We start from the raw sequence: 361964 nt of genomic DNA on the forward strand, positions 1-361964 counted from the left end.
TGGTCGTCGACGGGTGCGCTCGCGCAGCCGAGGTCGGGCTGGGTGTCGCTGAAGGACTTCACCCATGCCCCGTACAACGGCCAGCATCTGGTCTACGCGACGACACACGACACGGGAACGACGTGGGGCTCGATGAACTTCGGCCTCTTCTCGGACTGGTCCCAGATGGGCTCGGCCAGCCAGAACGCGATGTCTTCCGCCACCGTCGCACCGTCGCTGTTCTACTTCGCGCCGCGCAACATCTGGGTGCTCGCCTACCAGTGGGGCGGGACCGCCTTCTCCTACCGGACGTCGAGCAACCCCACCAACGCGAACGGATGGTCTGCGCAGCAGACACTCTTCACCGGCAGCATCTCCAACTCCAGCACCGGCCCGATCGACCAGGCGCTCATCGGCGACAGCACCAACATGTACCTCTTCTTCGCCGGGGACAACGGCCGGATCTACCGGGCCAGCATGCCCATCGGAAACTTCCCGGGCAGCTTCGGCGCCAACTACACCACCATCATGACCGACTCGACGAACAACCTCTTCGAAGGCGTCCAGGTCTACAAACTCCAGGGCGAAAACCGGTACCTGATGCTCGTCGAGGCGATCGGCGCACAGGGTCGCTACTTCCGCTCGTTCACCGCCACCAGCCTGGGCGGCACCTGGACCCCACAGGCCGCGACCGAGAGCAACCCCTTCGCCGGCAAGGCCAACAGCGGCGCCACCTGGACCAACGACATCAGCCACGGCGAACTGATCCGCAGCAACGCGGACCAGACCATGACCGTCGACGCCTGCAATCTCCAGTTGCTCTACCAGGGGCGCTCCCCCAACTCCGGCGGCGACTACGGCCTCCTGCCGTACCGGCCGGGTCTGCTGACCCTGCAGCGCTGACGGCACGGCGCAGCACCGGAACGGGCGGGCTCGGCGCAGACCGAGCCCGCCCGGGCCGCCTGTCCAGGCAGTACCCGCCCGCTGTTCACCACCACCCACCATGGAGGTACCGACAGTGCGACAGCACACAACTGATCCCACACCCACCGGGGGCATCGGGGCCGGCCCCGGCTCCCCCGGCCAGGGGCGACTGCTGGTCAGCCTCGCCGCGGCCGCACTCGCGCTCACGCTCGGACTGTTCACCGTGGCATTCCTGACGACCGGCTCGGCGTCGGCCGCCGACAACCCGTACCAGCGGGGCCCGGACCCGACCCGGACCAGCGTCGCAGCCGTGAACGGACCCTTCGCCACCGCCTCGGTCAGCGTCCCCGGCGGGTACGGCTTCGCCGGCGGCATGATCTACTACCCGACCGACACCAGTCAGGGCACCTTCGGCGGAATCGCCATCTCGCCCGGCTACACCGCGCTGTTCTCCGTCGAACTCGCCTGGATGGGGCCGTGGCTGGCGTCCCACGGATTCGTGGTGATCGGCATCGAGACCAACAGTCGAAACGACTTCGACGAGGCCCGGGGCACCCAGCTGCTCGCCGCGCTGGACTACCTCACCCAGCAGAGTCCGGTACGCACCCGGGTCGACCCGAACCGGCTGGCGGTGTCCGGTCACTCCATGGGCGGCGGCGGCGCGCTGAACGCGGCCATCCGGCGCCCGTCGCTGAAGGCCACGGTCGGGATCGCGCCGTTCCTGCCCTCGTCGAACCTGGCCAACGACCGGGTGCCCACGATGTTGTTCTCGGGACAGGCGGACACGGTGGTATCCCCGTCCTCGGTGGTCAGCCAGTACAACAGCCTCCCGGCCACGACGGAGAGCGTCTACCTGGAGGTCGCCGGTGCAGATCACGGGTTCATGGTCGGTCGGCCCAACACCGTGATGATCCGGACCATGCTGCCGTTCGTGAAGATGTTCGTCGACAACGACAGCCGGTACAGCCAGTTCCTCTGCCCGCTGCTGGACTCCAGCGGCGTGGTCACCTACCGCAGCACCTGCCCGCTGCTGCCCCCGGCGCCGACCACCCCGCCGCCGAACCCGTCCAACACCCCGACGGCACCGCCGACCACGCCTCCGGCCACCCCCACCGCTTCGCCGACCGTTCCCGGTTCCGCCAACGAGATCGTCGGCGCACAGTCGGGCCGGTGCGTCGACGTGCCCAACGCCGCACGTACCAACGGCACCCGGGTACAGCTCTACGGCTGCAACAGGCAGTCCAACCAGGCATGGACGTACACCTCGAACAGACAACTACGGGTGTACGGCGACATGTGTCTGGATGCGGCGGGTTCCGGCAACGGCGCGGCGGTCCAGATCTACAGCTGCCACAGTCAGACCAACCAGCAGTGGAACGTCAACTCCAACGGCACCATCAGCGGCGTCCAGTCCGGGCGATGCCTGGACGCCTGGAGCACGGCCGACGGGGCGCAGGTCCAGCTGTACGACTGTCACGGACAGGCCAACCAGCGGTTCAATCTGGTGCCGCTGGCACGATGAGCATGACCGACTCGATCGAGAACCTGTTCGAGGGCGTCCGGGTGAACAGGCCACGGGGCGAGATCCCACACCCCTGAGACAGGCCGGAGTGGGAACGAGCCGGGCTCGGCGTCACGCCGGGCCCGGCTCGTTGCGGTGCTGCTCTGCTCGGGTACGTCGGAACGGCGCTGGTCGGCGCCGCCCGCGCGGATCGTCAGGGGGTGGTGATGTCGAACCGGCGTACGGTGACGGAGCCGCCGAGCGCCTGGGTGGCGTGGTTGAAGATGCCGAATCGGTAACCCATGAAGAACTGCCAGGCGTTGTTGAGGGTGAATGCCGGGCCCAGGCTGGTGAACGTGCTGCCGTCGGTGCTGTACGAGAAGCGGGCCTGGCGGCCGCTGCCCGGCCGGATGTCGGCGTTGACGCGCAGCCAGATCCGGCCGCCGGAAACGGCGGCGGAGGCGCGTTCGGTGCCGGTACCGGTGGTGTTCCAGTTGCTGTCCATGGTGAGGCCGTCGGTCATCACGACCCGGGTGGCGCCGTTGTCGCGTTTGACGCCGATCCAGGCGGACTGGTCCCGGAGCATGGCCAGGCCGGTCCGGTCGCCGTCGCGCATGGTGGAGTAGTCCAGCTCGACGGTGGCGGTCGAGGACGGTCCCTGGATGCGGTGGGTCAGGGTGTTGCGGGCGCTGTACAGGTCGTTCGTGACGGTGGCGGTCTGTAGCCGCAGGCCGTTGTTTACCGACCAGCGGCTGTTGTCCGGGACGTGGTTCCACTCGTACTGGGGGCCGAGGGTGGTGCCGGCGAACGTGTCGGAACCGGTGAGCGGCTTGACCGGCCGGAGCGGCAGCGGGTTGGGGTAGTTGACGCCCCAGCCGCCGTTGACGGTCTGGATGCTCGGCCAGCCGTCGGCGCTCCAGGTGATCGGGGCGAGCGCGGGGACCCGGCCACCGGGGTACGCGTCGACGAAGCTCATGTAGTACCAGGCGCCGTTCTGGGTCTGCACCAGGCCGCCCTGGTGCGGTACGCCGCCGCCGGAGATCGGGCCGGGCATGTTGAGCAGCACCTGGCGCATCTCGTACGGGCCCCACGGGTTGTTCGCCTTGAGCACGTACTGGCCGTTGGCCGGGCGGGTGAGCCAGATGTAGTAGCTGCCGTTGCGCTTGTAGAAGCGGGCGCCTTCCAGGGTGCCGACGCTGGACGGGGTCTGGAACACCTGCTGCGCGCGGACCTGGGACATGCCGTCGGCGGAGAGCTGCGCGACGCTGATGGTGCTGTTGCCGTACGCCACGTACATGGTGTCGTTGTCGTCGACGAGCAGGCCGGCGTCGTAGTAGCAGTTGTTGATCCGGGACCGTTTCGTCCAGGGGCCCTCCGCCGCGGCGGCGGTGTAGACGTAGGTCCGGTTGAACTCGGTGCAGCCGATCCAGTAGAAGGTGTTGTTGCTGCGCCGGTGCCCGAGGGTGGACGCCCAGATCCCCTTCACGTACGCCCGCCCGCCGCTCATGCTGTAGGCGTTGTTCTCGAACTCGGCCAGGCTCGGCACGGAGTGCCCGACGAACTCCCAGTTCACCAGGTCGTAGGAGCGCAGCACCGGCGCACCCGGGGAGTAGTGCATGGTCGACGCCGTCATGTAGTAGGCGTCGTTCACCCGGATGACCTCGACGTCGGCGAAGTCCTGCCACACCACCGGGTTCGTGTAGTTGCCGCTGGCCGGCGGTGTGGTCGGCGGTGGCGTGGTCGGGTTGCCGCCGCCGTCGACCCGGACGAGCTGCCACTGCTGGTTGGCGCCGTTCCAGTCGTCGTACTGCACGATGTTGCCCCCGTCGGCCGTCGAGGCGTCCTGCACCTCCACCACCCTGTTGCTGTTCCGGTTGATCAACCGGACGTGGCCGCCGTCGGAGTCGGCCAGCCGGAACTGCTGGTTGGTCCCGTTGCCGTCGGCCCACTGCACGATGTTCGCGCCGTTCGCGGTCGAGAGGTTGTAGACATCCAGCACCTTGCCGGAGTGCCGCGACTTCACCCGGTAGTAGCCGCCACCGGAGTCGACGAACTGCCACTGCTGCTGGTTACCGTTGTTCCGGGTCCACTGCGTGATCCGCGCACCGTCGTTCGTGGCCAGGTTGTACACGTCCAACGCCTTGCCGCTGTTCCGGTTGACCAGGACGTACCACGCGTTCGTGTCGACAGTCGCCGCGGCGGCCGGCGTCGAGACCACCGCCACCGCGCCACCGCCCACCAGTACCACCGCCGCGACCGCGGCCGCCAATCGCGGCAACCGTCTCCGCCGTACTGGCGAGGGCGCCGACGACCCACCGGAGAGTTCCATTAGTTCTACCTCCAACTGGCGATACTCGGGGCAACCGCTCAACTTCTGGAGATGGTGGACGCCGTGAGCGGAGTTGTCCTCGCTACCTGACCTGGACTGCCACCCGGCGTGCGCATGCCCTGGCGCACGCTCCGGGCCAGATACGACGAGCGGCCCGCCCGGTGAGCCGCCCTCGCGTCAGTCCTTGTTCATCGACTGTGAGCGATAACATTCGAGCCGTCAAGCTGAACGCCAAGGCAAAATCGATACAGCCTCAAGGCTTGCCGCAACGTTGACCCCGGTGTATGTTACCGCTCACATCGATAGCTCGCCATGACATCGCTGTCCTCCGCCCGTCCACGCCAGAGGCGACGACCTCGCACGAGCGGTCCAGGAGCCACGGCCGGCTCGCCGGCCGCCGGACACGCTGCGCGCGGCGCAACCCGGGAGCGCCACGAATCCCCGCTCCGCCCGAGAGCCGCCGCCTGCCGCGACAGGCTCGGGCACGAGGACAGTCTCCACCGCTGTCGCCAGTCCGGCTGCCGCCAGTCCGGTCCGCGGCCCGCCTCGACCGTCCAGGGGCCACCTCTCCACCCGGCCCACCACTTCCCGTGAGATGGAGAACCACCGTGTCGTTCCCACCCGTGAGCCGGCGCCGGCTGTTGCAGGCCGCCGGTGCCGCCACCGTCGCCACCGCCGTCGGCCCCGGAATCGCCGAGGTAGCCGCGGCGGCCGCCGTTCCACCGGCCCGCCCGGACATCGGCGTCTCCGCCTACCCGTTCGAGCTGGGCCAGGTACGGCTGACCAGCAGCCGGTGGCTGGACAACCAGAACCGGACGCTGAACTACCTGCGGTTCGTCGACGTCGAGCGGCTGCTCTACAACTTCCGGGCCAACCACCGGCTCGGTACCAACGGCGCCGCCTCGAACGGCGGGTGGGACGCGCCGTCATTCCCGTTCCGCACCCACATGCAGGGGCACTTCCTGACCGCCTGGGCACAGGCCTGGGCGGTGCTCGGCGACACCACCTGCCGGGACAAGGCCAACCGGATGGTGGCGGAACTCGCCAGATGCCAGGCGAACAACTCCGCCGCCGGATTCAACCCCGGCTACCTCTGCGGCTTCCCCGAGTCCGACTTCACCGCCCTGGAGGCGCGCACGCTGAGCAACGGCAACGTGCCGTACTACGTCATCCACAAAACCATGGCCGGACTGCTCGACGTCTGGCGCCAGATCGGCAACAACCAGGCCCGGGACGTACTGCTGGCGCTGGCCGGCTGGGTCGACTGGCGTACCGGCCGGCTGACCGCGAGCCAGATGCAGAACATGCTCGGCACCGAGTTCGGCGGCATGAACGCGGTGCTCGCCGACATCTACCAGCAGACCGGCGACGCCCGCTGGCTGGCCACGGCACAACGCTTCGACCACGCCGCCGTGTTCAACCCGCTGGCGGCGGGCTCCGACCAGCTCAACGGATTGCACGCCAACACCCAGGTGCCGAAGTGGATCGGCGCCGCCCGGGAGTACAAGGCGACCGGCACCACCCGGTACCGGGACATCGCCAGCAACGCCTGGAACATCACGGTCGGCGCGCACACCTACGCGATCGGCGGCAACAGCCAGGCCGAGCACTTCCGCCCGCCGAACGCCATCGCCGGCTACCTCCGGCAGGACACCTGCGAGCACTGCAACACCTACAACATGCTCAAGCTGACCCGCGAGCTGTGGCTGCTGGACCCGAACCGGGCGGCGTACTTCGACTTCTACGAGCGCGCCCTGCTCAACCACATCATCGGAGCGCAGAACCCGGCCGACAGCCACGGCCACATCACGTACTTCACCCCGCTGAACCCGGGCGGCCGGCGCGGCGTGGGTCCGGCGTGGGGCGGCGGCACCTGGAGCACCGACTACAACTCGTTCTGGTGCTGCCAGGGCACCGGCATCGAGGTCAACACCGCGCTGATGGACTCCGTCTACTTCCACAACGGCAGCACCCTCACGGTGAACCTGTTCCTGCCGTCGGTGCTCACCTGGAGCCAGCGCGGCATCACCGTCACCCAGACCACCAACTTCCCGGTCGGCGACACCAGCACGCTCACCCTCTCCGGCAGCATGAGCGGCTCGTGGAGCATCCGGGTGCGCATCCCCGCCTGGACCAGCGGCGCGACGATCAGCGTCAACGGCACCGCGCAGGACGTCGCCACCACCCCCGGCAGCTACGCCACGATCACCCGCACCTGGTCCGCCGGGGACACCGTCACCGTCCGGCTGCCGATGCGGGTCGTCACGCAGCCCGCCAACGACAACCCGAACGTCGCCGCGGTCAGCTACGGCCCGGTCGTACTCTCCGGGAACTACGGCAACACCGCCCTGAACGCCCTGCCGGCACTCACCGTCTCGTCGGTCAACCGCACCGGCAGCAACTCGCTGGCCTTCACCGCCACCGCGAACGGCAGCACGGTCAACCTGGGCCCCTTCTACGACGCGCACGGGCACAACTACACCGTCTACTGGAGCACCAACGGCGGCGGCGACCCGGGCGCCGTCAGCTACCGGCTACGCAACGCCGCCACCAACCTCGTCCTCGGCATCCGGGACATGTCCACCGCCGACGGCGGACTCGCCGTGCAGTGGGACGACAGCGGCACCGCCGACCACAACTGGGTCGTGGTCACCGAGGGCAGTGCGGTCAAGCTGCGCAACGTACACAGCGGCAAGGTGCTCGGCGTGGAGAACATGTCCACCGCCGACAACGCCCGGGTGCTCCAGTGGTCCGACAACGGCACCGCCGACCACCTGTGGACGCTGCTGGACCAGGGTGACGGGACATACAAGATCCGCAACGTGCACACCGGCAAGCTGCTCGGCATCCTCGACGGCTCCACCGCCCGGGGCGCACAGGTTGTGCAGGACCCGGACAACGGCAGCGCAGACAACCGCTGGCGGCTGGTCCGCAACTGAGGGACCCGTTTTCTCGTCGACCCGACGACCCGCAATGATTGGAGAGGCAATGCGTACCCGTACCAGATGGCTGGCCGCGCTGAGCGTGGCGCTGGTCGCGGCCGGAGTGACCGTGGTCGACGCGGTCTCCTCGCCCCGACCGGCGCAGGCGTTGAACAACGGAGTGGGCCGTACCCCGCCGATGGGCTGGAACAGCTGGAACACCTTCGGCTGCAACATCAACGAGACACTGATCCGGCAGATGGCCGACGCCATCGTCAACTCCGGCATGCGGGACCTGGGCTACAAGTACGTCGTCGTCGACGACTGCTGGATGAACTCGACCCGGGACGCCCAGGGCAACCTCCAGGCCAACCCGAGCCGCTTCCCCAGCGGCATGAAGGCGCTCGGCGACTACCTGCACTCCCGTGGCCTGCTCTTCGGCATCTACCAGGCCCCGCTGGACCGCACCTGTGCGCAGTACTTCGGCTCCTACCCCGGTGCCACCGGCGCGCAGGGCCACGAGGCGCAGGACGCCCGGCAGTTCGCGGCCTGGGGCGTCGACTACCTCAAGTACGACTGGTGCTCGCCCACCGGCACCATCAACGAACAGGTGTCACGGTTCGCCCTGATGCGGGACGCACTGGCCGCCACCGGCCGGCCCATCCTCTACAGCATCAACTCGAACAGCATCCACGAGAAGACCGGCCCGATGCGCAACTGGGGCGACGTGGCCAACATCTGGCGTACCACCGAGGACATCACCAACGCCTGGAACACCGGCCAGACCAACGGCTACCCGATGGGCATCCAGAACATCGTCAACGTCAACGTGCCGCTGGCCCACTACGCCAGCCCCGGCTCCTTCAACGACCCGGACATGATGGAGGTCGGCCGGGGCGGCATGACCGACACCGAGATGCGCAGCCACTTCGCCCTCTGGGCGGTCATGGCATCGCCGCTGATCGCCGGCAACGACATCCGCAACATGGACGCGGCCACCCAGACCATCCTGAAGAACCAGAACCTGATCGCCATCAACCAGGACTCGCTGGGCCTGCAGGCGACCCAGGTGTCCAACGACGGCACCCGGCGGGTACTGGCCAAGCGGCTCGCCGACGGGGACGTCGCGGTGGCCCTGTTCAACCAGGGCTCCTCGACGACCACGGTCAGCACCACGGCGGCGGCGATCGGCAAGTCCGGCACCTCCTTCACCCTGCGCGACGCCTGGACCAACGCCACCTCCACGAGCACCGGCTCGATCAGCGCCTCGGTGCCCGCACACGGCACCGTCGTCTACCGGGTCAGCGGCGGCGGCACCAGCACGCCGCCACCCACCACCACCTTCCGGCTGCGCAGCGAATCCAGCGGCCGCTGCCTCGACCTCGACAACAACAACACCGCCAACGGCACCGGCATGCTGATCTGGGACTGCCACACCGACCCCAACCAGCAGTTCACCCAGTCCGGCCAGTCCCTCCAGGTGCTCGGCAAGTGCCTGGAGATCCCGACGAACGCCACCAACGGCACCCGGGCGCAGATCTGGGACTGCAACGGCGGCACCAACCAGCAGTGGACCTTCAACGCCAACGGCACCATCGGCAACGTACGGTTCCCCTCGCTCTGTCTGGACGTCAACGACAGCGGCACGGCGAACGGCACCGCCGTGATCGTCTGGACCTGCCACACCAGCGCCAACCAACGCTGGACCCGGGGGTAGCCCTCGGTCCCGGACAAGCCTCGAACGGGCGAGCCGGTGCGGGACCCCGCACCGGCTCGTGCCCGCGAACCAGGTCCGCGACGTCGGGCAGGCCGCCGAGTGGGTCCGGGCGCCGGCCCGCTCCGCACGGCTGTGGATATCGAGGAGCCGAGCAGCGCCCACGTGCCGCCCGCAGCGCCGGGCTACGCTACGCAGATGCGCCCTGAGTCCGTGGAACGGCCCCGGTTCCCCGCCGGCAGCTACCGGGCCGAGACGGCTTCCGCGCGGGCGATCGGCGCGACCGGCGCTTACTCCGTGCGGGACGGATCGGCCGCCCTCGCCGGACGCTGAGGAACCCGCCCGTCATGTCCCGCGCCGACGACGTGGTGAACGGCATCAAGCGGATGATCCTGCAGGGGGTGCTCCGGCCCGGCGACCGGCTCCCCGTCGAGAAGGACCTCGCCGAGTCGCTGGGTGTCTCGCGCGGCTCCCTGCGCGAGGGGGTGTCGGCGCTGTCGATCCTCGGCATCCTCAACACCCGACAGGGCGACGGGACGTACGTCACGAACCTCGACACCAGCCGGCTGCTGGCGCCGATGGGTTTCGTCGTCGACCTCCAGGGCCAGGGCGACGCACGGCACATCCACACCGTCCGGCGCCTGCTCGAATGCGAGGCGGCCCGGCTGGCCGCCACCAGGATCACCGACGAGGCACTGGCCCAGGCCAAGGAGCTGCTCGACGAGGCGGCCCGCTCCGTCGGCCAGGCGCCACAGGACCACGAGCGGATCATCGAGATCGACATCGCCTTCCACCGCATCGTCGCGGCGCACAGCGACAATCCGGTACTCGCCGGCCTGATCGAGTCGTTCGCCGGGCGTACCGTCCGGGGGCGGCTCTGGCGCAGCCTGCACGAGGAGGGTGCGGACCGGCGTACCCACGAGGAGCACGTGGCGATCTGGACCGCGCTCGCCGCACGCGATCCCGAACGGGCCAGAATCCGGATGGCCAACCACCTGGTCGGGGTCGAGGACTCGCTGCACGGGCTGCCCGACGACGCCGACCCGGTCCCGGAGTTCCCGGCCGGCTGAAGCGGCACCGGTGGCCGAGCCATCCCTGGGGCGCGTCCGGGCGGGCCGGAGCCCGGACGCACACCCGGGTCCGGTCAGGTCGTCGTGCAGGTGAGCTGGGACGGCGGGTTGTTGGCACCGCTCAGGTTGGCGATGAAACCGAAGGTGGTGGAGGCGCCAGCGGCGAGCGAACCGTTGTAGGAGGCGTTCGTCACCGTCACGCTCGCGCCGCTCTGCGTGTAGGAGCCGCTCCACATCTGGTTGACGACCTGCCCGTTCGGGAACGTCCAGGAGACGGTCCAGCCGCGGATCGGCGACGACCCGGCAGTCACCGTCACCTCGGCCTGGAAGCCCCCCGACCACGAACCCGTCACCGCGTAGGCCGCCCGCACCCCGGACGTCGGTGGTGAGGTGGTCGGACCGACCGTCGGGGAGACGGAGGCGGTCGGGGTCACCGACGCCGTCGCGGTCGGCGACGCGGTCGCGCCGGGGCGGGCCGCCCGGTAGATGTGCCCGGCCCGGACGGCGAACTGGACGACGTCGGTCTCGGGCCGGGTGGTGGCCGGCGTACTGCCGTCTGTGCTGTCGACCAGCGCGAAGCCCCCGGTGAACAGCCGGGCGCGCAGCCGGACGGTGCCGTCGCGGTCGGCCCGGACCAGGAACTCGTCGGCCTGACCGCCGCTCCACCGCAGGCCGACGGTGTAGCCGCCCCGGCCGCGCAGTCCCGCCACCTGCCCGGCCGGCCAGGCGCTCGGCAGCGCGGGCAGCAGGTGGAGTTCGCCGTTGTGGCTGTGCAGCAGCATCTCCGCGATTCCGGAGGTGGCGCCGAAGTTCCCGTCGATCTGGAACGGCGGGTGCAGGTCGAACATGTTCGGCGCGAGCCGGTCGGTCCGGATCAGGTCGCGGATGAGCTTGTGCGCGCGGGCGCCGTCCTCCAGCCTGGCCCAGAAGTTGATTTTCCAGGCGAGCGACCAGCCCGTTCCGTCGTCACCGCGCAGCTCCAGCGTGCGGCGGGCCGCCTCGTACAGCTGCGGGGTACCACGCCGGGTGATCTGGTTGCTCGGGTGCAGGCCGTAAAGGTGCGAGACGTGCCGGTGGTTCCGCTCGGTCTCCACCCAGTCGGCGAGCCACTCCTGGATGTTGCCGCGCGAGCCGACCCGCATCGGCGGCAGCCGGTCCCGGGCCGTCCGGACCTGGCCGCGGAACGCGGCGTCCAGGCCGAGCACCTCGCTGGCCCGGGCGACGCCGTCGAAGAGGTCGCGCAGGATCTGGTTGTCCATGGTCGGGCCGGCGCAGACGCTGGCGCCGGAGTGGTGGGCCAGTTCCGGGGAGTTCGACGGGTTGGTGACGAGGTATCCGAGCGACGGATGGCTGACCAGGGTCTCCAGGAAGAACTGCGCGGCGCCCTTCATCGCCGGGTAGTTGGCGCGGAGGAACTCGAGGTCGCCGGTGAACAGGTAGTGGTCCCAGACGAGGGTGGCGAGCCAGGCGCCGCCGGTCTGCCACATACCCCAGAAGGCGCCGTCGACGACCGAGGAGCCCCGCCACGCGTCGGTGTTGTGGTGCGCGACCCACCCGCCGGCACCGTACTGTGCCTGGGCCGTACGGGCGCCGGTGACGGCCAGGTCCCTGACCATGTCGAAGACCGGCAGGAAGCACTCGGCGAGGTTGGTGGTGTCGGCCGGCCAGTAGTTCATCGGCAGGTTCGCGTTGATGGTGTACTTCGAGTCCCAGGGTGGGGCCAGCTGGTCGTTCCAGATGCCCTGGAGGTTGGCCGGCTGGCTGCCGGGACGCGACGAGGAGATCAGCAGGTAGCGGCCGAACTGGAAGAGCAACGCGGAGAGCTGCGGATCGTCGACGCTGCCGTGCTGGGCGATCCGCACGTCGGTCGGCTGGTCGGCCGCGGAGGTGCGTCCCAGGTCGATCGACACGCGGTGGAACAGCGCCTGGTAGTCGGTCACGTGCCGGCTGCGCAGCTGGTCGTAGCCGACGTTCCGGGCGGCGTTCAGCCGGGTCCGCGCGATGCCCTGGTAGTCGCCGCTGACGGTCCGGAAGTTGACGTAGCTGGAGCCGATCGAGACCAGCAGCGTGACACTGGTCGCGCCGGAGACCCGCAGCGTGCCGCCGGAGCTGCCGACCGTGCCGCCGGTGGCGACCGCACTGGCCATGGCCAGGAACCTGACCGACCCGTTGATGCCCTCCATGTTGCCGGAGATGCCGTCCAGCGCGATCGTCGAGGAGTCCGGGCTGGAAGCCGTCGTCCGTTGCGGACTGTCGAAGGTGGCGCTGAACGTGATCGAGTTCGCCCGGTCGGCGGTCAGCCGGACCACGATGACCTGGTCGGGCGCGCTCGCGAACACCTCGCGCTGGTGGCGCACGCCGTTCGACACGTACGTCACCGAGGTGACGGCGGTGGTGAGGTCGAGCCGCCGGAGGTACTGCGAGGCCGTACCCGAGGCGAAGGCGAGCCGCAGGTTGCCGACCGGCTGGTACGCCAGTTGCCCGGCCGGCCTGCCGAGCATCGCCTGGTCGACCAGGGTCTGCGCCTGGCTCCACTGGTCGGCGAAGACGAGCCGCCGGATCTCGGCAAGTGCCCCCGCGCCCCGGGTGTTGGCGGAGTCGTACGGGCCGCCGGCCCAGATGGTGTCCTCGTTGAGTTGCAGCCGTTCCGTGTCGACGTTGCCGAACACCATGGCACCGAGCCGGCCGTTGCCGACCGGCAGCGCGCGCAGCCAGTCCGTGCCGGCCGGCTCGTCGTACCAGAGGGCCAGGTCGTCGGCGGCCAGCACCTCGGGCGGTGCCGTGGACCCGGCTCGGGCGGTCGCCGTCCACCCCGCCGGGAGCAACGTGGCTCCGACCCCGGCCGCGCCGGCCGCGAGCAGTCTTCTTCGGGTCAGTTCTGACATCGTGCGTTCTCCGATCGCGGGGTGAATCTGGCGACCGTGCGAGATGCGCCGATCATCGATGCACGTCGTTGTTAACGTAGGACGATGATCTGATGAATGTCAATGGGAAGCCACGACCTTCCCCCTGCCTGACGCGTGGATTTCGCGGTACCGGTCATCGACCCAGCCAGATTGATCCGATGAATACGTCGTACCGCTCCGGTCGTCGACCGCGGACCGACGAATACCCGGGCGGCCGACGGCCGACCACCACCGCCACCTGCCGAAGGCCTGACCGGTCCGCCCGGCCGGCCGGCACGGATCGTCCGCGCCGACCGGGCGGTCGCCTCACCCGGTCACGGTGCCGCCGCAGGTGTGCGCGGCGGCTCAGCCCTTGACGGACCCCTGGAGCAGCGCCTTGATGAACTGGCGCTGGAAGATCAGGAACACCACGAGGGTCGGGGTGAGGATGAGCAGCGACCCGGCACAGAGCAGCACCAGGTCGGTGCCCCACTGCCCCTGGAAGGCACCGAGGGCGCCGGCCATGGTGCGTTTGGTGGCGTCGTCGACGAGCACGATGGCGAGCAGGAACTGGTTCCAGGTCCAGAGGAACAGCAGGATCGTCAACGAGGCGATCGCCGGCCGCGCCAGTGGCACCTGGATGCGCCAGAACAGCTGCCAGGTGGAGCTGCCGTCCATCCGGGCCGCCTCGGAGAGCTCGGTCGGCACGTTGGCGAAGTGCGCCCGCATCCAGAAGACCGCGAACGGCATGTAGAGCCCGATCAGCGGCAGCACGATGGCCCAGCGGGTGTTGAGCAGCCCGAGGTCGCGCATCTGGTAGTAGATCGGGGTGACCACCGCCTCGAAGGGCAGGGTCAGGCCGAGCAGTAGCAGGCCGAACGCCCACTTTCCGCCCGGTACCCGCAGATGGCCGAGCCCGAAGCCGGCCATGGTGGCGATGACCACGGAGACCGGTACCACGCCGACCACGATCAGCAGGCTGGACCGGAGCAGGGCGGCCATGTTCGCCACGGTGAAGGCGTCGACGAAGTTCCCCCACTGCGGATCGGACGGCCAGGCCAGCCCGCTGGGCACCGTGCCCCGAGGCTGCAACGCCGCCGACAGCATGCTCACGAAGGGCAGCAGGGTGACCAGGACCAGCGCGACGAGGAAGACGCGGCCGGTCAGCCATTCGCGTCGGCTCAGGTTCATCCCTTCTCCTCCCTGGTCAGCCGCTGGATCGGCAGTACGCAGGCCAGCACCAGCAGCATGAGCACGACGGCCAGCGCCGAGGCGAGCCCCACCTGGCGCTGCGAGAAGGCGAGCCGGTAGATCTCCAGGCCCGGCACGGTGGTCTGTAGGCCGGGGCCGCCGCTGGTGGAGATGTAGACGATGTCGAAGCTGGCCAGGGCCGCGATCACGGTCACGGTGAGGCACACCCCGATCTCCTGGCGCAGGCCGGGCAGGGTGACGGCGAAGAACTCGCGTACCGGTCCGGCGCCGTCGATCCGGGCCGCCTCGTAGAGCGCGGGGTCGATCTTGCTCATGCCGGTGACCAGCAGGATCGTGCAGAGGCCGAGCATGACCCAGGCGCCGATCACCCCGACCGAGGGCAGCGCCGTGTCGAAGTCCCCGAGCCAGGCACGGGCCAGCCCGCCCAGGCCGACCGCCCGGAGCGCCTGGTTGACCAGCCCGTTGGAGGAGAGCAGCCAACTCCACGCGATGCCGGCCGCCACCAGCGGGATCACCTGCGGCAGGAACAGGATGGTGCGTACGGTGTTCCCGAACGGTCCCGAGGTGATCCGGCGGACGAGACTGGCCACCAGCAGACCCAGCCCGACCGGGATGAAACTGAAGAAGACGATCAGGACGAACGCGTTTGAGATGATCTTCAACAGGTCGCTGTCGGTGAAGACCGTGAGGTAGTTGTCCAGCCCCGCCCACCGGGCCACGCCGATGCCGTTCCAGTGGTAGAGCGAGTACTGCACGGTCAGCGCGAGCGGGCGGAGCACGAAGACGGCGTACATGAGCAGCGCCGGCAGCACGTACAGCCAGCCGCTCCACCGGGCCGTACGGCCCCACCGGCGTCGGTGGGGCCGTACGGGGGACGGGCGGTCCGGCGGGCGGGTCCCCGGCTGCCCGCTCGGAGCGCTGCCGAGGGCAGACGTCATCGGGACAGTTCCTTCTCGTACTCCGCCTGGACCGCCTTCACGTACCCCTCGGGAGTCTGCTGGCCGGCGACCAGCTTCTGCATCTCCGGGGTGATCGCCGCCGCGAAGATGCCGCCGGTGGCGTTCGCGGTGAAGTCCACCGCCCCGTTCTCCGCGCCGAGCTGCTGGGAGGCGGCCAGGGTCTGCGCCAGGACGCCCCCCGGCGGGGCGGCCGGCAGGGCCAGATCGGACGGGCCGCCGGGGTGGGAGCCGCCGACGGTGACCGAGATCTCCCGGGCCCTGGGGTTGGTGTGCGCCCAGTTCAGGAAGAACGCGGCGGCGTCCGGGTGCTTGGCCTTCGCGCCGACCCCGAAGGTGTTGGGCGCGGACATCGCCACGTGGTTGCCGCCGCCGGACTCGGTGGGAAAGAGGAAGAAGCCGACCTTGCCGCTCATCGTCTTGTCGAGGTTGCCCGACTCCCAGTCGCCGTTGAACATGAACAGGCCGTTGCCCTTCTGGAACTCGCCCATCATCGCGGTGTAGTCCAGGGCGTTCGCGTCCTTCGGGAAGTACCCGGCCTGCGCCCACCGCTGGATCACCTGGGTGGCCTTCAGCGCCGCCGGCGTGTCGAAGGTGGCGCCGGGCTTCTGGAAGATCCAGTCGGCGATCTGGGCCGGGTCGCCGTACTGGTTCTGCAGGGCCTGGTGCGGGAAGTTGATTCCGGCGGTGTTCTTGTTGAACTGCATGATCGGCTGCACGCCGGCGGTCTTGGCCCTGGCCAGCAACCCCTCGAACTCGGCGACGGTCTTCGGCGGCTCGGTCATCCCGACCCGCTCGGCCAGCGTCTTGTTGTAGAAGACCCCGGTGACGCTGTAGCCGAGTCCCATCCCGAACAGCGAGCCGGTGCCGCGCGGCCCGCCTCCTTCGGCGACCCGCAGCTGCACGAGCTGGGAGGCCGGGAACGTGTCCCAGCCGTAGGCGGTGAAGTACGGGTCGAGGTTCTTCAGCAGCCCGTCCTTGACCAGGTCGACCATGGTGGGCAGCCGGATGATGTCCGGCGCGTTGTCCGAGGCGAGCACCCGCGGAGCGTTCTCCACGATCACCGTGAACTGGTCCTCCCGGACGTTGAACCTCACGTTCGGGTGCTGCTTGGTGAACTCGTCGGCGAGTGCCTTCGCCAGCGGGAAGCCGGTCTCCGCGTACATCTCCAGGGTGATCTGCTCGGTGCCCAGGGCGGTGCTGACCGGCGCGGCGGTGCCGCCCTGCGATGCCGGGTCGGCACCCGGCGCGCTACAGGCGGCGGTGACGGCGATGGCGGACAGCAGCGAGGCGCAGGCCATCAGCCTGCGCCGTGGGTATCTCTTCGACAATCCGTACACTCCTACGGCTCCTTGACTCCTCCGCACACCTCACCGGTCGACGGTCGCCGTACCCGGCCCGGACGGATCCACCGCGACAGCCACCGGCGTCGCCTGGATCGCGTCGCGGGCCGGTTGCCGACCCGGGCGCGCGGTAACCGACCATGGCCTCTTCCCGGCCGGGCGTGGACGCGCCCGGTGGAAACAAAAACGTCCCGCTAAACTGATTTAGCAGAGCATGCGCGCGGCGCACTGAGCTGTCAAGGACGGGCTTGGCAACGGCTCGGAAACGGCCGGTTCACCCCAGCGGGGTGCACCGGGGCCCACCCGGGCCACACCCGTCGGCCGGAAGCCCCGGGCCGAACCCGAGCCCGAGCCCTAGACCGGGCCGGGTCCCCGCCAAGGCCGGGCGGCGCCCCGCCAAGACCGGGCCGGGGACCCCACAGGCCGCGACCGAGAGCAACCCCTTCGCCGGCAAGGCCAACAGCGGCGCCACCTGGACCAACGACATCAGCCACGGCGAACTGATCCGCAGCAACGCGGACCAGACCATGACCGTCGACGCCTGCAATCTCCAGTTGCTCTACCAGGGGCGCTCCCCCAACTCCGGCGGCGACTACGGCCTCCTGCCGTACCGGCCGGGTCTGCTGACCCTGCAGCGCTGACGGCACGGCGCAGCACCGGAACGGGCGGGCTCGGCGCAGACCGAGCCCGCCCGGGCCGCCTGTCCAGGCAGTACCCGCCCGCTGTTCACCACCACCCACCATGGAGGTACCGACAGTGCGACAGCACACAACTGATCCCACACCCACCGGGGGCATCGGGGCCGGCCCCGGCTCCCCCGGCCAGGGGCGACTGCTGGTCAGCCTCGCCGCGGCCGCACTCGCGCTCACGCTCGGACTGTTCACCGTGGCATTCCTGACGACCGGCTCGGCGTCGGCCGCCGACAACCCGTACCAGCGGGGCCCGGACCCGACCCGGACCAGCGTCGCAGCCGTGAACGGACCCTTCGCCACCGCCTCGGTCAGCGTCCCCGGCGGGTACGGCTTCGCCGGCGGCATGATCTACTACCCGACCGACACCAGTCAGGGCACCTTCGGCGGAATCGCCATCTCGCCCGGCTACACCGCGCTGTTCTCCGTCGAACTCGCCTGGATGGGGCCGTGGCTGGCGTCCCACGGATTCGTGGTGATCGGCATCGAGACCAACAGTCGAAACGACTTCGACGAGGCCCGGGGCACCCAGCTGCTCGCCGCGCTGGACTACCTCACCCAGCAGAGTCCGGTACGCACCCGGGTCGACCCGAACCGGCTGGCGGTGTCCGGTCACTCCATGGGCGGCGGCGGCGCGCTGAACGCGGCCATCCGGCGCCCGTCGCTGAAGGCCACGGTCGGGATCGCGCCGTTCCTGCCCTCGTCGAACCTGGCCAACGACCGGGTGCCCACGATGTTGTTCTCGGGACAGGCGGACACGGTGGTATCCCCGTCCTCGGTGGTCAGCCAGTACAACAGCCTCCCGGCCACGACGGAGAGCGTCTACCTGGAGGTCGCCGGTGCAGATCACGGGTTCATGGTCGGTCGGCCCAACACCGTGATGATCCGGACCATGCTGCCGTTCGTGAAGATGTTCGTCGACAACGACAGCCGGTACAGCCAGTTCCTCTGCCCGCTGCTGGACTCCAGCGGCGTGGTCACCTACCGCAGCACCTGCCCGCTGCTGCCCCCGGCGCCGACCACCCCGCCGCCGAACCCGTCCAACACCCCGACGGCACCGCCGACCACGCCTCCGGCCACCCCCACCGCTTCGCCGACCGTTCCCGGTTCCGCCAACGAGATCGTCGGCGCACAGTCGGGCCGGTGCGTCGACGTGCCCAACGCCGCACGTACCAACGGCACCCGGGTACAGCTCTACGGCTGCAACAGGCAGTCCAACCAGGCATGGACGTACACCTCGAACAGACAACTACGGGTGTACGGCGACATGTGTCTGGATGCGGCGGGTTCCGGCAACGGCGCGGCGGTCCAGATCTACAGCTGCCACAGTCAGACCAACCAGCAGTGGAACGTCAACTCCAACGGCACCATCAGCGGCGTCCAGTCCGGGCGATGCCTGGACGCCTGGAGCACGGCCGACGGGGCGCAGGTCCAGCTGTACGACTGTCACGGACAGGCCAACCAGCGGTTCAATCTGGTGCCGCTGGCACGATGAGCATGACCGACTCGATCGAGAACCTGTTCGAGGGCGTCCGGGTGAACAGGCCACGGGGCGAGATCCCACACCCCTGAGACAGGCCGGAGTGGGAACGAGCCGGGCTCGGCGTCACGCCGGGCCCGGCTCGTTGCGGTGCTGCTCTGCTCGGGTACGTCGGAACGGCGCTGGTCGGCGCCGCCCGCGCGGATCGTCAGGGGGTGGTGATGTCGAACCGGCGTACGGTGACGGAGCCGCCGAGCGCCTGGGTGGCGTGGTTGAAGATGCCGAATCGGTAACCCATGAAGAACTGCCAGGCGTTGTTGAGGGTGAATGCCGGGCCCAGGCTGGTGAACGTGCTGCCGTCGGTGCTGTACGAGAAGCGGGCCTGGCGGCCGCTGCCCGGCCGGATGTCGGCGTTGACGCGCAGCCAGATCCGGCCGCCGGAAACGGCGGCGGAGGCGCGTTCGGTGCCGGTACCGGTGGTGTTCCAGTTGCTGTCCATGGTGAGGCCGTCGGTCATCACGACCCGGGTGGCGCCGTTGTCGCGTTTGACGCCGATCCAGGCGGACTGGTCCCGGAGCATGGCCAGGCCGGTCCGGTCGCCGTCGCGCATGGTGGAGTAGTCCAGCTCGACGGTGGCGGTCGAGGACGGTCCCTGGATGCGGTGGGTCAGGGTGTTGCGGGCGCTGTACAGGTCGTTCGTGACGGTGGCGGTCTGTAGCCGCAGGCCGTTGTTTACCGACCAGCGGCTGTTGTCCGGGACGTGGTTCCACTCGTACTGGGGGCCGAGGGTGGTGCCGGCGAACGTGTCGGAACCGGTGAGCGGCTTGACCGGCCGGAGCGGCAGCGGGTTGGGGTAGTTGACGCCCCAGCCGCCGTTGACGGTCTGGATGCTCGGCCAGCCGTCGGCGCTCCAGGTGATCGGGGCGAGCGCGGGGACCCGGCCACCGGGGTACGCGTCGACGAAGCTCATGTAGTACCAGGCGCCGTTCTGGGTCTGCACCAGGCCGCCCTGGTGCGGTACGCCGCCGCCGGAGATCGGGCCGGGCATGTTGAGCAGCACCTGGCGCATCTCGTACGGGCCCCACGGGTTGTTCGCCTTGAGCACGTACTGGCCGTTGGCCGGGCGGGTGAGCCAGATGTAGTAGCTGCCGTTGCGCTTGTAGAAGCGGGCGCCTTCCAGGGTGCCGACGCTGGACGGGGTCTGGAACACCTGCTGCGCGCGGACCTGGGACATGCCGTCGGCGGAGAGCTGCGCGACGCTGATGGTGCTGTTGCCGTACGCCACGTACATGGTGTCGTTGTCGTCGACGAGCAGGCCGGCGTCGTAGTAGCAGTTGTTGATCCGGGACCGTTTCGTCCAGGGGCCCTCCGCCGCGGCGGCGGTGTAGACGTAGGTCCGGTTGAACTCGGTGCAGCCGATCCAGTAGAAGGTGTTGTTGCTGCGCCGGTGCCCGAGGGTGGACGCCCAGATCCCCTTCACGTACGCCCGCCCGCCGCTCATGCTGTAGGCGTTGTTCTCGAACTCGGCCAGGCTCGGCACGGAGTGCCCGACGAACTCCCAGTTCACCAGGTCGTAGGAGCGCAGCACCGGCGCACCCGGGGAGTAGTGCATGGTCGACGCCGTCATGTAGTAGGCGTCGTTCACCCGGATGACCTCGACGTCGGCGAAGTCCTGCCACACCACCGGGTTCGTGTAGTTGCCGCTGGCCGGCGGTGTGGTCGGCGGTGGCGTGGTCGGGTTGCCGCCGCCGTCGACCCGGACGAGCTGCCACTGCTGGTTGGCGCCGTTCCAGTCGTCGTACTGCACGATGTTGCCCCCGTCGGCCGTCGAGGCGTCCTGCACCTCCACCACCCTGTTGCTGTTCCGGTTGATCAACCGGACGTGGCCGCCGTCGGAGTCGGCCAGCCGGAACTGCTGGTTGGTCCCGTTGCCGTCGGCCCACTGCACGATGTTCGCGCCGTTCGCGGTCGAGAGGTTGTAGACATCCAGCACCTTGCCGGAGTGCCGCGACTTCACCCGGTAGTAGCCGCCACCGGAGTCGACGAACTGCCACTGCTGCTGGTTACCGTTGTTCCGGGTCCACTGCGTGATCCGCGCACCGTCGTTCGTGGCCAGGTTGTACACGTCCAACGCCTTGCCGCTGTTCCGGTTGACCAGGACGTACCACGCGTTCGTGTCGACAGTCGCCGCGGCGGCCGGCGTCGAGACCACCGCCACCGCGCCACCGCCCACCAGTACCACCGCCGCGACCGCGGCCGCCAATCGCGGCAACCGTCTCCGCCGTACTGGCGAGGGCGCCGACGACCCACCGGAGAGTTCCATTAGTTCTACCTCCAACTGGCGATACTCGGGGCAACCGCTCAACTTCTGGAGATGGTGGACGCCGTGAGCGGAGTTGTCCTCGCTACCTGACCTGGACTGCCACCCGGCGTGCGCATGCCCTGGCGCACGCTCCGGGCCAGATACGACGAGCGGCCCGCCCGGTGAGCCGCCCTCGCGTCAGTCCTTGTTCATCGACTGTGAGCGATAACATTCGAGCCGTCAAGCTGAACGCCAAGGCAAAATCGATACAGCCTCAAGGCTTGCCGCAACGTTGACCCCGGTGTATGTTACCGCTCACATCGATAGCTCGCCATGACATCGCTGTCCTCCGCCCGTCCACGCCAGAGGCGACGACCTCGCACGAGCGGTCCAGGAGCCACGGCCGGCTCGCCGGCCGCCGGACACGCTGCGCGCGGCGCAACCCGGGAGCGCCACGAATCCCCGCTCCGCCCGAGAGCCGCCGCCTGCCGCGACAGGCTCGGGCACGAGGACAGTCTCCACCGCTGTCGCCAGTCCGGCTGCCGCCAGTCCGGTCCGCGGCCCGCCTCGACCGTCCAGGGGCCACCTCTCCACCCGGCCCACCACTTCCCGTGAGATGGAGAACCACCGTGTCGTTCCCACCCGTGAGCCGGCGCCGGCTGTTGCAGGCCGCCGGTGCCGCCACCGTCGCCACCGCCGTCGGCCCCGGAATCGCCGAGGTAGCCGCGGCGGCCGCCGTTCCACCGGCCCGCCCGGACATCGGCGTCTCCGCCTACCCGTTCGAGCTGGGCCAGGTACGGCTGACCAGCAGCCGGTGGCTGGACAACCAGAACCGGACGCTGAACTACCTGCGGTTCGTCGACGTCGAGCGGCTGCTCTACAACTTCCGGGCCAACCACCGGCTCGGTACCAACGGCGCCGCCTCGAACGGCGGGTGGGACGCGCCGTCATTCCCGTTCCGCACCCACATGCAGGGGCACTTCCTGACCGCCTGGGCACAGGCCTGGGCGGTGCTCGGCGACACCACCTGCCGGGACAAGGCCAACCGGATGGTGGCGGAACTCGCCAGATGCCAGGCGAACAACTCCGCCGCCGGATTCAACCCCGGCTACCTCTGCGGCTTCCCCGAGTCCGACTTCACCGCCCTGGAGGCGCGCACGCTGAGCAACGGCAACGTGCCGTACTACGTCATCCACAAAACCATGGCCGGACTGCTCGACGTCTGGCGCCAGATCGGCAACAACCAGGCCCGGGACGTACTGCTGGCGCTGGCCGGCTGGGTCGACTGGCGTACCGGCCGGCTGACCGCGAGCCAGATGCAGAACATGCTCGGCACCGAGTTCGGCGGCATGAACGCGGTGCTCGCCGACATCTACCAGCAGACCGGCGACGCCCGCTGGCTGGCCACGGCACAACGCTTCGACCACGCCGCCGTGTTCAACCCGCTGGCGGCGGGCTCCGACCAGCTCAACGGATTGCACGCCAACACCCAGGTGCCGAAGTGGATCGGCGCCGCCCGGGAGTACAAGGCGACCGGCACCACCCGGTACCGGGACATCGCCAGCAACGCCTGGAACATCACGGTCGGCGCGCACACCTACGCGATCGGCGGCAACAGCCAGGCCGAGCACTTCCGCCCGCCGAACGCCATCGCCGGCTACCTCCGGCAGGACACCTGCGAGCACTGCAACACCTACAACATGCTCAAGCTGACCCGCGAGCTGTGGCTGCTGGACCCGAACCGGGCGGCGTACTTCGACTTCTACGAGCGCGCCCTGCTCAACCACATCATCGGAGCGCAGAACCCGGCCGACAGCCACGGCCACATCACGTACTTCACCCCGCTGAACCCGGGCGGCCGGCGCGGCGTGGGTCCGGCGTGGGGCGGCGGCACCTGGAGCACCGACTACAACTCGTTCTGGTGCTGCCAGGGCACCGGCATCGAGGTCAACACCGCGCTGATGGACTCCGTCTACTTCCACAACGGCAGCACCCTCACGGTGAACCTGTTCCTGCCGTCGGTGCTCACCTGGAGCCAGCGCGGCATCACCGTCACCCAGACCACCAACTTCCCGGTCGGCGACACCAGCACGCTCACCCTCTCCGGCAGCATGAGCGGCTCGTGGAGCATCCGGGTGCGCATCCCCGCCTGGACCAGCGGCGCGACGATCAGCGTCAACGGCACCGCGCAGGACGTCGCCACCACCCCCGGCAGCTACGCCACGATCACCCGCACCTGGTCCGCCGGGGACACCGTCACCGTCCGGCTGCCGATGCGGGTCGTCACGCAGCCCGCCAACGACAACCCGAACGTCGCCGCGGTCAGCTACGGCCCGGTCGTACTCTCCGGGAACTACGGCAACACCGCCCTGAACGCCCTGCCGGCACTCACCGTCTCGTCGGTCAACCGCACCGGCAGCAACTCGCTGGCCTTCACCGCCACCGCGAACGGCAGCACGGTCAACCTGGGCCCCTTCTACGACGCGCACGGGCACAACTACACCGTCTACTGGAGCACCAACGGCGGCGGCGACCCGGGCGCCGTCAGCTACCGGCTACGCAACGCCGCCACCAACCTCGTCCTCGGCATCCGGGACATGTCCACCGCCGACGGCGGACTCGCCGTGCAGTGGGACGACAGCGGCACCGCCGACCACAACTGGGTCGTGGTCACCGAGGGCAGTGCGGTCAAGCTGCGCAACGTACACAGCGGCAAGGTGCTCGGCGTGGAGAACATGTCCACCGCCGACAACGCCCGGGTGCTCCAGTGGTCCGACAACGGCACCGCCGACCACCTGTGGACGCTGCTGGACCAGGGTGACGGGACATACAAGATCCGCAACGTGCACACCGGCAAGCTGCTCGGCATCCTCGACGGCTCCACCGCCCGGGGCGCACAGGTTGTGCAGGACCCGGACAACGGCAGCGCAGACAACCGCTGGCGGCTGGTCCGCAACTGAGGGACCCGTTTTCTCGTCGACCCGACGACCCGCAATGATTGGAGAGGCAATGCGTACCCGTACCAGATGGCTGGCCGCGCTGAGCGTGGCGCTGGTCGCGGCCGGAGTGACCGTGGTCGACGCGGTCTCCTCGCCCCGACCGGCGCAGGCGTTGAACAACGGAGTGGGCCGTACCCCGCCGATGGGCTGGAACAGCTGGAACACCTTCGGCTGCAACATCAACGAGACACTGATCCGGCAGATGGCCGACGCCATCGTCAACTCCGGCATGCGGGACCTGGGCTACAAGTACGTCGTCGTCGACGACTGCTGGATGAACTCGACCCGGGACGCCCAGGGCAACCTCCAGGCCAACCCGAGCCGCTTCCCCAGCGGCATGAAGGCGCTCGGCGACTACCTGCACTCCCGTGGCCTGCTCTTCGGCATCTACCAGGCCCCGCTGGACCGCACCTGTGCGCAGTACTTCGGCTCCTACCCCGGTGCCACCGGCGCGCAGGGCCACGAGGCGCAGGACGCCCGGCAGTTCGCGGCCTGGGGCGTCGACTACCTCAAGTACGACTGGTGCTCGCCCACCGGCACCATCAACGAACAGGTGTCACGGTTCGCCCTGATGCGGGACGCACTGGCCGCCACCGGCCGGCCCATCCTCTACAGCATCAACTCGAACAGCATCCACGAGAAGACCGGCCCGATGCGCAACTGGGGCGACGTGGCCAACATCTGGCGTACCACCGAGGACATCACCAACGCCTGGAACACCGGCCAGACCAACGGCTACCCGATGGGCATCCAGAACATCGTCAACGTCAACGTGCCGCTGGCCCACTACGCCAGCCCCGGCTCCTTCAACGACCCGGACATGATGGAGGTCGGCCGGGGCGGCATGACCGACACCGAGATGCGCAGCCACTTCGCCCTCTGGGCGGTCATGGCATCGCCGCTGATCGCCGGCAACGACATCCGCAACATGGACGCGGCCACCCAGACCATCCTGAAGAACCAGAACCTGATCGCCATCAACCAGGACTCGCTGGGCCTGCAGGCGACCCAGGTGTCCAACGACGGCACCCGGCGGGTACTGGCCAAGCGGCTCGCCGACGGGGACGTCGCGGTGGCCCTGTTCAACCAGGGCTCCTCGACGACCACGGTCAGCACCACGGCGGCGGCGATCGGCAAGTCCGGCACCTCCTTCACCCTGCGCGACGCCTGGACCAACGCCACCTCCACGAGCACCGGCTCGATCAGCGCCTCGGTGCCCGCACACGGCACCGTCGTCTACCGGGTCAGCGGCGGCGGCACCAGCACGCCGCCACCCACCACCACCTTCCGGCTGCGCAGCGAATCCAGCGGCCGCTGCCTCGACCTCGACAACAACAACACCGCCAACGGCACCGGCATGCTGATCTGGGACTGCCACACCGACCCCAACCAGCAGTTCACCCAGTCCGGCCAGTCCCTCCAGGTGCTCGGCAAGTGCCTGGAGATCCCGACGAACGCCACCAACGGCACCCGGGCGCAGATCTGGGACTGCAACGGCGGCACCAACCAGCAGTGGACCTTCAACGCCAACGGCACCATCGGCAACGTACGGTTCCCCTCGCTCTGTCTGGACGTCAACGACAGCGGCACGGCGAACGGCACCGCCGTGATCGTCTGGACCTGCCACACCAGCGCCAACCAACGCTGGACCCGGGGGTAGCCCTCGGTCCCGGACAAGCCTCGAACGGGCGAGCCGGTGCGGGACCCCGCACCGGCTCGTGCCCGCGAACCAGGTCCGCGACGTCGGGCAGGCCGCCGAGTGGGTCCGGGCGCCGGCCCGCTCCGCACGGCTGTGGATATCGAGGAGCCGAGCAGCGCCCACGTGCCGCCCGCAGCGCCGGGCTACGCTACGCAGATGCGCCCTGAGTCCGTGGAACGGCCCCGGTTCCCCGCCGGCAGCTACCGGGCCGAGACGGCTTCCGCGCGGGCGATCGGCGCGACCGGCGCTTACTCCGTGCGGGACGGATCGGCCGCCCTCGCCGGACGCTGAGGAACCCGCCCGTCATGTCCCGCGCCGACGACGTGGTGAACGGCATCAAGCGGATGATCCTGCAGGGGGTGCTCCGGCCCGGCGACCGGCTCCCCGTCGAGAAGGACCTCGCCGAGTCGCTGGGTGTCTCGCGCGGCTCCCTGCGCGAGGGGGTGTCGGCGCTGTCGATCCTCGGCATCCTCAACACCCGACAGGGCGACGGGACGTACGTCACGAACCTCGACACCAGCCGGCTGCTGGCGCCGATGGGTTTCGTCGTCGACCTCCAGGGCCAGGGCGACGCACGGCACATCCACACCGTCCGGCGCCTGCTCGAATGCGAGGCGGCCCGGCTGGCCGCCACCAGGATCACCGACGAGGCACTGGCCCAGGCCAAGGAGCTGCTCGACGAGGCGGCCCGCTCCGTCGGCCAGGCGCCACAGGACCACGAGCGGATCATCGAGATCGACATCGCCTTCCACCGCATCGTCGCGGCGCACAGCGACAATCCGGTACTCGCCGGCCTGATCGAGTCGTTCGCCGGGCGTACCGTCCGGGGGCGGCTCTGGCGCAGCCTGCACGAGGAGGGTGCGGACCGGCGTACCCACGAGGAGCACGTGGCGATCTGGACCGCGCTCGCCGCACGCGATCCCGAACGGGCCAGAATCCGGATGGCCAACCACCTGGTCGGGGTCGAGGACTCGCTGCACGGGCTGCCCGACGACGCCGACCCGGTCCCGGAGTTCCCGGCCGGCTGAAGCGGCACCGGTGGCCGAGCCATCCCTGGGGCGCGTCCGGGCGGGCCGGAGCCCGGACGCACACCCGGGTCCGGTCAGGTCGTCGTGCAGGTGAGCTGGGACGGCGGGTTGTTGGCACCGCTCAGGTTGGCGATGAAACCGAAGGTGGTGGAGGCGCCAGCGGCGAGCGAACCGTTGTAGGAGGCGTTCGTCACCGTCACGCTCGCGCCGCTCTGCGTGTAGGAGCCGCTCCACATCTGGTTGACGACCTGCCCGTTCGGGAACGTCCAGGAGACGGTCCAGCCGCGGATCGGCGACGACCCGGCAGTCACCGTCACCTCGGCCTGGAAGCCCCCCGACCACGAACCCGTCACCGCGTAGGCCGCCCGCACCCCGGACGTCGGTGGTGAGGTGGTCGGACCGACCGTCGGGGAGACGGAGGCGGTCGGGGTCACCGACGCCGTCGCGGTCGGCGACGCGGTCGCGCCGGGGCGGGCCGCCCGGTAGATGTGCCCGGCCCGGACGGCGAACTGGACGACGTCGGTCTCGGGCCGGGTGGTGGCCGGCGTACTGCCGTCTGTGCTGTCGACCAGCGCGAAGCCCCCGGTGAACAGCCGGGCGCGCAGCCGGACGGTGCCGTCGCGGTCGGCCCGGACCAGGAACTCGTCGGCCTGACCGCCGCTCCACCGCAGGCCGACGGTGTAGCCGCCCCGGCCGCGCAGTCCCGCCACCTGCCCGGCCGGCCAGGCGCTCGGCAGCGCGGGCAGCAGGTGGAGTTCGCCGTTGTGGCTGTGCAGCAGCATCTCCGCGATTCCGGAGGTGGCGCCGAAGTTCCCGTCGATCTGGAACGGCGGGTGCAGGTCGAACATGTTCGGCGCGAGCCGGTCGGTCCGGATCAGGTCGCGGATGAGCTTGTGCGCGCGGGCGCCGTCCTCCAGCCTGGCCCAGAAGTTGATTTTCCAGGCGAGCGACCAGCCCGTTCCGTCGTCACCGCGCAGCTCCAGCGTGCGGCGGGCCGCCTCGTACAGCTGCGGGGTACCACGCCGGGTGATCTGGTTGCTCGGGTGCAGGCCGTAAAGGTGCGAGACGTGCCGGTGGTTCCGCTCGGTCTCCACCCAGTCGGCGAGCCACTCCTGGATGTTGCCGCGCGAGCCGACCCGCATCGGCGGCAGCCGGTCCCGGGCCGTCCGGACCTGGCCGCGGAACGCGGCGTCCAGGCCGAGCACCTCGCTGGCCCGGGCGACGCCGTCGAAGAGGTCGCGCAGGATCTGGTTGTCCATGGTCGGGCCGGCGCAGACGCTGGCGCCGGAGTGGTGGGCCAGTTCCGGGGAGTTCGACGGGTTGGTGACGAGGTATCCGAGCGACGGATGGCTGACCAGGGTCTCCAGGAAGAACTGCGCGGCGCCCTTCATCGCCGGGTAGTTGGCGCGGAGGAACTCGAGGTCGCCGGTGAACAGGTAGTGGTCCCAGACGAGGGTGGCGAGCCAGGCGCCGCCGGTCTGCCACATACCCCAGAAGGCGCCGTCGACGACCGAGGAGCCCCGCCACGCGTCGGTGTTGTGGTGCGCGACCCACCCGCCGGCACCGTACTGTGCCTGGGCCGTACGGGCGCCGGTGACGGCCAGGTCCCTGACCATGTCGAAGACCGGCAGGAAGCACTCGGCGAGGTTGGTGGTGTCGGCCGGCCAGTAGTTCATCGGCAGGTTCGCGTTGATGGTGTACTTCGAGTCCCAGGGTGGGGCCAGCTGGTCGTTCCAGATGCCCTGGAGGTTGGCCGGCTGGCTGCCGGGACGCGACGAGGAGATCAGCAGGTAGCGGCCGAACTGGAAGAGCAACGCGGAGAGCTGCGGATCGTCGACGCTGCCGTGCTGGGCGATCCGCACGTCGGTCGGCTGGTCGGCCGCGGAGGTGCGTCCCAGGTCGATCGACACGCGGTGGAACAGCGCCTGGTAGTCGGTCACGTGCCGGCTGCGCAGCTGGTCGTAGCCGACGTTCCGGGCGGCGTTCAGCCGGGTCCGCGCGATGCCCTGGTAGTCGCCGCTGACGGTCCGGAAGTTGACGTAGCTGGAGCCGATCGAGACCAGCAGCGTGACACTGGTCGCGCCGGAGACCCGCAGCGTGCCGCCGGAGCTGCCGACCGTGCCGCCGGTGGCGACCGCACTGGCCATGGCCAGGAACCTGACCGACCCGTTGATGCCCTCCATGTTGCCGGAGATGCCGTCCAGCGCGATCGTCGAGGAGTCCGGGCTGGAAGCCGTCGTCCGTTGCGGACTGTCGAAGGTGGCGCTGAACGTGATCGAGTTCGCCCGGTCGGCGGTCAGCCGGACCACGATGACCTGGTCGGGCGCGCTCGCGAACACCTCGCGCTGGTGGCGCACGCCGTTCGACACGTACGTCACCGAGGTGACGGCGGTGGTGAGGTCGAGCCGCCGGAGGTACTGCGAGGCCGTACCCGAGGCGAAGGCGAGCCGCAGGTTGCCGACCGGCTGGTACGCCAGTTGCCCGGCCGGCCTGCCGAGCATCGCCTGGTCGACCAGGGTCTGCGCCTGGCTCCACTGGTCGGCGAAGACGAGCCGCCGGATCTCGGCAAGTGCCCCCGCGCCCCGGGTGTTGGCGGAGTCGTACGGGCCGCCGGCCCAGATGGTGTCCTCGTTGAGTTGCAGCCGTTCCGTGTCGACGTTGCCGAACACCATGGCACCGAGCCGGCCGTTGCCGACCGGCAGCGCGCGCAGCCAGTCCGTGCCGGCCGGCTCGTCGTACCAGAGGGCCAGGTCGTCGGCGGCCAGCACCTCGGGCGGTGCCGTGGACCCGGCTCGGGCGGTCGCCGTCCACCCCGCCGGGAGCAACGTGGCTCCGACCCCGGCCGCGCCGGCCGCGAGCAGTCTTCTTCGGGTCAGTTCTGACATCGTGCGTTCTCCGATCGCGGGGTGAATCTGGCGACCGTGCGAGATGCGCCGATCATCGATGCACGTCGTTGTTAACGTAGGACGATGATCTGATGAATGTCAATGGGAAGCCACGACCTTCCCCCTGCCTGACGCGTGGATTTCGCGGTACCGGTCATCGACCCAGCCAGATTGATCCGATGAATACGTCGTACCGCTCCGGTCGTCGACCGCGGACCGACGAATACCCGGGCGGCCGACGGCCGACCACCACCGCCACCTGCCGAAGGCCTGACCGGTCCGCCCGGCCGGCCGGCACGGATCGTCCGCGCCGACCGGGCGGTCGCCTCACCCGGTCACGGTGCCGCCGCAGGTGTGCGCGGCGGCTCAGCCCTTGACGGACCCCTGGAGCAGCGCCTTGATGAACTGGCGCTGGAAGATCAGGAACACCACGAGGGTCGGGGTGAGGATGAGCAGCGACCCGGCACAGAGCAGCACCAGGTCGGTGCCCCACTGCCCCTGGAAGGCACCGAGGGCGCCGGCCATGGTGCGTTTGGTGGCGTCGTCGACGAGCACGATGGCGAGCAGGAACTGGTTCCAGGTCCAGAGGAACAGCAGGATCGTCAACGAGGCGATCGCCGGCCGCGCCAGTGGCACCTGGATGCGCCAGAACAGCTGCCAGGTGGAGCTGCCGTCCATCCGGGCCGCCTCGGAGAGCTCGGTCGGCACGTTGGCGAAGTGCGCCCGCATCCAGAAGACCGCGAACGGCATGTAGAGCCCGATCAGCGGCAGCACGATGGCCCAGCGGGTGTTGAGCAGCCCGAGGTCGCGCATCTGGTAGTAGATCGGGGTGACCACCGCCTCGAAGGGCAGGGTCAGGCCGAGCAGTAGCAGGCCGAACGCCCACTTTCCGCCCGGTACCCGCAGATGGCCGAGCCCGAAGCCGGCCATGGTGGCGATGACCACGGAGACCGGTACCACGCCGACCACGATCAGCAGGCTGGACCGGAGCAGGGCGGCCATGTTCGCCACGGTGAAGGCGTCGACGAAGTTCCCCCACTGCGGATCGGACGGCCAGGCCAGCCCGCTGGGCACCGTGCCCCGAGGCTGCAACGCCGCCGACAGCATGCTCACGAAGGGCAGCAGGGTGACCAGGACCAGCGCGACGAGGAAGACGCGGCCGGTCAGCCATTCGCGTCGGCTCAGGTTCATCCCTTCTCCTCCCTGGTCAGCCGCTGGATCGGCAGTACGCAGGCCAGCACCAGCAGCATGAGCACGACGGCCAGCGCCGAGGCGAGCCCCACCTGGCGCTGCGAGAAGGCGAGCCGGTAGATCTCCAGGCCCGGCACGGTGGTCTGTAGGCCGGGGCCGCCGCTGGTGGAGATGTAGACGATGTCGAAGCTGGCCAGGGCCGCGATCACGGTCACGGTGAGGCACACCCCGATCTCCTGGCGCAGGCCGGGCAGGGTGACGGCGAAGAACTCGCGTACCGGTCCGGCGCCGTCGATCCGGGCCGCCTCGTAGAGCGCGGGGTCGATCTTGCTCATGCCGGTGACCAGCAGGATCGTGCAGAGGCCGAGCATGACCCAGGCGCCGATCACCCCGACCGAGGGCAGCGCCGTGTCGAAGTCCCCGAGCCAGGCACGGGCCAGCCCGCCCAGGCCGACCGCCCGGAGCGCCTGGTTGACCAGCCCGTTGGAGGAGAGCAGCCAACTCCACGCGATGCCGGCCGCCACCAGCGGGATCACCTGCGGCAGGAACAGGATGGTGCGTACGGTGTTCCCGAACGGTCCCGAGGTGATCCGGCGGACGAGACTGGCCACCAGCAGACCCAGCCCGACCGGGATGAAACTGAAGAAGACGATCAGGACGAACGCGTTTGAGATGATCTTCAACAGGTCGCTGTCGGTGAAGACCGTGAGGTAGTTGTCCAGCCCCGCCCACCGGGCCACGCCGATGCCGTTCCAGTGGTAGAGCGAGTACTGCACGGTCAGCGCGAGCGGGCGGAGCACGAAGACGGCGTACATGAGCAGCGCCGGCAGCACGTACAGCCAGCCGCTCCACCGGGCCGTACGGCCCCACCGGCGTCGGTGGGGCCGTACGGGGGACGGGCGGTCCGGCGGGCGGGTCCCCGGCTGCCCGCTCGGAGCGCTGCCGAGGGCAGACGTCATCGGGACAGTTCCTTCTCGTACTCCGCCTGGACCGCCTTCACGTACCCCTCGGGAGTCTGCTGGCCGGCGACCAGCTTCTGCATCTCCGGGGTGATCGCCGCCGCGAAGATGCCGCCGGTGGCGTTCGCGGTGAAGTCCACCGCCCCGTTCTCCGCGCCGAGCTGCTGGGAGGCGGCCAGGGTCTGCGCCAGGACGCCCCCCGGCGGGGCGGCCGGCAGGGCCAGATCGGACGGGCCGCCGGGGTGGGAGCCGCCGACGGTGACCGAGATCTCCCGGGCCCTGGGGTTGGTGTGCGCCCAGTTCAGGAAGAACGCGGCGGCGTCCGGGTGCTTGGCCTTCGCGCCGACCCCGAAGGTGTTGGGCGCGGACATCGCCACGTGGTTGCCGCCGCCGGACTCGGTGGGAAAGAGGAAGAAGCCGACCTTGCCGCTCATCGTCTTGTCGAGGTTGCCCGACTCCCAGTCGCCGTTGAACATGAACAGGCCGTTGCCCTTCTGGAACTCGCCCATCATCGCGGTGTAGTCCAGGGCGTTCGCGTCCTTCGGGAAGTACCCGGCCTGCGCCCACCGCTGGATCACCTGGGTGGCCTTCAGCGCCGCCGGCGTGTCGAAGGTGGCGCCGGGCTTCTGGAAGATCCAGTCGGCGATCTGGGCCGGGTCGCCGTACTGGTTCTGCAGGGCCTGGTGCGGGAAGTTGATTCCGGCGGTGTTCTTGTTGAACTGCATGATCGGCTGCACGCCGGCGGTCTTGGCCCTGGCCAGCAACCCCTCGAACTCGGCGACGGTCTTCGGCGGCTCGGTCATCCCGACCCGCTCGGCCAGCGTCTTGTTGTAGAAGACCCCGGTGACGCTGTAGCCGAGTCCCATCCCGAACAGCGAGCCGGTGCCGCGCGGCCCGCCTCCTTCGGCGACCCGCAGCTGCACGAGCTGGGAGGCCGGGAACGTGTCCCAGCCGTAGGCGGTGAAGTACGGGTCGAGGTTCTTCAGCAGCCCGTCCTTGACCAGGTCGACCATGGTGGGCAGCCGGATGATGTCCGGCGCGTTGTCCGAGGCGAGCACCCGCGGAGCGTTCTCCACGATCACCGTGAACTGGTCCTCCCGGACGTTGAACCTCACGTTCGGGTGCTGCTTGGTGAACTCGTCGGCGAGTGCCTTCGCCAGCGGGAAGCCGGTCTCCGCGTACATCTCCAGGGTGATCTGCTCGGTGCCCAGGGCGGTGCTGACCGGCGCGGCGGTGCCGCCCTGCGATGCCGGGTCGGCACCCGGCGCGCTACAGGCGGCGGTGACGGCGATGGCGGACAGCAGCGAGGCGCAGGCCATCAGCCTGCGCCGTGGGTATCTCTTCGACAATCCGTACACTCCTACGGCTCCTTGACTCCTCCGCACACCTCACCGGTCGACGGTCGCCGTACCCGGCCCGGACGGATCCACCGCGACAGCCACCGGCGTCGCCTGGATCGCGTCGCGGGCCGGTTGCCGACCCGGGCGCGCGGTAACCGACCATGGCCTCTTCCCGGCCGGGCGTGGACGCGCCCGGTGGAAACAAAAACGTCCCGCTAAACTGATTTAGCAGAGCATGCGCGCGGCGCACTGAGCTGTCAAGGACGGGCTTGGCAACGGCTCGGAAACGGCCGGTTCACCCCAGCGGGGTGCACCGGGGCCCACCCGGGCCACACCCGTCGGCCGGAAGCCCCGGGCCGAACCCGAGCCCGAGCCCTAGACCGGGCCGGGTCCCCGCCAAGGCCGGGCGGCGCCCCGCCAAGACCGGGCCGGGCCCCGTCAGGGCCGGGGCCGGACCGGAACCGGGCGGCACCGGTTCTGGACAGCGTCCGGCGACCCAGCATGATTGGCGGGGCGGTGTCGGACCACCCGCCGGCGATTGGAGGACTCATGGGGCGCGACAGAGCAACTCTGGCCGACGTCGCGCGCCGCGCCGGGCTGTCCAAGACCGCCGCGTCGATGGTGCTCAACGGGCGCGAGGGCACCCGGCTCTCGGCCGAGGCGCACCAGCGCGTCTTCGCGGCCGCCGAGGAGCTCGGTTACCGACCCAACGTCGCCGCGCGCAGCCTGCGTACCCGCAAGACCGCCACCATCGCGTTCGTCTCCGACATCGTCGCCACCACCCGCTTCGCCGGCGGCCTCATCCGGGGCGCGCTGGACGCGGCCCGCGAGCGTGACCACGTACTGCTCATCACCGAGACGCAGGGCGACGCGACGTTCGAGCGGTACGCCATCGAGGCGATGCTCGACCGCCAGGTCGACGGCGTCGTCTACGCGGCGATGGCGACCCGGCGGCTGACCGTGCCGCCCGCCATCCTGAACGGTCCGGTGGTGCTGCTCAACGCCACCAGCTCGGAGAACCTGCCCTGCGTGCTGCCCGACGACGAACGGGCCGGCCGGACCGTCGCCACCGCCCTGCTCCAGCGCGGCCACCGCGAGCGGATCGCGCTGATCGGCCGCAACCGGCTCAAGGAACGCGACCCGGAGGTCTCCCTCGCCGCGCAGGCGCGGCTGCGCGGGATCCGGGAGACCCTGTCGGACGCCGGCACCACCCTGCTGGCCGAGACGTTCTGCGCCGACTGGCTGCCCGAACACGGCTACGCGGCCATGCGCCGCCTGCTGGGCCGGCCGGATCGCCCGACCGCGGTCATCTGCATGAACGACCGGTTGGCCTTCGGCGCCTACCAGGCACTCGGCGAGGCCGGGCTGGCCGTACCCACCGACATCTCCGTGGTCTCCTTCGACGACGATCCCATCGCCGCCTGGCTGCGCCCCGGCCTGTCCACCGCCGCACTGCCGCACGAACAGATGGGCCGGCACGCGGTGGAGATCCTGCTCGACGGCCGTAGCAGTGGACCGTCCCTGGTGCCGATGGCGTTGCGCCGGCGCAGATCCATCGCCGCACCCGCGTCGTAACCGGCGCCGCTCAGGGCGGTAGGTCGCCGGTTCAGACCGCGGGACGTACGCCGGAGGGCCCCGGCCGCCGTCCGGCGGGCGACCGCGGCGGGTCCTGCTAAACCGATTTATCTGGTAGCTTCCTCGCCATGCTACGTCTGCCGGACCACTGGGTGTGGGACAGCTGGTACGCGCGGGACGACGACGGGCTGTGGCACGCGTTCTTTCTGCGCGCCTCCCGCGCCCTGCTCAACCCGCACCGCCGCCACCTGCGCGCCGCCATCGGGCACGCCGTCTCCACCGACCTACGTTCGTGGAAGCTGGTCGCCGACGCACTGGCGCCGGCCGACTCACCGGGCTGGGACGACCTGGCCACCTGGACCGGCAGCACGGTACGCGGCCCGGACGGCCGGTGGTACATGTTCTACACCGGGGTCGGCCGCGCCGAGAACGGGCTGGTCCAACGCGTCGGCCTGGCCGTCTCCGAGGACCTGGTCAGCTGGCACCGGTACGGCACCGGCCCGCTGGTGGAGGCCGACCCCACCTGGTACGAACTCCTCAGCCCGGACCTGTGGTACGAACAGGCCTGGCGCGATCCCTGGGTCTTCCCCGACCCGACTGGCGCCGGCTGGCACATGCTCGTCACCGCCCGGGCCAACCACGGTGCGGCGAACGAGCGCGGAGTAATCGGGCACGCGACCTCCGACGACCTGCTCGACTGGACGGTCCGACCGCCGTTGTCCGCCCCCGCCGGGTTCGGGCACCTCGAAGTCCCCCAGGTCGCGGTCGTCGACGGCCAGCCCCTCCTGTTGTTCTGCACCAACGTCGCGGCGACCGAGGAGCGGGCCGAGCACCGGATCTGGACCGCCACCGGTCCCACCGTGAACGGCCCCTGGGACATCGCCTCGGCACGGCCGTTTCCGCACCCGCACCTGTACGCGCCCCGCCTCGTCCCCACCGCCGCCGGATGGTCCATGATCGGGTTCCTGGACCACGTCGACGGCGAATTCGTCGGCGAACTCTCCGACCCGCTCCCCGTCCGCTACCACCCCGGCACCGGCCTGGTCACCGGCGAACTGAGCCCGACCCGCCTGGCTCCGCTGCGGTAACGCGGGCGGCCCACACCGCCGACAGGCTCGGCACCCACAGGTGCGGCGGCAGTGCCGGGTCACGGCGAGGTGCCGACGCGCCGACAGTCCACAATGGATGGACGAGCAGACGCAGTTGATCTACGTTTCCCTTGCTCAGTTGAGGGAGTCAGCTGGCGTCGGTGTCGGCCGGGGCGTGGCCGAGCAAGACGGAGAGTTGGATATTGGCGGCACTCAATGTACTGTGGGAACGCTCCCAGGTTGTGCCCTCCACCCCCACTTGCTCGAGGAGCTGAAACATGTCGCGACGACGTTGTCGCCCGGCCACCGCGCTAGCCGGGCTGCTCGTTCTGGCCCTGTCTACGTTCCTGCTGCCACCGGCGTCGGTGGCCGGCACCGCCGCGGCCGGCAGATCCCCCACCAGGGCGGTGCCGCTCACTGAGCTGACCGTGGTATCCGAACAGGTGGCCTCCGGTCTGCAGCGTCCGATCGCGCTCACCGGGCTCCCGGACGGCCGGATGCTGATCGCGGAGAAGAACGGCACGGTCCGCGCCTACCACCCCGACACCGGCCTGGCGGCCGAGCCGGTGCTCGACCTGACCGCCCGGATCGACACGTCGGACAACGAGCGCGGCCTCCTCGGCATCACGCCTGCGCCGAACTTCGCGCGGACCGGGATCCTCTACGTGGCCTACACGAGCCTGCCGGCCGGCGCGCTGACCCTGGCCCGGGTGCCCATCGGCGCTCCCGGGCGGTTGCAGGTGCTGCTCACCCAGGAGCACGCCGAGTACGGCAACCACAACGGTGGGCAGGTAGCGTTCGGCCGCGACGGCTATCTCTACTGGTCCCTCGGCGACGGCGGCCACGCGAACGACCCGTTCAAGGCCGGTCAGGACCTCGGCACCCTGCTCGGCAAGATCGTGCGGATCGACGTCAACCGCGCCTGTGGGGCGAAGCCCTACTGCGTGCCCTCCGACAACCCGTTCGTCCGCACCCGCGGCGCGCGGCCAGAGATCTGGCTCTACGGGCTGCGCAACCCGTGGCGGTTCTCCGTCGACCCGGTCGACGGCTCGCTCTGGATCGGCGACGTCGGCCAGGGCCTGGTCGAGGAGATCAACCACATCCGCCCATGGCAGGGTGGGGCGAACCTCGGCTGGTCCTGCAAGGAGGGCACCCCGGTGTTCGACCCGGAGCAATGCCGGTCGGACGTGCGGTACACCGACCCGGTCTTCGAGTACGAACATTTCATGACGGAGAGCTGCTCGGTGACCGGCGGCGTGGTGTACCGAGGGTCCGCCACCCCGGAGGCCTGGGGGACCTACATCGCGAGCGACTACTGCTCGACCCTCGCGTTCGCGGTACGCCCCAAAACCACGGGTGGCTACGAGTCCGCCATCATCGGCAACTTCCCCATCCAGCCGACCGCCATCGACGCCGACGTGCACGGCGAGCTGTACGTGCTCAGTGACCTCCCGGGCTGGCTGAGCCGGGTACGGTTCGAGCGGGTCGAGCCAGCCACCGGCGGCGGGGTGGCGAACCGCTGAACCCGGAGCAACCCCCTCGCATCCGCGATACTCCCGGGGACGGCCGCTTCCGGGCGGCCGTCCCCGGCCCACTCCGGTAGAAGCCCGGGCAACCTTCGCCGCAGCGCAGAGGTGCCCCGATCGCCACCCGGTCGGCCAGGTGGACGGACGGCCCCTGCCCGTCGTTCAACGAGCGCCCCGATCGGGTCGCGTCCCGAACAAGCCTGTACTCACGCCACGTCAACGAGGTCGGTCCGGCCTGCCTCGGATCAGTGCTTAGCGGGTGGCGTGTTGGCCGTGGTCGCTGACCTGGGCGTCGAACCAGTGGTGCAGGGCGCCGCGAAGCGCGGTGTCGCTGGTGGTGTAGGTGACGCGTCCCCCGTCGTTGGTGGTCTGGTAGTCGATGGTGATCCGCCCGCCGTGTGCCCGGAGCGCCGCCAGGCCGGGCATCTGGGTGCCGTGGATGCGGGCGGGGTCGGTGAAGTCGCCGCGGCGGAAGCGGTCCACTTCCGAGGTCAGATGTTGCCGGATGAGGGCGATCTGGGTGGTGTCCTGCGGGTCGTCGGCGACGACGGTCTGCACGCCGCCGGTGTCGGTCTTGCTGAACCGGTGGGTGGTGCGGTCCAGGTCGAATGGCATGACCGATGCGCCACGATCGGCAACCTCGGCCTGCCGGCTGGAGGTCGCCGGTGTCGGCGTCGCTGTCGATGAGTCGTCGGCGCAGCCGCTGCCCAACGCGGCGGCAGCCACCAGGAGCAGGGCCCGCCAGGCCCGGGGGTGGTCAGGACCGTTCAACGGTGGCCTCCGCGAGGGTCTGCAGCGCACGCACCACGGCGGCGCGTTGGTCATCGGGTACGCGATCGAGCAGGGCGGTGAGCCGGTCCCGGCGCGCGTCCGCCTGCCGAGCCGCAGCGGTGGCACCGGCATCGGTGAGCACCAGCAGGACGCCGCGGCCATCGCCGTCGGCCGCCTGCCGGTGCACCCAACCACGGCTGACCAGGTTGGCGACCAGGCGGCTGACGGTGCTCTTCTCCAGCCGCAACCGGCGGGCCAGCTCCACCTGACGGATCCGCCCCTCCCGGGCGATCTCCACCATGGCGTGTGCCTCCGAGACTGGCAGCGGCTGCCCGCATGGAGTGCGGTCGGGCTGATGGAGGCCGAAGTTGCGGACGAACCGCATCAGGGCCTCTTGCGCGGCGTCGACCTCCCCACTCGGCATTGTTTGACCGTACAACCAGATGGTTCGACGATGCAACCAACCGTACGGGTGGGGTCAGGGTCGGGCCACCGGCCTCCGGACCGCGCAGACGGCCAGGGCCATCTCGGCGACAAAGCGTGGCGCGTCGGTCGAATCGAGCCGGCCGGCCGCGACGTCACCTGCCGCGCCGTGCAGGATGTGGTGCAGGACGCTGGCCAGCAGGTCGGCGGCGATGTCGGACCGGAAGACGCCTTCGGCCTGGCCGCGGCGGATCAGGTCATGGACCCGCTGCTCCGGTTTCGCGTGCAGCTTCTGCACACGCCCGGCAGGCAGGGCCGTCTGCGCCGCCTCCAGGACCGAGGCGGCCTGGGCGATCAACAGCCAGCCCGACTCCATCAGCGCCCTCAGCCCGTCACGGGGATCGCCGGTGCGGTCGACGGCCTCCAGCACCTCGTCTCCGTCGGCCAGGAGCCGGACCAGCGCCGCCTCAACCAGGGCCTCCCGGGAAGGGAAGTGCGCGTACAGGGTCACCCTGCCGACCCCCGCCTCCTGCGCGATGTCGTTCATGCTCGCCCCGGCGTTCCGCCCGAGGCAGGTGACGGCCGCCCGCACGATCTTCTCAGCGTTCTGCCGCGCGTCTGCCCGGCGGGCCGACCTAGCTGCGGAGTGAGGCATAACTCCCCTAAGTCAAACAGCATGTGTACGGGTTACAGTAGCCGACGCAAGTTGAACATGCCCTGTACGACTTAGCTGCGGAGGCGATCATCGTGTCCGAGTCCATGACCGCACCTACCTCGACACCCAGTTCGACCCCCGATCCGCGACGGTGGCGAATCCTCGGGTTGGTCGGCGTCGCGCAACTCATGCTCATCCTCGACGTCACCGTCGTGGCGATCGCCCTGCCACACCTGGGCGCAGACCTCGACCTGCCGCGAGAAACCCTCACCTGGGTGGTCAGCGGCTACACCCTCGCCTTCGGCGGACTGCTGCTGCTCGGCGGACGCGCCGCCGACGTGTTCGGCGCCCGCCGCCTGGTCCTGGCCGGTCTGCTGCTCTTCGCGGCGGCATCGCTGACCGCCGGACTGGCCACCACCGGACCGATGCTCCTCACCGGCCGGGTAGCCCAGGGCATGGCCGCCGCCATGCTTTCACCGGCCGCCCTGTCGCTGATCGTCACCATCTTCGACGCCGACGAACGCAACCGAGCGCTCGGCATCTGGTCCGCCCTGGGTGGCAGCGGTGCCGCACTCGGCGTCCTGCTCGGCGGACTGCTCACCGCCGGACCGGGCTGGGCATGGGTCTTCTACATCAACGTCCCGGTCGGCATCGTCCTGCTACTGACGCTCCGCTCCCAGTTGCCGGCGCAGCCGGCACCCGCCACCAGAGCCGCCCTCGACGTCCCCGGCGCCGTCCTGGTGACCGCCGCGACCGCGACCCTGATCTACGCGCTGATCAGGGCCGGAGACCACGGCTGGGTCACCTGGGCCACCGCAGCGCTGCTGCTGGTATCGGCGCTGCTCTACGCCGCCTTCGTGGCCCGTCAACGCCTGTCCGCAAGCCCGCTGATGAACGTTCGGCTGCTGACCCGCAGGCCCGTGGCGACCGGCACCCTGCTGATCCTCGTCGCCACCGCACTCATGATCATGATGTTCTTCCTCGGCACGTTCGCCCTCCAGGAGCATCACGGCTACGGCGCGCTGACCACCGGCCTGCTCTTCCTGCCCGTCGCGGTGTCCACCATGCTCGGCGCCAACGCGGCCGGGCGGACCATCGGTCGCACCGGCCCCCGCACCCTGGCCGTGGCCGGACTGGCAATCGCCGCCGCCGGCATGGCCATCCCGGTGGTCTGGGACGGGGCCGCGCCCATGGTGGCCGGCATGACCGTCGCCGCCGCCGGCACCGGGTCGCTGTTCGTGGTCGCGTCCGCCACCGCACTGGGACAGGTGGCGGCGCATGAAGCCGGCCTGGTCTCCGGCATCGTCAGCACCTTCCACGAGTTCGGCGCCTCACTCGGCGCAGCCGTCGTATCCAGCATCGCCGCCGCCAGTATCGCCGGCACCGGCACCCATGGCTTCTCGCGCGGATTCACCGCCGGCGCGATCGTGGCCATCGTGGCGGCCGTCGCCGCACTCGCCATTACACCGAGCTCCCGCTCCCGGTAAGCGGCCCGCCGAGCGGCCCACCGGCGACGGCCCGTCGAGTGCCGCTGGAACTGACCAGCGTCGGCGCGGCTGCGGCGGGGGTTCATGCCGCGACACCGGCGGCGGCGCCCTAACCCGTCTCGCGATCACCGATGAACCAACCCCCGCGCGCGGCGATGCTCGCCCGCCGTCGTACACCACGCCGATGCTGAGCCGGCACGGAGGAATCCTGGCCCGGACGGTCCGAGCTGCCGCTAGGAGACAAGGCATGACAAGGGAAGACGGCCCCTACCTGATCCGGCCGGGCAGAGCCCGCGACGCGATCGAGCTCGCTCGGCTGCACGCGGCGGTCCAGCTTCAGGCGGTGACCGGCGGGCAACCGCACCCCGGCATCGCCGCCTGGGTCGAAGACCTGCTGGACGGCGGTCATCCCTCGGTCGTACCCGACGACTTCCTGGTCGCGGAGGACCAGGCCACCGGCCGCCCGGTGGCCAGCCTCGTCGGGCTGCGGCAGGACTGGAGCCTGGCCGGGGTCAGACTGCCGGTCGCCCAGATCGAACTGGTCGGCACGGCACCCGAGCACCGCGGGAACCGACTCACCGAACGGCTGTTCGCCGCGCTGCACCAGCGGTACGCGGCCGACGGCGTGCCCGTCCAGATGATCGAGGGAATCCCGTACTTCTACCGGCGGCTCGGCTACGACTATGCCCTGGCCAACGACGGCGCTCCAGGGGTGCCCGCCGCCGCGCTGCCGATCAGCGAAGAGGACCGGTCGGACGCCTCCTCCGGCGGCCTGACGGTGCGCCCGGCCACCGTCGCCGACGCGGACGACCTCGCCGGCATCGACCGGCGGCTGGCCGACGGGGATGCCCTCGGGAACGCCCTGGTCTGCCCGAGGAACGCCGCGGTGTGGCGGTACGAGATCGCCGGGCGCCGTCCGGCGGACCTCGCCCGACGCGTGGTCGCCGTCCTGATGCACGGCGCCGACGTGCCGGGCTACCTGGTGCACGGTGCCCGGCTCTCCGCCGCCGGCGAGCTGATGGTGTTCGCGGCGGCCTGCGGGCGACCGGCCGACTGGTCGCGGGCGGCCGCCGCCATGCACGCATATCTGGGCCACGTCGGCCGGCAGTACGAGGCAGCGGCGGGGCTGCCGTTCGCCGCGGTCCGCCCCGTCCTCGACCCGGACCACCCGCTGGCCCGGCTCGGCCCGCCCGGCGTTCCGAGGCGGCCCCGAGGCTGGTACGTCCGCACCGGCGACCCGGTCGACCTGATCGCCCGGCTACAGCCGCTGCTGCGGGCTCGCTGGCGCGCAGCAGACCTGCGATGGCCCGAGCCAGCGCTGACCATCGACATGTACGGCCGCGCCGCCCAGCTCAGGTTCACCGACGGTGAACTGACGGCAGTGACAGCCATACGCGGCGCCGTCAGCCCGACCACCGATCCCGGAACCCACGCCGCCATCCCGCCGGGCGCTCTGCTCCAGCTGGCCCTCGGCCACCGCACCCTGCCCGAAGTGCTGGACACCTGGCCCGACTGCCTCCTCCGCGACCGCCGCACCGAACACTTCCTGAGCACGGCGTTTCCTCGGTTGCCGGTCCGGGTCTGGCCCCGCAACTGACCAGCGGAGCTGGGCGTACCGTTCGGGAAGATCCAGGATGTGCTCGGACACAGGTCCACCAACCATCACGAGGCTGATCCAGGTGGAAGTGACCCGGCCTCGGCCGGCGACGGGTGCCACTGGACAGACGGGTCACCGCTCAGTGTCGGTGTGGCGGCAGGACCAGCAGCGTGATGGAGTTCGCCGGGTACGTGGCGCTGACGCCGCCGCGGGTGACCGGAAGATCCGCACCCCGCACGATCGAGGTGAGATCGGCTGGGCTGTAGCTGAAACGCTGCGCCCTGCCCGTACCGTTGAATCCGGCGACCGACAACCGCGAGGTGAGATCGTCGCCCGTCTTGTTGATCACCATGACGGTCAGCGCCCTGTCGGACGAACGTTGCGCTCCGTAGACGGCGAGCTGCCCCTGGTCGCTGCTGACCGCCGAGACGCTCACGTCGCCGAACCGGCGCCCGGCCCCGTCGTAGTTCCGGTACATCCGGAACGCGTACGCGCCGGGGTCTGTCGGTGTGGGCTCGCCCCAGATGGTGGCCAGGTCCAGACCCTCGCGCCCGAAGATGCCGAGGACGTCGGCCTGCGCCAGCGCGCCGTTGATGTCGTCCAGCGCGCCCCAGTTGTACTCGGTGATGGCGGTCTTGGTGCCCGGGTAGTACTCCGCGATCCACGCCTTCATCGTGCGGATGAACTGCAGCGGTGGCGCGTTCACCCCGCCGGGACCGATCCACGACTCCTCGACGTACGTCGGGTCCCACAGCGAGCGCGTGGAGCGTAGCCGCAGCGCGTTGGTCTCCGGGTCCTTACCACCGCTGATCTGTGGGTAGTAGTGCTGGTCGAAGTAGTCGAGGAAACGCGTGCCGCCGTGGGCGTCGCTGAAGTCCTTCATGTTCTTCAGGTACCACTGGGACAGGTTGAGCCCGCCGTGCGCGGCCGCGTCCGCACCCGGGGCGCACCCGTCCAACCCGGACGCGACCCATTCGCAGTAGCCCCAGCCCGACGGGCCGAGCACCGCCGCGCTCGGGTCGGCGGCCTTGACGGCCGCGGCGGTCGCCGTGCCCTTGCCGCCCAGTTCGTCGTAGGTCACGAGTTCGGGGTGCACGTCACGGTGCGTCGAGCTCCACAGCACCGGCTCGTTGTCGAGCTCGTAGATCGACACGCCGCCCCGCGCCGCCGGGCCGAACTGGCTCACCAGGTGCGACACCATCTCACCCGCGAACGCCGGATCCGCCGGGACCGAGGTGTCCGTGGGATCCGCCCCGGTGAGGTTCTCGTTGTTCAGCCGGCCGTTTCCGCAGTTGGCGTCCCACGGGTCGAACGAATCCTGATCGGGGAAGCGGGTCGCCGGGAAACCGCAGGCGAACGGGTGCGACTGGGGCGAGTCCTTCGCCACCCACCCGATCAACGGCACGGTGACCACCTGCTTGATCCTGCGGTCCCGGTTGCGCTGGACGAACGCCTCCACCGTGTTGTCCGGCCCGGCCACGATGTTCTCGAAGTACCAGTCGCTGCCGGTGTTGTAGGTGTGGTTCTTGAAGTTGTAGCGACTGCTCGCGTTGCCGCCCCAGCGCGCCACCGGCATGCCGAGTTCGGCGAGGAGACCGGGATCACCGCCGTTCATGCCATAGACGTCCGGACTGATCCGGTGCCGGGCGGCGGAGACGTCCACGGAGAGGGTGAGCCCGGCATCGGCCGCCGCCGGGCCGGCCGCGACCTGGGCGGTCAGCAGCCCCGCCACCAGAGCTGCGATCGCGCCCACGGCCGTGGCCGAGCGGGCCTCGCGCCGTCCATGAGTACCCATCAAGAGCTCCCGCCGCCACTCGACCCGACAGACACCGAACCGATTCGAATCATCTCTGTCTATCTCTTCGCCGTCAACGGGCGCCGGCTGGAGCGCCGTGAGAGCACCTCCGGCCGGGGGCGCATCCACCGACCCGGGGGTCCCGGCCGAGCATGGGCGGCAGTGACGAGACTTGACGGACGTCTTACGTCATATGACTATGTCCATCTATATAGATGTCGGCTCGCGTCCAGCCCGGGAAGGGTTGACTTCCGGAAGAGGGGACCAACCTGTGGTACGTCGCAAACTCTCGGCCCACCAGATAGGAGCGGTCCTGGCTGCCATGGTCATGGTCGCCGCCGGGGCGTACGTCATCACGACCGTGACGCCGGCGACCGCGGCGACCACCGCCGGCTGCGGCAAGGCCCCGGGACTGAGCAGTGGCACCCACACCATCTCCAGCGGCGGCAAGAGCCGCAGCTTCATCCTTCGGCTCCCCGACAGCTACGACAACACCTATCCGCACCGGCTGGCCTTCGGATTCCACTGGTGGGGCGGCACCGCCAACGACGTCGCCTCCGGCGGAACCGACGGCTACGCCTGGGCCTACTACGGCATGCTGTCGCAGTCGAACAACACCACGGTCTTCGTCGCCCCACAGGGCATCAGCAACGGCTGGGCCAATTCCAACGGTGAGGACGTCACCTTCACCGACGAAATGATCCGGGTGATCGAGAACGCGCTCTGCGTCGACACGACACAACGCTTCTCGGTCGGGTTCAGCTACGGCGGCGCGATGAGCTACTCGCTGGCGTGTTCCCGCCCGACCGTGTTCCGTGCGGTCGCGGCCATCGCCGCCCCCGGAGAGATCAGCGGCTGCAGCGGCGGTACCCAGCCCGTGGCGTACCTGGGGATTCACGGAATCAACGACAACATCCAGAGCGGCCGGTCGCTACGCGACAGGTGGATCCGTAACAACGGTTGCGCCGCGCAGAACGCCCCCGAGCCCGCACCGGGGAGCCTGACCCACATCATCACCACCTACTCGTGCCGGGCCGGCTACCCGGTGGTATGGGCCCCGTTCGACGGCGGCCACCAGCAGGGTCCGGTGGATGGATGTGCCGGCTGTGAGAGCGGGGCGCGAAGCTGGGTCAAGCACGAGGTGTGGCGGTTCTTCACCCAGTTCGGGTCCACCCCGCCGCCCACCGGCACACCGCCGCCATCCAGCACTCCGCCGCCCGGCCAGCAGAATGTGATGATCGCCGGTAGTCAGTCGAACCGTTGCATCGACGTGCCCAACTCCAGCACCGGCAACGGAACCCGGGTGCAGCTGTGGGACTGTAACGGTGGCACCAACCAGCGCTGGACCCACACCGCCAACCGCACACTGACCGTCTACGGCAACAAGTGCCTGGACGCCAGCGGATCGGGCAGCAGCAACGGCACAGCCGTGATCATCTGGGACTGCCACGGCGGCGCGAACCAGCAGTGGAACCTGAACAGCAACGGAACCATCACGACCGCCCAATCCGGACTCTGCCTCGACGCAGTCGGTAACGGAACGGCCAACGGGACGCAACTTCACCTGTGGACCTGCCACGGCGGCGCCAACCAGCAGTGGAGCACCCGCGGCTGACCGCGGGCCGGCACAGCGCCTCGCATCGCCTCTCGTTGGCGACGAGTGAAAGGAACCGTACGTGAAGTCAGCCTCTTCCGCCCCTCGGAGGTCGTTGCCGGCAGTCGCGGTGCTCGTCGCCGCCATGCTGCCAGCCGTGTTCGCAGATCAGCCGCCGGCTTCGGCCGCCGCCCAGGAGACCTACTACGTCGCTCCGGACGGCAACGACGCCAACCCGGGAACAGTCCAGGCACCATTCAGAACCGTGCAGCGTGCGCGGGACGTCGTCCGGACGGTGAACGCGAGTATGTCCGGCGACATCCAGGTGTACCTGCGCGGCGGACGCTATCCGGTGAGCAGCACGATCGAGTTCGGGCCCGGTGACTCCGGCACGAACGGCTACCGGGTCGTATACGCCGGCTACCCCGGCGAGACGCCGATCCTCGACGGTGGTGTCCAGGTGACCGGATGGACCCAGCACAGCGGCAACATCTGGAAGGCTCCGCTCGACCGGGCCAACAAACTGCGGACGCTCTACGTCAACGACAAGCGGGCGTTCATGGCCTCGAAGACCATCAACTCGGCGGGCTGCCACGGGACGTACAACATCACGGCCGGGCAGGCCGCATGGGCCTGGGAGTCGGGGTCGCAGTGCGACGGCGCCCGGTACAACTCGGCCGACTTCCCGGCCATCGCCCGCAACCAGGACGACATCGAGATCGAGACGGCGACGACCTGGACCACGGCGATCGTGGGGGTCCGTCAGGTGACCACCGACGGCGGGAGCCGGATCGCGCTGTTCCAGCAGCCGGGCGCGGCTATCGCCCAGGGCGCGTTCAACGGCAACGCCCAGGTCGGCGGGAGCCACAAGGTCATGAACGCCTACGAGTTCCTGGACGCGCCGGGCGAGTTCTTCTTCGACAGGAGCAGCCGGACCTTGTACTACTACAGGGCCAGTTCCGAGAACATGTCGACCGCGACGGTCTTCGCGCCGAACAACGTGACCACGCTGCTGCGGGTCGCCGGCACGTCGACGAGCGACCACGTCCGCGATATCACGTTCTCCGGCCTCACGGTCCAGCACTCCGACTGGAACCTGTTCGACGTGGCCGGCTCGGTGTTCAAGCAGGCGCAGCAGGGCAATCTGGGAGCGCAGGCGTACGCGAAGGGGAACTTCCACGTCTACTACTACCGCAACGTCGACGTCACTCCGGGCATGATCCAGATCCAGAACGCCGACGGCATCCTCCTGCGACGCAACCGGATCCAGCACACCGGTGCCGACGGGATCAGCCTGGTCAACGACGTGCAGAACTCGCAGCTGATCGGCAACCACACCAACGACATCGCCGGGTCGGCCATCTCCGTGGGCCATCCGCAGCACGTCTACATCGGCGACCACACGTCGACCAACCGCGAGAAATACCCCCCGCACGTCGAAGGAGTACCGAAGAACATCGACATCGAGAACAACTACCTCTACGACAGCGCCGTCCTGTTCCACGGGCACAGCCCGATCACGGCGTACTTCGTCGACACCGTCGCGATCCAGCGCAACCGGATCGAGAGGGCCCCGTGGTCGGGCATCACGCTCGGCTGGGGATGGTGGAACTTCGACGGGTCATCGGGCTCGATCGCACCCAACCGGCCGACCACGACGGCGAGAAACAACACCATCAGCCACAACCACATCATCGACACGGTGCAGCGGCTCAGCGACACCGCCCCCATCTACACCCTGGGCAGCCAGCCGGGGACGACGATCACCAACAACTATCTGCAGGGCGTTCCCGCCGGCCACAAGTACGGCCTCCACCCGGACGAGGGTTCGGCGTTCATGACCTTCCGCGACAACGTGCTGAGCGTGGACAAGAACGTCACGTGGCTCATCAACTCCGATGACTTCGGACGCAAGCACGACCTGAGCATCACGCAGATCTACGGCCCGATCAACAAGGTCTCGAACAAGAGCCTGCCAAACAGTACGATCCACGACATCCTCGTCTCCTCCGACTATGTCTGGCCGGCGCCGGCGTACAGCATCGCCGTCAACTCCGGCCTGGAGGACGCGTTCCGGGACATCATCCCGGCGGGCAACCTCTCCCTGCCGAATTACGTCCTGCCGGCCGGCACGTTCGTCACCGGCACGACCTCGTCGATCCCGATCCGCAGCACCGGCGACGCGACCCGGACGGTCTGGCTGGCCCCCTCCGGTACGACCAGCTTCACCGCCGGCCCGACAATGACCCGGGCGGCGGGCAACGCCACCTCCATAGCCGTGCCGACCGCGCAGGGTGAGTACCGGATCCACGTACTCGACGCGCAGGGCAACCGGTCGGCCGAGTCGAGTTCGATCGTCCGGCAGCAGGGCACCGGCGGCGGTCCGCAGGGCGGACGGCTCGTGGGCGGACAGTCGGGCCGCTGCGTCGACGTGCCGAACTCCTCCACCACCAACGGCACCCAGGTCCAGCTCTGGGACTGCTCCGGCGGCACGAACCAGCAGTGGACCTACACCGCCAGCAAGCAACTGACCGGGTACGGAACCAAGTGCCTGGACGCGAACAACGCCGGCACGACCAACGGCACCACGGTCATCATCTGGGACTGCCACGGCGGACTGAACCAGCAGTGGAACCTCAACGCCAACGGCACCGTCACGAACGCCCAGTCCGGGCTCTGCCTCGACGCCAACGGCGGCGCCACCGCCAACGGCACAAAGATCATCCTCTGGTCGTGCAACGGTGGCACGAACCAGCAGTGGAGCCTGGGCAACTGACCAACCAGCCGGGGAGCCGGACGGGGCCAGGGCCCGGCCCGGCTCCCCGGGCAACTACCGCTGGTAACAAGCACGCGGTACCGAACTGGCCACCGCCATGACCGACGGCCACCGGGCCGAGTCACCCAGCGCCCAGACGAACCGCCACCGGCGTACGCGAAAAAGGCCCCGGCCGGCACAGTAGTGCCAGGTCAGGGCCTTGATCGTTGGTGCGCCGCCAGGGACTCGAACCCCGAACCCGCGGATTAAGAGTCCCGATGATGCCGTGCTCATCGGTCCCGCACGACGCTGACAGTCCCACGGCCCCTACCAGTCCATTGCCTGTGGGCCGCCGTGTGCCACTGGATGCCCGTCGTCCACGGCGCGCGAGCACCCGGTGAGCACCCGCATACCCGCGTCCCGGACGACCATAAGCCAGCTGAGCGGAACCGGCGCCTGGCCGGCCATGCGACTCGAAGCGGTGGGCGTAGAGGTCCTTGTGCGTCGCTCGTGTCCGTCGTACGGTGCAAGAGGCGGGACGCCGGTCTATCCGTCTCCCCTTGCTTGCCGCTTCCTCTCGCGGAGCCCACATCGCGGCGTGAACGCCGAGGGCTACAGACCGCCTGCGGCTCTACCCATCTGGTTTCTGAGGGCCCTTGCCTACCTGGGGTAGGCCGCCGATCTCGCGCGTTCCCTGCTAGTCGGACCCCCACGCTGCCGTACCCGTGGTCAGCGTCGTTCCCACCGTGAGAGGAGTACCACCATGATCGTTCGATCCGATGGCGTATCGCAGGATCCCGTCGGCGCGTTGCTGGCTGAGGCGTTTCCGTACCGGCATGTTCTGCGCGCCGACATCGCGGCTGATCTCCGCCGCTGTCCAGTTCTGCTGATCGACCCGCCGAACAAGTCGTTCTTCGGCCACGTTGTGGAACTCGCGATTGGTCTGGCCTTGTGCGATCAGGGCCCGTATTCTCGCCTGCTCCACTGCCTCGACCGCGACCTTGCGGCCCGTTTACTCAACATGGCCGGCTACCGGCCCACCAACAACGCCACCACGGCACACGACGTCTGGCACCGTAGCGGCTCAGCGCTGCAGCCAGCGCGCATCTTCACCGTGGCCAGTCGGCTCGCTCACGTCCGTAACTTGCTCAACGACCTCGACCGTCACTGCTCGAACTCCGTAGATGTCGCGCAGCATCTCCTTGGGCAATACCCGCGTCTCCTCAGCGGTCATGTCGAGGAGACGTATCACACGAGGCGAGTGTTCCGTACCGTCTGGGCCAGCTACTCCAGTGGCTTCCACAGCGCTTTCCGCTCCTACGGACCGGCGTCCACGCAGCTGTCCCTGCTCGACGGACGCCGCCACGCCGACTTCCTCCTTGGTACCACCGTGCTGGAAGTGAAGAGCGGTCGACTCGACGATGACCGCTACCTTGACGAGCTGATCCATCAGATCCTGACGTACGCGCTGCTTGCCCATCACGATGGTCACCGCGTCACTCATGTCGCCGTCTACGCGGTTCGATATCAGCGGCTGCTGCGATATCGCATCGATGAGCTGGCCAATCAGCTCGCCGGCACGCCCATCGATCTGGCTGCAACCGGCGCCGCCCTGGCCGCCGCCATAAGGGACCGGCCACGTCGAAGGCCAGCCGCCTGAACGCGAGAAGCGAACCGGGTGCACCGCGATCGGCCGCTCGACCCAGTGGACGAACATGTATCGGTGTGCTGCAGAACGTCGCGCCGTGGACGACGCCGCCGAACCGCACCCAGCCCTGGCTCAGCGCATCGGATCCCGGATACAGCTGAACGTCAGCTAACGACCGTCGGTCGAGCCATGTCTTACCGAGCTATCGACACCTAGAGTGGTGCGGTGCTGACCCTGGGCGTCGACCTTGCAGCGGCGGACAAGCGTACGGCGATCGCCGCAGTCGAATGGCTGCCGGACCGCGCCATAGTGCGGGACCTGGTCCTCGACGTCAGCGACGCCCGCATCGTCGAGGCCAGCGAGCACGCTGACAAAATCGGACTGGACTGCCCCCTCGGCTGGCCGGAGCCTTTCGTCGCGCTCGTGCAGGCCCACCGCCTCGGTCACGTCGCCGTCGCTGATGGCGATGGCGCCCAGTGGCGACGTGGCCTTGCGTACCGGCTGACGGACGAGGTGGTCCGCGAGGAGACTGGCATCATCCCGCTTAGTGTGTCCGCGGACCGCATCGCGCATGCCGCCTTCCGCTGCGCCGGGTTGTTGGCGATGCTCGCCACCGCCGGACACGACGTGGACCGTGGCGGCGGCGGGAAAGTCGTGGAGGTATATCCGGCGGCGGCACTGTACCGCTGGGGATTGGCACATCGCGGTTACAAGGGCCGGGGCCAGCAGGTGCAGCACGCCGACCTGGTGACCGCGCTCCGCGATGACGCGCCCTGGCTGGAGCTGGGAGCGTTCGAGGGGCTGTGTCGGCGCAGCCACGACGCGTTCGACTCGGTGATCGCGGCCTTGAACGCGCGCGCCGCAGCGATCGGCATGGCTGTCCAGCCGAGCGACGAGCAGCGGCCGATCGCACGAGTCGAGGGCTGGATCGCGCTGCCGACCGGTTCGCTCAGCAATCTCATCCATGGCACGGACGAATGAGCGGAGGGTGTTGATGGCCTCGGGATTGAGCTGGCTGGACAGTTCCCGCGACGACCAGAACCGGATGCGTGAGCTGCTCAAGCTGTTCAGCGACGCGGAGAGCCGGGACGAGTTGGGCGTCGGCCAGGTCCGCGACGCGTTCAGCGACCTGTTGTTTCCCGGGACCTCGGTGCTGCAGACCCGGGCAAGGTACCTGCTGATCGTGCCGTGGTGCTATCAGGAGGCGCAGCGGCGTGGACTGCGCGGTGAGCGCCTCGCCGCGCAGGTTGACGGCAACGAGCGGAAGGTGATCGCTGCGCTGCTACGCGGGGACGACACCGCAGGTGTGATCGGCCGGCGGGCAGGCGTCGGTGTGCGAACCCTGCCATCGGCCATCTACGCGGCGGCGCTGCTGCGGTACGGCATCCGCACGGGTGACGACGACATCCCGGGCCGACGGGTGGCGTCCGGATCGTCCGAGGCCGATGAGCTGGCCGACCAGTCGAGCGGTGCCTGGCAGCCGACGCTGCCGGTAGCACCGGCGAACTTCCCGAATGAGGTCGACGGCGGACTGACGCTGTATCCGCAGGAGGCCCGCTGGCTGCGGGAGAGGCTTCTTGCCGCGGCGCCGGACACGCTGTTGGCGTACCTGCTCCAACCCGAGCATCGGCCGGTTACCGACGGCCAAGTGCCGTGGGAGCCGGCGGCGCTCGCCGCGCCGGAGCCGGTCGGTTCGCTGGTCTGGGACGCGCAGCGGTTCTCGCTGGCGATGCATGGCGCAGCGTTGCTGTACAACCGGCTCGTGGCCGAGCGGTACGAGCAAGCCGGTCTGACCGAGCACGAGAATCCGACGGACGTGTACCGCGACGCCCTGCGGGAGTGGAGTGATCGAGTGTCGGCCTTGCCCGGCCTCAAGGGCTGGGAGCGGTCGAGGATGTGGAGCCGGTTGATCCAGCAGAACCCGCGAATCGCCACGAACGCAGCGGCGCACCGGTTCATCGAGCAGTGGCTCGACGCGGTGACCAGCGGAGCCGCCGCTGATGCGGCCACCGACCCAGGCCTGCGGGCTTTCGTGGCCGAGCGGGAACGGTCGGTGAAGAAGGGCCAGTCGCGGCTGGTCAACGACAAGCTGCTCCGCACGTGGAGTGGCGCGTCGGGCAGCCGGCAACTGGTGTTCCGGTGGCCGCAGGTACGCCGGGTCCTCGCCGACATCCACGACGGCTGCGCCGCCGACCTGCCGGAGGCTGCCGGTGCTCGCGCCTGACTCCCGCGCCCTGCTGCTTGACGCGCTGCGCCCACCAGCGGGCGCTCGGCTGTCACGAGCCGTGGCGTTGACGTTCACCCTGGACTTGGAGAGTCTGCTGGTCGCCCCGTTGGCGTTCGCCGCCCAGGGCCTGCGGGAATCTACGGACCCGATCACGGTAATGGAGGGCGTGCGGCACTGCGCCGACCGCATCGACGTGTTCTGCCAAGCGGGGCAGATCACCGTGCCCCCGACGCAGTCCGCGCTGCTGGCGTTCGTCGAGCCCATGGTGCACCAGGTACGCCGGCCCAAACCCGGGCACCTGTTCCACCCGAAGGTGTGGGCGCTGCGCTTCCACGACGAGACGACCGGCGAGACGTCCCTGCGGCTGCTGGTGCTCAGCCGGAACCTGACCAAGGATCGCAGCTGGGACGTGTGCCTGCGCATGGACGGTGTTATCGGCCCACGGCCGAAGGCGGACAACCGGCCGCTGTCTGAACTCCTGCGGCATGCGGTGCGGCTGGCGGTCGCGCCACTACCGCCGGATCGGCAGGCGGCGGTCGAGGCACTGGCCGAGGACCTGCGCCGGGCCCAGTGGGAACTCCCCGACAGAGCCCGGGAGATGTCCTTCCACGCGCTGGGCGTGCCCGGCGCGCGCCCGCCGCGTTTCGAGGGCACGCGTCACCTCATCATCTCGCCGTTCTGCACACCGGGCGGCCTGGACCGGTGCGCGCCAGGCGGGCAGCTGACCCTGGTGAGCCGGCAGGAGACCCTGGACTGCCTGCCGGAGGAGACAGTAGCCGGGTCGGAGGCGTTCGTGGTCAATGCTCTGGCGGGTCTGCCCGCCGAGGGGGCGCCGTCGGGCCAGGAGGTGCTGCACGGGCTGCACGCGAAGGTGTACGTGGTGGAGAAGGGCCACCAGGCACGGGTCCTGCTCGGCTCCGCGAACGCCACCGACGCGGCGTTCGGCGGGAACGTCGAACTGTTGGTGGAGCTGGTCGGCAGCCGCGCCCAGTGGGGCATCAACACCGTCCTCGGTCCGGAAGCAGGTCTCCGCGGGATCCTTGAACCCTACGACCGCCACGATGCCACCGAGTCGGAGCCGGAAGCGACCGCGCTACTGGACCTGATCCGCGACATCGCGGCCATCCCACTGTCGGCCACCGTCACCAGCGATGCCGACAGCTACGGCATCCGGCTCACCTCCCAGGAGGGCCTGCCCGATCTGCCGGGTGCGCGGATCACCGCGCAGATGCACACCCGGCGCGGTGAGGCGGTGCCGCTGGTGGCGGGGCAGCCGGTGGCTGCCGTGTTCACCGGACTTGCGCTGGCCGACCTCACCCCGTTCATCGTCATCACGGCCGAGGACACCACCGGCCGAGAGCAGACCGTCGTCCTGGCCACCCTGATCGGCGACCCCGCACATCGGCTCGATCACGTCCTCGCCCAGCAGATCGACACCCCGGAGAAGTTCCTGCGGTTTCTGCTGCTGATCCTCGGCCTCGGCACCGAGGCTGCCGCCGCCGTAGGGGGCGGAACCGGCGGATCGGGTGCCTGGCGCGCTGGCGGGACCGGGATCCTCGAGCTGCTGCTCAACACTCTCGCCGACCGGCCGGACCAGCTCGACGAGCTAGCCCGGTTGGTGACCCGCATCGAAGCCACCGGCGACAGCAGCCGGCTGCTGCCTGCGGGCTTTCCCGAGCTGTGGCGGGTCATCACGGCGGCCCGCGAGACGATGACAGAGGCGGTGCGCGCGTGAACAGGTACGACGCCGGGCCGGTCATGGCCGGTTTGAAAGACTTCCAACGCGCCACCGTCGCGCATGTCATCGACCGGTACTTCGGCACCGATCCGACCCGCCGGTTCCTAGTCGCCGACGAGACCGGCCTCGGCAAGAGCGTCGTCGCCCGGGGCGTCATCGCTCAGACCCTGCAGCGATTGCAGGACGACGACAGCGTGGACCGGGTCGACGTCGTCTACGTCTGCTCCAACCAAGACGTCGCCCGGCAGAACATCGCCCGGCTGCGGGTCACCTCCGACGAAACCGTCACGCTGTCCAGCCGACTCACCCTGCTCGCCAAGCACGCCACTCAGCTCAACGCCGCACCCACCACCGCGGGCAAGCCGATCAACCTGGTCGCGTTCACCCCGGGCACCTCGTTCGACCAGGGGTGGCGCACCGGTACGGCCGAGGAGCGAGCACTGCTGTTCCTGATCCTCGAGCAGGCGAGCTCGTGGAACGGTTGGCGGACCCGAGCAGCGCAGCGGGCCTTACAGGCGACCATCGGCAAGCCCGAACGGTTCAAGTGGCACTGCAACCGGCTACGGGAACAGCTCAAAGGGAAAGTCGACCACACCATCACCCGCAGCTTCCTGCGCCGCGCCCGTCGACAAGGCCTGCTTGACGAGTTCGACGCGCTGCTCGACGACATCGGCCGCCGCTCCGCCCTACCCGACGCACTACGAGAGACGGCCCGCACACTCACCGGCGCTCTCCGAACCACGCTCGCGACCGCCGGCGTCGAGGTTCTCGAACCCGACCTGATCATCCTCGACGAGTTCCAACGGTTCCGGGAGCTGCTCAACCCCAACGGCGGCGAGGGCGCCGACCTCGCCCGACACCTGTTCGGCTACCGGGCCGCCCGGGTGCTGCTGCTGTCGGCCACCCCGTACAAGCCGTTCACCTTCGCCGAGGAGGCCACCGCCGGCGAGGACCACTACCGCGACTTCCAGCAGGTGCTGCGCTTCCTCAGCGACGACGAGTCCTGGCACGCCGACGTGACGAAGGCGTTCGAGGAGTACCGGAACGCGCTGGTGCGCGGCGAGCCCTGCGGTGACCTGCGCGACTGGCTGCGCGGTCTGCTGCTGCGGGTCATGTGTCGTACGGAACGGCCCGCGCTGGTGCAGGACGGCATGCTGCGGGAGCACCTCACCGTGGCGGACAACCTCGACGCGCGTGATGTCCGCAGCTACGTGGCGATGCGCAAGATCGCCGGTGTCGTCGGCGCTCCGATGACGGTCGAGTACTGGAAGTCCGCCCCGTACTTCCTCAACTTCCTCGACGGCTACCAGCTCGGCGACAAGGTCCGCGCCGCGCTCGACGGCCAGCCGCACCCCGAAGTGTCCGCGCTGCTGGCCTCCACCCAGCTGCTCGAGGCCGAGGCGATCAACCGACGCGAACCGGTCGATCTCGGCAACGCCCGGCTCCGGCAGCTCGCCGCCGACACCGTCGACCAGGGCTGGTGGCGACTGCTGTGGCTGCCCCCATCCATGCCCTACCACGCGCTCGGCGCGCCGTTCACCACCGCAGCGCGGGACGGCATCACCAAGCGGCTGCTGTTCTCGTCCTGGAACGCCACACCCACCGCCGTGGCAGGGCTACTCAGCTACGAAGCCGAACGCCGGCTCGGCGCCACCGGGGAAGGGCACCGGCATCTCGACTACCGACTGGAACACGGCCGACCGGCGGCGATGAGCGTCCTGGCGCTGTTCTGGCCCCATCCCGCCCTGGCCGATCTTTGCGACCCGCTGGCCCTAGCCCGGCAACGGCCGGACGAGACCGCACCGCTCGACGTGTTCGAACGCGAGGTGCGGGAACGGCTGCTTGCTCGCGCTTCGGGCGATGCGGAGGCCACCGAAGCGAGCCCGGCCGAGCCGTGGGAACTGATCTTCCGGTGGCCCGGCGCCGACCCCGGCCCGGACGACGCCGCTGCCGCCCTGGGCACCTCCGCCGAAGAGGACGGAACCGCCACCGGCCTGGACCGGCACGTGGAGCGAGCCCGCCAGCTGGCCAGCGATGCCCGCTACCCGGCAACAGACCATCTCGACGGTCTGCTCGGCATCGCGGAGATCGGCCTGCACGGACCGGGCAACATCGCCTGGCGGGCACTGTCCCGGCTGATCCACCCCGGCGATGCGGTCACACCCGCAGGGCACTGGCGCGCTGCGGCGGTCCTGGCGAACGGGCTGCGGTCCCTTTTCAACCGGCCTGAATCCGCGCAGCTGCTCGACAGCCTGTCGATGGGCCCGGTCTACTGGCGAGCGGTGCTGCGGTACTGCGCCGCCGGCGGCCTGCAAGCCGTCCTCGACGAGCACCTGCACACCCTGCGCAGCGGTGCCGCCGACACCCGCCTCGACGACGAGGAACTCTGCCGGCTCGCCGACGAGGCGCGGCAGGCGATCGCCAGCCGACCGTCGACGTACGAAGCCTTCAACCCACACCACCCCGACGAGCGGATCAAACTGCCCGGCCGGTTCGCGCTGCGCTACGGCGGCCGCGGCGAAGAACAATCCCAGGTCAACCGTAAGGAGGCCGTCCGTCGGGCCTTCAATAGCCCGTTCTGGCCGTTCGTTGTCGCCACCACCAGCGCCGGCCAGGAAGGCATCGACTTCCACCAGTGGTGCTCGGCCGTCGTGCACTGGAACACCCCCGCCAACCCCGTCGACTTCGAGCAGCGTGAGGGCCGGGTGCACCGGTTCGGCGGGCACGCCGTACGCCGCAATGTCGCCGCCGCACACCGCGCTGAGGCCTTGCGCTCCCCCGAGCCGGACGTGTGGAAGGCCCTGTACGACGCGGCACGAACGGTCTCTGGAGAGCTTGGCGACTTCGCGCCGTACTGGGTGTTCCCCGGGCCGGCGAAGATCGAGCGGCACGTCCTGCCGTACCCGCTCAGCCGCGATCAGGCGAAGCTCGACCGGCTCAAGTCGGACCTAGTGATGTACCGGCTAGCGTTCGGCCAGCCTAGGCAGGAAGACCTACTAAACCTGCTGAGACGTGGGAAAGCCGGCGCAGCGGGCGTACCCGACATCCTGGATCTGCGACCACTGACTGAGGGGAGAGGCCAGTGATGGAGCAGCGAGCCTGGCAGGTCATCCTCGCGCAGCCCGGAAGTTGACAAACACAAGCTCGACTTCAGCCGAGCAGAGCTAATTCACAGAGCCCAGCGGCTGGCCTGACGCGCTGTCCACAGTCGCTCGACCAGGTCATTCAGGAAGTGGCGAGGTGGCGCGACGGCTACACCCCGAGCGGCCGGGGAGAGCGACTGCTCACCTGAGCCAGTCTGTGCTGAGGATGTCGGTCGCGCGGCAGCGGTCTGACGGCCGAAGCAAGCTTCAGGTAGGACCCGACGATGGCGGCGACCTTGGCCGTCGACTGGGTTTCCTAGTGAGCCTGTGACCCGGGAAGGCCGATGTGCTTCAACGTCATGCGTGGATACTTCAGCTGAATGGTGGTCCAGCGCTGACCGTGTGGTGCTCGTACGGATGCGTGCAGTCGGGCAGACTTCGTCCGAAGTAGAACCTGGGTGGACAGATCGCGGAAAGGCGCAGAATACAACATGACTGGTCTTTCCACCCAGATCGGTCGTTACGCAGTCAAGCGTCGCCTCGGTCAGGGCGGCATGGGTGAGGTTTTCCTCGCCTACTCACCGGCTGGGTCACCGGTCGCGGTGAAGCTGATCCGCAGCGACCGCCTCGATCCGAACACCCGGGCCCGGTTCGAACGCGAGGCGGCGATCGCGCGGACAGTGATTGGTACGAACCGGATCGCCCGCTTCTTGGACGCTGATCCCTACGCCGACCGGCCCTGGCTGGCTATGGAGTACGTCCCCGGCTACACCCTGCTGGAGTACGTGGACGAACACGGTGTCCTGCCGGTGCCACTGGTGGCGAGTCTTGCCGCGCTGCTTGCCGAGGGCTTGGATGCAGTACACGCTGCCGGGCTACTGCATCGTGACCTGAAGCCGCAGAACGTCATCCTCGGCGGCGAAGGCCCAATGATCATCGACTTCGGGTTGGCTGCGTTTGTGGACGCGCCAGCGTCGCAGGACTCCGTGTCGCAGAGCGGGATGATCATAGGGTCGGTCCGGTGTATGCCGCCCGAACAGGCGGACGGCAATCCCCGGGTCAGCCCGGCGGCCGACGTGTACGCGCTGGGCACGGTGCTGCTCTACGCCGCTGCACGTCACTATCCGTATGACGGACGGACCTGGCGGAACATCGTCGACCGAGTCACCCATCCCGACGTCGAGCCGGATCTCAGCGGTGTTCCGTCTCGGCTGCTGCCGCTGCTGCGGTCGATGCTTGCTCACGAGCCTGGTGCGCGTCCGGCGGTTTCTGCGGTGGCCGAGGAGTGCGCGACGCTGCTCCGCCAGCTGGACATCAGTCCCGCCGATGCGCGGTTGGCGCTCATCAGCCGGACCGCTGGGGTGTATCCGTCGCTCCGTGCCGAGCAGGTGCCGCTGGCGGAAATCGAGGCGCGTCTCGCGAAGCTGAGCGCCGAGTCCGCCATGGAGGAGCCCGGACCGCTGGATGCGCCACCGCCCGTAGTCGAGCCCGAGGCCGACGCCGAACCGGAGACCGAGGCCGTGACGCAGGAGACCCCGGGGCCGCCGGCACCCGCAGTCCGGCCGCCACGCAGACCGGGGCGACGGCCCGCGTCCAGCCGGGTAGCCGAGCAGCTACGGGCGGCGTACGCTGCTCAGCCCGCGCTGTAGACAGACGTACCACACAAGACAGACGTACTGGCGGAGCCAGGCGTACAGCAGGGTGGCAGAACGAGACGAGGGGCGGAGCGCGGGTGAGCGTCGAGGCCGAGGCCACGGTTGACGAGGAGCGCGTGCCGGCGGGTTACCCACCGGGTTCCCAGGTTCTAGTACGAGACGAGCAGTGGCTGGTACGCAAGTGCGCCTACACCGCCCGAGACTCGTGGATGATCGAGGTCACGGGCGTCTCGTCGTTCGTACGCGGCGTGGAGGCCGTCTTCTACGACCGTCTCGACGACATCCGGATACTCGATCCGCGCGACACCAAGCTGATCGCGGATGACTCGCCGAACCACCGGCGGGGACGACTGTTCCTGGAGGCGGTGTTCCGCAAGACCGCCCTGCCGCAGACCGAGCGCGGGCTGGCGCTGGCGGGCGGCTTCTTGATGAACCGGCAGACGCACCAGCTACGGCCGGCCGAGCTGGCGCTGTCGATGAAGAATCCGCAGCCGCGGATTCTGATCGCGGATGTGGTGGGGCTGGGCAAGACGCTGGAGATCGGCATTCTGCTGGCCGAGTTGATCCGGCGCGGACGTGGTGAGCGGATCCTGGTGGTCACTCCACAGCACGTCCTAGAGCAGTTCCAGCGGGAGCTGTGGACCCGGTTTGCCATCCCGCTGGTCCGGCTGGACTCGACCGGCATCCAGCGGCTGCAACGGGAGATCCCGGCCGGGCGTAACCCCTTCGCCTACTTCAAGCGGGCGATCATCTCGGTCGACACGTTGAAGAGCGACGTCTACGCCCATCACCTGGAGCGGACCGACTGGGATGCCGTGGTTATCGACGAGTCGCACAACCTGCTGAATCGCGGTACGCAGAACAACCAGCTCGCACGGCTGCTCGCGGCCAGAACCGACGCGCTGGTGCTCGCCTCGGCCACCCCGCACAACGGTAAGCCGGAGTCGTTCGCCGAACTCATCCGCATGCTGGACGAGGCGGCGATCGCCAACCCGGCCAAGTACGACGTCGCCGATCTGGAGCATCTCTACATTCGGCGGACGAAGACCTCGCCGGAGGTGCGGGACAGTCTCACCGGCGCCTGGGCGGAGCGTGGCCCCTCGCTGTCGATTTCCGCGCCCGCCCGCGACACCGAGACCGCAGTCTTCGCCGAGCTGATCGAGCGGTGGATCCCCGCTGATGGCGGCCCGTCGGTCAGCACGTCACCCCTCGTGCCTTACCAGTTGTTGAAGTCGTTCCTCTCCTCGCACCTGGCGCTGCTGGCCACCATCGAGACCCGGCTGAAGACCCTCGGCGCCTCGCCCACCGAGGAGTCCGGCAGGCATTCCACCAACCGTTCCACGGACCGACGCGCCACCGACGAGGCCCGGCGCACCGAACATGCCGCGCTGATCACCCTCCGGAAACTCGTAGCGGCGATCGCAGACCAGGACTCGGCGAAGCTCGCCGCGCTGGTGGACTACCTCAGGAAGCTCGGGGTCGGCCCCGGCTCGGAGACCCGGGTCGTGATCTTCTCGGAGCGGATCCCGACGCTGACCTGGCTAGCCAAGACCGTGCCCGCCGCCCTTGGCTTCGCTCGCGGCGCGACGGTGGATGAGCGGAAGCCGTGGCTGGCCTTCGTCGGCGCCGCGCAAGTGATGCATCGCGAGGCCACCTCCGACGAGGAGCAGCAGCGGATCGTGGAGCGGTTCGGCCTTCGCGACGATCCGGTACGGCTGCTGTTCACCGGCGACATCGCCTCCGAGGGCGTCAACCTCCACCAGCAGTGCCACCATCTCATCCACTACGACCTGCCGTGGTCGCTGATCCGCATCGAGCAGCGCAACGGCCGGATCGACCGGTACGGGCAGCGGCACTCCCCGCAGATCCGCGCCCTCGTACTCACCTGTGACCTGCCCTGGCGTACCGACCCGGAAACCGGGCGGGCTCGTACCCTAGACGACCGTCTGGTCGGCGAGAGGCTGCTGGCGCGGGAGGAGCAGGCACACAAGATCGACGGATCGGCGGAGGCGCTAACCGGCCTGTTCCGAGCACGGGAAGAAGAGGATCGCCTGATCAAGGACCTGGCTGCGGGTCGGACCGTCGAGCAGTCGATCGCCACGTCGCGGCAGAGCAACACCGCGTTCCTCGCCCAGCTCGTCAGCCAGGTCGGTGCCGTTCCCGAGCGATCCGAGGTACGGCAAGCGGAGGTCCTGACGCTCTTCACCTCGACGGGTGAGTACTTCGAGGAGGGTCTGCGACAGATCTGCCGGCCCAATCCCGAGGACCAACTCTCGCTCTACCGCGACGACAACGGGACCATCGCCTTCGAGCCGCCACCGGACCTGCTCCACCGGCTACGGTCGTTGCCCCAGTCGTACCTGAAAGAGCAGCGGATCCTGCCGGGGCCGGATCACCCCGGACGGCTGCGGATCACCTTTTCCAAGCAGCTCGCCGACGCGCGGCTGACGGCAGCGCGGGAAAGCTCCGACTCGCAGTGGCCGACCGTCTCCTACGTGACCGATGTGCACCCGGTGCTGGACTGGCTGACCGACAAGGTGCTCGTGGAGATCGGCCGTCACGAGGCGCCGGTGCTCGCTGCCGACGTACCCGAGCCGGTGTTTCTCGTGCAGGGCATCGCATCGAACAAGCTGGGCCGGCCCACCATCGTGGAGTGGATGGCGGTCACCGGGCTGCCCTACCACCCGGCCACGACTACGCTGACCCCGGAGCTACTCGGCCGCTACGGTCTCGGGCCCCGGATGCCGGCCCGCGCCGTTCCGCGCGACCTGGAAGGGCTGAAAAGGCTGGTGCCGGCCACCATCGACGAGGCACGCCGGTACTTCAGCACGGTCGACGGCGCCTACCGCAGCGACATCGAACAGACGCTGGAGCCGTACCGGAGACGGGTCAACCGTTGGCACCAGGAAGCCCTGTTCGCCGGTCCGTCAGCCGGTCGACGGCAGGTCGACTCGACCGCCGAGCGGCTGCGGCAGTTGGTGGCATCGCTCGAGTCCGTGGGCTCGCCGATGATGCGACTGCTGGCCGTTCTGGAACCGTTCACCGAGCGCACGGGGGCACGAGGGCAATGAGCGCGGTCTACGACTCGTTCACCAACCGCGGTGAGTACTTTTCGGCGCACTACGTTGCCGAGGACCTAAGCACCGACCTCAAGAAGGGCATCTTCGCCAGCTGGGCGACCCGGGAGACGGACAAGAACGATCCCCGCAAAACCCCGCGCGAGATGGTTCGGTCCCTGCGCGGCGTCTACCTCGGCGAGGACGGACGCCGGATCTTCGCCGCAGCGGCGGAGTCCGACGGCGACGGGCCGACCCGGCTGGCCACCTACGACAATCCGGAATGGTGCAAGCGGCTCACCGACTGGCACCAGGAGGTCCTTCGGGCACTCGGCTACCAGGCGGCACCGGCCGAGATCACCGTGCACCGCGCCGGCCGCGAGCACACGCTGACGGTCGCCTTCCACGGTGACGGCATCCTCGCCCTTGATTGCGGCTGGACCGCCGCCAACGACGCCGCCCTCGACCCCGCCGGCGCCGGTCGATTGGTACACCCGCTGCGGATCAGCGGCTCCGAACGGTACGAAACCGGCAGCGCTTTGGCCTTGTGGCTGTTCCAGAGCGAGATCGGCGGGCCGGGCGGCTCCCACCCACGCTTCATCCTGCTGCTGCACGGCGGCGTGATCATCCTCGCCGACCGGCATGCCTGGGCCGAGGGCCGCTACCTCGTCGCCAACCTCGACGCCGCCCTGGAACGCTACGACCGGTCCCAGACCGGCGAGCTGGCCACCATCGCCGCCCTGTTCAGCTACGACATGCTGCGCCCCGGTGACAACGACCGGGCACCGAAACTCGATGAGCTACTGAAGAAGTCCAGCGCCAACGCCGTCGGCGTCGACAAGGACCTGCGTCACGGGCTGCAACGTTCCGTCGAGATCATCGCCAACGAGGTGCTGCACCGGATGGCGGAGCACCGCAACAACGTCCGCCCCGCCGATATCGAGAGCCCGCAGATCCCGTTCGCCCGCGAACTCACCCGAGAATGCCTGCGCTACCTCTACCGCATCCTCTTCCTGCTGTACGCGGAGGCCCGCCCCGAGCTGGGCATTCTGCCCGCCGACGACGGCAGCTACGAGAGCGGTTACTCGATGGCCCGGCTGCGCGAGCTGGTCGCACGGGACGAAACGCTGGTCGAGGAGGAGGCGAAGAACGGCTTCCATCTCTACTTCTCACTCGACCTGCTGTTCAACAAGGTCAACTATGGGCACCGGATCTACGGCACGGAACCCGACGATGACCAGCCCGGCGATGACGAACAGACCCGCAAGGAGAAGGCGGCCCGGCGCAGCGAAGACCACGGCCTGCGGTTCGAGGCCCTGCGCAGCGAACTCTTCGACCCCAAGGCCATCCGCCTGATCGGCACCGGGGTCCTCGACCCACACGCCGACGACGACAACCCGCGCTGGCTCGATCTGCGGTTGCGCAACGTCGCCCTGCATGAGGTGCTGCGCCTGCTCACCATGAAGAAGGGCAAGCGCGGCCAGCGCGGCGGATTCGTCTCCTACCGCAACCTCGGGATCAACCAGCTCGGTGCCGTGTACGAGGGCCTGATGTCGTACACCGGCATCATCGCCGACGGGGAACTGTGCGAGGTCGCCCGTGGCGGTGACCCCGAGCAGGGATCGTGGCTCATCCCGGCCCACCGCCAGCAGGAGTACCCCGACGACACCTTGGTGCGCCACGGCGAGGAGGACGCCCGGCACGGCCTGCGCGGCGTCAAGAAATACCTCAAAGGCTCCTTCGTCTACCGGCTTGCCGGGCGAGACCGTGAGACCTCCGCCTCCTACTACACCCCTGAGTCGCTGACCAAGGTCACGGTCGAGCTGGCCCTCAAGGAGCGCCTCGACCAGGAGCGCGACGCCGACGGCAACGTGATCGAGACCCGGGCGGCTGAGCTGCTCTCGTACAAGATCTGCGAACCGGCGCTCGGATCCGGCGCGTTCCTCAACGAGGCGATCAACCAGGTTGCCGAGGAGTACCTGCGCCGCCGTCAGGACGAGCGGAAACACTCGATCCCGTCTGGGGACGTGCTGACTGAGAAGCAGCGGGTCAAGGCGTACATCGCCCTACACAACGCGTACGGCGTCGACCTCAACGCCACCGGCGTCGAGCTGGCCGAGGTGTCGCTGTGGCTCAACACCATGCACCCCGGCATGCGCGCCCCGTGGTTCGGCCTGCACCTGCGCCGTGGAAACTCGCTCATCGGCGCCCACCGCGCCGTGTTCTCCGCCGACGACATCTGCTCGCCAGCGAAGGAGTGGCTGAAGGCCAAGGGCGCGCTCGCCCCGACGCCACTGCCGATGCGAGGCGAGGACGGCCGACCGCAGCGGCTTCCGACGGACGCCGTGCACCAGTTCCTGCTGCCCGCACCCGGGTGGGGAGCGGTGGCCAGCTCCACCGAGGCGAGGCAGCTCACCACGGTGCAGACGACGAAGCTGGCGGCCTGGAAGCGTGGCATCCTCCACCGGCCTGCGCGCAACACCGGGTACCTGAACGCGGACGGAACGCCCAAGCTGCACCCGCGCACCAGGCAACCGAAGCCGGAGCAAGCTTCCCAGTTCACCCGGCTGCGCGACGCCGCCCGGCGCGCTGAGTTCCTCTGGTCGATGGTCGTCAAGCGGATGGAGATCTCGGAACGGGAGATCGCCCGCCGGATCCCGGTCTGGGGAGCCGACCCGAGCGACCCTGAGTTCAGCTTCCTCAGCTCGCCACAGCACGCTGCGCCAAAGGAAAATGTGCTGCAGGACCTCTTCGAAGCCGTCGACACGCCGTACTGGCGGCTCAAGATGGTGATGGACACCTGGTGCGCCCTCTGGTTCTGGCCCGCCGACCAGGTCGGCTTGCTCGACGGCACCGACGACGAGTACGGTGCGCCGGATCCCGCTGCCCGGGCCAGTCTCGCGGATCTGGTCGGCGTGGTGACCCCGGGCGATGCGCCCGAGATACCGGCGCCCAGTGATGGCCCAGGCGGAGACGCGAACCAGGCGTCCAACGCGCCGGTGATCCCGTCGCAGAGACGGCTGAGCTTCCAGCAGTCTTTCTTCCCCGTTGACGGAGAGCAGACGACCCTCGACGAACTCGGCTGGGGTACGGTTGACCCGCAGCCGCCCGCACCAAAGCCCCGAGCGGAGGCGGCGAAGAAGCCCGCGAAGCCCCAGGTTGTGCCGCGGCGCCGGGTCATCCCGCTCAAAAACCTCGACGACTGGATCGACTTCCTCGAAGCGATGCTTGGTACTGCCGCGATCCCGCAGGACACCCTGCTCAATGCGTACGACACCCTCGACGAGCTGAAGAAGTTCGAGGAGTCGCTGCCGGCCTTCATGGGCATGGACAGCAGCCCGCCGGAGATCCGCTTTCCGTGGCTGCGGGTGGTCCGGGACATCGCCGATCGACAGGGCTTCCTGCACTGGGAGCTGGAGTTCGCGCTGATCTTCGCCGAGCAGGGCGGCTTCGACCTGCAGGTCGGCAACCCGCCGTGGGTCCGGCCCCGCTGGGACGCCGACGCCGTGCTGGCCGAACACGAGCCGTGGTTCAAGCTGGCCGACCGGCCGTCCGAGACCGAGAAGGAACGACGCCGCCGGGACCTCCTCGCAAAGCCATCAGTGAAGGGTTACGTACTCGGCGAGCTGACCAACAACTCCGCGACGGCCGCCCTGCTGGGTTCGCCACAGGTCTACCCACTGCTGGCCGGCACTCAGCCGGATCTCTACCGGGCCTTCATGTGCCAGGTGTGGGCGCACGCGTCCGCACGAGGAGCCGTCGGGTTGCTGCACCCCGACACTCACTTCGCCGGCGAGAAGGAGGGACCGCTACGGGAGGCCGCCTATCGGCGGCTCCGCGTCCACGGTGACTTCGTCAACTCCGGCCAGCGGTTCTTCCCAGAGCCGGTGGGCCACGCCACCCATTTCGGCGTCCATATTTACGGTCGCGCTCAGGAGATCCGCTTCAATCACCTGTCATGGCTGGTATCAGCGAACGCGCTGCGACTGTCTCGCGACCACGACGGCTCCGGGGAGGTTCCGGGCATCCGATACCAGAACCGCGAGTTCGACGAACGCCCGCACCGGACCCGCGTCGTCACCGTCGACGAGGATGTCCTGGCCGTCTGGCGACGGCTCCTCGACGAGGAGGAGCGGCCACTGGCGCAGGCGCGCCTGCTGTTCCCGGTCAGCACTGCAGAGGCCGCCGCGATCGAGGCGCTCGCCAACTACCCACTCCGGCTCGGCTCTCTCAACCCACAGATTTCCCGTGGTCTTGATGAGGCTGGGGGGAAGAAGGCAAACCTGATCGACTTTAACCGGGTCGATCCCGAGACCGGACGTGAGCATCAACCGGCAAGGTGGGACGAGAACATCCTCAAGGGCATCCAACTGGGCGCCGCCACGCCGGTGTTCAAGCGGCACGATGCGAACAGCAATGACCCCTACGGCATCGACCTGGTCAGTCTGCCGCCCGACTTCATTCCGGATACCGAATACGTGACGAGCCACGGACGTGAAGCCGCGTACCAGCAGGCACATGATCGATGGATCGACCACGTCGAGCTGGCCCGGCTCCGAGCAGATTCCAGGGCCGTCGCCGACGCGCGGGCTCTGATCGCAGAAATTGAGGGCATACCCGAGTCGGACGTCAACCCAGAGAAAACCGACGCGGTACTGGTGGAGCAGTCCCGTCGACCATATATCCAGTTCTATCGACTGGCGTGGCGGAAGATGATCTCCCCTAACAGCGAGCGCAGTCTGTATAACGCGATCATTCCTCCGGGGCCATCTCATATCGACGGCCTGCGTAGCGCCTGGGTGACGGACAACCGCACAACCGCCCTACTTACGGGAATGTGGTCGTCCATTCCCATCGACTACCTGTTGCGGGCCACAGGCACGACGAATCTCGACGTGGGCCGTGCGGGGGCCCTCCCGGCTCCGACGGCAAGTCATCCGCTCGCCTCGGCTCTGATGATCCGAACTTTGCGGCTGAACTGCCTTACCTCGGCGTACGCCGATCTCTGGGCCGAACTGTACGACCCGCGCTGGCGTGAGATCGAGGCGTGGGCGTGTGAGTGGCCGGGGCTGCCACCACTGGCCGATGTCGGGCCGGAGTGGACTCCTGAGACACCGTTGCGGACCGAACGGTCTCGGCGCTCAGCGCTTGTGGAGATCGACGCGCTAGTGGCGGTCTGGCTGGGCATGAGCGTCGACGCGCTGATCGCCGCCTACCGTGGCCGCTTCCCCGTACTGCAGAAGTACGAGGCGGTGACCTGGTTCGACGCGGACGGCTGGAAGCTCGCCGGCAACGCCCGGACGATCGGCCAGCGGCAGACCAAGGAAACCTGGGCGCAGTTCGAGGCGTACCTGAAGGACGAGTGCAAGCCGAAGACGGTGCCGCCGCCGGAGGGCTACACTCCCCCGTTCCACGAGGCCAAACGGGAAGACGAGATGCGGGCAGCGCACGCCGTGTTCCAAGCTCGACTAGAGGCGGCGATTGCCCGTAATGAATGGGATCCGGTGACGCGGAAGGCGGCGACCGCGTGAGGCCGACCTTGGAGGCACGCGGGCTCAAGGAGAGCCTGCTCCAATACCTCTCGACCACCTACGCGCTGGCTGACGAGGGTGCCCGGGAGGCGCTGCACCGGTTCCTCGGTGACGAGACGTCGGGTATGTTCCGCGGACCGTTCCTGCGGATCCGGACTCCGTTTACCCTGGCAGACTCCGGCTGGAAACGGCACCTGGAGTGGCGGCGAGAGGGCTGGACCCCCTACGCGCATCAGGCGCGGGCGTTCGCCCGCCTTACCTCTGTCAACGGGCACAGGCCGCAACCGACGCTGGTCACCACTGGCACCGGTTCGGGCAAGACCGAGTCGTTCCTGTACCCAGTGCTGGACCACTGCCGCCGGGAGCGGAGGGCTGGTCAGCCCGGCGTAAAAGCGGTCTTCCTGTATCCCATGAACGCGCTCGCCAGCGATCAGGCGCAGCGGATCAACGAGCTGTTGCTCGGGCACCGCAACGACCTCGGTGATGTGACGGCCGGCCTCTATATCGGCGACCGGGCCGCCATCCAGTACGAGCGGGTCTACACGCGGCGCTCTGACATGCAACTGACCCCGCCGGACATCCTGATCACCAACTACAAGATGCTGGACCTGCTGCTCCAGCGGATCGACGACGCACCGCTGTGGCAGGACACGGACATCCGTTATGTAGTGGTCGACGAGTTCCACTCCTACGACGGAGCGCAGGGCACGGACGTCGCGATGCTGCTGCGCCGGCTCGCCTCGGTGGTCGGCGCCAGTAAGGAGGGCCGTCCCCTCGGCAACATCTGCCCGGTGGCAACCTCGGCAACGCTAGCCGCCACCACCGACGAGGGCGGCACGGCGAACCTGCTGAAGGTGGCGACCGCGGTGTTCGGCACCGAGTTCACCGCTGAGACGATCGTGGGCGAGGACCGGCTCTCCGTCGACGAGTTCATCCCGCTCGACACGATCGAGCCGTGGCCGACACCGACACCGGATGAGTTGCTGGCACTGCCCGATCCGACCACCGGAGACGAGGCGATGCTGCTGCTGGCGCAGGCAGTCACCGAGGTCGAGGATCTTGATCCCTTTGAGCTTGGCAGGCGGCTGAAGCAGCACCTGTTCACCAAGGCGATTCTGGTCGCGCTCAGTGGGGAGGTGAAGACCGGCGCCGAGGTGCTCCGGCTGATGTGGCGGGCGGGCGCACAGAGCTGGTCAGCGGCGATCACGCGGCAACCGGAGAAGGCTGCGGAGGCGCTCGCCCGGTTCGTGGCGCTGCTGTCGTATGCGCGCGACCCCGACTCCAGGCCCGGTGAGACACGACCACTGGTACACGTCGAGGTGCACCAGTGGGCCAGGGCGGTTACCCGGCTGCTGCGGGGTGTGCTGCCGTGGCCGAAAGCGGAGTTCCGCTGGGACATCGCCGGCACCCGGGACACGAGCGTCGGTGCGGTGACGGTGCCGGTAACCACGGCCACGGCTGGTCAGATGGCGAATCTGTTCCTTCCAGCGGTCTACTGCCGGGATTGTGGCCGCTCTGGTTGGGCCGTTTTCTCGCCGGAGAGCGACGACTGGGACGTGCAGTTCGACAGTTACAAGATCCGCCGGGCGTCGGCGGGTCAGGACAAGGTGCGGGTCCGCTATCTGATCGCCGCGACCGACAAGGAGGCGGCCGAGGGCGCCGGCCGGAACACGCTCCCCGGAGTCGGACGCCGCCTCGGCAATGGCTCATCGGCGGCGCAAGGCCCTGGCGGCACGCTGATGGTGCTGGACGCCGTGCGGCAGCGGCTACGGCTGCCGGACCCGGCGAGCGACTACGGACCGGAGGGCCAGCCGGCGCTGACCGCGCGAGACTCGGCGTTCATCCTGGTGAACGTCGGATCGACGGCGAACACTGCGGCAGCGGAGGACTGGTGCCCGGCGTGCGGCGAGCGTAACGCCATCCGGTTCCTGGGCACCGGTGCGGCGGCGCTGGCCGCAGCGGCGATCACCCAGCTGTTCAGGGCGGGCGAGCTGGATAAGGAGCTGTACGAGGACAAGACGCTGATGTTCAACGCCTCGGTCCAGGATGCGGCGCATCGGGCCGGGTTCGTCGCGAACCGGTCGTACACGTTCTCGCTGCGGGCGCTACTCGCCGCGCACCTGCGGCAGGAGTCCGGGACGGCGCTCAACGACCTGATCGCCGACGTGGTGGCAGCAACCACCGATCCGGAGACCTTGGCGGCGGTGGTGCCCCCGGATCTGCATGGGCTGCGTGGGGTGGACCGGGTGTTGTCCGGCCGGGGGCGCGGCGGGGATCTGGCGACCTGGAAGCTCATCGGGCAGCGGCTGGCTTTCGAGACGCTGATGGAGTTCGGGTTCCGTTCCCGTAACGGGCGGACGCTGGAGCTGACCCGCACCGCGGCGGCCCACGTGCGCATTCCAGATCCGGCTGCGGCGGTGGCGCTGATCCGGGACATCCACCTGGACCTAGGCCGTGACGACCTGCCGATCATGGAGGCCGACGAGGTCGCGTACCTGGGATTTCTGCGGGTCTTCCTCGAGCGGTTGCGCAGCCGTGGCGCGGTCGCCCACAAGTGGCTGAGCGAGTACATCGGCGAGTCCGGGACGAGCCGGTATTTCATCTGGGGGCAGCGCCAGCTGGGGATGCGGGCGTTTCCGAACCGCGTCGCAGCACCGAAGTTCCTGCTGCAGCGTCCGAAGATCGGCAGTGACTTCGACGTCGCCGCCGGTCGCCTCTCCTGGCACGAGCGGTGGGCGGGCCGCCGGCTGCGGTTGCCACGAGAGGTTGCCCCGGAGTTCTGGAGCCGGCTGCTGCCCGAGCTGACGACGATCGGTCTGCTGTCGGTCCGTACCCCGAACGACACCTCCGCCCGCGTCTACGGGCTCCAGCCAGGAAACATCGAGGCGCTGCTGCTGGACGACGGGCAGGTGCGGGAGGCGTTCGTGCGCTGCCCGGTCTGCTTCTGGGAGCAAACGGTGCACCCGTCGCTGCTGGAGCAGTGGCATGGTCAGCCGTGCCCGGCGTACCGATGCCAGAGCGGCCGGCTGGTAACCGGTAATCGGCCGGACGAGCTAGGCCGGCACCAGCGGGATCGTGACTACACGCAGGACTACTACCGGCGGCTTTACCGGCGGGCGGGCACGTATCAGGTGGTGACGGCCGAGCACACCGGGATGCTTACTCGGCCGCAGCGGGAGCGGGTGGAGCAGGCGTTCAAGCGGGGTCGGAAGCCCGACGAGCACGGCGTGGTGGAGTTCAAGAACCCGAACGTGCTGTCTTGTACGCCGACGCTGGAGATGGGCATCGACATTGGCGACCTGTCGGCGGTGGTGCTCGCCGCGCTGCCGCGCCGACCGGCCAGCTACGCGCAGCAGACCGGGCGCGCCGGTCGGCGCACCGGCAATGCCTTCCTGCTGACCATTCCCGATCGGTCGCGGCGTGACCTCTACTTCCTGGACCGGCCCACGGAGCTCATCGCCGGAACGATCGTGCCGCCGGGCTGCTACCTGTCCGCGGTGGAGATCCTGCGTCGGCAGTACCTCGCACACCTGCTCGACCTCGCGGCCGCCGGCCGGCTGCGGCGATCCGACGGGGTGGTGCTGCGGCCCCTGCCGGACCGGGCGCCCGCGCTCTTCGGCCCGTCCGGCTACCTGGTCGACTTGATCGAGGCGGTGATGGCGCAGGGAACCGAGCTGGTCGAGGGATTCCTCAAGCTGTTCCCCCGCGAGGACGGCTCCGATGTACTGCCGCGCGGGATGAGCGACGACGCGCGAGCCGATCTGGTGGCGTACGCGACGCACGGCCTGCGGGCCGCGCTGGAGGAAGCCGACCGGGAGTGGCGGCGCCGGTACGAGGCACTACGGACACGGATCCGCACGATCAGCGAGGCACACGACGAGCTGCACGACTCCGACCCGGAGCAGGCGGAGCAGAAGGCCGAACTGGACGCTGAACGGCGCGGACTCGGCAAACAGCTCAGAGACCTGGGCGACACCCCGGCGCAGAACGCGCTCTGTGACCTCGGTCTGCTGCCGAACTACGCGCTGGTGGACAGCGTCACCACACTCGCCGCCACGCTGTACGGCCCGGATGGGGTCGACCAGCGAACAGGCAAAACCCGATACACGTCGACCCTTTTGCCGTACGAGCGGCCACGCCGTTACGCGCTGTCGGAGTTGGCGCCCGGGAACACGTTCTACGTCAACGGCTACCGGCACGAGATCACCGGCCTGGAAATCACGACGGCGGGACGACCCAACTGGCACAAATGGCGGGTATGCCCAGACTGTGGCTACGTCCGCACCGAGGACGCGGAACACGACCGGAGACCATGCCCACGCTGCGACAGCAGCCACATCGCCGATGACGGCTGCCTGTTCCAGGTCGTCGAACCAACAATCGTGACCTCCCGCGACCGCAGGGAGGACGCCAGAATCCGCGACGACAAGGACGAGCGCGACCGCCGCTTCTACACGATCGTCGACGCCGTCGACTTCCCGGACGACCAGATCGCCCCGGGCTCCTCATGGCGACACACGACGCAGACCTTCGGCATCGACTACTGTCGACGCGCCCTGATCCGGCGGATCAACGTCGGGCCCGCCCGCTTCGACGCGCCGCCCCGCGACGACTTCGCCGGGCACACCGTACGGATCAACGCCTTCCACGTATGCACCGGCTGCGGGGCCGCCAGCGCCGACGGACGCTCGGTGTTCGACCACGACACGGACGCGCTGACGTCGTCTCAGGCTCGTAACCTCGCGCTGAAGCATCACCGGCCGTGGTGCCCGATGCGGCGGGGCAAGTCCGACGACGCACGCGAAGAACAAGTGCTGCTCGCGCACCAACTGCAGACCGAGGCGCTGCGCATCTTGCTGCCAGCGGCAACCGCCGACGTCGATACCCGGGTGCACTCGTTTCGGGCAGCGCTTCGCATGGGCGTGGATCTGCACTTCGGCGGCGACCCGCAGCACCTGGACACCACCGTCGCTTCCATGCCCGACCTAAAAAGCGGCGAGCGCCGCTGGTTCCTCGTACTCTTCGACAGCCTCCCCGGTGGCACCGGCTACCTGGACCGGCTCACCAAGGCGGACGACTTCCGTGACGTGCTCGCCAAGGCGTACGACGTACTCCGCGAGTGCGCGTGCAAGGACGAACAACGCCGGGCATGCCATCGCTGCCTGCACCGCTACACGCCGGAGCAGCTCCAGGACGTCGTCTCCCGCGCCACCGCGCTCCGCATGATCGAGTCGCTGCTCTTTCAGGACGAGGGGTGGAAAACCGAGCCGGTCACCAGCACCCGGCAGGTCGGCCTGGACCGGCAGGTGGAATCCGACCTTGAGGCCCGATTCCTCGCCGCCCTGCGCGACTGGGTAGCGATCACCGACGACGTCTCGCTGGACGAGGACGGCCACGCCAGCGGTCACCTACGCTTCGCCAGCGGCTCCGACGTCGTCCACTGGAGGATAACCGCCCAGCAGCCGTTGCGCCGGACCAGAACCGATTTCACGTTCACTCGCGTGGACGGGCCGCACCAGACCGTCACCGTCTTTCTGGAGGGCTTCCGCTTCCACGCCAGCCGAGAACACAACCGCATCGCGGCGAACGCCCGCCAGCGCACACAGCTACGCGCCGACGGGCACCTGGTCTTCCAGGTCACCTGGGCCGACATCGATCACTTCGAGCAGCGATCGACCGCAGCCCAGCCGGTGTGGCCGCCCTACTCCGGCAACGCCCAGGACTTGGCCAAAGACGCTTATGAGCAGTACGGCGGACAGCGTGCGCAGTTGGCCGGCACGGTCTTCACCAACCCCATCAATACCCTGATCGGCTACCTCCGCGAACCGGACAACAACCGCTGGGCCCGCCGCACCGAAGCGATGGTCACTGGACTGCTCGCGACACCCGGTAGCGTTCCAGTAGCGGTGACGAACGGCAGACACGATCTTGTCCACGCGCTTCGGACGGAAATCAGCGGCCTCACCTCCGACCGGCCGCCTCAGCCACCCGCCTCGCCCAGCCCGCACGAGTCGATGCGCATTTTCCGCTCCCACGACCTCACCGGGCTACCGATCGTCATCACGCTCGACGCCACCAACTCGGACCGCCCACGCTGGTCGGCGCTCGCCGTCCTCGACGACCGTGACGCTGTCCTCGACACCGACGCCCATCACGCGCGTTGGCGTGCCTGGTTGTACTGGACGAACCTCACCCAGTTCCTCTCCTTCGCCGGCGGCGACGGGGTCCAGCTCGCCTACAGCACGGCGGCCGAATTCGACGTCAACGTGCTCGCTGTCTGCGGTGGCCTCGGCGAGCTGGACACCCTGAGCGGGGCGGCCACGACGACGCCGATCCGGCCGGACAAATCCACCGACAGCGCTCCGGCCCACCCGGGCAGCGGCCGACGCGACCCGACCTGGGATGAGGACATTTTGGAGATCCTGGAGGATGAGCCCGAGCAGGGTGGCGACCTTGGAGTCCTCGCCCGACGGCTGGCCGAACTGGGCAAGCGTGCGCCCGTGTTCGGCTACGAACTAGGCTCCGGTCGCTGGCAGGCCGACTTCGCGTGGGCCGAGTCGAGCATCAAGGTGGCCATCGTCCAACCCGCCAATGACGATGACGCGCAGCGCCGGGACGAGGCGTACGCCGCAAACGGCTGGACGCTGCGGACTGCGGTCGAATGGCTGGAGCGGTTCGACGAACTCGTGGCGCTCCTACCCGACGTGAAAGACTCCGGGGCATGACCGCCCGACTCAGCCTGCACCACAAGGCCGAGGAAGAGCTCTACAAGCTCGACCGAACGGTCAAGGGCCAGTTCTACGACTTCTGTCACCGCTTCCGGAAAAATCCAGATCTGCCCGGCCTCGACCTGAAGAAGCTCAAGGGCGACTCACGTATCCACCGCGCCAAGATCAGCCAGTCCTACCGGGCGCTGCTCCTCCCAATCGAGACGGACCAGCAGGGCATCCAACACTGGCTGATCATCGCGGTACGGCATCGTAAGGACGTCTACGACGAACTCCAAGTGGCCGTCAACCGAGTCACCGGCGAGCTGGAGTTCGTCGACCTCGCCGTCGTCGGCGACAACTCGCTCCGGCGGGCCGGCATCACCCTCACCCCTGCCGAGCCCGCCACCACCACACCGAAACCGCCGGCCCCACTCGTCGAAGAGCCGGCCGAGGAGCCGGAGCGGCCGGCTCTGCTCGCCGCGTACAGCGCCCACCAGCTCCGCGAACTCGGCGTCGCCGAGCAGCTCATCGATCTGGCGTTGACCGTCACCACCGACGCGGAGCTGGACCAGCTGCTCACCGGCGCGCCGCTGCTGTCCAAGGACGTGCTCTATGGGCTCGCCGCCGGTATGAGCATCGATTCTGTCCTCGAGGAGGTCACCCGGCCGGTCCAGCTGGGGACGGAACCGGACCCTACCGACATCGTGGCCGCCTTCGGCCGTACCCCGGTCTCGTCTATCGACGACGACGTCCAAGCTGCCCTCGACGAGGGCAGCTTCCGCAGCTGGAAGCTCTACCTTCACCCGGCCCAGGACAAGGTCGCCTACCGTGACTACACGGGGCCAGCCCGTGCTTCCGGTGGGCCCGGCACCGGAAAGACTGTCGTCGCCCTGCACCGGGTCAAGTACCTCGCCGAGCATCTCACCGGCGACGACGAACGGATCCTACTCACCACGTTTACCGCCAACCTCGCCGCCGACCTCCGGCTTCGGCTCACGTCGCTGATCGACGACCCGGAACTACACGGACGGGTCGACGTAGTGCACATCGACCAGCTAGCCGCACGGGTCATCGGCGAAAACACCGCGCAGCAGAACCGCCGGAAGCGCATCAGCGACCATGCCGCACTGGCGGAGCTGCGGCAGCTGCTTACCGAACTCGACGAGCAGCGCTGGGACGCCGAATTTCTCCTCGATGAGTGGGAGCAGGTCATCCTCGGCCAGGCGGTCCCCACCCGCAGCGCCTACTTCCAGACCCGGCGGGCCGGTCGTGGCCGGGCACTCACCCGCCCGGAACGCAGCCAGGTCTGGAAGCTGGTCGAACAGTTCACCGCCCGGCTCGACAAGCTCGGCGTCGAAACCTGGGGACAGGCCGCAGAACGAGCCGCCCGATTCGAGATGGATCGGGCGGTAGCAGTCGACGCTCGACGAGCCTCGGCCGATCCGGGCGGCGACAGCTCCGGCTCCCGCCCCGCCACCTACCGGTACCGGCACATCGTCGTTGACGAGGCCCAAGACCTACGCGCCGCCCACTGGAAGATGCTCCGCGCCATGGTCGCGCCCCAACGCAATGACCTCTTCATCGCCGGCGACACGCATCAGCGGATCTACGACCATCAGGTCTCTCTCGGTGCCCTCGGCATCAACATCCGCGGCCGGTCCACCCGGCTCACGCTCAGCTACCGAACAACCCGCCAAATCCTGCTGCACGCACTACGCATCGCCGAAGGCGACAAAACTGTCTACGACGACCTCGATGACGGCACCGACCATCTCACCGGCTACCGCTCCGTCCTGCATGGGCCCGCACCCATCCTCACGGCATACCGGAACTGGGACGAGGAGCTCGTCGGCCTAGGCACGCTGTTGAAGCACTGGATGGACGAACTTTCCACCGACCGGCACGGCGCCCTCCAAGACCCGGCTGGTCACATCGCCGTCGCCGTCGCCGACCATGGGCAACTCACCCAGGTCATGAACCACCTCACCATTCACAGCGGGCTGACCTGCGCCGAACTGACCAAGGATGGCCCCAGCGGCGATGGGGAAATCCACGTCGGGACGATGCACAGGTTCAAAGGACTTGAATACCAGCGCCTGGCAATCATCGGGTTGCGCCGGGGTGTCCTTCCACGTGCACACATCGAGCGTTACCGCCACAACGATCCCCATAGGTACGAGCACGAACAGCGAAAGGCGCGATCTCTGCTCTTCGTCGCCTCCACGCGCGCCCGGGACGTATTGGCCATCAGCTGGCATGGCTCCCCAAGCCCGCTTCTGGACGCTGCGGGCAGTTGAGTGGCGTGCGGCCTCCAGGCGAGTGGAGACTGCCTAGATTTCGACAACTCCCGACGAGTGCGAAAGATCCATTTTCGAGAGCCGGATGTACCGGAAAGCCAGGATTGACGGCCATCGTGCGGCGGCCTACTGCCGCGTCATGCATCCTTGAAACGGATGATGTATATCAGATCTTGGGTTGATCGTGAATGCGAACCGAAGTTGCACCCTCTGGTTAAGCCACCGGCTTTACTCACCGACCGCCGCATCTTGCTCGGACTGGCTGCGGTGATCGGTGCCATTGAGAGCGAAGTATCGCACGGCGGCGAACTCGGCCTCGATCCAGTTCAACCAGGACGCGTACGTGGGCAGGTGGACGAGGTCGACCTGGTTAGCAGCGCACCAGGCCCGCACCTCAGGATGCTCGTGCGGGGAGAAGTTGTCCAGGATCAAAGATGGAGCTTTTCGTCGGGCCAGCGGCGCAGGGTCTTCAGGAAGCTCAGAACCTCCCGCCAGCGTTTCCGGTCGAGGATGCGGCAATGCAGACGGCCGGTGGCCATGTCCAGTGCGGCGATCACGTGTCGGACTTCCTGGTCACGGAGGTAGGTCGCCCGCAGCCGGTCGTGCCGGCCGACAGGTCGCCCGGCACGACCGGAGCGGGTTGGAGGTTCAGCGGCCCGAACTCGTCGACGCAGACCACCTGCCCACCGGCCCGCCAATGGGCAGGCGGTCGTACAGGTCGAACAACCGGCGCTCGTTCGCCGTGAAGCCGGGGTCGGTGCTGGCTCTCCAGGTCTTGGCCTGCCCTCAGGACACACCGTGCACGTGCAGGATCCGACGGACGGTCTCGACGCTGGTCGCCTTGGGCCATGGCGGTGTCGACCAAGTGATCGCGCAGCTTTGCCAGGTACCAGCAGGGCAACGGCTGGCCGACGAACGGGGGGTTACACCGGGTGATGGCCAGATCCGACGATGAGCGATGGGTAGGGTGATGCGGCGCTGGTGCAGCAGGCGCCGGTACTTGTCATGGTCATGCCGCGATCGCTTCGCGGATGGCGGGGCCGGCGCAGTCGTGGCTGGCCCGACACTGCTGACCGTGGATGAACAGCTCGCGGATCACGCCGGCTTCGTCGCACCACGGCGTCGTGGGACGACGGCGGCGGTGGCTTCGGCTGCGGCGTGGGACAGCTCGGGTAGGACGTCGCCGTAGAACTTGGCGGTGAAGTGAGGGCTGGAGTGGCGGAGACGGTTGGAGATGACCTTCATCTGGACGCCGGCGGCGAGGCCCATGGTGGCGGCGCCGTGTCGGAGGTCGTGGAGCCGGATGGGCGGTAGCCCAGCCTGGGTGGCCAGGTGGTGGAAGTGGTCGGTGACGTTGGCGGGGTGGAGCCGGCCAGCGGTCGGGTTGGTGAACACCAGGCCGGTCTTGAGCCAGGCAGCACCGGCAGCGAGGCGTTCGCGGTGTTGCCTGGTGCGATGGGCGCGCAGCACCGCCACGGTGTCGGTGTCGAGAGCGACCGCGGCTTCGCTGTCGGTGGTCTTGGGGGTGTCGATGGCGGTGGCCCAGCCGTGTTGAACGAGTTGCCAGCGGACGGTGAGGGTGGCCGCGTCGAGGTCGAGGTCGTCCCAGTGCAGGCCGCAGGCTTCGCCCCGGCGTAGGCCGGTGAAGGTGATGAGGTGGTAGAGGCCGTAGAGCCGGTCGCCTGCGTCGTGCGTGTGGTCGAGGAATCGTCCGGTCTGTTCGGGGGTCCAGATCATGACCGGGCTGGGGATCTTGCCGGTGTCGCGCCAGGTCTTGACGCGCTGGTCGGTCCAGATGGTCGGCTTGGGTGGCCGAGCCGGGGGTAGTTCGACCAAGAGGGCGGCATTGGTGTCGATGAGCCGGTGGCGGCGCATCGCGTCGTTGAGGGCCTTACGCAGCGTGGCGTGGATGCGGTGCCGCGTCGCCGGGCCGACGATGCGCTGGCCCTTGACCTGGTCGCGCTTGGCTTGGTTTCGGCTGGCTCGGAGGGTGTCGATGGTGGTGTTGCGTTCTTCGATGGCGTCGTACATGGCGTCGATGTGGCCGGGCCGGAGCCGGTCGATGCGCAGGTGGCCGAGATATGGGATCAGGTACAGCCGGACATGGCCCTCGTACGACCGCAGGGTGCCCTTTTTGATGTTCTTACGCCCGGCGAGCCAGTCGGTCAGGTACTCCCCCACGTTCGGCAGTTCGGTCGGGGTGATGTCCAGGTGCAGCGCCCGGCGGATCTGATTCGGCGTGGGTATGGGTGCGCCGGTCTTCGCCGCGGTTTCGATGAGGTCGCCGGTCTTGACGGTGGCGTGTGGGTCGGTGGGGTCGGGGACGGCGAGCGCGGCGCGGATGCGGTCCAGAACCGCGTCGGCATCTGACTGAGTCGGGTACGGGCCGTGCCGCAGCGGCCGGCGGCTCCCGTCGGCGCGGGCGGGAATTTCGATCTGCCAGTGCCATTGGCCGTGGCCGCGGGACCAGCCACCGCCGGGCCGGCGGAGCTGGGGGCAGGAGCGCCCCAGTCGCCGGCCCGAAGTGGTGTCGCGGCAGCCGCAGCGTTTGAAGGTTGATCCCTTCACTCATCGTCTCCTGGGTGCTCGACGCGGTGCCGCCAGCGGTGATGGACGTAGTCCGCTGGCGGCCTGGTCGTTGCATCCACGCTCGCCTCGCCGATGGGATCAAGTCGCCGGTCTTCGGCGGTCGAGGCGGGGCTTTCGAGCATCAACAGCCGAAGCAGGCCGGCGACCGGGACGATGATGCGGGTGCCGGCCCGGATCAGTGGCGTGGGGAAGGTGTCGGTGGCGGCGAGCCGGTACGCCTGGGATCGACTGATCCCGAGTACCGAGGCGGCGGTGGCGAGGGTGGTAGTCACGCCCAGGGCACGAAGGCGTTCCGCGGTCCACACCTCGGCGCCAGTAGACGCGGGTCCGGCGGGGTGGATGGTGGGAGTGGTGTTTGCCGTGGCGCGGTAGGGCTGCTCAGTTGGGTTCACGTGGGTGCTCATGATCGAGATGCTCCTGATCGTCTTGGGATGTCTCGGCTTCGCCAAATCGATGGCTGTCGTCCGTCTCGGGTAGGTCGGTGGTGCCGGTCGCGCCGTCGAGTGGGCTGGTGCCCGCCGACCGCTGATCGGGTTTCAGCAGCATCGCGGCCGGTGAAGTCCGGCTGCGCTTGGACTCAGTCGCTGGTGGGGACGACTCGGCTTTGAGGGTCTTGAGGAGATCGGATACCCGGGTGTTGGAGACGGTGTGCCCGGCGGACCGGAGAGCATCGGCGAGCGCTGCGCGGGTGAGCGGCTGCCTGTCCGCGTCGAGCCGGTCCCGGACGAGTCGTGCTGCGGGCAGCAGTTCGTCCGCCTCCGGTGAGTGATGCGTGGACCACTCGCGATGCGTTGTGTTGCGGTGGCGGGTCCGTCCATCTCGTCGATGGCTGGCGCCGGACGGGCGGACGGTCCGAGCTATGGAGGGCTCCCCAACCGGTCCGGCGGGCCGGGCTGTGTCGATCGGTCCGGCGGACGACTCGACGTCTGCGGTTCGGTCCGGCTGGTGTGTCGCGGACGGGCTTGCGTTGGTCCGGGTCGCCGTGCCGGCGTAGCCGAGGGCGACCTTGACCATGACGAGGAAGCCGAGCGCCGGTACAGCTGCGGCGATCCAGCCAATCGGCGAGGGCTCAGCCTCGACGACCTGCGCCGCGAGCGACAATGCGACCGCACAGCCCAGTACGACCGCCGGGAACCTGGTCGAGACACGGGCGCGTTTGCGGCGGCGCAGCTCGAGTCCGGCTGCGATGGACATCAGTTCCAGGACGATCGCGTCCGCCCAGGCGAGCCATCCTGGTTGACCGTGTGCTGCGGCAACGTTGTGGACGTGCGTGAAGCTCGCCGCACCGGCGGCCCCGCCGATCGCGAGCATGATCAAAATCTGGACGGCTCCCTCAGCCCGGTCCGTCCGCCGGGGACCGTCCGCATCGTTCTGCGGCGTACTCGTGGCGAAGCACCTCCTCCGTCCGGACCGCAGCCGCGTTGGCACCGGCGGCTGCCGAGATGGTCCGCATCGGGACGAAGATCATGTCCGCACCTCTCAATCGGGTGATCACAGGGACGATCGCGCATAGACGCGAGTACCGCCCAGGCGAAGGCGCGGGACGATACCTCGGGAAGGGTGGTGTCGGAAGAGATCCGGATCTGTCACGGGACTGTCCGCGCTGGCAAGTCTCGCCGTGACAGGCGGGTGACAGATCCCCGCTCTTGCTGTCAGCGGAGCCGGCGAGGTATAGGCCGCCTCCTGGTGATCGGGCGGCGCTGCTCATGCCGCCTCCGACGATTCGTGTCGCAGGTCGACGACGTACGCGGCGAGGTCAACCAGCCGGTACCGCTGGCCGTCGCCGTACGCGATGGCCCAGACGGCGTCAGCCGGAGAGAGCCCCGCCGAGGCGGCGTGATCGCGGGCGCCGGTGGCGAGCGGCAGCGGCGGTGGCTCTTCGGCGAGCAGGCGCCGCAGGTTGCGTTCCCGGGCTGCGGAGTGCAGCCAGAACAGCACCGGCCATGCCCGCCTAATCGTGGCGAACAGTTCCTGGTACCCGGCCAGCTTGCCGAGCAGGACCGACAGCTGCTCGCCGCCCGAGTCGTACTCTACGAACACCGGCACCTCGGCTCCGTCCTCGGCCCACAGGCCGTATCCGTCCGGCCGTATTCGGGGTTGGTAGGCGCGCACCAGCCCTGGATCGTCCGGACTTGTGAAGGCTCCGGCTCGACCGCACGCCGACTCCGGCAACCATCGGCGCAGCTCCGCTCCGGGGTGGGTACGGGCGTAGCCGGCCAGGTCGGTGAAGAAGCCGTTGATTCCGAGCCGGTGCGCCAGGGTGCGGCTCGAGGTCCAGCGCCGCCGCTCGGCACGGGCGTGATCGCGCCGTGGTGGCCGCTCGTCGCGGGCTGCGGCGACGACCTCGGCGCCGAGCTGGTCGATGGCATAGTGGTACGGGTACGAGCCGCCGTCGGCGCGTTGGGGCCGGAACCGGGCCACGAGCCGTAGCCGGTGCAGCGTGCGCAGCCGTCGTTGGCAGAAGTCCAACGACGGGAACAGGGCGTGGGCGATCTGGAACGAGGTCAGCACCCCGTGGTCGTACAACCAGTTCAGGAGCACTTGGTCGCGGTTGGTCAGCTGGGACTGAACGCGAAGGACGGGGTCATCCACCGGATCTCACCTCCTCGTCGATCCTCATGAAGCGGGTCCCGGGGAGAGACCCGAGACCATGCAGGGTCTCTCGCAGGACAAGTAGCAGGTGCTGACAGACGCCATGACCTGCGGTGTGACCGCTGGTCGGGGGTCAGTTCGGGGGTCCGGCTGAAGACTGACCCCAACCCGGACGTCAACACGGACGCCCAAACCGAGGTCAAGCCGGAATCTGTCACCGCCAACGGCCGGAGGCCGAAACGGCGAAATGAAGAAGTGGGAGAACAACGAAACTCCTTGGTTGAAGGTCTGGACGGCGCCGACATCAGGACGCCGTCGTGAGCTCGCCGGCCGTACCCGCCGCACGGCCGGACGGAGCCGTGCGGCGGGCAGCCAGCACCCTGCCGGGCCACGCCTGGCAGGGCGGGCCGCACGGACGCGGCCAAAGGAGGTACCACTGTGGAGATGTCAACGAACACGTAGACCGGCGCACCGGCCGACATGAGCGAATTAGGGCAGCAGCAGTCGGCACGACCGCGAGCAGCGCGGTCGTGCAGACGAAGGTGGACAGCGATAGACAGGGCGGCGGGCGTTAACACCGGTAGCCGGGTTCGTCACAACCCGTGACAGGGCGCTCCTACGGCTGCTCGGCACTGCGGCGGCCGGGTAGAGCCTCGGCTAACCCGCCGGGAAGAGATCCTTCATCTTGGCCCTCCTGTAGCTCGCTCGGCACCCGGTCGATCGACCCGATCATGCGGGCCAAGAACGAAAGCAAGCGCTCCAGCAGAGCGCCCACGCATCGACCTATGTGGCCCGGCGCAGGACCGCCGCACGGGGAACGTTCATCCAGTACCTCTCGGCTTGGCCGCCCTTGTCAAGGCCATTCAGCTGCTGCGATCCAACTCACAGGCCCGACCTGCAGAGTCGATCGTGCAGATACGGACTGGTCCGTCCGGGCGGGTCGTCGTGATCCGACGGCGGTACCCCATGTCCGGAGAGCGCAACTGTCGCCCACAGCAACTGCGCGAACCTTTCCGCGAGGTTCGGTCCGCCCGTGCTCGCGGTCATCGCCGATGCGTCGAGCCTGCCGTCTGCGCCCGGAGACTCCGGGCACACAGACTCCCGTAGATCACTCTCCGTGGCCGGGGGCACAATCAATAGGTGATCGCGAGCGTGTTCTTCGATGTGGGCGAGACGATCGTTGACGAGTCCCGGGAGTACGGGACCTGGGCGGACTGGCTGGGCGTACCGCGCCACACCTTCTCGGCCGCCTTCGGAGCGGTGATCGCTCGCGGCCTCGACTACCGGGAGACGTTCCAGGTGTTCCGGCCGGGGTTCGACCTGACCGAGGAGCGGAAACGCCGGACGGCGGCGGGACAACCGGAGTCGTTCACCGAGGAGGACCTGTACCCGGATGCCCGACCGTGCCTGGCCGCGCTGCGCGAGTCAGGGCTGCGCGTCGGCCTGGCCGGTAATCAGACGGCTCGGGCGGAGATGATCCTGCGTGCCCTGGACCTACCAGTCGATGTGATTGGCACCTCGGACGGCTGGGGTGTGGAGAAGCCATCCGCGGCGTTCTTCGAACGGGTGGTGGCCGAGGCGGGTTGCCCGGCCGGTCAGGTGCTCTACGTCGGCGACCGGTTGGACAACGACATCCGGCCGGCGCAGGAAGCAGGGATTCCGACCGCCCTGGTCCGTCGCGGCCCGTGGGGCTACATCCTCGATGACAGGGCGGTCAGCGACCGCTGCCTGTTCCAGCTCGAATCGCTGGCCGAGCTGCCAGACCTCGTACGCAAGCACAACGAGTCCGCTCGCTAACCACCCGGAAGAGCTGCCCGGCTGGCGGTGAGAGCGGCGATGCGTTCGTCGAGCCAGGCACCGTGTCGACTGTCGCCGAGTACGGGCCGGACAGCTCGGACCCGGTCGAGGCCGGTGCCGTACCAGTCGGCCTGCAGGGCGTTGACGGCCTGATTCAGATAGTCGGCGGCCCGGTCGCCGTCACTACCATGGGCGGTGGCGAGATCGGCGAGTACAACGCTGCGCTGCTTGGCGCTGGTGCTGCTGAGCCCGGCGAGCGCCTGGCTGAGCTGGCCGGCGGCTTCGCGGTGGTCGCCGCTGGCGAGGGCGGCATACCCGGCGAACGAGTGCAGGCGGCCGTTGTCGTAGAAGTCGAGCCATTCGGGTGGGGTGGAGTCGGCGTCGATCGCCCCCGCCGCCAGGTCGATGTGATGGCGGCTGGCGGCTGTCGCTCCGGCCCGCGCCTCCACTTCCGAGGCGACGCAGTGCAGCCAGGAGCGAACCATGGGACTGACGCCGTGCCAGGTGTGCTGCAGGGCCGCGTCGATCAGCGGGCGGGCGCTGGCCGGGTCGTGACCGAAGGCGGGGATGAATGCCATGTGGCCGAAGACGGTCACGGCCAGGGCGTGGTTGCCGGCTTCGCGGGTGGCGGAGAGAGCGACGTCGTAGCAGCGTTCGGCGATGGCGGGTTGGCTGAGGTCGAAGAAGGCGAGTCGGGCGGTGAGCAGCGCGGATTCCGCGAGCGCGCTGGCGAGACCGGCCCGGCTGGTGCCGTTGGCGGCGCGCAGGAGCCCGATGCCGAGCTGGGTGTGGGCGTAGGCAGCCTCGTAGAGCGGCTTCGCTGGGCTGGTCCAGTACAGCTCGCGCTGGCAGCGCACGATCTGCCGGTACGAGTCGGGGTCGACGGTCTTGCCGTCGGCGTGTGCTGCTTCGGGGTCGAGGGACAGCAGTGGCGCGACCAGGGGCAGCATGCTGGCGCCGACGAGCGCGCGTAGGACGGACGCCCGGTCCCAACCGTTGCCGTTGTCGTCTCCGGTGAGCATGTCCCACAACCTCCTGAACTCGTGCAGTGTTTCCGCGTCCGGGCGTACGGCCAGCTCGTCGGGAGTGAGCAGGCCGAGGTCGCTCGCCGGCTTGCCGAGGATCGCAACCAGGTATTTGCGGTAGCGCGGATCCGGCCACCGCTCGCCGATCTCCCAGCGCCTGACGGTGTTGGCGTTGAGCCCGGTGTCGGTCTCGCCGGCACGACTCATCTCGGTACGGATGCGTTCGGTGATCTCCTCGTAAGACCAGCCGCGTTGGAGTCTCTCCCACGCGAGCCGGCGGTTCGGGGAGTAGCGCCGTCCCGCCATCACGTACCTCCGAGCATCGCCTGCCGACATCGATCACGCTAGCCAGTTCGGCTACGGCTCGTCACTACCTGGTTGCGATTGGACGGGTAGCGGACGGTACCGGTCCACGGCTGTGGACGGTTCGCTGATGCCGAGCATCGAGCGCTGCCGTTTCCGGTGGCATCGGTGGTCGCCGACCGATCGTCAACGGCATGGGGTTCATGGTGAACGTATTGATCAGGATTGGCCAGACTTCGCCCGAGCTGGACTCCATTGGCGTGATGGCGGTCGGCTTCGGTGCCGTGAGGTTGATTCCTCGCCCGCGTACCGCCATCGGGGCTGCGCAGGCGGGTGACCGGCGGGCTGCTCCCAGCCGCTGCCTCCCAGTGGCGGACCCGCCAACCTCCCGGCGGGTCCGCCACACCGGCGGTCGACCACACGGGTCCGGGGCCCATCCCCGCCATCGCAGGCACGGCGCACACACGCCCAGTGTGAGAACTCGATGACGCTCTACCTCTCCCGCAACGCCAAGGCGTCGGCGGCCGAAGGCTCCACCGGCTCCGTTCGGCCCGGGGTGCTGATCGCGACCGAACGGATCGAGCTTTCCCGGATCGACCCGCCCCTGTACACCGACGTCTGGCGCCGGCTCTTCGAGGAGAGCCGGCGCAGGGAGGGGCACCGATGATGTCCCGCGTCCTGGTCACCGGCGCGGCCGGGTTCATCGGCTCGCACCTGGTTGACGCGCTACTGGCCAGAGGTATTCGGGTCGTCGGCCTGGATCGCCGCCGGCTCGGCGAGCACGCCCTCGCGGACGAGAACCTGGCGAGAGCCGTCGCCAATCCGCTGTTCATGCCGTACTGCCTAGACCTGGCCACCGACCAGCTCGACGACGCGGTGGCGAGCTGCGACACCGTCTTCCATCTCGCCGCGCGTCCTGGCGTGCGGCGGTCGTGGAGTCGTGAGTTCCTCGACTACACCCAGGCCAACGTGCTCGGCACCCACCGGTTACTCGATGCCTGCACTCGCCAGGGCGTCCGTCGGCTGGTCGTCGCCTCCTCGTCGAGCGTCTACGGCCCGGCCGACCGACCCAGCCGCGAAGACGATCCGACCAGCCCGGTCTCCCCGTACGGGGTGAGCAAGCTCGCCGCCGAGCAACTCTGTCTCGCCTACGCCCGGCGAGCCGACAGGCCGCTCAGCGTCGTCGCGTTGCGTTACTTCACCGTGTACGGGCCCCGGCAACGACCCGACATGGCGATCGGCCGGGTCCTGTTTGCCGCCTATACCGGCTTTCCGGTCACCCTGTTCGGGGACGGCAGCCAGCGTCGTGAGTTCACCTTCGTCAGCGATGTCGTCTCCGCCACCCTCGCCGCCGGACACCTCGACACTCAAGCGGCGGTGGTCAACGTCGGCGGTGGCGCGAGCGTGTCGATGCTCGCGGTGATCGACGAGGCGACCAGGGTCACCGGCCGCCAAGTGCCGGTGAAGGTCGTCGCAGCCCAACCGGGCGACGTACCTGCGACCGCAGCCGACCTGACCCGCGCCGGCCGATTGCTCGGCTACTGGCCCACCGTCGGGCTCCGCGAGGGCCTCGCCCGCCAGGCCACCTGGCTGGTCAACCTCTCCCGCGACCGACTCGCCGCTTTCACCTCCTGACCTCCGCGAAGGAGCCTGCCCATGATCGTGTTAACCGCCGGCTCGGCGAGTGAGTTGTTCACCGCCGCCTGCCAGGCCGTACTCCTCAACGGCCGGACTGCATGCCCCCGCGACCTGACCACGACCGAGGTGATCGGCGCACACCTGTGCCTGGCCAACCCTCGGCGGCGGTTCGTCGACGTACCGCCCGTCCGGGTGATTAATCCCGCCTTCGCGGTCGCGGAGGCACTCTGGATCCTCTCCGGCTCCGACTCCCCATGGATCTTCGACTACAACGACAGGCTGCGGGCTTACGCCGACGACGGCGTGCTACGCGGCGCGTACGGGCCACGGCTGCGCCGGTGGGACGGCCGGATCGACCAGCTCGACGCGGTACAACGGCAACTGCACAAGGACCCGGAGTCGCGGCGAGGGGTGATCCAGCTCTACGACCCGTCCCGGGACCATCGCGGCCACCGGGATGTGCCGTGCACCCTCGGCTACCGGTTCTTCATCCGGGACGGCCGATTGATCATGCACACCAGCATGCGCAGCCAGGACCTGTGGCTCGGCTTCCCGTACGACATCTTCACCACCACCCTGATTCAGGAGTTGATGGCCGGCTGGCTCGGCGTCGAGTTGGGCGAGTACCACCACCACGTCGACTCCCTGCACCTGTACGCCGACAACGCGCAGGCAGCCACCGCCTCCCTGCACGGCACCGCAGGCACGGCAGAACTGGACCCGATCGCCGCGCCCTGGCCGGAACTCGATGTTCTCCTCCAGCGCGTGATCTCTGGCAACACCGGCCCTGGCGACGGCCCGACCTGGGACGCGTTCGGCCGGACGCTCGCCAGCTACCGCGCCTGGAAATCGGGTGAGCGCGACCAAGCACGCAAGCTCGCCGCCGACACCCCCGATCCGCTCGGTGCCGCCCTGTCGAGCTGGTACGACCACCTCACCTCAACCACGGTCGGGGACCGGCGATGATCGCGCGACGATCCGCACGGGGCGCCGAGGTGGTACTCGGGCTCTGCGCCTACACGCACGACTCCGCCGCCGCGCTCCTGGTCAACGGCCACCTGATCGGCTTCGCCGAAGAGGAACGCCTCGACGGGGTCAAGCACAGCAAGGCGTACCCCGCCAAGGCCGTCGCCTGGCTCCTCGGCGAGGCCGGGTTGACGGCGAACGAGGTGACGACGGTCGCGTACAACTTCGACGGCCGCCGCTACCTGCCAGCACTCGGCCAGCTTCCCGCGCACCTGGCCCGAGCCGCGACCCGCAGCCGAGCGGTCGCCCGCTCACGCAGTTTCCTCACCGTGCACCGCCGCTACCAGGCGCGCATGCGGGACCTGGCGCGACGCTTCCCGCTCGCCCGGCGCGTCCCCGTGCTGCACCACCGCGCACACGCCCTCTACGCCTTCCTGTCCGCCGGCGTGGACGACGCGGCGGTCCTGGTCGTGGACAGTCTCGGCGAGCTGCAAACCACCACGATCTGGCACGCCGCCCGCCGCGACGATCAGCCTCTTCACCTCCGCCTGGCCGCTGCCATCAAGGATCCGGCGTCGCTCGGCTACGCGTACGGCGCCGTGACCGAACACCTCGGCTGGCGGCGCGGCGACGAGGAGGGCACCGTCATGGCGCTGGCCGCCCTCGGCGAACCCGCACGCTTCGGTGACCTGATGTCCCGCGCGATCCCTCTGACCACGGACGGCTTCGCCCTCAATCCGGGGTTGTTGCCGCTTCGGGTCCTGTCCAGCCTGTACCGCCGGACGAGCCCGGCGTTCACCTCCGCCACCTGCCCACCTCGCCCACCGGACGCGGCGGTCGAACCGGTGCACGCCGACCTCGCCGCCGCCCTACAGGAACGCACCGAGCAGGTAATGCTGCATTTGGCCAGGCGAGCCACCCGCCTGACCGGCTCCGGTCTGCTCTGTCTCGGCGGCGGCGTCGCGATGAATTGCGTCGCCGCCGGGCAGGTCGCCCGGGCCGGCATCGTCGACGAGGTCCACATCCCACCCGCGCCGGGAGACTCCGGTACCGCGATCGGGGCCGCCGCAGCCGCCTGGCTCGACGCCACCGGCCGCCCGCCCACCGGCATCGGCGGGCACTGCTACCTCGGCCCGGCGTACCCCAATCTGGTTCTGTCCGGCGAATCACGGCCTGGTCTTACCGTCGAGCGCCCGGCCGACCCGGTCCAGCACCTCGCCCGGCAGCTCGCCGACGGAGCGATCGTCGGACTCTTCACCGGCCGACTGGAGGCCGGACCACGTGCGCTGGGCAACCGGTCCATCCTCGCCTCGCCCTTCGCAAACGAGGTCGTGAATCGACTGAACGGCACGGTGAAGTTCCGCGAGCCCTTCCGTCCGTTCGCCCCGGTGATCCTCGCCGACAAGGCCGCCGACTACGTCCGGCTCCGCCAGTCCTCGCCGTTCATGTCCATCGCCGCGCCGGTCACCGAGCTGACCCGGACCCACCTGCCCGCGATCGTGCACGGCAACGGCACCGCGCGGGTCCAGACCGTAACCCGTACTCAGCACCCGTTCCTCGCCAGCGTGCTGGCCGCGTTCGGCGAAATCACCGGACATCCGGTGCTGATCAACACATCGTTGAACATCAAGGGCAAACCGATCTGCGGTACCCCGGACATGGCCCTCGACTGCCTCGTCGAGACCGGCCTGGACGCCCTGCTTATCGAGGGCTGGTGGGTGACGAAGTGCTGATCGGGTACAGCTTCTGGGGTTTCCTCGGCCCCGGCGTCGTCGACACCCCCGACGGCGGACGTAGCCACCGCCGCCCCCTGGTTGACGGGCTACGCCAGGCCGGCCACGACATCGTGTTCCTCCAGCCCAACCGCGACCTGTGCGACGCCGGCCTCGACCTCACCGGCAGCTACCGGTGGGACGCCGGGATTCCCAACCTCGACGCGTTGTTCCTCGAATGGCGCTGGCCCATCCCCGGCCGAAACACCCTCCCCTGCGGCGGGCCCGGACACACCTGCGACCTGCACCGCCAAGCCGAACTTGTCACCCACTACACCCACCGGCTCGGCACCCCGACGATCCTCTGGGACAAGGACCGGCGGCTCGACCCAGCCGACCCGCTCCGCCAGAGGGTCAACGTCACCGTCTGCGAACCAGCCCTGCACCCGAGCCCCGGCGCGACGACGCTGCTCTTCCCCGTCGCCGACACGATCCTCGACGCTGCCGACCCCGACAAACTCGCTGCCCAGCGTCGCTCGATGCCGCTGGTCTACGTCGGCAACCAGTACGACCGCGACGATGCCTTCGACACCTTCTTCGCTCCCGCCGCCATGGACCTGCCCCACCTGATCGCCGGCAAGTGGCCCGACAGCCGCCGCTGGCCCGACCTCAACTTCATCGGCCGGATCTCATTCCCCCAGGTCGCCGAGATCCACGCCGACGCGCTCGCCACGGTGCTGCTGCTTCCGGAGCGCTACGCCCAGGCTGGCCAGATCACTCAACGGATCTTCGAAGCGGTCCTCGCCGGCTGCGCACCGCTCCTGCCCACCACCGTCTGCGGCGCCGCCGAACTCGTACCGGCGAGCCTGCACGTCAGGCAGGCCACCGACGTCCGGGACCGGGTCGGCTGGCTCGCCGAGATCGTTGGCACCAGCGACCACGCCGACCTGATCGCCGACTGCCTACGGCGCCTCGACCCGTTCCGGCTCTCCAACCAGCTTGGCGTGCTCGATCGTCTCCTGCACCATCCGGATCCGGCGCCGTCATGACCTGCCGTGTCCGCCCGACTCCGCCCCGCACCGCCCCTACTCTGGAGGACCATGGACAGGATCGCCATCATCGGCTGCGGCGGCAGCGGCAAGTCGACGATCGCCCGGCAGCTCGCCCAGATCCTCGACGCGCCCCTGACCCACCTCGACGCGACCTACTACGACGAGCAGTGGAACCCGCTGCCTCAGGAGGAGTTCGCCGCCAAGCAGGAGAAACTCGTCGCAGGCGAGCGGTGGATCATCGAAGGCAACTACGCCGGTACCTTGCCGATCCGGCTGGCCGCCGCCGACACCGTGATCTTCCTCGACCTTCCCGCCGCCACCTGCCTCTGGGGCATCGCCCAGCGACGCCGGCGCTACCGGGGCGGCCAGCATCAAGCCGACGGAGTCTACGACCGGATCACCTGGAACTTCGTCCGGTACATCCTCAGCTACCGACGCACCATGCGACCCCGGGTCCAGAACCTCATGCGGGAACACGGGCCGCACGTCCGGCTGATTTCGCTCACCAGCCGCCGGCAAGCCAACCAACTGGTCGACCGGCTACGACGACAGGCCCAGCCGATGACCTGACCCGGGCGGGGCGGGAGGCGACCGGTGTCGGCTAACCCGTTCCTCGACCCCGCTCTGGTTCACGGCGACCTCTACCGAACCGGCGAACGTCTGGCGGAACGCACCCGTGCGCTGCACGAAGCCAAGGTCGCCGGACGAGACGCTGCCGAGGTCATCGCCGACCTGCTCGCCCGGCGGACCTTGCCCGGTGCCGTGGTGCTCGACATCGGCTGCGGACGGGGTACCAGCACGCTCCGCATCGCCGCCCGTCTCCGCCCTCGACGCCTCATCGCGGTTGACGCCTCGGTCGAGCTGCTGGACATCGTCCGTACCCGGTTGGCCGAGGCCGGAGCGGCCGGCTCGGTGATCTGTGCCGACTTTCACCACCTGCCGTTGCTCCGTCCGGTGGCCGACGCAGCGGTAGCCGCGTTCTGCCTCTACCACTCGCCGACACCGGCCGCCGCAGTCGCGGAGATCGCCCGTTGCCTCCGTCCCGGGGGTGTTGCCGTCCTCGTGACCAAGTCGCTGGACAGCTACGCCGAGCTCGACCAACTCGTCCAAGCCGCGGACCTCGACCCCGACGCAGCCCGCCGCCCGAGCCTTTACGGAAGCTTCCACAGCGGCAACCTGCTCGACATCGCCGCCAGCCACCTCGCCGTGCTCGACGTCTTGCACGAGCAACACGTCTTCGAATTCGCCGGGGTCACGCAGCTCGCCCGATACCTCGCCACGACCCCGAAGTACCGGATTCGCCCGGCCGACGGACCGGCCGACCTCGCCACGATCCTCCGGGAGCGGTTGCCGGCGCCGCCCTATCTGACCCAGTCCACCGTCAGCTACGCCCTGGCGGCGCGGCTATGAGCAGCAACCTCTTCATCAAGCGGTACGACGACGTGCGGCGCTGCTCGGCAGCGGCGGCCCACCACGACTGGCTCACCGGGCTGAAGTCCGAGGTCCGCCTCCCGCACCTGATCACGCGGGCAAGTCGACATCTGGTCTTCGAACGGCTACCGGGCCGGACACCCGAGGTGACCGACCTGCCCCGTGTGGCGTCCACACTCGGCCGGCTGCACGACGCTACGTACCGGAGGGAACTGCACTCCGCGCGCCTCGACCAACCTCACACCACGTCGACCGGGCTGGTGCTTCCCGATTTCGCCAGCCCGCGTCGAGAGGCGCTGCACCGTGCCGCCCGTGTCATGGGCGTCGACTTGGCCGCACTCGACGCTGTCCTGGACCGGGCTTGCCAGCCGGCGGCCTTCTACAAGGACCCGAACGTCCGCAACTACCTCGTCGAGGAAGAGAACGTCGCCGTCGTCGACTTCGACGACCTCACCCTCGCCCCGTTCGGCTACGACCTGGCCGGACTGCTCGTCACCGCATCGATGACGCACGGCCGCCTCGACGAGCGAATCCTCACGGACTGCGTCGACGCTTACCGGCTTGCGATCGTGCCCAACGTCTGTGAGCTGAATGAGCTGCGGCAGTACGCCGAACTGCACCACCTCTTGACGCTTCGATACCTCGGCACCAACGGATACCAGCACCCGTGGCCCACCGTCCGGCCCTGGCCCGACCCGTTCGCGTCAACCTGACCGCCCCCGAAGGAGCCCTGCCGATGACCCCACCTACCGAACTCGTCATCGCCCGTCACGGCGAGGCCGCCTGCAACGTCACCGGAATCGTCGGCGGCGAACACGGCTGCACCGGACTGACCGACCGGGGTCGGCACCAGGTCACCCGGCTCGCTGCCCGGCTGGCCGTCGAGCACACAGCTCGACCGTACGCGGTCTTCTACTCCACGCCCCGACTCCGGGTGGTCCAGACCGCCGAGATCATCAGGCAGGCCCTCCAACTGCCACCCGCCGTCGAGCCGGAACTTCGCGGGCCTGACCACGGCGACGCCGACGGCCAACCGTGGGCGGACGTCAAGACCGCCTTTCAAGGTCCGCCCCAACACGCCCCGGATATCCGGTACGCCAACGGCTCGGAGACGTGGAACCAGTACCTCGAGCGGGCGACCAAATCCCTGCAGAAGATCCTCGCCCGGCACGACGGTGAACGGATCCTCATCGCCGCCCATGGCGAGACCATCGAGGCGGCCAACAATCTTCTCCTCGCACTCCCCCAGAACGCTTGCCTGCGGCTCGGATTCGTCACCGATCACGCCTCGGTGACCCGATGGCAGCGACCAACCAACCGGTTCGGCCGCACCATCTGGCAACTCGTCGCCCACAACGACACCCGACACCTCCAACCTGCGCGATGACCAGCAACGATCTCCTTCAACTCTGCCGGCGTCTTCTCGACACCGACGCCGTACCCGTGACCTGGCACCCGGGCCACACGGGCACCCAGGTACTCCGCGCCTCAACCGCCGCGCACGGGGAGGTGATCGTCAAACCACACCGCAGCCAAGAACGGCACACGCAGGAGGTGCACGCCTACCGGACCTGGGTCCTGGCCCTCGGTGACCGGGCGCCCCGCCTACTCGCGACAACCGACGAGCCGCCCGCGATCGTCATCACCGCCGTGCCCGGTATCCCGCTCAGCCAGCAAAGACTCTCCCCCGAGGCCGAGCAGGACGCCTACCGCCAGGCAGGACGGCTGCTCAAGACGCTCCACGCAGCCGGACCGCCGAGGCTGGAGCCGGACTGGACAGCCTGGCTCGCCGAACGCGCCGAGTACTGGATCCACCAAGCCGGAGACCGCATCACGCCCAGCTACCGGGCCGAGGTACGCGCCCACATGCGAGCCCTCCAAGACCTCGCACCGCTATCGACCCAGCCGTGCCACCTCGATTTCATGCCCCGCAACATGATTTACGGAGACGACGGCGTCCTCCGGCTAATCGACTTCGAGCACAGCCGCTACGACCTACTCGCTCGCGACCTCGTACGCCTCTCCACCCGCATCTGGCCCCTCCGCTCCGACCTACGCGACAGCTTCCTCGACGAGTACGGCCAGCTCACCCCAAGGGATCACGAGGTGTTGAAGCACGGAGCCCACCTAGACTCCCTGACCAAACTGCGCCACTTCGATTCCGATTAAGACGCACCTGGCGAGATCTGAGAAACACCATAAATCGGTCCGAGCGTGGCATTCGCCGCCGAGCGGAAGCACGATCGATGGCACGAGCCGACGCCTCCGGATCCGTTCGACCCTCAAGCCACCAGATCACGACTTCATCACCGAAGGCAACGCCAGATCGCGGATGGATTGCATCATCGAGAACGCTCGCGCGTGCTGTTCGATGTGGACATCGATCGAATCCATTGTAGTAGCGAGATCCTGCTGCACCTCGACCGATGGGACCGGTATGACGAGTTTTCGCAACGTGTCCGCACTGATGTGCGGGATCGCGGTGGAGTGAGATTCAGCCATGATCCATCCGTACACCTGGGTACTGTTTAGGTAGTGCACGAGGTACTCGGGCACAATCCCATCGCTACCCAGGCGAATACGCATGCAACTTGGCCCCAGAAGCCAACCGTCTTCAGCCTCCCGCACGAGCCCATGCCGTCCGAGCGTTCCTGATCGAGCACAAACGATGTCACCCTGTTGAAGATTGTAATTCGCGAGTTTCGTCGAGACCTCTGACCTAACCGTGTCCAGATCATCGTGACTCAGATGGCCGCGCTTGATGTTGCGGGGCAGCACAAGCGGTATCCACCCTGGCACGGTCAACCCGCGCTCACGGTCCACTGCGCCCGGGCCTGACTGAATGCTGCATATGTCGCCGAGGGACACTTCTCGCCGCTTCCCGGCGATCGAGCTTTGCAACGCCGCAAGGCGGGAATCGACATCGCGACGCGTCCGCTTCGCTCGCTCAGCCAACTCGTCTAGCTCCCGTTGCAACGATTCCAGCCTGGCCGACGGCGACTCTGCCAGCGAACCATGGAAGTGAATCTCTTCACGCACGTACCGTCGTGGCTGGAGGTCGTAATCATTCCGCCGGATCTCCTCGATGCCAACTGGCCGAACCAAGGGAGCTCGGTAGCCAAGGTTCTCCGAACGGCCGAATGTGCACCAGTTACGATACTCCTGAACTATCTTCGCTACTTCGTCGTCGCGCAGAACACGTTGGGCGCGCTCATTGGTAGAACCCATGCTCGTGGCATCGACGAAGAGGATCTCCGACGATGAGGATTCGCCAGGCTTTGGTTGGCGAATGAGCCAGAGCGACACCGAAATTCCGGTAGCTGCGAAAAGCCCCGGAGGGAAGGCCATGATGCATTCAACCACTCCCGCCTCGATCATCTTACGGCGGATCTCCGCGCTCAATCCACCAGCAAACAGCGCACCGTTCGGCATCAGAACCCCGGCCCGTCCCCCCGGCTTCAATTTGCGCACTGCGAGCTGGAGCCACGCAAAGCTTGCGGCGCGCTTGCTGGGCACCTCGTATGGCCACGCGTCCTGTTCAATGCCATCCGGAAGTATCATATTGAAGGGTGGATTAGACAGAACCATATCGAACTGTTCAGCGGCGAATGCGCCGCGGATAATCTCGGGACCACCGATTTGCAGTTTCGCCTCACTGCCGTGCATCGACAGGTTGAACAACGTCATCCGGAGCGAGCGTCCGTTCATCGCCTGACCGAATAGCGACTCCACACCGCGCTGTGCCGCTGCCACAAGCAGTTCGCCAGACCCGCACGACGGGTCGTACACGCTGCTCGTACTTGGTGGGTCGAGAACCTCGATCATGCACCGAACCACCGATGGCGGCGTGAAGTGGCCACCGTGTCGGCCGAGGTCGCGGTTGACGTTCTCCAGCAGCGCATCGAACATCGAAGTTGACCCCACGCTGTCGAGGTCGATCTCATCGAAAAGCCTGATCGCCTCCATCAGCTGCTGGTCGTTGGAGAGGTTCGAGGCGATGGTGGGGAACAGTGGAACGTCGTGTTCCTGGAAGGGCATATCGCGCAGTATGCGGTTCACACCCTCCCAAGAGCGCTGCTCCGTAATCAAACGCCAACTCTCCGGATCAGTCTTCCGGAGATACAGCATGGCCATGATGAAATCGACAGCAGAGGCGAACTCGAGATTGCCCCGTAGCAGATCCATGATACGCCACAGTTGGCTTGTCCAGTCGACGCGTGCTCTCGCAGAAACGTGCGACGACTCGACCTCAACGCTCGGTGCGGGTGCACCACCATTGCGGATAAATCTATCGCCGTACGTGACGCCTAGCGCTTCGTCAGGCTGCAGGCTGTTGCGCGCAATCTTGCGCCGGCTCAGCCAGCCTGCAACCTCGTCCGCAGCGAATAGCTCCTGTCCGGATATCACTTTCGGTGAGGGGAAGTCATTGTGCCGCTTGCGCCAGTTGCTAGCCGCGCTGACACCGACTCCCGCCAGCCTCGCGATGTCGCTGAGTGTCAGATGCTGACCTCGTTCGATCATAGTCACCTCACCGGTCACCGGAGCCGCAGTACGTGCGGGGCCTGATCGACCAGCCGCACGGCGGCGGCCAGTCCGGACGACATGTAACCGAGCAGCCGGTAGATCGTAGCGTGATCGGCCATCAGGTCACGCCGGTGAATCGGCTCGTGGTGCATCACACGGTTGCGCAGCCGCAGCGCCTCCTTGAGCTCCGCGTGCAGGGCATCGCGACGCCCGCGATAGCGAGGAAACGCCCGATGCAGTGCGGGTACCCATAGCGTGCGGTCATAGGTCTGACTGACCAGTGACACCCAGAATCCGAAGGTAAGCTCCGTGACCAGGTCGTCCGCCTTCCAAGGTGTACGAGGGGACATCTTCTCCCGCGCCTGCTTCACTAACCGCTGCCCATGTTCATTGAGCGGCGCCACCGACCACCAGTCAGCACGTCCGAACCGGACACCCAGCTCGCGATGCAGCGCGTTGCGCAAGGTGATCTCGACGAAATGCAACAGCGGGTAGAACGCCGCAGAGGCACGAATGTTCCACATGTACAGGTGCCACCCCGCGGCGACGTCGCCATCACAGTCGGCGAGGTACGGAGCAAACCTCGCCTCGGAGAGCGCCCCGTCGATCCAATCGTCGTTGTCGTCGGTGGAAGTCATCTTGGCCTCTTGGATCGCAACACCACGGCAGCACGATCCCGTGGTAGCGTGCATGGTGTAAGCCCCAGGTCCGCCTCTGCTTCGGCATGCCGCCTGGGGCATCGTCTTTGGCCCGCCCGATCCGGGACCGCCAAGTTCTTCCGATTGCCTCATCGGAACGGTATCCCGACAAACGCTGCGAGTCAAGTACACCGACGTACTCGTGAAACTGTGAACTCGCTCTGTACGCGGTGGTACACACGTTGGGTAAGGTCCGGGTGAGCGAACCAAGGGCCTGCGGGTCGATCGAGGGCCTTGCGTGCCGTTGCTGGACCCAGCCGGCTCCGGTTCGCCTGGGCTGCTCTGCCACCCGGGGAGTGGAGACGAAAGCCCGTCCACCGCCAAACGATCATGATTGCGGTGGCGGTTCCGCAACCGCGTTATCCGTCCAACCGCTCCCGAGCGCCCGTCGAGCACCCAGCCGCCGACACGGACACGATGAAGGCCCTGATCCGGCGTGAAACGCCAGGTCGGGGCCTTGATCGTTGGTGCGCCGCCAGGGACTCGAACCCCGAACCCGCGGATTAAGAGTCCGCTGCTCTGCCAGTTGAGCTAGCGGCGCTCGCTGACAACGGGAGAAACCTTAACACGGCCACAGGAGGCGCTTCCAACCAGTTCCCCTCTCGGCCACGAGGAGCTCACCTGAGCCGGCAAAACGGTCATTCCTCCCATAGGTTTGGCGTCCGGGGTCAAAACTGTGGCCCCGATAGTGCACGATGTCTCCCGGGATTCGAGTGAACCGAGGTGGGGATGGGCAGGAGCACGCGCAACTGGGTGATGATCATCGCTCTGGTGGTCGCCACGCCGCTGGGTGCGGCGGCGTGTGGCGGCGACGGAGACGAGAAGCCGCAGTTCGTGAGCGGTAACGGCGGGGCGGCCGGAGCGACCCCGAGCCCGACACCACCCGCCGAGCCGCTCGAGTTCGCGATCACCCCGGCCAGCGGCGCCAAGAAGCAGCCGGTGAGCGTCGAGATCGGCACCAGCGTCAAGGGCGGCAAGATCAGCAACGTCAGCCTGACCCTCGCCGGAGGCGAGGCGGTCCGAGGTGCGATGCGGCCGGACGGCACGTCCTGGGTGCCGGCGGCGCCACTGAAGTACGGCAAGACCTACACCGCGCAGGTCACCGCGACCTCCTCGTCCGGCCAGGCGGAGACCAAGACGACCTCGTTCATCACCATGGCCAAGCCGAGGTCGGTGATCGGCTCCGGCCTCTACCTCTTCGACGACAAGACCTACGGCGTCGCCATGCCGGTGGTGGTCGAGTTCTCCCCGGGGATCCCCAAGAAGGACCGGGCCAAGGTGCAGCAGCGGATGTTCGTCGACTCCGACCCGCCGCAGCCCGGCGCCTGGCACTGGGTCTCCAACGGGACCCAGGCCTACTACCGCGCCCCGGAGTACTGGCAGCCGGGGACGACGCTGGGCGTACGGATCGGGCTGGAGGGCATCCCGCTGAGCAACGGCCGGTACGGCAACGTCGACCGCAAGGCGACCGCCAAGATCGGCAACAGGTTCGAGATGAAGGTCGACAACAAGACCAAGAAGATGACCGTCCTCGAGGACGGCAAGGTGGTCCGGACCATCCCGGTGAGCCTCGGCAAGAAGAGCACCCCGTCGTCGAGCGGCACCATGGTGGTGATGGAGAAGAAGCAGTCCACGGTCTTCGACACCCGCGACGACCCGGACCCGGCGAACCGCTACGTGACGGACATCGACTTCGCCCAGCGACTGACCTGGGGCGGAGAGTACATCCACGCCGCTCCGTGGTCCGTCGGTGACCAGGGGCGACGCAACGTCTCGCACGGTTGCGTCAACGTCTCCACCGCGAACGCCCGCTGGCTCTTCGAGAAGACCAAGACCGGCGACCCGGTGACGATCACCGGCACCGAGCGGAAGCTCGTCTCCGGCAACGGCTGGACGGCCTGGAATCTGCCGTGGAAGGAGTACGTCAAGGGCAGCGCCCTGCCGGTCCCCGCCGACCTGGGTGCGTGACGCGGACCGGATCGGGGCCAGTTCAAGGAGACGGACCGGCGACGGATCGAGGACGACTTCGGTCGACATTGAGGTACCAACCGGTTAAATCGACCTCATCCAATGGTGTTCTTGGGCACGGGAGGAAACGAAAACTTGCTCACGGACGTCATTGGGAGAGGATGACCGTGGGGACCGAGTGGGTACAGCTGTGAGAAACAGCAGTGTGAGGGGATCATGCGACCAGGCCGGAATCAGATGACCCGTGGCACCTCCGACCGGGGTCTGGCGACGCGGGTACGACGACCCGCGCCGCTGCGTGCCCTCGCCTCGGTCCTGATCGCCGGGGCCCTGGCGGTCACCGCGACCGCCTGCACCGGCGACGGCGACAAGGGCGCCGGACCCTCGTTCCAGGGTGGCAGTGAGGCCGAACAGCAGCCGAAGGCCTCCGCGACGATCACCGCGCCGGCCGCCGACGCCAAGGACGTACCCGCCTCGGCGGAGATCGCCTTCAGCAGCAAGGACGCCGTCGAGACGACCGTCGAGGTCAAGAACGCGGCCGGTGAGGCCGTCAAGGGCGCGCTCACCGCCACCGGGACCTGGCTGCCGGAGAAGGCGCTCGAATACGGTGCGACGTACACCGTGACCGTGACCGCGACCGGCGACGACGGCAAGCCGGCGACGACGACCAGTACCTTCACCACCATGGCCAAGCCCGGCAAGCAGGTCCGGGTGACCAGCTTCCTCGGCGACGGCCAGACGGTCGGGGTCGGCATGCCGTTGATCGTCAAGTTCAGCCGGGCGGTGCCCGAGGACTACCGGGACGACGTGCAGCGCCGGATGACCGTGCGGGCCACGCCGGCCCAGGAGGGGATCTGGCACTGGGTCAGCCCCACCGAGGTGCGCTACCGCCCGAAGACGTACTGGAAGGCCAACACCAAGATCTTCTACAAGATCCAGGCCGGCGGGCTGCCGATGGGCGACGGCTGGTACGGCCGGGCCGACCTCACCGTCGACATCAAGACCGGGCCTGCGGTGGTCATGACCGTCGACAACAAGACCAAGAAGATGACGGTCAAGAAGGACGGGAAGGTCATCAAGACCATCCCGGTCAGCCTCGGCAAGAAGAGCACCCCCTCCTCCAGCGGCACGATGGTGGTCATCGAGAAGCTGAAGGAGACCGTCTTCAACACCATGGACGACCCGAACCCGGCCAACCGCTACATCACCGACATCGAGTACGCCCAGCGGCTCACCTGGGGCGGCGAGTTCATCCACGCCGCGCCCTGGTCCGTCGCCTCGCAGGGGCGTACGAACGTGTCGCACGGCTGCGTCAACATGTCCACCGCGAACGCGAGCTGGCTGTTCAACCAGACCCGGGTCGGCGACCCGATCGTGGTGAAGGGCACCGAGCGCAAGCTGCAGAACGGCAACGGCTGGACCGACTGGAACATGAGCTGGGACGAGTACGTCAAGGGCAGCGCGATCCCGGTCGGCGAGACGGCAACCGCACCCACCACGGAGCCGACCGCGGGCGCCGTGACCGGCTGAACCGGCGGCAGGCCCGGCAGCGCATCGCCCCGGTACCGCATCGCCCCCGGCCGCACCGCCCTCGCCCCGCCCCGGAACCGTCCGGAGCGGGCGAGGCGTTTCGCGAGGACATCCCGCCGAGGGCGTATCGCGAAGGCTTCTGCTGCGCAGGGCGTGCGGCGAGGGTAGGGCCGCCCCGAATCGATCTCGGCTACCCACCCCAGAACGATCAAGACCCCCTCGCAGGAGGGGGTCTTGTCTCGACCTGCGGATCGTGAGATCCGGCATGAGGGTGACTGATGGGATTTGAACCCACGACACCCGGGACCACAACCCGGTGCTCTGCCAACTGAGCTACAGCCACCATGTTCAGTTTGATCAGGAACATCCGCCCAACCGGCTCAGAGACCCGGCAGGGCGACGACCAATGATAGCCACACCCCTCCCCCCGCCGTCGACCGGGTTGCACCCTGATCCGAGACGACGGCGGGACCGCTGGGCCGACGCCGTCAGAGTTCGGCGGCGATGGCCTTGGCGGCGTCGACGTCCGGGCCGGGCAGCGGTACGAAGATCGTCCGACGGTAGTACTCGAGTTCCCGGATGCTCTCCCGGACGTCGGCCAGGGCCCGGTGGGCCAGCCCCTTGGCCGGCTGGCCGAAGTAGACCCGGGGGTACCAGCGGCGGCACAACTCCTTGATCGACGAGACGTCGATCATGCGGTAGTGCAGGTGGGCGTCGAGTCGCGGCATGTCGCGGGCCAGGAAGCCCCGGTCGGTGGCGATCGAGTTGCCGCAGAGCGGCGCAGTGCGCGGATCCTTGACCAGCGAGGTGACGTACTCCAGCACCAGGTCCTCGGCCTCGCGCAGGCTCACCGTCGAGCGGCGGGCCTCCTCGGTCAGGCCGGAGCGCTCGTGCATCGCCCGCACGATCTCCGGCATGCCACCCAGCGCCTGCTCGTCGGCGTGGATCACCACGTCCACGCCCTCACCGAGCACGTTGAGGTCACGGTCCGTGACCAGCGCGGCAACCTCGATCAAGGCGTCCTTGCCGAGGTCGAGCCCGGTCATCTCACAGTCGACCCAAACGAGAAGATCAGCCACGACGATCAGACTACGCGCAGCCTCGGCACCCGCGCCTCAACGCTGTGGACAGAACGGCCCGCTAGGGTTTTCCCGTGCCAGCCGATCCCCCCGTGCCATCCGCCACCGACGAGGACGATCCCGGCGGCCGCACCGCACGCCAGATCATCGTCGTGGTGCTGGTCGCCGCGGCGGTGCCGCTGCTCTATCTGGTCAGCACCCCGCACAACTTCTACGACCTCAAGATCTACATGAGCGCGATGCGGTGGTGGGCGGACGGGAACCCGCTCTACGACTACGTGCAGGCAGACCTGTTGCAGGGGCAGTTGTACTTCACCTACCCGCCCTTCACCGCCCTGCTGCTGCGTCCGTTCGCCGGGTTGCGGATCGGGGTGACCGCCGCCGTCTTCACCGTGTTGACCGTACTTGCCCTGCTGGTGACCACCTGGTGGCTCGTCTCGGCGGTCGCCGACCGGCACGGGGTGTCCCGGTGGTTCGCGGCGGGACTCGCCGTACCGCTCGCCTTCGCCGTGGAGAGCACCCGGGAGACCATCGTCTTCGGGCAGATCAACATGCTGCTCGTGGTGCTGGTCCTGGCCGACCTGCTCTTCGCCGTACCCCGGAACTCGCGCTGGGCCGGCGTCGGGATCGGGCTGGCGACGGCGCTCAAGCTCTATCCGGGGATCTTCATCGTCTATCTGCTCGTCACCCGGCGGTGGCGGGCGGCCCTGGTCTCGTCCGCGACGGCGGCCGTCGCGACGTTGCTGGCGGCGGCCATCGCGCCGAGCGACTCCTGGCGGTTCTGGACCCACGAGCTCTGGCTGACCGATCGGGTCGGCCGGCCCGACTACACCGGCAACCAGTCGCTCTTCGGCCTGCTCAGCCGCTTCACCACGCCCGGAGAGCCCAACCGGGTGCTCTGGCTGGTGCTGGTGGTCGCCGTCGCCGCGTACGGGCTGTGGCGGGCCGCCCGGGCTGCCCGGGCCGGCGACGAACTCGCCGGGTTGACCCTGACCGGTCTGGTTGCCGTCCTGGTGAGCCCGATCACCTGGACCCATCATGCGTACTGGTTCATTCCCGCCGTGGTGGTGCTGGTCGACGCCGGACTGCGGTCCACCGGACCACGATCCACCGGAGCACGATCCACCGGACCACGGCCGCCCGATCTGCCCGACGACCGGGCCGGGCGCCGCCGCAGGCTCGCGCTGCTGGCGCTCGCCGCGTTGCTCACCGCCGCGATCGTGTACGGCGTGGTCTCGTACTACGACTGGGGACGCGCCTTCGACCGGACGGATGCGCCCGGCGAGTTCCTGCTGCGCAACCTCTACGTGCTCTTCGCGTTGCTACTGCTCTTCGTACTGCCGATCCGTCGGGCGTCAACGGGTACGGGCACGGACACCGAGGCCGCTAAACATGAACCAAGTATCCGGCAGTAGCAGAAGTTGCGCCAAATGGACAGATCTATCTAGTACGCCTCGATGCGGTTAATCTAGGGACACATCTGAAACGTCCCTTCGGTACACCGATCCCCCGGTGAAGGTGGCCCCCCGTGTCGGCAGCGCGGGGGGCCACCCGCCGTCCCTCCCCTCGACGGGGCCACCCGGTCGGCCACGCGGCGGAGAAACACACCTCGCGGTCAGCGCAGCCGACTCAGCGCCAACTCAGCCGACGCAGCCGACTCGCGATCGGCGAAGTCGACTCGCGATCAGCGCCGCAACCCGCCGTCAGCGCGCTCGGCGGGTCGCCGGCTCGTAGCCCCTCGGCCGGTTCAGTCCGGTACGCCCCGTACGTGGCTGGTCGGCGTCGTATGCTGCCGCTCCCGGGGTCGCCGGACGCAGGGCGATCCGCCGGGAACCCTCCTCCTGGCCGGGAAGCGCCCCGGACAGGTCCCCGGGCTCCGGTACGGGCTGCACGGGAACCGGCCAGTCGTCCCGGGATCCCGCACGTACCGTGGCCGGGCGGCTCTCCGACTCGGCCACCGGCCGACACGCCGACTCGGCTGCCGCCCGGGACGCCGACTCGGCTGCCGGGCCCGATCTCGACTCGGCTGCCGGCTCGGACGCCAGCGGCACCCCCGACACCTCGACCGCCGTCCACGTCCCGCTCGGCACGCTGGGCTGTCGCGGGGCGACGTTGGCCGCCGGGACCGGTGCCGGCCTGGGCGGTGCTGGCATCGGCGGTGCCGGGGCCGGCAACGGCGGCGTCGGCGAAGGTGCCGGCACCGGCGCGGGCGGTGGCGCGGGTACTGGCGCGGGTGCCGGAGCCGGGGCGGGAGCACGGACGGATTGCGCCGCCACCATCGGGCCTGGCGATCCAACCGGCACCGACGACCCGGCAGAGTCCGACAACCCAGCCGGGACCGGCGACCCCACAGGATCCGACGACCCCACCGGGCCCGACGACCCCACCGGGCCCGACGAGTTCATCGGCGGCCAGACCAGGCGCGACGAGCCCCCGGGGCCCGGCCATGCCACTGTGACGCCGCCTGCCGGCGTCACCACGTCCGCCAGCGTCGCGGGCCGCCTCGACGGCACCGGACGGCTCCGCGCCTCTTCCGGCCGACCACCGGCCTGAGCCGGCAACTCCGCTGGTCGCTCCGCTCTCCTCCGCCCCCCGGCCGGAACCGTATCCGGCGAAGCCGCATCCGGCAGGGCACTACCCGGCGAAGCAGCATCCCGCGAAGCACTACCCAACGAAGCGATGTCCAGTGGTACGGGGCGCATCGGCGGATGACGGTGTCCGATCTCGTTCAGGGCGGCGACACCGAGCCGGGCGGCGAGTGCCGGGACCTGACCCGGTTCGACGACGAAGACCACCTCGCGCGGACGGACCGGCCGGGCCAGCAGGGCGATGCCGAACAGCGCCAGCAGGCCGCCGACCGCCAGTGAACTCCAGGCGACCGGATCGAGCCAGCCGGGGCGTACCTCGGCGCGCAGGTCGGCGACGATGCCGGCGCCGGCGTCCGGGCGCATGACGACAAGGCTGAGCCGGGGTGCGCGTACGTCGTCAGCGCTCAGGTCCAGTGTGCCCAGGCCGCTTCGGAGCCAGAGTCCCTGCTCGCCGGGGAGTACGGGGGCGGCTGGGGTGGCCGGCTCGTCGACCGGCTCGACACGTACCGGCAGATCGCCCCGGGTCACGCTGACTCGGTCGAGCCGGGCGTACGGCGAGCTGGCGAGGTAGGTGGAGACCTCGGCAGCGGGCGCGAGGCCGAGGAACGCCGGCTCGGTTCCGGTGCGCGCCACGATCCGCAGCCCGGTCCGACCGGCACCCAGGAAGGGCGCGTCCCGGCGCAGCATCGCGGCCAGGTCGGGTACGACGACGGCGTGCCCGCCGGTCTCGATCCGGTCCAGGGTGCCGGCGAAGGTCTCCCCACCGCCCCGCTGTTCGGAGAGCGTCCACAGTGCACCACCGACGAGGAGCACCGGCAGCCCGATCGTGAGCAGGAGTATCCCGGCGATCAGCCGCACGAAGCGCATACCGTCTCGTTCCCTCCGGTCGCGGTACCGCCGATGATGTCGCGCGACGGCGGCGGGGTCGCAGTACCCGACGACCATACCGAGCGAAATCGCTTCAACACGGATTATTGACTTAAAACGCCGCCGGCCCGTCGGCAGTTGTGCCGACGGGCCAGCGAGGACACCGGTGGGTGCGGGAGCGCCGCGCGATCAGGCGGTGGGCGGCGTGGTCTCCCGTCGGGTACGCGCGAATGCCAGCCCGCCCAGCGCCAGGCCGGCGAGGCCGGCGACCAGGCCCGCGATCGCCAGGCCCAGAGCCGCCGGGTCCCCGTCGTCCTCGTTCGACGATGCCGGCTGCTGCTGCACCACGGCCGGGCCGGCGCTCGCCGGGGTGCCGTTGCCGGCCGCCGGAAGCAGCTTCAGTACCGGGGCGGGGTCGTTCTCCGGCTCGGTACCGTCGGCGGCCGGCGGCTCGATCCAGCGCGCCGTGTTGCCGTCCGAGTAGTGCTGGAGGACCCGGAACACCAGTTGCTTGACCTCGGGCAGCGGCCCCATCGAGACCGGGAACTCGTGGAACTCTCCCGGCTTGATCCCGGCGTTCGCCGCCGCCGTCCAGGTGATCTTCGAGACCACCTCGCCGACCTGGCTGCCGTGCACCTCCACCGGCGGGTCCACCTTGCGCTTCTCGACCGCCACCGTCCAGCCGGGCACCGGCATCGTGGAGACCGAGGCGAGCGGCGCGTCCTCGGGGAACGTCACCTCCAGCTTGACGGTCGACGCGGTGTCGCTCTCGGTCGGTACCCGAAACGCCACGCGACCGTAACCGCCCTGGGTCGCCTCTCTCGGGTTCACCGTGACATGCGCGGAGGCCGACGAAGCCACCCCGAACACGCCGAGCACGGCTGCTCCGAGAACGAGGGCGGCGGCGCGCGCAGCCCGACGGTGACGGATCATGATGTACCTCTCTAGGTGATGGGCACGGTGCTGGTCACCGTGGCCTGGTCGATGTCCGAAATCCGGACCGTGAAGCTGAGCTGCCAGGTGCCTGCCGTCGGCAGGCTGATCTCGCCGGTGGCGTGGTTGTCGGTGAGCGGCAGCAGTGGGATCTCGATGGGTTCGACGCCCTGCTCCGGCAGTGCGGCCGTGGCCTTCCACTCGACCACCGGCAGGGGCTTGTTGTCCGGGGTGTACGCGTAGAGGTGTACCGAGTTGCTGCCGACCCCGGCCGGGTCCACCTCGACCTGCAACGAGTAGAGCGAACTGGTCAGCGTGGTGGTGTAGTAGCCGGGGCCACCGGCGTCGGCGTACTCGCCGGCGGTCCGGGCCGGCGGAGTCTGCACCAGTACGGCGGAGAGGGCCAGCACCACGGCGGTGATCGCGAGTTCGACCCAGACCGCCCGACGGATCCGTCGGGCCGAGGCGGCAGGCCGGGGCGGGTCGGCGACGAGCGTCCTGGTGGCGGTCGCCGCCTCCGGCGCGCCGGCACCGTCCACCGCGTCAGTCGGGTCAGCCGGGTCGGCGGAGTCGGCCGGCTCGGCTGCGACGACCGGATCGACTGCATCGGCCGGGTCGTCGGCGAGAAGCCGGCGCCGGACGAGCTGCCGTGAGTACGCGGCCACCGCGATCACCGCCGCGAAGAGCACCACCTTCGCGATGATCAGCCGGCCGTACGTGGTGGAGACCAGCCCGGACAGCGTACCCACCTCGATCAGGGCCTGGACGATCCCGGCGAGGAGTAGCGCGGAGACGGCGACGGTCGCCCAGCGGGACCAGACCGGCAGGATCGCGTCGAGTTCCCGGTCGTTCGCGCGGCGGAGCAGGAACCAACCGAGCATGACCAGTCCACCGAGCCACACCGCCATGCCGGCCAGGTGGACCGCGTCGACCACGACCGAGACCGCCGGCACCGGCGAGGCCGCCGCGTGCCCGGCGATCGGCCAGGTACCCAGACCGGCCACGCCGAGCACGGTGAGCAGGATGTGGTCGCCCCGGCCGGCCCGGCCGCTGATCAACGGGCGGAGCAGGATCGCCGCCGCGGCCAGGATGCCGAGCCGGACCAGGTGGGCCGCGCCGAAGGTGCTGCCGAGTACGTCACCGAGCGCGCCGCCGTCGACCTCGAACGGCCCGCCACCGGTGGTGTACGGCACCTGCAACCAGAGGCCGGCGAGGGTGGAGAGCACGATCAGCCCGATGCCGGTCCAGATCAGCCGGGCCGGGCCGCGCCGGTCGAGCCGGCGTGGCCAGAGCAGGCTGAGCACCATCACCGGACCGATCAACAGCAGCAGGCCGGCGTAGCCGACGGCCTTGAAGACTCGTACCGCCGCGCCCACCGCCGGGTGGATGTCGTCGGCGCCGCTGTCGGACGGCGGCGTCGACGGTGCGCCGACGGAATAGGTGTACGCGCCGGCCACCGGGTGGTTGTCCGCCGAGATCACCCGGTAGCTGACCAGGTAGCTGCCCTGGGCTCCGGACGGGTCGACCGGGATGGTGATCACCGCACCGTTGAAGCTCGGATCACCCCGGTCCACCCTGCTGCCGTCCGGACCGAGCACACGAATCTTGTCCGGCACCTCGCGGACGCTCTCGCTGAAGGTGAGCACCACCTCCGCGGGCGAGTTGGACAGCACCGCGTCGGCAGCCGGACTGCTGCTCACCAGTACCGCGTGCGCGCTGGCCGGGACGGCCGGACCGAGCAGCAGGGCGAGGGCGGCCAGCAGCAGGCCGAGACTGGCGCCGGCGCGGGCCAGCCATCGACGATTCGCAGCAATCATGCCCGATATCGTGACCGACCACCCCGGCTGCACGCGACCTCGGGTCACGCCCGGTCCGCCTCGATCACACCGACCGCCAACGGACGATCGACGACCGCCGGCCCCGGACGACGACCATCCGCCATCGGGCTCGATCCGCGACCATCCACCCTCGGGCTCGATCCACGACCATCCGGCGTCGGTCGCGATCCACCAGCATCTGCCGCCCGGACGAGACGACCGCCACCGGCGACCGGCCGGCGACCGGCGCGCCGGAGGGCGCACCGGTGGTCGGCTGCCCGGCGCGCGCGCCCGATCCCGTCAGGTGTCACGGACCCATAGTCGGCACCGGGCCCGAAAAAGTTCCCGGCTCGTGACAGCGCCTCGCGACCCCGGTTCGGGACACCGGTCCGGGATCGCGGACCGGCCGGAGTCGATCAGGGCCGGGGACCCCGCGAATCGGCTCGACCAACGTGCCACAGCCGGGATGCCGGTCGGACGTTCTGCCGGTAATGCCCACCTGTCACCGTAATGCCCCCTACCGTTGGTGAGCGTGATCGCACCCGGTCCGGCAGCTCGGATGACCAACGCCACACCGGGGCCGGAAACCCGCACACCGACCAAGACGACTAATGACTGTGACTGAGCGGACCACAGCAAGCGCCCCGGCGCCGGGCTACCGCCGCTGGCGGGCCGCGCGCCCGTGGCTCGGCACGGCCGCCCGGCTGGGCCTCGCCGCCGTGTGGCTGGCCGCTGGCGGTACCAAGGTCGGTGACCTCGCCGCCTCCGGCCGGGCGGTCAACGCGTACAAGATCTTTCCGTACGACCTGGCGGTGGTGATCGGCGCGGCGCTGCCCTTCGTGGAGCTGGCCCTCGGGCTGATCCTGCTGGTCGGGCTCGCCACCCGGCTCGCGGCCGGGATCTCCGCGGCACTCCTCGTGATCTTCATCGCCGGGATCGCCTCGGCCTGGACGCGTGGCCTCTCCATCGACTGCGGCTGTTTCGGCAGCGGTGGCGACCTCGCCGCCGGCCAGGACCCGACGTACGGGACGGAGGTCCTGCGCGACGTGGGCTTCCTGGTGCTCGCCGGCTTCCTGCTGGCCTGGCCGCGTACCCCGCTCTCGGTGGACGCGGCGTTGGGGCGGGACACCCGCGATGAGGAGAACGACGATGAGTGACCGGAACCGCAAGGAGCAACGCCGGCCCGCCCGGGTCGTACGCGAGCAGATGGCCCGGGAACGGCGCCGCAAGCGCACCCTGTGGACCTCGGTCGGCGTGGTCGTCGTGCTGGTCATCGCCGGGTTGATCGGCTGGGGCGTCTCGGCCAGCCAGGACTCGGGCGACTTCACCCCGCCGGGCGGAGCCAACCCGGAGGGCACCGGCATCGTGCTCGGCTCCGGACCGGTCAACGTCGACGTCTACGAGGACTTCATCTGCCCGATCTGCCGCACCTTCGAACAGCAGGCCGGCGGTACGATCGACCAGCTCGTCGCCGAGGGCAAGGTCCGGGTCACCTACCACCCGGTGGCCTTCCTCAACCGCTTCTCCAGCACCGAGTACTCGACCCGGTCCTCCGCCGCCTCCGGATGCGCGGCGCAGAGCGGCAAGTTCCGGGAGTACGCGAGGGCGCTCTTCGACCGGCAGCCACCCGAGGGCGGCGCCGGGCTCAGTGACGAACAGCTCGTCGAGGTCGCGACCAGCATCGGACTGGCCGGGGACAGTTTCCGCAACTGCGTTCAGGAGAATACCTTCGAGAAGTGGACCGAGCACGTGACCGACGAGGCTGCCCGGGCGGGGGTGACCGGCACCCCGACCGTGCTTGTCAACGGCAAGCAGGTGCAGGCCAGCGCCGAGGCGATCAGCGCGGCGGTGGCGGCGGCCGGCGGGTGACCGGCACCGGACCCGGCTGCCGACGCCTCCGCGCGCCGGCCCGCGTCGGGATCGCCCTGGCGGTCGGTCTGGTCGGCGTACTCGGCTCCGCGACGCCGGCCGCCGCGCACGCCGCCGACACCCCGGACGGCACCGACTACCGGGCCGAGGTGACCTCCGTCACTCCCGCGCTGCCGGGGCTGCGGGTCCGGGTGGTGGAGGGCGGCGCCCGACTCGAACTGGAGAACCGGACCGGTCGCACGATCGAGGTGCTGGGCTACGCCGGGGAGCCGTACCTGGAGATCCGCCCCGACGGCGTCTACGAGAACACCACTTCCCCGGCGACGTACCTGAACCGGACCCTCGCCGGGGAGACCGCGCTGCCGGCCGGGACCGACCCGACCCGGCCGCCGTCCTGGCGACGGATCGACACCGAGCCCGTGGTCCGCTGGCACGACCAGCGCAGCCGCTGGCTGGAGGAGTCGCCACCGCCCCAGGTCACCGCCGCCCCGGACCGGCCGCACCGGGTCCGCGACTGGGTGGTGCCGCTGCGCGACGGGCTGCGCCCGATGGAGGTACGCGGCACCCTCGACTGGCTGCCGCCACCCGATCCGCTCCCCTGGTGGAGCGTGGGCCTGCTCGGTGCGCTGGCGATCGGGGCACTCGGGGTACTGCCCCGCAACTCCCGACCGGGCCGCCGGGTCACCGTCGCGCTGGCCGTACTCGCGGTCGTCGGTGGGGCGGCGGCGCTGGGCTTCGCGCTGGCCCGGGGTGCCGACGCCGGGTTCGGCGGGATGCTGCTCGGACTCGTCACGGGGCAGCTCTGGCCCACCCTGACCGGCGTCGGCGCGCTGGCCGCCGGGGCGTACGCGCTGACCCGCCGACCGTCCGGCGACTTCGCGCTGGCGCTGGCCGGTACCTGTCTGGCGCTCTTCACCGGGGTGACGAACGCGGCCGTCTTCGTGCGCTCGGTGGTGCCGGTGCCGTGGCCGGCGGTGTGGGCCCGGGTCCTGATCGCGACGGTGATCGCGGTCGGCGGCGGGCTGGCGGCGGCCGGGATACTCCGGCTACGCGCCACCGGCCGCTCGTCCGGCGTCGGACCGGCCGGCTCGGGCGCCCCTCGGCGGCCGGCCCGGCGCTGGTCCGTGGCGCTGCCGGCGGAGCAGCCCGATCCCGCCGCACGACAGTCCGGCTCCGCCGCGAAGGACCGCCCTTCCGCTCCGGACGGGGGGCCCGGCTCGCCCGGCGGCGGACGGTACCCCGCCGACGAGCCGGCGGTCCGCGGTTAGCCGTTGGCGGCGAGTTGCCGGGCGGCCACCGCCGGGTCGAAGCCGTACGGCAGCTCCAGGCGGTGCCGGGCGAGCAGCTCCGCGTCGGCGAGAATCTCGGCGGTCGGCCCGTCCGCGACGATCCGACCGGTGTCCAGGATCACCGACCGGTCACACAGCTCCAGCGCGTACGGCAGGTCGTGGGTGACCATCAGCAGCGTCACCGGCAGCCGGCGCAGGATGCCGGCCAGCTCGCGGCGGGCGGCCGGGTCGAGGTTGGAGGAGGGCTCGTCCAGGACGAGGATCTCCGGGCGCATCGCCAGTACGGTCGCGACCGCCACCCGGCGGCGCTGCCCGAAGGAGAGGTGTTGGGGCGCCCGCTCCCGGTGCTCGGCCATCCCGACCGCGTCCAGCGCCTCGGTCACCCGCTCGGCCAGCTCGGCGCCGCGCAGGCCGAGGTTCGCCGGGCCGAACGCCACGTCCTCGGCGACGGTGGGCAGGAAGAGCTGGTCGTCGGGATCCTGGAAGACGATGCCGACCCGGCGGCGGATCTCGGCCAGGGTGGCCCGATCCCGGTCCACGGTCAGCCCGCCGACGGTGACCGTGCCGGCACCACCGCCGAGGATCCCGTTCAGGTGCAGCACCAGGGTGGTCTTGCCGGCGCCGTTCGGGCCGAGCAGGGCGATCCGCTCGCCGCGCGGGACGGTCAGGTCGACGCCGCGCAGCGCGAGCTGACCGTCGGGATAGCTGAACCGCACGCCGCGGACGTCCAGCGACGGGGGGTCGGCGGCGGGAGCGCTGTGCACGTACCCGATCATCCCAGCACGACCGCGGCGGCGGCGATGCCGGTCGCGGCGATCGGCACCGTCGCCGCGACCAGCCAGTGCCGGGTGGTGGCCGCACCCGCGCCGAGCCAGGCGTCCGGCATCCGCCCCTGGTAGCCCCGGGAGACCATCGCCAGATAGACCCGCTCGCCCCGCTCGAAGGCGCGCAGGAAGAGTGCGCCCACCCCCGCGCCGAAGCCGCGCAACTGCCACAGGAACCGGGGATCGTCGCCTCGGGAGATCCGGGCCACCCGCATCCGCCGCGCCTCGCCGACGAGTACGTCCAGGTAGCGGAGCATGAAGGTGGCGATCTGGGTGAGGATCTGCGGGCAGTGCAGCCGGTCCAGCCCGAGGATCAGGTCCCGCATGGTGGTGGTACCGGCGAGCAGCAGCGAGGCGAGCACCCCGAGAGTGCCCTTGGCCAGGATGTTCCAGCCGCCGTAGAGCCCGTCGACGGAGAGGTCCAGCCCCAGCCAGCTCACCCGCTCCCCGGTGCCGAGGAACGGCAGCGCGAACGCGAACACCACGAACGGCAGCTCGATCAGCGACCGGCTGGCCAGCCAGCGCAACCCGACCCGGGACACCGCCGCGACCAGGAGTACGAGCGCGAGATAGCCGCCGAACGCCCAGAACGCCTCCCGGGGGGTCGCGACGACGGCGAGGGTGAAGACCACCATCGCCACGATCTTGACCTCGGGTGGCAGTCGGTGCACCGCCGACGTCCGCTCCCGGTAGAGCACGTGCGCGTGCCCGGCTCCCATCTGTGGCGCTCCTACTCGGTGCCGTCGGTGGCGGTCCGAGCGGCGGCCGCTTGCGGGGCGACATCCTCCGCCGGGCCGGCGGTGGGGCGGCGCCGGGTCAGCCAGAAGAGGCCACCGCCGACGGCGAAGGTGATCAGCACACCGAGCGCCCCGGAGAGCCCGGTGGAGAGGAACGCGTTGTCGATGCCCCGGACCCCGTAGTCGGCCAGCGGGGAGTCGGCCAGCTCGTGTTCCTCGGCCTCCTGCGCCGGGCAACTGCCGCCGGTGATGTTGTCGTCCGCGTCGAAGGTGCAGCCCTCGCGCAGCGACGAGTCCAGCCCGTCCGGGTGGGAGGAGGCGAAGTTGCTGACCACCCCGGCGAGGAGCAGCGCGACCAGCAGGCCGCCGAGGATGAAGGCGCCGGAGCGCTTCGAGATCCGGGTACCTCCGGTCGTCATCGGGTACCTCCGGTCAGCGGCAGGTGGTCGGCGGTCGGGAGCGGACGCAGCGAGCGCAGCGCGTAGACCAGGTCGGGCCGGACCTTCGCCACGGTGACCACGGTGGTCGCGGTGATCAGGCCCTCGCCGACGCCGATCAGCAGGTGCACCCCGGCCATCGTGCCGGCCAGCCCGCCGAGGCTGCTGCCGACGTCGGTGGTGCCGCCGAGCCAGTACTGCAGGACGAAGCCCTGGGAGGCGACCAGCACGCTGAGCACCGAGGCGACGAACGCGGTCACGGCCAGTCCGGTCACGGTACGGGGGAGGATCCGCAGCAGGAGCGCGATCAGCAGGTACGCGACCGCGACACCGATCAGCGCCATGTTGGTGATGTTGAGGCCGAGCATCGCCACCCCGCCGTCGCCGAAGATCAGCGACTGGACGATCAGCACCACCGCCACGCAGAGCGCCCCGACCCAGGGTCCGACCAGGACGGCGGCGAGTGCCCCGCCGAGCAGGTGGCCGCTGACCGCGCCGGTGAAGATCGGGAAGTTGAGCATCTGGACGGCGAAGATGAACGCGGCGACCAGCCCGGCCATCGGGGCGAGCCGGTCGTCCAGGTCCTGCCGAGCACGGAAGACGCAGAGCGCGAGCGCCGCCAGGGCCAGCGCCCCGAACGCCGCCGCCACGGGACCGTTGATGATCCCGTTCGAGATGTGCATTGCCAGGCTGTCCACGCCACCTCCCAGGTGCCGGCGCGGAATCCGCCCCACCGGCCGGCCCAGCGTAGGACTCGGGCTTCGCTATTGCCAATATCTTGCAAGAGCTGTACACCAACCGCAATCTCCGGTCCACCTGGCGATAGGGTCGTGGCCATGACCTCGCCGATCCGCCTCGCCCCCGGGGACGCCGCGCCCGACTTCGCGCTGCCCACCGACACCGGAGAGACGCTCTCGCTCAAGGAACTGCGTGGCCGCAAGGTGGTGCTCTACGCCTACCCGAAGGCGATGACGCCGGGCTGCACCAAGCAGGCCTGTGACTTCCGGGACTCGCTCGCCTCCCTCCAGGCCGCCGGCTACGAGGTGGTGGGCATCTCACCGGACTCCCCCGCCGCGCTGGCGAAGTTCCGCGAGCGGGACGCCATCACCTTCCCGCTGGTCTCCGACCGGGACAAGGAGGTGCTCGTCGCGTACGGGGCGTACGGCGAGAAGCAGTCCTACGGGCGGACGATCACCGGAGTGATCCGGTCGACCTTCGTCATCGACGAGGAGGGCCGGATCGAGCGGGCGCTCTACAACGTCAAGGCCACCGGGCACGTCGCCAAACTCCGTCGGGACCTCGGCCTGGACTGAGCCCGCCAGCGGTCTAGACTTTGAGCGCGAGCGGGAGTGGTGTAATGGCAGCCACGCAGGATTTAGGTTCCTGTGCCTTCGGGCGTAGGGGTTCGACTCCCCTCTCCCGCACTTGTTAGCACCGTCACGCCCGGCGCGCGGGCCGGCGGAGCCTCCCGGCGGGCCGGCGAGGATGGCCGCGTGGGCATCCGTTTCGTACTCGATCCGCCGCCGACCCCCGAGCTGCGCGACGAGATCGTCCGACTGTGGACGGCGGTGACCAACGCTGGCGGCGCCGTCGGCTTCGTCGGCCCGGTCTCCGAGGACGACGTCCGGCCGATCGCGCTGGCCACCCTCGGGGCGGCGACCGAGGGACCGGACCAACTGCTCGCCGGCTACCGGGGCGAGGAGTTGGTCGCGCTGCTCTTCCTCACCGACAACCGGTTCCACCTCAAGTCGCACTGGTGCGTGCTGAAGCGGGTGATGGTGCATCCCGACCACCAGGGGTACGGCTACGGCCAGGCCCTGCTGCGCGAGGCCGAGCAGGTGGCCCGGAACGCGGGCTGGGAGGCGCTGCACCTGACCGTCCGGGACGGCCGGGGCGTGGAGGAGTTCTACCGGCGGCTCGGCTACCGGGAGGTCGGCCGGCTGCCCGGGGCCCTCCGGGTCGGGCCGGGCGACGACCGCGACGAGATCCAGATGTGGCTGCCGCTGGCCTGACCGTGGCCCACCCGGGTGTCCGGGACGCGGGACGCGTCGGTGACGTCGTCGCCGGGTGTCGGGTCAGCCGCAGCCGACCGGCACCGGGCCGCCGGCAGCGCCGGCCACCGGCTGTCCGGCCGGGTCGGCACCGGTCGGCGTACTCGGGGCGGGCGTCGGCGCGGCGGTCGGGACCGGGGTGGCGCTGGGGCCGGGGGCGGGTGAGGTCGACGGGGCCGCCCGGGTGGCCGGGTACATCCGTACCGTGCTGCGCTGCACCTGTCGGGGCGCCAGCCGGACTCCGGTGCCGACCGCCTCGTGGCCGTAGACGTCGACCACCCGGATCGAGTACGGCCCCGGGCCCATTCCGCCGTCGATCACCCAGTAGTTGTCGGAGCCACGCTTCGCCGCCCGCCAACTCGAACCGGCGCGCTTCACCGCGACCGACCTCACCGGGTTCCCGTGGTTGCCCACCTGCACGGCGAACCAGTACTGCGACGCGCCGCTCTTGAGCCGGAAGGTGAGCGGGCCGGGCAGCGGCGGGTCGACCGCCGCCCGGTAACGCACCGAGATGATGCCCTCGGAAAGGTCGGCGATCTTCGCGAACGCCTGCTTGGACAGGTCGATCTTGTTGTTGGTGCAGCCCCCGCAGCGGTCCAGCACCATCACCCGGACGGTGCCCTTCGGACCGGTCACGTCGAGGAAGCTGCCGCAGGCGGCCGAGCCGGCGTACTGGCTGGAGCCGAGCGCCGCGTAGAGCCGGTTGGCGGGCGGACCGGGCAGCGAGCAGTTGCCGCCCGAGCCTCCCCCGTCGTAGTGCGACGCCTTCCCCTTGTAGACCGTCGAGCCGGACGGGGGCGCGGCACGGTCCAGCGGCGGCGCGGCCAGCGCGGCGGCGCAGGCGGCCGAGTCGGAGAACTGCCAGACGAGCACCAGCCCGAGGACGGCGGCGAGCACCGCGGCGGACCCGCCGGCCAGCCAGCGCCGCGACACCCTTCGCCGGACCGGCCGACCGATCGGGGCGGAATCGCCGCCGGGCGGCACGGCACCGCCGGCGGTTCCGGCACCTCCGGCATCTCCGGCGGGGCCGGCAGCGGTCCGGTCCGTACCGTTCGGATCGTCGGGAAGCTCCGGCTCGATCATCCGGGGCATGTTGCCCTAGCCGCCGCGCCTTTCGCAAGGCCCGGACCAGGGTGTTCGACCGGTGCCGATGGCTGCCGGAGTCAGCCCGCCAGTTCCACCGGGTCGCCGACGGTCAGCGTGCCCACCAGACCATCCGGACCGGGCGCCGACGCCGACGCCGGCACCGGCACCGGCACCGGCACCGGCACCGGCACCAGGTTCTGGCCGAAGACCAACTGCCGGTTGATCCGGCGGTACTTCGCCAGGGTGCGCAGCGGCTCCCGGCCGCGTACCCCGGTCTCCTGGTCGGTGGTGGTGACCAGGCAGCGGCCGCAGGGCTTGGCCACCAGGAACGTCACCTGGCCGATCCGCAGCCGGCGGCCGGTCCAGCCGTCCTCGGCCCACGGATCGGCGCCGCCGACCACCACGTTGGGACGGAACCGGTTCATCGGCAGCGGCGCCTCGGCGTTGCCGGATTCGAGCAGGGACTCGTTGAGTGCGTCCAGCGAGGCGCGGTTCGCCAGCAGCAGCGGATAGCCGTCGGCGAAGCTGACCCGGTCGGCCGGGTCGACCAGGTCGGCGTCCGGGATCGGGCGTACCGTCGGATCGCCCAGCCAGACCAGCCGGACCTTGCGGTCGAGCAGCCGGGAGAGCCAGTCGTCGGCCGCCGGGTCCGCCCGCCGGGCCGGCGCGGCCGGCAGGTTCGAGAAGACGCGTACCACGATCGGCTCGCCGTCGGTCGGCTCGGCGACCTCCAGCGCGGCCCGGCCGGCGGCACGCAGCACCAGGCCGCCGGGGCGGAGTTCCGGGCGGATGGCCACCAGGCCCGTCACCTGGCGCTGGGTGACGGCGATGCCGTCGTCGCCCACGATCATCCAGCGCCGGTCGCCGGCCAGGCCCCACGGCTCGACCCGGGCCGCGTCGAGGTCGAGCCGGTAGCAGCCCTTGACCGGGTACGTGTGCAGGGAGACCAGCCGCATGGCCTTCACCCTGCCACAGCGCTCGCGATGGTCGGTGTTTCGGGCCGTCGCGCCCGGAGTGCGCAGCCCGCCGGCTACCAGGCGATGCCGATGCCGTCGCCCGGGTACCAGTGCTGGGCCGGGGTCTCCCGGTAGGCGAGGAACCGGCGGCCGGTCTTCTCGGCGTGCTCGGCGAGCACGTTGGTCACCGTGACGTTGTCGGTGAGCAGCCGGGCCCCGGGGGCCAGCTTCGGGGATACGGCCTGGAACTCCCGGCGTTCGTGCCCGGTGCTGTGGTTGCTGTCGTGCAGGAAGAGGTCGACCGGGCGGTCCAGGGCCTTGATCGAGGCGAGCGAGTCGCCGATCACCAGGTCGACCACGCTGGCCCACGGCTCGGCCTTGGCCAGGTAACCGGCCTCCGGGTTGATGTCCAGCGAGGTGACCCGGCCGGGCTCGCCGTCGGCGGCGTTGCGCAGCAGGGCCGAGGCGAGTACGCAGGTGCCGAGTCCCTTGTCGACCCCGGTCTCGACGATGTGCTTGGGTCGGGTGGACCGCACGATCGCGTACCAGCCGATCCGGCGGGCGTACCGGACGCGCCGGTCGGCCAGGCCGCGCCGGTCCGCGGCGGCGGTGGCCTGCTCGATGTGCTGCCGCAGCGGCTCGTCCTGTTCGATCTCGGTGAGGTACGCCCGCACCTGCTTGACCGGTACGTCGCAGGTCACGCTGACGAACCAGGCGAGGTGTTCCCGGCTGAGTTTGGTCAGGTCGTAGGTGTAGTTGTGGTGCTCGCGGGAGGTGAGCAGCCACTTCGCCGAGACGCTGATCACCCGGGCGTCGTGTCGGGCCACCCGCATGAGCCGCTTGGGGAACGCCGCAACGGGGGCGAGGCGGGTGCGGGCGATCGCACGCCGGAAATTCGTACCGTCCACCCGGAAGGTTTTACCACGTTCGAGGTGCGCCATTGCCCTCTGAATTATTTTATGCATAGAGTCTTCTTGTGAATGACAGTGCTGTCATCGCGGCGCCGCCGACGGACCGCGTGCTCGACCTGTTCCAGGGCGTCCGGCTCACGCCTACCCAGCGCCGGATCGCGCACAGCCTGGTCCAGCACGCCGCCTCCGCCGCCTACCTCTCCGCGGCCGAGGTCGCCGAGCTGGCCAAGGTCAGCCAGCCCTCGGTGACCCGGTTCGCCATCGCGCTGGGCTACGACGGCTATCCGGCGCTGCGCCGCCGGCTCCGGGAGATCACCACCGCCGGTGCCGGCCGACCCGACCTCGGGGTACCCGCCGGCAACGAGGCGCAGCGGGCGATCCGCGCCGAGGCCGACAACCTGGACCGGCTCGCCGAGCAGCTCGCCGACCGGGACGCGGTGACCGCCGCCGGTACGCTGCTGGCCGGCAGCCGACCGCTGGTCGTACTCGGGCTGCGCGCCGCCGCCCCGCTCGCCGGATACTTCGCGTACTTCGCGGCGAAGGTGCATCCGGACGTACGGGTCCTGGACTCCGGCGGGACGCTGCTCACCGACCGGCTGGAGCAGGCCCGGGCGGCCGGGGCGGGCGCCCTGCTCGGCATCGTGCTGCCCCGCTACCCCCGGGAGTCGCTGGACGCGCTCCGGGAGGCCCGCGCGGCCGGGATGTCGGTGGTGGTGATCACCGACTCGGCGGTCAGCCCGGCCGCCGAGTACGCCGACATCGTGCTGCCGGCCGCGGTCGGCGCCCAACTCGTCTTCGACCTGCACACCGCCCCGATGGCGCTGTCGATGGTGCTGCTCCAGGCGATCTGCGACGCCGCACCGGCCGACGCCCAGCGCCGGCTGGAGGAGTTCGAACAGTCCGCCGCCCGCCGCCAGTTGTTCGTCGGATAGCCCTCGACAGTTCACCGATCCGTTCCCACCGCCCCGCACCGCACAGCAGCATCGAACCGTTCCCACCGCAGGAGGAGTTGCCATGCCCGAGCCGATCCGCGCCGCCCGCGGCACCACCCGGACCGCCGTCGGGTGGCCGCAGGAGGCGGCGCTGCGGATGTTGATGAACAACCTCGACCCGGAGGTCGCCGAACGCCCCGACGACCTCGTCGTCTACGGCGGGACCGGCCGGGCGGCCCGGGACTGGCCGTCGTACCACGCGCTGGTCCGCACACTCGGCACGCTCGCCGACGACGAGACCATGCTGGTGCAGTCGGGCCGGCCGGTCGGGGTGCTCCGGACCCACGAGTGGGCGCCCCGGGTGCTCATCGCCAACTCGAACCTGGTCGGCGACTGGGCCAACTGGCCGGAGTTCCGCCGCCTCGAACAGCTCGGCCTGACCATGTACGGCCAGATGACCGCCGGCTCGTGGATCTACATCGGCACCCAGGGCATCCTCCAGGGCACCTACGAGACCTTCGCCGCCGTGGCGACCAAACGGTTCGGCGGCTCGCTGGCCGGCACCCTGACCCTGACCGCCGGCTGCGGCGGGATGGGCGGGGCGCAGCCGCTCGCGGTCACCATGAACGGCGGCGCCTGCCTGGTCGTCGACGTCGACCCGGAGCGGTTGGCCCGCCGGGTCGCCACCCGCTATCTCGACACGGTCGCCGACTCGCTCGACGACGCGGTCGACCAGGTGCTCGCCGCCAAGCGGGAGCGGCGGGCGCTCTCGGTCGGGGTGGTCGGCAACGCCGCGACCGTCTTCCCCGAGCTGCTCCGCCGGGGCGTCGAGATCGACGTCGTCACCGACCAGACCAGCGCGCACGACCCGCTCTCGTACGTCCCGGACGGGGTGGAGCTGGCCGACGCCGCCGAGCTGGCCCGGGTGAAGCCGGCCGAGTACACCGAGCGGGCCCGGGCGGCCATGGTGAAGCACGTCGCCGCGATGGTCGGCTTCTCCGACAACGGTGCCGAGGTCTTCGACTACGGCAACTCGATCCGGGGCGAGGCGCAGCTCGGCGGGTACGATCGGGCGTTCGCCTTCCCCGGCTTCGTGCCGGCGTACATCCGGCCGCTCTTCAGCGAGGGCAAGGGACCGTTCCGCTGGGCGGCGCTCAGCGGCGACCCGGCCGACATCGCCGCCACCGACCGGGCGGTGCTCGACCTCTTCCCCGAGAACGAACCGCTGGCCCGGTGGATCCGGCTGGCCGGCGAGCGGGTCGCCTTCCAGGGTCTGCCGGCCCGGATCTGCTGGCTCGGCCACGGTGAACGGCATCTGGCCGGCGTCCGCTTCAACGACATGGTCGCCAGCGGCGAGCTGACCGCCCCGGTGGTGATCGGCCGGGACCACCTGGACGCCGGCTCGGTCGCCTCCCCCTACCGGGAGACCGAGGCGATGGCCGACGGCTCCGACGCGATCGCCGACTGGCCGCTGCTGAACGCACTCGTCAACACCGCCAGCGGCGCCTCCTGGGTGAGCATCCACCACGGCGGCGGGGTCGGCATCGGCCGCTCCATCCACGCCGGCCAGGTCTGCGTCGCCGACGGCAGCCCGCTGGCCGGGCAGAAGATCGAACGGGTGTTGAGCAACGACCCGGCGATGGGCGTACTCCGGCACGTCGACGCCGGCTATCCGGAGGCGGTCGCGGCCGCCACCCGCGGCAACCTCCGCATCCCCACGGCCGAAGTGTAAGGAAGGGCCCCTTGTTATCGGATTCTGTTGTAGAAGGGCCCCCGCCTTTCAGCCGGCTCTGGGCGGAGATCGCGCCGATCGGGCGTGATCCGGGTACTGGTGGCTACCTCCGGTACGGCTTCACGGAGCCGGTACGGGAGCTGGAGCGGTGGTTCCGGCGCGTCGCGGAGGCCGACGGGGCGCACGCGATCGAGGCGGACGGCAACGGCAACCTGATCGCCTGGTACGGGCCGCCGCCCGAGCGGGGCGACGCCGTCCTGCTCGGCAGCCACTTCGACTCCGTCCCGTACGGCGGCGGCTACGACGGCCCGCTCGGCATCGTCAGCGCCCTGCTGGCGGTACGGGCACTCCGACAGGAGGGTCGCCAGTTCCGCCGGCCGGTCGGGGTGGTGGCGTTCGTCGAGGAGGAGGGCTCGCGGTTCGGCGTACCCTGTCTCGGCTCCCGGCTGCTCACCGGCGCGCTGGACCCGGAGCGGGCGGCGGCGCTGGCCGACTCCGACGGCGTCACCCTGGCCGAGGCGATGGGCGGCCGGCCGGCGGGGGCCCGGCCGGAGCTGCTGGGCCGGATCGGCGTCTTCGTCGAGCTGCACGTCGAACAGGGCCGGGCCCTGGTCGACCTCGGCGCGCCGGTCGGGGTGGCCAGCGGGATCTGGCCGCACGGCCGCTGGCGGCTCGACTTCGCCGGCGAGGCCAACCACGCCGGCACGACCCGGATGGCGGACCGGCGTGACCCGATGCTGACCTACGCCTTCACGGTGCTGGCCGCCAACAAGGAGGCCCGGCTGCGCGGCGCGCACGCGACGATCGGCCGGGTCGAGGTGGCGCCGAACGCCACCAACGCGATCCCGGCCCGGGTGCGCGGCTGGCTGGACGCCCGGGCCGCCGACGCCGGCACCCTGGAGGCGCTGGTCGAGGGGGTACGCGCCAAGGCCGCCGACCGGGCCACCCGGGACGGTACGAGCCTGACGGTCACCCGGGAGTCGCTCAGCCCGCCGGTCGAGTTCGACGGTGGACTGGTCAAGGCGTTCCGCGAGGTGCTCGCCGAGGGCGTACCGGTGCTGCCGACCGCCGCCGGGCACGACGCCGGGATCCTGGCCGAGCACGTGCCGACCGCGATGCTCTTCGTGCGGAACCCGACCGGGGTGTCGCACTCCCCCGCCGAGGCGGCCACCGACGACGACTGCGCCGAGGGCGTACGCCGGCTGGCCGACCTGCTCGCCCACCTGGCCGCCGGATGACCGGCACCGACCCGGCGCGCTACCACGCCGAGTACGCCTGGCTGCCGGACCGCCCCGCGCCCGACGCCGACGTGCTGATCGAGGTGGTCGACGGCCGGTTCGGCACGGTCACGCCCGGGGTGCCGGTGCCGCCTACGGACGCGCGGCGGCTGCCCGGGTTGACCATGCCGGGGCTGGCCAACGCGCACTCGCACGCCTTCCACCGGGCGCTGCGCGGGCGCGGCCACGGCGGCCGGGGCGACTTCTGGGCCTGGCGCGACACGATGTACGCGGTGGCCGACCGGCTCGACCCGGAGCACTACCTCGCGCTGGCCCGGGCCGCGTACGCCGAGATGGCGCTCGCCGGCATCACCTGCGTCGGCGAGTTCCACTATCTGCACCACGCCCCGGGCGGCGTCCGGTACGCCGACCCGAACGTGATGAGCGCGGCGCTGGTCGAGGCCGCCGCCGAGGCCGGGATCCGGCTCACCCTGCTGGACACCTGCTATCTGACCGCCACGGTGGACGGTCAGCCGCTGACCGGACCGCAACTGCGGTTCGGCGACGGGGACGCGGCGCGCTGGGCCGGGCGGGCCGCCGCGTTCACCCCGGCCGGTACGCACGCCCGGGTCGGTGCGGCGATCCACTCCGTTCGGGCGGTACCGGCCGACCAGTTCGCCGAGGTGGCCGGCTGGGCCCGGGAGCGGGCCGCCCCGCTGCACGTACACCTGTCGGAGCAGCCGGCCGAGAACGAGGCGTGCCTGGCGTACCACGGGAAGTCCCCGACCGCGTTGCTGGCCGAGGCCGGCGTGCTCGGCCCGGCCACCACGGCGGTGCACGCCACCCACCTGACCGGGCTGGACGTCGAGGTGCTCGGGTCCAGCGGCACCGGGGTCTGCGCCTGCCCGACCACCGAGCGGGAACTGGCCGACGGGGTGGGTCCGTTCCGGAGGCTCGCCGACGAGGGCGTCGAGATCAGCCTCGGCAGCGACAGCCACGCCGTGCTGGATCTCTTCGAGGAGGCCCGGGCGGTGGAGCTGAACCTGCGGCTGGCGACCCTGGCCCGGGGCCACTTCACCCCGGTCGAGCTGTTGCGCGCCGCGACGGAGGTCGGACACGCCGCGCTGGGTTGGCCGGACGCCGGCCGGCTGGAGCCCGGGGACCGGGCCGACCTGGTCACCGTCCGGCTGGACAGTGCCCGGACCGCCGGGGTGCCGCCGGTCGGGGTCTTCTTCACGGCCGGTGCGGCCGACGTGACCGACGTGCTGACCGACGGCCGGCCGGTTGTCCGGGAGGGTCGGCACGTCCGGCTCGACGTGCCGGCCGAGCTGTCGGCGGCGATCGCGGCGGTGACGTCGTGAACCGGCGGGCCGACACTGTCGGCGAACGCGCCGCGGCAGGCCGGGCGGTGGCGTCGTGAACCTGCTGATCGACAACATCGGGGAGCTGGTCACCAACACCGGGATCGGCGAGGGCGGGCCGCTCGGCATCCGCCGCAAGGCGGCGCTGCTGGTCGAGGAGGGCGAGGTGGCCTGGATCGGCCCGGCCCGCTACGCCCCGGCCGCCGACCACCGGATCGACGCCGGCGGCCGGGCGGTGCTGCCCGGCTTCGTGGACAGCCACGCCCACCTGGTCTTCGCCGGGGACCGGGCCGCCGAGTTCGCCGCCCGGATGGCCGGCGAGCCGTACACCGGAGGTGGCATCCGGACCACCGTCGCCGCCACCCGGGCCGCCGACGACGATCGGCTCCGGGAGACCGTCGGGCGGCTGCGCGCCGAGGCGGTCCGGCAGGGCACCACCACGATCGAGATCAAGAGCGGGTACGGCCTCACCGTCGCCGACGAGGCCCGCTCGCTGCGGATCGCCGCCGAGTTCACCGCCGAGACGACGTTCCTCGGCGCGCACGTGGTGCCGCCGGAGTACGCCGACCGCCCCGACGACTACGTCGGACTGGTCTGCGGGCCGATGCTCCGGGCCGCGCTGCCGTACGCGAAGTGGGTCGACGTCTTCTGCGAGCGGGGTGCCTTCGACGCCGACCACGCGCGGGCGATCCTCACCGTCGGGCAGGCCGCCGGGCTGGGGGTGCGGGTGCACGCCAACCAGCTCGGTCCCGGGCCGGGGGTGCAGCTCGGGGTGGAACTCGGCGCGGCCAGTGTCGACCACTGCACGCACCTGTCCGATGTGGACGTGGACATGCTGGCGATGTCGGAGACGGTGGCGACGCTGTTGCCCGGTGCCGAGTTCTCCACCCGGTCGCCGTACCCGGACGCCCGGCGGCTGCTCGACGCGGGGGTGACCGTGGCGCTGGCGACGGACTGCAACCCGGGTTCGTCGTACACCTCGTCGATGCCGTTCTGCGTCGCGCTCGCGGTCCGGGAGATGGGCATGACCCCGGCGGAGGCGGTCTGGGCGGCCACCGCCGGTGGCGCGCGGGCACTGCGTCGCGCGGACGCCGGGGTGCTCCGGCCGGGCGTACCGGCCGACCTGAGCATCCTCGACGCGCCCTCCTATCTGCACCTGGCCTACCGGCCCGGTGTTCCACTGATCAGCCAGGTCCTGCACAACGGAGTACCGCAATGTCAACCGTGACCCGACCCGTCGTCACCGTCCAGCCCACCGGAATATCCCCGGCCGACGTGCTGGCGGTGGCCCGGGGCACCGCCACCGTCGTCCTCGATCCCTCCACACTGGACGCGATGGCGGCCAGCCGGGCGATCGTGGACCGGATCGAGCAGACCGGCCGTCCGGTCTACGGCGTCTCGACCGGCTTCGGGGCGCTCGCCAACACCTTCGTCGCGCCGGATCGGCGGGCCGAGTTGCAGCACGCGCTGATCCGCTCGCACGCCGCCGGGGTGGGCGCCCCGATGCCCCGCGAGGTGGTCCGGGCGATGATGCTGCTCCGGATCCGCTCGCTGGCCCTCGGGCACTCCGGGGTACGCCCCGAGCTGGCTGGGGCGCTCGCCGACCTGCTCAACGCCGACATCACCCCGTGGGTGCCGGAACACGGCTCGCTCGGCGCGTCCGGCGACCTCGCCCCGCTGGCACACTGCGCGCTGGTGCTGCTCGGCGAGGGCTGGGTGGTCGGCCCGGACGGCAGCCGGCAGGACGCGGCGGTGGCGCTGCGTGCCGCCGGGCTGCGCCCGGTGACGCTCGCCGCCAAGGAGGGGCTGGCGCTGGTCAACGGCACCGACGGAATGCTCGGGATGCTGCTGCTGGCGGTCGCCGACGCCGGCCACCTCTTCACCATGGCGGACGTGACGGCGGCCCTGGCCATCGAGGCGATGCTCGGCTCGGAGCGCCCGTTCCTGCCGGAACTGCACGCCATCCGCCCGCATCCGGGGCAGGCGCTCTCGGCGGCCAACATCCACCGGCTGCTCCAGGGATCGTCCATCATGGACTCGCACCGGGACGACCTGTCGCACGCCGTGCAGGACGCGTACTCGATGCGCTGCGCCCCGCAGGTCGCCGGGGCGGCCCGGGACACCCTCGCCTTCGTCGACCAGGTCGCCGGCCGGGAACTCCTCGCGGTGGTGGACAATCCCGTGGTCCTGCCGGACGGCCGGGTCGAGTCGACCGGCAACTTCCACGGCGCCCCGCTCGGCTTCGCCGCCGACTTCCTGGCCATCGCCGCCGCCGAGGTCGGGGCGATCGCCGAACGCCGGGTCGACCGGCTGCTCGACGTCACCCGGTCCCGGGAACTGCCGGCGTTCCTCTCCCCCGACGCCGGGGTCAACTCCGGGCTGATGATCGCCCAGTACACCGCCGCCGGCATCGTCGCGGAGAACCGGCGGCTCGCCGCGCCCGCCTCGGTCGACTCGCTGCCGACCAGCGGCATGCAGGAGGACCACGTCTCGATGGGCTGGGCGGCGACCAAGAAGCTGCGTACGGTACTGGAGAACCTGACCAGCCTGCTCGCGGTGGAACTGATCGCCGGGGTACGCGGCCTGCAACTGCGGGCCCCGCTCACCCCGTCCCCGGCCGGCCGGGCGGCGCTGGCGGCGCTGCGGGAGGCCGTCGGCGAGCCGGGGCCGGACATCTTCCTCGCCCCGGCGATGGAGGCGGCCCGCGCGGTGGTCGCCGGTCCCGAACTGCGGGCGGCGATCGAGGCGGAGGTCGGACCCCTGGGGTAGAACACCCGGCATGGGTTACGAGACGAGGTTCAGCGGCCAGGTCCACATCGCACCACCGCTCAACGCGGCCGAACTCCGCTACCTGACCCGGTTCGCCGAGGTCCGGCACATGCACCGGACCAGGGGGCCGTACTTCGTCGACGGCGGCGGCCACGCGGGGCAGGACATCGAGCCGGACGTGCTCGACGGCAGCGAGCCGCCGACCGGGCAGCCCGGTCTGTGGTGCCAGTGGGTGCCGTCCGGGGACGGTTCCGCGCTCGGCTGGGACGAGGAGGAGAAGTTCTACGACGCCGAGCGCTGGATGGCGTACCTGATCGACACGTTCCTCAGGCCGGGCGCGACCCTCGCCGGGGAACTCGCCGCCCCGATCCCCGGACGGGTCTATCCCGAGGAGTTCGCGGAGTTCACCTTCGACCACGTGGTCGACGGCGTGATCGAGGCCGAGGGCGAGGAACCGGACGACCGGTGGCGGCTGGAGGTGCGGGAGAACGTCGTCTACGTGGTCCGGCACGCGGTGCACCCGGAGTACCACGAGATCGACCCGGCGGATCCCGGCGACTGGGGCGACGCCCAGTGGGCGGAGTTCCACGCCAGGATCCGGCACGACGTCGCGTACGTGCTGCGGGACGGCGAACTGGTCGAGGTCGACCCGGCGGACGGGGTGCGCTTCGCCCCGGTCGACGCCGCCGCCGAGGGCTGACGACGGATCGGTGGTACGGCCCCGCCGGCTGCCGCCGGCCGGGCCGCCTGCGGGTCCGACCGGCCCACGACCCGCGCCGGCCAGAATTCCGACCGCACTCCGCCCGCCGTCGAGTGTTATCGAAGGGGCCGGTCTGGGTAAGTCTGCTGTGGACAGCCACATCGAGGAGGAAAGATGGCAGCGCAAACCACGGGCGGGGCGGCCGGGCAGGCCGACGGGGCGGTTCGCGGCACCAATGTGATGGCGATCCTCTCCCTGGTCTTCGCCTTCATCTTCGCACCACTGGGCATCGTCTTCGGCGTCGTCGCCAAGCGACAGATCCAGCAGACCGGCGAGCAGGGCAGCGGACTCGCGAAGGCGGGCTTCTGGCTCGGCATCGTCTTCACCGCACTCACCGTGCTCTGGTTCGTCCTCATCGCGGTCGTCGCGGGAGCCTCGAACGGAAGTTGAGCACGGCACGGACACCGCGGGGTGGTTCGTCCGGTCCGGTCGCGGGCCGGGAGGACCACCCCGTGACCGCGCTGCACCGCGAAGGTACGGCCGGATGCCCGGGGGGCCCGGCCGCTTTCAGAGGAACTCCGCCAGCAGGCAGAGCAGCACGAGGTTCAGCGGCACCACCGCCAGCAGCAGGCGGCCGAACGACACCTGGAAAATCGTGCCCGGTCGACCCTCCGGCTCGTCCTGCGCGGACTCCCCGCCGGGAGCGGTACGCAGCACGCCCGGTGCGACCAGTCCGTCCGGGGCCTCGTACCCGACAACCGTCTCGACGCCGTCCGAGACCCGCACCGTCTGCCGGACGGCCCCGATCTCCATCCCACCGTCCAGCACGGTGCTGACCCGGAGGCGGTGCGGTCCCGGAGTCAGCGGGCAGGTCAGGGCCGACCAGTCGGCAGCGGTGACCTCCTCGCCGTTGATCCGCAGCCGTGGGCGGGACTGCTCGTACATCGGCGCGAGCCGCTCCGGATATCCGAACCCGATCCGCAACACACCGGTCCCCGCCGGCAGTTCCGCCGGTGCGCCGCGCACCGGCACAGGTCCGGCCGCGGCCGGCCGGCGGGACCAGCGGCCGAACCACCGTTCGACGAGATCCGGCCCCAAGAGCGCGACCAGCAGGGCGGACCCGCCGGCCACGGCGACGACGGCCGCGAGCACCGCCACCAGCAGGGCGGCCAACCAGTGCAGGATGCCGAGGAACAGATTGCCGTTCCGGGTGAACGCGCACCGCTCCAACTCTGCGCCGTCGCAGCGTCCGACGAGCTGCACCGGCCGGTCCCGGTCCTCCGGGGTGACGGTCGACCGGCGTACGGTCGTGCTGGTCTGCCGCCCGTCCGGCAGCGTGACGGTGACCTCGCAGTCCCACCAGTAGCCGAAGCCGTACGTGCTGACCGGGCCGATCCGGACGCACTCGCCGACGCTCACCGTCCCGGCCAGCCGCTCGCCGGAGGCGAGGGGCGGCTCCCCGGCGTACAGGTTCCGTACGCCGAGGAGCGTCCCGCAGACGACCAGCCCGACCAGGTAGATGACGGTCGCGGCAAGCAGTGCCCTGGCCCGCGTCAACATCCGTTCCAGCCTACGACTAGGGGGCGAACGAGGTGCCCACGCCCTGGATGAAGTTGTTGGCGCTCCATCTCGTGAAGTTTTGCAGGTCGTCGATGCTCGACGGGGTCCAGCCGCCGGTGACTCCGCTGACCGCGATCTTCGTCGGACTGGGTTTGTACAGCTCCTTGTAGATGTTGCGGCCGACCGCCACCCGGCCCGCCCTGGCTTTGGAGTTGTTGAACCGACTCGTCAACGCCTTGTGTGCGATCGCCGCGCTCTTGTAGTTGGACGGCCTCAGCGGGTTGAAGGCGAACAGGCCCCGCGCGTCCGCCTTCACGGCCCGACCGGCACCCTTGACACCGGCACCGATCGCGCTCGGTTTGAAGGCCGCGCGGACCCCGTTCGCACCGGCCGCGCTGATCCCACCGCTCAACCCGGCGGTCACCACGCTGCCGACACCGGCACCGATCGCGCCGAGCACGGCGCCGACCCCGGCGTTGAGAGCGACCTTGCCCAGGCTGTCGCCCTTGAGATATGAGGTGAGCCCACCGGTCACCGCACCCGCCAGGGCACCGCAGGCCAGCGTACCGACCCCCATGGTGAAGGCCGAACAGGTCACGCCGACGGCGATCCCGGCGAGCACTCCGATGCCCTCCGGACTCTTCGCCCAACGGACGCTCGCGTCCCAGCCCTTCTTCGCCTTGCAGAGGAAGTTGCACTTCTTCTTCTTCGGCTTCGAGCCCTTGTCGTCGTTACCACCGCCACCGCTCTTCTTCGGCGGACGCGGCGGAGCCTTCCATCCGTTGCGGGCGTTGTTGGTGGCGTTCTCGGTGGCGTCCGGCGACTTGTCGATGTTCTTCGGACCGCAGTTGTACTTGGCACACGGCGTCTGGCTGTCGTACGCGTTCGTGCCACCGGGATCGGACCGGTTCACCGGATCATCGCCCGCGTACGTGTATCCGCCGATCTGGTTCGGGTCCTCCGTGTTCAGCAGCGGGTCGACGCTGACGAACCGCCCCGCCGCCGGATCGTAGTGCCGGGCACCGAGCACGGTCAGTCCGGTCGCGGAGTCGGTGGGCTTGCCGAGGAAGCCTCGGCTGTTGGGCCAACTGGTCGGTGCCGTCCCGCGCGGTGCGCCGTACGGGGTGAACGCCCGCCACCTCGGGTTGGTGCCGTTGTTGTCCAGGGTCAGCGTGGCGGTACCCAACCGGTCGTTGATCAGGTAGCTGTACGCCCCGGCGGTCGTGCCGCTACGGACACAGGTGGTGCCGTCCGGGCCGCCGTAGTAGCGCCGACCGCTGACCGTGCCGCTGGCCGTGTCGAGGGTCAGCTCCTGGCCCGGCAGGTAGAGGACGGCGTTCTTCTCCTTCAGGTTGCGCTGGAGCAGCAGCTCGCCGTCGGCGGCGTAGACGTAGCTGGCCTCGGTGCTCGAACCGCTGCGGACCCGGATGAGCCGGCCGTCGGTGTTCCAGTCGAGGGTCTGGGTACCGCGCTCCGGAGTGGTCCGGGTGGTGGTGTTGCCCAGGGCGTCGTACTGGAAGCTCCGGGTGGTGGTGCCGCCCGGTCCGCTGGTCTGCTCGGCGCGTACGGCGTGCGGCTGGGTCCCGCCGGCCGCCGGGTAGCTGTACGTCGTGGTGGTGTCGCCGCTGCCGCCGGGCAGCCCGTGTTGGACCTCCTCGGTCCGGTCACCGACGTCGTTGTACGTCCAGCTCGTCCAGTACGGGGTGATCCCGCCGACGGTGGCGTTGCTGCCGCCGCCCGCGAGGTCGACCGCACAGGCGTCGGTCGCGGTCCACGCGGTGCTGAGCCGGCCGAGCAGGTCGTAGCGGAAGCACTGGGTCTCCCGCTGTGCCCCGGAGTTGCGGGCGTCGGTGACCTTGGTGACCTTGCCGGCCGCGTTGTGCGTGTAGACGACGTCGTTCATCCGCGAGTTGCCGGTGCCGTTGCGGTCGACGTACGTGTTGACCAGGCGCTTGCTGTGTTCGTCGTAGACGTAGGTCGTCCAGGCGGTGTTGGTGGTGCCGAAGCCGAACTTGCTCTGCGACACCTGCCCGAACGCGTTGTACCTGGTGGAGTCGACGTAGTTGCCGAGCGAACTGCCGACTCCCGAGGGCAGGTCCAGCGCGGTGTAGGTGTGGTTGACCGTCTCCGCCGGCAGGCCGGCGCCGGCCGGGAAGAGCGACTTCTTCAGCAGCCCGTTGGTCGGGCTGTACTCGCGGCCGAAGCTGTAGGTGCCGGCCAGGGTGCCGTTGGCCGGGTCGGCCGGGATGGTGACGTTGACCCCGACCTCGTCTCCCCAGACGTTGTAGCCGGTCGGCGCGGTGACGTACGCCTTCCCGTTGTCGTAGCTGGTCGAGCTGGCCACCTCGCCGATGCCGTTGGTGATGGTCGTCGAGTCGTAGGTCCAGGTCGCCCTGGGTGGGGCCGCCGCGCTGGTGCCGTCGTACTCGCCGGTCCGCCGGTCCAGCGCGTCGTAGGTGGTGGTGACGGTCCGGCCGAGCGGGTCCTTCGCCGAGGTGACGTTGCCGTTGGCGTCGTAGCCCAGCTCACTGGTGCCGGAGTCCGGGTCCGTCTTCCGTACCGCCCGGCCCCGCAGGTCCAAGGTCGTGGTCCAGGAGTTGCCGTCGTCGTCGGTGACCCGGTCCTGGTTGCCCCGGCGGTCGTACCGGTAGCTGATCTTCACCGGGTTGCCGCCGCCGACCACCGAGCCGCTGACCGTGGGCATCGACCGGTAGCTCAACCGCTCGACGGTACGGCCGCGGGCGTCCGCCACCTCGGTCGTCGGGGTGCCACCGTCGGGTGGGATGGTGGTGATCCGGTCACCGCCGTAGATCGACCGGGTCTGCCACTTCGGCTGGCCCTTCGACTTCGACACGATCAGTGTCTTGCGGCCCACCCCGTCGTGGCTGATCAGATCCTGGTTGGGAATCTGCTGGTCCTTGCCGACCATGTTCAGCATGGTGGTGTTCGGCGTGCTGGAGGTGTCGTGGTATTCGTTGTTCGCCATCCGCAGCCAGCCGCGCGAGTCGTAGAACGAGTCGGTGACCAGCCGGCCGCCGACCGGGGTCGACGTCTGCTTCTGCCTCGGCCGGGCCAACGCGTCGAAGAACTCCACCTCGACCCGGTAGGACCCGTCGTCGTTCAGGTTCGAGGTGGTGACGGTCGACGGGACCGAGTTCGAGACGGTGTAGGCGTACTTCTCGTGCGCGCCCTCGCTCAGGCTGCGACCGGGCAGCCACACCCCGGTCAGCCGGCCCAACGCGTCGTACCGCTGGGTGGTCTTCCGCTCGTTCTCGTCGACCTCCTCGACCTCCAGGCCACGGGTCGGTTCGAGGCTGGTCCGGGTGACGTGCCCCATCGGCCTGGTGGTCTTCACCCCCGTGGTCAGGCCGTTGGTCATCGTGTAGTCGGTGATGGTCTTGTTGCCGTTGGCGTCGAACGACTCCGCCGGCCGGCCGTAGGCGTCGTTCTTCGTCCTGGCGGCGACGACGTAGCCGTCCTCGGTGAGGAACTGGACGACGTTGACGTGTCCGGTGCTCGGCGCCGGCTGCGGCCAGGTGGTGGTGTAGGTCGGGGTGTCGAAGAACGCCCGGGTGCTGGAGATGACGTCCGCGGGACGGCTCACCGAGGCGGGCGCGGTCTGCCCGTTGATCCCGGAGCCGCCGCAGGGCAGGGCGAAGGTCTCGGTCTGGGCCACCTTGTCGACGATGTGCGCCGTCGTGTTCGTCGGCGCGTAGGTGGTCACCGCGCAGGTGGCCTGGCTCGGCTGGCTGACATCTCCGTAGTCGTACGTCACCGTCGGCAGCCCCGTCGAGGTGGAGTACGTGGTGTCGACCCGGGTGGTCCGCCAGGTGGTGGGGCTGGTCGAGGTGATCGCCGTGGTGGTCTTCGTCGACGCGGTGCGCACCATCTGCGCGGTCAGGTCGCCCACCGTCCGCTTCCGGGTCGCGGTGGCCGGGCTGACCCAGTGGTCGGTGACCGTACTGTCGTGCACGGCGCCACCGTCACCGTCGTACCGGACGACCTGCCGGACAGAACCGGCCAGGTGCTTGTTGTCCGGCACCTCGACCGCCGCCCCTGGCACGGTCACCGCCGTGGAGAGCTTCACCTTCGCACTGCGGCGGCCGTTGTTCGGCAGCCGGTCACCGTCCATGCCCCGGTAGTAGATCTCCTCGGTCAGCGTCTTCTGGTCGACGCCGGCACCGGTGCGGGTCTGCACCCGACCGAAGCCCCGCCACTGCCCGTAGCTGCGGTGTTTGTCCTTGACCACCTCGCTGTCGTCGTAGGCCCACGCGCCGCCGTCGAGGTAGTCGTACCTCGTGTAGACGGGTGTGCCGCCGCCGGTGGTGTCCTGGTCGGTGACCTCGGCGACCACGTACTTGTGGAACCAGTCGCGGGTCGGCGTCTCCTCGCCCTCCTTGGTCCAGTAGACCGGGTAGCAGAGCTTGGTGTTGCTCTCCGGCGCCAGGGTGACCGGTGCGGCGCATTCGGTGCGGTAGCCGATCCCGACCACCTCGCCGGTCTCGGTGGTGATGGTCGAGATCCGGTTGTGGTTCATCGCCGGGGCCCCGTCGAGCCCGTCGGCCCGGTTCGGCAGCTTGGTCGGTTCGAAGGTGACCGGGGGCAGGGCGATCGCGCTCGCGCCGGTGCCGCCGGTGTGCTGGATCGACGAGAGCCAGAGGGCCGGGGTGGTGCCGTCGCCCGGTGCCGGGAAGGTGTGGGTCAGCGTGTGGGTGTCCACTGTGGTGTACCCGGTGCCGTTGTTGACCTGGGTGGTGATGCCGGTGAGGCGCAGTCGGCTCCAGAAGGTGACCGAGTGCATGTAACAGTCACCGGTTGACTTGCAGTTCAGGTCGTACGGGGTGTCCGGCCACTTGCTCTTGTCCTTGTCGATGTTGGCCGGGGCGCAGACCGTCGCCGACTCCACACACCGCTCCGAGTAGCTGAAGTCCACCCGGGCCGGGGAACGGCCGGCGTACGGGTTCGGGTCGCGCAGCCCGTAGTCGATGTAGTCGAGGTATCCGCCCCGGATGTACTTGACCGGGGTGAACCCCTTGTTGGGCCCGTAGTAGCCGGTCTCGGTGCCGTAGTAGTACGCGATGGCGTTCTTGTCCGGGTCGACGACGTAGTCGAGGTTCCACTTCCAGGCCATCTCGCAGTGCGAGTTGGCGAAGCCGGTCGACTTGTAGCAGGGGTCGCCGGAACGGGGGTGGTAGACCCGCTGCGTCCACGTCGAGTTCGTGACGGGATTGTTGCCGCTCTGCCCGGGCAGCTTGTTCTTCCCGAAGAAGTACTGGGTACCGTCCTGGGTGGTGATCTTCCAGTGCTCGCCGCCGTGACTGCCGTTGTCGGCGCCGGGCAGCAGCTCGACCCGGGCGCCGTTGTCGGTGGAGAGCCGCCACTTGGTCGGCACCGTCGGGTCGTGGACCAGGTCACCGGAGCCGGCGCCGAAGGAGACGCTGACGATCGGGCCGGCCCAGCAGGAGTCGTTGGTCTTCGGCGCCGCCGAGTCCTCGGAACATGTCCGGTAGGTCCGTTCGACCGCTCCCGGTGAATAGTCCCACCCGTCGCCGATCGCCGAGGACTGGTTGTTGGTCGAGACCTGCTGCCCGTCGACCGACTGGGACGAGTAGCCCAACTCGACCGACGGCGCCAGGTCACCCGGCACCGGCGGCAGGTCGACCGGATAGCTGTACCCGAAATCGCCCGAGCTGCCGCCGGCCGTCCAGGAACCGGACGGCTTGAGCGGGGTCGCGCTGTAGTCGCCGGTGTCCCCGGTCGCCCCGGCCGCCACCGCGAAGACGGCGGTCGAGGCGGCCGGCGAGGTCCGGTCGGCACGCTGGCCGGCTGGCAGCGCCAGCACCGCGCTGAGCTGGCCGTCCTCCCAGCGGGTGGGCAGCGGGGTGCGCACCCGGCAGGCCGGCTCGGCCGGGGTGGTCGCCGCACAGGCCGGCAACGAGACCAGGCGCAGCCGACGGGCCCAGTCACCGCCGTACGCCCCGGCGATGCTCGACGGATCCACCCAGACCCGCACCTGGCCGGGCCTGCCGGCGCCCCCGTTGGGAGTGGCCCGGAGCAGCAGGCCGTCGATGCCGGCACGCTGGGCGGTCGCCCGGTCAGCCAGGGTCAGCCGCAGCGCCGACGGGCCGTCCGGGGTCGCCTTCGCGACGCGTACCGGCAACGTGCCGGCGGCCACCGCGGCGTCCGGGCCGGAGGCTCGGCCGGCGGCCCCGGGGGCGGCATCCAGCTCGACCGTCGCGGTGCCACCTGCCGGCCAACCGACCTGTGGCGCCACCCAGCGCTCGCCGAAGTTCGGTGTCCGCTTCGGTGCCGGTGGCATCGGGGTGCCCCGGACGCTGGACCAGCGCTGTTCGGCCGGCGGGGAGGCCGCGGCGCGGTTCGGGGGCAGCGCCGCCAGGCCCAGCGTCGTCAGCAGCACCAGGCCGACGGCGGAGCCGACGTACCGCCGCTGCGACCCGCGCAAAGGTCTGCCGGCCGGAAAGGCGCTCCGCCCGGCCCTTGTCCGTCGATGCCGGATAGTCGACAGGTATCGATTGAATGGGCTCAGGACGGCCTTCGTCATCTTGACGACCCCCGTGGTCTGCGATGCGGTGGCCGGACTCTACCGCTCAGGAATCTAAATACGTAACTCTCGACTTTTCCGCGACAGAGTCATATTGTGCGGCCCTCGGAGTCCACATCGTCCTGTCACATCTTCCGCCCTATTCGGACAGACAGCCGTAATCGATTTATGTCGGCACGCAACGGGGGATTGAATGGCTGACCATGCCTTCAGAAGACTTTTTCGACCAGCAACCGTAACGGCGCTGGGTCTGCTGCTGGCCGCCTCAGGAACAGTGGCGCTCGCACCGGCTGCCGCGCGGGCGGAGCCGGCGCCGGCCCGCCCGGCGAACCGGATCGACCGGCTCAGCGACTCGGACCGCGCCGCCGCCCGGGCGAGACTGACCGGCCAGTCAGTCGAGGTCGGCTCGGCGACCACGGCCACCTCCCGCACCGTCGCCAACCCGGACGGCACCTTCACCATGGACGTGAGCCCGCGGCCCTCCCGGGTCAGGCGGGACGGCGCGTGGGTGCCGCTCGACCCGACCCTGCGCCGCAACCCGGACGGCAGTTACAGCCCGGCCGCCGCTCCGTACGACCTGGTGCTCTCCGGCGGCGGCACCGACCCGTTCGCGCTGGTCACCAACGGCGACAGCAGACTGGGCCTACGGTTTCCGTCCCGACTTCCGGCGCCGACGGTGTCCGGCGCGACCGCGACCTACCCGGCGGTGCTGCCCGGGGTCGATCTGGTCGTCACCGCCAACGAGCAGGGCGGCTTCGCGCACGCGTTGGTGATCAAGAACGCGGCGGCCGCCGCCGACCCGGGGGTACGGAACCTCACCCTCCCGCTCGTCACCCGCAACGCGACGGTACGCAGCATGCCCGACGGCGGCCTGGCCGCCGAGGACCAGTACGGCCGCACCGTGTTCAGCGCCCCGGCCCCGGAGATCTGGGACTCCAGCATCCCGACCGTGGAACAGGCGGCCGGGACGGGCAACCCGCAGCGCTCCACCCCCACCGAGGCCAGCCCGGCGGCGAAACGTGCCATGGTCAGCGCCCGGGTCACCGGTGACGCACTCACCCTCTCGCCGGACCCGGCCCTGCTCGCCGACCCGGACGTGCGCTACCCGCTCTACCTGGACCCGGCGTGGAACGCCAACTCGACCGCACCGACCCGCAACGCCTGGACGTACGTCGACAGCGCCCGCAAGGACAACTCGTACTGGAACAACTCGGGGCGGGCCCGGTCCGGCTACAACGGCTGGGAGTCGCCGTACTACATCGGCCGGTCGTACTTCCAGTTCCCGATGTCGAGCGCGCTCTGGGGCGCCAACATCATCAGCGCCACGCTACAGACCAAGTCGGTCTGGTCGGCCAACAACAGCAACGACTACTACTTCAAGATCTTCCGCGTGGGCGTGATCAACAGCTCGACCACCTGGAACAGGCAACCCACCCGGTACGAGCAGATCGACTCCCGGCAGCTCGCCGGCAACTGGCGCAGTGACGGCAGCGAGAACCCGAAGCAGCACGACTTCAACGTGCTCGCGCTGATCCGCAGCGCCGCCGCCGGCAAGTGGCCGACCGCCACCCTCGGCCTGATCAACAACCACGAGGGCGACAAGTACGCCTGGCGGAAGTTCCAGAACAACCCGACCATCGCCATCACGTTCAACTCGATCCCGCGTACCCCGGACCGGTACGCCACCAGCCCCTCGGTGCCGTGCAACAGCGACCCGGTCGGCCAGGTCGGCAACACCTCGGTGACCTTCTCGGCGAACCTCTCCGACCCGGACGGCACCCAGACGCAGCTCGAAGGGCAGTTCAGCGTCGTCAACGAGACCACCGGCGCCACCGTCGCCTCGCCCAAGGTCACGGTCAGCAACAACAAGGTCGCCTCGGTCACCCTGCCGGCCAGCCAGTTCAGCAACGGGCACCGGTACGCCTGGAACGTGCGGGCGTACGACGGCAAGGACACCAGCCCGGCGACGCCGACCTGCCGGTTCGTCTTCAACAGCGCCCAGCCGGCGCCGCCGACGGTGACCTCCACGACATACCCGGACGGGACCACCGGAGCGCCGGTCGGCACCCCCGGCACCTTCACCCTGACCCCGCCCGCCGGCAGCGACCCACCGATCAGCTACGTCTACAGCCTGAACACCCCACCGCCGGCGACGGTGCCACAGTCCTACGGCCCGTTCCGGGGCGGCACCCTGCTGCCGGCCCAACCGGCGAACGCGCCCACCAGCGTCAGCATCACGCCCCGCCGGTTCGGCCCGAACATCCTGTACGTCTACGCCATCAACAGCGCCGGCAACCCCGGCCCGGTCAGCAGCTACCGGTTCAGCACCGACGCACCGAGCACACCCGCCCCGCCCGGTGACTTCACCGGGGACGGCCGCCCCGACCACATCGCGATCGGCACCGTCTACCGGCCCGGGGCGTGGCTGTACGCCGCCACGGACGGGACCGGAAAGCTGGCGGCCGCGGTCCAGGTCGGCCTGGACGGACCCGGCGGCGCCGGCAGCACCGGCGCGCTCACCGACTGGACCGGCGCGAAGGCCAGCCCGCTGGACCTCAACGGCGACGGCGCGCAGGACCTGCTGGTACGGCTGCCGCGCAGTGACGCCGACGGCAACGTGCACGTGTTGCCCGGTAACGGCGACGGCACCTCCTTCGACCCGGTCGACCGGATCCGGATCCAGCTCCCCCGGATCGACGGCGAGGCCGGCAACCAGACCGTCGACCAGATCGTCGCCTCACCCTGGCCCAGCATCACCGGCTCGCCGCTGCCGGACCTGTACGTGATCGTCGGGGACGTCCTCTACCTCTACCCACCGGGCTTCCCGCCCGGGGCGTACGACGCACCGATCCTGCTCAGCACCGGCTGGACCGGCCGAACCATCACCGCTGCCGCCGCCGGGGCCGACCCGGCGCTCTTCGCCCGGACCAACAGCACCGGCCGGCTGGAGCTGCTCACCGGGAACACCGCCACCGGAACCCCGGCCGGGGTCACCGGCGGCCCGGTCACCGTCTACGCCACCAGCGGCTTCGACTCGGCGTCGACCCCGGCGATCGACGGTACGGACGTCAACCGCGACGGCCGGCCGGACCTCTGGACCAACCGGGGCAACAGTTCCATCGACGGCCGGCTGAACACCGGCGGCAACACCCTGGCCGCGGCGGTGGCCAACCCGACCGGCGGCAAGGGCCTGCTCCGCTCGGCGGTCGCCGGCAGCTTCTGCCTGGACAACAAGGGCGGCGGCACGGCCGACCGCAACATCATCTGGGCGTACTCGTGCAACGCCGGACCCCCCGCGCAGATCTGGCAGGTGGTCGACGACGGCAGCATCCGGATCGCCGGCAAGTGCCTGGACGTGACCGGCAACGGCACCGCGAACAAGACCCTGGTGCAGCTCTACACCTGCGCCGGCACCAGCGGACAGCGCTGGCAGCCCGGCGCGAACGGATCGCTGGTGAACCCGTCCTCCGGCCGGTGCCTGGACGCGCCGACGCCGGTCGGCAACGGCGCGCAGATGTACATCCACGACTGTCACGGCGGACAGAACCAGAGCTGGCGGCTGGACGAGAGCGGGGTCGGCCTGATCCGGTCGGCGTTCGCCGGCAAGTGCCTGGACAACGACCGGGGCGTCCTGGCGAACGCCAACAAGGTGCAGATCTGGGACTGCAACGCCGGCTCCTCGCAGATCTGGGCGATGCTCGGCGACGGCCGGGTCCGGGTCGGCGGGACGTACTGCCTCGACGTCGCCAGCTATGCCACCGCCAACAATTCGCCGGTGCACCTCTACGCCTGCCAGGCGGGGGCGGCCACCAACCAGGAATGGCGGATCGGACCCAACTTCAGCCTGGTCAACCCGGTCTCGGGGCGATGCCTCGACGTGCCGGGGTCCAACACCACCAACGGGACGGCGTTGCAGATCCACGACTGCAACGGCACCAACGCCCAGCGCTGGATGCTGTCCTGACCATCCGACGACATCGGCCGGGCAGGTCCGGGGCGCACCCGGGCCGGCCCGGCCGGTCGGCATCGTGCCGGCCGGACCGTGCCGGCTAGTACCGCTCCGCGTACCGGGTCGGCGACTCGCCGAACATCTTCCGGAAGTCGCGGACGAAGTGCGGCTGGTCGGCGTAGCCCAGCTCGGCGGCGAGGGCGGCCCAGTCGACCGACTCGCCCCGGCCCAGCCGCTCGGTCACCTCGCGCAGCCGGTAGCGCCGGATCACCCACTTCGGCCCGACCCCGACGTACTCGGCGAAGAGCCGCTGCAACCCGCGCACGCTCGTCCCGAGGTCGTCGGCGAGGGCGTCGACCCGGCTGATCCCCGGATCGGCGGCGATCCTCGCGACGATCTCGGCCACCTCCTCGGCCCGGGGATCGGGCTCGGGCAGCCGGCGGCGCAGGTACTCCTCCACCGTCGGCACGTCGAGCGGATCGGGCAGGTCACCCGGGAAGATCTCTCCCGCCTCGACCGACCGGTCCGTGAGCGTCGAGACCGGTGCGCCCAGGAAGGGCCGGAAGCAGCCCGGCCGGAACGCCACCCCGAAGACCCGGTCCACGCCGGCCAGCACCCGGACCTGGTGTCCGCTGCTGACGCCGGTCACGGTCCCCCGGCCGCCGCGCAACGTCAGGTGCACGTTCGGGTACGGCACGATCAACTGCCGGTACGGCTCGGCGTACTCCCAGGAGACGATCCAGTAGCGCGCAACGTACCGGGCGAGGTCGGCCGAGGGGGTCGCGGAGGCGTGCCGCTGGTGTCTCGCCCACGCCCCGCCGAGTTCGCGTACGTCCCTCGCCACGTCCGCCAGGTTATGTCGCGTTCGTTCAAGACGGCCGCCGCACCTCGTGGTTTGCTTGCCGGCATGCCTGACGCACCATTCGTGGCCCGGGCGGCCGCACCACTGATCGAGATCATCCGCCACATCGAGCCCGAGCAGCTCGACAACGCCACCCCGTGCGCCGAGTACGACGTCCGCAGGTTGGTCAACCACCTGCTCTTCTGGGGTTCGTCGCTGGAGGGTGCCGGGCGGAAGGAGACAGTACCGCCGCCGGCCGGCAGCGAGACGGAGCTGGACCTGACCACGGGCGACTGGGCGGCCGACCTGACGGCAGAGGTGGAGCGGATCGCCACCACCTGGGCCGAGCCGGCCGCGTGGGACGGCACCACCCACATGGGCGGCCCGACCGAGCTGCCGGCCGGGCTGGTCGGCGGAATGATCGTGACCGAGCTTGTGGTGCACGCCTGGGACCTGGCACGGGCGACCGGGCAGCACCCGAGCTGGGACGACGACCTGCTCGGGTACGTGCACGACGAGGTGGTGAAGACCGCCGAGCAGGGCCGGCAGATGGGTGTCTACGGGCCCGAGGTCGAGGTTGCGGCCACGGCGCCGACCCTGGACCGGATCCTCGGACTCGTCGGCCGCGACCCCGCCTGGCGCCGCTGACCCGCCGATCGAGCGGGAGCCACCCACCCGGCCCGCGGCCGTCATCGCGTCGCCGGCCTCGGCGGATTGGTCAGGGTCTGGATCAGGTTCGACGTCGCGATGCCGGTCAGAACGCCCACGACGGCGAGCCCGAGCATGACCGGCGGCAGCAGGGGTGTGGCCGCCCCCAGACCGGCCAGCAGCAGCAGCCCGACCAACCGGGCCCGGTTCACGTGGGCGAAGACGGTGTAGTCGAGCAGCGCCCGGCCGGCGAGGAAGAGTGCCGGGCCGCCGAGGATGACCGCCGCCGAGGCCGGCGGCGTGTCGCCGTACGGGCGGTGGAGGACGAGCTGACTGGCGACCGAGGTGACGACGATGCCGGCCACGATGACCAGGTGCACGAAGGCGGTGATCTCGCTGAGCCGGGCCGGGTTGGCGGCGCGGGCGATGGTCCCGGTCATCAACTGCCCGGCCCGGTAGATGTAGATCCGCCAGATCAGCACCGTGGTCGTGAAGACCACGACCAGCGCCACCGCCCGGTCGAGGGTGTAGGCGCCCTCGCTGAACTCGGTGCCGAGGAGGAAGAGCGACGCCCCGAGCGCGACGATCACGAACTGCCGGTAGCGCTCGGCGACCCGCTCACCGACCCGCCGCGGTTCCCGGGGCGGCCGGCGCCACGCCCAGGGGGTGGGCCAGCCGAGCACGACGCCGAGGTACTCCACCGCGAGCGCCAGCCCCCAGAGCATCGCCCGGCTCCCGGCGTTCGCCTGGAGCCCGCCGACGACCCACGGCACGGCGGCGACCACCTCCCAGAGCATCGTCCGGTGGGTCCGGGTCCGCGTCGCGCCCGACGGGACCAGGGTGTAGTAGATCCCGGTGCCGAAGTGGATCGTCAGGTAGGTGACGGCGAAGAGCAGCCCACCCTGGTGGTACGCGTCGGGGACCATGCCGGCGAGCAGCAGGCTGCCCGCCATCACGCCGACGACCTGCGGCACCACCGACGGCCGGGTCAGGTCCAGCAGGTCCCCGGCCCAGGTGGCGAGCGCCCAGATCAGCGTGAACGCCAGGAACAGCACCACGGCCCGACCGGCACCGCCCCAGCTCAGATCGTCGAGCAACTCCCGGGTGACGACGATCAGCGCGAAGACGTACGCCAGGTCGAAGAAGAGTTCCAGGTACGTCGGTCGGGTCGAGTCGGGCTGGACCGCGGCCGGTGCCGGCTCACCTGCCTCGCCGCTCGTCGCCATTGCTCAGCCCGTCCGTCCGGGCGTCTGCCGGCCTGACCACACTGCTCCGACTCTATGGGTTCGGCTGTCCGTCCGTGCCCCTTTCGGTACGTTCTGAGACACGTCGAGAGCCCGGGCGAACGATGCCTCTGGAGTTCCGTAGGAGGCCAGCACCGTGACGACCGGTCAGTTGCCCCGGATCCTCCGCAAGCGCGGCGAACTCGCGTATCCGACCTTCCTGGAACTCTTCTTCGACCTGATCTACGTGTTCATGCTGTCCCGGCTCTCCCAGACACTGGTCGAGGACCTCAGCGTCCGCAATGCCGCGCAGACGGCGGTGCTGCTGTTCGCGGCGTGGTGGGTCTGGGTGCTGACCGCGTGGCTCACCGACCTGTTCAACCCCAGGCTGCCGGTGATCCAGGTCCTGGTCCTGGTGATCATGTTCGGTACGCTGGTGATGGCGGTCGCCGTACCGAGGGCCTTCGGCGAGCTGGGCTCCGTCTTCGTCGCGGCGTACTTCGGCATCCACCTGGCCCGGGACGCGGTGCTGATCCCGGGGACCCGGACGGACCGGGCGATCCAGGCCCGGAGCATCCGGGTCTTCTTCTGGTTCGTCGTCACCGCCGGGCTGTGGGTCGGCGGCGTGTTCACCGAGGGTACGGCCCGGTTGGCGCTCTGGGCGGCGGCCGTGGCGGTGGACCTCGGATCGGCCCGGATCGGCTGGCCCACCCCGCGACTCGGGCGCACCGAGCTGGCCAGTCAGATCTTCACCGGCAACCACCTGGCGGAGCGGCATCGGCAGATCTTCCTCATCGCGCTCGGCGAGCTGATCCTGACCGCCGGCAGCGGTCTCGCATTCAGCCACACCGGGGCAGGTCGGCTCGCCGTCTGCGCGGTGGCGTTCGGCAACGCCGTACTGCTGTTCCTGCTCTACTTCCACCGCATCAAGCAACTGCTGGCACCCGGGAACGTCTCGTCGGTGGAGCGGGTGCGCCCGGGCACCTCCACCTCGTACACCCACCTGGTGATGGTGGCCGGCACGGTCGTCGTCTCGGCCGGTACCACCCTCGCGCTCGACCGTCCGCTCGGTCCGGCGCCGGTGTCCTGGATACTCGCCCTGCTCGGCGGCCCGGCGCTGTTCCTGCTCGGCACCTGCCTGTTCGACCACGTGGTGACCGGTCGCCTCCTCTGGCCCCGCCTGGTCGCCGTCCTCGTGCTCGGCGGGATCGGACCCGCGATGCCGCTGCTGCCGCCGCTCTGGATCATGGTCGTGGCGAACCTGGTCCTGCTGGGCACCCTGCTGGCCGAACTGACCGTCCTGCGACACCGGTTGCCCGGCAGTCCCCGACCGGCCTGACCGCCCGTTTCCGACCGGTCTAGGCTGCTGCGGTGGCTGACCGCCCTTCGGGTGCGGCTGCCCGGGGCGGAGCGGACGGCCACCCCGGCCCGGGGCGGCGAAACTCGAAGATCCGTTGCCGGTCCGGCCCGGCCGGCCCCGGATATGTTGAGGGTGATGTGAGCCGCTGACACCCTCCGCGCCCGCGCCCGAGGCACTGCCCGGCGGGCGAAGGGCTCGATCCTTCTCGGTGGTGTCGCGATGTCCCAGTCAGCTCTGCTCGCGCATGACCTCGTCCGTACCCTCGGTAGCCGACGGGTGCTCGACTGGGTCCCCCACCGCCGCTCCCGGGCACCGGATCGGGTTGATCGGCGAGAACGGGCCGGCAAGTCGACCCTGCTCCGGCTGCTCGCCGGGGCGGACGAACCGGACGGCGGCCGCGTCGTCCGCCCGCCCGACTTCGGCTTCCTGCACCAGGAGATGCCGTTCGCGCCCGCGTCGACGATCACCGACGTACTCGACGACGCCCTGCGGGAGGCCCGCGAGGACCTCGCCGACCAGCCACCTCTCGCCCCGGCTCGCCGACGAACCGGAGGAGGCGATGGGCGGCGGTCCGGGCGCGATCGTGGTGGCCAGCCACGACCGGTGGCTGTGCTCCCGCTGGCCGGGCCGCGAACGCCGGCTCTGACCACCGGACCTCCACCGTCCGGGTGGGACGGTCCGCTACGGGCGGTTCGGTTCCGCCGGCAGCACCTTGGCGACCACCTTCGCCAACGCCCGCAACGCCTTGCCCCGGTGGCTGATCGCGTCCTTCTCCGCCGGGGAGAGTTCCGCGTTCGTCCGGTCCTGCCCGTCGGCGAGGAAGATCGGGTCGTAGCCGAAGCCGCCCTCGCCCCGGGGCGCCCGCAGCAGTCGTCCGGTCTGCCGGCCTTCGATCAGGTGCTCCTTGCCGCCCGGCAGCACCAGGGCCGCCGCGCAGACGAAGGCGGCGCCCCGGTGCTCGTCCGGTACGTCCCCGACCTGCGCGAGTACCAGTTCCAGGTTGGCCCGGTCGTCGCCGTGCCGGCCGGACCAGCGGGCGCTGAACACTCCCGGCATGCCGTTCAGGGCGTCCACCGCCAGCCCGGAGTCGTCGGCGATCGTCGGCAGGTTGCTCCACTTGACGCCTTCGCGCGCCTTGAGCAGCGCGTTCTCCCCGAACGTCAACCCGGTCTCCGGAACCTCCTGGTACTGCGCGACGTCGGCCAGCCCGACGAGCTGGACCCGCTGCGGGCCGAGGGCGTGGTCGAGGATCCGCTGGAGTTCGGTCAGCTTCCTGGCGTTGCGGGTCGCCAGCAGCACCCTGGTCATTCGGCCAGCGCCTTCCGCTGGGCGTCGGTCAACTCGGCACAGCCGAGCACCCCGAGATCGAGCAGCGCGTCGAGCTGATCACGGGCGAAGACCCCGGCCTCGCCGGTCCCCTGCACCTCGACGAAGTCCCCGGTGCCGGTGCATACCACGTTCATGTCCACCTCGGCCGCCACGTCCTCAAGGTAGTTCAGGTCCAGCCTCGGCTCCCCCTCCACCACACCGACGCTGACCGCCGCCACCGACCGGTGCATCACCTTCGCCGGCTTGCCGGCCAATGCCTTCCGCTCGGCCAGCCAGTTCACCGCGTCGTAGAGCGCGACGTACGCGCCGGTGATCGCGGCGGTCCGGGTGCCGCCGTCGGCCTGCAACACGTCACAGTCCAGCACGATCGAGTTCTCGCCGAGCGCCTTCAGGTCGATGCAGGCCCGCAGGCTCCGGCCGACCAGTCGGGAGATCTCGTGGGTACGGCCGCCGACCTTGCCTCGGACGCTCTCCCGGTCCGAGCGGGTGGTGGTGGAGCGGGGCAGCATCGAGTATTCCGCGGTGACCCAGCCCAGGCCGGAGCCCTTGCGCCAGCGTGGCACCCCCTCGGTGACACTCGCCGTGCAGAGCACCCGGGTGTCGCCGAACTCGACGAGGACGGATCCCTCCGGATGGATGCTCCAGCGTCGGGTCAGAGTCACCGGTCGAAGTTGGTCGGGCCGCCGCCCGTCAGGTCGCGCCATCCCCGCAGCCTATGTGCTCGCCCGATCGCCCCGCCCGAGGGTGCCCCGCACGTCCGCGTTCCGGCTCGCCGGGGGCGTACCCCGCCGGCTCAGTCGGCCGAGGCCGTGGTGCGGAGCAGCCACTCCCGGTCACCGGCGTCCTGCCCGTCGGCACCCTTCCAGATCGCGTCCACGTCGACGCGCCAGCCGTTGCCCCGCCAGGTGAAGCGGCACAGCTCGGGGTCGGGCGCGGACGCCCAACCCAGGCACGATTTCACGTGGTTCCGGTCGGCCGCGGCATCGTTGTCGTGCAGCCACTCGTAGATCGCCCCCGCCGGGTCCAGCGGACAGACCGAGTCCCGGCAGATCAGGTAGTACTCGGTGAAGGCGTTCGTGGTGCCGGCGTGCTCCCGGATCCGGGTGTCCTGGAAGCCCCTCGGGCCGCCGATCTGCTCAAGCAGCCGCTTGTGCTCGGCCAACTCCTGGCGCGGCTGCCACCAGCCCCCGTAGAGGGCGCCGCCGCAGCAGAGCAACGCCACCAGGGAGAGCAGGAGCAGCACGACGAGGAAGCCCCGGCGCTTCTTCGGCGGCGCCGCGCCGGGATGGCCGGACCAGGCCGGGCCGGGATGGGGCGGTCCCGCCGGACAGGGCCCGCCGGGCGGCGACGGATGGCCGCCGGGACCGGGCTGGTACTGGCCGGGTGCCGGCGGCGGGCCGCCGGGTGCCGGATAGGGACCGGGCGCGGCCGGATAGGGACCGGGAGGCGGGCCGGCGGAGGCCGGCGGGTAGGGGCCGGCGGGCGGAACCGGTGGAAATCCGCCGGGCGGGATCGGCTGCCCTGGGGAACCGGACGGGGGTTGACCGGGGGGAGGGTGCGCCATCCGGGAAATGCTAGGCGTCCGGGATCCTCCCCGGGGGGTGGTGCGGTGCTGAGGGCTAGAGCTCGTACCGGGCGCCGGGGCGGACGACCTCGACCGGGCCGGCGAACGCGCCCAGCGCCGCCTCGTGGGTCACCGCCTCGCTGCCCCAGGCGGCGACCAGATGGGTGAGCAGCAGCTTGCCCACCTCCGCCTTGGCGGCGATCTCGCCCGCCTCCCGCCCGGTCAGGTGCAGGTCGGGCGGGTTCTCCACCCCGTCCAGGTAACTCGCCTCGCAGAGAAAGAGGTCGGCACGATGGGCCAGCCGGAGCAGGGACTCGCAGGGCGCGGTGTCCGAGGAGTAGCAGAGGGATCGGCCACCGTGCTCCAGCCGCACCCCGTAGGTCTCCACCGGATGGTTGACCCGGTCGACGGTCACCGCGAACGGGCCGATCGGGAACGTGCCGGGTTGCAGGCCGTAAAAGGTGTAGACGTCGTCGAGCAGCCCCTCGTCCAGGCTGTACGCGTTGGCGAGCCGGTCCGGCGCGCCGCTCGGGGCGTAGACCGGCAGCGCCGGATAGGGGCCGTCCGGCGCGTACCGCCGCACCACGATGTACGGGACCGCGTCGAGGATGTGGTCCCCGTGCAGGTGGGTCAGCAGGATCGCGTCGACCGCCTTCAGCCCGGCGTAGCGTTGCAGCGCGGAGAGCGAGCCCGAGCCGAAGTCGAGCAGCAACCGGAAGCCGTCGGCCTCGACCAGATAGGCCGAACAGGCCGCTTCGGGGCCCGGGAAACTACCCGCGCAGCCGAGAATGGTCAATCGCATCAGGTCGCCCCGCCATTACTGATGGTCACGGACAGCCCGCCGACCAACGCGTGAACGATCAATGCCGGAAGGTCTGTCACGGTGCGCAGCCTACGCCGCGACACCTGGGCACAAGAAAGATCTGAGTGCAGTTGTCGCCAACGTGACAACCGGTGTGGGCGACCCGGCCCGGTACGGGTTAGACGCCGCAAACGGCCCGACCGTTACGTTCCGTCACCTTAGGCGGGCATGTCGGTATAGGGTTCCCGCCGTTCCGGAACACACCCTCGGTGACCGCCGGTCAGCGGAGGCACCAGCAGTGGAGATGGTCGCCGGCAGCCCGCGCCACAGACCATCCGGGTCCGACAGCGGGCCGGAAACCCGCCGGCCGGGTGAGGTCGGTGCCCGCACCCGGCCGGCCGGGACTGCCGGTCAGGCCCAGAGCTGGCCGTCGAGGGCTTCCTCGGCGTCGGCGAGGGTGCCGCCGTAGGCACCGGTCGACAGATATTTCCAGCCGCCGTCGGCGACCACGAACGCGACGTCGGCCCGGCGGCCGGCCTTGACCGCCTCGTGCGCCACGGCGAGCGCGGCGTGCAGGATCGCCCCGGTGGAGAAGCCGGCGAAGATCCCCTCCACCTCGACGAGCTGCCGGGTACGCAGCACCGCGTCCCGGGTACCGACCGAGAAGCGCCGGGTCAGCACCCGGGCGTCGTACAGCTCGGGGACGTAGCCCTCGTCGATGTTGCGCAGCCCGTAGACCAGTTCGCCGTACCGGGGCTCGGCGGCGACGATCTCGATCTCGTCGACCTTCTCCCGCAGGTAGCGCCCGGTCCCCATCAGGGTGCCGGTGGTGCCGAGCCCGGCCACGAAGTGCGTGATGGTGGGCAGGTCGTGCAGCAACTCCGGACCGGTGGTCTCGTAGTGCGCCTGCGCGTTGCCGGCGTTGCCGTACTGGTAGAGCATCACCCAGTCCGGGTGCTCGGCGGCGATCTGCTTGGCGGTCGCCACCGCCTGGTTCGAGCCGCCCGCAGCCGGCGAAAAGATGATCTCGGCGCCGTACATCCGGAGCAGTTGCACCCGCTCCGCCGAGACGTTCTCCGGCATGACGCAGACCAGCCGGTAGCCCCGGAGCTTCGCCACCATGGCCAGCGAGATGCCGGTGTTCCCGCTGGTCGGTTCGAGGATGGTGTCACCGGGCCGCAGCCGGCCGGCCCGCTCGGCCTCCCGGACCATGAACATGGCCGGCCGGTCCTTGACGCTGCCGGTCGGGTTCCGGTCCTCCAGCTTGGCCCAGAGCCGCACCGGCGGTGCCCCGTCGGGCACCGTCGGCGACAGGCGGGGTAACCCCACCAGCGGAGTGCCGCCGCACGCGTCGAGCAGGCTCTCGTACCGCGTCATGGCGGCCGCCTCAGCGCGCGGCGGACGCGGCGGGCACCGACGTGCCGTGCCCGATGGTCGCGGCCGCCGCCGCACTGTGCCCGATGGTCGCGGCCGCCGCCGCACTGTGCCCGATGATCGCGGCTGCCGCCGCGAAGCCGAACGCACCCCCGGCCACCGCCGGCAGGATGGTGACGGTGTCCCCGTCGGAGAGCTTGGCGTCCAGCGCGCCGAGGAACCGGACGTCCTCGTCGTTGACGTAGACGTTGACGAAGCGGTGCAGCGCGCCCTGCTCGGTGACCAGGCGACCGCGCAGGCCGGAGTACTTGCCGTCCAGGTCGGACAGGAGGTCGTTGAGCGAGTCACCGGACCCCTCGACGACCTTGGCGCCGCCGGTGTAGCTGCGCAGGATGGTGGGGATGCGAACCTCGATAGCCATGACTGATGTGCTCCTTGAAACGACGGAGTTGGGGAACGGACTACGAAAACGGCTGCTGAGCTGCGGAAGTCAGCGGCCGGAACACTCGTAGTCGACCGTCGCCGGGCTCTGCCCGAACATGTACGACTGCACGGCGTTCGGGTCCACCGTGGCGTCGACGACCCGGATCGGCTCCTCGGTCACCACCCCGTCCACGATCCGGAACGACCGGATCTCCTCGGTCTCCGGATCACGGGTGGAGACCAGCAGATAGTGCGCCCCCGGCTCTCCGGCGAAGGAGATGTCGGTGCGGGACGGATAGGCCTCGGTCGCGGTGTGCGAGTGGTAGATCACCACCGGCTCCTCGTCGCGATCGTCCATCTCCCGCCAGACCCGCAACTGCTCCATCGAGTCGAACTCGTAGAACGTCATGGACCGCGCGGCGTTCACCATCGGGATGTGCCGGGTCGGGGTGTCGGCGCCGGCCGGGCCGGCGACCACGCCGCACGCCTCGTCCGGGTGGTCCCGGCGGGCGTGCGCGACGATCGCCTCGACTATCGACCGGTCGATGCTCAGCACAGGCCCAGCCTACCGCCTGCCGGGCCGGCCCGGAGCGGTCGATCCCGGCCGGCGGGAGTGGCCGACCTCACGTGACCTCGCCGGGCGGGCGGTGCCAGCCTGTGACAGAAAGAGTGGATCGAGATCCGGGCACCGGACCGCACGGGTTCCGACGGTGGGAAACGTCCCGGCGCCGGGCCGCCGGCCGGGTGCCCGAGTGGAGGAGACAGTGCGATGAACTCACGACGTATCGGCGACACCGAGGTGAGCGCCATCGGTCTGGGCGGCATGCCGATGTCGATCGAGGGACGGCCGGACGAGGAGCGCTCGATCCGCACCATCCACGCCGCGCTGGACGCGGGCGTGACCCTGATCGACACCGCCGACGCGTACCACCTGCACGCCGACGAGGTGGGACACAACGAGTCGCTGATCGCGCGGGCGCTGGCCAGCTACGGCGGGGACACCTCCGGGGTACTGGTCGCCACCAAGGGCGGGCACCTGCGCCCCGGCGACGGAAGCTGGTCCGTCAACAGCTCGCCGGAATACCTCAGGAGCGCCTGCGAGGCGTCCTGCAAGCGGCTGGGGGTGGAGGCGATCGGGCTCTACCAGCACCACCGCCCCGACCCCCGGGTCCCGTACGCCGACGCGATCGGCGCGATCCGGGACCTGGTCGACGCCGGCAAGGTACGGATGGCCGGCATCTCCAACGCCAACCCGGAGCAGATCCGGCAGGCCCGGGAGATCCTCGGCGACCGGCTGGTGTCGGTGCAGAACCAGTACTCCCCGGCGTTCCGCAGCTCCGAGCCGGAGCTGGCGCTCTGCGACGAGCTGGGACTGGCCTTCCTGCCCTGGTCCCCGCTGGGCGGGATCTCCCGGGCCGGCGAGCTGGGCAGCCGGTTCGCGCCGTTCGCCGAGGTGGCCGCCGCCCGGGGCGTCAGCCCGCAGCAGGTCTGCCTGGCCTGGCTGCTGGCCAGGTCGCCGCAGGTGATCCCGATCCCCGGGTCGAGCCGGCCGGAGACGATCCGGGACTCGGTGGCCGCCACCGAACTCCAGCTCGACGAGGACGAGCTGGCCGTTCTCGACCGGGCCTGACCGCCCCGACCGGGGCGCCGACCGGCCCGCACCGCAGCCGGACCGGTCCGCGGTCGGCGCAGGGGTCCCGCCGCCGGGCGGGGCCCCGTCCGGTCGGGCCGTCAGTCGCCGAGCCTGCCGTCGACAAGCGCCCTGAGCAGCGACTCCTGGAGATAACCCAGGTAGGCGTAGATGGAGAGCTGGAAGACCCGGGTCGACGTCGGGTCGTGCAGCACCGCGTCGTCCAGCTCGTCGCCGAGGTCGGTGTCGGCGGAGATGCCCAGGCGTACCCCCATCGCCAGCCGGGCGTCGTTGAGGGCCCGCAGCCACGCCTCGGCCGCCTCCGCGTCGAGGCGTACCTCGCCGCCGCTGGGCGGGGGCAGCGCCGCGAGTACCGCGCCCGCCTGGTCGATCTTGCCGGTCTTCAGGTCACCCTCGGTGTACTGCCGGAACTCGGCCGAGTCGCCCGGGTTCTCCGGATAGGTGTCTGGAAACAGCCGCCCGACGACCGGGTCGGAGTGGTCGAAGCCGTCGGTGAGCAGGCCGACCACCTCGGAAGCGACCTTGCGGAGCACCCGGACCTCGTCGGCGGCGAACGTGGCGACGCAGTGCTCGCCCTGGCGGCGAAACGTACTCACGCCCGGTCCACCGTCGCCCACAGCCCGTACGCGTGCAGCTGGGACGCGTCGTGCTCCATCCGCTCGCGGGCGCCGCTGGACACCACCGCCTTGCCCTTGTTGTGCACGTCGAGCATCAGTTTCTCGGCCTTCTCGTGGCTGTAGCCGAAGAGTTTCTGGAACACCCAGGTCACGTACGACATCAGGTTGACCGGGTCGTCCCAGACGATCGTCACCCATGCCCCGTCGGCGACCGGCACCTCTTCGGTGTCCGGCGCGTGGACCGGTGCAACCTGTGGAGCCGCCATGCCCCCCATCGTGCCACCGTCGGCGGCGAACCGAGGAACCGGAACGCCGCCGGACGCGAACCGGGTCGGTTCAGGCGAGCAGACGACCGTGCCGGACCGCCTCGGTCAGCACCCCGGTGAGCGAGCCGGCGACCGCCTCGAACCGCCGGGACACCTCGCGGCTGAGCTCCACCTCGGTCTCCCGCAGCGCCCGGCCCAGCCAGGACCGGGCGTGGATCGGATCCGTCCGGCAGGGGTTGCGCCAGTACTGGTAGCAGCCGCCGGAGAGACCGACGCCGAGCGGCGGCAGGATGGCTCCGGCCGTACCGCCGGGATAGCCGGCGAGCGCGTTGACCGCACCCAGCCCGTACACCGTCTCGACCTCGCCACTCTCCCGGATCAGCAGTACCCGGTCGAAGTCCCGGGCGGCCCGCTCGGCGGCGAGCCCCCAGCCGACCGCGGCGGCGGCACGCATCCGTACGCCCTCGTCCGGTACCTCGCCGAAGACCCGGGCGAGCGACTCGTCGAGCATCTTGTCGACGCCCGCGTCGCAGGCCGCCACCACCTCCAGGGACAGCGCCTCGACCTCCCGGTCGAGCAGGGCGGGCAGCCCCGGCACGCCGGTACCGCCGACCACCTCCCGTACGCAGCGCAGGTGGATGGCGGCGATCTCCAGCGCGATGTCCCGGCGGAGCTGGTGCGCGAGTTCCCGGGAACGCCGCTCCAGCCGGTCGGCCCAGTCCGAGGTCCGGGCGGCCGGCGCGACCGGAACCGTCCGGGTGGACCCGGGCACGACCGGCGGGGTCAGGCTGGCCCGGCGCAGCCCCTCGGCGCTGGCCCAGTCGATCAGGGCCCGGCGCAGGTAGGCGGTGTCGGCGGCGACCGGGTCGAGGTCGATCCAGTCCACTCCGGCGAGCGCGGGCACCGCCGCGAGCAGCGTGGCCCGGCGGGCGGCGAGCCAGCCCTGCGCCGACTCGTCCTCCTCGGCCGCCGACTCCTCGCCGTAGACCGGAACGGTGACAACTTCCGGCGGTACACCCGCGGAGGTTTCCGGGCCGGCGGGCCAGCCGGGGTCGGCGCCCGGGGTGCCGACCAGGAAGACGGCGGCCTCCCCGGCCACCTCGGCGAGCAGGTCCAGTTCGGCGGCGGCGACGGGCTGGTCGTCCGGGAGTACGTAGAGCAGCGCGCCGCCCCGGCGCACGGCGTCGCGGACCACCCGGACGCCGGCCACACCGAGCGTGCCGGTGTCCGGCGCGTCGACCAGGGTGAAGTGCCGCAGCAGCGGGGCGGGCACGGTCAGCTCGACCCGGCGTGGCGGGCGGGCCAGGGCCGGGCCCGCGCCGACCGGCGCCGGCCGGTACTCCCGGGAGGAGCGCAGCCCGGGCACGTAGGCGGCGCCGCCGACGGCCGGCCCGTGGTCGACCACCAGGAAGCTTCCCGCCGGCACCCGCAGCGGCGGCGCGGCGGCGCCGAGCAGTCCGGCGAGTACGGCCCGGCGGTCCTCGGCGGACGGCCCGATCGTGATCACGGCGAGCGGTTCGTCGGGCGGGGCCTCGACCAGCGCCGGTTCGTTGCCCGCGCTGCGCCGGGGTGTCCGGGCGCCGGGCGTGCCCGGCGGTCCGGAGACGGGGAGCGACCGGAACTCCATCGCCGTGCGCACCTCCCAGCCGGCCGGAACGCTCCGGCCGGGCGCCGCTGCCGTCGGCGTGTCCGCACCGGGTGGTACCGGCCGGGTTCGCCGAATATCGGAACGCTACGTGTCGATGCCCGTACGCTACGAGCACCAACGATACTCATGGATACCCGGTCGGCTACTCAAATTCATTCAGTCACCAGGCGCGCGCGGATGGCACCCGGTCTATATGCTGCCCCGATGGGGCGGTGGAGCTTCGTTGGTCGGACAGCTGAACTCAACCGGTTGGTGAGTGCCGCCACCAGCCCGGGCAGCCGAGGCATCTTCTTCAGCGGCACCGCCGGAGTCGGCAAGAGCCGGCTGCTCAGTGAGGGTTTGGCCGAACTGCCCGGACACGGCTGCGCCGTCTGGTCCGCCTCCGCCAACATCGCCACCGCCGGAATCCCGTTCGGTGGGCTCGCCCAGGTGCTCCCGGCCGACCAGCCCGCCGGCCTCTCCCCCGCCGGGATCATGCGCTGGGCCGTCGACGCGCTGCACCAGCAGGCGGCGGGGCGGCGGATCGTGATCGGCATCGACGACGCGCACCTGCTCGACCCCTCCTCGGCCGCCCTGGTCTATCTGATCGCCCGCTCCGACAACGCCACGGTGCTCGGCACGCTGCGCAGCGGCGAGCCGGTGCCGCTGCCGATCCGCGCGCTCTGGACCGACGACCTGGTCGACCACGCCGAGCTGGCGCCGCTGGACCCGGGCGACAGCAAGGACCTGCTCACCGCGATGCTCGGCGATCCGGTGGACGCGCCGTCGGCGGACCGGCTCTACCGGCTCTCCGCCGGCAACGCCCTGATGCTCCGGGAGTTGATCATCGCGGCGCACGCCAGCGACGAACTGACCCGGACCTACGGCGTCTGGCAGTGGACCGGCCGCAGCCAGCTCTCGCCCAGCCTCGACGAGCTGATCGACGCCCGGATCGGCCAGCTCGACCCGGGCGTACGCGCGGTGGTCGAACTGGTCGCGATGGGCGAGCCGATCGGGCTGGCCCTGCTGCACCGGGCGACCGACAGCTCCAGCGTGGAGACCGCCGAGGAGCGCGGCCTGATCCGGGTCGACGTGCACGACCGCCGCTCGAACGTCCGGCTGGCCCACCCGCTCTACGGCGAGGTTGTCCGGCGGCGCTGCCCGGTCACCCGGGCCCGCCGGCTCAACGCCCACCTCGCCGAACTGGTCGAGCGGGTCGGCACCCGGCGCCGCGACGACCTGCTCCGGGTGGCGGTCTGGCGGCTCGACTCCGGCACCGCGCAGGATCCGGCCCTGCTGCTGCGGGCCGGCGGGCAGGCGTTCAGCCAGTTCGACGTACCGCTCGCCGCCAGGCTGGCCCGGGCCGCGTTGGAGGCCGGCGGCGGCTACCAGGCCGCCGAGCTGCTGGCCACCATCCTGATGTTCGGCGACCAGGCCGAGGAGGCGATCCGGGTACTCGACTCGGTCGCCGACCAGATCTCCTCCGACGAGCGGCGCAGCCGGTGGCTGACCGTACGCGGGATGGTGTCGTACTGGGGACTCAACCGGGAGTCCACGGTGGCCGAGATCGCGGCGGACGCCCAACGGCTGACCGACCCGGCCGACCGGGCCCGGGTGCTGGCCTTCGAGGCGATCATGCGGCTGCACCGGCTGGAGTGTGCCGAGGCGCTGCGACTGAGCCGCTCCGTACTCGACCGCCCGGCCGCCTCGGTGGCCGCCCGTGGCCTGGCCCGGTGCACGATCGCGCACCTACAGGCCGCCCGGGGCGAGTTGACGCTCAGCGGCCGGGCCGTCGACGGGGTGGCCGCCGAGGCGGCGCAGTGGCGGACCGAGATGCCCTACCTGCAACTCGCGCTGGAGCTGGCCCGGGGTACCCGGCTGGCGCTCGCCGGTGACCTGGCCGGGATCGACGCGATCGTCGCCGCCGAATTCGCCGACCTGGCCGATGCGGGCGACTTCCGGCTCGGCTCCGGCTACCTCTCCATCCTGCGCGCCCAGGCGGCCCGGCTGCGTGGCCAGACCGGCGAGGCGCTGCGGACCAGCCTCGGCGCCTGCGCCGTCCTCGCCACCAGCCGGGTCTTCGCCGGGCTGGCGCACGCGGAGCGGGCCCAGGCGGCGGCGATGCGCGGCGACGTCGACTCCGCGGTCGAGGCGATGGCCGAGTCGGACCGGTCGCAGACCTCCGGGATGGCCGTGCTCTATCCGTGGCTCGAACAGGCCAGGGCCACCGTGCTGGCCGGCACCGGTGATCTCGCCGGTGCGGTCGGCACGCTCCGCGAGCTGGTCAACCGGCTCCAGGCGGACGGTTTCGCCGGGCACGAGGTGCTGGCCCTGCACGATCTGGTGCGGTTCGGCCGGGCCGACATCGAGGTCGGCGAGCCGACCGTCACCGGCCGGCGGCGCACGGTGGCCCAGCGGCTGACCGAGCTGAGCGAGGCGGTGGACGGGCCGCTGCCGGCGCTGATGGCCCGACACGCCCGGGCCGAGTACGGCCACTCCGGCGACCAGTTGCTCGCCGTCGCGGAGGGCTTCGCCGAACTCGACCTCAACGTCTTCGCGGCCGAGGCGACCAGCCGGGCGGTGACCCGGCTGCGGGCGGCCCGGTCGAACCGGTCGCACGAGGCGAACCTGCGGCTCGCCGGGCTGCTCCGCCGCTGCGACGTACTGCGTACGCCCGCGCTGTCGGTGCGCCAGCCGGCGCTGACCGATCGGGAGCGGCAGATCGCCCGGCTGGCCGCCCGGGGTCTGGCCAGCCGGAACATCGCCGAGCAGCTCTACATCTCCACCCGGACGGTGGAGAACCATCTCCAGCGGGTCTACAACAAGCTCGGGGTGGCCGGTCGTGGCGAGTTGTGGCCCGCGTTGAAGTCGATCCCGGAGCAGGAGGGCGAGCCGGACCGTTGACCGGCGACGGGCGGCGACGCGACACGCTTAGGCTGACGTGGTGCACAGTTCCCGCCCCGCGCTGCTCACCGACCACTACGAGCTGACCATGGTCAGCGCCGCCCTCCGGGACGGCACCGCCGACCGGCACTGCGTCTTCGAGGTCTTCACCCGCCGGCTGCCGACCGGCCGCCGCTACGGGGTGGTCGCCGGCACCGGCCGGCTGGTCGACCTGCTGGCGGACTTCCGGTTCGACGAGTCGGACGTCGCCTTCCTCCGGGACACCGGGGTGGTCGACGACCCGACCGCGCAGTGGTTGTCGAGTTATCGGTTCAGCGGTGACATCGACGGCTACGCCGAGGGCGAACTCTACTTCCCCGGCTCGCCGATCCTGACCGTCTCCGGCACCTTCGCCGAGTGCGTACTGCTGGAGACGCTGACGCTGTCGGTGCTCAACCACGACTCGGCGATCGCGGCGGCGGCGGCCCGGATGGTGACCGCGGCGCGCGGCCGTACGCTGATCGAGATGGGTGCCCGGCGGGCCAACGAGGAGGCGGCGGTGGCGGCGGCCCGGGCCAGCTATCTGGCCGGGTTCGGCTACACCTCCAACCTGGCCGCCGGGCAGCGCTACCGGATACCGACCGCCGGCACCGCCGCGCACGCCTTCACGCTGCTGCACGACGACGAGCCGACCGCGTTCGCCTCGCAGGTCGCGGCGCAGGGCAAGAGCACCACGCTGCTGGTCGACACCTACGACATCGCCCAGGGCATCCGGAACGCGATCGCGGTCGCCGGGCCCGACCTGCGGGCGGTGCGGATCGACTCCGGCGACCTCGCGGTGCTGGCCCAGCACTCCCGGGAACTCCTCGACTCGCTCGGCGCCACCGAGACCAAGATCATCGTTTCCGGGGACCTCGACGAGTACGCCATCGCCGCGCTCGCCGCCGAGCCGGTCGACATGTACGGCGCCGGCACCGCCGTGGTGACCGGCTCGGGCGCACCTACCGCCGGTCTGGTCTACAAACTGGTCGAGGTGGAGGGCCGCTCGGTGGTGAAGCGCTCCGAGCACAAGGCGACCGTCGGCGGGCGGAAGGTGGCCGTCCGGCGGCACAAGCCCAGCGGTACGGCGACCGAGGAGGTCGTCGTCTCGCAGGGCGTACCCGAGCCGCAGCCCGGCGACCGGGCGTTGCAGCGGCGGTACGTCACGGGCGGCGAGCCACAACCGCTGCCGAGCCTCACCGAGTCGCGGGAGCACCTGCGGCAGTGCCTGATCTCCATCCCCTGGGAGGGACTCAAGCTCTCGGCGGGCGACCCGACCATCCCGGTCACCGTCGTCCCCGCCGACCAGCCGGAAGGGTAGCCATGAGCCGAGCACTGATCATCGTCGACGTGCAGAACGACTTCTGCGAGGGTGGGTCCCTCGCCGTGGCCGGCGGCGCCTCGGTGGCGGCCGGGATCTCCCGGCTGCTCGCCGCCGAGCCGGACCGCTGGGAGCACGTGGTGGCGACCAAGGACTACCACGTGGATCCGGGCGGGCACTTCGCCGACGTCCCCGACTACGCCAACTCGTGGCCCCGGCACTGCGTCGTCGGCACCGAAGGCGCCGGGTTCCATCCGGAGCTGGCCACCGACCGGGTGGAGGCGGTGTTCCACAAGGGCGAGTTCGCGGCGGCGTACTCCGGGTTCGAGGGGACGACCGAGGGGTCCGAGGGGCTGGCCGACTGGCTCCGGCGGCGGTCCGTCGACCGCGTCGAGGTGGTCGGGATCGCCACCGACCACTGTGTCCGGGCCACCGCCCTGGACGCGGCCCGGGAGGGCTTCGCCACCACCGTACTGCTCGACCTGACCGCCGGGGTCGACGCGGGGACGACCGACGCGGCGCTGGACATGCTCCGGGATGCCGGCGTGACCCTGCGCGGCACGCCGGTGGTCAGCTGAGCCGGAAAGCCTGAGGCAGGCGTCGCAGCGCGCTGCGGCGCCTCGGCCCAGCCCAGCGCGACCCAGCCCGGTCCGGCCGGCGGAAACGTCCGCGGCCGGTACCCGGAGGAGTTCCCCTGGGCACCGGCCGCGAGATCGAACCGGGTGGACTACTTCTGGTCGATGTTGCTGGCGGTGTCCTCGGTGTAACTGGCGCCGTGGTCGGATTCGCTGGTCAGCGGCTTGGCGCCACCCTCGGGCGGGCCGGCCAGCGACTGCCCACCGGCGGCGAGTTCCGGGAACTTCGCGTCGAAGGCGGGCCGCTCGGAGCGGATCCGGGGCATCCGGTCGAAGTTGCGCAGCGGTGGCGGCGAACTGGTGGCCCACTCCAGGGAGTTGCCGTGACCCCACGGGTCGGCGACCTCCACCACCGGACCGGCCTTGTACGACTTCCAGACGTTGTAGAGGAACGGCAGGGTCGAGATGCCGGTGATGAACGAACCGATCGTGGAGATCATGTTCAGCGTGGTGAAGTTGTCGATCGCCTGGTAGTCGGCGTACCGCCGGGGCATGCCCTCGTTGCCGAGCCAGTGCTGCACCAGGAACGTGGTGTGGAAGCCGATGAAGGTCAGCCAGAAGTGCACCTTGGCGAGGCGCTCGTCCAGCATCCGGCCGAACATCTTCGGGAACCAGAAGTAGATGCCGGCGTACACGGCGAAGACGATGGTGCCGAAGAGCACGTAGTGGAAGTGCGCCACCACGAAGTAGGAGTCCGAGACGTGGAAGTCGAGCGGCGGGCTGGCCAGCAGTACGCCGGTGAGGCCACCGAAGAGGAAGGTGACCATGAAGCCGATCGACCAGAGCATCGGTGACTCGAAGCTGATCTGGCCCCGCCACATGGTGCCGATCCAGTTGAAGAACTTCATGCCGGTCGGCACCGCGATCAGGAAGCTCAGGAACGAGAAGAACGGCAGCAGCACCTGGCCGGTGGCGAACATGTGGTGCGCCCACACGCTCATCGAGAGCGCGGCGATCGCGATCGTGGCGCCGACCAGACCCTTGTAGCCGAAGATCGGCTTGCGGGAGAAGACCGGGATGACCTCGCTGACGATGCCGAAGAACGGCAGCGCGACGATGTAGACCTCGGGGTGCCCGAAGAACCAGAAGAGGTGCTGCCAGAGCATCGGGCCGCCGGTCTCGGCGTCGAAGACGTGCGCGCCGATGATCCGGTCCGCGGCGAGCGCGAGCAGGGCCGCCGCGAGCAGCGGGAAGACCATGATCACCAGAAGGCTGGTGACCAGGATGTTCCAGGTGAAGATCGGCATCCGGAACATCGTCATGCCGGGCGCCCGCAGCGTCAGGATCGTGGTGATCATGTTGACGGCGCCGAGGATCGTACCCAGACCGGAGATGACCAGCCCGAAGATCCACATGTTCGCGCCGACCCCGGGCGAGTGCTCGACGTTGCTCAGCGGGGTGTACCCGAACCAGCCGAAGTCGGCCGCGCCGCCGGGGGTCATGAAGCCGGCCACCGCCAGCGTCCCGCCGAACAGGTAGAGCCAGTACGCGAAGCTGTTCAGCCGGGGGAACGACACGTCCGGCGCGCCGACCTGGATCGGCACCACGTAGTTCGCGAACGCGAAGACGATCGGCGTCGCGAAGAAGAGCAGCATGATCGTGCCGTGCATGGTGAAGAGCTGGTTGTACTGCTCCGGCGACAGGAACTGGAGTCCCGGTCGGGCCAGCTCGGCGCGCATCAGCAGCGCCATCAGGCCACCGATCATGAAGAACGCGAACGCGGTGACCATATACATGATCCCGATCTGCTTCGCGTCCGTCGTACGCAGCAGCCGCGTGAGTGCCGAGCCCTTGACCGGCTGGCGGACCGGCCACGGCCGGGTCACGATCGGCTTGGGTGCGACGGTGGTCACGAGTGGCCTCCGGTTCTCGTTAGTCCCACTCGGCACGCGCTGTTGATCTGCGAGCCGTACCTCGCAGGCAGAATAGTCCCCGCCAGCGGCGGGTCCCTCCTCGGGTACGCCCCGACCCGCCGACCGGCTCGTCGCGCCGGTCGGGACACCCCGCTCGGGACGCGTGGTCAGGGCGCCGTCACGCCGGGTCGACGAGGAGTCGGTAGTGCTCCTGGAAGATCCGGTTGCCCCGCACCCGCAACAGCGGGTCGCGCAGCGGCGGGGGGACGTTCCGGGTCCGGTCCCGGTCGCGGGTCCGGTCCAGCACCCACTTGATCCGGGGCCGGCGCCGGTTCTCGTAGCCGTACAGCGCCTCGGGCACGCTCGCCGACCGGCACAGCGATCGGGCCAGCACCAGCGCGTCCTCGCAGGCCATCGCGGCGCCCTGGGCCAGCGTCGGCGCGGTGGCGTGCGCGGCGTCACCGACCAGCACCACCCGGCCCCGGGACCACGCGCCCAACTCCACCTCCTCGGTACGGGCCACCTGCACCTGCTCCATCGCGTCCAGGATCGCCGGCACCGGCCCGCCGTAGCCGCCGAAGAGTTCCCGCATCCGGGCCAGCGGATCGGCCGGCGGTGCGGTGCCGACCTCGTCGGCGTAGCAGTGCAGCCGGCCGCCGCCCATCGGCACGGCCACGAACGCGGCCCGCTCGCCGAGCAGCCCGGTCCACTCGGTCAGCGGCGGCCCGCCGCTGACGACGCCGGAGTAGCCGACATGCCCCGTCGGGCGGGCCGGGCCGCCGAGCGCGGCCAGCGCGCGGACCGCCGAGCGTCGGCCGTCGGCACCGACCACCAGGTCGTACTCCGCCCGGCTGCCGTCGCCGAAGGTGACCGTGACAGCGTCCCGGTGCAGGTCCAGGGCCTGGATCTCGGTGTCGTACCTCACCTCGCCGCCGGCCCCGCTCAGCAGTACCCGGTGCAGGTCGGACCGGGGCAGCGCCCGGCACTCGCCCACGCCGGACCAGAGTTTGTCGAGGTCGACCTCGCAGAGTTCCCGGCCGTCGGCGTCCAGGAAGCGCTGGCAGCGGATGACCTGGCCGAGCGGCCGCACCGGATCGTCCAGGCCGATCTCCCGCAGCGCCCGCTCGGTGTTGCCGGGCAGGTAGAGACCGACCTCGGGTCCGCCCGTCCCGGACGACCGCTCGATCACCTCCGGTCGGAACCCCGCGAGCCGGAGGGTACGCGCGACCGCCAGGCCGGCGATCCCCGCGCCGACGACGAGAACGCGCAGGTGGGATGCGGCCATCTGGTGACGCCTCCGGAGGGATCGGCACGCGTTGAAGGCAAGACACTACTCCGCGCTATCACCCCAACGGAAGATCCGATCGGATGTCCCCAGGTCACGGCCGGGTCACCGGCATCGGCCGCAGGATCGCGGCGTCCACCCGATGACCAGGTGATCCCGCCGTCCGACGATGCCGGATCACCGGCCGAGCCAGCCGCCCCGGACTCCGGGGCGGTCACCGCCTCACCTCTGTACCCGGGCACCCGCCCCCCGGACGAGCGCCTCGACCTCCTTCAGGCTGGCCATCGAGGTGTCGCCGGGGGTGGTCATCGCCAGCGCGCCGTGCGCCGCGCCGTACTCCACCGCGCTGGCCAGGTCGCCGCCGGTCAACAGCCGGTAGATCAGCCCGGAGGCGAAACTGTCGCCGCCGCCGACCCGGTCGAGGATCTCCAGGTTCGCCCGGTGGGTCGCCTGCACGAACCCGCTGCCGGCGGACCAGGCGATCGCGCCCCAGTCGTTGACGGTCGCGCTGCGTACCGTGCGCAGCGTCGTCGCCACCACCTGGAAGTTGTCGTACTCCTTGGTGACCGCCTCGATCATCCGCTGGAAGTTCGCCACCTCCAGCTCGGTGAGCGACTCGTCGGTGTCGGGCACCTCGAAGCCGAGCGAGGCGGTGAAGTCCTCCTCGTTGCCGATCATCACGTCGACGTACCGGGCGAGTCGCCGGTTCACCTCCTGCGCCCGGGCCTGGCCGCCGACCGCCTTCCAGAGGCTGGGCCGGTAGTTCAGGTCGTACGAGATCACGGTGCCGTTGCGCCGGGCGGCGGTCATCGCGGCCTCGATGGTCTCCGGGGCGACCTCGGAGAGCGCCGCGTAGATCCCTCCGGTGTGCAGCCAGCGCACGCCCAGGGTGCCGAAGAGGTGGTCCCAGTCGACGTCGTCCGGGCGGAGCTGGCTGGCCGCGGTGTGTCCCCGGTCCGAGGTGCCGACGGCGCCGCGTACCCCGAAGCCCCGCTCGGTGAAGTTGAGCCCGTTGCGGACGCTGCGGCCGATGCCGTCGTAGGGCACCCACCTGACGAACGAGGTGTCCACCCCGCCGGTGAGGATCAGGTCCTCCAGCAGCCGTCCCACCTCGTTGTCGGCGAACGCGCTGACCAGGGCGGTACGCAGCCCGAAGCACCGGCGCAGCCCGCGCGCCACGTTGTACTCGCCGCCGCCCTCCCAGGCCCGGAACGTCCGCGCGGTGCGCACTCGGCCCTCACCCGGGTCGAGCCGGAGCATCACCTCGCCGAGCGAGACCAGGTCGAAGCGGCAGTCGTCGGCGGGACGGAGCGTCAGCATGGGCGGACCTTTCGGGCGGGCCGGGCGGCGCGGGAACGGCGGTGTCGACGGGTCGGAGGGCGCGGGAAGGGGTGCTCAGCCGGCGGAGCGGCTGGCCTCGACGGCGGCGGCGGTCAACCGGGTGACCTCGTCCCAGCGCCCCTCGGCGAGCAGGGCGGGGGCGACCATCCAGGTGCCGCCGACCGCGAGCACGGCGGGCAGCGCCAGGTAGTCGGCGAGGTTGCCGGTGTTGACCCCGCCGGTCGGGACGAACCGGACCGACCGGAACGGGGCGGCCAGCGCCTTGACCATGCCGACCCCGCCGAGCTGCTCGGCCGGGAAGAACTTGACCGTGTCGAGTCCGGCGTCCAGCGCCATCTGGATCTCGGTGGCGGTGGCGGCGCCGGGGAAGACCGGCAGCCCGCGTTCCTGGCAGTGCCGGACCACCGCGGGCGAGAAGCCGGGGCTGACCACGAACCGGGCGCCCGCGTCGGCGGCCTGGTCGACCTGGGCCGGCGTGAGCACGGTGCCGGCGCCGACCAGCAGGTCGGGTCGCTCGGCCATCAACCGGATGGACTCGGCGGCGGCCGCCGTCCGGAAGGTCACCTCGATGGCCCGCAGGCCGCCCTCGGTGAGCGCGGCGGCCAACGCCGGCGCCGAGGCCGCGTCCTCCAGGACCACGACCGGCAGGATCCGGGTCGCGGCGATCGTCTCGGTTACACCGGCAATCTGTTCATCATCTTGAACGCTGGTCACATACGCGACCCTACTGTGCTCCCCGGCACTGTCAAGCCGGCTAGAGTGGCCGCCATGACGACGGGTACGACCAGCGGCGCCGGGCTGGCGGCGGTCGAGGCGTTCCAGCCGGTGAAGTCGGCCGGCCGCACCCTCGACGTGCTGGAGGCGCTGGCCGAGGCGCCGCAGCGCCGCTCGCTGGTCGAGCTGGCCCGGGCACTGGGCATCCCGAAGAGCAGCCTGCACGGCCTGCTGCGCACGATGATCCAGCGCGGCTGGGTGGAGGCGGACGCCACCGGCACCCGGTTCGGGCTCGGCGTGCGCGCCCTCCAGGTCGGTGCCGCCTACCTGGAGGCGGACGACGCCACCGGCCTGCTCGCCGGGGTCCTCGACGACCTCGCCGGCCAGTTCGGCGAGACCGTGCACCTGGGCCGGCTGGACGGCCCGCACGTCGTCTACCTGGCCAAGCGCGAGTCCGTGCACCGCCTGCGGCTCTACAGCGCGATCGGCCGGCACCTGCCGGCGCACGCGACCGCGCTCGGCAAGGTGCTGCTCGCGCAGCGCACCGACGAGGCGGTGGACCGGCTGCTGAGCTGGCCGCTGCCGGCGCTGACCCGGCACACCATCACCGACCCGGGGCTGCTGCACGCGGAGCTGGCCTCGGTGCGGGACCGGGGCTACGCGGTGGACCGCGAGGAGAACACCGAGGGCATCGTCTGCTTCGCGATGGCGGTGCCGCTGCACTCCCCGGCGGTGGACGCGATCAGCCTCTCCGTGCCGGCGACCAGGCTGGACGCGCAGAGCGAGGAGCGGATCGTCGCCGCGCTGCACGGCGCGGTGATGCAGGTGCGGGCGGCCCGCAGCCTGCTGGCCGGCGCCTGACCGCGCCGACAGGCCGCGGCCCCACCGCCAGCCCCCTTTCCCGGTACGCCGTTCAGCCCGGCGGCGCAACTGTCATAACCGGCTCATCGGCATGAACAACCCCGGCCGACGCTTCCCCCAGTTGCTTTCCGATTTCAAGCATGTAAATGTGTCCCTAGCTGCCATGGGAGCGCTCCCCCCGCACCACCCCCTGCCGCACGCCCGGTACCACGCGGCACACCACCACTCCACGGACACCCCACCCCCAAGGAGCATCATGAGACGTTCCGTCCCCGTCTTCGCGGCGGTCGCCGGCCTGCTGGCCAGCGCCGCCATCGCCGTACTCAGCTCCGCCGGCCCCGCACAGGCCGACGTCCAGATCTGCGAGCAGTACGGCTCGACCACCATCCAGGGCAGGTACGTGGTCCAGAACAACCGCTGGGGCACCACCGCCCAGCAGTGCATCAACGTCACCGACACCGGGTTCTCGATCACCCGGCAGGACGGCCAGGGCAGCACCAGCGGCGCGCCGGTGTCGTACCCGTCGGTCTTCCTCGGCTGCCACTACACCAACTGCTCGCCCGGGACCAACCTGCCGATGCAGGTGAGCCAGATCAGCAGCGCGAGCAGCAGCATCAACTACAACTTCGTCAGCGGCGCCACCTACAACGCCTCCTACGACATCTGGCTGGACCCGAGCCCGAAGCGGGACGGCGTCAACCAGATGGAGATCATGATCTGGTTCAACCGGCAGGGCTCGATCCAGCCGATCGGCTCCTCGGTCGGCAACGCCACCGTCGGCGGGCGCACCTGGGAGGTGTGGCGCGGCAACAACGGCGGCAACAACGTCATCTCGTACGTCGCGCCGTCCCCGATCAGCAGCTGGAGCTTCAGCGTGCTGGACTTCATCAACGACACCCGCAACCGGGGTGCGATCACCAACTCGTGGTACCTGACCAGCATCCAGGCCGGCTTCGAGCCGTGGATCGGCGGCACCGGCCTCGCGGTGAACTCGTTCTCCGCATCGGTGAACGGCGGCGGCAACCCGCAGCCGTCCAACCCGCCGACCGGCCAGCCGAGCAACCCGCCGACCAACCCGCCGGGCGGCAGCTCCTGCCGGGTCGCCTACACGGCCAACACCTGGAGCAACGGGTACACCGCGTCGGTCACCATCACCAACACCGGCTCCAGCGCCATCAACAACTGGTCGCTGACCTACAACCTGCCCTCCGGGCAGCAGGTCGGCAACGCCTGGAACGCCACCGTCACGCAGAGCGGATCGGCGGTGACCGCTCGCAACATCAGTTGGAACGGCAGCATCGCACCGGGCGGTACGGCCTCCTTCGGCTACCAGGGCACGTTCAGCGGCACGTACTCGTCGCCGACCTCGTTCAACCTGAACGGCTCCCCCTGCACCCGGGCCTGACCCTTCCCTGACGCACTCCCATCCGGCTCCGGCCGGGCCGGTACAGCTCCGATCGGCGCTCCCGCCACCCCGTGCACCAGGGGTGGCGGGAGTGTCCGGTCCGGCGCCACCGGCCGACGCCGGTCGCCACCCGTCGACGGCGGGGTCGCCCGGCTCAGCGGGCGGCGACCCCCGGACCGAGGTCCAGACGCTGCCCGGGAAGCTGCCGCCGCACCGTGCGGGCGTCGGCGAAGACCACCCGGCTCAGGTCGTGCCCGCCGGGGTCGCCGGCCAGCACCCCCGGCACCGCCGAGAGCATCGCCGACCCTTCCGGCGGCACCGTCGGCAGCGCACCCGGCTGCCCCGGTGGCAACACCGGCGCCAGGGCGCGGAACGCCGCGCGTACCCGGTCGGCGCGGTAGTCGGCCGGATCGTCCGTCGCCCGGAGCAGCACGCCACCGTGCCGCAGCGGCCGTACCTCGGCGAAGGCACCGGTCGCGCGGAGCCGCTCCGCCCCGCCCAGCTCGGCGACCAACTCCCGGGGGCAGACCGTCACCCACTCGTAGCCGCGCAGGTGCGTACGGCTCTGCTCGGCCGAAGACTCGGCGGAGCGGCCGAGCGCCGCGTCCAGCATCGTCGCCGGGGAGAGCAGGCCGGCGTTGACCACGATCTCGCCGTACGCCGGATCCGTCGCGTCGCCGACCAGCCGGGCCAGCTCGACCAGGGCCGGCAGCACCAGCGGCAGTCCGCCGGACCGCCCCTCGAAGCCGATCGAGATCTGGAGCCGGACGTGCCGCCCACCGGCGAACCGGGCCAGGAAGACGTCCAGCTCGGAGGCGATCGCGGTCGGCGCGACGTCGAACCACCGGGCCGAGAGCTGGGCGCAGTCGGCGGTGATCCCGTCCACCCAGCGCGCCGGCCGGCGCCGCCGCCCGCGCCCGGTGGCGTCCTGCTCGAACGCGGTCAGCGAGGTGGCCGGGGCGGCGGCACCGGCCGGCTGGACGAACGGCAGCAGCAACCGGCACACCTCGTCGTGCCACCAGCGGGCGAGCGTGCCCAACCAGCTCGGATCCTCGGCCCGGTCGAGATAGAGCAGCCAGGTGACGAAGTCCGGCTCCGGCCCGTTCTCCTCCGGCTCGGGGTGACCGAGGCCGCCGCCGAGCAGTTGGTCGTACATCCCGCACCTTCCCCTCGCGCCGCCACGGCCAGGTCGACGGCCCCGTGGGCCGGACGGCGCGGTACGCGCGGTCCCCCGGCTGGCGGTTGCCGGCCAGGGTAGCCGCTCGGCGACGCGACGGCGCGACCGCCAACGGTGCGATGGGGCGGGACCGCTCAGCGGCCCATCGCGTCCAACTGGCGCAGCTCGCTCTCGTCCAGGGCGAAACCGAAGATGTCGAAGTTCTCCCGGATCCGGGACGGCGTACCGGACTTCGGGATCACCACGACGCCATGGTCGAGGTGCCAGCGCAGCACCACCTGCCCAGGGGTGACACCGTGCGTCCGGGCGATCTCGCCGAGTACCGGGTCGTCCAGGTCGGTCGTCTTCAACGGGCTGTACCCCTCCAGCACCACGCCGCGCTCCCGGTGTTCGTCGAGCCGGCGCGGGTCGTGCAGCGCCGGACCCCAGCGGATCTGGTTCACCGCCGGAGCCTCCTCGGTCGCCTCGATCAGCATGTCGAGCTGGCCGGTGCTGTAGTTGCTCACCCCGACCGTACGGACCAACCCCTCGTCCCGGACGGCCAGCAGCTCCCGCCAGCTCGCGATGCTGGCCCGGTCCTGCGAGGGCGGCCAGTGGATCAGCCACAGGTCGACGTACCCGATGTCCAGGGCGGCGAGGCTGGCGGCGATCGTCTCCCGCTCCCGACCCGCCTGCTCCGGCGGGAGCTTGGTGGTGACGAAGATGTCCTCCCGGGGTACTCCACTGTCCCGGATCGCCCGGCCCACCTCGTCCTCGTTGCCGTACATGGTGGCGGTGTCGAGGTGCCGGTAGCCGACGTCCAACGCCTCCCGGACGGCGTCGTAGGCGCGGCGACCGTGTAGCTGCCAGGTGCCGAAGCCGAGCATCGGCATCCGGACCTCGCCGGGCAACAGGACGGTGGGCTGGTCGATCGCAGACGTCATGGCGGTTTTTCTACCCGGGTACGCCCTGGCCATGCATCCCGGGCGTCCGGTGCCGGATCGGCGGAGAATGGCCGGCATGGGTGACCGGCTGGACGAGTACCGGCGCAGGCGCGACCGGGCGCGCACCCCGGAACCGGTGCCGGAGCCGGAGCCGGACGCGGCGCCGACCGCCGGGCGGCCCGGGAACCGGTTCGTCATCCAGCAGCACCACGCCCGGGCCCTGCACTGGGACCTGCGGCTGGAGCGGGACGGTGTACTCGCCTCCTGGGCGGTGCCGCGCGGGCTGCCGCGCGAGCCCGGACGCAGCCACCTCGCGGTGCACACCGAGGACCACCCGCTGGAGTACCTCGACTTCTCCGGGGAGATCCCGGCCGGCGAGTACGGCGGCGGCCGGATGACCGTCTTCGACCGGGGCGACTACACCTGCGAGAAGTGGCGCGACGACGAGGTGCTGGTGACGCTGCGCGGTGGGCGGGTCTCCGGGCGCTACGTGCTGTTCCGGGCGGCCCGGGGCGGCGAGTCGGCCCCGACCGGCGGTCAGCGCGGCGCCGGGCGCAACGAGCGGGACTGGATGGTCCGCCGGCTCGATCCGGCGCCGCCGGGCTGGCAGCCGATGCCGGAACGGGTCCGCCCGATGCTCGCCGCGACCGCGCCGAAGCTGCCCGCCGACGACGCGGCCTGGGGTTACGAGATGCGCTGGGACGGCCTGCGGGCCATCGGGTACGTCTCCGGCGGCCGGCTCCGGCTCCGCTCCGCCACCGACGACGACCTCGGCCCGGCGTACCCGCGGTTGCGGGAGCTGGCCGAGCGGCTGGCTCCCACCGAGGCGGTACTCGACGGCGAACTGGTCGACTTCGACCGGGCCGGCCGGGTACGCCGGGCGGCGCCCCGCTCGGGCGGCCAGCGCAGCCCGGCCCGGGACGGCAGCCAGTACCTGATCTTCGATCTGCTCTGGCTGGAGGGGACGAGCTGCCTCGACCTGCCGTACGCCCAACGCCGGGAACTCCTCGACGGCCTGGCCCTGGCCGGGCCGCACTGGCAGACGCCGCCGTACTTCCCCGGCGGTGGCCGGTACGCCCTCGACGCGAGCCGCGAGCAGGGCCTGGCCGGTGTGCTGGCCAAACGGCTGGACTCCGGCTACCTGCCGGGGCGGCGCGGCCGGCAGTGGTTCGCCGTCGACAACTGAACACGCGGCCGTTACCTCCCGGGCCGGCGGCCCGGGAGGGATCATGGAAGGACCGAGATGTCGGAGGCCGCCGTGTACCTGACGCACCTGCACTGCCCGCGCTGCGACGCCGAGCACGCCGCGGACCGCCCGCAGAACCTCTGCTCGTGCGGCTCACCGCTGCTGGCCCGCTACGACCTCGCCGAGGTGCGCAGGGCGGTGGAACCGGCCGCGCTGGCGAGGCGTCCGGCCGATCTGTGGCGCTACCGGGAACTGCTGCCGGTCGCCGAGGACCGGCACGTCACCACCTTCGGCGAGGGGTGGACGCCGCTGCTGCCGGCGGCCCGGTACGGCGAGTCGATCGGCGTACCGGAGTTGCTGGTCAAGGACGAGGGGCTGGTGCCGACCGGCTCGTTCAAGGCCCGTGGTGCGGCGGTCGGGGTGTCCCGGGCGCGTGAGCTGGGCATCCGGCACGTGGCGATGCCGACCAACGGAAACGCGGGTGCGGCCTGGGCCACCTACGCCGCCCGGGCCGGGCTGCGGGCCACCATCGCCATGCCGCTCGGCGCCCCCACCATCACCCGCCGGGAGTGCGTGGCCGCCGGCGCGGAGCTGCACCTGGTCGACGGCCTGATCAGCGACGCCGGCCGGTACGTCGCAGCACTGATCGCCAGCTCGCCGGACGGCGAGATCTTCGACGCGGGCACCCTCAAGGAGCCGTACCGGCTGGAGGGCAAGAAGACCATGGGGTACGAGATCGTCGAGCAGCTCGGCTGGCAGGTGCCGGACGTCATCGTCTATCCGACCGGCGGCGGGGTGGGGCTGATCGGCATCCACAAGGCACTGCACGAGATGCGGGAACTCGGCTGGATCGGCGAGACGCTGCCCCGGCTGGTCGCCGTACAGTCCACCGGCTGCGCCCCGATCGTGCGCGCCTTCGGCGCCGGTGCGGACCGGGCCGAGCCGTGGGCCGACGCCTGGACCGTCGCCTTCGGCATCAACGTGCCGGCGCCGCTCGGCGACGAACTCATCCTCGACGCGCTCCGGGACACCGCCGGTACGGCGGTCGCCGTCGACGACGAGGCGATCCTCGCCGACCTGCACGCCTTCGGCGCCCGGGAGGGTCTGCTGCTCTGCCCCGAGGGAGCCGCCTGCCTCACCGCCGTACGGCAACTGCGGGCCGGCGGCTGGCTCCGCGCCGACGAGCGGGTGGTGGTGCTGAACACCGGTGCCGGACTGAAGTATCCGGAGACCGTCGACGTGGACAGCCTGCCGGTGGCGGGCTGAGGTCGACGGCGCGTCGGACGCCTGGATCGGCGGCGGCGAGGTGGACCGGAATTTGACAACGACGGCGTACCGGCACCGGGCGTTGAGTGGTTATGTCCCACGGCGCGAAGCGTGTCCGCCCCACCGGACCGGGCGAACCAGTTGACGTACCGGCGCATCTCGGCGAGGCCGACGCGGAGACCTGGCGGGACGCGGCCGCGATCCTGACCGCCAACTGGACCGGCACCCACACGGTGCCGTCCCGGACCCTCTATCCGCACCAGTGGAGCTGGGACGCCGGCTTCATCAGCATCGGGCTGGCCCACGTGGCGCCGGACCGGGCCTGGCGGGACCTGCGCAGCCTCTTCGCCGCGCAGTGGCCGGACGGGCGGGTGCCGCACATCGTCTTCGACCCGGGGGTCACCGAGCGCGACTACTTCCCGGGTCCGAGCTTCTGGAGCGGCGGTCCGCCCGACGGCGGCACCCCGGGAAACGACGCCGGGCCGGCCGGCGGGGGCGCCGGGCCGGCCAGGCCGACCAGCGGGATAGTCCAGCCGCCGGTACACGCGCTCAGCGCCTGGCAGGTCTACCGGCGCGCGCCGGACGCGCGGGGCATCGCGGAACTGCGCTGGCTCTATCCACGACTCGTCGCCCAGCAGGACTACCTGGCCACCGCCCGGGACGTCGGCGGTGCCGGGCTCGCCGCCATCGTGCATCCGTGGGAGTCCGGTCTCGACAACAGTCCGGCCTGGGACGAGGCGCTCGCCGCCGTACCGGTGGCGGTGGAGGTGCTGCGCCGGTATGCCCGGCGGGACAACCAGGTGGTCTCCTCCGACCACCGCCCCACCGACGACGACTACGCGCGCTACCTGAGCGTCGCGCTGGCGTACCGGGACGCGGGCTACCAGGACGCGGCGCTGGCGGTACGGCATCCCTTCCTGGTCGAGTGCCCCGGCTTCAACGCGCTGCGCGGCGCGGCCGAGCTGGCGCTGGCCCGGATCGCCGAGGTGGTCGGCGCCGACCCGGCAGCACACCGGGACCGGGGCGCCGCGATCACCCGGCACCTGGTGGACCGGCTCTTCGTCCCGGAGACGGGCATGTTCCACGCGCTGGACGTGCGGACCGGACGGCACAGTCCGGCCCGGTGTGTCAACGGGCTCCTGCCGCTGGTCCTGCCGGAGTTGCCCGCCGGCCAGGTGGCGAGCCTGGTGGCCGAGTTGGAGTCGGCCCGGTTCGGGGCCGACCCCCTGCCGGTACCCAGCTACGACCGCTCCGCCGTCGACTTCGACCCGTTCCGGTACTGGCGCGGCCCGGTCTGGTTCAACATCAACTGGCTGCTCCGGGCCGGGCTGCGTACGCACCGCCGGGACGATCTCGCCGACATCCTGCGCCGGGGCCTGCTCGGCCTGGCCCGCCGCTCCGGCTACTACGAGTACTTCCACCCGGACAGCGGTGCCGGGATCGGCTCTCCGGCGTTCAGCTGGACGGCCGCGCTCACCCTGGACCTCCTCGCGGAACCGTTCGGGTGAGGCGGCCGTACCCCGGTCAGCTCGTCGGCGGCTCGTCCTTGCCGGCCTCCTCCATCGCGTCGGCCTCCTCCTTGGTGTGGTGCACCGCCTGGTCGGCGTGCTCCGGGGGGCCGTAGATGGTGTACAGCACCAGCGGGTTCGGCCCGGTGTTGACGAAGTTGTGCTTACGTCCGGCCGGTACGACCACCAGGTCGCCCTGGGTCACCTTGCGGGTCTGGCCGCTGACCCGGGCCTCCCCGGTACCGCTGACGAACGTGAGGATCTGGTCGATGTCCTCGTGCACCTCTTCGCCGATCTCGCCGCCCGGCGGGATCGTCATGATGACCAACTGGCTGTGCTTGCCGGTCCACAACACCCGGCGGAAGTCCGGGCTCTCCTCGGCGACGGTAGCGATAGTGAAGTGCTCCATGCCCCTTCCTTACCCAGGATGTGGGGCGTTGATTCCGGGCTTTCTGGGACTGATGTGACCGCTGGGGCCGTCGCCCACCCGCCCGGGTGACTTCTACCAGTACCGCCGGGCCGCCGGGTTTGCTTCCGGGGAGGGTGGGAAACCCCACATGTAGCCGGAACGCCCGCGACGGGGCGGACCGGTCGAGCCAGGTCCTCGCCGGCGTACCGCCGTTGGGCTGCGCGGGCGGGAGACGGCCAGAGCGCGGCGACGCCACGTCCCACCGGCGGCGCCGCGCGCTCATGGTCGGCGCCGGTTCGCCCCGCGCTCCGTCCGCCGGACCGGACACCTGAGATGTCGAAGACGGCGCGGGGCCTCGACGGGTCCGCTCCGGCGGCATCGCGTGCCGTGCTGGTGGCCGGTCCCCGCAGCGCCGGGCCGCGCCGCGGGGACCGGGGGGCCAGGCGCTTCCGCCTGGCCCGGGACGCCCGGCCGGTGGCGCGCCGGCCGGGCGTCGGTGTGTGCGGTTCAGGAGGAGACGTGCAGGTGGAAGGCGCGGTCGGCGGGTACGCCCGAGCTGTTCCAGGTCTGCACGAAGACCCCGGCCGGCACGCCGGCCCGACCGACCACGGCGATCTCGCCGGGCGGTGAGGCACCGACGCTGCCGGTCAGGCCGATGGTGGCGGTGAAGGCCGAGCGGGCCACGTTCTGGATGAAGACCACCTGGTACTGGCCGACGGCGAGCCGGGTGGACGAGACGGCGCCGAATCCCCGGGCGAGGGTGCCGTTCGCGTTCACCACGGCGAAGTGGCCCTGGGCGGTGGCCGGGAGGCCGGCGGCGGTGGCGGGTACGGCCTCGACGCCGACCCCGTCCTCCTCGGTGCCCTCGGCGGGTGGTTGTTCGCCGATGGCGATGTCGGGCTGTTCGTCGGTTGCGGCGTGCTTGGCCTCGCTGCTTTCGGACATGGTGGTACTCCTTGCTGGTCGGACCGTTCCCGGCCCGTCGACGAGGGATCGCGGGCGTGGCCACGGCGAGCGGTGACCTCGGCCCAGGGGCGGTACCTGCCCGCACCCGACATTACTCTCCGTCAACATCTGACCACAGTTAGTACGTCTGTCCGATCGAGGACAGCGACCCTGGACAAGCGGCGAGCCGGCATAGTTTGATGGATGTCGATCCCACCCGGGCGCCGGAGCAGTCGTACCCGCAGAGAGGCTCTCGTCATGTTCGGACGCAAGCTGCCCGCCCTGCTGCACGCCGGCCTGCTCGCCCTGGCCCTGCTGGCCCTGCCCGCCGCCCCCGCCCAGGCCGACCCGCTGATCCCGCTGCCGCCGCCCGGCCAACCGGTGGCCACCGACATCACCCCGACCGGTGCGACGCTGACCTGGACCCGGCCCGCCGGCCCGGTCTTCCGGTATTCCATGCAGCGGCTGGTGGACGGCGAGTGGCAGGGCTTCTCCTCGATGCCGTTCAACACCGTCACCTTCGTCGCGCTGACCCCGGACACCGAGTACACCGTGGCGGTCCGCGCCGCCGCGCTGGTCGGTTCGGGTTACACGATGAGCCCGCTCTCGGAACCGCTCACCTTCCACACTCCGCCGGTGGAGCCCCCGCCCGGCGGGCACTGCACCGGCGATCCCGGCACCGGCGGCGGCGCCCTGCGGTGACCCCGGGGCACCGCCACCCGGCGGCACCTCCGGACACCCGTTAGCGGCAACCGCGCAGGCGAGGCAGCATGGAGGGGTGCAGAACCGGAGCGCCGAACGCTACGCCCCGCTGGCGGGACTCCTGGCAGGTGGCGACGTCGTGGTACTCAGCGGCGCCGGCCTGTCGACCGATTCCGGCATTCCCGACTACCGGGGGCCGAGCGGGGCGCTGCGCCGGCACACCCCGATGACGTACCAGACGTTCGTCGGCGACCCGCTGGCCCGCCGCCGCTACTGGGCGCGCAGCCACCTCGGCTGGCGGACGATCGCCCGGGCCGCCCCGAACGCCGGGCACCGGGCGGTCGCCGAACTCGACCGGCGCGGGCTGCTGGCCGGCATCCTCACCCAGAACGTGGACGGCCTGCACCAGGCGGGTGGAGCCCGGTCCGTGATCGAACTGCACGGCAGCCTGGCCCGGGTGACCTGCCTGGGCTGCGGCGAGAACACCGACCGCGAGACGCTGGACCAGCGGCTGCGGGCCGCCAATCCCCGGTTCGCCGCCCGCGCCGACACCGTCAATCCGGACGGCGACGTCGAGCTGCCGGACGAACTGGTCCAGGGCTTCCGGACAGTCGACTGCCAGGCGTGCCCGGGCGGCATGCTCAAGCCGGACGTGGTCTTCTTCGGCGAGTCCGTGCCGCCGGACCGGGTCCGGACCTGCTTCGAGCTGGTCGAACGGGCCCGGCTGCTGCTGGTGCTCGGCTCGTCCCTGACGGTGATGTCCGGGCGCCGGTTCGTGATCCGGGCGGCGAAGCGCGACATCCCGGTGGTGATCGTCAACCAGGGACCGACCCGGGGCGACGACTACGCGGAGCTGACCATCGACGCGCCGCTCGGTGAGGTGCTGCCGGAGTTGGTCCGGCTCGCCGGCCCGGCTCGCGCCACCGCCCCGGCGGGCGCGGCCCGGCTCCGCACCGGTCAGGCACGTCCCGCCACGCCGGCGATCCCGGCCGGCGCGGAGCCGGGTCGGGCCGGGCTGGCCCCGCTCAGCGGCGCCGGCACCGTCAGCCGGTAACCCCGCATCCGGTACGGTCCGATGCGCGGATCGTCCGGCCGATGGCAGCCGTCGATCCACCGTCGCCGAGCACCGCGCAGCAGCCGTCGACCTCCGGCGCGGTGAGCATCGCGGCGTAGTAGCTGTCCCGGCGGCCCCGCAGCACCGCGTCCGACGCGGCCAGCTCCGTCTGGTTCGCGACCCTACGCCGCCGCGACCGGCGACCGGGCGGCCAGCACCACGGCCGTGCCGAGCAGCGCCGCGCCGAGCAGCCCGGCCGGGCCGAGCCGGTCCCCGAGGAGCAGCGCGGCGAGCACTGCGCCGACCAGCGGTTCCAGCAGTGCCAACAGTGCCGCGGTGCCGGGCCGGACGGTACGCAGCCCCCGGAAGTAGAGCAGGTACGCGACCGCGGTCGGCCCGGTGCCCAGCGCGATCAGCAGCCCCAGGGCGGCGGGACCGGGCTGGAAGCCGAGCCCCACCGTACCGGCGGCCAGGGGTGCCACCAGCAGCCCGCCGAGGGTGAAGCCGTACCCGGTGCCGGCGAGTTCGTCGAGCCCCGGCACCGGCCGGGCGCCGACCAGGGTGATCGCGGCGAATCCGGCCGCGGAGACCAGTGCGAGCAGCGCGCTGGAGACCACCGCGAGTACCCCGAAGCCACCGGCCGGAAGCCCGACCAGCAGCACCAGCCCGGCCACCGCGAGCCCGCAGGTGGTGGCGGTATCCCGGTCCACCGGCCGCCGACCGGTGACCGCCTCGGCCGCGAGCACCAGCAGCGGTGCGGCGCCGATGGTGACCAGGGTGGCGAGGCTGACCGAGGTCAGCGACACCGCGCCGAAGTAACAGACCTGGTAGAGCGCGGCCAGTACCCCGAGGACAGCGATCCGGGTCCAGGCCGCCCGGCCGCGCGGCGGGCGACGTCCGGTGAGGGCGAGGAAGGAGACGATCAGGGTCCCGCCGACGGCGAGCCGGTATCCGGCGACCGCGACCGGGGAGAGCCCGGTGTGCTGACCGAGCAGGCTGCCGGTGAGGCCACCGGTGCCCCACAACGTGCCGGAGATGACCAGAAACCACAGGCCGGTACGGGACCGGCGGCGCACGGCGACAAGCGGTGCGGAAGAGGTGTGCATGAGGGTTCGCGCTCCTGCGACGAGAGGGAAAGTGGTCGCGGAAGCGGGGCGAGCCCAGGATCACCCGAGAACGGACAGCGCATCGGCCGGGTCGGCACGACGCGCTGGGGTTGTCGCCCCGCTCAGGAGCGCGGGGGCGGGGTGATGGGGAAGCAACGATGCACGGGTGGACTGTACCGGACCGGGACCGGGCCACCCGCCGTCGATCCCAGCCGGCGGGAGGCCCGACCCGTGGGTCGCGGGGGCGACGTCAGATCGTCGGACCCTGCTCCGCGAAGCCGAACTGCACCGCGCCCTGCGCGTCGACGGCGGCGTCCAGGGCCTTGTCGTCGAGGATCTGCGCGGCCTGCGGGTCGAGGAAGACCCGGGCCCCGTCGCTGTCCACCACCTGGTCGCCCTGGGCGGGGCTCTCCGCCAGGGTGAGGTTGAGCGACCCGGCGGAGAGGTCGCTGGCGATACGCAGGCCGGCGCCCTCCGGCACCTCCTGCTGCGCGGTCAGGTCGCGGATCACGAGTACGGCGTTCTCGGTCATGGTGAGCATGCGGACTCCTCGTGGATTTTCGTGGGCTCGGCCCGTGCACCCGTCCGGCGGGCGTCCCCCGGGCACCCGCGTGCGGCCAACTGGGCCTTGCAACGCGGCGGCCATCGGTCATGTAGCCAGCCCGTTCGTCTGGTCCACACCCTGCGGCGGACCGGGCTGACGCCTGGGTACGGCCGGTGCACGTCGCGCCGAGCCCCCAGCTCGTGGCGACAGGCCGTACTTGCCCTACGTTGCCGCTTCCAACCTGATTCGTCAAATACGGTGAGCCGCCCGGCGGGGCGTGCTAGGGCGTGTCCAATACCGGTCAGGCGGGACGTTTCAGCAGGTCAGCGCGGTGTTACGGCGGGAGTCGACGCGCGGTCGAGCAGTTGCCGGATCTCCCGTACGGCGCTCCGGCCGGCCCGGTTCGCCCCGATGGTGCTCGCCGACGGTCCGTACCCGATCAGGTGCACCCGGTCGTCGGCGACCACCCGCGTCCCGTCCATCACGATCCCCCCGCCCGGCCCGCGCAGTTTCAGCGGGGCGAGATGGTCGAGTACGGCCCGAAAGCCGGTGCACCACAGGATGACGTCGGCGGCGAAGGTGCTGCCGTCGGGCCAGACCACGCCGTCCGGGGTGATCCGGGCGAACATCGGCAGCCGGTGCAGCAGACCCTGCGCCCGCATCCGGCGCAGTTGCTCCGTCCACACCAGACCGGTCGCGGCGACGACGCTGGTCGGCGGTCGGCCGGCGCGTACCGTGGCGTCCACCCGGGCCACCGCGGCCCGGCCCCACTCCGGGGTGTACTCGCCGTCGAGGATCACCGGCGGGCGCCGGGTGACCCAGCGGGTCTCGGCGGCGACCGTGGCGACCTCGTCCAGCAACTGGAGGGCGGAGGTGCCGCCGCCGACCACCACCACCCGGCGGCCGGCGAAGTCGGCCGGTCCCCGGTAGTCGGCGGTGTGCAACTGCCGGCCGGCGAAGGACTCCTGACCGGGGTAGTACGGCCAGAACGGGCGCCGCCAGGTGCCGGTCGCGTTGACCAGGGCCCGGGTGCGCCACTGCCCGGCGTCGGTACGCACGTCGAGCCGGCCGTCGTCCCGGTCGTGCACCCCGGTCACGTTCACCGGGCGGTGCACCGGGAGACCGAACTCCCGCTCGTACGCGGCGAAGTAGCCGGCGACCACCTGGGCGGCCGGCCGGTCCGGGTCGACGTCGCCGAGCGGTCGGCCGGGCAGGTCGTGCACGCCGTGTACGGCGGACATCCGCAGCGTGGGCCAGCGGTCCCGCCAGGCGCCGCCCGGTCCGGCGCCGCCGTCGAGCAGCACGTAGCCGGTTTCCGGTGCGAATCCGCTCCGGCCGAGGAAGTAGCCGGCGGAGAGTCCCGCCTGCCCGGCTCCGATCACCACCACGTCCACGTCGCGCCCGCTCATCTCCGACACAACGGTGCCGGGCAACCGATCCGTACCGGGAACGGAGGTTCCGTCGGTCACATTCCGGTGCAATCATCTAGCCATGCGGATACGTAAATTTTCGCCAAGGTTGGCAACGCGATCGGCACTCGTCTTCATGCTCGCCGCCGGCACGCTGCCGGTGCTGGGCGCCGGGCCGGCCAGCGCCGCCGAACCGGATCCGACGATGAACGACGCCGTCTTCAACCGGCCGACCGGTTCGGCCGCCCAGCAGAACGCGATCTTCATGCAGCTCGCCCGGATCATCGACCGGGTACCGGCCGGCGGCGAGATCCAGATGTCCTGGTTCGGCTTCGGCGTCACCGACGTCACCGACTCGGAGACCACTCCCGACCTGCCCGGACGCCTGCTGAACGCGCACCGGCGGGGGGTGCAGGTCAAGATCATCCTCGACCACGAGCAGGTCAGCGAGCGGCCGTACCAGCGGCTGCTCCCGGTGCTCGGCAGCAACGACACCGCCGGGTCGTACATCGTGCACTGCGCCGACAAGTTCCCGAGCGCCGACCGGGGCTGCATCGGCACCCGACGGATCGACTACACCGACTCGTCGGTCACGGCCTACAACCACAACAAGTTCCTGACCGCGTCCAGCATCGTGCTCAACAACGGCTCCACGGTGTCCAACGTGGTCTTCCAGGGCTCGGCGAACCTCGGCTGGTGGGACGCGAACGAGGCGTACAACAACGGCCTGACCTTCAGCGACGCCACCACCTACCAGGCGTACCGGCAGTACTTCGCAGACCTGCGCTCGTACCGCTACAACTCGGCCGGGAACAACAACTACTACTGGGGTACCCCGACCGGCACGACGTACCGGGCGTACTTCTTCCCCCGGCGGGAGCGCTCCGGACAGCCGGTCAGCGACCCGGCCACCGACACCATCGTCAGCGTCCTCGACTCGGTCGCCTCCTGCTCGTACGACGACAACGGCACCCGCCGGCAGACCGACGTACGGGTCAACATGTTCTCGTTCAACCGACCCGAGGTGGCCAAGAAGCTCACCGCGCTGCGCAACGCCGGCTGCTGGGTCGACGTCGTCTACAGCGAGGCGAACACCGGGGTCCTGAACGCGCTCGGCAGCAACGTCCAGCTCACCCGGTGCAACTACAACGTGGGGCCGGGCCGGGACATCCGCACGCACAACAAATACATGATCATCGACGGTGCGTACGACGACGACATCGTGCCCCGGGTCTTCACCGGCAGCCACAACTACAACGTCTCCGCGCTGCGCCAGGCCGACGAGGCGATGCTGCGGGTGATGGGCCGGGGCATCCACGACGACTACCTCGCCGACTTCTGGCACGTCCGCGACACCTGCCGCGCCAACGGCGGCGCAATCCGCTGAGCCGGTAAGGAGGGGGCCCTTCTTATACAAAAAACGATAGGAAGGGGCCCTTCCTTACCCGCCGGGCGCGGGACGGGCCGGAACGCCCGGAGCGCCGTAGGCTGATCACGGGGGATCACCTAGGAGGAGGACAGCGATGAAGCTGCCGCAGGGCGTCCAGGTCACCGGACCGATGAACGACCGCTACCAGGAGATACTCACTGGCGAGGCGCTCGACTTCGTGGCCCGGCTGCACCGGTCGTTCGACGGCCGCCGTCGGGAGCTGCTCGCCCGGCGCGACGAGCGGGCGGCGGCGCTGGCGGCGGGCGGCACCCTCGACTTCCTGCCGGAGACGGCGGAGATCCGCGCCGGCGACTGGCGGGTCGCCGAACCGGCACCCGGGCTGGTCGACCGGCGGGTCGAGATCACCGGGCCGACCGACGCCAAGATGACCATCAACGCCCTCAACTCCGGGGCCAAGGTCTGGCTCGCCGACCACGAGGACGCCAACACCCCGCTCTGGCAGAACGTGATCGAGGGGCAGCTCAACCTCCGGGACGCGATCGCCGGCAAGCTGGAGCTGCGCACCCCGGAGGGAAAGCACTACCGGCTGCGCGACGGCGGGCTGGCCACCATCGTGGTCCGGCCGCGCGGCTGGCACCTGCCGGAGAAGCACATCCTGGTCGACGGCGAACGCACCTCCGGCAGCCTGGTCGACTTCGGCCTCTACTTCTTCCACTGCGCCCGGCCGCAGCTCGACGCCGGCAGCGGCCCCTATTTCTACCTGCCCAAACTGGAGAGCCACCTGGAGGCGCGGCTCTGGAACGACGTCTTCGCCGCCGCACAGGAGTGGCTCGGCATCCCGCACGGCACGATCCGGGCCACCGTGCTGATCGAGACCTTCCCGGCCGCCTTCGAGATGGACGAGATCCTCTACGAGCTGCGCGAGCACTCCGCCGGGCTGAACGCCGGCCGCTGGGACTACATGTTCAGCGTGATCAAGAAGTTCCGTACCCGGGGCGCCGACTTCCTGCTGCCGGACCGGAACGCGGTGACGATGACCGCGCCGTTCATGCGGGCGTACACCGAACTGCTGGTCCGGACCTGCCACCGGCGTGGCGCGCACGCCATCGGCGGGATGGCCGCCTTCATCCCGAGCCGGCGGGATCCGCAGGTCAACGAGACCGCGTTGGCCAAGGTACGCGACGACAAGACCCGGGAGGCGAACGACGGCTTCGACGGCTCCTGGGTCGCCCACCCCGACCTGGTGCCGGTCTGCCGCGAGGTCTTCGACGGCGTGCTCGGCGACCGGCCGCACCAGCTCGACCGCACCCGCGAGGAGGTACGGGTCAGCGCCGCCGAACTGCTCGACGTGGCGGCCACCCCCGGCGCACCGACCGAGGCGGGGCTGCGCAACGACATCAGCGTCGGCATCCAGTACCTGGCGAGCTGGCTGGCCGGCTCGGGAGCGGTCGCCATCTTCAACCTGATGGAGGACGCGGCGACCGCCGAGATCTCCCGCTCCCAGGTCTGGCAGTGGCTGCACAACGACGTCACGCTGGAGGGCGGCGCCCGGGTGACCCGGGAACTGGTCGAGCGGATCGCCGACGAGGAGATCGACAAACTCGGCGACGACCCCGGCCGGTACGCCGAGGCACGTGCCCTGTTCATGGAGGTCGCCGTGGCGGACGAGTTCGTCGACTTCCTCACCCTGCCCGCGTACGAGCGGATGCCGTGACCGGAAGCGAACGGATGCCCTGACCAGGGCGGAGACCGGAGGTCGACGGATGGCCCGAGCCGAGATCGAGAGGTTGGCCGTCGAACTGCGTGCCGTCCTCGGTGAGCAGCAGGTGATCGACGACCGGGCCCGGCTGCGGACCTACGAGTGCGACGGGCTCGCCCAGTACCGCGTCGTGCCGGCGCTGGTGGTGCTGCCCCGGACCGCCCAGGAATGCGCCCAGGTGGTCCGGGGCTGCGTGGCCGCGCGGGTGCCGTTCGTGGCCCGCGGCTCCGGCACCGGCCTCTCCGGCGGCGCCCTGCCGCACGCCGACGGGGTGCTGATAGTCACCTCCCAGCTGCGGGCCATCCGGGAGATGTCGCCGGCCGACGAACGGGCGGTGGTCGAGCCGGGCGTGATCAACCTGGCGGTCACCCGGGCCGCCACCCCGTACGGCTACTACTACGCCCCCGACCCGTCCAGCCAGCAGATCTGCTCGATCGGCGGGAACGTGGCGGAGAACTCCGGTGGGGCACACTGCCTGAAGTACGGCTTCACCACGAACCACGTACTCGGCCTGGAGGTGGTCACCCCGGACGGCGACCTCGTCCGGCTCGGCGGGGCGGCACCGGACAGCCCCGGCTACGACCTCGTCGGCGCCTTCGTCGGCTCGGAGGGCACCCTCGGGATCGCCACCGAGGTCACCGTACGGCTGGTCCGGCTGCCGGAGTCGGTGCGTACCCTGCTCGCCGCCTTCGCCACGACGGACGCCGCCGGGGCGGCGACCTCGGCGATCATCGCCGCCGGGGTGGTGCCGGCGGCGGTGGAGATGATGGACGCGCTCGCCATCGAGGCGGCCGAGGCGGCCGTGCACTGCGGCTATCCGGCCGGCGCGGGTGCGGTGCTGATCGTCGAACTGGACGGCCCGGCCGCCGAGGTCGAGGCGCAGTTCGCCGAGGTGACCCGGCTCTGCCGGGCCAACGCCGCGTTCGAGATCCGGATCGCCGCCGACGACGCCGAGCGGGCACTCTTCTGGAAGGGTCGCAAGTCGGCGTTCGCGGCCGTCGGCCGGATCAGCCCGGACTACATCGTGCAGGACGGGGTGATCCCGCGTACCGCCCTGCCGGAGGTGCTGCGCCGGATCGGCGAACTCGCCGCCGAGCGCGGCATCCGGGTGGCGAACGTCTTCCACGCCGGGGACGGCAACCTGCATCCGCTGGTCCTCTTCGACGACGCGGTCGACGGGCAGGCCGAGCGGGCCGAGGAACTCTCCGGCGCCATCCTCGACCTCTGCGTCGCGTACGGCGGGTCGATCACCGGGGAGCACGGCGTCGGGATGGACAAGGCGAAGTACCTGCCCCGGATGTACACCGACGACGACCTGGACACCATGCAGTTGCTGCGCTGCGCCTTCGACCCGCGCTCGCTGGCCAACCCCGGCAAGATCTTCCCCACTCCCCGGCTCTGCGGCGAGGTGCCCGGCCGGCGCAGGGGGGCGCACCCGCTCCAGGAGGCCGGTCTCGCGGAGGTGTTCTGAGCCATGCCCCAGCTCGACACGACGGCCAGCGAGATCGACACGCTCAGGGCCGCGATCGCCGAGGCCGTCGACGAGGAGGCGGGTCTCCCCGGCAGCGGCGCCGACGGTACGGGCGTCGAGGTGGTCCGGCCGGCCGGGCCGGCGGACGCGGTCGGCGGGGTACCCGCGCGGATCGTCGCGGCGCCCGGCTCGACCGCGCAGGCGGCGGCGCTGCTGCGGGCCGCCGCCGGCCTCGGGCTCAGCGTGGTCTTCCGGGGCGGCGGCAGCAGGTCGGACTGGGGCAACCCGCCGCGCAGCCTCGACCTGGTGGTGCAGACCCGCCGGCTCACCGGTGTGGTCGAACACGCCGCGGGCGACCTGATCGTGGTGGTCCGGGCCGGCACCCCGCTGGCCGAACTCCGCGACGCGCTCGCCCCGGCCGGGCAACAGCTCGGGCTCGACGACCAGACCGGCGGCGCCAGCGTCGGCGGTCTGGTCGCGGTGAACGGCAGCGGGCCACGCCGGATGCTCTACGGCACCGTCCGGGACCTGCTGATCGGGGTCACCCTGGTCCGCGCCGACGGGGTGGTGGCGCACGCCGGGGGCAGGGTGGTGAAGAACGTCGCCGGCTACGACCTGGGCAAGCTCGTCACCGGGGCGTACGGCACCCTCGGTCTGGTCACCGAGTGCGTGTTCCGGCTGCACCCGGTGCCGGCCGCCCGGGCATACCTCCGCTGCCGCACGCCCGGTGCCGGGGCGCCCGCCGTCGAGCAGATCCGGCGGCTGCTCGGCACCGTGCTCGGGGCCCAACTGGTGCCGACCGCCCTGGAGGTCGAGGCGCCGCCCGGCGGCGGCTACGAGACGGTACTGCTGCTGGAGGGCACCCCTGCCGGGGTGGCCGGCCGGGCCGAGGCCGCCGTCCGGCTGCTCGGCGTCGAAGCGGTACCCGGCGCGGAGCCGCCGCCCTGGTGGTCGCGGTATCCGTGGCGCCCCGGCGGCACCGGGCTCAAGCTCACGGCGGTGCTCTCCGGGGTAGCCGACCTGCTGGCCACGGCTCGGGCGACGGCTGACCGGCACGACGTGCCAATCGGGGTACGCGGCTCGGCCGGCACCGGCGTGCTCTACGCCGGACTTCCGGCGGCTGCTCCACCGGAGCGGGTGGCCCGGGTCGTCGAGGAGCTGCGCGGCGCGGCCACCGAGGCCGGCGGACATGCCGTGGTGCTGACCGCACCGGACCCGGTCCGGGCCCGGGTCGACCTGTGGGGCCCGGTCGAGGGGCTGGAGCTGATGCGCCGGGTCAAGCAGCGGTTCGATCCCGACGCGCGGCTCGCGCCCGGACGCTTCGTGGGAGGAATCTGATGCCGTCACCCGACCCGCTCCCGCCCGGCCCGCCGTCACCCGGGGGTACCCGCCCGGCCAGTGCTCCCCGGGACGTCCTCGGGCTGCTCGGGCCGACCTCCGGCGAGCCGGCCTTCGACGCGCACCGGCCACCGCCGGCCGACCTCGTCGCCGACTGTGTGCACTGTGGATTCTGCCTGCCCACCTGCCCGACGTACGTGTTGTGGGGCGAGGAGATGGACTCGCCCCGGGGACGGATCCACCTGATGCGGCAGGGGCTGGAGGGCGAACCGCTGGGCGAGGCGATGGTGGGGCACTTCGACGCCTGCCTCGGCTGCATGGCCTGCGTCACCGCCTGCCCCTCGGGGGTCCGCTACGACACCCTGATCGAGCGCACCCGGCAGCAGGTGGAGCGCCGGCACCGCCGGCCGGTCCGGGAGCGCGCGCTCCGGGCGGCCGTCTTCGCGCTCTTCCCGTACCCGAAGCGGTTGCGGCTGCTGCGCGGGCCGCTACGGGCGTACCAGGCCAGCGGGTTGCGCGCCCTGGTCGCCGGGAGCGGGCTGCTGCCCCGGCTGGCGCCGACGCTGGCCGCTCTGGAGTCGTTGGCGCCCCGGCTGACCCGGGCCCCGAAGGCTCCCGACCGGGTGCCCGCGTACGGGGAGCGCCGGGCGGTGGTCGGGATGCTGACCGGCTGCGTGCAGAGCGCCTTCTTTCCCGGCGTGAACGCGGCGACCGCCCGGGTGCTGGCCGCCGAGGGCTGCGAGGTGGTGCTCAACCCCGCCCGGCAGGGCTGCTGCGGCGCACTGAGTGTGCACAATGGACGCGAGGAGGAGGCGCGCCGGTTCGCCCGGGACCTGATCGACGCCTTCGCCGACACCGGCATCGACTACTTCGTGGTCAACGCCGCCGGCTGCGGCTCGTCGCTGAAGGAATACGGCGACCTGCTCGCCGACGACCCGGTGTACGCGCGGCGGGCCGCCGAGTTCGCCGCCCGGGTACGCGACCTCGCGGAACTCCTCGTCGAACTCGGCCCGGTCGCCCGCCGGCACCCGCTGCCGGTCAGCGTCGCCTATCACGACGCCTGCCACCTCGGGCACGCCCAGGGGATCCGCAGTCAGCCCCGGGAGCTGCTCCGGGCGATCCCCGGGCTGGAGTTGCGGGAGATCGCCGACCCGGAGCTGTGCTGCGGCTCGGCCGGGGTGTGGAACATCCTCAACCCGGAACCGGCGGCCCGGCTCGGCGAGCGCAAGGCCCGGGACGTGCTCGCCACCGGGGCGCGGCTGCTGGTGACCGCCAACCCAGGCTGCCTGATGCAGATCACCGCCGCGATCCCCCGGCTGGCTGACGCGAGTTCGCCCCGGCCCGGCGGAGCCGGCGGGATCGCGCTGGCGCACACCGCGCAGGTGCTGGACGCTTCCATCCGGCGGCTGCCGGTCGAGCACCTGCTTGGCTGACCTCGGCCGCACCGGCCGGCAGAACCGATGCGGTTGCCCGGGCCGCCGGATCCGCCGGCCGGGCCGGACGGCGGGGGTCGGTCAGCTCGACCGGGGCGGTACCGGGTCGACGACCCGGGCGACCCGGCGCAGTCCCCGGGCCGCGAAGCGCCGTCCCCGGGCAGCGGTCCCGGCGAGGATCCGGGACGGGGCGGACTGCGGCGGCACCGGCGACCGCAGTACCCGGGCAGCGCCCTGCTCGCCGTTCACCTCGGCGAGATAGTCCGCGAAGACGGCCCGCCAGAGCACCCGGTGCATCAGCCGCTCGTCCCCCGGCCCGCCCCGCCCGGTGACCAGCCGGTGCCAGGCGGCGGCGACGGCGGCCGGCCGGTGCGCGTCGGCCCAGGACTCCTGCTCCGCCACCACGGCGGTGATGAGGTCACGGTCCGGGGCGGTGCCGAGCCGTGGTGCGTAGACCGGCGGCACCAGGCCGGGCGGGCGGGCATAATACGGCTCGCCCCTCCACTGTGGAATGAGTCGTTCGGTGACCGCCCGGTGCAGTGCGTTGTCGCGCCGCTGCGCCGGGGTGATGCCGAAGGCCGCCCGGACGAATTCGGGAACCAGCAACGGGATGATCGTGCCGGTCCGGTCGGCCGCGGTCCCCCACCGGCGGACGCGCTCCGACACGAGGAAATAGTCGAGGACCTTGGCGTCGCTCAGCCCGGCGGTGAACGCCGCCGCCAGGGTGCGGTGCAGCTGTGCGGTCGAGGTGGCCCGGGCCGCGGCCGAGAGCCCCGACTTGCGGACGACCCGGCCCGCCAGCCGGTCGGTGAAGGCGTCGAGCCGGTCCGGGTACGCCAGCCGGGAGATCTCGACGTGGTCCGGTGGGTAGTAGTGGCCGTGTGCGATCCCTCCGGCGGCCCCGCTGACGGTGAGGTAGCTCGCCGGAACGAACCGGTTCGGTGCGGCCGACGGCAGGTAGCTCTCCGGCCGGAGTCCCTCCTGCACCCGGTGCCAGGCCAGCACGTTCGGCAGCACCGGGGCGGTCATCGCCAGGCCGTGGGTCTGGGCCGGGCCGCCCGGCTTCGGACGGTCGATCCGGTGGCTGACCCGCCTGGCCAGCTCGCCCGGCAGTACCGCGACGAGCCGCTCCGCGACATCTGCCTCGCCCGGTTCGGCGGCGTTGGTGTGGAACTGCACCTCCAGGCCGGCGGTGAGCGCCGCCGCCGCGCACAGCCGGGAGTCGCGGCCGCCGCTGAGTCCGATGTTCACCTTGCCCGACCACAGCGGGTCGAGCCCGCGCATGGCACCGCGCAACGCCTCCGCCACCTCGTCGACCCGGTCGGCCGAGAGCGCGTCGCCGCCGCCGTCTGCCGCCCAGGTCGCGAGTGCGTCGATCCGGCTCTGCACCGGGGCCGCCCCGGTTGCGTCGTAGTCGATGGTCGTCCCGCCCGGTACGGCGTAGACGTTGCTGAACGGCGTCCGGTCGCCCTGGAACCAGCCGGTGGCGGCGAAGGTACGCCAGCCGTCCCGGTCCGGCTCGGCGCGTATCCCGGCGAACCGGCACGCGGCGGCCGGCCGGTTGGACCAGACCCAGCCGCCGGGGAAGCGGAGTTGGTAGAGCCGGCCGAGCCCGACCGCGTCGGTGTGCAGCCGCAGCCGACCCTGCCCCGGGGCCAGTGACGCCAGCACGAACGGGGCGGCCAGCTCCAGCACGGAGCGCGGACGGTCGGCCAGCGCCCTGGCCAGTGGCACCGCCGCGCGCTCCGCCGGGACGCCGCCGACCACCCGCCGGTAGTCGACCGGCAGATAGAGCGTGGCGACCGCCAGGTCCGGCTCCTGCTGCCAGGCGGGCCAGCGCCACGGCGACGGCGCCACGTCCCAGATGTGCAGTCCGAGCCGGCCGACGTCCGTCCCGCACCGCTGCGTTCCCTCGGGCCAGATCGTCGCGTAGTGGCCGGTTATCCGGTCGATTCTGGACGGCAGGTCGGCCGTCGCTTCGTCGCGATCGAATGCGTAGGCCAGGAGTAGCTGCACGGAGAGACTCCCACGGGAAGAGATCGCCGCGACTCGGAACAGCGCGGCGGTGGTGGCCCGCCATCATTGCACGCGGCGACCACTGTGGAGGGGCCGTCCGGACATTCATCCCAATTTCAGGAACGGCACCCCGAGATCAATTCTCGTCGCCCACTCGGACGGAAAGGGAAAAGCGTGGAAATTGCTCCGGTCCGACCGGGTGGAATCTCCCGCCGCGCTTCCCGGCACCGATCGTCCTACCAGGCGTACGTCAGCCCTGGTAGAGCTGGCGGGCGTACGCGGCGCCGTAGTAGCGCTCCAGTTCCTCCAGCGACTCCTCGGTCCGCTGGACCCGCTTGATGATCTGCGGATGCGGCGGGAGCACCTCCGGGTGCCAACTCTCCGGGCGCCACAGCGAGGACCGCATGAACGCCTTGGCGCAGTGGAAGAAGATCTGGTCGATATCGACCACCAGCGCCAGGATCGGGCGGTGCCCCTTGACGATCATCTGGTCGAAGAACGGCGCCTCCCGGACCAGCCGGGCCCGACCATTGATCCGCAGCGTCTCGCCCCGGCCGGGAATCAGATAGACCAGTCCGACGTGCGGGTTCGCCAGGATGTTGCGGTAACCGTCCGCGCGCCGGTTACCCGGGCGTTCCGGAATGGCGATCGTGGTGTCGTCGAGCACCACGGTGAAGCCGGGCGGGTCGCCCTTGGGCGAGACGTCGCAGTTGCCGGCCGGGTCGGCCGTGGCCACCAGGCAGAACGGCGAGGCGGCAAGCCACTCGCGGTCGATCTCGTGCAGTCGTACCCGCTCCTTGGTCACCGCCTGGGGCTTCGGCTCGCCGAGCAGTTCGCGCAACTCCGCCTCGGACGTGATCTCGACCGTACCGGCCGGTGCGACCATCTCGACCTCCCCGTCAGGTGTCCGCTCTCCAAGCTACGCCCCGATCGTCCGGGTGGTAAACGGGTTTCGGGAAGGGCACGGCCGCCGGACGCGGCCGGTCCCTTCCCGACGGTCGGCTTCGTCGACGGCTCAGAACGTGATCAGCGGGTCACCGACGAAATCGGCGATGAAGTTGACGAAGAAGAAGCCGAAGAACAGCACGTTCAGCACCAGCAGTACGTAGTGCCAGGGGCGCGGGCGGGCCGGCCGGGGCAGCCGGCTGTTCAGATAGATCAGCAGGAACGGATAGAGCAGCGCGCCGAGGTTGGACATGTTCGCCGACCACTGCACCAGGTTGACCGGCACCGCCAGGTGCAGCACCACCGAGATGACCACGAGCAGCAGCAGCATGAACGGGTAGTAGAACTTGCGCGGGTCGCCCTCCAGCAGCCGGCGCAGCCGGGGACTGGTCGCGTGCGCGGCGTCGGTGCTGACCCGCACCATTCCCTCGAAGATGCCGAGCTGGGTGCTGAAGAGCACCAGTACGCCGACCAGCAGCATGCCGTAGAACATCAGCGGCCCGTAGTCCGGTTCCAGGGCGGTGGCCACGAAGGTCGGTACGTTCGCCGCCGTCGGTGTCTCTCCGGAGAGCTGCACCGCCTGCGCCATCAGGATGGTGGGCAGCAGCATGCCGAGCATCGCGCCGACGAAGAAGATCCCCCACATGTCGATGAGCAGCAGCCGGTACCAGCGCCGCCACCGGGCCGCGTTCGCCGGGTCGTCCGGGAAGGTGACCCCGGTGGCCAGCAGTTCCCGGCGGTCGCCGCGCAGCCCCGAGAGGTAGCCGGTGCGGAAGCCCATCCCGTAGCCCTTGTCCCGGTAGTGGCCCATCACATACCAGTTGAGTCCGGAGACGAGTGCGGTGAAGCCGGCCAGTCCGCCGAGCTGGGTGGCGGTGATCCCCTCCGGCGGCGCGGCCGGAGTGACGAAGCCCCGGATCCCCTCCCACCAGATGTCCCAGGGCACCACGAAGAGCGCCACCAGCAACAGGGCGAGCAGGATGACGCTCACCATCACCCAGTTGGCGAGTTCGAGGGCCCGGCTGATCCGCTTCGCCCCGGCGGCGATCAGGAAGACCAGCACCAGCAGGGCGATCGCCCAGAGCCGGGGCTCCTCCGCCCCGGACGGCGGGGCCTCGCCGTGTACCAACGCGTACATGCCCTGGCCGGCCGAGGCCGCCCATCCCCCGGCGATGAACGCGAAGATCACCAGGAACACCGACAGCGGTACCCAGAGCAGGTAACCGGGCGGCACCCGTCCCCAGCCGACCACCGGAGCCTCGCCGGTGGCCATCACGTACCGGGAGCACTCGATGTTGTAGAAGGTCTGCAACACCGCCGAGATCAGGATGACCCAGCCGACGCCGACGAAGCCGAACTGGCCGACCGCCTGCGGCCCGAGCAGCCACTCGCCGCTGCCGATCGAGATGCCCAGCGCGATCAGGCTCGGGCCGAGGGCGTACTTGACCAGCTCGCGGGGGCCGAGTTTGCGGACCTTGAAGACCTCTTCGGGTTCCGGCAGGTCGGCCACCCCGAGCGGGGGACGGCTGGCGCCGAGTGGATAGGAGTGGACATCCGGGACCGCTGTTGCTTCCGCCATGAGATGCCTCCTTGGAAGATCCCCCCGGGCATCAATCGTCATCCATCGGAAACCAGTACGCAATCATTGATCTCCATCAGCGCCCGGCCGGCGGTGGACACGTACCCCCGGCGCCCGGCTCCCGGTTGCACCCGATCGGGTCGGCGACGGTGCCGTGTCGCAGAACGACCGAAACCGTTGACCAGACCGGAGCACGGTTGAGGTGTCAGGTTCCGATCCCGTTCCGGGTGCCCCGAGGCCCGCCGGCCAGGCCGGCGAGCGGGCGCACCACCTGCCGCGGACCCTAGAAACCCAGGTGGTACGCCATGCCGCTGCAGCGCTACGACACGTCCCCGGTCCCGCGTCCGTCCGGGCTCGTCCCACCGGCCGCCGACCTGACCGGGATCACCGAACTCCGGCTGCACGGGGTGGGCGGAACCACGCCGGAGAACCTGCTCGCCGACGCCGCCCCGCAGCACGTCTCCGGTGACCGGATCGCCGGCTTCTACCGCACCGCCGACCTGCCCGGCCGGCACGTCGAGGCGTACTCCTGGGGTGGGATGACCTCGCGCAGCGGCGCCCGGGTGCTCTGGCTGCTGCTCTTCCCGTTCGCGCTGGCGAACGTGGCCGGCTGGATGTGCAGCCCGCAGACCCACCGGCGGCCGGCGCTGTTCCGGCTGCACCGGGCGGCGGTCCGCTGGGCGGCCCTCGGCCTCACCCTCAACCTTCTGCTCATCGCCGCGATGACCGGGATGGAGCTGCTCGGTTACCAGTGCGGCGGGCAGTCCGGCTGCGCCGACGACGCCTGGCCGGTACGTCTGCTGCACGACCCGCTGCTCGCCGGTTACCCGGCCCGGCGGATCCTGGCCGGCGCCCTGGTACCGCTCGCCATGGTGGTCCTGCTGGTGGTCCTCGCGTTACGCACGATCAGCCGTTACGAGGCGGCCAGTCCCGGCGTCCCCGGTGCCGGCCCGGCCAGCACCGAGGGGTCGAGCGCCGGACAGTCGACCGCCGGACCGGGACGGAAGGCCCGGGGCGCGGCGCGCTGCGGGATCGGGCTGAGTGACCCGGGTTTCTGGGACGGCCGACGCGGCGCGCTGGAACAGGGTCACCTGCACATCGCCGCCGGACTCGCGTTCGTCGCACTGGTACTCGGACACACCGTACGGGAGACGGCCCGGCTCGCCGGGGCACCGGTACACGCCCCGGTGCTGGCCCGGGTGGTGCTCGCGCTCGCCACAGTGGTCCTGGTCGGTGCGCTGGTCTTCGTCGCCGCCGAGCGCTGCCCGGTACCCGTCGCGGGCGTACTGCTCGGTGCGGCCGGTTCGGCGGTCTGCTGCGCGGGCTGGTTCGCCGCCGTGCAGCCGGCGTACCCGCAGTCCTTCGGCTACCTGCCCGGGATGCGCGCGGTGGCCGGACTGACCCTCGGCGGGATACTCGGCACCCTGCTGCTGGTGCTCGCGGCCGTGCTGCCCGGCGGCTGGCGCCGGGGTACCTTCGTGATCTTCGGCCCGTTCGTCGCACTCACCCTCAGCGTCTTCGCGCTCAACGTGGTGCTGATCAGCCTGATGACCCGGATCGCCGCCGTCACCGCCGAGGTGTCGACCCGGGTGCACCTGCCAACGGGGCCGCCCGGGCAGGCCGAGTTGTACCTCTATCCGGTCCTCGGCCGGCTGGTCCACTACCTGACCCTCGTCCCGCTGGCCCTGATCCTGCTCTTCGCCGCCTACGAGCTGGTCAGCTACTGGCGGGCCGGGGCGGACCGGGCCGAGCGGGAACGGATCCGGGCGTGGTACCGGGAGCACTCACCCCGGCCGCCGACCGAACCGCGCTGGCAACGCAGCAGCCTCACCGACGAGGCCCGCAGGCGGCAGCGCACCGTCCAGCTCTGGCAGGCGATGCTCGGCCGGGGCTGGGAGGCGCGGATCGCCCGGGCCCGCCGGTTCGCCCGGATGCCCCACGACGTCGACAAGCTGCTCACCGCAATCGCGGCGATCGGCACGGTCCTGCTGGTCGTGCTCCAGGTGCGGTACTGGGTCTTCGGCAAGGTGCCCTGGGGGACACAGTGGACGCTCACCCTCGGCAGCTACCTGGCGGCCGGCATCCCCGTCCTGATCATCCTGGTACTCCGCAGAGGCTGGCGGGACCTGCACAGCCGGCGCCGGATCGGGGTGCTCTGGGACGTACTCACCTTCTGGCCGCGCGCCTACCACCCGCTGGCGCCGCCGTCGTACGCCGAACGGGCCGTCCCCGAGTTGCAGCAGCGGCTGTGGCGGATCCACGACAGCGGCGGGCGGGTGGTGCTGGCCGCACACAGCCAGGGCACCGTGCTGGCCGCCGCCGCACTGCTACAGCCGGACAACCGGCCGGGCGACGACGTGGTCGCCCTGGTCACCTTCGGCTCACCACTGTCCACACTCTACGGCTGGGCCTTTCCCGCCTACTTCGGCGAACGGGTACTGGGCAGGCTCGCCCCGACCGGCGGCGCTCCCGGGGTGGCGCTGCACGCCTGGCGGAACTTCTACTACCGGACCGACTACATCGGCGGCCGGATCTTCGGGGCCGGACGACCACCGGCCGAGGTCGACGTGGAACTGCCCGACCCGGTCAGCAACTGGTACGTGCACGGACAGCCGGCCCCGGCGGCGGCCCGGCACTCCGGGTACTGGGTCGACCCCGCCGTCTGGCGGACCGTGGACGACCTCGCCGAGGCGGTCGGCGCGGTACGCCAGGTGCCCCGGCAGGGCCGGGCCGCGCTGCACGAGGAGGCATAGCCCGGATCAGGGCCGGCCGTCAGCGCCGGGTACGCCGCCGGTACGCCAGCGCCGCCACCGTCAGCCCCAGCCCCCAGAGCAGGTACGCCGGCATCGAGACCCAGAAGAACCAGAGCGGGTACGCCCCGTCGCCCGGATCCCAGCTTCCGGTGACCGTCTCCACCGCCAGCTGCCCGGTGCCGACGCCGAAGTAGACGACCATCAGGAGGCCGAGCCCGAAGCCCGGACCGAGCAGCAGCCAGCGGGGCACCCGCCGCCCGGCCCAGAGCGGCACCCAGCGCGGGAACACCCGCCCCCAGGAGTGCACCAGAGCCAGCGGCAGCAGGACGCCGGCGAGCAGGAACCCGACCTCGAAGACGAGTACGGCCGGCCCGTCCGCGAACGGGATCTCCGCCATCCCGGCGGCGTACTGCGCGGCCAGCCGGGCCAGGCAACCGGCCACCGCCAGGTACGCCGCCGCGAAGGCCCACCGGGGCGTACCGGCGATGCGGCCGCCGAGCAGCGGGCGGTCGCCCCGGACCCGGCGCCGGTACCCGTTCGTGGCGACCGCCAGCAGCACCCCGCCGGCCAGGCAGCCGAGCCGGCCGGCGATCCCGGCCGGATCGACGGTGAGACCCAGCCCGGGGATGAGCACGGCGACGGCGTCCAGCAACAGCAACGGGCAGAGCGTCACCAGCGCGGCGCTCACCCCCCAGCCCGCTGCGGCCAGCGGCCACCGCCAGCGGTCCGCCCGATGGAGCGCGACCGCCAGCGGCGCCGCCGTGCCGACCAGGGCGACCGCGCCCCAGCCGGCGACCGGGAAGAGATCGGTGCCCAGCGGCGGGAACTCCGGGGCGTTCCCCGACGCCCAGTGCACCCGCAACCCCCCGTACCCGATCGCCCAGAGCAGCACCGTGCACGCTGCCCAGGCCGGCGCGGCCCGGCCCGGCCACCCCGGCCGTCGCCGTGCCGGTACGTCGATTCCGTGCCGTGTCCCGGTCATGTCCCCAGCCTCGCCGCCGCCGGCCGCACCCGGATCCCCCGCGCGGCGGGCCGGCCTCCCCCGCCGGAGGGACGCCGGCTCGGGTGCGGAACCACTGGTACGCCAGGGGCGGGAGCACCCCAACGAGGCAGGCGAGAACGGGCATTCCGGACCACAGCCGTTACCACGATCACTAGCCTGGAGGTGCGGATTCGTCACGAAAGGGGACCGAACCGAGAGCCATCGGTGGCCGAGATGCCTCATCGAGCAAGAAGAACGTCACACGGTATCCAGCGGTCCGAGCAGTGGGCGCAGCCGACGCCCCGGCGGATCGGCAGAGAGTCCCGGGCCGCGCCCGCCGCGCTGCCGATGCCCCGGCCCGGGCGGGCCCTCGGCTGGCAACTCCTCAGCACCCTCGCCCTGCTCACCGCGCTCGCCTGGATCGGCCGGGCGCACCTGCGGGCCGGCCGCCCCGACACCTGGCTGCTCAGCCCGCTCGACGGTCTCGCGATCACCCTCGGCGGCGACGGGCCGCACCCGATGCGGCACCGGCTCGGGCTGCTCGTGCTGGCCGTGGTCTGCTTCGCCGCCTGGCGGCACCGGTGCCGGGTCCGGCTCGCCTATCGGCCCGGACCCGTCGACGTGCACGAGTTCACCGACGCCACCCCGGACCGCAGCGCCCCGGTCGACGACCTGAAGAGCCAGTTCTGCCAGCGGCTCTCCGAGACGCACATCTATCCGCCGTACGCCGGACCCGCCGACCCGCCGCCGGAGACCTTCCTCGACGTGGCCAGCGGGGTCGACCCGCGCAGCGGCAACCCGCTGGTCATGCTGCTCCAGATGCTGCCCCGGCTCTGGCCGAAGATCGGCTACCGGGTGACCGGGGTGTTGCAGGTACGGGCCCAGGAGCCCTGCTACGGCGTCTGCGCCACCGTCACCTCGTTCCTCGGCGGCGGCCGCAGCGCGATGACCACCCAGTGGGGCGGCACCTGGGAGGAGGCGACCCGGCGGACCGCGTACTGGGTGCTGGCCACGATCCTGCCGGTGACCCGGCTGGGCCGGGCCGCACCGTGGCGCAACTGGTGCGGCCGGGAACTGCCGGCCGCGCTCTTCGCCGCCTACAACAAGGGCAAGGAGTTGCAGGACCGGCGACAGTTCGACGAGGCGCTCCGCTACTACGGCGTGGCGCTCGGGCTGGACCCGTTCAACGCCGACCTGCGGGTGATGGTGGCCAGCGTGCAGGAGGAGATGGGACTCTTCCTGGACGCGCTCGACACGTACCAGTCGGCGCTGGTGCTGCGCGAGCAGGGCGGCTGGTACGACGACCACATCTGGACCACCCGCGGCGACCGGCTCCGCGACCTGCCCCGGCACCTGCTCGGTACGCTGCGCCACCTGCGCCGCCGACCCGACTCGATCAAGCTGCGCTACCAGTACGCCTGCACCCTCGCCTACACCGAGCGGACCGTGCACCAGTGGTTCAAGCAGGACGGGATCGGCGACCGGGAGAAGGTACGCCGGCAGATGCGGCAACGCCTGGAGAAGGCGTTCGTCGACCGGTACTGGCCGGTGGTGGTGACCTTCGCCGACGCGCCCGGCGAGCCGGCCGCCAAGGAGTGGCTGCGCCGGGTGCTGCGGGAGTTTCCGGAGGCGACCCGGGTGGTGTTCCAGATCGCCGCCGCCCAGGAGCTGTACCGGCTGCGCGAGGACACCGTGCTCGCCTGGTTCGTCCGGGCCAGCCGCTCCGAGGTGACCCACTCGGCGCTGCTGCTGCTCCGGGACGTCTGGGCGCCGCTGCGGCTGGCCCGGGCGTGGCACGACTGGGCCGCCACCGGCTGGCAGCCGGTGCACCAGCCCGGCACGCCCGGAGGCGGCGGGCCGACGCACCAGACCACCACGCCCGGGATCGTCGGGCCGGCAGCCGACGGCGGGGAGCCCGCCGAACCGGTCGGCCCGTTCGACGACGGGGGCTGCCTCGCCGGCTGGTGGCGGCGCGGCCCGCGCACCCGGGCCCGGACGCTGAGCCGGGAGTGGCCGTGCGGCGGGGTACTGCTGGACCGGGCGATCCGGCGGGCCCAGCGCCGGCGGTGGCCGAGCCGCCCGCTGCGGTCGTTCGACTTCTACAACGCGGCCTGCACCTACGCCTTCGCCCTCAAGGGGTACTTCCCGGAGTTGGAGCGGCCCGCTCCGGCGTACCTCTCGGCGGCCGGCCGGGCGCTGTGGCGGGGCCGCCGGCTGATCGCCGACGCGCTGCCGCTGGCGTACCCGCCCCGCTGGCACCGCCGGCCGGCCGCGCCGCCGTTCACCCCGGATGGTCAGGTGGCCCGGGAGCCGACCCCGCACCCGTTGCCGCCACCGGTGGCGCCGCTGGTGGCGAAGGCCGTGGAGCAACTCCGGGCCGCGCTGGCCTGCACCGAGAGCGGGGTCGCCGCCGACCGGCTGCGGCGGTGGATCCTGAGCAGCGAGCCCGATCTGGCGCCACTGCGCCGGTTGCAGGACTTCGGGTACTTCGAGGAGGAGGTCTACCCGAGCCTCAAGGTGGTGCTGCCGCGCCCGGACAAGGTGATCAACTCCCGGATGTCCGCGTACGCCAAGGAGCTGCTCCGGCAGGGTGCCGTACTCCTCGAACAGACCTGGCACGACCGGGCCCTGCCGCCGCAGACCGCCGACCCGCACCAGCTCATCCGCTGGCTCGACCTGGACGCGGAAACCTGGGACACGCTCTGCCGGATCGCCCTGGACCACGCCCGGTACTGGCGGGACCGGGCCGAGTTCATCCGGCTGCTGCGCGAGGCGGTCGACCCGATCCGGATCGCCGAGGCACGGTTCCCGCCCGCGATCCCGCGCTACGACGACCTCTGCCTGGCCGGCGCCGACCGGCTGGTCGGGGACGGCAGCCGGACCGAGGAGAACATCGAGCGGCTGGCCCGGCACAACATCGCGCTGGTGGACCGCCGGCTCAACGCCATCTACCAGACCGTCGCCGAGCACGCCGGAGACGGCAGCCTGCGCGCCCGGCGCCGGCTGGCCGAGCTGGACTACCGGGGCGAGCCGCTGCGCGGCGACGAGGCGCAGAGCATCTGCACCCGCCAGGCCGGGCGGTGGCACCAGGTCGCCGAGCGGATGCGCGAGGCCGGCCCGGTGGTCGACACCAGCGGCCTGGAGCCGCTGCGTCCACGGGAACGCTGACCGGCCACCCGCACAGTCAGACCAGCTCGGCGTCGTGCACCAGCAGGGCCACCTGGACCCGGTTGGCCAGCTCCAGCTTGGTCAGCAGCCGGGAGACGTACGCCTTCACCGTCGCCACGCTCATGAAGAGCGCGGCGGAGATCTCGGCGTTGGACCAGCCCCGGCCGATCGCGACCGCGACCTCCCGCTCCCGGGCGCTGAGCGCGTCGAGCAGGCGTACCGCGCGCTCCCGCCGCAGGTCGGCGTCCCGCCGGGCGGTCGTACCCGCGCCGGTCACGTGCGCGATCAGCTTCCGGGTGACCGTCGGGGAGAGCGTCGCCTCGCCGGCCGCGACCCGGCCGATCGCCGCGACGATCTCGGCCGGCGGGGTGTCCTTGAGCAGGAAGCCGCTGGCCCCGGCCCGCAACGCCCGCAGCACGTACTCGTCGACGTCGAAGGTGGTCAGCACCAGCACCTCCGGCGGGTGCGGCAGCCGGCGCAGCGCCTCGGTGGCGGCCAGCCCGTCCATCCGGGGCATCCGGATGTCCATCAGCACCACGTCGGGGCGGTGCGCGGCGACCGCGGCCAGCACCCCGCTGCCGTCGGCCACCTCGCCGACCACCCGCAGCTCCGGCACCCCGCCGAGGATCATCGACAGTCCGGCCCGGACCAGCGCGTCGTCGTCGACGATCAGCACCCGCACCGGCCCGCCGGCCTCCTGCCCGGTCACGCCGGCCACGGTAGCCAGGCCGCCAGCCGGAAGTCACCCGAGTCGGTACGCCCGTGCTCCAGCCACCCGCCGAGCAGCGCGGTACGTTCGCCGAGCCCGACCAGCCCGGTGCCGGTACCCGGGATCAGCGGCAGGGCATGCTGGCCGACCGGCCACGGGTTGCGTACCTCGACGCTGAGCCCCAGTCCCGGCCGGCCCCGCGCGGTCACCAGCACACTCGCCCCCGGGGCGTGCTTGCGGGCGTTGGTCAACCCCTCCTGCACGATCCGGTACGCGCCCCGCCCGACCCCGGCCGGTGCGGTCTCCGTCGAGGTCAACTCGGTACGCAGGTCCACCCGCATCCCCGCCTCCCGGGACTCGTCCACCAGCGCCGGCAGGTCGTCCAGGGTCGGCTGCGGCCGCTCGGGCGCCCGGTCCGGCCCGACCGGCGAGCCCGACTGCCCGGTCACCGGCACCGGCGGGTACGGCGGGTCCGGCGGGTATGCCTTCGGCCCCGAGCCCCAGCCGCCGGAGATCGGCGCCGGCTCGACCGCCCGCGCCCGCTCCGGCCCGACCACCTGCTCCGGCCCGCCCTCCGGCGGGTCCTCCCGGAGCACACTGATCACCTCGCGCAGGTCCTGCAACGCCTGGTGCGCGCTGGTCCGGATCACCCCGGCCGCCCGGGCGACCTCCTCCGGCGGCGCGTCGGGGCGAAACTCCAGCGCCCCGGCGTGCAGGCTGAGCAGCGAGATCCGGTGTGCGAGCACATCGTGCATCTCTCCGGCGATCCGGGTCCGTTCCAGCCGCCGGGCCGCCTCGACCCGCAACCGCTGCTCCGCCTCGGCCCGGTACGCCCGGTCCCGCCAGGAGAGCACGAGCTGCCGCCGGGCCCGGATGAACATCCCCCAGGCCAGCACCGTGGCGGTCAGCACCGCACTGATCACCATCCCGGCCCACGGCCCGTCGGTCGGGTCGGGATTGCGGTACTCGTAGAGCACCGCGATCCCGAGGTGCGCCACCAGCAGCGGGCCGGCCACCGAGAGCGGCCGGTGCACCACCAGGGTCAGCAGGATGATCAGGATGGCGATCCCGGACGGGGTGGAGAAGAGCGCCACCGGCAGGGCGGCGGCGGCCAGCGCGACCGGCCAGCGGCGGCGTACCCAGAGCGCGAGGCAGAGCGCGGTGGTCAGCACCGCGTCGATCGCGACCGCGAGTTCCGAGTCGGCCCGGTCCGCCACCAGGGTCGGCTGCGGGCGTAGTACGTCCCAGAAGGCGACGAAGGCGTAGCCACCGGCGATCAGGAAGCAGAGCGTGTCGACGATCCAGTCCCGGGTCGACCGGCGCGGCCGGCGCCGGCCGGTGGCCGGGTCGGCCGTCAGGGTGGCCGGCAGCAGCCAGGGATGCTCGGGGCGGGCCGGCACACCAGTCATCAGCCAACTGTACGAACCGGCGCCGGGGCCGGACACCAACCAAAGTCGACGTCCGGAAGTAGCCGAAGGTCGCCGGGGATGGACTCCGGACCGCAGCGCCCGGCCGGCCGGACCCGGCAGGCTCGACGGCATGATCAGTGTCGAACACCTGACGAAACGGTACGGCCGGCACACCGTCGTCGACGACGTCTCGTTCCGGTGCGAACCGGGCACGGTGACCGGGTTCCTCGGCCCGAACGGTGCCGGCAAGTCCACCACCATGCGAATGATCTGCGGTTTCACCCCGCCGAGCGCCGGCGCCGCCACCGTCGACTCGGTCGACTACCGCCGGCTGCCGAACCCTGGTCGCCTGGTCGGGCTGCTGCTCGACGCCGGTGCCCAGCATCCGGGCCGGACCGGGCGGGAGACCCTGATCCTCTCGGCTCGCACCATCGGGGTCTCCCGGCGCCGGGTCGACGAGTGCCTCGACCAGGTCGGCTTGAACGCGGTCGCCGCCCGGCGGCGGGTCCGGGCGTACTCGTTGGGGATGCGCCAGCGGCTCGGCCTGGCGCAGGCGCTGCTCGGCGACCCCCGGGTGCTGATCCTGGACGAGCCGGCGAACGGCCTCGACCCGGAGGGGATCTTCTGGATGCGCGGCCTGCTGCGCGACTTCGCCGACCGGGGCGGCACCGTGCTGCTCTCCTCGCACCTGCTCCGCGAGGTCGAGGCGGTGGCCGACCGGCTGGTGGTGATCGGCGGCGGGCGGGTCGTGGCGCAGGGCAGCAAGGACGAACTGCTGGCCGACGCGGGCGCGCTGGTCCGGGCCCGGGACCCGGAGGCGCTGCGTGCCGCCCTGGACCGGGCCGGGCTGCCGGTGCGGTCCGGCACCGACGGCGGGCTGCTGGTCGGTGCCGACCCCGGCGCCGTCGGGCAGGCCGCCGCCGACTCCGGCGTGGCGCTGCTGGAACTCCGGCCGGCCGAGAGCGCCGGACTGGAGCAGGTCTTCCTGACCCTGACCGCTGGCGACTCCGTCCGGGAGGCCGTGAAATGACCACCGACACCACTGGACGCACCGACACCAGGTCCGTCGGCCCGGCGGACCGCCCCGGCGGGTACGACACCTTCGGCCGGCCGACGCTGCTCCGGATGACCCTGGTCGAGCTGCGCAAACTCGCCGACACCCGGGCCGGTTACTGGCTGCTGATCACCATCGGCCTGATCTCGGCGATCATCGTGGCCGTGCTGCTCCTCACCGCACCCGACCCGGAGCAGCGGTTCGAGAACTTCTTCGCGCTCTCCCAGATCCCGGTCGGCATCCTGCTGCCGATCCTCGGCATCCTGCTGGTCACCACCGAGTTCTCCCAGCGCACCGTGCTGACCACCTTCGCGCTGGTGCCGCAGCGGCACCGGGTGGTCGTCGCCAAGCTCGGCGCCGGGGTGGTCGCGGCGCTGATCTCCGTACTGGCCAGCCTGGCGACGGCGGCCCTCGGTACCGTGATCGCCGGGCTGGCCGGCGACGGCGGCTCCTGGTCGACCGACCCGTCGGCGTTCGTCGGCGCGGCGGTCTTCCAGACGGTCAACGTGCTGCTCGGCATCGCGTTCGGCCTGCTGTTCCAGAGCACCCCGCTGGCCATCGTGCTCTCCCTGGTGCTGCCGATCGCCTGGTCCATGCTCGGCGGGATGATCGAGCGGCTGCACGCCGCCGCCGAGTGGCTGGACACCGGGCTCACCACGGCCGCCCTGGTGGAGCCGCCGGACCCGGGGCACCTCGACGGCGGGCAGTGGGCCCGGCTCGGCGTCTCGGTCGCGGCCTGGGTACTGCTGCCGCTGCTCGCCGGGCTGATCCGGACGGTACGCCGGGAGGTGTCCTGAGGTGACCGCCGAGGCGACCCCGCCGGACCGCACCGGGGCGTCCCCGCCCGGCGAGCCGATCGTGGTGGCCGAACCGGCCAGCCTGGTGGCTCTGGTCTGGATCCTCTTCCCGCCGCTCGGCGCCGCGCTGCTCTGGCTGGTGCAGGCCTCGGCGGGCTGGGTGGCGTCGCTGCGCTGGATCCCGATGCGCGGCCCGTTCATGCTGATCGACGCCGTCGACGAGCCCTGGGCCACCGGTGGCGCGCTGGTCCTCGGCGCGCTGGGCGGACTGCTCGTGGCCGGGATCGCCGCCGCCGAGCGGCTGACCGTCACCGTCGCCCGGGACGGGGTGACGCTGGTCCGGGGCACCAGCACCCGGCGGGTCGGCCGGGCCGAGATCACCGGGGCGTTCCGGGAGGGGAAGCGGCTCGTCCTGCTCGGGCCCGCCGCCGAGGAACTCGCCCGGGAGCAGTCCGACCTGTCGGCCGACCGGCTCCGGGCCGCCTTCGAGGCGCACGGCTACCGCTGGTACCCCGACGGCGACCCGTACCGGCCGGAGTTCCGGCGCTGGGCCGATGGCGCCACCGAGCTTCCGCCGGGAGCGAACGCGCTGCTCAAGGCCAGGCAGCGGGCGCTGGACAAGGGTGACAGGGCGGACGTGGCCGAGTTGCGGACCGAGTTGACCCGGCTCGGCGTGGTGGTCCGGGACGAGGGCAAGCGGCAGTACTGGCGCCGGACCCGTCCGCCCGGGCAGCACCGGGACGGGTCGGCCGGGCGGCCGGTGGGGCCCGGCTGACCCGGTGGCCGGACCTACCGGCCCGGGTGCGGGGGTGTGCCGGGACCGGCAGCCGGTGGTCGTTGCCGCCATTTCCGGGCCGGCAGTATGGTTCGGCGAATGAGCCTCCAGCGCAGCGTCGACCCTGACCAGGTCGGCTTCGACCCGGCCAGGCTGGCCCACGTCGACGAACACTTCGCCCGGTACGTCGACGCGGGGCAGTTGGCCGGCTGGCAGATCGTGGTGACCCGGCGGGGCGAGATCGCGCACTCCTCGACGTACGGGATGCGGGACCGCGAGGCGGGGCTGCCAGTCGAGTCCGACACCCTCTGGCGGATCTACTCGATGACCAAGCCGGTCACCTCGGTCGCCGCGATGATGCTCTGGGAGGAGGGCCGGCTCCAGCTCACCGACGAGATCAGCCGCTGGCTGCCGGAGTTCGCCGACGCCCGGGTCTACGACCGGGGGTCGGCACTGAAGCCCTACACGGTGCCGGCGGTCGAACCGATCCGGGTCTGGCACCTGCTCACCCACACCGCCGGGCTGACCTACGGCTTCCTACAGACCTCGGTGGTCGACGGGCTCTACCGGGCCGCCGGCTTCGACCTCTATCCGCCGCCGGGCTTCGACCTGGCCAGCGCGACCGAGGGCCTGGCCCGGCTGCCGCTGCTCTTCCAGCCCGGCACGGCCTGGGGCTACTCGGTCGCCACCGACGTGCTCGGCCGGCTGGTCGAGGTGGTCTCCGGCCAGTCGCTGGACGCCTTCTTCACCGACCGCATCCTCGGCCCGCTGGGCATGACCGACACCGGCTGGTGGGCCGAGGGCGCCGACGCGGACCGGCTGGCGGCCTGCTACGCCGCGCACCCCGGCACCGGCCAGGCGATCCGGTACGACCAGGTCGGGGTGCTGGCGCGCCAGAAGCCGCCGCTGCTCTCCGGTGGCGGCGGCCTGCTCTCCACGGCGGCCGACTACCACCGGTTCACCCAGTTCCTGCTGCGCGGCGGCGAGCTGGACGGGGTACGCCTGCTCGCTCCGCGTACGGTCCGGTTCATGACCCGCAACCACCTGCCGGAGGGGCAGGACCTGGGGCGGCTCTCCACCGGCGGCTTCGCCGAGACGACCTTCGACGGGATCGGCTTCGGGCTCGGTTTCGCGGTGGTGCTCGATCCGGTGCCGAGCCGCACCCCGAGCAACCCGGGCGAGTTCTACTGGGGCGGCATGGCGAGTACGGCGTTCTGGGTCGACCCGGTCGACGAGGTCACCGCGCTGCTCTTCACCCAGCTCGTCCCCTCCAGCACCTACCCGCTCCGGGCCGAGCTGCGCCAGCTCGTCTACGCGGCCCTGGTCGACTGACCCGGCCGCTGACCGGCCGGTCCGCGCGGCCCGGGACGCCGCAGCCGGGCCGGCGGGGTTGGCGCGGCAGGGGTAGCGTGTTGATCGCATCCCGGGGGAGGTTCGCCATGGCAATGAGGGCGAAGCGGGTGAGTCTGCTCGACATCGGACTCGACTCGTCGTTCGACGCGGCGATGACGTTCGTCCAGTCCACCCTGCAGAACATCAACGCCGAGCACCAGCAGCCGGTGGTCGACATCGACTTCGTCCGCTCCCGCGACCCGGACACGGTGCTGACCGCCTTCACCGCCTCCTGCGACGTACTGCACGTGATGGCGCACGGCGACCACAGCAGCACCCCCACCTTCGCCAGCAGCGACGGCCGGACGAAGATCTCGCTGGAGGCGCTGGGCGAGGAGGCGGCCGCCCGGGGGCGGGGCATCTCGGCGCACGCGATTCTCGCGGACGGCTGCCGGACCGGCACCGGCGCCTGGCAGAAGGCGGTCCGGGACTGCCTCCAGGACGAGGTCACCTACATCGGCACCTCGGCACAGATCGGCTGGCACGAGAGCGGCGTCTTCTGCTCCGCCTTCTACGGCGCGCTGTTCCGCAACCGGGGCCGGGGGATGACCCCGGCCGAGCAGGCGCAGGACGCGGCCGAGCGGGCGATCGAGGCGTACACGCTGCTCACCGACCGGCACTGTCCGTTCCGGGTGCTCACGTTGAGCCCGAGCCGCTGGGCCCGGATGGCGCTGGCCTGATCCCGGTCACCCGGCCGGCCGGACGACCCCGCAGGCACCGCCAGTCAGGTTGCCGCAGGTCAGGTTGCCGCAGGTCAGGCCGCTGATCGGGGGGTGGTCGCCCGGGAGAACCGGCCCGACCCGCCGGCCCGGCGCCCCGCGGTTGCGGGCAGCCGGGAGGTGCTCGGCGGTGCGATCGCCTGCTGCCAGTGGTGCAACATCGGCAGCAGCTCCCAACCCACCTCGCGGCGGCGGGACGCGGCGGCGACGCAGCGGGCCCGCCAGCTCCACTCGTTGAGCTGCCCGGACGGCCCGGTCAGCTCGGCGCGCAGGTCGAGCAGGACGTCCACGGAGTGCCGGAACGCGGTACGGCTCCGCTCGCCGTCCGGCCGGTCCAGCAGCCAGCCGAGGCCCCTGCCGGCACAGGTGGCGCAGTCGCAGTGCTGCCACATCCCGTTGTCCGGATGGCGGCGCATGGTGGCCTCGATCTCCGGCAGCGGCGCGTACGACAGGCACTGCCGGACCACCGCCGACGGCCGGGGTACCCCGGTCGGTGGGCCGGAGCCGGCGGGCCGGCGCGGATCGAGCCGGCGCAGCGCGGGTTCGGTGCCGATCGCCACCGCTGTCGCCCCGAAGCAGAGCACCCCGAGCACCGGCAGGTCGGCCCGGAGCACCAGCACCGGAACCCCGCAGCCGAGCAACTGGAGCAGCCCGTGCACCGTACTGGCCGGGGTGAACGGGTTCGCCGACTCCTCCACCACGACCGCCACCGGTACGCCGACCGCCGCCACGTAGCGGAGCAGGGTCTGCCGGGCGATCCGGTCGGCGAGCCAGGACGGGTGCATCGGCAGGAGTGCGATGGCGTCACCGAGCCGGGCGGCCCGTTCGAGGAGTCCGGCCAGGCCGGCGCTGTCGTTCCGGTCCAGGTAACCGGAGTCGGTCAGTACCGGAAGCCCGAGGTCCCGCTGGCAGTCGATCCAGCGCGGGTCGAAGGGCGCGGCGGCGGGTAGCCTGCCGTCGCCCGCGTACCGGGCCGCGTCGAGCAGTACGGGACGGCGGTAGTGGTCGACCTCCCGCAGGTGCCGGGCCCGGCCCAGGCAACCGCGCAGGTTGCCCCGGTCGGCGGTGACGACCAGGCCGCCGCCACTGCGGTCGGCCACCTCGGCCGCCAGGGTGACCTGGCTGGTCCGGCAGTGCAGCAGCAGGCTGCGGTCGAGGTCCCCGATCCGCCGCCCTGTTCCGCCCGATCGCCCGTCAAGGTCCCGCGCCACGAACCCTCACCCCGCTGATCGTCGTCAAGACATTGATCACCATGAGTGCTTAAATGGTAACTCGACGCAACCGAGTGGGGTAACGGGGTGCGATTCCTTTGGCAGATCGCGGAAAGTGCCTTGGCCACCGCGGCCGGTTCCGGTAACGGAACCTCACGCCGCCCGGTTGGACGCGCAACTCCACGCCGACGGGTGACTCTCACCCGTCGGCGTGACCCGCCTCTCGAATCTGGGAAAGATATCGAGCCGCGAGACAGCTCTGCGCGACCAGCCGGACGGCGGTCGGCTCAGAGCACCATCTCTCGCCAGCCCGGGCGCCCACCTAGCCAGGCGTCCGCGAGGATGCGCGCGGACGCCTCACCGGGGCATTGCTGCACCTTCGAGCGCCCTTGGGCGCCCCCGACCTGGGCCTCGACTTCCCATCGCTGCCCATCCGTACGAATGTAGACGTCGCGCCGTGCGCGCGGACCCCGATCGCCGTTCCACCAGTGCCGCTCGACTCTCACCCAATCACGGTATAGCACGGACGGACCTGCTGGATATCCTCAATAACCAAACCTTGACCTCCCGGTTATCGTCCGCGCTCCCCGAACGCCCGGCAGCCCCGGTCTGATCCGGTTGGCGGAACCGTCGAACCGGGCACCCGGACATCGACCGGACGGAGATCTCCGATTCCGCAGCCGTGGCACCGGAGGTGTCACCCGGGAGGCGATCACCGGGCACGGATCTCGATCGCGGGCCCGGGGCGGCCGGTGCCGCGACCGGGGTACCCGGCGGAGAACCGCGGGTGGCGAGGGATCGGCACCGGGGCGGGCTGGGCCGGCCGTCAACTACGGGGGAAGGTGACGGCCGGGCTGCGGGCACCCGCCCCGGGGCCTGTCCGGGGTCGGCCAACGACGACGTCACGCCGGTGGCCGACCCTCCACCGGTCCGCCGCCACGTCGGCGGAGGGCGGCCCGCCGACGTCGGGTCGCGCGGCGAACCGACCAGCGAAGCATGTCGTCGTCCCGCGCCCCGATGTCGGACAATCCGTCCGGTCAGCCCGAAACCACCGACGGGCCCGGCCCGGTACCGTGCACGGACGTCTCCCGGAGCCGGTCCCGCACCCGGGCCGCCCGGTCGTCCAGCACCTGCCGGGCGTCGAGGTTCAGGCTCTCGATGGCGACCAGGGCGCTGAGCGCGACGTCGGCCAGCTCGCCGGCCACGTCGTCGAGGCTGTGCGTCACGCCCTTGCGCGGATTCTGGCCGGTCAGCCCGATCCAGGCCCCGGCGGCCTCGCCGGCCTCCTCGGTGACCTTGAGGATCCGGCAGGTCAGCTCGGCCCGGTCGGTGCCGTTCGCCCGGTCCAGCCAGGCACGTGCGGCGCGGACCGCCGCCCAGGTGGGGTCGCTCACCGCCCCACGGTAGCGGTGCCACCGGACCGGACCCGGGCACCGCCGCCCGGCCCGCCGGCTCGACCGGTCAGGGGGGACTGCCAGGACGGCGTGGTCATCCGTCGGTCGTCCGGAGGATCTCGGTACGCCCCAGCGGTGCCGGCCAGACCTGCAACAGGTAGTCCTCCGCCCGGTCGGCGACGGGCCGGCCCACGCAGGGGTGCCGGCCCCGGGCGTGCACCCGGACCCGGTAGCTGCCCGCCCCGCGGAAGCTGATCCGGGGGAAGTCGGTACCGCCGCCGCGCGCCGACCGGACGTGCGACTGGCCGACCGCCGTCCGGTACGAGATCTCGACCGCGTCGTCCCAGCCGGCCGTCTCCGCCGCCGGCCGTTCGACGTGCAGCTCGACGGTGAGGTTGGCCCAGCCGCCACCGCAGCCGGTGCGCACCAGCAGCGCCCCCTCGGTCACCCCCACCAGTCCGTTGTCCCGGGTGTTCGCCTGCCAGTGCCAGCGTGGCGGCGGGTCGGGATCGGTCAGGCAGAAGAAGGACCGGGCGACGCGTACGACCCCGGCGCAGACCCACATCGCGTCGGTCACCCGGTATTCGAGCAGCGACCCCGCCCCGAGCGGTATCAAGGTCGCTCACCCGTTCCACGTCGGGCGGTGATGGGCAACACCGCGCTTCTCCCCGCGTCAGCGCATCGGACAGTTGTGTTCGTGAATGTCCTCCCTTGCACTCTGACACAGCGCCTCGGTGCCGTCCACTCGCATCCGGCGATGACCTGGGAAGCGCACGTGCATTTGCGGTTTGCAGACGCCACGTGCAATCACACTCCGTTTTGGTCACTGTGCGCAGTGGCGCGGTGCGTAGAACGACCCCCCATGCCGCGCAACATCGGTCGTATCGCCCTGTTCCATCGCGGACGGGTCAACAGTAAGTTAGCTGCACAGACAAATACCTGTCTCGCGAGATGCAACTTGCACCACGGCATGCGACTCTCCCGGGAGGAGCAACTCGCGCGTCAGACCGGCCGCCGCCCACCTCGCCGTTCAGCGGTGACGGCACTACGGGCAGTGACGTTCACACCAAGAATGGAGGCGCTGTCAGTGGCGAACCACCAGCCGATCCGGCCGCTGAGCTCCCGCGCGGGCAAGGGAACCTTCCGTCCTGCTGCTGCTCCGGCCTGCCCCCAGGTTGACCTCGCATCCACCGCGTGCCACACGCGCCAGGTCGAGGAGCGGTGATGACCGTGACCCAGTTCCAGGACGCCAGAGGGGACCTGTTCGACAGCCCGCTGCCCCGGCGTTCTCCAGGGGCCCAACTGGACAGTGGCGGCGAGGAGGACCTCCCCGAGGGCGTCTTCGACCAACCGGGTGCCGGCACCGCCGGTCGGCACCGCCCCGGCCAGTCGGCCCTGCACGCCGAGCTGGGGGCGCTCCGGGACCGGGTGCCCGGGGTACGCGGCGCCGTCCTCGCGGGCATCGACGGGCGACTGCTCGGACACGACCTCACCGCCGGCCCCGAGCCGCTCGACCTCGCCGCGCTCGCCGCGACCACCTTCGGGCTCGGTCGGCAGTGCGGCATGACACTCCAACAGGGTCCGCTGCGCGAACTGACGGTCCACAGCCACCAGGGCTACTTCACGGTGTACGGGGTGAGCGACCACGTACTGCTCGCCGTCCTCGGCGACGACCGGTTGAACGTGTCGTGGCTGCACCTGGAGGCCGGACCGGTCGCCGAACGGATCGCTGACCTGCTGCACGTCGGCGGCACCACGTAGCAGCATGGGCTGGGGCCGGCGTCGGGTTCGCCCGACGCCGGCCACCCGCCAACCCCCGCCCCTCCGCAGCCCGGTCCGTCCCGGCGGATACCCGGAGGGTCAGCCGATCATCAGATAGCGGGTCACCACCCCGGCCGCGGCGGTGACCGCCTGGCGCAGCGTCGCGGCGGCGTCCACGATGCCGGCGTCCAGCGCGGTGACGTACGAGCCGGCGACCACGTCGAAGGTGACTCCCGGGCCACGGCGGCGCAGGTCGGCCGGACCGGCGGCCGGGTTCCGCCCGGCGTTGCGCATCAACTCCTCGTAGGGCGCGGCCAGCGCGTCGACCACCACCGCGTAGCCGAGCGCCTCGTCACCGCCGCGCGGCACCCGGGGACCGATCCGCCCGGCGACGGTCAGCAGCGCCGCCCCGCCACCGGGCACGAGTCCCCACTCGACGGCCGCCTTGGCGTTGCGTACCGCGTCGTCGATCTGCCGTTTGCGCTTCTTGAGCTGCCCCTCGGTGGACTCGCCGACCCGGATCACCGCCACCCCGCCGCCCAGCCGGGCCAGCCGCTCCCGCAGCAGCTCCCGGTCGTGCCCGTCCGGGCGCCGGGCCAGCTCCGCCCGCAGCCCCCGCACCCGGCGCCGGGCCAGCTCCGGGTCGCCGGCCCCGTCCACCAGGGTGGTGTCCCGGCGGGTGGTGATCACCTTGCGCGCGCCGCCCAGCACCTGACCGGTGGCGGCGGCGAGCCCGCCCTCGGCGTCACCGACCACCTGCGCCCCGGTGAGCAGCGCCAGGTCCGCCATCACGGTGCACCGTTCCTCGTCCGGCCAGGGCAGTCGTACCGCCACCGCGTCGAGGGTGTGCCGCATCTTCCCCACGATCAGCGCGGTGAGCGCGGCGTCCCGGATGTCCCGGGCGAAGACCGCCAGCGGCCGACCGGACCGGCCGACCTCGTCGAGCAGCGGCTGCAACTCCGGTACCCCGGAGAGCCGCTGGTCGACGATGAGGATCGACGGGTCGTCGAGTACCGCCTCCGCCTCCTCCGGATCGGTCACGAAGTACGGCGAGACGTGCCCGGCCGGCACCCGGATGCCCCGGGTGAGTTCGAGTTCGAGGCCGAAGAGGTTGCTCTCCTCGACGATCACCACGCCGTCCTTGCCGACCCGCTCCATCGCGGTGGCCAGCAGGTCGCCGACCACCTCGTCGCCGGAGGCGATCGTGGAGACCATCTGGAGCTGTTCCTTCGTCTCCACCGGCACGGCCAGGTCGCCAAGTTCGGCCAGGACCGCCAGGGCGGCCGACTCGATCCCCCGGCACAGCGCCACCGGGTTGGCGCCGGCCCGCAGTGCCACGGAGGCACCGTCCAGCATGGCCTGGGCGAGTACCACGGTGGTGGTGGCGCCGTCGCCGACCCGGTGCCGTACCCCCTCGACGAGTTCCCGGACGTAGCTGGCGCCGATCGCGTCCCGGCTGTCGTAGGCGGTGAACAATCGCACCACGCTCGCCGCGTCGGCCAGTTCGTGGTACGCCCCGGAGGCGTCCTCGACCAGCACCCGCCGGCCGAGCGGCCCGAAGGTACGCCGCACCAGGTCGGCGCCGGCCCGGAAGCCTCGGGCGACGATCGCCTGGTGCCGGTTGTAGTTGCTCGGCCGGGGCGCCGCCGCCGCGCCCGCCTTGACCACCCCGCCCGGCCGGTTCCCGCCGGTCCCCGGCGGGTCGGCCGTCGGCGGGACGGTGGCGAGATAGATGTGCGGCTCGGCGTTGTAGGCGCTCCACTTCGGCTTCTGGTCCGGCCGGCGGCGGACCACCCCGTCGTGGACGTACCGGAACAGCTCGTCGACGCCGACCCGGCCGTCGCCGTCCAGGTCGGCACCGCCGGTGGCCAGCCCCTCCAGCAGTACGTCGGTGAAGATCGAGCCACGGGGCGCGGACTCGACCAGGCCGTCGGACTCGAAGGCGTACTCGTAGCTGTCGCAGGCGCTGATCACCACGTACCCCCGGCCGACCTGGCCGTCCAGCGCACCCTGCGGCGCCGCCTTGAAGCCCTCGGCGAACGCGCCGGCGAAACAGCAGTCCAGCACCAGGACCTTGGCGGCGGCCCGGCACGCCTCCAGTTGCTCGTTGACGAAGGAGCGGGAGATGGCGGTGCTGGCCGGTCGGGTCCGCACGGTGTTGGCGGCGGCGAAGTAGAGCCGGTGGAACGGGTCGACGATGCCGTGGCAGGAGAAGTAGATCAGTACGAGGTCGTCGTCGACCCGGTCGGTGAGCAGGTCCTCGATCTCCCGGCGTACCTCCTGTTCGGCGGGGTCCTGCAAGGTACGGACGGTGAAGTTGCCGACCGACGGGTCCTCCAGCACCGCCGCCAGCCGTTCCACGTCCTGCTCGGGGGCGCGGAGCTGGTCCAGTGACGGGTCGTCGTACTCGCCGACCGCCACCAGCAGCGCGTAACGGCCGCTCGGCGGGTTAATCCGCACCGGAGGAGCCGGTACCGCTCTGTGTCGGTGGCACGCCGAGCCACTCGACCACCATCTGCTCGGTGTCCTCGCCGGGGGCGCTGATCGTCAGGGTGCGCCGACCGTCCCGCAGGACGATCCGGCGGGCGGCGCCGCGCTCCAGGAAGGCGACGGCGACCTGGGCCAGCGCCGCGACGGTGGTGGCCGAGAAGAGGCCGGTGACGACGAGTTCGGCGAGCGATCCGGCGGCGCCGCCCTTGCGGACGGCCGGGCCGGTGCCGCCGTACCCGCCGCCGGGCAGGTCGCCGAGGTCGGGCGGGGAGTCCGGTTCCTGTGGCGAAGGGTCGGGCGGGACCGTCGGGTCGTCGACACCGGGCCGGACGACGTGCAGGATCGTCCGGGTGTGCAGCTCCCGAGCCAGCGCGGAGGCGGATTCGGCGTCGCCGCGCGTGCTGCCGGGGACCGGCCCGGAAACCACCAGAGTGAGCACACCACCATTCATAGAGTAATGGTGTCGTAACAATAAGTAACCGCCTGTCGGGTTGCCGACACTATCCCGTCAGCCTGCCGACACCGGTGCCCCGGCCCGGTCGGCCAGCGGGGTGGCCGGAGCGGTGGACGCGTCCGCCCCGGCGGACCCGCCGGGGCGGCGCCGCAGCAGCATCGAGAAGACCGCGGCGGCGGCACAGAGCGCCCCGGCGACGTACCAGGCCAGGGTGTAGCTGCCGAGCTGGTCCCGGATCAGTCCCGCGCCGGTCGCCGCGACCGCCGCGCCGACCTGGTGGGCGGCGAAGACCCAGCCGAAGACCACGGCGCCGGCGGCCCCGAAGTACTCCCGGCAGAGCGCCACCGTCGGCGGCACCGTGGCCACCCAGTCCAGCCCGTAGAAGATCACGAAGACCAGCATGCTCGGCCGGGCCGAGTCGCCGAACAGGCTCGGCAACACCAGCAGCGACAGCCCGCGCAGCGCGTAGTAGCCGGCCAGCAACACCCGGCTGTCGAACCGGTCGGTGAGCCAGCCCGAGGCGATCGTGCCGGCGATGTCGAAGAGCCCGACCAGGGCGAGCAGGCTGGCCGCGGCGGTCTCGGTCATCCCGTGATCGTGCGCGGCCGGGATGAAATGCGTGCCGACCAGCCCGTTCGTCGAGGCGCCGCAGATCGCGAAGCCGCCGGCGAGCAGCCAGAACGCCGGGATCCGGGCGGCGGTGCGCAGCGCACGGATCGCCCGGGAAGCCGCCCCGCCGGTCCGGGCCGGCGGTGGCACGACCTCGGTCGCGCCGTACGGCGGCAGGCCGAGATCCGCCGGGTGGTCGCGCAGCAGCCACCCCACCAGGGGTACGACGGCCAGCGCCGACCCGGCCACCACCAGCGCGGCGCTCCGCCACCCGTACGCCTCGACCAGGCTCGCCAACAGCGGCAGGAAGACGAGCTGCCCGGCGGCACCTCCGGCGGTGAGCACCCCGGTGACCAGTCCCCGGCGCCGGACGAACCACCGCCCGGTCACGGTGGCCACGAAGGCGAGCGCCATCGACCCGGTCCCCAGCCCGACCAGTACGCCCCAGCAGAGGATCAGTTCGGCGCTGGTCCGCATGAAGACGGTCAGCCCACTGCCGGCGGCGACCAGGGTCAGCGCGGCGGCCACCACCCGCCGGATGCCGAACCGGTCCATCAGGGCGGCGGCGAACGGTGCGGTCAGCCCGAAGAGCAACAGGTTGACCGAGACCGCGGCCGAGATGGTCGCCAGCGGCCAGCCGAACTCCTCGTGCAGCGGGTGCAGCAGTACGGACGGCGTGGCCCGGAACCCGGCGGCGCCGACCAGTGCGACGAAGGCGACGGCGGCGACCACCCAGGCCGGGTGCAGGCGGCGGGAACTCACCCGACGAGTCTGCGGGCCGGCGGGAACCCGGACGAGTGGCCGGAAAGCCAGGATGCGCAAGAATTGGGCCAACACGACGGGAGAGCGGAGGAGCGGTGACCACCAGCACGCCGACGGGTACCCCGGCGAAGAACTCGCCGGACGGACGCCCGGACCCGCGCGAGCCCGGTCAGGGCCGAACCGGCCGGCCGGGTCAGGGCCGAACCGGCCGGCCGCCGCAGCCGCCGCACCGGGTCGTGGTGCTCGCCCTGGAGGGGGTGGTCGGGCTCGACCTCGGCACCCCGGCCCAGGTCTTCGGCACCGCCCGGGACGCCGACGGCGAACCGCTCTACACCATCACCACCTGCACCCCGGGCGGCCGACCGGTGCGCAGCACCGCCGGGTTCCGGGTGCTGCCCGACCACGGGCTGGAGATCCTGGCCGACGCCGACACCGTCGTGGTGCCCGGCATCCACGACGGTCCGCCGCTGGTCGACGGGACCGTCGACCCGGAGATCCGGGCGGCGCTGCGCGAGGCGCACGACCGGGGCGTACGGATCATGTCCATCTGCACGGGCGCGTTCGTGCTCGCCGCCGCCGGGCTGCTGGACGACCGGCCGGCCACCACCCACTGGGCGTACGCCAACCGGTTCCGCCGGCTCCACCCGAGGGTACGGCTCGATCCCGAGGTGCTCTTCGTCGACGACGGTGACCTGCTCAGCTCGGCCGGGGTGGCGGCCGGCCTCGACCTCTGCCTGCACGTCATCCGGACCGACCACGGCAGCCGGGTCGCCAACCGGTCCGCCCGACGCTGTGTGGTGCCGTCCTGGCGGGACGGCGGGCAGGCGCAGTACATCGAACGACCGCTGCCCGACGTGGCGGCGGCCGGCACCGGCCGGACCAGGGAGTGGATCCAGCACCGGCTGCACGAGCCGCTGACCCTGCCGCAGATGGCCGCGCACGCCACCATGAGCGTCCGGACCTTCACCCGGCGGTTCCGCGAGGAGACCGGGCTCAGCCCGGCGCAGTGGCTGCTGCGGCAGCGCACCGAGCACGCCCGGCTGCTGCTGGAGACCACCGACCTCGGCGTCGACCAGGTGGCCCGACGGTCCGGCTTCGGCACCACCGCCGCCCTGCGGCAACAGCTGCACCAGCGGATCGGGGTACCGCCCACCGCCTACCGCCGCACCTTCCGCCCGCCCAGCGGGTAAGGAAGGGCCCCCGCATATCGTTTTCTGTTGTAGCGGGGGCCCTTCCTTACACCTCAGGTGCAGGTGTTGCCGTTGAGGGTGAAGGCGGTCGGCGCCGGGTTCGGGCCGGTGTTCGAGGCGAGGAAGCTGAACTGCACAGTGCCGCCCGGCGGGATGTTCGCGTTCCAGCTGGCGTTCTGCGCGGTCACCACCGCGCCGGACTGGCTGCCCCGGGCGTTGTAGAAGGAGCCCGCGCGCTGCGCGCCGGACCAGGTCCAGCCCACCGTCCAGCCGCTGACCGGCTGGGTGCCGGTGTTGGTGACGGTCACGGTGGCGTTGAAGCCGGTACCCCACTGCTGGTCGACCCGGTAGCCGATCCGGCAGGCGGCCGGCGGTGCGGTGGTGCCGAACTCGATCCTGTGCAGCTGGCCCGGCAGGTCGTTCACCAGGTACAGCTCGCCGTTGGCGTCCTGGCCGAGGCTGGTCGGCTGGATGGTCAGCTCGGTCAGCGCGCGGGTCTGGTACGCCCCGCCGGGGGTGGCCGGGGGTCGGACCACGAACGCCGTACCGGAGCAGTAGTCGGTGGCCAGGTAGGTGCCGGTGGCGATGTCGGCGTACTCCTCGCCCCGGTAGACGTACCCGCCGATCACGGCGCAGCCGTCGGTCGAGGTGCGGTACGAGTAGATCGGCTCGACGTACTGTGCGCCGGCCTGGCAGCGGTCGGGGTTGAAGACCTGCGGACCCTCCCGACAGGACCAGCCGAGGTTGGCGCCGGCCTGGTCGGCCCGCAGGTGGTCGATCTCCTCGAAGGTGCCCTGCCCGACATCGGCGATCCAGAGCGAGCCGTCCCCGCCGAGGTCGTGCGAGAACTTCCACGGGTTGCGCAGCCCGTACGTCCAGATCTCCGGCCGGGCGTTGGCGGTGCCGACGAACGGGTTGTCCGCCGGTACGCAGTACGGCCGCCCGTCGCAGGAGCGGCTCACGTCCAGCCGGAGGATCTTGCCGAGCAGGGTGTTCAGGTTCTGCCCCGAGTTGAGTACGTCGTCGGAGCCGCCGCCGTCGCCGATGCCCCAGTAGAGGTGGCCGTCCGGGCCGAAGGCGACGTGCCCGCCGTTGTGGTTGGAGTACTCGGCGTGTGGCTGGGTGAGGATCACCTGCTCGCCGGCCGGTGGGATCGGCGTCTGGCCGGCGGTGGCGAGGGTGAACCGGGAGAGCGTGACGGTGCCCTCCGGCAGTGCGGTGTAGCTGACGTAGAGGGCTCGGGTCTGGCTGAAGTTCGGCGTGGTGACCAGGCCGAGCAGCCCGCGCTCGTTGCCCGAGGTGTCGACCCGGTCCCGGATGTCGAGCAGCGGGTCGGCCGCCAGCCCGGTGTCCGGGTGGTAGACCCGGATCGTCCCCTGCTTCTCGGCGATCAGCAGCCGGCCGCTGCCGTCGTCGGGGGCGAAGATCGCGGTCGGCCGTTGGAGTCCGAAGGCGACCTGGGTGGTGCTGACGGTGAGCTGGTCCAGGGGTGGCGCCGCGGCCACCGCCGCGTGGTCCGGGGCGGGCTGGCCGGCCGCGGGCGGCGTGCCGAAGGCGACGAGCGGGGCGATCAGGGCGGTCACGCCGACCAGGCAGAGCCGCCCGACGGATTGACGTCGCAGCATATTCACTCCCATCGGTTAACAGGAAGGTAATGCTGTCGACGATTCCTAGATCACGACGTCCCGGATTGTGGGAACGCTCCCATGCGGCAACTACCCGAGGTCCGTACGCATGGCACGCAACTGTTCGAGGTGCGCCGGCAGGTGGATCCGGCCGTGGATGTCGAGCATCCGTCCCCAGGGCAGGGACTCCTCGATGTGCAGCTCGAAGCCCTCCCGCAGGTGCGAGTCGACCGGCGTCTCCGCCTCCGGCCCCAACCGGTCCACCAGGGCGCAGAGCCGCTCGCTGGTGGACCGCAGCCGCTCGGCCAGTTCGGCCAGCCCGCCGTCGCGCGGCACCATCGCGTCCACCTGCGGCCGCAGCGTCGACTGCCCGTCGTAGTACGCCCACGGCGAGCCGGCCAGCACCGCCTCGGTCGCCTCGGTCAGCAACTCGTCGTTGGCGGCGAGGTGCACCAGCACCTCCTCGACGGTCAACTCCCCCGGCGGCGGTGGCCCGAACGAACCCCCGTCGACCTCGGCGAGCAGGTCCGCGTACGCCCGGCGCAGCTCGGCCGTCTCCATTCGACCGAGTCTAGGAAGAGTTCGCCCGGCCTGCCCGGTTATCGCCCGACCGGCCGCCCCGGCCGGCCCGGCCGGGGCGGTCGAACTCAGCGACCGCGCCGGCCGCGCCGCGCCCGCAGGTAGTCGGAGACCACGTACTCCCCCAGGTCGTCCAGTTCCGGGGTGAAGACCCGGCCGCCACAGCGCCGGGCCACCGCGTCAACGAACCGGCGCAGCCCCGGATCCTCGCCCAGCATGAAGAGGTTCATCGTGGCGCCGTACCGGGTCAGCTTGTCCACCTCGGCGACCGTCAACTGGATCGTCTCCGGCAGCGACGGCCAGTTGAAGACCCCGCCACCGAGTTCCGGATCGAGGTGCGCGGTCGGCTCGCCGTCGGTGACCACCAGCACCACCGGCTCGGAGCCGGAGTGCCGGCGCAGGTGCCGGCCGGCCAGCATCAGCGCGTGTTGCAGGTTGGTGCCCTGCACCATCTCCGGCTCGACCCCGGCCAGCTCCTGCTGGGTCAGCGGCATCGCCTCCCGGCCGAAGCCGATGATCTGCAACGCGTCCTGCGGGAACCGGGTGGCGACCAGGTGCGACAGCGCCAGCGCGGTCTGCTTCATCGGCCCCCAGCGCCCCTCCGAGACCATCGAGAAGGAGAGGTCGACGCAGAGCGCCACCGCCGCCGAGGCCCGCCGCTCGGTCTCCACCACCTCGAAGTCCTCGACCGCCAGCGTCACCGGCACCCCGGCACCGCCGCGCCGGACGGCCCGGGCGAGCGTACGCACCACGTCGAGCGGCTGCTCGTCGCCGTACTCCCAGGGGCGGGAGGCACCGGTCACCTCCCCGGCGGCACCCGCCGAGCGCAGGTCGTGCTGCCCCCGCCGGCCGCCGGAGAGTTCGGCGAAGATCCGGCGCAGCGCCGTACCGCCGAGTCGGCGCAGGGCCTTCGGGCTCAGGGTCAGCCCCTCGGCGCCCCGGGTCACCCAGCCCTGCCGGCGCAGCTCCCGCTCCAGTTCACGCAGCCGGCGTACGTCGTCGGCGGCGTCCCGGCCCAGGTTGCGCTGCACCGACTCGACGTCGATGTCGTCCAGGGTCGCCCCCGGATGCTCCTGGCCGAGCTGGTCCAGCAGGTCGTCGAGGTCGGCGATCTCGCCGAGCGCCCCGGCCGCCTCGCCGTAGCCGAGCGGTTGATCGCCCCGGACCCGCTCCCGGCGGTCCCAGGCCAGGTCGGGGCGGAGCGAGCGCAGGTTGGCGTCCAGCGCGGAGAGCTGGCCGGCCAGTTCCGGGCCGAGCGAGGACTCCATCAGCCGGGACAGCTCCTCGCGCTGGGCCGGTGAGAGCGAACGCATCAGCCGTTCCCCGGCGGCGGCCCGCCGGGCCAGCGCGTCGACCAGTTCCTCGACCGTCTCCGGCTGCTCCGGGAAGAACTCGCCGTGCCGCCGCATGAACTCGGCGAAGGTGTCGGTGGTGTCCTCGCCCCGGTCGTGCCGGGCCAGCAGGTCGTTGAGGTCGCGCAGCATCTCGGCGAGCTGGCGCTGTGCGGCCGGGTTCGCCGCACCCTGCATCGCGTCGCGCAGCCCGCTGAACCGCTGCTCCAGCACGTCCCGGCGCAGCCCGTCCAGAATCTGCTGGTAGGCGGCCCGGCCCTCGTCACTGGCCCACTCGTAGCCGGCGAGTTCCTCGACCGCCCGCGCCGTCGACGAGGGCAGGTTGTCCAGCACCGCCTCGGCGAACCGGGCGTTGTCGTCGTCCCGGCCGCGCAGCTCGTCGCGTTCGGCGGCGAGCGCCTGGTCGAGCAGGGCCCGGGCCCGGGTCACCGCGCCGTCCAGATCACCCCGGCGCAACGCCTCGCGGCGCATCCGCCGGGCCCGGGCGACCAGGTCGTCCAGGCCGCCCCGGTCCTGCGGGCCACGCCGGAGCAGGTTGCGCAGCGCCTCGCGCAGGCTGCCGCCGGCCAGCACCTCGGCGCCGACCGAGTCGACCGCCGCCCGCACGTCGTACGGCGGGGCGAGCGGATCGGGGCCGCCGCGCCAGGAGCCGTACCGGAAGCGGTTTCCGCCGGCCACGATCAGGCCCAGTCGTCGTCGCGGGCCGAGCGCTCGCCGGGGCTGCGGCCGCCGTCGGGACCGCGCCCGCCGTAGCGGGTACGGCCCTCGTCGGTCACGTCCTTGGCGAGCCGCCGGGTCAGGTGCAGCCCTTCGAGTACGAACTCGATCCCGGCCGCCGCCTCGGCCGGGGTGGGCGCGTCACCCAGCCCGAGCCGGTCCAGCGCCTTGGCCAGCCCCGGTACGGTGCCGACCTGCCGGAGCAGCTCGGTCGGGCCGACCAGCTCGCCGGTCTCGATGATCGCGCCGTCGGCGACCAGCGCGGTGAAGCCGGAGACGTCCAGCCCGGCCAGCCGGGCCCGGAAGGTGTCGGCGGTGGCGGTCCGGAGCAGGTGACCGAGGATCTCGATCTCCCGCCCCTCCTCGCCGCTCTCGAACTCGACCTTGCCGCGCAGGGTGCTCGTCACCGAGACCGCGTCGCCGACCCGGGCCACCGGCTCGGTGTCGGCCGGGGCGGCGGGCTGCCCGTCCGGGCCACCGGCGCCGAGCAGGCCGGCCCGGCGCAGCGCGGCGGCCGAGACGGTCTCGGCGGCGGCGATGGCGAACCGGGCCGAGACACCCGAGCGCGGGTCGACGGCCGGGGACTCCCGCACCGCGCGGGCGAATCGGGCCAGCACCTCCAGCACGTGGTCCGGCACGGCCGCGACCAGCGCCGCCTCCTGCCGGATCAGTTCCAGCTCCAGTTCGAGGTCGAGCGGGTAGTGGGTACGGATCTCGGCGCCGAACCGGTCCTTGAGCGGGGTGATGATCCGCCCCCGGTTGGTGTAGTCCTCGGGGTTGGCGCTCGCCACCAGCAGCAGGTCCAGTGGCAGCCGGAGCTGGTAGCCGCGTACCTGGATGTCCCGTTCCTCCAGCACGTTGAGCAGGGCCACCTGGATCCGCTCGGCCAGGTCGGGCAGCTCGTTGACGGCGAAGATGCCCCGGTTGGTCCGGGGTACCAGCCCGAAGTGGATCGTCTCCGGGTCGCCGAGGGTACGCCCCTGGGCCACCCGGATCGGGTCCACGTCGCCGATCAGGTCGCCGACGCTGGTGTCCGGGGTGGCGAGCTTCTCGCCGTACCGCATCGAGCGGTGCAGCCAGCCGATCGGCAGCTCGTCGCCGGCCTCCTCCACGGCCCGGCGGGACGCCGGGGTCAGCGGGTACAGCGGGTGCTCGTTCAGCTCGGAGCCACGGATCACCGGGGTCCACTCGTCGAGGAGTTGCCCCAGGGCGCGGATAAGTCGGGTCTTGCCCTGGCCGCGCTCGCCGAGCAGCACCATGTCGTGTCCGGCCAGCAGGGCCCGCTCGACCTCGGGGAGCACGGTCTCGTCGTAGCCGACGATGCCGGGGAAGCGGGGTTCGCCGGACCGGAGCCGGGCCAGCAGATTGTCCCGGAGTTCCTGCTTGACCGTCCGGTACCGGTGCCCGGTGGCGCGCAGCTCGCCGAGGGTGCCGGGAAGCTCGGCCGGCGGGGTCGGTGGGACCTGGGAAATTTCCGTCACGCACCTACGCTAGCTCTCGATCGTGTCGATCGCGGCTGGCGGACGCACCGGTCAAGATCCAGCCCGATACCGTCAAGATCCAGCCGGTACCGGCGGATCCGCGAGAACGGAGAGGGTGAATGAGCACACCGAGCGAAACCGGGACGAAGCTCGGCATCGCGATCGGTCTGGGAGTCTCCTTCGGGGTGCTCCTCGGCCTCCTGATCGACAACATCGGGTTGGGGATCGCGTTCGGCGTGCTCGGCGGTGTGATCGTCGGCACGTTGCGCTCCCGCCCGAAGGACTGACCCCGAGCACTGACCGGAGCAGTGACCCGGAGCACTGATCGGTCAGCAGCGGGCGCAGGCGCCCCGGCGGCGCAGGTGGTAGCCGAGGGTGGCGGCGCCGAGCGCGACGCCCCAGACCGGCCAGAGCAGCATCGGGACGACCATCAGGGTGCTGTCGCGCAACTCGTCGAGGAGTTCCGGCTGACCGTAGAGGGCCAGCCCGGCGGCGGTGATCGCGACCGCGACGCCGGTGGCGGGGACGACGGCGAGCGTGATCGGCACCCGCCTGCCGGCCAACCCGATCATCCAGCGCGGGAACCGCTCGCCCCACCGCTGCACCAGGCCGAGGGTGAGCACCGCACCGACCAGCCCGAACGCGGCCAGCCCGGCGCCGGCCCAGACCAGGCCGGTCCGGTGCAGCTCGCGCAGGAACCCGTCGGTGACGCCGAGCGGGATGCCGGCCGCCCAGGCGAGCCGGACGATCGCGTACAGCACCGGGATCACCGCCGCCACCCAGACCGCCCGGCGTCCCCAGTGGGCCGCCGACGCCGCCGAGGTCCAGCCCTCGTCGCCGGGGCGGCGCCCGCACCGGCCACAGGCTCCGGCGGTACTGAACTGCCAGCTCAGTATCGTCCGGGCCAGCAGCAGCCCGGCGGCGACCGAGAACACCTTGTAGCCGAGCGCGAGGGTGAAGAGTTCGGAGTACTCCACCGGTGGCCAGCCGAACGGCAGCCCGCCGATCAGCATCGGCAGGTACCCGAGATAGGTGAGCACCTGCACGTCCGGGACGATCAGCAGCAGTCCGGCCACCACCAGCCAGCCGTAGCCGAGCAGCCCGAGCCGGGGTGCGCCGCGCAGGCGTACCGCGTGCGGGCCGGTCATGGCCAGCGCGGTGACCGCCGCGCCGAGCAGCAGTACCGCGAAGACCGGCGCCCCGACGTCGGCCGGTACCCGCCAGAGCAGGCTGCCGGAGCCGTCCGGGTCGGCGGCGCCGAACGGGTAGCCGTGCCCGGTGACGGTCCAGACCAGCGCGAGCGAGCCGAACAGCGCGGTCGCGCCGGCGGCCAGCCAACCGACCCGCTGCCGGTACTGGTGCGGCTCGGGCACGGTCCGGGCGGCCGTCCGGTCGATCGGTTCGGTACGGGACATCGTCGTTCCCTCCTCGACGTGTCGGGCCGGCGACCCCTGCCGCGCCCGCTTCCCACACCATCCGCGCTCGCGGCGGCGCAGACCTCACGTGCCGGAGTGAGCCGCTTCCCCTGACCGAGGGAGAGGGGTTGACCTCAACCAACATCGAGGTATGACGATGGTGCTTTCGGACGGAGGGAGTTGCGGCGATGAGCACGAGTTGGGCGTACCTCTACGGACAGCCCGGCGCGGATCCGGTTGCCGACCGGGTGGTGATCGACCGGGCCGGTCAGCGCACCTCGCTGGTGCCGCTACCGGACGAGTCGCTGGCCGCGTCGATCGCGGTGGAACTGGTCGAGGAGGGCGTCGAGCTGATCGAGCTGTGCGGTGGTTTCTCGGTGCCGGCCGTCGCCCGGGTGATCGAGGCGGTGGACGGCCGGGTGCCGATCGGGCACGTCACCTTCGGCGCGGAGTCGGTGGCCGGCGCCGCCGCCTACAGCGCCCAGTTCGACGCGGCTTCACCGGGCTGAACGGACCAGGTCAGCCGTTCCGATCCTCCGTCGACGCCGGCTTGGTGGCCTCGAAGAGGGCGACGCAGCCGCGTACGGTGAGCTGGATGTCGGTGAACCGCTGGTCGAGTTGCCAGCGCAGCCCGGCCAGGTCGTCGTCGGTGTTGTGGAAGATCCCCCGCGCGTTGTAGAGCTTCATCAGCCGCCGCGCCGCCGCGCTGACCGGCACCCCGGAGGCGAGGATCGTGCTGCCGAAGATCCGCCCGCCGGGGCTGAGCGCCGCCGCCGCGTTGTCGAGGACGGTGGCCTTCTCCGACCAGGAGCCGGGCAGGCAGTGCAGCAGGAAGTTCGCCCCGACCGAGTCGTGGTGACCGCTGCGGAGCTGGCCGTCGTCGAAGGGAAGCGGCTGGAGCACGTCGGCCTGCACCACGGCCGGGTGATAGCGGGCCACCCGGGCCGCGCTGACCCGCAGCACGGTCGGGTTCAGGTCGACCAGGGTCAGTTCGGGGGTCCCGGTCGGGAAGCGGCACCGGTCCAGGAAGTACGCCGTACCGGCGCCGAACTCCACGTGCCGGGCGCCGATGTTGCGCTGGTAGTTCTCCAGCATGTGCCGCTTGGCGCACCGCCAGACGAGTCGGCAGGAGAAGCCCAGTATGAACACGTCGTAGCCGGCGAGTACCAACCGGTTGTAGACGGCCTGGCCGGCGATGACCTCCTCGGGCGGCGGTGGCACGGTGGCGTTCCTCCCACGTATTGCCTGGTTACTGCCTCGCACCCCCAGCTAACCGGCTCACGGACGGCCTGACCAGCCTGAAGTCGCGGTTGTGCACCCACCGTCGAACCGGGGTCGCGGGCGTCGTACCTGGTCATGGTGTAGCTTCGTCCCCCGAGATGATCGATCTGTCGTCCGCCGTCGTCGTCCTGACCGGGGCCATGGCCGCCGGAAAGTCCACGGTGGCACAACGCCTCGCCGAGCGGCTGCCCCGCGCGGCGCACGTCCGGGGCGACGTGTTCCGCCGCATGATCGTCTCGGGTGGTCGCGAGTTCACCCCCGAGGAGGCGGACGAGGCGGCGGCACAGCTCCGGCTGCGGTACCAGCTCGCGGCGGCGACCGCCGACGGCTACGCCCGGGCCGGCTTCACCGCCGTACTCCAGGATGTCGTCCTCGGCCCCGTCTGGGCCGACTACCTGGACCTGGTCACCACCCGTCCGCGTTACGCGGTCGTGCTCGTGCCGCGCCCCGAGGTGATCCGTCGCCGCGAGCAGGGTCGGGCCAAGCGCGGCTACGGCGAGTGGACGGTCGAGTCGCTCGACTCGGCGGTGCGCGACGACACGCCCCGGCTCGGCCTCTGGCTGGACAACTCCGACCAGACGCCGGACGAGACCGTCGACGAGATCCTGGCGAAGCTGTCCCTCGCCCGACTGCCCGACTGAGCCCGACTGCCCGACCGAGCCCGACTGCCCGACCGAGCCGGCTCGGTCGCCGGTCCGGCCTGGGTCCGGCTGCCCCGGGCCGGTGCGCCGTCGCTGCTCAACGCCGACGGAGCGGGAGGAACCTCGCCAGCAGGCAGACCGTGACGACCGCGACCGCTACCGCGATGCCGGTGCCGAGTCGGTCGCGGACCGCCGAGACCACCAGGATGGTGGCGATGACCAGAGTCACCAGCGCTGCGGGGAGCAGCCGACCGGCTCGCGGGGTATCGCCGCCCCCGGTTGTACGTCGCACTGTCATGAGCCCCCCGCATCGTCGGTCGTTCATATTCCCGATTGCCGCTGCGCCCTAACCTGCCTCCGATCCTCGGTGGACACCTGCGGGTCGATGCAGACCGCCCGCTCCGGCCGCGTCAATTCGTTCACCGTCGAACCCGCGTCGGCAGGTCCAGGTCGCGCAGGTAGCCGCCACGGTTCGCCGGCCGTACCCGGCGGCGCACGGACGGTCTCGGCGAGGGCGGCACCGGCATCGGCGGCTCCGCCTCCGGCACGGTCGGCGGAAGGGTGCCGAGACAACCCCACGGGTGCCCGCAGCGGCAGTACCGCCAGAGCCGCCGCCAGTCCCGGCGGTGAATTCTCGGCGTACGTCGAAACCAGCGCACAGATACCTCCTCGGTGTGTGGAAGCGGGGGCCGCCTCGGGTGGGGAAGGGAAACCGACGGCCCCCGCGCGGTTCCGCCCGTCCTTTCCGAGGCCATGGCTCCGAGCGGTTCCGCTAGTGACACTCTGCTGTGGATGGCACTACGCTGAGGAGCTTCTCGATCGGTACGACCCGTACGTATCCGCGTTTATCCCGCCGGTACGCCCTTCGTCATGGAGGAGTCATATGGAACGGTCCCCGATGCTCGAACACTTCGCCGAGGAGCTGCGGCTCGCCCGGTGTGCCGCGGGCATGTCCCAGACGGCGCTGGCCGAGGCGATCAACTACTCCCAGCCGATGGTCGCCAAGGTGGAGAGCTGCGAACGCCGACCGAGCCTCGACTTCGCCCGGCGCTGCGACACGGTCTTCAACACCGACGGCCGCTTCGTACGCATCCAGAAGCGGATCAGCCGGGAGATCGTCGTGCAGTACTTCCGGGAATGGGCCGGCGTCGAGCAGGAAGCCAAAGCGCTGCGCTCGTTTCAGCCGGCCTACGTCCCAGGCTTGTTGCAGACCGAGGCATACGCCCGCGCGGTTCTCTCCGGGCCGGGGCTGCTCTCCGCCGAAGAGGTCGAGGAGCAGGTAACCGCCCGACTGGACCGGCAGGAGATCCTGTCCCGAGCCAAGCCGCCGCTGCTCACCTTCGTGCTCGACGAGTATGTGCTGCGCCGCCCGATCGGCGACCAGGCGGTGATGCGTGAGCAGTTGCTGCACCTGGTCAAGACCGGCACGAACGTGCCGCAGGTGAAGATCCACGTCGTGCCGGCCTCGGCCGGCTCCTATGCCGGGCTGGACGGCTCGTTCGTGCTGGCGACTCCCCCGCTGGGTGAACCGGTCGTCTACTTCGAAGGACACCGCCACGGTCAGATGGACGACCGGTCGGACTACGTGAACTATATGATCGATGTCTGGGAAACCGTCCGGAGCGTGGCACTGCCGCACCAGCAGTCGCTCGACCTGATCGCGGAGGTGGCGGAGACATGGAGCTGACCGGAGCCCGATGGCGCAAGAGCACCCGGAGCAACAGCACCGGCGGCGACTGTGTGGAGGTCGCCGACAACCTGGGCGGTGTCGTCGCGGTGCGGGACAGCAAGGACCCGGGTGGACCGGCGCTGACCTTCGGGCCGGACGCCTGGCGGGCCTTCGTCAGCGAGCTGTCCCGACGCTAGCTCAGGTGCGGTGCCGTACCCAGACGTTGGGTTCGACGTAGACGGCGTAGTCGTGGGCGAGGGAGCAGCGCACCGGCACCAGCCCGCCGGGGATCTCGATGTCGCCGTCGCGGTCGAAGGGCAGCCCGGTCCACTCCCGCCACTGGGCCAGTGACCCGGCCACCGTCATCGACGCCGGGGCGACCTTCTCGATGGTGCCGCCCGCCCGGACGTGCACCCGCAGCCACGGGTCGGTCGGCAGGCCGTCGTCGCGCCGCTGGCGGATGTAGTCGCTCATCGGCAGGCGCGGTTGCAGGTGCTTGGCCGTCGGGCGGACCGGAGCGAGCAGCACCTCGTGGCCCTGCTCGCCGGCCGCCGCTCGCAGGGCGGCGACCATGCGGTGGGACAGCCCACGGCCGAGATAGTCGACGTCGATCGTGATCTCCAACGCACTGGCGATGGTCGGTACGTTGCCCCGGCGCAGGTCGTTGAACGCCCACACCAGTACCACGTCCCAGCCCTGCGCCGGCATCTCCTCCCGGCCCTTCAGCACGGCGTTGAACGGGACGGCGAACCCTCGCGCGACGACCCGGTCGCCGTCCGTGGCCACCACGCAGTACTCCGGGAACTCCCCCGGCACCCGCAGGTGCAGCGCGCTCGCGATCAGGTCCTCGCTGCTGAAGATCGGCCAGGTGTCGGTGATCTCGTAGATCCGGCCCGTCAGCTCGGGGCGCTGTGCGAGCGTGGTGATCTGGATGCGGTCGAGGTCTGTCACGACGGGGCATACTGCCATGACCAGGCAATTCGAGCCAGGCATTTGCTCGGAACGCCGAGCGTCCGGCCAGTCCCCGCCGAACGAGTCGGGTAGTAATCGAGCCCGATCGGTAGGCTGACCCGGTGAGCCAGCCCCCTGCCGAACCCCCGCCGTCCGGGCAAGCACCGTACGGGCCACCGCCGCAAGGACCGTACGGGCAAGGACCGCAAGGACCGTACGGTCCGCCGCCAGCCGGGCCGCCGCCCGGTGCCATGCCGCCGGGTGCCGTCCCGCCCGCTGCGCCGTACCAGACGCAGGCGCAACCGGCCCGAAGCCGGCGCCCGCTGGTGATCGGCCTGGTCGCCGCGGCCGTGGCGATCGTGCTGTGCCTGGGCGTCGGCTGCGTCGGCGCGGTGGTCTACTACGTGCAGCTCGGCAACGACAGTGGCTCGGAGGCGAGCGGCGACGGCCCGGGAGCCACGCCGAGCCCGGGGACGCGCACCGCGTCGACGCAGTGCGGGGGCAGCATCACCCCGGCGCACGACCAGACCAGGACGGTCGGGCTGCCCGACTTCGAGGCGGCACCGCAGACCGGCACCGCCACGATGCGGCTGAGCACCAACCTCGGCGAGATCGCGATCAGCATGGACCGCTCTCGCACCCCGTGCACCGTGGCGAGCTTCCAGCACCTCGCCCGGCAGAAGTTCTTCGACGGAAGCCCGTGCCACCGCCTCGTCACCGAGGGGATCTTCGTGCTCCAGTGCGGCGACCCGACCGGCACCGGGATGGGCGGGCCGGACTACAGGTTCGCCGACGAGAACCTGAGCGGCGCGCAGTACGGCCGGGGTGTGGTGGCGATGGCGAACACCGGCGAGCCGAGCACCAACGGCAGCCAGTTCTTCATCATCTTCAAGGACAGTTCGAGCGGGCTCCAGCCCCTCTACACCCCGTTCGGCACCGTCACCACCGGTCTCGACGTGGTGGACCGGGTGGCCGCCGGTGGCCACGACAACTCCATCTCCGCCGGTGGCGGGGCACCGAAGGTCGGGATCACCATCCAGACCCTCGCCGTGAACTGACCCCACACGACACCGCACCCCGCCCTCGCTGCCGCAAACAGCGGGGGCGGGGTGCGGTGTCTGCTCCGTGGCGTGGTCAGCGCCGGTTCAGCGGTACCCAGTTCCAGCCGTCAGCCGAGCCGTAGCTGACGTCACCGTCGCCCCGGGCGTAGAGCCAGCCGTCCCGGGCCCGCAGCACCGGGCTGAACATCCGGGGCAGCCCGGACGGTTCGACCGGCTGGTAGCTCGCCCCACCCCGACGGGCGGTCCAGAACCGGTACGTGCTGATCGAGTCGTCCCGACCGTCGGTCGCCTGGTAGACGACGTGGCTGCCGTCCGGGGTGACGAACGACCCGGGATCGGCGGGCTCGTACGGGATCTGGTCCGCGCCGGCTCGCCGCTGCCAGCCCTCCGCCGAGGTGTGCCGGTAGACGGCCCGGCGTTGCGCGTCGGTGACGACGGCGTAGTCGACGCCGTTCGGGCCGGCCGAGAGCTGCACCATTGGACAACTCTCGGCCCCGCAGGCCGACATCTCCGCGAAGGTGTGGCTGGACCAGCTCCGCCCGCCGTCGGTACTCGTCGCGACCGCCGGCCGGGCCGACTCCCGGTCGAAGCCCGGCGCCCAGAGCCGACCGTCCGACTCCGTGATCACCTGTCGGTCGGCCAGGATCTGCGCGGGCTGCTCGGCCAGTGGCGAGACCCGGTTCGTGACCGGGTCGAAGGCGTGCACCCGGCACGGCTCGGAACCGGGAATCGACGTACCGCCGGGTTCGGCGTCCGGGTCGGGCCGGCAGACGGCGAAGCTGCCCGGCGCCACCGCCGGTACGGCCGGGCCGGTGCCGGTGGCCTGCCAGCTCCGCCCGCCGTCCCGGCTGGCCTCCAGCGTCCACCGCCCGCTCCCCACTGGCTCCGGCGGCCGGTCGACGAGCAGCAGGTCGGGGCCGAGCACCAGCGCCTCGGCGAACTGGGCCGGTGCGCCGCGCTCGGTCCAGGTCCGCCCGCCGTCGTCCGAGCCGACGAGTTGCCAGACGGTCTTGCAGGGCCCGCCCGAGCAGGTCGAGAGCGCCAGGTAGAGGTGCTGCGAGTCGGCGGCCCGCATCCACTGGATCCGCCCCGGGTGCGGCAACACCCCTGGCGTACCGGCCGCCGCCGCGCCCGCCATCCGGTCGTCGACCGGCGCCGGGCCCGTACCGCTGCCGGGCAGCGCCACCACCGCCGCGGTGGCGACCGCGCAGGCGGTCACGGCGAGCGCGGTACCGGCCATCGCGGTACGGCGCCGCCGCAGTCGACGCCGGCCGGCCGCGTACACCTCGTCGGCGAGCAACCGGGTCGGCGGTGGTGCCTGCGCCGCGTCCTCGAAGAGTTCGCGCAGGTCGGTCATCTCGTCGTCTCCTCTTCTCAGCCCGGTCACGCCTCTGACTCCGTCACCGGGACCAGCCTCCGCACGGGTACGGCGTCGCCGAGCACCCGACGCAGCGTGGCGAGGCCCCGGGCGGTCTGGCTCTTCACCGTCCCCTCCGAGCAACCCAGCACCGCCGCCGTCTCGGCGACGTCGAGCTGGTGGTAGTAGCGGCAGATCAACGTCACCCGCTGCCGGGGCGGTACCTCCCGGAGTGCCCGGGCGAAGACCACCCGCCGGGTGGCACTCTCGGCGTCGTCGTCCGGCCCGGCCGACTCGGGCGGCTCGGCGACCGCCCGTTCCCGCCGCCGCCACACCCGGCGGGTCTCCGCCAGGTACGACCGGACCAGGCAGGTACGCACGAACGCGTCCAGCGCCTGCTGGTCGCGTACCCGGTGCCAGGCCGACGCGAGCCGGATGAACGCGGCCTGGGCCAGGTCGTCGGCCCAGTGCCAGTCCCCGCACATCAGGTACGCGGACCGCCGGACCACGTCCCGCCGCGCCGCGAAGTACTCGCTGAACTGGCGCCGATCCTCGTCGCGTCGATCCTCGTCGTCGCTTCGCATCCCGCTCCTTTCACCGGATAGGTGCGCACCGGGGCCGGGGCGGGTTGCGCGGAGGAGCGGAGTATTTTCAGCCGTTCGACGACGGCACCACGAACCCCGCCTCGTACGCGGCGATCACCGCCTGGGTGCGGTCCCGGGCGCCGAGCTTGGCCAGTACGTTGCCGACGTGCGTCTTGACGGTCTCGACGCCGAGTACCAGCTCGGTGGCGATCTCCGAGTTGGACAGTCCGGTCGCCATCAGCCGCAGCACCTCGCCCTCCCGCTCGGTCAGCCGGGCCCGGTCGAGCCGGTCGCCGGCCGGGCCGGAGGCGTGTGCCGCGACGAGTCGACGCAGCGCCGCCGGGAAGAGCAGGGACTCGCCCTTGGCGACCACCCTGATCGCGTCCACCACCTCGGCCGGGCGGGCCCGCTTCAGCAGGAAGCCGTGCGCGCCGGCCCGGAGCGCCTGGTAGACGTAATCGTCGTTCTCGAACGTGGTGACCACCAGGATCCGGGGCGGTTCGGCCGAGGTGGCGAGCAGGTGCCGGGTGGCCTGGATGCCGTCGATGGCCGGCATCCGGACGTCCATCAGCACCACGTCGGGCCGCAGCTTGGCGACCAGCGGCGGCACCTCGGCCCCGTCGGCGGCCTCGCCGACGACGGTCAGGTCCGGCTGTGCGTCGACGATGGCGCGCAGTCCGACCCGGATCAGCTCCTCGTCGTCGACGATCAGCACCCTGATGGTCATGTCCGCTCCGCTCCCCTGGTCAGGTCCGGTCGTTCCGGCGCTGTCGTCGGCCGTTCCGCCGTCGTCGTCGGCCGTTCCGCCGTCGTCGTGGTCGGCAGCCAGACCGCGATCCGCCAGTCGCCGTCCTCGGGCCCGGCGCTGACCCGGCCGCCGAGCAGGACCACCCGCTCCCGGATGCCGGCCAGCCCGCGCCCCCGCCGCTGCCCCGGGGGGTGTCCCGGGCCGGCCCGCCCCCGGGCCACCCCGGACGGCTCGCCGAGCGCGTTGACCAGCTCGATCTCCAGGGCGTCGTCGCGGGCCGCGACGCGCAGGGTGACCGGTCGCCGGTCGGCGTGCCGGGCCGCGTTCGTCAGTCCCTCCTGGACGATCCGGTAGCCCTCCCGGGCCACCACCGCCGGCACCGCGCCGAGGTCGCCGGCCAGCTCGACGGTGACCGCGAGCCCGGTCGCCCGGGTGTCGGCGACGAGCCGGTCCAGCTCGTCGAGGGTACGCTGCGGCGCCCGCACCGCCCGGCCGTCGTCCCCCGTCGGGCCGTCGTCCCTCGCCGGGCCGGCGCCGCCGGACCGTTCGACGTCACCCTCGCGGAGCAGTCCGAGTACGTGGTCCAGGTCGGTCATCGCCGCCCGGCCGGTCTCCTCGATCGCCCGCAGTGCCCGCCGGACGAACTCGCGGTCGGTCTCCAGCACCTCTCCGGCAGCCGCCGCCTGGAGGGTCGCGACGGTGAGCGCGTGGCCGACCGAGTCGTGCAGTTCCCGGGCCAGCCGGTTGCGTTCGGCGAGCCGGCTGGTCTGCCGCTCCAGCGCGGCGATCCGCTCGGTCTGGGACGGGCCGAGCAGCACCGGTGCCATCAGCCGGGCCAGGGCGCCCAGTCCGGCGACGGCGTAGCCGAGCAGCACCAGCACGCCCACCCCGACGAGGCTGAGCCAGCCCCGGTGCCACTCGCCGAGCGGCCCGATCTGCAACCCGTCGATCGCCTCGGTGCCGATGCCGAGCTGCGCGAAGAGGAAGAGCAGCGCCATCGGCAGGGCCGCGATCAGCGCGAACCCGACCAGGCCGCCGGAGACCAGGTGGATGCCGATCCAGAGGGCGCAGCGCAGCCGGGTCTCCCGGTCGATCCCGCTGTCGGCGACCGGCTCGGGAAGCTCGACGTCGAGCAGGGTACGCGCGGCAGCGATCTCCAACGCCCGGGTGCCGCGCAGGAAGAGCGGTACCGCGGCGATCGCCGTCGCGACCGCGATCAGCAGCAGTACGGCTGGTCGGGGTACCTCGTCGGTGCGCAGCATCTCGACGAAGACCGTGCCGAGCAGCAGGTACGGCAGCACCAGTACGCCGCCGAGCAGCAGGAAGACGCCTCGGCGGTAGGTGGCGCCGCTGGTCAGCGGTGCCAGGGCGGCCCGGATCGTCACCCGGCCCATTCTGCCCGGCGACGGCGTGGAGGTCGGACCGGGCCAGTCCGATAAGCGCGGAAACGCCGATTTTGCGGGTTACTAGCAAAAGTATCGTCATAAAGGACAGAATTCCCCGCATGGCTGTTGGAGAGTTCCAGACGCAGGTCGTCCGGCGCGCCCGGGGGATCAGCGCCGCCCTCAGCACACCGCCGTACGTCAAACCCGGGCACTTCTACTCGCCGGCCACCTCGCTGGCCGACCGGGCCACCGCGATCGGCTGGCGTGAACTGACCCCGGTCGGCGTCGACCTGCGGGAGCGGGAACAGCTCCGGCTGGCCGGCGAACTCGGTCCGTTGATGCGCGAACTCCCCAACGACCGCTGGCACGACCAGAACGGGATGTACGGCCGCGCCGACGCCGCGGTACTGCACGCGATGCTCCGGCACCACCGGCCGGCCCGGCTGATCGAGGTCGGCTCCGGCTATTCCACCGCGGTCGCCCTCGACGTCGCCGAGCGTTACCTGCCGGACCTGCGGATCACCTGCGTCGAACCGCATCCGGAGCGGCTGCGCTCCCGGCTGCGTCCCGGTGACCGGGTCGACCTGATCCAGCGCCGGGTCCAGGACGTCGACCGGTCCAGCTTCGCCCGGCTCGAATCCGGCGACATCCTCCTGATCGACTCGACCCACGTGGCCAAGGCCGGCTCGGACGTCGTCTGGCTGCTGCTGCACGTCCTGCCGACGCTGCGTCCCGGGGTGATCGTGCACGTCCACGACATCCACTGGCCGTTCGAGTATCCGGAGCGGTGGCTCCGGGAGGGCCGGGACTGGACCGAGGTCTATCTGCTGCGGGCCTTCCTCACCGACAACGCGGCGTGGCGGACGCTGTTCTTCACCTCGTGGCTCTGGTCCTGCCACCCGGACGCGCTACCCGCCGAGTTCCGGGGTCTGCCCACCGGTGCGTTCTGGATGCGCCGCGCCGAGCAACCGACCGGCACCGGCTGACGGCTCGTCACCAGACGAGGTCGGCGTCCCGTTCCGCCCGGTCGACCGGCAGGATCGGCCGGGGACCGCGCGGCGGTCTCGGCCGGGGCTGCCACTCCCGGGGATAGCCGAGCGACACCTCGTCGAAGCGGACCCCGTCGAACCAGTTCACCCTGGGGATGTGCAGGTGCCCGTAGACCACCGAGGCGGCCCGGTAGCGTCGGTGCCAGTCGGCCGTGTGCACGGTGCCGCACCACTGCGCGAAGACCGGATAGCGCAGGATGTCGGTGACCTCCCGGACCAGTGGGAAGTGGTTGACCAGCACGGTCCGGGTCTCCGGTGCCAGCTCGGCCAGCCGGGCTTCGGTGAGCGCCAGCCGGGCGGCGCACCACTCCTCCCGGCTCGGATAGGGGTCGGGGTGCAGGAAGAACTCGTCGGTGCAGACCACTCCGGCCTCGTGCGCCAGCGCCAGACCGTCCTCCTTGGTCTGCGCGCCCGCCGGCCGGAAGGTGTAGTCGTAGAGCAGGAAGAGCGGCACCACGGTGACCGGCCCACCCGGACCCTCCCACACCGGGTACGGATCCTCCGGGGTGATCACCCCGAGCCGCCGGCACATCTCGACCAGCAGCTCGTAGCGGGCGACGCCGCGCAACTGCACCGTGTCCTGCCGGGGTGTCCACAGCTCGTGGTTGCCGGGCACCCAGACCACCGTGGAGAAGCGCTCCTTCAGCAGCCGCAGCGCCCAGTAGATCTCCTCGACCCGGTCGGCGACGTCACCGGCCACCAGCAGCCAGTCGTCGTCCGAGCCCGGCACGAAACCCTCGACCAGTTTGCGGTTCTCCGCATAACCGATGTGCAGGTCGCTGACGGCCAGCAGGGCGCCGGTACGCGAGGTGGCCACCGCGCGATCCTATCGGGCCGGGACGCGCGACCGACCGGCCGCGCTCAGGACTCGACCCAGCCGTGCGACCGGGCCAGCCCGACCAGGTGCTGCCGGATCGCGCCGATCTGGGCGCCGGTCAGCGAGGGCACCTTCTCGATCAACAGCTCGGTGATCTCGCCGCTGAACTCGGCTCCGGAGAGTACGTCGCACAACTCGTCGTCGCCGGCCGCCCGGCTCGGGCGCGGCTTGACCACCGGCCGGTCGGTGATCCGGATGGCGGCCGCCTTCAGCCCCCGCTCCCCCTGCTCGACCTCGTATTCCAGGCGCATCCCCGGCTGGATCAGGTGCTTGTCCTCGCCGAAGTCGTTGGCGTGCACGAAGACGTCCTCACCTCCGCTGTCGGGGGCGATGAACCCGTAACCACGCACCTCGTCGAACCTGAGCAACTTCCCGGACGCCACGAAACCACCGCCACCCTCGCCTGACCGACCACAAGCACCGGGGCCACCCCGGCTCGACACCACCTGCCGGACCGGCTGGGCCACCCCTGGCGACACACTAGCGAGCGGGCGGCCCGCGAGCAGCCCCGCGCCCGGCGCCGCCCGCACCCGCCCCGGTCACGACGCGATCGCCCGCGCCCACGGTACGACGAGCCGCTCGACCGCCACGACCAGGTAGAACAGCAGCGCACCCATCAGCGCCAGCAGGGTCAGCGCGGCGAACGCGAGCGGGGTGTCGGCGGAGTTCCCGGAGTTGACGATGACGGCGCCGAGCCCCCGGTCGGGGTTGACCACCTCGCCGATGATCGCGCCGATGATCGCCAACGAGATCGCCACCTTCAACCCGACGAAGATCTGCGGCAGCGCCCAGGAGAGTCGTACCTTGACGAAGGTCTGCCACCACGAGGCGGAGAGCGAGTGCACCAGTTCGCGCAGGTCGCTCGGGGTCGAGGTCAGCCCGGACATGGTGGCGACCACGATCGGGAAGAAGCAGACCAGGATCACCATGACGATCTTGGGCTCCGGTCCGAAGCCCATCCAGACCAGCAGCAGCGGCGCGAGCGCCACCTTCGGTACGGCATTCACCGCCGCCATCAGCGGCATGGTCATCCGCTCGACCACCCGGGACGCCGCCAGCAGCAGCGCGACCAGCAACCCGGCGCTGGCGGCGATGCCGAACCCGACCACCGTCTCCAGCAGGGTCACCCAGGTCTCCGCGAGCAGATAGCCGGGCAGCCGGAGGAACGCGTCGACCACGTCCGGCGGTGCCGGCAGGAAGAACGTCGAGATGTCGAAGAGTTCGGTGGTCAGCCACCAGAGGCCGATCGCCAGCGCGCCACCCAGCACGGGCAGCCCGGCGTCGGTCCAGAGTCGGGCCAGGCGGGTCTTCGTCGGTGAACTGGTCATCACGGCCTCCGGGTGGGGTGACGCGGCGACGGCAGGGGTGGCCGGCAGCGCCCGGTCGGCGCGCGGCCCGGCGACGGTGCGGACGATACCGGGACGGCGGTCGATGCGACCGCCGTCCCGGTCCGGGTCAGCCACCCGGCCGACCTCTCGGAACTCCGGCACGGAGCGCCGGATCGTCAGGGCTTCGGCACGAACCCGAAGTCGACGACCTTCTCCGGGGTGAGCCCGGCGGGGATCAGACCGGCACCCTGCATCACGGCGATGGTCCGCATCACCCGCTGCTCGTCCATGAAGCCGATCGGCGCACCGCCGACCGGTGCCACGTAGGGCGTCATCGCCTTGATCTCGCCGATCCCGGACGGCACCGCGTAGCTCGGCTCCGCCTTGTTGAGGATCTGCGCCGCCTCCTCCGGGTGGTCGATCGAGTACTGCAAGCCCTTCAGCAGCGCGCCCGTGAACCGGCGGACCAGTTCCGGGTTCTTCTCGATCAGGCCGGGGGTGGTGATGATGGCGTTGCCGAACAGGTCCCGCAGGTAGTCGCTGTACGGCAGCACCACCACGTCCTTCTTGGCGGCGTTGCCGAGCGCCGTGCGGCTGAGCAGGAAGGTACCGAGCGCGTCGACCTGGCGGGACGCCATCAGCCCGTTCAGCGCGGTGGCCTGCGCCGGCTGGATCTTCACCTTCGCCGCGTCGATGCCGGCCAGCCGGGCGTACGCCGGGAAGAGCAGTTCGGTGACCGAGCCCTTGCCGGTCGCCATGGTCCTGCCTTCCAGGTCCTTCGGGGTGCTGATGTTGGTGTCCTTGGTGGTCATCACCGCGACCAGCGTCTGCTGGTGTACGGCGGCGACTGCCCGCCAGTCGGTGAACTCGCCCTTGCCGGCCTGGATCACCGCACCGGTGAAGTCGAGCGCGGCGAACTGCACCTTGTCGGACTTCAGCGCCGTCAGGTTCGGGACGTTGCCGGCGCCCTTCTGGATGTCCACCTCGATGCCGGCCTCGGCGAAGTAGCCCTTCTCCTTGGCCACCCACGCGAACGCGTCCCGGCCGACCGCCCCGAAGGCGGTGATGTACCCGACCTTGTCGGGGTCCTTCTTGGACGCTTCGGCATCCGACCCGGAGTCGCCGCCGCACCCGCTCGTGACCGCCAGCGCCGCCGCCAGTAACGCCGCGGCGAGCAGGCGAGAACGTCTGATCATGTGTGCCTCCCGCTTGTGGAATGGACCCGAGGGCGGGCAATCGACGCCTCCCGCGCGAACAGCACGCCGCGACCCCTCGGCGCGCGTCCGGCCTGCCGGCCCTCGTTCGGTCGAGAATCGTAAATGAGTTGTGTCCGAAATGTCATCGACAAGATCCGGTCAAGATTCAGGCAAGCTGCGGCGTGCCGATTTCCCGCGCTTCGGATATCAGCAGGTCATGACGATTGACATCCGGCATCGACAGCAGAGAACCTGTCCGCAATATTGTTGATAATTCTGGAGACAACGTTGCGGTCAGCCGTACTGAGCTGGGGGTTGGCGGGGTGTCCGCACCCGACCGACCGGTGCCACGCCGGCCGCGTCGAGCCGGCGTACCGCCCGGTGGACGGGCGCACTCCGGCTAAGGTCCGACGCGTGCATATCCCCGTCGACACGGTGGACCCCGCGGACCCGACGTACCAGTCTCACCGGCCCGATCGATTCCGTCGCGACCGCCGCCGAAATCGCCCGAATGTTGACCGACGTTGGACGTCGGACAGATTTCCGCCCGGGTCGACCCGACACGGATCGTTCCGGTGACCAGATCATGACCGAATCCGCGCAGCGACCACCGACCGCCCGGTCGTCGGCGGACGACACCGGCCCACCCGGCACCGGGGCACCGGCGGGCGGCCGGCGGGCTCCGGCCCGATCCGCCGACGAGGCGTACGACCAGCTCCGGCAGGAGATCTACCGGGGCGAGCTGATGCCCAACGAGCGACTGATCGAGATCGAGCTGGCGACCCGGCTACAGGTCAGCCGCGCGGTGGTCCGGACCGTACTGGTCCGGCTCGGTCAGGACGGACTGGTCGTGCTCACCCCGAACCGGGGCGCACACGTCCGACTGGTCAGCGAGGAGGAGGCGGTGGAGATCCTCCAGGTGCGCGCCGTACTCGAAGCACTCACCGCCCGGCAGGCGGCGCGGCTCGCCACCGCCCGGGAGATCGCCGCGATCCGCCGGCTGCTGGGCCGGATGGCCCGGAAACTCGACGCCGACGACCTGCTCGGCTACTCGGAGGGGAACGCCAAGCTGCACGCCGCGATCATCGCGGCGGCCCGGCACGAGACCGCGGCCCGGCTCATCACCGGGCTGCGGGCCCAACTCGTCCGGTTCCAGTACCGCACCATCCTGGTGCCGGGCCGGCCGGCCCGGTCCTTCGAGGAGCACACCGCGATCGTCGACGCGATCGCCGCCCGGGACCCGGACGCCGCCGAGGCGGCGATGCGCCGGCACCTCGGGTACGTCGAATCCACCCTGGCCAGGACCGCGACGGCGATCCGCCGCCGGGGCGGCCGGCCCGACCCCACCCGTCCGGGCTGACCGGCGTACGGTCCGCCCACCCCCCAAGGAGCGTCATGTCCGAGCACCCCGTCCCGTCCGCCCGCGCCCGTGCCCTGGTCGCCGGGGCGTACGACACGCACGTGCACGTCGCCCCCGACGTGATGGAACGGCGGATCGACGACCTCGACCTGGCCGACCGGTTCGCCGAGGTCGGGCTCGCCGGCTTCGTACTCAAGTCGCACTACGTGGCGACCGCCGAGCGGGCGATGGTGGTCCGCAAGGTACGCCCGGAGGTCGACGTGCTCGGCGCGGTCACCCTGAACGGTTCGATGGGCGGGATGAACCCGGCGGCGGTCGAGATCGCCGGCCGGCAGGGGGCCCGGGTGGTCTGGATGCCCACCGTCGACTCCGGCAACCAGCGCCGCAGCAGCGCCACCGACCTGCCCGGGGCCAAGCCGGCGATGTGGGGGGCGCTCCAGGCCGATCTGCACGCCCAGGGCATCGTCCCGGACGTCGTCGAGGTGGTCGACGCCGACGGGCAGGTGCTGGAGCCCGTCCGCCAGGTGCTCCGGGTGATCGCCCGCCACGACATGGTGCTCGCCACCGGGCACCTCTCCGGCCCGGAGATCCTGGCCGTGGTCCGGGCGGCCGGCGCGGAGGGGGTACGCCGGATCGTCGTCACCCACCCCGAGTTCACCTCGCAGCGGCTGCCCGTCACCCAGCAGCGGGAACTCGCCGAGGCGGGTGCGCTGCTGGAACGCTGCTTCACCACCCCGTACACCGGAAAGGTCTCCTGGCCGGACCTGTTCGGCAACATCCGGGCGGTCGGGGTGGCGCACTCGGTGCTCTCCAGCGACCTCGGGCAGCCGTTCAACCCGCCGGTCGAGGACGGGCTCGCGCTCTTCGCCGACCGGCTGCTGGAGGCCGGGTTCACCGAGCGGGAGGTCCGGACGATGGCGGTGGAGAACTCGCGCCGGCTCGCCGTGACCTCCGGCGACCGGGTGCCGGCCTGACCTGCGCGGCTCAGGCGCCGGCCGCGACCTCGACGACCGGTTCGTGGCGTACCGGGAAGTCGACCGAACTGGCGATGAAGCAGAGCTTGTGCGCCTGCTCGTGCAGTTCGGTCGCCCGGTCCACCATCTCGGGCGAGGCCACGGTCACCCGGGGCCGGAGTACGACCTCGGTGAAGGCGCCGCCACCGTCCCCGCTCTCGACCATCGTCCCGACGGCGTCGTCGACGTACCCGGTGACCACCACCCGGCCCCGGGCACAGAGGCTGAGGTACGACAGCATGTGGCACTGGGCCAACGCGGCGACCAGCAGTTGTTCCGGGTTCCACCGCGCGGGGTCGCCCCGGAAGGTCGGGTCGGCGGAGCCGAGCAGCGGTGCCGGGCCGTCGGCGGTGACCTGGTGGTCGCGGCCGTAGTCGCGGTAGTTGACCGTGCCGGTCTCACCGGCGCCGGTCCAGGTGACGGTCAACTGGTAGTCGTGGGTCCTCGGCACTGGTCTCCTCCTCGGCTCGCTGCCGCGAGTATCGACCAGCCGGGCGGTGATCGGTTACCACCCGGCCCGGGAGTAACGGATTCCACAGTCGCGCCGCCGCTCGGCGGCCCGTCGATGGCGGTGCGGCGGGGCGACAGCGGCAGGCGGGCCGCCGGCTGTGGCGAGGGCCGCACTCCATTGACCTCAAGCCTGGTCGAGGTCGCAGCCTTGGTGCTGCCGGCGGCGGGTGTCCGCCCGGCGGCGTCGACGCTGGAGGTGGTCAGGATGCGCGCGATCGAGGTGTCCCGGTTCGGTGGACCCGAGGTGCTGGTGCCGACCGAGGTACCCGACCCGGTGCCCGGGGCCGGCGAGGTCGTGGTCGACGTCGTCGCCGCCGACACGCTCTGGCTGGAGACGATGGTACGCAGCGGCCGGGGCGGGGCGGTCTTCCCGGTGCGACCGCCGTACCGCCCGGGGGTCGGTGTCGCCGGAGCCGTCACGGCGGTCGGTCCGGGCGTCGGACCGCACTGGCTCGGCCGGCAGGTGGTTACCCGGACCGGCCCCGCCGGCGGGTACGTCGAACGCGCCCTGGTCCCGGTCACCGGCCTGGTCGCCGTACCCGAGCAGGTCGACGCGCGGGATGCCGCTGCCGTCCTGCACGACGGTGTCACCGCGCTGGCGCTGGGCGACATCGTCAAACCCACCACCGGCGACCGGGTGCTGGTGACCGCCGCCGGTGGCGGACTCGGCGCGATCCTGGTCCAGCTCGCGCACGCGGCCGGCGCGACGGTGGTCGCCGCCGCCCGGGGCGCCGCCAAACTCGACCGGGTCGGCGAACTCGGCGCCGACGTACTGGTCGACTACTCCGCCCCGAACTGGACCGACCGGGTACGCGAGGCGACCGGCGGCCTCGACGTCGTCCTCGACGGTGCCGGCGGCGACTACGGGCGCGCGGCGTTCGAGCTGGTCGAGCCCGGCGGCAGGTATTCGGCGCACGGCACCCCGGCGGGCGCGTTCGGCACCGTCGACCCGGCGGTGGCCCGGGCCCGTGGCGTGAGCGTGACCGGCATCGAGGCCGTCCAACTCGGCCCGGACCAGTTCCACGCCTACCTGGAAGCGGCGCTGGCCGAGGTGGCGGCGGGCCGGATCAGGCCGCTGATCGGTCAGACGTTCCCGCTGGCGCGGGCCGCCGACGCGCACGCCGCGATCGAGAACCGCACGGCGATCGGCAAGACCCTGCTGCTGCCCTGACCCGGAGCCCGCCCTGTCCCGCCGACGGCGCTCTCCGGCCGGGTCGGGTCGGGCTAGCGGCTGGGCCGGCTCTCCGGGTCCATCGGGTCGAACTCCTCGTCCTCCTCGATCGCCCGGACGATCTCGTCCCGGTGTTCCGCGACCATCCGGTCGAGATGCCCGCGCAGCAACTCGGCGTTGGGCGACTCGCCGGAGTAGATCCGGTCCCAGTCGTCCTCGCCGGCCTCCACCAGCCGGGCCAGGGTACGCATGTCGTCGCCGAGGTCACCGCGCAGCGCGGCCTCCTGGAGGGCCCGGCGTTCCTCCTCGGTCGGCCTGTTGTTCCGCTGGAACCGGAGCATTTCCTGCAACGCGGACTCCATCGCCTCGTTCAGCTCGGCCGTGGCGGCCCGCATCTGCTGTTCGATGTAGGCGAAGTCGGGCGAGGTCATACCGCGCCCATCGCCGGGACCGGGCCGGTCACCGGGGCGGGCGGCAGCTTCGCGACGCTGAAGTAGTCGACGCAGAGCTCGATGGTGCTGATCAGCATGGTCAACGCGTTCAGGAAGACCTGGACGACCTTGATGGCCTTCCAGACCATCGTGATCCCCTCCTTGACCGTCTGGATCAGCTTCCACTGCCCGTAGGCGGGGATCGCGGCGTTCGACAGCGCCGCGCTGACGAGGCTGACCAGGGTCCTGATGATGTCGACCACCACCTGGGCCATCTTCACCGCATGGTCGATCATGTCCCAGAGGTGGTCGCCCATCTTCCGCATCGCACCCGCCTGCTCGGTCAGGCTGGCAGTCCACCGGTCCACGTGGGCGGTCGCGGCGTTGGCCGCGTCCCCGCTCCAGGTCCTGGTGATCGCCTGCCGACCCGAGGCGAGGTTCGCCTGCGCGAGATCGAGGCACTGGGCTACCGCCCGCCACGCCTCGACGTGCCGGGCGGCCTTGTCGATATCACCGGCGAGCCAGCGGGTGACCTTCTCGCGCGGGTCCGGACCGCCGACCCAGACCACGAGGTCGCAGACCTTGTCGAAGACGAAGCCGAAGGAAACCTCGGGCAGGTCCGGCATGCCGGCGCCACCGCCTCCCGGAGCGACCAGAGCACCGGCCGGCGAACCGGGGTCGCCGAACCCGTTGGCCTCGCCGTCGTCGGTGACGAGGCCGGTCTGCCCACCGGCGAGCCTGGTCAGCCGGCCGCTCGACCGTTCGTCGGCCTCCCGGTACGCGGTGGCGGAGGTGTTGAGCCCGTCCCGGGTCTTGCCGAGCCGGAGGCCGTCCTCGGACAGTACGTTGTGGAACTTCGGGATCATGCCGGCGTACGGGCCGGTGATGAGCTCCAGGATCCGGCCGAAGTCGGCGTCGGCGATCTGCCCGGCAGCATAGTCCCGGGCCGAGCCCATGTCCGCAGAGACCCGCCCCACCTGCTGGGCCCAGCCCCGCAGATCGGACAGTTCAACTGAGACAGTCGTCACGACAGACCCCCCGATCGCCACGTTTTCGCCCGCGGTGCCACACCCGCCCCGCGATTGACCATCGTGGATTGTGCCACCGGGCTCGCGGCGCTACAACCCGTCACCGGAGTTCGCCGGCAGGCGTCAGTGGGTCCGCCAGAACGTCACGATCAGGACGATCTGGACAGCGACGACGCTCAGCAGGACAAGCCACTGGCGGCCGAACGACCAGTGCCGGGCGATCGACCAGAACACCAGCACGACACCGGCGACCCCGGAACCGATCATCGGAACCATCCAGGCGACGTCCCCGCCGGTCGCCCCGAACACGGCGGCCAGCAGAGAGAAGAGAACCGCGCCCCAGACGAAGGTCTCCCGGAGAAATCCCTCGGCCAGCGCTACCGCGGCGGCCCGGAGGAAGCCGCCCCACCCCCGGCGGCGCCCGCCGGAGTCCGACGCGTCGTCGATCTCACCCGCCCGCTCGTACGCCGCCCGGAACAGCGGGCCGTCCGCCTCGGTCGGCTCACGCCTCTGCTCGGCCACACCGACACCGTAGTCGATGCGGGCGACCACGTCAGAAGTCGTCCGGAGTGTTGATCCGGCTGCGGATCCAGACGCCCGCCTCCTTCAGCCGGGCGGTGCCGCCGAACTGGCCGGCCGCACAGGTGCCTTCGGTGAAGACCGCGCCGGAGCGGAAGTCGTCGGAGAAGTTCCAGTTCACCCAACTGATCTTCCGGCTGGCGAAGAGGTCCAGGTAGCGCTGGGCCATCACGAAGTCGTTCGGGCCGTCGCCGGAGTAGTCCTGGGTGCCGAACTCGGTGACGAAGAGCGGCAGCAGGTCCGCAGCCCGGCTCACCGTGTCCAGGTAGTAGTCGTCGTGCGAGGCGGCGTAGAAGTGGAAGACGTACATCACGTTCCCGGCGCTGACCGGGTTGGCGGCGATGACGTCCGCACCGCCGCCGCTGCCGGAGGCGCCCAGCGACGACCAGTCGGGGGTGCCGACCAGCACCACCGCGTCGGCGTCCCGGGTACGGATCACCGGGATGATCTGGTCGGCGTAGCTCTTGATGGTGCTCCAGGTCACCCCGTCCCCGTTCGGCTCGTTCGCGATCTCGTAGATCACATTGTTCTTCGCCCGGTGCCGGTCGGCGATCTCGGCGAAGAAGGTACGCGCCCGCTCCAGGTTGTGGTTGGGGTCGCCGGGGGTGAGCATGTGCCAGTCCACGATGGCGTACATGCCCCGGGCGGTGGCCAGTTCGATGTAGTCGTGCACCATGTCGGTGAAGCGACGCGGGTCGGTCTCGTAGCCGCCCTCCTGGATGTACATCGAGATCCGGAGCACGTCGGCCTGCCACTCCCGGGCCAGTACGTCCAGCGACGCCGGGGTGGCGCAGTCGGCGTACCACTGGATGCCGTGCGTGCTCATCCCGCGCAGCTGGATCGCCTTGCCGGCGGCGTTGCAGAGCTGCCGCCCGCAGACCCGGAGCTGCCCGTTCGCCGCCACCGGGGTGCGCCCGCCGGGCGGGACCGTCGGGACGCCGGTCGGGCTCACCGTCGGTGTCGGGGTGGGGCCGGTCCCGCCGCCGCAGGGCTGGCCGTTGAGCTGGCAGCCGTTGGGGGCGCCGGGGCCCGATCCGATGAAGCCGAAGGTCACCGAGGCGCCGGGGGCGATCCGGCCGTTCCAGGAGAGGTTGCCGAAGGTGTGCCGCTGGCCGCTGCTGGTCAGCGTGGCGTTCCAGTGTGAGCCGACCGTCGTCCCGGCGGGCAGGTCGAACTGCACCTGCCAGGCGCTGAGCGCGGTGCTGCCGCCGTTGGTGATGGTGTAGCGGCCCTCCCAGCCCGAGCCCCAGTCGGAGACCTTGCCGAACGAGGCGGTCGGGGTCGCGGCGGCCGGGGTCGCCGCCGCCTGGGCGACCACCGTCGCGGGTGCGGCCGCGACCGCCGCGACGAGCCCGGCCAGCAGCAGCAATCTGCGGGTACGCCTCACGATTCCTCCGGCACTCGACGGCGGGCGGCCCGACCGGCACACGTCGAGCCATCAACTTCTGTCGAACTATAAGGAGAACTAACTGTGCCCGCAACAGGACCGGCAGGACGCGGCAGGACGCGACAGGGACGCCACCGGCTTCGGCCGCCACCACCGCCGGGCACGTCCGTCCGGGTCAACCCACCGGCTGTCTCGACCCGTCCGGGTCCGGCCGGGCCAGTTCCGCCGGGCCGCCCCGGTGCGGCCGGCCCGGCCACCAGAACCGCTCCCCGAACAGCGTCGCGATCGCCGGGACGAGCAGGGTACGCACCAGCAGCGTGTCCAGCAGTACGCCCACCCCGACGATGATGCCGATCTCGGTGAGGGTGACCAGGGGCAGTACGCCCAGCACCGCGAATACCGCGGCGAGCAGGATCCCGGCGCTGGTGATCACGCCGCCGGTGGCCGCGAGCGCGGTCAGCACACCCCGGCGGGTTCCCTGTTCCACCGCCTCCTCGCGGGCCCGGGTGGAGAGGAAGATGTTGTAGTCCACCCCGAGGGCGACCAGGAAGAGGAAGGACAGCAGCGGGACCTCGGTGTCCAGCGCCGCGTAGTCGAGCACGTGCACGAAGAGCAGATTGCCGATGCCCAGCGCCGCGAAGTACGTCGCCACGACCGTGCCGACCAGCACGAGCGGCGCGACGAGCGCCCGCAGCAGCAGTACCAGGATCACCGAAACCACGCCGATGACGAGCGGTACGACAGTACGCAGGCTGTCGATCGACGCCGTACGGGTGTCCAGGTTCGCCGCGACCGCCCCGCCCACCAGCGCGTCGGCGTCCGGTACGGCGTGCACCGCCGTACGCAGCGCCTCGATCGTGTCGTAGCTCGCCCGGCTGTCCGGCTCGGCGGCGAGTACGACGTCGACGGCGACCAGGCCGTCCCCCTGTTCGGCCGGGCGGGCCTGCACCACCCCCGGAGTGCCGGTGACGGCGGCCAGCACCTCCGCCTGCCGGTCGGCCCGGGCGACCACCACTGTCGGGTCGGCGGCACCGGCCGGGAAGTGCCGGCTCAGGGTCTCCAGCGCCTCGATCGACTCGGCCTGGACCCGGAACTGCTCGGACCGGCTGAGCCCGAGCCGCGCGTCCGCGATGCCGGCCGCCAGGACGGCGAGGAAGACCAGCGAGAGGGCGGTGATCGTCCGGGGCCGGCGGGCGACCAGGGAGCCGGCGCGGGCCCAGATCCCCTGCTGCCGTACCGGCTGCCCGGGGCGCGGCACGAACGGCCAGAAGAGCCCGCGGCCGCAGACGACCAGGGCGGCGGGCAGCACGACCAGGCCGAAGAGGGCGGCGACGGAGATGCCGATCGCGCCGGCCACCCCGAGGCTGCGGTTGGTGGTCAGCGGCGCGGCGAGCAGGGTGAGCAGGCTCAGCACCACCGTCGTCGCGCTGGCGGCGATGGCCGGCCCGGCCGAGCGCAGACTCCGGCGCATCGCCTCGCGCCGGTCGTCGTGCCGGCGCAGTTCCTCCCGGTAGCGGGCGATGAGCAGCAGCGCGTAGTTGGTGCCGGCGCCGAAGACGAGGACGTCGACGATGCCGATCGTGGACGGGTCCAGCCGCAGCCCGGCTTCGCGGCTGAGCAGCGCGAGGACGGAGTTGGTCACCAGGTCGGCCAGGCCGACGGCGCCGAGCGGGACGAGCCAGAGCCACGGGCTGCGGTACGTGACGAGCAGCAGCGCCGCCACCACCAGCACGGTGATCGCCAGCAGTGTGACGTTCGCCCCGGAGAAGGAGGAGGCGATGTCGGCCTGGAACCCGGCTCCGCCGGTGACCTGCGCGGTGAGCCCGGCCGGCAGCCCGTCGGCGGCGATGGCGCGTACCTCGGTGACCCGGTCGATGGTCTCGTCGACCGGCCGTTCCGCGGCCAGCGGTACGGCGACCAGCGCCGCCCGCCCGTCCGGGGCCGTGACCGGCGGTCCCACCCGGCCGCCCTCGGCGATTGCCGCGAACCGGGCCGACTGGGTCGCGACAGCCTGCCGATCCGCCTCGGTCAGCGCGGCGTCGTCGCGGGCGTAGACGACGAGGGCGGGGTTGAGCTGGCCGCTGGGCAACCGGTCCCGCAGCGCCTCGACCCGCGCGGACTCGGCGTCGGCGGGTAGCCCGCCGGCCGGATCGTCGTCGGTGGTGGCGCTGCCGCCGAGGCCGATCAGGACGGCCGAGGCGAGCACCGCCACGGGCAGGACGAGCCAGGCACCCAACCGGCCGGTGATGGTCCTCAGGATTGTGCTGGTCAACCGCTCTCCGCCGCCCACGAGGCCCTCCCGACCGGTAATCTCGCCAGGAAAGCATCTTGCCATAGAATTATCTCGGCTGCCGAGATACTTGGTCGGCGAGCTGATCGCCCGGCGGTATAGTGTCGGCGGCCGGAGAGGGGGCAGGTGTTGGCCGACAGCGTCTTCCAGCGGCCCGACGAGCCCCGCGCCCGGCTGATCAGCTCGATCGTGAGCCAACTGCGCCTCTACGTCGCGCACGCCCAGCACATCGGGGAATCCTTCGCCGCCCGCAACGCACTGGGCCACGCCGACCTGCACGCACTGCTGGTGGTGATGGAGGCCGAACTCGCCGGCCGGCCGCTAACCCCCGGCGACCTGCGTGCCGAGCTCAACTTCTCCTCCGGCTCGGTGACCGGGGTGGTCGACCGCCTCGAAGCGGCCGGCCACGTCTACCGGGACCGCGACACCGCCGACCGCCGCAAGATCTTCCTCCGGTACGCCGAGCCGGGCGCCGCCGTCGCCCGGGACTTCTTCGCCCCGCTCGCCCGGCGTACCGCAGCGGTGATGCGCGGCTTCGACGACGGGGAACTCGAGATCGTGCAGCGCTTCCTGACCGCCATGGTGGAGAGCGCCCGAGAGCACCGGGACGAGTTGCGGGCCGAAGCGCCGACGGCACCCCGCACCCGGGCACGTCGCCCGAAGGATGCCTCGGGGACCGGTTCCGAGACGCCACCGCAGGAGCGCGTGACGTGACCGGGGCGAGGACGAGCCCCGGTGCAGACGCTGGAAGTCGTGAAGCCGTCGACATGGGGTATCAGTCCGTCAGCGATGTCCCCGAGGATGCTCGGCTCTGCTTGCCGGTGACCGAGCACACGGTGCGTCCGACGATCGGGAGGGGTGGGATCAGGTGTGTGAGCACACGGTTCGGCGAGTGACGTGGTGAGCTGTCTCCTGCCAACCCGCGACCAGGACCTCGTCGCTGGCGACGCCGTCCCGCCGCCGGACGCATTGCCCGAGGTCCCGGCGGCGGCCTACCGGCAGCGTTGGGCGGTCAGGACGATGGCCGTGCTACCCCACGATCGCCTGTTGGAGATCGGCTGCGGTCGCGGCGTGGCCGTCTCCCTCGTCGCCAGCCGGCTCCGCAGCGGGCGGATCGTCGCGATCGATCGGATGGCGGCGATGGCCCGGCTCGCGGCCGAACGCAACGCGCGCCACCTCGACTCGGGCACGGCGGAGATCCGGCGTGCCGACTTCGAGTCGGTCGACCTGCCAACGCGATACTTCAGCAAGATCTTCGCGGTGAACGTCAACCTGTTCTGGCTCGGCGCGGCGACCCAGCAGATCGATCGGGTACGGAACCTGCTCGCCCCGGGAGGGCGGCTCTACGTCTTCGGCGAACGACCCACCTCCGTGCACGCCACGGCGAACGTCAGCGCGACCGAGCGACTGCTCCGGTCCCACGGCTTCGCCACCACCAGGTCGATCGAGGTCCGCAGGCAGGGCCGGGTACTCACCTGCGTCACCGCCCGGCCGACGCCCTGAGCGCCCGGAAGGTCCTCGCGGCAAGCTACGGATGGTGTGTCGGGACCGCGCCGACTCGCGGCGGGCCTGGACAACGGCTCCGGCCAGCCCTGGTGGGTTGGCGGGATCCGCTGAAGCGCGGTGCCGCCCAGCTCGGCCGACCCGGCTCCGTCGTGGTGACTCGGCGGCGGCAGCCGGCGGTCTCACCGGGCTCTCGCCCGGAGAGTGCTGGTGAGGCGGTCGACCGCTCGCCCTGCTCAATCTTGATCAGCAGGTGGTCGGGCACCCGCCTACCGTCATTGGCCATGTGCGCACGGTGTTCCCTCGGCTGCCAGATCACCGCTCGTGGCCGTCGGGTTCGTGCAGCCTCACATCCGGGCTCTCAACACGTCGAACTCACAGCCGGGCAGGGACGGGTCGAAGCCGTGCTCGACCAGCCAGCGGGCCGCCACCAGGCTCCGCCACGACCACCACCCCCGGATCACGTCGAGGTCGACGTCGGTGCCGTAACCGGCGACCACGTCGGCAAGGTGCTCCTCGTGTCCGAGCGTCAGCACGGCGAGGTCGTACAGGGCATCGCCCTGGGCCGCCTCGGACCAGTCGATCACTCCGGTGATCGTGTCACCGTCGACGAACACGTGGGTGATCTGAAGGTCGCCGTGCACGAACACCGGTTTCCACGGCCGCAGCGCGGCGTCGGCAACCTGGCGGTTACGGGTGACCACGTCCGCGGGAAGGACACCGTTCGTGAGGAGCCATTCGCATTCGCCGTCGAGGCGCGACGCGAGTTCGTCGAGGCGCCGACCGGGCCATGGCGGCAGGGGCGCGTCGTGCAGCGTCCGCACGGCCGCACCCGCCGAGACCCACGCCGCCGACGACGCGGGCGACGGCTCACCGAGGCACCCCAGTGCCGTGCCCGGGACGGCGGCCAGCGCGAGTACGGGCGGCTGACGCCACCGGACCTGCGGAGTCGGGACCGGCGCCAACGCCATCGCCTCGACCTCGACGTCGATGCGCGTCTGATCAGCGTCGATCTTCAGGAACACATCACCGACACGCAGCGTCGCCCGCTCGTCATGGGCGACGACGACCTGAACTTCTTCCACGTCGGCCATTATCACGAAATGATCATCCACGCCGCCCCGGATTTATCGCGTACGAATCAAAGTGCGTCACGGCGCACCGGGATGCCGGAGCGGACTGTCTGGTCCTCGGCTGACGACGCCGCCGGTTCCGTGCTTCTTCAGCGTGGTTCGAGTTGGGCGCCGTCCCGGGTGAGGCAGTGCACCAGGTCGCCGAAGGCGACGGCGGGCAGCCAACTCTTGCGGTGGTAGCCGGGAACGAGGTGGGTGTGGATGCGGAAGTCAGCTTACTCGTTCCGTGTCGGCCAGGTATCGAAGGCCGCGTTTGAGAAACGTCCGTGGATTGGTGTCGAGGTATCGCGCCCATTTCGGATCCCGCTCGCCGCGTAGCCACGCGTATCGGGCCAACCCGTAGCCGTACATCGGTTCGGTCAGATATCCGAGCCGGCTGGTCTGGGTGTAGCCATAGGCGCCGCGAACCTCTCGCGAGTACTCGAACGCGGCGTTGGCGCTGAAGATGCCAAGGCCGAAGAAGATGGTCAACAAGTCGGTCAGTGGCTCGTGGTCCTGCTGCTCGGCGGAGATCCGGCCATCCGCCAGGAGCAGGACGTGACCCAACTCGTGCGCGAGGGTCGCCACCAGCGCCACGGGGTGGGCCGCCTGATCGTCGCGGATCCCGATGACCGATCGGCCGCCCCGGACGCGGTGATGCCCAGCCGCGCCCGTCCGGGCCAGGTGGATCGGGATATGTGCCGACAGTTCGGGGTTGTCGTCGACCTCGTCGTGTTCCAGGTCAACTCGCGCGGAGTCGATCTCCATGTGGGTGCACAGCCGCCCCAGGACCGCCTGAATGTCCTCCCGGGTGCCGCGGTACACACCGGGGAAGTGGTCGTCGGTGGGCAGGACCACCTCCGCGTGCAGCCGGTCCGTGCCGAACTGGGCCACGAACCAGTCCATTGATCGCTCGATCCACTCCCGCTCGACCGGCCGCACCGGGCAGTCCGTCTGTCGCCACCAGAGCATGCCCGGATTGTGCTGCACGACCGCAACCGGCCAACGGCATGAGCGGCCGGGGCCTCTCGCATCCGCCCGACCTGAGGTCGACGCCGTCACCGCCGGTGACGGTCATCTGCCGGCCGCCACGCGCTGACGGCGACAGAAGCAATCCAGATGCCGTAGCAGGTCACCGGTTGCCGTGTCGGCGGAACTCCCACGGATCGTGTGCCGACACGATCGCCACTTCCGTCACGTGGTCGCGGGCGAGGGAACGCAGCCGCTCAAGGTTGCCCAGCCGCTGTGCCGGGTCGGTTTCTATGCTGGACTGCAGGGAGGCCAGGAAGGGTGGTACCGGTCCGGCCTCGGGTGCAAGCTCGCCGTGGTGGTAGTAGGCATCGCCGGCGTGCAGCAGCCAACGGTCGTCGTCTCTGACCGCGACGGCGATGTGGCCCGGTGTGTGTCCGACCAACGGGACCAGCAGGATGTCGGAGGGCAGCCCGACCGGCTGGCGTACCTGGTCGAAACCGAACCACCGCTCGCCCTCGGCGAAGCTGTACCTGGCCCAGTTCGGGTGGTGTGCCCAATGCGCCTGGTGCGGGTACCGTCCACCGGTCATCGCCGCTTCGTACTCGTCCTCATGGACATGCACGGTGGCCTGCGGGAAGTCGGGTAGGCCACCAGTGTGGTCGCGGTGCAGGTGGGTGAGGATGACGTGGCGTACGTCCTCCGGGGCGAAGCCCAGTCTGGCGATCTGCCGGACCGCCGGCTCGTCCGGGTCGAGCGCAGGCCGGGCCCAGCCAAGGAATTCCTCGCCCAGTGACCTCTCCGGCGCCTCGATGTCGCCCAGGCCGAAGCCGGTTTCCACCAGGACCAGCCCGTCGGTGTCAGTCTCCACGAGCAGGCAGTGGCACACCCCGGGCAGTGGCCGCTGTCCTCCGCCGGTTGGTGTGATCTCCCGCAACGAGCCGCAGTTGAGATGATGGATACGCATGATGCTCCCGACTGACGATGTTGCCGTTCGGCGTACGCAGCGAGGCTAGGAGGCGGATTCGTGGCTCACCAAACGGTTGGCTATGCGGCGACGGGGCTGATGGACGCCTGCTCGGGTCGTGTGGTTGAACCGCACCCGTCGCGCCCGGTGGATGCCACCTTGGCGGTCTTGCGTGGCCGGTGGACCGCCCTGGTGATCCGCGAGTTCCTACACGGTGATCGCAGCTTCAGCGAGCTCGCCCAGGCCCTTCCGAAACTCTCGGACAAGACCCTCGCGGATCGGCTGGCGCAGTTGACCGAGGCGGCTGTTCTCGAGCGACGGCGGACGCCCGGTTGGCCCCCGCGGGTGCGCTACGCCCTCACCGACCGCGGACGTGCGCTCGCCCCGGTGCTGCAAGCAATGTGGGAATGGGGCTCGGCTTTCCTGGATGAGGGTGAACGTTGAGCACCGCAGAACCAAGCGTTGCCGGCGCGACCAAGGTCACCCGTCAACTCCCCGTCAGGCACCGTCGCGGAACAGCCGCGGCGCGAAGTCGATGAGGTTCTTCTGCCACGCGTCCCAGCCGTGCGGGCCTGGCGTCACCCCGGCGAATTCGTACCGGATTCCGAGGGTGTCGAAGGTCGCCATCGTGGACAACACGATGGGATAGACGAAGTCCGTCTCGTTGCCGCTGTACATCCGCAGCAGCTTCGTGCCGTTGTTGACCGCCGCGACGTCGAAGCCCGTGGCGTTGAACACCCCGGCGGAGAACGTGCCGATGTACGCGAACTCACCGGGATGCGTCTTGAGGATGTCGAGAGCCTGGAACCCACCCATCGACAGGCCGGCGAGCGCCTGTTGCGCCGGTTCGTGCGAGATGTGGTACGCGGCCCGGGCCGCTGGGGCGATGTTCTCCAGCAACTCCTTCCCGAAGTCCGGCACGTTGCCGTTGCCCATCACCACCACCATCGGCACAAGCTTCCGGTCGCGGAAGCCCTGGTCGAGAATCTGCTTGGCGCGGCCCATCTCCACCCAGTCGGTGTAGTTCTGGCCGCCGCCGTGTTGGAGGTACAGCACCGGATACGGCTCCGCGCGTGCGGGGTCGTAGCCGGGCGGCGTCCACACGTACGCGGTGCGTTCGGCCGAGACCACGGTGCTGGGGTAGGTCAGGGTCGCGAGCGTGCCGCCCCGACCTGCCGGGACATCGGTCAGTGGACGGGCGGCCCGTCCGGGGGCGAGGAACGTGCTCCAGGTCGGTTCCGAGGTGATGTGCGTCGGGTTCGTGGTGTCCTTCTTCGACACCAGGTCGACGATGAACTTGTAGTAGTAGAACCAGGGCTTGAGCGGACCCACGGTCCCCCGCCACCGGTCACCGGTACGGGTGAGCGGGACATTGACCCAGCTTCCACCCGGCGCCCAGTTGCCCCAGAGGGTCACCCGGCCCGCGCTCGCGAACTCGCTGCCCGTCTCGACGGTGACGAAGGTGTCTCCGTTGGCGTCCTGAGTGAGCCACGGCGTCGGCGTGGTGCCCGGAGCCGGCGTCGCGAACTCCCGGCTCAACGGCAGGTGGCCGACGCTCGGTCGGTGGTCGTGGGCCGGCCGGAACAACCGCGGCAGGAAGTCCGCCAGATTCTCCCGCCAGGCGTTCCAGGTGTGGCCGTCGTCCGGGTTCACCCCGTCGAAGTCGTGCCGGACCCGGGACCGGTCGAGCGTGTGCAGGGTCCGGTAGGTCGGGTTGTAGGCGGGGTCGGTCATGTTCCCGGTGTACAGGCGCAACAGCCGGGTTCCGGCGTTGACGGCCCGGCCGTCGATCCGGAGGTGTTCGTCGGTCAGCGGGCCGGCGAACGAGCCGACGTAGCCGAACTCCCCGGGGTGGGTGAGGGCGGAGCGCAGCACCTGGGTTCCGCCGGCCGACGCGCCCGCGAGTGCCCGGTGCGCGGGGTCGTCGGCGATGTTGTACCCGCGCCGGACCGTCCGCGCGAGGGCGCGCAGCTCCTGGCGGAAGTCGGGGGCGTTGCCGTCACCCAGCACGACCACCATGGGTTCGATCCGCCGCCGCACGGCGAGGTTGTCGAGGATCTGCTTGGCGCGTCCGAGGTCGAGCCAGTCGGTACGGCTGCCGTCCGCGCCCTGGTAGAGGTAGAGCACCGGGTACGGGTGCCTCCGGTGCGCGTCGTAGCCGGGTGGGGTCCACACGGTGGCGGACCGCGTCCGCCGCGGCCCGGCCGGGTAGCTGACGGTGCCGAGGGTACCGCCCTGACCGGCGGGCACGTCCGCGAGCAGGCTCGCGGAGTCACCCGGGACGAGGAACGTGCTCCAGGTCGGGTCGGAGGTGACCGTGGTGGCGTTGGTCTGGTCCTTGAGGAGCTTCGTCCCGTCGGCCCGGATCCGGTAGTGGTACAGGCCCGGCCGCAGCGGGCCGATCACCGAGGTCCAGGCGTCTCCGGAACGTCCGAGGCCCAGGTCCGCGATGGCGAAGGACGGACCGAAGTCCGCTTCGACGACGACGCTCGACACCGTGCCGAACGCGCTTTCGAGATCGGCTGCCGGAACCCGGAACGACGCGAATCCGTCGGACACGGTGAGCCACGGGGTCGCCGCCGCCACCGGCGGGGCTCCGGTCAGCATGCCCGTCGCCCCTAGGACGAGGGTGCCGAACACTGCCAGGCAGCGGCGTACACCGGCGCGGCGGGTCCGCCACCACTGCTGGAATGTGCCTGCCATCCCTCAACTCCTCGCGCTGTGATGGGCGGCAACCCGAGGTCGGCTTCGTGCTCGTGGCCCAGCGGAGCGGGCATGCCGGCTTCCGGGCCGGGCAGGTCGGCTGCGACAAACGCCATGCTTTGCATGGTTGCCCAGGCGCCACGGCATGTCGTGGGCCGTTCTGAGCACCGCTCACCCGGTTGGTGTGAGCGATAACATACTCAACGCATTCGACTACGTCAATTGATGGCGGCCGGTCGGTCGCGACGCGCGTCCCACCCCGCGCGCCAGGAACTCGGCTACGCAGGCTCCACTGCTGGCATCCAGCTTTCGATGCGCGCCGGCGCGGCCTCGACCGCGATCAGGTGTACGGCTACCTGCGCCGACTCGCCGCCGAGATCGCCCGGCTCCGCCGGGCCGAGTCAGCGGCCCGGACCGAGGCGGACCGGCTCCGCACCGAACTGCACCGGTGGCAGACCCGCCACGCCCGCTGTGGTTCGTCGACCCGCACCGCCCCCCGGGGTACGCCCAACCGGGGCCACTGGTGACTCACCCCACGCCTGACGCTACGACTCGACCTCCGGCGATGGGTGGGGGACTTCGTCTCCTACCTGCGGTCGACAGCGTCGAAGAGGCGCCGGCGCACCGTTTCGAACTCCCCGGACATGTCCTGGGCCATCCGGTCGAGATCGTCGGCGGCGCGGGCGGCATCGGCCGCAGTGGACGGAGTACCGGCAGGGTCACCAGCATCGGCGGCCCTGGCAAGCTCCTGTCCCACCTGAACGCCCAGATCCTCGTGCGCGTGGCGCAGCGCCTCCAGGATCGACGCGCTCAGCGCCGCAGGAGCCTGCCTCATCGCCTCGGCGTCGATGGTGAGTTCGCTGGGGATCCCGCCACCGTCGATGGCAACCCGCACCAGTCCATCCTCCGATTGCCCATGGCCGCTGACCCGGTCTAGGGCAGCCAGCACCGAATCGGCGACGGGGTCCCGACCGGGCTCGCCGCTCATTACCATGGGTCCACCTCTCGACCACCCAGCGATGCCTCACCATACCGTCGATGCCAGTTCGATCGGAGGCCGCGAATGGATGTATCGCCCGAGGCACGATCGACGATCAAAACTCGCCCTGCCGGTGGAGCGTCCCGCTCGGCGCTCGGCCGAGGTACGGAATTCGCGGGCGCCGCGCTGCTGGCCGCCGCGACCGGCGTGGCGATCGTCGCCGTCGTACTGCTCGGCATCCGGTGGGCCTCCGGGGACGACCTACGGTTCGCCACCGGTCTGTTCCTCTGGGCCGGCCGGGGGATCTGCGTCGCCGCGCCGCTGATGTTCCTCGGCAGGTACGTCCGGCGCCAGGCCGCACTGCTCAGGGACTTCACCTTGGTACTCGACGACGCCGGGGCGCACTGGTCCGGCGCCGTCGCCGGCTCCGTCGCCTGGACAGAGCTGGACCACGTCGTCGTCACGGCCCGACCGCGCCGGTCGCGTCGGTTGATCTTCGCGAGGCGGGTATCCGGACAGCCCGGCCCGACCGACGCGACCGTTCGAGCCTCCCCCGTAACACATCTCGTGCAACGCCTGGTCAACCCGTCCCGCTGGACTCTCGACGTACCCCTCGACCGCTTTGAGCAGCCACCGGAGGCGCTGGTGCGGCTCATACGTTCGACATCCGGCGGCCGATTTCCCGATCTCTACCCGACCGAGCAGTTTCCCCAAATCGAGGAGACCTCATGAGCGACATATCGACCGACCCGGATCATCTGCGCAGCATTGCGTCCAGGCTGGCAGAGCTGGCGGGACGGGTCGACGTCCTGTCCCGCGGCCTCAGCGACGGCGGCGCGGTGCCGGACCCAAGCCAGTTCCCGGAACTCCCCGTCGGACAGCGGGCAGCCACGGTCTGGAACGACGGAAATTCGGCCTTCGTCGACGGTCTCTCGCTGGTCGGACAAAATCTCTCCCGGTTCAGCGACAACATCCTGGCGGCAGCGGCCGGATACGAGCAGGCAGATCTCCGCGGCGCTGACCGGATGCCACGCAACCTGCCGGGAGAGACACATGACTAGCGTGGCCGAGAAGTACGGCATCGACATGTCGGACGTCCGCCGGATTGAAGGCTTGTACGGCCAGAGGCTGCCTGACATTCTCGAACCCCTACGTCAGGCCGACGCTGACTTCGAGGCACTGCGATCCGCCGCCGAGCAGCATCGCTCGGTTGCCGAGGGGGCCCTGCGCGTCCACGGCGACCTGACGCAGCTCCGTAGCGACATGGCGTGGGGCGGGCAGGCCGGCAGTGCCGCCGCGAACGCCCTCGACGTGGTGCTGACGGTGCTCAAGTGGATTGCCGCGATCATCCTCTTCGTGGTCGGAGCGCTGCTCGCGCTCATCGCGATGCTCCTCTACGCGATCGCCGCGATCCTCCGCTGGATCGGAAAGGCCCTCGCGGCCTGCGCCGCCGTCGTCGCGGTCGTCGCGGTCGTCGTAACGATCGTGGCGATCATCCGATCAGGCGGACGGGGACAGTCGGGACGACTCAACATGATCTGGGCGGCACTCCGGGCCGTCTTCAACACGACGTACCTCGCCACCCTGGGCATCACCGGCGCGCTCGGCGACGGGTTCGGCTGGGTGTTCGAGCAAGCAGCCAAGGGCGTCATGTGGCTGGCGCTCTACCTGATCGAGGTCGGCGGCAACCTGACAGGTACCCCGGACGAGGAGATGGGTCCGCTACGCGAGGAGCGCAACAACCTCTTCGACTGATCCCGTCGCATCCCGCTCGGCCCGTCCGGCTCGACAGGCAACGATAGCGGCTCGACCTCGCCGAGTTCGCCCAGATCAGTTGACAGTCCGCGGGACATCCGCGCCAGGGCGAATCGTCCTCTCCGGCAGGCCGTCGAACTCCACAAGGATCCGCGCATGTGGCACTTGCCCTTCCCTGGTGCGCACATGATTCGGACCTTGGAGGCACCCGATCCCGGAGCGCCTACCCTGTCACGTTTCTGACCCCCCTGAGGTGGTTCTGGGATAACGGTCGGAATGAGTCCGTCCGGTTAGGTCGAGCATTAGGAGGCCCCGATTCGATAGGGTCAGGCATGCCGTCTGACGAAGCGGGCTCCTTCGCCGAACGGGTCGAGACGATGCGCCGGATCGAACGCGGCGAGCAGCGGTACGCCGACGGCAGCCCAGCGCTCCAGGCCACCGCGTACTATCTCGACCACCTGCTCGCCGACGCGGTCGTCCGGGCCAGGGCCGCCAGCGACCTGCCCCGGCGCAAGGTCGAGGTGCTGATCAGCCTCTGCGGCTTCGCGGCCACCCCGACGGTGCTCACCTACGAGTTGCTCCGACCGAGCCGGCTCGTCGTGATCACCTCCCGGGACGCACCGGACAGTGTGGACCTGATCGGCCAGCGGCTGGTCGGCCCGGACAAGCTGCGGCACCAGGACTTCCGGCACGTACCGGTGGACGCCAGCGACCCGCTCGACATGTACCAGCAGATCGCCCGCGAGCTGGCCGGACGGGACGGGCGACACGCCGTCATCGACATCACCGGCGGTCGTAAGGTGATGAGTGCCGCCGCGGCGCTGGCCGCCTGGCAGCTCAACCTCGGGCTGACCTACATCGAGAACCAGTTCGACCCGGTGACCCGGCAGCTCCGGCACGGCGAGGTCCGGCTCATCTCCCTGGACAATCCGACCGCGCTCTTCGGCGAGCAGGAACTCGCCCGGGCCCTGGAGATGTTCCGGTCCGGCGCGTTCGAGGCGGCACGCCGCCGCTACGACGAGATCGCCGAACGGATCGCGGTACCCGGCCGGGCCCGGCTGATGCGTGCCCTCGCCGAGCTGTACCGGACCTGGTGCGATCTCGACCTGGCCGCGCTGCCGGCGGCGGTCGCCGGGGTGGAGCAGAGCCTGCGGCAGGGCCGCCGGCACCTCCGGCCCGACACCTCGGCGACGATCGACCGGCAGCTCTCCTTCGCCCGCCGGCTGGCGGACGGCGACGCCACCGCCTTCGTGGTCTGCTTCTACGTGCTCGGGCTGCACTACCAGCAGCTCGGCCGGCACGACTTCGCGGCGCTGCTGTTCTACCGGACCGTCGAGGCCTGCCTGACCACCCGGCTGCGGCACCGCGCCCCGGGATTCGACCCGGACGACTGCGACTGGTCCCGGCTCGGCGATCCTGCCGCCGTCCGGGCCGGATTCGCCGAGGTGTCCCGCTCGCTCACCCCGCCCGCCTCCTCCGGGCCGCCCAACAAGCTGACCCTGTTCGCCGCCGCCATCCTGCTCGCCTCGCTCGACGACGAGCTGGCCCGGCGTACCGGGCTGGTCGACCCGGAACGGCTGCGCGAGCTGCGTGACCGGACCTGGGCCCGGAACAAGTCGGTGCTGGCCCACGGCACCGAGCCGATCGCGGCCGAGCACACCGAGTCGCTCCGGGCGGAGGCGTCCGGGCTGCTGACGGCGTACTGGGCGTTGCACGGTGACGGGAACGACGTCGACGAACTCTGCGTGGGACTCCGGTTCCTTCGCGACGACCGGTGACGGCGGCCAGGATGGAGTGGCTACGCGTTCCCGGGTCGTGGGCCGACGAGTACTGCCGGGCGACCGAACCCGAGCTGTTCGCGCCGAGCGAGGCGGAGCGGACCGAGGTGTGCCTGTCGTACGCGCAACGGGCCCGCTGGCTCGCCGAGCACGACCTCGAAGAGGTCCGGGCGGATCTCGCCGGGGGTCTGCTGGTCGAGGAGCTGACCGGGAGGGACGGCCCTTACTACCGGCTGACCGGTACCCGGTTCGAGGTCTACGCCCAGTCGCGCGGCGCGCGGGACAGCGGGGTGCCGCAGGCGTATGTCACCTCGGTGAAACCGGCGCGCGGGCTGGGTCGCACCGAGACGGTCCGTCCCGGACAGATCCGCCTGGTGCCGGTCTGGGACGAGGAGTACTGCTACCTCCCGGGGCTGCTGGAGACGTTCGCCGAAGGGCTGCGGATCGTCCAACGACGACGGTCGCTACGTGACTCGGCAGGACGCGAGCTGCACCGGAGCACGATGCCGTCCCGGCCCCGGGGCGACCTGCACGCCCGGGTCCGCCGCCGCTACCAGCCGCTGCTCCAGATGCTGGAGCTGCTGGAGCAGCGGAGCACCCAGGAGGGGACGGTACGCGGCAGCGCGACCGTGGTCGGCGAGGGTCGGCTGGCGGAGCAGCCGGTGCTCTGGCTCCGGCTCGACGCGCCGGCCACCTTCGCCGAGGGGCGTACGGTGACGGTGCAAGCCCCGGAGACGAAGGCGGAGCTGCGGCTGCTCTCGGTCGACCTGGACGGCGACGACCGGATGCTCGCCCTGGCCGCACCCGGTACGCCGATCGCGCCGGAGACGCCGGTGCGGTTGGAGCAGCAGGGCCGCTTCGCGCTCGGCAGGCACAGCGCGGCGCTGGGCCGGTTCCTCGACGAGCAGGTCGAGGGCGACTGGGAACAGCTCGCGCTGCTGCTCTGCGCCCCGGGGCGGCTGCCGGCGGTGGAGTTGCCGGCACTGCCGGCATACTTCGACGACCGGCTCAACCCGGAACAGCGGGCCGCGGTGAGCGGCGCCGTCCACGCCCCGCACGCGTACCACGTGCAGGGGCCGCCCGGCACCGGCAAGACCACGGTGATCACCGAAGTGGTGCGCCAGCTCGTCCATCGGGGCGAACGGGTGCTGCTGCTCGCCCCGATGCACGTGGCCGTCGACGAGGTGCTGCGCCGGCTCGCCGACCAGCCGGGAATCCTGGCGCTGCGGATCTCCTGGGACGAGTCCCGGGTCGCGAAGGAACTCCGCCGGTACCTGCCGAAGGAGGTCAGCCGGACGTACCTGCGGCAGGCCCGCCGGCCGGCGACCTCGCAGGCCGGGCGTTGGCGGGCCGAGGCCGACCGGCTGCGGGACCGGCGCGACGCGGTGGACGCCTTCCTGGCCGCCGACGCCCGGCGTCGGGCGACGGCGGAGAAACTGCGGTCGGCGGAGCACGATCGCCGCGCCTGGCGGGAACGACTCTCGGCCGACCTGGCCGGCAGCCGGGCCGGGGAGGTCGAGGCGGCCGGGGCGCTGGACTGGCTCGCGGCGGCGCTGCCCCCGGTGGCGGCCCGGACCGAGGCGCTGCACGCGCAACTCGCGGCGGTGCCGCTGAGCCGGCGGTTCTGGTCCCGGATCCTGGTCTTCTTCGAGTCGCCGGACGACGTGGCGCGACTGGGCGACGCCTACCGGGCGAGCGAGGCGGAGCGTCGCCGGCTCGACCACGACCGGCGGGCCTGGTCCGAGCGCCGGGAGGCGGCCCGGACCCGCGCCGCCGCCCTGGAGGCGGCGCGGGTCGTCGGGGAGCGGCGGCACGGCGCCGAGGTGCAGCGCCGGCAGGCCGAGACCGAGGCGGCCCGTGCCGAGGCCGAGCGCACCGGAGACCGGGTACGGATGCTGACCGACCAGGACCCGGTCGGCCGGCCCGAACCGGAGGTACGGCGGTGGCGGGACCGGTTCGACGCCGAGCTGACCCGACGCGAGCAGCGGATCCACCTGGAGCAGCGCTGGTTCGCGCTCTCCGGGCTGGTCGGCGGCTCCCCGGAGTCGCTGGCCGAACAGGTCGACGCCGACCTGCGCCGGTCGGCGAACCTGATCTGCTGCACGACCACCGGGGTGAACCGGGATCTCGGCGACGCCGACTTCGACACGTTGATCGTGGACGAGGCGAGCCGGGTGGTGGACAGCGAGTTCCTGATCGGGGCGGTCCGGGCCCGCCGCTGGGTACTGGTCGGCGACGAGCACCAGCTCCCGCCGTACGTGGAGCCGACCGACGAGCACCACCTGCACGCGCTCGCCGCGTTGCACATGGTCGGCCGGGGCGCCGCCGCCGACCTGCCGGCCGCGATCGGCCAGCTGGCCGCGATCTGGACCGAGGACGAGGAACTGCACCAGTTCCGCACCGACACCGTACTGGCGACCGCAGAGCGGCTGCGGGAGTCGGGCACCTGGCAGAAGGTGTACCGGCGCACCTTCGAGGCTGCTTGGCGCCGGCTGGGCTCCGACGGCGCGGACGCCGAACGTACCCTGCTGAGGGCGATGCGCGACCACCTGGTGCGCAGCCTCTTCGAGGTCTCGGGCGCCGGTGTGCCGGCGGCGTTGCGGCAACGGCTGCGCGTGCAGCGCCGGATGATCGAGCCGATCGCGTCGCTGGTCTCCGTCCCGGTGTACGGCGGTGACTACCTGACACCCGACCGGCCCGACGTGACACCGCTGCGGTACGGCGGCACCAACACCCCGGTGGTACTGGTGGACACCTCGGTCTACGGCGGCCGGGCGAAGGAGCGCACCGTCGGCAACGGCTTCGTCAACGAACTCGAGGCGGACCTGGTGGTCCGGATGTGCCGCTCCTGGGAGGCGCGGCTGCGACGGTCGGGCGGCGACCGGGTGACGGTCAGCGTGCTGACCTTCTACCGGCGGCAGGCCGCCGAGATCAGGGCTCGGCTCGGCGGGCCGGCGTTCGACGACTTCCGGGCCCTCGACTTCCAGGTGGTCGACGCGATCGACAAGATCCAGGGTCAGGAGAGCGACCTCGTCTTCCTGTCGTTCTGCCGGGCCTTCGTCGGCCGGGGGACCCCGTCGACCCGGTACGGCCGGTGGTTGCAGGACATCCGCCGGCTCAACGTCGCCTGCACCCGGGCCCGCCGGGGACTGGTGCTGGTCGGGCACGCCCCGACGCTGCGCGGGCTGAACGGCGTACCGGAGGCGGAGGAGTTCTACCGCAACCTGTTCGAGTTGCTCGAGAAGCGGCCCGACATGGAGATCGCGAAGGGCGTCGGGTGACCGTGCAGGGTGTCGCATGATCGAATTCGTCCCGACCGACCCGCCCGCCGAGCCGGCGCCCGGGACAGTCGCCGTACTGCCCGAGGTGCTGGTGCCGATCCGCTGGTGGCGCGGGGTCTCCTTCGAACGCGCCGCGCCGGTGCGGATGACGCCGCTGGAGCGGTTCGTGCTGGAACTGGCGATGACCACCGGCCGGGCCGACGCGGACGAGTTCTTCGAGATCACCAACCTGCCCGGGGCGACGCTGCTGCCGGTGGCGGCGCGCCGGCTGGTGGCCGCCGGGGCACTGGCCGGGGACGGCGACGGATACCGGCCACTGTCGCCCGGCGCCGAGCGGGCCGCCCGGACCCAGACGGTCTACCGGAAGCGACAGGTCAGCCTGGACGTCGTACTGCTGCCGCGCACCGGCGACCTGCTCGCGCTCGACCCGCGCTCCTCCGGACTGCGCGAGGTCGATCGGCTCCGCCCCCGGTCGGCCGGGAACGCCCCGATGCCGCCCCGGCTGGCCGGCACGACACTCGCCGACGAACTGCGCGCCCGGCTGGCCGCCGGGACGGTCGCCGGGGTGGACGAGGAGACCACCGAGGTGGCCGAGTCCGCCGCCGAGTCGCCGCTGATCGGCCGGAACGGTTGGTGTCCGGTGTACCGGTGCCGGGGCGAGCTGCGGGTCGACGGCGACCGCTACCGACCGGTCCTCACCCTGCCCGGGGACGGCAAGCGGGATCCGGTGAGCCTCGACCTGCCCGGCGCTGTCGGGCTCGCCGAACACTGGCTCGGGCTGGTCGACGCATTGCAGGACCCGGCGACCCGGGCCCGGGCCTGGGACGGACTGCTCGGTTGGACGCAGCGGGTGGCGCCCCGGACCGAGCGGACCGGACCGGGCCGGTGGCGCTGCTCGATCTCCGGGGCGATCGCCCGGCGCCTCGCCGACCAGGGCCGGAATCTCGCGCTGCCGCTCGGATTGGCCGCTCGGAGCGAGGACGCCGTGGTCGAGGTGGCGATCGACCTGGTCGGCGTCGACCGGACGGCCGAGACGCTGATCGAGGTGGATCGCCGGATCACCGCCGCCGCCGAACCGGGTGCCGACGTCACGGCCCTGCCCAGTAGCCCGGAGTTGCGCGACCGCGCCTGGCGGCTGGGATTCCCCGGTCTGGTGTACGCGCTACGCGAGGCGGAGGACTTCCGTTATGCCTGACGGTGATGTGCTGCGGGAAGAGCTGGATCTGGGCGCGGTCACCGCACCGGAGGGATATTTCCTGCTCCGGGACGCACCCGGGCAGCCGTTCCTCGACGCTCCCGACGCCGACCGGGCGTACCGGCACCGGTTCACCTACCGGGGATCCGTCACCTCGATCCGCCGGGCGGCGATCGAGTTGATCCAGGGCGCCCGGCACAAGATTTTCCTGGCCAGTTTCCGGATCGGCGACCGGGAGCTGCTGGACGCGCTCTTCGCCGCCGTGGACCGGCTGCACGGCGGGGTGTACGTCGTCACCTCCTGGACGGAGCAGTCACTCAAGCGCGACCTGTCCAGTCTGGAGGATATCGACGAGGTCGACGTGCAGGCTCAGAAGAAGCGGTTCGACGAGCTGACCCGGCGAGGGATCGCGCTGCGTGGGCACGAGGGCTGTCACGCCAAGTTCCTGGTCGTCGACGACAGCGTGGCGCTGGTCTCCAGCGCCAACCTGGAGACCAGCGCCCTGGTCGACACCGAGCGGAAGCGGGCGACCGGGGAGAACGGGGTGCTGGTCGGTGACCCGGCCGAGGTCGACCGGCTGGCCAGGTTCTTCACCCGGCTCTGGTTCGCCGGCTGCACCTGGGCGGCGCTGCCCGGTGCCGAGTACGCGCTGCACCGGCGTACTCCGGCACCGAGCCCGGTCACCGTGCCGCCGCCGGCCGGCGGGACGGGCGTGATCTGGACGTACGACGGTGAGGACGGCGACGGGCCGCACCGGGAGCGGGGCATCCTCGATGCCGTGCACGACGTGATCGGTCGGGCCCGGCGGGAGCTGCTGCTCGCCACCTTCAGCCTGGTCGGCATCCGGGACCGGCCCGAGCTGCTGCTCGATCCGCTGCGCCGGGCGATGGCCGCGCACGAACTCGACGTGAGGCTGCTGGTCCGGGGTCGCAACAACGTTCCGGAGCACCGGGCCGACGCGGCGGCACTGGCCGAACTGGGTGTGACGATCCACGGCGACTCGGACACCCACGCCAAGGGTGTGATCGCCGACGGCCGGCACGGGGCGCTCTTCTCGGCGAACTTCGACGCCGTACACGGAATGTTCTCCGGTGTCGAGGTCGGCACCCGGCTCGACGGCCGGCCGGCACTGGCCGAGGCCCGGCGATACTTCCGGCACGCCATGGAGCACGCCGACCTGGCCTTCGTGCCGGCGCCGACGCAGCGCGAGCTGGACGAGGGGCTCGGCGCCCGGTGGCGGCGCCGCTGGCCGCAGGGCGAACGGCTCACCGTGTCGGCGACGGACGCCGACTGGCGGCGGCTGGTCGAGGCGACGGCGACCGGCCCGGTGCTCTGGGAGGAGGACAAAGAACTCCGGCTGTACGTCGGCGACGTCGTCGCCACCCTCCGGCCGACGCCACCGGCCCGGTTCCGGCTCAGCGTGGCGGAGAGCCGACCCGACGCCGCCACCCGGATGCGCAACTGGTACGCCGAGCGCCCCGGCGCCGGCACCGCCCGACCAAAGCGGGGTTGCTGCCCGGCGCTGCTTACCCGGCTCCGCTGACCGGCCTCCGCTCGGCGTACCCCGATCGCCCGCTCCCCGTCAGTGGTCCGGGGCCGTCTCGTGGGCGCCGGTGAGGGTGTGCGCGAACGCGACCGCCGCGAGCATCACGGTGAGGCTCAGCAGCCGTGGGCTGATCGTCGGCGTCTCGCCGAAGGCCAGCCACCGTCGAGAAGGTGGTCAACCTTGTCCGGCAGCATGCTCCCGGCGCGACCATCGCCTTCGACAGCAGTCCCGAGGACACCGCCGATGCCGCACTGCGGTGGCTGCGGTAGGCCGGCACGGCGCAGCGTCCGGCCCGCGCCATCGGTACTGGATCACGCCATACAGGTCAGGGGCTCGGCCGATGATCTTCGACCAAGCCCCTGACCTGCAGTTCCATAGGGTGGAGCCGAGGGGACTCGAACCCCTGACCCCACACCGCCAGTCTGGTAACGATTCTGCCACGCCGTACCACGGATGCCGACAGGTGCTTTGAGCAGGGAAAATCCCCCACGGCAAATCACACTCCCTGTCGCTGCATGTCGCGCAATGATGGATATTGATCTTGAGCTGTGACCACCAACGTGACCACGCTCAGTGTGGGAGGCTTCGCGCCACCCCGTCCGGCCACCACTGCCCGCACCAGATCGACTAACCGCAGTGACGCGGTTCGGGAAACAGATTGTCTTCGCGATGCTCGCACCAGCGAAGCCGTTCACTACGCCCGGAGGCCCCAGACCCGAGCCACCGGAGAATTGACAGAGGGCGGCCTTGGGCAGGTTAGGCCGAGCTGTCACTGTTTCCCTTGGACGTCTTCAACCCGTTGCCCCTGACCGACTCCGGTGTTCGTGACTCCGGGAACAACCGAGCGCTGTGAAGTGAGATCGATCGTCGCATGCGAGGCGACGATGCCGGTGGGGATGTCGCTGTCGGCGGCGATGATCTGAATTTTCCTGCCGTCGGGTACGGGATCAGGGCTGGAGCGTGAGTGGCATCCCGAACGCGGCGATGTGGTCCGCTCCGACAAAGGCGTTGATCTTGGAGATCTTCCCGTCGATGATGTGGAGCACGTCGACCACTAGCGCGTCGTGGTGCGGGCGGCCTGGTCGGCGGAGGTAGCCGGCCAGCGCGGGCCGTCCGTTGGCTGAGACTGGGACGGAACGCCAGTCCAGCGGTCGGGTGAGGAACTCGGCCGCAGCGTCGATTCCCACCACCGCCGGCTCGGGTGGCATGGTGATCCTGACGTCTTCGGTGAGCAGTCCCCGCATCGTGTCGGGACTGTTGGCCGTGGCGTAGCGGCGCAGGATCTCCCTGTCCTCGGCGGTGAGTTTCGGGCGGCGCCAAGACTGTGGGTCGTCCGGGACATGGCGGCGTACCGTATCGCGGGCGCGCTGCAGCAGGCTGTTGGCCGTAGACACCGCGACGTTCAGGATTTGTGCGATCTCGGCCGGTGTCCAGCCGTGGATGTCGCGCAGGATGAACGCGGCTCGTTGCCGGGGCGGCAGGTGCATGAGCGCGGCGATCAGCGCCAGCTCCACGAGTTCCGCGGCGGCGAGGTCGGCCACGGGCTCGCCGCCCAGCAGCGCGTCGGGGTAGGGGCCGATCCGCGTGTCCCACTCGAAGATGTCACCACCGGGCACCGCGCGCCGCTCTGCGGCCTTGCGGCTGTCGAGGAATACGTTGGTGGCTATGCGGTAGAGCCAGGTCCGCGCCGAGGCACGTTCCTGGAAGGCGTCCCGTGCCCGCCAGGCCCGAAGGAACGTCTCCTGCGTCAGGTCGTCGGCGTCGGCCACATTGCCGGCAAGGCGGTAACAGTGAGCATGCAGCTCGCGCCGGTGCGTCTCGTACGCGGCCCGCAGCCAATCGTCCTTGTCGGTAGTGGCCGAGGGGTGCTGGGTCATCGTCGGCCGCTCCTGGTTGTCCAATCATGGCAGCCTAACGAATCCCGGGCCGCTTGTCGGGGGGACCGCCCCCAAACTCGACCGATGACGATCCCGGGCTGGCTCGTCGGTACCACCGACACAGTTCATCATCCGAAGGGACAACTCAGATGCCCGCGATGCCAGCGATCGTCGACTACGACACCTGGAGCCGCGAACGCGCGGCCCTGCTCGTCCGGGAGAAGGCCCACACTCGCGAGGGCTCCGCGATCGCCGCGGCCCGCCGCCGGCTGCCGATGACCGAGGTCAACGCTGGCCTCCAACTCGTCGGCGCCAATGGCCCCACCACCCTGCTGGACACGTTCGAAGGACGCGATCAGCTCTTCGTCTTCCAGCACATGTGGCACCGCGACGAGCCGTTCGAGGGCCAGTGCCGCGGCTGCACCGCCACGATCTGGAACTTCCAGGACGCCACCTACCTGCACGCCCGGGGAGTCTCGTTCGCCGTCTGGTGCGAAGGACCCTACGAGCAGTTCGCTCCGTTTCGGGAGTTCATGGGCTACACACACCCCTGGTACTCCACTGACGGGGTCGACGACCCGACCCTTCCTCAGGAAGCCATAGCGGTTTTCCTCCGCGACGGCGACCGGGTCTTCCTCACGTACCAGACCGACGGCCGCGGTTGCGAGGCGATGATGCCGGCCCTGCAACTGCTGGATATGACGGTCTACGGGCGTCAGGAGACCTGGGAGGACTCGCCCGAGGGCTGGCCCCAGGATCCGGCGCAGAGCTGGTTCCGCCGCGACGGCCGGCCCATCCCCCAGTGGACCCGCCCGGGGGCGACCCCGGTCGGCCAGGTGCAGGCCTGATGCTCAACACCGCCGAATGGGTCATGCTCGGCTCGGCCGCCGCCTCAGCTGATGCTGCCTCGCCCCGCGCGCTCAGACGTCCGCCCGCGCGCAAGCCAACATGACCGTGGCGAATGGATGACCGGCAGCCGAGCCCTCGGCCTGCCCTTCCGGCGTCACCCGGAACCTGGCGAACACGACCACACCCCACAACGATCACCGCCACCCCACCAGGAGGCGGCACCTCAACACGCCCTCGTCCGACGTCAACACCGAACCAACCAGCCCACCCCGGCTTGACCGGCCCCGCTCCTTGATGGATGACACAGAGGTGTCCCTATGACGCTGGTCGCTCCCCGCGGATGGTGCGCCCGGACTGGCGGGTCACCGGCGCGAGACCGGCGTAGGCGGCCAGATGCGCGGGGCTGCGAAACGCGGTGCCGTCGCCCAGGGTGAGTAGCAACGCCACTGCGGTTCTCGCCCCGACTCCGGGCATCGAGGTCAGTACGCCAGCGAGCGGATGCTGCTCCAAAAGGGCGTCCAGATCCTGAGCGATGCGGACCCGCTCGTCCAGCACCATGAGCAGCTGGGCCGCGACCCCGCTGATCACTCGCCCGTACTGGGCTGTTGCCGGGATGACGACGCTCTGTTCGCCCAGCGCGGTGAGGACCTGCCCGGGCAGGGTCACCGCGAGACGTGGCGATCGCGGCGCCAAGGCCCGCCGCAGCGCGGTCTCGTCGAGAGCACAAAGCTGCTGCGGCGTCCCAGCCGTCGACAGCAGTTCGAGGACGCCGCGGCGGCGCAGATGGCGACCTAGCATCTTGCCGGCGCTGGGTGGACGTGCAGTAATGCGTCATGCAGTCGGTTGGTCAATCGGGTCGCCTCGTTCGCCAGGTCGGCGTCGTATCCGGCGAGAACTCCCAGCGCGGCCACGGCCTGCTCATCGGGCCGACCCGACGCAGCGTGTGCGGCAATGTGCGGGCGGCGTCGGCGATGACGAACGCGTCTCGTGCGTCGGTCCTGCCCTCGCCGGGATACAGATCGGCGATGCGGCGCATCGCCAGCCCGGGAAGATAGCCGACTTCGATTCCCATGTCGCGCGACGGCGATGGCCAGGGCCCCGATCGACGCGGGCTGGTCGACCACCACCAAGACCTGCCCATGCACGGTGAGCTCGCTGAACGAGGTGCGCAAGGCGGCCTCGTTGTTGGGTAGCGGACGGTCGACCAGCCGCCGGCCCCCGTGATCCAGCGCGACCGCGTGGTGCGTCGCCCGGGCGACGTCGACGCCGCAGAACACCTCGAACCCCTGACGCTCGCCGGGCTGTGCGATGGACAACGATCGCTCTCCTTGCTGTGAGAGCAGGCCAGTCTTGGACGACGCGCCGGCAGCCACGCGACAAAGGCCTCCGTATGCACGGGCCAGATCCCTATCAGCGGTCACGAACGCCCTGCGGTCCCGGTGATACCACCTCTGAGGTCATCAACGACAGGAGCCATGAGTCATGCCGGGACCGCCGGCCTGCACCCCTCCATGAGAGGCACGAAGAAAGTAGCGGGAGCCAGATCCGGAAGCGATCGGCTCGCGGCACTCGGGAACACTCGTGTTACGGACGGTTATTCTCGGGGATTCTCGACAGATCCGAAGTTTGGCGAGGTGTCCAATCGCTGGGGACGGGCTGACCCGGTGCAGGGTCTGCACTTCGAGCCGTACTTGGCCTTGTCCTTCTGCCGGTACCCCGACACCGATTCTCGCCCGGCGAGAGCACCGGGCGCAGGAAATCAACGCAGACGGCGCTGTTGTCGGCGGCTGCTGGGGCCCCGACCACGGGCTGTGACCACAAGATCACAAGGAATTGGCACCAGTCGATGACTGATGCCAATTCACCTGCACAAACACAAGGTGGAGCCGAGGGGACTCGAACCCCTGACCCCCACACTGCCAGTGTGGTGCGCTACCAGCTGCGCCACGGCCCCTTGCTGCACTGCCTGCCCGGTCTCCCGGGCACCCGCGCAATAGTACACACCCTCGCGGCCCGGGTCATCCGAGGGGGCATCGTGCCGTCCGGGGTCAGTTGAGCAGTACGTCCGGCGGGAAGTGCGCGACCGCCGCCATGATCCCGCCCTGCCGGCGGAGCACCATCGGCCACAGGTCGTCGGGGCGCTCCATGAACGCGTCGCCGGGCAGGGCGTCCAGGACGAACCAGGAGCCCCGGGCGACCTCCTCCTCGACCTGCCCCGGAGACCAGCCGGAGTAGCCGGCGAAGACGCGGATCCCGGTGACAGCGTCCCGAAGCCGGTCCGGGTCGACCGAGAGGTCCACCGTGCCGACCGCCCCGGTCACCTGGTGGATGCCCTTCACCCGCTGGGTCGGGGTACGCATCCGGGCCAGGCAGATCGCCGACTCCGGCTGTACCGGGCCGCCCTCGAAGAGCACCGCCGGGTCCCGGGCCAGCCCGCCCCAGGCGCCGAGCACCTCGGAGACCGGCACCTCGGTCGCCCGGTTGAGCACCACCCCGAGTGCGCCGCCCGCCTCGTGCGCGACCAACAGCACCACGGTCCGGTCGAAGTTCGGGTCCTTCAGCGCAGGGGTCGCGACCAGCAACTGCCCGGTCATCGACTCCATTGACCGCCCCCCGATCGCCTGCCCCTCGCCGTACACGCCAGCCACCGTTACTCGGCCGGCCCGAGGATCAGGAACCACTCCCCGGGCCGCCGCCGCGTCTTGTCGTCGGTCACCACGGCCCGGCCCTTCACCGGCCTCGCCGGATCGACAGGATCGATGGTGATCCTGCGCGCAGTAAACGCCATGCCACGCACCATAGCTTGCGGCACTGGCCCTGGTTAAGGTCTGTAGGGCTAGTCCACAGAGCGCTTTGACGACAATCGGCAGCCCGGACGAGCGTTGAGCAGGAGAGGCGGGGGCATGGGTCCGCAGGCGGAACTCGCGGTGATCGGCGGATCCGGGCTCTACGCCCTACTGGAGGACGCCACCGAGCACCGGGTCGAGACGCCGTACGGGCCGCCGTCCGATCCGATCACGGTGGCGCAGGTGGCGGGGCGGGCGGTCGCCTTCCTGCCCCGGCACGGGCGCGATCACCGGTTCCCGCCGCACCTGATCCCGTACCGGGCGAACCTGTGGGCGTTGCGGTCGCTGGGCGTACGCCAGATCCTCGCCCCCTGTGCCGTCGGCGGGCTGCGCCCGGAACTCGGCCCGGGAACGTTCGTGGTTCCGGACCAGCTCGTCGACCGGACGAGTGGCCGGGCACAGACCTACTACGACCGGGGCGCCGTGCACGTCTCCTTCGCCGACCCGTACTGCCCCCGGGGCCGTGGCACCGTACTGGCCGCCACGGCCGCACACGGGATCGAGGCGCAGGACGGTGGCACGATGGTGGTGGTGGAAGGACCGAGATTCTCCACCCGGGCCGAGTCGCGCTGGTACTCCGCGATGGGTGGGGCGATCATCAACATGACCGGGCATCCGGAGGCCGTACTCGCCCGCGAACTCGCGCTCTGCTACACCGCCGTGGCGCTGGTCACGGATCTCGACGCCGGTGTGGAAGGTGGACACGCGGTGACCCAGGAGGAGGTGTTCCGGGTCTTCGGCGAGAACACCGCGCGGCTGCGGGAGGTGTTGCTCGACGCGGTCGGGCGGCTCTCCACCGACCGCGACTGCCCGTGCCCGCACAGCCTCGACGGCATCAGGCTGCCGATCGACCTGCCCTGACCCCGCGCGGCGCCGGCCGGACGGATCGGTTCAGGTCTCCCCGCCGATGTCCGTCTGGTACGCCTCGTAGACCAGGTCTGCGCCGCGCTGCCGGTGCCGGGAGAGCTCCCGGAGCAGGTCGGTCGCCCAGTTCCGGAGTTCGGTGACGCCGATCTCCGGCAGGTCGACCCGACGTTGCAGGGCGGACATCGTGTCGACCACCGCCGCGTGTTCCCGGATCAGCACGTGTACGCCCCGAGCCAGTCGCGGCGCGTGGTCCAGCAGTTCGGCGTAGAGCCCGTCCGGTCCCTCGGTGCTCACCATGTGCTCGGCGAAGGCGCACCGCAGTCCCCCGAGGCTGCTGCGGACCCGGGGTCGCCAGCCGGGGTCCCGGGCCGGTGCGGCGAGCGCCTGCTCCAAGAGGTGGATCTCGCCCAGCAGTGCGGCCCGGCGGCGTCGGACCATCCGCAACGTGGCCGACCCGGTCGGCGTCCCCGGTGTGGGTGACTCGGAGGGCACGGAGATCGACAGTTGGTGCTGGTTCGAATCGGTCGGCATGACCACCTCCCGCGGAGCGGCACCTACCGGATGTAATCCCGATGGTGCGGCTCAGCGCGTACCGCTGTCGACCCTTGCGAACCGGCTCATCTGTCCCGTAAGTCCCATTGGCCCCGGCCGCCCCAGCAGCCCCGGCTGACGGGGCGGCGACGGGCTGCGGGGGGGCGGTGGGATCGGGCAGACGCGGTGACGGCTGCGCCCCGGTCCCTGCGGACCGGGGCGCAGCCGTTGTCGTGGAGGTGCCGGGAATCGAACCCGGGTCCTTCGTCGCCTTGCCAGGGCTTCTCCGAGCGCAGCTCGCTGTGCCTCTACTCGGCCCCTCCGATCACGCGAGCGAGTCGGTGTGACGGGCCCAGTCGCTGATTAATCTCGCCGCACGGACCCCGCGACCGGGTCCGATTGGCCAGCCTCCTAGCTGATGCCGGCTAACTGGGTCGAAGGCACTCCCAGGCCGACAGACTCGCTACTCGCCTCAGGCGGCGAGAGCGAAGTCAGCGCGATTCTGCTTGGCGCTTATTGGTTTCCGACGAACGATTCTCGAGACGACGTCGGCTTCCTCGGCTCGCTTCCCCTGCCGTAACGTACGAAGTCGAAACCAGTCACCCCCTGTGTCCGACCGGCCCGGGTGGGCCGGTGGAGTTTCCGCACCGCCTCTCGGCGGTCTCCCCAAGCCTAACGCCTCGCCCCGCCGACTTCATTCCGGATACCGGCCCGCCACACCGACCGAACCGGACATCCGGACCGTAACGTCCGTCACAGCCGTCCCAGCGCTCCCAAACCGCAGGCAGCGGACACGGCGCTGGACGAGTCGGCTCAGGTCAGCCCATGCCCTTGCCGCGTCGACCGGCAACCTTGGCGATCTCCCGGTCGGCGTCCCGCTTGGCCAGATCCTGCCGCTTGTCGTACGACTTCTTGCCCTTGGCCAGGCCGATCTCGACCTTGGCCCAGCCGTCCGAGAAGTAGACCGAGAGCGGCACCAGGGTCAGCCCGCTCTCCTTCAGCTTGCCGATGAGCCGGCTGATCTCCTGGCGGTTCAGCAGCAGTTTGCGGGTACGCCGGGGTTCGTGGTTGGTCCACGTCCCCTGGGCGTACTCCGGGATGTGCATGCCGTGCAGGTAGATCTCGCCGTCCCGCTCCTGGGCGAAGGCGTCGACCAGGGACGCCCGGCCGGCACGCAGCGACTTGACCTCGGTGCCGGTCAACGCCATGCCCGCCTCGTAGGTGTCGAGGATGGCGTAGTCGTGCCGCGCCTTGCGGTTGGAGGCGACGACCTTCCGCCCCTTCTCCCGTGGCATCGGCGCCACACCCCTTCCTCGTCGTGCTCGTGCGTGTTCCTCGTCGTACCCGTGAACAACCGCGCAATGCTACCTCGCGGCACAGGGCCCCTGGCTCGCGCTTTTTGCGCTGTGCCAGGGGCCCTGCGGTTGATCGACGGCCGCCACGGCGGCGGAGGGCTAGACCCTCAGGTAGAACCGGAGCGTCACCCAGGCGGTGACGGCACTGACCAGACCACCGACCCCGGCCATGAACGGGAACATCAGCAGCACCGTGCTCCACTCGATCGGTGTGAGCAGGTCGGTCAGGTCCCGCAGCGAGCCGTCGAGCAGGAAGATCTTGCCCAGTACGAGCGCGCCGAACCCGATGATCGCGCCGAGCAGGCCGGCCACCACGGCCTCCAGCACGAACGGCGCCTGGATGAACCAGTTGGAGGCACCGACCAACTTCATCACCGCGACCTCACGGCGCTTGCTGTAGGCGGCCACCTGGATCGTGTTCGCGACCAGCAGCAGCGCGGCGATCGCCATCACCGAGGCGGAGACCAGGGCCATGTTCTGGATCGCGTTGAGGATGTTGAAGATCTGTTCGAGCAGCCGACGTTGGTCGATGATGTCGTCGATCCCCTCGCGGTCCTTGTAGTTGTCGAGGATCTGCTCGTACTGCTCCGGGTTGACCAGGTTGACCCGGAACGACTCGGGAAGCTTCTCCGCCTGCACCGCCTCGACCAGGTCGGGCGAGTCCGCGAACAGCTTCCTGAACCGCTCGTAGGCCTCCTGCTTGGACTCGTACTTGACCTCCCGGACGAGCGGGTCGCCCTCCAGCGCGGTCTGCAACTCGGTGCGCTGCTGCTCGGTCACCCCGGCATCGAGGAAGATCGACACCTCGATGTCCTTGTAGTACGCGTCTTTCATGGCGTCGACCTGGAGGTACATCAGGCCACTCGCGCCGAGCATGGTGAGTGAGACCGCCATCGTGATGATCATCGCGATGGTCATGGTCACGTTGCGCCACAGCCCGACCAACACCTCGGACAGGACGTATTTCAAGCGCATCGGGGGTTCCTTCCGGATCTCCGCAGGGGTCGTTCATCGTCGATTCGGGGCCGGTGCCGGGCAGGACGGGGGCTGGCCACGCCCGGGCGGCGGGGCACGGTCAGCCGTAGACGCCCCGGGCCTGGTCACGCACGATGCGACCACTCTCGATCTCGATGACGCGACGGCGCATCTGGTTGACGATGTTGGAGTCGTGGGTGACCATCACGACCGTGGTACCGGTGCGGTTGATCCGGTCCAGCAGGCGCATGATCTCGATCGAGGTGTCCGGGTCGAGGTTTCCGGTGGGCTCGTCGGCCAGCAGGATCAGCGGCCGGTTGACGAAGGCCCGCGCCACCGCGACACGCTGCTGCTCACCGCCGGAGAGCTCGTGCGGGTACCGGTGCTCCTTGCCACCGAGCCCGACCAGCTCCAGCACCTCGGGCACGACGCGGCGGGCGACCGCCTTGGTCTTGCCGATGACCTCGAGGGCGAACGCGACGTTCTCGTACGCCGTGCGGTTGGGCAGCAGCCGGAAGTCCTGGAAGACGCAGCCGATCGAGCGCCGGAAGTTCGGGATCTTCCAGGAGCGCATCGAGGTGACGTCCTTGTTGTTGACCATCACCCGACCCTTGTTCGGGGTCACCTCGTGCAGCAGCAGCTTGATGATTGTCGACTTGCCGGAACCGGAGGGACCGATGAAGAAGACGAACTCACCCTTCTCGATCGAGACCGACACGCTGTCGAGCGACGGCCGGGACGCCTTCGGGTACGTCTTCGTCACTTGCTCAAGCTGAATCACGGGTGGTGAGTCTACGCGTCGTAACGAAAAGGCCAAGCCCGGAGGCCGGCCTGTCCGCGCCACATTTATCGTGAAACTGCACTGCGTCCGGCGTTCCTCACGCCCTGCACATGGAAACGATCACCGATGTCGACACACCGCAGCGACGTGGACGCGAGCCGTGTTCACGCGGCGTCACCGGCGAGCTGACGCTGCTTGCGCCAACGGATGCCAGCCTCGATAAATCCGTCCAAATCACCGTCGAACACCGACGCCGGGTTGCCCGTCTCCTGCTCGGTACGCAGATCCTTCACCATCTGATACGGGTGCAGGACGTACGAGCGCATCTGGTCGCCCCACGACCCGGCGGCGTCGGTCTTCAGGCCCTCCAGTTTGGCCTGCTCCTCCTGGCGCTTGCGCTCCAGCAGCCGGGACTGGAGCACGCGCAGCGCGGACGCCTTGTTCTGGAGCTGGGACTTCTCGTTCTGGCAGGTGACCACGATCCCGGTCGGGATGTGCGTGATCCGCACCGCCGAGTCGGTGGTGTTCACGCTCTGCCCACCGGGACCTGACGACCGGTAGACATCGACCCGCAGCTCGTTTTCCGGAATGTCGATATGGTCGGTCTGTTCGGTGACCGGCAGCACCTCGACCCCGGCGAAGCTGGTCTGCCGGCGCCCCTGGTTGTCGAAGGGGCTGATCCGGACCAGCCGGTGCGTGCCGGCCTCGACGCTGAGCGTCCCGTACGCGTACGGGACCTTGACCGCGAAGGTGGCCGACTTCAGCCCCGCCTCCTCTGCGTACGACGTCTCGTAGACCTCGGTCGGATAGCCGTGCCGCTCGGCCCAGCGCAGGTACATCCGGAGCAGCATCTCCGCGAAGTCGGCCGCGTCCACCCCGCCCGCGCCCGCCCGGATCGCGACCAGCGCCTCCCGGGAGTCGTACTCCCCGGACAGCAGGGTACGAACCTCCATCTCCTGGATGGCCTTGGTCAGCCCGCCGATCTCCGTCTCGACCTCGCCGAGCACGCCCGCGTCAGCCTCCGCCTCGGCGAGTTCCAGCAGCACCCGGGCATCGTCGAGCCGGGCGCGCAGGCTCTCCAGCTTGTCGATCTCTCCGTTGACGTACGAAAGCCTGGAGGTCACCTCCTGCGCCCGGGCCTGGTCGTCCCACAGGTCCGGCGCGGAGGCCGCCTCCTCCAGCTCCGCCTTGGCCTGACGCAGGCGATCAACATCGAGGACGGCCTCGATGTTGCGGAGCGTAGCGTCAAGATCCTTGAGTTGGTCGGCGTAATCGGCAGCGGTCACGACAGTCAAGAGTACTGGTCGTCCGCGGGACCGGGTCGCCGCCGGCAACGAAGCGCTCCGGCGCGTCCGTCGGGTGCCGCCCGAACCGGCCGGCCGGGCCGGGGCCGGGTCAGACCGGTGCGCTCTTCAGCCAGGACAGGGCCGCCTTGTGGTACGCGACCGCGAACTCCAGGGCGGCGGCACCGTACGAGTCACCGGCCTTCTTGGCGTCCCGGGCCTGCTCCCGGGCTGCCGCGAGCGCCTCGGTGTGGTATTCGTTGGCGCTGGTCATCAGGTTGCGCAACTGGGTGGCCGAGTGCTGCGGGCCGAAGGCGACCCGCAGCGCGGTCGGGTTACGCACCGTGTCCCGCCCCGGCGTCTCGGTGAGCCAGCGGGAGAAGGTGCGTTTTCCGGCCGCCGTGATCGCGTACGGCTGACTGGACCGGGGACCCGGCTTGCCGAGCCGGACGAGTCCCTGCTCGGCCAGGGCCGGCAACTCCCGGTAGACCTGGCTCCGGGTCATCGACCAGTACGGCGCCAGGCGCCGCTCGGCGGCGGCCATCAACTGGCCGCCTGTCATCGGTCCTTCGTGGAGCAGCCCGAGCAGGGCTGCCGCGGTGGGATTGATTGCAACATCCGCCATGGCCTCCACGCTGCCACTTTGCCGGCGCCGCGTCCAGGATTTGGCACTATCCGCTGGTCTTTGTCTCCACTGTGCACTGTTCTGGGGCGACAGTCGGATGAGGACGATCGATGGATCGGGGTCGCCGGGGCACGGCGGAGCCGACCACCGGACGGGCGCGTGCCGCCCCGGCGGACACCTCCACGCGCCTCTGCCGCGAGCCGCACCGCGCCACCCGCCGTAGGCACCCGGCCGACCGCCGAGCCGCCCGGTGAACCGTACCGAGCCGCCCGGTGAACCGTACCGAGCCGCCCGGTGGACCGCTTCGGTGGTCCCGGCGGCGCGCACAGGCGGTCACGGGCAAGTGTCAATTGGGGAGGTTAGTCAACTTTCATCGCTTATGTGGGTTTTTGCCGGAAGGCCACCACCGGTCCGCCCCGCCGGTCCGCCCCGCCGGTCCGAGGCCGGTCCGAGGCGCCGGCAGGGCGGACGGGCTCACCGAACGACGCGGGGCGGGCAGAGGGACCCGGCGGCAGGCGTCGGTACCGTGGCCAGCGGCGTCGCGGCGACGAGCGCACCGGCACCCGCCAGGGCGGCCGCCGTGGGAGGCCGGCCCCGGCGGTCACCGAACCGCGGCACCGCCGACGGGGTGGGCCGCAGGACGGTACCGGCCGAGCCGGCCGAGCCCCGCCCGGCGGATCCGGAGCCGCCCGGACCACTGACCGGCACGGTCGGCGGCCGCTCCGGTCGGCGGCCGACCGGAGCCCTCCCGGTGACCGGTCCGGCGATCCGGGGCCACCAGGTGACCTGGTCGGCGGCGGGCCTGGGCAGCGCGGTCAGTCCGTCCAGCGCCGGCTCCATGCCCCGCAGCCGGGCGGCGGCCCGCACCGCGTCGGGCCGGTCGGTCGGATCAGCCGCCAGGCAGTCCTCGACGAACTGCCAGACCACCGGAGGCAGCCCGGGCGGCGGCACCGGGCGGCAGGTGCGGTGCCGGTCGAGTACCTCGGCCGGCGGCCCGCCCCGGTACGGGCTGCGGCCGCTGACCAGTTCGAAAAGCAGGACGCCGAGCGCGTAGACGTCGCTGGCCGGGGTGGGCGGGCCGCCGCCGACCACCTCCGGGGCCACGTACTCGGGAGTGGCCTGGGTGTCCGGCCAGGCCGGTCCGGCGCCCACCCGGCGAGCCGCGCCGAAGTCGACCAGCCGGACCAGGCCGCCGTCGGCCGGCACCACCAGGTTGCCCGGCTTCACGTCGCCGTGCACGATCTGCCGGACGTGCAGGTAGGCCAGCGCACCGGCGAGTTGTGCCGACACCTCGGCCGCGATCGCCGGTGGGACCGGCCCGGTGCGGTGCAGCCGCCACCGCAGGTCCTCCCCCTCGACCAGTTCCATCACCAGCGCCCGCTCCGGCCCCTGCCCGAGTACGTCCCGCGGCCGCACCAGGCAGGGGTGGTCGAGGCCGGCGACCAGCTCCGTCTCGGCGACGAACGCGGCCACCAGGTCCGGCCGGCCGGCGGCACGCGGCCGCAGCGTCTTGACCGCCACCGGTTCGCCGCAGCACAGGTCCACGGCTCGCCAGACGACCCCGGTCGCCCCCGAGGCGACCTCTCGGATGATTCGGTAGCGGCCGCCAAGCACGCGATTGATCACGTGTCCTCCCCTGACCCGGGTAGCCGTCCGCCCCACCGCCACTGGTCGGCAGACGATCACTTTCCGCTGTCTGGGAGTGACGCTAGGTCGATCGGATCGGACGGCGAACCGGGCGCGGCCGGGCTGGCACGAACCGGGGAGGCCGGGCGGGCACCAGCCCGGCTGCCGGAGAGGAATCAGCCCATGTGCGGGTAGCGGTGGTCGGTCGGCGGGGCGAAGGTCTCCTTCACGGTGCGCGGCGACATCCACCGGGCCAGGTTGTGCCAGGAGCCGGCCTTGTCGTTGGTACCGCTCGCCCGGGCACCGCCGAACGGCTGCTGCCCGACCACCGCACCGGTCGGCTTGTCGTTGATGTAGAAGTTGCCGGCCGCGTACCGCAGGGTCTCGGTGGCCCAGTCGACCACCCGGCGATCGGTGGCGAAGATCGAACCGGTCAGGGCGTACGGAGCGACGGACTCGGCCTGCCGTACGGTCTCCTCGAAGCGGGCGTCCTCGTAGACGTGCACGCCGAGGATCGGCCCGAAGTATTCGGTGGTGAACGACTTGTGCCCGGGGTCGTCGCACTCGAAGAGGGTCGGCCGGACGAACCAGCCGACCGAGTCGTCGGCGGTGCCGCCGGCCACGACCCGGCAGGCGGAGTCGCTTCCGATCAGGTCCAGCGCGTCGGTGTGCCGGGCGAACGCCTTGGCGTCGATCACCGCACCGCCGAAGTTGGTGAAGTCGGCGACGTCGCCGTACGCCAGCCCGTCGGCGGTGGCGGCCAGCCGGTCCCGCAGGCCGCCCTCCCAGAGCGAGCGGGGCACGTACGCCCGGGACGCGGCCGAGCACTTCTGCCCCTGGTACTCGTACGCCCCCCGGATCAGCGCGGTGTGCAGCGCGTCGACGTCGGCGCTCGGGTGCGCGACCACGAAGTCCTTGCCGCCGGTCTCGCCGACCAGCCGGGGGTAGCCCCGGTAGTTCGCGATGTTCTCGCCGACGCCCTGCCACAGCTTCTGGAACACCTTGGTCGAACCGGTGAAGTGGATGCCGGCCAGGTCGGGGTCGGCGAGGGTGACCTCGGAGACCGCGATGCCGTCCCCGGTGACCATGTTGATCACGCCGGGCGGCAGGCCGGCCGCCTCGAACAGCCGCATCGTGTAGTGCGCGGCGAGCTGCTGGGTCGGTGCCGGCTTCCAGACCACCGTGTTGCCGACCAGCGCGGGTGCGGCAGGCAGGTTTCCGGCGATCGCGGTGAAGTTGAACGGCGTGACGGCGTAGACGAAGCCCTCCAGCGGCCGGTGGTCGAACCGGTTCCACACCCCGCTCGACGAGAGCGGCTGCTCGGCGAGGAGCTTGCGGGCGAAGGCGACGTTGAACCTCAGGAAGTCGATCAGCTCACAGGCGGAGTCGATCTCGGCCTGGATCGCCGTCTTGGACTGGCCGAGCATCGTCGCCGCGTTCAGGGTGTCCCGCCAGGGGCCGGCGAGCAGGTCGGCGGCCCGGAGGAAAACGGCAGCCCGGTCTGCAAAGGACAAATCCCGCCACATCGGGGCAGCTTGCTTCGCGGCCGTCACCGCCGCCTGCGCATCCGCGTTGGTTGCGTTGTGGGTGACCCCCAGCACATGCTGGTGCCGGTGCGGCGCTACGACGTCGATCGCGGCACCCGCGCCCATCCGTTGCGTACCGCCGATGGTCATCGGCAGTTCGAGCCGTTCGGCGGCCAGCTCGGCGAGCCGGCGTTGCAGGCTGGCCCGCTCCGCACTGCCGGGGGCGTAGTCGCGGACCGGCTCGTTGTGCGGCTCGGGTACGGAGAGAACGGCGTCCATGGGATTCTCCTGGGCGATCTCGACAGCGACGGCGAAACCGGACCCGCTGGTGCCGACCGGTCGGCCGGACACCTCGCCCCGTGCCCCGGAAGATGCCGGGGGTGCGGGGGCGGGACCTGCGCCAATCCTTACATGGTTGCCGCTGCCGGCCGGCCTGGCGGGGCGCGCCGGTGGAGGCGGCCGCAGTCGATCGCCACCCGGCGGGTACCCCCCGGTCACCGGGGTGGCCAGTACCGGCCGGCCGGTCGGCGCCACCCGCCGCGAAGATTCGGTGCGGCCCGTCCGTACCGGCACCGGGCCAGCGCCCCGACCGCCCCCGCGTACGCTGAGGAACCGGCGGCCGGTCCGGACCACCGCAGATCCCGTCGCCGCCCCGCCGCCACGCCGGCCATCCGCTGAAGGGGAGATGATGACGAAAGAGTCCGGCACGACCGCGACCCCGGCTCCCGAGGCTCCCGACCGACCGGTGGAGCCGGAGGCGCCGGTGACGGCCGCCCCGTCCCCGGTGTCGGCGCCCGGCGCACTCGTCCTCGCGGTACTCGCCCTGGGCTGGCTGGCCGCGATGCTCTGGTCGGCCAAGTCGGAGATCTCCTCGGCCGGGCTCAGTTCGATGGCGATCACCCTGGCCGCGTACGCGCTGCCCGGGCTGATCTCGGCGAGCCTGCTCGGCGGGGCCGCGGTCAGCCTTCTCCTGGGCAATCTGATGACCCGGGTCGGCATCTGGCGCAGTACCCCCCGGTTCGCCGTGTCGCTGGCCGTCGGCCTCTCCGTCGGGTTCCTCGCCGCGCTGGTGGTCACCCTCAGCTACGGCGAGGGTTCGGCGATCATGGTCCTCGCCGGCACCGTCGCGGCGGCCGCCACGGTCGGTGCCATCGTCGGTGGGCTGCGCAACACGCTGGTGGTGGCCGCCATCGTCGCCGCCGGGCTCGCCGTCTTCGCGGTCGGCTTCGTGCTGAACTACTTCAAGGACCCGTTGCTCGACCTGTACGGATTCGGCGACACCGAGGCGTCGCAGATCAACGCGTCCCACTGGTTCGCCCGGACCGTCTCGCTGGCCAGCGGTCTGGCTGCCGGACTGCTGGTGTTCGGTTACCTCCGGGCGGCCGGACGGCGGGCCGTCGAGCGGGCCACCGCCGCCCTGCCGCCGCCGCGCTGGCCGGCGTACCTGATCGCGGGTGCCGGGCCAGGGCTGCTGCTGCTCACCACCGAGATCCTCACCCGGACCGCCGGGGCGGAGGTGATCCGGCTGGCCGGTGCGATCAGCGATGCCGACCAGATCGTGCAGGCCGACCTCGGCCGTTCCCGGATAAACCACCTGATGCTGGTGCTCTTCGTCGGCTCGCTCACCGCGATGATCGCCTTTGGCCGTACGCTCCGGCCGGCCGAGGAGTCGGCCGGGACGCCGTCCGGCCCGGACGACTCCGATCGGGGCGGTGCCGAGGGCGCCGGGCCGACGGACAAGGTCGACGACCCGATTGAGGATCCGACCGTCGAGGATCAGGCCGCTGAGGATCGCGCCGCTGAGGATCAGGCCGCCGGGCATCAGGCCGGGGCCGCCGAGCCGGCCGGCGGGGACGGGGAGGACCCTCGGAGCGGCGGGGACGACGACCGGCCGGCGGACCGCCCCGAACCGGTCGCCAAGGCCGGTCGCTGAGCGTCTCCGGCACTCCGGTACGCGCCGCTCGCGTCTGCCGGGTCCAGGCCCGCCCGGTCCGGCGCCTTCACGTCGTACCCGACCAGCAGCGTCGAGGCGGGCTGCTCCCGGAGGGTCGCGGGCTGCCGAGCAGCTAGCATCCACTGTGCAGCCACCGGACATCGGGCGGATTCGATCAGAAACATGGCTTGACAACTGCCGGTCAGCCATAGACTGGTGTCGTGGTCAACATCCTCAGAACTGCCGCCGCCACTCTCGCCGCGACCGGACTCGCGCTCGCCCTGGCCGGCTGTGCGGACAGCGGACCCGACCGGGACGACGTGGTGGCGAAGGTCCGCACCGACCCGCGCATGGCGGGTAGCCCCGACAAGGCGATCAACTGCCTGGCCGACTGGTACATGGAGAACGCGACGGTAGAGCAGCGCGAGGCGTTCGTGGCGGGCGAGACGAGTACGAACCCGGACGAGATCGCAGCGGTCGACGGCGCCGTGCTCAACTGCCTCAAGATGGCGGCCGGCACGCCCTGAACCGGCGCCCCGGCCGACGGCTCCGGATCGGGTGTCCGGGTCAGCCGGTGGCGCCGGAGAGCCCGTCCAGCTCCGAGGGGTCGTACCACTCCAGTTCGTGGTCCTCGGCGCCGTCCACGGTGAACTGCGCGTCCGGGTCGCCGGCCAGGGCCTGTTCGACCACCTCGACCGCCGCCTTCACGTCGTCCGCCGCGTCGGCACCGTCCACGTGGATGGCGGCGACCGAGCCGATCCCGATCCGCCCGCCCAGCCGTACGGTGCTGGAGCCGAGTTCGGGATCGGGCCGAGTGACGGACCCCGGGGGGAGATCGACGGCGACGACGACCCGACGCCGGGGCGCCTGCGGATCGGCCCGGAGCAGCCGCAATGCCTCCTGTGCGGCCCGGGTGAAGGCGACGTACTCCAGCTCCTCCTCGTCGCCCTCGGCGTACCACTCGCGCAGTTCGGGAGTGACCGCGTGCCCCTGGACGGCCGTGATCCAGCCCTCCTGGCGCAACTCGGCGAGCATCGGCAGGGTGGCCGGGACATACGCCCGGACGAGTTGGTCTGTCACCGTAGGTCTCCCCCGTTCGACGCCGAACCGCGACGGTGCCCGGTCCGGGCCACGGCGTCGCACCACTCACCCGCGACGGTAGTACACCCGCGGCGTGCCGACCGGCAGCGGACCCGGGACCGGGCCGGGGCACACCGCCGCCATCCGCAGCGGAGGCGGTCAGCGGGACATCGCCGCCGGCCGCGGCGGGGCGGTCAGCGGATCGACCGCCCGGGTCACCAGGCCGGCCCCGGCGACCCGGATCGGGAAGCCCTCCCGGATCCAGTACTCGATGCCGCCGATCATCTCCTTGACCCGGTAGCCCCGGCTGCTCAGCGCGAGAGCCGCCTTCGTCGCGCCGTCACAGCCGGGCCCCCAGCAGTAGGTGACCAGCGGGACGTCCGGGTCGAGCAGCCGAGCGGCGCGCATCGGGATCATCCGGGAGGGTAGGTGGATCGCGCCGGGAATGTGCCCCTGCCGCCAGGCGGCCAGTTCCCGGGTGTCCAGCAGGACGAAGCCGGGGTCGCCGGTGTCGAGCGCGGCGTGCACGTCGGAGACGTCCGTCTGCACCGCGAGCTTGGCGGCGAACCAGGCGCCGGCCTGGTCGGGCGCGGCCGGCGGCACCGCCAGCACCGGGTTCGAGGTCGTGGTCATGCCGAAACGGTACGGCCGCAGCGTCTCCACCAGAAGGCAGATTCCCCGGCGCTGGCCTGGGAACGGCATTGGAACAGCGGTATTCTCCGCTCGTGACCGGTGATTCCCCGAGACTCGACTCGACCGACTGGCGGATTCTCGCGGAACTCCAACGGGACGGCCGAGCCAGCTTCGCCGAACTGGCCCGGCTGGTCGCGATGTCGCCGAGCGCGGTCACCGAGCGGGTACGCCGACTCGAGGAGGCCGGGGTGGTCGCCGGCTACCGGGCCGTGGTGGTGCCGGAGCGGATCGGCCTGCACATCCTCGCCTTCGTCCGGCTCCGCTATCCGACCGGCAACTACCGCCCCTTCCACGCGCTGCTCGACAGCACTCCGGAGATCGTGGAGGCGCACCACGTGACCGGGGAGGACTGCTTCGTACTCAAGGTCGTCGCCCGGTCCATGGGCCACCTGGAGCAGGTGGCGGGCCGGATTGCCGGGCTCGGCGCGGTCACCACCAGCGTGGTCTACTCCAGTCCGCTGCCGGGGCGGGACCTGACGGCGGAGGCGACGAGGCCGCAGTCGATGGCAAACTAAGGCAGCCACCGACTACCGGGAGTTCTTCTGTGGAACCCAGGTTCCTGCTCTTGTCCGACGTCGCCGCCGAGCTGAACGTCTCGGACTCGCAGGTCTACCACATGGTGCGCAGCGGCGAGCTTCCAGCGATCAAGATCGGCGGCCGGGGCCAGTGGCGGGTGGAGCGCGCCCGCCTGGAGGAGTACATCGCGCGCAAGTACGCCGAGACCGCCGAGTGGGTGGCCGGCAACCCACTGGTGGAGCGTCTGCCCGAGTAGGCCCCGGAACACGTCGCCGGGCGCTGTCGGACCGTCCGGGTACCGTCCACTTCGGCTCGACCACCAGTTCCTGCCACCCCACCCCGTGCCCAGGCGGCGTCCTGCGAACCCGGAAGCACGTGCGTGGCGGAGCTCTGTCCAAGGGGCGGCGGGATCGCCTCCGGATCCGGTCAAGGGCTCATCCGGAGACGCGCCGATCGGATTCGAGTCATTGACGACGGCGAGTGGATCGGCTAGAAATTAGCCGGTCGGAGGCAAACGAAAGCAAACACAAGATCAAGGAAGGAGTGAAATGCCCGTCGCCCGCACCCGGCCGCCGGTCCGGCCCACCGTGCGCCTGCGCCCCGTACCGCCCCTTGATCCGCCCTTCGACGACGAACGTGTCCCGGAGACCTGGGTCAACCTGACACCGCCGCCCCGAGCCGTCCCGCCGGCGGTCGAACGGTTCCGGCCGGCGGCGGTAGCCGAGAGTCGGCGCCCGGGCCGGATCGGCCGCCCGCTCGCCGTGCCGACAGCCTCGTCCCGACCCACCGCCCCGGCGAACACGCCGGTTCCGCACCCCCACTCGGGCGGCTTACGGGCGGCCGCTCCGCCGAACCAGGGCGGCGCCGGCAGGGCTGGACCGGTCCCGGACCCCGCCCGGGCAGCCGCCTACCCGGATTCAGGTGCCACCCGGACGACCGCCCCGGCACCAGTCCCGGAGGCCGTGGCCGGCGCGACGCCCGAGGCGAAACGGGCGGCCAAGCGGTTCCTGGACACCTGCCTGGAGATCGTCAACGGCTACCGGCCGGCCGGGCACGTCCGCGCGCTGGCCAGCCCCTCCGACGCGGCCGGCATGGTCGCGCAACTCGCCTCCGCAACGAGCCGGGTCTCCGGCCGGCGCCGACCCGGCCAACCGGTCCGCACCGTGCGGCTGCGCCGACTGAGGGTCTGCGAACCCCGGCCCGGAGTCGTCGAGGCGGCCGCCGCGGTCGGGGTCGCCGGGCGTACCTGGGCGATGGCGTTCCGGATCGAGCGGCGCCGGGGAAGCTGGGTCGGTACCTCGGTGGCCCTGCTCTGACCGGCCGGTGCCGCCGCTCTCGGTCGGGGCGCACCGGTACCGGAGACAGCGGTGCCCCCGACCGCCGAGCGGCGGTCGGGGGCACCGGGACGATCAGGCGTCCCGACGATCAGGCGCCGCCGGGCGCTCCGTGGCAGCGCTTGTACTTCCGGCCCGAGCCACAGGGGCAGGGGGCGTTCCGGGACGGGGCGTTGGCGCCGACCGTCTGGCCCTGAGCGGGTCGGCGCGACGTCGCGGGCGGGGGCGGGCCGCCCACACCGAGCGCCGGTGCCTGCGGACGCTCGACCGCCACCCCGCCGGTCGCCGGAGCCTCACCGTCGATGGTCGGTGCGGAGTACTGGAGACCCTGGGTCCGGGGGGCCCGGCCCAGTCCCTTGGCCCGGATCTCCACTGGTGAGTCCGTCGGCACCTGCATCGGGGCCGGCCCGGCGTCTGCCTCGGCCGGAGCGGGCTTCGCCTCCTCGACCTGGACCTCAAGGTTGTAGAGGAAGCCGACCGTCTCCTCCTTGATCCCGTCCATCATCGTGGCGAACATGTCGAAGCCCTCGCGCTGGTATTCCACCACCGGGTCACGCTGGGCGTAGGCGCGCAGGCTGATGCCCTCCTGGAGGTAGTCCATCTCGTAGAGGTGCTCGCGCCACTTGCGGTCGATGACCTGGAGCAGCACCATCCGCTCCAACTGCCGCATCGCCTCGCTGCCGAGCTCCTCCTCGCGCCGCCGGTACGCCGCGAAGGCGTCCTGCTTGAGCTGTTCGAGCAGGAAGTCGGCGTCCAGGCTGGTCCGCTCGCCGCCGGACTCCTCGACGACGTCGTCGATGGTGACGCCGATCGGGTAGAGCTGCTTGAGGCTGGCCCAGAGCTGGTCGAGATCCCAGTCCTCGGCGTAGCCGTCCGAGGTCGCGCCGGTGACGTACGCCGTCACCACGTCCTCGATCATGTGCTGGACCTGGTCGTTCAGGTCCTCGCCGTCGAGCACCCGCTTGCGCTCGGCGTAGACCACCTGGCGCTGCTTGTTCATCACCTCGTCGTACTTGAGGACGTTCTTGCGGATCTCGGCGTTCTGGCCCTCGATCTGGGCCTGGGCGCTCTTGATCTGCCGGGTCACCATCTTGGACTCGATGGGGACGTCCTCGGGGATGTTGAAGCGCTCCATCACGGCCTCGACGGCGCCGGCCCGGAACCGCTTCATCAGCTCGTCCTGGAGGGAGAGGTAGAACCGCGACTCGCCGGGGTCACCCTGTCGACCGGACCGGCCACGGAGCTGGTTGTCGATCCGGCGGGACTCGTGCCGCTCGGTGCCGAGCACATAGAGACCGCCGACCGAGGAGACCTCCTCGGCCTCGGCGTCGCACGCCTCCTTCCAGCGCGGAAGGATCTCTTCGAGCGCCTTGGCGTAGTCGTCGCCGTGCTCGACCGGGTCCAGGCCGCGCTGCCGCAGCTCGGTGTTGGCCAGGTACTCCGGGTTGCCGCCGAGCAGGATGTCGGTACCCCGGCCGGCCATGTTGGTGGCCACCGTGACCCCGCCCTTGCGCCCGGCCTGGGCGATGATCTCCGCCTCCTTGGCGTGGAACTTCGCGTTGAGGACGGCGTGCGGGATGCCCCGGCGGCGCAGGAGCTGGGAGAGCACCTCGGAGTTCTCCACCGAGACCGTGCCGACCAGCACCGGCTGGCCGAGGGCGTGCCGCTCGGCGATGTCCTCGACGACCGCGTTGAACTTGGCCCGCTCGGTCTTGTAGATCACGTCTGGCCGGTCGATCCGGACCATCGGGCGGTGCGTCGGGATGGTGACCACGCCGACCTTGTAGACCTTGTTGAACTCGCCGGCCTCGGTCTGGGCGGTACCGGTCATGCCGGAGAGCTTGTTGTAGAGCCGGAAGTAGTTCTGCAGGGTGATCGTGGCAAGAGTCTGGTTCTCCTGCTTGATCTCCACGCCTTCCTTGGCCTCGATCGCCTGGTGCATGCCCTCGTTGTAGCGGCGGCCGTGCAGGATCCGGCCGGTGAACTCGTCGACGATCAGGACCTCGCCCTCGTTGACGATGTAGTCCTTGTCGCGCTTGTAGAGCTCCTTGGCCTTGATCGCGTTGTTCAGGTAGCCGACCAGCGGGGTGTTCACCGACTCGTAGAGGTTGTCGATGCCGAGCCGGTCCTCCACCTTGGCGACGCCGCGCTCGGTCACCGCGATGGTCCGCTTGGCGTAGTCGACCTCGTAGTCGCCCTCGCCGTCCTTGCCGGGCTGGAGCCGGGCCACCACCCCGGCGAACTCCGAGTACCACCGGGCGGAGTGCTCGGCCGGACCGGAGATGATCAGCGGGGTCCGGGCCTCGTCGATCAGGATCGAGTCGACCTCGTCGACGATGGCGAAGTTGTGCCCGCGCTGGACGAGGTCCTCCTTGCTCCAAGCCATGTTGTCCCGGAGGTAGTCGAACCCGAACTCGTTGTTGGTGCCGTAGGTGATGTCGGCCTCGTACGCGGCCCGGTGCTCGGCGGACGGCCGGTTCGGCAGGATCACCCCGACGGTCAGGCCGAGGAACTCGTGCACCCGCCCCATCCAGGCCGCGTCCCGCTCGGCGAGGTAGTCGTTCACCGTGACGATGTGCACGCCCTTGCCGGAGAGCGCGTTGAGATAGGCCGGCAGCACCGAGGTCAGGGTCTTGCCCTCACCGGTCTTCATCTCGGCGATGTTGCCGAAGTGCAGCGCCGCGCCGCCCATGATCTGCACGTCGTAGTGCCGCTGGCCGAGCACCCGCGACGCCGCCTCGCGCACCGTGGCGAACGCCTCGGGCAGCAGGTCGTCGAGGGTCTCGCCGTCGGCCAGCCGTTCCCGGAACTGGTCGGTGAGCGCCCGCAGCTCCTCGTCGGTGAGGTTGACGTAGTCGTCCTCGATCGAGTTGACGGCGTTGGCGATCGCCTTGAGGCGGCGCACCATGCGCCCCTCGCCCGCGCGTAGGACCTTTTCCAGAATCGACACGGATCAACGCTCCCCTAGACAGTCTGCCGAACCATCGTAGGCGCATCACCGGCCCGATCGTCAGTCGCGCCGCCCCTCCCGTTCAGCGAACCGGACATTCTGTCCGATAGTAGCCCCGAGGGCCGGTAAATCCGGTTACGCCCAGGGCGAATGCTCCGGCACGATGACCCGATGGACCAGAAGAGCGGGCCGGACGGGGTCGAGATCGTCGAGGCGGGGCTGTTGCTCCGGCCCTGGCGGGCCGAGGACGTAGAGGACGTACACCGGGCGTGCCAGGATCCGGCCATCCAGCGCTGGACCGCCGTACCCAGCCCGTACCGGCTGGAGGACGCGATCGACTTCGTCACCAAGCGGGCTCCGCAGGCCTGGTCTACCGGGTCCGGAGCGCCCTTCGTGGTCCGCGACGCGGCCACCGGCGAGTTGCTCGGCTCCTGCGGGCTGGTCACCATCGACCCGGTGCTCCGCTCCGGAGAGGTCGGCTACTGGACCGCCCCCTGGGCGCGGGGCCGGGCGGTGGCCGTCCGGGCCACCCGGGCGGTGAGCCGGTGGGCCTTCGCGGAGTTGGGGCTGCGCCGGATCATCTGGCAGGCCGAGGTCGGCAACCACGCCTCCCGGCTGGTCGCGCTCCGGGCCGGCTTCCAGGTCGACGGGCGGCTCCGGCTCGCCGACCCGCACCCGCACGGCACCCGGGACGGCTGGGTCGGCTCGCTGCTGCCGGAGGACCTGGCCGCCGCCGACCCGGACGGCCCGGACGCCACGGGACCGACCGACGGGCCGGCCGGCAAGGGTTCGCTCCAGGCCCGCCGGGCCGCCGTCTTCGCCGCGCCGCAACCGGTGCTCTTCGCCCGGCCCGCCGGCGGTACGGAGTTGCGGCTCCGCCCCCTGCACGAGCCCGACCTGGACCCGATCGTGCAGACCTGCCGCGACCCGGAGAGCATCCGCTGGACCACCGTGCCCGACCCGTACCAGCGCTCGGACGCGGAGTTCTTCGTGCACGAGCACGGCCCGACGGTGTGGCGGCGGGGCACCGGCGCGGTCTTCGCGATCGCCGACGATTCCGACCGGTACGCCGGGGTGGTGGAACTGCGGATCTCCCCGAGCGATCCGCTCGTCGCCGACCTGGGTTTCGCCGTCTCGCCGTGGGCACGCGGCCGTGGCTACTGCCCGGCGGCGGTCGCGGCCGTCTGCGCCTGGGGATTCACCGCCCTGAACCTGGCCCGGATCGAGTGGCGGGCCAACACCGGCAACACCGCCTCGCGCCGGGTCGCGGAGAAGGCCGGCTTCACCTTCGAGGGCACCGCGCGACACGCCCTCAACCACCGGGGCAACCGGGTCGACGCCTGGGTCGGCGCCCTGCTTCCCGGCGATCTCGGGCTTCCGGCGGACCCGGGCCCGGTCGGAGCCGGCGGCTGACCTGCCCTGGGACCAGCCCTGCGGCGACCTCGGCTGACCGCCCGATGCCAGCCCTGCGGCGACCTCGGCTGACCGCCCGATGCCAGCCCTGCGGCGACATCGCCTGCCCGCTCGGACAGGGCGGCACCCGGCGAGCGGTCCTGGGTGCGCCACCGGCCCCGGGTAGCTGCCCCGGGGCCGGTGGAACACGGTGGAATCAGGTGGCCAGGGCGATGATGCCGTAGTCGTAGCCCTTGCGCCGGTAGACGACGCTGGGGCGGCCGGACTCCTTGTCCAGGAACAGGTAGAAGTCGTGGCCGACGAGTTCCATCTGGAACAGCGCGTCGTCGACCGTCATCGGCTCGGCCGGGTGCACCTTCTCCCGGGCGATGTGCCAGGGCTGCGCGTCGTCGTACTCGTCGAACTCCGGCTCGGAGACCGCACGGCCGTTGCCGTTCGACTTCGCCGGTGCGGGGGCGGTGAGGGTGGCCAGCGCCGAGTCGCTGGCATCGACGACCGGCAGCCGGGCGGTGGCGGCGGCGACGGAGACCGGGGCGTGCCGGCCACGGTGTACGCGACGCCGGTCGGCGGCCCGACGCAGTCTCGTGTCAAGTTTCGAGATCGCCGCGTCGAGGGCACTGTAGAAGTCCTTCGCGCACGCCTCCGCACGGACCACGGGTCCGCGGGAGATACAGGTAATCTCTATTCGCTGGCAGTGATCGGACTGTCGCGGATTGCGTTCGTGAAAGAGTTCCACATCGATCCGAATAAGCTTGTGATCGTAGCGCTCGATCTTGGCGAGCTTCTCGGCTACGTGCACTCGGTAATGATCCGGCACCTCGACGTTTCGACCCTTGACCACGAGATCCATGCGTGACCTCCCTGCGCCATCGGAGAGTCTGCGGAAACAAAAATCCCGGTCAGCCCGCCCCTGGAGTCTCCATTCGGCTTGACCGGATCGGGAACAACGGCGATGCCTCCCTCCAGGTGCGTCTGCGGGGCGTTGAACACCCGTCATACCCCCGGTAAATAAGACGCTAACCCCAATCGACCCGGCAGTCACCCCGGACGCCAAGACCAATTCGAGAAGATTTGCAGGAACCGCACGACAGGGTGAATCTGGCAACACGCAGAGTGAGCATTTCTCATCGCGATCGACGCGGCGAGCACCCGCCGGCATGGACGGACCACGCCCTGCGGTCAGCCGCGCCCGCGTCGGACGGTCGCGGCCAGCACCGCCGCCGCGTACACCGGGATGCCGGCGCTCTCCAGCCGCCGGGCCACCGCCGCCAGGGTGACCCCGGTGGTCACGACGTCGTCCAGTAGCACCACCACCCGGCCGGCGGCGAGCCGGCGGACGGTGCCCGACCGCCCACTCCGGAGCCGGAACGCGTCCCGGGCCGCCGCCGCCCGGCCGGCACTGCCCAGCGTGGCCGAGTCGGGCCGGGGCACCGCGCGCAGCGGATGGGCCACCGCCACCGACCAGCCGGCGGCCCGCAACCGGCCGGCGGAGTGCCGGGCCAGCCGGCGCAGATGATCACCGTGCCGGGCTCGCACCGCCCGCGCGGTCGCCGGCACCGGCACCAGCAGCACCGGCCGCCGCCCACCCGCGGCCTCCGCCACCACCTCCGCGAGCAGCCTGCCCAACGGCCGGGCCAGACCGTGCCGACCCCGTTCCTTGTACGACAGCAGCGCCTCCCGCAACGCACCCCGGTAACTGCCGAGCGCCACGCAGTCCGGCAGGCCCGGCGGCGCCGGGGTGGGGCGTACCGGAGTCGGGCGCAGCGCCGCCAGACCGGCGGAACAGGTTGCGCAGACGCCCTGACGCAGCGGCAGCCGCTCGGCCCGGCAGCCCGCGCACTCGGCCGGCAGCACCAGATCGGTCAGCTCGGCCCAGACCCCCGCCAACACCACGCCTCCGCTCAGTAGAGGTAGAAGGAGGCGGTGGCCGAACTCACGTCGGGCGGCGGCGCGCCCCACCCGGGGGCGATCTGGCCCGGGGTGATGACGGTGGATTCGGAGACGAACGCGACCTCGTTCGCCTCGTACGTCAACGGCAGCGGCTGCGTCGCCAGGAAGGTGGGGTCCGCGGCCAGCGCCTCGACGGGAGCCCGGCTGACGTACCTGATCTCCTGCCGCTCCAGCGAGCCGTCGACGTTGATCCGGTTGATCACCTTGGCGTTCTCGCCATCCACGCCCGCGACCACGAGCGAGTTCTCGCTGAACCAGTCCACCGCGCTCAGCGAGTGCGGCGAGATGGCCAGCTGACGGGGTGACTCGACGTTCAGCCCACCGTCGTCCGGGCGTACCCCGGCGACGTAGAGCCGGCCGCCGGAGACGAAGGCGATCCGGTTGCCGTCCATCGACGCCGCCACCGCCGTCACGCCGGGGGACGCACCGGGGAAGGAGACCGGGGTCAGCTCCGGATTCCCCGCGCTGAAGGTCCAGAGCTTGCCCTCGGCCACGACCAGCCCGACCGGCCCGCCGAGACCCGCCTCCTTCAACCAGACCGGCCGGCTCATGTCGGCGTACGGCCGCTGACCGGTCAGCAGGGAGCTCGCCGCACCCGGCCCGGTACCGGTACGCAGCCGGAAGGACTGGCCGTCCCGAACGACCAGCGCCACCGCGACGTCGTCGCCGTTGCGGCTCACCCCGGCGGTGACGATGTCGTGGTTCTCGCCGGCGGGGATCGGCACCGCGTTCGGTTCGCCCGGCTTGGTCAACGGATAGATCCGGCCGGCGAACACGCCGAACCGGGCGGCGCCACCCTTGAGCTGGTAGAGCGGGTGGTCCCGCCGGTAGTCGTCGGCGACCCCGATCATCCTGGACTGGTTCTGGATCTTCAGTTCCAGCTCGTTGTCGAGCAACTGGTTGTTCCGCAGCGACCAGACGATCTGGGTGAAGAGCCGTTCCAGGTCGAGCTTGGTCTCGAAGGCGCCGGCCTTGACGGCGAGGTTGATCTCGAGCCGCCCTCCCTGCTCCGGCGCCGGCACGTTACCCACCGGGGTGGTGCCCTCGGGCAGCGCGACGGCCGACTTGAGCCATTCCGCCGGGCCACCGGTCAGCCAGTCGAGCACGGCGGTGGCGTGTTGCGGCACCGGCACGGTGCGCGGCAGGTAGCGCAGGTCCGGCACCAGCGAGGTGCCGTTGGCGTTCCAGAAGTAGATGGTGTGTTCCTCGTAGTAGTCCCGCAGTGCGTCGTCGGTCATCAGCAGCACCGCCGGGTGCTTGAGCACCCACAGCCCGCCGCCCGTGCCCGGGTCGCGCGGCGCGGCACCGACGACGAAGTCGTACACCGTCTCCTGGCGCACCGGCTCGCCGATCGAGCCGTTGGCCCGGAGTACCCCGATCTGCTGGACCGTGACGATCACCTTGCTGGTGCCGTCCTTGTTCTGGGTGACCTCGATCCCGCCGCCGTCGAGGTCGACCCGGACGACGTTGATGTCACCCTTGTCGTCCGGCTTCGGCTTGAACCGCTCACTGTCTTCGATGTACTCGTTGAACCGCTTGTACGCCTCGCCCGCCTCGCCGGCCGCGGCGGTGAGGAAGTTCCTGGCGAATGCCTCCGGGTCGCTGCCGCTCGCGGTGCGGTCGGGCGGCCGGGCAGCCGGCCGGTCCGCCGGAGCGGCGTTCGCGACCGGTCCCCGCCCGTCGACCCGGACGTCGCTCTCACCCGGGATACCGCAGCCGACCAGCCCGGAGAGAAGCACCACCACGGCCCCGAGCGCGATGCCGCGCCGGTTCATCTGGTCACCTCGCTCCGCTCGGCGTCGGCCGGGGTCCTCGGACCGGCCAGCCCACCCGGTACCGGATCGACGGCCTCGTCCGGGACAGCCGCGCCGGCCGGCCCGTCGGCAGGGCCCGGCACGCCGTCGGCAGAGTCCGGCACGCCGTCGGCAGGGCCCGGCACACCGTCGACGGGGGTCGGTATGGTCCAGCCGAGGTCGTCCGTGACCGCCAGCGGCGCGTCGGCCGGCACCAGGCGCAACGGCGACGAGGTCAGCCGGTCACCGGCCCGGGCCGGCAGGGTCAGCCGGAACTGGGCGCCCTCCCCCGGTGCGCCCCACGCCTCCAGCCAGCCGCCGTGCAGCCGGGCGTCCTCCAGGCTGATGGAGAGGCCGAGCCCGGTGCCACCGGTCTGCCGGGCCCGCGACGGGTCGGCCCGCCAGAACCGGTTGAAGACCAACTTCTCCTCGCCGGGCTTCAGCCCCACACCGTGGTCCCGGACCGTGATCGCGACCGCCGTCTCGTCCGCCGCCAGCACCACCGCCACCGGTTTGCCGGCACCGTGCTCCACCGCGTTGCCGACCAGGTTGCGCAGGATCCGCTCCACCCGGCGCGGGTCGACCTCGGCGATCACCGGAGTCTCCGGCACCGTCACCCGCAACGGGGTGCCGCAGCGGCTGGCGAGCGACTCCAGCCGGTCGACCACCCGGTGCACCACCGGCACCAGGTCGGTGGGCTCGGCGTCCAGCATGGCGAACCCGGCGTCGAACCGGCTGATCTCCAGCAGGTCGGTGAGCAGGTCCTCGAAGCGGTCCAGTTCGGCGTGCAGCAACTCGGCGGTACGGGTGACCGCCGGGTCGAACTCGTCCCGCTCCGCGTAGATCAGGTCCGCCGCCATCCGTACGGTGGTGAGCGGGGTACGCAACTCGTGCGAGACGTCCGAGGTGAACCTCCGTTGCAGCCGGGACATCTCCTCCAGCCGGACGATCTGGCGTTGCAGGTTCGTCGCCATCTGGTTGAACGACGAGGCGAGCATCGCCAGGTCGTCCTCGCCGTTGACCACCATCCGCTGGTCGAGCAGCCCCGCCGAGAGCCGCTGGGCGGTGCGGGCGGCGACCCGTACCGGATTGACCACCAGCCGGGTGACCAGCCCGGAGAGCAGCCCGAGGAGGACGACCAGGGCGAACCCGGTGGCCAGTACGGTGGCCCGGGAGCCGTCCGCGATCTGGTCCCACCTGGTCAGCGGGACGAAGTAGTAGAGCTCGACCTGACCGAGCCGGGTCGGCACCGGCGAGCCGTAGACCAGGTATTTCGTCGGCCCCTTGTCGAAGAGGTCGCCGGTGCGGAACTGGTGCGCGATGTCGCCGCCCTTGACCGCGTTCTCCAGCCCGGGGGTCAGGATGCCGCTGACGTCCACCTGCGGGGAGGTGGCCGGGGCGACGCCGGTGACCCGCAACGTCACCACCACGCCGCCGAGCTGGGCCGGATCTCCGCCGGCCAGGTAGTTGACGGTGTTCTCCAGGGTGGTACGCAGCCGCTGCTCCGCGACCGTCGTGTGGTTGCTGAGCTGCTCGGAGGCGTACTCCTGGCCGTCCTCGAGCCGGCTCTTGACGTCGCTGGTGGCGTTGTCCAGGACGATCTCGGTGATGTTGTCGGCGACCAGATAGGCGAACCCGCCGACCAGCAGGCTCGACGCCACCAGGGTGATCGTGACGACCCGCACCTGGAGCGAGCGCCGCCAGGTGCGGTGCAGGCCGGTGGCCGCCCTCGCCAACCGGACCGAACTGACGCGCCGCAACCGCCGCCCGGTCGCGGCGACACGGCCGAGCAGGGCGGACGACGAGGTCAGGGTACGGGCCACAGTGCGCCCCAGGCTATCCGGTGCCCGCCTTGTAGCCGACTCCCCGCACCGTCAGGATCACCTCGGGTCGCTCCGGATCCGGCTCGATCTTGGCGCGGAGCCGCTGGACGTGCACGTTGACCAGGCGGGTGTCGGCGGCGTGCCGATAGCCCCAGACCTGCTCCAGCAGGACCTCCCGGGTGAAGACCTGACGCGGCTTGCGGGCCAGCGCCACCAGCAGGTCGAACTCCAGCGGGGTCAGCTTGACCTCCTCGCCGTCCCGGCTGACCGTGTGCGCCGGCACGTCGATGTTGATCTGGTTGCCGGGCGGACCGATGGTCAGCAGCTCCGGCGCGGCGTCCTCGCCCCGGCGCAGCCGGGCCCGCATCCGGGCGACCAGCTCCTTGGGCTTGAACGGCTTGACCACGTAGTCGTCCGCGCCCGACTCCAGCCCGAGCACCACGTCCACGGTGTCGCTCTTGGCCGTCAACATCACGATCGGGATGCCCGACTCTGACCGGATCGCCCGGGCCACGTCGATGCCGCTCATCCCCGGCAACATCAGGTCGAGCAGGACGATGTCGGGACGGTTCTCCCGGAACGCGGCCAGCGCCCGCTCCCCGTCGGCGACGAACGAGGGCAGGAAACCCTCGCTGCGCAGCACGATTCCGAGCATCTCGGCCAGCGCGGGGTCATCGTCGACGACCAGTACCCGGGCTCTCATGACACTAATATTCCACCCTCTTTTCCACGGCGTGGCCCCCGCACCTCCCGGCGCGGCGCACCGCCTGGCCTTCCCTGGGCGCGAGGCGCAGTAGCTTACCCTGGTCAACCACCCCGCACCAGGGATGATCACCGCCGATCGGCCGCCGCCGACGCACATCGAACCGTGACGCGGGGACCGGCCGAGCGGCTCCGGCCGGGAGGACCGGGCGTGACACCATGACTGCTGCGGCGCGTACCCCCCGCACCCTCGATGCCCGCCAGGAGTTCGTTTGCCCGACGCCGGCCCGACCGCCGTACTGCCGCTGCGGCCGCTCACCGTCGGTGAGCTGATCGACTCGGCGGTGCTGCTGTTCCGCGACCACGCCCGGGTGCTGGTACCGGTCGCGCTGGTGCTGGCCGCGCTGGAACAACTCCTGCTGCACCCGCTGCGGCTGGTCGCCGAGGTCACCCCGCCGGCCTACCTGCCGAGGATCGACGAACTGCCGGCGTACTGGTTCCTGCTGGCCGTCGGCGCCGCCTGCGAGGCGGTGATCGTCGCACTGCTCGGCAACCTGACCGCCCGGGCGGCCGGTACGGTCCTGCTCGATCCCGGCACCCGGGTCCGCCGGCTGCTCCACCCGCGCGGCGCCCGGCTCCCGGCGACGGTCCTGGTCGCCCTGCTGGCCGGTGCCGTGATGTTCGTGGCGTCCCTGGTCATGCCGCTCTGGGTGATCGGGTTCGCGCTACTCGGCTCCGTGGCGCCGGCGATCGTGCTGGACCGGCTGGGCCCGTTCCGGGCGCTGTGGCGCTCCGCCACCCTCGCCCTGCGCACCGGCGGCCGGGCGGCGGCGGTACGGGTGCTCGGCTACCTCGTCTGGTGGCTGTTGCGGATCGGGCTCGCCGTCGGTGCCGTCACCGGCCTGAACTCGCTCGGACTGCTCGCGGAGCAGTGGCAACTGCCGGTCGGGCTGGCGGTCTGGGCCCTGGTCAACAGCGTCGCCTATCCCGCGCTCGCCTGCCTCGACGCGGTGGTCTACCTGGAGGGGCGGATCCGCACCGAGGGGCTGGACATCGTCGTCGACCGGGCCCGGCGGACCGGATCGCCGATCCTCACCCCGCTGGCGGGCCGACGGTGAACTTCAGCCGCTGGTGGACGGAGACGACGGCCGCGCTCGGCGACCGGATACCGCTCCCCCTCGTCGCCCTGCTCCTGGTGCTCGCGGCCGTACTGGTCGCGCTCGGCTGGTTCCACTACCCCGCCTGGGTGCCCCGCCGGCTGCCGCGCTGGCGGCTGTCCCGGTGGCGGCGACGGCGGCCGCCCCGTCCGACACCGGCCGCCGAGCCCGAGGCGGCGGCGGAGCAGGATCCGGAGCTGCCGGACGTACCGGCGGAGCGGCTGGTCGCCCTCGCCGACCGGTTGGCCGCCGAGGGCCGGTACGCCGAGGCGGTCCGCGAGCGGTTTCGGGGAATGGTCCGGGAACTGGTCGACCGTGGAGTACTGGAGCACCGGCCCGGGCTCACCGTCACCGAACTCGCCACGGCGGCCGCCCGGAACCGGCCCGAGGTGGACCCTCCGCTCGCCGAGGCCGGCCGGCTCTTCTCCGACCTCTGGTACGCCCAGCGCCCGGGCCGGCGCGAGCACGACGACCGGATGCGCACGCTCGGCACCGACCTGGACCAAATCCTCGACGGCCCGCCCGGCACCGCCGACGGGGTGGACCGGGAGCTGAGCCAGCAGATCGCCCAGCACGGAAAGGCCCCGGAGACGACCCAGGACGGGATGGCCCGGAGATGACCCCTGCCCCGGAGACGCCCGTTCCGGACGCCCGCGCCTCGGACACCCACGCCCCGAGCGGGAACCGGCCCGGTCGCGCCGAGCCACCCGGACCGGACCGGTCGGGGATGCCGGCAGCGGCGGGCCGCCGACGGCGCCGCTGGCACCGGGTCGCGATCCCGCTCGGCGCCGTCGCCGTGTTGCTCGCGGTCACCGGGATCACCCGGGCGATCGACCAGCCGGACCCCGGCTCCGTCGGCTTCCTCTCGCCGGTCAACGTCGACGACGAGGGCGGGAGCCGGCTCGCCGACCGGCTGCGCAACGAGGGCGTCACCGTCGAACGGTTCACCAGTACCCGCCGGGCACTGATCGAGGCGACCAGCCGGGGATTCACCCTCTTCGTCCCCTCCCCCGGGCTGGTCCACCCGCTCTACCTTCCGTACCTCGCCGAGCCGGCCGTCCGCGCCCGGGTGGTGCTGGTCGACCCGCCGCAGCGGGTACTGGACGACGCCGGACTGCCGCTGGCCGTCGCCGGCCGGCGCTGGGCCGCCGGTGCGGTCGAGGCCGACGCCGACGGCCGCCCCTGCCCGCTGCCCGAGGCGGCGAGAGCCGGCCGGGCCGCCGTACTGCTACAGCGGTACGCCAGCCCGCCCGGCCTGGGCGACGGTACCGACCACTGCTACGCGAGCGGGCTGGTCCGGACGGAGCAGCGCGGCAGCGAGGTCGTGGTGATCGGCGCCAGCGACCCGTTCCGGAACGACCGGATAGCCGAGCAGGGAAACAGCGCGCTCGCCACCGGACTGCTCGGTACCCACGACCGGGTCGTCTGGCTCGACCTCGCCGGGCCGGAACCACCGCCGCCGTACCACCGCGACGGCGAACTGGAGCCGTGGACGTCGATGCCGGACGGCTCCGGCACCGGCTCCGACGGCGAGCGCGAGGGGGGCGACGGCGACCGGGAGTACGAGGGCCGCCCCCAGCCACAACCCGGGCAGGACGACCAGGGCGCCCCGCCGGACCGGCGCAATCCGCTCTGGGACGCCTTCCCGCCCTGGTTCTGGGCCCTGCTGGCACAGCTCGCCCTGGCCCTGCTGCTGGTGGTGCTCTGGCGGGCCCGCCGGCTCGGGCCACCGGTCGCCGAGCCGTTGCCGGTGACCGTCCCGTCCGCCGAGACGGTGCTGGGTCGCGGCCGGCTCTACCAGCGGGCCCGGGCGTACGGGCCGGCGGCGGAGACGCTGCGGGCGGCCGCCCTGCACCGGCTGACGCAGTCCCGGGCCGTACCGCAGGACGCCGGTCCGGACGAGCTGGCCACCGCCGTGGCGGCGCGTACCGGCCGGGGCGCCGCCGAGGTGCACGACCTGCTGCACGGCCCGGCCCCGGAGACCAACCAGCAGCTGCTCGACCTGGCCCGGGCGCTCGACGACCTGGCCGCCTCCCCCGGCACCGCCCCGTCCGACCAGCCCCGGCACGACCGCCCCATCGAAGGAGAAGCCCGGTGACCCGACCCGCCGGAACGACCGACCCGCGCTACGCCGCCGCGCCGTACCCGGTTCCGGCCCAGGCCGGCGCCCCGGCGGAGGCCGACGAGGCCCGCGCCGCCCTGCACCGGCTGCGGGCCGAGGTCGCCAAGGCGGTCGTCGGGCAGGACGCCGTGGTCACCGGGATGGTGATCGCGCTGCTCTGCCGGGGGCACGTGCTGCTGGAGGGCGTACCGGGGGTGGCCAAGACGCTGCTGGTGCGGACCATCGCGGCCGCCCTGGACCTGGAGTCCAAGCGGCTCCAGTTCACCCCGGACCTGATGCCCGGCGACGTCACCGGGTCGCTCATCTTCGACCCGCGCACCGCCGCCTTCACCTTCCGGGAGGGTCCGGTCTTCACCAACCTGCTGCTCGCCGACGAGATCAACCGGACGCCGCCGAAGACCCAGGCCGCGCTGCTGGAGGTGATGGAGGAGCGGCAGGTCTCGGTGGAGGGGAACCGCCGGCCGCTGCCGGACCCGTTCATCGTGGCCGCCACCCAGAACCCGGTGGAGTACGAGGGCACCTACCCGCTGCCCGAGGCCCAACTCGACCGGTTCCTGCTGCACCTGACGATGCCGCTGCCGAACCGGGACGAGGAGCTGGGCGTCCTCCGGGCGCACCACGCCGGCTTCGACCCGCGCGAGCTGACCGCCGCCGGGGTACGCCCGGTGGCCACCCCCGCCGACCTGGCGCTGGCCCGGGCGGGAGTCAGCCGGGTCGCCGTGGTGGAGAGCGTGCTCGGCTACATCGTGGACCTGTGCCGGGCCACCCGGGTCGCGCCCGCGCTGGAACTCGGCGCCTCGCCCCGGGGCGCCATCGCGCTGCTGGTCACCGCGAAGGCCTGGGCCTGGCTGGCCGGGCGCGACCACGTCACCCCGGACGACGTCAAGGCGATCGCCCGGCCGACGCTGCGGCACCGGTTGCGGCTGCGGCCGGAGGCCGAACTGGAGGGCGTCACCACCCGGTCGGTACTGGACGCGGTGCTCGGCACCGTGCCGACGCCACGATGACGGGACGGGCGGCGATCCTGCTCGGTGCGGGCGCGCTGACCCTGCCGCTCTGGCCCGCCCCGTGGCTCGGCGTGCTGGTGATGTCCGGGCTGGTGCTGGCGCTGACCGTGTTGGACTGGCGGCTGGCCGCCCCACCGGGCGCGATCGAGGCAAGCCGGGACGGCGACCGGGCGGTCCGGCTCGGCGACACCGCCACGGTCTCGGTGCGGCTGCACAACACCTCGGACCGGCCGCTGCGCGGACTGGTCCGGGACGCCTGGGTGCCGTCCGCCGGGGCACGGTTCGACTTCCCCGGCGCCCCGACGGTACGCGTCGAGCCCGGTGCCCGGGTGGAGCTGCCCAGCCGGCTGACCCCGACCCGGCGCGGCGACCGGGCGGCGCTGCGGCTGACGCTGCGCTCGTACGGGCCGCTGGGGCTGGCGTTCCGGCAGCGCGCGGAGCGGCCGGCGACACCGCCGTGGACCCTGCGGGTGCTGCTCCGGTTCGAGTCCCGCCGGCACCTGCCGGAGAAGCTGGCCCGGCTGCGGATCATCGACGGCACGGAGGTGGCCCGGGGGCGGGGCCAGGGCACCGAGTTCGACACCCTGCGCGAGTACGTGGTCGGTGACGACGTGCGCTCGGTCGACTGGCGGGCCAGTGCCCGCCGGGCCGACGTACTGGTCCGGACCTGGCGGCCGGAGCGTGACCGGCGGGTGGTCTGCGTACTCGACACCGGGCGGACCTCGGCGGTGCGGGTCGGCGACGAGCCCCGCCTCGACGCCGCCATCGACGCCAGCCTGCTGCTGGCGGCGCTGGCGGCCCGGGCCGGTGACCGGGTCGACCTGCTGGCCGTGGACGCTGCTGTCCGGCTCGCGCTGACCGGGGGCGCCCAGTCGACGCTGCTGGCCCGGATGGTCGACGCGCTCGCCCCGCTCCAGCCGGCCCTGGTGGAGACCGATTTCGAGCTGGTCGCCGGGGAGATCCTCCGGCGGCAGCGCCGGCGCTCTCTGGTGGTGCTCTTCACCGCCCTGGAACCGGGTGCGCTCGGCGAGGGGCTGCTGCCGGTGCTGCCCCGGCTGGCGACCCGGCACCGGGTGATCGTGGCGTCGGTGCACGACCCGGTGCTGACCGACCTCACCACCCGCCCGCCGGAGACCGTGCAGGATGCCTACGCGGCGGCCGCGGCCTGGCGGGCGCTCGGCGACCGGGACCGGGTACGCGCGGCGCTGGCCCGGCACGGGGTGACGGTGGTGGACTCCCCGGCCGACCGGCTGGCGCCGACGGTCACCGACACGTACCTCCGGCTCAAGGCCCTCGGCCAGCTCTGAGCCTCGGCCAGCCCTGAGCCTCGGCCAGCCCTGAGCCTCGGCCGGCTCTGAGCCGCGCCCGCGGGCAGCTCAGGCCCGCCCCGGCTCCTCGGCCGCCGGACCCGGTTCCGCTGCGGCGGCGCGCCGGCCGAACCAGCAGACATAGCCGAGGAAGCCGAGCCAGCCGAGTACACCGATCCCGACCCGGATCCCGGTGGGTACCGCCGCCGGGGTGACGAAGGCCTCGATGAGACCGGCGACCGCGAAGAGCCCCACCAGGCCGACCGCGACCAGGACGCCGGAGCGGCCGGCCCGGGCCACCGCCTGGCCCCGGGTCAGGTCGCGCGGCGGCGCGATCCAGGCCCAGCCGATCCGCAGGCCGACACCGGCCGCCACGAAGATCCCGGTCAGCTCCAGCAGGCCGTGCGGCGTGATCATGCTGAAGAAGACGTCGGTACGGTCGTAGGCGGCCAGCACCCCGCCGGTCACGCCGATGTTGAGGGCGTTGTGCCAGAGCAGGTAGAAGACCGGCAGGATCAGGATCCCGGAGGCGAGGCAGCGGGCGGCGACCCAGGCGTTGTGGGTCCACAGCTGGAACGCGAAGCTCGGTGCCGAGTATTCGCTGTAGTACCCGACGAACCGGGCCTCGAACGCCTCGGCCGCGGCGTCCTCGCCGATCAGGGCCGCGGCGTTCTCCGGGTGCCCGGCGATCCAGTACATCAGGAAGCCCGCGACCAGGACGAACCCGACGCCGACGCCGGTCCACCACGGCCAGGCCCGGTAGACGGCCAGTGGGAAGCCGGCGGAGAGGAACCGGCGGACGGCCGCCCAGGAGAAGCCGGACCGGCCGGCGAGCCGGGCGCGGGCCGCCAGCACCAACTGGGAGAGCTGGGCGACGAGTACCGGGTCGGGCGAGCGGCTGCGGACCACCGACAGGTGCGTCGCCACCCGCTGGTAGAGCGCGACCAGCTCGTCGGCCTCGTCCGCGCCGAGCCGCCGCCGCCCGGTCAGCTCGGCCAGCCGCCGCCATTCCCGGTCGTGCTCGGCCGTGTACGCGTCGAGATCCAACTCAGCTCCCCAGGGTTCGCGACCATAGTGTTCACTGTGCTGGTGACAGCGCAACCACCGAGGTCCGCTCCGGCCCGGCCGGCGCCCCCCGCCGGGTACGGCGCGGACGCCGGACTGGTCAGCGGCGAGGCGGTCGAGTTGGACGTCCGGGCCGCTCGGCTCGGCTCCCGGGTGCTGGCGCTGCTGATCGACATCCTGACCCAGATCACCCTGGCGGTGGTCCTGGTGATGTGCGCGGGGATCCTGCTCACCTCGCTCGTCGGCCCGGGCGCCTTCGACGGGGCGACCCTGCGCGGCCTGCAGACCGTCGGCGTGGTGCTGGTCCTGGTCGGCTACCCGGTGGCCTGCGAGACCCTCAACTCCGGCCGTACGGTCGGCAAGCTCGCCGTCGGGCTGCGGGTGGTACGCGCCGACGGCGGTCGGGTCGGCTTCCGGCAGGCGCTGACCCGCAGCCTGGTCGGCGTGGCGGTGGAGTGGCCGGGTCTGGTGCTGCCGCTGCTGACCTGGGCGGTGGGGGTGACCGTGATGCTCACCGATCCCCGCGGGCGGCGACTCGGTGACCTGGCCGCCGGCACGCTGGTGATCCACGACCGGAGTCCCACCGGCACCGGGTACGTCCCGACCATGGTTCCGCCGCTGGCCGGCTGGGCGGCGACCCTGGACCTGACCCGGCTGGACGACGGCCTGGCGCTGGCCGTACGCCAACTGCTCAGCCGGACCTCGACGTTGACCCGGGAGGCGCGGCGTGGGCTGACCCGGTCGCTCTGGGCGGAGGTGGCGGCGGTGACCTCGCCACCGCCCCCGCCGGGCCTGCCCGAGTGGGCGTACCTGGCCGCCGTACTGGCCGAGCGGCACATGCGGGCCCGGCAGCGGCTGGCGCGTACCCGATCGGTGACCTCGACGCTCTGGCCGGAACTCGCCCCGCCGGCCGCCGAGCCCGCACCACTGCGGCCGGCGGTGCCGGCGCTGGCTCAGCCGGCGGTGCCGCAACCCGCGATGGCCCGGCCCGTGGCGGCCGGGTCCGGGACGCCGAACGGGTCGGCCCGGTGAAGGCGTTCCTGCCCTGGCTGCTGGTCCTGGCGGTGGTGATCGCGCTGAACGCGCTGCGACTCCGGCCGCTCGCCACCGCGGTCGCGATCGCCTGGCTCGGCTACTGCCTCTGGACCTGGTTCCGGCCGCGTCCGCGATGACCCGCCCCGGCACCTGACGAGCGAGCCCGGGACGGCAGGGCTGCCGTCCCGGGCTCGTCGGTCGATGCTCAGTAGCGGTAGTGCTCGGGCTTGTACGGCCCCTCGACCGGGATGCCGAGGTAGCTGGCCTGCTCCTTGGTCAGCTCGGTCAGCTTGGCGCCGAGCGCGTCCAGGTGCAGCCGGGCGACCTTCTCGTCCAGGTGCTTCGGCAGGGTGTAGACGCCGACCGGGTACTCCTCACGCTTGGTGAAGAGCTCGATCTGCGCGATCGTCTGGTTGGCGAACGAGTTCGACATCACGAAGCTCGGGTGTCCGGTGGCGTTGCCCAGGTTGAGCAGCCGCCCCTCGGAGAGCACGATGATCGAGTGGCCGTCGTCGAACTGCCAGACGTCCACCTGCGGCTTGATGTTGATCCGCTGCACGTCGGAGCGCTTGGCCAGCCCGGCCATGTCGATCTCGTTGTCGAAGTGGCCGATGTTGCCGACGATCGCCTGGTGCTTCATCCGGGCCATGTGGTCGTTGCGGATGACGTCGAAGCAGCCGGTCGCGGTGATGAAGATGTCGGCGGTCTCCACCACGTCGTCCAGGGTGGAGACCTGGTAGCCGTCCATCGCGGCCTGGAGCGCGCAGATCGGGTCGACCTCGGTGACGATGACCCGGGCTCCCTGGCCACGCAGCGACTCGGCGCAGCCCTTGCCGACGTCGCCGTAGCCGAGCACCACTGCGGTCTTGCCGCCGATCAGCACGTCGGTGGCCCGGTTGATGCCGTCGATCAACGAGTGGCGGCAGCCGTACTTGTTGTCGAACTTGCTCTTCGTCACCGAGTCGTTGACGTTGATCGCCGGGAAGAGCAGCGTGCCGTTCTGCTGCATCTCGTAGAGCCGGTGCACACCGGTGGTGGTCTCCTCGGTCACGCCCTTGATGCCGGCGGCGACCCGGGTCCAGCGCTGGCCGTCCACGCCGAGCGAGCGGTGCAGCAGGCCGAGGATGACGGCGTACTCCTCGGAGTCGGCGCTCTCCACCGGCGGTACCGCGCCGGCCTTCTCGAACTGGGCGCCCCGGTGTACCAGCAGGGTGGCGTCGCCGCCGTCGTCGAGGATCATGTTCGGCCCCTGGCCGTCCGGCCAGAGCAGCACCTGCTCGGTGCACCACCAGTACTCTTCGAGCGTCTCGCCCTTCCAGGCGTAGACCGGGACTCCGGACGGGGCGTCGGGGGTGCCGTCCGGCCCGACCACGATGGCGGCGGCGGCGTGGTCCTGGGTGGAGAAGATGTTGCACGAGGCCCAGCGGACCTGGGCGCCGAGCGCCACCAGGGTCTCGATGAGCACTGCGGTCTGGATCGTCATGTGCAGCGAGCCGGTGATCCGGGCACCGCGCAGCGGCTGCTCGGCGGCGTACTCGCGACGGATCGACATCAGGCCGGGCATCTCGTGCTCGGCGAGTCGGATCTCCTTGCGCCCGAACTCGGCGAGGGAGAGGTCCGCCACCTTGTAGTCGCCCTCGGCGACAGTGCCGGGCCGGGGCGCGGCGGACGAACCACCCGCGGGTGCCGGGAGAGTGCTGGTCATGAAGGCTCCTGTCGTACGGTCTGCGGCGCGACCCTCCACGTTACGCCCCGGGGCTACCGTGACGGATTCCGGCCGGGTCGCAATCCGGACAGTACGGGTCGGGGCGGGGATGGCCCGAACCGGGCGGTACGTCGCCGGGCGGACGCCGGACAGCGCGCGGGGCGGTCGGTCCCGGGCGGATTTCCACCCAGTCTCCGGCCGCCCCGCGCATCCCCCCGGTTTGGTTCCCCGCGCGTGTCTCGGACCTAGTCTCGATAACGCTGCGTACTCACAGCGTCACACTGGGCAAAGATGATGTCAAGCCGATCCGCAAATTTCCGTTTCATACCGACTCGCGTCTCGGCGGCAGACCGGGCAGAACGCCACGGTCGGACGGCTCAGGCGAGTCCGACCGAGGCGACGTAGAGTTCGCCGTCGCCACTGACGGTCAGCGGCCCGCCGTCGGCCCGGCCGATCGCCGCCGCACCAGGGCCGAGCCGCGCCGACCCGGCGCCGTCCGCCACGGTGACCTCGCCGGCCAGGCAGAGCGCGATCCGGGGGCCCCGCAGCTCCAGCCGGGCCGATCCGACCCGCCCGTCGAGGCGTACCCCGTGCAGGGCGAAGTCGTCCACCGGCACCGGCCAGGTGACCACCCCGGGGCTCACCGGCACCGGGCTGAGCACCGGATCGGCCAGCACCTCGAAGCGGAGCACCCGGAGCAGCTCCCGCACGTCCACGTGCTTCGGGGTCAACCCGCCCCGCAGCACGTTGTCGCTGGCCGCAAGGATCTCCACCCCGGCGCCGTACAGGTAGGCGTGCAGGTTGCCGGCCGGCATCCAGATCGCCTCGCCGGGAGCCAGGTTGACGTGGTTGAGCAGCAGCGCCACCAGTACGCCCGGATCCGCCGGATAGCGTCCGGCCAGCTCACGGGCCAGCTCGGCCGAGGCGGCGAACTGCCCGCCGACCTCCGCCGCGACCACCGCCGCGACCAGCTCGGCCCGCTCCGCCGACGGCCAGGTGAGCAGGGTACGCACCGCCTCCGGCAACCCGTCGGTGCCGGCCCGCAGCGCGGCGACCACCGGATCGAGCGCGGCCAGCCCGAACGCGTCGAGCAGCTCCGCCGAGTGCTTGGGGTCGCGGAACCCGCACAGGGCCCGGAACGGCGAGACCGCGACCAGCATCTCCGGCTTGTGGTAGGGGTCCACGTAGTTGCGGTGGGTCAGCTCGGGGTCGGTCGTCTCCGCCGCGTAGCCGGCCCGGGCCTGCTCGGCGTCCGGATGCGCCTGCAACGACAGCGGCGCCTCCGGCGCCAGCACCTTGAGCAGGAACGGCAGCCGCTGACCGAACCGGTCGATCACGTCGGCACCGAGCCAGCGCCCCGGATCCTCGGCGAACGCGTCGACCAGGCTCAGCGGCACCCCACCCCGGTGCAGCATGCTCGGGTCACCGGGATGGGCACCCAGCCACAGCTCCGCCTCCGGGCCCTCGCTCGGCACGGGACGGCCCTGCAACTGCGCGAGGACGGTCCGCGACCCCCACGCGTAGTCGCGGATCCGGCCGTGCAGCGGTTCCACCGCTCAAGCCCCCTTCAGTTCCGGTACCCCGTCCGCGGGCTGCTCCGCGTTGCGGTAGATGTCCGGCTCCAGATAAATCACCCGGGCGATCGGTACGGAGTTGCGGATCCGCGCCTCCACCGAGTTGATCCCCTCGGCCAGCTCGGCCGCCGTCTCGTACGGCCGCACCGCGACCTTCGCCGCGACCAGCAGCTCCTCCGGACCCAGGTGCAGGGTCTTCATGTGGATGATCCGCTCGACCTCGGAACCCGAGGTGATCGCCTCCTCGATCCGCCGGACGTCCTCCGGATCGGCCCCCTCGCCGAGCAGCAGACTCTTGGTCTCCAGCGCCAGGATCACCGCGATCGCCACCAGCAGGATGCCGATCGCCGCGGTGCCGGCCGCGTCCCAGTAGCCGTTGTCGGTGATCAGGGTCATCGAGACGCCGATCAGGGCGAAGACCAGACCGAGCAGCGCGCCGAGGTCCTCCAGCAGCACCACCGGCAGCTCCGGTGCCTTGGCCCGGCGGACGAACTCCTTCCAGGAGGCCTTGCCCCGGACCGCGTTCGACTCGACGATCGCGGTCCGGAACGAGAACGACTCCAGGATGATCGCGACCACCAGTACGACGACCGGCAGCCACTGCCAGCTCTCGATACCGTGCGGCCCGTGCTCCCGCTGCTCGTGCCACTTGTGGTACGCCTCGTAGAGCGCGAACAGGCCACCGACGCTGAACAGCACGATGGAGACGATGAACGCGTAGATGTAGCGCTCCCGGCCGTACCCGAAGGGGTGTTGCGGGGTCGCCCGGCGCCGCGCCCGGCGCCCGCCGAGCAGCAGCAGCGCCTGGTTGCCGGAGTCGGCCACCGAGTGGATCGACTCGGCGAGCATCGACGACGAACCGCTCAGCCCGAACGCGACGAACTTGGTGACCGCGATGCCCAGGTTGGCCAGCAGGGCCGCGACGATCGCCTTGGTACCGCCACCCGCACTCACGACCGGTCCTCCGCCGCGTCGGCCGGGATCCGGGCCACGGCGGCCCCGCCCCGGATGATCTGCTCGGTCACTGGTTGGAAAGCTCCTTCATCTCGGTGATCGCCGGTACGGCCATCGGGTCGAGTCCGTGCGCCAGCGCCAGATAGATCGAGGCGAAGTCGGGCACCGCGACCAGCGAGGCGAGCCGTTCCAGCGCCGATCCGCCCTCGGCGGTCACCACGTCGCAGCGCACCCCGCGCCGCTCGGCGAGGGTCTGCACGGCGTCGGCCCGGCGCTCCTCCACCACCAGCGGCTCGTCGGTGTCGTCGTCGGCGTTCAGGCCGCCGTCCCGGAGCAGCACCAGCCGCAGCCGGGTACCGGTCGCCTCGTCCTCCGGGTCGGCGAAGATGTCCCGGCCGGACTCGCCGAGACCGCCGAAGACGCCGTCGAGCAGGCCGACCCGGCCCCGCCCCGCCTCGCCCAGGGCACCTGCCACCACCGGGTAGCGGGCGTTCGCCGAGAGGGTGTCGCCGAACCGCCGGGCCGCCACGGTGGCCAGCGGCGACGAACCCCAGACGATCGGCACCGAGCCGGCCAGGCCCAGCGCCAGCGACTTGGCCGGGTTGACGAAGGACTCGGCGGACGGGCGGCACCGGTCGGCGTCCGCGTCCAGCCGGGCCGCCGTCTCGGCCAGGTCCGCCTCGTTCACCTTGACCAGGCCGAGCGCGCGGGCCGCGAGCAGCACCGGCACGGTCAGCGCCCAGAGGCTGGCCCGGGCCGGCGCCCGCCGGGGCACCGGGACGAACGGCGCCCGGACCCCCTCGGCCACCGACTGGAGCTGCGAGTCCGGCGCACCGACCGCGACCAGCCGGGCCCCGCGCCGGGCGGCGGCCTCGGCCGCGCCGAGCGCCTCGGGGCTGCGTCCGGAGGCGCTGACCGCGATGACCACGTCCGCCGCACCCACCCAGCCGGGCACCCCGGCGCTGCGGTGCTGGATCACCGGGACGGGGCAGCGCGGGCCGGCGACGGTGGCCAGCACCTCACCGGTACGCGCGGCGGTGCCGATGCCGGCGATCACGACCGCCCGGGGGCGGCCCTCGTCGGCCAGCATGCCGAGGTTGGCCTCGGCGGCCAGCGCGGCGGTCTCCCGGACCTGGGCGCCGGCCGCGGCGGTGTGCCGGAGCATCCCACCGGGGTCGTTCTCACTCATCGCCGCGACGTCGTCGAGCAGCCCCTCGTCGGGGACCGGGCGACCGCGCAGACCGGCCGTACCGTCCATCACCGCTGGTCCGGGTTGCCGCCGGCGGTGGCGTCCGGACCGGCCGCCGGTCCGCCGCGCGCCTCGTCCAGCAGCAGGACCGGCACGTCGTCACGTACCTCGAAGATCCGCGCGCACTCGGTGCAGGTCAGGGTCTGCGCCGCCGGGTCGTAGTCCAGCGGTGCGTGATGGGTGTCCGGGCAGGCCAGGATCTCCAGCAACTGCGGGTCGAGGGCCACCGTGCGGCTCCTTCCACTCCTCGTGCGGTAGGTCGGGTACGGCGGGTCTCCGACCGGCGCGATGGATCTTATCGGCGAACCAGTCCGAGTACCTCGTCGCGGAGCGCCACCATCCGTTCCGGGGTGGGCGCCTCGACGTTGAGCCGGAGCAGCGGCTCGGTGTTGGACGGGCGCAGGTTGACCCAGGCGCCGTCCGGGAAGCGCAGGGTCAGCCCGTCCAGCTCGTCGGTCTCGGCGTCCGGGTAGCCGGCCCGGACCTCGGCCAGCTTGGCCCGCTGGTCCGGTACTGTCGAGTTGATCTCGCCGGAGGAGGCGTACCGCTCGTACGCCCGGCCGAGTTCCGACAGCGGGCCGTCCTGCTCGCCGAGCGCCGCCAGCAGGTGCATCGCGGCGAGCATCCCGGTGTCGGCGAACCAGAAGTCCCGGAAGTAGTAGTGCGCCGAGTGCTCGCCGCCGAAGGCCGCGTTGGTGCGGGCCATCTCGGCCTTGATGAAGGAGTGGCCGACCCGGCTGCGCACCGGCTCGCCGCCGTGCTCACGGACGATCTCCGACACCGCGCTCGACGTGATCAGGTTGTGGATGATCGTCGCGCCGGGGTGCTTGGCCAGCTCGCGTACCGCCACCAGGGCGGTGATCGCCGACGGCGAGACCGGCTCGCCCCGCTCGTCGATCACGAAGCAGCGGTCGGCGTCGCCGTCGAAGGCGAGCCCGAGGTCGGCGCGGTGCTCGCGTACGGCCGCCTGGAGGTCGACCAGGTTCGCCGGGTCCAGCGGGTTCGCCTCGTGGTTGGGGAACGAGCCGTCGAGTTCGAAATAGAGCGGCACGATCTCCAGCGGCAGCGCCGGCAGGACGGCGTCGCCGAGCACGGCCGGTACGGTGTGCCCGCCCATGCCGTTGCCCGCGTCGATCACCACCTTGAGCGGGCGGATCCCGGTCAGGTCGACCAGGGTGCGCAGGTGTGCGGCGTACGCGGGCAGCAGGTCCCGGTGTTCCAGCGGCGGCAGCGGCTCGTCCACCGGCCGGGTCTCGCCCTTGTCCAGCAGCGCCTGCGCCCGGTCACGCAGCTCGGTCAGCCCGGTGTCCTGGCCGATCGGCCGCGCCCCGCCACGGCACATCTTGATCCCGTTGTAGGCGGCCGGGTTGTGGCTGGCGGTGAACATCGCACCCGGCAGGTCGAGGCTGCCGGAGGCGTAGTAGAGCAGGTCGGTGCTGCCGAGGCCGAGATGGAGCACGCCGAGCCCCTCGGAGCGGACCCCGGCGGCGAAGGCGGCGGCGAGACCGGGCGACGACTCCCGCATGTCGTGGGCGACGGCTACGGTCCCGGCCGGCTCCCCCGAGGTACGGAGCAGCTGCGCGAAGGCCGCGCCCAACGCCTCGGCGGCCCGCTCGTCCCACTGCTCCGGAACGGTGCCCCGGACGTCGTACGCCTTGACGATAGCGGACAAATCAGACAAGATCTCGCCCCTCAGAAGGACACTCGGTCAACGGCCTGAGCGTATCGGAGCCGGACCCCACGCCCCGCCCCAAGGCGATCCGCCGGTGGCGAACACCCGCCGTCCGCCCTGCCCGGCCGGGCGTACCGACCCCGACACGCCCGGCCGGCAGAGCAAGCCGGACTACTGCTGGGGACGCCGGGCCGGCGGCAGGATCAGGGTCGCGTCGGGCCCGCCGGCCGAGGGCTGCTCCGGAGGTACGGACGCCTCCGGCCGGGGCGGCACAGCCTCCGGCCGGGCCGGCACCTCGCCTGCGGACACCGCGCCGCTCCGCGCCGGCGGTACCACCTGCGGCGGGACCGGCCCCGGCTGCCGGGGCGGCGTCGATCCGGCCGGCCGCGGCAGAACCGCGCCGGAGGCGGGCAGGATCAGGGTCTGGTCACCGACCGCCGCCGCGCCACCCGGCGCCGCGCCGGCCCCGCCGACCGGCCCGACCCGGTCCACCGGCTGCGTGCCGGGCAGGGGTCCGGCCGCGCCGACCGGCCCGGCACCGTCACCGGGGGCACGGCCGGCACCGGCGCCGCTGCGGAAGACCGGACCCACCGGCGCGATCCGGGCCGTCGGGTCCGCCGGGGGAATCCGGGTGGTCCGCTCCGCACCGAGCAGGACGATCCGGGCGGTCTTCTCCGCCTCGTCCCCCGACGCCGCGGCCGCCCGGCCACGCTCCGCCCGGCTCCGCCGGATCAGGAGCACCATCAGGGCGATCCCGATCCCGACCATCACGATGCCGACCACCATCACCATGCCGCCCAGCCCGAGCGACCCGCCGGACTCGTCCTCGGCGGCGACCGGCTGCGCCGGCAGGGCCGCCGCCACCTCCTCGGTGGCCGGCGCGGCCGGCTCCTCGGTGGCCTGCGGGGTCGCCGACGGGATCACCAGTTCGGGGGTACGCTCCGGCGCCGCCGGGACGTCTCCGGTCCGGCCGGTCACCCGGGCCGAATCGGTGTCCCGGCCGAGCAGCCGGCCACCCGCACCGTACGCCTCGGCCAGCAACGTCACCCGGCCGCCGGGCGCACCCTCGGCCAGACTCACCCGGTACCGGCTGGAGACGCTCTTCCGCGCGCAGAGTTCGGGCTTCTGCGGCGCGGTGCGCTCCCCGACGACCAGCCCGTTCCCGGCCTCCGAGACCGGCACCCGGCGCCAGCCACCGTCGGCGGCGACCCGCACCTCGACCCGGTCGGCGGTCAACCCGGGCAGGTGCACCCCGAGCACGGTGCGGACGTTGACACAGGCACCACCGCGCATCGAGACGTTCACCGTCACCGAGCCGGGCGAGCCACCCGCGCTGATCGAACTCGGCGCGCGGACGCGTACCGATTCGCCCTCGGCCACGGCCGGGGCGGCGGCGAGTGACACCGTCGTACCGACCAGCAGGCCGACGGTTCCCAGCCAGGTCGCGCCACGCCGTACCGACATGATCACCTCGCTCGTCGCAGTGCAGATCCGGGCACAGGCTACCGGTGCAGCGGCAACCGCCCTCTCTCATGCCCGCCCGGCGCCGCGCCGAATCCTCCGGCCGGCCGGCCGGACCCGACCCACCGCCGCCGAAGCGGGTGGACGGCCCTCCCGCCGTCACACCCCGGCGAACCGGCGCAGTTCGGCCCGGCAGAGCCGGTCCGCCTGCCGGGTGGTCTCCGGCAACCGGTACGACGGGGTGAGCCGGAGCACCTGGGCGCAGGCGTTGTCCAGGTCCATCCGGTGCCCCACCGAGACGAAGACCGGCCGTACGTCGTCCCGGGTCCGCAACACCCGGCCGACCTGCTCCGCACCGTCGACCAGCGGCGCCCAGGACCCGCGCCGCCGGTCCGGCCCGGCCCACGTCCCGACCAGCGGCGTCTTGCCGACACCGATCGCCGGACGGTCGGTGAGTACGCCCAGGTGACAGGCGAGCCCGAACCGGCGCGGGTGGGCGAGCCCGTGCCCGTCGCAGACCAGCAGCTCCGGCTCGACGGTCAGCCGGGCGAGCGCGGTCAGCAGCGCGGGCAGCTCCCGAAAGGCGAAGAGCCCGGGTACGTAGTCGAAGGCGGCCCGGCCGGTGGCCACCGCCGTGTCCAACACCTCCAGGGTGGCCGGGTCCAGCACGGTCACCGCGGCGGCGAGCCGGTCGCCGTCCTCGGCGTACGCCACGTCGAGCCCGGCCACCGTGCGGGGTGCGGCCGGCCCCGGCCCGGTCAGGTCGACCAGCGGGCGCAGCCGGTCCTGCACCGCCTCCGCCTCGGCGACCGTGCCCGGGATCCCGATCGCGGCGCAGACGGTGGAGAACTCCGGCGGCCGGGCTACCACTCGATCCCGCTCAGCACCATCACCCGGGACTCGGTGTAGTCCTCCATCGCGCTGCGCACCCCCTCCCGGCCGACACCGCTGCCCTTCACCCCGCCGTACGGCATCTGGTCGGCCCGGTACGACGGCACGTCGCCGACGATCACGCCGCCGACCCGGAGCGTCCGGTACGCGGCGAACGCGGTTCGCAGGTCGTGCGTGAAGACCCCGGCCTGCAACCCGTACGCCGAGTCGTTGACGGCGGCGAACGCGGCCGCGTCGTCCGGCACCGGCGCCACCACCAGGACGGGCCCGAAGACCTCTTCGGTGTTGACCCGGCACTGCGGCGGCACCCCGGTCAAGACCGTCGGCGCGTAGTGCGGGCCTTCCCGGCGACCGCCCAACTCGACGGTGGCACCGGCCGCCACCGCCTCGTCGACCCAGCTCTCGACGCGCCGGGCGGCGGCCTCGTCGATCAGCGGCCCGACCTCGGTCGCCTCGTCGGCCGGATCCCCGGTACGCAGCGCGGCGACCGCCGCGACCAGCCGGGGCAGGAAGCCGTCGAGCAGCCACTCGTGCACGAAGACCCGCTGCACCGCGATGCAGCTCTGCCCGGCCTGGTAGTTGCCGAAGGTGGCGATCCGCCGCGCGGCCTGGTCGAAGTCGTCGGCGCTGGCCCAGTCCGCGCAGACCACCGCCGCGGCGTTGCCGCCGAGTTCCAGCGTGACGTGCTTGTCCGGCACCGACCGCCGGATCGCCGCACCGACCGGCCCGGAACCGGTGAACGACACCACCGGCAGCCGGGGGTCCCGGACCAGGTCGCCGGCCCGGTCGTTCGGCAGCGGCAGCACCGAGCACATCCCGGCCGGCAGGCCGGTCCCCGGCCCGTCCGGCTCGGTCACCTCGGCCAGCAGTTCGCCGAGGAGCAGCGCGGTCAGCGGCGTCGCCGGGGCCGGCTTGACCACGATCGGCGCCCCCACCGCGAGCGCGGGGGCGACCTTGTGCGCGACCAGGTTCAGCGGAAAGTTGAACGGCGTGATGCCGAGCACCGGCCCCCGGGGCAGCCGGCGGACCAGGGCGACCCGGCCCTCCCCGGCCGGCTCGGTGTCCAACCGCTGCACCTCGCCGGACCAGCGCCGGGCCTCCTCGGCACCCCACCGGAAGGTGGCGACCGCGCGGGCCACCTCGACCCTCGCCCACCTGACCGGCTTGCCGCTCTCGGCGGTGATCAGCCGGGCGATCTCCTCGGCCCGCTCGGCGAGCCGGCGCGACACGTGTGCCAAGGCGCCGGCCCGGACGTGCGCCGGCAGGGCGGCTGCCCGGTCCGCCACCTCGGCGGCGGCGGCGACCGCCGCCTCGACCTGCTCCGGGTCGGCGTGGCTGGTCCGGCCGACCTCGCGACCGTCGGGATGCCGGACCACGAACGGATCGCCGCCCCGGGCCGGCCGGCCGGCGAGGAGGAACGGCACGGATTCCACGTCCGGCAGCCTAACCCCCCGGGTACCGGCCGACGGATCGCCGCTCGCCTTTCTCTGGCCCGGGCACGCTGCTCAGGCGGCTGGCTTGTCACTCCTCGCCGGGTGTGGTGCTCAGGTAGTCGTGCAGCCGGCTCGACCCCTCCAGCATCGCGGTGGCCCGTTCGGTCAGCTCCAGCCTGCGGCGCTCCACCGCGGCCCGCAGCGCCGCCGTACTGCCGGTGCGGCGCAGACCGTCGAGGATGGGCCGGATCTGCGGCAGCAGGTAGCGGCTCCGCCGGAGCATGCTGATCATCTGGGCGTCCCGGATCTCGGCCGGGCCGAACCGGCGGTACCCGGTCCCCGGTTCCCGCTCCGGAATGAGCAGGCCGGCGGCCTCCCAGACCCGCAACGCCGACGTACGCACACCCAGCCGGGCCGCCAGCTCGCCGATCCGCAACGTCAGCCGGGACACCGTCGCAGGCTCGGTCTCCTGCTCGGCGACCGCTTCCAGGGCGGTAGCGGCCTCGGCGAGCGCACGACGCTCCTCGTGCAGCCCGGCGTGACTGGCGTCGACCAGCGCGAGCGCGGACGGCAGGTCCCCGGCGTGCACCGCATGCATGATCGACCGAGCTGTCTCCCAGCCGTACCCCCTGGCCAGCGCCCGGTACGTCAGCAGCGCCAGGCGGTGCCGCTCGTCGAACTGGCGGTATCCGGAGGCGCTCCGGGGCGCCGGGGGCAGCACCCCGGCGTCGAGATAGTTGCGGACCTGCTGGGTGGAGATGCCGGCCAGCCGGGCGAGGTCGACGGGACGCAGCCTCCGCTCCGCCCGGCTCACCGCGCCGCCCCGCCGCCCGGAGCCGGGTCCGCCGGGTTGAGGGTTGTCAGACGCATCCGCCCAGGGTAAGCCCCCAGGCTGCCACAACCCTCAAGGCGTTTCGGAGCAGTGCTGAAAGGCCGGCCGGCTACTCGCCGACCGTACCGTCGAGCAGTTCCCGGGCGATGTCGAGCTGGCCGCCGTGCCGGGCGTACTCCTGGAAGAGGTGGAAGAGGATCCGGCCGAGCGTCGGCGCCGGATCGTCGAGATAGCGCAGCAGCAGTTCACGCGGATCGGAGACGTCGACCGGCGGGTCGTCAAGGGTCGCCGGCATGCGTTCGGGCGACGCGGACATGCCGACGAGGCTAGCCCGCAAACCCCGCCGCAGACCGCCCCGCCCACCAGCACCGGCAGGCGGCCGACCCGGATATCCCGCGCACCGACGCCGATGTTCCGGTTATCCTGCCCTCGTGGCCAGTGCTGCCGCTGCGGCGTACCCCGACCTCTCGGGTCGGACCGCGCCCCGGTCCGGGTCCTCCCCGGCCCTGCACCGACGGCGCCCGGTGGCTCGTACCCGAGCCCGCCGAGGCCGCCTGCGCTGACCAGCCCTGATCACGACCGGCGGACCGATCCGCCGGTACCCCGTACGTCGATCAGTCCGCTCCCCATTGGTCCGGCAACGGACCGGAGCGAGAGGCGTACCCGGAATGGATCTCGAAACCCTGCTCACCGACCGGCTGGCGCGGTCGTTCTCGGCGCTGGCCGGCGAACCGGTGGACCCGGTGGTCCGGCGCTCCCGGCACGCCGACTTTCAGGCCGAGGCGGCACTGTCGCTGGCCCGCCGGCTCGGCCGGACCCCCCGGGAGATCGCCACCGAGGTGGTCGCGCACGCGGCGCTCGTCGACCTCTGCTCGTCGGTGACGGTCTCCGGTCCCGGATTCGTCAACCTCACGGTCGCGGACGACCTGCTCGGCACACTGCTGTCGAGGATGGCCGCCGACCCCCGGCTCGGCGTGCCGGCCGTGACCAGCCCGGAGACGGTGGTGGTGGACTACTCGGCGCCGAACGTGGCCAAGGAGATGCACGTCGGACACCTCCGGTCGACCATCATCGGCGACGCCGTCGCCCGGCTGCTGGAGTGGCTCGGGCACCGGGTCGTCCGGGCCAACCACCTCGGTGACTGGGGTACCCCGTTCGGGATGCTGATCGAGCACCTGGTCGACCTCGGCGAGTCCACCGCCGTCGCCGAGTTGTCGATCGGCGATCTGGACTCGTTCTACAAGGGAGCCCGGGCCAAGTTCGACGCCGACGAGGCGTTCCGGCAGCGGGCCCGCCAGCGGGTGGTGGCGCTCCAGGCCGGGGACGAGGCGACGCTGCGGCTGTGGCGGCTGCTGGTCACCGAGTCGGAGTCGTACTTCCTGGCCGTCTACGACCGGCTCGACGTCCTGCTGGCCCGGGCGGACTTCGTCGGCGAGAGCCACTACAACGCGATGCTCGACCCGATCACCGACGAACTGCACCGGCTCGGCCTGCTCGTCGAGAGCGGCGACGCGGCCTGCGTCTTCCCGCCCGGCTTCCCCGGCCGGGACGGCGAGCCGGTACCGCTCATCGTGCGCAAGCGGGACGGCGGGTACGGCTACGCCGCCACCGACCTCGCCGCGCTGCGGCACCGGATCCGGGAACTCGGCGCCACCCGGCTGCTCTACGTCGTCGGGCTCCCACAGCGGCAGCACTTCGAGATGGTGTTCGCGGTCGCCCGGGCGGCGGGCTGGCTGCGGCCACCGGCCCGGGCCGAACACGTCGGCTTCGGGCTGGTCCTCGGCCCGGACGGCCGCAAGCTCGCCAGTCGGGCCGGCGACTCGGTGAAGCTGGTCGACCTGCTCGCCGAGGCGGTGGACCGGGCGGCGACACTGGCCCGGCAGAAGAACCCGGACCTGGACCAGGCCGAGATCGCCGAGCTGGCCCGGGCGATCGGCATCGGCGCGGTCAAGTACGCGGACCTGGCCAGCGACCGGACCCGGGACTACGTCTTCGACTGGGACCGGATGCTCGGGTTGTCCGGCAACACCGCCCCCTACCTCCAGTACGCGCACGCGCGGATCCGGTCCATCTTCCGGCGGACGGGCGGCGGGGTGCCGCAGGGCGTACCGATCTCGGTCGTCGAGCCGGCCGAACGGGCGCTCGCGCTGGAACTGCTCGGCTTCGGCGCGGTCGTCGACACCGTGGGCCGGACCCTGGAATTCCACCGCCTCGCCGCCCACCTGCACGCGGTCGCGGTCGCCTTCAGCGCCTTCTTCGAGCAGTGCCCGGTACTCCGCGCCGAGCCGCCCGTCCGGGAGAGCCGGCTCGTCCTCTGCGACCTCACCGCCCGGGTACTCCGGCAGGGCCTGCACCTGCTCGGCATCGCCACCCCGGTCCGGCTGTGAGCAGACGGTGCGGCTGATTGGCCGGCGCCTGCCATAGGCGAAGGCCCGCCCCGGTTCGCCGGCCGCCTGGCGGGCCTTCGTCGGCGACGTCACCCACCGTCGTCCCTAGCACTGCCGAGACGGACACGACGAACGCCCTACCCCCGGGAACGCACCAGGCGGTGGGGCGTCGCCGTCTGCACACCCAGCTGAGACGGTACGCGTACGCGGTCAGGAGAGTTCGGCGAGGATGCCCTCGCAGCTACGGACGACGGTGCGGGCGGCGCGGCGCTGGTCGACGCCGCGCAGCGGATCCTCGGCCAGCTCCTGCCAGCGGCGTACCGCCGCCGAGCCGCGCGCCCACAGCTCGTCCCCGGTGACGTCGTGCTCGACGCCGAGCCGGGCCGCCAGGCTCGCCCCGTCCCCGCCGATCAGCCGGTTGGCCTCGGCGGCCAACTCCGGGTCGAACCGGAGCTGGCCGCCGAGCAGCGCCGCCGAGAGCCGCAGCTCACGGAACTCGTGCGCGCCGGCCAACACCTGCTCCAGCCGGGCGAGCAGCTCCGTCGCGCCCGGCCGGGGCTCGGCCCGGAGCAGCGACTCCAGCGCCATCAGCACCGCCCGGGCCTTGAGCACCGGGGCCCGGTCGACGAAATACCGGGTCATCGACTCGCGCAGCTCGGTCAGGCCACTGCGCCGGACCAGCTCGGCGGCGAGCCGGGCCCGGCTGTCGGAACCGGTCCGGACCAGCGTGGTGGAGAGGCGTACCCCGAAGATGCCGAGCCGGTCGAGCAGCCGACGTCGGGTCTCCAGGTCGAGCGGGACCGGGAATTCGGCGGCCAGGAACCGGTCGGTGGAGAGCAGCAGCCGGTCCGTCTCCGCCCGGGGCAGCCCGGCCAGCGCGGCCAGCGCGGCGTACTCCGACTCGCTCAGCATCCGGCCGGCGAGCGCGACGAGCCCGCCGAGCGCGACCACGCTCAGGCAGTACGCGTTGACCCTCGGGTCGCGGCGGTGCCGGCGGGCGAGCTGCCGGGCGGTGAGCAGCGCGTCGACCCGACCGCCGCCGAGTTCGTCCACCCTGGACAGCACCAGGAGTACGTTCACCGGCGCGGCCCGGGCCACCGAGCCCGGCTGCGCCGCCTGGAACGGCCGCAGGTCGTCCCCGCTGCCGTCCCGGCTCAGATAGAGCACGGCATCGGCCTCGTGCACGATCCGCTGCACCGTTGCCGCGCCGCCACCGGCACCGCCGACCAGTTCGGCGTCCCCACCGGCGGTCGGCCCGGCCGCGAGCGCCAGCCGTCCCCGCCCGGCCCCGGCATCCTCGCCAGCCGTCCGATCGTCGGGTCGGTGGCTGACCGCCGGAGTGTCGATCAGTACGGCGTGCCGCAGCGCCCGGGTCGGCCACTGCACCACGATGTCGTCGACCTGGTCCCACCGCCCGCCGCCGAGGTCCACCCGCATCCCGCTGGCGGTACGGGTCACCGCGAGGTCCCGGGGCGCGCCCCCGGCCGGGTACGCGGTGACCCGTGGTTCCGGCCCGTCCTCGTACCAGGTGAAGACCTGGCGGCCGTCGGCCACCTCGACCGGTGCGACCGCCTCGCCCATCACAGCGTTGACCAGCGTCGACTTGCCGGACCGCCACGGGCCGGCGACGGCGATCCGCAGCGGCTCCTCGAACCGGGCGAACTGCCGGTGCAACTGCTCCACCGCCCGGGGGTCGTTGCCGTAGACCTCCAGCGCCTCGTGCACCAGCCCCCAGGCCGCCTCGTCCAGCCGGCCCACCCGGCTCACCCGAGCCCACTCTCGTTCGCGACCCCGGGGCTCGCAAGCTCACTCCTCGCGCTCACGGGCCGGGCTCCAACCCGGTGCTCCCGGTGCGGCCGGTGCCGAGGGACTGCGCGCCGGCCAGCGCCTGTGCCTTCTCGTAGAGGTCCGCGAGCCGTTTCATCTCCAGGGCGAGTCGGCGCTGCCGCTGGTCACGCTCGGCCGCGTCCGCCTCGGCGGCCTGCTTGGCGGTCCGGAACGACCGCACGATGCCCTCCTGCAACTCCTCGGTCAGCCCGGTGAAGTGGTCCCGGAGCATCCGCTGCACCTGCCGGGCGGTGTCCTTGCAGTCCTTGCTCAGCCGGAGGAAGAAGTCGTCGACGTGCCGCTGGGTCGCCGTCTTGACCGCCGCCTGCCGGCGTTTGAGCAGCGACTTCCCCTCGTCGCGGACGCTCTTGCCGCCGAAGAGCGCGCCGGCGCCGAGCGAGATCGGGTTGATCAGCGGCATCCCGGCCAGCGTGGTGGCCAGGCCGAACATCAGCACGCCGCCGTACGAGCCGCGCAGCCCGGTGACCAGCTTCTGGGTCCGGGTGAACTTCTCCACCGTCGGCTGCTCCATGATCTGGATCCGGTCGCTGAGGTTCTCCGGTACCCGTACCGACCAGCTCGGCAGCGCGTCGAAGCCGTACCGGTCGAACTGGCTGGCGACCCGGTTGGCGATCCAGCCGCAGCGCTCGGCCAGCCAGGCGTAGTTCGCCTCGGCCGCGTCGGTGAGGTTCTCGGTCAGCCACTCCTGGAAGGTGTCCCAGCCGGTGAGCGGGTCGGCCTTGTCGAACGCCTCGTCCACCTTGCGCAGGATCTGCCGGGTACGGTCGCGCAGGTCGTACTCGACGTCGGAGATCAGGTCCGCCATCTCGTCGTTCAGGGTGTTCTGCCAGCGCACCGAGCAGCGGCGCAGCTCGTCCACCTCGCGCTGGGCCGCGTGCAGTTTCGAGATCGGGCCGGACTGCTCGACGGCAGCCTCCTTCGCCACCGCGAGTTCGGCGCGGAGCGGCGCCGCGAGCTGTTCGAGGACCGTCCGGGCGCTGTGCGCCACCGCCGCCCGGGCGAGCGCGTCGGCCTTGCCGGCCTGGTCGCGCTTGATCCGGTTGAGCAGTTCCGGGAAGTGCGACTCGGCGTTGAGCTGCTTGTCGTTGCTCCGGGCCGCCTGTAGGCGCAGCGTCGCGGAGACCGGGATCAGCGCCGCCGGTACGCCCGCGTCGGCCAGGTGCTGCCGGTTGCGCTCGACCACCGTACGCCAGTGCGGCACCAGGTCGATCTTGCTCTGCACCACGGCCAGGTTGGCGTGCGACCGCGCGATGTGCAGCAGCAGGTTCAGCTCGGCAACCGAGAGTTCCCGGGTCACGTCCGAGACCAGCAGCACCAGGTCGGCCTGGTTCGGGGTGGCGGCCGGGCTGATCGCCCGACCCGGGTCGGTGCCGTCCACCCCCGGCGTGTCGACGAGGACGAGTCCGGAGGCGAGCAGCGCCCGGGGGATGCCGATCTCGGCGTGCTCCAGTCCACCGCCCGGACGCCGCCGTACCGCCCCGCCGCCGCCGACCGTGCGTCCGCCGCCGTCCGCCGAGCCGGCCGGTACGTCGCCGATCCCGCCACTGCGGCCGCTGATCCGGGCCACGATCTGCTCGATCGGTACGGCTATCCGCTGCGCCGGGCCGGGCACCGCCGTACCGGGGCGCGCACCGGGCAGGGGCTGGCCGGTCGGACCGGTCCGCACCGGTGACCCCGGTGGGATGTCACGTCGCCGGCCGGGCGGGGCCTGCGGATCGTGGCCGTCCACCGGCCGTCCCCGTCCGGCCTGCTCCGGTGCCCGCGGAGGGCTCCAGACCAGCGCGGCGGTCGGCGCCTCGGCGTGCCCGACCACGGTCGGGATGGTGGTGCTGATCCCGTCTCCCACCGGGCAGACCGAGGCGTTGAGCAAGGCGTTGACGAGCTGACTCTTGCCCTGTTTGGGTTCGCCCACGATCAGTACCCGCAGTCTCGGGTCCAACAACTGGGCCCGGCGATGGCGAAGCCAGGAGATCAGGTCGCCCCGACCGTGCGCGTGGGAAACCCGCACGATCTCGTCTAGTACGTCAAGCCAACTGGGCGCCATCACCGCACCAAGTGTGCCGGTTGCGCCGGAATTATCAAGAGGACCGAAGGCCGGACCGTGGGACCACGGTCCGGCCTTCGGTGGGCCTCACGGACTTCCCGCGCTCAGAGAAGGTCGTCCGTGATTCCCAGGAGGCCGCCGGAGGTGGAGGCGTCTACTTCTCCGGCGGTGCCGCTGTCACCGATGACACCGGAGGTGGTGTCACTGAGCGTGTTGCCAAGGCTGCCGGTGAGGTCGGACACCGTCGAGGTGGTGTCGTCGAGCACCGGCGTGCCGGTGGAGCCGAGTGGTTCGAGGTCCAGCGCGTCACCGACCCCGGTGACGGTGTCGGTCACGCCACCGACGGTGTCCGTCACGCCGCCCACCGTGCCGGTGACGCCGAGCGAGTCGACGAGTCCGGTGACGTCGTCCAGAGTGCCCCGCACGGTGTCACCGGCGAAGTCGACCAGGCCGATCTGGCCGCCGTCCACCGCGTTCCCGACCAGGCCGTCCGGGGTGCCGACCCCGCCGGTGGTGTCGGTGAGCACCGGTTCCACCACCTCGGAGTCGAGGGTGTCGGCCACGTCCACGCCGGTCGGCACCAGCGGGTCGACCAGACCCAGCGGGTCGGAGAGCGGGTCGGCGCCGAGCCCCGGCAGGACCGCGCCGAGCCCACCCGGCGCGACGCTGATCGCACCGAGGGTCGCCGCGTTGACGTCCGAACCCGTGGAGTGCGTGGAGACACCGAACTGGGTCGCGACGCTCTGCAACTGACCGATGACACCACTCGGGTCGAGCTGGAACTGACCGAGGCCCACGTCCTCGCCGACCGGGGCCAGCGAGGTGAGGCCCTGCACCGGCGCGTAGTCCACCACCAGCGGCACCACGTCCTGGACGTCCGCCACGCTGATGTCCGCCAGTCCGGCGTCGCGCAGCGTCCCCTCCGGGTCGATCTCGAAGGCCGACCGGGCGTCCGGGTTGGTCAACAGGTTCAGCACGAAGTCGTGCAGTGTCTGGGGCGAGCCCATGTGCCGGTCTCCTCGGTGCGGTCGCCGCCCGGCGCGGGTCCGGTGCGGTGTCGTGGCGGCGACGAATCCGCGTCCGGTGGGAGCGGGTCCGTCTGAGGTGGCGCAGGTGGTGCGGGGGTGTTGCCTCCGGCGGCGGCGCGCTGCGTTGCGCCGCCGCCGGATGTCTGAAGCAGACGCTAGACGGAATCGGCCACGCCGGACATCGGGGACGACGCCGGGGTTGCCCGGCCGGTTCGCTAGGGCCGCGCCTTAGATCTGCGTTAGGGGCATAGGGGATGCGTTCCGGCAGAGTTAGGGTCCCGATGGCGGATAGATCTCTGGTACGAAAAGATGACTCCCTAACGGCCCACCGGGCGATCTCAGCCGCCCGGGGTCGTCCCCGGTGAGGCCACGAAACGGTACACGCCGTCCCGGGGTCATGACTCGCGGTGAAGGAATGGTCGGATGCCCTACGTCCTCGGAATCGATATCGGCAGCACCGCCACGGCTGCCGCTGTCGCCCGGCTCCGGGGCAGCAACTGGGATCCCCCCGAACCCGTCCGGCTCGGGCCGGTCGGGCACACCGTGCCGTCCGTCCTGCTGATGTCGACCAACCGGTCGATCACCGTCGCCGACCCCGACGAGTACGACGGTCCCGTCGACAGCGGCTGGATCGCCCGCGACTTCGGCAACCGGATCGGCGACGGCGTACCGCTGCTGGTCGGCGGCGAAGCGTGCTCGGCACAGGCGCTCACCGCCATGCTCGCGATGTGGGTGGTCGAGCGGGTCGTCGACCAGGAGCGGGAACGTCCGGACTGGATCGTGCTCAGCCACCCGGGCGGCTGGGGAGACTACCGACGACACCTGCTCGGCGAGGCGCTCTGGGACGTCGGTCTCGCCGACGTGTCCCTGCTGCCCGCACCGGTCCTCGCCGCCGCCAGCCACGCCGCGCACGGCTTCTCCGGCCGTACCTTCGCCGTCCACACCCTCGGCGGTCACACCTACTCCACCGCCGTCGTCGACCGGGCCCAGCCGCTCGGCTTCGACCTGCGCGGCGGGCTGGCCGACGCCGAGCCGCCCGCCGGAGCCGACTTCGACGAGGCGCTGGTCGAGCACGTCCGCGCCAGCCTGGCCAAGGAACTCGCCGACCCGACCGACCCGCTGGTCCGGCACGCCCTGCTCGGCCTGCGCCGGGAATGCCGCCGGGCCAAGGCCGAACTGACCGTCGCCGACACCGCCGACGTGCTGGTCCGGCTCCCCGACCGGCAGACCCGGGTGCCGGTGAGCCGGAGCGGGTTCGAAGACCTGATCCGACCCGCCGTCACGCTGACCGTGGACGAGCTGACCCGCACGGTCCGGTCCTGCGGCCTGGCACCGCACCAACTCGACGGCGTACTGCTGGCCGGCGGCTCGGCCCGGATCCCGCTGGTGCGGGAACTGCTCGCGGCCCGGTTCCCGGTACCCGTCGAGGTCGAGGCCGACCCGCAGCTCACCGTCGCGGCCGGTGCGGCGGTGGCCGGCTGCCAACTCCTGGACCGGCAGCGGGGCAACCGGCCGCCGCCGCGTCCGCCGGTGATGCGTCCACCCCGACCCGGCGCCCGGCGGGGCGAGCCACCGGCCCGCCGGCAGCGCGGCCGGTCCGGCGAGGGCCGCGAACCCGCCCGGTACGACGAGGAACGGCCCCCGCTGCCGCCCCGGCCACCGATCCGGATCACCCCGCTGGAACTGCCGATGCGAACATTGTCCGGACGGACCGGGTCGGTGAGGACGACGTGATGCTGCGTACCGACACCGAAGCCCCGCTCGTACTCGACGAGCAGACCACCGCCTTCCTCAACCGGGTCGACGCCGACCCGCAGGCACCGCTCTGCACCGCCGTACAGGCCGCCGGCGGACACGGCAAGACGGCCGTACTCGCCCGGCTGCGTCGCGGTTACCGGCAGGCCGGCGTACCCGTGCTGGACTCCTGGCGGGAGCTGACCGGTTCCGGCGACGCCGACTGCGTCGTACTCGTCGACGACGCCCACCTGCTCGACCCGGCCGCCCTGGCCGAGCTGCGCCGGCTGGCCGAGACCGGCCGGGCCCGGCTGGCGGTCGCGTTCCGACCCTGGCCCCGCCCGTCCGGCCTGACCGAGCTGGCCGAGGTACTGCACCGGGGCGGTCCGCCGGTGCTGCTCGGCCCGTTCACCGAGGCGCGCACCGCGGCCTACCTCGGCACGGCGTACGGCTCGACGGTGCCGCCGGGAATCGCCCGGCTGGTGCAGGAACAGACCGGTGGCGTACCCCGGTTCGTCGAGTGGCTGGCCCGGGCGCTGCGCCCGGCCGACCGCCGGCCCGCCCGCGCGGAGCGGTCGCCCGCCGGTGCCGAGCGCCCGATGCCGACGCTGGAGGTGCCCCGCTCGGTGCTGCTCCAGTTCGCGCCCGAGCTGGAGAGCCTCGACATCGAGGTACGCCGACTGCTGCTCGCGATGGCGGCCGGCCCGGCACTCCCCACCGACCTGCTCCGCGCGCTGCTCTCCCGGCAGCCTGACGAGCTGGACGAACTGCTCGCGGCGGCCCGCGCCGCCGGGCTGCTCGGGCCGGACGACCGGCTCGCCCCGATCGTCCGGCGCGCCATCGCCGCGCTGAGCCCGGCGAGCCAGCGGGCGGCGGTCTGGCAGCGGCTGGCGGAGTTGCAGCTACAGCGCGGCGGGCGGGTGCTCCCGCTGGTCCGGTCGATGCTCGACGGCGGCTTCGGCGGCAGTTGCCCGCCCGGCGTCGCGGAGGCCGCCGGTGACGAGGCGCTGGGCGACGATCCGGCGCTGGCGGCCCGGCTCTTCGCGGTCGCCGGAGCGGCCGGCCGGCCGGTGGCGGCCCGCCGGGCGATGGCGGCGGCGCTCTCCGCCGACCTCGACTCCGCGCTGCGGCTGGCCGACCGGCTGATCGCCACGCCGGACTCGCCGGACCGGGCGGACGGGGCGACGGTCGCCGCGACCGCGCTGGTGCACCGGGGGCACACGGATCGCGCGGTCGAGCTGTACCGCTGGTCGGGCACCCCGTCGTCGCTGGCGTTCGCGGCTCTCGGCGCCGCCGGCACCGGCCGGGTCGACCAGCTCGACAGGATCCTCGCCGATCCGCCCGCCGACGGTCCGCCGACGCTGCTCGCCAGCGCGGCCCTGTTGATGGCCCGGGGGCTGAAGGAGACCCTCTCCGGCCCGCCGACCGCCGCGCTCTCCACCCTGGTGCAGGCGTCCGCGCTGCTCGAACCGGCCGGCCGGTCGGTCCTGCTGCCGGAGACCCCGGCGGCGCTGGCCGCCCTGGTGGCCCTGCACTGTGGCGAACTGGACATCGGCGAGCGCGCCCTGGACCGGGCCGTCGCCGCCGGACTCGGCGCGACGTTGACCGTCCGCCGGCACCGGTTGCTCCAGGCGTGGCTGCTGATGGTCCGGGGGCGGGCCGCCGAGGCCGCCGCACAGCTGGCGGCGGTCGCCACCGGCCCGGTACCGCTGGAGTCCCGCGACCTGATCTTCGCCGCCGCGCTGGAACTCGGCACCGCCCGCCGCAACAGCGACCTGCCGGCCCTGCAACGCGGCTGGGAACGCGCCCGCGAGGCGGTGGTACGCCACCCGGTGGACCTGTTCACCCTGCTGCCGCTCGGCGAGTTCGCCATCGCCGCCGCCCGGCTCGGCGAACTCGACCGGCTCGCCCCCTATCTCGGCGAGGCCCGGGACCTGCTGGCCCGGCTGGGCAACCCAGCACTGTGGACGACACCGCTGCACTGGAGCTGTCTGCACGCCGCGATCCTGGCCGACCGGCCGGCGGTGGCGGACGAGCACGTCGCCGCGCTGGCCGCCGCCACCGGCCACACCCGGTACGCCTCCGTGGTGGCCGCCGCCGGGCAGAGCTGGGTCGAGGTGCTGCGCGGCGTCGTCGACCCGGTCCGGGTGGAGGCCGCCGCCCGGGGCCTGCACGGCATCGGCCTCTGTTGGGACGGCGCCCGGCTCGCCGGTCAGGCCGCCATCCGCACCTCCGACCGGAAGGCGATGACCACGCTGCTGGACTGCGCGCGGATGCTCCAGGGCCGACCGGCCGGGGCGAAGGGCGGCACCCGACCCACGAGTACCGGAGCCGCCCAGGTGGCGGACGCGATCACCGTACCGGTGGAGAACCGGCTCAGCGAGCGGGAGCGGGAGGTCGCCGAGCTGGTGCTCAGCGGCCTGACGTACAAGCAGATCGGCGACCGTTTGTTCATCTCGGCGAAGACCGTCGAACATCACGTGGCCCGGATGCGTCAGCGGCTGAACTGCGCCAACCGTGGCGAGTTGCTGGCCCGGCTGCGGACCATCGTCGAGGAGCGCTCCGGCGGCCGACCGGCCGGCTCGCCGTGGCCAGAGCGGACGGCACGGTGAAGGGGGCGGCGCGCCGGGTAGCGGCGCTCGGCTCCGGACTCCGGCGAGGGGGACCGACCCGTACCCCGGCCGACGCCGCGCCGGTGGACGGTCCGGTCGACCGGTCCGGCCCGGCGGGCCAGCGGGCCGACCGGCCACGGCCGGCAGAACAGCATGCTGACCGGCCACGACCACCGGAACAGCCGGCCGGCAGGCCACGACCGGCAGAACAGCCGAGCGGCAGGCCACGACCAGCGCAGCAGCCGGGCGGGCGGCCACGGCCGGCAGAACAGCCCCCTGACCGGCCCCGCCCCACCGAGCAACCGAGCAACCGGCCACGACCACCGGAACAGCCGGCCGGCAGGCCACGACCAGCAGAACAGCCGAGCGGCAGGCCACGACCAGCAGAACAGCCGAGCGGCAGGCCACGACCACCGGAACAGCCGGGCGGGCGGCCACGGCCTCCGGAACAGCCGGGCAACGGGTCGCGGGCGGCGGAACAGCGCGGCAAGCGGCCGCCGGTGGCACGACCGGCCGACCCGACTCGGCCGGGAGAACAGCCGGGCAACAGGGTACGGCCGGTGGAGCACCCGGGTAACCGGCCTCGGCCGGCAGAGCGGCAGGTACCCAACGGCGAGCTCGGCTCCGGCCCGGGGCCGGCACGCGGCGAGGCTGGGGCGCCGAAGCCGCCAGCCGCCGCGCCGCCAACGGCGACACCAACAGCGACACCAACAGTGACACCGGCAGTGACACCGACGCCGACTCGGATCATGGTCAAGGCGGCAGCCCTGCTGGTCGTGCTGACCGTGCTCTGGGGCTACGCCACCTTCCTGACCGCCCGCGACGCGATGGACCTGCTCGCGGTCCGCACCCTCGGCAGCCAGCTCGGTCAGCCGACTGACGCGCTCATCCTCGGCCTCCAGGCGGAACGCCGGCTCAGCATGGTCGAGCTGGCGGCACCGGGGCGGCACCGGACCGCCCTGCTCGAACAGCGCGGCCGCACCGACGCGGCGGTCGGAGCGCTGCGGCGGTTCACCGGAGGGACGGATCTCCGGCTGGTCACCGTCGGCGGGGTCCGGGAGCGGGCGGCGGAACTGGTCCGGCGGCTGGACGACCTCCGGCCGCTCCGCGAGGACGTCGACGGCGGCCGGGTCGACCGGGCCAGCGCCGCCGCGTCGTACGGCAGCATCATCGACGCCGGCTTCGCCGTGTACGGCTCGCAGTGGGCCAGCCGGCGCAGCGACCTGATCGAGGAGACCCGTACCCTCCTCGCGCTCTCCCGCGCCGCCGAGCTGCTCTCCCGGGAGGACGCTCTGGTGGCCGGAGCGCTCGCCTCGCCCCGGTTGACCGAAGCGGAGCACGCCCGACTGGTCGACCTCGTCGCGGTGGCCCGGTTCGTCCGGGCCGAGGCGGGGGCCGGACTGCCCGAGGCGGGGCGGGCCGGCTACGAGCGACTGGTCACCGGTCCGGTCTTCGCGACCCTGCACGCCGCCGAGACGGAACTGCTGGAGGCCGACTGGGACGGCGGAAGCCCGCCGGTCCAACCCGCCCGCTGGCAGGCGACGACCGAACCGGCGCTGGCCGAGCTGCGCACGCTGGTCACCGTCGGGGTCCGGGACAGCGTCGACCGGGCCACCCGGGGCGCGGCCGGGGTGGCCGCCCGGGCCGGTCTGGTCGGGGGCCTCGGCCTGGTGGTACTGGTCGCCGCCGCCGTACTGACCCTGCGCGGCACCCGACGGGTCGTCGCCCGGCTCGACGAGCTGGGCAGCGAGAACGTCGCGCTGGCCGGTGCCCGGGACGACCTGGCGACGGAGCTGGCCGCCCAGCGTGACCGGGCCGCCAAGCTGACCGACCGGGCGGCCGAGCTGACCGCCCAACGCAAGCGGCTCGCCAGCCAGCGGGAACAGCTCGTGGCGCAGACCGGACGTCGGCAGGCGGAGACCGAGCGGGTGGCCGAACGGGCCGCGCAGATCTCGGCCCGGCTCGCCGCGCACCAGCGGGCCAGGGAGGTCAACGTCTGGTTGACCCGGGAGAACCAGAGCCTGCTGCACCGGCAGATCGGCCTGCTCGACGCGATGGAGCGGCGGGAGACCGACACCGACGAGTTGGCCGAGCTGTTCCGGCTCGACCACCTCGCCACCCGGATCCGGCGCAACGTGGAACAGTTGATCAGCCTCTCCGGCGGCACGCCCGGCCGGCGCTGGCGGCGACCGGTGCCGCTGGTCGACGTCGTACGGGGCGCGGTGGCGGAGGTGTCGGACTATCCACGGGTACTCGTGGCTCCGAACTGGTCCGGTTCGGTCGCCGGGCGGGCCCTGCCCGACCTGATCCACCTGCTCGCCGAGGTCATCGAGGCCGCGCTCTCCGGATCGGCCCCGACCACCACGGTAAGGATCGCCGGTGAGGTACGCGGCGACGGTCGGGCGATCATCGTCAGCGACGACGGCGTGGGCCGGGGGCCGGCCGAACTGGACGCCGTCAACGAGTTGATCCGGGACACTCCCAACGCCGGGCCGCTCAACGGCGCCGTCGGGATGTACGTGGTCGGCCGGCTCGCCCGCCGGCACGGCGTCACTGTCGAATTGACGGCCGGGCCCCGGGGCGGGACGGCCGCGATCGTGCTGGTGCCGGCTACTCTGCTGGTCGAGACATCCGAGCCCGAACCGACTCCTGCCCCGGGCACCACCACCGCCTCGGGGCGGCCGACCGACAGCGGCGTCGTCGGACAGTCGGCTGGTGCGCCCCGACCCGGGGCCGCCCCGGCTCTGCCGGTTCGGGTACGCCGTCCGGACCCGGACACCCCGGTCGGCACCCCGAGCCGGGCCACCGGCCCCGCTCCGAACGGCGCGCCCGTACGGCGCGCCGCAACCGACTGGTCGGCGACGATGGAGCTGCCGGTAGCGCTCCCGGCACCCGGCGCCGACCAACCCGAAAGCAGCGAGAGGACGACAGGTGACTCACGCAGTGGTCACGACGGATAACCTGGTCCGGATACTCGACGAATTCGTGGACCGGGTCTCGGCGGCCGAGCATGCCGTGGCGCTCTCCCCCGACGGGCTGCTGCTCGGGGTCTCGCAGGGGGTCGGCGGCGAACTCGCCGACCAGCTCTCCAGTGTGGTCGCCGGCTTGCAGGCGCTGGCCCAGGCCGCCGCCCGGTATTCCGGCCCCGGCGGGGTGCGGCAGGTCATCGTGCAGATGCACCGCGCGTTCCTCTTCGTCGCCGCGACCCGGGGCGGCGCGATCCTGGCCGTCCGGTTCGCCGGGGACGCCGACGTCGACGAGATGGCGTACGAGGTGGCGTTGGCGGCCGGCCGGGCGGACTCGCACCTGCCCACCTTTCCGGTACCGGCCGATGACCTGACCGGGGGGTGACGCGGGGTGCGCACCGGTGCAGGAGGTCGGCACGACGACGCCTGGTACGACCAGGACGCCGGGCCGGTGGTCCGCCCGTACGCGATGACGCGGGGCAGGACGCAGCCGATCCGGGGACAGTTCGATCTGATCTCTCTGGTGGTGGCCCGCTGGCCGGTGCCGCAGCGCGCCGAGCTGACGCCGGAACAGTCGGAGATCCTCGCCAATTGCCGCCGGCCGCTCTCGGTCGCGGAGATCGCCGCCGCGCTCGACCTGCCGGTCGGCACCGTACGGGTGCTGCTCGGCGATCTGCTCGACGCCGGTCTGATCGACACCCACGAGCCACCGGTGCTGGACGCGCCCTCGGAGGATCTGCTGGAGGCTGTGCTCGCCGGGCTGCGGGCGCTCTGACCCGCTCGGCCCAGGTCTGACGGGCGGGGGCGGCACGGCGTCGCCACCCGTGCAGCGAAAGGGAAGTCACGTGCGCAAAGTTCGACAACGTCCGGCGCGTACCCTGCCGGTCGCCGTCCTCGACGTGCTGCTCGCCGGGGTGGCGGCACTGCGCGCCCTGGTCCGCCGGGTGGCCGGGCTGCTGCCGGTGGGCCGGGGTGACCGGGTGACGGTGAGCCTGATCGTCGCCGCGGCGCTGGTCGCGGTCATCGGCACCGGGTTCTTCGTCGTCGCGCTGTTCCGGACGCCGGACCAGTTCGCGCCGCTGGGGGTGGCGCCGCCGCCGTCCGCGGAGATCGAGGTTGATCCGGACGGGACGGACGGCGCCAGCGGCAGCGCGACCCCGCCCGCGTCCTCGCCGCTGCCGCCCTCACCGACTCCGGCCCGGCCCGAGTCCCGGAGCAGACCGGAGCGTTCCGCCGCACCGTCCCCGACGCCCCCGCCGGTGCTGGCCGCCCGCTACGCGACCGAGGACGTCACGCTGCTCAACTACACCGCCTCGGTGACCATCAGCAATCCCGGTCCCGGTCCGGCCAGCGGCTGGCGGCTCGTCATCACCCTGCCCCGGACGACCCAGTCCGTCGGCGCGGTGGACGGCGCCGAGGCCAGCCGCGAGGGTGCGACCTGGACCTTCGTCCCGGACCAGGCGACGAGTCGGGTACCGGCACGCGGCTCGGTGCAGGTGCGTTTCCGGGTCGACGGTGCGCTGATCGACGGCGAGCCGACGGCCTGCACGATCAACAACCGTCCCTGCCAGGCGTAGTACCGCGACCCGACGCCGGGCCGTCCGGATGCGGTCGTCCGGCCCGGTGGCCACAATCCGGGAATGGATCAGACCTCGATCGAGATCGGGCCGGTCTTCTTCGCCGTCCTGGCGGCGCTCGCACTGCTCGGCGCCGGGGTCGTCGGCTGGGCCCGGCTCGGTCCGGGCCGGTCGGTACTGACCGCCTCCGGCCGGGCCGTGATCCAGCTCGCGGCGGTCTCCGCGATCATCGTGCTGGTCCTGCGCTTCTGGTGGTCGACGCTGCTCTTCGTCCTCGTGATGTACGTGGTCGCGGCCGGCACCTCGGCCCGCCGGGTCACCCGTGGACGCACCGGCTGGGTGACCCTGCTCCCCATCGGGCTCGGCGTCGCCCCGGCGTTGACCCTGCTCGTCGGCACCGGTGCGGTACCGCGGACACCGCTGGCCGTACTGCCGACGGCCGGGATCCTGGTCGGGGGCGCGATGACCGCGACGAGTCTGGCCGGCCGGCGTGCCCTGGACGAGTTGCGCACCCGGCACGGCGAGTACGAGGCGGGGCTCGCCCTCGGCTTCACGGACCGGGACGCCGCGCTGGAGGTCTGCCGTACCTCGGCCGGTCAGGCCCTGGTGCCGGCCCTCGACCAGACCCGTACGGTCGGACTCGTCACGCTGCCCGGCGCGTTCGTCGGCGTACTGCTCGGCGGTGCCGGCCCGGTGCAGGCCGGCGCCACCCAACTGCTCATCCTGATCGCACTGCTCGCCGTGCAGGCCGTCGCCATCGCCGGGACCGTCGAACTGGTCGCCCGGCACCGGCTGACCGCCGCAGCGCAGCCGGCCGACTCCGTCCCGACCCGCCCCTGACTGCCCGACCCGTCCTGACTGCCCGACCTGTCCCTGACTGCCCCACGACCCGTCCCAGCCTGCCGTCGGCGGCTATCCGATCGTCCAGTCGAGCCGGCCCTCGGCGTCGACGGTCGGGCGGTAGCGCCCGGCGTACGGCTCGCCGGTCTCCAGCGATCTCGCCACGCCGGCCAGCAGTTCGGCGACCGACGCCGGCCAGGGGTCGAAGCCGGTGCCGTCCTCTGGGTAGAACTCGCCGACCCGGCCGTGCCCGCCCGGCCGCTGGTCGACCAGCAGGCTCCCGCCGTCACCGGCCGACGCGAACGGTACGTAGGACGGGTGCCACCAGTCGTCTTCCATCGGGATGTCGCTGCGGACCTTGCAGTTCACCGCCCAGTCGGCGGCGATCTGGTCGAGCGACAGCGGTCGGTAGAAGGGTGGCAGGTCGAAGTCGTCCGCCCCGTCGTGCCGACGCAGCGAGGCGACGAGGTCGGCGGGGAACGGGACCGACATCCGGGTCTGGAGCGCGGAGATCCGGGCCGGCGCCGCGGGCGGGCGCAGGCTCGCCCGGCTGCGTGGGGCGTGCCGGGCCAGCCAGCGTTCGATGCGTAGCCAGGCGGCGTCGACCCGGTCCGTGGTCGCCGCGTCCGGCACGGTTGCGGCCACCCTGCGGGCGTTGTGCGAGCAGACGCCGATGGACGGCGACCGGGTCGGGGTCGGGGCCGGGGTCTGCACCGGCAGCCGGAGCCGGGCGCTCGGCACCGGGTCGTCCGACACGTCCCGCCGCTCGCTGATCCGGTATTCGTTGACGACCGCCGGGCCGGTCGGTGAGATCAGGGTCAGACCGCAGAGCAGCAGGACCGAGGCCAGGAAGATCAGGAGCAGGGCGATCAGCACCCGCTTGCCGCTGACCGTCCGGCGGGCGGGTCCCCGGACCACCCCGGGCCCGGCCGATCCCGGCACGACGGGGTTCGGCCTCCCCCGCTCCGCCCCGGGAACGGGTGCGCCCCCCGCACCCGCCGAGCCGTCGCCCGCCGACTCGCCCGTCGGCTCGCCCGCTTCGTCGCCCGTCGGCTCTGGCGGGTCGCCGGCCGGCGCGGAGGCTGGTGCGGCCTGCGGTGCCGGCGGGGCGGTGGTCCGGACCGGGCGGCGGGTGGCGTGCAGCAGCGGGTCGAGCCAGCCCGGGGCCGCCGTCCGGAACGCCTCCGGCCGGTCGGCCGCGTCCGCCGGAACCCGGCCGGCCAGCCCGACCGGCAGCCTGGCGAGCTCGTCGCCGTCGCCGACCGCGACGACGGTACCGGTGAGGTCGCGTCCGGCGAGCACGTCGAGGGCCAGCGTGGTGTGGTTGACCGCACCGGGTCCCGGGTCGACGACGAGCACCACCGGAGCGCCGAGCGCCCAGGCCAGGTCCGCGAGGGTCCAGCCCGCACGACCCAACGGTACGACGAGACCGGGCGCCCCGGTCACCAGAACCAACCCGTGGGTACGCGACAGCGCCCGTACGACTCCGACGAGGTCGTCCACCCCGATCGGGTCGGCGGTACCGGCGCGCACCTCGAGAAAGCTGGCGAGGTTGTCCCGCAGCGGTGCCAGCGGGGCAGCGGAAGCGTCGGAAGTGTCGGAAGTGTCGGGAGCACCGGGAACGTCGTGGACGATCCGCAGCACCGCCGGTCGTGCCGTCGACGCCGCGCAGAGGGCGGCCGTGACCACCGCCCAGCTCGGGCTCGACGAGGTCGTGGCGACCACCCAGGGTCCACCGTCCGGCCAGGACATCGACGCCTCCCCAGGTCGCCCGCAGCCTACCGAAACCGCCCGGTACGCGGGGACCGCTCGCGTCGCGCCGTCACCCGGTACCCGGGACCGCTCGCGTCGGCTCGGAACCGCTCGCCGCGTCGCCGCGCCCTGTTTCGGTCGGGACACCGCCGGGCAGTTATAGGTCGGCGAGCTGCGCAGAGCAGCTCGGCGAGGAACTGGAGGACACGATGGGCATGGGAGACAAGATCCGGCACAAGATCGAGGAAGTCGCCGGAGCGGCCAAGGAGAAGACCGGCGAGGCGACCGACAACGAGCGGCTCCAGGCCGAGGGCGCCACCGAGCAGACCGAGGCGAACGTCAAGCAGGCCGGTGACCACGTGGCCGATGCCGCGCGGGACACCCGGGACGCGTTCCGGCCCTGATTTCCACCCGGGTCCGTCGTGTCGCCGGCAGCCCCACTGAGCTGCTGGTTAGGCATGGCTTATCTTACTTAGGTGCACCTAACCCTCCGCGCCCCGGCGGCACCGGGCCAGGCGCCGTCGCGAACACCGCGGAGTACCGCCGGTCGGCGTACCGGGCTGGTGCTGGTGCTGTTCGCCGCGGTCGCGCTGGCCTGCCTGGCGAGCGTGCTGATCGGCGCGAAACACGTACCGCCGGGCGAGGCGTTGCGGGCGTTGGCCGGTGACCGGAGCGGGGACGCGCTGCTCGTCGCGGAACTGCGCTTTCCGCGTACGCTGCTCGGCCTGCTGGTCGGGGTCGCGCTCGGGGTGGCCGGCGCGCTGGCCCAGGAACTCACCCGCAATCCGCTCGGCGATCCCGGGCTGCTCGGCATCTCGGCCGGTGCCGCGCTGGCGGTGGCTACCAGCATCGGCGTCTTCGGCCTGACCTCGCCCTACCAGTACGTCTGGTTCGCCTTCCTCGGCGCCGCCCTGGCCGGCGCCCTCGTCTACGCCATCGGCGGTGCGGCCCGGGCGTCGGCGAGCCGGGGCGGCACCTCCCCGGTCAAGCTCGCCCTCGCCGGTGCGGCGGTCACCGCACTGCTGATGAGCCTCACCAACGCGCTGGTGCTGCTGGACGTGCGCACCCTGGACCAGTACCGGTTCTGGGCGGTCGGCTCGCTCGCCGGCCGGGACGGCGACCTGGCCGGTCAACTGAGCCCGTTCGTCCTGGCCGGGCTGCTGCTGGTCGCGTTCATCACGCCGAGGCTGAACGCGCTCGCCCTCGGCGACGACCTCGCCGGCTCGCTCGGGGTCCGGGTCGGCACCACCCGGCTGCTCGGCGCGGTCGGGGTGATCCTGTTGACCGGTGCCGCGGTGGCCGCCGCCGGCCCGGTCACCTTCGTCGGGCTGGTCGTGCCGCACCTGGTACGCACCTTCACCGGCCCCGACCTGCGTTGGCTGCTCCCCGGATCGGCGCTGGCCGGCGCGGCGCTGCTGCTCGGCGCCGACACCCTCGGCCGGCTCCTGGACCATCCGGGCGAGGTGCAGGCCGGCGTGGTGACCGCGATGATCGGCGCCCCCTTCCTGATCATGCTGGTGAAGCGCGGCAGGTTCCGGGAGCAGACCCGATGAACCTCCGCCTCCCCCGCCGGGGCCGGGTCGGCTGGGAGTTGGCCGGGCTCGGCGGGATCGTCCGTCCCCGGGTGCTCGGGGTGCTGCTGGTGGTGGTGGCGCTCGCCGTCGCCGGGCTGGTCGCCTCGGTCTCGGTCGGCGAGTTCCCGATCCCGGTCGGTGACGTGGTCGCCGCCCTCACCGGTACCGGAGGCGCGGACGCCACGCTGATCGTGCGCGAGCTTCGGCTGCCCAGGGCGTTGACCGCGCTGCTGGTCGGCTGCGCGTTCGGGCTGGCCGGCGCGCTGATGCAGGCCGTCACCCGCAACCCGCTGGCCAGCCCGGACCTGATCGGCGTGACCGCGGGGGCGAGCACCGGCGGGGTGGCCGCGGTGCTGATCGGCGGGGCGACCTCGGCCGGCGCCGGCTCGTACGTCAGCGTCCCGTTCGGCGCGCTGCTCGGTGCGCTGGTCGCGGCGAGCATCAGCTACGGGATGGCGTTCCGGGACGGCACCATCACCGGGCTCCGGTTCGTACTGGTCGGCATCGGCGTGCAGGGGGCGCTCACCGCGCTGACGAGCTGGCTGCTGGCCCGGGCCGACATCGACGAGGCGTCCCGGGCGATGGTGTGGCTGACCGGCTCGCTGAACGGGCGCGGCTTCGAGCACGCCTGGTGGATCGGGCTGGCCCTGCTCGTGGCCGTGCCGGTGGTGCTGGGGCTGATCCGGCCGTACCAGTTGCTCCAGTACGGCGACGACACCGCGCGGACGCTGGGTCTGCCGGTGGACCGGGCCCGGATCGTACTGCTGCTCGCCTCGGTCGTGCTGGCGGCGGTGGCGACGGCGGCGGCCGGCCCGATCGGTTTCGTCGCGCTCGCCTCGCCGCAGATCGCCCGCCGGCTCACCGGCACCGCGAACCTGCCGCTGCTGGCCAGCGGCTGCGTCGGCGCCGCCCTGGTGCTCCTCGCCGACCTGGCGGCCCGGCTGGTACTCGCCCCGATCGAGCTGCCGGTCGGCGTCGTCACCGGTGCGGTCGGGGCGCCGTACCTGATGTGGTTGCTGGCCCGGGCGAACCGGGTCGGCCGGGCCGGTTGAGTGTCCGGCGGGGACGCCCCGGCCGGCGACGGCGACCGGCGAGGCTCGACGATCATGTGGAGGACGAGATGACCGCGCTGCTCGGCAGCGACCTTCGGCTGGGGTACGGCGACCGGATCGTGGCCGAGAGCCTCGACATCGAGCTGCCGGCCGGCAAGGTCAGCGCGCTGGTCGGGCCGAACGCCTGCGGCAAGTCGACGGCGCTGCGGGCGCTGTCCCGGCTGCTGGCGCCGGCCGCCGGGGTCGTCTATCTCGACGGTGACCCGATCGCCAGCCTGTCGAACCGGGACCTCGCCCAGCGGTTGGCGCTGCTGCCGCAGTCGCCGATCGCCCCGGACGGGATAACCGTCCGGGACCTGGTGGCCCGGGGGCGTACCCCGCACCAGCACTGGTGGCGGCAGTGGTCCCGGGCCGACGAGCAGGTCGTGGACGCGGCGCTGGCCGCCACCGGTACCGCCGAGCTGGCCGAGCGGAGCGTGGACGAGCTGTCCGGCGGCCAGCGGCAGCGGGTCTGGATCGCGCTGGCGCTGGCCCAGGACACCCGGGTGTTGCTGCTGGACGAGCCGACCACCTATCTGGACCTGGCCTACCAGGTGGAGGTGCTGGAGCTGGTCGCCGAGCTGAACCAGCGGGACGGCAGGACGGTGGTGATGGTGCTGCACGACCTGAACCAGGCGTGCCGGTACGCCGACCACCTGGTCGCGATGCGGGCCGGCCGGGTCGTCGCGGCCGGTCCGCCGACCGAGGTGGTGACGCCGGAACTGGTCCGGGAGGTGTTCGGCCTCGAGTGCCGGATCATCTCCTGCCCGGTGGCCGGTACGCCGATCGTCGTACCGGAGGGTCGCCCGCGCCGGACCGAGCCGGTGGCAATCGCCAAGCCGGAGGGCGCCGGGCACCACGGTGACCAGGGGCGACCCGTACCGGCGTGATCGGCTTCGCAGTTTCCATTCGACGGTGAGCAAGGCTACCCTAACTGCGAAGTAGGCGAGCCTTACCTTAGTAGCGAGCCTGGGTAACGAGCTTCAGCAATGAGCTTCAAGTAACGAGCTTCAAGTAACGAGCTTCAGTAACAGGAAGAAGGAACATTCCATGCGTCGATTCGCGCGCGGTCGCGGGGCAGCCCTCCGGCTCGCCGCCGGCCTGACCGGGCTGACCCTGGCCGTCGGGCTGTCTGCCTGCGGCACGTCGGACCCCGCGGGCGGGTCCGACTCCGGTCAGGGGGCTGCTGCCGCCGACGCCGAGTTCCCCCGGACCATCACCCACGACAAGGGCAGCACCGAACTCAAGGCGAAGCCGCAGCGGATCGTGGCGCTGGACAACAGCCTGGTGGAGGCGGTCGTACTGCTCGACCGGCCGCTGGTCGGCGGGATCGCCAGCTATCGCAACCAGAAGACCTTCCCGGACTACCTCGGCGAGGCGGTCAGGGACACCAGGGACATCGGCCCGCTGGACAACCCCAACCTCGAACTGATCGCCTCGCTCCGGCCGGACCTGATCGTCTCGGCGACCGTCCGGCACGAGGCGCTCTACGACAAGCTCTCCGCGATCGCGCCCACCGTCTTCGTCAAGACCACCGGCCCGATCTGGAAGGACAACGTCACCCTGCTGGGCAAGGCGCTCGGCGAGGAGGCCAAGGCGGCGCAGGAGCTGGCGGCGTACGAGGCGCGGGCCAAGAAGATCGGCGACGAGGTCAACACGAAGGCGAACAACCCGTCCGTCTCGGTGGTCCGGTTCGTGGACGGCCCGACCCGGCTGATGGCCAGGGCGTCGTTCATCGGCATCATCCTGGCCGACGCCGGGTTGAAGCGCCCCGCCTCGCAGAACGAGGAGACCTTCGCCACCGAGATCAGCGAGGAGCAGATCGAGCTGGCCGACGCGGACCACATCTTCGTCACCACCTACAGTGGCGGCGAGAGTTACCGGGACAGGTTCCAGGCCAATCCATTGTGGAACCGGCTCGCCGGGGTGCAGGCCAGGCACGTGTACGAGGTCAAGGACGAACTCTGGATGACCTCGGTCTCGGTCCAGGGCGCCCACTTCGTCCTCGACGACATCGCGCGGACCTTCCAGGTCGACCCCGCCAAGTAACACCCCTGCCCACCCGCCGGCCCACCGGGTGCCCGTCGCGCCCCGACGGGCACCCGGACGCCGGCCGGCACAGACAACCGCAGACCGCCGGTCGTCGCCGGATCCCGGATCACCTCGCCGGCACCGGGCGACACCGCCGGAGGAGGCAGACTCGTGCGGCTCTACCTGACCGCGCTCAACCCGACCGACTCGGTGCTCGACGGCTTCCTGCCGGCGGCCGCCCGGCTCGGGCTGCCGGTGACGGTCCTGACGGACCAGCCCGCCGCCTGGCCGGCGAGTCCGGCGCAGCGGTCCGGGGCGGAGGTCTCCGGCGCGGACGTCCGCGACGTGCGGGGCGTACTCGACGCGGTGCACCGGGGCGAGCCGCCGGTCGCGCTGCTGTCCAACAGCGACCACCTACAGACCCCCACCGCGCTCGCCGCCGCCTATCTGGGACTGCCCGGCAAGGACTGGCGGGCGACGCTGCGGAGCAAGGACAAGCGACTGACCCGGCGTACCGTCGCCGACGCGCACCTGGACCGGGTGGCCGTGGTGACGCTGCGCCCGCAGGACGCCGCGGAGCTGGCCGCGACCGTGCCCTTCCCGGCGGTGGTGAAACCCCGGGAGGGCGTGGCCAGCGAGGACGTCTACCTGGTCGACGGTCTACCCGAGCTGCGCCGCCGGGTCGCCGAGATCCGCACCCGCCGCCCCGGCCAGGACCTGCTGGTCGAGGAGTACCTGGCCGGCGACCTGTACACCCTGGAGACCCTCGGCGACCGCGACGGCACCGCCGTGCTCGGCGGCTGGCGGACCAGTCTCGGGCCGCCGCCGACCTTCACCGAGGAGGCTCTCGACTGGGCACCGGAGCTGCCGGCGCCGATACTGGCCCAGGTGCTCGCCCAGCTCGACGCGCTCGGCGTCGGCTTCGGCGCCTGCCACACCGAGTTCGTGGTCGCCGACGGCCGGGCCCGGCTCGTCGAGGTCAACTACCGGCTGATCGGCGACCGGGTCGACCTGGTGATGGCCGAACTGCTCGACCTGCCGCTCTTCGCGTACGTCATCCGGCTGCACGCCGGTGACCCGCTGCCGGCCCTGCCCGACCCGGTGACGCTGGACCGGTACGCCCGGGTCGAATGGGTCTGCGCCGACCGTTCCGGGCGTCTGGTCGCCGCGCCGGGCCCGGTGGACGCGACCGGGCCGGGCGGGATCCTGCTCGGCAGTCGTCCACTCCGGACGGTCGGGACGGCCGCGCCGCTGACCGGCACCAACCGGGACTACCTGGCCGCGCTGCACGCGATCGGCCCGGAGCCGGGGTCCGTGCGCGACGCGCTCCGCGACTTCCGGGCCGCCCACCGTTGGAAGATCGAAGCATGACCACGCGACGGCGATCGGAACAGCCCACCGCACCCGGCGGCGGCGCCCGGCGGCTCTCCCGGGCGGTGCGGTGACCGGGACCGGCGCCGACGCCGCCGAGCGGCAGCTCTTCCAGCGGGTACTGGACGCGCTGCTCCGGGAGGACCACCTCGGCCTGGCCGGCAACGGGTACCGCAGCGGTAACTGGTGGCTGACCCGGGTCCCCGGCGCCCGGCTGCGGCTGCCGGTCCGGCCCGACGGCTTCCAGCACGAACTGCGCACCGCCCGGCCGGAACTCGTGGCGCTTCCCGACGCCGGGCCGACGGGGGCCGAGGCGCTCCCCGGCAGCGAGCCGGCCCCGGGGCGGGTGGTGCGACGCCTCGACGAGTTGCTGGACCTCCTCGCCCCGGTGGACGACCCGGACGCCGAGGCGGGCTGGGAGGCGTTCCGGGCCGAATGCCGGGACGATCTCGTCGCCCGCCGGCTCGCCGCCGAGACCCGCCCCCGGGTGCACGCCGAACTGCTCGCCGCCCGCGCCGGTACCCCGGACGGAATGGCCGGAGCGCTGCTCGACGACGTACTCGCGGCCCGGACCGATCATCCCGTCTACCCGACCAGCCGGGCGCGGATCGGCCTGGACCGCACCGCCCTGCTCGGGTACGCCCCGGAGCACGCCCCGACCTTCGCGCTGCGCTGGCTGCCGGTGCCCCGCGCCGAGCTGACCCTCACCGGCGTGCTGCCGCACTGGTGGCCCCCGTCCGGCGAGCCGGAGACCGTACTGCTGCCGGTGCACCCGGTCACCGCCGACCGGCTCCACCTGCCGGTCCGCGCCGACGTGCCCGAGGTGCTCGTCCGGCCGACCCTGTCGACCCGGACGGTGGCGCTGCTCGCCGACCCGTACACGCATCTGAAGCTGCCGCTCGCCACGGCGACGCTGGGGGCCCGGAACGTCCGTACCATCGCGCCGGGCACCCTGGTCGACGGCGCGGAACTGCACCGGCTGCTGGCCCGGATCGCCGCCGCCGAGCCGGCGTTCGCCGGCCGGATCCTGCACGCCGACGAGGGCTGTTACGGCCATGCCGGTGACCCGGTCCGGTCCTTTCTGGTCCGCCGCTTCCCGGCCGAGCTGGCCGGGCGGGCCGTGGTGCCGGCCGCCGCGCTGGCCGCCGTCGACCCGGCCGGCGGGACCGTCGCGCAGCGGGTCGGCGGGTCGGACCCGCGCCCACTGCTGGAGTCCTATCTGGACCTGTTGGTCGACTGGCACGTCTTCCTGTGGCTGCGGCACGGCATCGCGCTGGAGGCGCACCAGCAGAACATCCACCTCGTCCTCGACCCGCCTGCTGGCGCCGGTCCCGGCAGCGGCGGACTCCGGCTGCTCTACAAGGACAACGACGGCGCTCGGCTGACCCGGCGCCCCGGGCCCGACCTGCGGGACGAGCGGATGTGGGTGGCGGATCCCGGTGAGCTGGCCGACGTCTTCACCACGATCACCCTGCACCTGGCCGCGACCGCGCCGCTGTGCTCTCTCGCCGAGCGGGGCGTGCCGGTGCCGGCTCCCGGCGCGGCACTGCGGCGCCGGCTGCTCGCCGCCCGGGACCGCTGGACCGCCGCCCCGACCCGCACATCGCCGGCCGGCCCGCCCGGCTGGGACACCGCCGCCGCCGGACGGCTGCTCACCGAGCGCGTGCTGACCGCCGACCGGCTGCCGGTCAAGGCGATGCTCACCGCCGGAACGCTGCTGCCGAAGCAGCGCACCGGCTGTGCCGACATCAACAAGTACTACCTGCGTACCGGCCCCAACTACCTGCGGTCCGATCGGTGACCGCGCTCGGGCGCGGGCCGCGTCGCGACGAGGAGCTGTCGATGACCGCCGCTGTGTCCCGGCGTACCGCCGACGTCGCCAGCACGCACACCCTGCTCGGCTGCGTCGCCCGGGAGGTCGCCGGCCCGGAACGACAGACCACGCTGGCCGACGGGCACGCCGTGGTACGGCTGCCGCGCAGTGCCGTACTGCTGCGCTGTGCGGTGGCCCGGGTCTCCGAAGTCGGGGCGCACCGCTACGAGGGCCCGGTGCAGCGGTTCTCCGCCGGCGCCTGGTCACCGGTGGACGCGGCCGGGCTCGCCGCCCTGGTCGCGGACGAGCTGACCCTGCGCACCGGGGTACGCAACGACGAGTTCACCGGGCAGGTGGTGGCGAGCCGGGACGCCCTGGACCGGGTACTCCGGCTGCGCCCGCCCACCGATCCGGACCCGACCGGCGACCCGGTCATCGACTCCTATGTGGACTCGGAACAGTCGCTGGTGCACGGCCACCCCCGGCACCCGGCCCCGAAGTGGCGCAGCGGCGACGTCGAGGCGTGGAACGCGTACGCCCCCGAACTGCGTACCAGCCTGCGGCTGCGCTGGATCGCCGTACCGGAGGCGCTGCTCGGCTCGGAGGGACCCTTCGACGAGCTGGTCGAGGTACTCGATCCGCCGGTGCCGCCGGCCGGGCACGCCGTACTGCCGGTGCACCCCTGGCAGTACGAGCTGTCCGGGCCGCTCGACCCCCGGCTGCGCGACCTCGGCACGGCCGGTGCGGTACTGCGCCCGACCGCCAGCGTCCGTACCCTATACGCGCCCCGGGCGGACCTCTTCGTCAAGACCAGCCTGCACGTCCGGATCACCAACTGCGTACGCAAGAACGCCCGCTACGAGTTGACCGGTGCGGTGGCGCTGACCCGGCTCCTCGCCGAGCTGCCCCTGCCGGCCGGGGTGGCGCTGCTGCCCGAGCCGGCGTACCGGACGGTGGAGCTGCCGGGGCTGGACGAGACGTACGGGGTGATCCTGCGCGGCGGGCTGCGCCCGCACCTGGCCGAGGGCGAGATCCCGCTGATCGCCGCCGCCCTGGCCGCCGCCCCGCTGGCGGTGACCGATCCGGTCGGCTGGTGGGACGCGTACGTCCGGCTGCTCGTCCCGGCCGTGCTCGAACTCTGGTGGCGGCACGGGGTGGTGCACGAGGCCCACCTCCAGAACGTGGTGGTGGTGCTGGACGCCGACCGGTGGCCGGTGCGGATGCTGTTGCGCGACCTGGAGGGCGTCAAGCTCGACACCGAACGCCGGGCCGACTGGCTCGCGCGCCTGCCGGCCCCGATCGGCTACGACCCCGAGCAGGCGTTCAACCGGCTCAGCTACTGCCTCTTCGTCAACCATCTGGTGGAGCTGGCCGGGGCGCTGGCCGACGCGCATCCCGGGGTCGAGGCGCGGCTCTGGGCGGCGCTGCGCGAGGTGGTCCGGGAGGCCTCCACCCGGCTCGGCGACCCGCCCCGGCTGCGGGCCCTGCTGGCCGGGGTTCCGCTGCCGGTCAAGGCCAACCTGCTGGTGCGCTGGCAGCGGGCCGCCGACCGGAACGCCGGCTACCTACCGTTCCCCAACCCCATCGGAGGGCGCTGGTGAGTGCGAGGAGTGAGCCGGGGTTGCGAGCCCCACAGCGCGAACGAGAGGCAGGCCGGTGACCGGCGCGAACGAGAGGCAGGAACCGTGGTGACCGAGCGGCCGAGTTACTGGTACGACCTCGCCGGGCTGGACGCCTCGGCGGCGGCTATCCGGGCCGCGCTGCCGCCCGGGGTCGAGCTGCTCTACGCGATGAAGGCGAACCCGGACCCGGGGATTCTGCGTACCCTGGCACCGCACGTCGACGGCTTCGAGGCGGCCAGTGGCGGCGAGCTGCGGCATCTGGCCGAGGTCTTCCCGGGCGCCCCGGCGGCGGCGTTCGGCGGGCCGGGCAAGACCGACCAGGAGCTGGCTGCCGGGCTGTCCGCCGGGGTACGCCGGTTCCACGTCGAGTCCCCGACGGAGCTGCTCCGGCTCTCCCGGCTGGCCGTGGATCGGGGCACGGTCGCCGAGGTGTTGCTCCGGGTCAACCTGCCGGTGCCGGTCGGCGACGCGGTACTCGTGATGGGCGGCCGGCCCAGCCCGTTCGGGATGTCCCCGGAAGACGCCCGGGACTGCGCCCGGCTCGACCTTCCCGGGATCCGGTTCCGGGGCGTGCACGCCCATCTCGGCAGCGGGCTCGGCGCACCCGGTGCCGCCGCCGTGGCCCGGACGGTGGTCGAGTGGGCGGTGGCCGAACTCGACGCCCGGGAGGTGAACGTCGGCGGCGGCATGGCGGTCGACTACGTCGATCCGGCGGCCCGGTTCGACTGGCCGGCGTACGGCGCCGCACTGGCCCGGCTGCTCGCCGAGCATCCCGGCCGGACGCTGCGGATCGAGCCGGGCCGGGCAATGACTGTCTATTGTGGTCGTTACCGGGTCGAGGTGCTGGACGTGAAGCGCTCCGATGCCGAGTGGTTCGTGGTGGTGACCGGCGGTACGCACCAGCTCCGTACCCCGGCCGCGAAGGCGCACTCCCAGCCGTTCACCGTGCTGCCCCGCCCCGGGTGGGGCTACCCGTTCCCCCGGCCGGTCACCGGGAGCGGGCCGGTGACGATAGTCGGGCAGCTCTGCACCCCCAAGGACGTACTGGCCCGGGTGGCCGACGCGGCTGAACTGCCGCCGCCGGGCCGGATCGCGGCCGGCGACACGATCGTCTTCGAGATGGCCGGCGCGTACGCCTGGAACATCAGTCACCGGGACTTCCTGATGCACGACCCGCCGGACTTCCGGACCGGCCGCCCGGAGGACTGACGGCCGGTCGATCTCTGACTACAGTCAGAGAAGTGACGGAGATGCTCGACCAGGCTCGGTCGGTCCGCGACTTCAACCGCTACTACTCGCAGCGGATCGGGCTGCTCACCGACCGGTACCTCGGACAGGACCGGCCGCTCAGCGAGGCCCGGCTGCTCTACGAGATCGGCACCGGCGCCTCGGTCCGCGACCTACGCAGCCGGCTCGGCTGGGACTCCGGCTACCTGAGCCGGTCGCTGCGCTCCCTGCAAGGGCAGGGCCTGGTCCAGCTCCACGCGCACGAGACGGACGGCCGGGTCCGGGTGGCCGAGCTGACCGACGCCGGCAACGCCGAACTCGCCGAGCTGGAACGCCGCTCGACCGCCGCCGCCAGCGAACTGCTGGCGCCGCTCACCGTCGCCCAACGGGCCGAGCTGGTCGCCGCTCTACAGCGGACCCGCCGACTGCTCCGGCTGGCCGCCGTCACCGTCGAGCCGACCGACGCCGGCTCGGCCGCCGCCCGGGACTGCCTGACCGGATACACCGCCGAGCTGTCGACCAGGTTCCCCGAGGGCTACGACAGCCGGGCCCTGGTGGACCCCGCCGAACTCGGCGGGACCGGCGGTGCCTTCCTGGTCGCGTACGAGCAGGGGCACCCGATCGGCTGCGGTGGAATCCGCACCCTCGCACCGGGCGTCGCGGAACTCTGCCACCTCTGGGTGCACGGCGACGCCCGCGGCCTGGGGCTCGGCCGCCGACTGCTCGCCGAACTGGAGCGGCAGGCGGTGACCCGTGGCCTGCACACGGTGCGGCTGGGCACCCACCGATCGCTCCCCGAGGCGGCGGCGCTCTACCACTCGGCCGGCTACCGGCAGATCCCGGCGTACGGCGACAGCCCGTACAACCAGGTCTGTTTCGAGCGGACGGTCGCCGGTGACGTACCCGAAAGCCCGCTGCCGTCGCTCGACGGCCGGCGGTTCCGCGCGGTGGCCGAGGTCGACGGCGGCGAGGTGGGCACCGAGACCGTCTTCGACTATCGGGAACGGGGTGGGGAGATCTCGGCGACGTACTCCGGCGGCAGCGTCCGGACCGGCCACCTGGTCGGCACCCGGGACGGCGACACCCTCGACTTTCGCTACGTGCAGCTCAACACCGCCGGCCGCACCTCCACCGGCCACTGCGTCAGCCGCATCTCGATCCTCCCGGACGCCCGCCTCCGGCTGACCGAGACCTGGACCTGGGAATCCCACGAAGGCTCCGGCACCAGCACCGTCGAGGAACTCCCGTACCGGTGATCGCACGACTTCGCGGAGAGAGCGCGCCGCGCTGTAACAGGCACCGATTCCCGGAAGTAGCGGGCGCTACCCACGCCTGTCACACCCCCGACGGGTACGTCTCCATCTCGCCGGGGGCGGTGGGGGCGGGCAGCGGGTGCAGGGCCGTCGTGTGGTCGCACCAGATGAAGGCGTCGTACCTGTCGCCGAGCCGGGTCGGCACGTAGTTTCCCCACGCCTCGAACGACGGGTCGTAGACCACCCCGATCGCCCGGTGGTCGGCCTCCTCGACCAGCCAGTCCGGCCGGTCACCGGAGTCGAAGACCAGCAGCGCCCGCTCGGGCAACAGATGGTGCAGCCGCTCCTCCACCGACCCGGCCCGGGCCACCGGCACGGTCATCACCTCGGCCGGCGCGCCCCACCGGTTGGCGGCGACCACACTGCCCTGATAGCTGCCGAAGCCGACCAGCACCACGTCGTCGGTGCCGTGCCGCTCGCGGGCGAGCTGGCCGATGTTGACCATCCCACCGGCGGCCATGTCGGTGGCCCGGGCGTCGCCGACGTGCGTGTTGTGTGCCCAGACCACCGCCCGGGCCTGCGGGCCGTACCGGTCCAGCAGCCGGTCGAGGGTGTCGGCCATGTGGCTGTCCCGGACGTTCCAGGACTGCGGACCGCCGCCGACCATCGCCCGGTAGTACTTCTCCGCGCCGGCCACCACCTCCGCGTTCTGCCACGCGGAGAAGGCGTCGGCGCCGTCGGCGGCGGCCCGTTGGCGGGTACGCGCCAGCAGCCGCACCACCTCTTCCTCGCAGCGGGCCGAGACGAACCGGCTGGCCAGCCCGTACTCCTCGATCCGGGTGCCGTACGGCTCGAAGCACCGGTACGCCTCCTGGGCGACCTCCAGCGACGCCGGGTCCTCCTCGCCCAGGTAGTCCAGGATCGCCTGCATCGAGTCCCACAGGCTGTAGACGTCGAGCCCGTGGAAGCCGGCCCGTTGCCCGTCCGGCCGCTCCAGGTTCCAGGCTCGCAGCCACCGGCAGAACCGGGACACCTCGGCGTTCGCCCACATCCAGGTCGGCCACCGCTCGAACCGTTCCAGCGCGCGCTGCGGGTCGTCGTCCCCGTCCGTGGCGCCGGTCACCGAGCGGTGCGCCAGGTCGCAGTCCGGCCAGTCGCCCTCGACGGCCACGAACGAGAAACCACACTCGGCGATCAGTCGCCGGGTCAACTGCTCGCGCAGCCGGTAGTAGTCGTACGTGCCGTGGCTCGCCTCGCCCAGCATCACGACCCGGGCCGGGCCGATACGCTCCAACAGCGGGTCGAAGTCGTTCGGGGCCCCGAGCCGGTGAACCTGCATGGGCGGCGGCTACCCCGCGGACCGCCCGGGTAAACGCCGGGTGTGGCGGGGCCGGAACCGGGTACTCGACCAGGTATGCGAGCTAACGCGATGCAGTTGCAGGAGTCGCTCGCCGGTCTGGACTACCCGGTGTCGAAGGAGGACCTGGTGCGCTGGGCCCAGGAGACCGGCGTCGACACCCAGACCCTCAGGCTGCTCCAGTCGTTGCCGGTCGAGCAGTTCCAGACCCCCGCCGAGATCGGCGACGCGATCATCGAACTCTCCTGACCCGTTGCGGCGGCGGGGCAGCCGGGTCGGGGCGCGCCCGCCCGGTGGAGCCGGCGTCAGCCGCCGGCAGCGCCGTTCAGGTACGCCAGCACGGCCAGCACCCGGCGGTTGTCGTCGTCCGACTGCGTCAGGTCGAGCTTGCCGAAGATGCTGGCGGTGTGCTTGCCGACCGCGCTCTCGCTGAGGAACAGCCGCTGCCCGATGGCGCTGTTGGAGCGCCCCTCGGCCATCAGCTCCAGCACCTCCCGCTCCCGGGGCGTCAGCCGGGCCATCGGGGCGTCCCGGCTGCTCCGGGCGACCAGTTTGGCGATCACGTCCGGGTCCATCGCCATGCCGCCGCCGGCCACCCGGCGTACCGCGTCGACGAACTGCTCCGCGTTGAAGACCCGGTCCTTGAGCAGGTAGCCGACCCCGCCGGTGCCGTCGGCGAGCAGCTCCCGGGCGTAGAGCTGCTCGACGTGCTGGGAGAGGACCAGTACCGGCAGTCCGGGCACCTCGCGGCGGGCCGCCAGTGCCGCCTGGAGCCCCTCGTCGGTCTGGGTCGGCGGCAGGCGTACGTCCACCACGGCGACTTCGGGGCGCAGCTCCAGCAGCGCCGCCAGCAGCTCCGGACCGGTCTCCACCGCTGCCACCACGTCGAAGCCGTGCGCGGTCAGCATCCGGGACAGGCCGTCCCTCAGGAGATAGAGGTCCTCGGCGAGGACAACGCGCACGGCACCTCCAGTTTCACCGCCGTCGGGCCGCCCGGTGGACTGCTCAGGTCGACGACGCCGTCGAATGTACCGAGCCGGCGGACGATGCCCTGCAGCCCACTGCCCCGTTTCTCGTCCGCGCCGCCCTGCCCGTCGTCGGCGACCACGACCCGCAACCGGCCGTCGGCGTACCCGAGATCGACGGTGATCCGGGCGGCGCGGGCGTGCTTCACCGCGTTGGTGAGCAGCTCGCTCACGGCGAAGTAGACCGCCGACTCGATCGGCGGCTCCGGCCGGCCGGGCAGCTCGACGGTGACGTCGGTCCGGACCGGGGTGTCCAGGGCGAGCGCCCGGACGGCGTCGACGAGTCCACGCTCGGCGAGTACCGGCGGATGGATGCCCCGGACCAGGTCGCGCAGCTCGGTGAGCGCCTTGGCCGACGCCTGCCGCGTCTCGGCCAGCAGCGCCCGGGCGGCCTGCGGATCCTTCTCCAGCAGGTATTCGACGTTGCCGAGGTTGATGCCCATCGCGACCAGCCGGGCCTGGGCGCCGTCGTGCAGGTCGCGTTCGATCCGGCGCAGTTCGGCGGCCTGGGTCTCGGTGGCGTCGGCCCGGGTCTCGGTGAGCTGCTGGACCCGCAGCGCCAGCTTGGCCTTGGCGGTCGGGGCGAGCAGCAGCGCGGCCCACCGACCGTTGAGCCGGAGGATCGCCGGGGCGGCCAGCAGGCCGAGCGCGGCCAGGGCCAGCCCGACCGGGATCGCCGCCGCCTCGGATCCGGCGACCGAGGCGTACCAGTCGGTGCCGCCGTCGGCCCGCAGCCCGACCAGCATCCACAGCCTCGGCATGGCCAGTCCGAAGATCCCGTAGCCGATCGCGGCCAGCGGGGCGGCCAGGGACAGCCCGCCGACGACCGGGTCGAGCAGCAGCCAGCCGAAGTCCCGCCAGCTCGCCGGGTCCCGGGTGAGCCAGCGCCACCGCAGGCCGTACGCCGCCCACCGCTCGGTCTGGTAGAGGTTGTTGCCGACCTGGTAGCGGCCGTCCGGGCGAGGGTCCGGCACCGCCGGCCGGGGCAGGTACGGCGAGTCCACGGCCAGCCCGCTCCACTGCCCGGCCAGCCGTCGGCGCAGTTCCGACAGCGGACGGATGTTCTCGATCACCGGTGGCAGCACCGGCACGACGCCGAGCCCGTAGGTCAGCACCAGGGCGACGGCGGAGATCGCGGCCAGCGGCAGGGCGAGCAGGCTCAGTCCGAGCAGGCAGAGCAGCCGGAGCAGCAGCAGGAGTTGCCGGCCGTACCACACCCGGAGGCGGCCGGGCTGCCGCTGCGTCGGCGCGAGCCACCAGCGGGTCCACCGCACGTGCAGGGTACGCAGCCACGGGGCGAGCGCCAGTCCGGCGACGGCGAGGGCGAGTCCGGCCGGTACCGCCCACCAGTGCCGGCCGGCGTTGCTGGCCGCGTACCAGCCACCGGCGCCGATCAGCGCGACCGGCAGGCCGCCGAGCAGTGGCCCGACCAGCGGACTGGTGACCATCCAGCCGAGATCGCGGTAGCTGGCCGGATCGCCGAGCAGCCAGTCCAGCAGGCGGAGGAACGCCGGGATCCAGGGCCGCCGGTAGAGCCGGTTGTCGTGCGGGTAGCGCCCGTCCGCCTCCGGCCGCGGCGGCGCCGGACGGGGCCGGTACGGCGAGCCGACCGGCTCGGAGCCGGCGCCGGCCAGCCGCCGGACCAGGTTGGTCAGGTGCCGCCCGGCCAGGATCGGCAGCGGCAGCAGGAAGAGCAGGCCGAGCCCGAATCCCGGCACGAAGAAGATCACGTGTACCAGGAGCGACAGCGCCCCGGCCAGGCCCAGCCCGGCCAGCGCCACCCCGTGCAACAGGGCCAGCCCGGCGGCGCGTACCGCTCCGGTTCTCATGCGGTCAAGTCTGGCCGCTCCCGGCCGTTGACGGCAGTACCGGAAGGCGCCGGCCGGGGGTGGGGTTAGCTACACCCCCGCCCGGCACCCGGCCCCATTCCGGCGATGATCGGAAATTCCTACCGTTCATGCCATGAACAACAACGCGTCGCCGGCAGCCCGGCCCGCCGCACTGCGGCTCACCGGGCTGACCAAACGGTTCGGCGACACCGCCGCCGTCGATTCCGTCGAGCTGACCGTGCCGGCCGGCTCCTTCTTCGGCCTGGTCGGCCCGAACGGTGCCGGCAAGACCACCAGCCTGTCGATGGCGGTCGGGCTGCTCCGCCCGGACGCGGGCAGTGCCGAGATCTTCGGCGTGGACGTCTGGCGGGACCCGATCGAGGCCAAGCGCCAGGTCGGGGTACTCCCGGACGGCCTGGCCTTCCCGGAGCGGCTCACCGGCCGGGAACTGCTCGGCTACTTCGGGCGGCTCCGGGGCATGTCGGCCGACGTGCTGGCCGGGCGGATCGACGAGCTGCTGCGGGTACTCGACCTGGAACGGGCCGAGCGGACCCTGGTGCTCGGCTACTCGGCCGGGATGCGCAAGAAGATCGGCCTGGCCACCGCGCTGCTGCACGCACCCCGGCTGCTCGTGCTGGACGAGCCGTTCGAGGCGGTCGACCCGGTCTCGGCGGCGACCATCCGGGCCATCCTGCGCCGGTTCGTCGCCGGTGGCGGCTCGGTGGTGCTCTCCAGCCACGTGATGCCGCTGGTGGAGCAGGTCTGCGACTCCGTCGGGGTGATGGACCGGGGTCGGGTGGTCGCGGCCGGGCCGCTCGCCGAGGTCCGGGGCGGCCGGAGCCTGGAAGAGACGTTCGTCGAGCTGGTCGGCGCCCCGGTGCCGAGCGGGGAGGAGCTGTCGTGGTTGGCGTCCTGATCGATCTGCGGCTCACGCTGCTGCGCCGGTCACTGCACGGCACCCAGGGCTACAACGTCGGGTTCGGGGCGCTCTGCGGTCTGGCCGGGGCGGTCGGCATGATCTGGCTCGCCACCCGGGGCACCCCGGCCCGGGCCGGCGACCTGCTCACCCTCGCCCTGGCCGGCGCGCTGGTCGGCTGGCTGGCCGGGCCGGCCCTGGGCGGCGGCGGGGACCTGGGCATCCGCCGGGAACACCTGACGCTGCTTCCGGTACGCCGCCGCGACCTGCTCCTCGGGCTGTACGGCGCCGCGCTGACCGGAGTCGGTCCGGCCGTCACCCTGATCTCCTTCACCGCCCTGGTGGCGTACGGGGCCCGGCTCGGCGTCGTACCGGCGCTGGTCGGCGTGCCGGCCGCGCTCCTGCTGGTACTCCTGCTGGTGGCGCTCGCCCGCCTGGTGGTGGCGACCCTCGGCGCGGTACTGGGCAACCGGCCGAGTGCCGCACTGAGCGCACTGCCCTGGGCGGTGATCACCGCCGTGATGGCGCAGTGCTGGGTCGTCTTCGTCGCGCTGGGCGGCAGCGCCCGGCCGTTCGCCGACGGGCTCCCGTCCGCCGCCGCCCGGGCACTGCGGATCCTGCCGTCCGGCTGGCCGGTCGTCGCGGTCGAGTCGGCGCACCGGGGCGACTGGGCACTGGTCGCCGCCGCCCTCGCCGGGCTGGCCGTACTCGCCGCGCTGGTGCTGGCCGCCTGGGCCCGGCTACTGGACCGGCCCGCCGCCGCACCGGTCTCCAGGGTGGCCCGGCGTACGGCGACCCGGCCGCCGGGCTCCGCGTTCCACGCCGTACTCGGCAAGGAGCTGCGTACCTGGTGGCGGGATCTGGTGCGGATCCACTACCTCAGCTTCGCCCTGGCCTACGGGCTGGTCTACGTCCTGCTGCCGCTGGTGATCCGGATCAGCGACATGTTGCCGCTGGCCGGGCTGGTGGTGGCGATCATGGTGGTCTCCTGCTCGGCACACCTGTACAGCTCCGACGGCACCGCCCTCTGGATGACCCTGATGGCGCCCGGGTCGGAGCGGGCAGACGTACGCGCCCGGCAGGTCGCCTGGCTGCTCGTCGTCGCGCCGCCGGCCGTACTACTCACCCTCGCCGGCCTGGTCGGCGCCGTGCACTGGTGGACCCTGCCCTGGGTGGCCGGGCTGCTGCCGGTGGTGCTCGGCGGCGGCTCCGGACTGGTGGTGCTGGTCTCGGTGCTGGTGCCGGTCCGGATGGCGGACCCGCACCGCCGGGGCGGCAACCCGGGCGAGGACGGCGGTGCGGTCGGCGGCCTGGTCTGGCTGATGCTCGGGCTGCTCGCGGTGGTCGCCGCACCGACCGTCTGGCTGCTCTACCTGGGCACCCGGGCCGGTGATCCGGCGATGCTCTGGTCCGCCACCCCGGTCGGGGTGCTCAGCGGGCTGCTCCTCGCCTGGGTGCTGGGGCGGTTCGCCCACCGGCGGCTGGCGGCACGCGGCCCGGAGCTGCTGGCCCGGCTCGGCGCGGCCTGAGACCCACCCGCCGCACTCCCCGGGGTCGGGCCGTCACGGGGCGGCCCGACCCCGCCGGACGGGTCGCGACCGACCGGCTCCGCCGCCGGCCGGCGCCCGGCCCGGCGGCGGAGAACGTCAGCTCCCGGAATCAGGACGGCAGGGTGACGGTGCGGCGCTGCTCGCGGGCGGTCTGCGCGGCGGCGAGCACCGACACCACGTCCCGGCCGAACCGCACGTCGCACTGGTGGTCACGGGTGCCGCTGTCGACCTCGGTCGAGAGTTGCTCGATCGCCAGCCGGAGCGCGTCGACGGCGGTGCTGTCCCGCTCCGGCACCACCGCGATGCCGTCGTCGCCGTAGAAGGCGAACTCGACGGTGGTCGAGGCGGGCGGGGCGTCCAGGGCCAGCGACAGGGTGCTGGTCGCGGTCTCGCCGTGCGCCAGCGTCAGGTGCACGCTGTCCCGGGGCCCGCTCATCGCGGCCACCTGGGTCACCTCGCCGAGCACCGGCAGGACCAGCGAGAGCGCGTGCGGGCCGACGTCCCAGAGCGCGCCCTCGGTGCGCCGCCAGGCCGATCCGCCGTACGGGTTGCCGGGCTGGAAGATCGACGCGTACATCACGCCCCGGGCGCTCTGCCAGCCTCCGGTGGCCGCCGCGCTGGCCAGGAAGGTGGAGATGGCCGGCTGGAAGCGGTTGGTGAAGAAGACCACCGAGGCGATCCCGCTCTGCGCGGCGGCCGAGACCACCCGGTCGGCGTCCGGCAGGCTCAGCGCCAGCGGCTTGTCCAGCAGCAGGTGCCGGCCGGCGGTGGCGGCCCGCACCGCCAGATCGGCCTGTACGTCCGGCGGCAGCGCCACCGAGACCGCCTGCACCGCCTCGATCAGCGCGTCGGCGTCGGAGTAGGCCGGCACGCCGTAGCGGTCGGCCAGCGCCTCGGCCTTGGCCGGGTCCCGGCCCCAGACTCCGGCGAGGCGGGCCCGGGGATGCCCGGCGAGCGCGGCCGCGTGCACCTCCGCCGCCCAGTGACCGGTGCCGAACAGTCCGAACGTGAGCACGGGAATCCCCTCTTCGCGCCGCTTTGAGCAGGGAATTCTTCCTAACACACCGGACCGGGACGCAGCCGGCCGACCTAGCCGGTCCGCCGTCGACGCCGCCGCCGGACCCGGCCGCGCCGCTGCTCGAACCGCTGGACGGTGTGGTACGCCTCCCGGGCCTCGGCCACCGACCGGTTCGCCTCGGAGAGGAGTTCCCAGGCTTCCGCCTCGGTGCTCCGGGCTTCCTGCTCGGCACGCCGGGCCAGCGCGGCGGTCCGGTCGTACACCCGGCGCGCCTCGGCCAGCCGCATCCGGGCGAGGTCGAGCAGCCGCTCCCGCTCCTCCTGTGCCGGGTCCCAGTTTCCGGTACGCCGGAACACCTCACGAAGTTGCGGCAGCGACAGATCCCCGCGCCGGTACGCCGCCAACGCCGCCCGGCCCACCGCGCGGTCCCGCTCCGGATCGGATCCGGTGTCGGCGACCGGTGCCCTGGCCGCCGCCTCCCGGCCGGCGAGTACCGACTGCCAGACCCGGTCGTACTCCCGCTCGGCCGCCTCCTGGTAGGCCCACGCCTCGTCCCGGTGCCGTTCCGCCTCGGCCAGCGCCACCCGGGCGGCGGCGGCGATCGCGGCGGCCCGACCGGCGTCGGTCTGGGTCGCCACCGCGTACGCCTCCAGCTCCTCGGCGGCGGCGCGCAGCCGCTCCGGGTCGGGTCGCGGTGTCCTCGGCCGGTCCGCCACCACGGCGAGGACGAGGAGGGAGAACAGCACCACACCACCGGCGATCAGCAGCGCGGAGAGCGCGTCGATGCCGGACAGGTCCACGCGGTGGCACTCCCGGTGAGGTGGCGGTCGGGGTGGCGCCAATCATAGAAGGTGCTGATGGTCCGGTCATGATCGCCCGGCGCCCCTGGCCTGTCGCCACGGTCGACGTCACTCGCGCAGGGCCTCGGGCAGCGGCTTGCGGTGCAGCACGACCAGGCCCGCGACGGCCCGGGTCAGCACGACGTAGAGCCGGTTGAGACCGCGGGGTTCGGCGGCCACGATGTCGGCCGGCTCCACCACGACCACGTGGTCGTACTCCAGTCCCTTGCAGAGACTGGCCGGCACGACGGCCACGCCGGGGGCGTCGACGAGTCCGGTGAGTTCGTCGGCCGTGTCGTCGGCGGCGATGACCGCGACCGTCGTGTCGGGCGGGGCCTGCCGGGCCGCCACCCGGACCGCCGCGTGGAGATCGTCGACCTGCCGCACCGACAGCGTCCCGCCCGGCCGGTACGACCGGGTCGGCGCGATGCCGGGAGCGAGGACCCGGGCCGCGTACTCCGCGATGACCTGCGGTACCCGGTATCCGGTGTTCAGTTCCAGCGTCCGGACCTCGCGCTTGGCGAGCCGGGCGAACAGTGCGGGCCACGAGTCGACCGCCAGCGGGTGGGTCGCCTGCCCGAGATCGCCGACGACCGTCATCGAGGCGTACTCGGCGCGCCGGGCGATCATCCGGCACTCCATCGGCGACAGGTCCTGCGCCTCGTCGAGGATCACGTGCAGGTAGGGGTCGTCGCCCGACGATTCCTCCTCGGGCTCCGGCACCGGCAGCGGCTCGGCGAGCACCGGCACGTAGCCCTCCTCGCCGTGCGGGTCGTACCCGTCGGTCCAGCCGACCACCCGGTGCCCTTCCCGGAGGATGACGGCCTCGGCCCAGCGCTGGGCGGCGGCGACCGCGTCGTTGTCGATCCCCGGTCCGGCGAGGGCGATCGGGGTCGGGTGCCCCGGCGCGTACAGCTCCCAACCGTCGCGCAGTCCGGTGCCGAGCACGAAGGAGTGCACGACCCGGGTACCGGTGGTCAGCTCGCGCAGCCGCCACTCGGGTTCCGGGGTCCTCGGTGCGGCGGGCGGCTCGCCGAGCAGTTGGGTCAGCTCGTCGAGGAGCGGCACGTCGTCCACGGACCAGTCGTCGGGCCGGCGCCGGTAGGAGCCGGCGAGCAGCTCGGCGGCCCGGTCGTCCAGACCGACCACCCGGGCGGGGTCGGCGAGCCAGCGGAGTACGGCCGTCGGGGTCAGCACCGGCCACCATGCGTGCAGGAACCGGCGGAACTCGCCCCGGTCGCCGACCTCCTCGGTGAAGAGCTGCCGGTCGAGATGCCCGCCGTCGACCCTGCTCCAGAGGGCGTCCAGCAGAATCGCTGCGGCGGCCGGCCGGGCGGCGTTCGGCAGCGTGTCGGCCGCCTCGCACCGGTCGCGTACCCGACGGCGGGCCACCGGCAGGTCGGCTCCGTCCAGGGTGAGCACCTGCCCGGCGTAGACGAGTCGGAGCCGGTCCGGCGCCGTCGGCGGCGTCTGCCAGATCAGCTCGGTCAGCACGTCCCGGATCCGCTCGCTGCCCTTGATCCGGGCGACTTCCGCCCGGTCCCGGCGGGTGGCGGTCACACCGTCGACGAGTTCGCCGATGGCACGCAGCCGCACGCTCTCCTCACCCAGGGAGGGCAGGACCCGGCCGATGTAGGTGGTGAAGACGGTCGAGGGGCCGACCACCAGGATGCGGCCGTCGGTGAACCGGCCCCGGTCGGTGTAGAGCAGGTACGCCGCCCGGTGCAGGGCGACCTGCGTCTTGCCGGTCCCCGGCCCGCCGGTGATCAGCGTCACGTCCCGGGCGGGCGCCCGGATCGCCTCGTCCTGTTCCCGCTGGATCGTGGTGACGATGTCGCGCATGTGCGGGCCACGGGAGCGGCGCAGCGCGGCCAGCAGCGCACCCTCGCCGAGTACCCGGAGGTTGCCGGCGTCGTCCGGGGACAACACGTCGTCGTCGAGGTCGACGACCTCCGGTCCCCGGCAGATGATGACCCGGCGGCGTACCACGCCGAGCGGCTCTCCCGGGGTGGCCCGGTAGAAGGGCGCGGCGGCCGGCGCCCGCCAGTCGATCAGGAGCGGTTCGGTGCCCTCGCGGACGCCCAGCCGCCCGATCCGGTAGGTCTCGCCGTCGTCGAAGTCGAGCCGGCCGAAGACCAGGCCCTCCGCCTCGGCGTCGAGCGCCCGCAACCGGGTGGCGGCCCGGTGGACCATGGCGTCGCGCTCCACCAACCCGGCGAGCGGGCCGGCGGCCGCCCGCTGCCTACCCTCGTCGGCGAGGTCGGCGGCCTGCTTCCGCAGCACGTCGAGCCGTGCGTAGACCCGGTCGACGACCTGTTGTTCGACAGCGATCTCCTGCGTTCGGGCGTCGGACACAGTGCTCCCCCGGGAAGTCCAAGCATGGCTTCCGGCGAGCATATGTACGGTTCAGGGCTGAGAAATCATCATTCGCGCCGACGCGAAGTGGCTTGCCACGCCGATATCATGAGAGTGGCCCGGGGAGATCGGATAGGCGATCGGCGTGTGCACCCGCCCCAGCCTCCGGCGCTACTACGCCGGTTAGTAGACTGCGGCGGTGAGCCGACACCGGTCCCGCGCCGCCGCGCTGCTGTCTCGCGTCGGCGGCCACCCCAGGGCCGGCCGATGAACGACTTCCTGGTCGCGTCCTCGATCGTGCTGTCGCTCGTACTCGCCGGCTGGAGCCTGGTGACGACCATGCGCAACCGGCCGCCGGACGTCTCGCACCTCGCCGGCCTGGCCGTGCTGGAGCTGGTGCTGCTGGCGCTCGCCGCCGCGGCGGTGGTCGCCTGGGTCGGCGGCGAGCAGCCCGCCGAGGCCGGCACCTTCGCCGGTTACCTGATCACCCTGGTCTGCCTGCCGCCGCTGGCCGGCGTGCTGGCCCGGATGGAACCGACCCGCTGGGGCTCGGTGATCGTCACCGTCGTCTGCCTGGTGATCCCGGTCGTCGTGGTACGCCTGCAACAGACCTGGCAGCTCCCCGGTGGCTGAGCCGGTGACCACGGAGCCGACGACCTCCGGCACACCGCGCAGGCGGATCAACAGCGGTCCGGGGCGGGCGCTGGTCGCCGTCTACATCCTCTTCGCGATCGCCGCGAGCTGCCGGGCCGGGGTGCAGATCATCACCAAGTTCGACGAGGCGCCGGTCGCGTACCTGCTCTCCGCGCTCGCCGCGGTGATCTACATCGTGGCGACCGTCGGGCTGGCCCGGGGCGACCGGGTCGGGCGCCGCACCGCGCTGGTCTGCTGCACCGTCGAACTCGTCGGGGTGCTCAGCGTCGGGGCGTTGAGCCTGCTCGACCCGGCGCTCTTCCCGGACGACACCGTCTGGTCGGACTTCGGCGGCGGCTACGGCTACATCCCGCTGGTGCTCCCGGTGCTCGGCCTGCTCTGGCTGCGCCGCACCCGACCCGCCTGAGCCGCCGGCCGGGACCGGGTCACTCGACCAGGTCCGAGCGGTACAGCCGGATCCAGCGGTAGCCGTACCCGGCCAGCTCCAGCGCGTCGAGCTTGCCCACCGGCGGGTACTCCCGGTCGGCGAGTACGTCGATCGGCATGTCCGCCTCGGGAAAGAGCGCGCCCAGGTTGACCACGGCCGGCCGGGTACCGAGGTTGTGCAGGAAGAGCATGCAGCCGGTCGGGCCGTCGGCGCGGTGCGCGAGCACCCCGTGCGGCATCTCCTGGTCGACGTGGGTGCAGGAGCCGGAGCCGACCTCTGGCGCCTCCCGCAGGGTCCGGATCATGCGCTCGAACCAGCCCAGCAGGGACTTCGGGTCGTGCCGTTGCGCGGTGACGTTGACCTGCTCGTAGCCGAACTCCCCGCTGTCGATCACCGGCCGGACCAGCTTGTCGGCGGGGGCGCTGGAGAAGCCGGCGTTGGGCTTCCCGGACCACTGCATCGGGGTACGGATCGACTCCCGACCCGGCAGCGACAGGTCCTCCCCCATCCCGATCTCCTCGCCGTAGCGCAGCACCGGCGTGCCGCGCAGCGAGAACTGGAGGGCGTACGCCAGCTCGATCCGGCGCCGCTCGTTGCCGAGCATCGGGGCGAGCCGGCGGCGGATGCCCCGGTCGTAGATCCGCATGTTCTCGTCCGGGCCGAACTGCTCGTAGACCTGGGCCCGCTGCTCGGCGGTGAGCCGGGAGAGGTCGATCTCGTCGTGGTTACGCAGGAAGGTGGCCCACTGGGCACCGGCCGGCAGCGCCGGGGTGTCCCGCAGCGCGTCGACGATCGGCTCCGGGTCCTGCCGGGCCAGCGCGAGCATCAGCCGGCCGTTCAGCATGAAGTCGAAGAGCATGTGCAGCCGGTTGGCGGAGCCGCCGCTGTCGCCGAAGTAGTCGACGAGCTGCGCCGGCTGCACGTTCGCCTCGGCCAGCAGCAGCGCGTCGGCCCGCCGCCACTGGACGTGCTGGCGCAGCTCGGTCAGGAACTCGAAGTCCTTGGGCGAGTCCGGGTTGCCGGGCTCGGTCAGCTCGATGATGAACGGCGCCGCGTCGATCCGGAATCCGGCCACCCCGAGCTGGAGCCAGAACGACATGATCTTCTTGACCTCGGCCCGTACCGCCGGGTTGCCGAAGTTGAGGTCCGGCTGGAAGCGGTAGAAACGGTGGTAGAACCACGCCTTCGCGGTCCGGTCGTAGCTCCAGGTCTCGTCCTGCTCGCCGGGGAAGACCATGCCCTGGCGCCGGTCCGGTGGCGCCTCGTCGGACCAGATGTACCAGTCCCGGTACGGCGAGTCGGGCGAGGAACGGGCGGAGACGAACCACGGGTGCTGGTCCGAGGTGTGGTTGACGACGAGGTCGATGATGATCTTGATGCCCCGGTTCGCGGCCTGGTGCAGCAGCTCCGCGAAGTCGCCAAGGGTGCCGAGCCGGGGATCGACGCCGTAGAAGTCGGTGGCGTCGTAGCCGTCGTCGCGCTGGGTCGAGGGATGGATCGGGTGCAACCAGAGGCAGGTCACCCCGAGCCGGGCCAGATAGTCGAGGCGACCGATCAGGCCCCTGATGTCGCCGACCCCGTCGCCGTCCGAGTCGGCGTACGTGTCGATGTCGAGGCAGTAGACGACCGCCTCCGCGTACCACCGGTCCGTCATAACCGAAGGTCATTTCCGATCCGCCACCTCGGCAAACCGGATCGGTGTGCCGGACCGCCGCGGCGGCGCGTGTAACCGGGCGGATCTCGGGGTACCCAGACCTCTTCTCCCGGGCTTCCCCGAGCCGACGTACGAGCCGACGAAGGAGTGGGTACGCCGTGGCCCTCGCCCAGGACGTGGACCCGACACAACTCGGCGGGCTGACCGGCTGGATTGCCGGGGTGATCGACGCGATGGGCGTACCCGGGGTGGGGCTGCTGGTCGCGCTGGAGAACATCATCCCGCCGGTGCCGAGCGAACTGGTGCTGGCGATGGCCGGCTACCTGGCCGGCGAGGGCCGGATGAACGTGGTCCTGGTGGCGCTCTCCGCCACCGCCGGATCGGTGCTCGGCGCGATGCTGCTCTACTGGCTCGGTGCCGCGCTGGGCGAGGACCGGCTCAAGCGCTGGCTGGACCGGATTCCGCTGGTCGACACCGACGACCTGGACCGGGCCGACCGCTGGTTCGAGCGGTACGGCTCGTGGGCGGTCTTCTTCGGGCGGATGATTCCGGTGTTCCGCAGCCTGGTCTCGATCCCGGCCGGCGCGGACCGGATGCCGGTGGGCCGGTTCCTGGTACTGACCACGCTGGGCAGCGGTCTCTGGAACGCGATCTTCGTCGGCCTCGGCTACGGCCTCGGGTCCCGGTGGCAACAGATCGACAGGTACGCCAGCTACTTCGACTACGCGCTGCTGGCCATCTTCGCGGTCATGATCGGGCTGTGGGTGGTGAAGAAGCTGCGTCGGCGCTCGCACCGGCGCCAGGCCGCCAGCATCCGCTGACGACCCGGCACCGGTGCACCGCCGGGTTCGCTGGCCCGGCACGCGGTCTGCGACCGCACCCGCCCGACGGCGCCACCGGTCAGGGCAGCGTGTTCAGGTGCGGCCGGACGGTCCGGGCGAAGGTGTTGCCGTTGGCGACGTCCCAGTTGATCGACCAGGTCATCGCGCCCCGGATCCCCGGATAGGTTCGCGGCGGGCGGAAGCTGCCGCAGCCCGTTCCCTTGGCCAGGCAGTCCAGCGCCTGGTTGACCAGGCTCGGCGCGACGATGCCACCGCCGGCCGCGCCGGGACCGGCGGGCAGCCCGAGCGCCACCTGGTCGGGGCGGAGTCCGGCTTCGAGTTGCAGGCAGGCCAGCGCCGTCATGAAGTTCACCGTGCCCTGGGAGTACGCGAAGGACTGGTCGCAGCCGAGCATCGAACCGGAGTTGTAGAACTGGGTGTGCACGACGGTGAGGATGTCGCGGATGTCGAGGGCCAGCTTGAAGTACGACACCGACGGCGACTGCATGTCGATGGTCTGCGGTGCCATCGTGATGATCAGACCCGACCCGACCCGGCTGCGCAGTGAGCGCAGCGCCTGTGCCATGTACGTCGGGTTGAGCCCGTTCTCCAGGTCGATGTCGACCCCGTCGAAGCCGTACTGCTGGATCAGGTCGTAGACGCTGTTGCTGAAGTTGGTCGCCGAGGCCGCGTCGTTGACGGCGACCCGGCCGGTCTCGCCGCCGACCGAGAGGATCACCTTCTTGCCCCGCGCCTTGACGGTCCGCACGTCGGCGGTGAAGTCGGCGTTGGTGTAGCCGCCGACCGAGGCCGACAGCCCCGGGTCGATGCCGAAGGTGACCGCGCCGGGGGTGCTGGTGGCTTCGGCGAAGGCGACGGCGATCAGGTCGTACTCGGCGGGCACGTCCCGCAGCCGCAGCTCGACCGCCGGGTTGTCGAAGTTGTGCCAGTAGCCGGTCAGGAAGTGCTTGGGCAGCCCGGTGGCGGGCGGGTCCGTCGGCGGGTTGGTCGGTGGGGCGGTGGTGGGCGGGGTCGTCGGCGGGCGGGTGGTCGGCGGGGTGGTCGGGGTGGTGCCGCCGCCACAGGTCGCGCCGTTGAGGGTGCAGTTGGCGGGGCTGCCGGAGCCGGTGGCGAGGAAGCCGAACGACACCGAGGCGCCGGGCGCGACGCTGCCGTTCCAGGACCGGTTGGTGAAGGTGTGCCGCTGGCCCGAGGAGGTCAGCAGGGCGTCCCAGTAGCTGCCCATCGTGGTGCCGGCGGGCAGGTCGAAGGCGACCGACCAGCCGTTGATGGCGCTGGTGCCGCCGTTGGTGATGGTGTACCTCCCCTCCCAGCCGGAGCCCCAGTCGGCGGTCTTGACGAAGGTCGCGGTCGGCCCGGCGGCGTACGCCGGCAGCGCCCCCCAGGCGACGCCGACCGCTGCCACGAGGCCGGCGACTACGGACAGGACAAGGCTTCTGCGGCGTCTCATGTGGTCCTCCACCGAGCGTCGGGCATCCACAGCCATCGACTGTCCGCCAATTATTAGGAAGGTTAACTGTTTACGCAAGGGGTGTAAGGAAGGGCCCCCCGTTATCGCTTTTTGTTGTAGCGGGGGCCCTTCCTTACACCACAGCTCAGCGGCGGAAGGTGAACCAGTTGAGGTTGGCGAAGTCCGCCGGCTGGCCGCTGCTGAAGGTCAGGTAGACCGTGCGTACCCCGGTCACCGCCGAGACGTTGCCGGGAATCGACTGCCAGCTCTGCCAGCCGCCGGTGTTGCCGACGGCGAGGCTGCCCAGCACCGGACCGGTCGGGCTGTCCACCCGGACCTGCACCAGGCCGCTCACCCCGCCACCGGCGCCGGAGGCGAGCCGGGCCACGAAGTCCCGGGGCGGCGTCGAGCCGAAGTCGACCCGGTCGTAGCGCACCCAGTCGCCGTTGGCCAGCCAGGCGATGTTCTGGCCGCCCTCGCTGCACGCCTCGACGCCGACGCCCTGCTGCCCGCTGTGCGCCTCGGCCTGGATCGTCGAGTACGCGCTCACGGTGCCACCGGGCGGCGGCGTGGTCGGCGGCGGAGTCGTCGGCGGATTGGTCGGGTTGGTGCCACCGCCCCGGCTGTACACCGCGACGTAGTCGACCAGCATCGGCCGGCCGGAGACGGTCGCGGAGGTGGGGGTGGTGCCGCCGGCCACACCGTTCGGGAACGAGCCGCCCATCGCGACGTTGAGCAGCAGGAAGTAGCCGGCGTGGTCGGTCATCTGCGACCAGTACGAGCCGACCTGGGACTGCGTGACGGTGTGGTAGTGCTGGCCGTCGACGTACCAGCGCAGTTGCTGGGGGCTGACCGAGGCGTCCCACTCGAACCGGTAGGTGTGGAACGCCGCCTGGCAGGTCGAGCCGGGGCAGGCCCGCTGGGCGCCGATGCCGTTGAACTCGTTGCACGGCCCGCCGGGCGCGACGCCGCAGTGCAGTACGCCCCAGACCGAGTTGATCCCGTTGACGTTCTCCATCACGTCGAACTCGCCGATCCCCGGCCAGTTCTGGTAGTTCCCCCGGTACGGCGCACCGAGCGCCCAGAACGCCGGCCAGTAGCCGGCCGCCGCCGCGCCGGTCACGTTCGGCATCTGGATCCGGCCCTCGATCGCCAGTACCCCGCCCGACGGCGGCTTGAAGTTGCTGCGGACCGTCTCGATCCGGGACGAGGTCCACTGGCCGGAGGCGCTGCGGATGGGGGTGATCCGCAGGTTGCCGCTGCCGTCGTGGCTGACGTTGGCGGTGCTGTTGGTGTAGGTCTGGATCTCGCCGGTGCCCCAGTTCGGCGGGCCGCCGGGATAGCTGGTGCCGGTGTCGATGATCCAGTTCGCCGACGAGGGCAGGGTGTTGGCCGCGCCGGTGAAGTCGTCGCCCCAGACCAGGCTCCAGCCGGTGGCCGGGGGCGGGATGGCGGCCCGAGCGGTCACGGTCGCGGTGCCGAGGACGGCCGCGAGCAGGGTGGATGCGGCCACCAGCAGCGCGAGGCGTCTCCTGGTGCCCCGGCCGGCAGGGTCCGGCCGGGCGTTCCGGATGGTGAACATGTGCGGGGCCTCTCTACAGGGGACGGGGAGCCCCACGTCGGGACGGGGAGCCCTACGTGGAGACGGAGCCGAGAGAGCGCTCTCTCAGGAGTTGTACGTCCCCGCCCCGCACCTGTCAACACCTGTCGATGCGTCGGCCCGGTACGCCCGTCGTGCGGACCCGCCCCAAGGTCCCGCCCCAAGGTCCCCGTCCCAAGGTCCCCGCCGCCGGCCACCGACCGCCGGGTCACCCGATGCGGATGCCGCGATTGGGCACTCAGGGAGTTTCCCGGCATCGACACTGAGGGTAATGAACAACCGGTCGCGCCAGCGACGCTGTTCGGATCGAACGACGGGCGGTGATGGTGATGGTGATGCTCGACGGGCTGACCGCACCGATGGAACCTCTGCCGAACGCTGGGCCGGACCCGCTGACGGTCGGGGTCGAGGAGGAGTTTCTGCTCGTCGACCCGGTGACCGGCGCGGCGGCACCCGCGGTCGAGGCGGTACTGGCCGAGGTGCCGGACGACCTGCGCGGGCAGGTGCAGCGCGAGTTCCAGACCAGCCAGATCGAGATCGGCACCCCACCCGGCCTGGAGCTGAGCGCCCTGCGGCACTCGCTCGGGCTGCTGCGTACCGGGCTGGCCGACGCCGCCGAGGCGGCCGGCGTACGCCTGGTCGCGGTCGGCACCGGCCCGGTCGACGGCCCGGTGCCGCCGCTGGTGGAGAACCCCCGGTTCGACCAGATGATCGAGCGGTTCGGGTTGCTGGTCCCGTCGCCCGGGGTCAACGGCATGCACGTGCACGTCGGCGTACCCGAACCGGAGACCGCCGTGCAGGTGCTCAACCACCTCCGCCCGGCGCTGCCGATCCTGCACGCCGCCACCGCGAACTCGCCGTTCTACCAGGGCCGGGACACCGGCTACGCGAGCTGGCGATCGGTGCTCTGGGAGCGCTGGCCGTCGGTGGCGCCGACGCCCTGGCTGGAGTCGCACGCGCACTACGAGAGCCTGGTCGAGGACCTGATCGGCACCGGGATGATGCTCGACGAGGGCATGCTCTACTGGTACGCCCGGCTGTCGTCGAAGTACCCGACGGTGGAGATCCGGATCGGCGACGTCTGCCCCGGCCTGGACGACACGATCCTGATCGCGGCGCTGGTCCGGGCCCTGGTCGACACCGCCCTGGCCGACATCGCGGCCGGGGTGCCGGCGCCCCGGGTGTCGCACCACATGCTGGTGGGCGCGCACTGGCGGGCGGCGCACGACGGTCTCGAAGGACTCGGCGTCGATCCGCTCGACGGCAGCGTACGACCCGCCTGGCAGCTGATGCGCCAACTCTTCAACCGGCTCCGGCCGGCCCTCGAACGTCACGGCGACCTGCCCCTGGTCACCGAGCTGCTGAGCCGGTTGCAGGCGCACGGCACCGGCGCCGCCCGGCAGCGGGCCGCCTACGCGAGGCGGCACGAGATCTCCGACGTACTGGACGACCTGGTCCGGCGTACCCGGGGCAGCGCCGGACATGGCTGAGAAGCTGGTGGTGGTCGGCGGGGG

The 361964-nt window shown here is 71.5% G+C and carries 288 protein-coding genes, 5 tRNA genes, 1 other RNA gene and 3 pseudogenes; 146 read left to right on the forward strand and 151 right to left on the reverse strand.

The window, feature by feature from the left end; translation table 11 throughout:
- Positions 1 to 882, forward strand: an 882-nt coding sequence (locus V1634_RS21940; RefSeq protein ID WP_331209766.1) for a non-reducing end alpha-L-arabinofuranosidase family hydrolase, incomplete at its 5' end; no start/stop codon positions are given.
- A gap of 115 nt (positions 883 to 997) precedes the next feature.
- Positions 998 to 2425 carry a poly(ethylene terephthalate) hydrolase family protein gene (locus tag V1634_RS21945; RefSeq protein ID WP_407951827.1) on the forward strand — a complete coding sequence of 476 codons (1428 nt, stop codon included), beginning with the start codon at positions 998 to 1000 and terminating at the stop codon, positions 2423 to 2425.
- A 193-nt stretch (positions 2426 to 2618) separates the two neighbouring features.
- Here the strand turns inward: V1634_RS21945 and V1634_RS21950 are convergent, their stop codons facing one another.
- A complete protein-coding gene (locus tag V1634_RS21950) occupies positions 2619 to 4733 on the reverse strand; it encodes a family 43 glycosylhydrolase (RefSeq protein ID WP_331210026.1) in 2115 nt (704 codons plus the stop codon).
- A gap of 608 nt (positions 4734 to 5341) precedes the next feature.
- Between V1634_RS21950 and V1634_RS21955 the strand changes: the two genes are divergently transcribed.
- The 4 genes from V1634_RS21955 (at position 5342) to V1634_RS21970 (ending at position 10438) form a co-directional block, all read left to right on the forward strand.
- Positions 5342 to 7672 (forward strand): beta-L-arabinofuranosidase domain-containing protein, encoded by a 2331-nt coding sequence (locus V1634_RS21955; RefSeq protein ID WP_331209767.1) that lies wholly within the window; start codon positions 5342 to 5344, stop codon positions 7670 to 7672.
- A gap of 49 nt (positions 7673 to 7721) precedes the next feature.
- The gene (locus tag V1634_RS21960; RefSeq protein WP_331209768.1) at positions 7722 to 9371 is read left to right on the forward strand and encodes a glycoside hydrolase family 27 protein; all 1650 of its coding nucleotides are present in this window, start codon (positions 7722 to 7724) and stop codon (positions 9369 to 9371) included.
- Positions 9372 to 9566: 195 nt separating this feature from the next.
- Positions 9567 to 9701, forward strand: coding sequence for a hypothetical protein (locus V1634_RS21965; RefSeq protein WP_331209769.1), 135 nt, complete (start codon positions 9567 to 9569; stop codon positions 9699 to 9701).
- A 14-nt stretch (positions 9702 to 9715) separates the two neighbouring features.
- Positions 9716 to 10438 (forward strand): FadR/GntR family transcriptional regulator, encoded by a 723-nt coding sequence (locus tag V1634_RS21970; RefSeq protein ID WP_331209770.1) that lies wholly within the window; start codon positions 9716 to 9718, stop codon positions 10436 to 10438.
- 74 nt (positions 10439 to 10512) lie between these two features.
- Here the strand turns inward: V1634_RS21970 and V1634_RS21975 are convergent, their stop codons facing one another.
- From V1634_RS21975 to V1634_RS21990, 4 genes are all read right to left on the reverse strand, one after another.
- Positions 10513 to 13323: a glycosyl hydrolase family 95 catalytic domain-containing protein gene (locus tag V1634_RS21975; RefSeq protein ID WP_331209771.1), complete on the reverse strand. Its 2811-nt coding sequence runs from the start codon at positions 13321 to 13323 to the stop codon at positions 10513 to 10515.
- A gap of 366 nt (positions 13324 to 13689) precedes the next feature.
- Positions 13690 to 14514, reverse strand: a complete 825-nt coding sequence (locus tag V1634_RS21980) for a carbohydrate ABC transporter permease (RefSeq protein WP_331209772.1) — start codon at positions 14512 to 14514, stop codon at positions 13690 to 13692.
- On the reverse strand, positions 14511 to 15473 hold the full coding sequence (locus V1634_RS21985; RefSeq protein WP_331209773.1) for a carbohydrate ABC transporter permease: 963 nt from the start codon (positions 15471 to 15473) through the stop codon (positions 14511 to 14513). The genes V1634_RS21980 and V1634_RS21985 overlap by 4 nt, the downstream gene beginning before the upstream one ends.
- A complete protein-coding gene (locus V1634_RS21990) occupies positions 15470 to 16822 on the reverse strand; it encodes an ABC transporter substrate-binding protein (protein ID WP_331209774.1) in 1353 nt (450 codons plus the stop codon). Before V1634_RS21990 ends, V1634_RS21985 begins: the two co-directional genes overlap by 4 nt.
- A 416-nt stretch (positions 16823 to 17238) precedes the next feature.
- Between V1634_RS21990 and V1634_RS21995 the strand changes: the two are divergent.
- Both V1634_RS21995 and V1634_RS22000 read left to right on the forward strand, forming a co-directional pair.
- A pseudogene (locus V1634_RS21995) lies at positions 17239 to 17475 on the forward strand (non-reducing end alpha-L-arabinofuranosidase family hydrolase); the annotation flags it as partial.
- A gap of 115 nt (positions 17476 to 17590) precedes the next feature.
- On the forward strand, positions 17591 to 19018 hold the full coding sequence (locus tag V1634_RS22000) for a poly(ethylene terephthalate) hydrolase family protein (protein WP_407951827.1): 1428 nt from the start codon (positions 17591 to 17593) through the stop codon (positions 19016 to 19018).
- A gap of 193 nt (positions 19019 to 19211) precedes the next feature.
- Here V1634_RS22000 and V1634_RS22005 read toward each other — a convergent pair whose 3' ends face one another.
- The gene (locus tag V1634_RS22005; RefSeq protein ID WP_331210026.1) at positions 19212 to 21326 is read right to left on the reverse strand and encodes a family 43 glycosylhydrolase; all 2115 of its coding nucleotides are present in this window, start codon (positions 21324 to 21326) and stop codon (positions 19212 to 19214) included.
- Between the two features lie 608 nt (positions 21327 to 21934).
- Between V1634_RS22005 and V1634_RS22010 the strand changes: the two genes are divergently transcribed.
- From V1634_RS22010 to V1634_RS22025, 4 genes are all read left to right on the forward strand, one after another.
- Positions 21935 to 24265, forward strand: coding sequence for a beta-L-arabinofuranosidase domain-containing protein (locus V1634_RS22010; RefSeq protein ID WP_331209767.1), 2331 nt, complete (start codon positions 21935 to 21937; stop codon positions 24263 to 24265).
- Positions 24266 to 24314: 49 nt separating this feature from the next.
- Positions 24315 to 25964, forward strand: a complete 1650-nt coding sequence (locus V1634_RS22015; protein WP_331209768.1) for a glycoside hydrolase family 27 protein — start codon at positions 24315 to 24317, stop codon at positions 25962 to 25964.
- Between the two features lie 195 nt (positions 25965 to 26159).
- Positions 26160 to 26294, forward strand: a complete 135-nt coding sequence (locus V1634_RS22020; RefSeq protein WP_331209769.1) for a hypothetical protein — start codon at positions 26160 to 26162, stop codon at positions 26292 to 26294.
- A gap of 14 nt (positions 26295 to 26308) precedes the next feature.
- On the forward strand, positions 26309 to 27031 hold the full coding sequence (locus tag V1634_RS22025; RefSeq protein WP_331209770.1) for a FadR/GntR family transcriptional regulator: 723 nt from the start codon (positions 26309 to 26311) through the stop codon (positions 27029 to 27031).
- 74 nt (positions 27032 to 27105) lie between these two features.
- Here V1634_RS22025 and V1634_RS22030 read toward each other — a convergent pair whose 3' ends face one another.
- From V1634_RS22030 to V1634_RS22045, 4 genes are all read right to left on the reverse strand, one after another.
- The gene (locus V1634_RS22030) at positions 27106 to 29916 is read right to left on the reverse strand and encodes a glycosyl hydrolase family 95 catalytic domain-containing protein (protein WP_331209771.1); all 2811 of its coding nucleotides are present in this window, start codon (positions 29914 to 29916) and stop codon (positions 27106 to 27108) included.
- 366 nt (positions 29917 to 30282) lie between these two features.
- A complete protein-coding gene (locus V1634_RS22035; RefSeq protein WP_331209772.1) occupies positions 30283 to 31107 on the reverse strand; it encodes a carbohydrate ABC transporter permease in 825 nt (274 codons plus the stop codon).
- Positions 31104 to 32066 carry a carbohydrate ABC transporter permease gene (locus tag V1634_RS22040; RefSeq protein WP_331209773.1) on the reverse strand — a complete coding sequence of 321 codons (963 nt, stop codon included), beginning with the start codon at positions 32064 to 32066 and terminating at the stop codon, positions 31104 to 31106. The genes V1634_RS22035 and V1634_RS22040 overlap by 4 nt, the downstream gene beginning before the upstream one ends.
- A complete protein-coding gene (locus V1634_RS22045) occupies positions 32063 to 33415 on the reverse strand; it encodes an ABC transporter substrate-binding protein (RefSeq protein ID WP_331209774.1) in 1353 nt (450 codons plus the stop codon). Before V1634_RS22045 ends, V1634_RS22040 begins: the two co-directional genes overlap by 4 nt.
- Positions 33416 to 33955: 540 nt before the next feature.
- On the opposite strand from V1634_RS22045, the gene V1634_RS22050 reads away from it, so the two are divergent.
- The 3 genes from V1634_RS22050 to V1634_RS22060 all read left to right on the forward strand — a co-directional run bounded on the left by V1634_RS22050 (position 33956) and on the right by V1634_RS22060 (position 37592).
- Positions 33956 to 34981, forward strand: coding sequence for a LacI family DNA-binding transcriptional regulator (locus tag V1634_RS22050; RefSeq protein ID WP_331209775.1), 1026 nt, complete (start codon positions 33956 to 33958; stop codon positions 34979 to 34981).
- A 128-nt stretch (positions 34982 to 35109) separates the two neighbouring features.
- Positions 35110 to 36069, forward strand: coding sequence for a glycoside hydrolase family protein (locus tag V1634_RS22055; RefSeq protein ID WP_331209776.1), 960 nt, complete (start codon positions 35110 to 35112; stop codon positions 36067 to 36069).
- Between the two features lie 278 nt (positions 36070 to 36347).
- Positions 36348 to 37592, forward strand: coding sequence for a PQQ-dependent sugar dehydrogenase (locus V1634_RS22060; protein WP_331209777.1), 1245 nt, complete (start codon positions 36348 to 36350; stop codon positions 37590 to 37592).
- Positions 37593 to 37847: 255 nt separating this feature from the next.
- Here V1634_RS22060 and V1634_RS22065 read toward each other — a convergent pair whose 3' ends face one another.
- From V1634_RS22065 to V1634_RS22075, 3 genes are read right to left on the reverse strand one after another with little or no spacing between them, the layout of a single operon-like run.
- A complete protein-coding gene (locus V1634_RS22065) occupies positions 37848 to 38366 on the reverse strand; it encodes a hypothetical protein (RefSeq protein ID WP_331209778.1) in 519 nt (172 codons plus the stop codon).
- Positions 38353 to 38790 (reverse strand): MarR family winged helix-turn-helix transcriptional regulator, encoded by a 438-nt coding sequence (locus tag V1634_RS22070; RefSeq protein ID WP_331209779.1) that lies wholly within the window; start codon positions 38788 to 38790, stop codon positions 38353 to 38355. Before V1634_RS22070 ends, V1634_RS22065 begins: the two co-directional genes overlap by 14 nt.
- A gap of 54 nt (positions 38791 to 38844) precedes the next feature.
- Positions 38845 to 39336 carry a TetR/AcrR family transcriptional regulator gene (locus V1634_RS22075; protein WP_331209780.1) on the reverse strand — a complete coding sequence of 164 codons (492 nt, stop codon included), beginning with the start codon at positions 39334 to 39336 and terminating at the stop codon, positions 38845 to 38847.
- Between the two features lie 212 nt (positions 39337 to 39548).
- Here V1634_RS22075 and V1634_RS22080 point away from each other — a divergent pair, with 212 nt between their 5' ends.
- Together V1634_RS22080 and V1634_RS22085 are read left to right on the forward strand one after the other, a co-directional pair.
- Positions 39549 to 40931 (forward strand): MFS transporter, encoded by a 1383-nt coding sequence (locus V1634_RS22080; protein WP_331209781.1) that lies wholly within the window; start codon positions 39549 to 39551, stop codon positions 40929 to 40931.
- 247 nt (positions 40932 to 41178) lie between these two features.
- A complete protein-coding gene (locus tag V1634_RS22085) occupies positions 41179 to 42528 on the forward strand; it encodes a GNAT family N-acetyltransferase (protein WP_331209782.1) in 1350 nt (449 codons plus the stop codon).
- A 139-nt stretch (positions 42529 to 42667) separates the two neighbouring features.
- On the opposite strand, the gene V1634_RS22090 is transcribed toward V1634_RS22085, so the two are convergent.
- Positions 42668 to 44323, reverse strand: a complete 1656-nt coding sequence (locus V1634_RS22090) for a glycoside hydrolase family 44 protein (RefSeq protein WP_331209783.1) — start codon at positions 44321 to 44323, stop codon at positions 42668 to 42670.
- A 271-nt stretch (positions 44324 to 44594) separates the two neighbouring features.
- On the opposite strand from V1634_RS22090, the gene V1634_RS22095 reads away from it, so the two are divergent.
- On the forward strand, positions 44595 to 45938 hold the full coding sequence (locus V1634_RS22095) for a ricin-type beta-trefoil lectin domain protein (protein ID WP_407951832.1): 1344 nt from the start codon (positions 44595 to 44597) through the stop codon (positions 45936 to 45938).
- A 61-nt stretch (positions 45939 to 45999) separates the two neighbouring features.
- Complete coding sequence (locus V1634_RS22100; protein WP_331209784.1) at positions 46000 to 48693, forward strand: RICIN domain-containing protein; 2694 nt, start codon at positions 46000 to 46002, stop codon at positions 48691 to 48693.
- 207 nt (positions 48694 to 48900) lie between these two features.
- Here V1634_RS22100 and V1634_RS22105 read toward each other — a convergent pair.
- A tRNA-Lys gene (locus V1634_RS22105) sits at positions 48901 to 48982 on the reverse strand.
- 453 nt (positions 48983 to 49435) lie between these two features.
- Between V1634_RS22105 and V1634_RS22110 the strand changes: the two genes are divergently transcribed.
- The 10 genes from V1634_RS22110 to V1634_RS22155 all read left to right on the forward strand — a co-directional run bounded on the left by V1634_RS22110 (position 49436) and on the right by V1634_RS22155 (position 76617).
- Complete coding sequence (locus V1634_RS22110; RefSeq protein WP_331209785.1) at positions 49436 to 50332, forward strand: hypothetical protein; 897 nt, start codon at positions 49436 to 49438, stop codon at positions 50330 to 50332.
- A 213-nt stretch (positions 50333 to 50545) separates the two neighbouring features.
- Positions 50546 to 51301 (forward strand): DUF429 domain-containing protein, encoded by a 756-nt coding sequence (locus tag V1634_RS22115; RefSeq protein ID WP_331209786.1) that lies wholly within the window; start codon positions 50546 to 50548, stop codon positions 51299 to 51301.
- A gap of 13 nt (positions 51302 to 51314) precedes the next feature.
- A complete protein-coding gene (locus V1634_RS22120; protein WP_331209787.1) occupies positions 51315 to 52544 on the forward strand; it encodes a DUF6361 family protein in 1230 nt (409 codons plus the stop codon).
- Positions 52545 to 52653: 109 nt separating this feature from the next.
- A complete protein-coding gene (locus V1634_RS22125; RefSeq protein ID WP_331209788.1) occupies positions 52654 to 54282 on the forward strand; it encodes a phospholipase D family protein in 1629 nt (542 codons plus the stop codon).
- Entirely contained in the window at positions 54279 to 57371 is a 3093-nt protein-coding gene (locus V1634_RS22130; RefSeq protein ID WP_331209789.1) for a C-terminal helicase domain-containing protein, read from the forward strand. The genes V1634_RS22125 and V1634_RS22130 overlap by 4 nt, the downstream gene beginning before the upstream one ends.
- A 455-nt stretch (positions 57372 to 57826) precedes the next feature.
- Positions 57827 to 59017, forward strand: coding sequence for a serine/threonine-protein kinase (locus tag V1634_RS22135; RefSeq protein ID WP_331209790.1), 1191 nt, complete (start codon positions 57827 to 57829; stop codon positions 59015 to 59017).
- 83 nt (positions 59018 to 59100) lie between these two features.
- A complete protein-coding gene (locus V1634_RS22140) occupies positions 59101 to 62094 on the forward strand; it encodes a DEAD/DEAH box helicase (protein WP_331209791.1) in 2994 nt (997 codons plus the stop codon).
- Positions 62091 to 67610 carry a class I SAM-dependent DNA methyltransferase gene (locus V1634_RS22145; protein ID WP_331209792.1) on the forward strand — a complete coding sequence of 1840 codons (5520 nt, stop codon included), beginning with the start codon at positions 62091 to 62093 and terminating at the stop codon, positions 67608 to 67610. Before V1634_RS22140 ends, V1634_RS22145 begins: the two co-directional genes overlap by 4 nt.
- A complete protein-coding gene (locus tag V1634_RS22150) occupies positions 67607 to 74335 on the forward strand; it encodes a DEAD/DEAH box helicase (protein ID WP_331209793.1) in 6729 nt (2242 codons plus the stop codon). The genes V1634_RS22145 and V1634_RS22150 overlap by 4 nt, the downstream gene beginning before the upstream one ends.
- A complete protein-coding gene (locus V1634_RS22155; RefSeq protein ID WP_331209794.1) occupies positions 74332 to 76617 on the forward strand; it encodes a UvrD-helicase domain-containing protein in 2286 nt (761 codons plus the stop codon). Before V1634_RS22150 ends, V1634_RS22155 begins: the two co-directional genes overlap by 4 nt.
- Positions 76618 to 76845: 228 nt before the next feature.
- Here the strand turns inward: V1634_RS22155 and V1634_RS22160 are convergent, their stop codons facing one another.
- The 6 genes from V1634_RS22160 to V1634_RS22185 form a co-directional block, all read right to left on the reverse strand.
- The gene (locus V1634_RS22160) at positions 76846 to 77049 is read right to left on the reverse strand and encodes a transposase (protein WP_331209795.1); all 204 of its coding nucleotides are present in this window, start codon (positions 77047 to 77049) and stop codon (positions 76846 to 76848) included.
- On the reverse strand, positions 77046 to 77174 hold the full coding sequence (locus tag V1634_RS22165) for a hypothetical protein (RefSeq protein WP_331209796.1): 129 nt from the start codon (positions 77172 to 77174) through the stop codon (positions 77046 to 77048). Before V1634_RS22165 ends, V1634_RS22160 begins: the two co-directional genes overlap by 4 nt.
- 538 nt (positions 77175 to 77712) lie before the next feature.
- Positions 77713 to 79185: a tyrosine-type recombinase/integrase gene (locus tag V1634_RS22170; protein ID WP_331209797.1), complete on the reverse strand. Its 1473-nt coding sequence runs from the start codon at positions 79183 to 79185 to the stop codon at positions 77713 to 77715.
- Positions 79182 to 79610: a helix-turn-helix transcriptional regulator gene (locus tag V1634_RS22175; RefSeq protein ID WP_331209798.1), complete on the reverse strand. Its 429-nt coding sequence runs from the start codon at positions 79608 to 79610 to the stop codon at positions 79182 to 79184. The genes V1634_RS22170 and V1634_RS22175 overlap by 4 nt, the downstream gene beginning before the upstream one ends.
- Positions 79585 to 80517, reverse strand: a complete 933-nt coding sequence (locus tag V1634_RS22180) for a DUF2637 domain-containing protein (protein WP_331209799.1) — start codon at positions 80515 to 80517, stop codon at positions 79585 to 79587. The genes V1634_RS22175 and V1634_RS22180 overlap by 26 nt, the downstream gene beginning before the upstream one ends.
- 393 nt (positions 80518 to 80910) lie before the next feature.
- The gene (locus V1634_RS22185; RefSeq protein ID WP_331209800.1) at positions 80911 to 81798 is read right to left on the reverse strand and encodes a replication-relaxation family protein; all 888 of its coding nucleotides are present in this window, start codon (positions 81796 to 81798) and stop codon (positions 80911 to 80913) included.
- Between the two features lie 1140 nt (positions 81799 to 82938).
- Here V1634_RS22185 and V1634_RS22190 point away from each other — a divergent pair.
- Positions 82939 to 83595, forward strand: coding sequence for an HAD family hydrolase (locus tag V1634_RS22190; RefSeq protein ID WP_331209801.1), 657 nt, complete (start codon positions 82939 to 82941; stop codon positions 83593 to 83595).
- Here the strand turns inward: V1634_RS22190 and V1634_RS22195 are convergent.
- A complete protein-coding gene (locus V1634_RS22195) occupies positions 83592 to 84827 on the reverse strand; it encodes an XRE family transcriptional regulator (protein ID WP_331209802.1) in 1236 nt (411 codons plus the stop codon). The two genes, V1634_RS22190 and V1634_RS22195, sit on opposite strands and share 4 nt — an antisense overlap.
- A gap of 580 nt (positions 84828 to 85407) precedes the next feature.
- Between V1634_RS22195 and amcA the strand changes: the two genes are divergently transcribed.
- The 10 genes from amcA to V1634_RS22245 are packed head-to-tail and all read left to right on the forward strand — an operon-like array spanning position 85408 to position 93891.
- Positions 85408 to 85590 carry a multiple cyclophane-containing RiPP AmcA gene (gene amcA, locus V1634_RS22200; protein ID WP_331209803.1) on the forward strand — a complete coding sequence of 61 codons (183 nt, stop codon included), beginning with the start codon at positions 85408 to 85410 and terminating at the stop codon, positions 85588 to 85590.
- Positions 85587 to 86558: an NAD-dependent epimerase/dehydratase family protein gene (locus tag V1634_RS22205; RefSeq protein WP_331209804.1), complete on the forward strand. Its 972-nt coding sequence runs from the start codon at positions 85587 to 85589 to the stop codon at positions 86556 to 86558. Before amcA ends, V1634_RS22205 begins: the two co-directional genes overlap by 4 nt.
- A 21-nt stretch (positions 86559 to 86579) precedes the next feature.
- On the forward strand, positions 86580 to 87527 hold the full coding sequence (locus V1634_RS22210) for a thymidylate synthase (RefSeq protein WP_331209805.1): 948 nt from the start codon (positions 86580 to 86582) through the stop codon (positions 87525 to 87527).
- Positions 87524 to 89260, forward strand: coding sequence for a carbamoyltransferase family protein (locus tag V1634_RS22215; RefSeq protein ID WP_331209806.1), 1737 nt, complete (start codon positions 87524 to 87526; stop codon positions 89258 to 89260). The genes V1634_RS22210 and V1634_RS22215 overlap by 4 nt, the downstream gene beginning before the upstream one ends.
- Positions 89242 to 90288 (forward strand): CgeB family protein, encoded by a 1047-nt coding sequence (locus V1634_RS22220; RefSeq protein WP_331209807.1) that lies wholly within the window; start codon positions 89242 to 89244, stop codon positions 90286 to 90288. Before V1634_RS22215 ends, V1634_RS22220 begins: the two co-directional genes overlap by 19 nt.
- A 51-nt stretch (positions 90289 to 90339) precedes the next feature.
- Positions 90340 to 90861, forward strand: a complete 522-nt coding sequence (locus V1634_RS22225) for a P-loop NTPase family protein (RefSeq protein ID WP_331209808.1) — start codon at positions 90340 to 90342, stop codon at positions 90859 to 90861.
- 24 nt (positions 90862 to 90885) lie between these two features.
- Positions 90886 to 91701, forward strand: a complete 816-nt coding sequence (locus V1634_RS22230; protein ID WP_331209809.1) for a class I SAM-dependent methyltransferase — start codon at positions 90886 to 90888, stop codon at positions 91699 to 91701.
- The gene (locus V1634_RS22235) at positions 91698 to 92435 is read left to right on the forward strand and encodes a phosphotransferase (RefSeq protein WP_331209810.1); all 738 of its coding nucleotides are present in this window, start codon (positions 91698 to 91700) and stop codon (positions 92433 to 92435) included. Before V1634_RS22230 ends, V1634_RS22235 begins: the two co-directional genes overlap by 4 nt.
- A 23-nt stretch (positions 92436 to 92458) precedes the next feature.
- Complete coding sequence (locus tag V1634_RS22240; protein WP_331209811.1) at positions 92459 to 93109, forward strand: histidine phosphatase family protein; 651 nt, start codon at positions 92459 to 92461, stop codon at positions 93107 to 93109.
- Positions 93106 to 93891 carry a phosphotransferase enzyme family protein gene (locus V1634_RS22245; RefSeq protein ID WP_331209812.1) on the forward strand — a complete coding sequence of 262 codons (786 nt, stop codon included), beginning with the start codon at positions 93106 to 93108 and terminating at the stop codon, positions 93889 to 93891. The genes V1634_RS22240 and V1634_RS22245 overlap by 4 nt, the downstream gene beginning before the upstream one ends.
- A gap of 126 nt (positions 93892 to 94017) precedes the next feature.
- Here V1634_RS22245 and V1634_RS22250 read toward each other — a convergent pair whose 3' ends face one another.
- The 3 genes from V1634_RS22250 to V1634_RS22260 form a co-directional block, all read right to left on the reverse strand.
- Positions 94018 to 96261 carry an N-6 DNA methylase gene (locus tag V1634_RS22250; protein ID WP_331209813.1) on the reverse strand — a complete coding sequence of 748 codons (2244 nt, stop codon included), beginning with the start codon at positions 96259 to 96261 and terminating at the stop codon, positions 94018 to 94020.
- Positions 96258 to 96884, reverse strand: a complete 627-nt coding sequence (locus V1634_RS22255) for a hypothetical protein (RefSeq protein ID WP_331209814.1) — start codon at positions 96882 to 96884, stop codon at positions 96258 to 96260. Before V1634_RS22255 ends, V1634_RS22250 begins: the two co-directional genes overlap by 4 nt.
- 525 nt (positions 96885 to 97409) lie before the next feature.
- Positions 97410 to 97485 (reverse strand) — tRNA-Lys (locus V1634_RS22260).
- Positions 97486 to 97673: 188 nt separating this feature from the next.
- On the opposite strand from V1634_RS22260, the gene V1634_RS22265 reads away from it, so the two are divergent.
- Entirely contained in the window at positions 97674 to 98912 is a 1239-nt protein-coding gene (locus V1634_RS22265) for a L,D-transpeptidase (protein WP_407951828.1), read from the forward strand.
- 237 nt (positions 98913 to 99149) lie between these two features.
- On the forward strand, positions 99150 to 100442 hold the full coding sequence (locus V1634_RS22270; protein WP_407951829.1) for a L,D-transpeptidase: 1293 nt from the start codon (positions 99150 to 99152) through the stop codon (positions 100440 to 100442).
- A gap of 270 nt (positions 100443 to 100712) precedes the next feature.
- Here V1634_RS22270 and V1634_RS22275 read toward each other — a convergent pair.
- Together V1634_RS22275 and orn are read right to left on the reverse strand one after the other, a co-directional pair.
- A tRNA-His gene (locus V1634_RS22275) sits at positions 100713 to 100785 on the reverse strand.
- Between the two features lie 145 nt (positions 100786 to 100930).
- Positions 100931 to 101527, reverse strand: coding sequence for an oligoribonuclease (gene orn / locus V1634_RS22280; RefSeq protein ID WP_331210029.1), 597 nt, complete (start codon positions 101525 to 101527; stop codon positions 100931 to 100933).
- Between the two features lie 68 nt (positions 101528 to 101595).
- On the opposite strand from orn, the gene V1634_RS22285 reads away from it, so the two are divergent.
- Positions 101596 to 102936, forward strand: a complete 1341-nt coding sequence (locus V1634_RS22285) for a glycosyltransferase family 87 protein (RefSeq protein ID WP_331209816.1) — start codon at positions 101596 to 101598, stop codon at positions 102934 to 102936.
- A gap of 288 nt (positions 102937 to 103224) precedes the next feature.
- Here V1634_RS22285 and V1634_RS22290 read toward each other — a convergent pair whose 3' ends face one another.
- The 3 genes from V1634_RS22290 to V1634_RS22300 form a co-directional block, all read right to left on the reverse strand.
- Positions 103225 to 104976: a hypothetical protein gene (locus V1634_RS22290; protein ID WP_331209817.1), complete on the reverse strand. Its 1752-nt coding sequence runs from the start codon at positions 104974 to 104976 to the stop codon at positions 103225 to 103227.
- A 189-nt stretch (positions 104977 to 105165) separates the two neighbouring features.
- Complete coding sequence (locus V1634_RS22295) at positions 105166 to 105909, reverse strand: YcnI family copper-binding membrane protein (RefSeq protein WP_331209818.1); 744 nt, start codon at positions 105907 to 105909, stop codon at positions 105166 to 105168.
- Between the two features lie 11 nt (positions 105910 to 105920).
- Complete coding sequence (locus V1634_RS22300) at positions 105921 to 107735, reverse strand: copper resistance CopC/CopD family protein (protein WP_331210030.1); 1815 nt, start codon at positions 107733 to 107735, stop codon at positions 105921 to 105923.
- 602 nt (positions 107736 to 108337) lie between these two features.
- On the opposite strand from V1634_RS22300, the gene V1634_RS22305 reads away from it, so the two are divergent.
- Genes V1634_RS22305 through V1634_RS22315 form a run of 3 tightly spaced genes read left to right on the forward strand, consistent with a single transcriptional unit; the run spans position 108338 to position 110863 of the window.
- Complete coding sequence (locus tag V1634_RS22305) at positions 108338 to 108883, forward strand: MauE/DoxX family redox-associated membrane protein (protein ID WP_331209819.1); 546 nt, start codon at positions 108338 to 108340, stop codon at positions 108881 to 108883.
- Positions 108876 to 109595, forward strand: a complete 720-nt coding sequence (locus V1634_RS22310) for a DsbA family protein (RefSeq protein WP_331209820.1) — start codon at positions 108876 to 108878, stop codon at positions 109593 to 109595. Before V1634_RS22305 ends, V1634_RS22310 begins: the two co-directional genes overlap by 8 nt.
- Complete coding sequence (locus V1634_RS22315; RefSeq protein ID WP_331209821.1) at positions 109592 to 110863, forward strand: hypothetical protein; 1272 nt, start codon at positions 109592 to 109594, stop codon at positions 110861 to 110863. The genes V1634_RS22310 and V1634_RS22315 overlap by 4 nt, the downstream gene beginning before the upstream one ends.
- Here V1634_RS22315 and V1634_RS22320 read toward each other — a convergent pair.
- From V1634_RS22320 to V1634_RS22335, 4 genes are read right to left on the reverse strand one after another with little or no spacing between them, the layout of a single operon-like run.
- Positions 110860 to 111660 (reverse strand): energy-coupling factor ABC transporter ATP-binding protein, encoded by an 801-nt coding sequence (locus V1634_RS22320; protein ID WP_331209822.1) that lies wholly within the window; start codon positions 111658 to 111660, stop codon positions 110860 to 110862. The genes V1634_RS22315 and V1634_RS22320 overlap by 4 nt on opposite strands.
- On the reverse strand, positions 111657 to 112427 hold the full coding sequence (gene cbiQ, locus V1634_RS22325; RefSeq protein ID WP_331209823.1) for a cobalt ECF transporter T component CbiQ: 771 nt from the start codon (positions 112425 to 112427) through the stop codon (positions 111657 to 111659). Before cbiQ ends, V1634_RS22320 begins: the two co-directional genes overlap by 4 nt.
- 11 nt (positions 112428 to 112438) lie before the next feature.
- Positions 112439 to 112843, reverse strand: a complete 405-nt coding sequence (locus tag V1634_RS22330; RefSeq protein ID WP_331210031.1) for a PDGLE domain-containing protein — start codon at positions 112841 to 112843, stop codon at positions 112439 to 112441.
- A gap of 17 nt (positions 112844 to 112860) precedes the next feature.
- Positions 112861 to 113580 carry an energy-coupling factor ABC transporter permease gene (locus V1634_RS22335; RefSeq protein ID WP_331209824.1) on the reverse strand — a complete coding sequence of 240 codons (720 nt, stop codon included), beginning with the start codon at positions 113578 to 113580 and terminating at the stop codon, positions 112861 to 112863.
- A 138-nt stretch (positions 113581 to 113718) separates the two neighbouring features.
- On the opposite strand from V1634_RS22335, the gene bcp reads away from it, so the two are divergent.
- The 3 genes from bcp to V1634_RS22350 all read left to right on the forward strand — a co-directional run bounded on the left by bcp (position 113719) and on the right by V1634_RS22350 (position 114894).
- On the forward strand, positions 113719 to 114195 hold the full coding sequence (gene bcp / locus V1634_RS22340) for a thioredoxin-dependent thiol peroxidase (protein WP_331209825.1): 477 nt from the start codon (positions 113719 to 113721) through the stop codon (positions 114193 to 114195).
- A gap of 30 nt (positions 114196 to 114225) precedes the next feature.
- A tRNA-Leu gene (locus V1634_RS22345) sits at positions 114226 to 114306 on the forward strand.
- A 69-nt stretch (positions 114307 to 114375) separates the two neighbouring features.
- Positions 114376 to 114894: a GNAT family N-acetyltransferase gene (locus V1634_RS22350; protein WP_331209826.1), complete on the forward strand. Its 519-nt coding sequence runs from the start codon at positions 114376 to 114378 to the stop codon at positions 114892 to 114894.
- Between the two features lie 63 nt (positions 114895 to 114957).
- On the opposite strand, the gene V1634_RS22355 is transcribed toward V1634_RS22350, so the two are convergent.
- From V1634_RS22355 to V1634_RS22365, 3 genes are all read right to left on the reverse strand, one after another.
- Positions 114958 to 116016 carry an expansin EXLX1 family cellulose-binding protein gene (locus tag V1634_RS22355; protein ID WP_331209827.1) on the reverse strand — a complete coding sequence of 353 codons (1059 nt, stop codon included), beginning with the start codon at positions 116014 to 116016 and terminating at the stop codon, positions 114958 to 114960.
- 80 nt (positions 116017 to 116096) lie between these two features.
- Positions 116097 to 116975, reverse strand: coding sequence for an MOSC domain-containing protein (locus tag V1634_RS22360; protein ID WP_331209828.1), 879 nt, complete (start codon positions 116973 to 116975; stop codon positions 116097 to 116099).
- A gap of 74 nt (positions 116976 to 117049) precedes the next feature.
- Positions 117050 to 117883 carry a class I SAM-dependent methyltransferase gene (locus tag V1634_RS22365; RefSeq protein ID WP_331209829.1) on the reverse strand — a complete coding sequence of 278 codons (834 nt, stop codon included), beginning with the start codon at positions 117881 to 117883 and terminating at the stop codon, positions 117050 to 117052.
- Positions 117884 to 117951: 68 nt separating this feature from the next.
- Here V1634_RS22365 and V1634_RS22370 point away from each other — a divergent pair, with 68 nt between their 5' ends.
- From V1634_RS22370 to V1634_RS22405, 8 genes are all read left to right on the forward strand, one after another.
- Positions 117952 to 118818 (forward strand): MurR/RpiR family transcriptional regulator, encoded by an 867-nt coding sequence (locus V1634_RS22370; protein ID WP_331209830.1) that lies wholly within the window; start codon positions 117952 to 117954, stop codon positions 118816 to 118818.
- An 82-nt stretch (positions 118819 to 118900) separates the two neighbouring features.
- On the forward strand, positions 118901 to 120550 hold the full coding sequence (gene hutU / locus V1634_RS22375) for a urocanate hydratase (protein WP_331209831.1): 1650 nt from the start codon (positions 118901 to 118903) through the stop codon (positions 120548 to 120550).
- An 11-nt stretch (positions 120551 to 120561) separates the two neighbouring features.
- On the forward strand, positions 120562 to 121788 hold the full coding sequence (locus V1634_RS22380) for an allantoate amidohydrolase (RefSeq protein ID WP_331209832.1): 1227 nt from the start codon (positions 120562 to 120564) through the stop codon (positions 121786 to 121788).
- Complete coding sequence (locus V1634_RS22385; protein WP_331209833.1) at positions 121785 to 123128, forward strand: formimidoylglutamate deiminase; 1344 nt, start codon at positions 121785 to 121787, stop codon at positions 123126 to 123128. The genes V1634_RS22380 and V1634_RS22385 overlap by 4 nt, the downstream gene beginning before the upstream one ends.
- Positions 123129 to 123183: 55 nt before the next feature.
- Positions 123184 to 124356: an imidazolonepropionase gene (gene hutI, locus V1634_RS22390; RefSeq protein ID WP_331209834.1), complete on the forward strand. Its 1173-nt coding sequence runs from the start codon at positions 123184 to 123186 to the stop codon at positions 124354 to 124356.
- Positions 124344 to 125897 carry a histidine ammonia-lyase gene (hutH, locus tag V1634_RS22395; RefSeq protein WP_331209835.1) on the forward strand — a complete coding sequence of 518 codons (1554 nt, stop codon included), beginning with the start codon at positions 124344 to 124346 and terminating at the stop codon, positions 125895 to 125897. The genes hutI and hutH overlap by 13 nt, the downstream gene beginning before the upstream one ends.
- 10 nt (positions 125898 to 125907) lie before the next feature.
- Positions 125908 to 126597 carry a hypothetical protein gene (locus V1634_RS22400; protein WP_331209836.1) on the forward strand — a complete coding sequence of 230 codons (690 nt, stop codon included), beginning with the start codon at positions 125908 to 125910 and terminating at the stop codon, positions 126595 to 126597.
- A 174-nt stretch (positions 126598 to 126771) separates the two neighbouring features.
- A complete protein-coding gene (locus V1634_RS22405; protein WP_331209837.1) occupies positions 126772 to 127047 on the forward strand; it encodes a DUF4190 domain-containing protein in 276 nt (91 codons plus the stop codon).
- A 117-nt stretch (positions 127048 to 127164) separates the two neighbouring features.
- Here the strand turns inward: V1634_RS22405 and V1634_RS22410 are convergent, their stop codons facing one another.
- The gene (locus tag V1634_RS22410) at positions 127165 to 128157 is read right to left on the reverse strand and encodes a DUF6346 domain-containing protein (protein ID WP_331209838.1); all 993 of its coding nucleotides are present in this window, start codon (positions 128155 to 128157) and stop codon (positions 127165 to 127167) included.
- A 16-nt stretch (positions 128158 to 128173) separates the two neighbouring features.
- Complete coding sequence (locus tag V1634_RS22415; RefSeq protein WP_331209839.1) at positions 128174 to 134620, reverse strand: RHS repeat-associated core domain-containing protein; 6447 nt, start codon at positions 134618 to 134620, stop codon at positions 128174 to 128176.
- A 373-nt stretch (positions 134621 to 134993) separates the two neighbouring features.
- On the opposite strand from V1634_RS22415, the gene V1634_RS22420 reads away from it, so the two are divergent.
- On the forward strand, positions 134994 to 138683 hold the full coding sequence (locus V1634_RS22420) for a ricin-type beta-trefoil lectin domain protein (RefSeq protein WP_331209840.1): 3690 nt from the start codon (positions 134994 to 134996) through the stop codon (positions 138681 to 138683).
- Between the two features lie 85 nt (positions 138684 to 138768).
- Here the strand turns inward: V1634_RS22420 and V1634_RS22425 are convergent, their stop codons facing one another.
- Positions 138769 to 139512, reverse strand: a complete 744-nt coding sequence (locus V1634_RS22425; RefSeq protein WP_331209841.1) for a helix-turn-helix domain-containing protein — start codon at positions 139510 to 139512, stop codon at positions 138769 to 138771.
- Between the two features lie 63 nt (positions 139513 to 139575).
- Here V1634_RS22425 and V1634_RS22430 point away from each other — a divergent pair, with 63 nt between their 5' ends.
- Positions 139576 to 140157, forward strand: a complete 582-nt coding sequence (locus V1634_RS22430; RefSeq protein WP_331209842.1) for a TIGR03086 family metal-binding protein — start codon at positions 139576 to 139578, stop codon at positions 140155 to 140157.
- Positions 140158 to 140198: 41 nt separating this feature from the next.
- Here the strand turns inward: V1634_RS22430 and V1634_RS22435 are convergent, their stop codons facing one another.
- Positions 140199 to 141383 carry a low temperature requirement protein A gene (locus V1634_RS22435; RefSeq protein ID WP_331209843.1) on the reverse strand — a complete coding sequence of 395 codons (1185 nt, stop codon included), beginning with the start codon at positions 141381 to 141383 and terminating at the stop codon, positions 140199 to 140201.
- A gap of 154 nt (positions 141384 to 141537) precedes the next feature.
- Here V1634_RS22435 and V1634_RS22440 point away from each other — a divergent pair, with 154 nt between their 5' ends.
- Positions 141538 to 142719, forward strand: coding sequence for a low temperature requirement protein A (locus V1634_RS22440; protein WP_331209844.1), 1182 nt, complete (start codon positions 141538 to 141540; stop codon positions 142717 to 142719).
- A 249-nt stretch (positions 142720 to 142968) separates the two neighbouring features.
- Here the strand turns inward: V1634_RS22440 and V1634_RS22445 are convergent, their stop codons facing one another.
- From V1634_RS22445 to V1634_RS22480, 8 genes are all read right to left on the reverse strand, one after another.
- A complete protein-coding gene (locus V1634_RS22445; RefSeq protein WP_331209845.1) occupies positions 142969 to 143172 on the reverse strand; it encodes a hypothetical protein in 204 nt (67 codons plus the stop codon).
- Between the two features lie 249 nt (positions 143173 to 143421).
- Entirely contained in the window at positions 143422 to 144048 is a 627-nt protein-coding gene (gene rdgB, locus V1634_RS22450) for an RdgB/HAM1 family non-canonical purine NTP pyrophosphatase (RefSeq protein ID WP_331209846.1), read from the reverse strand.
- Positions 144045 to 144773 (reverse strand): ribonuclease PH, encoded by a 729-nt coding sequence (gene rph / locus V1634_RS22455; protein ID WP_331209847.1) that lies wholly within the window; start codon positions 144771 to 144773, stop codon positions 144045 to 144047. The genes rdgB and rph overlap by 4 nt, the downstream gene beginning before the upstream one ends.
- Positions 144774 to 144862: 89 nt before the next feature.
- Entirely contained in the window at positions 144863 to 145633 is a 771-nt protein-coding gene (locus V1634_RS22460; RefSeq protein WP_331209848.1) for a hypothetical protein, read from the reverse strand.
- A 55-nt stretch (positions 145634 to 145688) separates the two neighbouring features.
- Positions 145689 to 146435, reverse strand: a complete 747-nt coding sequence (locus V1634_RS22465; protein WP_331209849.1) for an MBL fold metallo-hydrolase — start codon at positions 146433 to 146435, stop codon at positions 145689 to 145691.
- 411 nt (positions 146436 to 146846) lie between these two features.
- A complete protein-coding gene (locus tag V1634_RS22470) occupies positions 146847 to 147812 on the reverse strand; it encodes a PLP-dependent cysteine synthase family protein (RefSeq protein ID WP_331209850.1) in 966 nt (321 codons plus the stop codon).
- Positions 147813 to 147822: 10 nt separating this feature from the next.
- A complete protein-coding gene (locus tag V1634_RS22475) occupies positions 147823 to 148230 on the reverse strand; it encodes a MoaD/ThiS family protein (RefSeq protein WP_331209851.1) in 408 nt (135 codons plus the stop codon).
- Between the two features lie 69 nt (positions 148231 to 148299).
- On the reverse strand, positions 148300 to 148788 hold the full coding sequence (locus V1634_RS22480) for a M67 family metallopeptidase (protein ID WP_331209852.1): 489 nt from the start codon (positions 148786 to 148788) through the stop codon (positions 148300 to 148302).
- Between the two features lie 213 nt (positions 148789 to 149001).
- On the opposite strand from V1634_RS22480, the gene V1634_RS22485 reads away from it, so the two are divergent.
- Positions 149002 to 149862: an aldo/keto reductase gene (locus V1634_RS22485; RefSeq protein WP_331209853.1), complete on the forward strand. Its 861-nt coding sequence runs from the start codon at positions 149002 to 149004 to the stop codon at positions 149860 to 149862.
- A gap of 101 nt (positions 149863 to 149963) precedes the next feature.
- Here the strand turns inward: V1634_RS22485 and V1634_RS22490 are convergent, their stop codons facing one another.
- From V1634_RS22490 to V1634_RS22500, 3 genes are all read right to left on the reverse strand, one after another.
- A complete protein-coding gene (locus tag V1634_RS22490; RefSeq protein ID WP_331209854.1) occupies positions 149964 to 150500 on the reverse strand; it encodes a DUF2017 domain-containing protein in 537 nt (178 codons plus the stop codon).
- Positions 150476 to 150766 (reverse strand): ATP-dependent Clp protease adapter ClpS, encoded by a 291-nt coding sequence (clpS, locus tag V1634_RS22495; protein WP_107258180.1) that lies wholly within the window; start codon positions 150764 to 150766, stop codon positions 150476 to 150478. The genes V1634_RS22490 and clpS overlap by 25 nt, the downstream gene beginning before the upstream one ends.
- 70 nt (positions 150767 to 150836) lie before the next feature.
- On the reverse strand, positions 150837 to 152393 hold the full coding sequence (locus V1634_RS22500; RefSeq protein WP_331209855.1) for a hypothetical protein: 1557 nt from the start codon (positions 152391 to 152393) through the stop codon (positions 150837 to 150839).
- Between the two features lie 225 nt (positions 152394 to 152618).
- Between V1634_RS22500 and V1634_RS22505 the strand changes: the two genes are divergently transcribed.
- From V1634_RS22505 to V1634_RS22515, 3 genes are read left to right on the forward strand one after another with little or no spacing between them, the layout of a single operon-like run.
- On the forward strand, positions 152619 to 155297 hold the full coding sequence (locus V1634_RS22505) for a LuxR C-terminal-related transcriptional regulator (protein ID WP_331209856.1): 2679 nt from the start codon (positions 152619 to 152621) through the stop codon (positions 155295 to 155297).
- Between the two features lie 40 nt (positions 155298 to 155337).
- Complete coding sequence (locus tag V1634_RS22510) at positions 155338 to 156636, forward strand: nicotinate phosphoribosyltransferase (RefSeq protein WP_331209857.1); 1299 nt, start codon at positions 155338 to 155340, stop codon at positions 156634 to 156636.
- Positions 156637 to 156638: 2 nt separating this feature from the next.
- Entirely contained in the window at positions 156639 to 157214 is a 576-nt protein-coding gene (locus V1634_RS22515; protein ID WP_331209858.1) for an isochorismatase family protein, read from the forward strand.
- 149 nt (positions 157215 to 157363) lie between these two features.
- On the opposite strand, the gene ctaD is transcribed toward V1634_RS22515, so the two are convergent.
- From ctaD to eda, 4 genes are all read right to left on the reverse strand, one after another.
- Positions 157364 to 159124 carry an aa3-type cytochrome oxidase subunit I gene (gene ctaD / locus V1634_RS22520; protein WP_331209859.1) on the reverse strand — a complete coding sequence of 587 codons (1761 nt, stop codon included), beginning with the start codon at positions 159122 to 159124 and terminating at the stop codon, positions 157364 to 157366.
- Positions 159125 to 159302: 178 nt separating this feature from the next.
- Entirely contained in the window at positions 159303 to 160409 is a 1107-nt protein-coding gene (locus V1634_RS22525; RefSeq protein WP_331209860.1) for an FAD-dependent monooxygenase, read from the reverse strand.
- A 222-nt stretch (positions 160410 to 160631) separates the two neighbouring features.
- Positions 160632 to 161729: a sugar kinase gene (locus V1634_RS22530; protein ID WP_331209861.1), complete on the reverse strand. Its 1098-nt coding sequence runs from the start codon at positions 161727 to 161729 to the stop codon at positions 160632 to 160634.
- A gap of 75 nt (positions 161730 to 161804) precedes the next feature.
- Positions 161805 to 162464, reverse strand: a complete 660-nt coding sequence (gene eda / locus V1634_RS22535; protein ID WP_331209862.1) for a bifunctional 4-hydroxy-2-oxoglutarate aldolase/2-dehydro-3-deoxy-phosphogluconate aldolase — start codon at positions 162462 to 162464, stop codon at positions 161805 to 161807.
- Between the two features lie 54 nt (positions 162465 to 162518).
- Between eda and V1634_RS22540 the strand changes: the two genes are divergently transcribed.
- Together V1634_RS22540 and V1634_RS22545 are read left to right on the forward strand one after the other, a co-directional pair.
- Positions 162519 to 163325, forward strand: a complete 807-nt coding sequence (locus tag V1634_RS22540; protein ID WP_331209863.1) for an IclR family transcriptional regulator — start codon at positions 162519 to 162521, stop codon at positions 163323 to 163325.
- A 256-nt stretch (positions 163326 to 163581) separates the two neighbouring features.
- Complete coding sequence (locus V1634_RS22545; RefSeq protein ID WP_331209864.1) at positions 163582 to 164730, forward strand: GH12 family glycosyl hydrolase domain-containing protein; 1149 nt, start codon at positions 163582 to 163584, stop codon at positions 164728 to 164730.
- A gap of 154 nt (positions 164731 to 164884) precedes the next feature.
- Here V1634_RS22545 and V1634_RS22550 read toward each other — a convergent pair whose 3' ends face one another.
- Positions 164885 to 165886, reverse strand: coding sequence for a type VI immunity family protein (locus tag V1634_RS22550; RefSeq protein ID WP_331209865.1), 1002 nt, complete (start codon positions 165884 to 165886; stop codon positions 164885 to 164887).
- Positions 165887 to 166041: 155 nt separating this feature from the next.
- Entirely contained in the window at positions 166042 to 166830 is a 789-nt protein-coding gene (locus V1634_RS22555) for an aldo/keto reductase (RefSeq protein WP_331209866.1), read from the reverse strand.
- Positions 166831 to 166906: 76 nt separating this feature from the next.
- On the opposite strand from V1634_RS22555, the gene V1634_RS22560 reads away from it, so the two are divergent.
- From V1634_RS22560 to V1634_RS22570, 3 genes are all read left to right on the forward strand, one after another.
- Complete coding sequence (locus tag V1634_RS22560; protein ID WP_331209867.1) at positions 166907 to 168016, forward strand: DNA polymerase ligase N-terminal domain-containing protein; 1110 nt, start codon at positions 166907 to 166909, stop codon at positions 168014 to 168016.
- A gap of 72 nt (positions 168017 to 168088) precedes the next feature.
- The gene (locus V1634_RS22565) at positions 168089 to 169282 is read left to right on the forward strand and encodes a threonine synthase (protein ID WP_331210032.1); all 1194 of its coding nucleotides are present in this window, start codon (positions 168089 to 168091) and stop codon (positions 169280 to 169282) included.
- A 92-nt stretch (positions 169283 to 169374) separates the two neighbouring features.
- Positions 169375 to 170790: an MGH1-like glycoside hydrolase domain-containing protein gene (locus tag V1634_RS22570; protein ID WP_331209868.1), complete on the forward strand. Its 1416-nt coding sequence runs from the start codon at positions 169375 to 169377 to the stop codon at positions 170788 to 170790.
- A gap of 16 nt (positions 170791 to 170806) precedes the next feature.
- Here V1634_RS22570 and V1634_RS22575 read toward each other — a convergent pair whose 3' ends face one another.
- Both V1634_RS22575 and V1634_RS22580 read right to left on the reverse strand, forming a co-directional pair.
- Positions 170807 to 171199, reverse strand: a complete 393-nt coding sequence (locus V1634_RS22575; protein ID WP_331209869.1) for a cupin domain-containing protein — start codon at positions 171197 to 171199, stop codon at positions 170807 to 170809.
- A 507-nt stretch (positions 171200 to 171706) separates the two neighbouring features.
- Positions 171707 to 172144, reverse strand: a complete 438-nt coding sequence (locus tag V1634_RS22580; protein ID WP_331209870.1) for a hypothetical protein — start codon at positions 172142 to 172144, stop codon at positions 171707 to 171709.
- A 258-nt stretch (positions 172145 to 172402) separates the two neighbouring features.
- Between V1634_RS22580 and V1634_RS22585 the strand changes: the two genes are divergently transcribed.
- A complete protein-coding gene (locus V1634_RS22585; protein WP_331209871.1) occupies positions 172403 to 172846 on the forward strand; it encodes a fibronectin type III domain-containing protein in 444 nt (147 codons plus the stop codon).
- 76 nt (positions 172847 to 172922) lie between these two features.
- Positions 172923 to 173900, forward strand: coding sequence for an NAD-dependent protein deacetylase (locus V1634_RS22590; RefSeq protein WP_331209872.1), 978 nt, complete (start codon positions 172923 to 172925; stop codon positions 173898 to 173900).
- A 182-nt stretch (positions 173901 to 174082) separates the two neighbouring features.
- Here V1634_RS22590 and V1634_RS22595 read toward each other — a convergent pair whose 3' ends face one another.
- The 3 genes from V1634_RS22595 to V1634_RS22605 form a co-directional block, all read right to left on the reverse strand.
- On the reverse strand, positions 174083 to 175006 hold the full coding sequence (locus V1634_RS22595; protein WP_331209873.1) for a DMT family transporter: 924 nt from the start codon (positions 175004 to 175006) through the stop codon (positions 174083 to 174085).
- 250 nt (positions 175007 to 175256) lie between these two features.
- Complete coding sequence (locus V1634_RS22600; RefSeq protein WP_331209874.1) at positions 175257 to 175547, reverse strand: HesB/IscA family protein; 291 nt, start codon at positions 175545 to 175547, stop codon at positions 175257 to 175259.
- Between the two features lie 326 nt (positions 175548 to 175873).
- A complete protein-coding gene (locus V1634_RS22605; RefSeq protein ID WP_331209875.1) occupies positions 175874 to 176959 on the reverse strand; it encodes an NAD(P)-binding domain-containing protein in 1086 nt (361 codons plus the stop codon).
- Positions 176960 to 177068: 109 nt separating this feature from the next.
- Between V1634_RS22605 and V1634_RS22610 the strand changes: the two genes are divergently transcribed.
- The 5 genes from V1634_RS22610 to V1634_RS22630 all read left to right on the forward strand — a co-directional run bounded on the left by V1634_RS22610 (position 177069) and on the right by V1634_RS22630 (position 184350).
- On the forward strand, positions 177069 to 178346 hold the full coding sequence (locus V1634_RS22610; RefSeq protein ID WP_331209876.1) for a phospholipase D-like domain-containing protein: 1278 nt from the start codon (positions 177069 to 177071) through the stop codon (positions 178344 to 178346).
- Positions 178347 to 178482: 136 nt separating this feature from the next.
- Positions 178483 to 180063, forward strand: a complete 1581-nt coding sequence (gene aceB / locus V1634_RS22615; RefSeq protein WP_331209877.1) for a malate synthase A — start codon at positions 178483 to 178485, stop codon at positions 180061 to 180063.
- Positions 180064 to 180112: 49 nt separating this feature from the next.
- Positions 180113 to 181579: an FAD-linked oxidase C-terminal domain-containing protein gene (locus V1634_RS22620; RefSeq protein ID WP_331209878.1), complete on the forward strand. Its 1467-nt coding sequence runs from the start codon at positions 180113 to 180115 to the stop codon at positions 181577 to 181579.
- A 3-nt stretch (positions 181580 to 181582) separates the two neighbouring features.
- Positions 181583 to 182917: an FAD-binding oxidoreductase gene (locus tag V1634_RS22625; RefSeq protein ID WP_331209879.1), complete on the forward strand. Its 1335-nt coding sequence runs from the start codon at positions 181583 to 181585 to the stop codon at positions 182915 to 182917.
- On the forward strand, positions 182917 to 184350 hold the full coding sequence (locus V1634_RS22630) for a (Fe-S)-binding protein (RefSeq protein WP_331209880.1): 1434 nt from the start codon (positions 182917 to 182919) through the stop codon (positions 184348 to 184350). The genes V1634_RS22625 and V1634_RS22630 overlap by 1 nt, the downstream gene beginning before the upstream one ends.
- An 81-nt stretch (positions 184351 to 184431) precedes the next feature.
- On the opposite strand, the gene V1634_RS22635 is transcribed toward V1634_RS22630, so the two are convergent.
- The 3 genes from V1634_RS22635 to V1634_RS22645 all read right to left on the reverse strand — a co-directional run bounded on the left by V1634_RS22635 (position 184432) and on the right by V1634_RS22645 (position 188890).
- Positions 184432 to 186366, reverse strand: a complete 1935-nt coding sequence (locus V1634_RS22635; RefSeq protein WP_331209881.1) for a hypothetical protein — start codon at positions 186364 to 186366, stop codon at positions 184432 to 184434.
- Between the two features lie 250 nt (positions 186367 to 186616).
- Positions 186617 to 187252 (reverse strand): pyridoxamine 5'-phosphate oxidase family protein, encoded by a 636-nt coding sequence (locus tag V1634_RS22640; protein ID WP_331209882.1) that lies wholly within the window; start codon positions 187250 to 187252, stop codon positions 186617 to 186619.
- Positions 187253 to 187381: 129 nt separating this feature from the next.
- Positions 187382 to 188890 carry an Nramp family divalent metal transporter gene (locus V1634_RS22645; protein ID WP_331209883.1) on the reverse strand — a complete coding sequence of 503 codons (1509 nt, stop codon included), beginning with the start codon at positions 188888 to 188890 and terminating at the stop codon, positions 187382 to 187384.
- 305 nt (positions 188891 to 189195) lie between these two features.
- On the opposite strand from V1634_RS22645, the gene V1634_RS22650 reads away from it, so the two are divergent.
- A complete protein-coding gene (locus V1634_RS22650; protein ID WP_331209884.1) occupies positions 189196 to 191643 on the forward strand; it encodes a hypothetical protein in 2448 nt (815 codons plus the stop codon).
- A 19-nt stretch (positions 191644 to 191662) separates the two neighbouring features.
- Here V1634_RS22650 and V1634_RS22655 read toward each other — a convergent pair whose 3' ends face one another.
- Positions 191663 to 192625, reverse strand: a complete 963-nt coding sequence (locus V1634_RS22655) for a hypothetical protein (RefSeq protein ID WP_331209885.1) — start codon at positions 192623 to 192625, stop codon at positions 191663 to 191665.
- Between the two features lie 234 nt (positions 192626 to 192859).
- Between V1634_RS22655 and V1634_RS22660 the strand changes: the two genes are divergently transcribed.
- Positions 192860 to 195793, forward strand: coding sequence for a tetratricopeptide repeat protein (locus V1634_RS22660; protein WP_331209886.1), 2934 nt, complete (start codon positions 192860 to 192862; stop codon positions 195791 to 195793).
- A 16-nt stretch (positions 195794 to 195809) separates the two neighbouring features.
- On the opposite strand, the gene V1634_RS22665 is transcribed toward V1634_RS22660, so the two are convergent.
- A complete protein-coding gene (locus V1634_RS22665; RefSeq protein ID WP_331209887.1) occupies positions 195810 to 196511 on the reverse strand; it encodes a response regulator transcription factor in 702 nt (233 codons plus the stop codon).
- The gene (locus V1634_RS22670) at positions 196499 to 197911 is read right to left on the reverse strand and encodes a sensor histidine kinase (RefSeq protein ID WP_331209888.1); all 1413 of its coding nucleotides are present in this window, start codon (positions 197909 to 197911) and stop codon (positions 196499 to 196501) included. The genes V1634_RS22665 and V1634_RS22670 overlap by 13 nt, the downstream gene beginning before the upstream one ends.
- Positions 197912 to 198041: 130 nt before the next feature.
- Here V1634_RS22670 and V1634_RS22675 point away from each other — a divergent pair, with 130 nt between their 5' ends.
- The 5 genes from V1634_RS22675 to V1634_RS22695 all read left to right on the forward strand — a co-directional run bounded on the left by V1634_RS22675 (position 198042) and on the right by V1634_RS22695 (position 202609).
- Complete coding sequence (locus V1634_RS22675; protein ID WP_331209889.1) at positions 198042 to 198941, forward strand: ABC transporter ATP-binding protein; 900 nt, start codon at positions 198042 to 198044, stop codon at positions 198939 to 198941.
- Positions 198938 to 199762, forward strand: a complete 825-nt coding sequence (locus V1634_RS22680; RefSeq protein WP_407951830.1) for an ABC transporter permease — start codon at positions 198938 to 198940, stop codon at positions 199760 to 199762. Before V1634_RS22675 ends, V1634_RS22680 begins: the two co-directional genes overlap by 4 nt.
- 1 nt (position 199763) lies before the next feature.
- A complete protein-coding gene (locus V1634_RS22685; RefSeq protein WP_331209890.1) occupies positions 199764 to 200537 on the forward strand; it encodes a YqeB family protein in 774 nt (257 codons plus the stop codon).
- Positions 200538 to 200636: 99 nt separating this feature from the next.
- Positions 200637 to 201869 (forward strand): serine hydrolase domain-containing protein, encoded by a 1233-nt coding sequence (locus V1634_RS22690; RefSeq protein ID WP_331209891.1) that lies wholly within the window; start codon positions 200637 to 200639, stop codon positions 201867 to 201869.
- Positions 201870 to 201976: 107 nt separating this feature from the next.
- The gene (locus tag V1634_RS22695) at positions 201977 to 202609 is read left to right on the forward strand and encodes a hypothetical protein (RefSeq protein WP_331209892.1); all 633 of its coding nucleotides are present in this window, start codon (positions 201977 to 201979) and stop codon (positions 202607 to 202609) included.
- Positions 202610 to 202683: 74 nt separating this feature from the next.
- Here V1634_RS22695 and V1634_RS22700 read toward each other — a convergent pair whose 3' ends face one another.
- The 3 genes from V1634_RS22700 to V1634_RS22710 form a co-directional block, all read right to left on the reverse strand.
- The gene (locus tag V1634_RS22700) at positions 202684 to 203859 is read right to left on the reverse strand and encodes a hypothetical protein (protein ID WP_331209893.1); all 1176 of its coding nucleotides are present in this window, start codon (positions 203857 to 203859) and stop codon (positions 202684 to 202686) included.
- A gap of 1037 nt (positions 203860 to 204896) precedes the next feature.
- Positions 204897 to 205253, reverse strand: a complete 357-nt coding sequence (locus tag V1634_RS22705) for a MazG-like family protein (protein WP_331209894.1) — start codon at positions 205251 to 205253, stop codon at positions 204897 to 204899.
- 94 nt (positions 205254 to 205347) lie between these two features.
- A complete protein-coding gene (locus V1634_RS22710) occupies positions 205348 to 205869 on the reverse strand; it encodes a hypothetical protein (RefSeq protein ID WP_331209895.1) in 522 nt (173 codons plus the stop codon).
- Positions 205870 to 206477: 608 nt separating this feature from the next.
- Here V1634_RS22710 and V1634_RS22715 point away from each other — a divergent pair.
- Positions 206478 to 207014 (forward strand): roadblock/LC7 domain-containing protein, encoded by a 537-nt coding sequence (locus V1634_RS22715; protein WP_331209896.1) that lies wholly within the window; start codon positions 206478 to 206480, stop codon positions 207012 to 207014.
- A gap of 99 nt (positions 207015 to 207113) precedes the next feature.
- On the opposite strand, the gene groEL is transcribed toward V1634_RS22715, so the two are convergent.
- From groEL to V1634_RS22730, 3 genes are read right to left on the reverse strand one after another with little or no spacing between them, the layout of a single operon-like run.
- Positions 207114 to 209474, reverse strand: coding sequence for a chaperonin GroEL (gene groEL, locus V1634_RS22720; protein WP_331209897.1), 2361 nt, complete (start codon positions 209472 to 209474; stop codon positions 207114 to 207116).
- The gene (locus tag V1634_RS22725) at positions 209464 to 209955 is read right to left on the reverse strand and encodes a hypothetical protein (RefSeq protein WP_331209898.1); all 492 of its coding nucleotides are present in this window, start codon (positions 209953 to 209955) and stop codon (positions 209464 to 209466) included. Before V1634_RS22725 ends, groEL begins: the two co-directional genes overlap by 11 nt.
- 57 nt (positions 209956 to 210012) lie before the next feature.
- Positions 210013 to 211329 (reverse strand): MFS transporter, encoded by a 1317-nt coding sequence (locus tag V1634_RS22730; RefSeq protein ID WP_331209899.1) that lies wholly within the window; start codon positions 211327 to 211329, stop codon positions 210013 to 210015.
- Between the two features lie 236 nt (positions 211330 to 211565).
- On the opposite strand from V1634_RS22730, the gene V1634_RS22735 reads away from it, so the two are divergent.
- Positions 211566 to 212519 carry a GlxA family transcriptional regulator gene (locus V1634_RS22735; RefSeq protein WP_331210034.1) on the forward strand — a complete coding sequence of 318 codons (954 nt, stop codon included), beginning with the start codon at positions 211566 to 211568 and terminating at the stop codon, positions 212517 to 212519.
- A 53-nt stretch (positions 212520 to 212572) separates the two neighbouring features.
- On the opposite strand, the gene V1634_RS22740 is transcribed toward V1634_RS22735, so the two are convergent.
- From V1634_RS22740 to V1634_RS22755, 4 genes are all read right to left on the reverse strand, one after another.
- Entirely contained in the window at positions 212573 to 214144 is a 1572-nt protein-coding gene (locus V1634_RS22740) for a PQQ-dependent sugar dehydrogenase (RefSeq protein WP_331209900.1), read from the reverse strand.
- A 90-nt stretch (positions 214145 to 214234) separates the two neighbouring features.
- Entirely contained in the window at positions 214235 to 214747 is a 513-nt protein-coding gene (locus V1634_RS22745; RefSeq protein WP_331210035.1) for a DinB family protein, read from the reverse strand.
- A 44-nt stretch (positions 214748 to 214791) separates the two neighbouring features.
- Positions 214792 to 216753 (reverse strand): vWA domain-containing protein, encoded by a 1962-nt coding sequence (locus tag V1634_RS22750; protein WP_331209901.1) that lies wholly within the window; start codon positions 216751 to 216753, stop codon positions 214792 to 214794.
- A gap of 2 nt (positions 216754 to 216755) precedes the next feature.
- On the reverse strand, positions 216756 to 218273 hold the full coding sequence (locus tag V1634_RS22755) for a sigma 54-interacting transcriptional regulator (protein WP_331209902.1): 1518 nt from the start codon (positions 218271 to 218273) through the stop codon (positions 216756 to 216758).
- Positions 218274 to 218392: 119 nt separating this feature from the next.
- Here V1634_RS22755 and V1634_RS22760 point away from each other — a divergent pair, with 119 nt between their 5' ends.
- Positions 218393 to 218560, forward strand: coding sequence for a hypothetical protein (locus V1634_RS22760; protein ID WP_331209903.1), 168 nt, complete (start codon positions 218393 to 218395; stop codon positions 218558 to 218560).
- Positions 218561 to 218602: 42 nt separating this feature from the next.
- Here the strand turns inward: V1634_RS22760 and V1634_RS22765 are convergent, their stop codons facing one another.
- Complete coding sequence (locus V1634_RS22765; protein WP_331209904.1) at positions 218603 to 219688, reverse strand: hypothetical protein; 1086 nt, start codon at positions 219686 to 219688, stop codon at positions 218603 to 218605.
- Positions 219689 to 219876: 188 nt separating this feature from the next.
- On the opposite strand from V1634_RS22765, the gene V1634_RS22770 reads away from it, so the two are divergent.
- Positions 219877 to 220197: a DUF6506 family protein gene (locus V1634_RS22770; RefSeq protein ID WP_331209905.1), complete on the forward strand. Its 321-nt coding sequence runs from the start codon at positions 219877 to 219879 to the stop codon at positions 220195 to 220197.
- Between the two features lie 10 nt (positions 220198 to 220207).
- Here V1634_RS22770 and V1634_RS22775 read toward each other — a convergent pair whose 3' ends face one another.
- Positions 220208 to 220909 (reverse strand): class I SAM-dependent methyltransferase, encoded by a 702-nt coding sequence (locus tag V1634_RS22775; protein ID WP_331209906.1) that lies wholly within the window; start codon positions 220907 to 220909, stop codon positions 220208 to 220210.
- Between the two features lie 158 nt (positions 220910 to 221067).
- On the opposite strand from V1634_RS22775, the gene V1634_RS22780 reads away from it, so the two are divergent.
- A complete protein-coding gene (locus V1634_RS22780; RefSeq protein ID WP_331209907.1) occupies positions 221068 to 221610 on the forward strand; it encodes an AAA family ATPase in 543 nt (180 codons plus the stop codon).
- A gap of 97 nt (positions 221611 to 221707) precedes the next feature.
- Here V1634_RS22780 and V1634_RS22785 read toward each other — a convergent pair whose 3' ends face one another.
- Entirely contained in the window at positions 221708 to 221839 is a 132-nt protein-coding gene (locus V1634_RS22785; RefSeq protein ID WP_331209908.1) for a hypothetical protein, read from the reverse strand.
- 190 nt (positions 221840 to 222029) lie between these two features.
- Positions 222030 to 222269, reverse strand: a complete 240-nt coding sequence (locus V1634_RS22790) for a hypothetical protein (RefSeq protein ID WP_331209909.1) — start codon at positions 222267 to 222269, stop codon at positions 222030 to 222032.
- A 224-nt stretch (positions 222270 to 222493) separates the two neighbouring features.
- Here V1634_RS22790 and V1634_RS22795 point away from each other — a divergent pair, with 224 nt between their 5' ends.
- Both V1634_RS22795 and V1634_RS22800 read left to right on the forward strand, forming a co-directional pair.
- A complete protein-coding gene (locus V1634_RS22795; protein WP_331209910.1) occupies positions 222494 to 223297 on the forward strand; it encodes a helix-turn-helix domain-containing protein in 804 nt (267 codons plus the stop codon).
- Positions 223288 to 223476 carry a DUF397 domain-containing protein gene (locus V1634_RS22800; protein WP_331209911.1) on the forward strand — a complete coding sequence of 63 codons (189 nt, stop codon included), beginning with the start codon at positions 223288 to 223290 and terminating at the stop codon, positions 223474 to 223476. Before V1634_RS22795 ends, V1634_RS22800 begins: the two co-directional genes overlap by 10 nt.
- Before the next feature lies 1 nt (position 223477).
- Here V1634_RS22800 and V1634_RS22805 read toward each other — a convergent pair whose 3' ends face one another.
- Positions 223478 to 224230 (reverse strand): N-acetyltransferase, encoded by a 753-nt coding sequence (locus V1634_RS22805; RefSeq protein WP_331209912.1) that lies wholly within the window; start codon positions 224228 to 224230, stop codon positions 223478 to 223480.
- Positions 224231 to 224556: 326 nt separating this feature from the next.
- Here V1634_RS22805 and V1634_RS22810 point away from each other — a divergent pair, with 326 nt between their 5' ends.
- Positions 224557 to 225288, forward strand: a complete 732-nt coding sequence (locus V1634_RS22810; protein ID WP_331209913.1) for a peptidylprolyl isomerase — start codon at positions 224557 to 224559, stop codon at positions 225286 to 225288.
- A gap of 76 nt (positions 225289 to 225364) precedes the next feature.
- Here the strand turns inward: V1634_RS22810 and V1634_RS22815 are convergent, their stop codons facing one another.
- The 4 genes from V1634_RS22815 to V1634_RS22830 form a co-directional block, all read right to left on the reverse strand.
- Positions 225365 to 226648, reverse strand: a complete 1284-nt coding sequence (locus tag V1634_RS22815) for a hypothetical protein (RefSeq protein WP_331209914.1) — start codon at positions 226646 to 226648, stop codon at positions 225365 to 225367.
- A 26-nt stretch (positions 226649 to 226674) separates the two neighbouring features.
- Positions 226675 to 227232, reverse strand: coding sequence for a SigE family RNA polymerase sigma factor (locus V1634_RS22820; protein WP_331209915.1), 558 nt, complete (start codon positions 227230 to 227232; stop codon positions 226675 to 226677).
- Positions 227233 to 227299: 67 nt separating this feature from the next.
- Complete coding sequence (locus V1634_RS22825; RefSeq protein ID WP_331209916.1) at positions 227300 to 227959, reverse strand: response regulator transcription factor; 660 nt, start codon at positions 227957 to 227959, stop codon at positions 227300 to 227302.
- The gene (locus V1634_RS22830) at positions 227956 to 229365 is read right to left on the reverse strand and encodes a sensor histidine kinase (RefSeq protein WP_331209917.1); all 1410 of its coding nucleotides are present in this window, start codon (positions 229363 to 229365) and stop codon (positions 227956 to 227958) included. Before V1634_RS22830 ends, V1634_RS22825 begins: the two co-directional genes overlap by 4 nt.
- Positions 229366 to 229484: 119 nt before the next feature.
- Here V1634_RS22830 and V1634_RS22835 point away from each other — a divergent pair, with 119 nt between their 5' ends.
- Positions 229485 to 230351 (forward strand): class I SAM-dependent methyltransferase, encoded by an 867-nt coding sequence (locus tag V1634_RS22835; RefSeq protein WP_331209918.1) that lies wholly within the window; start codon positions 229485 to 229487, stop codon positions 230349 to 230351.
- A 7-nt stretch (positions 230352 to 230358) separates the two neighbouring features.
- On the opposite strand, the gene V1634_RS22840 is transcribed toward V1634_RS22835, so the two are convergent.
- From V1634_RS22840 to V1634_RS22855, 4 genes are all read right to left on the reverse strand, one after another.
- Positions 230359 to 231231 (reverse strand): metallophosphoesterase family protein, encoded by an 873-nt coding sequence (locus V1634_RS22840; protein ID WP_331209919.1) that lies wholly within the window; start codon positions 231229 to 231231, stop codon positions 230359 to 230361.
- 44 nt (positions 231232 to 231275) lie between these two features.
- Positions 231276 to 231674: a cold-shock protein gene (locus V1634_RS22845; protein ID WP_107270931.1), complete on the reverse strand. Its 399-nt coding sequence runs from the start codon at positions 231672 to 231674 to the stop codon at positions 231276 to 231278.
- A gap of 156 nt (positions 231675 to 231830) precedes the next feature.
- Positions 231831 to 232754: an ABC transporter permease gene (locus V1634_RS22850; protein ID WP_331209920.1), complete on the reverse strand. Its 924-nt coding sequence runs from the start codon at positions 232752 to 232754 to the stop codon at positions 231831 to 231833.
- Positions 232755 to 232795: 41 nt separating this feature from the next.
- Positions 232796 to 233815: an ABC transporter substrate-binding protein gene (locus tag V1634_RS22855; RefSeq protein WP_331209922.1), complete on the reverse strand. Its 1020-nt coding sequence runs from the start codon at positions 233813 to 233815 to the stop codon at positions 232796 to 232798.
- Between the two features lie 586 nt (positions 233816 to 234401).
- On the opposite strand from V1634_RS22855, the gene V1634_RS22860 reads away from it, so the two are divergent.
- Both V1634_RS22860 and V1634_RS22865 read left to right on the forward strand, forming a co-directional pair.
- Entirely contained in the window at positions 234402 to 235175 is a 774-nt protein-coding gene (locus tag V1634_RS22860; protein ID WP_331209923.1) for a GntR family transcriptional regulator, read from the forward strand.
- A gap of 35 nt (positions 235176 to 235210) precedes the next feature.
- Complete coding sequence (locus V1634_RS22865) at positions 235211 to 236149, forward strand: DUF6282 family protein (RefSeq protein ID WP_331209924.1); 939 nt, start codon at positions 235211 to 235213, stop codon at positions 236147 to 236149.
- A gap of 10 nt (positions 236150 to 236159) precedes the next feature.
- On the opposite strand, the gene V1634_RS22870 is transcribed toward V1634_RS22865, so the two are convergent.
- Complete coding sequence (locus V1634_RS22870; RefSeq protein ID WP_331209925.1) at positions 236160 to 236639, reverse strand: OsmC family protein; 480 nt, start codon at positions 236637 to 236639, stop codon at positions 236160 to 236162.
- 264 nt (positions 236640 to 236903) lie between these two features.
- On the opposite strand from V1634_RS22870, the gene V1634_RS22875 reads away from it, so the two are divergent.
- Positions 236904 to 237869: a zinc-binding dehydrogenase gene (locus V1634_RS22875; protein ID WP_331209926.1), complete on the forward strand. Its 966-nt coding sequence runs from the start codon at positions 236904 to 236906 to the stop codon at positions 237867 to 237869.
- Between the two features lie 53 nt (positions 237870 to 237922).
- Here V1634_RS22875 and V1634_RS22880 read toward each other — a convergent pair whose 3' ends face one another.
- The 5 genes from V1634_RS22880 to V1634_RS22900 all read right to left on the reverse strand — a co-directional run bounded on the left by V1634_RS22880 (position 237923) and on the right by V1634_RS22900 (position 243566).
- Positions 237923 to 238300, reverse strand: a complete 378-nt coding sequence (locus tag V1634_RS22880; RefSeq protein ID WP_331209927.1) for a hypothetical protein — start codon at positions 238298 to 238300, stop codon at positions 237923 to 237925.
- Entirely contained in the window at positions 238297 to 239328 is a 1032-nt protein-coding gene (locus V1634_RS22885; RefSeq protein WP_331209928.1) for a WXG100 family type VII secretion target, read from the reverse strand. The genes V1634_RS22880 and V1634_RS22885 overlap by 4 nt, the downstream gene beginning before the upstream one ends.
- Positions 239329 to 239451: 123 nt before the next feature.
- The gene (locus tag V1634_RS22890; protein WP_331209929.1) at positions 239452 to 239850 is read right to left on the reverse strand and encodes a hypothetical protein; all 399 of its coding nucleotides are present in this window, start codon (positions 239848 to 239850) and stop codon (positions 239452 to 239454) included.
- Positions 239851 to 239881: 31 nt separating this feature from the next.
- Entirely contained in the window at positions 239882 to 241273 is a 1392-nt protein-coding gene (locus tag V1634_RS22895; RefSeq protein WP_407951833.1) for a cellulase family glycosylhydrolase, read from the reverse strand.
- 196 nt (positions 241274 to 241469) lie between these two features.
- Entirely contained in the window at positions 241470 to 243566 is a 2097-nt protein-coding gene (locus V1634_RS22900) for an MMPL family transporter (protein ID WP_331209931.1), read from the reverse strand.
- A 144-nt stretch (positions 243567 to 243710) separates the two neighbouring features.
- Between V1634_RS22900 and V1634_RS22905 the strand changes: the two genes are divergently transcribed.
- Both V1634_RS22905 and V1634_RS22910 read left to right on the forward strand, forming a co-directional pair.
- Complete coding sequence (locus tag V1634_RS22905; protein ID WP_331209932.1) at positions 243711 to 244298, forward strand: MarR family winged helix-turn-helix transcriptional regulator; 588 nt, start codon at positions 243711 to 243713, stop codon at positions 244296 to 244298.
- A gap of 306 nt (positions 244299 to 244604) precedes the next feature.
- A complete protein-coding gene (locus tag V1634_RS22910) occupies positions 244605 to 245087 on the forward strand; it encodes a class I SAM-dependent methyltransferase (protein WP_331209933.1) in 483 nt (160 codons plus the stop codon).
- A 347-nt stretch (positions 245088 to 245434) separates the two neighbouring features.
- Here V1634_RS22910 and V1634_RS22915 read toward each other — a convergent pair whose 3' ends face one another.
- The 3 genes from V1634_RS22915 to V1634_RS22925 all read right to left on the reverse strand — a co-directional run bounded on the left by V1634_RS22915 (position 245435) and on the right by V1634_RS22925 (position 248135).
- Complete coding sequence (locus tag V1634_RS22915) at positions 245435 to 246181, reverse strand: phosphotransferase family protein (protein WP_331209934.1); 747 nt, start codon at positions 246179 to 246181, stop codon at positions 245435 to 245437.
- 249 nt (positions 246182 to 246430) lie between these two features.
- Positions 246431 to 247171 (reverse strand): hypothetical protein, encoded by a 741-nt coding sequence (locus V1634_RS22920; protein WP_331209935.1) that lies wholly within the window; start codon positions 247169 to 247171, stop codon positions 246431 to 246433.
- A gap of 160 nt (positions 247172 to 247331) precedes the next feature.
- Positions 247332 to 248135 carry an MBL fold metallo-hydrolase gene (locus V1634_RS22925; protein ID WP_331209936.1) on the reverse strand — a complete coding sequence of 268 codons (804 nt, stop codon included), beginning with the start codon at positions 248133 to 248135 and terminating at the stop codon, positions 247332 to 247334.
- Between the two features lie 60 nt (positions 248136 to 248195).
- Between V1634_RS22925 and V1634_RS22930 the strand changes: the two genes are divergently transcribed.
- Complete coding sequence (locus V1634_RS22930) at positions 248196 to 248579, forward strand: winged helix-turn-helix transcriptional regulator (protein ID WP_331209937.1); 384 nt, start codon at positions 248196 to 248198, stop codon at positions 248577 to 248579.
- 54 nt (positions 248580 to 248633) lie between these two features.
- On the opposite strand, the gene V1634_RS22935 is transcribed toward V1634_RS22930, so the two are convergent.
- Entirely contained in the window at positions 248634 to 250838 is a 2205-nt protein-coding gene (locus tag V1634_RS22935; protein WP_331209938.1) for an alpha/beta hydrolase, read from the reverse strand.
- Positions 250839 to 251182: 344 nt separating this feature from the next.
- On the opposite strand from V1634_RS22935, the gene V1634_RS22940 reads away from it, so the two are divergent.
- Positions 251183 to 251365, forward strand: coding sequence for a hypothetical protein (locus V1634_RS22940; protein WP_331209939.1), 183 nt, complete (start codon positions 251183 to 251185; stop codon positions 251363 to 251365).
- A 59-nt stretch (positions 251366 to 251424) separates the two neighbouring features.
- Here V1634_RS22940 and V1634_RS22945 read toward each other — a convergent pair whose 3' ends face one another.
- Positions 251425 to 251826 carry a YbaB/EbfC family nucleoid-associated protein gene (locus V1634_RS22945; RefSeq protein WP_331209940.1) on the reverse strand — a complete coding sequence of 134 codons (402 nt, stop codon included), beginning with the start codon at positions 251824 to 251826 and terminating at the stop codon, positions 251425 to 251427.
- A gap of 75 nt (positions 251827 to 251901) precedes the next feature.
- On the opposite strand from V1634_RS22945, the gene V1634_RS22950 reads away from it, so the two are divergent.
- The 7 genes from V1634_RS22950 to V1634_RS22980 all read left to right on the forward strand — a co-directional run bounded on the left by V1634_RS22950 (position 251902) and on the right by V1634_RS22980 (position 261369).
- On the forward strand, positions 251902 to 252549 hold the full coding sequence (locus tag V1634_RS22950; protein WP_331209941.1) for a hypothetical protein: 648 nt from the start codon (positions 251902 to 251904) through the stop codon (positions 252547 to 252549).
- On the forward strand, positions 252546 to 252878 hold the full coding sequence (locus tag V1634_RS22955; RefSeq protein ID WP_331209942.1) for a hypothetical protein: 333 nt from the start codon (positions 252546 to 252548) through the stop codon (positions 252876 to 252878). The genes V1634_RS22950 and V1634_RS22955 overlap by 4 nt, the downstream gene beginning before the upstream one ends.
- Positions 252871 to 253572: a hypothetical protein gene (locus V1634_RS22960; RefSeq protein WP_331209943.1), complete on the forward strand. Its 702-nt coding sequence runs from the start codon at positions 252871 to 252873 to the stop codon at positions 253570 to 253572. The genes V1634_RS22955 and V1634_RS22960 overlap by 8 nt, the downstream gene beginning before the upstream one ends.
- Positions 253573 to 253904: 332 nt before the next feature.
- Complete coding sequence (locus V1634_RS22965; protein ID WP_331209944.1) at positions 253905 to 255350, forward strand: TIGR02710 family CRISPR-associated CARF protein; 1446 nt, start codon at positions 253905 to 253907, stop codon at positions 255348 to 255350.
- Between the two features lie 11 nt (positions 255351 to 255361).
- On the forward strand, positions 255362 to 258631 hold the full coding sequence (locus tag V1634_RS22970) for an AAA domain-containing protein (protein WP_331209945.1): 3270 nt from the start codon (positions 255362 to 255364) through the stop codon (positions 258629 to 258631).
- Between the two features lie 16 nt (positions 258632 to 258647).
- A complete protein-coding gene (locus V1634_RS22975; protein ID WP_331209947.1) occupies positions 258648 to 259826 on the forward strand; it encodes a hypothetical protein in 1179 nt (392 codons plus the stop codon).
- The gene (locus V1634_RS22980; protein WP_331209948.1) at positions 259819 to 261369 is read left to right on the forward strand and encodes a phospholipase D-like domain-containing protein; all 1551 of its coding nucleotides are present in this window, start codon (positions 259819 to 259821) and stop codon (positions 261367 to 261369) included. The genes V1634_RS22975 and V1634_RS22980 overlap by 8 nt, the downstream gene beginning before the upstream one ends.
- A 950-nt stretch (positions 261370 to 262319) precedes the next feature.
- On the opposite strand, the gene V1634_RS22985 is transcribed toward V1634_RS22980, so the two are convergent.
- Positions 262320 to 263273 carry an RNA polymerase subunit sigma-70 gene (locus V1634_RS22985; RefSeq protein WP_331209949.1) on the reverse strand — a complete coding sequence of 318 codons (954 nt, stop codon included), beginning with the start codon at positions 263271 to 263273 and terminating at the stop codon, positions 262320 to 262322.
- 125 nt (positions 263274 to 263398) lie between these two features.
- Between V1634_RS22985 and V1634_RS22990 the strand changes: the two genes are divergently transcribed.
- On the forward strand, positions 263399 to 264097 hold the full coding sequence (locus V1634_RS22990; protein WP_331209950.1) for a DUF899 family protein: 699 nt from the start codon (positions 263399 to 263401) through the stop codon (positions 264095 to 264097).
- A 322-nt stretch (positions 264098 to 264419) separates the two neighbouring features.
- Here V1634_RS22990 and V1634_RS35510 read toward each other — a convergent pair.
- The 5 genes and pseudogenes from V1634_RS35510 to V1634_RS23015 all read right to left on the reverse strand — a co-directional run.
- Positions 264420 to 264608: pseudogene (locus V1634_RS35510) on the reverse strand (transposase); the annotation flags it as partial.
- Between the two features lie 337 nt (positions 264609 to 264945).
- A pseudogene (locus V1634_RS23000) lies at positions 264946 to 265519 on the reverse strand (IS110 family transposase).
- A gap of 460 nt (positions 265520 to 265979) precedes the next feature.
- Positions 265980 to 266052 (reverse strand) — tRNA-Ala (locus tag V1634_RS23005).
- A gap of 94 nt (positions 266053 to 266146) precedes the next feature.
- A complete protein-coding gene (locus V1634_RS23010; RefSeq protein WP_234359603.1) occupies positions 266147 to 266737 on the reverse strand; it encodes a YqgE/AlgH family protein in 591 nt (196 codons plus the stop codon).
- A gap of 11 nt (positions 266738 to 266748) precedes the next feature.
- Entirely contained in the window at positions 266749 to 266886 is a 138-nt protein-coding gene (locus V1634_RS23015) for a hypothetical protein (RefSeq protein ID WP_331209953.1), read from the reverse strand.
- Positions 266887 to 267001: 115 nt separating this feature from the next.
- Between V1634_RS23015 and V1634_RS23020 the strand changes: the two genes are divergently transcribed.
- A complete protein-coding gene (locus V1634_RS23020) occupies positions 267002 to 267805 on the forward strand; it encodes an S-methyl-5'-thioadenosine phosphorylase (protein WP_331209954.1) in 804 nt (267 codons plus the stop codon).
- Positions 267806 to 267835: 30 nt separating this feature from the next.
- On the opposite strand, the gene V1634_RS23025 is transcribed toward V1634_RS23020, so the two are convergent.
- From V1634_RS23025 to pruA, 9 genes are all read right to left on the reverse strand, one after another.
- Positions 267836 to 268342: a hypothetical protein gene (locus tag V1634_RS23025; RefSeq protein WP_331209955.1), complete on the reverse strand. Its 507-nt coding sequence runs from the start codon at positions 268340 to 268342 to the stop codon at positions 267836 to 267838.
- 231 nt (positions 268343 to 268573) lie between these two features.
- Positions 268574 to 268949: a transfer-messenger RNA gene (gene ssrA, locus V1634_RS23030) on the reverse strand.
- Positions 268950 to 269160: 211 nt separating this feature from the next.
- Positions 269161 to 269637 (reverse strand): SsrA-binding protein SmpB, encoded by a 477-nt coding sequence (smpB, locus tag V1634_RS23035; RefSeq protein WP_101369894.1) that lies wholly within the window; start codon positions 269635 to 269637, stop codon positions 269161 to 269163.
- Positions 269638 to 269796: 159 nt separating this feature from the next.
- Complete coding sequence (gene ftsX, locus V1634_RS23040) at positions 269797 to 270672, reverse strand: permease-like cell division protein FtsX (protein ID WP_331209956.1); 876 nt, start codon at positions 270670 to 270672, stop codon at positions 269797 to 269799.
- Between the two features lie 100 nt (positions 270673 to 270772).
- On the reverse strand, positions 270773 to 271453 hold the full coding sequence (gene ftsE / locus V1634_RS23045; RefSeq protein WP_101369892.1) for a cell division ATP-binding protein FtsE: 681 nt from the start codon (positions 271451 to 271453) through the stop codon (positions 270773 to 270775).
- A 164-nt stretch (positions 271454 to 271617) separates the two neighbouring features.
- A complete protein-coding gene (gene prfB / locus V1634_RS23050; protein ID WP_331209957.1) occupies positions 271618 to 272739 on the reverse strand; it encodes a peptide chain release factor 2 in 1122 nt (373 codons plus the stop codon).
- A gap of 109 nt (positions 272740 to 272848) precedes the next feature.
- Positions 272849 to 273361 carry a PadR family transcriptional regulator gene (locus V1634_RS23055; protein WP_331209958.1) on the reverse strand — a complete coding sequence of 171 codons (513 nt, stop codon included), beginning with the start codon at positions 273359 to 273361 and terminating at the stop codon, positions 272849 to 272851.
- Between the two features lie 474 nt (positions 273362 to 273835).
- Positions 273836 to 274987 carry a serine/threonine-protein kinase gene (locus tag V1634_RS23060; protein WP_331209959.1) on the reverse strand — a complete coding sequence of 384 codons (1152 nt, stop codon included), beginning with the start codon at positions 274985 to 274987 and terminating at the stop codon, positions 273836 to 273838.
- Between the two features lie 176 nt (positions 274988 to 275163).
- A complete protein-coding gene (pruA, locus tag V1634_RS23065) occupies positions 275164 to 276792 on the reverse strand; it encodes an L-glutamate gamma-semialdehyde dehydrogenase (protein ID WP_331209960.1) in 1629 nt (542 codons plus the stop codon).
- A gap of 409 nt (positions 276793 to 277201) precedes the next feature.
- On the opposite strand from pruA, the gene V1634_RS23070 reads away from it, so the two are divergent.
- Entirely contained in the window at positions 277202 to 278446 is a 1245-nt protein-coding gene (locus V1634_RS23070; RefSeq protein ID WP_331209961.1) for a hypothetical protein, read from the forward strand.
- Positions 278447 to 278667: 221 nt separating this feature from the next.
- Complete coding sequence (locus V1634_RS23075) at positions 278668 to 278973, forward strand: hypothetical protein (RefSeq protein WP_331209962.1); 306 nt, start codon at positions 278668 to 278670, stop codon at positions 278971 to 278973.
- 40 nt (positions 278974 to 279013) lie between these two features.
- Here the strand turns inward: V1634_RS23075 and V1634_RS23080 are convergent, their stop codons facing one another.
- Together V1634_RS23080 and V1634_RS23085 are read right to left on the reverse strand one after the other, a co-directional pair.
- The gene (locus V1634_RS23080) at positions 279014 to 279526 is read right to left on the reverse strand and encodes a DUF6912 family protein (protein ID WP_331209963.1); all 513 of its coding nucleotides are present in this window, start codon (positions 279524 to 279526) and stop codon (positions 279014 to 279016) included.
- Positions 279527 to 279685: 159 nt separating this feature from the next.
- The gene (locus tag V1634_RS23085; protein ID WP_331209964.1) at positions 279686 to 280159 is read right to left on the reverse strand and encodes a rhodanese-like domain-containing protein; all 474 of its coding nucleotides are present in this window, start codon (positions 280157 to 280159) and stop codon (positions 279686 to 279688) included.
- Between the two features lie 92 nt (positions 280160 to 280251).
- Between V1634_RS23085 and V1634_RS23090 the strand changes: the two genes are divergently transcribed.
- The 3 genes from V1634_RS23090 to V1634_RS35515 all read left to right on the forward strand — a co-directional run bounded on the left by V1634_RS23090 (position 280252) and on the right by V1634_RS35515 (position 282051).
- Positions 280252 to 280734, forward strand: coding sequence for an Lrp/AsnC family transcriptional regulator (locus V1634_RS23090; RefSeq protein WP_331209965.1), 483 nt, complete (start codon positions 280252 to 280254; stop codon positions 280732 to 280734).
- 29 nt (positions 280735 to 280763) lie between these two features.
- Positions 280764 to 280991 (forward strand): helix-turn-helix transcriptional regulator, encoded by a 228-nt coding sequence (locus V1634_RS23095; protein WP_107267987.1) that lies wholly within the window; start codon positions 280764 to 280766, stop codon positions 280989 to 280991.
- Between the two features lie 292 nt (positions 280992 to 281283).
- On the forward strand, positions 281284 to 282051 hold the full coding sequence (locus V1634_RS35515; protein ID WP_407951831.1) for an Rv3235 family protein: 768 nt from the start codon (positions 281284 to 281286) through the stop codon (positions 282049 to 282051).
- A gap of 109 nt (positions 282052 to 282160) precedes the next feature.
- Here the strand turns inward: V1634_RS35515 and secA are convergent, their stop codons facing one another.
- Positions 282161 to 285019, reverse strand: coding sequence for a preprotein translocase subunit SecA (gene secA, locus V1634_RS23105; protein WP_331209967.1), 2859 nt, complete (start codon positions 285017 to 285019; stop codon positions 282161 to 282163).
- Positions 285020 to 285190: 171 nt separating this feature from the next.
- Between secA and V1634_RS23110 the strand changes: the two genes are divergently transcribed.
- Entirely contained in the window at positions 285191 to 286432 is a 1242-nt protein-coding gene (locus V1634_RS23110) for a GNAT family N-acetyltransferase (RefSeq protein WP_331209968.1), read from the forward strand.
- A gap of 196 nt (positions 286433 to 286628) precedes the next feature.
- Here V1634_RS23110 and hpf read toward each other — a convergent pair whose 3' ends face one another.
- The 5 genes from hpf to mtrA form a co-directional block, all read right to left on the reverse strand.
- On the reverse strand, positions 286629 to 287282 hold the full coding sequence (gene hpf, locus V1634_RS23115; protein WP_331209969.1) for a ribosome hibernation-promoting factor, HPF/YfiA family: 654 nt from the start codon (positions 287280 to 287282) through the stop codon (positions 286629 to 286631).
- A gap of 329 nt (positions 287283 to 287611) precedes the next feature.
- Positions 287612 to 288322, reverse strand: coding sequence for a ComF family protein (locus V1634_RS23120; RefSeq protein WP_331209970.1), 711 nt, complete (start codon positions 288320 to 288322; stop codon positions 287612 to 287614).
- Between the two features lie 11 nt (positions 288323 to 288333).
- On the reverse strand, positions 288334 to 290157 hold the full coding sequence (locus V1634_RS23125; RefSeq protein WP_331209971.1) for an LpqB family beta-propeller domain-containing protein: 1824 nt from the start codon (positions 290155 to 290157) through the stop codon (positions 288334 to 288336).
- On the reverse strand, positions 290154 to 291968 hold the full coding sequence (gene mtrB, locus V1634_RS23130; RefSeq protein WP_407951834.1) for an MtrAB system histidine kinase MtrB: 1815 nt from the start codon (positions 291966 to 291968) through the stop codon (positions 290154 to 290156). Before mtrB ends, V1634_RS23125 begins: the two co-directional genes overlap by 4 nt.
- A gap of 43 nt (positions 291969 to 292011) precedes the next feature.
- Positions 292012 to 292701 carry an MtrAB system response regulator MtrA gene (mtrA, locus tag V1634_RS23135; protein WP_101369873.1) on the reverse strand — a complete coding sequence of 230 codons (690 nt, stop codon included), beginning with the start codon at positions 292699 to 292701 and terminating at the stop codon, positions 292012 to 292014.
- 271 nt (positions 292702 to 292972) lie between these two features.
- On the opposite strand from mtrA, the gene V1634_RS23140 reads away from it, so the two are divergent.
- The 5 genes from V1634_RS23140 to V1634_RS23160 all read left to right on the forward strand — a co-directional run bounded on the left by V1634_RS23140 (position 292973) and on the right by V1634_RS23160 (position 298293).
- Complete coding sequence (locus V1634_RS23140) at positions 292973 to 293818, forward strand: hypothetical protein (RefSeq protein ID WP_331209972.1); 846 nt, start codon at positions 292973 to 292975, stop codon at positions 293816 to 293818.
- Positions 293815 to 294477 (forward strand): DUF4129 domain-containing protein, encoded by a 663-nt coding sequence (locus tag V1634_RS23145; RefSeq protein ID WP_331209973.1) that lies wholly within the window; start codon positions 293815 to 293817, stop codon positions 294475 to 294477. Before V1634_RS23140 ends, V1634_RS23145 begins: the two co-directional genes overlap by 4 nt.
- A complete protein-coding gene (locus V1634_RS23150) occupies positions 294474 to 295955 on the forward strand; it encodes a DUF4350 domain-containing protein (RefSeq protein WP_331209974.1) in 1482 nt (493 codons plus the stop codon). The genes V1634_RS23145 and V1634_RS23150 overlap by 4 nt, the downstream gene beginning before the upstream one ends.
- Before the next feature lie 101 nt (positions 295956 to 296056).
- On the forward strand, positions 296057 to 296986 hold the full coding sequence (locus V1634_RS23155) for an AAA family ATPase (RefSeq protein WP_331210037.1): 930 nt from the start codon (positions 296057 to 296059) through the stop codon (positions 296984 to 296986).
- Positions 296983 to 298293, forward strand: coding sequence for a DUF58 domain-containing protein (locus tag V1634_RS23160; protein WP_331209975.1), 1311 nt, complete (start codon positions 296983 to 296985; stop codon positions 298291 to 298293). Before V1634_RS23155 ends, V1634_RS23160 begins: the two co-directional genes overlap by 4 nt.
- A 69-nt stretch (positions 298294 to 298362) precedes the next feature.
- Here V1634_RS23160 and V1634_RS23165 read toward each other — a convergent pair whose 3' ends face one another.
- A complete protein-coding gene (locus tag V1634_RS23165; RefSeq protein WP_331209976.1) occupies positions 298363 to 299340 on the reverse strand; it encodes a stage II sporulation protein M in 978 nt (325 codons plus the stop codon).
- Positions 299341 to 299382: 42 nt separating this feature from the next.
- On the opposite strand from V1634_RS23165, the gene V1634_RS23170 reads away from it, so the two are divergent.
- Positions 299383 to 300390: an RDD family protein gene (locus tag V1634_RS23170; RefSeq protein WP_331209977.1), complete on the forward strand. Its 1008-nt coding sequence runs from the start codon at positions 299383 to 299385 to the stop codon at positions 300388 to 300390.
- Positions 300387 to 300530, forward strand: coding sequence for a hypothetical protein (locus V1634_RS23175; protein WP_331209978.1), 144 nt, complete (start codon positions 300387 to 300389; stop codon positions 300528 to 300530). The genes V1634_RS23170 and V1634_RS23175 overlap by 4 nt, the downstream gene beginning before the upstream one ends.
- A 68-nt stretch (positions 300531 to 300598) precedes the next feature.
- Here the strand turns inward: V1634_RS23175 and ahcY are convergent, their stop codons facing one another.
- From ahcY to V1634_RS23230, 11 genes are all read right to left on the reverse strand, one after another.
- Positions 300599 to 302098: an adenosylhomocysteinase gene (gene ahcY, locus V1634_RS23180; protein ID WP_331209979.1), complete on the reverse strand. Its 1500-nt coding sequence runs from the start codon at positions 302096 to 302098 to the stop codon at positions 300599 to 300601.
- Positions 302099 to 302475: 377 nt separating this feature from the next.
- Positions 302476 to 303651 (reverse strand): mannose-6-phosphate isomerase, class I, encoded by a 1176-nt coding sequence (manA, locus tag V1634_RS23185; RefSeq protein ID WP_331209980.1) that lies wholly within the window; start codon positions 303649 to 303651, stop codon positions 302476 to 302478.
- 3 nt (positions 303652 to 303654) lie between these two features.
- Positions 303655 to 304626 carry a cation diffusion facilitator family transporter gene (locus V1634_RS23190; protein WP_331209981.1) on the reverse strand — a complete coding sequence of 324 codons (972 nt, stop codon included), beginning with the start codon at positions 304624 to 304626 and terminating at the stop codon, positions 303655 to 303657.
- Positions 304627 to 304693: 67 nt separating this feature from the next.
- The gene (locus V1634_RS23195; protein WP_331209982.1) at positions 304694 to 305887 is read right to left on the reverse strand and encodes an SIS domain-containing protein; all 1194 of its coding nucleotides are present in this window, start codon (positions 305885 to 305887) and stop codon (positions 304694 to 304696) included.
- Positions 305884 to 306102 carry a Trm112 family protein gene (locus V1634_RS23200; RefSeq protein ID WP_331209983.1) on the reverse strand — a complete coding sequence of 73 codons (219 nt, stop codon included), beginning with the start codon at positions 306100 to 306102 and terminating at the stop codon, positions 305884 to 305886. The genes V1634_RS23195 and V1634_RS23200 overlap by 4 nt, the downstream gene beginning before the upstream one ends.
- 68 nt (positions 306103 to 306170) lie before the next feature.
- Positions 306171 to 307556 carry a phosphomannomutase/phosphoglucomutase gene (locus V1634_RS23205; RefSeq protein ID WP_331209984.1) on the reverse strand — a complete coding sequence of 462 codons (1386 nt, stop codon included), beginning with the start codon at positions 307554 to 307556 and terminating at the stop codon, positions 306171 to 306173.
- A 162-nt stretch (positions 307557 to 307718) separates the two neighbouring features.
- Complete coding sequence (locus tag V1634_RS23210; protein ID WP_331209985.1) at positions 307719 to 309011, reverse strand: hypothetical protein; 1293 nt, start codon at positions 309009 to 309011, stop codon at positions 307719 to 307721.
- 156 nt (positions 309012 to 309167) lie between these two features.
- Positions 309168 to 309830 carry a deoxyribonuclease V gene (gene nfi, locus V1634_RS23215; RefSeq protein ID WP_331210038.1) on the reverse strand — a complete coding sequence of 221 codons (663 nt, stop codon included), beginning with the start codon at positions 309828 to 309830 and terminating at the stop codon, positions 309168 to 309170.
- Between the two features lie 41 nt (positions 309831 to 309871).
- Entirely contained in the window at positions 309872 to 311332 is a 1461-nt protein-coding gene (locus tag V1634_RS23220) for an aldehyde dehydrogenase family protein (RefSeq protein WP_331209986.1), read from the reverse strand.
- 88 nt (positions 311333 to 311420) lie between these two features.
- Positions 311421 to 312146: a MerR family transcriptional regulator gene (locus tag V1634_RS23225; protein WP_331209987.1), complete on the reverse strand. Its 726-nt coding sequence runs from the start codon at positions 312144 to 312146 to the stop codon at positions 311421 to 311423.
- A 127-nt stretch (positions 312147 to 312273) separates the two neighbouring features.
- Positions 312274 to 312480, reverse strand: a complete 207-nt coding sequence (locus tag V1634_RS23230; protein ID WP_331209988.1) for a mycothiol transferase — start codon at positions 312478 to 312480, stop codon at positions 312274 to 312276.
- 352 nt (positions 312481 to 312832) lie between these two features.
- Here V1634_RS23230 and argS point away from each other — a divergent pair, with 352 nt between their 5' ends.
- Positions 312833 to 314551: an arginine--tRNA ligase gene (gene argS / locus V1634_RS23235; RefSeq protein ID WP_331209989.1), complete on the forward strand. Its 1719-nt coding sequence runs from the start codon at positions 312833 to 312835 to the stop codon at positions 314549 to 314551.
- Positions 314552 to 314761: 210 nt separating this feature from the next.
- Here argS and V1634_RS23240 read toward each other — a convergent pair whose 3' ends face one another.
- From V1634_RS23240 to V1634_RS23250, 3 genes are all read right to left on the reverse strand, one after another.
- Entirely contained in the window at positions 314762 to 316318 is a 1557-nt protein-coding gene (locus V1634_RS23240; RefSeq protein ID WP_331209990.1) for a hypothetical protein, read from the reverse strand.
- Between the two features lie 52 nt (positions 316319 to 316370).
- On the reverse strand, positions 316371 to 318443 hold the full coding sequence (locus tag V1634_RS23245) for a GTP-binding protein (protein ID WP_331210039.1): 2073 nt from the start codon (positions 318441 to 318443) through the stop codon (positions 316371 to 316373).
- A 104-nt stretch (positions 318444 to 318547) separates the two neighbouring features.
- Positions 318548 to 319450 (reverse strand): IniB N-terminal domain-containing protein, encoded by a 903-nt coding sequence (locus tag V1634_RS23250; protein ID WP_331209991.1) that lies wholly within the window; start codon positions 319448 to 319450, stop codon positions 318548 to 318550.
- 444 nt (positions 319451 to 319894) lie between these two features.
- Here V1634_RS23250 and V1634_RS23255 point away from each other — a divergent pair, with 444 nt between their 5' ends.
- The 7 genes from V1634_RS23255 (at position 319895) to V1634_RS23285 (ending at position 329200) form a co-directional block, all read left to right on the forward strand.
- Entirely contained in the window at positions 319895 to 321205 is a 1311-nt protein-coding gene (locus tag V1634_RS23255) for an Hsp70 family protein (protein WP_331209992.1), read from the forward strand.
- Positions 321205 to 323817 (forward strand): helix-turn-helix transcriptional regulator, encoded by a 2613-nt coding sequence (locus tag V1634_RS23260; protein WP_331209993.1) that lies wholly within the window; start codon positions 321205 to 321207, stop codon positions 323815 to 323817. Before V1634_RS23255 ends, V1634_RS23260 begins: the two co-directional genes overlap by 1 nt.
- A 749-nt stretch (positions 323818 to 324566) precedes the next feature.
- Positions 324567 to 326777, forward strand: a complete 2211-nt coding sequence (locus V1634_RS23265) for a nitrate- and nitrite sensing domain-containing protein (RefSeq protein ID WP_331209994.1) — start codon at positions 324567 to 324569, stop codon at positions 326775 to 326777.
- Positions 326749 to 327168 (forward strand): roadblock/LC7 domain-containing protein, encoded by a 420-nt coding sequence (locus V1634_RS23270; protein WP_107258010.1) that lies wholly within the window; start codon positions 326749 to 326751, stop codon positions 327166 to 327168. The genes V1634_RS23265 and V1634_RS23270 overlap by 29 nt, the downstream gene beginning before the upstream one ends.
- 6 nt (positions 327169 to 327174) lie before the next feature.
- Positions 327175 to 327558, forward strand: a complete 384-nt coding sequence (locus tag V1634_RS23275; protein ID WP_331209995.1) for a DUF742 domain-containing protein — start codon at positions 327175 to 327177, stop codon at positions 327556 to 327558.
- Positions 327559 to 327628: 70 nt separating this feature from the next.
- Complete coding sequence (locus V1634_RS23280; protein WP_331209996.1) at positions 327629 to 328360, forward strand: hypothetical protein; 732 nt, start codon at positions 327629 to 327631, stop codon at positions 328358 to 328360.
- Between the two features lie 63 nt (positions 328361 to 328423).
- On the forward strand, positions 328424 to 329200 hold the full coding sequence (locus tag V1634_RS23285) for an ABC transporter permease (RefSeq protein ID WP_331209997.1): 777 nt from the start codon (positions 328424 to 328426) through the stop codon (positions 329198 to 329200).
- A gap of 72 nt (positions 329201 to 329272) precedes the next feature.
- Here V1634_RS23285 and V1634_RS23290 read toward each other — a convergent pair whose 3' ends face one another.
- A complete protein-coding gene (locus V1634_RS23290) occupies positions 329273 to 330952 on the reverse strand; it encodes an SMI1/KNR4 family protein (protein WP_331209998.1) in 1680 nt (559 codons plus the stop codon).
- Positions 330953 to 331161: 209 nt separating this feature from the next.
- Between V1634_RS23290 and V1634_RS23295 the strand changes: the two genes are divergently transcribed.
- The 10 genes from V1634_RS23295 to V1634_RS23340 all read left to right on the forward strand — a co-directional run bounded on the left by V1634_RS23295 (position 331162) and on the right by V1634_RS23340 (position 342937).
- Positions 331162 to 331356, forward strand: a complete 195-nt coding sequence (locus V1634_RS23295; RefSeq protein WP_331209999.1) for a CsbD family protein — start codon at positions 331162 to 331164, stop codon at positions 331354 to 331356.
- Positions 331357 to 331428: 72 nt separating this feature from the next.
- Positions 331429 to 332505 carry a FecCD family ABC transporter permease gene (locus V1634_RS23300; protein WP_331210000.1) on the forward strand — a complete coding sequence of 359 codons (1077 nt, stop codon included), beginning with the start codon at positions 331429 to 331431 and terminating at the stop codon, positions 332503 to 332505.
- Positions 332502 to 333578 carry a FecCD family ABC transporter permease gene (locus V1634_RS23305; protein ID WP_331210001.1) on the forward strand — a complete coding sequence of 359 codons (1077 nt, stop codon included), beginning with the start codon at positions 332502 to 332504 and terminating at the stop codon, positions 333576 to 333578. Before V1634_RS23300 ends, V1634_RS23305 begins: the two co-directional genes overlap by 4 nt.
- A 68-nt stretch (positions 333579 to 333646) precedes the next feature.
- The gene (locus tag V1634_RS23310) at positions 333647 to 334507 is read left to right on the forward strand and encodes an ABC transporter ATP-binding protein (RefSeq protein WP_331210003.1); all 861 of its coding nucleotides are present in this window, start codon (positions 333647 to 333649) and stop codon (positions 334505 to 334507) included.
- Positions 334508 to 334667: 160 nt separating this feature from the next.
- Positions 334668 to 335666, forward strand: a complete 999-nt coding sequence (locus tag V1634_RS23315; protein ID WP_331210004.1) for an ABC transporter substrate-binding protein — start codon at positions 334668 to 334670, stop codon at positions 335664 to 335666.
- A 153-nt stretch (positions 335667 to 335819) separates the two neighbouring features.
- On the forward strand, positions 335820 to 337019 hold the full coding sequence (locus V1634_RS23320; protein ID WP_331210005.1) for an ATP-grasp domain-containing protein: 1200 nt from the start codon (positions 335820 to 335822) through the stop codon (positions 337017 to 337019).
- A 70-nt stretch (positions 337020 to 337089) separates the two neighbouring features.
- Positions 337090 to 338820: an IucA/IucC family protein gene (locus tag V1634_RS23325; protein ID WP_331210006.1), complete on the forward strand. Its 1731-nt coding sequence runs from the start codon at positions 337090 to 337092 to the stop codon at positions 338818 to 338820.
- Between the two features lie 41 nt (positions 338821 to 338861).
- Positions 338862 to 340433, forward strand: coding sequence for an IucA/IucC family protein (locus V1634_RS23330; RefSeq protein WP_331210007.1), 1572 nt, complete (start codon positions 338862 to 338864; stop codon positions 340431 to 340433).
- Positions 340434 to 340520: 87 nt separating this feature from the next.
- The gene (locus V1634_RS23335) at positions 340521 to 341663 is read left to right on the forward strand and encodes an alanine racemase (protein WP_331210008.1); all 1143 of its coding nucleotides are present in this window, start codon (positions 340521 to 340523) and stop codon (positions 341661 to 341663) included.
- 41 nt (positions 341664 to 341704) lie between these two features.
- A complete protein-coding gene (locus V1634_RS23340) occupies positions 341705 to 342937 on the forward strand; it encodes a bifunctional helix-turn-helix transcriptional regulator/GNAT family N-acetyltransferase (protein WP_331210040.1) in 1233 nt (410 codons plus the stop codon).
- Positions 342938 to 343016: 79 nt separating this feature from the next.
- Here V1634_RS23340 and V1634_RS23345 read toward each other — a convergent pair whose 3' ends face one another.
- The gene (locus tag V1634_RS23345) at positions 343017 to 344273 is read right to left on the reverse strand and encodes an erythromycin esterase family protein (protein ID WP_331210009.1); all 1257 of its coding nucleotides are present in this window, start codon (positions 344271 to 344273) and stop codon (positions 343017 to 343019) included.
- A gap of 75 nt (positions 344274 to 344348) precedes the next feature.
- Between V1634_RS23345 and V1634_RS23350 the strand changes: the two genes are divergently transcribed.
- On the forward strand, positions 344349 to 344540 hold the full coding sequence (locus tag V1634_RS23350) for a DUF2795 domain-containing protein (RefSeq protein ID WP_331210010.1): 192 nt from the start codon (positions 344349 to 344351) through the stop codon (positions 344538 to 344540).
- Positions 344541 to 344596: 56 nt separating this feature from the next.
- On the opposite strand, the gene V1634_RS23355 is transcribed toward V1634_RS23350, so the two are convergent.
- A complete protein-coding gene (locus V1634_RS23355; protein ID WP_331210011.1) occupies positions 344597 to 345253 on the reverse strand; it encodes a response regulator transcription factor in 657 nt (218 codons plus the stop codon).
- Entirely contained in the window at positions 345217 to 347145 is a 1929-nt protein-coding gene (locus tag V1634_RS23360; RefSeq protein WP_331210012.1) for a sensor histidine kinase, read from the reverse strand. The genes V1634_RS23355 and V1634_RS23360 overlap by 37 nt, the downstream gene beginning before the upstream one ends.
- Before the next feature lie 133 nt (positions 347146 to 347278).
- Between V1634_RS23360 and V1634_RS23365 the strand changes: the two genes are divergently transcribed.
- Together V1634_RS23365 and V1634_RS23370 are read left to right on the forward strand one after the other, a co-directional pair.
- Positions 347279 to 348061 (forward strand): ABC transporter ATP-binding protein, encoded by a 783-nt coding sequence (locus tag V1634_RS23365; protein WP_331210013.1) that lies wholly within the window; start codon positions 347279 to 347281, stop codon positions 348059 to 348061.
- A complete protein-coding gene (locus V1634_RS23370) occupies positions 348046 to 349590 on the forward strand; it encodes a hypothetical protein (RefSeq protein WP_331210014.1) in 1545 nt (514 codons plus the stop codon). Before V1634_RS23365 ends, V1634_RS23370 begins: the two co-directional genes overlap by 16 nt.
- Positions 349591 to 349720: 130 nt before the next feature.
- Here the strand turns inward: V1634_RS23370 and V1634_RS23375 are convergent, their stop codons facing one another.
- The 3 genes from V1634_RS23375 to V1634_RS23385 all read right to left on the reverse strand — a co-directional run bounded on the left by V1634_RS23375 (position 349721) and on the right by V1634_RS23385 (position 353823).
- Positions 349721 to 350626 carry a Gfo/Idh/MocA family protein gene (locus V1634_RS23375; protein ID WP_331210015.1) on the reverse strand — a complete coding sequence of 302 codons (906 nt, stop codon included), beginning with the start codon at positions 350624 to 350626 and terminating at the stop codon, positions 349721 to 349723.
- Positions 350627 to 350700: 74 nt separating this feature from the next.
- Positions 350701 to 351429, reverse strand: a complete 729-nt coding sequence (locus tag V1634_RS23380; RefSeq protein ID WP_331210016.1) for a hypothetical protein — start codon at positions 351427 to 351429, stop codon at positions 350701 to 350703.
- Between the two features lie 108 nt (positions 351430 to 351537).
- On the reverse strand, positions 351538 to 353823 hold the full coding sequence (locus tag V1634_RS23385) for a HelD family protein (protein ID WP_331210017.1): 2286 nt from the start codon (positions 353821 to 353823) through the stop codon (positions 351538 to 351540).
- A 267-nt stretch (positions 353824 to 354090) separates the two neighbouring features.
- On the opposite strand from V1634_RS23385, the gene V1634_RS23390 reads away from it, so the two are divergent.
- Positions 354091 to 354456 carry a hypothetical protein gene (locus V1634_RS23390; RefSeq protein WP_331210018.1) on the forward strand — a complete coding sequence of 122 codons (366 nt, stop codon included), beginning with the start codon at positions 354091 to 354093 and terminating at the stop codon, positions 354454 to 354456.
- Entirely contained in the window at positions 354449 to 354883 is a 435-nt protein-coding gene (locus V1634_RS23395) for a hypothetical protein (protein ID WP_331210019.1), read from the forward strand. The genes V1634_RS23390 and V1634_RS23395 overlap by 8 nt, the downstream gene beginning before the upstream one ends.
- Positions 354884 to 354902: 19 nt before the next feature.
- On the opposite strand, the gene V1634_RS23400 is transcribed toward V1634_RS23395, so the two are convergent.
- Positions 354903 to 356558, reverse strand: coding sequence for an alpha-amylase family protein (locus V1634_RS23400; RefSeq protein WP_331210020.1), 1656 nt, complete (start codon positions 356556 to 356558; stop codon positions 354903 to 354905).
- Between the two features lie 158 nt (positions 356559 to 356716).
- On the opposite strand from V1634_RS23400, the gene V1634_RS23405 reads away from it, so the two are divergent.
- Complete coding sequence (locus V1634_RS23405; RefSeq protein WP_331210022.1) at positions 356717 to 357379, forward strand: DedA family protein; 663 nt, start codon at positions 356717 to 356719, stop codon at positions 357377 to 357379.
- 79 nt (positions 357380 to 357458) lie between these two features.
- Here the strand turns inward: V1634_RS23405 and V1634_RS23410 are convergent, their stop codons facing one another.
- A complete protein-coding gene (locus V1634_RS23410) occupies positions 357459 to 358850 on the reverse strand; it encodes a chitinase (protein ID WP_331210023.1) in 1392 nt (463 codons plus the stop codon).
- A gap of 145 nt (positions 358851 to 358995) precedes the next feature.
- The gene (locus V1634_RS23415) at positions 358996 to 360432 is read right to left on the reverse strand and encodes a carbohydrate-binding protein (RefSeq protein ID WP_331210024.1); all 1437 of its coding nucleotides are present in this window, start codon (positions 360430 to 360432) and stop codon (positions 358996 to 358998) included.
- 347 nt (positions 360433 to 360779) lie between these two features.
- Here V1634_RS23415 and V1634_RS23420 point away from each other — a divergent pair, with 347 nt between their 5' ends.
- Positions 360780 to 361940, forward strand: a complete 1161-nt coding sequence (locus V1634_RS23420; RefSeq protein WP_407951835.1) for a carboxylate-amine ligase — start codon at positions 360780 to 360782, stop codon at positions 361938 to 361940.
- The last annotated feature ends 24 nt before the right edge of the window (positions 361941 to 361964 follow it).

The organism is Plantactinospora veratri (assembly GCF_036421995.1).
GTDB lineage: Bacteria > Actinomycetota > Actinomycetes > Mycobacteriales > Micromonosporaceae > Plantactinospora > Plantactinospora veratri.

Excerpts from the sequence above, each read along its gene's own strand:
- V1634_RS21950 (WP_331210026.1), bottom strand. The coding sequence starts at position 4,733 with ATGGAACTCTCCGGTGGGTCGTCGGCGCCCTCGCCAGTACGGCGGAGA.
- V1634_RS21960 (WP_331209768.1), top strand. The coding sequence starts at position 7,722 with ATGCGTACCCGTACCAGATGGCTGGCCGCGCTGAGCGTGGCGCTGGTC.
- V1634_RS21965 (WP_331209769.1), top strand. The coding sequence starts at position 9,567 with ATGCGCCCTGAGTCCGTGGAACGGCCCCGGTTCCCCGCCGGCAGCTAC.
- V1634_RS21970 (WP_331209770.1), top strand. The coding sequence starts at position 9,716 with ATGTCCCGCGCCGACGACGTGGTGAACGGCATCAAGCGGATGATCCTG.
- V1634_RS21975 (WP_331209771.1), bottom strand. The coding sequence starts at position 13,323 with ATGTCAGAACTGACCCGAAGAAGACTGCTCGCGGCCGGCGCGGCCGGG.
- V1634_RS21980 (WP_331209772.1), bottom strand. The coding sequence starts at position 14,514 with ATGAACCTGAGCCGACGCGAATGGCTGACCGGCCGCGTCTTCCTCGTC.
- V1634_RS21985 (WP_331209773.1), bottom strand. The coding sequence starts at position 15,473 with ATGACGTCTGCCCTCGGCAGCGCTCCGAGCGGGCAGCCGGGGACCCGC.
- V1634_RS22005 (WP_331210026.1), bottom strand. The coding sequence starts at position 21,326 with ATGGAACTCTCCGGTGGGTCGTCGGCGCCCTCGCCAGTACGGCGGAGA.
- V1634_RS22015 (WP_331209768.1), top strand. The coding sequence starts at position 24,315 with ATGCGTACCCGTACCAGATGGCTGGCCGCGCTGAGCGTGGCGCTGGTC.
- V1634_RS22020 (WP_331209769.1), top strand. The coding sequence starts at position 26,160 with ATGCGCCCTGAGTCCGTGGAACGGCCCCGGTTCCCCGCCGGCAGCTAC.
- V1634_RS22025 (WP_331209770.1), top strand. The coding sequence starts at position 26,309 with ATGTCCCGCGCCGACGACGTGGTGAACGGCATCAAGCGGATGATCCTG.
- V1634_RS22030 (WP_331209771.1), bottom strand. The coding sequence starts at position 29,916 with ATGTCAGAACTGACCCGAAGAAGACTGCTCGCGGCCGGCGCGGCCGGG.
- V1634_RS22035 (WP_331209772.1), bottom strand. The coding sequence starts at position 31,107 with ATGAACCTGAGCCGACGCGAATGGCTGACCGGCCGCGTCTTCCTCGTC.
- V1634_RS22040 (WP_331209773.1), bottom strand. The coding sequence starts at position 32,066 with ATGACGTCTGCCCTCGGCAGCGCTCCGAGCGGGCAGCCGGGGACCCGC.
- V1634_RS22050 (WP_331209775.1), top strand. The coding sequence starts at position 33,956 with ATGGGGCGCGACAGAGCAACTCTGGCCGACGTCGCGCGCCGCGCCGGG.
- V1634_RS22055 (WP_331209776.1), top strand. The coding sequence starts at position 35,110 with ATGCTACGTCTGCCGGACCACTGGGTGTGGGACAGCTGGTACGCGCGG.
- V1634_RS22060 (WP_331209777.1), top strand. The coding sequence starts at position 36,348 with ATGTCGCGACGACGTTGTCGCCCGGCCACCGCGCTAGCCGGGCTGCTC.
- V1634_RS22070 (WP_331209779.1), bottom strand. The coding sequence starts at position 38,790 with ATGCCGAGTGGGGAGGTCGACGCCGCGCAAGAGGCCCTGATGCGGTTC.
- V1634_RS22075 (WP_331209780.1), bottom strand. The coding sequence starts at position 39,336 with ATGAACGACATCGCGCAGGAGGCGGGGGTCGGCAGGGTGACCCTGTAC.
- V1634_RS22080 (WP_331209781.1), top strand. The coding sequence starts at position 39,549 with ATGACCGCACCTACCTCGACACCCAGTTCGACCCCCGATCCGCGACGG.
- V1634_RS22085 (WP_331209782.1), top strand. The coding sequence starts at position 41,179 with ATGACAAGGGAAGACGGCCCCTACCTGATCCGGCCGGGCAGAGCCCGC.
- V1634_RS22090 (WP_331209783.1), bottom strand. The coding sequence starts at position 44,323 with ATGGGTACTCATGGACGGCGCGAGGCCCGCTCGGCCACGGCCGTGGGC.
- V1634_RS22110 (WP_331209785.1), top strand. The coding sequence starts at position 49,436 with ATGATCGTTCGATCCGATGGCGTATCGCAGGATCCCGTCGGCGCGTTG.
- V1634_RS22120 (WP_331209787.1), top strand. The coding sequence starts at position 51,315 with ATGGCCTCGGGATTGAGCTGGCTGGACAGTTCCCGCGACGACCAGAAC.
- V1634_RS22145 (WP_331209792.1), top strand. The coding sequence starts at position 62,091 with ATGAGCGCGGTCTACGACTCGTTCACCAACCGCGGTGAGTACTTTTCG.
- V1634_RS22155 (WP_331209794.1), top strand. The coding sequence starts at position 74,332 with ATGACCGCCCGACTCAGCCTGCACCACAAGGCCGAGGAAGAGCTCTAC.
- V1634_RS22175 (WP_331209798.1), bottom strand. The coding sequence starts at position 79,610 with ATGAGCACCCACGTGAACCCAACTGAGCAGCCCTACCGCGCCACGGCA.
- V1634_RS22180 (WP_331209799.1), bottom strand. The coding sequence starts at position 80,517 with ATGCTCGCGATCGGCGGGGCCGCCGGTGCGGCGAGCTTCACGCACGTC.
- V1634_RS22195 (WP_331209802.1), bottom strand. The coding sequence starts at position 84,827 with ATGAGTCGTGCCGGCGAGACCGACACCGGGCTCAACGCCAACACCGTC.
- amcA (WP_331209803.1), top strand. The coding sequence starts at position 85,408 with ATGACGCTCTACCTCTCCCGCAACGCCAAGGCGTCGGCGGCCGAAGGC.
- V1634_RS22205 (WP_331209804.1), top strand. The coding sequence starts at position 85,587 with ATGATGTCCCGCGTCCTGGTCACCGGCGCGGCCGGGTTCATCGGCTCG.
- V1634_RS22210 (WP_331209805.1), top strand. The coding sequence starts at position 86,580 with ATGATCGTGTTAACCGCCGGCTCGGCGAGTGAGTTGTTCACCGCCGCC.
- V1634_RS22215 (WP_331209806.1), top strand. The coding sequence starts at position 87,524 with ATGATCGCGCGACGATCCGCACGGGGCGCCGAGGTGGTACTCGGGCTC.
- V1634_RS22225 (WP_331209808.1), top strand. The coding sequence starts at position 90,340 with ATGGACAGGATCGCCATCATCGGCTGCGGCGGCAGCGGCAAGTCGACG.
- V1634_RS22235 (WP_331209810.1), top strand. The coding sequence starts at position 91,698 with ATGAGCAGCAACCTCTTCATCAAGCGGTACGACGACGTGCGGCGCTGC.
- V1634_RS22240 (WP_331209811.1), top strand. The coding sequence starts at position 92,459 with ATGACCCCACCTACCGAACTCGTCATCGCCCGTCACGGCGAGGCCGCC.
- V1634_RS22245 (WP_331209812.1), top strand. The coding sequence starts at position 93,106 with ATGACCAGCAACGATCTCCTTCAACTCTGCCGGCGTCTTCTCGACACC.
- V1634_RS22255 (WP_331209814.1), bottom strand. The coding sequence starts at position 96,884 with ATGACTTCCACCGACGACAACGACGATTGGATCGACGGGGCGCTCTCC.
- V1634_RS22265 (WP_407951828.1), top strand. The coding sequence starts at position 97,674 with ATGGGCAGGAGCACGCGCAACTGGGTGATGATCATCGCTCTGGTGGTC.
- V1634_RS22270 (WP_407951829.1), top strand. The coding sequence starts at position 99,150 with ATGACCCGTGGCACCTCCGACCGGGGTCTGGCGACGCGGGTACGACGA.
- V1634_RS22290 (WP_331209817.1), bottom strand. The coding sequence starts at position 104,976 with ATGCGCTTCGTGCGGCTGATCGCCGGGATACTCCTGCTCACGATCGGG.
- V1634_RS22295 (WP_331209818.1), bottom strand. The coding sequence starts at position 105,909 with ATGATCCGTCACCGTCGGGCTGCGCGCGCCGCCGCCCTCGTTCTCGGA.
- V1634_RS22305 (WP_331209819.1), top strand. The coding sequence starts at position 108,338 with ATGACTGTGACTGAGCGGACCACAGCAAGCGCCCCGGCGCCGGGCTAC.
- V1634_RS22310 (WP_331209820.1), top strand. The coding sequence starts at position 108,876 with ATGAGTGACCGGAACCGCAAGGAGCAACGCCGGCCCGCCCGGGTCGTA.
- V1634_RS22320 (WP_331209822.1), bottom strand. The coding sequence starts at position 111,660 with ATGATCGGGTACGTGCACAGCGCTCCCGCCGCCGACCCCCCGTCGCTG.
- cbiQ (WP_331209823.1), bottom strand. The coding sequence starts at position 112,427 with ATGGGAGCCGGGCACGCGCACGTGCTCTACCGGGAGCGGACGTCGGCG.
- bcp (WP_331209825.1), top strand. The coding sequence starts at position 113,719 with ATGACCTCGCCGATCCGCCTCGCCCCCGGGGACGCCGCGCCCGACTTC.
- V1634_RS22355 (WP_331209827.1), bottom strand. The coding sequence starts at position 116,016 with ATGATCGAGCCGGAGCTTCCCGACGATCCGAACGGTACGGACCGGACC.
- V1634_RS22360 (WP_331209828.1), bottom strand. The coding sequence starts at position 116,975 with ATGCGGCTGGTCTCCCTGCACACGTACCCGGTCAAGGGCTGCTACCGG.
- hutU (WP_331209831.1), top strand. The coding sequence starts at position 118,901 with ATGCCCGAGCCGATCCGCGCCGCCCGCGGCACCACCCGGACCGCCGTC.
- V1634_RS22385 (WP_331209833.1), top strand. The coding sequence starts at position 121,785 with ATGACCGGCACCGACCCGGCGCGCTACCACGCCGAGTACGCCTGGCTG.
- hutH (WP_331209835.1), top strand. The coding sequence starts at position 124,344 with ATGTCAACCGTGACCCGACCCGTCGTCACCGTCCAGCCCACCGGAATA.
- V1634_RS22400 (WP_331209836.1), top strand. The coding sequence starts at position 125,908 with ATGGGTTACGAGACGAGGTTCAGCGGCCAGGTCCACATCGCACCACCG.
- V1634_RS22405 (WP_331209837.1), top strand. The coding sequence starts at position 126,772 with ATGGCAGCGCAAACCACGGGCGGGGCGGCCGGGCAGGCCGACGGGGCG.
- V1634_RS22410 (WP_331209838.1), bottom strand. The coding sequence starts at position 128,157 with ATGTTGACGCGGGCCAGGGCACTGCTTGCCGCGACCGTCATCTACCTG.
- V1634_RS22430 (WP_331209842.1), top strand. The coding sequence starts at position 139,576 with ATGCCTGACGCACCATTCGTGGCCCGGGCGGCCGCACCACTGATCGAG.
- V1634_RS22435 (WP_331209843.1), bottom strand. The coding sequence starts at position 141,383 with ATGGCGACGAGCGGCGAGGCAGGTGAGCCGGCACCGGCCGCGGTCCAG.
- rdgB (WP_331209846.1), bottom strand. The coding sequence starts at position 144,048 with ATGACCAGGGTGCTGCTGGCGACCCGCAACGCCAGGAAGCTGACCGAA.
- rph (WP_331209847.1), bottom strand. The coding sequence starts at position 144,773 with ATGGCGCGACCTGACGGGCGGCGGCCCGACCAACTTCGACCGGTGACT.
- V1634_RS22460 (WP_331209848.1), bottom strand. The coding sequence starts at position 145,633 with ATGGCGCACCCTCCCCCCGGTCAACCCCCGTCCGGTTCCCCAGGGCAG.
- V1634_RS22465 (WP_331209849.1), bottom strand. The coding sequence starts at position 146,435 with ATGCGATTGACCATTCTCGGCTGCGCGGGTAGTTTCCCGGGCCCCGAA.
- V1634_RS22470 (WP_331209850.1), bottom strand. The coding sequence starts at position 147,812 with ATGACGCGGTACGAGAGCCTGCTCGACGCGTGCGGCGGCACTCCGCTG.
- V1634_RS22475 (WP_331209851.1), bottom strand. The coding sequence starts at position 148,230 with ATGGCTATCGAGGTTCGCATCCCCACCATCCTGCGCAGCTACACCGGC.
- V1634_RS22485 (WP_331209853.1), top strand. The coding sequence starts at position 149,002 with ATGAACTCACGACGTATCGGCGACACCGAGGTGAGCGCCATCGGTCTG.
- clpS (WP_107258180.1), bottom strand. The coding sequence starts at position 150,766 with ATGGCGGCTCCACAGGTTGCACCGGTCCACGCGCCGGACACCGAAGAG.
- V1634_RS22500 (WP_331209855.1), bottom strand. The coding sequence starts at position 152,393 with ATGGAGTTCCGGTCGCTCCCCGTCTCCGGACCGCCGGGCACGCCCGGC.
- V1634_RS22505 (WP_331209856.1), top strand. The coding sequence starts at position 152,619 with ATGGGGCGGTGGAGCTTCGTTGGTCGGACAGCTGAACTCAACCGGTTG.
- V1634_RS22515 (WP_331209858.1), top strand. The coding sequence starts at position 156,639 with ATGAGCCGAGCACTGATCATCGTCGACGTGCAGAACGACTTCTGCGAG.
- V1634_RS22525 (WP_331209860.1), bottom strand. The coding sequence starts at position 160,409 with ATGGCCGCATCCCACCTGCGCGTTCTCGTCGTCGGCGCGGGGATCGCC.
- V1634_RS22530 (WP_331209861.1), bottom strand. The coding sequence starts at position 161,729 with ATGCTGACGCTCCGTCCCGCCGACGACTGCCGCTTCGACCTGGTCTCG.
- V1634_RS22540 (WP_331209863.1), top strand. The coding sequence starts at position 162,519 with ATGACGACGGGTACGACCAGCGGCGCCGGGCTGGCGGCGGTCGAGGCG.
- V1634_RS22545 (WP_331209864.1), top strand. The coding sequence starts at position 163,582 with ATGAGACGTTCCGTCCCCGTCTTCGCGGCGGTCGCCGGCCTGCTGGCC.
- V1634_RS22550 (WP_331209865.1), bottom strand. The coding sequence starts at position 165,886 with ATGTACGACCAACTGCTCGGCGGCGGCCTCGGTCACCCCGAGCCGGAG.
- V1634_RS22555 (WP_331209866.1), bottom strand. The coding sequence starts at position 166,830 with ATGACGTCTGCGATCGACCAGCCCACCGTCCTGTTGCCCGGCGAGGTC.
- V1634_RS22560 (WP_331209867.1), top strand. The coding sequence starts at position 166,907 with ATGGGTGACCGGCTGGACGAGTACCGGCGCAGGCGCGACCGGGCGCGC.
- V1634_RS22570 (WP_331209868.1), top strand. The coding sequence starts at position 169,375 with ATGTCCCACGGCGCGAAGCGTGTCCGCCCCACCGGACCGGGCGAACCA.
- V1634_RS22575 (WP_331209869.1), bottom strand. The coding sequence starts at position 171,199 with ATGGAGCACTTCACTATCGCTACCGTCGCCGAGGAGAGCCCGGACTTC.
- V1634_RS22580 (WP_331209870.1), bottom strand. The coding sequence starts at position 172,144 with ATGTCCGAAAGCAGCGAGGCCAAGCACGCCGCAACCGACGAACAGCCC.
- V1634_RS22585 (WP_331209871.1), top strand. The coding sequence starts at position 172,403 with ATGTTCGGACGCAAGCTGCCCGCCCTGCTGCACGCCGGCCTGCTCGCC.
- V1634_RS22595 (WP_331209873.1), bottom strand. The coding sequence starts at position 175,006 with ATGCACACCTCTTCCGCACCGCTTGTCGCCGTGCGCCGCCGGTCCCGT.
- V1634_RS22600 (WP_331209874.1), bottom strand. The coding sequence starts at position 175,547 with ATGCTCACCATGACCGAGAACGCCGTACTCGTGATCCGCGACCTGACC.
- V1634_RS22605 (WP_331209875.1), bottom strand. The coding sequence starts at position 176,959 with ATGAGCGGGCGCGACGTGGACGTGGTGGTGATCGGAGCCGGGCAGGCG.
- aceB (WP_331209877.1), top strand. The coding sequence starts at position 178,483 with ATGAAGCTGCCGCAGGGCGTCCAGGTCACCGGACCGATGAACGACCGC.
- V1634_RS22620 (WP_331209878.1), top strand. The coding sequence starts at position 180,113 with ATGGCCCGAGCCGAGATCGAGAGGTTGGCCGTCGAACTGCGTGCCGTC.
- V1634_RS22625 (WP_331209879.1), top strand. The coding sequence starts at position 181,583 with ATGCCCCAGCTCGACACGACGGCCAGCGAGATCGACACGCTCAGGGCC.
- V1634_RS22630 (WP_331209880.1), top strand. The coding sequence starts at position 182,917 with ATGCCGTCACCCGACCCGCTCCCGCCCGGCCCGCCGTCACCCGGGGGT.
- V1634_RS22640 (WP_331209882.1), bottom strand. The coding sequence starts at position 187,252 with ATGGTCGCACCGGCCGGTACGGTCGAGATCACGTCCGAGGCGGAGTTG.
- V1634_RS22645 (WP_331209883.1), bottom strand. The coding sequence starts at position 188,890 with ATGGCGGAAGCAACAGCGGTCCCGGATGTCCACTCCTATCCACTCGGC.
- V1634_RS22650 (WP_331209884.1), top strand. The coding sequence starts at position 189,196 with ATGCCGCTGCAGCGCTACGACACGTCCCCGGTCCCGCGTCCGTCCGGG.
- V1634_RS22655 (WP_331209885.1), bottom strand. The coding sequence starts at position 192,625 with ATGACCGGGACACGGCACGGAATCGACGTACCGGCACGGCGACGGCCG.
- V1634_RS22660 (WP_331209886.1), top strand. The coding sequence starts at position 192,860 with ATGCCTCATCGAGCAAGAAGAACGTCACACGGTATCCAGCGGTCCGAG.
- V1634_RS22670 (WP_331209888.1), bottom strand. The coding sequence starts at position 197,911 with ATGACTGGTGTGCCGGCCCGCCCCGAGCATCCCTGGCTGCTGCCGGCC.
- V1634_RS22675 (WP_331209889.1), top strand. The coding sequence starts at position 198,042 with ATGATCAGTGTCGAACACCTGACGAAACGGTACGGCCGGCACACCGTC.
- V1634_RS22680 (WP_407951830.1), top strand. The coding sequence starts at position 198,938 with ATGACCACCGACACCACTGGACGCACCGACACCAGGTCCGTCGGCCCG.
- V1634_RS22690 (WP_331209891.1), top strand. The coding sequence starts at position 200,637 with ATGAGCCTCCAGCGCAGCGTCGACCCTGACCAGGTCGGCTTCGACCCG.
- V1634_RS22695 (WP_331209892.1), top strand. The coding sequence starts at position 201,977 with ATGGCAATGAGGGCGAAGCGGGTGAGTCTGCTCGACATCGGACTCGAC.
- V1634_RS22715 (WP_331209896.1), top strand. The coding sequence starts at position 206,478 with ATGACCGTGACCCAGTTCCAGGACGCCAGAGGGGACCTGTTCGACAGC.
- V1634_RS22725 (WP_331209898.1), bottom strand. The coding sequence starts at position 209,955 with ATGAATGGTGGTGTGCTCACTCTGGTGGTTTCCGGGCCGGTCCCCGGC.
- V1634_RS22740 (WP_331209900.1), bottom strand. The coding sequence starts at position 214,144 with ATGCTGCGACGTCAATCCGTCGGGCGGCTCTGCCTGGTCGGCGTGACC.
- V1634_RS22760 (WP_331209903.1), top strand. The coding sequence starts at position 218,393 with ATGAGCACACCGAGCGAAACCGGGACGAAGCTCGGCATCGCGATCGGT.
- V1634_RS22765 (WP_331209904.1), bottom strand. The coding sequence starts at position 219,688 with ATGTCCCGTACCGAACCGATCGACCGGACGGCCGCCCGGACCGTGCCC.
- V1634_RS22770 (WP_331209905.1), top strand. The coding sequence starts at position 219,877 with ATGAGCACGAGTTGGGCGTACCTCTACGGACAGCCCGGCGCGGATCCG.
- V1634_RS22780 (WP_331209907.1), top strand. The coding sequence starts at position 221,068 with ATGATCGATCTGTCGTCCGCCGTCGTCGTCCTGACCGGGGCCATGGCC.
- V1634_RS22795 (WP_331209910.1), top strand. The coding sequence starts at position 222,494 with ATGGAACGGTCCCCGATGCTCGAACACTTCGCCGAGGAGCTGCGGCTC.
- V1634_RS22800 (WP_331209911.1), top strand. The coding sequence starts at position 223,288 with ATGGAGCTGACCGGAGCCCGATGGCGCAAGAGCACCCGGAGCAACAGC.
- V1634_RS22815 (WP_331209914.1), bottom strand. The coding sequence starts at position 226,648 with ATGACCGACCTGCGCGAACTCTTCGAGGACGCGGCGCAGGCACCACCG.
- V1634_RS22820 (WP_331209915.1), bottom strand. The coding sequence starts at position 227,232 with ATGCGAAGCGACGACGAGGATCGACGCGACGAGGATCGGCGCCAGTTC.
- V1634_RS22825 (WP_331209916.1), bottom strand. The coding sequence starts at position 227,959 with ATGACCATCAGGGTGCTGATCGTCGACGACGAGGAGCTGATCCGGGTC.
- V1634_RS22835 (WP_331209918.1), top strand. The coding sequence starts at position 229,485 with ATGGCTGTTGGAGAGTTCCAGACGCAGGTCGTCCGGCGCGCCCGGGGG.
- V1634_RS22855 (WP_331209922.1), bottom strand. The coding sequence starts at position 233,815 with ATGATCAGACGTTCTCGCCTGCTCGCCGCGGCGTTACTGGCGGCGGCG.
- V1634_RS22860 (WP_331209923.1), top strand. The coding sequence starts at position 234,402 with ATGACCGAATCCGCGCAGCGACCACCGACCGCCCGGTCGTCGGCGGAC.
- V1634_RS22865 (WP_331209924.1), top strand. The coding sequence starts at position 235,211 with ATGTCCGAGCACCCCGTCCCGTCCGCCCGCGCCCGTGCCCTGGTCGCC.
- V1634_RS22875 (WP_331209926.1), top strand. The coding sequence starts at position 236,904 with ATGCGCGCGATCGAGGTGTCCCGGTTCGGTGGACCCGAGGTGCTGGTG.
- V1634_RS22880 (WP_331209927.1), bottom strand. The coding sequence starts at position 238,300 with ATGACCTCGCCCGACTTCGCCTACATCGAACAGCAGATGCGGGCCGCC.
- V1634_RS22910 (WP_331209933.1), top strand. The coding sequence starts at position 244,605 with ATGGCCGTGCTACCCCACGATCGCCTGTTGGAGATCGGCTGCGGTCGC.
- V1634_RS22915 (WP_331209934.1), bottom strand. The coding sequence starts at position 246,181 with ATGGCCGACGTGGAAGAAGTTCAGGTCGTCGTCGCCCATGACGAGCGG.
- V1634_RS22920 (WP_331209935.1), bottom strand. The coding sequence starts at position 247,171 with ATGCTCTGGTGGCGACAGACGGACTGCCCGGTGCGGCCGGTCGAGCGG.
- V1634_RS22925 (WP_331209936.1), bottom strand. The coding sequence starts at position 248,135 with ATGCGTATCCATCATCTCAACTGCGGCTCGTTGCGGGAGATCACACCA.
- V1634_RS22935 (WP_331209938.1), bottom strand. The coding sequence starts at position 250,838 with ATGGCAGGCACATTCCAGCAGTGGTGGCGGACCCGCCGCGCCGGTGTA.
- V1634_RS22945 (WP_331209940.1), bottom strand. The coding sequence starts at position 251,826 with ATGAGCGGCGAGCCCGGTCGGGACCCCGTCGCCGATTCGGTGCTGGCT.
- V1634_RS22950 (WP_331209941.1), top strand. The coding sequence starts at position 251,902 with ATGGATGTATCGCCCGAGGCACGATCGACGATCAAAACTCGCCCTGCC.
- V1634_RS22955 (WP_331209942.1), top strand. The coding sequence starts at position 252,546 with ATGAGCGACATATCGACCGACCCGGATCATCTGCGCAGCATTGCGTCC.
- V1634_RS22960 (WP_331209943.1), top strand. The coding sequence starts at position 252,871 with ATGACTAGCGTGGCCGAGAAGTACGGCATCGACATGTCGGACGTCCGC.
- V1634_RS22965 (WP_331209944.1), top strand. The coding sequence starts at position 253,905 with ATGCCGTCTGACGAAGCGGGCTCCTTCGCCGAACGGGTCGAGACGATG.
- V1634_RS22970 (WP_331209945.1), top strand. The coding sequence starts at position 255,362 with ATGGAGTGGCTACGCGTTCCCGGGTCGTGGGCCGACGAGTACTGCCGG.
- V1634_RS22975 (WP_331209947.1), top strand. The coding sequence starts at position 258,648 with ATGATCGAATTCGTCCCGACCGACCCGCCCGCCGAGCCGGCGCCCGGG.
- V1634_RS22980 (WP_331209948.1), top strand. The coding sequence starts at position 259,819 with ATGCCTGACGGTGATGTGCTGCGGGAAGAGCTGGATCTGGGCGCGGTC.
- V1634_RS22990 (WP_331209950.1), top strand. The coding sequence starts at position 263,399 with ATGCCCGCGATGCCAGCGATCGTCGACTACGACACCTGGAGCCGCGAA.
- V1634_RS23015 (WP_331209953.1), bottom strand. The coding sequence starts at position 266,886 with ATGGCGTTTACTGCGCGCAGGATCACCATCGATCCTGTCGATCCGGCG.
- V1634_RS23020 (WP_331209954.1), top strand. The coding sequence starts at position 267,002 with ATGGGTCCGCAGGCGGAACTCGCGGTGATCGGCGGATCCGGGCTCTAC.
- V1634_RS23025 (WP_331209955.1), bottom strand. The coding sequence starts at position 268,342 with ATGCCGACCGATTCGAACCAGCACCAACTGTCGATCTCCGTGCCCTCC.
- smpB (WP_101369894.1), bottom strand. The coding sequence starts at position 269,637 with ATGCCACGGGAGAAGGGGCGGAAGGTCGTCGCCTCCAACCGCAAGGCG.
- ftsX (WP_331209956.1), bottom strand. The coding sequence starts at position 270,672 with ATGCGCTTGAAATACGTCCTGTCCGAGGTGTTGGTCGGGCTGTGGCGC.
- V1634_RS23055 (WP_331209958.1), bottom strand. The coding sequence starts at position 273,361 with ATGGCGGATGTTGCAATCAATCCCACCGCGGCAGCCCTGCTCGGGCTG.
- pruA (WP_331209960.1), bottom strand. The coding sequence starts at position 276,792 with ATGGACGCCGTTCTCTCCGTACCCGAGCCGCACAACGAGCCGGTCCGC.
- V1634_RS23070 (WP_331209961.1), top strand. The coding sequence starts at position 277,202 with ATGACGAAAGAGTCCGGCACGACCGCGACCCCGGCTCCCGAGGCTCCC.
- V1634_RS23085 (WP_331209964.1), bottom strand. The coding sequence starts at position 280,159 with ATGACCACGACCTCGAACCCGGTGCTGGCGGTGCCGCCGGCCGCGCCC.
- V1634_RS35515 (WP_407951831.1), top strand. The coding sequence starts at position 281,284 with ATGCCCGTCGCCCGCACCCGGCCGCCGGTCCGGCCCACCGTGCGCCTG.
- V1634_RS23110 (WP_331209968.1), top strand. The coding sequence starts at position 285,191 with ATGGACCAGAAGAGCGGGCCGGACGGGGTCGAGATCGTCGAGGCGGGG.
- hpf (WP_331209969.1), bottom strand. The coding sequence starts at position 287,282 with ATGGATCTCGTGGTCAAGGGTCGAAACGTCGAGGTGCCGGATCATTAC.
- V1634_RS23125 (WP_331209971.1), bottom strand. The coding sequence starts at position 290,157 with ATGAACCGGCGCGGCATCGCGCTCGGGGCCGTGGTGGTGCTTCTCTCC.
- mtrA (WP_101369873.1), bottom strand. The coding sequence starts at position 292,701 with ATGAGAGCCCGGGTACTGGTCGTCGACGATGACCCCGCGCTGGCCGAG.
- V1634_RS23150 (WP_331209974.1), top strand. The coding sequence starts at position 294,474 with ATGACCCCTGCCCCGGAGACGCCCGTTCCGGACGCCCGCGCCTCGGAC.
- V1634_RS23160 (WP_331209975.1), top strand. The coding sequence starts at position 296,983 with ATGACGGGACGGGCGGCGATCCTGCTCGGTGCGGGCGCGCTGACCCTG.
- ahcY (WP_331209979.1), bottom strand. The coding sequence starts at position 302,098 with ATGACCAGCACTCTCCCGGCACCCGCGGGTGGTTCGTCCGCCGCGCCC.
- V1634_RS23210 (WP_331209985.1), bottom strand. The coding sequence starts at position 309,011 with ATGTCGGTACGGCGTGGCGCGACCTGGCTGGGAACCGTCGGCCTGCTG.
- V1634_RS23230 (WP_331209988.1), bottom strand. The coding sequence starts at position 312,480 with ATGTCCGCGTCGCCCGAACGCATGCCGGCGACCCTTGACGACCCGCCG.
- argS (WP_331209989.1), top strand. The coding sequence starts at position 312,833 with ATGGATCTCGAAACCCTGCTCACCGACCGGCTGGCGCGGTCGTTCTCG.
- V1634_RS23245 (WP_331210039.1), bottom strand. The coding sequence starts at position 318,443 with ATGGCGCCCAGTTGGCTTGACGTACTAGACGAGATCGTGCGGGTTTCC.
- V1634_RS23250 (WP_331209991.1), bottom strand. The coding sequence starts at position 319,450 with ATGGGCTCGCCCCAGACACTGCACGACTTCGTGCTGAACCTGTTGACC.
- V1634_RS23255 (WP_331209992.1), top strand. The coding sequence starts at position 319,895 with ATGCCCTACGTCCTCGGAATCGATATCGGCAGCACCGCCACGGCTGCC.
- V1634_RS23260 (WP_331209993.1), top strand. The coding sequence starts at position 321,205 with ATGCTGCGTACCGACACCGAAGCCCCGCTCGTACTCGACGAGCAGACC.
- V1634_RS23265 (WP_331209994.1), top strand. The coding sequence starts at position 324,567 with ATGGTCAAGGCGGCAGCCCTGCTGGTCGTGCTGACCGTGCTCTGGGGC.
- V1634_RS23285 (WP_331209997.1), top strand. The coding sequence starts at position 328,424 with ATGGATCAGACCTCGATCGAGATCGGGCCGGTCTTCTTCGCCGTCCTG.
- V1634_RS23290 (WP_331209998.1), bottom strand. The coding sequence starts at position 330,952 with ATGTCCTGGCCGGACGGTGGACCCTGGGTGGTCGCCACGACCTCGTCG.
- V1634_RS23295 (WP_331209999.1), top strand. The coding sequence starts at position 331,162 with ATGGGCATGGGAGACAAGATCCGGCACAAGATCGAGGAAGTCGCCGGA.
- V1634_RS23305 (WP_331210001.1), top strand. The coding sequence starts at position 332,502 with ATGAACCTCCGCCTCCCCCGCCGGGGCCGGGTCGGCTGGGAGTTGGCC.
- V1634_RS23310 (WP_331210003.1), top strand. The coding sequence starts at position 333,647 with ATGACCGCGCTGCTCGGCAGCGACCTTCGGCTGGGGTACGGCGACCGG.
- V1634_RS23315 (WP_331210004.1), top strand. The coding sequence starts at position 334,668 with ATGCGTCGATTCGCGCGCGGTCGCGGGGCAGCCCTCCGGCTCGCCGCC.
- V1634_RS23330 (WP_331210007.1), top strand. The coding sequence starts at position 338,862 with ATGACCGCCGCTGTGTCCCGGCGTACCGCCGACGTCGCCAGCACGCAC.
- V1634_RS23340 (WP_331210040.1), top strand. The coding sequence starts at position 341,705 with ATGCTCGACCAGGCTCGGTCGGTCCGCGACTTCAACCGCTACTACTCG.
- V1634_RS23345 (WP_331210009.1), bottom strand. The coding sequence starts at position 344,273 with ATGCAGGTTCACCGGCTCGGGGCCCCGAACGACTTCGACCCGCTGTTG.
- V1634_RS23350 (WP_331210010.1), top strand. The coding sequence starts at position 344,349 with ATGCGAGCTAACGCGATGCAGTTGCAGGAGTCGCTCGCCGGTCTGGAC.
- V1634_RS23360 (WP_331210012.1), bottom strand. The coding sequence starts at position 347,145 with ATGAGAACCGGAGCGGTACGCGCCGCCGGGCTGGCCCTGTTGCACGGG.
- V1634_RS23365 (WP_331210013.1), top strand. The coding sequence starts at position 347,279 with ATGAACAACAACGCGTCGCCGGCAGCCCGGCCCGCCGCACTGCGGCTC.
- V1634_RS23390 (WP_331210018.1), top strand. The coding sequence starts at position 354,091 with ATGAACGACTTCCTGGTCGCGTCCTCGATCGTGCTGTCGCTCGTACTC.
- V1634_RS23400 (WP_331210020.1), bottom strand. The coding sequence starts at position 356,558 with ATGACGGACCGGTGGTACGCGGAGGCGGTCGTCTACTGCCTCGACATC.
- V1634_RS23410 (WP_331210023.1), bottom strand. The coding sequence starts at position 358,850 with ATGAGACGCCGCAGAAGCCTTGTCCTGTCCGTAGTCGCCGGCCTCGTG.
- V1634_RS23415 (WP_331210024.1), bottom strand. The coding sequence starts at position 360,432 with ATGTTCACCATCCGGAACGCCCGGCCGGACCCTGCCGGCCGGGGCACC.
- V1634_RS23420 (WP_407951835.1), top strand. The coding sequence starts at position 360,780 with ATGGTGATGCTCGACGGGCTGACCGCACCGATGGAACCTCTGCCGAAC.